The organism is Staphylococcus sp. IVB6240, assembly GCF_025558425.1.
Taxonomy (GTDB): domain Bacteria; phylum Bacillota; class Bacilli; order Staphylococcales; family Staphylococcaceae; genus Staphylococcus.
In genome coordinates this window covers 1,153,432-1,614,804 of record NZ_CP094718.1, presented here as the reverse complement: position 1 = coordinate 1,614,804, position 461,373 = coordinate 1,153,432, and the positions used below count along the sequence as shown (strand labels likewise).

At 35.6% G+C, this 461,373-nt stretch carries 439 protein-coding genes, 34 tRNA genes, 3 rRNA genes, 1 other RNA gene, 3 pseudogenes and 5 riboswitches (1 of these 485 only partly in view); of the genes and pseudogenes, 276 read left to right on the top strand and 204 right to left on the bottom strand.

Annotation, left to right across the window (positions count from 1 at the left end; translation table 11 throughout):
• Positions 1-171 precede the first annotated feature (171 nt).
• The 18 genes from MUA88_RS08020 (at position 172) to MUA88_RS07930 (ending at position 13,669) form a co-directional block, all read left to right on the top strand.
• The gene (locus MUA88_RS08020; RefSeq protein WP_262605366.1) at positions 172-390 is read left to right on the top strand and encodes a helix-turn-helix domain-containing protein; all 219 of its coding nucleotides are present in this window, start codon (positions 172-174) and stop codon (positions 388-390) included.
• 3 nt (positions 391-393) lie between these two features.
• Entirely contained in the window at positions 394-1,023 is a 630-nt protein-coding gene (locus MUA88_RS08015) for a BRO-N domain-containing protein (protein ID WP_262605365.1), read from the top strand.
• A complete protein-coding gene (locus MUA88_RS08010; protein ID WP_262605364.1) occupies positions 1,024-1,329 on the top strand; it encodes a helix-turn-helix domain-containing protein in 306 nt (101 codons plus the stop codon). It abuts the gene before it with no gap.
• A complete protein-coding gene (locus tag MUA88_RS08005; RefSeq protein WP_262605363.1) occupies positions 1,326-1,529 on the top strand; it encodes a pathogenicity island protein in 204 nt (67 codons plus the stop codon). The genes MUA88_RS08010 and MUA88_RS08005 overlap by 4 nt, the downstream gene beginning before the upstream one ends.
• Before the next feature lies 1 nt (position 1,530).
• Positions 1,531-1,941 carry a pathogenicity island protein gene (locus MUA88_RS08000; RefSeq protein WP_262605362.1) on the top strand — a complete coding sequence of 137 codons (411 nt, stop codon included), beginning with the start codon at positions 1,531-1,533 and terminating at the stop codon, positions 1,939-1,941.
• Between the two features lie 2 nt (positions 1,942-1,943).
• Entirely contained in the window at positions 1,944-2,240 is a 297-nt protein-coding gene (gene tscT, locus MUA88_RS07995; RefSeq protein ID WP_262605361.1) for a type II toxin-antitoxin system toxin TscT, read from the top strand.
• A 30-nt stretch (positions 2,241-2,270) separates the two neighbouring features.
• Positions 2,271-3,173: a primase alpha helix C-terminal domain-containing protein gene (locus tag MUA88_RS07990; protein ID WP_262605360.1), complete on the top strand. Its 903-nt coding sequence runs from the start codon at positions 2,271-2,273 to the stop codon at positions 3,171-3,173.
• Positions 3,166-4,614 (top strand): DNA primase family protein, encoded by a 1,449-nt coding sequence (locus MUA88_RS07985; RefSeq protein WP_262605359.1) that lies wholly within the window; start codon positions 3,166-3,168, stop codon positions 4,612-4,614. The genes MUA88_RS07990 and MUA88_RS07985 overlap by 8 nt, the downstream gene beginning before the upstream one ends.
• Positions 4,615-5,346: 732 nt before the next feature.
• Positions 5,347-5,679, top strand: coding sequence for a hypothetical protein (locus tag MUA88_RS07980; RefSeq protein WP_262605358.1), 333 nt, complete (start codon positions 5,347-5,349; stop codon positions 5,677-5,679).
• 47 nt (positions 5,680-5,726) lie between these two features.
• The gene (locus MUA88_RS07975) at positions 5,727-6,971 is read left to right on the top strand and encodes a phage portal protein (protein WP_262604580.1); all 1,245 of its coding nucleotides are present in this window, start codon (positions 5,727-5,729) and stop codon (positions 6,969-6,971) included.
• Positions 6,958-7,524 (top strand): HK97 family phage prohead protease, encoded by a 567-nt coding sequence (locus MUA88_RS07970; protein WP_262604581.1) that lies wholly within the window; start codon positions 6,958-6,960, stop codon positions 7,522-7,524. Before MUA88_RS07975 ends, MUA88_RS07970 begins: the two co-directional genes overlap by 14 nt.
• A 1-nt stretch (position 7,525) precedes the next feature.
• On the top strand, positions 7,526-8,755 hold the full coding sequence (locus MUA88_RS07965; RefSeq protein ID WP_262604582.1) for a phage major capsid protein: 1,230 nt from the start codon (positions 7,526-7,528) through the stop codon (positions 8,753-8,755).
• 57 nt (positions 8,756-8,812) lie between these two features.
• Complete coding sequence (locus tag MUA88_RS07960; RefSeq protein ID WP_262604583.1) at positions 8,813-9,094, top strand: head-tail connector protein; 282 nt, start codon at positions 8,813-8,815, stop codon at positions 9,092-9,094.
• Between the two features lie 417 nt (positions 9,095-9,511).
• Positions 9,512-9,832 (top strand): hypothetical protein, encoded by a 321-nt coding sequence (locus MUA88_RS07950; RefSeq protein WP_262604585.1) that lies wholly within the window; start codon positions 9,512-9,514, stop codon positions 9,830-9,832.
• On the top strand, positions 9,825-11,468 hold the full coding sequence (locus MUA88_RS07945) for a terminase large subunit (RefSeq protein WP_262605357.1): 1,644 nt from the start codon (positions 9,825-9,827) through the stop codon (positions 11,466-11,468). The genes MUA88_RS07950 and MUA88_RS07945 overlap by 8 nt, the downstream gene beginning before the upstream one ends.
• Positions 11,469-11,727: 259 nt before the next feature.
• Positions 11,728-12,036 carry a phage head closure protein gene (locus MUA88_RS07940; protein WP_262605356.1) on the top strand — a complete coding sequence of 103 codons (309 nt, stop codon included), beginning with the start codon at positions 11,728-11,730 and terminating at the stop codon, positions 12,034-12,036.
• A 96-nt stretch (positions 12,037-12,132) separates the two neighbouring features.
• The gene (locus MUA88_RS07935) at positions 12,133-12,501 is read left to right on the top strand and encodes a hypothetical protein (RefSeq protein ID WP_262605355.1); all 369 of its coding nucleotides are present in this window, start codon (positions 12,133-12,135) and stop codon (positions 12,499-12,501) included.
• Between the two features lie 367 nt (positions 12,502-12,868).
• Entirely contained in the window at positions 12,869-13,669 is an 801-nt protein-coding gene (locus MUA88_RS07930) for a MetQ/NlpA family ABC transporter substrate-binding protein (RefSeq protein ID WP_262603668.1), read from the top strand.
• A 53-nt stretch (positions 13,670-13,722) separates the two neighbouring features.
• Here the strand turns inward: MUA88_RS07930 and MUA88_RS07925 are convergent, their stop codons facing one another.
• The 3 genes from MUA88_RS07925 to MUA88_RS07915 form a co-directional block, all read right to left on the bottom strand.
• Complete coding sequence (locus MUA88_RS07925) at positions 13,723-14,673, bottom strand: glycosyltransferase family 2 protein (RefSeq protein WP_262603667.1); 951 nt, start codon at positions 14,671-14,673, stop codon at positions 13,723-13,725.
• Between the two features lie 213 nt (positions 14,674-14,886).
• The gene (locus tag MUA88_RS07920; protein WP_262605354.1) at positions 14,887-15,399 is read right to left on the bottom strand and encodes a methylated-DNA--[protein]-cysteine S-methyltransferase; all 513 of its coding nucleotides are present in this window, start codon (positions 15,397-15,399) and stop codon (positions 14,887-14,889) included.
• Between the two features lie 87 nt (positions 15,400-15,486).
• The gene (locus MUA88_RS07915; RefSeq protein WP_262603665.1) at positions 15,487-16,776 is read right to left on the bottom strand and encodes an aminotransferase class I/II-fold pyridoxal phosphate-dependent enzyme; all 1,290 of its coding nucleotides are present in this window, start codon (positions 16,774-16,776) and stop codon (positions 15,487-15,489) included.
• Between the two features lie 167 nt (positions 16,777-16,943).
• On the opposite strand from MUA88_RS07915, the gene MUA88_RS07910 reads away from it, so the two are divergent.
• The 12 genes from MUA88_RS07910 (at position 16,944) to MUA88_RS07855 (ending at position 26,796) form a co-directional block, all read left to right on the top strand.
• The gene (locus MUA88_RS07910) at positions 16,944-17,117 is read left to right on the top strand and encodes an SE1626 family protein (RefSeq protein ID WP_262603664.1); all 174 of its coding nucleotides are present in this window, start codon (positions 16,944-16,946) and stop codon (positions 17,115-17,117) included.
• Between the two features lie 129 nt (positions 17,118-17,246).
• Positions 17,247-17,624, top strand: a complete 378-nt coding sequence (gene pmtR / locus MUA88_RS07905) for a PSM export ABC transporter transcriptional regulator PmtR (protein ID WP_262603663.1) — start codon at positions 17,247-17,249, stop codon at positions 17,622-17,624.
• Positions 17,621-18,514, top strand: coding sequence for a phenol-soluble modulin export ABC transporter ATP-binding protein PmtA (pmtA, locus tag MUA88_RS07900; RefSeq protein WP_481906544.1), 894 nt, complete (start codon positions 17,621-17,623; stop codon positions 18,512-18,514). The genes pmtR and pmtA overlap by 4 nt, the downstream gene beginning before the upstream one ends.
• On the top strand, positions 18,498-19,118 hold the full coding sequence (locus tag MUA88_RS07895; RefSeq protein WP_262603662.1) for a hypothetical protein: 621 nt from the start codon (positions 18,498-18,500) through the stop codon (positions 19,116-19,118). Before pmtA ends, MUA88_RS07895 begins: the two co-directional genes overlap by 17 nt.
• Positions 19,119-19,143: 25 nt before the next feature.
• Positions 19,144-19,791 (top strand): phenol-soluble modulin export ABC transporter permease subunit PmtB, encoded by a 648-nt coding sequence (gene pmtB, locus MUA88_RS07890; protein ID WP_262603661.1) that lies wholly within the window; start codon positions 19,144-19,146, stop codon positions 19,789-19,791.
• Positions 19,792-19,802: 11 nt separating this feature from the next.
• On the top strand, positions 19,803-20,678 hold the full coding sequence (gene pmtC / locus MUA88_RS07885) for a phenol-soluble modulin export ABC transporter ATP-binding protein PmtC (RefSeq protein ID WP_262605353.1): 876 nt from the start codon (positions 19,803-19,805) through the stop codon (positions 20,676-20,678).
• Complete coding sequence (pmtD, locus tag MUA88_RS07880) at positions 20,675-21,403, top strand: phenol-soluble modulin export ABC transporter permease subunit PmtD (RefSeq protein ID WP_262603660.1); 729 nt, start codon at positions 20,675-20,677, stop codon at positions 21,401-21,403. The genes pmtC and pmtD overlap by 4 nt, the downstream gene beginning before the upstream one ends.
• 181 nt (positions 21,404-21,584) lie before the next feature.
• Positions 21,585-22,268, top strand: coding sequence for a GntR family transcriptional regulator (locus MUA88_RS07875; RefSeq protein WP_262603659.1), 684 nt, complete (start codon positions 21,585-21,587; stop codon positions 22,266-22,268).
• Between the two features lie 13 nt (positions 22,269-22,281).
• Positions 22,282-23,820, top strand: a complete 1,539-nt coding sequence (gene gntK / locus MUA88_RS07870; RefSeq protein ID WP_262605352.1) for a gluconokinase — start codon at positions 22,282-22,284, stop codon at positions 23,818-23,820.
• A gap of 23 nt (positions 23,821-23,843) precedes the next feature.
• On the top strand, positions 23,844-25,205 hold the full coding sequence (locus tag MUA88_RS07865) for a gluconate:H+ symporter (protein ID WP_262603657.1): 1,362 nt from the start codon (positions 23,844-23,846) through the stop codon (positions 25,203-25,205).
• A gap of 188 nt (positions 25,206-25,393) precedes the next feature.
• Positions 25,394-25,951 (top strand): DUF1700 domain-containing protein, encoded by a 558-nt coding sequence (locus tag MUA88_RS07860; protein WP_262603656.1) that lies wholly within the window; start codon positions 25,394-25,396, stop codon positions 25,949-25,951.
• A gap of 2 nt (positions 25,952-25,953) precedes the next feature.
• On the top strand, positions 25,954-26,796 hold the full coding sequence (locus tag MUA88_RS07855; RefSeq protein ID WP_262605351.1) for a DUF4097 family beta strand repeat-containing protein: 843 nt from the start codon (positions 25,954-25,956) through the stop codon (positions 26,794-26,796).
• Between the two features lie 61 nt (positions 26,797-26,857).
• On the opposite strand, the gene MUA88_RS07850 is transcribed toward MUA88_RS07855, so the two are convergent.
• Together MUA88_RS07850 and MUA88_RS07845 are read right to left on the bottom strand one after the other, a co-directional pair.
• Complete coding sequence (locus MUA88_RS07850; RefSeq protein WP_262605350.1) at positions 26,858-27,901, bottom strand: C45 family autoproteolytic acyltransferase/hydrolase; 1,044 nt, start codon at positions 27,899-27,901, stop codon at positions 26,858-26,860.
• 356 nt (positions 27,902-28,257) lie between these two features.
• Positions 28,258-28,647 carry a hypothetical protein gene (locus MUA88_RS07845; RefSeq protein ID WP_262603653.1) on the bottom strand — a complete coding sequence of 130 codons (390 nt, stop codon included), beginning with the start codon at positions 28,645-28,647 and terminating at the stop codon, positions 28,258-28,260.
• A gap of 166 nt (positions 28,648-28,813) precedes the next feature.
• Between MUA88_RS07845 and MUA88_RS07840 the strand changes: the two genes are divergently transcribed.
• Together MUA88_RS07840 and pglS are read left to right on the top strand one after the other, a co-directional pair.
• On the top strand, positions 28,814-28,987 hold the full coding sequence (locus tag MUA88_RS07840) for a hypothetical protein (protein ID WP_262603652.1): 174 nt from the start codon (positions 28,814-28,816) through the stop codon (positions 28,985-28,987).
• 71 nt (positions 28,988-29,058) lie between these two features.
• Positions 29,059-30,102: a 6-phosphogluconolactonase gene (gene pglS, locus MUA88_RS07835; RefSeq protein WP_262605349.1), complete on the top strand. Its 1,044-nt coding sequence runs from the start codon at positions 29,059-29,061 to the stop codon at positions 30,100-30,102.
• Positions 30,103-30,153: 51 nt separating this feature from the next.
• Here the strand turns inward: pglS and MUA88_RS07830 are convergent, their stop codons facing one another.
• From MUA88_RS07830 to MUA88_RS07810, 5 genes are all read right to left on the bottom strand, one after another.
• Entirely contained in the window at positions 30,154-30,582 is a 429-nt protein-coding gene (locus tag MUA88_RS07830) for an SRPBCC family protein (RefSeq protein WP_262603650.1), read from the bottom strand.
• A 36-nt stretch (positions 30,583-30,618) separates the two neighbouring features.
• Entirely contained in the window at positions 30,619-31,998 is a 1,380-nt protein-coding gene (locus MUA88_RS07825) for an aldehyde dehydrogenase (RefSeq protein ID WP_262603649.1), read from the bottom strand.
• Between the two features lie 65 nt (positions 31,999-32,063).
• Positions 32,064-32,342, bottom strand: a complete 279-nt coding sequence (locus tag MUA88_RS07820; protein ID WP_262603648.1) for a GNAT family N-acetyltransferase — start codon at positions 32,340-32,342, stop codon at positions 32,064-32,066.
• Positions 32,343-32,367: 25 nt separating this feature from the next.
• On the bottom strand, positions 32,368-33,294 hold the full coding sequence (locus tag MUA88_RS07815; protein ID WP_262603647.1) for a manganese-dependent inorganic pyrophosphatase: 927 nt from the start codon (positions 33,292-33,294) through the stop codon (positions 32,368-32,370).
• 56 nt (positions 33,295-33,350) lie between these two features.
• Complete coding sequence (locus tag MUA88_RS07810) at positions 33,351-33,902, bottom strand: cysteine hydrolase family protein (RefSeq protein ID WP_262603646.1); 552 nt, start codon at positions 33,900-33,902, stop codon at positions 33,351-33,353.
• Between the two features lie 88 nt (positions 33,903-33,990).
• Between MUA88_RS07810 and MUA88_RS07805 the strand changes: the two genes are divergently transcribed.
• On the top strand, positions 33,991-35,088 hold the full coding sequence (locus tag MUA88_RS07805; protein ID WP_262605348.1) for a glycosyl hydrolase family 28-related protein: 1,098 nt from the start codon (positions 33,991-33,993) through the stop codon (positions 35,086-35,088).
• A 161-nt stretch (positions 35,089-35,249) separates the two neighbouring features.
• Here MUA88_RS07805 and MUA88_RS07800 read toward each other — a convergent pair whose 3' ends face one another.
• Both MUA88_RS07800 and MUA88_RS07795 read right to left on the bottom strand, forming a co-directional pair.
• The gene (locus MUA88_RS07800; protein ID WP_262603644.1) at positions 35,250-36,053 is read right to left on the bottom strand and encodes a prephenate dehydratase; all 804 of its coding nucleotides are present in this window, start codon (positions 36,051-36,053) and stop codon (positions 35,250-35,252) included.
• Positions 36,054-36,099: 46 nt separating this feature from the next.
• Positions 36,100-37,170 (bottom strand): nitric oxide synthase oxygenase, encoded by a 1,071-nt coding sequence (locus MUA88_RS07795; RefSeq protein WP_262605347.1) that lies wholly within the window; start codon positions 37,168-37,170, stop codon positions 36,100-36,102.
• A gap of 300 nt (positions 37,171-37,470) precedes the next feature.
• On the opposite strand from MUA88_RS07795, the gene MUA88_RS07790 reads away from it, so the two are divergent.
• From MUA88_RS07790 to MUA88_RS07730, 13 genes are all read left to right on the top strand, one after another.
• Positions 37,471-38,940: a nicotinate phosphoribosyltransferase gene (locus MUA88_RS07790; protein WP_262605346.1), complete on the top strand. Its 1,470-nt coding sequence runs from the start codon at positions 37,471-37,473 to the stop codon at positions 38,938-38,940.
• Complete coding sequence (nadE, locus tag MUA88_RS07785) at positions 38,933-39,775, top strand: NAD(+) synthase (RefSeq protein WP_262605345.1); 843 nt, start codon at positions 38,933-38,935, stop codon at positions 39,773-39,775. Before MUA88_RS07790 ends, nadE begins: the two co-directional genes overlap by 8 nt.
• 37 nt (positions 39,776-39,812) lie before the next feature.
• On the top strand, positions 39,813-39,998 hold the full coding sequence (locus tag MUA88_RS07780; protein ID WP_262603640.1) for an NETI motif-containing protein: 186 nt from the start codon (positions 39,813-39,815) through the stop codon (positions 39,996-39,998).
• A 226-nt stretch (positions 39,999-40,224) separates the two neighbouring features.
• Positions 40,225-41,520, top strand: coding sequence for an adenylosuccinate lyase (gene purB, locus MUA88_RS07775; protein WP_262605344.1), 1,296 nt, complete (start codon positions 40,225-40,227; stop codon positions 41,518-41,520).
• Positions 41,521-41,586: 66 nt separating this feature from the next.
• Entirely contained in the window at positions 41,587-41,889 is a 303-nt protein-coding gene (locus tag MUA88_RS07770) for a YerC/YecD family TrpR-related protein (RefSeq protein WP_044360637.1), read from the top strand.
• A 110-nt stretch (positions 41,890-41,999) separates the two neighbouring features.
• Complete coding sequence (locus MUA88_RS07765; RefSeq protein ID WP_262603638.1) at positions 42,000-42,698, top strand: M15 family metallopeptidase; 699 nt, start codon at positions 42,000-42,002, stop codon at positions 42,696-42,698.
• Positions 42,699-42,887: 189 nt separating this feature from the next.
• On the top strand, positions 42,888-43,577 hold the full coding sequence (gene pcrB / locus MUA88_RS07760; protein WP_262605343.1) for a heptaprenylglyceryl phosphate synthase: 690 nt from the start codon (positions 42,888-42,890) through the stop codon (positions 43,575-43,577).
• Positions 43,577-45,775: a DNA helicase PcrA gene (gene pcrA, locus MUA88_RS07755; RefSeq protein ID WP_262603636.1), complete on the top strand. Its 2,199-nt coding sequence runs from the start codon at positions 43,577-43,579 to the stop codon at positions 45,773-45,775. Before pcrB ends, pcrA begins: the two co-directional genes overlap by 1 nt.
• Before the next feature lie 3 nt (positions 45,776-45,778).
• Positions 45,779-47,785 (top strand): NAD-dependent DNA ligase LigA, encoded by a 2,007-nt coding sequence (ligA, locus tag MUA88_RS07750; protein ID WP_262603635.1) that lies wholly within the window; start codon positions 45,779-45,781, stop codon positions 47,783-47,785.
• Between the two features lie 11 nt (positions 47,786-47,796).
• A complete protein-coding gene (locus MUA88_RS07745) occupies positions 47,797-49,008 on the top strand; it encodes a CamS family sex pheromone protein (protein WP_262603634.1) in 1,212 nt (403 codons plus the stop codon).
• 543 nt (positions 49,009-49,551) lie between these two features.
• Positions 49,552-50,052, top strand: coding sequence for a hypothetical protein (locus tag MUA88_RS07740; RefSeq protein WP_262605342.1), 501 nt, complete (start codon positions 49,552-49,554; stop codon positions 50,050-50,052).
• 24 nt (positions 50,053-50,076) lie between these two features.
• A complete protein-coding gene (locus MUA88_RS07735; protein ID WP_262603631.1) occupies positions 50,077-50,379 on the top strand; it encodes a hypothetical protein in 303 nt (100 codons plus the stop codon).
• On the top strand, positions 50,379-50,822 hold the full coding sequence (locus MUA88_RS07730; RefSeq protein WP_262605341.1) for a protein-export chaperone SecB: 444 nt from the start codon (positions 50,379-50,381) through the stop codon (positions 50,820-50,822). The genes MUA88_RS07735 and MUA88_RS07730 overlap by 1 nt, the downstream gene beginning before the upstream one ends.
• Positions 50,823-50,903: 81 nt before the next feature.
• Here the strand turns inward: MUA88_RS07730 and putP are convergent, their stop codons facing one another.
• On the bottom strand, positions 50,904-52,448 hold the full coding sequence (putP, locus tag MUA88_RS07725) for a sodium/proline symporter PutP (RefSeq protein WP_262603629.1): 1,545 nt from the start codon (positions 52,446-52,448) through the stop codon (positions 50,904-50,906).
• Positions 52,449-53,032: 584 nt separating this feature from the next.
• On the opposite strand from putP, the gene gatC reads away from it, so the two are divergent.
• From gatC to MUA88_RS07670, 11 genes are all read left to right on the top strand, one after another.
• Positions 53,033-53,335 (top strand): Asp-tRNA(Asn)/Glu-tRNA(Gln) amidotransferase subunit GatC, encoded by a 303-nt coding sequence (gene gatC / locus MUA88_RS07720; RefSeq protein WP_262605340.1) that lies wholly within the window; start codon positions 53,033-53,035, stop codon positions 53,333-53,335.
• 2 nt (positions 53,336-53,337) lie between these two features.
• Positions 53,338-54,798, top strand: coding sequence for an Asp-tRNA(Asn)/Glu-tRNA(Gln) amidotransferase subunit GatA (gatA, locus tag MUA88_RS07715; RefSeq protein ID WP_095117406.1), 1,461 nt, complete (start codon positions 53,338-53,340; stop codon positions 54,796-54,798).
• Between the two features lie 14 nt (positions 54,799-54,812).
• Positions 54,813-56,240 carry an Asp-tRNA(Asn)/Glu-tRNA(Gln) amidotransferase subunit GatB gene (gene gatB / locus MUA88_RS07710; protein WP_262603627.1) on the top strand — a complete coding sequence of 476 codons (1,428 nt, stop codon included), beginning with the start codon at positions 54,813-54,815 and terminating at the stop codon, positions 56,238-56,240.
• Between the two features lie 207 nt (positions 56,241-56,447).
• Positions 56,448-57,392 (top strand): diacylglycerol kinase, encoded by a 945-nt coding sequence (locus MUA88_RS07705; protein WP_262605339.1) that lies wholly within the window; start codon positions 56,448-56,450, stop codon positions 57,390-57,392.
• Between the two features lie 236 nt (positions 57,393-57,628).
• Positions 57,629-58,990: a 23S rRNA (uracil(1939)-C(5))-methyltransferase RlmD gene (gene rlmD, locus MUA88_RS07700; protein ID WP_262605338.1), complete on the top strand. Its 1,362-nt coding sequence runs from the start codon at positions 57,629-57,631 to the stop codon at positions 58,988-58,990.
• A gap of 345 nt (positions 58,991-59,335) precedes the next feature.
• Complete coding sequence (locus tag MUA88_RS07695) at positions 59,336-60,169, top strand: PRD domain-containing protein (RefSeq protein ID WP_262603624.1); 834 nt, start codon at positions 59,336-59,338, stop codon at positions 60,167-60,169.
• Positions 60,170-60,187: 18 nt separating this feature from the next.
• Positions 60,188-60,505: a lactose-specific PTS transporter subunit IIA gene (gene lacF / locus MUA88_RS07690; RefSeq protein WP_262603623.1), complete on the top strand. Its 318-nt coding sequence runs from the start codon at positions 60,188-60,190 to the stop codon at positions 60,503-60,505.
• Complete coding sequence (locus MUA88_RS07685; protein ID WP_262605953.1) at positions 60,502-62,199, top strand: lactose-specific PTS transporter subunit EIIC; 1,698 nt, start codon at positions 60,502-60,504, stop codon at positions 62,197-62,199. Before lacF ends, MUA88_RS07685 begins: the two co-directional genes overlap by 4 nt.
• A 66-nt stretch (positions 62,200-62,265) precedes the next feature.
• Entirely contained in the window at positions 62,266-63,672 is a 1,407-nt protein-coding gene (gene lacG, locus MUA88_RS07680; RefSeq protein ID WP_262603562.1) for a 6-phospho-beta-galactosidase, read from the top strand.
• Between the two features lie 410 nt (positions 63,673-64,082).
• The gene (locus MUA88_RS07675) at positions 64,083-64,955 is read left to right on the top strand and encodes a Fic family protein (RefSeq protein ID WP_262605337.1); all 873 of its coding nucleotides are present in this window, start codon (positions 64,083-64,085) and stop codon (positions 64,953-64,955) included.
• A 466-nt stretch (positions 64,956-65,421) separates the two neighbouring features.
• Positions 65,422-66,228 (top strand): aldo/keto reductase, encoded by an 807-nt coding sequence (locus MUA88_RS07670; RefSeq protein WP_262603560.1) that lies wholly within the window; start codon positions 65,422-65,424, stop codon positions 66,226-66,228.
• A 141-nt stretch (positions 66,229-66,369) separates the two neighbouring features.
• Here MUA88_RS07670 and MUA88_RS07665 read toward each other — a convergent pair whose 3' ends face one another.
• Entirely contained in the window at positions 66,370-66,936 is a 567-nt protein-coding gene (locus tag MUA88_RS07665) for a TetR/AcrR family transcriptional regulator (protein ID WP_262603559.1), read from the bottom strand.
• A 124-nt stretch (positions 66,937-67,060) separates the two neighbouring features.
• On the opposite strand from MUA88_RS07665, the gene MUA88_RS07660 reads away from it, so the two are divergent.
• Positions 67,061-68,395 carry an NtaA/DmoA family FMN-dependent monooxygenase gene (locus tag MUA88_RS07660; protein WP_262603558.1) on the top strand — a complete coding sequence of 445 codons (1,335 nt, stop codon included), beginning with the start codon at positions 67,061-67,063 and terminating at the stop codon, positions 68,393-68,395.
• Positions 68,396-68,527: 132 nt separating this feature from the next.
• Here MUA88_RS07660 and MUA88_RS07655 read toward each other — a convergent pair whose 3' ends face one another.
• A complete protein-coding gene (locus tag MUA88_RS07655; RefSeq protein ID WP_262605336.1) occupies positions 68,528-69,064 on the bottom strand; it encodes a TetR/AcrR family transcriptional regulator in 537 nt (178 codons plus the stop codon).
• A 131-nt stretch (positions 69,065-69,195) separates the two neighbouring features.
• Here MUA88_RS07655 and MUA88_RS07650 point away from each other — a divergent pair, with 131 nt between their 5' ends.
• The 3 genes from MUA88_RS07650 (at position 69,196) to MUA88_RS07640 (ending at position 72,828) form a co-directional block, all read left to right on the top strand.
• The gene (locus MUA88_RS07650) at positions 69,196-70,176 is read left to right on the top strand and encodes an NAD(P)H-dependent flavin oxidoreductase (RefSeq protein ID WP_262605335.1); all 981 of its coding nucleotides are present in this window, start codon (positions 69,196-69,198) and stop codon (positions 70,174-70,176) included.
• A gap of 1 nt (position 70,177) precedes the next feature.
• The gene (locus MUA88_RS07645; RefSeq protein ID WP_262605334.1) at positions 70,178-71,536 is read left to right on the top strand and encodes an NtaA/DmoA family FMN-dependent monooxygenase; all 1,359 of its coding nucleotides are present in this window, start codon (positions 70,178-70,180) and stop codon (positions 71,534-71,536) included.
• Positions 71,537-71,733: 197 nt separating this feature from the next.
• The gene (locus MUA88_RS07640) at positions 71,734-72,828 is read left to right on the top strand and encodes an IS30 family transposase (RefSeq protein WP_481906600.1); all 1,095 of its coding nucleotides are present in this window, start codon (positions 71,734-71,736) and stop codon (positions 72,826-72,828) included.
• A 520-nt stretch (positions 72,829-73,348) separates the two neighbouring features.
• On the opposite strand, the gene relB is transcribed toward MUA88_RS07640, so the two are convergent.
• Positions 73,349-73,483, bottom strand: a complete 135-nt coding sequence (gene relB / locus MUA88_RS07635) for a type II toxin-antitoxin system RelB family antitoxin (RefSeq protein ID WP_262603554.1) — start codon at positions 73,481-73,483, stop codon at positions 73,349-73,351.
• A gap of 122 nt (positions 73,484-73,605) precedes the next feature.
• Between relB and MUA88_RS07630 the strand changes: the two genes are divergently transcribed.
• The 4 genes from MUA88_RS07630 to dinB all read left to right on the top strand — a co-directional run bounded on the left by MUA88_RS07630 (position 73,606) and on the right by dinB (position 82,754).
• Positions 73,606-73,881: a hypothetical protein gene (locus MUA88_RS07630; protein WP_262603553.1), complete on the top strand. Its 276-nt coding sequence runs from the start codon at positions 73,606-73,608 to the stop codon at positions 73,879-73,881.
• A 591-nt stretch (positions 73,882-74,472) separates the two neighbouring features.
• The gene (locus tag MUA88_RS07625; protein ID WP_262605332.1) at positions 74,473-75,243 is read left to right on the top strand and encodes a YSIRK-type signal peptide-containing protein; all 771 of its coding nucleotides are present in this window, start codon (positions 74,473-74,475) and stop codon (positions 75,241-75,243) included.
• Positions 75,240-81,137, top strand: coding sequence for a MucBP domain-containing protein (locus MUA88_RS07620; RefSeq protein ID WP_262605331.1), 5,898 nt, complete (start codon positions 75,240-75,242; stop codon positions 81,135-81,137). Before MUA88_RS07625 ends, MUA88_RS07620 begins: the two co-directional genes overlap by 4 nt.
• 549 nt (positions 81,138-81,686) lie before the next feature.
• On the top strand, positions 81,687-82,754 hold the full coding sequence (dinB, locus tag MUA88_RS07615; RefSeq protein WP_262605330.1) for a DNA polymerase IV: 1,068 nt from the start codon (positions 81,687-81,689) through the stop codon (positions 82,752-82,754).
• Here the strand turns inward: dinB and MUA88_RS07610 are convergent.
• The gene (locus MUA88_RS07610) at positions 82,749-83,309 is read right to left on the bottom strand and encodes a 3'-5' exonuclease (protein ID WP_262603549.1); all 561 of its coding nucleotides are present in this window, start codon (positions 83,307-83,309) and stop codon (positions 82,749-82,751) included. The two genes, dinB and MUA88_RS07610, sit on opposite strands and share 6 nt — an antisense overlap.
• A 165-nt stretch (positions 83,310-83,474) precedes the next feature.
• Complete coding sequence (gene ftnA / locus MUA88_RS07605) at positions 83,475-83,978, bottom strand: H-type ferritin FtnA (protein WP_262603548.1); 504 nt, start codon at positions 83,976-83,978, stop codon at positions 83,475-83,477.
• 140 nt (positions 83,979-84,118) lie between these two features.
• Here ftnA and murT point away from each other — a divergent pair, with 140 nt between their 5' ends.
• Both murT and gatD read left to right on the top strand, forming a co-directional pair.
• A complete protein-coding gene (gene murT, locus MUA88_RS07600) occupies positions 84,119-85,438 on the top strand; it encodes a lipid II isoglutaminyl synthase subunit MurT (RefSeq protein ID WP_262603547.1) in 1,320 nt (439 codons plus the stop codon).
• Entirely contained in the window at positions 85,431-86,156 is a 726-nt protein-coding gene (gatD, locus tag MUA88_RS07595) for a lipid II isoglutaminyl synthase subunit GatD (RefSeq protein WP_262603546.1), read from the top strand. The genes murT and gatD overlap by 8 nt, the downstream gene beginning before the upstream one ends.
• A 69-nt stretch (positions 86,157-86,225) precedes the next feature.
• Here the strand turns inward: gatD and MUA88_RS07590 are convergent, their stop codons facing one another.
• Positions 86,226-87,224: an FUSC family protein gene (locus MUA88_RS07590; RefSeq protein ID WP_262603545.1), complete on the bottom strand. Its 999-nt coding sequence runs from the start codon at positions 87,222-87,224 to the stop codon at positions 86,226-86,228.
• Positions 87,225-87,318: 94 nt separating this feature from the next.
• Here MUA88_RS07590 and map point away from each other — a divergent pair, with 94 nt between their 5' ends.
• The 5 genes from map to vraR all read left to right on the top strand — a co-directional run bounded on the left by map (position 87,319) and on the right by vraR (position 90,944).
• Positions 87,319-88,080 (top strand): type I methionyl aminopeptidase, encoded by a 762-nt coding sequence (gene map / locus MUA88_RS07585; protein WP_262603544.1) that lies wholly within the window; start codon positions 87,319-87,321, stop codon positions 88,078-88,080.
• A gap of 98 nt (positions 88,081-88,178) precedes the next feature.
• Positions 88,179-88,568 (top strand): hypothetical protein, encoded by a 390-nt coding sequence (locus tag MUA88_RS07580; protein ID WP_262603543.1) that lies wholly within the window; start codon positions 88,179-88,181, stop codon positions 88,566-88,568.
• Positions 88,569-88,580: 12 nt separating this feature from the next.
• Positions 88,581-89,285: a cell wall-active antibiotics response protein VraT gene (gene vraT / locus MUA88_RS07575; protein WP_262603542.1), complete on the top strand. Its 705-nt coding sequence runs from the start codon at positions 88,581-88,583 to the stop codon at positions 89,283-89,285.
• Positions 89,282-90,325, top strand: coding sequence for a sensor histidine kinase (locus MUA88_RS07570; RefSeq protein ID WP_262603541.1), 1,044 nt, complete (start codon positions 89,282-89,284; stop codon positions 90,323-90,325). The genes vraT and MUA88_RS07570 overlap by 4 nt, the downstream gene beginning before the upstream one ends.
• The gene (gene vraR, locus MUA88_RS07565) at positions 90,315-90,944 is read left to right on the top strand and encodes a response regulator transcription factor VraR (protein WP_262605329.1); all 630 of its coding nucleotides are present in this window, start codon (positions 90,315-90,317) and stop codon (positions 90,942-90,944) included. The genes MUA88_RS07570 and vraR overlap by 11 nt, the downstream gene beginning before the upstream one ends.
• A gap of 50 nt (positions 90,945-90,994) precedes the next feature.
• On the opposite strand, the gene MUA88_RS07560 is transcribed toward vraR, so the two are convergent.
• The 4 genes from MUA88_RS07560 to MUA88_RS07545 form a co-directional block, all read right to left on the bottom strand.
• Entirely contained in the window at positions 90,995-91,573 is a 579-nt protein-coding gene (locus MUA88_RS07560; protein ID WP_262603539.1) for a beta-class carbonic anhydrase, read from the bottom strand.
• 294 nt (positions 91,574-91,867) lie between these two features.
• Positions 91,868-93,166, bottom strand: coding sequence for a YihY/virulence factor BrkB family protein (locus MUA88_RS07555; RefSeq protein WP_262603538.1), 1,299 nt, complete (start codon positions 93,164-93,166; stop codon positions 91,868-91,870).
• Positions 93,167-93,347: 181 nt separating this feature from the next.
• Entirely contained in the window at positions 93,348-93,638 is a 291-nt protein-coding gene (locus MUA88_RS07550; protein WP_262603537.1) for a YtxH domain-containing protein, read from the bottom strand.
• Entirely contained in the window at positions 93,638-94,099 is a 462-nt protein-coding gene (locus tag MUA88_RS07545; RefSeq protein WP_262603536.1) for a low molecular weight protein-tyrosine-phosphatase, read from the bottom strand. Before MUA88_RS07545 ends, MUA88_RS07550 begins: the two co-directional genes overlap by 1 nt.
• A gap of 232 nt (positions 94,100-94,331) precedes the next feature.
• On the opposite strand from MUA88_RS07545, the gene MUA88_RS07540 reads away from it, so the two are divergent.
• The 3 genes from MUA88_RS07540 to MUA88_RS07530 are packed head-to-tail and all read left to right on the top strand — an operon-like array spanning position 94,332 to position 96,323.
• Positions 94,332-94,538, top strand: coding sequence for a DUF1128 family protein (locus tag MUA88_RS07540; RefSeq protein ID WP_262605142.1), 207 nt, complete (start codon positions 94,332-94,334; stop codon positions 94,536-94,538).
• A 14-nt stretch (positions 94,539-94,552) separates the two neighbouring features.
• Positions 94,553-95,791: an aminopeptidase gene (locus tag MUA88_RS07535; protein ID WP_262605328.1), complete on the top strand. Its 1,239-nt coding sequence runs from the start codon at positions 94,553-94,555 to the stop codon at positions 95,789-95,791.
• Between the two features lie 13 nt (positions 95,792-95,804).
• Positions 95,805-96,323, top strand: coding sequence for an acyl-CoA thioesterase (locus tag MUA88_RS07530; RefSeq protein ID WP_262603534.1), 519 nt, complete (start codon positions 95,805-95,807; stop codon positions 96,321-96,323).
• A 51-nt stretch (positions 96,324-96,374) separates the two neighbouring features.
• Here the strand turns inward: MUA88_RS07530 and yfkAB are convergent, their stop codons facing one another.
• Entirely contained in the window at positions 96,375-97,517 is a 1,143-nt protein-coding gene (gene yfkAB, locus MUA88_RS07525) for a radical SAM/CxCxxxxC motif protein YfkAB (protein ID WP_262605327.1), read from the bottom strand.
• Positions 97,518-97,791: 274 nt separating this feature from the next.
• On the opposite strand from yfkAB, the gene MUA88_RS07520 reads away from it, so the two are divergent.
• Both MUA88_RS07520 and MUA88_RS07515 read left to right on the top strand, forming a co-directional pair.
• A complete protein-coding gene (locus tag MUA88_RS07520) occupies positions 97,792-97,953 on the top strand; it encodes an SE1561 family protein (protein WP_095117373.1) in 162 nt (53 codons plus the stop codon).
• A gap of 84 nt (positions 97,954-98,037) precedes the next feature.
• Positions 98,038-98,553: a type 1 glutamine amidotransferase domain-containing protein gene (locus MUA88_RS07515; protein ID WP_262605326.1), complete on the top strand. Its 516-nt coding sequence runs from the start codon at positions 98,038-98,040 to the stop codon at positions 98,551-98,553.
• Positions 98,554-98,948: 395 nt separating this feature from the next.
• On the opposite strand, the gene MUA88_RS07510 is transcribed toward MUA88_RS07515, so the two are convergent.
• Entirely contained in the window at positions 98,949-100,694 is a 1,746-nt protein-coding gene (locus MUA88_RS07510; RefSeq protein WP_262603531.1) for a pyruvate oxidase, read from the bottom strand.
• 269 nt (positions 100,695-100,963) lie between these two features.
• Here MUA88_RS07510 and sgtB point away from each other — a divergent pair, with 269 nt between their 5' ends.
• The 5 genes from sgtB (at position 100,964) to MUA88_RS07485 (ending at position 105,910) form a co-directional block, all read left to right on the top strand.
• Positions 100,964-101,773 carry a monofunctional peptidoglycan glycosyltransferase SgtB gene (sgtB, locus tag MUA88_RS07505; protein WP_262605325.1) on the top strand — a complete coding sequence of 270 codons (810 nt, stop codon included), beginning with the start codon at positions 100,964-100,966 and terminating at the stop codon, positions 101,771-101,773.
• A 657-nt stretch (positions 101,774-102,430) separates the two neighbouring features.
• Positions 102,431-103,234 carry a recombination regulator RecX gene (gene recX, locus MUA88_RS07500; protein ID WP_262605324.1) on the top strand — a complete coding sequence of 268 codons (804 nt, stop codon included), beginning with the start codon at positions 102,431-102,433 and terminating at the stop codon, positions 103,232-103,234.
• Entirely contained in the window at positions 103,227-103,541 is a 315-nt protein-coding gene (locus MUA88_RS07495) for a YfhH family protein (RefSeq protein ID WP_262603528.1), read from the top strand. The genes recX and MUA88_RS07495 overlap by 8 nt, the downstream gene beginning before the upstream one ends.
• Positions 103,542-103,556: 15 nt before the next feature.
• Positions 103,557-105,086, top strand: coding sequence for an ATP-binding cassette domain-containing protein (locus MUA88_RS07490; protein WP_262603527.1), 1,530 nt, complete (start codon positions 103,557-103,559; stop codon positions 105,084-105,086).
• On the top strand, positions 105,065-105,910 hold the full coding sequence (locus MUA88_RS07485) for a teichoic acid translocation permease (RefSeq protein WP_262603526.1): 846 nt from the start codon (positions 105,065-105,067) through the stop codon (positions 105,908-105,910). Before MUA88_RS07490 ends, MUA88_RS07485 begins: the two co-directional genes overlap by 22 nt.
• Positions 105,911-105,968: 58 nt before the next feature.
• Here the strand turns inward: MUA88_RS07485 and MUA88_RS07480 are convergent, their stop codons facing one another.
• A complete protein-coding gene (locus MUA88_RS07480) occupies positions 105,969-106,946 on the bottom strand; it encodes a metal-dependent hydrolase (RefSeq protein ID WP_262603525.1) in 978 nt (325 codons plus the stop codon).
• A gap of 89 nt (positions 106,947-107,035) precedes the next feature.
• Here MUA88_RS07480 and mutY point away from each other — a divergent pair, with 89 nt between their 5' ends.
• The 3 genes from mutY to MUA88_RS07465 all read left to right on the top strand — a co-directional run bounded on the left by mutY (position 107,036) and on the right by MUA88_RS07465 (position 110,727).
• Positions 107,036-108,079: an A/G-specific adenine glycosylase gene (gene mutY / locus MUA88_RS07475; RefSeq protein ID WP_262605323.1), complete on the top strand. Its 1,044-nt coding sequence runs from the start codon at positions 107,036-107,038 to the stop codon at positions 108,077-108,079.
• Positions 108,080-108,159: 80 nt separating this feature from the next.
• Positions 108,160-108,702 (top strand): nucleoside tri-diphosphate phosphatase, encoded by a 543-nt coding sequence (ntdP, locus tag MUA88_RS07470; RefSeq protein ID WP_262603523.1) that lies wholly within the window; start codon positions 108,160-108,162, stop codon positions 108,700-108,702.
• 288 nt (positions 108,703-108,990) lie between these two features.
• Positions 108,991-110,727 (top strand): ABC transporter ATP-binding protein, encoded by a 1,737-nt coding sequence (locus MUA88_RS07465; protein WP_262605322.1) that lies wholly within the window; start codon positions 108,991-108,993, stop codon positions 110,725-110,727.
• 44 nt (positions 110,728-110,771) lie between these two features.
• Here MUA88_RS07465 and MUA88_RS07460 read toward each other — a convergent pair whose 3' ends face one another.
• Positions 110,772-111,866: an FUSC family protein gene (locus MUA88_RS07460; protein ID WP_262603521.1), complete on the bottom strand. Its 1,095-nt coding sequence runs from the start codon at positions 111,864-111,866 to the stop codon at positions 110,772-110,774.
• A 142-nt stretch (positions 111,867-112,008) separates the two neighbouring features.
• Positions 112,009-113,295 (bottom strand): glutamate-1-semialdehyde 2,1-aminomutase, encoded by a 1,287-nt coding sequence (locus MUA88_RS07455; protein WP_262603520.1) that lies wholly within the window; start codon positions 113,293-113,295, stop codon positions 112,009-112,011.
• A gap of 80 nt (positions 113,296-113,375) precedes the next feature.
• Here MUA88_RS07455 and bcp point away from each other — a divergent pair, with 80 nt between their 5' ends.
• The 31 genes from bcp to MUA88_RS07300 all read left to right on the top strand — a co-directional run bounded on the left by bcp (position 113,376) and on the right by MUA88_RS07300 (position 123,722).
• Complete coding sequence (gene bcp, locus MUA88_RS07450; protein ID WP_262603519.1) at positions 113,376-113,834, top strand: thioredoxin-dependent thiol peroxidase; 459 nt, start codon at positions 113,376-113,378, stop codon at positions 113,832-113,834.
• A 4-nt stretch (positions 113,835-113,838) separates the two neighbouring features.
• Complete coding sequence (locus MUA88_RS07445) at positions 113,839-114,789, top strand: phosphoglycerate dehydrogenase (RefSeq protein WP_262605321.1); 951 nt, start codon at positions 113,839-113,841, stop codon at positions 114,787-114,789.
• An 85-nt stretch (positions 114,790-114,874) separates the two neighbouring features.
• Entirely contained in the window at positions 114,875-115,342 is a 468-nt protein-coding gene (gene perR, locus MUA88_RS07440) for a peroxide-responsive transcriptional repressor PerR (protein WP_262603517.1), read from the top strand.
• A gap of 1,093 nt (positions 115,343-116,435) precedes the next feature.
• Positions 116,436-117,986 (top strand): 16S ribosomal RNA (locus MUA88_RS07435).
• A 103-nt stretch (positions 117,987-118,089) separates the two neighbouring features.
• A tRNA-Ile gene (locus MUA88_RS07430) sits at positions 118,090-118,166 on the top strand.
• A 21-nt stretch (positions 118,167-118,187) separates the two neighbouring features.
• Positions 118,188-118,263, top strand: a tRNA-Ala gene (locus MUA88_RS07425).
• Between the two features lie 313 nt (positions 118,264-118,576).
• Positions 118,577-121,501, top strand: a 23S ribosomal RNA gene (locus MUA88_RS07420).
• A gap of 73 nt (positions 121,502-121,574) precedes the next feature.
• Positions 121,575-121,689, top strand: a 5S ribosomal RNA gene (rrf, locus tag MUA88_RS07415).
• The 16S, 23S and 5S rRNA genes sit together here with 25 tRNA genes alongside, the layout of an rRNA operon.
• 8 nt (positions 121,690-121,697) lie before the next feature.
• Positions 121,698-121,773, top strand: a tRNA-Val gene (locus tag MUA88_RS07410).
• Positions 121,774-121,779: 6 nt separating this feature from the next.
• Positions 121,780-121,855: transfer RNA gene (locus MUA88_RS07405), tRNA-Thr, on the top strand.
• Positions 121,856-121,862: 7 nt separating this feature from the next.
• Positions 121,863-121,938 (top strand) — tRNA-Lys (locus tag MUA88_RS07400).
• A 7-nt stretch (positions 121,939-121,945) separates the two neighbouring features.
• Positions 121,946-122,027 (top strand) — tRNA-Leu (locus MUA88_RS07395).
• Between the two features lie 4 nt (positions 122,028-122,031).
• Positions 122,032-122,106, top strand: a tRNA-Gly gene (locus tag MUA88_RS07390).
• 7 nt (positions 122,107-122,113) lie between these two features.
• Positions 122,114-122,202, top strand: a tRNA-Leu gene (locus tag MUA88_RS07385).
• 16 nt (positions 122,203-122,218) lie between these two features.
• Positions 122,219-122,292 (top strand) — tRNA-Arg (locus MUA88_RS07380).
• 14 nt (positions 122,293-122,306) lie between these two features.
• Positions 122,307-122,380, top strand: a tRNA-Pro gene (locus tag MUA88_RS07375).
• Between the two features lie 18 nt (positions 122,381-122,398).
• Positions 122,399-122,474, top strand: a tRNA-Ala gene (locus tag MUA88_RS07370).
• Positions 122,475-122,503: 29 nt separating this feature from the next.
• Positions 122,504-122,577 (top strand) — tRNA-Met (locus MUA88_RS07365).
• Positions 122,578-122,607: 30 nt separating this feature from the next.
• Positions 122,608-122,681, top strand: a tRNA-Ile gene (locus tag MUA88_RS07360).
• Positions 122,682-122,690: 9 nt separating this feature from the next.
• A tRNA-Ser gene (locus MUA88_RS07355) sits at positions 122,691-122,783 on the top strand.
• Between the two features lie 20 nt (positions 122,784-122,803).
• Positions 122,804-122,877, top strand: a tRNA-Met gene (locus tag MUA88_RS07350).
• An 11-nt stretch (positions 122,878-122,888) separates the two neighbouring features.
• A tRNA-Asp gene (locus tag MUA88_RS07345) sits at positions 122,889-122,965 on the top strand.
• A 7-nt stretch (positions 122,966-122,972) separates the two neighbouring features.
• A tRNA-Phe gene (locus MUA88_RS07340) sits at positions 122,973-123,048 on the top strand.
• An 11-nt stretch (positions 123,049-123,059) separates the two neighbouring features.
• Positions 123,060-123,135 (top strand) — tRNA-Thr (locus MUA88_RS07335).
• A 7-nt stretch (positions 123,136-123,142) separates the two neighbouring features.
• Positions 123,143-123,226, top strand: a tRNA-Tyr gene (locus MUA88_RS07330).
• A gap of 8 nt (positions 123,227-123,234) precedes the next feature.
• Positions 123,235-123,308: transfer RNA gene (locus MUA88_RS07325), tRNA-Trp, on the top strand.
• A gap of 2 nt (positions 123,309-123,310) precedes the next feature.
• Positions 123,311-123,383: transfer RNA gene (locus MUA88_RS07320), tRNA-His, on the top strand.
• Between the two features lie 17 nt (positions 123,384-123,400).
• A tRNA-Gln gene (locus tag MUA88_RS07315) sits at positions 123,401-123,472 on the top strand.
• Between the two features lie 7 nt (positions 123,473-123,479).
• Positions 123,480-123,554: transfer RNA gene (locus tag MUA88_RS07310), tRNA-Cys, on the top strand.
• Positions 123,555-123,564: 10 nt separating this feature from the next.
• Positions 123,565-123,638: transfer RNA gene (locus MUA88_RS07305), tRNA-Gly, on the top strand.
• A 10-nt stretch (positions 123,639-123,648) separates the two neighbouring features.
• A tRNA-Gly gene (locus MUA88_RS07300) sits at positions 123,649-123,722 on the top strand.
• 486 nt (positions 123,723-124,208) lie between these two features.
• Here MUA88_RS07300 and MUA88_RS07295 read toward each other — a convergent pair.
• A complete protein-coding gene (locus tag MUA88_RS07295; protein WP_262605320.1) occupies positions 124,209-124,421 on the bottom strand; it encodes a hypothetical protein in 213 nt (70 codons plus the stop codon).
• 53 nt (positions 124,422-124,474) lie between these two features.
• Positions 124,475-124,558 (bottom strand) — tRNA-Leu (locus MUA88_RS07290).
• 205 nt (positions 124,559-124,763) lie between these two features.
• Here MUA88_RS07290 and MUA88_RS07285 point away from each other — a divergent pair.
• The 12 genes from MUA88_RS07285 (at position 124,764) to MUA88_RS07230 (ending at position 138,373) form a co-directional block, all read left to right on the top strand.
• Entirely contained in the window at positions 124,764-125,822 is a 1,059-nt protein-coding gene (locus MUA88_RS07285) for a PTS sugar transporter subunit IIC (protein ID WP_262603516.1), read from the top strand.
• Between the two features lie 122 nt (positions 125,823-125,944).
• The gene (locus MUA88_RS07280) at positions 125,945-127,402 is read left to right on the top strand and encodes an ABC transporter substrate-binding protein/permease (RefSeq protein ID WP_262605319.1); all 1,458 of its coding nucleotides are present in this window, start codon (positions 125,945-125,947) and stop codon (positions 127,400-127,402) included.
• The gene (locus MUA88_RS07275; RefSeq protein ID WP_262603514.1) at positions 127,395-128,117 is read left to right on the top strand and encodes an amino acid ABC transporter ATP-binding protein; all 723 of its coding nucleotides are present in this window, start codon (positions 127,395-127,397) and stop codon (positions 128,115-128,117) included. The genes MUA88_RS07280 and MUA88_RS07275 overlap by 8 nt, the downstream gene beginning before the upstream one ends.
• Before the next feature lie 215 nt (positions 128,118-128,332).
• A complete protein-coding gene (queG, locus tag MUA88_RS07270; protein ID WP_262605952.1) occupies positions 128,333-129,463 on the top strand; it encodes a tRNA epoxyqueuosine(34) reductase QueG in 1,131 nt (376 codons plus the stop codon).
• Positions 129,463-129,933, top strand: a complete 471-nt coding sequence (trmL, locus tag MUA88_RS07265; protein ID WP_262605318.1) for a tRNA (uridine(34)/cytosine(34)/5-carboxymethylaminomethyluridine(34)-2'-O)-methyltransferase TrmL — start codon at positions 129,463-129,465, stop codon at positions 129,931-129,933. The genes queG and trmL overlap by 1 nt, the downstream gene beginning before the upstream one ends.
• A 20-nt stretch (positions 129,934-129,953) precedes the next feature.
• A complete protein-coding gene (gene nagA / locus MUA88_RS07260; protein ID WP_262605317.1) occupies positions 129,954-131,126 on the top strand; it encodes an N-acetylglucosamine-6-phosphate deacetylase in 1,173 nt (390 codons plus the stop codon).
• 26 nt (positions 131,127-131,152) lie between these two features.
• On the top strand, positions 131,153-131,752 hold the full coding sequence (locus tag MUA88_RS07255; RefSeq protein ID WP_262603511.1) for a 6-phosphogluconolactonase: 600 nt from the start codon (positions 131,153-131,155) through the stop codon (positions 131,750-131,752).
• Positions 131,753-131,770: 18 nt separating this feature from the next.
• A complete protein-coding gene (locus MUA88_RS07250; RefSeq protein WP_262603510.1) occupies positions 131,771-131,929 on the top strand; it encodes an SAS053 family DNA gyrase inhibitor in 159 nt (52 codons plus the stop codon).
• Between the two features lie 366 nt (positions 131,930-132,295).
• The gene (locus MUA88_RS07245; RefSeq protein ID WP_262603509.1) at positions 132,296-132,700 is read left to right on the top strand and encodes a hypothetical protein; all 405 of its coding nucleotides are present in this window, start codon (positions 132,296-132,298) and stop codon (positions 132,698-132,700) included.
• 181 nt (positions 132,701-132,881) lie between these two features.
• The gene (gene fumC / locus MUA88_RS07240; protein WP_262603508.1) at positions 132,882-134,267 is read left to right on the top strand and encodes a class II fumarate hydratase; all 1,386 of its coding nucleotides are present in this window, start codon (positions 132,882-132,884) and stop codon (positions 134,265-134,267) included.
• 21 nt (positions 134,268-134,288) lie between these two features.
• Positions 134,289-135,815 (top strand): exopolyphosphatase, encoded by a 1,527-nt coding sequence (gene ppx / locus MUA88_RS07235; protein ID WP_262605316.1) that lies wholly within the window; start codon positions 134,289-134,291, stop codon positions 135,813-135,815.
• A 398-nt stretch (positions 135,816-136,213) separates the two neighbouring features.
• Positions 136,214-138,373, top strand: coding sequence for an RNA degradosome polyphosphate kinase (locus MUA88_RS07230; RefSeq protein ID WP_262605315.1), 2,160 nt, complete (start codon positions 136,214-136,216; stop codon positions 138,371-138,373).
• A gap of 49 nt (positions 138,374-138,422) precedes the next feature.
• On the opposite strand, the gene MUA88_RS07225 is transcribed toward MUA88_RS07230, so the two are convergent.
• Positions 138,423-139,250 (bottom strand): RluA family pseudouridine synthase, encoded by an 828-nt coding sequence (locus MUA88_RS07225; protein WP_262605314.1) that lies wholly within the window; start codon positions 139,248-139,250, stop codon positions 138,423-138,425.
• A 123-nt stretch (positions 139,251-139,373) separates the two neighbouring features.
• Between MUA88_RS07225 and MUA88_RS07220 the strand changes: the two genes are divergently transcribed.
• On the top strand, positions 139,374-140,501 hold the full coding sequence (locus MUA88_RS07220) for a GAF domain-containing sensor histidine kinase (RefSeq protein WP_262605313.1): 1,128 nt from the start codon (positions 139,374-139,376) through the stop codon (positions 140,499-140,501).
• A gap of 1 nt (position 140,502) precedes the next feature.
• Positions 140,503-141,129: a response regulator gene (locus tag MUA88_RS07215; protein WP_262603503.1), complete on the top strand. Its 627-nt coding sequence runs from the start codon at positions 140,503-140,505 to the stop codon at positions 141,127-141,129.
• Between the two features lie 51 nt (positions 141,130-141,180).
• Here MUA88_RS07215 and MUA88_RS07210 read toward each other — a convergent pair whose 3' ends face one another.
• Positions 141,181-142,050 (bottom strand): cation diffusion facilitator family transporter, encoded by an 870-nt coding sequence (locus tag MUA88_RS07210; protein ID WP_262603502.1) that lies wholly within the window; start codon positions 142,048-142,050, stop codon positions 141,181-141,183.
• A gap of 257 nt (positions 142,051-142,307) precedes the next feature.
• On the opposite strand from MUA88_RS07210, the gene MUA88_RS07205 reads away from it, so the two are divergent.
• The 7 genes from MUA88_RS07205 (at position 142,308) to yhaM (ending at position 151,875) form a co-directional block, all read left to right on the top strand.
• Positions 142,308-143,594 (top strand): dicarboxylate/amino acid:cation symporter, encoded by a 1,287-nt coding sequence (locus MUA88_RS07205; RefSeq protein ID WP_262603501.1) that lies wholly within the window; start codon positions 142,308-142,310, stop codon positions 143,592-143,594.
• A 530-nt stretch (positions 143,595-144,124) separates the two neighbouring features.
• Positions 144,125-144,589, top strand: coding sequence for an XRE family transcriptional regulator XdrA (xdrA, locus tag MUA88_RS07200; RefSeq protein WP_262603500.1), 465 nt, complete (start codon positions 144,125-144,127; stop codon positions 144,587-144,589).
• A gap of 212 nt (positions 144,590-144,801) precedes the next feature.
• Positions 144,802-145,932 (top strand): DUF445 domain-containing protein, encoded by a 1,131-nt coding sequence (locus MUA88_RS07195; RefSeq protein ID WP_262603499.1) that lies wholly within the window; start codon positions 144,802-144,804, stop codon positions 145,930-145,932.
• 85 nt (positions 145,933-146,017) lie between these two features.
• Complete coding sequence (locus MUA88_RS07190) at positions 146,018-146,362, top strand: YlbF/YmcA family competence regulator (protein ID WP_262603498.1); 345 nt, start codon at positions 146,018-146,020, stop codon at positions 146,360-146,362.
• A gap of 435 nt (positions 146,363-146,797) precedes the next feature.
• On the top strand, positions 146,798-147,991 hold the full coding sequence (locus MUA88_RS07185; protein ID WP_262605312.1) for a metallophosphoesterase family protein: 1,194 nt from the start codon (positions 146,798-146,800) through the stop codon (positions 147,989-147,991).
• Entirely contained in the window at positions 147,988-150,912 is a 2,925-nt protein-coding gene (locus MUA88_RS07180; protein WP_262605311.1) for an ATP-binding protein, read from the top strand. Before MUA88_RS07185 ends, MUA88_RS07180 begins: the two co-directional genes overlap by 4 nt.
• Before the next feature lie 21 nt (positions 150,913-150,933).
• Positions 150,934-151,875 carry a 3'-5' exoribonuclease YhaM gene (gene yhaM / locus MUA88_RS07175; protein ID WP_262605310.1) on the top strand — a complete coding sequence of 314 codons (942 nt, stop codon included), beginning with the start codon at positions 150,934-150,936 and terminating at the stop codon, positions 151,873-151,875.
• A gap of 487 nt (positions 151,876-152,362) precedes the next feature.
• Here yhaM and MUA88_RS07170 read toward each other — a convergent pair whose 3' ends face one another.
• The 5 genes from MUA88_RS07170 to MUA88_RS07150 all read right to left on the bottom strand — a co-directional run bounded on the left by MUA88_RS07170 (position 152,363) and on the right by MUA88_RS07150 (position 155,619).
• Complete coding sequence (locus tag MUA88_RS07170; protein WP_262605309.1) at positions 152,363-153,328, bottom strand: foldase protein PrsA; 966 nt, start codon at positions 153,326-153,328, stop codon at positions 152,363-152,365.
• A 164-nt stretch (positions 153,329-153,492) separates the two neighbouring features.
• Positions 153,493-154,059, bottom strand: a complete 567-nt coding sequence (locus tag MUA88_RS07165; protein WP_262605308.1) for a DUF3267 domain-containing protein — start codon at positions 154,057-154,059, stop codon at positions 153,493-153,495.
• A 51-nt stretch (positions 154,060-154,110) separates the two neighbouring features.
• Positions 154,111-154,641: an HTH-type transcriptional regulator Hpr gene (locus MUA88_RS07160; protein ID WP_262603492.1), complete on the bottom strand. Its 531-nt coding sequence runs from the start codon at positions 154,639-154,641 to the stop codon at positions 154,111-154,113.
• 129 nt (positions 154,642-154,770) lie between these two features.
• Positions 154,771-155,130 (bottom strand): YtxH domain-containing protein, encoded by a 360-nt coding sequence (locus tag MUA88_RS07155; protein WP_262603491.1) that lies wholly within the window; start codon positions 155,128-155,130, stop codon positions 154,771-154,773.
• 63 nt (positions 155,131-155,193) lie between these two features.
• On the bottom strand, positions 155,194-155,619 hold the full coding sequence (locus tag MUA88_RS07150) for an HIT family protein (protein ID WP_262605307.1): 426 nt from the start codon (positions 155,617-155,619) through the stop codon (positions 155,194-155,196).
• Between the two features lie 136 nt (positions 155,620-155,755).
• Between MUA88_RS07150 and ecsA the strand changes: the two genes are divergently transcribed.
• Together ecsA and ecsB are read left to right on the top strand one after the other, a co-directional pair.
• Positions 155,756-156,490 (top strand): ABC transporter ATP-binding protein EcsA, encoded by a 735-nt coding sequence (gene ecsA / locus MUA88_RS07145; RefSeq protein WP_262603489.1) that lies wholly within the window; start codon positions 155,756-155,758, stop codon positions 156,488-156,490.
• Positions 156,487-157,701, top strand: coding sequence for an ABC transporter permease EcsB (gene ecsB, locus MUA88_RS07140; RefSeq protein WP_262605306.1), 1,215 nt, complete (start codon positions 156,487-156,489; stop codon positions 157,699-157,701). The genes ecsA and ecsB overlap by 4 nt, the downstream gene beginning before the upstream one ends.
• A 72-nt stretch (positions 157,702-157,773) precedes the next feature.
• Here ecsB and MUA88_RS07135 read toward each other — a convergent pair whose 3' ends face one another.
• Positions 157,774-158,286, bottom strand: coding sequence for a signal transduction protein TRAP (locus MUA88_RS07135; protein ID WP_262603487.1), 513 nt, complete (start codon positions 158,284-158,286; stop codon positions 157,774-157,776).
• Positions 158,287-158,701: 415 nt separating this feature from the next.
• On the opposite strand from MUA88_RS07135, the gene hemE reads away from it, so the two are divergent.
• From hemE to MUA88_RS07115, 4 genes are all read left to right on the top strand, one after another.
• The gene (gene hemE / locus MUA88_RS07130) at positions 158,702-159,742 is read left to right on the top strand and encodes a uroporphyrinogen decarboxylase (RefSeq protein WP_262605305.1); all 1,041 of its coding nucleotides are present in this window, start codon (positions 158,702-158,704) and stop codon (positions 159,740-159,742) included.
• 38 nt (positions 159,743-159,780) lie between these two features.
• A complete protein-coding gene (gene hemH / locus MUA88_RS07125) occupies positions 159,781-160,719 on the top strand; it encodes a ferrochelatase (RefSeq protein ID WP_262603485.1) in 939 nt (312 codons plus the stop codon).
• Between the two features lie 5 nt (positions 160,720-160,724).
• Positions 160,725-162,128, top strand: a complete 1,404-nt coding sequence (hemY, locus tag MUA88_RS07120; protein WP_262603484.1) for a protoporphyrinogen oxidase — start codon at positions 160,725-160,727, stop codon at positions 162,126-162,128.
• A 175-nt stretch (positions 162,129-162,303) separates the two neighbouring features.
• Positions 162,304-162,876 carry an RBBP9/YdeN family alpha/beta hydrolase gene (locus MUA88_RS07115; RefSeq protein ID WP_262605304.1) on the top strand — a complete coding sequence of 191 codons (573 nt, stop codon included), beginning with the start codon at positions 162,304-162,306 and terminating at the stop codon, positions 162,874-162,876.
• A gap of 464 nt (positions 162,877-163,340) precedes the next feature.
• Here MUA88_RS07115 and MUA88_RS07110 read toward each other — a convergent pair whose 3' ends face one another.
• Complete coding sequence (locus tag MUA88_RS07110) at positions 163,341-164,975, bottom strand: ribulokinase (protein ID WP_262605303.1); 1,635 nt, start codon at positions 164,973-164,975, stop codon at positions 163,341-163,343.
• Positions 164,976-165,129: 154 nt separating this feature from the next.
• On the opposite strand from MUA88_RS07110, the gene MUA88_RS07105 reads away from it, so the two are divergent.
• From MUA88_RS07105 to MUA88_RS07050, 12 genes are all read left to right on the top strand, one after another.
• The gene (locus MUA88_RS07105) at positions 165,130-166,200 is read left to right on the top strand and encodes an alcohol dehydrogenase catalytic domain-containing protein (protein ID WP_262603481.1); all 1,071 of its coding nucleotides are present in this window, start codon (positions 165,130-165,132) and stop codon (positions 166,198-166,200) included.
• A gap of 24 nt (positions 166,201-166,224) precedes the next feature.
• Positions 166,225-167,457, top strand: coding sequence for an MFS transporter (locus MUA88_RS07100; RefSeq protein WP_262603480.1), 1,233 nt, complete (start codon positions 166,225-166,227; stop codon positions 167,455-167,457).
• Between the two features lie 66 nt (positions 167,458-167,523).
• The gene (locus MUA88_RS07095) at positions 167,524-168,285 is read left to right on the top strand and encodes a DeoR/GlpR family DNA-binding transcription regulator (protein WP_262603479.1); all 762 of its coding nucleotides are present in this window, start codon (positions 167,524-167,526) and stop codon (positions 168,283-168,285) included.
• A 638-nt stretch (positions 168,286-168,923) separates the two neighbouring features.
• Positions 168,924-168,997: transfer RNA gene (locus MUA88_RS07090), tRNA-Met, on the top strand.
• A gap of 11 nt (positions 168,998-169,008) precedes the next feature.
• Positions 169,009-169,085, top strand: a tRNA-Asp gene (locus tag MUA88_RS07085).
• Between the two features lie 7 nt (positions 169,086-169,092).
• Positions 169,093-169,165 (top strand) — tRNA-Phe (locus MUA88_RS07080).
• A 12-nt stretch (positions 169,166-169,177) separates the two neighbouring features.
• A tRNA-His gene (locus MUA88_RS07075) sits at positions 169,178-169,250 on the top strand.
• A gap of 14 nt (positions 169,251-169,264) precedes the next feature.
• A tRNA-Gly gene (locus MUA88_RS07070) sits at positions 169,265-169,338 on the top strand.
• Between the two features lie 10 nt (positions 169,339-169,348).
• Positions 169,349-169,423: transfer RNA gene (locus MUA88_RS07065), tRNA-Asn, on the top strand.
• Position 169,424: 1 nt separating this feature from the next.
• A tRNA-Glu gene (locus MUA88_RS07060) sits at positions 169,425-169,496 on the top strand.
• A 45-nt stretch (positions 169,497-169,541) separates the two neighbouring features.
• A tRNA-Ser gene (locus MUA88_RS07055) sits at positions 169,542-169,630 on the top strand.
• Between the two features lie 328 nt (positions 169,631-169,958).
• A complete protein-coding gene (locus MUA88_RS07050) occupies positions 169,959-170,468 on the top strand; it encodes a YagU family protein (RefSeq protein ID WP_262605302.1) in 510 nt (169 codons plus the stop codon).
• A gap of 53 nt (positions 170,469-170,521) precedes the next feature.
• Here the strand turns inward: MUA88_RS07050 and MUA88_RS07045 are convergent, their stop codons facing one another.
• On the bottom strand, positions 170,522-171,100 hold the full coding sequence (locus MUA88_RS07045; RefSeq protein ID WP_262605301.1) for a hypothetical protein: 579 nt from the start codon (positions 171,098-171,100) through the stop codon (positions 170,522-170,524).
• Positions 171,101-171,446: 346 nt separating this feature from the next.
• Here MUA88_RS07045 and menE point away from each other — a divergent pair, with 346 nt between their 5' ends.
• Both menE and menC read left to right on the top strand, forming a co-directional pair.
• Positions 171,447-172,850 carry an o-succinylbenzoate--CoA ligase gene (gene menE / locus MUA88_RS07040; RefSeq protein WP_262605300.1) on the top strand — a complete coding sequence of 468 codons (1,404 nt, stop codon included), beginning with the start codon at positions 171,447-171,449 and terminating at the stop codon, positions 172,848-172,850.
• Between the two features lie 2 nt (positions 172,851-172,852).
• Positions 172,853-173,845 (top strand): o-succinylbenzoate synthase, encoded by a 993-nt coding sequence (gene menC / locus MUA88_RS07035; RefSeq protein WP_262605299.1) that lies wholly within the window; start codon positions 172,853-172,855, stop codon positions 173,843-173,845.
• On the opposite strand, the gene yidD is transcribed toward menC, so the two are convergent.
• Positions 173,836-174,072, bottom strand: a complete 237-nt coding sequence (gene yidD / locus MUA88_RS07030) for a membrane protein insertion efficiency factor YidD (protein WP_262603474.1) — start codon at positions 174,070-174,072, stop codon at positions 173,836-173,838. The two genes, menC and yidD, sit on opposite strands and share 10 nt — an antisense overlap.
• Before the next feature lie 61 nt (positions 174,073-174,133).
• Between yidD and ytkD the strand changes: the two genes are divergently transcribed.
• Entirely contained in the window at positions 174,134-174,604 is a 471-nt protein-coding gene (ytkD, locus tag MUA88_RS07025) for an RNA deprotection pyrophosphohydrolase (protein ID WP_262605298.1), read from the top strand.
• A complete protein-coding gene (locus MUA88_RS07020) occupies positions 174,585-175,355 on the top strand; it encodes an alpha/beta hydrolase family protein (protein ID WP_262603473.1) in 771 nt (256 codons plus the stop codon). The genes ytkD and MUA88_RS07020 overlap by 20 nt, the downstream gene beginning before the upstream one ends.
• A 43-nt stretch (positions 175,356-175,398) precedes the next feature.
• On the opposite strand, the gene pckA is transcribed toward MUA88_RS07020, so the two are convergent.
• Complete coding sequence (gene pckA, locus MUA88_RS07015; RefSeq protein WP_262603472.1) at positions 175,399-176,979, bottom strand: phosphoenolpyruvate carboxykinase (ATP); 1,581 nt, start codon at positions 176,977-176,979, stop codon at positions 175,399-175,401.
• 258 nt (positions 176,980-177,237) lie between these two features.
• Positions 177,238-177,346, top strand: a riboswitch (SAM riboswitch).
• A 111-nt stretch (positions 177,347-177,457) separates the two neighbouring features.
• On the opposite strand from pckA, the gene metK reads away from it, so the two are divergent.
• Positions 177,458-178,663, top strand: a complete 1,206-nt coding sequence (metK, locus tag MUA88_RS07010; protein WP_262603471.1) for a methionine adenosyltransferase — start codon at positions 177,458-177,460, stop codon at positions 178,661-178,663.
• A 188-nt stretch (positions 178,664-178,851) separates the two neighbouring features.
• Positions 178,852-179,763, top strand: a complete 912-nt coding sequence (locus MUA88_RS07005) for a nuclease-related domain-containing protein (RefSeq protein WP_262605297.1) — start codon at positions 178,852-178,854, stop codon at positions 179,761-179,763.
• Between the two features lie 40 nt (positions 179,764-179,803).
• On the opposite strand, the gene MUA88_RS07000 is transcribed toward MUA88_RS07005, so the two are convergent.
• From MUA88_RS07000 to MUA88_RS06990, 3 genes are read right to left on the bottom strand one after another with little or no spacing between them, the layout of a single operon-like run.
• Positions 179,804-180,154: a fluoride efflux transporter FluC gene (locus MUA88_RS07000; protein WP_262603469.1), complete on the bottom strand. Its 351-nt coding sequence runs from the start codon at positions 180,152-180,154 to the stop codon at positions 179,804-179,806.
• Entirely contained in the window at positions 180,151-180,516 is a 366-nt protein-coding gene (gene crcB / locus MUA88_RS06995) for a fluoride efflux transporter CrcB (RefSeq protein WP_262603468.1), read from the bottom strand. Before crcB ends, MUA88_RS07000 begins: the two co-directional genes overlap by 4 nt.
• Before the next feature lie 21 nt (positions 180,517-180,537).
• Complete coding sequence (locus MUA88_RS06990) at positions 180,538-180,840, bottom strand: hypothetical protein (protein ID WP_262603467.1); 303 nt, start codon at positions 180,838-180,840, stop codon at positions 180,538-180,540.
• Positions 180,841-181,006: 166 nt separating this feature from the next.
• Between MUA88_RS06990 and MUA88_RS06985 the strand changes: the two genes are divergently transcribed.
• Positions 181,007-181,717: a transaldolase gene (locus MUA88_RS06985; RefSeq protein WP_262605296.1), complete on the top strand. Its 711-nt coding sequence runs from the start codon at positions 181,007-181,009 to the stop codon at positions 181,715-181,717.
• Positions 181,718-181,823: 106 nt separating this feature from the next.
• Entirely contained in the window at positions 181,824-182,273 is a 450-nt protein-coding gene (locus tag MUA88_RS06980; RefSeq protein WP_262603465.1) for a hypothetical protein, read from the top strand.
• On the opposite strand, the gene MUA88_RS06975 is transcribed toward MUA88_RS06980, so the two are convergent.
• Both MUA88_RS06975 and MUA88_RS06970 read right to left on the bottom strand, forming a co-directional pair.
• On the bottom strand, positions 182,270-182,419 hold the full coding sequence (locus MUA88_RS06975) for a hypothetical protein (protein WP_262605295.1): 150 nt from the start codon (positions 182,417-182,419) through the stop codon (positions 182,270-182,272). The genes MUA88_RS06980 and MUA88_RS06975 overlap by 4 nt on opposite strands.
• A gap of 302 nt (positions 182,420-182,721) precedes the next feature.
• A complete protein-coding gene (locus tag MUA88_RS06970; RefSeq protein ID WP_262603463.1) occupies positions 182,722-183,195 on the bottom strand; it encodes a sigma-70 family RNA polymerase sigma factor in 474 nt (157 codons plus the stop codon).
• Between the two features lie 196 nt (positions 183,196-183,391).
• On the opposite strand from MUA88_RS06970, the gene MUA88_RS06965 reads away from it, so the two are divergent.
• From MUA88_RS06965 to ribH, 7 genes are all read left to right on the top strand, one after another.
• On the top strand, positions 183,392-183,613 hold the full coding sequence (locus tag MUA88_RS06965; protein WP_262603462.1) for a hypothetical protein: 222 nt from the start codon (positions 183,392-183,394) through the stop codon (positions 183,611-183,613).
• A gap of 174 nt (positions 183,614-183,787) precedes the next feature.
• Positions 183,788-184,651 carry a peptidoglycan release complex glucosaminidase SagB gene (gene sagB / locus MUA88_RS06960; protein ID WP_262605294.1) on the top strand — a complete coding sequence of 288 codons (864 nt, stop codon included), beginning with the start codon at positions 183,788-183,790 and terminating at the stop codon, positions 184,649-184,651.
• 313 nt (positions 184,652-184,964) lie between these two features.
• The gene (locus MUA88_RS06955; protein ID WP_262603460.1) at positions 184,965-186,452 is read left to right on the top strand and encodes an FAD/NAD(P)-binding protein; all 1,488 of its coding nucleotides are present in this window, start codon (positions 184,965-184,967) and stop codon (positions 186,450-186,452) included.
• 494 nt (positions 186,453-186,946) lie between these two features.
• Positions 186,947-187,087, top strand: a riboswitch (FMN riboswitch).
• A 173-nt stretch (positions 187,088-187,260) separates the two neighbouring features.
• Positions 187,261-188,307 (top strand): bifunctional diaminohydroxyphosphoribosylaminopyrimidine deaminase/5-amino-6-(5-phosphoribosylamino)uracil reductase RibD, encoded by a 1,047-nt coding sequence (ribD, locus tag MUA88_RS06950; protein ID WP_262605139.1) that lies wholly within the window; start codon positions 187,261-187,263, stop codon positions 188,305-188,307.
• Between the two features lie 4 nt (positions 188,308-188,311).
• Positions 188,312-188,941, top strand: a complete 630-nt coding sequence (locus tag MUA88_RS06945; RefSeq protein ID WP_262603459.1) for a riboflavin synthase — start codon at positions 188,312-188,314, stop codon at positions 188,939-188,941.
• A gap of 29 nt (positions 188,942-188,970) precedes the next feature.
• A complete protein-coding gene (gene ribB / locus MUA88_RS06940; protein WP_262605292.1) occupies positions 188,971-190,152 on the top strand; it encodes a 3,4-dihydroxy-2-butanone-4-phosphate synthase in 1,182 nt (393 codons plus the stop codon).
• A gap of 15 nt (positions 190,153-190,167) precedes the next feature.
• The gene (ribH, locus tag MUA88_RS06935; RefSeq protein WP_262605138.1) at positions 190,168-190,629 is read left to right on the top strand and encodes a 6,7-dimethyl-8-ribityllumazine synthase; all 462 of its coding nucleotides are present in this window, start codon (positions 190,168-190,170) and stop codon (positions 190,627-190,629) included.
• Positions 190,630-190,684: 55 nt separating this feature from the next.
• Here the strand turns inward: ribH and MUA88_RS06930 are convergent, their stop codons facing one another.
• Entirely contained in the window at positions 190,685-191,665 is a 981-nt protein-coding gene (locus MUA88_RS06930; protein WP_262605291.1) for a proline dehydrogenase family protein, read from the bottom strand.
• Between the two features lie 262 nt (positions 191,666-191,927).
• Between MUA88_RS06930 and MUA88_RS06925 the strand changes: the two genes are divergently transcribed.
• The 4 genes from MUA88_RS06925 (at position 191,928) to MUA88_RS06910 (ending at position 195,165) form a co-directional block, all read left to right on the top strand.
• The gene (locus MUA88_RS06925; protein WP_262605290.1) at positions 191,928-192,752 is read left to right on the top strand and encodes an alpha/beta fold hydrolase; all 825 of its coding nucleotides are present in this window, start codon (positions 191,928-191,930) and stop codon (positions 192,750-192,752) included.
• Between the two features lie 445 nt (positions 192,753-193,197).
• Positions 193,198-193,350 carry a hypothetical protein gene (locus tag MUA88_RS06920; RefSeq protein WP_262603456.1) on the top strand — a complete coding sequence of 51 codons (153 nt, stop codon included), beginning with the start codon at positions 193,198-193,200 and terminating at the stop codon, positions 193,348-193,350.
• A 182-nt stretch (positions 193,351-193,532) separates the two neighbouring features.
• Complete coding sequence (locus MUA88_RS06915; protein ID WP_262603455.1) at positions 193,533-194,483, top strand: L-lactate dehydrogenase; 951 nt, start codon at positions 193,533-193,535, stop codon at positions 194,481-194,483.
• Positions 194,484-194,754: 271 nt separating this feature from the next.
• Entirely contained in the window at positions 194,755-195,165 is a 411-nt protein-coding gene (locus MUA88_RS06910; RefSeq protein WP_262605289.1) for a transcriptional regulator, SarA/Rot family, read from the top strand.
• Between the two features lie 75 nt (positions 195,166-195,240).
• Here the strand turns inward: MUA88_RS06910 and mnmM are convergent, their stop codons facing one another.
• Both mnmM and mnmL read right to left on the bottom strand, forming a co-directional pair.
• Complete coding sequence (gene mnmM / locus MUA88_RS06905) at positions 195,241-195,801, bottom strand: tRNA 5-(aminomethyl)-2-thiouridylate-methyltransferase MnmM (RefSeq protein WP_262603453.1); 561 nt, start codon at positions 195,799-195,801, stop codon at positions 195,241-195,243.
• Positions 195,801-196,754, bottom strand: a complete 954-nt coding sequence (mnmL, locus tag MUA88_RS06900; protein ID WP_262603452.1) for a tRNA modification radical SAM protein MnmL/YtqA — start codon at positions 196,752-196,754, stop codon at positions 195,801-195,803. The genes mnmM and mnmL overlap by 1 nt, the downstream gene beginning before the upstream one ends.
• A gap of 117 nt (positions 196,755-196,871) precedes the next feature.
• Here mnmL and MUA88_RS06895 point away from each other — a divergent pair, with 117 nt between their 5' ends.
• From MUA88_RS06895 to MUA88_RS06885, 3 genes are all read left to right on the top strand, one after another.
• Entirely contained in the window at positions 196,872-198,059 is a 1,188-nt protein-coding gene (locus tag MUA88_RS06895) for an MDR family MFS transporter (protein ID WP_262605137.1), read from the top strand.
• Positions 198,060-198,560: 501 nt separating this feature from the next.
• Positions 198,561-200,972 (top strand): leucine--tRNA ligase, encoded by a 2,412-nt coding sequence (gene leuS / locus MUA88_RS06890; protein WP_262603451.1) that lies wholly within the window; start codon positions 198,561-198,563, stop codon positions 200,970-200,972.
• A gap of 13 nt (positions 200,973-200,985) precedes the next feature.
• Complete coding sequence (locus MUA88_RS06885) at positions 200,986-201,297, top strand: rhodanese-like domain-containing protein (RefSeq protein ID WP_262603450.1); 312 nt, start codon at positions 200,986-200,988, stop codon at positions 201,295-201,297.
• Positions 201,298-201,370: 73 nt separating this feature from the next.
• On the opposite strand, the gene MUA88_RS06880 is transcribed toward MUA88_RS06885, so the two are convergent.
• Positions 201,371-202,636 carry a BaiN/RdsA family NAD(P)/FAD-dependent oxidoreductase gene (locus MUA88_RS06880; RefSeq protein WP_262605288.1) on the bottom strand — a complete coding sequence of 422 codons (1,266 nt, stop codon included), beginning with the start codon at positions 202,634-202,636 and terminating at the stop codon, positions 201,371-201,373.
• Between the two features lie 115 nt (positions 202,637-202,751).
• On the opposite strand from MUA88_RS06880, the gene MUA88_RS06875 reads away from it, so the two are divergent.
• From MUA88_RS06875 to MUA88_RS06840, 8 genes are all read left to right on the top strand, one after another.
• The gene (locus tag MUA88_RS06875) at positions 202,752-204,386 is read left to right on the top strand and encodes a putative polysaccharide biosynthesis protein (protein ID WP_262603448.1); all 1,635 of its coding nucleotides are present in this window, start codon (positions 202,752-202,754) and stop codon (positions 204,384-204,386) included.
• Complete coding sequence (locus MUA88_RS06870; RefSeq protein WP_262605287.1) at positions 204,386-205,078, top strand: pseudouridine synthase; 693 nt, start codon at positions 204,386-204,388, stop codon at positions 205,076-205,078. Before MUA88_RS06875 ends, MUA88_RS06870 begins: the two co-directional genes overlap by 1 nt.
• A gap of 67 nt (positions 205,079-205,145) precedes the next feature.
• Positions 205,146-205,559, top strand: a complete 414-nt coding sequence (locus MUA88_RS06865) for a YtxH domain-containing protein (protein ID WP_262603446.1) — start codon at positions 205,146-205,148, stop codon at positions 205,557-205,559.
• A gap of 181 nt (positions 205,560-205,740) precedes the next feature.
• A complete protein-coding gene (pepV, locus tag MUA88_RS06860; RefSeq protein ID WP_262605286.1) occupies positions 205,741-207,150 on the top strand; it encodes a dipeptidase PepV in 1,410 nt (469 codons plus the stop codon).
• Positions 207,151-207,152: 2 nt separating this feature from the next.
• Positions 207,153-208,001: a D-amino-acid transaminase gene (gene dat, locus MUA88_RS06855; protein WP_262603444.1), complete on the top strand. Its 849-nt coding sequence runs from the start codon at positions 207,153-207,155 to the stop codon at positions 207,999-208,001.
• A 350-nt stretch (positions 208,002-208,351) separates the two neighbouring features.
• Positions 208,352-209,143 carry a phosphotransferase family protein gene (locus MUA88_RS06850; protein WP_262603443.1) on the top strand — a complete coding sequence of 264 codons (792 nt, stop codon included), beginning with the start codon at positions 208,352-208,354 and terminating at the stop codon, positions 209,141-209,143.
• A 13-nt stretch (positions 209,144-209,156) separates the two neighbouring features.
• Positions 209,157-209,810 carry a tRNA (guanosine(46)-N7)-methyltransferase TrmB gene (gene trmB, locus MUA88_RS06845; protein WP_262603442.1) on the top strand — a complete coding sequence of 218 codons (654 nt, stop codon included), beginning with the start codon at positions 209,157-209,159 and terminating at the stop codon, positions 209,808-209,810.
• Between the two features lie 108 nt (positions 209,811-209,918).
• Entirely contained in the window at positions 209,919-210,764 is an 846-nt protein-coding gene (locus MUA88_RS06840) for a YtnP family quorum-quenching lactonase (RefSeq protein ID WP_262603441.1), read from the top strand.
• Positions 210,765-210,841: 77 nt separating this feature from the next.
• On the opposite strand, the gene MUA88_RS06835 is transcribed toward MUA88_RS06840, so the two are convergent.
• Positions 210,842-211,162 carry a hypothetical protein gene (locus tag MUA88_RS06835; protein WP_262603440.1) on the bottom strand — a complete coding sequence of 107 codons (321 nt, stop codon included), beginning with the start codon at positions 211,160-211,162 and terminating at the stop codon, positions 210,842-210,844.
• A 99-nt stretch (positions 211,163-211,261) separates the two neighbouring features.
• Between MUA88_RS06835 and MUA88_RS06830 the strand changes: the two genes are divergently transcribed.
• The 11 genes from MUA88_RS06830 to MUA88_RS06780 all read left to right on the top strand — a co-directional run bounded on the left by MUA88_RS06830 (position 211,262) and on the right by MUA88_RS06780 (position 225,070).
• Positions 211,262-212,332, top strand: coding sequence for a M42 family metallopeptidase (locus tag MUA88_RS06830; protein WP_262603439.1), 1,071 nt, complete (start codon positions 211,262-211,264; stop codon positions 212,330-212,332).
• A gap of 21 nt (positions 212,333-212,353) precedes the next feature.
• On the top strand, positions 212,354-212,662 hold the full coding sequence (locus tag MUA88_RS06825; RefSeq protein ID WP_262603438.1) for a thioredoxin family protein: 309 nt from the start codon (positions 212,354-212,356) through the stop codon (positions 212,660-212,662).
• A gap of 325 nt (positions 212,663-212,987) precedes the next feature.
• Positions 212,988-213,848 (top strand): DUF1444 domain-containing protein, encoded by an 861-nt coding sequence (locus MUA88_RS06820; RefSeq protein WP_262605285.1) that lies wholly within the window; start codon positions 212,988-212,990, stop codon positions 213,846-213,848.
• 13 nt (positions 213,849-213,861) lie between these two features.
• Entirely contained in the window at positions 213,862-214,461 is a 600-nt protein-coding gene (ytpR, locus tag MUA88_RS06815) for a YtpR family tRNA-binding protein (RefSeq protein WP_262605284.1), read from the top strand.
• A 17-nt stretch (positions 214,462-214,478) separates the two neighbouring features.
• Entirely contained in the window at positions 214,479-217,718 is a 3,240-nt protein-coding gene (locus MUA88_RS06810; protein WP_262605283.1) for a DNA translocase FtsK, read from the top strand.
• Between the two features lie 23 nt (positions 217,719-217,741).
• Complete coding sequence (murC, locus tag MUA88_RS06805) at positions 217,742-219,055, top strand: UDP-N-acetylmuramate--L-alanine ligase (RefSeq protein ID WP_262605282.1); 1,314 nt, start codon at positions 217,742-217,744, stop codon at positions 219,053-219,055.
• A 75-nt stretch (positions 219,056-219,130) separates the two neighbouring features.
• Positions 219,131-219,568: a DUF948 domain-containing protein gene (locus MUA88_RS06800; RefSeq protein WP_262603433.1), complete on the top strand. Its 438-nt coding sequence runs from the start codon at positions 219,131-219,133 to the stop codon at positions 219,566-219,568.
• Between the two features lie 141 nt (positions 219,569-219,709).
• Positions 219,710-220,711 (top strand): hypothetical protein, encoded by a 1,002-nt coding sequence (locus MUA88_RS06795; RefSeq protein ID WP_262605281.1) that lies wholly within the window; start codon positions 219,710-219,712, stop codon positions 220,709-220,711.
• A 193-nt stretch (positions 220,712-220,904) separates the two neighbouring features.
• Positions 220,905-221,996: a bifunctional 3-deoxy-7-phosphoheptulonate synthase/chorismate mutase gene (locus MUA88_RS06790; protein WP_262603431.1), complete on the top strand. Its 1,092-nt coding sequence runs from the start codon at positions 220,905-220,907 to the stop codon at positions 221,994-221,996.
• A 197-nt stretch (positions 221,997-222,193) separates the two neighbouring features.
• Positions 222,194-223,183, top strand: coding sequence for a catabolite control protein A (gene ccpA / locus MUA88_RS06785; protein ID WP_262603430.1), 990 nt, complete (start codon positions 222,194-222,196; stop codon positions 223,181-223,183).
• A gap of 219 nt (positions 223,184-223,402) precedes the next feature.
• On the top strand, positions 223,403-225,070 hold the full coding sequence (locus MUA88_RS06780; protein WP_262605280.1) for a formate--tetrahydrofolate ligase: 1,668 nt from the start codon (positions 223,403-223,405) through the stop codon (positions 225,068-225,070).
• A gap of 61 nt (positions 225,071-225,131) precedes the next feature.
• Here the strand turns inward: MUA88_RS06780 and MUA88_RS06775 are convergent, their stop codons facing one another.
• A complete protein-coding gene (locus MUA88_RS06775) occupies positions 225,132-226,028 on the bottom strand; it encodes a biosynthetic peptidoglycan transglycosylase (RefSeq protein WP_262603428.1) in 897 nt (298 codons plus the stop codon).
• 348 nt (positions 226,029-226,376) lie between these two features.
• Between MUA88_RS06775 and tyrS the strand changes: the two genes are divergently transcribed.
• The 4 genes and pseudogenes from tyrS (at position 226,377) to MUA88_RS06760 (ending at position 229,093) form a co-directional block, all read left to right on the top strand.
• Positions 226,377-227,639 (top strand): tyrosine--tRNA ligase, encoded by a 1,263-nt coding sequence (tyrS, locus tag MUA88_RS06770; RefSeq protein ID WP_262605279.1) that lies wholly within the window; start codon positions 226,377-226,379, stop codon positions 227,637-227,639.
• A gap of 258 nt (positions 227,640-227,897) precedes the next feature.
• A pseudogene (locus tag MUA88_RS10955) lies at positions 227,898-227,984 on the top strand (helix-turn-helix domain-containing protein); the annotation flags it as partial.
• Positions 227,985-227,990: 6 nt separating this feature from the next.
• Positions 227,991-228,305: a hypothetical protein gene (locus tag MUA88_RS06765; RefSeq protein WP_481906574.1), complete on the top strand. Its 315-nt coding sequence runs from the start codon at positions 227,991-227,993 to the stop codon at positions 228,303-228,305.
• Positions 228,305-229,093 carry a zeta toxin family protein gene (locus MUA88_RS06760; RefSeq protein ID WP_262603426.1) on the top strand — a complete coding sequence of 263 codons (789 nt, stop codon included), beginning with the start codon at positions 228,305-228,307 and terminating at the stop codon, positions 229,091-229,093. The genes MUA88_RS06765 and MUA88_RS06760 overlap by 1 nt, the downstream gene beginning before the upstream one ends.
• A gap of 96 nt (positions 229,094-229,189) precedes the next feature.
• On the opposite strand, the gene MUA88_RS06755 is transcribed toward MUA88_RS06760, so the two are convergent.
• The gene (locus MUA88_RS06755) at positions 229,190-230,401 is read right to left on the bottom strand and encodes a S1C family serine protease (RefSeq protein WP_262605277.1); all 1,212 of its coding nucleotides are present in this window, start codon (positions 230,399-230,401) and stop codon (positions 229,190-229,192) included.
• Positions 230,402-230,556: 155 nt separating this feature from the next.
• Here MUA88_RS06755 and MUA88_RS06750 point away from each other — a divergent pair, with 155 nt between their 5' ends.
• Positions 230,557-231,174, top strand: a complete 618-nt coding sequence (locus MUA88_RS06750; RefSeq protein ID WP_262603424.1) for a lysophospholipid acyltransferase family protein — start codon at positions 230,557-230,559, stop codon at positions 231,172-231,174.
• Between the two features lie 132 nt (positions 231,175-231,306).
• Complete coding sequence (locus MUA88_RS06745; protein ID WP_262605276.1) at positions 231,307-232,431, top strand: HAD family hydrolase; 1,125 nt, start codon at positions 231,307-231,309, stop codon at positions 232,429-232,431.
• 290 nt (positions 232,432-232,721) lie between these two features.
• Here MUA88_RS06745 and MUA88_RS06740 read toward each other — a convergent pair whose 3' ends face one another.
• The 4 genes from MUA88_RS06740 to MUA88_RS06725 all read right to left on the bottom strand — a co-directional run bounded on the left by MUA88_RS06740 (position 232,722) and on the right by MUA88_RS06725 (position 238,167).
• Positions 232,722-234,617 carry a glycosyltransferase gene (locus MUA88_RS06740; protein WP_262605275.1) on the bottom strand — a complete coding sequence of 632 codons (1,896 nt, stop codon included), beginning with the start codon at positions 234,615-234,617 and terminating at the stop codon, positions 232,722-232,724.
• Between the two features lie 169 nt (positions 234,618-234,786).
• A complete protein-coding gene (serA, locus tag MUA88_RS06735; protein ID WP_262603421.1) occupies positions 234,787-236,379 on the bottom strand; it encodes a phosphoglycerate dehydrogenase in 1,593 nt (530 codons plus the stop codon).
• Entirely contained in the window at positions 236,369-237,529 is a 1,161-nt protein-coding gene (locus MUA88_RS06730; protein ID WP_262605274.1) for a pyridoxal-phosphate-dependent aminotransferase family protein, read from the bottom strand. Before MUA88_RS06730 ends, serA begins: the two co-directional genes overlap by 11 nt.
• Before the next feature lie 191 nt (positions 237,530-237,720).
• Positions 237,721-238,167 carry an SACOL1771 family peroxiredoxin gene (locus tag MUA88_RS06725; protein ID WP_262603419.1) on the bottom strand — a complete coding sequence of 149 codons (447 nt, stop codon included), beginning with the start codon at positions 238,165-238,167 and terminating at the stop codon, positions 237,721-237,723.
• Between the two features lie 74 nt (positions 238,168-238,241).
• Here MUA88_RS06725 and MUA88_RS06720 point away from each other — a divergent pair, with 74 nt between their 5' ends.
• Entirely contained in the window at positions 238,242-238,985 is a 744-nt protein-coding gene (locus MUA88_RS06720; protein WP_262603418.1) for a glycerophosphodiester phosphodiesterase, read from the top strand.
• Between the two features lie 100 nt (positions 238,986-239,085).
• Here MUA88_RS06720 and MUA88_RS06715 read toward each other — a convergent pair whose 3' ends face one another.
• The 3 genes from MUA88_RS06715 to MUA88_RS06705 all read right to left on the bottom strand — a co-directional run bounded on the left by MUA88_RS06715 (position 239,086) and on the right by MUA88_RS06705 (position 241,511).
• The gene (locus MUA88_RS06715; RefSeq protein WP_262605273.1) at positions 239,086-240,033 is read right to left on the bottom strand and encodes an ornithine cyclodeaminase family protein; all 948 of its coding nucleotides are present in this window, start codon (positions 240,031-240,033) and stop codon (positions 239,086-239,088) included.
• Positions 240,034-240,227: 194 nt separating this feature from the next.
• A complete protein-coding gene (rpsD, locus tag MUA88_RS06710; protein ID WP_262603416.1) occupies positions 240,228-240,830 on the bottom strand; it encodes a 30S ribosomal protein S4 in 603 nt (200 codons plus the stop codon).
• A 219-nt stretch (positions 240,831-241,049) separates the two neighbouring features.
• Positions 241,050-241,511: a free L-methionine (R)-S-oxide reductase MsrC gene (locus tag MUA88_RS06705; RefSeq protein ID WP_262603415.1), complete on the bottom strand. Its 462-nt coding sequence runs from the start codon at positions 241,509-241,511 to the stop codon at positions 241,050-241,052.
• Between the two features lie 177 nt (positions 241,512-241,688).
• Here MUA88_RS06705 and ezrA point away from each other — a divergent pair, with 177 nt between their 5' ends.
• From ezrA to MUA88_RS06645, 12 genes are all read left to right on the top strand, one after another.
• Positions 241,689-243,389 carry a septation ring formation regulator EzrA gene (gene ezrA, locus MUA88_RS06700; RefSeq protein WP_262605136.1) on the top strand — a complete coding sequence of 567 codons (1,701 nt, stop codon included), beginning with the start codon at positions 241,689-241,691 and terminating at the stop codon, positions 243,387-243,389.
• 281 nt (positions 243,390-243,670) lie between these two features.
• The gene (locus MUA88_RS06695) at positions 243,671-244,804 is read left to right on the top strand and encodes a cysteine desulfurase family protein (RefSeq protein WP_262603414.1); all 1,134 of its coding nucleotides are present in this window, start codon (positions 243,671-243,673) and stop codon (positions 244,802-244,804) included.
• A complete protein-coding gene (gene thiI / locus MUA88_RS06690) occupies positions 244,804-246,024 on the top strand; it encodes a tRNA uracil 4-sulfurtransferase ThiI (protein WP_262603413.1) in 1,221 nt (406 codons plus the stop codon). The genes MUA88_RS06695 and thiI overlap by 1 nt, the downstream gene beginning before the upstream one ends.
• Before the next feature lie 31 nt (positions 246,025-246,055).
• The gene (locus MUA88_RS06685) at positions 246,056-246,835 is read left to right on the top strand and encodes a TSUP family transporter (protein WP_262603412.1); all 780 of its coding nucleotides are present in this window, start codon (positions 246,056-246,058) and stop codon (positions 246,833-246,835) included.
• A 311-nt stretch (positions 246,836-247,146) separates the two neighbouring features.
• On the top strand, positions 247,147-247,239 hold the full coding sequence (locus MUA88_RS06680; RefSeq protein WP_233682233.1) for a type I toxin-antitoxin system Fst family toxin: 93 nt from the start codon (positions 247,147-247,149) through the stop codon (positions 247,237-247,239).
• Between the two features lie 220 nt (positions 247,240-247,459).
• Positions 247,460-248,764 (top strand): ISL3 family transposase, encoded by a 1,305-nt coding sequence (locus MUA88_RS06675; RefSeq protein ID WP_481906599.1) that lies wholly within the window; start codon positions 247,460-247,462, stop codon positions 248,762-248,764.
• 71 nt (positions 248,765-248,835) lie between these two features.
• On the top strand, positions 248,836-249,822 hold the full coding sequence (sppA, locus tag MUA88_RS06670; RefSeq protein ID WP_262605272.1) for a signal peptide peptidase SppA: 987 nt from the start codon (positions 248,836-248,838) through the stop codon (positions 249,820-249,822).
• A 9-nt stretch (positions 249,823-249,831) separates the two neighbouring features.
• Complete coding sequence (locus MUA88_RS06665) at positions 249,832-250,443, top strand: RDD family protein (RefSeq protein WP_262605271.1); 612 nt, start codon at positions 249,832-249,834, stop codon at positions 250,441-250,443.
• A 12-nt stretch (positions 250,444-250,455) separates the two neighbouring features.
• On the top strand, positions 250,456-250,950 hold the full coding sequence (tpx, locus tag MUA88_RS06660) for a thiol peroxidase (RefSeq protein ID WP_262603408.1): 495 nt from the start codon (positions 250,456-250,458) through the stop codon (positions 250,948-250,950).
• Positions 250,951-251,168: 218 nt separating this feature from the next.
• Entirely contained in the window at positions 251,169-252,107 is a 939-nt protein-coding gene (locus tag MUA88_RS06655; protein ID WP_262605270.1) for a class I SAM-dependent methyltransferase, read from the top strand.
• 87 nt (positions 252,108-252,194) lie between these two features.
• Positions 252,195-253,391, top strand: a complete 1,197-nt coding sequence (locus MUA88_RS06650; protein WP_262605269.1) for an acetate kinase — start codon at positions 252,195-252,197, stop codon at positions 253,389-253,391.
• Positions 253,392-253,514: 123 nt separating this feature from the next.
• Positions 253,515-253,751 carry a hypothetical protein gene (locus MUA88_RS06645; protein ID WP_262603405.1) on the top strand — a complete coding sequence of 79 codons (237 nt, stop codon included), beginning with the start codon at positions 253,515-253,517 and terminating at the stop codon, positions 253,749-253,751.
• A gap of 124 nt (positions 253,752-253,875) precedes the next feature.
• On the opposite strand, the gene MUA88_RS06640 is transcribed toward MUA88_RS06645, so the two are convergent.
• The gene (locus MUA88_RS06640) at positions 253,876-254,076 is read right to left on the bottom strand and encodes a hypothetical protein (RefSeq protein ID WP_262603404.1); all 201 of its coding nucleotides are present in this window, start codon (positions 254,074-254,076) and stop codon (positions 253,876-253,878) included.
• A 139-nt stretch (positions 254,077-254,215) separates the two neighbouring features.
• Here MUA88_RS06640 and nucI point away from each other — a divergent pair, with 139 nt between their 5' ends.
• Entirely contained in the window at positions 254,216-254,725 is a 510-nt protein-coding gene (gene nucI / locus MUA88_RS06635) for a thermonuclease NucI (protein WP_262603403.1), read from the top strand.
• Between the two features lie 65 nt (positions 254,726-254,790).
• On the opposite strand, the gene MUA88_RS06630 is transcribed toward nucI, so the two are convergent.
• Both MUA88_RS06630 and MUA88_RS06625 read right to left on the bottom strand, forming a co-directional pair.
• Positions 254,791-255,159, bottom strand: a complete 369-nt coding sequence (locus MUA88_RS06630; protein WP_262605268.1) for a transcriptional regulator, SarA/Rot family — start codon at positions 255,157-255,159, stop codon at positions 254,791-254,793.
• Positions 255,160-255,542: 383 nt separating this feature from the next.
• Positions 255,543-256,892, bottom strand: coding sequence for an aspartate kinase (locus MUA88_RS06625; protein WP_262605267.1), 1,350 nt, complete (start codon positions 256,890-256,892; stop codon positions 255,543-255,545).
• A gap of 191 nt (positions 256,893-257,083) precedes the next feature.
• Between MUA88_RS06625 and MUA88_RS06620 the strand changes: the two genes are divergently transcribed.
• The 4 genes from MUA88_RS06620 to MUA88_RS06605 all read left to right on the top strand — a co-directional run bounded on the left by MUA88_RS06620 (position 257,084) and on the right by MUA88_RS06605 (position 261,733).
• Positions 257,084-258,364, top strand: a complete 1,281-nt coding sequence (locus tag MUA88_RS06620; protein WP_262603400.1) for a homoserine dehydrogenase — start codon at positions 257,084-257,086, stop codon at positions 258,362-258,364.
• Positions 258,365-258,370: 6 nt separating this feature from the next.
• The gene (thrC, locus tag MUA88_RS06615) at positions 258,371-259,435 is read left to right on the top strand and encodes a threonine synthase (protein WP_262605134.1); all 1,065 of its coding nucleotides are present in this window, start codon (positions 258,371-258,373) and stop codon (positions 259,433-259,435) included.
• Positions 259,435-260,352, top strand: coding sequence for a homoserine kinase (thrB, locus tag MUA88_RS06610; protein WP_262605950.1), 918 nt, complete (start codon positions 259,435-259,437; stop codon positions 260,350-260,352). The genes thrC and thrB overlap by 1 nt, the downstream gene beginning before the upstream one ends.
• Positions 260,353-260,914: 562 nt before the next feature.
• Entirely contained in the window at positions 260,915-261,733 is an 819-nt protein-coding gene (locus MUA88_RS06605; RefSeq protein WP_262603399.1) for a Cof-type HAD-IIB family hydrolase, read from the top strand.
• Positions 261,734-261,782: 49 nt separating this feature from the next.
• Here the strand turns inward: MUA88_RS06605 and MUA88_RS06600 are convergent, their stop codons facing one another.
• Positions 261,783-262,097 (bottom strand): hypothetical protein, encoded by a 315-nt coding sequence (locus MUA88_RS06600; protein ID WP_262605266.1) that lies wholly within the window; start codon positions 262,095-262,097, stop codon positions 261,783-261,785.
• A gap of 118 nt (positions 262,098-262,215) precedes the next feature.
• The gene (locus MUA88_RS06595; protein ID WP_262605265.1) at positions 262,216-263,664 is read right to left on the bottom strand and encodes an amino acid permease; all 1,449 of its coding nucleotides are present in this window, start codon (positions 263,662-263,664) and stop codon (positions 262,216-262,218) included.
• Between the two features lie 214 nt (positions 263,665-263,878).
• Here MUA88_RS06595 and MUA88_RS06590 point away from each other — a divergent pair, with 214 nt between their 5' ends.
• On the top strand, positions 263,879-265,375 hold the full coding sequence (locus MUA88_RS06590; protein ID WP_262605264.1) for a catalase: 1,497 nt from the start codon (positions 263,879-263,881) through the stop codon (positions 265,373-265,375).
• 90 nt (positions 265,376-265,465) lie between these two features.
• Here MUA88_RS06590 and rpmG (MUA88_RS06585) read toward each other — a convergent pair whose 3' ends face one another.
• Positions 265,466-265,615 (bottom strand): 50S ribosomal protein L33, encoded by a 150-nt coding sequence (gene rpmG / locus MUA88_RS06585; RefSeq protein ID WP_044361700.1) that lies wholly within the window; start codon positions 265,613-265,615, stop codon positions 265,466-265,468.
• 160 nt (positions 265,616-265,775) lie between these two features.
• Here rpmG (MUA88_RS06585) and rpsN point away from each other — a divergent pair, with 160 nt between their 5' ends.
• Together rpsN and guaC are read left to right on the top strand one after the other, a co-directional pair.
• Positions 265,776-266,045 carry a 30S ribosomal protein S14 gene (gene rpsN, locus MUA88_RS06580; RefSeq protein WP_095117119.1) on the top strand — a complete coding sequence of 90 codons (270 nt, stop codon included), beginning with the start codon at positions 265,776-265,778 and terminating at the stop codon, positions 266,043-266,045.
• Between the two features lie 81 nt (positions 266,046-266,126).
• Positions 266,127-267,104 (top strand): GMP reductase, encoded by a 978-nt coding sequence (gene guaC / locus MUA88_RS06575; protein ID WP_262603394.1) that lies wholly within the window; start codon positions 266,127-266,129, stop codon positions 267,102-267,104.
• A 124-nt stretch (positions 267,105-267,228) separates the two neighbouring features.
• Here the strand turns inward: guaC and lexA are convergent, their stop codons facing one another.
• A complete protein-coding gene (gene lexA, locus MUA88_RS06570) occupies positions 267,229-267,852 on the bottom strand; it encodes a transcriptional repressor LexA (protein ID WP_262603393.1) in 624 nt (207 codons plus the stop codon).
• Between the two features lie 143 nt (positions 267,853-267,995).
• Between lexA and sosA the strand changes: the two genes are divergently transcribed.
• From sosA to sbcC, 7 genes are all read left to right on the top strand, one after another.
• Entirely contained in the window at positions 267,996-268,214 is a 219-nt protein-coding gene (sosA, locus tag MUA88_RS06565; protein WP_262605263.1) for a DNA damage-induced cell division inhibitor SosA, read from the top strand.
• A 132-nt stretch (positions 268,215-268,346) separates the two neighbouring features.
• A complete protein-coding gene (locus MUA88_RS06560) occupies positions 268,347-268,583 on the top strand; it encodes a DUF896 domain-containing protein (protein ID WP_262603391.1) in 237 nt (78 codons plus the stop codon).
• Between the two features lie 112 nt (positions 268,584-268,695).
• Positions 268,696-270,684 (top strand): transketolase, encoded by a 1,989-nt coding sequence (tkt, locus tag MUA88_RS06555; RefSeq protein WP_262605262.1) that lies wholly within the window; start codon positions 268,696-268,698, stop codon positions 270,682-270,684.
• Positions 270,685-270,871: 187 nt separating this feature from the next.
• The gene (locus MUA88_RS06550) at positions 270,872-271,111 is read left to right on the top strand and encodes a YneF family protein (RefSeq protein WP_262603389.1); all 240 of its coding nucleotides are present in this window, start codon (positions 270,872-270,874) and stop codon (positions 271,109-271,111) included.
• A gap of 224 nt (positions 271,112-271,335) precedes the next feature.
• Entirely contained in the window at positions 271,336-271,812 is a 477-nt protein-coding gene (locus tag MUA88_RS06545) for a CcdC family protein (RefSeq protein ID WP_262603388.1), read from the top strand.
• A gap of 114 nt (positions 271,813-271,926) precedes the next feature.
• The gene (gene sbcD, locus MUA88_RS06540; protein WP_262605261.1) at positions 271,927-273,042 is read left to right on the top strand and encodes an exonuclease subunit SbcD; all 1,116 of its coding nucleotides are present in this window, start codon (positions 271,927-271,929) and stop codon (positions 273,040-273,042) included.
• 2 nt (positions 273,043-273,044) lie between these two features.
• On the top strand, positions 273,045-276,077 hold the full coding sequence (gene sbcC / locus MUA88_RS06535; RefSeq protein WP_262605260.1) for an exonuclease subunit SbcC: 3,033 nt from the start codon (positions 273,045-273,047) through the stop codon (positions 276,075-276,077).
• 56 nt (positions 276,078-276,133) lie between these two features.
• Here sbcC and mscL read toward each other — a convergent pair whose 3' ends face one another.
• Positions 276,134-276,493, bottom strand: a complete 360-nt coding sequence (gene mscL / locus MUA88_RS06530) for a large conductance mechanosensitive channel protein MscL (RefSeq protein WP_262603385.1) — start codon at positions 276,491-276,493, stop codon at positions 276,134-276,136.
• 234 nt (positions 276,494-276,727) lie between these two features.
• Here mscL and MUA88_RS06525 point away from each other — a divergent pair, with 234 nt between their 5' ends.
• From MUA88_RS06525 to menI, 3 genes are all read left to right on the top strand, one after another.
• Positions 276,728-278,362 (top strand): BCCT family transporter, encoded by a 1,635-nt coding sequence (locus MUA88_RS06525; protein WP_262603384.1) that lies wholly within the window; start codon positions 276,728-276,730, stop codon positions 278,360-278,362.
• A 261-nt stretch (positions 278,363-278,623) separates the two neighbouring features.
• Positions 278,624-281,323, top strand: a complete 2,700-nt coding sequence (gene acnA, locus MUA88_RS06520) for an aconitate hydratase AcnA (protein WP_262603383.1) — start codon at positions 278,624-278,626, stop codon at positions 281,321-281,323.
• A 141-nt stretch (positions 281,324-281,464) separates the two neighbouring features.
• The gene (gene menI / locus MUA88_RS06515; protein ID WP_262603382.1) at positions 281,465-281,926 is read left to right on the top strand and encodes a 1,4-dihydroxy-2-naphthoyl-CoA hydrolase MenI; all 462 of its coding nucleotides are present in this window, start codon (positions 281,465-281,467) and stop codon (positions 281,924-281,926) included.
• A gap of 28 nt (positions 281,927-281,954) precedes the next feature.
• On the opposite strand, the gene MUA88_RS06510 is transcribed toward menI, so the two are convergent.
• Together MUA88_RS06510 and plsY are read right to left on the bottom strand one after the other, a co-directional pair.
• On the bottom strand, positions 281,955-282,263 hold the full coding sequence (locus MUA88_RS06510) for a HesB/YadR/YfhF family protein (RefSeq protein WP_262603381.1): 309 nt from the start codon (positions 282,261-282,263) through the stop codon (positions 281,955-281,957).
• Between the two features lie 80 nt (positions 282,264-282,343).
• A complete protein-coding gene (gene plsY, locus MUA88_RS06505; RefSeq protein ID WP_262603380.1) occupies positions 282,344-282,925 on the bottom strand; it encodes a glycerol-3-phosphate 1-O-acyltransferase PlsY in 582 nt (193 codons plus the stop codon).
• A 523-nt stretch (positions 282,926-283,448) separates the two neighbouring features.
• Here plsY and parE point away from each other — a divergent pair.
• The 7 genes from parE (at position 283,449) to mprF (ending at position 296,749) form a co-directional block, all read left to right on the top strand.
• Positions 283,449-285,446, top strand: coding sequence for a DNA topoisomerase IV subunit B (gene parE / locus MUA88_RS06500; protein WP_262605259.1), 1,998 nt, complete (start codon positions 283,449-283,451; stop codon positions 285,444-285,446).
• Positions 285,446-287,860 (top strand): DNA topoisomerase IV subunit A, encoded by a 2,415-nt coding sequence (gene parC / locus MUA88_RS06495; RefSeq protein ID WP_262603378.1) that lies wholly within the window; start codon positions 285,446-285,448, stop codon positions 287,858-287,860. The genes parE and parC overlap by 1 nt, the downstream gene beginning before the upstream one ends.
• Positions 287,861-287,958: 98 nt before the next feature.
• Entirely contained in the window at positions 287,959-289,422 is a 1,464-nt protein-coding gene (alsT, locus tag MUA88_RS06490) for a glutamine transporter AlsT (RefSeq protein ID WP_262603377.1), read from the top strand.
• Between the two features lie 139 nt (positions 289,423-289,561).
• A complete protein-coding gene (gene glcT / locus MUA88_RS06485) occupies positions 289,562-290,410 on the top strand; it encodes a glucose PTS transporter transcription antiterminator GlcT (RefSeq protein ID WP_262605258.1) in 849 nt (282 codons plus the stop codon).
• A gap of 117 nt (positions 290,411-290,527) precedes the next feature.
• Positions 290,528-292,564, top strand: coding sequence for a glucose-specific PTS transporter subunit IIBC (gene ptsG, locus MUA88_RS06480; RefSeq protein ID WP_262605257.1), 2,037 nt, complete (start codon positions 290,528-290,530; stop codon positions 292,562-292,564).
• A gap of 253 nt (positions 292,565-292,817) precedes the next feature.
• Entirely contained in the window at positions 292,818-294,068 is a 1,251-nt protein-coding gene (locus MUA88_RS06475) for an AI-2E family transporter (RefSeq protein ID WP_262603374.1), read from the top strand.
• Positions 294,069-294,214: 146 nt separating this feature from the next.
• The gene (gene mprF, locus MUA88_RS06470) at positions 294,215-296,749 is read left to right on the top strand and encodes a bifunctional lysylphosphatidylglycerol flippase/synthetase MprF (RefSeq protein WP_262605256.1); all 2,535 of its coding nucleotides are present in this window, start codon (positions 294,215-294,217) and stop codon (positions 296,747-296,749) included.
• 44 nt (positions 296,750-296,793) lie between these two features.
• On the opposite strand, the gene msrA (MUA88_RS06465) is transcribed toward mprF, so the two are convergent.
• The gene (gene msrA, locus MUA88_RS06465) at positions 296,794-297,306 is read right to left on the bottom strand and encodes a peptide-methionine (S)-S-oxide reductase MsrA (RefSeq protein WP_262603372.1); all 513 of its coding nucleotides are present in this window, start codon (positions 297,304-297,306) and stop codon (positions 296,794-296,796) included.
• Positions 297,307-297,446: 140 nt separating this feature from the next.
• Here msrA (MUA88_RS06465) and MUA88_RS06460 point away from each other — a divergent pair, with 140 nt between their 5' ends.
• Both MUA88_RS06460 and MUA88_RS06455 read left to right on the top strand, forming a co-directional pair.
• Complete coding sequence (locus MUA88_RS06460) at positions 297,447-298,418, top strand: LCP family protein (protein ID WP_481906582.1); 972 nt, start codon at positions 297,447-297,449, stop codon at positions 298,416-298,418.
• A gap of 10 nt (positions 298,419-298,428) precedes the next feature.
• Positions 298,429-298,746, top strand: a complete 318-nt coding sequence (locus tag MUA88_RS06455; protein WP_262605255.1) for a hypothetical protein — start codon at positions 298,429-298,431, stop codon at positions 298,744-298,746.
• Positions 298,747-298,846: 100 nt separating this feature from the next.
• Here MUA88_RS06455 and thmT read toward each other — a convergent pair whose 3' ends face one another.
• Entirely contained in the window at positions 298,847-299,032 is a 186-nt protein-coding gene (gene thmT / locus MUA88_RS06450) for a 2-hydroxymuconate tautomerase (protein WP_262603370.1), read from the bottom strand.
• Between the two features lie 128 nt (positions 299,033-299,160).
• Here thmT and MUA88_RS06445 point away from each other — a divergent pair, with 128 nt between their 5' ends.
• Both MUA88_RS06445 and MUA88_RS06440 read left to right on the top strand, forming a co-directional pair.
• Positions 299,161-299,568, top strand: coding sequence for a sporulation protein (locus tag MUA88_RS06445; protein WP_262603369.1), 408 nt, complete (start codon positions 299,161-299,163; stop codon positions 299,566-299,568).
• Positions 299,569-299,742: 174 nt separating this feature from the next.
• Positions 299,743-301,005, top strand: coding sequence for a Y-family DNA polymerase (locus MUA88_RS06440; protein ID WP_262605253.1), 1,263 nt, complete (start codon positions 299,743-299,745; stop codon positions 301,003-301,005).
• A gap of 23 nt (positions 301,006-301,028) precedes the next feature.
• Here MUA88_RS06440 and MUA88_RS06435 read toward each other — a convergent pair whose 3' ends face one another.
• On the bottom strand, positions 301,029-302,120 hold the full coding sequence (locus MUA88_RS06435) for a prephenate dehydrogenase (protein ID WP_262605252.1): 1,092 nt from the start codon (positions 302,118-302,120) through the stop codon (positions 301,029-301,031).
• Positions 302,121-302,539: 419 nt separating this feature from the next.
• Here MUA88_RS06435 and MUA88_RS06430 point away from each other — a divergent pair, with 419 nt between their 5' ends.
• Both MUA88_RS06430 and MUA88_RS06425 read left to right on the top strand, forming a co-directional pair.
• Positions 302,540-303,799 carry an aminoacyltransferase gene (locus MUA88_RS06430; RefSeq protein WP_262605251.1) on the top strand — a complete coding sequence of 420 codons (1,260 nt, stop codon included), beginning with the start codon at positions 302,540-302,542 and terminating at the stop codon, positions 303,797-303,799.
• 22 nt (positions 303,800-303,821) lie between these two features.
• Positions 303,822-305,108, top strand: coding sequence for an aminoacyltransferase (locus MUA88_RS06425; RefSeq protein WP_262605250.1), 1,287 nt, complete (start codon positions 303,822-303,824; stop codon positions 305,106-305,108).
• 1,149 nt (positions 305,109-306,257) lie between these two features.
• On the opposite strand, the gene MUA88_RS06420 is transcribed toward MUA88_RS06425, so the two are convergent.
• On the bottom strand, positions 306,258-306,584 hold the full coding sequence (locus MUA88_RS06420) for a hypothetical protein (RefSeq protein ID WP_262603364.1): 327 nt from the start codon (positions 306,582-306,584) through the stop codon (positions 306,258-306,260).
• 130 nt (positions 306,585-306,714) lie between these two features.
• Between MUA88_RS06420 and pepF the strand changes: the two genes are divergently transcribed.
• A complete protein-coding gene (pepF, locus tag MUA88_RS06415; protein ID WP_262605249.1) occupies positions 306,715-308,520 on the top strand; it encodes an oligoendopeptidase F in 1,806 nt (601 codons plus the stop codon).
• Between the two features lie 45 nt (positions 308,521-308,565).
• Here pepF and MUA88_RS06410 read toward each other — a convergent pair whose 3' ends face one another.
• Positions 308,566-309,474: a CvfB family protein gene (locus MUA88_RS06410; RefSeq protein WP_262603362.1), complete on the bottom strand. Its 909-nt coding sequence runs from the start codon at positions 309,472-309,474 to the stop codon at positions 308,566-308,568.
• 152 nt (positions 309,475-309,626) lie between these two features.
• Between MUA88_RS06410 and MUA88_RS06405 the strand changes: the two genes are divergently transcribed.
• From MUA88_RS06405 to lysA, 8 genes are all read left to right on the top strand, one after another.
• Positions 309,627-311,234: an ABC-F family ATP-binding cassette domain-containing protein gene (locus MUA88_RS06405; protein WP_262605248.1), complete on the top strand. Its 1,608-nt coding sequence runs from the start codon at positions 309,627-309,629 to the stop codon at positions 311,232-311,234.
• 216 nt (positions 311,235-311,450) lie between these two features.
• Positions 311,451-311,628, top strand: a riboswitch (Lysine riboswitch).
• A 207-nt stretch (positions 311,629-311,835) separates the two neighbouring features.
• Positions 311,836-312,822, top strand: coding sequence for an aspartate-semialdehyde dehydrogenase (locus MUA88_RS06400; RefSeq protein WP_262605131.1), 987 nt, complete (start codon positions 311,836-311,838; stop codon positions 312,820-312,822).
• 5 nt (positions 312,823-312,827) lie between these two features.
• Positions 312,828-313,706 (top strand): 4-hydroxy-tetrahydrodipicolinate synthase, encoded by an 879-nt coding sequence (gene dapA / locus MUA88_RS06395; protein ID WP_262605247.1) that lies wholly within the window; start codon positions 312,828-312,830, stop codon positions 313,704-313,706.
• Positions 313,703-314,425 (top strand): 4-hydroxy-tetrahydrodipicolinate reductase, encoded by a 723-nt coding sequence (dapB, locus tag MUA88_RS06390; protein ID WP_262603359.1) that lies wholly within the window; start codon positions 313,703-313,705, stop codon positions 314,423-314,425. Before dapA ends, dapB begins: the two co-directional genes overlap by 4 nt.
• 15 nt (positions 314,426-314,440) lie before the next feature.
• Positions 314,441-315,160, top strand: coding sequence for a 2,3,4,5-tetrahydropyridine-2,6-dicarboxylate N-acetyltransferase (gene dapD, locus MUA88_RS06385; RefSeq protein ID WP_262603358.1), 720 nt, complete (start codon positions 314,441-314,443; stop codon positions 315,158-315,160).
• 151 nt (positions 315,161-315,311) lie between these two features.
• Positions 315,312-316,466, top strand: a complete 1,155-nt coding sequence (locus MUA88_RS06380; RefSeq protein WP_262605246.1) for a M20 metallopeptidase family protein — start codon at positions 315,312-315,314, stop codon at positions 316,464-316,466.
• Positions 316,463-317,533, top strand: a complete 1,071-nt coding sequence (gene alr / locus MUA88_RS06375; protein WP_262605245.1) for an alanine racemase — start codon at positions 316,463-316,465, stop codon at positions 317,531-317,533. Before MUA88_RS06380 ends, alr begins: the two co-directional genes overlap by 4 nt.
• Complete coding sequence (lysA, locus tag MUA88_RS06370) at positions 317,534-318,799, top strand: diaminopimelate decarboxylase (protein ID WP_262605244.1); 1,266 nt, start codon at positions 317,534-317,536, stop codon at positions 318,797-318,799.
• 257 nt (positions 318,800-319,056) lie between these two features.
• Here the strand turns inward: lysA and cspA are convergent, their stop codons facing one another.
• Both cspA and MUA88_RS06360 read right to left on the bottom strand, forming a co-directional pair.
• Positions 319,057-319,257, bottom strand: coding sequence for a cold shock protein CspA (gene cspA / locus MUA88_RS06365; protein WP_015900294.1), 201 nt, complete (start codon positions 319,255-319,257; stop codon positions 319,057-319,059).
• A 166-nt stretch (positions 319,258-319,423) separates the two neighbouring features.
• Positions 319,424-319,732, bottom strand: a complete 309-nt coding sequence (locus MUA88_RS06360; RefSeq protein WP_262603354.1) for a DUF1033 family protein — start codon at positions 319,730-319,732, stop codon at positions 319,424-319,426.
• A gap of 304 nt (positions 319,733-320,036) precedes the next feature.
• On the opposite strand from MUA88_RS06360, the gene MUA88_RS06355 reads away from it, so the two are divergent.
• The 3 genes from MUA88_RS06355 to MUA88_RS06345 are packed head-to-tail and all read left to right on the top strand — an operon-like array spanning position 320,037 to position 322,136.
• Positions 320,037-320,309: an acylphosphatase gene (locus MUA88_RS06355; protein ID WP_262603353.1), complete on the top strand. Its 273-nt coding sequence runs from the start codon at positions 320,037-320,039 to the stop codon at positions 320,307-320,309.
• A gap of 14 nt (positions 320,310-320,323) precedes the next feature.
• Entirely contained in the window at positions 320,324-320,971 is a 648-nt protein-coding gene (locus MUA88_RS06350) for a 5-bromo-4-chloroindolyl phosphate hydrolysis family protein (protein WP_262605243.1), read from the top strand.
• Positions 320,955-322,136 (top strand): toxic anion resistance protein, encoded by a 1,182-nt coding sequence (locus MUA88_RS06345; RefSeq protein ID WP_262605242.1) that lies wholly within the window; start codon positions 320,955-320,957, stop codon positions 322,134-322,136. The genes MUA88_RS06350 and MUA88_RS06345 overlap by 17 nt, the downstream gene beginning before the upstream one ends.
• A gap of 58 nt (positions 322,137-322,194) precedes the next feature.
• Here MUA88_RS06345 and brnQ3 read toward each other — a convergent pair whose 3' ends face one another.
• The 23 genes and pseudogenes from brnQ3 to MUA88_RS06230 form a co-directional block, all read right to left on the bottom strand.
• Positions 322,195-323,541, bottom strand: coding sequence for a branched-chain amino acid-like transporter carrier protein BrnQ3 (brnQ3, locus tag MUA88_RS06340; RefSeq protein WP_262603350.1), 1,347 nt, complete (start codon positions 323,539-323,541; stop codon positions 322,195-322,197).
• A gap of 211 nt (positions 323,542-323,752) precedes the next feature.
• Positions 323,753-325,642, bottom strand: coding sequence for a vWA domain-containing protein (locus tag MUA88_RS06335; protein ID WP_262603349.1), 1,890 nt, complete (start codon positions 325,640-325,642; stop codon positions 323,753-323,755).
• A gap of 12 nt (positions 325,643-325,654) precedes the next feature.
• Positions 325,655-326,452 (bottom strand): ATP-binding protein, encoded by a 798-nt coding sequence (locus tag MUA88_RS06330; RefSeq protein WP_262603348.1) that lies wholly within the window; start codon positions 326,450-326,452, stop codon positions 325,655-325,657.
• 126 nt (positions 326,453-326,578) lie between these two features.
• Complete coding sequence (locus MUA88_RS06325; protein ID WP_262603347.1) at positions 326,579-326,782, bottom strand: DUF6501 family protein; 204 nt, start codon at positions 326,780-326,782, stop codon at positions 326,579-326,581.
• A 167-nt stretch (positions 326,783-326,949) separates the two neighbouring features.
• On the bottom strand, positions 326,950-327,192 hold the full coding sequence (locus MUA88_RS06320) for a hypothetical protein (RefSeq protein WP_262603346.1): 243 nt from the start codon (positions 327,190-327,192) through the stop codon (positions 326,950-326,952).
• A gap of 232 nt (positions 327,193-327,424) precedes the next feature.
• A complete protein-coding gene (sucB, locus tag MUA88_RS06315; protein ID WP_262605241.1) occupies positions 327,425-328,654 on the bottom strand; it encodes a dihydrolipoyllysine-residue succinyltransferase in 1,230 nt (409 codons plus the stop codon).
• Between the two features lie 13 nt (positions 328,655-328,667).
• Positions 328,668-331,457: a 2-oxoglutarate dehydrogenase E1 component gene (locus tag MUA88_RS06310; RefSeq protein WP_262605240.1), complete on the bottom strand. Its 2,790-nt coding sequence runs from the start codon at positions 331,455-331,457 to the stop codon at positions 328,668-328,670.
• 87 nt (positions 331,458-331,544) lie between these two features.
• Positions 331,545-332,918, bottom strand: coding sequence for a sensor histidine kinase (locus MUA88_RS06305; protein ID WP_262603343.1), 1,374 nt, complete (start codon positions 332,916-332,918; stop codon positions 331,545-331,547).
• Complete coding sequence (locus MUA88_RS06300; protein WP_262603342.1) at positions 332,915-333,592, bottom strand: response regulator transcription factor; 678 nt, start codon at positions 333,590-333,592, stop codon at positions 332,915-332,917. Before MUA88_RS06300 ends, MUA88_RS06305 begins: the two co-directional genes overlap by 4 nt.
• 272 nt (positions 333,593-333,864) lie before the next feature.
• Positions 333,865-334,482 (bottom strand): phosphatase PAP2 family protein, encoded by a 618-nt coding sequence (locus tag MUA88_RS06295; protein ID WP_262603341.1) that lies wholly within the window; start codon positions 334,480-334,482, stop codon positions 333,865-333,867.
• 10 nt (positions 334,483-334,492) lie between these two features.
• Positions 334,493-335,563: an undecaprenyldiphospho-muramoylpentapeptide beta-N-acetylglucosaminyltransferase gene (gene murG, locus MUA88_RS06290; RefSeq protein WP_262605239.1), complete on the bottom strand. Its 1,071-nt coding sequence runs from the start codon at positions 335,561-335,563 to the stop codon at positions 334,493-334,495.
• Between the two features lie 15 nt (positions 335,564-335,578).
• Positions 335,579-336,082, bottom strand: coding sequence for a GNAT family N-acetyltransferase (locus tag MUA88_RS06285; protein ID WP_262603339.1), 504 nt, complete (start codon positions 336,080-336,082; stop codon positions 335,579-335,581).
• Between the two features lie 7 nt (positions 336,083-336,089).
• Positions 336,090-337,520, bottom strand: a complete 1,431-nt coding sequence (locus tag MUA88_RS06280) for a S41 family peptidase (RefSeq protein ID WP_262605238.1) — start codon at positions 337,518-337,520, stop codon at positions 336,090-336,092.
• A gap of 200 nt (positions 337,521-337,720) precedes the next feature.
• Complete coding sequence (locus MUA88_RS06275; protein ID WP_262603337.1) at positions 337,721-337,942, bottom strand: YozE family protein; 222 nt, start codon at positions 337,940-337,942, stop codon at positions 337,721-337,723.
• Positions 337,942-338,445 carry a PTS sugar transporter subunit IIA gene (locus MUA88_RS06270; RefSeq protein WP_262603336.1) on the bottom strand — a complete coding sequence of 168 codons (504 nt, stop codon included), beginning with the start codon at positions 338,443-338,445 and terminating at the stop codon, positions 337,942-337,944. Before MUA88_RS06270 ends, MUA88_RS06275 begins: the two co-directional genes overlap by 1 nt.
• A 15-nt stretch (positions 338,446-338,460) precedes the next feature.
• Complete coding sequence (gene msrB, locus MUA88_RS06265) at positions 338,461-338,889, bottom strand: peptide-methionine (R)-S-oxide reductase MsrB (protein ID WP_262603335.1); 429 nt, start codon at positions 338,887-338,889, stop codon at positions 338,461-338,463.
• Positions 338,882-339,409 (bottom strand): annotated as a pseudogene (msrA, locus tag MUA88_RS06260) (peptide-methionine (S)-S-oxide reductase MsrA). Before msrA (MUA88_RS06260) ends, msrB begins: the two are co-directional and overlap by 8 nt.
• 18 nt (positions 339,410-339,427) lie before the next feature.
• Complete coding sequence (locus tag MUA88_RS06255) at positions 339,428-340,276, bottom strand: DegV family protein (RefSeq protein WP_481906598.1); 849 nt, start codon at positions 340,274-340,276, stop codon at positions 339,428-339,430.
• Between the two features lie 17 nt (positions 340,277-340,293).
• Entirely contained in the window at positions 340,294-340,770 is a 477-nt protein-coding gene (locus tag MUA88_RS06250) for a dihydrofolate reductase (RefSeq protein ID WP_262603333.1), read from the bottom strand.
• 18 nt (positions 340,771-340,788) lie between these two features.
• Positions 340,789-341,742, bottom strand: coding sequence for a thymidylate synthase (locus tag MUA88_RS06245; RefSeq protein WP_262603332.1), 954 nt, complete (start codon positions 341,740-341,742; stop codon positions 340,789-340,791).
• A gap of 114 nt (positions 341,743-341,856) precedes the next feature.
• Positions 341,857-342,291, bottom strand: a complete 435-nt coding sequence (gene brxA, locus MUA88_RS06240; protein WP_262605237.1) for a bacilliredoxin BrxA — start codon at positions 342,289-342,291, stop codon at positions 341,857-341,859.
• Positions 342,292-342,342: 51 nt separating this feature from the next.
• Positions 342,343-343,461 (bottom strand): conserved virulence factor C family protein, encoded by a 1,119-nt coding sequence (locus MUA88_RS06235; protein WP_262605236.1) that lies wholly within the window; start codon positions 343,459-343,461, stop codon positions 342,343-342,345.
• 30 nt (positions 343,462-343,491) lie between these two features.
• Positions 343,492-343,725, bottom strand: coding sequence for a zinc-finger domain-containing protein (locus MUA88_RS06230; RefSeq protein ID WP_481906538.1), 234 nt, complete (start codon positions 343,723-343,725; stop codon positions 343,492-343,494).
• 411 nt (positions 343,726-344,136) lie between these two features.
• On the opposite strand from MUA88_RS06230, the gene MUA88_RS06225 reads away from it, so the two are divergent.
• Together MUA88_RS06225 and MUA88_RS06220 are read left to right on the top strand one after the other, a co-directional pair.
• On the top strand, positions 344,137-344,838 hold the full coding sequence (locus tag MUA88_RS06225; RefSeq protein ID WP_262603329.1) for a queuosine precursor transporter: 702 nt from the start codon (positions 344,137-344,139) through the stop codon (positions 344,836-344,838).
• Positions 344,839-344,946: 108 nt separating this feature from the next.
• Positions 344,947-345,342, top strand: a complete 396-nt coding sequence (locus MUA88_RS06220; RefSeq protein WP_262603328.1) for a ribonuclease HI family protein — start codon at positions 344,947-344,949, stop codon at positions 345,340-345,342.
• 48 nt (positions 345,343-345,390) lie between these two features.
• On the opposite strand, the gene MUA88_RS06215 is transcribed toward MUA88_RS06220, so the two are convergent.
• From MUA88_RS06215 to MUA88_RS06180, 8 genes are all read right to left on the bottom strand, one after another.
• Positions 345,391-346,272 carry a 5'-3' exonuclease gene (locus tag MUA88_RS06215; protein ID WP_262605235.1) on the bottom strand — a complete coding sequence of 294 codons (882 nt, stop codon included), beginning with the start codon at positions 346,270-346,272 and terminating at the stop codon, positions 345,391-345,393.
• 12 nt (positions 346,273-346,284) lie between these two features.
• Positions 346,285-349,731, bottom strand: a complete 3,447-nt coding sequence (locus MUA88_RS06210; protein ID WP_262605234.1) for a dynamin family protein — start codon at positions 349,729-349,731, stop codon at positions 346,285-346,287.
• A gap of 209 nt (positions 349,732-349,940) precedes the next feature.
• On the bottom strand, positions 349,941-350,858 hold the full coding sequence (gene rarD / locus MUA88_RS06205; protein ID WP_262603325.1) for an EamA family transporter RarD: 918 nt from the start codon (positions 350,856-350,858) through the stop codon (positions 349,941-349,943).
• A gap of 39 nt (positions 350,859-350,897) precedes the next feature.
• On the bottom strand, positions 350,898-352,019 hold the full coding sequence (locus tag MUA88_RS06200) for a THUMP domain-containing class I SAM-dependent RNA methyltransferase (RefSeq protein WP_262605233.1): 1,122 nt from the start codon (positions 352,017-352,019) through the stop codon (positions 350,898-350,900).
• A gap of 432 nt (positions 352,020-352,451) precedes the next feature.
• Positions 352,452-352,832, bottom strand: an RNA gene (gene rnpB, locus MUA88_RS06195) — RNase P RNA component class B.
• A gap of 41 nt (positions 352,833-352,873) precedes the next feature.
• Entirely contained in the window at positions 352,874-353,206 is a 333-nt protein-coding gene (gene gpsB, locus MUA88_RS06190; RefSeq protein ID WP_262605128.1) for a cell division regulator GpsB, read from the bottom strand.
• Positions 353,207-353,225: 19 nt separating this feature from the next.
• The gene (locus MUA88_RS06185; RefSeq protein WP_262603323.1) at positions 353,226-353,783 is read right to left on the bottom strand and encodes an SLOG family protein; all 558 of its coding nucleotides are present in this window, start codon (positions 353,781-353,783) and stop codon (positions 353,226-353,228) included.
• Positions 353,776-354,099 carry a DUF1798 family protein gene (locus tag MUA88_RS06180; RefSeq protein WP_262603322.1) on the bottom strand — a complete coding sequence of 108 codons (324 nt, stop codon included), beginning with the start codon at positions 354,097-354,099 and terminating at the stop codon, positions 353,776-353,778. Before MUA88_RS06180 ends, MUA88_RS06185 begins: the two co-directional genes overlap by 8 nt.
• A gap of 195 nt (positions 354,100-354,294) precedes the next feature.
• On the opposite strand from MUA88_RS06180, the gene recU reads away from it, so the two are divergent.
• Together recU and MUA88_RS06170 are read left to right on the top strand one after the other, a co-directional pair.
• Positions 354,295-354,921, top strand: coding sequence for a Holliday junction resolvase RecU (gene recU / locus MUA88_RS06175; RefSeq protein WP_262603321.1), 627 nt, complete (start codon positions 354,295-354,297; stop codon positions 354,919-354,921).
• Positions 354,918-357,131: a transglycosylase domain-containing protein gene (locus MUA88_RS06170; RefSeq protein ID WP_262603320.1), complete on the top strand. Its 2,214-nt coding sequence runs from the start codon at positions 354,918-354,920 to the stop codon at positions 357,129-357,131. Before recU ends, MUA88_RS06170 begins: the two co-directional genes overlap by 4 nt.
• Positions 357,132-357,212: 81 nt before the next feature.
• Here MUA88_RS06170 and MUA88_RS06165 read toward each other — a convergent pair whose 3' ends face one another.
• From MUA88_RS06165 to cmk, 25 genes are all read right to left on the bottom strand, one after another.
• Positions 357,213-357,533, bottom strand: coding sequence for a YpoC family protein (locus tag MUA88_RS06165; RefSeq protein WP_262603319.1), 321 nt, complete (start codon positions 357,531-357,533; stop codon positions 357,213-357,215).
• Positions 357,530-358,204, bottom strand: coding sequence for an endonuclease III (gene nth, locus MUA88_RS06160; RefSeq protein ID WP_262605232.1), 675 nt, complete (start codon positions 358,202-358,204; stop codon positions 357,530-357,532). Before nth ends, MUA88_RS06165 begins: the two co-directional genes overlap by 4 nt.
• Complete coding sequence (locus MUA88_RS06155) at positions 358,194-358,883, bottom strand: DnaD domain-containing protein (protein WP_262605231.1); 690 nt, start codon at positions 358,881-358,883, stop codon at positions 358,194-358,196. The genes nth and MUA88_RS06155 overlap by 11 nt, the downstream gene beginning before the upstream one ends.
• A gap of 183 nt (positions 358,884-359,066) precedes the next feature.
• The gene (gene asnS / locus MUA88_RS06150) at positions 359,067-360,359 is read right to left on the bottom strand and encodes an asparagine--tRNA ligase (RefSeq protein ID WP_262603317.1); all 1,293 of its coding nucleotides are present in this window, start codon (positions 360,357-360,359) and stop codon (positions 359,067-359,069) included.
• 96 nt (positions 360,360-360,455) lie between these two features.
• Entirely contained in the window at positions 360,456-363,158 is a 2,703-nt protein-coding gene (locus tag MUA88_RS06145; RefSeq protein ID WP_262605230.1) for a helicase C-terminal domain-containing protein, read from the bottom strand.
• A 29-nt stretch (positions 363,159-363,187) separates the two neighbouring features.
• The gene (locus MUA88_RS06140) at positions 363,188-364,162 is read right to left on the bottom strand and encodes a biotin--[acetyl-CoA-carboxylase] ligase (protein WP_262605229.1); all 975 of its coding nucleotides are present in this window, start codon (positions 364,160-364,162) and stop codon (positions 363,188-363,190) included.
• Positions 364,146-365,357: a CCA tRNA nucleotidyltransferase gene (locus MUA88_RS06135; RefSeq protein WP_262605228.1), complete on the bottom strand. Its 1,212-nt coding sequence runs from the start codon at positions 365,355-365,357 to the stop codon at positions 364,146-364,148. Before MUA88_RS06135 ends, MUA88_RS06140 begins: the two co-directional genes overlap by 17 nt.
• The gene (gene bshA, locus MUA88_RS06130) at positions 365,350-366,483 is read right to left on the bottom strand and encodes an N-acetyl-alpha-D-glucosaminyl L-malate synthase BshA (protein WP_262605227.1); all 1,134 of its coding nucleotides are present in this window, start codon (positions 366,481-366,483) and stop codon (positions 365,350-365,352) included. The genes MUA88_RS06135 and bshA overlap by 8 nt, the downstream gene beginning before the upstream one ends.
• Positions 366,484-366,496: 13 nt before the next feature.
• Complete coding sequence (locus MUA88_RS06125; protein WP_262603312.1) at positions 366,497-366,817, bottom strand: nucleotide pyrophosphohydrolase; 321 nt, start codon at positions 366,815-366,817, stop codon at positions 366,497-366,499.
• 328 nt (positions 366,818-367,145) lie between these two features.
• Complete coding sequence (locus tag MUA88_RS06120; protein ID WP_262603311.1) at positions 367,146-367,841, bottom strand: zinc metallopeptidase; 696 nt, start codon at positions 367,839-367,841, stop codon at positions 367,146-367,148.
• A gap of 51 nt (positions 367,842-367,892) precedes the next feature.
• Positions 367,893-368,480 (bottom strand): DUF1405 domain-containing protein, encoded by a 588-nt coding sequence (locus tag MUA88_RS06115; RefSeq protein WP_262605226.1) that lies wholly within the window; start codon positions 368,478-368,480, stop codon positions 367,893-367,895.
• A gap of 24 nt (positions 368,481-368,504) precedes the next feature.
• On the bottom strand, positions 368,505-369,092 hold the full coding sequence (locus MUA88_RS06110) for a YpiB family protein (protein WP_262603309.1): 588 nt from the start codon (positions 369,090-369,092) through the stop codon (positions 368,505-368,507).
• Complete coding sequence (locus MUA88_RS06105; RefSeq protein ID WP_262603308.1) at positions 369,067-370,308, bottom strand: tetratricopeptide repeat protein; 1,242 nt, start codon at positions 370,306-370,308, stop codon at positions 369,067-369,069. The genes MUA88_RS06110 and MUA88_RS06105 overlap by 26 nt, the downstream gene beginning before the upstream one ends.
• 1 nt (position 370,309) lies before the next feature.
• Positions 370,310-371,602, bottom strand: coding sequence for a 3-phosphoshikimate 1-carboxyvinyltransferase (aroA, locus tag MUA88_RS06100; protein ID WP_262605225.1), 1,293 nt, complete (start codon positions 371,600-371,602; stop codon positions 370,310-370,312).
• Positions 371,603-371,618: 16 nt separating this feature from the next.
• A complete protein-coding gene (gene aroB, locus MUA88_RS06095) occupies positions 371,619-372,677 on the bottom strand; it encodes a 3-dehydroquinate synthase (RefSeq protein ID WP_262603306.1) in 1,059 nt (352 codons plus the stop codon).
• Between the two features lie 14 nt (positions 372,678-372,691).
• Complete coding sequence (gene aroC, locus MUA88_RS06090) at positions 372,692-373,858, bottom strand: chorismate synthase (protein WP_262605224.1); 1,167 nt, start codon at positions 373,856-373,858, stop codon at positions 372,692-372,694.
• A gap of 335 nt (positions 373,859-374,193) precedes the next feature.
• Positions 374,194-374,643 carry a nucleoside-diphosphate kinase gene (gene ndk / locus MUA88_RS06085; protein ID WP_262603304.1) on the bottom strand — a complete coding sequence of 150 codons (450 nt, stop codon included), beginning with the start codon at positions 374,641-374,643 and terminating at the stop codon, positions 374,194-374,196.
• Positions 374,644-374,713: 70 nt separating this feature from the next.
• On the bottom strand, positions 374,714-375,670 hold the full coding sequence (locus MUA88_RS06080) for a polyprenyl synthetase family protein (RefSeq protein WP_262605223.1): 957 nt from the start codon (positions 375,668-375,670) through the stop codon (positions 374,714-374,716).
• A 12-nt stretch (positions 375,671-375,682) separates the two neighbouring features.
• Positions 375,683-376,399, bottom strand: a complete 717-nt coding sequence (locus MUA88_RS06075; RefSeq protein WP_262603302.1) for a demethylmenaquinone methyltransferase — start codon at positions 376,397-376,399, stop codon at positions 375,683-375,685.
• A gap of 13 nt (positions 376,400-376,412) precedes the next feature.
• The gene (locus MUA88_RS06070; RefSeq protein WP_262605222.1) at positions 376,413-376,979 is read right to left on the bottom strand and encodes a heptaprenyl diphosphate synthase component 1; all 567 of its coding nucleotides are present in this window, start codon (positions 376,977-376,979) and stop codon (positions 376,413-376,415) included.
• A gap of 142 nt (positions 376,980-377,121) precedes the next feature.
• Positions 377,122-377,394: a non-specific DNA-binding protein Hbs gene (locus tag MUA88_RS06065; protein ID WP_095118132.1), complete on the bottom strand. Its 273-nt coding sequence runs from the start codon at positions 377,392-377,394 to the stop codon at positions 377,122-377,124.
• Positions 377,395-377,569: 175 nt separating this feature from the next.
• On the bottom strand, positions 377,570-378,568 hold the full coding sequence (locus MUA88_RS06060) for an NAD(P)H-dependent glycerol-3-phosphate dehydrogenase (protein WP_262603300.1): 999 nt from the start codon (positions 378,566-378,568) through the stop codon (positions 377,570-377,572).
• Between the two features lie 21 nt (positions 378,569-378,589).
• Positions 378,590-379,900: a ribosome biogenesis GTPase Der gene (gene der, locus MUA88_RS06055; RefSeq protein ID WP_262605221.1), complete on the bottom strand. Its 1,311-nt coding sequence runs from the start codon at positions 379,898-379,900 to the stop codon at positions 378,590-378,592.
• A gap of 597 nt (positions 379,901-380,497) precedes the next feature.
• On the bottom strand, positions 380,498-381,682 hold the full coding sequence (gene rpsA, locus MUA88_RS06050) for a 30S ribosomal protein S1 (protein ID WP_262603298.1): 1,185 nt from the start codon (positions 381,680-381,682) through the stop codon (positions 380,498-380,500).
• A 79-nt stretch (positions 381,683-381,761) separates the two neighbouring features.
• The gene (cmk, locus tag MUA88_RS06045) at positions 381,762-382,430 is read right to left on the bottom strand and encodes a (d)CMP kinase (RefSeq protein WP_262603297.1); all 669 of its coding nucleotides are present in this window, start codon (positions 382,428-382,430) and stop codon (positions 381,762-381,764) included.
• 76 nt (positions 382,431-382,506) lie between these two features.
• Here cmk and MUA88_RS06040 point away from each other — a divergent pair, with 76 nt between their 5' ends.
• The gene (locus MUA88_RS06040; protein ID WP_262603296.1) at positions 382,507-383,469 is read left to right on the top strand and encodes an asparaginase; all 963 of its coding nucleotides are present in this window, start codon (positions 382,507-382,509) and stop codon (positions 383,467-383,469) included.
• Positions 383,470-383,527: 58 nt separating this feature from the next.
• On the opposite strand, the gene ypdA is transcribed toward MUA88_RS06040, so the two are convergent.
• The 4 genes from ypdA to MUA88_RS06020 all read right to left on the bottom strand — a co-directional run bounded on the left by ypdA (position 383,528) and on the right by MUA88_RS06020 (position 388,738).
• On the bottom strand, positions 383,528-384,514 hold the full coding sequence (gene ypdA / locus MUA88_RS06035) for a bacillithiol disulfide reductase YpdA (RefSeq protein WP_262603295.1): 987 nt from the start codon (positions 384,512-384,514) through the stop codon (positions 383,528-383,530).
• Between the two features lie 385 nt (positions 384,515-384,899).
• On the bottom strand, positions 384,900-386,264 hold the full coding sequence (locus tag MUA88_RS06030; protein ID WP_262605220.1) for a LysM peptidoglycan-binding domain-containing protein: 1,365 nt from the start codon (positions 386,262-386,264) through the stop codon (positions 384,900-384,902).
• A 160-nt stretch (positions 386,265-386,424) separates the two neighbouring features.
• Positions 386,425-387,798, bottom strand: coding sequence for a RecQ family ATP-dependent DNA helicase (locus MUA88_RS06025; RefSeq protein WP_262605219.1), 1,374 nt, complete (start codon positions 387,796-387,798; stop codon positions 386,425-386,427).
• Positions 387,791-388,738, bottom strand: a complete 948-nt coding sequence (locus MUA88_RS06020) for a helix-turn-helix domain-containing protein (RefSeq protein WP_262603292.1) — start codon at positions 388,736-388,738, stop codon at positions 387,791-387,793. Before MUA88_RS06020 ends, MUA88_RS06025 begins: the two co-directional genes overlap by 8 nt.
• Positions 388,739-388,843: 105 nt before the next feature.
• Here MUA88_RS06020 and MUA88_RS06015 point away from each other — a divergent pair, with 105 nt between their 5' ends.
• A complete protein-coding gene (locus tag MUA88_RS06015; RefSeq protein ID WP_044358884.1) occupies positions 388,844-389,092 on the top strand; it encodes a ferredoxin in 249 nt (82 codons plus the stop codon).
• 98 nt (positions 389,093-389,190) lie between these two features.
• On the opposite strand, the gene MUA88_RS06010 is transcribed toward MUA88_RS06015, so the two are convergent.
• From MUA88_RS06010 to MUA88_RS05985, 6 genes are all read right to left on the bottom strand, one after another.
• On the bottom strand, positions 389,191-389,742 hold the full coding sequence (locus tag MUA88_RS06010) for an ECF transporter S component (protein ID WP_262605218.1): 552 nt from the start codon (positions 389,740-389,742) through the stop codon (positions 389,191-389,193).
• A gap of 69 nt (positions 389,743-389,811) precedes the next feature.
• Positions 389,812-389,996: riboswitch (FMN riboswitch) on the bottom strand.
• Between the two features lie 150 nt (positions 389,997-390,146).
• Positions 390,147-391,886, bottom strand: coding sequence for an ATP-binding protein (locus MUA88_RS06005; protein WP_275982310.1), 1,740 nt, complete (start codon positions 391,884-391,886; stop codon positions 390,147-390,149).
• Positions 391,870-392,595 carry a response regulator gene (locus MUA88_RS06000; RefSeq protein WP_262603290.1) on the bottom strand — a complete coding sequence of 242 codons (726 nt, stop codon included), beginning with the start codon at positions 392,593-392,595 and terminating at the stop codon, positions 391,870-391,872. The genes MUA88_RS06005 and MUA88_RS06000 overlap by 17 nt, the downstream gene beginning before the upstream one ends.
• A 415-nt stretch (positions 392,596-393,010) precedes the next feature.
• Positions 393,011-393,751: a pseudouridine synthase gene (locus MUA88_RS05995; RefSeq protein WP_262603289.1), complete on the bottom strand. Its 741-nt coding sequence runs from the start codon at positions 393,749-393,751 to the stop codon at positions 393,011-393,013.
• A complete protein-coding gene (gene scpB, locus MUA88_RS05990) occupies positions 393,744-394,295 on the bottom strand; it encodes an SMC-Scp complex subunit ScpB (protein ID WP_262605217.1) in 552 nt (183 codons plus the stop codon). Before scpB ends, MUA88_RS05995 begins: the two co-directional genes overlap by 8 nt.
• Complete coding sequence (locus MUA88_RS05985; RefSeq protein WP_262605216.1) at positions 394,279-395,013, bottom strand: segregation and condensation protein A; 735 nt, start codon at positions 395,011-395,013, stop codon at positions 394,279-394,281. The genes scpB and MUA88_RS05985 overlap by 17 nt, the downstream gene beginning before the upstream one ends.
• Before the next feature lie 92 nt (positions 395,014-395,105).
• On the opposite strand from MUA88_RS05985, the gene MUA88_RS05980 reads away from it, so the two are divergent.
• On the top strand, positions 395,106-395,609 hold the full coding sequence (locus tag MUA88_RS05980) for a DUF309 domain-containing protein (protein ID WP_262603286.1): 504 nt from the start codon (positions 395,106-395,108) through the stop codon (positions 395,607-395,609).
• 81 nt (positions 395,610-395,690) lie between these two features.
• On the opposite strand, the gene xerD is transcribed toward MUA88_RS05980, so the two are convergent.
• From xerD to MUA88_RS05965, 3 genes are all read right to left on the bottom strand, one after another.
• Complete coding sequence (gene xerD / locus MUA88_RS05975; protein ID WP_262603285.1) at positions 395,691-396,578, bottom strand: site-specific tyrosine recombinase XerD; 888 nt, start codon at positions 396,576-396,578, stop codon at positions 395,691-395,693.
• 26 nt (positions 396,579-396,604) lie between these two features.
• The gene (fur, locus tag MUA88_RS05970) at positions 396,605-397,063 is read right to left on the bottom strand and encodes a ferric iron uptake transcriptional regulator (protein WP_262603284.1); all 459 of its coding nucleotides are present in this window, start codon (positions 397,061-397,063) and stop codon (positions 396,605-396,607) included.
• Between the two features lie 96 nt (positions 397,064-397,159).
• On the bottom strand, positions 397,160-397,702 hold the full coding sequence (locus tag MUA88_RS05965; RefSeq protein WP_262605215.1) for an NUDIX domain-containing protein: 543 nt from the start codon (positions 397,700-397,702) through the stop codon (positions 397,160-397,162).
• Positions 397,703-397,778: 76 nt separating this feature from the next.
• Here MUA88_RS05965 and MUA88_RS05960 point away from each other — a divergent pair, with 76 nt between their 5' ends.
• Complete coding sequence (locus tag MUA88_RS05960; RefSeq protein ID WP_262603282.1) at positions 397,779-398,687, top strand: aldo/keto reductase; 909 nt, start codon at positions 397,779-397,781, stop codon at positions 398,685-398,687.
• Positions 398,688-398,764: 77 nt separating this feature from the next.
• Here the strand turns inward: MUA88_RS05960 and MUA88_RS05955 are convergent, their stop codons facing one another.
• Positions 398,765-399,532: an SDR family NAD(P)-dependent oxidoreductase gene (locus tag MUA88_RS05955; RefSeq protein WP_262605214.1), complete on the bottom strand. Its 768-nt coding sequence runs from the start codon at positions 399,530-399,532 to the stop codon at positions 398,765-398,767.
• 80 nt (positions 399,533-399,612) lie between these two features.
• Here MUA88_RS05955 and proC point away from each other — a divergent pair, with 80 nt between their 5' ends.
• Positions 399,613-400,434: a pyrroline-5-carboxylate reductase gene (gene proC / locus MUA88_RS05950; protein WP_262603280.1), complete on the top strand. Its 822-nt coding sequence runs from the start codon at positions 399,613-399,615 to the stop codon at positions 400,432-400,434.
• Between the two features lie 50 nt (positions 400,435-400,484).
• Here proC and rnz read toward each other — a convergent pair whose 3' ends face one another.
• Complete coding sequence (gene rnz / locus MUA88_RS05945) at positions 400,485-401,402, bottom strand: ribonuclease Z (RefSeq protein WP_262603279.1); 918 nt, start codon at positions 401,400-401,402, stop codon at positions 400,485-400,487.
• Between the two features lie 153 nt (positions 401,403-401,555).
• Between rnz and zwf the strand changes: the two genes are divergently transcribed.
• Both zwf and MUA88_RS05935 read left to right on the top strand, forming a co-directional pair.
• Positions 401,556-403,040 carry a glucose-6-phosphate dehydrogenase gene (gene zwf, locus MUA88_RS05940; protein ID WP_262605213.1) on the top strand — a complete coding sequence of 495 codons (1,485 nt, stop codon included), beginning with the start codon at positions 401,556-401,558 and terminating at the stop codon, positions 403,038-403,040.
• Positions 403,041-403,272: 232 nt separating this feature from the next.
• On the top strand, positions 403,273-404,127 hold the full coding sequence (locus MUA88_RS05935; protein ID WP_262605212.1) for an AraC family transcriptional regulator: 855 nt from the start codon (positions 403,273-403,275) through the stop codon (positions 404,125-404,127).
• Positions 404,128-404,186: 59 nt separating this feature from the next.
• On the opposite strand, the gene gnd is transcribed toward MUA88_RS05935, so the two are convergent.
• Both gnd and MUA88_RS05925 read right to left on the bottom strand, forming a co-directional pair.
• Entirely contained in the window at positions 404,187-405,590 is a 1,404-nt protein-coding gene (gene gnd, locus MUA88_RS05930; protein ID WP_262603276.1) for an NADP-dependent phosphogluconate dehydrogenase, read from the bottom strand.
• A gap of 80 nt (positions 405,591-405,670) precedes the next feature.
• On the bottom strand, positions 405,671-406,780 hold the full coding sequence (locus MUA88_RS05925) for a M20/M25/M40 family metallo-hydrolase (protein ID WP_262605211.1): 1,110 nt from the start codon (positions 406,778-406,780) through the stop codon (positions 405,671-405,673).
• Positions 406,781-406,938: 158 nt separating this feature from the next.
• Between MUA88_RS05925 and prli42 the strand changes: the two genes are divergently transcribed.
• A complete protein-coding gene (prli42, locus tag MUA88_RS05920; protein ID WP_262603274.1) occupies positions 406,939-407,040 on the top strand; it encodes a stressosome-associated protein Prli42 in 102 nt (33 codons plus the stop codon).
• 116 nt (positions 407,041-407,156) lie between these two features.
• Here prli42 and MUA88_RS05915 read toward each other — a convergent pair whose 3' ends face one another.
• From MUA88_RS05915 to MUA88_RS05820, 20 genes are all read right to left on the bottom strand, one after another.
• Positions 407,157-408,137, bottom strand: a complete 981-nt coding sequence (locus MUA88_RS05915; protein ID WP_262603273.1) for an aromatic acid exporter family protein — start codon at positions 408,135-408,137, stop codon at positions 407,157-407,159.
• Between the two features lie 12 nt (positions 408,138-408,149).
• The gene (gene brxB, locus MUA88_RS05910) at positions 408,150-408,587 is read right to left on the bottom strand and encodes a bacilliredoxin BrxB (protein ID WP_262603272.1); all 438 of its coding nucleotides are present in this window, start codon (positions 408,585-408,587) and stop codon (positions 408,150-408,152) included.
• A 90-nt stretch (positions 408,588-408,677) separates the two neighbouring features.
• Positions 408,678-409,931, bottom strand: a complete 1,254-nt coding sequence (locus tag MUA88_RS05905) for a dihydrolipoamide acetyltransferase family protein (RefSeq protein ID WP_262603271.1) — start codon at positions 409,929-409,931, stop codon at positions 408,678-408,680.
• A 12-nt stretch (positions 409,932-409,943) separates the two neighbouring features.
• Positions 409,944-410,927: an alpha-ketoacid dehydrogenase subunit beta gene (locus MUA88_RS05900; protein ID WP_262605210.1), complete on the bottom strand. Its 984-nt coding sequence runs from the start codon at positions 410,925-410,927 to the stop codon at positions 409,944-409,946.
• Positions 410,920-411,918, bottom strand: coding sequence for a thiamine pyrophosphate-dependent dehydrogenase E1 component subunit alpha (locus MUA88_RS05895; RefSeq protein WP_262603269.1), 999 nt, complete (start codon positions 411,916-411,918; stop codon positions 410,920-410,922). Before MUA88_RS05895 ends, MUA88_RS05900 begins: the two co-directional genes overlap by 8 nt.
• Positions 411,919-411,937: 19 nt before the next feature.
• Positions 411,938-413,356 (bottom strand): dihydrolipoyl dehydrogenase, encoded by a 1,419-nt coding sequence (lpdA, locus tag MUA88_RS05890; RefSeq protein WP_262603268.1) that lies wholly within the window; start codon positions 413,354-413,356, stop codon positions 411,938-411,940.
• 12 nt (positions 413,357-413,368) lie between these two features.
• Complete coding sequence (gene buk / locus MUA88_RS05885; protein ID WP_262603267.1) at positions 413,369-414,427, bottom strand: butyrate kinase; 1,059 nt, start codon at positions 414,425-414,427, stop codon at positions 413,369-413,371.
• A 56-nt stretch (positions 414,428-414,483) separates the two neighbouring features.
• On the bottom strand, positions 414,484-415,380 hold the full coding sequence (locus tag MUA88_RS05880) for a phosphate acyltransferase (RefSeq protein WP_262605209.1): 897 nt from the start codon (positions 415,378-415,380) through the stop codon (positions 414,484-414,486).
• A 16-nt stretch (positions 415,381-415,396) separates the two neighbouring features.
• Entirely contained in the window at positions 415,397-417,076 is a 1,680-nt protein-coding gene (recN, locus tag MUA88_RS05875; protein WP_262605208.1) for a DNA repair protein RecN, read from the bottom strand.
• A 13-nt stretch (positions 417,077-417,089) separates the two neighbouring features.
• Positions 417,090-417,542, bottom strand: coding sequence for a transcriptional regulator AhrC/ArgR (ahrC, locus tag MUA88_RS05870; RefSeq protein WP_262558230.1), 453 nt, complete (start codon positions 417,540-417,542; stop codon positions 417,090-417,092).
• A 736-nt stretch (positions 417,543-418,278) separates the two neighbouring features.
• The gene (dxs, locus tag MUA88_RS05865) at positions 418,279-420,147 is read right to left on the bottom strand and encodes a 1-deoxy-D-xylulose-5-phosphate synthase (RefSeq protein ID WP_262605946.1); all 1,869 of its coding nucleotides are present in this window, start codon (positions 420,145-420,147) and stop codon (positions 418,279-418,281) included.
• A gap of 69 nt (positions 420,148-420,216) precedes the next feature.
• Positions 420,217-421,098, bottom strand: coding sequence for a polyprenyl synthetase family protein (locus tag MUA88_RS05860; protein WP_262605124.1), 882 nt, complete (start codon positions 421,096-421,098; stop codon positions 420,217-420,219).
• The gene (locus tag MUA88_RS05855) at positions 421,079-421,303 is read right to left on the bottom strand and encodes an exodeoxyribonuclease VII small subunit (RefSeq protein ID WP_262603264.1); all 225 of its coding nucleotides are present in this window, start codon (positions 421,301-421,303) and stop codon (positions 421,079-421,081) included. The genes MUA88_RS05860 and MUA88_RS05855 overlap by 20 nt, the downstream gene beginning before the upstream one ends.
• Complete coding sequence (gene xseA / locus MUA88_RS05850; protein WP_262603263.1) at positions 421,290-422,633, bottom strand: exodeoxyribonuclease VII large subunit; 1,344 nt, start codon at positions 422,631-422,633, stop codon at positions 421,290-421,292. Before xseA ends, MUA88_RS05855 begins: the two co-directional genes overlap by 14 nt.
• 14 nt (positions 422,634-422,647) lie before the next feature.
• Positions 422,648-423,034: a transcription antitermination factor NusB gene (nusB, locus tag MUA88_RS05845; protein WP_262603262.1), complete on the bottom strand. Its 387-nt coding sequence runs from the start codon at positions 423,032-423,034 to the stop codon at positions 422,648-422,650.
• 23 nt (positions 423,035-423,057) lie between these two features.
• On the bottom strand, positions 423,058-423,429 hold the full coding sequence (locus MUA88_RS05840) for an Asp23/Gls24 family envelope stress response protein (protein ID WP_262603261.1): 372 nt from the start codon (positions 423,427-423,429) through the stop codon (positions 423,058-423,060).
• Positions 423,430-423,449: 20 nt separating this feature from the next.
• The gene (gene accC, locus MUA88_RS05835) at positions 423,450-424,805 is read right to left on the bottom strand and encodes an acetyl-CoA carboxylase biotin carboxylase subunit (protein ID WP_262605207.1); all 1,356 of its coding nucleotides are present in this window, start codon (positions 424,803-424,805) and stop codon (positions 423,450-423,452) included.
• 1 nt (position 424,806) lies between these two features.
• The gene (gene accB / locus MUA88_RS05830; protein ID WP_262603259.1) at positions 424,807-425,256 is read right to left on the bottom strand and encodes an acetyl-CoA carboxylase biotin carboxyl carrier protein; all 450 of its coding nucleotides are present in this window, start codon (positions 425,254-425,256) and stop codon (positions 424,807-424,809) included.
• Between the two features lie 148 nt (positions 425,257-425,404).
• A complete protein-coding gene (efp, locus tag MUA88_RS05825; RefSeq protein ID WP_262603258.1) occupies positions 425,405-425,962 on the bottom strand; it encodes an elongation factor P in 558 nt (185 codons plus the stop codon).
• An 18-nt stretch (positions 425,963-425,980) separates the two neighbouring features.
• Positions 425,981-427,051, bottom strand: coding sequence for a M24 family metallopeptidase (locus tag MUA88_RS05820; RefSeq protein WP_262605206.1), 1,071 nt, complete (start codon positions 427,049-427,051; stop codon positions 425,981-425,983).
• A gap of 91 nt (positions 427,052-427,142) precedes the next feature.
• On the opposite strand from MUA88_RS05820, the gene MUA88_RS05815 reads away from it, so the two are divergent.
• Both MUA88_RS05815 and MUA88_RS05810 read left to right on the top strand, forming a co-directional pair.
• Entirely contained in the window at positions 427,143-427,751 is a 609-nt protein-coding gene (locus tag MUA88_RS05815; RefSeq protein ID WP_262603256.1) for a hypothetical protein, read from the top strand.
• 11 nt (positions 427,752-427,762) lie between these two features.
• Positions 427,763-427,993 (top strand): SA1362 family protein, encoded by a 231-nt coding sequence (locus MUA88_RS05810; RefSeq protein WP_262603255.1) that lies wholly within the window; start codon positions 427,763-427,765, stop codon positions 427,991-427,993.
• A gap of 57 nt (positions 427,994-428,050) precedes the next feature.
• Here MUA88_RS05810 and MUA88_RS05805 read toward each other — a convergent pair whose 3' ends face one another.
• Complete coding sequence (locus MUA88_RS05805; RefSeq protein WP_262605205.1) at positions 428,051-428,881, bottom strand: lipoate--protein ligase family protein; 831 nt, start codon at positions 428,879-428,881, stop codon at positions 428,051-428,053.
• A 126-nt stretch (positions 428,882-429,007) separates the two neighbouring features.
• On the opposite strand from MUA88_RS05805, the gene MUA88_RS05800 reads away from it, so the two are divergent.
• Complete coding sequence (locus tag MUA88_RS05800; RefSeq protein ID WP_262603253.1) at positions 429,008-429,394, top strand: rhodanese-like domain-containing protein; 387 nt, start codon at positions 429,008-429,010, stop codon at positions 429,392-429,394.
• A gap of 55 nt (positions 429,395-429,449) precedes the next feature.
• Here the strand turns inward: MUA88_RS05800 and gcvPB are convergent, their stop codons facing one another.
• The 20 genes and pseudogenes from gcvPB to MUA88_RS05705 form a co-directional block, all read right to left on the bottom strand.
• Positions 429,450-430,925, bottom strand: a complete 1,476-nt coding sequence (gene gcvPB, locus MUA88_RS05795) for an aminomethyl-transferring glycine dehydrogenase subunit GcvPB (protein ID WP_262605204.1) — start codon at positions 430,923-430,925, stop codon at positions 429,450-429,452.
• The gene (gene gcvPA, locus MUA88_RS05790) at positions 430,915-432,264 is read right to left on the bottom strand and encodes an aminomethyl-transferring glycine dehydrogenase subunit GcvPA (RefSeq protein ID WP_262605203.1); all 1,350 of its coding nucleotides are present in this window, start codon (positions 432,262-432,264) and stop codon (positions 430,915-430,917) included. The genes gcvPB and gcvPA overlap by 11 nt, the downstream gene beginning before the upstream one ends.
• Before the next feature lie 12 nt (positions 432,265-432,276).
• Complete coding sequence (gene gcvT, locus MUA88_RS05785; protein WP_262603250.1) at positions 432,277-433,368, bottom strand: glycine cleavage system aminomethyltransferase GcvT; 1,092 nt, start codon at positions 433,366-433,368, stop codon at positions 432,277-432,279.
• A gap of 78 nt (positions 433,369-433,446) precedes the next feature.
• Positions 433,447-433,542, bottom strand: a riboswitch (glycine riboswitch).
• The gene (locus tag MUA88_RS05780) at positions 433,529-434,053 is read right to left on the bottom strand and encodes a shikimate kinase (protein ID WP_262605202.1); all 525 of its coding nucleotides are present in this window, start codon (positions 434,051-434,053) and stop codon (positions 433,529-433,531) included. (Overlaps the previous riboswitch by 14 nt.)
• Before the next feature lie 165 nt (positions 434,054-434,218).
• A complete protein-coding gene (locus MUA88_RS10950) occupies positions 434,219-434,413 on the bottom strand; it encodes a hypothetical protein (protein WP_481906610.1) in 195 nt (64 codons plus the stop codon).
• Between the two features lie 26 nt (positions 434,414-434,439).
• The gene (locus MUA88_RS05775) at positions 434,440-434,616 is read right to left on the bottom strand and encodes a hypothetical protein (RefSeq protein WP_262605201.1); all 177 of its coding nucleotides are present in this window, start codon (positions 434,614-434,616) and stop codon (positions 434,440-434,442) included.
• Complete coding sequence (locus MUA88_RS05770; RefSeq protein WP_262605200.1) at positions 434,609-434,902, bottom strand: prepilin-type N-terminal cleavage/methylation domain-containing protein; 294 nt, start codon at positions 434,900-434,902, stop codon at positions 434,609-434,611. Before MUA88_RS05770 ends, MUA88_RS05775 begins: the two co-directional genes overlap by 8 nt.
• Positions 434,895-435,341 carry a competence type IV pilus minor pilin ComGD gene (comGD, locus tag MUA88_RS05765; RefSeq protein WP_262605199.1) on the bottom strand — a complete coding sequence of 149 codons (447 nt, stop codon included), beginning with the start codon at positions 435,339-435,341 and terminating at the stop codon, positions 434,895-434,897. The genes MUA88_RS05770 and comGD overlap by 8 nt, the downstream gene beginning before the upstream one ends.
• The gene (gene comGC, locus MUA88_RS05760) at positions 435,319-435,639 is read right to left on the bottom strand and encodes a competence type IV pilus major pilin ComGC (protein WP_262603246.1); all 321 of its coding nucleotides are present in this window, start codon (positions 435,637-435,639) and stop codon (positions 435,319-435,321) included. Before comGC ends, comGD begins: the two co-directional genes overlap by 23 nt.
• Positions 435,640-435,649: 10 nt before the next feature.
• Entirely contained in the window at positions 435,650-436,717 is a 1,068-nt protein-coding gene (gene comGB / locus MUA88_RS05755; protein ID WP_262603245.1) for a competence type IV pilus assembly protein ComGB, read from the bottom strand.
• Positions 436,686-437,660, bottom strand: a pseudogene (gene comGA, locus MUA88_RS05750) (competence type IV pilus ATPase ComGA). The gene comGB and the pseudogene comGA overlap by 32 nt, the downstream one beginning before the upstream one ends.
• Positions 437,661-437,715: 55 nt before the next feature.
• On the bottom strand, positions 437,716-438,339 hold the full coding sequence (locus MUA88_RS05745) for an MBL fold metallo-hydrolase (RefSeq protein ID WP_262603243.1): 624 nt from the start codon (positions 438,337-438,339) through the stop codon (positions 437,716-437,718).
• 28 nt (positions 438,340-438,367) lie between these two features.
• Positions 438,368-438,679 carry an MTH1187 family thiamine-binding protein gene (locus tag MUA88_RS05740; protein ID WP_262603242.1) on the bottom strand — a complete coding sequence of 104 codons (312 nt, stop codon included), beginning with the start codon at positions 438,677-438,679 and terminating at the stop codon, positions 438,368-438,370.
• 6 nt (positions 438,680-438,685) lie between these two features.
• Positions 438,686-439,666 carry an ROK family glucokinase gene (locus MUA88_RS05735; protein ID WP_262605198.1) on the bottom strand — a complete coding sequence of 327 codons (981 nt, stop codon included), beginning with the start codon at positions 439,664-439,666 and terminating at the stop codon, positions 438,686-438,688.
• The gene (locus MUA88_RS05730; protein WP_262603240.1) at positions 439,663-439,866 is read right to left on the bottom strand and encodes a YqgQ family protein; all 204 of its coding nucleotides are present in this window, start codon (positions 439,864-439,866) and stop codon (positions 439,663-439,665) included. Before MUA88_RS05730 ends, MUA88_RS05735 begins: the two co-directional genes overlap by 4 nt.
• Position 439,867: 1 nt before the next feature.
• Positions 439,868-441,307: a rhomboid family protein gene (locus tag MUA88_RS05725; RefSeq protein WP_262603239.1), complete on the bottom strand. Its 1,440-nt coding sequence runs from the start codon at positions 441,305-441,307 to the stop codon at positions 439,868-439,870.
• Positions 441,308-441,324: 17 nt separating this feature from the next.
• Complete coding sequence (locus tag MUA88_RS05720; RefSeq protein WP_262605197.1) at positions 441,325-441,864, bottom strand: 5-formyltetrahydrofolate cyclo-ligase; 540 nt, start codon at positions 441,862-441,864, stop codon at positions 441,325-441,327.
• A gap of 448 nt (positions 441,865-442,312) precedes the next feature.
• Positions 442,313-442,462 (bottom strand): 50S ribosomal protein L33, encoded by a 150-nt coding sequence (gene rpmG / locus MUA88_RS05715; protein ID WP_095116787.1) that lies wholly within the window; start codon positions 442,460-442,462, stop codon positions 442,313-442,315.
• Positions 442,463-442,639: 177 nt separating this feature from the next.
• Entirely contained in the window at positions 442,640-444,688 is a 2,049-nt protein-coding gene (locus MUA88_RS05710) for a peptidoglycan D,D-transpeptidase FtsI family protein (protein WP_262605196.1), read from the bottom strand.
• Between the two features lie 270 nt (positions 444,689-444,958).
• A complete protein-coding gene (locus MUA88_RS05705) occupies positions 444,959-445,558 on the bottom strand; it encodes a superoxide dismutase (RefSeq protein ID WP_262603236.1) in 600 nt (199 codons plus the stop codon).
• A gap of 273 nt (positions 445,559-445,831) precedes the next feature.
• On the opposite strand from MUA88_RS05705, the gene ispG reads away from it, so the two are divergent.
• Positions 445,832-446,935 carry a flavodoxin-dependent (E)-4-hydroxy-3-methylbut-2-enyl-diphosphate synthase gene (gene ispG, locus MUA88_RS05700; protein WP_275982309.1) on the top strand — a complete coding sequence of 368 codons (1,104 nt, stop codon included), beginning with the start codon at positions 445,832-445,834 and terminating at the stop codon, positions 446,933-446,935.
• 115 nt (positions 446,936-447,050) lie between these two features.
• Here ispG and MUA88_RS05695 read toward each other — a convergent pair whose 3' ends face one another.
• The 5 genes from MUA88_RS05695 to MUA88_RS05675 form a co-directional block, all read right to left on the bottom strand.
• Positions 447,051-447,458: a Fur family transcriptional regulator gene (locus MUA88_RS05695; protein WP_262603235.1), complete on the bottom strand. Its 408-nt coding sequence runs from the start codon at positions 447,456-447,458 to the stop codon at positions 447,051-447,053.
• The gene (locus MUA88_RS05690; RefSeq protein WP_262603234.1) at positions 447,445-448,308 is read right to left on the bottom strand and encodes a metal ABC transporter permease; all 864 of its coding nucleotides are present in this window, start codon (positions 448,306-448,308) and stop codon (positions 447,445-447,447) included. Before MUA88_RS05690 ends, MUA88_RS05695 begins: the two co-directional genes overlap by 14 nt.
• A complete protein-coding gene (locus MUA88_RS05685) occupies positions 448,305-449,075 on the bottom strand; it encodes a metal ABC transporter ATP-binding protein (protein ID WP_262603233.1) in 771 nt (256 codons plus the stop codon). The genes MUA88_RS05690 and MUA88_RS05685 overlap by 4 nt, the downstream gene beginning before the upstream one ends.
• A 132-nt stretch (positions 449,076-449,207) precedes the next feature.
• Positions 449,208-450,098 (bottom strand): deoxyribonuclease IV, encoded by an 891-nt coding sequence (locus tag MUA88_RS05680; RefSeq protein ID WP_262603232.1) that lies wholly within the window; start codon positions 450,096-450,098, stop codon positions 449,208-449,210.
• A 15-nt stretch (positions 450,099-450,113) separates the two neighbouring features.
• Positions 450,114-451,454 carry a DEAD/DEAH box helicase gene (locus tag MUA88_RS05675; protein WP_262605195.1) on the bottom strand — a complete coding sequence of 447 codons (1,341 nt, stop codon included), beginning with the start codon at positions 451,452-451,454 and terminating at the stop codon, positions 450,114-450,116.
• 227 nt (positions 451,455-451,681) lie between these two features.
• On the opposite strand from MUA88_RS05675, the gene MUA88_RS05670 reads away from it, so the two are divergent.
• Positions 451,682-452,650: a 4-hydroxy-3-methylbut-2-enyl diphosphate reductase gene (locus MUA88_RS05670; protein ID WP_262603230.1), complete on the top strand. Its 969-nt coding sequence runs from the start codon at positions 451,682-451,684 to the stop codon at positions 452,648-452,650.
• Between the two features lie 57 nt (positions 452,651-452,707).
• Here MUA88_RS05670 and MUA88_RS05665 read toward each other — a convergent pair whose 3' ends face one another.
• The 6 genes from MUA88_RS05665 to ccpN all read right to left on the bottom strand — a co-directional run bounded on the left by MUA88_RS05665 (position 452,708) and on the right by ccpN (position 459,136).
• Entirely contained in the window at positions 452,708-453,808 is a 1,101-nt protein-coding gene (locus MUA88_RS05665; protein WP_262603229.1) for a Nif3-like dinuclear metal center hexameric protein, read from the bottom strand.
• Positions 453,805-454,485 (bottom strand): tRNA (adenine(22)-N(1))-methyltransferase, encoded by a 681-nt coding sequence (locus MUA88_RS05660; RefSeq protein WP_262603228.1) that lies wholly within the window; start codon positions 454,483-454,485, stop codon positions 453,805-453,807. Before MUA88_RS05660 ends, MUA88_RS05665 begins: the two co-directional genes overlap by 4 nt.
• A gap of 185 nt (positions 454,486-454,670) precedes the next feature.
• On the bottom strand, positions 454,671-455,780 hold the full coding sequence (rpoD, locus tag MUA88_RS05655; protein ID WP_044361142.1) for an RNA polymerase sigma factor RpoD: 1,110 nt from the start codon (positions 455,778-455,780) through the stop codon (positions 454,671-454,673).
• Positions 455,781-455,797: 17 nt separating this feature from the next.
• Positions 455,798-457,585 carry a DNA primase gene (gene dnaG, locus MUA88_RS05650; RefSeq protein WP_262605194.1) on the bottom strand — a complete coding sequence of 596 codons (1,788 nt, stop codon included), beginning with the start codon at positions 457,583-457,585 and terminating at the stop codon, positions 455,798-455,800.
• 84 nt (positions 457,586-457,669) lie between these two features.
• The gene (locus MUA88_RS05645; RefSeq protein ID WP_262603226.1) at positions 457,670-458,494 is read right to left on the bottom strand and encodes a pyruvate, water dikinase regulatory protein; all 825 of its coding nucleotides are present in this window, start codon (positions 458,492-458,494) and stop codon (positions 457,670-457,672) included.
• 12 nt (positions 458,495-458,506) lie between these two features.
• Entirely contained in the window at positions 458,507-459,136 is a 630-nt protein-coding gene (ccpN, locus tag MUA88_RS05640) for a transcriptional regulator CcpN (RefSeq protein WP_262605193.1), read from the bottom strand.
• A gap of 519 nt (positions 459,137-459,655) precedes the next feature.
• On the opposite strand from ccpN, the gene MUA88_RS05635 reads away from it, so the two are divergent.
• A complete protein-coding gene (locus MUA88_RS05635) occupies positions 459,656-461,047 on the top strand; it encodes a glycine--tRNA ligase (RefSeq protein ID WP_262605192.1) in 1,392 nt (463 codons plus the stop codon).
• 193 nt (positions 461,048-461,240) lie between these two features.
• Here the strand turns inward: MUA88_RS05635 and recO are convergent, their stop codons facing one another.
• Positions 461,241-461,373, bottom strand: the 3' end of a protein-coding gene (gene recO / locus MUA88_RS05630) for a DNA repair protein RecO (protein WP_262605191.1). Its footprint extends 629 nt past the window's final position; only the last 133 of its 762 coding nucleotides appear in the window; its start codon lies beyond the right edge, outside the window; the stop codon is at positions 461,241-461,243.

The window sequence follows — 461,373 nt, the reverse complement described above, 5'->3', positions numbered from 1 at the left end:
AATAACAAATTGTTCGTTAAAAAGAAAAAAATTTTTTGTAAAAAACTATTGCATTTAATTAAACTGTATATTAACATATAGGTATATCGCCGATAATGATATTTACAAATGAATTTTGAGTATTTTTTTAATCCAATATATCGCCGATAATGATAAAAAGGAGGGGTAGAGATGGGTGTCCTAATCAATACTAATAACTTTAAAAAAGCAATGTTTTTAAAAGGGTTTAATTTATCTGACTTGTCAAACAAGGCAGAAGTAAGCACTACGTATTTGAGTCAAATTGTTAATGGTAAGAAAATACCTAGCCCAAAAACTAGCAAAAAGATTGCTGACGCCTTAGGTGTTGAAATTGAAGATATTTTTGAATTTGTATTAAAGGAGGCATAACCAATGATTAAACAACTATTCAATAACAAAGAAATCCGTTTTATTGAAAAAGACGGTGAGTATTGGGCAGTAGCGAGTGATGTTGCAAAAGTATTAGGTTTTAGAGATGCATTCAATGCTACAAAATATTTACCTGAACATGTAAGAGGTACTCTTAAAGGTAGTACCACATCAGGTAAGAAGAAAGCTAGAAAATTTCAAGATTATACAGTAATTAATGAAAAAGGTATTTATCGACTTGTAATGCGTTCTAACAAGCCTGAAGCTGAAGATTTCCAAGATTGGATTTGTGACGTATTGGTTGAATTACGACAAGCTACTGGACTCAAAGGATATGAAGCCTTCCGCATGTTAGATAAACAAAAGCAAAAAGAAGCCATGGCTATTATTCAAAGAGCACATAAATCAGATAAACAAATCAACTACATTAAAGCCAATACTATTGCAAATAAAGCCGTATCAACTGCTTTTGGATATGAAAAGATGATTGGCAAAGAAGAAATGACACCAGATATGTTAGAGGTGCGTCAAGTTATTCTTGATGATGTTGTTAAGCTAACTGAAACGAAAAATCAATTTAATCTTGATATTAAAGTAAGCAAAAGTATTTATGACAAATATGGGGTGGGTTAAATGTTCAACATTAACATTGATGAAAATGAAGCACGTGAAATGTTCCAAAAAGCCATTGATGAGCGTATTGATGAGCTGGCACATGATAAATACTTTATGACTTATAAAGAGTTATCAGAGTATCTGAATCTAAGTAAACCAACTATTGAGGCGTTACTCATTAACAACGGCATGAAGTACTATCGTGTTGGTACGACATATCGTTTTAAGAAGTCTGATGTAGATGAATTTATGAATAATATCACATCGCAAATGGACATTCACAATAACGATTTGAAAAAACTAAATAAGGTGGTCACACGATGAAACAACAAGTCATTATTACAAAGACGATTGTCGGCTGGTACAACATTAAGGATACAAATCACAATCTACTTTTAAATGTATCCCCACAAGTATTTGAACAGAACTTTCCTGAAGTGAATAATGATGTTCAAATTGCAGTGTTAGAAATGGATTTATCAAGAATTACAGAAATTAAAAATAAGAAAAAGGTAGGTAGTTAAAATGAAAATTAAGCAAAGATATTATTTGTCGAAAGTAGTTAAATTGATTGAAAAAGTATTAGATGAGAAGGATAAAGAAGTTTTCTTATCAGCTAAAGACAGATTTCATTCAATGACAGAACATAAGTATGATGACACTACTTTTTATGAACGATTTTTAAAGTCAGTGCATGAAGAATTGTTTAATATTCTTGCTGAACTAGATTTTGAAGATGAAGCATTTTCTATTATTGAAGAAGTGACTGCGACATTAGATGATGTGAGACACGAGACACAAAAAGTTTACCATTATAGCGTTATTAATGAAAAAGGCGAACATAAACACGCAACAGATCGTAAAGGTCACATAATCGGAATGTTAGAGTGGGCGTTGGAATATATTGTAGGAAATATCGAAGTGGAGGAATACTAGGTATGAATATCGAAATTAGATGGCTTATGGAAGAAATTGAGATTATTAAAGAGAAATTAGAAGATTTAATTTCAACGCATAGCTGGTTTATTGATGATGTATTTACTACGCATAATCTGAAAAGTATGGAAGAAGTACAAATATATGGATATGCGTACAATGAACACCGCATTCACTGTGAACAGTTATTCGATTTGTTGTACATGTACACTGATAGGTTAGACAAGAAGATAAACGAGTTTAAAGAAATAGAAAAAGCGTCATCAGCGAAGTTTGGCGACGGAACTGATAACGCATAGTAATTTTAATGAAAGGAGCTAATAAATGCCATGTTCAATTTAAAGCACGATGATGAACTTCTTATTCTATTATATCAAAGTTTAACATCTAAGGGAACAGAAAATGTAAAAAATATTAAGTGGTCTGACTGGTGCGAGTTTTTAACTCGTCCAGTTGTCAGCCATGATAAATACGCTAATAAACTAGCGATATACGGTGATGTTGCTGATGCTGAAGGTATATCACACCGTCGTTTAAAAGAAAATGTGATGTATCGACAAGTATTTTCATTGGATTATGATGACATCGACGATATGAACAGATTTCTCGATAACGTCAAAAACAAGATGAGACACTTCGCTTACTTCATATACAGCACCTACAGACACCGTGACAAGCAAGATGAACATGATAAAGATTTGCGTCCTAGATTTCGGCTATTAATTCCGATTGATGACATTGTCACACCAGATGAATATACAAAGTATGCTAGGGCATTATCGAGGTATATCGGAGAAGTGATTGATGAATCATGCTTAAAAGCTATCCAATTATCGGCATTACCCGTAATTAGTAGCAAATATGCACCATTCCACTGGCATATCAATGACGCACCATTCATTACACGTGCACAATTGGACAGTTGTCTAGCGAAATATCCTCTCGATGCAACTGAGGGCGAATCTCAGAACATCAAGGTTGCATATAACAAACGAGGTTCAGAATATTGGCGTGATATTGCATTCGGAGTGGCAGAAGGTGGACGGAATCAAGCATTAGCATCAGTGATTGGACATTTATTGCGAAGATATGTTGATGGTCATTTAGTGTACGGATTAGCTCTTGCTTGGGGCGAAAGTTGTAATCCTCCATTGCAGGAAAAAGAAGTTGCTAAAATATTTAATTCAATTTTAAGAATTCATTTGCGAGAGAAGGAGGAAAAAAATGGATAAAATCAGTAACATCGACGACCATTTACTAGAGAAATACAATGAAGAAATTGAATATGACGACAAATTCAATCACACGAAGTTCAGTGAGATGTTAGCTAGAAAATACAATATGATTATGATAGATGAAAATATTCATTTTTTTAACGGTGAATTTTACCAGCATTTAGACGAGGAAACAATTAGGCAAATGACTTATTTGGAAATGCCAAATATTAAAGAGCATCAGAATCGTGAAGTGTTTTACAAAATTAAAGCGATGTCGATTAAATTTAAAGATGAAGAATTAGAGCCACATAAATTAGTGCTTAACAATGGCGTTTTGGATCTAAAGACACATCAACTTCATAAGCATTCGGCTAACCATATTTCGACGTCGAAAATTGATGTGACTTTTGACCGAAGTAAAAGAAGTAAAAAACTTGAGGATTTTATTAAGAGCATATCAGATGAAGATGCCCAAATTGAAAAACTTATATATCAAATTATAGCGTATTGTTTGTATAAAGAAAACTTTATTGGGAAAACTATTTTCTTTTATAGTGCAGGAGTTAAAACTAAAAATGGAAGTAACGGTAAATCAACGATACTTCAATTAATTCAAGATTTCATCGGTAAAAGGAACACGACATCTCTTAAATTTAAAGATTTGAGTCACGAATTTAAACCAGCACGACTAATGGGCAAAATGGTTAATATTGATGATGACATGGATAACACATACATCAAGGACACAGGGAACTATAAATCAATTGCCACAGGGAATCGAATTAATGTTAATCCTAAAGGTAAACAAGATTTTGATTTCACCCCGCATAACAAACTTCTTTTTGCAGGCAATAATATACCACAGGCTAGTGATAAAACAGATGGATTTTATCGCAGAATGGTTATTGTCCCAATGAATCGCACATTTGGCGATGGACATTATCCTAAAGAGTTAGGGCTCAATAAGAAGTTAAATAATCCCGATGTTATGTCTGCATTATTAAATAAGTGTTTGGAACATTTGCCCGAATTGCTAGAAACAGGTGACTTTACTAAAGTTAATGAAAGTAATGATTTAATTCAGAGCTACAAATATGAAAATGAACCTGTGCGCCACTTTTTGGACATGGAAGGCGAAAGACCTATTCACCCCGTAGATGGCAGGGCGAGAGAAGTCGCGTATGAAATTTATCGCCAATGGGCTAAGCGTTATGGTTATGAAGTGATGAAGGTTCATAATTTAACTAAAGAATTAATCAGATTAGGGTACACAGTGGAACGTGTTAGATCACCTTATAAAGGTTATGGTATAGATTTTTATCACAAAAAAAGTAAAGTTCTTTATGATGTGGCGCCATATGATACTGATGACAAGTACAGTGACAAAACAAACGTTATTAAACCTAGAAAAGGTAGCAACCTGTATAAAAAAATTAAATCTGTGTACGGGGAGTAGATGGAAAAGTTACTACATATCAGAAAAATTACTACAAAGCGCGTTAAACACCTTTATTATCGCTTTTTTAGTAGTAACTTATGTAGCTACATATTGATAAATGTAGTAGAAATTCATATAAGGTAGTAACTTATGTAGCAACTTTTTATAAATGAAGTAACTTATGTAGTAGGTTTATAAAATTGTTTAATTACTCAAAACTCCTTTTGTAGCAATGTTTTGAACGATTATGTAGCAACTTTTGGCAAATGTAGTAACTTTTATTCCTACACTCCCTACACACAAATATAAATAGAATGGAGAATTAAAATGACTAATATTAATAAACCAGAACACTTTGAAGAATTAAATGAGATAAAGAAAAACGCATTACTCGAATTTTGTTACTCAATCAATAAAATTAAATCTGTGTACGGGGAGTAGATGGAAAAGTTACTACATATCAGAAAAATTACTACAAAGCGCGTTAAACACCTTTATTATCGCTTTTTTAGTAGTAACTTATGTAGCTACATATTGATAAATGTAGTAGAAATTCATATAAGGTAGTAACTTATGTAGCAACTTTTTATAAATGAAGTAACTTATGTAGTAGGTTTATAAAATTGTTTAATTACTCAAAACTCCTTTTGTAGCAATGTTTTGAACGATTATGTAGCAACTTTTGGCAAATGTAGTAACTTTTATTCCTACACTCCCTACACACAAATATAAATAGAATGGAGAATTAAAATGACTAATATTAATAAACCAGAACACTTTGAAGAATTAAATGAGATAAAGAAAAACGCATTACTCGAATTTTGTTACTCAATCAATAAAATTAAATCGTTTAACGTAAGACGTTCCTCATATGGATTAAAGCACGTATTTGAACGTAAATATAGCGATGCGTTGTCAGGCACTTTTGAGGGTAGTTACATCACAAATGGTCAGTTTAAAGGCGCAATGTTAAAAGCTGGATTCAAAGTTAAAGATGAAACTCGTCTAAATTGGCATTTTAATGCAAGTGAAAAAAGTATTAAAGAATTAGAAGTTAAATACGTAAACCCTTACCACAACTAGCTTTATATACCCTAGTGTGGTATAATTTAGATGTATAAATCGAACGTATGTACTTATTTGACGAACAAATATTCTGTAAAGAAGGTGAAGATGTGCCGAAGTGGTTAAATAAGATGTTAGGACTTGAAACTATTGAGCGTACCACTGCACAACAGTTTGAAATGCTCACAGGTGGCTTTAAGTCATTATCTCAATTTTCAGGTGATGCATATTCAAACGACATATATCGTAGTGCAGTAGATACCATTGCACGCCATATTGCGAAGTTATCAGGCAAGCATGTAAACAATACGAAAGATTTTAATAACTATAAAATTAACAGAATCTTACAAAATAGACCCAATCCGTATATGAGTGGTTATGACTTTTTATATAAAGTGGCCACACAATACTACTTGTTCAATAACGCATTTATCCTTGTACAAAAGGACAATAAAGGCAACTTGAAAAACTTATATCCGTTAACACCAAGTAGTGTTGAATATGTGGTTGATGGTGTAGGTGAAATGTACCTAAAATTTTTGTTCAACGATGGTGAAGTTGTCCATTTTCATTTATCAGAAATAGCCGTGTTGCGTCGTCACTTTAACTCTAATGAATTACTCGGTGATAACAACGATGCAATCATGAATACGTTACAACTTGCGCACACACAAAATGATGGTATGACTGAGGCAATTAAGAATTCTGCTCAAATCAGAGGTATTCTGAAATACAATCAGGCATTGAGTCCTAGTAAGTTAAAAGAAGCAAAAGAAGAATTTACAAACAATTATTTATCAATGGCAAATAATGGCGGAGTTGTTCCATTAGATACGTCGATGGATTACCAGCAATTAAATATATCAGATGTTCAGGTGGATACGTCCCAAATAAAAGTGATTAAACAAAAGATATATGAGTATTTAGGAATCAATGAAGCTATTGTGACAGGTAGTTATGATGAGAACACATGGCAAGCGTTCTTTGAATCAGTCATTGAACCTTTCGCTATTCAGTTATCCTCAGAGCTTACCGAAAAGATTTTTACTGAACGTGAACAGTCTTTTAGCAATCGCATTATATATGAATCATCAAAATTACAGTATGCAAGCAATCAATCGAAATCAACGATTATCAAAGAATTGTTGCCACTCGGCTTATTGACCATTAATGAAGCACGTGACTTAATGAACTTGCCTCATGTTGAAGATGGAGATGAACGCATACAAAGTTTGAACTATATTGAAAAAACATTAGCAAAGAATTATCAAATGGCAGATAAGGAGGTTAAGGCAGATGAAGGAAATTAGAAGTGCAGAAATACAAACAGATTCCCAAAGTAACGAAATGGTACTTGAGGGAACAGCAATTGTATTTAATAAACCAACGCAGATTACTACGCCTACAGGATCATATACCGAAATCATTAAACGTAATGCGTTAGATGGCTTGAAGCTCAACGATACACGACTTTTAGTGTCACATGATGTGAACCGTATACCACTAGCGAAATCACCTAAGACGATGGATATATGGACTGATGATATTGGTATGCATTTCCGCGCGACCTTACCAGATACGGAAGAAGCCCGCTCTGTTTATACGGCAGTAAAACGGGGCGACCTCTCAGGTATGAGTTTTGGTTTCACAGTATCTGACGGTAGTCAATATGATGTGAATACACGCACACGTACTATAACTAAAATTGATAAGGTGCTTGAGTTTAGTGTTGTGAATTATCCTGCATATGCAGAAGCAAGCGTAGAAGCACGACAACAAATTCAGGAAGCTGAACTTAAACACAAAGCAAGACAACAAGCCTTAATCGGTTTGAACAAATTACAATCAAAGGAGTTAAAATAAAATGTTTAATACAGTACAAGAAGCATTTAATCATTATCGTAATGCGTCACTTGAAGATATTGAAACACGGGCTGGTGAAATTAGAGGCACAATCGAAAATGACCCAGAAGCAGACGTGACAAAGTTAAATATTGAAATTGAAGGCTTAAATCAAGCTAAAGAAAACATTAAAGAAAAGGAGCAAGAACAAGTGGAAAATCGTTCATATAACCCTATTACAGGACAACAATTTAAACAAAATAATGAAGTTCAAAATAATAATGTATTCGGTACAGAAGAATACCGATCAGCATTCTTTAAGAAAATGTTAGGACAAGAATTATCAGATGTGGAACAACGTTCATTCAATCACGCTATGGATATTCAAAAATCAGAACACCGCGCAGATGAATTTACTTCATCTTCAAATGCATCAGCAGTCATACCAGAACAAACATTAAACGAAGTGATTCGTCGTGCGCGTACACAAGGTGGCTTACTTGCAAATGTACGTTCATTCAATATGCCTACAAAAATCCGTATCCCAATTAGTACGCCACAAGAGCGCGCCGAATGGCATACTGAGGGGGCTAAAGTAGAGGCAGACAAAGTAGTTACAACAGCGGTATCTTTTGAAGCGAATGAGATTATTAAAATCTTTAGTATCTCAGTGAAAGCTAAAACGATGAGTATTTCAGCATTTGAATCATATCTTGTTGAAGAATTGACTAACTGCGTTGTAGAAGCGATCGAATACGCATTGATTAATGGTACGGGTAACAATCAAGGTCAAGGTATATTGACAGGTATCACATGGAATGATGAAAACAGCTTAGAGCTTACAGGAAAATATACTGATTTCACAAAAGCGTTGGGAATGTTAAAACGTGGTTATGCACAAAATGCAAAATTCGCTATGAGCAATGCAACGTTATATAACACAGTGTATGGCGTTGAAGATGGTAATAAACGTCCTATCTTTGTACAAGATGCGCAACGTGAGAATGTTGGTTATATCTTCGGTAAGCCAGTCATTATTGATGACAATATCGAAGACGGCACAATTCTATTAGGAGACTTTAACTATCTCGGTTACAACTTACCGCAAGGCATTATGCTTGAATCTTCTCGTGAGTCTTCATTCCGTTCAGGCTTGATTGACTATCGAGCAATGGCGGTCGCAGATACACGCGTTTTAGTTGATGATGCTTTCGTTAAGTTAACAAGTGCTTCATCTGATGTAGGAGCGTAATAAATAACTAGGGCATCAGTTAATAGCTGGTGTCCTTTTTCATAAGGAAGTGAAACAATGATTATATCAATAGAAGATGCACGTAACGCATTAAGGATAGATGGGGATTTCAACGACGACATCATCACTCCATTAATCGAAACTATTCCTAACTACTTATATCTAACCACAGGCAGAGATTGGTTAGATGAACCAGTAGAACCACTTGCACAAACAACAGCTAAGTTTATATTGCAATTGTGGTTTGACCCACATACACAAGACAGTGAGCGATTAAAACGTACAATAGATGGACTATTGGTATCTTTGACAGCGTTAGGACGTGAGTATAATGGTTAGAAGTATTCCACATTCGTTTTATAAAAGTAGTGAATGGGTTAAGTGCAGAGATAGTTATATGTCGAAACAGCACTATATATGTGAGCGTTGCGGTGGGTTAGCGTCTATTTGTCATCATAAAATACATTTGAATGCTGAGAATTATAAGAATCCATTTGTATCATTGAACCACGACCATTTGGAAGCATTGTGTCAGACGTGCCATAATCAGGAACATTTCGGGACACCAGCAATTGGGGAAGGATTACAATTCGATAAAGACGGAAATATAATAAAAGTATAAATTAATTAAGTACCCCCCCTATAATTTCGGAGGTAAAAGAGTGTCTGGGAAACGGTGCAGGGAGTTTTCTTTTCCTCCACCCAATATTTTCAATATTTAGGGGTACCTAAAAATCAAGATTGGAGAATATGAAAATGAAATATATCAATTTGGAAAAACTTAAAACATACATTGATAAAAATGATATAGAAAACAAACATATAGCTTACGATTTGTTAGAAGAGCTAACATTTATGAAAGAAACACTGGACGAATTAAAACGCACTGTACGTGAGCATGGTGCAATATACGTATTTACACAAGGTGAACAATCATACCTTAAAGAGAACCCAGCTATGAAGTCATACAATACAACTGTAACAAAGTATAACGCCACTTATAAGCAACTATTGTCGTTCCTGCCTCAACGAGTAGAAAAATCAGATGCGTTTATGGACTTTGTGACGAATGGCTAACTACATTAAACAGTATTACCAAAAAATTGAAAGTGGCGATATTGTAGCTTCAAAACGTGTACGTAAACAATATAAGAAGCTCTTAGATGACATGGAGCATCACGACAAATACATTTATGATGAATCTAAAGCAGAACGCCCTATCGCTTTTATAGAGCGTTTCTGCCGTCATTCTAAAGGTGAGCTGGCGGGTAAGCCCCTAAAGTTAGATTTGTTTCAAAAAGCCTATATTTCGGCGCTATTTGGGTTTGTAGATAAGGAAACAGGTTACCGACGTTATACTGAATCTTTTTTCTTTGTAGGTCGTAAGAATGGTAAAACAACAATGTTAAGTGCGATTGCATTATATATGATGATTGCCGACGGAGAAAGTGGCTCAGAAGTTTACTCAGTTGCATCGAAACGTGACCAAGCTAATATCTTATTCGATCAAGCACATGAGATGATTGTACAGAGTCCTGATTTAAACAAGAATATCCGTAAGCGTAAGAGTGATTTATATTTTGCGCATAACTTTAGCAAGATGCAGTCATTAGGAAAAAACTCAAATTCATTAGATGGATTGAATGCACATCTTGTTGTGATTGACGAATTACATTCTATTCAAGACCGCAATTTATATGAAGTAATGAAACAATCTCAGTCAGCACGTACACAACCGTTATTGATTATGATTACAACGGCTGGAACACATAGAGGTACGATATTTGATGACTTATATGAGTATGCTTGTAACGTGGTTGACGGTAAATTTGAAGATGATAACTTTTTACCGATTATGTACGAGTTAGATCATAAAGCTGAATATAAGATACCTGAATGCTGGCAAAAGGCAAATCCTGCTTTAGGTGTATCAAAAAAGGTAGAGGACTTAGAACGCAAAGTTGCACGTGCTAAAAACAATGTAAATGACTTAACGGGTATCTTAACTAAAGATTTTAATATACGTGAAGTTACACATAGCGCATGGCTCACATTTGAGGCGATTAATAATGAAGATACCTTTGATATACGTGACTTCTCAGGTAGTTATGCGATAGGTGGTGCTGATTTAAGTATCACAACCGATTTGAGTTGCGCCACATTGTTATTTGTAGAACCTGAAACAGAAATACGTTATGTGCATCAGATGTATTGGTTGCCTGAGGATAACCTCAGAAAGCGTGTAGACGAAGATAAGATACCTTATGACAAATGGTATGAACAAGGATTACTTCGTTTGTGTAGAGGCAATACAATTGATTACAGCGACATCACAGATTGGTTTTTAGAGATGTTGAATGAATATGACATCACGCCACTATGGATATATTACGATAATTATTCAGCTCGGTACTGGGTTGATGAGATGGAAGCTAACGGCTTTAAAATGGTACGTACACCACAAGGAGCAAAGACATTAAGTCTACCAATGCAAAATATGGGTGCTGATTTAGAGAAGCATAAAATTAATTATAATAACAATCCTATATTGAAGTGGTGCTTAACTAATACGGGTGTAGAAACTGACCGAAACGGTAATATCGTTCCTGTTAAGAATCAATCACCGAAGCGCCGTATTGATGGTACAGCATCGTTATTAGATGCGTATGTAGGGTTGTTTGATAATTATGAGCAGTTTTTAAGAGCGATGTAAGCGAGCGCTCGCTTGAAACTCTAACGTTCGATGTCGAACACTTTAGTTTTCCACATTTATAGAAAACTTACAATTTGAGTTTCTACAACTATTGCAGAAATGCGAGGACGTACACGCTTTTCGAATTCATACACGTACATGAATTTAGGTTTTCTATATTTATAGAATACTCATTTTAAGTTTGCAAAATTTGCAAAGCATTTCAAATGTTTCCACGTGGAAAAAATAGTGCACATGTGCACGTTTTAGGAGGTTAACAATGGCATATCATTTTAATAATAGAATAGAAATACTTGAAAGGATAAGTAGTGGACCAATGCCCAACAGCTACAAAGAAAAGGTAATTGCTGAACCATGGGCAGATATAAAAACAATACGTGGAAACGAGTATTTGGGTTCTGGACTTACAGCATCAGAAATCCCTGTAAGATTCATTATTAGATATAGAGAGGGGATAACCTCAAAACAACGTATCAAGTGGAAAGATTTAGATTTCAATATTGAATCTGTACAAAATGATAATGGATTAAATAGAACACTAACAATTTATGGAAAAGCGTACAAATAAGACGCTGAGAAACGCATTCAGACGTAATGAGATTTAGTTTTTCGGGTAATTGTAAGCTACAGCAGTTTAAAATAAAAAGAAAAGAGGGGTTTTTGTATGATAGATTTGAATCATAGAGACTTTGTGAAAAGAAAGATTGAATATGTAGATTTTAGCATTAAGAATTTATATGAAAAAATAATTGATTCAGAAGTTAAAAGCTTTGGTAAAAGTGAAATCATCACATTAAATGAAGTGTATTCAACGCTAGAAAGTATCGAATTATTTTGCTTCACTCATAAGAATTTTGAGCGTTTTATTGAAGAATACGTTGTAGAAGCTAAGAAACTGTATAATATTATGAGCGGAATGATTCGTGATGATGATAGAAATACTTCATGGATTTACGGTGAATATGAAGCGTATATAAAGTCGTTTGAAATGGTAATGAACACACTTATATTGCCTGATAAAAACTGGGATTAAGTGGTCATAATTTGGTCATAATGGAATAAAAAAATCACTCAAAACCGGTGTTGTAAAATGTAAGAACGTTGATTTAATGCGGTTTATAAAGTGTATTTAGTAATAATTATAGGTGTACAAAATGCCAGGGATGATGTAAAACAGCGTTAAACGTTGATTTTACAGCGTTCTCCAATTTGTAATGACATAATAATTTAGATAGAAACACCCACAACTTTCTAAAAATAGGAGGTTGTGGGTGTTTTCCGTTATACAAATAAGAAAGTGTCACATATGTGTCATCATGATAATGTTTATTGACTTTCCACCTTTAAATGATATGATTAAAACATATAATAATAATCGGAATTAAGAAAGGGGAACGCTTATGAAGAAAAATATCTTATTGCTTTTGACGCTCGTCGTATCAGTTGTATTGGTCGCATGTGGGAACGGGGAAAAAGACAAAAAAGAAATTACAGTGGCAACATCACCAGGGCCATATAGTGAACTATTCTTAAAAGGGATTAAGCCAGAATTAGAAGATAAAGGCTATACTGTGAAGGATAAAAGTTTCTCTGAATTACTACAAGCAGATGTGGCATTACAAGAAGGCAGTGTTGATGTGAATGTTGATCAGCATAAGGCTTATATGGATACGTTTAATAAAGAAAGAGATGCAAAACTTACAAATATCACTAAAATTCCAACCGTACCTGCACAAATTTTTTCAAATAGAAATGATGATCTTGATAGTGTGAAGCCAGGAGATACCATTGCAATCCCACAAGATCCATCTAACGCAGCGAGAGCTTTTAGATTATTAGAAAAAGCAGGATGGATTCAATTAGACGCAGATAAAAATGATATTAAAATTACTGAAAAAGACATTGCTGAAAACCCAAAAAACTTAAAGATTAAGACAATGGATTCAGCAAATATTCCTAGAATTTTAGATGAAGTCGATTATGCAGTGATTCCAGGTTCTATAGTCTATGCTTCTAAAGTAGACCCGGCGAAAGGCTTATTAAAAGAAGACTTAGTCGACGATTTATATCTGCAAGTTGTTGTGAATAATAAGAATAAAGATGAGCAATGGGTGAAAGATATTAAAGAAGCCTATCAATCAAAAGGATTTAAAAAAGTATTAGCTGAAGAAAATAAAGATGATTATTGGAAAGTACCTTAATCAAATCAAAGACCCACAATACACCAGTTTTGATGTGTTGCGGGTCGATTTTTTTATACACGATATTGATCGTAATCACCTGAAAAAAGACGATTGATAAATGATACTGTATCAGCAGAGACGTCATGATGTACGTGAATTTCTTTTAATGTATCCTTTGTATGATCAAAGAATCTTACAGGCGCATATTGTCCACGTTGGATCATATTTGTATACCGATTTAAAAAGATGGTTAACAATGTGATTTTTCGAGTATGTGAAATATCAGGGTGTTGCATAATAAAGTCATATACGGCAATAAAAATTTTAACAGCATCTCTTGGTGGTGTTTTAGTATGACGCGTTAATGCGACGTCATCCTGTTGTTCTGTAAAGTAATAGTTGCGCTCGTTGCCAAGAATCGTAATGCCGTTTACGACACTGTACACTTGCATGGAGAACCAATTGTCTTCACGCACTTTAATACCAACAGGAAACCGAATATTGTTTGATTCAATGATGTCTCTTTTTATAAACTTACCAATAATATTTAAAGAATTGTGTAGCTTCGTATTTTCAAATTGTAAATGACCGACTGTCTGTTGATATGAAAAAGCAGACCGACTGATAGGTCTTGTACTGTTTTTACCTCTGAAATATGGCAAACAGACCATATCATCGTGATAAGTCATAATAGCTGTAAAAGCATCTGATAATGTATGTTCTGTAATGTAGTCATCAGAATCAATAAATAAAATCCACTCGCCTGTAGCTACATCTAATCCTCGATTTCTTGACACAGATGCACCACCAGAATTGGATGGACTTTCAAGTATGATTAAGTTTGGTATATGATCTCTAAATGAATGTACAACTTCAACAGAATGGTCTGTCGAAGCATCATCACAAATAATCACTTCTACTTGGTTTAAGTCGAATGTTTGATGTTGAATCTTTTGTAGTAAACGTTGAATGACGGTTTCACGATTGAACAGTGGAATAATAATAGATAATTTTTTAGTCATAAGGCACCTACTTCATGAATTATCAAATTGAATGATATTGTGCTGTTCAAGTCGTACTTTTCTCTTTCTGCAAACCGAACACACGTTAAAACTTATTTGATCATAGCATAGAGATCTTAAAATAAAAAGCGTTGTTAGCGATTGAAACTTTTTAGCAATAGGATAATTTTGATTATCAATATATTGTGGTTGCATAATTACTATAGTTCTAACTTATTCTTTCCACTGACCATCTTCTAATGCAAGTAAATATTTTTTACGATGAAGGCCACTATTAAAACCACCGAGACGTCCATCCTTTCTCAACACACGATGGCATGGCACGATAATAGATAGGGGATTCATCCCAATCGCAGTGGCAACTGCACGGACGCTTTTTGGCTTACCAATCGCCTCAGCAATGTTGCCATATGTAACTTGATCACCATATGACAATGCTTTTAATGCACGCCAAACGTCTTGCTGGAAAGGTGTGCCAATCACATATGCCACAGGTGTTTTGAATTCCTGACAAGCCCCATGAAAATAGGCTTCTAATTCAAGGGCAATCTGGTTGATGATCGGATGTGTAGAAATTTGAATTAAAGTCCCTTGTTTTTTTAACTTCTCCCAGGCTGTCTGATAGTCGTTAGAATCAGTAAATGATAAGCTCAATAATGCTTTATCATTCACAACGGCTGTCATGCGACCTAAAGGTGTTTGGATATGTTGATAATACAAATACATGTTGAAACGTCTCCTCTGTTCTCGTTGTATGTATGCGAAAAAGAGACAGTCGCATGTTGCTCACAAACGCTGTCTCTTCTTGTATATTTAGTTCTGTAAGTCTTGAATTCCTTTGGCAATACTTTCGAATACATGTGGGATGTCTTCTTTTTCAATACAGCTGAAAGCAATACGGATATCTGTGTCATTCAATGCGACAATACCAATTGAGTAGTGTTCAATTAAATGTTTGCGCAATGTTTCAGCATTCACATCTTTTACACGTAATGCCATGAAGTAACCAGAGTTAAAGTCGTACGGTTGCCATAACTCTTGGAAGTCTTCACGATAGACCCATTCTTTTGTCACTTGATAACGTGCTTCTAACGTATCAACGTTTGCTTGAATATCTTTATTAAACTGTTCTGGATTTTCAAGTACATAACGTACTGCAGAATGAGAAGGTGTTGACCCATTTGAGTTATTACTGCGGATAAGACCTTTCATTTTTGCTTCCACAATATCTTTAGACGCTTGATTAGATAAGCCAAATGTGACAAACCCAACACGGAAGCCCCAAGCGAAAAATTCTTTTGTTGCGCCATCAAGACGAATTGGTAATACATGCGGGTTATTTAAGTTTGTAAGCGCTGTGAAAATAGATTGTGTATAGACGTCTTCATAAAATAGTCCATAGTAAGCATCGTCTACAACAGTCACTACATTAACACCACGTTTTCCGAGTGTATCGACAGCTTCTACAATCGTGTGAACTTCGTCAACAGTTGGGGTATAACCAGTTGGGTTGTTAGGATAGTTCAAGACAAGAATGACTTTATCTTGTTCGATTGATGCTAATGTATCAACAAGTCCTTGTGTTGTGTAATGACCGTTTTCATCAAAGATTGGATATTTTTGAATGTCTGCTTGATGACGGACACCATATACAAGATTGTAGTTGCCCCAAGTATGCTCAGGAAGTAATACTGTGTCACCTGCATTGACGAACATATTGCCAACGAGTGATAAACCATGTGTCAGTGCATTTGTAACGATTGGACGTGTGATTTGTTCTTCTTGAAGGTCAGGGTTGTCTGCTAACACTTTTTTCAACCATAAGTCACGTAAAGCTTCTAAACCTTGTGGCGGTGCGTATGCGAATACTTCTTCAGGTGAAAGGTGATTGAACATATCGTATAGAGTATCTGCATACATCATACCGTCACGGTTCGTTGCCATACCAATTGTCGCATTGTAATCAGTCGCTTTTGCTTCTGCAGATTGTGTTAAAATACCTTTTGGATAGTACATATTTTTGCCTAAATCTGACATCATATCGAGTAAGTGCGGATTGTTTTCGTTAAGTTGTTCGTTTAGAGTGAGCGCTAAAGGATTCATAAATACAACCTCATTTCTAAATTTGAAAATATATGTCTATCATACCGTGAATTCTTTGAAAGTTAAAGAAAGCTTATGAAAAAAATGAAAATAGCATGTTGGATACTTTCAAATAAGTGTTGTTATGTTAAAGTATCATTAAATAAGAAATGAATGAGGTGTGTCGGGTGAAACATCTAACAAAAATATTTGTTATCTTGGCGTCTATCATCTTTATTGTTGGGATGTTTTTTCAAATACAAGGTGAAGAGTCAGCAGCCATTAAACTGTTTATGGCGACCATTTTATTTATGGTATGTGCCTTTATTAGTCGTAATAATGATCGAAAACAGAATAGATAAGCGTATATCACGTGTGGTTTGTATAGAGATGATCGATACAAATCGCACGTTTTTTTATATTGGGTTTACATATATTTATATAGTGTGTATACTCAATATATACAGTTGGTGTAAGAGAGGGAGGTATACATGAAAATATTACTGCAGAATAATAGTGCATCGCCCATATATGAACAAATCAAACAACAGATTAAAGAACAGATATTACGTGGTATACTACCAGCAGGTGCCAATCTCCCATCTATGAGAGAACTTGCGAAAGATTTAAGTGTCAGTGTCATTACAACGAAACGTGCCTATGAAGATTTGGAAAAAGAAGGCTACTTAACTTCCATTCGTGGAAAGGGCACATTTGTTAGAGAACAAGACACGTCTATTTTGAAAGAGAAACAATTTATCGTCATCGAAGAACTTACACAGTCACTCGTAAAAGAAGCAAAAACAATCGGGATGTCTTTGTCAGAACTTCAAGACATCGTCAAGATGCTATATGAGGAGGAATTATGATGAATGAAAAAGCGATTGAACTCAATCATGTACGTTATGAGACGAAACATTTCTCATTAGAAGATATTCATTTTGAAGTGCCAAAAGGGTATGTGACAGGTTTTATCGGTGCGAACGGTTCAGGGAAAACGACAACGATTCGAATGATTATGGATTTATTACAGCCGACATCAGGCGATATAAAATTGTTCGGCCAACCGATGGAAACAGATCCGGTAGGTATTAAAGATAAAATCGGCTTTGTTTATTCAGAGTTGTACTTAAATGATAAATGGAAGGTTAAAAAGGCAGAGAAGTTAATTGCGCCATTTTATAGTCAATGGGATCATGAATTGTTTATGGATTATTTGAAACGCTTTGAACTGCCATATGATAAAAAAATCCGTGAGCTATCAACAGGTATGAAGATGAAGTTATCACTTGCAATTGCACTGAGTCATCATGCGGAATTGTATATATTTGACGAACCGACAGCAGGATTGGATCCCGTTGTCCGCAATGAAATTTTAGACATTATTCAAGAAGAATTGTTAGATGAACAAAAATCCGTCTTCTTCTCGACACATATCATTTCTGATTTAGAGCGTATTGCAGATTATATCGTTCACTTACAAGACGGTCATATTATTGTGAATGCCTCTAAGGAAGAACTATTAGAAACACATCATCTTGTACGAGGTGATAGTACAGATTTGGATGATGAATTGCGTCAGTTACTCATTCATTGTGTTGAAAAAGATGGAATATATAGTGGCATGACAAAAGACGCCCAAACATTCCATGAATTGTTCGGTCAACGTGTCACAATTTCACCTATGACTGTGGAAGAAATCATGGTGCATTATGAACAACACAAAAAGGGTGTGATGAATCATGATAACGCTCATTAAACGCAACTTTTTATTAGGTGATTCTTCAAAAGCTTTTTATATTGTATCTTATCTCTTTATGATTGTCATACTGACATACTACTATATGATAGATCAGTCGTTATTTTTATCGCTCATTATCATGTTACTCGGTGCTTTATCAGGCTTTCCAGTCTATACCATTGACTATTTAAATCATAATCAGTCGTATGTGACATTTCGCAGTTTACCGGTAAGTGATCGCTTATTATTAAAAAGTTTTAATCTGTATACTTTAGTCATTTGTAGTGTACAAGTCAGTACTGTCGTTCTGATATATTTGATTGCGCCATTTCCAAATGTATTTGAAGTGATGGCAGGTTTCTTGAGCTTAACGTTATTAATCGCAACCTTTTGTGTACGTACGATACTTGATGAATTTTACAATAAGTGGATAAGTTACGTGATATTCGTATTGTTAATGTTTAGTATTTTATTCGCATTGATAGGTCCATTAACAAATGGTGTCGATTTATTTTGGTTTAACATCATGCCGTGGATATTACTTATTCTGTCAGTGATGTGTTTCAGTATAAAAACCATTTTGCGATATCGTCGATTAGGTCGAAATAAAATTAGATTATAAACATTATGAAAGAAAGGAGAAAGATATGCTGCACTTAATCAAGCGTAATCTATATTTGCATAAAAATACTTTGATATTATATTTGATTTTATTACTCGTTTATCCAATATATCAGCGTTATCAACCAGATTATGAGATGTGGTTTATACCTGTGACATTTATTATGTTCTTCATTTTTATGGCCGACTCAGCGCATGCATTTCGTGTGCATAAACGATTTGGAAGTGATGGTGCTTATTTGTTTCAACATAGCTTACCCGTCTCAAAGAAACAGCTATTGAATGCGCATTACATCACAATCGTGGGACTTACAGTTCTAACGGTATTATTAATACTTCTGTATGATGTCAATCAGTTTTATATTGAAGCGAATCAGGTCAAAGTCTCGTTTATATACGGATTTATCGCAACAAACCTTCTTGCGTTTCTAATCTCCTTTCCAACATCAGGGGAACAATCGCGTAAACAACGCCCTCCGATGTTCATTTATATTCTTTCAATATTGGGATTTATACCAGCATTGATGGCTTTAAGTTTTGTCACGATAGGATTATTTGTCTTTGATAATCCGGACTATTTTTCAATGGATATCGGTATTTACTATTTGATTTTTAGTATTTTAACAGCAATTTTCACATATATTTTTCAAATGAAACGTATACACAGCACTTAGGAGGTACATCAATGGAATTAAAACAAATATCGAAACAGTACAATAAACATGTTGTCATTGATCATATTGATTTTGCATTTAATGACAGTCGTATTGTTGGACTGATTGGAAAAAATGGTGTCGGTAAAACCACACTAATGAAAATAATGAATGGCAATATTGTGAATTATTCAGGAGAAGTAAAAGTTTCAAATGAAGATGCGATTGGATACTTAATCGAACATCCGAAGTTATATAGTAATAAAACTGGCCTTTATAATTTGAAATTATTTGCGCAAGTCCTTGGAAAGGGCTATGACAAAGCATATACAGATAATATTGTTAGAGCTTTCGGTATGGAATCGTATATTCATAAAAAAGTTAAGAAATATTCAATGGGAATGAAACAAAAGCTGGCGATTGCGGTTTCCCTTATGAATCAGCCTAAGTTTTTAATTTTAGATGAACCGACGAATGGCATGGATCCAGATGGTTCTATTGATGTACTTAAAACAATTGAGAAACTCGCAAAAGAATTAGACATGAAAATTTTGATTTCGAGTCACAAATTAGAAGATATTGAATTGATTTGTGATCGCGCAATCTTTCTGAGAGATGGCAAGTTTGTTCAGGATATGATGTTGACAGGTGAACAAGAGACAAGCCAAACGATGATTCAAGTTACTCATGATGATTTTGAAGCAGCCCGTCAATATTTAACAGAACATTTCAATGTGATTCAAGTACAAAAAGATGAAGGTGTTATCATTATCAGTCAACAACAGAATTATCAATGGTTATTGAAGGGCTTATCATCACAACATATTTATCCGACATATATTCAAACGCGTAAAGCAACATTAAGAGATACTTACTTTGACATTAATAAACGAGGTGACAACGCATGAACAGCTTACAATTAGTGAAGTTTGATATGTTGAGTGTTTTAAAAAGTCCTTTAACTTATATCGCTATTTTATTAGGGGTTTTACCAATTGTGGTTGTAGTCAGTGTTGTTGTGGCAACGGGTGATGAAGTAGATCCTAATATGATTTTATCGATGGAAAAATGGTTCTTCTCTCTCATTGGTATGATGTTTATCGTTAAAACATTAAGTCGAGATATTTCAGAAGGAACGATTCAACTTTATTTAAATAGCTTGCATCATCGTATTCAGTATTTAGTGGCAAAATCAATTTCAATCATTGTGCTGAGTGTCTTAATGACAGTATTGGTACTAGGTATTACGTATATGATGTATGGGACGACACAAGGTCCAAGTATCGATATGAAATTAGTTGGACAATTGCCAATGTTTTATTTGATGCTCTTTTTTATCTATGGCTTATTATTATTTATGTTTAATTTGATCATCCAAAAACCTGCATTTGTCTATACGTTAGGGATATTCTTACTACTCTTTTTAACGATTGTGTCACCGTTTATTCCATTGATTCCACAAATAGGTCCGAAATTGATGGAAGCATTAAACTATATTCCGATTGGTTACTTAACGCAAAAAACGTTAGAGGACGAAATGTCATTTACGAATGTGCAATGGATTATTAACATTGCTTCATGCATTATCTTATTTGCAGGGAATGCATGGTTAATTGCTAAAAAAGATATCTAACTTTATATGATAACAAGACAGCTTGTCTGTGAGAGAAATCTTGCAGTAAAGCTGTTTTTTGATGTTTGAATGACCGACTGCTCAAAAGTTGGTGAAAAATTTTATTAAAAACGAATAAGTAAGCGTTTACAAAAATGGTTTTTTGGATTAGAATACTTGTATACAAGTTGAGGTGATACAAATGGAATTTCCAAAACAATGGCAGCAACAGATGTCAAAAGGGGAATGGATTGCAGCATGTTTACGCTTGAATATGATGAATGGTGAATATGACGAGCAAGAAGTCATTACTGAAAATCAAATTGCCAAACAATTCAATGTCAGTCGATCACCTGTGAGAGATGCCTTTAAGATTTTGAGTCAAGATCGCTTGATTCAGCTTGAACGTATGGGTGCAGAAGTATTACCGTTTGAAGACACAAAACAACAAGAAATGACGGATATCCGTTTAATGATAGAATCCTTTGCCTTTACAAAGGTCATTCAAAGAGATGATTTATCGACCATTGTCCATGCGATGTATCAGGCACTGGAAATGATGAAGGTGAGCGTGAAGTTTCGAGATCCCGTGAGCTTTACAGAACATGATATCCAGTTCCATGAATTGATGGTGAATGCATGTGAACACAGTTACCTGACACATTTGTGGATGCAGATGAAGCCATTGATGACCTGTCAGGTATATATCAGTATGTCGCGACGTATGGGTGAGAATGTAGAAGACTTTAATCGTGTCATTACGAACCATCAAAAGTTTGTTGAAGCGGTGGAACAGCGAGATCGTCGATTAATGTATGAAGCGTTCCGACTTAACTTTAGTGATTTAAATAATGATATTGGCGCATTTTGGTCTGATCAAATGTAAGGAGAGAGAAGATATGACAACGTATATGATCGGAATAGATATCGGTACAACAAGTACGAAGTCTGTATTGTATAACGAACAAGGTGTAGAAGTTGGTAAGTCACAACAAGAATATAAAATGTTTACGCCAACTGTGGATATATCAGAAGAAGACCCAGACGTATTATTTGATGCGGTTGTAAATACATTACAAGGTGTCATTCAAGATAATGATGTCAAACCAGATGACATCTCATTCGTATCATTCAGTGCACAGATGCATAGCTTGATTTTAGTAGATGATGCTGGCAAGCCTTTAACGAATAGTATTACATGGGCAGATAACCGAGCACGCTACGCAGTGGAAGATTTGAAACAGAACCATGACGGTCAAAAAATATATGAACGCACAGGTACACCGATGCATGCGATGTCGCCATTAAGTAAAATGTGGTGGCTCAAAAATGATGAACCTGCGTTGTATGAACAAGCGGCACGTTTTGTCGATATTAAGTCATATGTGATTTACCGATTGACAGGTGAATGGGTGATGGATGAATCGATTGCCTCAGCGACAGGTCTTTACAACTTGCGTGAACGTGATTGGGATCAAGAAGTGCTCCAATTACTTGAACTGTCAGCTGAACAGTTACCGAAATTGGTATCAACACAATATATATGTCAGAACATGGACGAACAGTATGCGCAGCAAATTGGAATGCATACAACAACACCAATTGTCATTGGTGCCAGTGATGGCGTGTTATCAAACTTAGGTGTCAACAGTTACCGTCCGGGTGAAGTGGCTGTCACAATTGGGACATCTGGGGCAATACGTACAGTTGTTGATCGTCCACTCACAGATAGCAAAGGTCGTATTTTCTGTTATGTATTGGATGACGAACATTATGTGATTGGTGGTCCTGTGAACAATGGTGGTGTTGTATTACGTTGGCTGCGTGATGAGTTATTAGCGAGTGAGGTAGAGACAGCGAAACGCTTAGGCATGGACAGCTACGATGTGATGACGCGCATTGCAGAGCGTGTGGAACCAGGTGCGCAAGGTTTGATGTTCCATCCATATTTAGCAGGGGAACGTGCACCACTTTGGACATCAGATGCAAGAGGATCATTTATTGGGCTGACATTAGCACATAAAAAAGAACATATGATTCGTGCCGTACTTGAAGGTGTATTGTTTAATCTGTACACAGTTTATCTTGCGTTAGTTGAAGTGATGGATGAAATGCCATCGAAAATTCATGCGACAGGTGGCTTTTCTAAAAGTGCGTTATGGCGTCAAATGATGGCAGATATTTTTGATTGTGAATTGGAAGTGCCGGAAAGCTATGAAAGCTCTTGTCTTGGTGCGTGCGCCATCGGAAGTCGTGCGATTGGTAAGCGAGATAACTATGACATGATTGCAGAATGGGTAGGTAAGACTCATGCACATGAAGCCAATCAAGAAGTTGTCAACACGTATCAAGAGCTGGCATCCATCTTTATACAAGTAAGTCGCAGTCTGATGTCTTCATATGAAGCAATTGCAAAATTTCAAAGTAAACATCATTAAATGAAGGAATAGAGGGATGAATTATGGTACATGAATTATGGCCAATTATTAGTGTTGTATTAGGTATTTTATTATTACTCGTATTAATTATGGCATTTAAATTAAATACATTCGTGTCATTAATTGTGACAGCGATTGTGACAGGCTTATTCTTAGGAATGCCGTTTGATAGTATTATTAAAACCATTGAAACCGGCATGGGTGGAACACTTGGACATATCGCATTGATCTTCGGTTTAGGTGCAATGCTTGGTAAGTTACTTGCTGATGGTGGCGGTGCAACACAAATTGCAGACACACTGATCAGTCGTTTAGGTGAAAAATATGTTCAATGGGCAATGGTCATTGCGTCCTTTATTATCGGTATTGCATTGTTCTTTGAAGTAGGTCTTGTATTATTAATTCCACTTGTATTTACAATTGCGAAACGCATGAATATCTCACAATTAAAAATCGGTTTACCAATGGTGACAGCTTTATCAGTGACACATGGTTTCTTACCACCACATCCAGGTCCAGTTGTCATTGCATCTGAGTTGAACGCAAACATTGGAGAAGTATTATTATACGGTTTTATCATTGCAATTCCAGTTACGATCATCTCTGGACCACTATTCGTGAAAATCGCACCAAAATTATCACCAACAGCTTTCCAACGTGAAGGAGATATTTCATCATTAGGTGCAACAAAAACATTTGAAAAAGATGCATTACCTAGCTTTGGTTTAAGTACATTTACAGCATTATTACCAGTTATTTTGATGTTATTTGCAACAGTATGGCAATTAGTAACAGGTCATACAGATGGGGCAACAAATGCTTTTGAAAGCTTTATCTACTTCATCGGTACAGCAGGCACAGCCATGTTAATCGCCGTTCTTTTTGCAATCTTCAGTATGGGCTTAATGCGTGGCATTCCTATGAAAGATGTTATGGATACATTAACACAAGCGATTTACCCAATCGGTATGATGCTCTTAATCATTGGTGGAGGCGGTGCCTTCAAACAAGTATTAATTGATGGTGGCGTTGGTAAAAGTATTGAAACATTCTTTACAGATTCACATATCTCACCATTATTACTTGCTTGGTTAGTTGCTGCAGTACTTCGCTTAGCATTAGGTTCAGCAACAGTGGCAGCAATCTCTACAACAGGTATTGTCTTACCATTATTACAAACAGCCGATATTAACTTAGCACTTGTCGTATTAGCAATTGGTGCAGGTAGTGTCTTCTGTTCGCACGTAAACGATGCAGGCTTCTGGATGTTCAAAGAATACTTTGGTTTAACGATCAAAGAAACATTCTTAACATGGTCACTCGTTGAAACAATTATTTCTGTCAGCGGTCTTGTATTCATCTACTTCTTAAGTTTATTTGTATAAATTAAAATTAGCTGAGTTGCACGATTTGATGTGTTGCTCAGCTTTTTATTATGTTGCAATTAAAATTTTAAAATTACAAATCATTAAGAATATGACATTTACAATACAAATAGTACATAGATATTTTAATTTTTCATATATATAACTATAATTAAAAGTAATTTCTACTTAAAAATCGGGTGTACAGGATGGATAAAATTACGTTTTTGAATGAATTAGAATATCAGCTAAACAAGTTGCCGAAACATGTTGTTGATGATGTCATGAATACATATGAAAATTATTTTTATGAAGAGGGGAAAAAGGGCTTTACGGATAAAGAGATTGTGGATTCATTGGATACACCGAAACAGATTGCTAAACGAAAATATGCGAAATCAGCGGTTAAGGATGCAGAAAATAAGCCGAATATGTCCCGTATCGCACGAGCCATATTTGCTACGGTTGGTATGAGTCTCGTCACCTTTTGTTTTATTCTGATCCCACTTATTTTCATCGTGATCTTTATGTTGATGATCACATTTGTCGCGTTGGGCATGATCCTTTCACCACTCATCTTATTTGTTTCAAACATTTGGGCAGGGCTACATAATTTTTCAATCAGCAACTATTTATTTAGCTTTGCTTATCTAGGACTAGGGACGATGTTTTTAGTGATGATTGTGAAAGCGTCAATCGGCATACGCACACTACTGATTCGATATTTAAAGTGGAACATGAACTTTATTAAAAAAGGAACCATGTAACCATGAAAAAACTATTTATTTTTGGTATGAGTTGTTTTATTATTTTCTTTATTTTAGGAACAGCAGTTTGGTTGTTAATTGAAGAAAAAGGGAATCCTATTTCAGAAGTCGAGCATTCATTCGATGACAGAAATATTGAAGAACTAGTCATCAATATGGATAATATCAATGTGAAGTTCAAAGAGGGTAAGGCTTTCCATATGAAATATAAAGGGAGAGACAAACTGAAAGTGACGCGACAAGGTCGTACACTACAAGTGGTTGAACGCATGCATTCTAAACGCAAGATGCTGAATTTAAATCCCTTTATTACGAACGGAGAAGAATTGATTGTAACAGTGCCACCTCATTATTTAAAACATTTGAGTGTGACAACGCATATTGCGAGTGTAGAGATGCAAGGCATGACACTGGATAACTTGATGATCTGGAATGATCAAAATGGTGAAGTCACATTAAAGGACTGTCACTTCAAGCACGCCCAAATTAACGGTCATGAAACATTCGTAAAAATTGTTAAAAGTGAATTAAAAAAAAGTGATGTGAATGTTGAGAAGGGTATGATTGAAACAGACCATACAACAGTGGGTCAGAGTCTATTCAAATTAGGTGAAGGGAACATGGAGCTGATGCAAATGGCACCGAAATGTGATTTGAAAGGCATCGTTGATAAGGGGAATATCGAGATGTCTTATGCCAAAACACCAAAACATGTCCGTTTGGAATTGCATCCGTCAAAAGGGCAAGCGATGGTAGAACATCCAGAATTAAGACGGGGTATCAATGGCAATGGTGCACATCAAATTGAGTTATATACGAATGATGGAGATATTTTAGTTCATTAGTAAAGAAGAAAGACGAGGTTGAGCCCCCTATGTGGGTGTTTCAACCTCGTCTTTTCAGGTTCTATTCAGTAGCAAAATGAATATCAGTGTCTAGTTGTCCATGTAGTGTTGCATGTTCGACAGGCTGACCTTTTAACCAGGCATCAAAATTAAACGCAACAGGTGTTTGTGACTCTCCTAAAGATATCCATGCTGTTAAAGTCGTCGGATCATACATTGACGTATGAATGGTACCACTCCAACTTTTGAATAACTTACTGTAAATTTCATAATTCGGATCATTAAAGCGTTGGAATACTTCAAATTTGTCAGGTGCATTCGTTGGAATTTGTGCTTCCAAACGTGCCAAGCGATCGATTGATTCTTTCGTATAGTTACGATTCTCATGTGTTAACAACTTGAAGTGGTTCGTACATGTTTGATCGTAACGAACATCGATCCCACGGGGTGTCACTTCAACAATCGCATGTGCACCAGACGCATCCATCACAATATAGCTAAAAGAACTACGATGTGGGAGGCGTTTTAATAACGAAATGGCTTCTTCTACGTTACGACAATATTCTAAAATAAGACGTCCCACCATATAACAGACAAAACCATTTGCGGGCTTTTTACGATGCATAAAGTTATATGCCATTACAAGTCCATGTTCATTCATCCCATCCATACGACCAGTTGTTCTAGACATAGGACCAATTTGAGCATAGCCACCATCAGTTGGTTGGAAAAGTTGATAGCGCCCGTCATATGTAGCTGGATGATAATCATAGTTACGCACAAGATAGTGGTCACCGACATATACACTGCAACCACTATCTGGAAGTGTCGTAAAACGATAATGTGCAAAGTTCAAAATCGCTTGTCGTGTTGGAATGTTTAAGACATCTTGTATACCGCGTATTTCTTCCCAGATCTGAGGTGCAAATTGTTGGAAAATGGCTTGTGTTTCTTTGATATCGATATCAAATCTAGGCACACGTTTGCGCCACTCTTTCTCTCTATTTTTAAGCATTTCATTCTGTTGCATCCACTTGCCGACTGCCACGCCGTAATCATAATGTGACCCTCTAAATGTTAAAATATCAGACTTGACGTTTTGCATTGTTCGACGTCCTTCCTGCAATATAATTTACATCTTTTGTTATGATGTTGTAATGCAACGTTAATGGTTTTTTGACGCCTGCGTCACTATAATAAGTATATCATTTATAAAGTGAAATTTATTGGAGTGTGGCACGTGTCATGAATCAAGCTGTTCTAAGAATAAAAAATTGGTTTTTTAGAAACTTTACGTTATAGTTTCCTGCGTATTATTTTGTTTTGCTAGACATGATGGTATGAAAGATTTTGAAAATGATCGGTCTTATTCTATTCGTACGACTGATAGATAGAAGTAGCGTGTTGTTGATCAGAATGAGGGGATTTTGATTCTTCTGACGTACGAATTTCTACACCCGGTTAGTTGTGGTAATCTTTGACGTTAGGTGTAATATAGATGGCTTTAATTGGACCCATGGTATTCGGTTTACGTGCAGAAAACGTAACGGCTATCATGGTTTTCTTTGTATCATGGTAGTTGGAATTTTCATATGCGTATGCACAAAAAATAACCGTCTGCTTATCATAAACTTGTGCACGATGAATCACTTCAAAGTTCCATTGTAAGTTTTCATCTAACTCTACTTGTTTCATGCGTTTATGAAGCATATCAATTAAGAGGGACTTGTTCAGTGCAACAGGTTCTCCAATCTCATTAACATAATATGCTGCGACTTTATCATCTACCATATTTGTCACGCCTTCAATATCATGGTTTTTCCAATAATTGAGCAATGAAATGTATGGCATGCGACTTACCTCTTTCTTAAATTATTTTAACCATAATGTACCATATTTAAATATATAATTGAATGTTTTTAGGTTAGTTTGTTCGTGTTTAGGGTATTTATTTAACCATGGACATTATCTATGGTATGATAAATGTGTATATATTATGTAATTAGAGGTGAAAATTATGTGGAATTTTATTAAAGGTGTATTTAAATTTTTCTTCGCACTTACATTCTTCACAACATTAGTTGTTGGTGCAGGTGCAGCAGTATTAGCGTATGTGTTCAAAAAAGACTTTGAAGAAATCGAAAGCAAAACAAAAGAAATCGTATCAGATATCGAAAATAATATCGGATAAAAACAGAGGACTGAAGTAGAATAGCTTATATTCTATGACAGTCCTTTTAGTTAAGTGATGGAGGGAACGATATGGCAACAAAGGGCTACATAGGTTCATATACAAAAAAAGATGGCAAAGGGATTTATCGTTTTGAATTAGATGAACAAACAGGCAAAATGGCGAAGGTTGAGACAGGATTTGAACTCAATGCATCAACGTATTTAGCTCAGTTTAAAGATACATTGTTAGCTGTAACTAAAAATGATGAACGTGCCGGGCTGGCAACATTTAAAATTAAAAAAGATGCGACATTAGAAGAAACAGGACAATCTCTTGAATCATTAAAAGGATCAGGTTGTTATGTTTCTGTATCGCCAGAGGGTGAATTTGCATTTGAAGCGGTATATGGTGACGGCTTAGCACGTATTTATGAATTTGATGCTGATAAACAACAAATTGTTAAATTAATTGAAGAAGTTTATCACGAATATACACCAGGTCCAAATGTTGCAAGACAAGATGCATCGCACGTCCATTATTTAGAAGTGACACCTGAACAAAAATATGTGGTTGCTGTTGATTTAGGAGCAGACTTATTGGTGACATATCACTATGGACATAAAGGCTTAGATGTTGCGCACCGTACAGAGTTACAACCAGGTGATGGACCACGACACATTGCTTACCATAAAACAGGACGTTACGCATATGTTGTAAATGAATTATCTAACACAGTTGTTGTAATGGACTATGAAGACGGTCAATTTACTGAGCGTGAAAGACACTTCACCATTTCAAAAGACTACTTGCAACCTACGAAATTAGCAGCAGTACATTTATCACATGACCAACAATTCTTGTATATTTCAAATAGAGGTCATGACAGTATTGCTATTTTTAAAGTATTAGATGACGGTGCAAGATTAGAGCTAGTAGATATCGTACCATCTGGGGATGAATTCCCACGTGATTTCAATATCACACCATCTGATGATTATCTTGTGGTCGCACATGAACAAGGTGATTCAAAAGTCGTTGTATTCAAACGTGATAAAGCAACGGGCTTATTAACGTTAACAGACGATAGTCAACAAGCAGCTGAAGGTGTTTGTGTGAAATTTTTGGAAGACTAATTAAAAAGCAAGGAGCTGAGCACCGTGTCTCACCTCCTTGCTTTTGAGTTTTTAAAGTTGTTCAAGATATTTTGGAAGGGCAACTTTTACGATTTCATCCCATCCGTCATTCATAAATGGTTGAACAACAGGGTGTGGTTGACCAAATTCGGTTTGTTTTGTTTCATCCCAACCAGAGTGAATCAATGTAAATTCTGTCGCCTCAGAATCTATTTCGTCCAGTTTAAATATAACCTCCCAATCTTTTCCCCAATAGAAACTTAGATAATTTTTAGGAGTGACTTCTTTGACTTTACAAGGTGAATCTCCAAACTCTCCAGCATGAAGCGTGAATGGTTTACCAGGTTTTGCTTCGAAGTCATTTGCCATCCACCATGATGCGATACCTTCTGATGTGGATACAGCTTGCCATACTTTATCTATATCGGCTTGTAATGTGATGTTTTTTTCAATTGGTTTCATTTCAGAACGGTTATTCATTTTATAAGCACCTCATATGGATTTCCTTTATTTTTATTACTTTTTAAATAATTTTTTAATCGCATCTAACTTGCCTTGATAAGGAGGGAAGAATAGTCCTGATTCAAGCTTAGTTGTTTTGAAAATATATGATTTGTCATGTGTGAAGGTATCGAATGAGTATTTTCCGTGATAATGACCGATACCTGATGCACCGACACCACCGAATGGTAAGTTAGGATTTGCAAGATGTAATAAAGTGTCATTAATGGCACCACCACCAAATGACAGTTCATTGAGTACACGATCGGATGTATTCTCATCTTCACTAAAGAGATAGAGTGCTAACGGTTTTGGACGTGATTGAACAAACTGAAACGCGTCATCAATATTTTGATAGGTCATAATTGGTAACAGTGGCCCAAAAATTTCTTCTTGCATCAGTGGATCGTCAGCTTTCACATTGTCATAGACAGTTGGCGCTATTCTACGCTGTTCAACATTGCGTTCACCACCGATAATGCATTGATCTTGTTGTTTATCCATTAATAAAGCAAGGCAATCAAAATGACGTTCATTGACGATATGACCTAAGTCTTCGCTTGTTAAGGGATTGGAACCATAAAATTCTTTTAATGTCGTGCGTAATGCATGGATAAATGGTACTTTGACAGACTCATCAATTAAAATATAGTCTGGTGCGACGCATGTTTGACCAGTGTTAATAAACTTACCGAAACTGATACGTTCACTAGCTACTTTAAGGTTGGCGGTTTTATCAATGATGACAGGAGACTTGCCACCGAGTTCAAGTGTGACAGGAATCATCTGTTCAGCAGCTGCCTTATACACAATTTTGCCGACACGCTCACTACCTGTAAAGAAGATATGATCAAAAGGTTGTTGGAGCAATGTCTGAATAACATCTGCACCGCCTTGAACAACAGACACATATTTTGGCTCGAATGTTGCTGTAATAATCTCTTCAACAACTTTAGCGACGTTTGGTGTGAGTTCAGATGGCTTAATGACTGCGGTATTTCCAGCAGCAATCGCACCAATTAATGGTTCAAATAAAAGTTGAAATGGATAGTTAAAAGGACCAATAATCAGCACAGTGCCTAAAGGTTCTTTGACGATAAAGCTTTTTGCAGGAAATAGGTGAACAGGGGTATCTACCGCTTCTTTTTTACTCCATTTTTCGATAGATTTACGCATAAGTTTAATACTGCTTAATGTATAGCCAATCTCAGTTGCATATGCCTCAATACTGCCTTTTCCGAGATCTGTTAACAAGGCGTCTTTTAACGCACTTTCATGTTTTTTAATACTTTTTGATAAGCGCTTCAATTGTTGCTTACGGAATTTGATTGATTTTGTTTCATGTGTATAAAAATAATCTTTTGAACGCTGGACTTGGTCGATAATTTGTTGCATAGTGTCAGTCCTTTCTTCTTTATTTAAAAGGACTGAGCGTTTCATTGCCCAGTCCTTACGTTATTTTATGCTTTTAGTGACGCAATAGATGCATCTCTTTCGAATTGTACCTTTGCATAACTACATGTTGGAATGATTTTTAAGTTTTCACGCTGTGCTTTATCGATTACACGGTTAAACAATTGTTTTGCTACACCGCCACCGCGTAATTCAGGAGATACAAATGTGTGATTGACATCAATCGTATGTTCATCTCGATAAACAAATGTAATCTCTGCTATTGGTGCGTTAATGTCTTCTCCGATATAGAACTTATTATCCGCTTCTTTAATATCGTATGTCATCGTCATTCACAACCTTTGAAATAAATTATTTTGTTAAAGCTGTTGTAATAGGTGGTACGATTTGTTTTTTACGTGATACCACACCTGGTAAGAATGCTGTATTGTTATCTAATGTTGTATCAAATGCTGATGCAACAGTATCTTTCTCTGCACCAACGACTAAGATTTTAGAATCGCTGTTGATAATATCTGTGATGGCTAATACGAAGATATCATAACCATTTTCAACACTTGCTTTGTTCATCGCATTTTCAAGTGCTTCTTGACGTGCGAATACTTCGTCGATATCGACTGTATTGACTTGGCCGATACGAACTGTGTAGTCACCCATGCTGAATGATTTAGCATCGGCATCTAAAAGTGCTTCTTCAGATTTATCTGCTGTAGATGCACCTGCTTTTAACATGTCAAGACCATATGCATCTAAGTCTACACCAGCAATTTCAGCTAATGCTTTCGCTGCATTTACGTCTTGTGATGTACAAGTAGGTGATTTGAATAATAAACTATCAGAAATAATCGCTGAAATCATTAAGCCAGCAATTTCAGGACGGATTTCAAAGCCTTGTTCTTTGTACATTTTGTAAAGAATTGTTGCAGTACAGCCCACTGGTTCAGCACGGTAGTATAAAGGACCTGCTGTTTCAAAGTTCGCGATACGGTGATGATCGATTACATGTTTGATCACAGCTTTGTCAATTGTTTCAGCACTTTGTTGGAATTCGTTATGGTCGACTAAAATAACTTCTTGATCTGTTAAATCGTCTGTTAATAATTCAGGCGCTGCAACTTTAAAGTGATCAAGCGCATATTGTGTTTCAGGACTTACGTCGCCTAAACGATAAGCTTTCGCTTCAGTGTTTCCATTTTGTTGTTCAAAATCTGCCATAATAATTGCTGATGAAATCGCATCAGTATCTGGGTTTTGATGACCAAAAATATATGTTGTCATTGTTTCAATCTCCTTATATACATTTCTCATTCATATTTTAGCATGCGTGTGCAGGTTTATTCTACCTTTGCGCCTAATGTATCCTTAAAGTGTGATAATGCCCATTCGTGACCGACTTGGTTGAAAGAAGCCACGCCATCTTTAGGGATTACCAATTGATAACCAAGATTGTAGGCACTTACAGCCGTATGTAATACACATATGTCCGTACATACCCCTAAGAGTTCGACTGTATCAATATGTCTTTCTCTTAATAAGGCGTCAAGTGGCGTACCATAAAAAGAGTCGTAGCGACGTTTATCAATAAAGTGAACATTACTTTGAGATTGGATCTTTTCATATAATGACTTCACTTCACCGTATAAGTCACGTCCAGGTGTATCGACAATATTATGGGATGGGAAAAGTTTTGTTTCTGGATGATAAGGATCGTTTTCCTCATGTAAATCCATTAAGAAAAAGATATGGTCATCCTGGTCGATATAATCTTGAATACGTTTCACAATAAATGGCTCAATGCGTTGACCCGCTTCACCACAAGTTAACTTGCCATCTTCAGCAATAAAGTCATACGAGTAATCTACAACTAACAATGCACGTTTTGTCATGTTGTTCCTCCTAAAAATTGGGTATATAGTTTTAAGGAAAGCTATTATTATGTATAGTATAACTTTTATTTGGGAGGCGTCCACACAATTGGCTATTAATGTTTTAAGTTTTGGTGCAACAACACAAAATAGATGGCGAGATACGATAGGGATTCAACGTGCTTTAAACCAAGCGAAGAAGGGGCCTATTACCGTATACATACCACCTGGTACGTATCATATTATGAAAGCATTGAAGATTTATGAAGGGACGACATTATTATTAGATAAAGGTGCCACTTTATTGCGCACAGGTCGAGATGCATTGATTAAAAATGGATCAAGTTTGAGACGCTACCATGATTATGACGGCCACGGTTATATTCGTATTTGTGGTGGTACGTTCGATATGAATGGTAACGACTATCCTTATAACAATACGGCAATGTGTATCGGTCATGCACGTGAAGTTGAAATAAAAGGTGCCACAATTAAAAATGTTGTTGGTGGTCATGGCATTGATGCCTGTGGTTTAGATGGCGTTCATATTCATGATTGTGAATTTCTTGGGTTTTATGACATCAACGGAGATCGTTCATTTTCAGAAGCTATTCAATTAGATTTATTTGTGAAGGGGGCATTTCCGAAGTTTGGTCGCAATGATGGAACGATTACAAAGCATGCCATCATTGAAAATTGTTATTTTGGAAGTTCACATGAAGGTAAGATGCATGCATGGAATCGTGCCATTGGCTCACATGCGAGTCGTGTTGACCATTATTATGAAACGGTCGTTATTGAAAATAATGTCTTTGATGGTATGCAAGATTATGCGCTCACACCTTTAAAGGGAAAAAACTTGTGGATTCATAACAATGTATTTCGTAACTGTGCAGGTGGCATCCGTTACTTAGGCGTATATCAAGGGAAAAATGCTTGGACACTTAATGGTAAAACCCATGTCAAACAAGGTGGCGAAGGATTCTTCGTACTAAACAATACATTTCTTGATATCGGGCCAAAAGATACGATGCATATTCGAAGTCATAAAGAGGCGCCACATACACAAGTTGAAATATTAGAAAATACATTCGCAGGGAAGTGTGCGCCGATCACACTGACAGCCATTAAAGATATCATCCTTCAAACGGATAACAATATCCCTAAAACAAAAGAAAAACAAGTTGTAAATAAAAAACATGTATAAGATACAAGCTTGAGAGAGTAGTACTTAAAATGCTGTGTTATAAACGCTGACATGATGAGCTTGAACATATAACGCTGATCTATTTTTCAAAACACTAATATATAAGATAAATCCCCTTTCAATAAATTGTGCGAAAGGGGGTTTACTATGTCTAGAGTCTGTTATGAATGAAAGCGACCTAAAGACTGTATCTCAAAATCTAACGTTTCTAAAATAGTGATGATTTTGTCTAAGTGTTGTTGATTTGGACAATCGGCTTGGACAAAGAAACGATACATGCCCAGTTGTGTTTTTAATGGACGAGATTCAATCCATGATAAGTTAACTTGAAATAGGGCAAAGGTATTTAAGACACTTGCTAGAAGTCCTGGTTGGTCACGCTTTGGTGTAATGACGAGCAAGCAAGTATCACCACTGCTTTGTATCGCAAAGTCAGCATGCTGTAATACGAGAAAGCGTGTTTGATTGTGCGTATAATCTTCTATATGCGACGCGAGGGGTGTATATCCATATACTTCACCACTCCCAAGTGGAATAATAGCACCCGTTGTATCGTCAACATAATCTAATGCAGCGATCGTACTCGTAGTAAAGTCATAGGTTAAGTGATGTTGATGAATAAACTTCTGTGTTTGGCTAATGGCTGGGCCAATGGAATAGACTTTTTGAATATCATTTAATGTTTGTCCCGGTTGTCCATATAAGCCAAATGCGATATCGAGTAATACTTCGTCAACAACAGTAAACGGTTGTTCAACCAATGTATCTGCCACGATATTAATCGTCCCTTCAATGGCATTTTCAATTGGGACAATCGCTCGGCTTGTTGGGTCATCTAACAATGCAGTCATCACTTCATAAAGTTGTGATTTTGCGACGAGTTGCGTATCTGTTTGATTGTCACGATATTGTTTGGCAGCCAAATACGAGAACGTTCCTTGGGGTCCCAAATAATAGAGATTCATCCTCATCACCCACTTTCCAGTCAATTTTTACTTATTGTACACGAAGTTAGTGGAAAGGACAGCCAGAAGTTGTCTTTTCTTTATAAAAAAAGTTCGGTTCACGTACGTCATTTTGATAACCGTGATGGTAGTTTGCGGTAAGTGTTGGTGATAGAGGTGGTGCTAACCATGACCATTTACCCGTGACTGTACGCCCCTGTGCTGCTTCATTATGCTCAAATTGCTCAAACTGTTTGGAAGCGGTTAGATGATCTACCATTGATACACCCGCTTGTCGAAAGGATTGATAAACTGCATCATTGATTTCTACCATCACACGATCTTTATTGAATGATGTGTTGCGCAAGTTATCAAAATCCATTGCCTCTGCGAATGTTTCTAAAAGATTATAGCGATAGCTGTCTGTAAAGTTACGCACTGCAATTTCATTTACCATATACCAACCATTAAAAGGAACAGTTGGATAAGTAATGCCACCAATTTTCAAATCCATACTTGAAATAATGGGCACTGCATACCATTTCAATCCGAGTGCTGCAACTTTTGGATAATTTTTATGTTGAATCGGCACTTCCATAATGAGTGATTTAGGATAGGCATGATACTTGATCGATTGACCTGGCAGTTGATAAATCAGTGGAAGAATATCAAAATCCGTCCCTTTACCGCGCCACCCTAAATGTTCAGCGAGTTGCGTGACTTCTCGTTCAGCGGGATCGCCTTTATCCTCATATCCTGCATAGCGAATCAATTGATTGTTAAAAATTTTAGGGCCTGGGACATCAGATTGCGCAAAAATGGTAATGGTTGGCTTAATGCGTCCACCATTCGTTGCTGTTTCAATATGTTCATGAATTGTCTGGATAAATGTGGTTTCATCTTGGACATCACGTGCATCTTTGACCGTTAATTTTTCCCAAAACAATCGACCAATACAGCGATTGGATTGGCGCCATGCGATACGTGCGCCATATGTCAGTTCTTCTGTTGTGTGGCGATATGTACCAGTTGTTGCAATTTCTTGTTCAATGCTTGCGAGACGTTCTGCACAAGCAGCTTCTGATAGCTCTAGTTCTTTATACATGTCAGTAATAAACGTACGTGCTTGTTGTAACATTTTCCCACCTCATCATTCGTTATAGTGAAATACTACCATATAAATTGTCCGTTCTGAGGAATGTCATCATTTTGTTAAAAGTTGTGTCATGATTCATGAGTTTTTGGTTAATACTTCATATATTTGAAGACGGTCTGAGATGAAATGGATGCCACTGTGGTAGGGGAGAAATCAATGTTTTTGAAAATGAAGATTTATATGCCACAGCTGTGCTCTTAATACACGTAAACAGGGTATCTATGATATGATTGACGTAATTAAATTCAAAAACAATAAATGGTGAATAGAGGGAATATAATAATGTACCAATTTGAAGATGATAGCTTGATGCTACACAATGATTTATACCAAATTAACATGGCAGAATCGTATTGGTTTGATGGCATTCATGAGCGCAAAGCAGTCTTTGATATTTATTTTAGAAAGATGCCTTTTGAGAGTGGATATGCGGTATTCAATGGCTTGCGTAGAGTGATTGAATTTGTTGAAAACTGTCATTTCTCACAAAGTGATATCGAATATTTAAGTTCGATTGGCTATCAAGATGATTTCTTAGCTTATTTAAAAGATTTACGATTTACGGGGAATATTCGATCTATGCAAGAGGGTGAGTTATGCTTTAATAACGAGCCATTACTACGTGTTGAGGCACCGTTAATTCAAGCACAATTGATTGAAACGGCACTATTAAATATCATTAACTTCCAAACACTTATTTCAACTAAAGCAAGCTTGATCAAGCAAGTAGCGCCAAACGATACATTGATGGAGTTTGGCACACGTCGTGCACATGAAATGGATGCAGCGGTATGGGGCGCACGTGCGACAATTATCGGTGGTTTTGATTCAACAAGTAATGTGCGTGCTGGTAAGTTATTTAATATTCCAGTTTCAGGGACACATGCACATGCTTTTGTTCAAACATACGGCGATGAATATATCGCATTTAAAAAATATGCGGAACGTCATAAAAACTGTGTGTTTTTAGTAGATACATTCCATACATTGAAGTCAGGGGTTCCAAATGCAATTCGTGTTGCAAAAGAACTAGGAGACAAAATCAACTTTGTGGGCATTCGTCTGGATTCAGGCGACATTGCCTACTTATCAAAAGAAGCACGTAAAATGTTAGATGCAGCCGGATTTCCAGATGCTAAAATTATCGCATCCAATGACCTGGATGAATCGACAATTTCCAGCTTAAAAGCACAAGGTGCAACAGTGGATTCTTGGGGGGTTGGAACGAAATTAATTACCGCTTATCAACAACCTGCGTTAGGTGCAGTCTATAAAATGGTTGCTGTAGAAGATGAAAACGGTGAGTATGTCGATCGTATTAAACTGTCAAATAATGCTGAAAAAGTAACGACACCTGGTATGAAACGTGTCTATCGTATTATCAATACAAAAACAAATAAGGCTGAAGGTGACTACATTACATTAGAACATGAAGTGCCATCAAGTGAATCACCATTAAAAATGTTCCACCCAATTCACACATATAAGACAAAGTTTATTAAACAATTCAAAGCGATTGATTTACATCAAGATATTTTCAAAGATGGACAACTTATCTATACGTGTCCGTCAGAACAAGAAGCAAAAGCCTATTTAGAAGATAACTTAGACTTATTGTGGGATGAAAACAAACGTTTCTTAAACCCTGAAGAATATCCTGTTGACTTAAGTACAGCATGTTGGGAAAACAAACAAAAACGTATCTTTGAAGTAGCTGAAAAAGTTAAGGAGATGGAAGAAGCCTATGAATAAGATGCAAGCTATGATTGTAAATGACATGAAAGTAACACCAACGATTGATAGTGTTGAAACCATCGAAACGATTAAAGATTTTATAAAACAATATGTGAAAGCACATGCCTTTGTGAGAACACTTGTCCTTGGTATTTCAGGTGGACAAGATTCCACATTGGCAGGTAAGCTCGTTCAACTTGCTGTGAGTGAATTGAATGAAACAGCAGAACAACCGTATACGTTTATTGCGGTGAAGTTACCTTATGGGGTCCAACGTGATGCAGATGATGTAGAAGACGCATTGAAATTTATTGAGCCAGATCGCATTGTCACAGTGAATATTCAACCTGCAGTGGATCAGAGTGTGGCATCATTAGAAGCAGCCGGATTTTCACTGACTGACTTCCAAAAAGGGAATGAAAAAGCGCGTGAACGTATGAAAGTTCAATATGCGATTGCAGCGAATACAAGTGGTATCGTTGTCGGGACCGATCATTCTGCAGAAAATATTACCGGTTTCTTTACTAAGCATGGAGATGGTGCCGCAGATATTGCACCGTTGTTTGGCTTGAATAAACGTCAAGGTCGTCAATTGTTAAAACATCTCGGTGCAGCCGCACATTTATATGAAAAAGTGCCTACTGCAGATTTAGAAGATGATAAGCCGCAACTACCAGATGAAGTTGCACTTGGTGTCACATATGATGTCATCGATGACTATTTGGAAGGTAAGACAGTATCACCTGAGGATGCAGAAGTGATTGAACGTCACTTTGTAAGAAATGCACATAAACGTGAGTTAGCATATACACGCTTTACATGGCCAAAGTCAGCACAAGACCATGAATTGTGATGTTATTAGAATTAAAAAATAAAGGCGTCGATTAAAAATGAAATTTCAAGTAGAAGAAAATGAAACGATTCAAGACTGTTTAGCACGTATGAGAGAAGCGGGATACATGCCAGTAAAACGCTTCGAAAAGCCCGTTTTTAAAGAAAATACAGATGGCAGTGTCGAAGTGTTAAGACAAGAGATTATTTTTACTGGTAAGAAGATCAATGATGAACAGTTATAAAATACAAAGCTGAGGCATAAGGACCTCAGCTTTAAGTTTTGGATACGAACTTTAATCACTTTATTTCTATTATAGTTCGCTTTAGTGTATTTTGAGCGAGGAGTTAAACAGACATATTTACAAATAGAGGCTTGATTACGAACGATAAATCTGTTTGAATAGAGATGTATGGTTACTGTAGGTTTGCTATAATAAAACTATTATGTTAGATAGGAGTTTTTGACGAATGATTGAACGTTATTCAAGAGAAGAAATGTCACGTATTTGGACGGATCAAAACCGCTATGAAGCATGGTTAGAAGTCGAAATTTTAGCAAGTGAAGCATGGAGTGAACTTGGGTATATTCCAAAAGAAGATGTTAAGAAAATCCGTGAACATGCGCGTGTAGATGTGGAACGTGCGAAAGAAATCGAACAAGAAACACGCCACGATGTCGTGGCATTCACAAGACAAGTATCTGAAACATTAGGTGAAGAACGTAAGTGGGTCCACTACGGATTAACTTCAACAGACGTTGTAGATACAGCGTTAAGTTACCAAGTAAAACAAGCGAACGAAATTATTGAAAAAGACTTAGAACGTTTTATTGATGTCTTAGCAGCTAAAGCGAAAAAATACAAAACAACATTGATGATGGGACGTACACATGGTGTTCATGCCGAGCCAACTACATTTGGTGTGAAGATGGCATTATGGTATGCAGAAATGCAACGTAACATGGAACGCTTTAAACGTGTTCGTGAAGAAATCGAAGTAGGTAAGATGAGTGGTGCCGTGGGTACATTTGCGAATATTCCACCAGAAATTGAAGCATATGTATGTAAGCACTTAGGTATCGGGGCAGCACCTGTTTCAACACAAACATTGCAACGTGATCGTCATGCATACTATATTGCAACATTAAGTTTGATCGCGACATCTCTTGAAAAATTTGCTGTAGAAATCCGCAACCTACAAAAAACGGAAACGCGTGAAGTAGAAGAAGCATTTGCAAAAGGCCAAAAAGGTTCTTCAGCAATGCCACATAAACGTAATCCAATTGGTTCAGAAAATATTACAGGAATTGCACGTGTAATTCGTGGTTATATTACAACAGCCTATGAAAATGTGGCGTTATGGCACGAGCGTGATATTTCACATTCATCTGCAGAACGCATTATGTTACCAGATGTAACGATCGCATTAGATTATGCATTAAACCGCTTCACAAACATTGTTGACCGTTTAACAGTGTATGAAGACAATATGACAGAAAACATGAACAAAACATTCGGTCTTATTTATTCACAACGTGTGTTATTAGCACTGATCGATAAAGGCATGGTCCGTGAAGAAGCTTATGATACGGTACAACCGAAAGCGATGACTTCATGGGAAACCAAAACACCATTCAGAGAATTAGTAGAAGCAGACCCTGTTATTACTGACAAACTTTCAAAAGAAGACTTGGATAATTGCTTTGACCCTAGACATCACCTTAATCAAGTTGATACAATATTTAAAAGAGTAGGTCTGGAATAGGAGACTACACTTTATCTTTTCATGCTGTTGTATGGATAGATATTCTAAGATATAGGGGTTGTTTGCATGCAAATTGAGAAATTACGTGGAAAAGCATTAGATGAATTATTTGATGCCATCCTCACTTTAGAAACACGCGAAGAATGCTATCAATTCTTTGATGATTTATGCACAGTGAATGAAATCCAATCTTTATCACAACGTTTGCAAGTTGCCAAAATGATTAAGCAGGGCTACACTTATGCAACAATTGAACAGGAATCGGGCGCATCAACAGCGACGATTTCACGCGTAAAACGTTCGTTACAATGGGGAAATGACGCCTATACAATGATTTTAGAACGAATGAATATTGAAACGAAAAAATAGACGCAAGACGATAACAGCGAAGATATCTGATGAGGATAGTTTCGCTGTTGTTTTGCATTTTGGCAGATGATTGTACGAAGGCAAATGGGTTATACATAGGAGTAAAATTAATGAAGAAAATATTATTAACAGCAGGAATCGCAACACTCATGCTAACGGCTTGTCAGTCCCAAGATACAGAACCCAAACAAGCAGATGATAAACAAGCAACAGAAGAACATAAAAGTGGTCAATCAAGTAGCACAAAGACCGCGGATAAAGGTCAACACAAAGTGACTAAACAAGACGGTGTAACATATGTGGATGGCCATATACTTGTGAATAAAAAAGTAGGCTTACCTAGTGATTATGCACCGGGAGAAGATATGGAAGCGAGAAAGCAACTAGATCTCATGATACAAGATAGTAAGCAAGATGATGTAAATCTCGTATTCCGTAGCGGTTATCGTTCTTATGACACACAAAAACAACTCTATAGCAGTTATGTCGCTCGAGATGGCGAAGAGGCAGCCAATAAATACAGTGCCAAGCCAGGCCATTCAGAACATCAATCGGGACTTGCCTTTGATGTGGGATCAATAGATGCATCAAAGGACTTTCAAACGTCATTCTTAAATACACCAGAAGGCCAATGGGTGAAGGAGCATTCCCATGAATATGGATTTATTATTCGCTATCCTAAAGGCAAAGAGGCAATCACAGGTTATCAATATGAACCTTGGCATTTGAGATATGTCGGCAAAGCATTAGCAAAGACGATTCACGATCAGAACACAACATTAGAAGAATACTTTGACTATGGAAAATAAGAGGCGGATAGACGTCTCTTTTTTTGATTGTAGGAATGAGGTTGTGAAACGGATGTTTTGGGTTTGAGCAGAATCATATCAATGTGAAAAATTGTTTTTATTCATCATGTATAACCTTGGTTCTGACTCCCACAGATCTCCTAAAAATGCTATAATAAAAGTTACGAAAAATTAAAGGAGCAGTGTGTGATGTACGATATAAAACAATGGCGTCATATATTTAAATTAGACCCTGCAAAGACTATTTCTGATAAGGACTTAGAAGCACTTTGTATGTCAAAAACAGATGCAATCATGATTGGTGGGACAGATGATGTTACGGAAGACAATGTCATTCACTTGATGAGTCGCGTCCGTCGATACCCACTTCCACTTGTATTAGAAATTTCAAATCTTGAGAGCATCATGCCAGGGTTTGATTTTTATTTTGTACCGACTGTGTTGAATAGTACAGAAGTGAAATATCACAATGGTCTACTACATGAAGCATTGAAACAGTACGGGCATATGATTAACTTTGAAGAACTTATTTTTGAAGGATATGTCGTATTAAATGCTGAGAGTAAAGTGGCCCAATTGACACGTGCGACAACGGACTTAGAAGTAGAAGACGTGGAAGCTTATGCACAAATGGCAAATGATCTTTACCGATTCCCTGTTATGTACCTGGAATATAGCGGACAATATGGTGATCCAGAGACAGTCCAAGCAGCACGTCATTGTTTAACAGACACACAACTTTTCTACGGTGGTGGCATTAACTCATTGAAGCGTGCTGAGGAAATGGCGCAGATTGCGGATACTATCATTGTAGGCAATGTGATATATGAAAACTTAAAAGAAGCGCTCAAAACAACAAAAATAAAGGAGAGAACATAATGAATCCACTCTTGAAGCATATGAATACAGAGCAGAGTGAAGCGGTGCGTACAACAGAGGGCCCGCTTTTAATCATGGCAGGGGCTGGCTCAGGAAAAACGCGTGTGTTAACGCACCGTATCGCATATTTATTAGATGAAAAATCTGTATCTCCTTATAATATTTTGGCGATTACATTTACAAATAAAGCCGCAAAAGAAATGAAAGAACGTGTTCAAGCATTAGTTGGAGAGGCAGGGGAAGTGATTTGGATGTCGACATTCCACTCTATGTGCGTCCGTATCCTTCGTCGTGATATCGATCGTATTGGTATTGAACGTAACTTCACCATTATCGATCCAACTGATCAGAAGTCAGTCATTAAAGACGTGTTAAAACGTGAAAACATTGATTCAAAACAATATGAGCCACGCTTCTTCATTTCACAAATCAGTAACTTAAAAAATGAATTAAAAACACCTGCGAAAGCAATGGAAGAAGCACATGACTTTAAAGCCATTATGGTCGCAAAAGTGTATGAAGGTTACCAAAAACAATTAGTCCGTAACCAAGCGTTAGACTTCGATGATCTCATCATGACAACAATTAAATTATTTGAACGTGTCCCAGATGTATTAGATTATTATCAAAATAAATTCCAATATATTCATGTCGATGAGTATCAAGATACCAACAAAGCGCAATATACCTTAGTTAATATGATTGCGAAAAAGTTTCAAAACCTCTGTGTTGTAGGAGACTCTGACCAATCTATCTATGGTTGGCGTGGTGCAGATATTCAAAATATCCTATCATTCGAGGAAGATTATCCAACCGCAAAAACAATTTATCTCGAACAAAACTATCGTTCAACAAAAACGATTCTCACAGCCGCAAATGAAGTCATTCGTCATAATAGCGAGCGTAAACCTAAAGGACTTTGGACATCTAATGATGAAGGAGAACGCATCCATTATTACGAGGCAACGAGTGAACGCGATGAAACACAATATGTGGTACGAGAAATTTTGAAACATCAAAAACAAGGCAAATCATTAAAAGATATGGCCGTCCTTTATCGTACAAATGCACAATCACGTGTGCTAGAGGAAACACTCTTGAAGTCGAACATCCCATATGTCATGGTCGGCGGTATGAAGTTCTATGATCGAAAAGAAATTAAAGATTTATTAAGTTACTTACGACTCATCGCAAATAGTGCGGATGATATTAGCTTTGAGCGTATTATTAACGTACCAAAACGTGGTATTGGTCCATCTTCAATTCAAAAGATTAAAGACTATGCCAATGAACATGAAATCAGCATGTTTGATGCACTAGCTGAAGTTGACTTTATCGGTTTATCAAAAAAAGTGACACAAGCCGCTGCAGAATTTTATATGTTGATGTCTAATTTGATGAAAGAACAAGAATTCTTAGAGATTACGGAGATTGTAGATGAAGTACTGAACAAGTCAGGTTTCCGAAGTATGCTTGAAAAAGAAGATACCCTTGAATCACGTAGTCGTTTAGAAAACTTAGATGAGTTTATGTCTGTACCAAAAGACTACGAAGAAAATACACCATTAGAAGAACAATCATTGATTAACTTCCTCACAGATTTATCACTTGTCGCAGATGTCGATGAAGCCAACTTTGATGAAGGTGTCACATTGATGACGATGCACTCAGCGAAAGGGTTAGAGTTCCCAGTGGTGTTCATCATTGGAATGGAAGAATCATTATTCCCACATATTCGTGCGATTAAGAGTGGCGACGATCATGAGATGGAAGAAGAACGCCGTATTTGTTATGTTGCGATTACTCGTGCAGAAGAAGTGTTGTATTTAACACATGCAACATCAAGAACACTGTTTGGTAGACCGCAATCCAATGTGCGTTCTCGATTCTTAAATGAAATTCCAGAAGACCTATTGGAAAGACCGAAACCAAGTGTGCCAATCAATGGTCAGAAACGTACCGGCCAAACGAAAAAACGTGGTTTCAGTCAACGTACGACAGGTACAAAAGTTGGCGCTGCAGCAACTACGACAGATTGGCATGTGGGTGATAAAGTCATTCACAAAGCATGGGGAGAAGGTATGGTATCGAATGTCAATGTTAAAGGAGATACAGTAGAACTTGATATTATTTTCAAGTCAGAAGGTCCTAAGCGTTTGATTGCGCAGTTCGCCCCGTTACAGAAGAAGGAGGATTAATAGATGACAGAACTCAAAGAACGAGTTGCAACGTTACATCAGTTGTTGCATCAATATAATTATGAATATCATGTGCAGGATAATCCGAGTGTACCGGATGCCGAATACGATCAATTACTCCATGAACTTATTGAGATTGAAACAGCACATCCAGAGTTAAAGTCATCAAACTCACCGACCGTCCGAATCGGTGGGCAAGCACAATCTTCTTTTAATAAAGTGCGACACGATACACCAATGTTAAGTTTAGGGAATGCTTTCAATGAAGAAGACCTTAGACGTTTTGATCAACGTGTGAGAGAAGCAGTTGGCTCAGTCACATATATGTGTGAATTAAAAATCGATGGTCTTGCTGTTTCTCTAAAATATGTAGATGGTGTCTTTATGCAAGGTTTAACGCGTGGGGATGGGACAACCGGCGAAGATATTACAGAAAACTTAAAAACAATTTATGCCATCCCATTAATGCTTGAACGACCGATTTCATTTGAAGTCCGTGGAGAAGCGTATATGCCACGAAAATCTTTCCTAAAGTTAAATGAAATAAAAGAAAAAAATGAAGAACAGCCATTTGCGAATCCGCGTAATGCAGCAGCTGGATCACTTCGACAATTGGATTCAAAATTAGCTGCTGAACGTAAGTTGGATATCTTTTTATACAGCATTAATGACTTTACAGAGTTAGATGCCACATCTCAAAGTGAAGCATTATCTGAATTGGATGGCTTAGGCTTTAAGACCAACCCTGAGCGCCGTGAAGTGGCATCTATTGATGAAGTATTGGCGTATATTGAGCATTGGACAGAACGCCGTGCCGATCTACCTTATGATATTGATGGCATTGTCATTAAAGTAAATGCGATTGAACATCAGGAAGAAATGGGCTTTACACAAAAGTCACCACGTTGGGCCATTGCTTATAAATTCCCAGCTGAAGAAGTGGTGTCGACATTGTTAGATATCGAGTTAAGTATCGGTCGAACAGGTGTCGTGACACCAACAGCAGTATTAGAACCTGTTCGTGTAGCAGGCACAACCGTATCGCGCGCTTCACTGCATAACGAAGATCTCATCCATGAGAAAGACATTCGTATTGGAGACAGTGTCGTTGTTAAAAAAGCAGGGGACATTATCCCAGAAGTGGTGCGTGTCGTCCTTGACCGTCGACCGGATCATGCAGAAACGTATCATATGCCAACACACTGTCCAAGCTGTGGTCATGAACTTGTCCGTATTGAAGGAGAAGTCGCATTGCGCTGTATCAATCCAAAATGCCAAGCGCAACTCGTTGAAGGACTCATTCACTTTGTTTCAAGGCAAGCGATGAATATTGATGGACTTGGAACGAAAATCATCGAACAACTTTATCACAATGAACTGATTCGAGATGTTGCAGATATTTTTTATCTTACTAAAGATGACTTATTACCATTAGAGCGTATGGGTGAGAAAAAGGCTGATAATTTGTTGGCAGCGATTGAAGCTTCAAAACAACAATCATTAGAACACTTGTTATTCGGTCTTGGCATTCGTCACCTTGGTGTGAAAGCAAGTCAGGTGTTGGCTGAAAAATATGAAACAATGACACGTTTATTAACAGTCACAGAGGCAGAACTGACAGAAATTCATGATGTTGGTGAAAAACTTGCGCAATCATTCGTAACGTATATGGCCAATGAAGACATTCAAGCATTGTTAGAAAAACTGCAGGCACGTGGTGTCAATATGATATATACAGGCGAAAAACTTTCTGAAGTAGAAGGGCATCCGGAATTCCAAGGCAAGACGATTGTATTAACAGGAAAGCTCCAACAAATGACGCGATCAGAAGCGGGTCAATGGTTGAAACTACAAGGTGCTAAAGTAACAAGCAGCGTTACAAAGTCAACAGATCTTGTCATTGCAGGAACAGATGCTGGATCCAAATTGACGAAAGCCGAATCACTGGGCACACCCATCTGGGATGAACAAACATTTATTGATAAACAAAACGCAATGCGTGAGGAATGAGGGAGCAGGCAATGAAACGAACAATTGCGATGATGTTGGGGCTCAGCCTTTTATTAGCGGCCTGTGCACCGACAGATGATGAACAACCAAAACAAAAACAAGACGACGAACAAACAAATACGTCTAAAAAGCAGACAAAAGTGAAAGACATGGCAACAGATCAAAATGTACAAGGGGATAACTATCGTACAATCTTGCCATTTAAAGAAAGCCAAGCACGTGGATTGGTACAAGAAGAAATGGCGAATGGATACAATGGAGAAGATTTTGAAGATGGCTTATTAAACATCAGTAGAGATGTCTTCCCAACAGATAGTCATTTATACCAAGATGGACAATATTTAAATAAAGATACCATTCGTGCATACTTAAAACCTAAATTCACGAAAAAAGAAATTGATAAAATGAGTGATGAGGAAAAAGAAAAATTAAATGCCAATGAAAATCTTGGACTTAATCCATCAGTCGAGGGAGAAAAGGATCCAGAGAAAATTGCGAAAAACTCTCCAGCATTGCTATCCAACATTTTAGAACAAGACTTTTATAGTACAAGTGATACACAAGGTAAAAACATTGAAGGCATGACAATTGGTCTTGCGATGAACAGTGTTTACTATTACCAGAAGGAAGAGTACGGCGAAACGTATAGTGAAACACTCGATACGAAAATGGTAAAAGAAAAAGGTCAAGAAATGGCGGAAGAGATGTTATCACGTCTACGCGAAAACAGTGACCTGAAAGATATTCCAATTACATTCGCAATTTATATTCAATCTGGTGAAGAAGATATTGTACCCGGTCAGTTTGTAAGCTATGCCGTTTCAGAGAAAAAAGGGGCTAAGCTCAATGAATGGAAGAAGCTGAATACACAGACAGTGTTATTACCATCAAGCGATGCAGCAGACTTAGATGAAGGCCTCAATTCAAACTTCCAAGATTTCAACAGTAGTTTGCAATCTTACTTTAACAACTTCACGCAAGCAGTTGGTAAAGCGAAATTTGTAGATAAGAAAGTTGAACGTTTAGTTGTTGACTTACCAATTGATTACTATGGTAAAGCAGAATTAATTGGTATTACACAGTATGTGACGCAGTTAGCTGAAAAAGATCTGAAAGGCGTTCCAACCTATGAAATTCATATTAAAGATGGTAGTGAGCCACGCGCATTGATTACCAAAAATGAAGAAGACTCAGATCCACAAGTCCATATTTACAATCATTAAGAAGAACCCCTGGCTATACTAAAGCCAGGGGTTTTATTTGAATTCAGAATCCTAAAATAAGCACACAAGCACGAGGTTGGGAAATAATAAATTTGTGCTCTGGGAAACCGATTGTCAGTTTTCAAGAAGCAGAATTTTCGACAGAATTTCGCGATTCGATAAAATCAAAAAGCGATTTTACTCATCGCTCGAATTCTGCTCAAATTCTAAGTGCTTCTCTCACAACCTTGTTTCAAATGATGTCCCAAAAGCAGGATTTTCGGCAGAACTGACACGATTTCGGCAAAATTTGAAAAGCAATTTTGCTCATCGTTCGGTTCTGCTCAAATCCTAAGGGCGTTTGTCCCAACCTCGTACTTTGCGCAAATACGTCCACTTAGGATACGCTTTGCTCTGCTTAAATCAATCATTAAACTCAATTAACCATCTTTCAATGAATACATCTAGTAAAATACTAAATTATATAATCAATAATATTGACTTTCATTTGATACATGTTTAAAATGAAAATACTTTATATCTTCAGAAAGTTGGGGATACAGTGTGAATGTAAATTTAATTGGGTATCATGGTACCTCTCGAGAAGCAGCTAACTTAATAACACAAAATAAGTGCTTTAAAAAATCAAAAAAAGAAGATGAATGGTTAGGACATGGTGTTTATTTTTATGAACTTATCGAAAAAGCAAAATGGTGGAGTGAAAAAAAGAAGGATCCAGTAGTCATCGAAACGCCAATAACAGTAAGTGAAGAAAAATTTATTAACTTTGACTTACCGAGTGCAGAGGATGAACTTGGGAATTTTATAATAGAGATTCAAAAAGATGATGCCTTTTTATTTAGTGATTATGAAATGGAACGAAGGTGTCAAACATTCAATATGTACGCAGGTACAATGGGTGCTCAAGTTGCCAAAGCTACTTTCCAATCAACGAATAAATTACATAAAAAACAATTTAAAAAAATTGGATACATTAGAACAGAAGTCCAAATTTGTGTATATGATACAGATTGTATTTCTTATAATGGGTTAAAAATAAAGTGATGAGGTGAATGTATCATGTTTGACATGGAAAAAGTAAAAGCAATTGCTAGGAATGTAGGTGTAGAAGTCAATCCCCCAGAACTAAAAGGGCAATGTGGCATATTTATTAGAAATGAGAAGGGTGAAATTGAGAAATGGGATGCGATTAATGAATTTAAATCATTTAGAATACTTTCTCAAAATTTTTGTCATACTTATTTTAATAAACAATTTTATAACAATGATAATAAACTAAATACTCAAACACCTTATACAAGTGACTATAAAGATAACTATGTGAATATTGAACAATATTCAGGCCCAAGGATTTTATTGGAGGCAGTTTAATGGCGGGAATCAAATTCATAAATTATATCGTTGACACAATGTATTATAAGACGAATCCTAACTTTAAACGTCAAGAAAAAAAGAAAATTCGTATCAATGAGGATATATATGCAGAAGTAAAAATAAATACTGATAAAAATAAAGCGATTATTACTTTACAAGCAGTATTAGAAGAAGACAATCAATTTCCTTTTACTTTTGATGTCAAAATCATTGGCTATTTTGAGTTTGTAATAGAAGAATCTTATGGTATAGAATTTGAAGATCTTTTGAAAAAGAATGCGATTGCGATACTATTCCCTTATTTGAGAGCCATTGTTAGTGAACTTATTGGTAAATCTAACAAGTATCCTAGTTACAATATGCCTGTGAGAAACATTGTACGAGAGTTGGAATCAAAAGATAAAATAAAAGTAACTATGGTAGAAGACGAACCATCCTAATGACTAAATTAGGGTGGTTTTTTGACATAAAAAAACGGACGTCTACGCAATATAACGTAACGTCCGATACCCCTTATATTATTATTTTGCTTCACGTAATTGACGTTTAACTTCATCGAGATCTCTTTCAACAAAGTAGCCTGGTTTTTTAGTGAAGTTTGAAACGACAATTGTCACAATCAAGCTTGCTAAGAAGCCTGGAACGATTTCATAAAGTGTGAAGAATTGATATGTTTCTCCAAGTGGATGTGCAAAGACAATCCATAAAATAACGGTTAATGCCCCTGCAACCATACCTGCAACAGCACCGTCTCTTGTAAGACCTTTCCAGTAAAGTGATAGGATAACAAGTGGTCCGAATGATGCACCGAAACCAGCCCATGCATTACCTACTAAGTTTAAGATCGTATCGTTTGGTGACCATGCAATCGCAATCGCAACAACTGCAACGATAACAACTGAGATACGTCCTACTAATACAAACTCTTTCTCATGTGCTTGTGTATTTGCTTTTTTACCACGAATCAATTTATAGAAGTCTTCCGTTAAAGAACTAGATGTTACTAATAATTGTGAAGAAATCGTACTCATAATTGCGGCCAAGATTGCTGCAAGTAAGAAACCACCGATTAATGGGTGGAATAAAATTTGTCCCATTAAAATGAAAAGTGTTTCTGGGTCTTCAAGTTCCACACCTTGTGCTGGTACGAAGGCAATTCCTAAAAGACCAATCATAACAGCACCGAATAAACCAAGTGCCATCCATGAAATACCGATACGACGTGTCAATGTGAAGAGATTGACTGATCGAATACTCATGAAACGCACAAGGATATGAGGCTGACCGAAGTAACCAAGTCCCCATGCAATGAATGAAATAATACCAATCACTGTTGTACCACGGAATAAGTCTAAGTTCGTAGGTTTTAATTCAACAATCGTATCGAATGTATCTAAACCATTTAACTTTAACATGGCAACGATAGGTACCATGATCATCGCAATCAACATAATGACACCTTGGAAGAAGTCTGTAATTGATACTGCTAAGTAACCACCAAAGAAAGTATATAAAATAACAATAGCAGCAACTAAAATCAGACCAAAGTGATAATCTAAGCCGAATGCACTGTCAAATAGCTTACCACCCGCTACGAAACCAGTATGTGTGTACAGTGTGAAAAAGACTACAATAATCGTTCCTGAAATAATTTTGATAATGTTAGATTGGTCATTCAAACGGTTGTTAAAAAAGTCAGGTAGCGTAATCGCATCTCCTGCAATTTCAGTATGTACGCGTAATCGAGGTGCTACGATTAAGTAGTTAATATATGCCCCCAAAGTCAGACCAATCGAGATCCAAAGTGCAGATAAACCTGTGGAATAGACTTCACCAGGTAACCCCATAATCATCCATCCACTCATGTCCGAGGCACCAGCTGATAGTGCTGTTACCCATGGACCAATACTACGGCCACCAAGCATGTACTCACTTAAGTTACTTGTCGCTTGTTTATAGCCGTAAAAACCAATGACTAACAAAATGATAAAATAGACAGCTATCATAATGTAAGTTTGCCAGTTTGGATTTACTTGACTGGACAATGTTGCGCCTAATAAAAACATATTAAAGTCCCCCTTTAGTTTTTTAGTGGCTTATAAGTATTATACAGTATACGGGGGATATGGAAAGTTCTTATTTAATAGAAATAAACGAAAATATACGTTGAGATATAATTTTTATTACGATATATAATGCTGTAGACATAAAATGAAAAAGGCAATCAATGTCATTTTTATGCATTTTAACAAAAGCAAAAAGCGATTTTCCTCATTGCTCGGATTCTGCTCAAATCCAAAGCGCTCCCTCCATAACTTCTCGATTATATCAGTGTTCAAGAAGCAGAATTCTCGATAGAACGTCGCAATTCCCCAAAATAAAAAAGCTATTTTGAGAATTGCTTGGGTTCTACTCGAATTCAAAACGCTTCTTTCACAAACGTGGTACTATCAGTATTCCTGGAGCAGGATTTTCGACAGAATTTCGCAATTCGAGAAAATCAAAAAGCGATTTTCTTCATTGCTTTGATTCTGCTCAAATCCAAACCGCTCCCTCCATAACCTCACCAATATTAATTTGTTTAGATTTTTAGGGCAAAGTCTGATACAATTTGTAGATAAAAGAGTATTTTTAAGGAGGCTATATTTCAATGGCTGAAATTACACAAGAACAGGTCGAACATATCGCTAATCTTGCGCGATTGAATGTGACTGAAGAAGAGTCAACAGCGATGCAAGAAACTTTAGCGGGTATCTTAGATTTTTGTCATCAAATTGATTCAGTAAACACAGAAGATGTCAATCCAACAAACCACGTTTTAGATTTACAAAATGTTTTACATGAAGACGTTGCGGTAACTGGATTGCCACAAGATAAAGCATTAGTGAATGCGAAAGAAGTAGAAGCAGGACAATTCAAAGTACCTGCTGTTATGAATGAGGAGGACGCATAAAGATGAGCATCCGTTATGAATCAATTGAAAACTTACAACAAATGATTAAGGATAATAAGATCAAGCCTTCAGAAATTGTGAACGATATCTATGACGCAATTGAAGAAACTGATCCAACGATTCAGTCATTTTTAGCATTAGATAAAGAAAATGCGCTTAAAAAAGCAGCTGAACTTGATGAACTTCAAGCAAAAGGTGAAATGGACGGCAAGTTATTCGGTATTCCAATGGGGATTAAAGATAACATCATCACTGAAGGTTTAGAAACAACATGTGCAAGTAAGATGTTAGAAGGCTTTGTACCAATCTATGATGCAACAGTTATGAAAAAACTTCATAGCGAAAATGGTGTTTTAATCGGTAAAGTCAACTTAGACGAATTTGCAATGGGTGGATCTACTGAAACGTCTTACTTCAAAAAGACAGTAAACCCATTTGACCACAAAGCAGTACCAGGTGGTTCTTCAGGTGGTTCTGCAGCAGCAGTTGCAGCAGGTCTTGTACCATTTACTTTAGGTACGGATACAGGTGGTTCAATCCGTCAACCAGCAGCTTACTGTGGTGTTGTAGGACTTAAACCAACTTACGGTCGTGTATCTCGTTTTGGTCTTGTTGCATTCGCATCATCATTAGACCAAATCGGACCAATTACTCGTAACGTTAAAGACAATGCCATTGTTTTAGAAGCTATCTCAGGTGAAGATGAAATGGACTCAACAAGTGCACCAGGCGTTGCGACAGATTTTACTGCTGATATCGGTAAAGATATTAAAGGTATGAAAATTGCATTACCGAAAGAATATATCGGTGAAGGTGTCGACAGTGAAGTAAAAGAAGCTGTATTAAAAGCAGCTGAAACATTTAAATCATTAGGTGCAACAGTAGAAGAAGTAAGTTTACCACGTACATCATCAGGTATCCCTTCATACTACGTGATCGCATCAGCCGAAGCGTCATCTAACTTAGCACGTTTTGACGGTATCCGTTACGGTTATCATTCAAAAGATGCCAACACATTAGAAGAGCTTTACAAAATGTCTCGTAGTGAAGGTTTCGGTGAAGAAGTAAAACGTCGTATCTTCCTTGGTACATACGTATTAAGTTCAGGTTACTACGATGCTTACTACAAAAAAGCACAAAAAGTTCGTACGTTAATTAAAAATGACTTTGAAAATGTCTTCAAAGATTACGATGTTATTTTAGGACCAACAACACCAACAGTTGCATTTGATATTGGCGCTGAAATCAATGATCCATTAACAATGTATGCGAACGACTTGTTAACAACACCTGTTAACTTAGCAGGTCTTCCAGGTATTTCTGTACCATGTGGCTTAGCAGAAAATGGACGCCCAATCGGCTTACAATTGATTGGTAAACCATTTGACGAAAAAACATTGTATCGTGTTGCGCATCAATATGAAACGCAATTCAATCTACACGACCAATATCAAAACTTATAAGGAGTGGCAAGCAAATGCATTTTGAAACAGTAATCGGGCTCGAAGTCCACGTTGAATTGAAAACAGACTCAAAAATGTTTTCGAATGCGCCAGTAGCATATGGTGCAGAGCCAAATACAAACACAAGCGTTATCGACCTTGCATATCCAGGTGTCTTACCAACAGTGAATAAGCGTGCGGTAGATTGGTCAATGCGTGCGGCGATGGCATTAAATATGGAAATTGCAACGGAGTCGAAGTTTGACCGTAAAAACTACTTCTACCCAGACAATCCAAAAGCATACCAAATTTCACAATTAGACCAACCAATCGGTGAACATGGTCATATTGATATTGAAGTGAATGGTGAAACAAAACGTATCGGTATCACACGTCTTCACATGGAAGAAGATGCCGGTAAATCAACACATAAAAATGGTTACTCTCTTGTTGACTTAAACCGACAAGGGACACCATTAGTTGAGATCGTTTCAGAACCAGACATTCGCTCACCTGAAGAAGCATATGCTTACTTAGAAAAATTAAAATCAATCATCCAATATACAGGTGTTTCTGACTGTAAAATGGAAGAAGGTTCATTGCGTTGTGATGCCAACGTATCAATTCGTCCAGTAGGTCAAAAAGAATTTGGTACGAAAGCAGAATTGAAAAACTTAAACTCATTTAACAACGTGCGTAAAGGTCTAGAATATGAAGTAAAACGCCAAGAAGAAGAATTATTAAATGGTGGCGAAATTCTTCAAGAAACACGTCGTTTTGATGAATCAACGGGTAAAACGATCTTAATGCGTGTTAAAGAAGCATCAGATGATTACCGTTACTTCCCAGAACCTGATATCGTACCGTTGTACATTGATGAAGACTGGAAAGCACGCGTTAAAGCATCTATCCCAGAATTACCGGATGCACGTAAAGCGAAATACGTAGAAAAATTTGGTTTACCAGCGTATGACGCACACGTTTTAACATTAACAAAAGAAATGTCTGATTTCTTTGAAGCAGCAGTTGCTGAAGGTGCTGACGTGAAGTTAACATCAAACTGGTTAATGGGTGGTGTGAACGAATACCTCAACAAAAACCAAATTGAACTTCAAGATACTGGCTTAACACCACAAAACTTAGCAGGTATGATTAAGTTAATTGAAGATGGTACAATGAGCAGTAAAATCGCGAAGAAAGTCTTCCCAGAACTTGCTGAAAACGGTGGGGATGCAGAACAAATTATGAAAGATAAAGGCCTTGTTCAAATTTCTGATGAAGGTGCTGTCTTACAATTTGTTCAAGATGCGATTGCGAACAACCCACAATCTGTTGAAGATTATAAAAATGGTAAAGGCAAAGCGATGGGCTTCTTAGTTGGTCAAATTATGAAGTTATCTAAAGGTCAAGCGAACCCACAACTTGCGAATAAATTATTGAAACAAGAACTTGATAAACAATAATTGATTTTGGAACACACTGACTAGCGTATGAAACATGCGTTAGCCAGTGTGTTTTCAACTTTTATGAGTGATGTGACCTATGACAACTTTGTTCAATCCGTGACAAACCTAAGAATTCTCTTTGGTATTGAATATTTTAGCTTTCTTTACATGCCAGATTGTTTTAATATAAACAATGAGTATATCAAAAATAATTGAGGGATTTGAATGAGAAAACGTGCTAGGATTATATACAATCCAACATCTGGGAAAGAACTGTTTAAGCGCGCATTACCAGGTGTATTGGTAAAATTTGAACAAGCTGGCTTTGAGACAAGTGCCTATGCGACACAACGAGCAGGGGATGCGACTGAAGAAGCTGAACGTGCCATTAATGAACGCTATGACTTAATTGTCGCAGCAGGTGGCGATGGGACGTTGAATGAAGTCATCAATGGGATTGCTGAAAAGCCAAATCGTCCGAAGTTAGGTCTTATCCCAATGGGAACAGTTAATGACTATGGCCGTGCGTTACATTTGCCAACAGATATTTTTGAAGCGGTAGATGTTATTTTAGAAGGCAAAACCATTCAAGTAGATATTGGTAAAATGAATAACCGTTATTTTATTAATGTCGCAGCCGGTGGTAAAATCACAGAAGTGTCTTATGAAGCACCAAGTAAACTGAAGACGATTGTGGGGCCTTTTGCGTACTATATTAAAGGCTTTGAAATGTTACCACAAATGCATCCAGTCGATGTCCGTATTGAGTATGATGGCAATGTTTTTGAAGGTGAGATTACATTATTCTTAATCGGACTTACCAATTCAATGGCAGGCTTTGAAAAACTGGTGCCAGATGCGAAACTTGATGATGGGATGTTTACATTATTAATTGTGGAAAAAGCCAACTTAGCTGAATTAGGACATATTATGACATTGGCTTCTCGTGGCGAACATACGAAACATCCAAAAGTACACTATCTAAAAGCACAATCAATCAACATTTCTTCATTGGCTGAAATGCCGTTAAATGTTGATGGAGAATATGGTGGACAATTACCAGCTAACTTCTTAAACTTAGTGAGACATATTGAAGTGTTCTCACCAGCCAATGTAGATAACGAATTACTTATTGAAGAACCTAAGAATACAGACGATTTATTTGAATAGAGAAACATTGATATCTCATTTTAGAAAACAAAATGGGACAAAAATTAATTGAGCTAAAAGTGATGTTGAAATAAGTGTCATGGCAGTAGGTGTCTGAAGTGAACACGCGTTTATAAAGGTTTTTTTACTTCTAGTCACCCTTGGCCGGGGTGGGACAATGAAATCTTTTATAGTAACAAAGATTTCTGTCCCACTCCCTTTTTCTGCTGACTATTGTATGAAGAGAGTGAAATATTTTGGCAATTGTTGAAAAAAATGAAATATATGAAGGGCGTGTCGTGGACTTAACGCATGAAGGTCAGGGTGTTGTGAAAGTGGATCGTTATCCAATCTTTGTCCCGCATGCCTTAACAAATGAAAAAATCCGCTATAAAGTGATCAAAGTCAATAAAAATTTTGGTTTTGGAAAACTTGTCGATATTTTAGAAGAAAGTGATGAACGTGTTCAACCGCCATGTGTTTATTATGACAAATGTGGTGGGTGTCAGTTACAGCACTTGTCGTATGATGCACAATTGAAAATGAAACGAAATCAAGTTGTTAACTTATTCCACCGTAAAGGCAAAATGACAGAGGTACAGATTCATCCGACTGTAGGTATGGAAAACCCTTGGCACTATCGTAATAAAACACAGATTCCAGTGGGTACGACAAAAGATGGGCATGTTCAAATGGGCTTCTATCGTCAACGCAGCCATGACATTATTGATATGTACACATGTCTGATTCAAGATGATATTCAAAATGACATCATGCGTGAGATTAAACAGTGGGTACAAACATATAACATTCCAACGTACAATGAACAACGTCATAAAGGCTTACTACGTCATGTTGTGATCCGTATTGGTCATTTCACAAATGAAGTGATGGTGATTTTTGTCGTGAACGGTAAACAGTTGCCACATGCACAAACAATTATCGACACATTAACAGAGAAATTCACAGCTGTTACAAGTGTGAAGGTAAATATCCACCGCGAAAAATCAAATGTTATTATGGGGCCAACATCTCGTACGTTATATGGTAAAGACTATATTGAAGACACATTGAATGACATTCACTTTGAAATTAGTGATTTATCTTTTTATCAAATTAACGTCACACAAACACAAAAACTATATCAATTGGCAGTTGACTATGCCCAGTTAACAGGCAATGAAATTGTATTAGATGCCTATTGTGGTATTGGAACCATTGCATTATCAATGGCCGATAAAGCAAAACATGTCTATGGCGTAGAAGTTGTGCCAGAAGCGATTGAAGATGCGAAACGTAATGCCCAAAATAATCACTATGACAATACCACGTTTGTTGCAGGGCCAGCCGAAAAGGTGATATTAGATTGGCAACGTGAAGGGATTCAACCCGATGTGGTAACAGTCGACCCACCACGAAAAGGGTGTGACCCAACATTTATTGAAACTTTAAAAACATTAGCACCGGAACGTATTGTATATGTTTCATGCAATCCAAGTACACAATTACGAGATGTACAGTTATTGAAAGACCAATATCAAATTAAAGAAATCACACCAGTAGATATGTTCCCACATACAACACATGTTGAGACAGTGGCATTGTTGGAGAAAAGATAAGTATAGATCTCTAAATCTTTCAACAGTGACAAATAGAACAGTGAATGAAGAAAAATGTATATGGCGAGTGCAGTGTATGATATAGAAAGCGCGTGTACGTGAATTTAGGGTGCAAAAAATAATTGATAAAAAGTAAACTTATTAGAACAAAAAAACAAACTTTTTCAAACAGAAAGGGTTTACATTTAGATAACTGCGTGATATAAATAAAGTATAAATCAAATACGGGTAGATTGTGACTATTTCGGATAGGCAAGACTACAGATGAACGAAAGGGCGAGGACTCTTTGTTTATTTGTAGTCTTTTTTTTTTACCCATAATTCGACAGGATAAGGAGGGATTACATGTATCGTGTTTTACAAGTACTCAATAATAACGTCGCACTTGTAAAAGATGCCTATGATCAGCAATTTGTCGTGATGGGGCTCGGCATTACCTTTCAAAAACGTAAAGGTGACTTAATCGTCAAAGATAAAGTTGAAAAAGTTTTTTCGCTCAAAAGTGCTGAATCTAGGGAGAACTTTATGTCGTTATTAAAAGATGTGCCACTTGATTTTATTACTGTTACGTATGACGTCATTGAAATGTTAACTGAAAAGTATGCATATCCAGTTCAAGAATATTTATATATCACGTTAACAGACCATATTCACTGTTCATATAAAGCGGTATTAGAAGACAATTATCAATATAGTAAGTTGCCGGATTTTTCACAAGAATACAACATAGAATATGCGATGGCGAAAGAGGCTTTGGACATATTTCGACAAAAACTACTGCATACATTTCCCGATGATGAAATTGAGCGAATCGCATTACATTTTATCAATGCCAAAGGGGTAACACCCATCGAAAAAAAACAGAGTGTTGATATAACAAGGAGCGTTTTGCCAAAAGTTAAAGACGAATTAGAACGTTTGGGCATTAAACGCACAGAGTCAAACTGTAACTTTTACGACCGATTTATGATTCATCTGACTTATTTGCTGCAGCATTTAGCACATAGTTCACAGGATAACAGTACTTTAATAGATATGGGTCAGCACATTCAAGTTGCCTATCCGAAAGCGTATGAAGTCGGAACAAAAATATATGACATTATCGCTTTAGAAACAGATGTGCCTATACCTGAAAGCGAGAAGTTTTATATCGCCATACATGTACAACGTTTATTTTAATAAAAAGGAGAAATCAATATGAATAGAGAAGAAATCACACTTTTAGGATTTGAAATTGTATCTTATGCAGGAGAAGCACGTTCGAAATTGTTAGAAGCATTAAAAGCAGCAGAGCGTAGGGAATTTGAAGAAGCTGAAGCACTTATTGAATCAGCGAATATGAGCATCATTGAAGCGCACAATGCACAAACAAGCTTATTGCAACAAGAAGCGGCAGGTGAAGACTTGCCATATAGTGTGACATTAATGCATGGTCAGGATCACTTGATGACGACATTACTTTTAAAAGACATCATGAAGCATATGGTTGAGCTTTATAAAAGAGGTGTGAAATAATGAATGGCTTAATTGCTCAAATTGAGAAAGGGAAACCATTTTTTGAAAAGTTATCACGTAATATATACTTACGTGCAATCCGCGATGGCTTTATCACAAGTATGCCTGTTATTTTATTTTCGAGTCTCTTTTTATTGATTACGTTTGTTCCAAATATTTTTGGCTTTGAATGGAGTCACAAAACTGTTGACGCTTTGATGAAACCATACAACTATACGATGGGCATCGTTGCTTTGCTTGTTGCAGGGACAACGACTAAGTCACTAACGGATTCTTTTAATCGTCGTTTAGAAAGTACCAATCAAATTAACTATTTATCAACGATGCTTGCAGCAATTACAGGGCTCTTAATTTTAGCATCAGATGCAACGAAAGATGGATTTGCAAGTGGCTTTTTAGGAACAAAAGGGCTTTTAGCAGCATTTGTATCAGCGTTCATCGTCGTTAATATATACAATGTATGTGTGAAAAACAATGTCTCTATCCGTATGCCTGAAGAAGTCCCACCTAATATTTCACAAGTGTTTAAAGATTTAATACCGTTTACGTTATCATTATTAACGATATATGCAATTGATATCATTGTACGTCATTTTATAGGAACAAGTGTAGCAGAAGCCATAGGTAAGTTACTCGGACCTTTGTTTACAGCCGCAGATGGTTATCTTGGAATCACAATCATTTTTGGTGCATTTGCGTTTTTCTGGTTTGTCGGAATACACGGACCATCCATTGTTGAACCAGCGATTGCTGCAATCACATACGCCAATGTAGAAACAAACTTCCAACTTCTACAATCAGGTGAACATGCAGATAAAATCATTACATCTGGGACACAGATGTTCATTGTAACAATGGGTGGAACAGGTGCCACTCTCGTTGTGCCATTTATGTTCATGTGGTTGACGAAATCCAAACGTAATAAAGCAATTGGACGTGCATCGGTTGTACCAACATTTTTCGGCGTAAATGAGCCAATATTATTTGGTGCACCACTTGTTTTAAATCCAGTATTTTTCATTCCATTTGTAACGGCACCGATTGTCAATGTATGGATATTCAAAGCATTTGTAGATATTCTTGGTATGAATAGCTTCAGTGTCAATCTACCGTGGACAACACCAGGTCCTATCGGCATTATTATGGGAACAGGTTTTGGTTTTTGGTCTATTATCCTAGCCGTGACATTAATCGTAGTCGATGTCCTCATATACTATCCATTTTTAAAAGTATATGATCAACAAATCTTAGAAGAAGAACGTTCAGGCAAGTCATCTAATGCTTTAAAAGAAAAAGTTGCCGAAAACTTTAATACAGAAAAAGCTGATGCGATTTTGGCAAAAGTAGACACACATGAATCACAGGAAATCACAGAACAGACAAATGTCCTCGTATTATGTGCGGGTGGTGGTACAAGCGGCCTATTAGCGAATGCATTGAACAAAGCTGCTGAAGAATATGGAACGCCAGTGAAAGCGGCAGCAGGTAGTTATGGTGCACACCGTGAAATATTATCGCAATATCAATTAGTTATTCTTGCACCACAGGTTGTTTCGAATTATGACGATATGAAGCTTGAAACAGATAAGCTAGGTATCAAATTAGCAAAAACAGAAGGCGCACAATACATTCGTTTAACACGTGATGGACAAGGTGCATTGGCATTTGTAAAAGCACAGATGGAAAATCACTAAATTGATCATAGAAAGCAAAACGAGAACAGAATTAAGTATATCTCAATAAATAGAAGAGGTGTCGATATGACAAAAAAATTACCAAAGGACTTTATATTTGGTGGTGCTACAGCAGCTTATCAAGCAGAAGGTGCAACAAAAACAGATGGAAAAGGACCAGTCGCATGGGATCAGTATTTAGAGGAGAATTACTGGTATACTGCAGAGCCTGCAAGTGACTTCTATCATAAATATCCAGTCGATTTATCGCTAGCAGAAGCATATGGCATCAATGGTATTCGAATTTCAATCGCATGGTCTCGAATCTTTCCGAATGGTGAAGGGGAAATTAATCAAAAAGGGGTAGAATATTATCACAATCTTTTTAAAGCCTGTCATCAACATCATGTAGAACCTTTTGTGACACTACATCATTTTGATACACCGAAAGCACTACATGATAATGGCGATTTCCTAAACCGTGAAAATATCGAGCACTTTTTAACCTATGCAGCCTTTTGTTTTGAAGAATTTTCGGAAGTGAATTATTGGACGACTTTTAATGAAATAGGACCTATTGGAGATGGACAATATCTTGTTGGAAAGTTTCCACCAGGTATCCAATACGATCTTTCAAAAGTATTTCAATCACATCACAATATGATGATTGCACATGCAAAAGCAGTAAAATTATATAAAGACAAAGGTTATTCTGGTGAAATTGGTGTCGTCCACGCACTACCGACGAAATACCCATTCAATGCAGATAATCCAGAAGACGTACGTGCAGCCGAATTAGAAGACATTATTCACAACCGATTCATATTAGATGCCACATATTTAGGTCACTATTCTGATTCAACAATGGCAGGCGTTAAGCATATGCTGGAGGAAAATGGTGGCTCATTGGACTTACGTGATGAAGACTTTGAGATCTTAGAGTCTGCTAAAGATTTAAATGATTTTCTAGGGATTAACTATTATATGAGTGATTGGATGCAAGCTTATGACGGAGAAACTGAAATCATTCATAATGGCAAGGGAGAAAAAGGAAGTTCTAAATATCAAATCAAAGGGGTAGGACGCAGAGTCGCACCAACAAATATTCCAAAGACAGATTGGGATTGGATTATCTATCCGCAGGGACTCTATGATCAAATTATGCGTGTGAAAAAAGCATATCCAAATTATAAAAAAATTTACATCACTGAAAATGGACTCGGTTATAAAGACACATTTGAAAATGATACCGTATATGATGATGCACGTATTGATTATGTTAAACAACATCTAGAAGCAATATCAGATGCCATTACAGACGGTGCCAATGTAAAAGGTTATTTCATTTGGTCGTTAATGGACGTATTTTCTTGGTCTAATGGCTATGAAAAACGATATGGTTTATTTTATGTGGATTTTGCCACACAGAAACGCTATCCTAAAAAATCTGCCCATTGGTATAAGAAACTATCTGAGACACAAGTGATTGAATAAACAATACAGCTTTTTATCGGTGAGCCTTCATACTTTATGGACACTGTATGGATATGGACCATTTATCGGTTTCCTATTATATAAATTTACTGTGTACCAGTCTTGTCCTACACTTAGCAAGTACTTTATTTAAAAAGATATTACTCAAACTTATGACAGTAATAGATGGATTCAACACCAACATGGAACTATCTAAAAGGATTTTGTTTCACTTGCGAATATGATAAAGAAAGTATATTTAAAATATAAATAATTGTGTATTGATGAGAGTTAGATGTCAAAATCTAACTCTTTTTTCTTCTAGTATCCTCATATTGTTCCGTTAATATAGAAAGTATTGTTCCGATGCGCCATCTATTATTCTGAACGATAGTATAATATGTCATGAAAAGAGGTGTATGATAATGTATATGACTGTAAAACAAGCCTCAGAACTTTGGAAAATATCTGATAGACGCATACGTATTCTATGTAAAGAAGGAAGAATACTTGCTGTCATGAAAGAAGGGCGTACGTGGAAAATACCTTCTGATGCTAGATTAAAAAAAACAGAAAGTCTCTATTCTGTTATTGAGTATAAAATGCAGCAGCTCACAAAGTTACGTCCGTTAACAGCTGGAGAATTAGAGCACTTAAATGAAGAGTTTATGATTGAATATACTTATAATTCTAATGCAATTGAGGGGAGTAGTTTAACATTACGTGAAACAGACCTTGTTTTACGGGGCTTAACGATTGATCAAAAACCTTTGAAGGATCATATGGAAGCAATTGGACATCGTGAAGCTTTTCAATACGTTAAATCGCTTGTTTCTGACCAATCAGCATTAACTGAATCGGTGATTAAAAATATTCATGACTTGGTTTTATCTGACAAAATGGAGGACCGTGGGGTTTACCGTAAAGTACCTGTTCGTATTTTAGGGGGTGTAAATGTCCCTGCACAACCATATATGATACAACCGTTAATGGAACAATTATTAATGGACTATTCAAAAAGTACGGAACAACTAATAACTAAAATTGCGCGATTTCATATTGAGTTTGAAAGTATTCATCCGTTTATTGATGGTAATGGACGTACGGGCAGGCTACTTGTGAATTTAGAGTTGATGAAAGCAGGTTATCCACCCATTGATATTAAATTTACAGATAGACTTGCATACTATAAAGCATTTGAAATGTATCATTCCAAAGGGACGTTATCAGCAATGGAAGATTTATTTGCGAAATATATCAATGATATGTTGGAGAGATATTTAGAAATTTTAGGTAATAGTTAGAAAGAAAATAAAGTATACGGTATGGAACCATCTTAAATACAACAAAACAAAAGCTATGAAGTCGTCTGATTTCATAGCTTTTGTTTTGCCTTTTATAAATGGTCTAATCCATATTTTTTTGTGCCATCTAGAATATCTTTTAAAGATACTGACGCAAATTCTTGAAATATTTTTCTAATAGGTTGATAGAATTCGGTGGCTTATTTAAGCAGTTTAAGTATGACAACGAAAGTTATTGATAAAATTTTTAATTAGTTCATAACTTGTTGAACTTTAGATAAAATAGGGACCATATTTTCAGTGTTTTGTTGGCCGCTATTATTCGGTTGTTTTTATTAATAAAACTGATTTTTATCACAAAAGATGATAATATACGTATTTTTTGATAAAAAGAATTTTTGAGATAGAATTTATGTATGTAATTATTCTATATCACGATGTTCGTTGCTGAAATTGGAGGGATTATATGGAATATTTAACGTTAAACAATGACGTAAAAATGCCTTTAGTAGGATTAGGTACATGGGATTTGAGAGGAGAGACATGTACTTCTCTAGTATCTGAAGCGATACAGTTGGGCTATCGTCTGATTGATACTGCTCAAATGTATGACAATGAAAAAGAAGTAGGGCAAGGGATTGCCAGAACTTCTGTGAACCGTGATGATTTATTTATTACGACAAAGTTAGATGGTCGTTGTAATGGATACAAACAAGCACGTGATGGTATTATACATTCTTTAGACAATTTGAGTTTGGATTATGTTAATCTTCTGTTAGTTCATGAGCCATATTCAAATGATATAGCTATGTACGAAGCTTTGTCAGAGGCATATCATGACGGGAAAGTTAAAGCAATTGGTATTTCCAATTATGATCAGAAGAGATTTGAACAATTTTTGAAAAAAGTTGATATTATTCCAGCAGTCAATCAAGTAGAATGTCATATACAATTTCAAAAGTGGGCCTTACAACAAAAGCTGGGGGCTCATGGGACAGTTATGCAAGCATGGTCACCACTGGGACAAGGAAAGCTTGGTATTGATGAACAACCAGAATTAATTCAACTTGCGGAAAAATATAAGAAATCACCTTCACAAATTGTATTGCGCTTTTTAACACAACGTGGGGTATCAGTGATTCCTAAAACAAAACGTATTGAACGCTTAGAAGAAAATATGTCCATTTTTGATTTTCAATTATTACCTGAAGAAATGAATAGAATTAAATTATTAGATAGAGATGAGACATTATTTTCATGGACAGAGTATTAATTGAGATAATTTGAAAAAATATTTAGGTTTGAGTAGAAATGAATTTTGGTGAAATTACAATATTTCTACTCAAATCCTCTTTTTAATACCATATCCAGCTCCACGACATCAAAATATCTCTGTTCGGTTCACTTGCTATATCTAAAATAAATTATTTTCTGAATGTGTGTTTTGAAAGGTAATTGTAAAGAGCCTTTCTTTTGCCTCTTCTAATGTGTAATCCGTATGGACGACCCAATATTCAATAAATCCAACAATACCACTCGTTGTGTAATGAATATTGTCTAAATCGGGGTCATGATTAATTTTTTTAGAATAGGTTCGCATCGCTTCAATCATACTCTGCTTTAAACTATCGGAAAAATTAACCTGTTTGTTTTCTAATAGTTGTGACAAGATCGGGCGATGATGTTCTACAGCATTTAAGATATTCGTTAAATATTCTTTAGATTCTGCAACACCAATATCGGAAAAGTTTTCAACAACTGGACGACAACTCTCCTCAATATCTACAATAATATCTATTAGAATGGCTTGATATAGATTTTCTTTACTTTCATAGTGTAAATAAAAGGCATTTCTAGAACATTTTGCTGTTTGACATATATCCGTAACAGTAATTTTTTGATATGTTTTTTCTTTTAATAATGTTAATAGGGCAGCCCTCAAATTTTCTTCTACTTTTCTAAATCTCAAATCTTGAATCATATTGTACTCCTTTAAAAATGATAAGTGACACTTTTGCCAGAAGTGTAAATTGACTACGTTATGTTACAAGTGTACAATAACTTACTATAAAATAAAACAAGTATCGTATAAAAGGAGAATAAATATGGCAGAAAATAAAAAGCAAATGATGCTAGGATTAGCTATGTTTGGCGTGCCTGGTCTTAGTATGAGATCTTGGACAGATCCGAAAATAAACTTTGAAAAATACCCTGACTTATCCTATGACATTAAGGCTGCACAATTAGCAGAAAAAGGTAAGTTCCAATTTATGTTCTTCGGTGATTTTCCAGGAACAAAAGAAACGGACAATGGAAAAGCACAAACGATGGGTGTGGATCCATTATTGATTGCGACAGTGATTGCACATAATACAAAACACATTGGGATGGCAATTACAAAAGCAACATCTTGGAATAGTGTTTATGAAATTGCAAGACAGTTTAAATCACTAGACGCGATTAGTAACGGGCGTGCCGCTTGGAATGCGGTAACAGGTGCGAATGGTGTGAGTGCGAGTGCATATGGCGTTAAGCTTTCACCTAGTTTCGATCGTTATGGCAAAGCGTATGAATTTACAGAAGCGGTTCAAACGCTATGGGGAACTTGGGGCGAAGATGCATTAAAACTTGATAAAGAAAATAAAATTTTTGCTGATTATGATGAAGTGGAATCAGTCTCTATTAAAGGGAAATATGTTGAAAGTACAGGTACACTTCCAATCCCCCCTTCAAAACAAGGACAACCTGTTATTTTCCATTCAGGCGGTTCTGGCAATAGTATCGCTTATGCAGGAAAGTATGCAAATGCGATGATTGGAGAAGTTTGGACGATTGAGCAAGGACGAGAAACACGTAATGCGCTAAGACAAACGGCTGTTGAAAATGGTCGTGACCCAGATGAAATTAAATTTATTGCTGGGGTTATGCCTTTAATAGGAGATACGAAGAAAGATGCATTAGAGCGTCATTCACAATTTATTGATGAGCAAACGTTTTATCAAAGAGTTGCTCAAATTGGCTACGCATTAGGTGTACAATTTACAATGGCTGATATTGATAAGCCAATTGATTCCGAAATTTTAGATAATGTTGTTGTGACACCATACAGTGATCCTAGAATTGAAAACATTATAAAAGTTGCGCGTGAAGGTTGGACATTACGTTATGTCATTTACCACTCTGTTATTGACTATCATCCAGCAGCAGTAGGTACAGCAGAAGATATCGCGGATTATTTAACTGAATGGTTTGAACAAGGCGGTGCAGATGGCTTTTGGGTGATGCCGAATGTTTATGAAGTTGACTTACCACGCTTTGTAGATGAAGTGGTACCGATTTTACAAGAACGAGGCATTTTCCATGAAGAGTATGAAGGCGATACATTAAGAGAAAACTTCGGCATACCGTATCAATATGGTCTGAAAAAAGAAGAAAAATAATTTTTATGAGATGTCGCTTTTACACTACAAAAATGTCTTTTTTGGCGTGTGGAAGCAACAAGTATGATAGACAAAACTAAAAAAGTAGTGACATGCTAATTTTAAAAAAAGGAGATGTCACTACTTTTTTGATTAAAATTTAAAATGAATGGCGTTATCTAATTCTTCTTGGGCTTCTTCGAGTGAGATGTCTTGTTGTAACCAATGAAGCACATAGCCAATTACACCATTCATGAAAAAGACTAAGAATGAAGGGTTAATCGGATGTTTCAGTCTTTTAGCTTCACGAGTACTCGCATCAAGTAAGACTTCTACTAAACGTTGAGAGAAGTACCATTGTTCTTGAGATAAGAGAATTTTAATCACAGATTGATGTTCATAAATGGCACTTAAAATATTATCGGTATATTTCTTAGATTCTGCACGACCGATTTGTCTATAATCTTTCACAACAGGTTCACAACTTTCTTCAATGCTTTCTACAATTTCATTGATAATAGTGTCTAATAAATGTTCCTTACTATCATAATGGAGATAAAACGTATTGCGTGAGCATTCTGCCAGTTCACAAATCTCCTTTACTGAGATCGTAGGGAATTTTTTATATTGTAATAAAGTTAAAATAGCTTGTTTGATTTGTTTCTCATTTTTTAGAAATCGTTTGTCCATGATGTGCCCTTTCTATGACATTTTTAAAATTTCGTCACTTATAGGACAGATGTTCATTAAGTGTCCTTGTTGGAGTTAAGTGACAGGTGTAATATACATTTTATAAAACAAAGCGAAGGAGCGCAAATACTATGAAAAGTCGTATTACAGAAATCTTAGGAATTGAAAAACCAATTATTCAAGCACCGATGAACTGGTTAACAGATGGAAAATTCGTAGGCGCTATTAGTAAAGCAGGGGCGTTAGGTGTCATTGGCATTAATGCAGGACAAACAGAACAAGCGCAATCTGTTGAAGAAACAATTGAAAACTTAAGAAGAGAAGTAAGAATTGCTAAAGAAATCACATCAAATCCAATCGGTATGAACGTTGTAACAAGCGTCTCAGGATTTGATGCATATACACAACCAATGCTAGACCTCATGGTTGAAGAGAATGTTGAAGTTGCTATTATGGTCGGTGCATTTTCTAAAGAATGGACACAAAAATTCAAAGAAAAAGGGATTAAAGTTGTATATCGGGGTGAACCAACACCTGAAATTACAGAAGAAGCCATTCAAGGTGGCGTGGATATCATTGTTGCTACTGGATTTGATGAAGGTGGACAAGTACCAACGAAAGTGATTGGTACTTTCTCAATTGTCCCATTATTAGTAGATGTGGCTAAAGGACGCGTACCAGTGATGGCAGCCCGTGGTATTACAGATGAAAGAACCGCATATGCTGCAATGGCACTCGGAGCAGAAGGTATCTTTGTCGGAACAGGTTTTCTAACAGCTGAAGAATCTCGAATGGCAGACAACATTAAACAAGCGGTCATTGATTCAAATGCGCATGACATGTTGTTATATCGTACATTACCGGCATATTATCGTTCACTACCAGGTGAGTTACCAAATAAACTCGTTCAAATGGACCGTGAACATGCAACAAATGAGGACATTTTCAAAGCATCTCGACAAGGATCAGGTATGAGAGACGGCATGATTTTTGGAGATCTTACAAAAGGATATGCATCCGTTGGTCTAGGGATTTCAATGATTCACAAAGTAGAACCTGCAGCAGATATTGTTGATCGTTTAATGACAGGTATTATGAAAGGAGAAAATTAAGATGAATGATTATTTAAATAATGACAATAAAAAAATGAAATTAGCGATGTTTTTAGTCACAGGTTATGGTGGTGAACAATTATCATGGCGTTACGAAGATTCAGATCCTAAAGCATATACGAACGTGAACACATTTATTGAACTTGCAAAATTAGCAGAAAAAGGAAAATTCCATACGTTATTTATTGCAGATACACCCGCAAAAGTAGGGGCTGGCGTAAGTGGTTCAGTAGATCGTAAAACACCGCAATTTGTGATGGAACCAATGACACTATTATCAGCAGTTGCATCTCATACTGAAAAAATTGGTCTTGTTGCGACATACTCAACAACATATAACTTCCCATATAATTTAGCACGTCAATTGAAAGCATTGGATGTGATGAGCGGCGGACGTGCAGGATGGAATGCTGTAACAACAGGTACACGTGAAGTCGCTTATAACTTTGGTAATAATCCACTCCCTGATACGACAACACGCTATGAAATGGCTGATGAGATGATCAACGCTGTTCAATCACTGTGGGGAAGCTTTGGTGAAGATGCGTATATTGCAGACAAAGCTACAGGTGAATTTGTCGAAGATAGCAAGGTGAAACCAGTAAACTATCAAGGTAAATATTTCCAAACTAAAGGACCACTACCAATTCCAGCGAGTCCTCAAGGTCAACCACCATTGTTCCAAGCAGGTCCAAGTCCTGAAGGTATTGAGTTAGCTGGTAAGTTCTCAAGCGGTGTATATGCGAACCCATTTACTATTCAAGAAGCGAGATATTATCGTAACTTATTAAAAGAAAGTGCCGTCAGACATGGTCGTAAAGCTGATGAGATTATGACATTTACTGGTGTGATGGTGGCAGTAGCAGATACGTACGAAGAAGCAATGGAACGTCGTCGAGAATTGTTAGATTATGCATCACCACAAGAATTTGAAGGACAAATGCGTTATCTTTCAGGTATGATTGGCATTAACTTAATGCAATTAGATTGGGAAAAACCATTACCAAAATCAATTCGCGACCAAGCTGTACCGAACCATCATGACCCACGTTCAGCGAATGCCGTGCAATTAATTAAAGAAGGACTCAGTCCACGAGATGTTATTGCAAGAGGTGCGATCTATTACCATCCAGTGGTTGTAGGTACGCCAGAAGATGCGGCAGACTTCTTAGAAAACTGGTTCAAATCAGGTGCGACAGATGGCTTCAACATTGTACCTGATAGTCAAAAAGGTGTGAAAGATATTGTTGAAAAACTGATTCCAGTACTTCAAGAACGTGGTTTATTCCATGAAGACTATGAAGGTTCAACATTACGTGAACATTTAGGTGTAGAAAAACAATACGGTCCAAGAGAATAAAGATTTTATATAAATTTTGAGGAATGCGTTGATATTTTGATACGTATTCCTTTTTTGTATTAGAAAGGTAACATAAGAAGTGAATATTTTTGGTGGATTTTATAATCAACTTAGCCACCTTTAGACAAAAAAACGCCACGTGAATTTCATGTTATTATTGAGGCTACCAGACCAAATCAATAAAGGAATGAATTCACATGACGCATACTTATTCTAACATGACAAACCATAAAGGAACACACTTAAGTTATGAAGAACGTGTTCAAATAGAAACACTTAAAAATTTAGGTTTTTCAAATCGTGCAATAGCGCGTGAATTAGGACGTGCACCTCAAACAATCAATAACGAAATTCATCGAGGAACAACACGTCAAATTAAACGACAAAAACAACAACATAAAGTCTATGAATATGAGACGCAAATTTATTTTTCTTCACTAGGTCAACAACGTTATCGACAAAACAGACAACAATGTGGTGCTCAGCCCTTATGGAAGAAGAACCCATTATTTATGCCATGGGCAGATCACCTCATGAAAAAGAAACGCTGGTCACCTGAAGCAGTCGTGGCATATGCTCACAAGGAACAATGTTTTGAAAGAGAAGAAATCCCTTCAACAACGACAGTATATGCTTGGATAGATCAACAAATCATGGAAACTAAGAATATTGATCTACTAGAAAAATTAAAAAGACGTCACTCTACTCAGAATAGCTACCATAATCATCCACACAGTCGAGTGCTCGGTCCAAGTATTGAGACACGTCCTAGTGAAATTGAATCACGTCAGTCTTTTGGTCACTGGGAAATAGATACCGTAATAGGAACTAAAGACAAGTCAAAGCCAGTTATCTTAACACTTGTTGAGAGACAAACGCGTTTTGAAATACTAGAAATAATAGAAAGTAAAAGTGCTGATGCGGTGTCTCACGCATTGAAAAACTTATTTGACTCCTTAGGCGAAAAAGCACCAAAAATCTTTAAATCTATCACATCTGACAATGGTTCAGAATTTGCATTGCTGTATGAAGAATTTGGCCATATGATAGAAATATACTTCACACATCCATTCTCATCATATGAACGTGGGACAAGTGAAAACCAACATAAAATGATTCGTCGTTTTATTCCAAAAGCACATGATTTATCCAATGTTCAAAAACGCTTCATAAAAGCCATACAACAATATATGAATGACTATCCTAGAAAGACTTTAAATTACAACACAGCTCATCATCAAATGACAGAATGTTTAAAGCACCTCAATCTGTATGGATCTTTCCAAAGCTAAAGTCTTAGCTTTGGTTACCTGTTGAGTATTAATTGATTAAAACCAATCAATCCTCAACAGGTTCGAATACGGTTAACCCTTGTGTACACCTCAGTCATTATAGGTGGCTAACTTAAACTTGAAATTCTCGAAGTGAATATTTTTATAGAAATTACTAGGTGCAGAAAAGTTGGTTTGAAAGTATTTAAAAAGTGGAGGTAATGTATTTTTAAATATGACTCCCACGATAAAATGCCATTATTGACATAATTTGATCGTCGTTTTGAATTTTGTAAAAAAGCCCATAATGACTCATTCGATATCATCATTGATTCGTACGATCTCTTGATAAAGGTTTGCCGATCCACCGAGGATTTTCACATCTGTTTCGGCTATTATATATCTATAGCAAATTAGAGCGATAGACTTTTTATTATAATGCACAGAGAACCTATTACAACTCCAACTCTTTTTTGAAATCTGTATGCGAAAGTGTTTGTGTATCCTGTAGGTATTCTTTATAAGATGCTTCAAATATTTTTTAATCATATTCATCTTCAATTTGATTCATCAATGCTTTTTTCAAGAGTGTAGAGACACTTAGTCCAGATTTTTCGGAGTAATTATTAAATAATGTTTCTTCATCTTTATTAAGTTTTACAGTCATTGTCGTCATAAGGTACATTCCTTTCTGTTATAAATTGTAAAATATTATAATACATGGATGTATTCTTATAAATATGAAATGATTGTTTGTAAGAATTGAGAAATAAGATATTTCAATAAGGAGTGTATCCCATGGAAATGCGACAACCAAAACATTGTAACAACGCACCAAAACAACAAAAATTATTTGATTACGTGAAGCGGCAGATGCTGGACATGAATATGGAAACGGTTGATGTAATATATCTCATGTCACATGGCAAATTGGCTTCTATTTTATGCCATGCACGTAAAGAAGGACAAACGTATCAAGTGGCTTATTTTGCTGAATTTCAAAGTCATAAAAAAGATAGTGATATTAAAACGGTTGAGCAGATGATAGAAAACATGAATGGTAATGATCAGTAAATAAGTGATTGTACGCTCATGATCATATTGTAATAAAACATTTGTCATAAATTTGATAAAATTCACAAATACTATTACGTACTAGTATATATAGAAGGGATTGTGCATTTAAGTAAAATTTATAAATAAAGTTGCTGCTAATATAGAGTGAGATAAAATGGATCATTTAACTATAATATCTTTTAAAATTATAGTGATTGGCAGTACAACAATAACTGATAAAGCGGATGTAAACAAAATATAAATACAAAAGCAGTGGATACAATAAACGAAAAACTTTGTATCTACTGCTTTTTAACGTGTTAGAAAGTGCATCGATTTAAATATTCCCATTAACAAAAAGGAGGAGGAGAACACACGACTAAAAAATGATATTTTGCATATGATATTCAAGTGAAAACTTATGAAAACAGAGTGATTTAGTACGAAAATAAAAAAATAAATATTTTGTCATAATAATTCATTTCATATATTTTTATACAATTATTTTATGTTATTGATTTTATATATAATAATAGGTACATTTAAAATGTATAGGGTACGACTTTATTCTGTAGTATCTATTAAAAAGATTATCAAAGGAGGAAACATATGCTATTTAGACAAAAACATCGCTTTTCCATTCGCAAGTTCACATTTGGTGTTTGTTCAGCACTTTTAGGGACTGCTTTAATTATGGGTGCCGACTCAGCCAAAGCAAGTGAAACAGATGCATCAGCGGAAACACAACCAGCAAATAGCACTTCAGATTCAACGGATGCATCTCCAGAAGATGAAGTAACACCAACAGATTCAGATGCAACAGAGGTAGCAGAATTTGCAGAAGACGCAACTGCCACTGAACCAACTGAGGTGACTGAGCCTACTGAAACAGAAGCACCATCAGAAACATCAGAATCAACTGAAGCATCAACAACTTCAGATGAAACGAATGCAACAGAATCTGCAGACAAAACAGCTGAAACAACTGCGACAGAAGAAAAACAAGCAGTAGAAGAAAAGCCTGCACAAAATGCAGAAACAAGCACTTCATCAGCTACAGAAGAAAAAGCAACAACTGCTCAACCCAAAGCACCTTCACGTGAAGAAGCATTCGCCAAACAAGGTCAACCATTACCAACTGGCACTTATTTACGTGCAGCTGTGGAACCAGTTGCACAAGCTGCACCATCAGGTACACAAGTTACACCAGAAGTAACAGTAACAGGTTCCCATAGAGGTAATAGTGAAACACCTACAATCTATAACAATGAAGATACGACACTTAATTTTTCATTTGGTGATCAACCGTTACACAAGGGTGACTACTTTTACGTTGAAACACAGGATGTACCAGTTCTATTACCAAGATATTTCCGTTGAAGTCAACGGAAACAGATGGTGAAGGACCGATTATTGCGGAAGTAGAACGTGTTAGTTATACAAGTGACTATATAAAAGGAACAGATTCGACAGATCCATCACGTTTTGACTTGAAAAACAAAACATTGACGACAGCCATAATGAAATACAAAGTAACATTCACTGAAAATGTTGAGGGACTTAAAGATGTAAGTGCAACAGTTTCAGGTTCGAAAGGTGAATCAACTTTAGCAGCAACAGAGGATCGCCCTACTCAGTTTAAAGTGAAAGTAAATGATAAAACTGTTTATACAAGTGTTTATCCACAACCACATTGGGATGACGGAAATGCATTGGGATATAAGCGTTATCCAACTAATACTGGGCTTAAAGGTGTCGTAACTGAAGGATTATATGGTTCCGGTGACAGAAATAAAATTGATTATGATACAGGGAACCGAGAAGAATTACATGCTTATATTAGTATGGAAGCCACAGTATATGATAATCGTAGTGATACACCGGGGTCAGATGTTGGATTTTTAACAAATACAATTAGTGAGGGAGATGTACGATTAAATGGCCAAGCGGGTGGCTTACCAAATGGTTTTTTAACGACGATTTCATCCCCAACAGATCCAAATAAAAATACTTATACGTGGGATACAGATAAGATAGAGATTGGTAAACGTTTACCAGTTTACTACATCCCATTTCAAGATGTTATAACAGGAGAGAAACCAGCTAATGCAGATGACGGGAAGTTGTATGTAACGCCTGATAATATGTATTATACTGTTGAAAGCATTTCTGAAGATAAGAGAACAATTACATTACGTTTCCATGGTGACTATACAAAACCAGGTCGTGTTATTCCTACGTTTGGTAATCCGATGGAAGATATTGCCACTGGTAAATCAACACGTTTACCAATCAAGTTTGATAAACCGACTTACAATGAAGAAGTAAGCTATACATTAAGAAAAAATCAAGATGGAAGTCTAGTTTTAGACAAAGATGGTAAACCTATTAAAGACGCAACAACGGACAACTCAATAGTTAAAGTCTCGAAACCAGATGGTTCACCATTAGAAGAATTTGTTTTCGATGCAGAAAGTCAATCTGACTCATATGGTATTGAGAAAGTAATACAGACAGGTGTAGGTGGATTAACTTCACAAGTGACACGTCCTAAATACGATGCAACTGCAACAGGTGTACCTATTGAAACATCAAACCCTGAACAAATTGATAAAGGGACTGTGATTGTTCAATACGTTGATGAGAACGGTAATGTCTTAAAAGAAGAAGTTCAAGATGTGACAGATGCTGAAGTGGATACAGACTATGACACTGTTACTGATAATCGTCCACAAGAAATTACAGTTGGAGACAAAACGTATGAGTTAGTGCCAGCGGGAGACTACGGTGTTGGATCTGTATCTGAACAAGGTAACTTAACAACAAGTAAATTGAGAAATGTCTACGGATCAACGGATGCAGAAGGTACTGAACCTACAGGTACCGTTACGCAAGGTACAAAATATGTTACGTATGTGTATAAAGAAAAACCAGCTGTTGTTAAAGAAGGTACTGTGACAGTTAATTATGAAGATGAAGAAGGTAACGTCATCAAAGATCCAGTTGAAGACACGCCATCATCACCTGTAGATACACCTTACAACACTACAGACAATCGTCCAGAAGAGATTAAAACAGACGACGGTAAAAAGTATGAACGTATCCCTGACAAAACAAAAGGGGCTGAAGAAGGTAACGTTGTAGAAGGTAACACTGATGTCACGTACGTCTACAAAGAAGTAAAAGGTGACGTTATTGTACATTACATCGATACTGAGGGTAATACTATTGCGAAAGATGAAACAGATACACCGTTATCATCTACAGGCACAGCTTATGATACTTCTGATGATCATATGCCACAAACAATCACAAAAGATGGCGTGAAATATGAATTAGTGCCAGCTCTTACTAAAGGTAATGAACAAGGTAAAGTGGTTGAGGGTACAACAGAAGTGACGTATGTCTACAAGAAAGTTGAACAACCAATGGAAGCACCAACAGGTGATGTTATTGTTCACTATGTAGATGAAGAAGGTAATAAAATTGCTGACGATAAAGTAGATACACAAGGAAGCAAAATTGATACACCTTATGATACGACAGACAACCGTCCTGAAGAAATTACAACAAAAGATGGTAAAACGTACAAACGTGTCCCAGAAAAAACAGAAGGTAATGAACAAGGTGAAGTGGTTGAAGGAACAACAGAAGTGACATACGTCTACAAAGAAGTGAAAGGTGATGTCATCGTACATTACATCGACACAGAAGGTAACGTTATCGCAGATGATGCTGTTGATACACCAGAAACATCAACAGGCACAGCTTACGACACTTCAGATGATCATAAACCACAAACAATTACTAAAGATGGTGTGACATATGAATTAGTACCAGTACTTACTAAAGGTAATGAACAAGGTAAAGTGGTTGAGGGTACAACAGAAGTCACATATGTGTACAAGAAAGTTGAAGCGCCTTCTACACCAGAAGATCCAGGTATGCCACCAGAAGAAACACCAAACAAATACATTCCATATATTCCAGAAGATCCAGAAAATCCGAAGTATGATGAAAATGTACCACCGGTAGATCCAAATACAGGAGAACCACTTGAGCCAATCGATTACGATGATACACCTGAGGACCCAAGTGATAATCCACCATTACCAGATATCGACGGTCATATTCCAGTAGATCCAGAGGATCCAACAACACCATTGAAACCGAAAGATCCGAATGATCCAACAAAAGGATATGAACCACCGAAACCGGTAGATCCAAAAGAAGATACACCAGTACCATATGTCCCAGCAGGTATGGTAACAGTTCATTATGTGGATAAAGACGGTAATGTGATCAAGGATCCAACAGTAGATACACCGAAATCACCAGTAGGAACTGAGTACAATACAAATGAAAACGGAGAAGAAATTCCGAAAGAAATTACTAAAAACGGTAAAGTGTATGAGTACGTAAAAGTTAAAGATGGTGACAAAGAAACAGGTAAAGTAGTGAAAGGTAACACAGATGTTACTTATATCTACAAGTTGAAAAAACAACCAGAAGATCCAGGCATGCCACCAGAGGAAACACCAAACAAATACATTCCATATATTCCGGAAGATCCAGAAAATCCGAAGTATGATGAAAATGTACCACCGGTAGATCCAAATACAGGAGAACAACTTGAGCCAATCGATTACGATGATATACCTGAGGACCCAAGTGATAATCCACCATTACCAGATATCGACGGTCATATTCCAGTAGATCCAGAGGATCCAACGAAACCATTGAAACCGAAAGATCCGAACGATCCAACAAAAGGATATGAACCACCGAAACCGGTAGATCCGAAAGAAGATACACCAGTACCATATGTACCAGCAGGTATGGTAACAGTTCACTATGTGGATGAAGACGGTAATGTGATTAAAGATCCAACAGTAGATACACCGAAATCACCAGTAGGAACTGAGTACAATACAAATGAAAACGGAGAAGAAATTCCGAAAGAAATTACTAAAGACGGTAAAGTGTATGAGTACGTAAAAGTTAAAGATGGTGACAAAGAAACAGGTAAAGTAGTGAAAGGTAACACAGATGTTACTTATATCTACAAGTTGAAAAAACAACCAGAAGATCCAGGCATGCCACCAGAGGAAACACCAAACAAATACATTCCATATATTCCGGAAGATCCAGAAAATCCGAAGTATGATGAAAATGTACCACCGGTAGATCCAAATACAGGAGAACCACTTGAGCCAATCGATTACGATGATACACCTGAGGACCCAAGTGATAATCCACCATTACCAGATATCGATGGTCATATTCCAGTAGATCCAGAGGATCCAACGAAGCCATTGAAACCGAAAGATCCGAACGATCCAACAAAAGGATATGAACCACCGAAACCGGTAGATCCGAAAGAAGATACACCAGTACCATATGTACCAGCAGGTATGGTAACAGTTCACTATGTGGATGAAGACGGTAATGTGATTAAAGATCCAACAGTAGATACACCGAAATCACCAGTAGGAACTGAGTACAATACAAATGAAAACGGAGAAGAAATTCCGAAAGAAATTACTAAAGACGGTAAAGTGTATGAGTACGTAAAAGTTAAAGATGGTGACAAAGAAACAGGTAAAGTAGTGAAAGGTAACACAGATGTTACTTATATCTACAAGTTGAAAAAACAACCAGAAGATCCAGGCATGCCACCAGAGGAAACACCAAACAAATACATTCCATATATTCCGGAAGATCCAGAAAATCCGAAGTATGATGAAAATGTACCACCGGTAGATCCAAATACAGGAGAACCACTTGAGCCAATCGATTACGATGATACACCTGAGGACCCAAGTGATAATCCACCGTTACCAGATATCGACGGTCATATTCCAGTAGATCCAGAGGATCCAACGAAACCATTGAAACCGAAAGATCCGAACGATCCAACAAAAGAATATGAACCACCGAAACCGGTAGATCCGAAAGAAGATACACCAGTACCATATGTACCAGCAGGTATGGTAACAGTTCACTATGTGGATGAAGACGGTAATGTGATCAAGGATCCAACAGTGGATACACCAAAATCACCAGTAGGAACTGAGTACAATACAAATGAAAACGGAGAAGAAATTCCGAAAGAAATTACTAAAGACGGTAAAGTAGTGAAAGGTAACACAGATGTTACTTATATCTACAAATTGAAAAAACAACCAGAAAATCCAGGCATGCCACCAGAGGAAACACCAAACAAATACATTCCATATATTCCGGAAGATCCAGAAAATCCGAAATATGATGAAAATGTACCACCGGTAGATCCAAATACAGGTGAGCCAATTGATCCAGTTGATTATGATGATACACCGGAAGATCCAAGTGATAATCCACCATTACCAGATATCGAAGGTCATATTCCAGTAGATCCAGAGGATCCAACGACACCATTGAAGCCGAAAGATCCAAATGATCCAACAAAAGGCTATGAACCACCAAAACCAGTAGATCCGAAGAAAGACACACCAGTCCCATACGTACCAGCAGGCATGGTAACTGTTCACTATGTGGATGAAGACGGTAATGTGATTAAAGATCCAACAGTAGATACACCAAAATCACCAGTCGGAACTGAGTACAATACAAATGAAAACGGAGAAGAAATTCCGAAAGAAATCATTGGTAAAGACGGTAAAATCTATGTACTTGTAAAAGTTAAAGACGGTGACAAAGAAACAGGTAAAGTAGTGAAAGGTAACACAGACGTTACTTATATCTACAAATTGAAAGAACAACCAGGTCAACCAGGTGTGCCAGGAACACCAGGAACACCAGAAGATCCAAGTACACCACCAGTAGATCCGAAAGATGAAGATCCAAATACACCACCAATGGATCCGAAAGATGAAGATCCAAATGTACCACCGATGGATCCGAAAGATGAAGATCCAAATGTACCACCGATGGATCCGAAAGATGAAGATCCAAATGTACCACCGATGGATCCGAAAGATAAAGATCCAAATGTACCACCAATGGATCCGAAAGATGAAGATTCAAATACACCACCAATGGATCCAGGTATGCCAAGTCAACCATCACTAGATCAATCGAATAACATGGAAAAACCATCAAAAGGTTTGACTGATAAAGATGGTAAAGACATGAAACCATCTGATAAGATGACAGAAAAAGAATTGCCTGAAACAGGTAATACGAATAATCCATTCGTAACAACATTCGGATTCTTAACATTATTAGCTGGTATGAAGTTAACAAAACGTAACCGTCGCGAAGAAGACTAATACGAACGCGTTAACTTAACTCAAACGGTAATCTCTCTTAATTGAGGGGTTACCGTTTTTTACTTTTTTAATGTTTATGTATGAGATACTGCTGATAAAATTTGCGTGTTATAAACAAGATAAGAAAGTAAATAGAAGAGAGAGATAATAAACTTGTGTTTTGAAAATCCGATTATCAGTAATAAGGCGAGCTTTGGACATAATCGGGAGTGCTATAGAAAATGTTGAACCGTTTCGTTCTAGTGATCCTATAAGGACGATGAGAAATGTGATAAGTCAAAAAGCGTAAATATATCGATCATCTACTACTCACAATTCGACAAAATCGAAAAGTGATGTTAAGCATTGCTCTGATTATACTCAATTCCTTAACATTCCTTTCACAATCTCTTTTCACTTGAGTGTTCATAAATAGATAAAAGATGACATATTATATGGAAGAAACTAGAACATTAATAGTGACATCATTGAATTTCCTATAGTTAAAATAATATGTTGAATCGTATATAATATTTTTATAAACGTGCATGTGAAATGGAGGTGACGACGATGGAAAAAAGGATCGTACATATAGATATGGATTATTTCTATGCACAAGTGGAAGTGAGAGATAATCCTAAACTTAAAGGAAAGCCTGTCATTGTTGGGGGGCGGGCGAGTGGACGTGGTGTTGTGGCAACAGCGTCATATGAAGCGAGAGCAATGGGCGTACATTCGGCCATGCCAATGGCTCGTGCACACCAGCTGTGTCCAGATGGCTATTATATAACGCCAAGATTTGAGGTTTATCGAGCAGTTTCTCAACAGATTATGGAGATTTTCCATCGTTATACGTCATTAGTTGAACCATTATCACTCGATGAGGCGTATTTGGATATTACAGCCAGTGTGAATGCTGAACGTTCAGCCTCTCAAATTGCACAAATGATTCGACGTGATATATGGCAAGAAACGGGATTAACTTCAAGTGCGGGTGTGTCATATAATAAATTTTTGGCGAAGTTAGCGAGTGGGATGAACAAACCTAATGGCATTACAGTGATTACTTACCACAATGTGCATGATATCTTGATGAAACTGGATATTGGAGATTTTCCAGGTGTTGGGAAAGTATCTAAGGAAAAAATGCATGAATATGGTATTTACACAGGAGAAGATCTTTATCAAAAAAGTGAACGTGATCTTATTTACTTATTCGGAAAAAGAGGGAAATACTTATACGATAGAGTAAGAGGAAAAGATGAACGAGAGGTAAAAAGTGAACGCCAACGAAAAAGTGTCGGAGCAGAAAGAACATTTTCAGTTGATACGAATCAAGATGAAGAGATTTTGCGTAAAATTGAAATGTTGTGTGAAAAGATTGAAACGCGTTTAGAAAAACTGCAAAAAGCAGGGTATACAGTGACTGTAAAAATAAAAACCAATACTTTTGAAACGCATACGAAACAACAAAGCTTAAAAACGCCCGTTCAACAAGCACGAGATATTTATCAAATTGCGTATGATCTCTATTATCATGTAAAAGATCCAGATGTTCCTATTCGCCTTATAGGTGTCACGGTAGGTACTTTACAAGATGCTGCTTTCCGAAATATGACTATTTATGATTTTTTATAGGGCATCTTTATCGCGTAGTTTTTTACCATAAACGTTCAATACTGTTTGTAAGTCTGGATAGTGTTTGAGTAAGCGATACGTAATCATGGCACAAGCTTTGGCATCATTTAATGCATCGTGATGGCCACGGAAGTCCAAACCATAGAAGTCCATCATATGTTTTAAGCCATAACGATGTGAAGACACTGTGCGGCGTGCGAGTTGGCATGAGCAGAAATAGGTAAGGTCTGGCGTATCAAAATGAGCAGCCTTTAAGCTCGCATGTAAAACAGACATATCGAACGCTGCATTATGTGCAACAACTGGTAAATCGGTAATAAAATCCAACATATAAGGAAGTACCTCATTAAAAGCAGGTGCATGAAGCACATCGCTTTGCTGAATACCGTGAACTTGGATATTACGCTCAGAGAAGAAGTCATTTGGATTCACCAATGTATGAAAAGATTCGGTTAATTGATGGTTTACAATTTTAACCATTCCAACTGAACAAATACTCGTTCTTTTATAATTTGCTGTTTCAAAATCTAATGCGATAAAGCTATTTTGTGACATATGATCAACTCCGTGAAAGTGAAAATATATATAAGTAATTCTGCTATATGTATCAAAGTTTTAAAAAAGGGGAATCCTTTGAGGCCTAATATAAGATCTAATGAGAAAACATTAGCTGAATAGCATTGTAAAGACAATTACTACCCAGCTAAAGGTTCAAGTATACTAAGCTTCTTCGTTAAATGTGCGCGCTGCAAGTTCTTTTTCATATAAATATAATGTGTTTGAATCATCGCCGATACGTTTTAAGTAATCGATATGTGTTTCAAACATAGATTCTTCTTCAACTTGTTCATCTAAGAACCAATTTAAAAATGAGATCGTTGCATAATCTTTTTTATCGTTGGCAATTTCTGATAAGTTGTAGAATCTTTTTGTGACTTCTTGTTCTTGCTTTAAGCCATCTTCAAATGTTTGTAAAATAGAATCGAAATCTACTTTTGGTGCTTCTAAAGCTTTGAATTCAGCTTTTTCACCACGATCATTGATGTAGTCGTAAATCTTTTGTCCGTGGAAACGTTCTTCTTTTGCTTGTTCAATATAGAAGTTTGCAAAGCCATCATAAGAATTGTAGTCACAGTATGCGGCCATTGCCATATATGCATGTGCTGCGAAAAATTCATGGTTCATTTGGTCATTTAATGCATCGAGTAATTTTTTATCTAACATGTCATACCTCCTCATTATTCTTATATTTAGTTTACACAACCCTAACATGCGATTGCAATGAATATGTGGAAGGTGAGTTTTAATTTTCTAAATGAATGGCACATGGTATAATACAATAGGAAAAATGGAGGAGAAATCGAATGAGACAATGGACAGCGATTACTTTGGCGAAACTTGCAAGAAGAGCAAGTCGTGCCGTTGGTAAAAAAGGAACAGATTTACCTGGACAAGTTGCGAGAAGATTAGATTCAAATATTCTAAGAAACTTAGCAGCTAAAGTAGATGAAGTCGTATTTGTCAGTGGTACAAATGGGAAAACGACGACTTCTAACTTAATTGGCCATACACTAAAACAAAATGGTATCCCAATTATTCATAATAATGAAGGGGCGAATATGGCGGCAGGGATTACTTCTGCATTTATCGTACAATCAACCCCTAATACCAAAATAGCAGTGATAGAAATTGATGAAGGTTCGATACCACGTGTGTTAAAAGAGATGACACCAACTAAAATGGTCTTTACTAACTTCTTCAGAGATCAAATGGACCGTTTTGGTGAAATAGATATTATGGTCAACAATATTTTATCAGCAATTAGTGGTAAGGGCATTCAACTTATCTTAAATACAGATGATCCATTTGTTAGTCGCTTGAAAATCGCAAGTGATAACGTGACATATTATGGAATGGACACAGGCGCACATGAGTTTGAGCAATCAACTATGAATGAAAGTCGCTACTGCCCAAATTGTGGTGAACTACTTGAATATAGTCATATTCACTATAATCAATTGGGACATTATAGTTGTCAATGTGGATTTAAACGTCATGAACCAGATTATGAGGTATCATCTTTTGATGTAACGCCATTTTTAAATATGACTGTTAATGATGCCACATTTAATATGAAGATTGCTGGTGACTTCAATGCATACAATGCACTTGCAGCTTATGCGGTATTGAGAGAGTTAGGGCTTGATAATGCCGCAGTTCAAAAAGGTTTTGAAACATATACATCCGATAATGGACGTATGCAGTATTTCGAAAAAAATAAGAAAAAAGCATTAATCAACTTAGCTAAAAACCCAGCCGGTATGAATGCCTCAATGGCTATGGGAGATCAGTTAGAAGAAAGCAAAGTTTATTTATTTAGTTTAAATGACTTTCCTGCCGATGGTTGTGATACATCATGGATTTATGATGCAGATTTTGAAAAGTTACAACATCAAGAGATTGAAGCCATTGTTGTAACGGGAAATCGTGCAGAAGAATTACAATTGAGATTAAAACTTGCAGAAATCAATGTCCCAGTCATTGTTGAAAGAGATATTTATAAAGCAACAGCACTTACAATGGACTATCCAAGCATGACCGTTGCAATACCGAACTATACATCGCTAGCACCTATGTTGGATCAGTTAGAACGTTCTTTCAAGGAGGGACATGGACATGCATGAGTTAACAGTATTTCACTTTATGCCTGATAAATTGAACCTTTACAGTGATATCGGTAATATCATGGCATTAAAATATCGTGCCAAACAACGTAACATTCAAATCAATGTTGTCGATATCAATGAAACAGACGGCATCGACTTAAATGAAGCGGATATCTTCTTCATTGGTGGTGGTAGCGATCGTGAACAAGCAATTGCCACGAAGGAATTGACGAAGATTAAGTCAGAGTTAAAAGCAGCCATTGATGCAGGATTGCCTGGACTTGTTGTATGTGGTGGTTATCAATTTTTAGGTGAGAAATATATTACCGCAGATGGTAAAGAATTAGAAGGTCTGCATATTCTAGACTTTTATACAGAAGCCCAAACGGATCGACTCACGGGTGATATCGTCATTGAAAGTGAGCAATTCGGTACCATTGTTGGTTTTGAAAATCATGGCGGACGTACGTATCATTCATATCCAACACTAGGTCATGTCACATATGGTTACGGTAATAATGATAAAGATAAACAAGAGGGCATTCATTATAAAAACTTACTTGGAACATATTTACATGGTCCTGTATTGCCGAAAAATCATGAAATGACAGATTACCTCTTACGTGCTGCTGCAGAACGTAAAGGGATTCCTTTTGAACCAGAACATATTGATAACGTGGCAGAAGAACAAGCGAAACAAGTATTAGTAGATAGAGCGAATAAAGATAAAAAATAATATAAAGCAGCCCATATCCCTTTGTCGGGGATATGGGCTGTATTCGTAATTAATATCCTTAATTCCCAATCACTTCACGCGATAACGCAATAATAAAATGCGATAGATTAACAAGATTTCATAAATCGTATGACTTTTAATTTGGTTAATATCAAATTCATTTAAGCCTTTTACTGAGTTTTTCAAGGTTGAAGCAGATTTACGTTTGGGTTTAAATGTACCGCATTGGCTGATCTGATCAATACTCTGTGAAATATTAATAACAGCTTCCTTTTCTTCATCTGTAAATACCATCATGGCATCTTGGGGTAGATAGATGATATTTGATAGGTGTGTAAGGAGGAGGCGGTTTTCATGTGCACGATTGGTTAATTTACGAAGTCGCATCCAATCGTCGGAACGGTTTTTTGATTTATGATATTTTAATTCATCTCTTTGATAACCAAGTAATTCTTCAATACGTGTGTTGTTTGCGTGTAGTTTATCAACGAGTTTGTCACTTTTTGATGATTGGAAATGGCCGATTAATAATTCTTTCATACGCTCATCGAATAAGTAATAAATTTGTCGTTCTGAGGAAGTGATCAGTTCTTCAATTTGTTCGTAATATTTCGGTGGCAAGACCATAAAGTTTACGAGACCAGCTGTGACCAATCCGATAATGGCTGTTAACAGTCTTGAGAAAAAGTTGAACATATAATCATCGTGAATATCTGGGATCATTGCTAATGCAGTAAGTGTTGCAACAAGGATACCTGGGTGCAAGTTAAAACGAATACATAATACAATCGTTAATGTAGCTGTGAGACCATAAGCAAATGCGGATTCGTCGCCAAAAAAGTAAGTGGAAACAACGGCGATAAACGCGCCCATCACAGTGGCAGGTAATCGTTTATATCCTTTGTGAATGGATGCTTTGACAGTAGGTTCAATCGTGACAACTGCAGATAAAATTGCAAAGATAGGATTTAAGTTAAGTGATAGACAGAATAAAGCTGTTAAAAAAGTAGCCAATCCTGTTTTAATCGTACGGGCACCAATGACTTTTTTATACCATTTTAATTTCATGCGCATAACTCCTGATTTGTACTTACTTCTAGTATATCAAAAAAATTTTGTTATAATAAGTACGGTATAGAAAATAGAAAGGAAAGGGATAACGATGATAGTTAAAACGGATGAAGAACGTCAAGCATTGCTAGAAATAGGGGCAATCTGTGCGAAAGTTAGAGATACAATGCGCGAGGCAACAAAACCTGGTGTGACAACGAAAGAATTGGATCAAATCGCTAAAGAAATGTTCGAAGCAGAAGGCGCATTATCAGCACCGATTCATGATGAAAACTTCCCTGGTCAAACATGTATTAGTGTGAATGAGGAAGTGGCACATGGCATTCCAAGCAAACGTGTGATTCGTGAAGGAGATCTTGTAAATATTGACGTGTCAGCACTTAAAAATGGCTACTATGCAGATACTGGTATTTCATTTGTCGTTGGAGAAGCGGATGACCCAGTTAAACAACAAGTTTGTGATGTTGCTGAAGAGGCATTTGATGCGGCAATGACAAAAATCAAAGTGGGCAGTAAGTTAAGCCAAATCGGTAAAGCAGTGCATGCCACAGCACGTAAAAATGGCTTGAAAGTGATTAAAAACTTAACAGGTCATGGTGTGGGACAATCGTTACATGAAGCGCCTGCACATATTATGAACTATTTTGATCCAAATGATAAAACATTATTAAAAGAAGGTATGGTTTTAGCAGTTGAGCCGTTCATTTCTTCAAATGCGACTTTTGTAACTGAAGGTAAAAATGAATGGGCGTTTGAAACGTCTGATAAAAGTTATGTCGCACAAATTGAACATACTGTCATTGTGACAAAAGAAGGTCCTATCTTAACGACAAAGTTAGATGAATCAAACTAAGCTTCGGACTTTAGTCTTAAATTAAAATGGTTCCGTAGCCTATTACTTAGGTTGCGGAACTTTTTTATAATGGTATTAACAGATGAGGTGATACCGTTATGTTACAAATGATAAAAACATACATTGAACAATTCTTGAAAAAATGTTATCAACAAGGCATATATCAATACATGATGTCATTAGATCTTAAGTTACAGAACATCGAGGATACGATGCATTATATTCAACATAAAAAGGCGCAAGTACAATGTATGATTGATAAACGTATGTTAGAGTTAGAGAGTCAATATATTAATTTGGCAGATACACATCAATTTGATCATGTGGCGAATATTTATGATGAAACGTTAGAATTATTAAAAGAAGAATTGAATACAATAGAAAGTGAGTATGCACAACTCGAGAGTTACTATTCACAACTTGATGCAGATAAGGCATATACAAAGTTCGAATGTCGCTTGTTACGAACATTAGTGAATGCATACTAGAAAGGTGGAAATATGACTCAAAAATATATTTCGACTGAATTACTCATCCTTTTTACTGCATTGATGATTATCGCCAACTTTTATTATATCTTTTTTGAAAAGATTGGCTTTTTATTTGTGATTTTATTAGGTGGTATATTGATGTATGTCGGTTATATATATTTTCATAAAGTACGAGGACTCTTATGTTTTTGGATTGGTGCATTGATGATTGCATTTACACTGTTGTCCAATAAATATACACTCGTGATTTTATTTATATTTATGGTAATTGTCGCTTTCCGTTATATTAAATATAAGCGCCATCCATTATCTGTGATTGCGACAGATGATGATACGGTGACACACCCATCATTTTTAAAACAAAAGTGGTTTGGAGAGCAGAAAACACCAGTATATGTCTATAAATGGGAAGATTTGCAAATTCAACACGGTATTGGTGATGTACATATCGATATGGTAAAGGCTGCTAACTTGAAAGTACAAAATACGATTGTACTCCGACATTTAATTGGGAAGATACAAGTGATTGTGCCACTCAATTACCATGTGAATTTAAATGTTTCAGCATTTTATGGCACAGCTGTGATGGGGCAACAACGACAAAAAATTGAAAATTCCAATCTGACGCTGCATACAGATCAGAAACAAGATAGTTATACGGTCAATATTTATGCGTCGACGTTGATAGGTGACATAGAGGTGATTTTCCGATGAATCATTATATCCGGACGATTGGCTCTATGTTGATATTGGTTTATGCGATGTTTACCGTTTTTTTCTTTATCGATAAAGTGTTTGTGAATATTATATTTTTTCAAGGTATGTTATATAAACAAATATTTGGGATTCCAGTATTTTTATTTCTCAACCTTGTTGTCGTGTTTTTCTGTATTCTTGTGGGTAGTGTGATTGCTTATAAGATTAATCAGCAGTATGACTGGTTACAAGAACAAGTGGAACGTGCGATGCAAGGTGAAACAGTCGGTATCAATGATCATCAAATAGAATTGTATAATGAAACCATTTCACTCTATCAAAAGTTAGTACCATTGAATCAAGAATTGCATAAGTTGCGTATTAAGACGCAGAACTTAACCAATGAACAGTATAATATGAATGATTTAAAGGTAAAAAAGATTATTGAAGATGAACGACAACGCTTGGCACGAGAGTTGCATGACAGTGTATCACAACAGCTCTTTGCGGCGAGTTTGATGTTGTCGGCAATTAAAGAGACGCAACTTGAGCCACCGTTAGATCAACAGATTCCAACGCTAGAAAAGATGATACAAGAGTCACAATTAGAGATGCGTGCGTTGCTATTGCATCTGCGTCCAATTGGCTTAAAAGATAAGACACTCGGTGAAGGAATTAAGTCGTTAGTGACAGATTTACAACGAAAAGTGCCGATGAAGGTAATTTATGAAATTGATACGTTCGAAGTACCAAAAGGCATTGAAGATCACCTGTTTCGTATTACACAGGAAGCCATTTCTAATACGTTGAGACATGCGAATGGGACACAAGTGAGTGTGGAGTTATTAAATCGAGACGGGCATCTATTATTGCGCATACAAGATGATGGAATTGGATTTAATCCAGATGAAAAAATGGAACAAAGTTATGGTTTAAAAAATATGAGAGAGCGTGCAACAGAGATTGGCGCGACATTTCATATTGTATCGTTACCGAATGCAGGAACACGTATTGAAGTAAAAGCACCATTAGATAAGGAGGGGCAATATGACGATTAAAGTTTTGTTTGTAGATGATCATGAAATGGTTCGTATTGGTATTTCTAGTTATTTATCGACTCAGCCAGACATTGAAGTGGTCGGTGAGGGCGGTTCAGGTAGAGAAGCCATTGAAAAAGCACATGAATTAAAGCCTGATGTTATCTTGATGGACCTTGTGATGACAGATATGGATGGTGTGAAAGCGACAGCACAAATAAAAAAAGACCTACCAGCAATTAAAGTCGTAATGTTAACGAGCTACATAGAGGATAAAGAAGTCTATCGTGCCTTAGATGCGGGTGTGGATAGTTATATTCTTAAAACGACAAGTGCGAGTGATATTGCGTCTGCGATACGTAAGACAAGCCAAGGAGAGTCAGTATTTGAAGCGGAAGTCTTGGTTAAAATGCGTAACCGTATGAAGCAGCGTGCAGAATTATATGAGATGTTAACAGAAAGAGAGATGGAGATTCTTTTACTGATTGCAAAAGGATACTCCAATCAAGAAATTGCGAGTGCCTCACATATTACGATTAAAACCGTTAAAACTCATGTGAGTAATATTTTAAGTAAGTTGGAAGTACAAGACCGTACACAAGCGGTCATTTATGCTTTCCAACATGGTTTGATTGAATAAAAAAGCGAATGGTGCTGAGACATATTGCTCAGTTCCATTCGCTTTTATCGTTATGACTGTTGTGATAATCGCTCATAGCCATCATGAATGAGTTCCAACTCTCCAGTATGTGGTTCAATAACAAGTCCGTGTACGGGTACTTTGTTATCAAATAGTGGATGGTTATAAACCATTTGAATGCTATGACGGACACTATCATAAACATCATCAAATCCTTTTAAGAAATCAGTGACCTCAATGCCTGAGTATTGTAGCCATTCAAAGACTTCTTTCTTAATACCTCGCTCTTGCATTGTGGTCATCACTTCATCTACATTCAGACTCCCCATCCCACAATCTTTATGTCCCATAATAATAATTTCTTCTGCACCTAAAGCATAGATACCAACAAGGATGCTTCTCATCGTTGAACCATAGGGATGTGTAATCGTTGCGCCTGCATTTTTGACAACTTTCAAATCCCCATTGTTAAAACCGAGTGCTTTTGTTGATAAATCTTGTAAGCGTGTATCCATACATGTAACTAATACTGCTTTTTTGGCAGGTACCTTTGTTGCTGTGTATGCTTCATATTCTTTATTGGCAACAAAAGTTTGATTGTAGGTTAAAATATCTGCTAGTAATGTCATGGTGATTTCCTCCTAAGACAGGTATGTTGCTCTGATAGAAGGTGAGGTTGGAACAATGAGTTTGGGACACCGTTTAAACAGGTTGTGAGAGAAGCGGTTAGAAATTAGAGCAGAATTCGAGCGATGAGTAAAATCGCTTTTTGATTTTATCGAATCGTGAAATTCTGTCGAAAATTCTGCTTCTCGAACACTGACAATCGGTTTCCCAGAGCACAAATTTATTATGTCTCAACCTCAATTCTGTATTCAAGTAACATACACTTAATGATATGGGCTAATTAAGCATTATATGCATTAATCTTTTGTTGTTTTGATATGACGTGAATAGCCGTCATTATCACGTTCAACTTTTTCAGGTGCTGTATAATCAGTTGATGCTACTTCAGATTCGTGTTGTACGTTCTGTGATGATTTTGAAGATGCATCAGCGACTGCTTGACCTGTATTTGATGATTTTGATTGCGCATCATAATTATTGTATGACTCTGCAAGTTCTTGTTCATGTTCTGCTTCCAACTCATCGTAAGTTTGTTCTTCAGGTGTTTTACCTTTTACGACTTTGCGTTGGTAAATAATGGCATTAATCTCTGCACCAATGATTAAAATAAAACCAGTGATGTAAAGCCATAACATTAATACGATGACACCCCCGATACTACCGTATGTTTTAGAGTAGTTACCGAAGTTAGAAACATAATATCCGAATGCGAGTGTCCCTAAGATCCACACAACTGTTGAGAATAGGGCACCAGGCAATACAGATTTCAACTTGATTTTAACATTAGGTGCTGCAGTATATAACACAGTAAATGTGACAAAAATCGCAATAACAGGTAATGCGGTACGTATGATACTAAAAATCCAGCGTACTTGTTCATCGAGACCAAGTGGACCGAACAACAAGTTACCGATTTGTTCACCGAATGTAAAGAGTACCATTGTGAGTGGTAATGTCACACCAAGGATCAGTGTGAATGCTACAGCTAATGCTTTTGAAACGATAAAGTTACGACTATCTTCAACATCGTAAGCGACATTGAACGAGTTCATTAATGCTGTCATACCGTTTGAAGCTGTCCATAGTGCTAAAATCAAACCGATTGATAAAATACTACCGCTGGCATTTCCCATAATGTCATCAATGATAGATGTCACAATTGAAGCGGCATCAGCGGGTGCATTTTCAGAAATTTGATTCACAATTGTTTTACGGTCAATATTGAACAGTGGTACAAGTGATAGGATAAAGATCAACATTGGGAATAGTGACAGCATGAAATAATATGCAAGCTGTGCAGCTAATCCAGATGCATCATCCTTACTAATACGATAAATCAAATATTTAATAAAACTTGGTCTATCTTGATATTTGACTGGTTTGTTAATTCTTGAAACGAAAAATGTTTCATTATCTTTTGGGGCTTCTTTAGATTGGAAAGGTTGAGGCTTTACAAAGTGGCGATCTGATTCGATCTCACCTGTTGCATCTCCTTTACGATCAGGGTTGTTACCCGTTTCATCATCTTTATGATGGTCTAGTTTATCTTTAATCTTGTCCACAATGCCTTCAGATGATTCTTGTTTTTCTGACATGCTTTAACTCCTTTTTGATAGATAATGATGTTGCTGATGTGAATATGACACGAAAGATGACATGGTATAGACATATCAAAAGAGTGAGATAGCGGACTGGCAGTGAAAAATGTATCATATATATGTTTCTGCCAAAATGCCAACATCTCACTCTTAATCAATCTATCCTATCTATCTAAGATTACTTATGGCCGATTTGTTTGTTGTTTTTACGTGCCACTAATGTATCTTTTGCATCGATTAATGAACGTTCTAATTCTGGATTATTACGACGAATTTCTTCAAGTGTATCTTTCCAGTACATCACTTCATCAACAATTGAAGACACTTTTGATGGTTGACTTGAACGTTGACCATTTTTTACATTTTGAAATGATGTTTTTACAGAATGACGTGTGTTTTTATCGATTAAAGCAATAGCGCCTCCAAGTGTTGCGCCGATAAGAATACCTGGTACAAATTTGTTTTTCATTATGATTGGCTCCCTTCATTATTTACAATATAATCAATCAATTGATCACATGATGATTGTATCATGTCATACACACCCTCAAAGTTACCTGTATAGTAGGGATCAGGTACATCTGTATCTGATAAAGCACTAAATTCCAATAACTTGAATAGTTTTCCAGAAAGATGAGGGTTGATACGCTTTATATTATCCACATTGCTTTGATCCATTGCAATGATATAGTCAAAATCATCTTGCGCTGTGAATAATTCACTTATCATCCCATCAAAAGGAATACCATGCGTGTTAAGAATTTTTTGTGTTCCTTGATGAGGGGGTTGACCTAAATTCCAATCACCAGTACCTCTTGAAGTGACTTGGATTCCTGTAATATTGCGGTCTTTTAGGCGTTGACGCATAATCGCCTCTGCCATTGGAGAACGACAAATATTACCAAGACAAACAAATGCAACTGTTGTCATATGTTAAATCCTCCATATCATCGTTTATATGCCCATTTTATCGTGTTTCAAAACAATTCTAAAGAGATAATAGTAAAAATCTTTCAAAATATAACATGATAGTGAAGTGTAGATAGGCGTATCATGATTTCAAATAGTCAGGGGTTTTCATAGTATGAGTGCCATATCACATATAGAATAAGAGATTTCTATATAAATTATGTTAAAATATTGGAATGAAGGGGTGATAGAGATGGAAAAAGATATCGCAACGATGATTTTAGCGATTCGTGATCGTTTAAATTTAGTAAACCCAGGGCTGATTGACCCAGATTATTATTCAGATACGCATCATGAAGAAATAGAAGATATTTATACGTATGTTATGTCAAAAGACACATTCACGCCACAAGAAATGACAGGTATTACTGAGGCGTTAGGTGAACTACGACAATCATAAGAGGAGGTCATCATATGTCAAGAGAAGAAAAATTACAACAATATGCGCAGTTATTAGTACGTGTTGGAATGAATGTTCAACCAGGACAACCTGTATATATTCGTTCATCAGTGGATGCAGTTGATTTTACAAGACGCATTGTTAAAGAAGCATACGAAGCGGGTGCCTCTGATGTGCGTGTGAAATATAGAGATCCAACATTAAAACGTTATGCATATCTATATGAACCACTTGAATTCTTTGAACAGGAAGTCAAAGATTACGATGTGAATGAACGTATGGACTATGCGAACCGTGGGGCAAGTAATCTTTCATTATTATCAGAAGATCCAGATTTACTGAATGGTATCGACTCAGATAAATTAAAAGCAACACAATTACGCTATGGGCAAGCATTCAAGCCGTATATGATTCAGTCACAAAAAAATGCGTTTCCATGGCTTGTGGCAGCTTATCCATCTGTGGATTGGGCTAAAAGAGTCTACCCAGAGTTAGATGATCAAGCTGCATTCGATACATTTTTAGATGATATTCTTGCTATTGTACGTGTGGACGGTAATGATCCAGTTGAAAATTGGCGTGTACATACAGAGCAATTGAAAGAAAGAGCTGCATGGTTAAATGACAAAGCATACCAAGCGTTGCATTTTGTATCAAAAGGGACAGACCTACGTATTGGTTTACCAGACAATCATATTTGGGAAGAGCCAACTAGCTATACACCAGACGGTCAAGCCTTTGTTGCCAATATACCAACTGAAGAGGTATTTACAGCACCACATCGTGAGCGTGTGGATGGCTATGTATCAAATACGTTGCCATTAAGCTATAATGGTACGATTATTGATGGATTTAAGTTAACATTTGAACAAGGTCATGTCGTTGACTTTGAAGCGGAGAAAGGTGAAGAAGTATTACGTTCTTTATTAGAAACAGACGAGGGTGCACGTCGACTTGGTGAAGTCGCACTTGTACCAGATGATTCACCGATTTCAAATCGTAATACCATCTTCTATAATACGTTATTTGACGAAAATGCATCTTGCCATATCGCCCTTGGTTCAGCTTATGCTTTTAACCTTAAAGGCGGTACAGAGATGGATGACGAAACACTCGAAAAACATGGTCTTAATGACTCATTAACACATGTCGACTTTATGATTGGCAGTGCTGACTTAAATATTTATGGTGTGAGCGCAGATGGCCAGGAAGAACCTGTATTTGAAAATGGCAACTGGGTTACTTTAAATTAATTGAGGTGCAAAGATGACAGTAAATAAAAAATCGATGAGAGAATCAAAAACGTATAAATCACGTCAAGTTTTCCCTCAAGATACCAATCACTTGGGTACGCTATTTGGTGGCACGCTCATGGCAAATATTGATGAAATTGCAGCAATTTGTGCAATGAAACATGCGAATAATACAGTCGTAACGGCATCAACAGACTCAGTCGACTTTTTACTGCCGATTAAAAATGGCGATATTGTCACGTACATTGCAATGGTGACTTATTCTGGTAAGTCTTCAATGGAAGTATGTGTTCAAATTATGATTGATGACATTTATAAAGGAAAGCATCAGCTAGCAGCTTTGAGCTTTTTAACTTTTGTCGCATTGGATGAATCGGGGAAACCGACACCCGTTGCTGAAGTCTATCCTGAAACAGACATCGAGCGCTGGTTCCATGAAACAGGGGAAGCGCGTGTGAAACGTCGCAAGGAACGTCGTGAAGAAAGTAAAAAGACAATTCAATTTTTATCAGATATTAATCAAAATCAGTAATATCATACAAAAAGGGCACGAACTTAGTTCAACTAAATTCGTGCCTTTACTTTATCTATTTTGGAGATGCATTTGTTTTTCTAAAGCTTTGAAGTCTTCTTGAGGATAATACATATTTTTTACTAATACGTTTGGTCCTAGACAACGGACGTGTGGACAATGGCAGTTAAGACTTTTTGATAATGGGGATGAGAGCCATTTATCAAATACGGATGTGAGTGTATCAGTCTGGATATTCGCTAATGTACCTGTTTCGTCACCAAAGTCTGTGACGATTACATTGCCTGTGAATACGTTGACATTTAATCGACTACGCCCATCTGGGTCATTACGCATTGTAACATTCGGTGCCAGTTGAAGTCTTTGACGTAGTAACGCATCCTTCTCATCATCTAGGCATGGGAAGATCGGCAGTGTACCAAAAAGCATCCATACATTAGGGTCGCGAATATCAAGTAGATGATGAATCGCTTCTTTCATTTCTCCGAGTGATAGGACTTCTAGTTGGCTAGCAAAATCAGCTGGATACATTGGATGGATTTCATGACGTTGACATTTCATAACGTCCACAACTTCTCTATGAATTTTCTCTAGATAAGGTGCTGTTTGCTTATTTAACATGGTTTCTGCTGAGATAAACATACCTTGTTCGCTCAATGCTTGTGCGTTGCTTAACATTTGATCAAACAAACGTTTACGCGCTTCTAACGGTGGCTTTTTCTCCATTGCACCGAAACCAACTTCAGTGAAAGTATCAATGGTTCCCCAGTTATGTGATATATGCATGACATCAATATATTCAGCAATATCTAAATATCGGTCGAGTAGCAATGTTAAGTTCGAGTTCATTTGAACATAGATACCACGCTGTTTCGCATATTGTAAGAGTGGTTTGACGACTTCACGAATCGATTTTTTTGAAAACATGGGCTCTCCACCAGTAATTGAAATCGTACGAAGTGTCGGAATTTCATCAAGGCGTTTTAGAATGAGTGACATTGGAAGGGGATTGGGATCACGTGTTTGAAGTGTATAACCAACCGCACAGTGGCTACAACGCATATTGCACAGGTTTGTTGTTGTGAATTCGACATTGCTAAGTGTGAGTTGTCCATGTTGCTCAATATCACGATATGGTTCCCAAGGATCATTGCTCATTGTTATTTTTTTCTTTAAGCTGCTTTTTAAAGCCATTTTCCAATTCCTTCTTTCTTAGGCGCTATCTATTTTAAATAGAATTAAATATGTAAATGTGTTCACGATAATTTATTTTCCATTTCTTCAACTTATTTGTCAAATGAATCTTTAGCGATAAATAGCAACAATGTAACACAGTACATTTTAAAACTTTATTTTTAAATTGTGTGTGGATTTGTTATGATTAAATCGAGAAAGCTATCATAAACAGTCAGTTATTCGGCTTTGAAAAATGAGATATTACAGTTAAATAAAAGGAGATTATCACGACATGAAAGAACCACAAACAATCAATCAAGTAAAAGAACGCTTATCACAATTTATTGAAGAAATGTCACATGTAAATCCAGATGAAGTGGAAGTGGCAGATATTGATGAATGGATTGCTTTGTTAGACCAACTTGAAGAGAAAGTAAATCAATTACGTCATTAATTAAAAATTTCATAAATATATGTTTAAAATGATTCAAACTTGGTTATATATGAATCATAATGAACAGAAGAAAGGTGAGTAATAATGACGAAACAAGTCGCAGTATTATTAGCAGATGAATTTGAAGATATCGAGCTTACAAGTCCAGCAGAAGCGATTGAAGCAGAAGGACATAAAGTAGTGATTATCGGTGACACACAAGGTGCGACGATTAATGGTAAGCACGGTGAGAAAGCTGTTGCAGATGTAAGTATTGCTGATGCAAAACCAGAAGATTATGACGCCTTACTATTACCTGGTGGATTTTCACCTGACCATTTACGTGGCGATGCAGAAGGACGCTATGGCAAATTCGCATCACACTTTATGACAGCTGATTTACCAGTATTTGCAATCTGTCATGGACCTCAAATTTTAATCGACACAGATGCATTAACAGATAGAACAGTGACAGCTGTACTTAATGTACGTAAAGACTTACAAAATGCAGGTGCAAAAGTTGTAGATGAATCTGTTGTAGTTGACCGCAACATCGTAACAAGCAGAACACCTGATGATTTAGATGATTTCAATCGTGAAATTAAAAATCAATTAAAATAATAGCAATATATAGCCAAACGCGGTACTTGAATTGTATCGTGTTTGGCTTTTTTAGTGTGTCCATTTCTTTTTTACAATGCAGTATAGAAGCGGATGCAGTGGTTTCATATCATCTCTTGAATATTCTGTGACCTATATATGAAATTCTTTGTATGATTCTTTTCGAGTTACGATGCGCTTTTAATAGTTCTTTAACTTCAGGATATTGTTTTTTGTATTGAAATGGAACTGACTGGAGGTTAAGTCCTTATAATGAATAATCAAAATATGCCACAAAAATCAAGTTTTGATAATGTTTAAAGTGTGCAATGCTATAAAAACAGCGCATGTAACAGATATAAATGTTGCATGCGCTGGTAAATATATGACTATCATTCTACAAAATCATTACGTGACTATAAGAAACGTTTAACGGCTGTTGACATAGGTGGTAGTTCATCAAGTACAACTTTACCATCTTCAGTTAAGCTACGGTATGCCCATTTAGCATAATTTTTAGCTTCTTCTGGTAAGATTTTACCAGGGAGTGGGGCAGCATTTGGATCTACATATACATTTACAATGACAGGTTTATGCTGTTGAACGGCTGTTTGAACGACAGCATCGATGTCTTCAGGATCTTTTAGTGTATAGCCGATACCACCACTTAATTCAGCAAATTTCGCAAAGTCCATATCACTAAACGAAATACCATATTCAAGTTCTCCAGCTGCCTGCTGTTCATATTTAATGAATGATAACTCTTGGTTGTTTAGGACGAAAATGACCATTGGCAGATGGTATTGAACGGCTGTGGCAAAATCTTGCATGACCATTTCAAACGCACCATCACCAGTAATGGCAATCACTTGACGTTCAGGGAATGCAATGCGTGATGCGATGGCAGTTGGAAGCGCAACGCCCATTGTACCAAGCCAACTAGATGTAATGAAGTGATTGCTCGTTGATAGGTTCAAGTATCTAGTTGACCAAACAGTAGATGTTCCGACATCTGTTGCAATAACGCTATCAGGTGTGATCACTTTATTAATCGCATCCATCAAACGTTCTGGGCGAATTGGTTGTGCTGTATTTTGACGATCTTCTTGCATCCATTGATCCCAAGTTTCTTTGTGATCGAGCATTTCATTTAAGAATGGTCGTTTTTCAACTGTATCGACAGCATCAGTTAGTAATCGTAATGCTGCTTTTGTATCACCAATGATAGGTGCATCAATATTGAATCTATGACCAATGGTATCTGGGTCAATGTCGATTTGTATCGCTTTAATATCTTTTTTAGGAAGATAATCCACATACGGATAGTTCGTACCGATTAAAATCAGCAAGTCAGCACTTTGCATCGCCTGGTAGGATGGTTTTGTACCGATTTTCCCAATATTACCTAAGTTGTATGGATGATCATCACTTACAACTGTTTTGGCTGGAAGTGTGACCATTGTTGGGATCTTAAATTTTTCAATAAATGCACGCACTTCATCTTTGGCATGTTTTGCACCTAAACCAACTAATGCGACAGGTTTTTTACTGTTTTTAAGTAATGATGCCGCATTTTCAATTTGATGGTTAGGTGTATCTTGAACCTTCATAAATTCACGGTTGACCGTTTTAGGGAATGCATCTTCAATTTTAGTATTTAAGATATTATTCGGTAAAGTGAGTACGGCCACACCATTTTTTTCATAAGCTGTGTGAATCGCTTCATCAACAATGTCAAAAATACGAGGGGCATCGCTATCTTTGAGTTGATAATTATATACAGCGACATCTTCAAACAAGTGAGGTAAGTTCACTTCTTGGAAAGCTTTTGTGCCGAGTTTATCACTATCTGCTTGTCCTGCTAAGACAAGTTGAGGCACATGATCCATTTTGGCATCATACATTCCATTTAAAAGATGAATGGCGCCAGGACCACCGATGCTCAATGCAACACCGATTTTTCCAGTTAATTTTGTATAGGCAGCAGCAGATAAGCTCGCTACCTCTTCGTGACGGACATGTACAAACTTAATACGTGATTCCGCTGCTTTTAGTCCATCGACAACAGCATCGATGGAATCGCCTGGAATACCGTAAACATGATCAATATCCCAAGCCTCTAGTGCGCGAATCAATCCCATGTTCGCTTTTACTTTAGTCATATGACATACTTCCTTTCTTTAAATAAGGCTACTAGTTGTATACCCGGTTTCTTAAGAATTAAGGCATAGGTAATATAACTGTTTATGTGCCTATGTTAACACTGATGATGAAATATCGTTTTGTATTTGCTCGAACAAATGGCGAAACGATGTCATATGGAATCGCTCGTACTCATGCTAGAGACTGATTTTGAGCAGATAGTATAGATTAAACAACAAAGACTTGATAAACTTTGATTAATAAGACTAGAGAAAGTAGGTCATCATGCATGAGGAGATCTGACCGAACACAACGCCATCAGCAAGTATATTCTAATAACGAACCTCACTATAATACGTATTATCGACCAGTTGGGACACCCCCTAATAAAAGAAGACCGAGACGTATTTTTCGTTCTACGCTTTTTATCATCGTTATCATTGCTTTATTATTTGTTGGACTGATGTTCTTTCTATCACAAAGAGCAGATGTATCGGATTTATCCCAAATTGAACAAAAAGCAACCTATGTAGATGCAGAGTCAATGCCAAGTTATACGACCGGTGCCTTTATTGCGGTTGAAGATAGACGTTTTTATAAACATCATGGGGTTGATTTTAAAGGAAGTATTCGTGCCATTTTTTCATCCATAAAAGATCCGGATCAATTACAAGGTGGCAGTACGATTACACAACAGTTGGTAAAGAATTATTATTATGACAATCAACAGACCATGACGCGTAAGCTAAAGGAAGTGTTTGTCGCATGGCGTGTAGAGGATGAATATGATAAAGAAGAAATACTTAGCTATTATTTAAACAATATCTTTTTTGGAGATAATAGTTACACGATAGAATCAGCTGCCAACTATTACTTCGGGACAACAACGGATATGAATAATCCTAATCTTTCACAAATCACAGTCCTACAAAGTGCAATACTCGCCAGTAAAGTGAATGCGCCTTCTGTTTATCAGGTGAATGATATGTCACCTTCATTTGTGAATCGCACAAAATCAACACTAGAAAAAATGAAACAACAAGGTTATATTTCAGAAACACAATATACGGAGGCACTCCAACAATTGGGTGCTTGGTAAAACATTGTCACTGACGCAAATCCTACTCAACAATGATTTATTCAAACTGAGTAGGGTTTCTTTTTATCGTTAGATGGATAAACCACGTAATACTTTAGGAAATAATCAATGTTGTTCTAAAGGGAGTGGGACAGAGGTTGGGACAAAAGTGCTTAGGATTTGAGCAGAACCGAACGATGAGCAAAATTGCTTTTCAAATTTTTCCGAAATCGTGGCAGTTCTGCCGAAAATCCTGCTTTTGGGACACCGTTTGAAATGAGGTTGTGAGAGAAGCGTTTAGAATTTGAGCAGAATTCGAGCGATGAGTAAAATCGCTTTTCAAATTTTGCCGAAATCGTGGCAGTTCTGCCGAAAATTCTGCTTCTCGAACACTGACAATCGGTTTCCCAGAGCACAAATTTATTATGTCTCAACCCCATCGTCCCACCCCGGCAAAGGTGACTAGAAGTTTTCCCAAAGTTTTCAAAAACGCATTTTCACTTCAGACACCTACTGCCACTAAACTTATTTCTACATTCAAAAGGAAGGAGCTGAGCACTATGTCCTAGCTCCAATCAAATATGAAGCATCGAATTCTTTTATGCCTCAATCATTATCAATTATGAATATTTCTATTATAATAAACAGATATAAGATCAATTGGAGGAGAGGTGACTTATGCCAACGATTACAAAAATTGAAGTTCAGAAAAAAAATCAAGAACGTTTTAACCTATATATTGATGGTGCATTTAAAGAAGGTATTTCGATGGATACGCTTGTTGAGCTTAACTTAAAAAAAGGCGATCAAGTGGATGAAGCGCGGCTCGAACGCATTTTAGAACGTGAACATCAACAACAAGCGAATAATGATGCGATTCAATATCTGTCATATCGAAAGCGCACACGTCACGAAATCAGTTCACATTTAGCTGGAAAAGATTATTCAGAAACAGTGATTGCTCAGGCCATTGCGTATTGTGAGCGGCTGCGTTTAATCGATCATGAAGACTATGTAGAAAGTCTAAAAAATACGATGCTACGAACGACAGACAAAGGGCCAGAAATCTTCCTTCAAAAGTTATACAAAGCAGGCATTGAGGCACCTTTGATTGAAGCGGGAGTTGCGCGGTATAAGGAAGAACAAAGTTTGGAATGTGTTTGCCAAATTGCAGATAAAATTAAACGTCAAAAGAAGGGGCCAAATGCGAAAGTAAGACAACATGTTCAGCAGTCACTCATGCAAAAAGGTTATCATATGGATACGATTCATTCAGTTGTTGATATGCTTGATTTTGAACAAGATCCAGAAATCATTGATAACTTGTTGCAACGAGATCTAGAGAAAATTTATAATAAATATCAGAAGCGATACAGTGGGCATCATCTCACTATGAAAACCATGGAAGCCCTCGTGCGAAAAGGGTATACATATGATGATGTTCAACGAAAAATAAGAGAGAGTGGTATTGAAGATGCATAACAAACGTTTAAGCGAAATGGACCGTCAAGAAATCTTTCACGAGATACAAACATATAAGGAAAAAATGCGTAAAGCTGAAATGAATGGTATTATGAATGAATATGATGTCTATGCGAATAAAGTAGTCATCGCAGAGAGCTATTTAATCAACCCCGATGATGTTGAAATTGGTAAAATATATCCACTTCAAGATGGAACAGAAGATCATTTTAAAGTGGAACGTCTTAAAGGCGTATTTGCTTGGGGTTACCGTTTGAACAGTGTGCGATTTGAAGAAGGTTTACCACTGTCATTATTAAAATTGTAAAAGAGGTTTACGCGGATGAGCAATGCAAGTGTTTTGAAGATGATTAATGTTACGCATTATTATCGTAATCAAAAGAAGCAAAATGTGTTAAAGCCTTTTAGCTATCAGCCTGAAGATATTGAATTAAATAATATTACCTTACATATTTATCAAGGAGAAGCATTGGGAATTATTGGTGAGGAAGGCTCATCAAAATCACTCGTAGGCGAGATACTTGCTGGAACAGTTTTACCTGATAAAGGGCGTGTCGTTCGAAATGCCTCACTGTTTTATGCGAATATGAATCAAAAAACAGCTGAAAGTGTACGTGTGATAGATTATATCAATGATGTCATTCAGTTATATGAATTTGAAACACCTGATCATAAGGCGATACAAATACTTAAGTATGCCCATTTATCCGATCATAAGCATGACTTAATTCGTGACTTAACGGATGAACAGTATGCACAGTTAATGTTTAGTTTGGCGCGCTCATCAGATGCAGAAATTGTGATTTTAAGTCATATTCTAACGTATTTAGATGAATCATTTTTTGAAAAAGCAAAAGAAATGGTAATAGATTATGTGAATGATGAACTGACTTGGATTGCGATTGATAATGATGTTGATAAGATTAGAGCGGTAAGTAACTATATTGTGTGGATTTCTCACGGTCAATTGCGAAAAGAAGGCTATGTGAAACAGATTATCCCTACATTCACACAACACATACAAGATAAGATGAGTATCACATCAGAAGAATCATTGCGTCATTTCGATGAAGATTGGAAACGCAACCGATCTAGAATGCCAGAACTGACATATAACTTTAAACGTATTGAACGATATCATCATGCGCAGCCGCCTGCGTTTTTAACACGTATTTGGACTTGGACTGCTATCTTTATTGGTGGCATGGTTATTTCAGGTTTGTTGATATTTAATGATCTAGGGAAGTTAGATGCCTCGCAATTTTCAACACAAAATTCACTCACAGAACAATCTGAAGATACGTACACAGACAAGCTTGCATATGGGATTGTAAAAGCGGATAAAGCAACATTGACAGCACTAGATCATAAAGGTGCTAACATTCATGTACCACATCACGCTGTTATTACAATTACGGGTGAAAATAAGCGAACGTATCGTGTGACAGATAGTGATAAAACATATCAGGTTGCCAAAGATAAAATTCACTATTTTAATCCTTCAGCCTTATATAAAGAACTTGAAAGAGAAGAACTTGAGCCTTATATGGACCAAAGTTACATTAATTATGTCGATTACTTTAATGCTGAATTGCATAACGATCATGATGATGTTAATGAGCAACTCGTTCCTAAAAAGAAAAATCGTTATGTTGAGCCGATTTTGGAACAACCTATTTCAATGTTATTCAACGATCAAAATCAATTGATTGGCTACCGTTTTCCAATTGATTTGGAAAAAGTGTTAAAAGAAAAATATCATATTGATGAAGATATCTGGACAGCTAAGACGGAAGCTGGATATTTTATTGCTGACTTTAAGGCACATCAATGGATCTTTATAGAATTGTAGGTGAGAGTGTGTTAGAGCGTTTCATTCGTTTTTTTCATGAGATTCCACGTTTTTTTCGATATGCACAGTATCGTGTTTTGATGCATAAAAGCTGGGTGGCGTTATTGTTTTTAGTCAGTGCTTTAATGATGTTTGTGACAAAGTTATTTTTCAAATTGTTCGGAACGATTGATGTGACACAAGCAGCAGTAAACTACCGTCTGACAGGTCTTATAACATTTTCTGTGATCGTATTGGGCATCTACAATAATTATCGTCTATTTCCAAGAGATTACTATGTAACAAGACACTTTAACAGTAGCCCATTTTTACATGTGGTTATGTCAGGTGCAATTTACAGCCTAACATTATTTCTGCTGATGGTGATTATGATTATTATAAAACCGATCAATACCGATACAACTTGGTTTGGTGTGATATTTTATAGTATGATGAGCTTGTTTTTTGTGATTACCTTATCGTTTTTACTTGGTGTCATTCGCATGCTATATGCAAAACTAAATCAATTATTCCTCATTGTTTCAGCAATTACATTGTTACTATTACCTGTTTTTTATTTACCAGAAAAATTATCTGGTGTCGTGAAACATTTGTTAATGTTGAACCCCTTATATTATTTGGTAAATGGTATGCAACAATCGGTCATTGTCGGGCATGATGCAGTAAACCATCTAGGATATCATTTATACTTTTTATGTTTCATGGGTCTGATGGTTGTATTCAGTTTTGCATTGAGAGATTATGTCACACAATTAAAACCAAACGAACATACACAAAGTGGTTCAAAGCATATAGAAAAAGAAAATGATACAGTTACAGAATAAAAGAGATAAAACCCCGATAGCCTTCAATGTATGATTGAGGCCGATCGGGGTTTCTACGTTAGTGTGCATATAATTTTTTCATTAACTTGTCTTCACTAAACACCCAACCTGTAAATGAGTGTAAGACATGAAGCTCTTTGTCCAAGTGTGCAATTGCCACAAATTGATAATGTCCATTTTTTAGATAACGTAAATCAATCAAGCGTAGTTCGATTGTTTCATCATCAATATATTCGATATGCCAACGATAAATAGATGAGAAGTTTAGGAAGGCACGAATATTAGGATCAACACGAACAGGTTGCATAATATCAATGTCAGGAAGTGCCTGACGTTTCACTTTGTCACTGAAAACAATATTACGTCCGTAACTTCTGCCGACATAATCATATTCTTCTGTCTGTATAGCAATACGCCACTGCATAAAACGAATCGTTGGTGCAACAAAGACTTTGGTTGGTTTTCCTAAATGTTGCACTTGGTTCAAAGCTTGTTTTTTGAGCCAATCTCTCATCACAAAACGTAAAATATAGTAGGCGATGAGTATGACTAAGACCGAACCGAATACCGGATATGGGTGTCCGCCTAACGTCCATATCATAATTGCTACTAGTAAAATGACGAAAATAATAGGGTCAAAGGTATTGATGACACTCAATTGTATCCATTTATTTGAGAAGGGGCGTAATGCCTGTGTGCCATATGAATTAAAAATATCTACAAAAACATGTAAGAAAACAGCCAGTTGCGCCCACATCCAGATGTGAAGTGGTGGCACGCCCGATACAAAGATATACGTTAAAAATGTAATCAGAAGTGGCCATAATAATGTAAAAGGAATAGAATGTGTAATGCCTCTATGATGTGTAATATATGTTGCGTTATTTTTTAATTTTAGTACAGTATCTATATCAGGAATTAAAGATCCTGCGATAATGACAGTAGCAGATGCAGCAAAGTGGTCTGTCAGTGTTGGGTCTGTTGTTGCAAGTGCTGTTAACCCGACACCGATTGCAATGTGTGTTGCTGTGTCCATTTATCTCACTCTTTTCAAGGGTTCTTAATATAATTATAAGGGAAAAATTGTAGGAACTAAACTATTTAACGTATATAAAGGAGTCATTTATGTATTTAGAAGAGACATTTAAGGCGTCATTGATCAACTGGTTTGATGAACATCAACGTCAAATGCCGTGGCGTGAAACGACGAACCCGTATTATATTTGGGTGAGCGAAGTCATGTTACAACAAACACAAGTAGATACCGTGCGCAGTTATTATCAAAGATTTATTGAAGATTTTCCTACAATAGAAGATCTTGCAAACGCTGATGAAGATGATGTATTAAAGCGTTGGGAAGGACTCGGCTATTACAGTCGTGCGCGTAACTTCCATACTGCAGCAAAAGAAGTAGTCGAAAAATATGATGGTGTGGTGCCGAAAGATCCAGATGCATTTCTTGCTTTAAAAGGAGTAGGGCCATATACCCAAGCAGCTGTTATGAGTATTGCTTTTGATCTACCACTCGCAACGGTAGATGGCAATGTTTTTCGAGTGTGGTCACGATTAAACGATGACGCACAAGATACCGCACTTCAAAAGACTAGAAAGGCGTATGAGCAAGACTTACTACCTTATGTACAGTCGCAATCTGGAACGTTCAATCAAGCGATGATGGAGTTAGGTGCACTGATATGTAGCCCAACAGATCCTCTTTGTATGTTTTGTCCAGTTATGGAACATTGTGAAGCTTATGCGAAGGGAACGGTTTTGCAACGTCCGGTTAAGACAAAGAAACAAAAGAAAACATTGCATCGATTACAGGTGTTATATATTGAAGATGAAGCGGGGAATATGTTGCTAGAACAACGAGATCAAAGTTTATTGCGAGGAATGTGGCAATTTCCGATGTATCCAGCTGAAACTTCACATGCAGAGATTGAGCAAGAATTTGATCATCATATTATCATTGATGAAGATCCAAGTTTTCAATTAAAGCATCAATTTACGCATAGAACATGGGATATTACCGTCTATCGTGCCAAAGTGACTGACCATCATATCGGTGGTAATCCATTTCGTCATTGGATACCGTGTGCTGACAAAAAACGATATACTTTCCCTGTACCGATGACTAAAATATTTAATGCTATGCATCAAGCTGATTAATTAAGTCCTTTTAGGGAATATGCTATAATAATTGAGTATTTGTAAAGACGTAAAAACATGATAAAAAGGTGGTGTAACAAGTGGTTAAATCGAGCATTCCGAAAGAGGGAACGTCAATCAAAATCCAATCATATAAGCATGATGGCAATATACATCGTGTTTGGTCCGAAACAACAATTTTAAAAGGGACGGAAGATGTCGTGATTGGAGGTAATGACCACACACTTGTTACTGAGAGTGATGGGCGTACGTGGGTCACACGTGAACCTGCAATTGTGTACTTTCACTCAGAGTACTGGTTCAACGTCATCTGTATGTTTCGTGAAGACGGTATATACTACTACTGCAATCTGTCATCGCCTTTCGTATGTGATGAAGAAGGATTGAAATACATTGACTATGATCTAGATATCAAAGTTTATCCGAATGGCAAATACCATTTGTTAGACGAAGATGAGTATGAACAACATATGCAACAGATGAACTATTCTAAAGAAATTGATACGATTTTACGTGCGAATGTTGATATTCTTCAACAGTGGATTGAACATAAGAAAGGGCCGTTTGCACCGGATTTCATTAAAGTATGGCGCAATCGATTTCAAAAAATAAAAAACAGATAGCATTCATGAATGGGGCGTAAGGGGTTATGTCAAAGCGTATGAAATGACACTCCTTACCCCCATCCGTTTGTTTAAATACAATAAATGAGGTTGGGGCAAAAGCGCTTAGGAATTGAGCAGAATCAGAGCAATGAGAAAAATCGCTTTTTGATTTTGTGGAATTGCGAAATTCTGTCGAAAGTCCTGCTTCTTGAACACTGACAATCGGTTTCATAGAGCACAAATTTATTATGTCCCAATCAATTTATATAAATTAAAATTTACAATTGAATATAGGGAGGTACCAGTATGATTAGACGCTATCTTGAGTTTGTAAAACCTTATAAGTGGCTTATTTTCGGAACCATTATCGTAGGTATACTCAAATTTGGCATACCATTATTAATTCCATTATTGATTAAATATGTCATTGATGATGTTATTAATAACGGTGCATTAAGTGTTTCAGATAAATATACACAACTGATGATTGCAATGGGAATTGCGGCATTTATTTTTGTCATTGTACGACCGCCGATTGAATTTTTAAGACAGTACATGGCACAGTGGACAAGTAATAAAATTTTATATGACATTCGTAAAAAACTTTACGATCATCTACAAGCACTCAGTTCACGCTTTTATGCAAATAATAAAGCAGGTGAAGTCATTTCACGTGTAATCAATGACGTGGAACAAACAAAAGATTTTATTTTAACTGGATTAATGAATATCTGGTTAGATTGTATTACCATCATTCTTGCTTTATCTGTGATGTTCTTCTTAGACGTCAAATTAACATTTGCAGCGATTATTGTCTTACCGTTTTATATTTTAACGGTTTACTTCTTTTTTGGTCGCTTGCGTGAATTAACACGCCAACGTTCACAAAAATTAGCCGAAACACAAGGCTTTTTACATGAACGTGTGAATGGTATGGCTGTGATTAAAAGTTTTGCGATTGAGGACAATGAAGCGAAAAACTTTGATAAGCGCAATACGAACTTCTTAAATAAAGCTTTTCGTCATACACGTTGGAATGCGTATTCGTTTTCAGCAATTAACACAGTGACAGATATAGGACCATTAATCGTTATCGGTTATGGGGCTTATCTTGCCATCTCAGGCAACGTCACAGTCGGGACACTTGCAGCATTTGTAAGTTATCTTGAACAATTGTATGGTCCGTTACGTCGTCTAGTTTCATCTTTTACAACGTTAACGCAAAGTTTTGCATCTATGGATCGTGTATTCCAATTATTTGATGAACCTTATGACATTAAAAACTTACCGAATGCACAACCTTATAAAATTGACCGTGGAGATATCAGCATTCATAATATTTCTTTCCGATATAACGAAGACGAACGAGATGTATTAAAAAATATTAATCTTGATATTAAACATGGTGAAACCGTCGCATTTGTAGGGATGAGTGGGGGAGGTAAATCAACCTTAATCACATTGATCCCTCGTTTCTATGATGTGACTTCAGGAGATATTACGATTGATGGCCATCCAATTCAAGACTTTGAAACGGGTAGCTTGAGACGTCAAATCGGTATGGTACAACAGGACAATATTTTATTCTCAGATACAGTAAAAGAGAATATTTTATTAGGACGTCCGGATGCAACATTTGAAGAAGTGGTAGCAGCTGCTAAAATGGCAAATGCACATGACTTCATTATGACTTTACCGAATGGCTATGATACGGAAGTCGGTGAACGTGGTGTGAAATTATCAGGTGGACAAAAACAACGTCTATCTATTGCACGTATTTTCTTAAACGATCCACCTATATTAATCTTGGATGAGGCAACAAGTGCACTTGACCTTGAAAGTGAAGCCATTATCCAAGATGCACTTGAAACGTTAAGTCATGATCGTACAACATTAATTGTGGCACATAGACTCTCAACAATAACACATGCAGACCGTATCGTTGTGATTGAGAATGGTCAAATTGTTGAAAGTGGTTCACATGTAGAGCTAATGCAACGACAAGGTGCTTATCAACGACTTTACAATATTCAAAACTTATAATACGAAAAAACCGTCCAGGAGATATTGCCTCCCGGACGGTTTTGTTATAGATCGAAATCTTCTTCTAAAATGTCGATTTCAGGATCATTTGCATGGTATTTAAAATAACTAATGCTTAAACGATTTAAATGTTCCAAGTTATATCGATATTCCTCTAATGCAGAAATCACATGAATAATATTACGATATGAATATTCCTCTTGATTAGGATGGTTTGTCACTTCTTCTTGAAAAGCATCCATTAGCTCTTTTTTTAAAGGATTAGGAATTTTTTCAGACATTTCTGGTACATTGAACTTTGCCTTCTTCGTAATACTAATCAAAATCTGTTCGTGAAATTGTGTTAACTCATCAATTTCTAATTTCATTTGTAAACGGAATGTATCACTCAAATGTGCTATATCATTCTGATAGCGATTCATACGCTTCAACACATCATATGCATCACGAGTTGAAAGAACCATTTCTTTAAATAAAATTTTCTTTCTGGTAAGTGCATAACGCTGTTTTTTAGTAAATGGGCGCTCTTCCTTGTAATACTCTAATAATTGCTCTAAGTTTACAATGCGCTGTCGTAAAACTTCTAAGTCAGTCTTAACATGATTAAACTCCGTTGCATCATTGAGGACAAGTTTAAACCACTTAAAAATATCAGTCGTAATATGCAATGAATTATAGTAAATTTTAGTTTCAAACTTTGGTGGTAGGAATGTGAGGTTCACTATAAATGAACTGAGTACACCGATCATCACCAAAGTAAATCGATAGAATGCTGATACATAAAATGAACCGTCATGTTGTCCCATAATAATCAAAGCAGTCACTGTTGCTAATGTCGCAACGTGTGCAATGTTTAATTTGTATAGTAGGGCGATTAATAAGATGACCGTTGCACCCATGATTAACATATTGTTACCAAAGACCGTGACCATTGCTACAGCCAATAAGGCACCAATAATGTTCCCTTGAAACTGGTCGATAATCGTTTTAAAGGTTCGATAAACACTTGGTTGCATTGCGACGACAGCGGCAATTCCCGCCACCGTGACCATACCTGCTTCAGTCGGTAAGAGTGAAGCAACAGCCACTGCTAAAATAATCGCAATACCTGTTTTTAAAATTCTTGCTCCTAATTTCAAATAATAGCGCTCCTTTTATCATAGTCCAATCGTTACTAAGTATGCGGAGTAGTTTTTATCTATGTTATAAGCATATTTTAGTAACCGTCAATCTTTTTGTTGCAGAATGTGGCAATGATGAAACGCCATTTCTTATTCTCGTTTATAGTTGTTGAAAAGCGTAATCTGCAGCGGCTAATGTTTTGTCGATATCTTCCTCAGTATGTTCTGTTGTTAAGAACCATGCTTCATATTTTGAAGGGGCTAGATTAATGCCTTGATTCAACATCAGTTTGAAGAACTTCGCAAAAACTTCACCATCAGATTGATCCGCTTGCTCATAGTGTGTCACTTTTTCGTCTGTAAAGTAGACTGTTAAAGCGCCTTTTACACGGTTGATTGTCGCTTTAACTTGATATTTATCGATTGAAGCTTGTAAGCCTTTTTCTAACTTTTCACCTAAGCGGTCCAGTTCTTCATAAACACCCGGTTGTTCTAGCACTTCTAGTAAAGCGATACCCGCTTTCATTGAGAGTGGATTACCAGCCATTGTTCCAGCTTGATAAGCGGGTCCTAGTGGTGCGACTTGTTCCATAATATCTTGACGGCCACCATAGCCACCGATTGGTAAACCGCCGCCGACGATTTTACCAAATGCTGTTAGGTCAGGGTAGACACCTAATAAGTCTTGTGCTGCACCGTAGTGGAAACGGAAAGCTGTAATGACTTCATCATAAATAACAAGACCACCATATTCATGTGTCACTTCATTAACTTGTTCTAGGAAGCCAGGTTGAGGTTCCACCATACCAAAGTTACCAACGATTGGTTCAACTAAAACACCTGCTACTTGATCACCCCAGTGTGCCATCGCTTCTTTGAATGCATCAATATCATTGAATGGCACTGTAATGACTTCTTGGGCAACACTTTGTGGGACACCTGCAGAGTCAGGAGAACCTAACTGAGAAGGGCCACTACCTGCCGCAACTAATACTAAGTCTGAGTGACCGTGATAGCATCCGGCAAACTTGATGATTTTATCTCTTCCTGTGTAAGCACGTGCGACACGAATTGTTGTCATTACAGCCTCTGTACCAGAGTTGACGAAACGCATTTTTTCAAGTGACGGAATGGCTTCACGTAATTTCTTAGCAAATTCAATTTCTAATTCTGTAGGCGTACCATATAAAACACCAAGAGCCGCTTGTTCTTGAATTGCTTTTGTAATATGTGGATGTGCATGTCCCGTAATAATTGGGCCATATGCTTGCAGATAGTCGATATATTGATTGCCGTCGACATCATAAAAATAAGCACCTTTTGCAGATTTCATAACAACGGGTGCACCACCGCCCACTGCTTTATACGATCTAGAAGGGGAGTTTACACCACCTAAAATATATTCGTTAGATTGTTGTTGCAGTTGTTCACTTTTAGTAAAGTCCATCTTTACTTCAACCTCTTTCTATTTAATCTTTTTCCTTATTATCGTATCATAATTGTAACTAAAATAAGAGAGGGATATCTATGTTACAAAAAGGAATGCCTTTTCCAGAATTTACATTAAAGAATCAAGATGGAGAAGACGTATCAAAAGAAGCATTAAAAGGTAAGAAAGCTATTCTTTATTTTTATCCACGAGACAACACACCGACATGCACAACAGAAGCGTGTGATTTTAGAGATAATTTAGCGTACTTTAATGATTTAAATGTAGAAGTCTATGGTATCAGTGGAGATTCACAACGCAAACATCAAAATTTTATTAATAAGCATGAATTGAATTTTGATTTATTGGTTGATGAAGATTATCAATTATCAGAAGCGGTCGGCGTTTATCAATTAAAAAAATCATTTGGTAAAGAATCTATGGGTATTGTGAGAACGACGTTTGTATTGGATGAATCGGGGAATATTATAGATGTTATTGAAAAAGTGAAGGTAAAAGAACAGATTGCCCAATTAAAAGAAATATTGGAGGGATAGCCATATGTTAGTTGTGAGCTTAATGCGTTTAGGGGATGAGGAAGTGGTATTGCGTGAACAATTTCCCGATGTTACATTCCAATTTTTTAAACATCCTGGTGAATTACCTACACATGTACAGGAAGAAATGGACGTTTTAATTTCATATCATGGTGCCGTGGATGAGGCATTTATTGATGCAGCACCTAAACTTAAATGGATTGCGTGGTATGCAACGGGGGTCAATAGCTTACCATTAGAAAAGCTTCAAGAACGAAATATCAAGCTGACAAATGGGAAAGGTGTCCATGCTCAACAACTTAGCGAATGGTTATTTGCCTTTATATTGGATGATTACAAACAACTTAAAGCTGCATATGAAGAACAGCAAAGTAAAATATATAATAGAAAACGAACAGGTAAAACTTTAGAAGATACAATGATATTATTTTTAGGAACAGGTGTCATCCCACAACGCGCTGCACAAATTGCTAAAGTATTTGGAATGGAGACGATTGGTTTAAACATTTCAGGACGTACTGTTGATTATTTTGATAAAACCTATTCAATAGATGAAAGAGAAGCGGTTTTTAATCAGGGGGATATTATTGTCAACGTCTTACCTGAAACAAAAGAAACACAAAGCTTGTTGCAAGTTTCTGATTTTAAAGCAATGAAAGATGACGCGCTTTTTATTAATTTAGGTAGAGGATCTATTGTTAGCACAGAAACTTTAGTACATGTCTTAAATGAGAAATTGATTCGCGCAGCTTACTTAGATGTATTTGAAGAAGAACCGCTACAACCAGATTCACCACTATACGAACTAGATAACGTGATCTTAACAAGTCATATTACTGGTAATGGAACAAACAATAAAACGAAAGCAACAAGTATATTTAAGCGTAATCTTTACGCTTTTCTCAATGAGGGAGAACTAATTGAGAATGAAGTGGACTTAAATAAGGGATATTAGTATTTCCATTGACATTACATTAGAAAAAGACGTATATTATTGTTAAGTAATAATTATTCTTATTTGGAAAGAAAGGTGAAAAAATATGCATGCAGAATTGGAAACACAACACGAACATGAACATCAATTGGAAGAATCTATTGCTTCATTAAGAAAAGCAGGTGTTCGTATTACACCACAGCGACAAGCGATTCTTAAGTTTCTGATTAAGGTTGATACACATCCAACTGCTGACGAGATTTATCAATCTTTATCACCTGATTTTCCTAATATTAGTGTTGCAACGATATACAATAACTTAAAAGTCTTCAAAAAAATAGGGATTGTCAAAGAGCTTACATATGGTGATGCATCAAGCCGTTTTGATTTCGATACACATAATCATTATCATGTGATATGCGAAAAGTGCGGTAAAATTGTCGACTTTCATTATCCATTATTAAGTGAGGTTGAACAGTTGGCACAACATGTGACGAACTTTAATGTTTCACATCATCGTATGGAAATTTACGGTATTTGTGAGTCTTGCCAACAGTCGGAAGAAAATAAATAATCATCTTTAATATATGTCACTTCTTTCAAAGTATTACTTATATAGAAAGAAGTGACTTTTTTATGGCGTATTGCTAGAAGTGTGAAGAGAATCTTTGAAAAAGTTCTCTTTTGAGATGCTGATTATTTTATTACTGGTGTACGGAAATATAATAGTATGTTGATATTTAAGTAGGGGGAGGGGAATGGAGAAGTATCTCTTTTGATAGAAGGTAAGATTTAAGAAAATTGAATGGTGAGTAATATTGCTTTTAAATGTCAGTGGATTTTTGCAACCTTTGTTGAAAGTGTTACGTTTGTATTGCTTTTGATGAACAGTTTTTAACTTTAAGTCCTTACTATAATGATTATTTTATTTTTTGATTGTTAGTATTTATGAGGAAATTGATTTTTTGATCTAAATAGAGTTTTTGGATTGGTTTTGAAGTAAAAAGATGAAATGAATGCTAGTTATAAATTTAAATAGTAGTTGGGGAACGTTTGTTTAATTGAGCTTAATTGATTATTTAGATAAATATGATCAAGATATGATTCAATCGATTGAAATTGATGATGTAATTAGTATGGTGTTTATACTTTTTTGCTTGGCAAATCTGATACATTTGGGTTAATAAAGGTCGATATAAAGGGTGATTTAAATCAAATTAACTCTAAAGGTGTTTGATTTCTTTAGTATGGTAATTTTAGTATAAAAAACCTTGAAAATATTATTGACGTTTCCTTTATAGCTTGATAAGATATAGCAGTCGTCGAAAGAAAGCAGTTAAAAACACAGATTTAGATGCTTTTAAAATAAATCAATAAAGTGTAAAATTAACTCTTGAATAATCTTCCGATAAAATATAAGATGGTTATTGTTGAAAAGAACAAAACATTTCAACAAGGAATCAAAACTGATTACGAAAAAAACTTAAAAAAAGTAGTTGACACAACGAAAACGATTAAGTATAATAAATAATCGTAACAGCAAAAAATGAACATTGAAAACTGAATGACAATATGTCAACGTTAATTCCGATAATTTAAGTACTCAGAGTAGTACTTTCAAGAGTGATTGACTTAAACAATCAAACGAGCTAATCAAGCTTACTTCTTTTATGGAGAGTTTGATCCTGGCTCAGGATGAACGCTGGCGGCGTGCCTAATACATGCAAGTCGAGCGAACAGACGAGGTGCTTGCACCTCTGACGTTAGCGGCGGACGGGTGAGTAACACGTGGGTAACCTACCTATAAGACTGGAATAACTTCGGGAAACCGGAGCTAATGCCGGATAACATATTGAACCGCATGGTTCAATAGTGAAAGACGGTCTTGCTGTCACTTATAGATGGACCCGCGCCGTATTAGCTAGTTGGTAAGGTAACGGCTTACCAAGGCGACGATACGTAGCCGACCTGAGAGGGTGATCGGCCACACTGGAACTGAGACACGGTCCAGACTCCTACGGGAGGCAGCAGTAGGGAATCTTCCGCAATGGGCGAAAGCCTGACGGAGCAACGCCGCGTGAGTGATGAAGGTCTTCGGATCGTAAAGCTCTGTTATTAGGGAAGAACAAACGTGTAAGTAACTGTGCACGTCTTGACGGTACCTAATCAGAAAGCCACGGCTAACTACGTGCCAGCAGCCGCGGTAATACGTAGGTGGCAAGCGTTATCCGGAATTATTGGGCGTAAAGCGCGCGTAGGCGGTTTTTTAAGTCTGATGTGAAAGCCCACGGCTCAACCGTGGAGGGTCATTGGAAACTGGAAAACTTGAGTGCAGAAGAGGAAAGTGGAATTCCATGTGTAGCGGTGAAATGCGCAGAGATATGGAGGAACACCAGTGGCGAAGGCGGCTTTCTGGTCTGCAACTGACGCTGATGTGCGAAAGCGTGGGGATCAAACAGGATTAGATACCCTGGTAGTCCACGCCGTAAACGATGAGTGCTAAGTGTTAGGGGGTTTCCGCCCCTTAGTGCTGCAGCAAACGCATTAAGCACTCCGCCTGGGGAGTACGGTCGCAAGACTGAAACTCAAAGGAATTGACGGGGACCCGCACAAGCGGTGGAGCATGTGGTTTAATTCGAAGCAACGCGAAGAACCTTACCAAATCTTGACATCCTTTGACCGCACTAGAGATAGTGTTTTCCTCTTCGGAGGACAAAGTGACAGGTGGTGCATGGTTGTCGTCAGCTCGTGTCGTGAGATGTTGGGTTAAGTCCCGCAACGAGCGCAACCCTTGAGCTTAGTTGCCATCATTAAGTTGGGCACTCTAAGTTGACTGCCGGTGACAAACCGGAGGAAGGTGGGGATGACGTCAAATCATCATGCCCCTTATGATTTGGGCTACACACGTGCTACAATGGACATTACAAAGGGCAGCAAAACCGCGAGGTCAAGCAAATCCCATAAAGATGTTCTCAGTTCGGATTGTAGTCTGCAACTCGACTACATGAAGCTGGAATCGCTAGTAATCGTAGATCAGCATGCTACGGTGAATACGTTCCCGGGTCTTGTACACACCGCCCGTCACACCACGAGAGTTTGTAACACCCGAAGCCGGTGGAGTAACCATTTGGAGCTAGCCGTCGAAGGTGGGACAAATGATTGGGGTGAAGTCGTAACAAGGTAGCCGTATCGGAAGGTGCGGCTGGATCACCTCCTTTCTAAGGATAATATACGGATATCACCTTTAGGTGATAAGCGGATTAACGTGACATATTGTATTCAGTTTTGAATGCTCATTATTGAGGATTCAAAAATATAAATGGGCCTATAGCTCAGCTGGTTAGAGCGCACGCCTGATAAGCGTGAGGTCGGTGGTTCGAGTCCACTTAGGCCCACCATTTAAAATTTTAATACCTTTTGGGGGCTTAGCTCAGCTGGGAGAGCGCCTGCTTTGCACGCAGGAGGTCAGCGGTTCAATCCCGCTAGTCTCCACCATTTAAATTAAAACTTAAATGATGAAAATTGTACATTGAAAACTAGATAAGTAAGTATAAATGATTTTACCAAGCAAAAACCGAGTGAATAGCAAAAGCTTGAAACTAAAAATTATCGCTAGTCGTCAAATGACGACTCACATAATTAATAACTGGTGGATGTTGGAATCGTACTTTCGGTAGACAGATGATGTTTTGAAAACGTTTGTCAGTCTATGAATTTCTTGATGAGTGCAGCGAAGATTACTTAGCGTAACTGAGCAAGCGAAGAAAGAAATGAAACCGAATGCGAACGATTGGCAAAACATCACAAAGATTAAGTTATTAAGGGCGCACGGTGAATACCTTGGCACTAGAAGCCGAAGAAGGACGTTACTAACGACGATATGCTTTGGGGAGCTGTAAGTAAGCTGTGATCCAGAGATTTCCGAATGGGGAAACCCAGCACGAGTTATGTCGTGTTATCTACATGTGAATACATAGCATGTAAGAAGGCAGACCCGGAGAACTGAAACATCTTAGTACCCGGAGGAAGAGAAAGAAAAATCGATTCCCTGAGTAGCGGCGAGCGAAACGGGAAGAGCCCAAACCAACAAGCTTGCTTGTTGGGGTTGTAGGACACTCTATACGGAGTTACAAAAGGACATGTTAGACGAATAACCTGGAAAGGTTAATCATAGAAGGTAATAATCCTGTAGTCGAAAACGTGACCTCTCTTGAGTGGATCCTGAGTACGGCGGAGCACGTGAAATTCCGTCGGAATCTGGGAGGACCATCTCCTAAGGCTAAATACTCTCTAGTGACCGATAGTGAACCAGTACCGTGAGGGAAAGGTGAAAAGTACCCCGGAAGGGGAGTGAAAGAGAACTTGAAACCGTGTGCTTACAAGTAGTCAGAGCCCGTTAATGGGTGATGGCGTGCCTTTTGTAGAATGAACCGGCGAGTTACGATCTGATGCAAGGTTAAGCAGAAAATGTGGAGCCGTAGCGAAAGCGAGTCTGAATAGGGCGAATGAGTATTTGGTCGTAGACCCGAAACCAGGTGATCTACCCTTGGTCAGGTTGAAGTTCAGGTAACACTGAATGGAGGACCGAACCGACTTACGTTGAAAAGTGAGCGGATGAACTGAGGGTAGCGGAGAAATTCCAATCGAACTTGGAGATAGCTGGTTCTCTCCGAAATAGCTTTAGGGCTAGCCTCAAGTGATGATTATTGGAGGTAGAGCACTGTTTGGACGAGGGGCCCCTCTCGGGTTACCGAATTCAGACAAACTCCGAATGCCAAATAATTTAACTTGGGAGTCAGAATGTGGGTGATAAGGTCCATATTCGAAAGGGAAACAGCCCAGACCACCAGCTAAGGTCCCAAAATATATGTTAAGTGGAAAAGGATGTGGCGTTGCCCAGACAACTAGGATGTTGGCTTAGAAGCAGCCATCATTTAAAGAGTGCGTAATAGCTCACTAGTCGAGTGACACCGCGCCGAAAATGTACCGGGGCTAAACATATTACCGAAGCTGTGGATTGTCCGTAGGACAATGGTAGGAGAGCGTTCTAAGGGCGTTGAAGCATGATCGCAAGGACATGTGGAGCGCTTAGAAGTGAGAATGCCGGTGTGAGTAGCGAAAGACGGGTGAGAATCCCGTCCACCGATTGACTAAGGTTTCCAGAGGAAGGCTCGTCCGCTCTGGGTTAGTCGGGTCCTAAGCTGAGGCCGAAAGGCGTAGGCGATGGATAACAGGTTGATATTCCTGTACCACCTAAATTCGTTTTAAGCGATGGGGGGACGCAGTAGGATAGGCGAAGCGTGCTGTTGGAGTGCACGTCTAAGCAGTGAGATTGAGTGTTAGGCAAATCCGGCACTCGTTAAGATTGAGCTGTGATGGGGAGAAGAAATACGTTTCTTCGAGTCGTTGATTTCACACTGCCGAGAAAAGCCTCTAGCTAGAAAATAGGTGCCCGTACCGCAAACCGACACAGGTAGTCAAGATGAGAATTCTAAGGTGAGCGAGCGAACTCTCGTTAAGGAACTCGGCAAAATGACCCCGTAACTTCGGGAGAAGGGGTGCTCTTTAGGGTTCACGCTCTGAAGAGCCGCAGTGAATAGGCCCAAGCGACTGTTTATCAAAAACACAGGTCTCTGCTAAACCGTAAGGTGACGTATAGGGGCTGACGCCTGCCCGGTGCTGGAAGGTTAAGAGGAGTGGTTAGCTTCTGCGAAGCTACGAATCGAAGCCCCAGTAAACGGCGGCCGTAACTATAACGGTCCTAAGGTAGCGAAATTCCTTGTCGGGTAAGTTCCGACCCGCACGAAAGGCGTAACGATTTGGGCACTGTCTCAACGAGAGACTCGGTGAAATCATAGTACCGGTGAAGATGCCGGTTACCCGCGACAGGACGGAAAGACCCCGTGGAGCTTTACTGTAGCCTGATATTGAAATTCGGTACAGTTTGTACAGGATAGGTAGGAGCCTTAGAAGCGTGAGCGCTAGCTTACGTGGAGGCATTGGTGGGATACTACCCTAATTGTATTGGATTTCTAACCCGCAGCACTTAGCGTGCTGGGAGACAGTGTCAGGCGGGCAGTTTGACTGGGGCGGTCGCCTCCTAAAGAGTAACGGAGGCGCTCAAAGGTTCCCTCAGAATGGTTGGAAATCATTCAAAGAGTGTAAAGGCATAAGGGAGCTTGACTGCGAGACCTACAAGTCGAGCAGGGTCGAAAGACGGACTTAGTGATCCGGTGGTTCCGCATGGAAGGGCCATCGCTCAACGGATAAAAGCTACCCCGGGGATAACAGGCTTATCTCCCCCAAGAGTTCACATCGACGGGGAGGTTTGGCACCTCGATGTCGGCTCATCGCATCCTGGGGCTGTAGTCGGTCCCAAGGGTTGGGCTGTTCGCCCATTAAAGCGGTACGCGAGCTGGGTTCAGAACGTCGTGAGACAGTTCGGTCCCTATCCGTCGTGGGCGTAGGAAATTTGAGAGGCGCTGTCCTTAGTACGAGAGGACCGGGATGGACATACCTCTGGTGTACCAGTTGTCGCGCCAGCGGCATAGCTGGGTAGCTATGTATGGACGGGATAAGTGCTGAAAGCATCTAAGCATGAAGCCCCCCTCGAGATGAGATTTCCCAACTTCGGTTATAAGATCCCTCAAAGATGATGAGGTTAATAGGTTCGAGGTGGAAGCGTAGTGATACGTGGAGCTGACGAATACTAATCGATCGAAGACTTAATCAAATTTTTTCACAAGGTTTTGTTTGTCTAACTGATATACTTACTATCTAGTTTTGAATGTATAACATTCATTTTATCTGGTGCCAATGGCAAAGAGGTCACACCTGTTCCCATGCCGAACACAGAAGTTAAGCTCTTTAGCGCCGATGGTAGTTGAACTGACGTTCCGCTAGAGTAGGACGGTGCCAGGTAAACATATGGAGAATTAGCTCAGCTGGGAGAGCATCTGCCTTACAAGCAGAGGGTCGGCGGTTCGAACCCGTCATTCTCCACCATTTTAAGCCGGCCTAGCTCAATTGGTAGAGCAACTGACTTGTAATCAGTAGGTTGGGGGTTCAAGTCCTCTGGCCGGCACCATTATCAAGAGCCATTAGCTCAGTTGGTAGAGCATCTGACTTTTAATCAGAGGGTCAGAGGTTCGAATCCTCTATGGCTCACCATTTTCAAGCGGGTGTGGCGGAATTGGCAGACGCACTAGACTTAGGATCTAGCGCCTTACGGCGTGGGGGTTCGACTCCCTTCACCCGCATTAAGCAGAAGTAGTTCAGCGGTAGAATACAACCTTGCCAAGGTTGGGGTCGCGGGTTCGAATCCCGTCTTCTGCTCCATTATTTTGCCGGGGTGGCGGAACTGGCAGACGCACAGGACTTAAAATCCTGCGGTAAGTGATTACCGTACCGGTTCGATTCCGGTCCTCGGCACCATCTTTTATTTAAATATGCGCCCGTAGCTCAACTGGATAGAGCGTTTGACTACGGATCAAGAGGTTATGGGTTCGACTCCTATCGGGCGCGCTTCTTATTCTTTACGGGAAGTAGCTCAGCTTGGTAGAGCACTTGGTTTGGGACCAAGGGGTCGCAGGTTCAAATCCTGTCTTCCCGACTTACTTGAATATATAATGGGGGCTTAGCTCAGCTGGGAGAGCGCCTGCTTTGCACGCAGGAGGTCAGCGGTTCGATCCCGCTAGTCTCCACCATTTAATTTAATACTTATACAACTATATATGGCGGCGTAGCTCAGCTGGCTAGAGCGTACGGTTCATACCCGTGAGGTCGGGGGTTCGATCCCCTCCGCCGCCACTAATTATTAGTTGATAGAAATTATTATTCGGACCTTTAGCTCAGTTGGTTAGAGCTAACGGCTCATAACCGTTCGGTCGCAGGTTCGAGTCCTGCAAGGTCCATATAATTTTGGAGGAATACCCAAGTCTGGCTGAAGGGATCGGTCTTGAAAACCGACAGGGGCTTAACGGCTCGCGGGGGTTCGAATCCCTCTTCCTCCGCCATTTATTATAATTTCTATTATCGCGGGATGGAGCAGTTCGGTAGCTCGTCGGGCTCATAACCCGAAGGTCGGTGGTTCAAATCCGCCTCCCGCAATATTTTTTAGTGGTCCCGTAGTGGAGCGGTTTAACACGCCTGCCTGTCACGCAGGAGATCGCGGGTTCGATTCCCGTCGGGACCGCCATTGTAATGGTTCAGTAGCTCAGTCGGTAGAGCAAAGGACTGAAAATCCTTGTGTCGGCGGTTCGATTCCGTCCTGAACCACCATTTTTATTTTTGCCGGCCTAGCTCAACTGGTAGAGCAACTGACTTGTAATCAGTAGGTTGGGGGTTCAAGTCCTCTGGCCGGCACCATTCATTTGGAGGGGTAGCGAAGTGGCTAAACGCGGCGGACTGTAAATCCGCTCCTTCGGGTTCGGCAGTTCGAATCTGCCCCCCTCCACCATCCTTAATAGGGGCATAGTTCAACGGTAGAATAGAGGTCTCCAAAACCTTTGATGTGGGTTCGATTCCTACTGCCCCTGCCATGGCGGCTGTGGCGAAGTGGTTAACGCATCGGATTGTGGTTCCGACACTCGTGGGTTCGATTCCCATCAGCCGCCCTTAAATTTATTATTAATGGGCTATAGCCAAGCGGTAAGGCAACGGACTTTGACTCCGTCACTCGCTGGTTCGAATCCAGCTAGCCCAGTTACTTTGGCGGCATAGCCAAGTGGTAAGGCCAGGGTCTGCAAAACCCTTATTCACCGGTTCAAATCCGGTTGCCGCCTCCATCTTTTATATGCGGGAATAGTTTAATTTTAGAACACTTTCCTTCCCGGAAAGAGGTATAGGTGCAAGTCCTATTTTCCGCTCCATATTTATTATGCGGGAGTATTTCAATTTCAGAATACTTTCCTTCCCGGAAAGAGATATAGGTGCAAGTCCTATCTTCCGCTCCATATTTTTTATCATCCGAACCAACTCATTAGATTTTATTAAAATGAGTCATGGACGGTTTTTTTGTTGTCTTTATAGGATGTTCATCTTTTGGGGTGGGCAGATAATTAAAAGTAACTCATTTTATTTTTAACTTAATCATAACACGTAGTAATCACTACATTCATTTAAGCGTACAGTTAATTATTAATTGTGCGCTTTTTGAGTACTATCATTTCTTTAATGCTCGCTTGCCAAGGCGCCTCACTTCAATTAATTTTGGCTATGTTAAATAATAGAAACCAAAATAGATTTTAAGTTCAACTTATTGCTTTAAGCATCTTATATTAGAAATAATTGTTACGCCATATAGTTATATGATTATTTGTGATGTGTTATGCAGCAATTTTTAAAGTTTATTTTTTGAAGGATTAACCTTTATTGTTTTAGATAGGTGTTGAAGTGAATAGCTGAATAGCGTTCAGATCTTATGAATGATTGTATTTTTATTAATGAAGTATTGTGATAGGGGTGCATTGTTTATATTGATTTCTAGAAGATAAAATTGTCCATACTAGAGAAAAAGATTTTTGTACCTTAATAATGATAAACGGTGTCCCAAAAGCAGGATTCTCGGCAGAACATCCGCGATCCGACAAAATTTGAAAAGCAATTTTGCGCATCGCTTGGTTCTGCTCAAATCCTAAACGCTTTTGTCCCAACCTCAAACAAAAAAGCTCAGTAAGTATAAATACTTACCAAGCTTTTTGAGTAGTACCGGTGGTCGGGGTCGAACCGACACGTCCTAATGGACACGGGATTTTGAGTCCCGCGCGTCTGCCAATTCCGCCACACCGGCATCAGATGATGTTGAATTTATCTTTCAAAATCACAATAACTATTATATTACGTACAGATTATTTCGTCAATCTTTTTAAAATAATTTCTATCTGTGTTATTTAAATTTTTATGCGTTTTCATGTATAGAATAGTTGATATTGTTTATTGTGGATGTGCTTGTTTTGTATTATGATATACATAATATTATCGAGGAGGATCATTTAGTGGGAAAGACGCAAAGTAGTGGAAAGCAATTTTTTAACAATATATTAAATGCGGTAGGTGCAGGAGTCGTTATTGCACTCTTACCAAATGCGCTTTTAGGAGAAGTATTGAAGTTTTTTAAAGATGGTAATGAAGCTTTAGAATTGATTTACCAACTCGTTATCGTCATTCAATCATTCATGGCATTTATCGTCGGTGTTGTTGCGGCAAATATGTTTAAGTTTTCAGGGCCAGGTGCGGTGTTCGTTGGAACGTCTGCTATGTTAGGATCTGGTGCAGTTGTTTTTGAAAACGGAACAATCATGTTGCAAGGTATTGGTGATATTATCAATATCATGATTATTGTGATGCTTGCCTGTGCGATGTTTATGTTGTTGCGCGGTAAGTTTGGCTCACTTGAATTAATTATTTTGCCAGTTGTGATTCCAGTTGTTTCTGGTTATATTGGGTTACTGATTTTACCATATGTTCGAAAAGTAACAGGAACACTTGGATCAATCATCAATTCATTTACAGAATTAAATCCATTATTGATGAGTATATTGATTGCTGTGACATTTGCATTGTTAATGGTAACGCCAATCTCACTTGTAGCCATTGCAACGGCTATTTCGTTAGCTGGACTTGGTAGTGGTGCTGCTAATATGGGGATTGTTGCAGCATGTGTGACTTTCTTATTTGGTTCATTAGTCGTTAATAAAGCTGGTGTCAATATTGTGTTATTAATTGGTGCTGCCAAAATGATGATTCCTGTTTATTTAAAACATCCAATTATCATGATACCACTTGCAATTAATGGTGTTGTTGGTGGATTATTGGCTTACTTCGTTGATATTAAAGGAACACCTATGTCAGCAGGATTTGGTTATACAGGATTAGTTGGTCCAATCAACGCATTTAACCGTATGGATGGCGACCCGATGATGAATGCCTTACTATTATTATTTGCATACTTCATTATTCCGTTCACCGTAGCATTTTTTGTACATCAAATATGTAAGAAAATCTTACCTGGTTATTCAAATGAGATTTATCGTTTTGAATTACCAAAACAATAAAATATATTGTAAGTTAATTCGCTATTGCCAGTATTTCAAGGCAATAGCTTTTTTTAAAATTGTTATTGCATAAACTTGCATACATATGTATAATAATGAATAACATTAGAGGAGGTTATGAGATGAAATATATACAAAAGTTGGGTTGTATCGCATTTGTTTTAGCAATTTTATTATCAACATTACCTCTTGGCAAACCTGCTTACGCTGCGGATGACAAGTGGAAAAAAATAGAAGAGCGTGGGGAGTTGCGTGTCGGCTTATCTGCTGACTACGCACCGATGGAATTTGAACGTACCATAAATGGGAAACGTGAATATGCAGGGATTGATATTGAATTAGCGAAAAAGATTGCTGATGATCACGGTTTAAAATTAACGATTGTGAATATGCAATTTGATAGTTTATTAGGTGCATTGAAAACTGGAAAAATCGATATGATTATTTCAGGTATGACACCGACATCAGAACGTGAAAAAGAAGTTGACTTCTCAGATTCTTATATGACAGTTAAACAAACAGTAGTTATTAGAAAGAAAGATGCAGATAAATACAAAACGTTAGATGATTTAACAGGAAAACGAATTGGTGCGCAAAAACAAACGACTCAAGAAGAATTGGCACAAACAGAAATTAAAGATGCGGATGTACAATCTTTAACACGTCTTCCCGAAGTGATTTTATCTTTGAAGAGTAATAAAATTGATGGTGTTGTCATGGACAGTGCTGTAGCTGATGCATATTTGAAACAAAATGATGACCTTGTCTTATCAAAAGTTGAATTTGCAAATTCTGAAAAACAGACAGCAGTGGCCGTTCCTAAAAATTCACCAGAACTTTTAGCAAATGTAAATGCGACGGTGGCAGAAGTAAATGATAAAAATTTAATTGATAAATATGCAGAAAAAGCAGCTCAAGCCATGAAAGAAGATGGTAGCTTCTTCGCGAAATATGGTACATTCTTTTTGACTGGTTTAAAAAATACAATTTTAATTTCAATTATGGGTGTATTCTTTGGGGCCAACTTTGGTGCATTGTTTGCATTGATGAAGATTAGTAGTATCAAACCACTGAAATGGTTAGCATCTGCATATATTGAATTTTTAAGAGGGACACCGCTTTTAGTACAAGTATTCTTAGTATACTTTGGTACGACTGCAGTCCTTGGTCTTGATATATCAGCATTTATTTGCGGTACGATTGCATTGGTGATTAACTGTTCAGCTTACATCGCTGAAATTATCCGTGCAGGTATTAACGCTGTGGATAAAGGACAAATGGAAGCAGCAAGAAGTTTAGGATTAAGCTATGGTCAAACGATGAAAACAGTTATTATGCCACAAGCTGTAAAAAATATCTTGCCTGCATTAGGGAATGAATTCGTGACTGTTATTAAAGAATCATCAATTGTATCTGTAATTGGTGTGAGTGAAATTATGTTCAACTCACAAGTTGTACAAGGGGCATCTTTTGATCCGTTCACACCGCTATTAATTGCAGCAGTATTGTATTTCATCTTAACATTCATGCTTTCACGTGTAATGAATTTCTTTGAAGGGAGATTGAGCGTCAGTGATTAAAATACATGATCTACATAAATCTTTTGGAAAAAATGAAGTTTTGACAGGTATTAATTTGGAAGTTGAAAAAGGGGAAGTTGTAGCAATCATTGGCCCTTCAGGAAGTGGTAAAAGTACATTATTGAGATGTATGAATTTGTTAGAAACACCCACTAAGGGTCAAGTGATATTTGAAGGTAAAGATTTAACAGCTAAAGAAACAAATGTTGATAAATTACGTCAAGATATGGGCATGGTATTCCAAAACTTTAATTTATTCCCACATAAAAAAGTGATTGAAAATATCATTTTAGCACCAGGATTGCTTAAAAAAGGAGACAAAGCAACTTTAGAAAAACAGGCACTAGAACTATTAGATAAAGTTGGACTCAAAGATCGTGCGGATGCTTATCCCAATCAGTTATCTGGGGGACAAAAACAGAGGGTAGCGATTGCGCGTGCACTGGCGATGAACCCGGATGTGTTACTATTCGATGAGCCGACATCAGCACTTGATCCGGAAGTGGTTGGTGAAGTGTTGAACGTTATGACGGATTTGGCTAAAGAAGGTATGACGATGATTGTAGTGACGCATGAAATGGGATTTGCGAAAAATGTCAGTGACAGAGTAGTCTTTATGGCTGATGGTGTTGTTGTAGAGGATGACACACCAGAAAATATTTTTGAAAATCCACAGCATCAACGTACACAGAACTTTTTAAGTCGTGTCCTATAATAATTTAGAAAAGAATCTCAAGTTAGACGAAATTTTAAAGTCTGCTTGAGATTTTTTATGTGGATATGTGTTAAGAATTTAAATGATTATATCTTCATGTTCTTTTTAATCAAGTTCTTAAGATACCGAGATAGATAGGTTTTATAAAATTAGTTTTCTGTTCCCACTGTCAAAATGTGTTAAAATAGGAGGGTAACTTTTGAGAGGTGACAAATATGGATGTTTCACAGTTGAAAGCAGATGTAATTGACTATGCACATTCAATTGGTATTGATAGTATTGGCTTTACAACTGCTGACCCATTTGATGAGTTGAAACAAAAGCTGGTTGAATATCATGAGAAGGGCTATGCGTCAGGTTTTGAACCTACAGATATTGAGATGAGAACGAACCCTAAGTTATCGATGTCTTCAGCGCGTTCGATTATTGCGATTGCAGTGGGTTATCCCAATCGATTACCGGATGCCCCGAAAAGTAAACGTGGTGACCGCCGCGGTATTTTTGCACGTGCATCATGGGGTCAAGACTATCACAGTATTATGCGTAAGCGTTTGGATGCGTTAAGTGCTTATATAAAAGAACGTGTCCCTGATGCTGGGATGATGTCAATGGTAGATACAGGGGTCTTGTCTGATCGTGCAGTGGCTGAACGCGCTGGACTTGGTTATACAGGACGTAATGGATTTGTCATTAACCCAGATTTAGGGACTTGGACCTATTTAGGTGAAATGCTTGTAAGTATTCCATTCCCTCCAGACGATCCGATTATGGATAGTTGTGGAGACTGTACCATTTGTATAGATCGTTGTCCGACTGGAGCATTGGTGGGAGATGGGCAATTAAATAGTCAAAAGTGTGTAAGCTTTCTAACTCAGACGAAAGGTTATATGCCTGATCAATATCGCTATAAAATCGGCAATCGACTTTATGGATGTGATACGTGTCAGCAGGTTTGTCCAAGAAATAGAGGCATCAATACACAACAGGATGATATTATATTAGAACCTGAAATATTGAAGCCACGTTTGATTCCATTATTAAAAATGAGCAATAAGGAATTTAAAGAAACATATGGTCATCTTGCAGGCGCATGGCGAGGCAAGAAACCCATTCAACGCAATGCGATGTTAGCACTGGCACACTTTAAAGAAAGAGAAGCAATTCCTGAACTTAAAGATGTCGCAGAAAATGATCCAAGACCGATGATACGTGCAACAGCTTATTGGGCAATTGGGCAAATTTTGGAAGATGAAGCGGAAGACTATATTATGTCACGGTATGACTCAGAAATTGAAGAAGTACAAGTTGAAATGAAAAAGGGACTAGAAACGAGGAGAACAGTATAATGACAATTCACGTTGTGTTATATCAACCTGAAATCCCAGCAAACACTGGGAATATCGCACGTACATGTGCAGCAACAGATACAAAATTACATTTAATTCGACCACTTGGATTCAGTACGGATGATAAGATGTTACGTCGTGCAGGATTAGATTATTGGAAATTTGTTGATATCACGTATTACGACAGTATTGAAGAATTCTTTGAAAAAACGAATGGTACCTATTATTTATTAACAAAATTTGGTTCTAAAAATCATACATCATTAGATTTTTCAGATAGAGATAAGGATCATTACTTTATTTTTGGTAAGGAAACAACTGGCTTACCAAGTTGGGTTAAAGATAAGTATGAAAATACAGCATTGCGCATACCGATGAATGAAAATGTACGCGCATTAAACTTATCTAATACTGCAGCAATTTTAATTTATGAAGCATTACGTCAACAAGATTATCCAGGATTACAATAATTGGAAAAGAAGGGATTGTTATGACTGAGATGTACGTCATACAAGGTGGATCTATTTATACAGAAGATGGTATGATAGAAGACGGTCACATCATTGTCAAAGGAAATCAAATTCATCAAATCAAACACTTTCCATATGAAGGGCCTTTAGAGGTGATAGATGCGACAGGACAACACATTTTACCTGGTTTCATTGATATTCATATTCATGGTGGATATGGACAGGATGTGATGGATGCGTCGACTGAGGGATTAAAAGTGCTTTCTGAAGGTTTATTATCAGAAGGAACAACAAGTTATCTTGCGACTACGATGACCCAATCTGAAGCAGCAATTCATTCTGCATTGGAAGCTGTATCAAAATATGTAAATCAAGCTCAAGACTCAGCGAAACCAGCTGCTGAAATTCTTGGTGTTCATTTGGAAGGACCGTTTATTTCTGAACATAAAGTGGGCGCACAAAACCCAGTATTTGTTCAACGTCCATCTGTTGAGCAGGTGAATGATTTTCAAAAAACAGCAAATGGATTAATTAAAATCATGACTTATGCGCCAGAAGTGGAAGGTGCTGAAGAAACGTTAAAAGAGCTGAGCAATGAAATTATCTTTTCAATGGGGCATACAGTTGCAACGTTTGAACAAGCAAATGAAGCGGTCAAATTAGGCGCAAAACATGTGACTCATTTATATAATGCGGCGACACCATTTGCACATAGAGAACCAGGTGTATTTGGAGCAGCGTGGACTAACCCATTTTTACATACAGAATTAATTGTAGATGGGGTTCATGCACACCCAGCTGCTGTTGATGTGGCCTATCGAATGAAAGGTAATCAGGCGTTTTATCTGATTACAGATGCCATGCGTGCGAAAGGTTTACAAGATGGTACGTATGATCTCGGTGGACAAGATGTCATTGTTAAAGGGAAAGAAGCACGTTTAGCAAGTGGTGCCTTAGCCGGCAGTATTTTAAAAATGAATGACGGTTTACGCAACTTAATGGACTTTACGGGTGCAACTTTAGAAGATTTATGGCGAGTAACAAGTTATAATCAAGCTAAGGCGTTGAATATACTATCTCATAAAGGAAGTTTGACAGAAGGCAAAGATGCCGATATTGTTATTGTGAATGACCATATTGATGTTTTAACAACGATTAAATCAGGGTATGTAGTGAATAATACGGACGAATAGTAAGCACAATTGAGGAGTGAATGAAGATGGCAATGAACTTTAAAATTTTCAAAGATCAAAACACAGCTGCAACATTTGTAGCAGATATTTTAAGAAAACAATTTAGCAATAATCCAACAACAATTGCAGGGATTCATTTAAAAAATGATGATGCACCGGTTAATGGCGCTTTACAAATTAATGTTGAAAATAATCCGGTAGATTTTAGTCAAATTCACATTTTAGACTATGATAAAAATGATGCATATTTTAAAGCATTAGGTGTACCTGAGAAACAAATTCACGAAATCCCAGAAGATGAAAAAGTAGAAGCATTCATCAAGCATCATGCAAAAACAAAAGAAAATAAAGGTAAGCTAACGTTACAAGTCGTGACAATTGATACAGATGGAAGTATTGGTATTCCAATGAATGATGCTGTGTTAACGGCACGTGAAATCGTTCTTGTATTAACAGGTGCTGAAAAAGCTGAAGTGGTACGTAAGTTATACGAAGAAAACGGCAGTACAACATTTGTCCCATCAAGTTTAAAATCTCATCGTATGGTCAATGTTGTTTTAGATGAAGCAGCAGCACAAGGCTTACCAGAAGATGTTAGAGCTTATTTCTCAGCACGTTTTGCATAAGAATAAGGAGGGACTGTCATGAATAAACAAGAAAATGAACATGGCATGGTTGACAGCTTTGATGAAGTTGTTGAGTTAGGTAAAGAGATGGAACAAATCTCTGAAGAAAATGATGAAGAAAAGTATGAACAGTCACACGAGGAAGCGGTTCGTAGTGATCGTGAGACTGACGAATAATTGCGTTTATAAGTAATAGGAGTAGTTTGCAGCCTGATTTTATAGGATTGTATACTACTCTTTTTGATGTCCAACTTTGTGGTGAGCATAGCAGTTAATCGTGATGATAGCTGTACCCAAAAATAAGCATCCAGTCGTTCATATGTTTAGATTCACCAAAGTGTTTTAGATAAATTCTAATCGCACTGTCATCAATCTTATATCGAGATATCGAATTTATTTATGAATTAATAAAAGCGTTAGAATGAATTTATTGTGTGCTATTATATTGTGTCTTCATAAAATGGTTGTAAAATTGTCACTATCATTAGTGAATAGATGTGATAAACTAATGGGGACTTTATAAATAATTAATAGGGGACAAATATGAAATTATATCGATTTTGGGTACCGCTCTTGATTTTATCAACGGTCGTCAATTTACTTTCTATTAAAGGCTTTCCATTAGCACTCGGTACATTGTATTTACCTGTATTGTTTAAAGTTGTACAATTGCAATTGAATTTGTCTAAGGGGCTCGTGGATCATACAGTCACAGCTGATACATTTATTCATAGTAATCAAAAAGGAATTGTTATCAGTGTCCTATGTTGTATTGCAATTACAATCGGTTTATACATATATTTAGATCAATTTTATGCAAGTTTGAATGGTATTTGGGCGATTCTCGTTCAAACAAGTCCACTTTCTGTCGCTATCGGTATGATTTTATATATTTTAGCGGCAATTGCAGTTGTTCAAGCAGTGAAACAACGTTATCAAACAGAATAATCTATAAAGGGTATATCTTGAAATGATATCATTTTAAGGTATGCTTTTTTTATTTAGTGTAAACTTATGAAAGCGCATTAATTTTTATCGTTTAAATACCACATCCAATTGAATGAATATTTCGTTTAATGCTATAATTTAACTGAAGGTATGAACATTAAATATAAAGGGGTCGAATGAAATGTCAGTAAGAATTGAACACGATACATTTGGAGAAATCGAAGTACCAGGAGATAAATATTGGGGTGCGCAAACACAGCGTAGTAAGCAAAACTTCCCTGTTGGTAAAGAGAAAATGCCAATCGAAGTCGTATATGGTTTTGCACAACTAAAACGTGCAGCTGCGATTGCAAACAACGAATTAGGTAAGTTAAGCGATGCCAAAAAGGAAGCGATCGTTTATGCATGTGATCGTATCTTAGCAGGTGAATTAGATGAACACTTCCCATTAGTTGTATGGCAAACAGGTAGTGGTACACAAAGTAATATGAACGTAAACGAAGTAGTTAGCTTTGTTGCGAATGAATATTTATCAGAAAAGGGTAGCGATGAAAAAATTCACCCAAATGATGACGTCAACAAATCACAAAGCTCTAATGATACATTCCCAACAGCGATGCACGTTGCGTTGTATCATGAAATTGAACAAAAGTTAGTTCCTGCATTAAAAGGTTTACGTGATACGTTCCTTAAAAAAGAAGAAGCATATCAAGATATTATTAAAATTGGACGTACGCACTTACAAGATGCAACACCAATTACACTTGGCGAAGAAATCAGTGGTTGGCGCTACATGCTAGACGTATGTGAACAACTGCTTACAGAGTCTAAAAAACATATTTTGAATTTAGCAATTGGTGGAACAGCTGTAGGAACAGGTATTAATGCACATCCAGAATTTGGTGACAAAGTAGCAGCAAATATTTCAAAAAATACAGGTTATCCTTTTGTGTCTTCACCTAACAAATTCCATGCATTAACAGCGCATGATGAAGTGGTGCAATTACACGGAACGTTAAAAGCACTTGCAGGTGACTTAATGAAGATTGCAAATGACGTAAGATGGTTAGCTTCAGGTCCACGTGCTGGTTTAGCAGAAATTTCAATTCCTGAAAATGAGCCAGGTTCATCAATCATGCCGGGTAAAGTCAACCCAACACAATGTGAAATGTTAACGATGGTTGCTGTACAAGTTATGGGTAATGATACAGTTGTAGGTATTTCAAGTTCACAAGGTAACTTTGAATTAAACGTATTTAAACCAGTCATCTTGCATAACACATTACAGTCTATTTACTTATTAGCAGATGGTATGAACACATTTAATGAAAATTGTGCAGTAGGTATTGAACCAATCGAATCACATATCGATAACTACTTAAATCAATCATTGATGCTTGTAACAGCATTAAACCCACATATCGGTTATGAAAATGCAGCATCAATTGCGAAAAAAGCACATAAAGAAGGATTAACATTGAAAGAAGCGGCAATTCAATCAGGTCACCTCACTGAAGAACAGTTTGAAGAATGGATTCGCCCTGCTGATATGGTTCACCCTAAATAATCGAGGAGGCTACCTATACGTATGGAGCGCAATGGTTTAATTGATATTGGATCAAATACGATACGTCTTGTTATTTTTGAGTTTGATCATGATACAGGACTGAATGAGATTCAAAATATAAAAACACCTGCACGTCTAAGTCAATACTTAGACGATGCAGGACATATGCAAGAAGAAGGGATTCACGTCTTAATAACGGCGCTACAAAGTTTTAAAAAAGTGGCAGAAGCATTTCATGTGTCTTCACTTTATCCGATTGCCACTGCTGCAATTCGTCAGTCAACGAATCGAGAGGCTATTTTGGAAGCTGTTAAAAATAAAGTCGGTATTGATGTGATTTTAATCCTTGAAGAAGATGAGGCGTTTTATGGTTCTTATGCCGTAACACATACTACTGATATTCAAGATGGTGTCACTGTCGATATCGGTGGTGGTTCTACGGAATTAACCTATTTTAAAAATAAAAAAATAAAACATGCGATTAGTTTCCCATTTGGTGTTGTGACATTAACGCGTATGTTCTTTGATGGTAAACCACACAATGATAAAGAAGCACTTAAGAAAATGGAAAAGTTTCTCAAAAAATCATTTAGTAAGGCAGAATGGATTGTTGATAAAAAAGTGACATTAATTGGTATTGGTGGTTCAGCACGTAACTGTGCACGTATTCATCAATCTTTACGACAATATCCAATTGCTGGTGTTCATGGCTATACAATGGGGCAAGATGATCTATCACAAGTATATGAGACGTTAAAATCTTATTCTCGAGATGAATTGGCCAATTTGGATGGTCTAAGTCGAGATCGTATGGACATCATCGTGCCTGCTGTTGTCGTCTTTAACGTGTTATATGACATGATTCAAGCGACGTCATTTACATTTTCACGTAAAGGGATTCGTGAAGGTTTCATCATGCATCAAATTGCCAAGTCTAAACTTGGAGAATTTAAAAAAGAACAGGTACAACAAGATGCGTTACGTCATTTAGCCAATGAATACAAAATTGAACCAACTGGTGCATTACAGCGACAAAAACTAGCGGAAGAATTGTTGGAACAACTTGAAGTACAGGGGAAACTAAGCGTAGATACAGTTGTGAAACAGCGGTTTTTACAAGCAGCTTATCTTTATTATTTAGGAAAGTTCATTGATTCAGATTCTAGTTCTCAACATACGTATTACATTATTGCGAATTCAAGTATTAATGGTTTGTCTCATAAAGAGCGTGTTCGACTTGCGTTATTAACAAGTTTCAAGAACAAATCCTTATTGAAACAATATAGTGACGAAACGCAATGGTTTACTGAAGATGAAGTGAATGAAATTCAAGCACTGGGGGGTATTATTAAGTTTGTGAATGCATTAAATATTTCAAATACAAATACCGTTAACCAGCTCAGCTTAAATATTGATTCAGAACCGTATGAGTTGAGTGTGTATTATCAAGGTGAACCCATTGCAGAGATTTATCAATCAAATCGCCAAAAGAAACATATTGAAAAAATCTTAAAAAATAAGTTGGACATCCAATTTATAAAAAAATAGTTTTTGCATATAAAATAAGCAGTGATGATGTAAAGACTGCCGAAAAAATAAAGATTGATGTTGAAGCAGTGAACATTTATGACAAAAATTTATGAATAATAGTCATTGGGATATTTTTAAATGATGATTTAGAAACAAATTGTAAGTGTTTAGGAAGCAGGTTTTTGAGCAGTTGTATCATTTTTTGAACTAATTTTGATTGCTGCTCTCATTCTGCTAACATCGAAATCTCGTTTGATCCAATTTCTGTATGTCCTTGTCATAAGATGACTGAAAAGTTAAAAAATAATGTATTTGTGCAAAAGTAATGAATACATGCGCTGTTTCGTTATCAACGGAGGTCTTAATTTTGTATCACAATATCGTAGAAGGCACATAAAATGAGGTGGAATTAAAAAGTGACAAATAATAATTTGAAAATTGATATTAATGATCCTAGTTTTTATAACAATAGAGAAGTAAGTTGGCTCGATTTCAATTATCGTGTCCTACAAGAAGCATGTGATAAATCAAATCCTTTGTTAGAAAGACTCAATTTTATTGCAATCGGCAGTTCAAACTTAGATGAATTTTTTATGGTGCGTGTGGCAGGTCTTAAAGACCAGGTAAAGATGGGATATGACAAACCAGAAAATAAGTCTCAGCTGACACCTTCTGAACAATTAAAAGCGATAGAACGTAAAAATCGTAAAAACGTTGCCTTTCAATATCATCGTTATAATGAATTAATAGATGAATTAAAAGCATATGATGTTTTTCTAACGAAGCCTGATGAATTAAGCGATACTCTGATTGAACGTTTGGAAACAATTTTCTTAAATGAAATTTTACCAACACTTACTCCATTAGGGATTGATGCGTATCGTCCATTTCCTAAATTGAACAATAAAACGTTAAATATATTTGTTGATGTCGATACGGGGAATGAAGTCAACTCAGCGATTGTTCAAATTCCAACGTTGCTCGATCGTTTTACGACAATCAATGAAGGTAATAAGCAATACATCATCTTAATTGAAGATATTATCACATTCTTCATGGGATATTTATTTAGAGGCTATGAAATTCTGAACACATATACTTTTAGAATTACAAGAAATGCGGACCTAATGATTCATGAAGATGGTGCAGAAGATTTACTTATTGAGATTGAACGCTTTTTGAAAGAACGAAAAAGTGGTGCAGCTGTACGTTTAGAAATTGATAATCGTGGTCAAGAAGACCTGGAGATGGATTGGTTGATAGACACATTAGAGCTTTCACATGAAGATGTGTACTATACAGATGGTCCGCTTGATTTAACGATGGTATTTGAACTTGTTGGCCATTTATCTAATAAACTTAAAGATTTAAAATACCCACGATACACACCACAAGTTCCACAATCGTTAGGTGACCACAACGTCTATGATTTAGCGTTGAAACGTGATATTTTCTTCCATCATCCATACGAGTCATTTGATCCAATTGTTGACTTTATTAAAGAAGCATCAGAAGATCCGAATACAATGGCCATTAAACAAACGTTATATCGTGTAAGTAGTGATTCGCCAATTATTGAAGCATTAAAAAATGCGGCAGAAAACGGCAAACAAGTCACAGTGCTTGTTGAATTAAAAGCACGTTTCGATGAAGAAAATAATGTCCACTGGGCACGTATGTTAGAAGATGCGGGATGCCATGTGATGTATGGTATGACACACTTAAAAACACACAGTAAAATCACATTAGTTGTCAAACGTATCAATGGTGAGCTTGTACCATTCGTCCATTTAGGTACCGGAAACTACAACGATAAAACGGCGAAGCTTTATACAGATATGGGAATCATCACAACAAATAAGAAAATTGCACAAGATGCGATGAACTTCTTTAATTATTTAAGTGGTTATTCGATCAAACCAGATTATCAAGAATTAATTGTCGCACCATATGAAATTCGTGATTTATTCATTGAACGTATTGATGAAGAAATAGAGAGTCATAAGAAATATGGTAATGGTAAGATGATGATGAAGATGAACTCACTAACAGACAAAGCACTCATTACAAAGCTTTTTGAAGCATCACAAGCAGGTGTGAAAGTTCAATTAATCATCAGAGGCATTTGTTGTTTAAAACCCGGTATTCCAGGCGTGAGCGATAATATCGAAGTGGTGAGTATCGTTGGCCGTTTACTAGAACATTCACGTATTTATTACTTCCAAAACAATGGAAATGCGCGTATTTACTTATCTTCTGCAGACATGATGACGCGTAATATGATTAAGCGTGTTGAAATTTTATTCCCAGTCTTGGATAAACAAATTGCTGAACGTTTGGTTGATTACATGAACTTACAATTATCAGACAACCAAAAAGGCCGTTACCAAGATCGCTACGGTGTGTATCATTATGTAGAAAATGCACTTGAACCACTAAATGCACAGGAATATTTAATGGAAGAAGCCATGACATATGGTATTAAACTAAAAAAAGATAACATTGTTGAAACAGGGCAACCTGTGAAAGCCGCGACAGGCTGGGTCAATCGATTTCGCAATAAGTTAAAACGATAAATTAAAAAAGTTCGCTTAACACCTTAATAGGGGAAAGCGAACTTTTTTCTTATTCTACATCATCCAATGATACAGAAATGGTTTCTTGTGTGAATGGATGGACGAATTCAATTTTGTAACTTTCAAGTTTTAATTGACGTAATGTTGCATCGCTATAAAGTGGGTCACCTAGAACAGGATGCCCAATTTCTGCGAGGTGTACACGAATTTGATGTGTACGGCCAGTGTCTAACTTAACGTATAGCTGGCAGACGCCTTCTTTCAACATTTCCGAGTCGATGATATGTGTAACAGCATGTTGACCTGTGGGAGATACACGACGTTTATTAGGATGGAACTTATCCTTACCAATCGGCATATCAATCGTTTGCGGTTTAATTGGTAAAAGACTTTTGACTTGTGCACGGTAGATACGGTGAATTTCGTTATCTTCTAACATGCGGTCTAAAATCTTTTTAACCAATGGATTTTTTGCCACGATAAGCAAACCAACTGTTTCCTGGTCTAAACGGTGAATTGGTTCTACATATGGACAATTCAATGTATAAATCACGTGATTCATCAACGTATTGCTTTCTTTTAAGTCGTTCGGATGTGTCTTTACACCTTTTGGTTTCAATACAACAGCCAAATAGTCATCTTCGTAAACGATATTTGCATAGCGATAACTTGGTAGGTATTGACTTTCAGCATTTGTATCCGGTAATACCACTGTATCGCCTGTATGCACAGTCGTGTTTAAATTCGCTGATGCATCATTAATGGTAATTTCTTTAGACATGTTCAATTGATGTAGTTCTTTTTTTGGTAATTTTAAAGATTGAAACATGGCTCTTAATGTCATGTTGTCAAATTGTTGAGGGATAAATATCTTCATAGTAGCCTCCTTAAGCCTTTCTATCATAACATAAAACCGAGTGACTTGTGAGCAGTCTATATATTTTTCACAATAAAAGAGAACATGTATAATACAGATGATAGGAATAGGGGAGATGAGACGATGGAGAAACCAACACGACTTGCATTATTAAAAGAAATTGCCGAGTTTTTAAACGAAGAGACCGAGTTGCAGTCGATGATGGATGGTGCCCTCGATTATTTAATTGATGGTAGCGATTTTACGACTGGCTGGATTTTCTTTATTGATGAAGCTGGGGAACATACGCTAGTGGCACATCGCTCTTTACCTAAAGCATTAACCAATCATCAATGCAAGTATATGGTAGAGGGCACTTGTTGGTGTGTCCAATCGTATCATAATAAGAAGTTAACGAAGGCTTCGAATATTATCAATTGCTCTCGTATCAATTTAGCAAGTCGTGAATTTGCGACAGAAACTGAAGACATTACACATCATGCGACGGTGCCATTAAAATCAGGAACAGAACAATTTGGACTTTTAAATGTCGCAACACCTCATACGGATCATTATAGTGATGAAGATTTAGAATTATTAGAGTCTGTTGCTTTTCAAATTGGTTCTGCGATAAAACGTATTGATTTAACGAATCAGGAAAAAGAAGCGGCACGCATTAATGAACGCAATCGTTTGGCGCGTGATTTGCACGATTCTGTTAACCAAATGTTGTTTTCATTGAAGTTAACAGCACATGCGGCAGGACAAATGGCACAAGATGATGTATCAAAACGCGCATTTTCACAAATAGAAATGACCAGTCAAAATGCGGTAAATGAGATGCGAGCATTGATATGGCAACTGAAGCCAGTGGGACTGGAAAAAGGTCTGGTACATGCTTTGAAACAATATGCTGAATTAATTGGTATTGATATACATGTGTCTGTTTCAGGTCTGATTGACTTAGAAAATAAAATTGAGACCAATGTTTACCGAATTGTACAAGAAGCTATGAATAATACAAAAAAACATGCAGGAACAGATGAAATCTTTGTATCATTTTCCCAAGATGATGAAAAATTTGAAATGACCATTAAAGATAACGGGATAGGTTTTGATCCTGCAGCTGTTGATGAACGTGCGCACCATGGCTTATTAAACATCAAACAGCGTGTTAAAATTTTAAAAGGGCAATTGACCATTTCAAATAATGAAGGAACGACGTTGTATGTGAAAGTCCCATACAAACATCATAGTTGGGAGGAGATGTAACATGGCTAAGATTGCAATCGTTGATGATCATTATATTGTCAGACAAGGACTTGAATTTTTATTATCAACAAGAGAAACGATTGAAGTGGTGGGGAGTTATAGTTCTGGGCAAGAGCTGTTAGACGCACTTCAAGCACATACATGTGAACCAGAACTGATACTCGTCGATCTTGTTATGCCAGAAATGAATGGAATTACGCTTATCAAGCATTTAAAAGCGCATTATCCTATGATTAAAATATTAGTATTGACGAGTTTTGTAGATGAAGAACATGTTATCTCTGCCATGCAAGGTGGTGCAGATGGCTACGAAATGAAAGACGTTGAGCCAGAGCAGTTGATCCAATCCATCCAACACGTCATAGATGGTCAAACAGTGATTCATAAAGATGCCCAACAAGTGATGGAAGTCGTCAATAATAAACCCCACGTTCAGAATAAGCTCTCTAAGCGTGAAACAGAAGTATTAAAAGAAATGGCGAAAGGGAAGACAAATAAAGAAATTGCGGATGTACTCTTTGTGTCAGAAAAAACGATTAAAACGCATGTCAGTCATATTCTGTCGAAGCTTGAAGTAACAGATCGTACTCAGGCAGCATTATATGCTATGAGCAATCATTTGATTTGAGGAAATAATTAGCCCCCTAAAAAGTGTCAATCACTTTTTAAGGGGCTTGTTTTATTGATAATAAGGTTCTATATGTACAATCGTCTCAACTTCACCTAAATGTTCTTTTAGTTTTGACTCTACTAAATCTGAAATTTCATGGCTTTCAACGACTGTAAGATTTGGATTTACAGCGATGGTCACATCGATAAATGAAATCATTCCATGACTTCTTGCTTTAATATCACGTATTTCTTGAATGTCTTCTATCGGTTCAATACATTCTCTTATGTATGACAACTGATCCTCATCATAACCATCTGTCAACGTTACAGCTGTTTCTTTAAAAATATCAATGCTGGTTTTCATAATTAAGAGACCAATAATAATCGCAGCCAATGTATCCAACATTGGCGCACCTAGGTATACTCCAATAATTCCAATGACTGTACCAAGTGATACAAGTGCATCAGATAAATTATCATAACTTGCTGCTTTTAAGGCACTACTTTTTACCCTTTTAGATAAGTTGTGATTATAGAGAAAGACTGCAAACATGATAACACTTGAAATAATCCCTACGATAACAGCTGATTCACTTGGTTGTCGAAACTGTCCTTGATAAAAATGTTGGATCCCCGTAACAATTACTTGAATACTCACCGCAAACATAATGAACGAAGCAATGAGTGATGCAATGAATTCCGAACGATAGTGGCCATATGGATGGTTTTCATCCACTGGTTTCATCGAGATGTGAAGTGCGACTAGAATAGCGATAGAACTAATGACGTCCGTTGCGTTGTTAATACCATCCGCTGTTAAACCGCGGCTATCTGCGAGCCAGCCGTATAAAACTTTTAGTATTGTGAGCAGAGTATAGGTGACAATACTAAGCCAAGCCCCTTTTTTAGCTTGTGTGATTTTGTTATCCAATTGCATGTCTGTGCACCTCGAAAGTTTGAAAGAAATGTTTAAATTTAATTATACCATTTTATATGTATACAAGGAAAATATTATCTGTATAATTAAAAACACTATTGCAAAATTATTAATTTTCAGACTATAATTAAATATAAGCTAAAATTTAAGATATAGAGGGGATATATCAAGCTTATCGCATCAGAAAATACGTGTTGTTAGTTGAAGTTGAATTTGATGTGAAAAATTCTTGTATATGGAAAGGGATGAATTGAATCATGAAATTTAAGGGGCTTACTGTTAAAATAATCATCGCACTTGTCTTAGGGATTACGATTGGCTCAATATTTAACTTTTATGAAGGTGCCAAGTTTGTTACTTTTTTAGACCAATATGTTTTTAACTTAATTGGTCAAGTCTTTTTGAATCTGATCTTTATGCTAGTGGTACCTGTTGTTTTTGTATCTATTGTATTAGGTGTTATTGGTGTTGGTGATCCAAAGTTATTAGGCGGAATTGGGCTTAAGACCTTAGTTTTCTTCCTATCAACAACTGCATTGGCAATCATTTTAGCGATGTGTCTTGCAATTATTGTCAAACCGGGTGCAGGACATTCAGAATTATTGAAGAGTGAAGAAGTTACAGCGTATCAAAAAGAATTGACTGCGCAAAAAAATGCAGAAGATTCACCGTTTAACCAAACATTTGATCAAACTGTTATTAATTTCTTCCCTAAAAATGCTGTTCAAGCTATGACAGAAGGGAATATGCTTCAAATTATCACATTTGCCATCTTTATCGGTATTGGTATTATGATGGTTGGTGAGAAAGCAAAAGTTGTACATAAATTTTTTGACCAACTCAACGAAGTGCTCATGTATATTATTTCAATGGTGATGAGCGTTTTCGCACCAATTGGAACATTTGGTTTAGTGGCACATGCGTTTACAGGCGCTGGTTTTGGAGCAATTCAACAATTAGGCTTATACTTCATTGTGGTTCTCGCAGCATTATTTATACACTTCTTTGTCGTTTATGGTGGTGCTGTGAAATTCCTTGCTAAAAGAAGTCCTATTGAATTTTTCAAAGGATTCTTACCAGCCATTACGGTTGGATTTGGGGGCTCTAGTTCTAATGCAGCCTTACCTGTTTCAATGGAATGTACGAAGAGAATGGGTGTAAAACCCGAAATCGCATCATTCGTTCAACCGTTGGGTGCAACTATCAACATGGATGGTACAGCCATCATGCAAGGGGTTGCTACAATCTTTATCGCGCAGTTAATGGGTGCTGACTTAACAATTGGCCAATTAGTAACTGTCGTTGTCATTGCAGTTATCGCATCAGTTGGTACAGCAGGGGTGCCAGGTGTTGGTCTTATCATGTTAGCCATGGTATTGACTGCCGTTGACTTAAATCCTGCTGCAATTGGTATTATTTTAGGTATCGACCGTCTTCTAGATATGACACGTACGGCTGTTAACATTACAGGTGATGCAGCATGTGCGTTAATCCTATCAGAACATGAAGGACGTAAACTTAAAGGACATATGCACGCTGAGTAATCATTTAATATAATATACTCCTTATTAATCTGTTTGATTTATGAAAAACGGTTTAATAAGGAGTTTTTTATTATTTTAGATTAATAGGGATGTTCAGATTTTAGGAATTCAGTTGAAATAACATGATTAACATACTTTCTATCATTTGATTTATTTCTAAAATATTTCAGTTAAGTATGATAATTTTTCAAATTCCAAGTGATAAACTTTCATCTTTTTTAAATTTCATTGGTACCACTTTTAAAAAATTAGGATAGAAACGGTTTAGTCAAGTAAAATATGGTAAAATACTGTGGTGTAATTAATTTATAAAAGGGTATATTAAAAACAAAGTGGTATTAAGAAGTTTTAAGGATGACGTGTAAGTTTTTCGACTATTTCGCCTTTTAATGTTTTACAAAATTTACTTAAATCGCCCTTTTCATTTACTTCTATATGTATTAATATGTAATTTGTGTTTCAAGAAATGTGTATAATTGCAATTTCTTGTGTACGGAGGAAATTCACTTTAAGAAAGGTCGTAATAATAAATGGATAGACAAAGTTTTACGGATTTAATTCAAGCAAAATTTAAAATGGTGCGTATCGAAGCGGGGTACACACAAGATACAATGGCACAAACAATTGGGCTTTCTAAAAAGACATTAGTTCAAATTGAAAAAGAACGCGTATTGCCAAACTGGACAACATGTGTTTCAATCTGTGCCTTATTCAGAGATTCAGAAGTTTTGAATAGTACGTTTGGTTGTGACCCTCTAGAAATTGTTCAAACAATCTCTCGTAATCAAGCAGCATACCCAAAATATTCAACAGTAAGTGATATTTATTGGGAAACAATCTCAACACGTGGTGGCTACATTTTACAAGCAAATAAAGTAAGTGAATTATACCGTGTGCTAGATTCAGACAAACAACCGATTTTCGGTACAGCAAAACAAAGAGAAGCAGAAACATATTTTCAACGTTATGCTAAAGATGATTTAATCCGTGCATAAGCATTTAAGATAGAAAAGATTTAGGGCTGTGACATTTTAAGATGTTGCAGCTTTTTTTATTTGAAATCTATATTTGAATCACTGTAATGAAAAAAGCTATTCAAAATTTAAATAACTAATGAAATTCTCATTCCAATGCTAAAAAATTGGTTAAACTTTCTAAAATGTGGAATAATATCCAAGTAGATTAAGAGACTGAGAGGCGAAATACAATGCAGGCATTACTAGTAATTTTATCGATGATGTTCATTGGTGCCGTTATCGGTGGTGTAACCAATATGATTGCTGTTAAGATGCTATTTCATCCATTTAAACCATATTATCTTTTTGGTAAGCGTGTGCCATTTACGCCGGGATTAATCCCGAAACGACGTGGTGAAATTGCGGTAAAGATTGGTCAGGTGGTTGAAGATCACTTATTAACAGAATCATTAATCCGTGAAAAGCTGGATGCACCAGAAATGAGACAGACAATTAAACAAACTGTTACAAATCAAGTAGAGCGTCTAAAACAAGATGATATGACGATTCAAACTTTAGCTGAACACTTTGATATTGAGGTTGTGAATACAAGTAACCAATGGATTGACAAGTTTGTAACTGAGCAACTACGTTCAAAATACGAAATGCATAACCAACATGCACTTGAAGAAATCGTTCCGACTGAAGTTGTGTCTGTTCTTGATAAAAAAGTATCAGAACTTGATGGCATGTTATTAGATAAGGCGCGAAATTATTTACAATCAGACAAAGGATACAATGATATTTGTGAAATGCTAGATACTTTCTTTATTGAAAAAGGAAAGATTATTTCAATGTTGCAAATGTTTATGACAAAAGAAGCGATTGCGGATCGTATTCAGACTGAATTAATTCGTTTGACGAACCATCCTAAGGCACGTCATATACTCGCTACACAAATAGACAAAGAATATCATAACTTTAAGCGTATGCCTTTGTCTGAAGTTGTTTCAGATGCTCAATTTGAACGTTTTAATGGTAAGGTGTCTGGTTATGTTCTAGATCAACTTAAATTATCAAAACGTGCACATCAACCTTTAAATCGACTTGTACCAGGCTTGTTTGAGCGTTTGGACATCGATGGTATTGATAAAATCACTGATCTTATCTTGAGCATACTTGCAAACCGATTATCATCTATTATGAAACGTGTGAATATTCGAGGATTAATTGAAGAGCAAATCAATCGTTTTGAATTGGATTATATTGAAAAATTGATATTTGAAATTGCGAATAAAGAGCTAAAATTAATCATGTTGCTCGGTTTTATTTTAGGTGGATTAATTGGAATCTTCCAAGGGGTTATTGCAATCTTTGTATAATCTCTCAAAGTATGGTATTGTTAGCAAGGAAAGAAGTTGGGATGAGAAAGCCCACTTCAACATAGTTAATTAAGGAGCGATAATAATGGCTGTAAATTTATATGATTATGCAAACAAATTAGAACAAGCGTTACGTGAAAGTGACGAGTATCAAGCAATCAAAGATGCATATGCAAAAGTAAATGCAAATGCAGATTCAAAAAAATTATTTGATGAATTCCGTGAAACACAATTAAACTTCCAACAAAAACAAATGCAAGGTGAACAAGTAACGGAAGAAGAAATCAAACAAGCGCAAGAACAAGCGCAAGAAATTGAAAAAGATGAAAACATCTCTGAATTAATGAATGCTGAACAAAAAATGAGTCAAGTATTCCAAGAAATCAATCAAATCATCGTTAAACCATTAGACGAAATTTACCAAGACTAATTCTTGATAAGCTAATATTTGAGATTTAAAGTGCTCCCTATAAAGCGTGGCCAATGGCAAATGCTTTGTAGGGAGCATTGTGTTTTGTTTTGTAACATCATTGAAAGAGGAATTATGCTAAAATATAAGAATACATAAAACGTGTTAAGGTTGAGAAAAATACGTCTATGATATAGCCGAGGTTGAGACAAAAATTTTTAAGATTTGAGTAGAACCGAGTGATGAGAAAAATTACTTTTCAAATTTTGACGAAATCATGGGAAATCTGCCGAAAATCATGACTTAGGAATACATTTGATTGAATTCCCAACATACAAATTTATTATGTCCCAGCCCGCTCTATTGAATATCCTATAAATAAAATATTGATAGAAGGATTGTCGTATAGATAAAATCTCAAACTTGTTGAATGATAGAGATGAGGAGTGAAAAGTATTGGTTAAATTTTTGCATTGTGCTGACTTACATCTTGATAGTCCTTTTGTATCCAAGCAGCATCTCAGTCCAAGTATTCTTAAAGATGTAGAGAATAGTGCGTATGAGAGTTTTAAAAATATCGTTGATGTCGCATTACGTGAAGGTGTTGATTTTGTCCTGATAAGTGGTGATTTGTTTGATCAGCGCAATCGAACACTTAAAGCAGAAATCTTTCTAAAAGAAGAATTTGAACGTCTTAGAAAAGAACAGATTTTTGTTTATATTGTCCATGGGAATCATGATCCATTATCAGAACGTATTACATCTGAATGGCCAGATAATGTGACTGTGTTTTCAAATAATGTAGAGACTTATCAAGCAATTACAAAGACTGGTGAACATGTACATATTCATGGTTTTAGTTATGAAACATTATCAAGTTATGAAAATAAAATTGACGATTATTCGTTGAATGAAGATCGTCAAGTGGTTCATATTGGTATGTTACATGGAACTTATAGTAAATCCGGTGTTTCTGATCGTTATACAGAATTTCGAATTGAAGATTTAAACAAGAAACTTTATCATTATTGGGCGCTTGGTCATATTCATAAACGTGAGCAACTAAGTGATTTACCAGAAATTCATTATCCAGGTAATATTCAAGGGCGACATTTTAAAGAACAAGGTGAAAAGGGCTGCCTGATTGTTGAAGGTGATCACGTGAAGCTTGAGACACGCTTTGTACCGACACAATTCATTCGCTTTGAATCTGCTACAATTGATATTACTGATATCACACAACAAGGGATTTATGAGACGATACAAGCGTTTAAGCAAAGTGTTCGAGGGTTAGGTCGTTCATTTTACCGTTTACAATTAAATGTACCTGGCGATGAACGTATTGATTATCAAACATTAGAACAAGTGAAGGCAATGATTGTTGATTTTGAAGAAAATGAACAACATTTTGTGATGATCGATACTCTGGATGTTAATTATACAGAATTAGAAACACATTCTATCCGACGAGAATTTTCAGATGAATTATTACAGCAAGATGATATCTATGAATCTGCATTAAGTGATCTTTACATGAATCCGAAAGCTTCGAAGTACTTAGATCATTATATGAAACATGATCGTGAAGCGTTAATTGAGCGTGCTGAAGCAATGATTCAAGCAGAATTGAAGGGAGCTGAAAATAGATGAAGATTAAGTCGGTAGAGATTTATGGTTATGGTCAATTTGTTAAACGTAAAGTTGAATTTAATCAACATATCACGCAAATATTTGGCGAAAATGAAGCGGGTAAGTCAACATTACAAGCCTTTATCCACTCAATTCTATTTGGTTTCCCAACACGAAAAGAGAATGAACCGAGATTAGAACCGCGTATGGGGAATCAATATGGTGGCCGTGTAACGCTCATTTTAGACGATCACACAGAAGTAGATGTTGAACGTGTCAAAGGAAGTGCACAAGGTGATGTGAAAGTGTATCTCCCTAATGGCGCGATTAAAGATGAAACTTGGTTAAAAGAACACCTGAATTATATTGATAAACGTACGTACCAAGATATTTTTTCTTTTAACGTACTAGGATTGCAAGATATTCATAAACATATGACAGAAAATCAATTGCAAAACTTTTTGATGCAAGCAGGTGCATTAGGTTCTACTGAATTTATTGGAATGCGCGACTTAATTCATAAGAAAAAACAAGCACTCTATAAAAAAGCTGGTCAACAGCCAGAGATTAATCAAAAGTTAAATGAATTAAAAGAAGTTGAGTTACAGATTCGCGATACGTCAACACAACTTGAATCGTATCAAAGACTTATCGAAACGCGTGACAAAGCCATGGGGCGTCTTGAAACAGTAAAAACAAATCTAGACCAACTGACATCATTTTTTGAAGAAAAACAAAAGGAACTAGCGCTACATGATCAAGTTCAAGAGTGGAAGGCGTTAGAATCAGATTTGAACGTCGAACCAGTGACATTCCCAGAGCAAGGAATTGATCGCTATGAAGCGGCTAAAATTCAGACACAACAACTTGAACGTGATATCGGTTTACGAGAAGAAAAGTTTAAGCAATTACAATTAGACAATGACCACCGCTTGATACCAAGTCAGGATGCTGTTAAACAAGTTGATGATATCGCCAAACAAGAAGAAGTCATTAAGCAATATGAACGTGATTTAAATCAATTATCACGTGATATAGAATATGCAGAGCGTGAGATTGAAGGCTTAAAATCAAATATTGGTTGGCAAGAAGTATATGATGATGTGGATACGTCTGATGTGCAAAAAAGTTATGTCAGTGATGCGTTAAAAGATAAGAGAAATCATCAATATAATTTCAAGCAATATGAAGAACTACTTGATGAACATGTGATCACACGTCAATCTCATGAAAATGAACTTGCCGAACTTCAAAAAGAATTGGTACCAGATGAAACATTTGAACAGAAAAAGGTATATGAAAACCGCTCTTTAGAATTGCATGAAAAGCGTAATCTCTTCGTTAAAATGAAAGAAGCATTTGATAACGAACAACAAGCTAAACGTAAACAGCAGAATATGTTACGTTCCATTTTCATTGTGATGGCACTGATTACTGCAGGTATGGCTGTTTACGCATTCATGATGCCAGCTATGTTATTTGCTTCGATTTTTGCTGTGTTAGCTGTGCTATTCTTTATTGCCGTCTTTACAATCAAAACGAAGGAAGTTGGACATAACGAACGTTTTGCAGAAGAGATTCAAGCACTCGAACAAGAAGTGAAAAATCTAGAAGAAACTTATGACTTAAACTTTGATTTATCAGATCAATATCAACTAAGAGATCGCATTGATCAACGCAAACAAAACTTAGCACTTTCTGCCAAAAAACAACAACAGTTACAACAAAAATTAGAAATAGCACAAGCGCAACAACAAGAAAGTATTGAGAAAGTGGAAGGCATTCGTAATGACTTACATGTATCATCTAAGTTATCAGATGAATTGTTATTAGATGCACTTCAAACAATCCAATCTATTAAAACACAAAAAGCTAACTTAACAAAAGCTCAAGAAAATAAAGCGCAAATCAAAGAAAAATTAGAAGTGTTTTATCGAAATTCTGAAACAGCATTCTCACCACATATCGAGCAATTCAATCGTGTATCAGTCTTTCATGATGTTCGCCAATGGTTAAAACATGTCCAATCTGAAACAATGAAATTTGACCGCAATAAAGAGCAATTACAATTACTTGAAAATGAAATTAAACACTTGAAACAACGATTAAACGATAATAATGGTGTGATTGAAAAATTATTCGGATTTACAGGTGCTATTGATGAAGAAAGCTACTATAGACATCATGATCGTTTTGTAAATTATTCACAGTCTATGTCACGTTACAATGACTTAACACATTTCTTAAAAAATCAGGATTACAATTATGAAAAAAGTTCAGAGTTAAGTAGTAAAACAACGGCACAAATAGAAGCAGAACATCAAGAATTAGAGTTTCAAATTGATGACTATAATGAGAAATTCCTTACACTGCAAAGTGAAGTGAGTGATCTAACAGCCCAAATCAATCAAATGGAAACGGATAATACATTACGTCATCTGAAGCACAAATATCAATTATTACGTGGTCAACTAAATGATATGGCTGAAGATTGGGCTGCTTTAAGTTATCTTGAAGCATTGGTAGATGCACATATTAAACAAATTAAAGATGAGCGTTTACCGAAAGTGGTACAAGAGGCAACAGAAATCTTCACACATTTGACTGATGGACAATATACACAAGTGACGTATGAAAATGAGAAAGTCATGGTACGCCATAAAGATGGCCAAATGTACCATCCTTTAGAACTGAGTCAATCAACAAAAGAATTATTGTATTTTGCTTTACGTATTAGCTTGATCAAAATTTTAAAACCATATTATTCATTACCAATCATTATTGATGACGCATTCGTACACTTTGATGCTGTGCGTAAGAAACGTATGATGGCATTCTTAAAAACGATGCCTGAGCATTATCAAATTCTGTACTTCACATGTAATCAGGACACAACATTTCCAACAAAATATAGTATTACATTGAATAAACTAGAGAAATAAAATAAAGAAAGGTGCTGTACAATGAGACATGTAGAAACGTTAAAGCCAGGGGATAAGGTAGATCATTTCTTTTTAGTGCACCAAGTAACACAAGGTGTCACAAACCAAGGAAAAGACTATATGACCTTAAAACTTCAAGATCAAAGTGGTGAGATTGAAGCAAAGTTCTGGACTGTTACTAAAGATGACATGGAAACATTAAAGCCTGAACGTGTGATTCATGTAAAAGGGGACGTCATTAATTATCGCAATAATCGTCAACTTAAAATGACACAATATCGTCTTGCAACAGAAGCAGATGGTGTAAAAATTAGTGATTTTATTGATCGTGCACCTATGTCAACTGAAGAAATGCAAACAAAATTGCGCGACTTTATCTTTGATATTGAAAATGCACCTTTACAACGAATCACACGTCATATTTTAAATAAATATGAGCAATCATTTTTTATTTATCCGGCTGCAAGTTCTATGCATCATAACTTTGTCGGAGGGTTAGCTTATCATGTGATTACCATGTTAGAAGTAGCAAAGCAATTAAGTGCCATTTATCCGTCAATTAATAAGAGTTTGTTATACAGTGGTATTATTTTACATGATATTGGCAAGGTTGTTGAATTGTCTGGACCTGTTGCCATAACATATACTTTAGAAGGTAATTTGTTAGGTCACATTCCTATTGCTAGTGATGAGATTGCAGATGCGGCAAGACAATTAAGCATTGAAGGTGAAGAAGTTTTATTGTTAAGACATCTTATCCTGGCGCACCATGGGAAATTAGAGTTTGGATCACCTAAATTACCACAAGTGAAAGAGGCTGAAATTTTGCACTTTATTGATAACATTGATGCACGTATGAACATGTTTGATAAAGCATTAAAGTCTACAGAAGATGGCACAATGACACAAAAAATTAGAGGTCTTGAAAATCGACGCTTCTATAAGCCAGAAAAGCTAAATTAGTTATTCAAAACACCCTAAAAGTTAGATTTACGTCTAACTTTTAGGGTGTTTTTCGTAAAGATAAATATTGATAAACATTTAGGAATGAATTATTAACACTTAGGAATTGATTAACATACTAAATATTTGTTTTGTTAGACTGAGAATAGATGGGAATTTGAAAAATAGAATGTGAAAGAGAACATAAGGAAGTGAAAATCTATGAGTGTAGAGAAAATAATGAATGGTTATATATTAATTAGTCTAATCATTATAATTATTTTAGGGCGTTTATTGTCATTTGCGCTAACTGGAGATGTCATGCAGACAATTCATTCATTTAGTTTTTATTGTCATTTAGTATGTCTAGCTGTGTATATATACTGTTTATTTTTAGTAAAGGCGCAGGGGAAAATTAAAAGTTTTTGGTAATGTAATGCTTCTAATCATATTCACTATAAAAAAGGTGAGACAGCATCTCATTATGCTATCTCACCTTTTCTTCATTCTACATACCTAAGCCTTGACCACTTTGAGAGCCTCTAGCTGCTTTCTGTAGTGCTTCAGGATTTAAAATAGAGTCCTCAATTGCCTTTTTGATGTCACGATCTTTATAGTCTACATTATATTCATCTAATAATGATTTATAAGCATCTGTAAGCAATTCAGGTTCTTTTTGAATTTTGTTTTGGATTAATTTTGTTTTTAATTTACCTTTTTCTTGATTAAAGTCAGATTGTTTATCAGCATGAATAATATGATAGCCGTAATCTGTTTTTACAACATCTGAAATTTTGTTTTCTTTTAATTTGAAAAGTGCTTTTTCAAACGGTTCTACCATTTGTCCTTTAACAACGTACCCAAGGCTACCGTTATTTTCGCTACTTGAATCCATTGATTCTTCTTTAGCTAATTTATCGAATGCTTTAGGATTCTTATCTAATTGTGATTTGATTTCATTAATTTTCTTTTTCGCTTCTTTATCAGATAGGCCTTCTTTATCATCGTCATTCTTCTTCACTTTAATTAAAATATGAGAAGCTTTTTTAGTCTGATTTTTAATTTCTTTATCAGAGACCCCTATTTTTTCATTGAGTAAAAGTTTTTGATATTCAACAAGTTTACGCTGTTCTTTGTATTCATCCATTGTTAAGTTTTGTTGCTTTAGTAAGCTTTCAACACGTTTTTTACCACCGTATTTTTCAATTTGTTGGTCGAGATCTTTATCAAGTTTTTTTTCATCTACTTTATCAGCATACTTATCTTCTAAAATTTTACCGAGTAAGAGTTTAAATGAACTACTCGCTACTTGATTGTTACCAATGTCTTTTAAAACATCTTCTACTTTAACATCGCCTGCTTTTGATGAAATTAAAGTTTCGTCTTTTGATGCTGGTGCGCCGTTACCACAAGCGCCAAGAAGTACCGCACTTGCTGTTAATGGAATAATCAGTTTTTGTAAGCCTTTTTTCATTGTGTTGTCTCCTTTTTATAAAAGTAACAAACATAATATACCATAATCACAAGGGTTAACCAACGAAATATGGGGTGAATACGACTAATGTATGAGAAGGAAGAGGGAGAGGAGAGGGCCTTCTATAAAAAAGAGAATAAAAAAATTGGCTAAGCAATGACGGCTCAGCCAATAGACATATAATCCGATGTACCATTTTTTTCTAAAAGAACAAAACCGTTTACATGTTCTTCAACATATTGTCCTCTTTTACAGAATAATATCACTTTCAAATAAAGAATGTCCATTACAGAATACCCAGCATTTAATGCTAACAAAAACATAAAATAATGGCCATAGTGTGGTAATGTTGTTGCGATTAGCACACACCCAATAGAAATAACAATAAGAGGCGCAATTAAACAAACACAAAAGTAAAATTTGCGCACAGGTTTATCTAAAAAGATATTATATATAGGTATCCATTTTTGAGGCATTAATTTATACATTTTTATATATTTAAAATAAGGTAATACCGTTATAACATGAATCAGTTTGTGCAATGGATATAAACATAGCATTGAAAAGATAAATATCAAAAAATGTCTATCCGTAAATGGCACATTTGAGTAATAATGAAACACTTCAAAACTGATAAGAAATGTGATAATTACAGTGACACAACTAATAAATGCAATACGTGGAATACCAAACCGTGAATGAATGTCAATCGATCTTGAACAATTAAGCATCGTTGAAACTCCTTTATGCTAAGTTTGATAATACGTATTATCTACTGCAATCTATTCCTCGTCAAGTAAATTTTTTCTTAAGTGATCATGGCATTGATTGATACCATCTAAGAAGCCTTTACCCTGTAATTGTGAAACAAGGTAGTGCTCATCACTAAAGCTAGGGAAGTGAAACATTTGCTCATTATAATCTTGAGCAACACGATAAATATTATTTTTAGACATATCATATTGTTCAAAAATATTTTCCACAAGTGAATGACCTTCATCAGTTAAAACGATAAATGTATTACGCTTATCATTTGTATCTTTTTCAAGTTTAAGTAATCCTTGTGACTCTAAGCGCTTTGCGAAATTGTAAGCAGTTGATACATGCATCACACCGTAACGTGAAATATCAGATATTGTTACTTTATTAAATGCATAGATAGTCATTAGAATTAAATGTTCATTCATTGTAATGCCGGATTTTTTAAGCCAAGCTTGCCAGTCATTTTTTGCATTTTTCCAGATGACTTTAGATAGCATAGCAGCTTTATGTGTGTATAAAATACTCTCAATTTGGTGCTGTTTGTCGTTCATGCTACTATCTCCTTTCAACTGTATAAAAGCATGATACAATATATTGTATCATGCTTAATTATAGTATATCTGATTATTTGATTTTACTCACTAAAAATATCAAATATTTTTAATTTATATGACATAAATTCATTTTTTTGTTGGAAAGTTTGTCATTTCTTCTCCACGGTTTTGAAGGTTCTCAATATGACCTTGTAATCTTTCAATATTAGGTGTAATATCGGCCTTGAATTCTCCAATAATTTTTTTAATGTCGTCACCAATTGTTTTTGCAAATTCAGTACCATCTTCTTTAATTGTGACTGCATTTGTTTTGATGTCACTCATTTGTAAGCCCATTAAATCTAATTCACTTGAAATATCTGATGTTGCTTTGTGATCGACTTGCGCTTTAGTCCCAAGTGATTGTTGTTGTCTTTCTGATAATACGAGACTAACGCCTGTAAGAACACCAACAGCTAAACCTAGCGTAATGTTTGCTAATTTCATAAAAATCCTCCTATCATTATCTCCTAAATGCTATACCCTTTATATGTTGGAATATTCACATGATTATTGAATCTGTGATGCGATTTGGTTGGCAATTTGTTCTTTTTGTGAATCGTCAATGACGTCTTCGTGTGTTTCCCATTTGTAGTCAAATCCATCGATATCATTTTCATAGCGTGGAATCAGGTGGAAGTGGATATGGAAAACAGATTGTGATGCGTAAGAACCATTGTTTTGAATGATATTCAAGCCATCCGGGTTAAAAGCTGCTTTAATCGCATTTGCAACAATAGGTAATGCCTCACCGATATGTTTCATTGTTTCCGCATCTGTTTCGAAAATATTTGCAGATGGTTTTTTAGGAATGAGCAGTGTGTGTCCTTTTGAGACTTGTGAAATATCTAAGAAGGCATAAACATAATCATTCTCATAAACCTTATAACTTGGGATGTCTCCGGCGATGATTTTAGAAAAAATTGTTTCTGACATAAATATTTGCTCCCTCCGATCATTTGTTAATATTATAGCATGACGAGAAACACGTGTAACTATTTTATGGTTATCTCATAAATAGCGTAAACATATGTCTATTTGGTACAATACATTTTATGGAGGTGCAGCACACATGACAGTGAAAGTTGAAAATTTATCAGGTGGATATGGAAAAAAGCCTGTTATTAAAGATATATCTTTTGCACTCGAACCAGGTGAGATTGTTGGACTGATTGGACTCAATGGTGCGGGGAAAAGTACGACAATTAAACATATTTTAGGATTATTAACACCGAATGAAGGAAAGATGTCGATTTCTGGTATTGATATCAACGAAGATATACAAGCTTATCGAAAAAAATTATCATATATTCCAGAATCCCCAGTTATATATGAAACATTGACATTAAAAGAACATATTTATATGACAGCGATGGCATATGGCATTGATCAAGAAACAGCAATGGAACGTGCGTTGCCGCTTCTCAAAATATTCCGACTTGAAGAACAGCTGGAAGTTTTCCCAAGCCACTTTTCTAAAGGAATGAAGCAGAAAGTAATGATCATATGTGCTTTTATTGTTGATCCAGATCTTTATATTATTGATGAGCCATTTTTAGGGTTGGACCCACTAGGTATACAGTCGATGTTAGATTTGATGGAAGCTAAGAAGCATGAAGGGCGCACTGTGTTGATGAGCACACATATATTGGCAACTGCAGAACGCTATTGTGATCGTTTTATCATTTTAGACCAAGGGGAAGTCGTTGGACTAGGTAACTTAGAAACATTACGCGAACAATTTAATATGCCAAATGCCACTTTAGATGATATCTACATTCGTACAACGCAAGGAGTCAGACAATGATGACAGCAAAGAAACTGTTTAATGAGAGATATCGTGCAAAGCGAAAAGAAGCACAATATTATAATAAATTTATATTTAATGGTCATTTTACTGTTTTTCTAGTCATATTGATTGGTGCTTTTATTTTAGGTTATGGTGAATGGCTAAAAGATATTCCAACAGGTATTAATTATTATCTGATGATATCTATTGTATTAGCTGTGAGTTCTATTTTCCCGTTGAAAACGTATTTGGTCGAAGCAGATAGTTTATTTTTATTACCTTTTGAATCACAAATGCAGGACTATATACACAAAGGTATTTGGACAAGCTACTATACACGACTACCACTACAAATTGTGTTACTCGTGATTGCTTATCCATTGGTACATACGTTAGAACCGAATCAAATGCTACATTTTATGATAGTAGGAATCTATGCTTTATTCTTTCCACTGATTGGTTTAATGATCAAATGGCATTGGTTTTTATATGGCCTTGAAGGTTGGACGGTCAATGTGGTGCTTGGTATTTTAAATCTATCGGGTATTTATGTGATGCTGTCATCAGGTAGTTCACATAGTTTCGGAAGTCCAGCCGCGTTAATCATCATTTACCTTCTGTTAAAGAAACTGACTGTCAAACATCAATTACCGTGGACTTTCTTAATCAAACAAGCGCATCAGCATCAAGCGAATTATTATAAATTTGTAAGTATGTTTACAGATGTAAAAGGGTTGCAAGAAGGGGCAGTTCGTAGACGTTATTTAGACTTTTTATTAGCAACTCCGAAAAAGTTCAATGAAACAACGATGTACCCGTATTTATTTAAAAGAAACTTTGTACGTGGGAAAGATGCGTTTAACCTAACGTTGCGACTGATTATTATTGCAGTTCTACTCATGTCATGGTTGAATCATCCATACGTTAGTTTAATCATAGGTTGTATGGCAATGTATATTTTAATCCTACAGATGTCTCAATTTTATACACAAGAAGCGTACGGTTTATGGCCACAAGTTTGGCCACCATCTGAAGATTTAGTGATTCAGGGATACCAAAAGTTTCTCACACATACAACGAGTATCATGGCAATTTTATTAAGTATTGTATATTTCATATTTAATCTGTCACATGGCTATTTTGTCGTATTGTTCTTTATTGTTGGCTATATAACCATCCATCGTACGATTAAGAAATTAAAATATAAAGAATCCTTACTGCGTGATTAATATAAATAATTGTTAAAACCCACCGAATGCTGAAATGGCACTTGGTGGGTTTCTTAAATGCTCACATTAAATTTATTCTTCTGATAAATCGTCACTTGGATAGAAATATTGTTCGATATATGGTGTATGTACTGTAGCAGCACCAGCTAATGGTTTAGTGGCTTCTAAAGATAAATTGTTTCGGAACGCACTTGATTTTTTATAATCTTCATAAGCTTCTCGAGACGTAAATCCTAGAAGTACTTTATAAACATTTTGATGTGTTGATTTTAATAAACGATAGCTGTGATATTCTGAATTGTCATCTAATTCAGGTTGGTACATCTCTAATTGTTTTTCAAGTTGGTATTTATGATCTTCTGAAGTTGGAATTGTAATTAAAACTTGAAAATCAGATTCTGATAAATGACCCAAACGAGATAATACGAGATATTCATTTGGTTGTTGGAAAATAGTTGCTGATTCTGTTTCTTCTAATATAATCGCTTGACCTTCACCAGCAAAAATAAGTAATTCACGATCTTCATGTTTGTTTTGAATTTGTTGTAAAAAACCAAAAGTACCATAAGTAATATAAAAGTTCATCCTTATCCCCCTATAAATGTCTTTTAAACCAATATCTATTAATATCATATACATAAAATTTAAAAAAGTGAATATGCAACGTATAAGAAAGGCGCATACAAAAGTTCAGAGCACATTAGCAAGTCTTTTTACAATATGAATTCATTGTATTGATTTTAATACTTAATTGATGTCACTTTAGTGGTTTTTATTTTTAAATTGTAGAGAATTCATACTTAGACGGTTTTAATTCCTACATGATATACTTAATGATGTATGTAATTGAAACTAACTAATAGAATACGTTCACATTAAAATGACTATATTATGAAACAAATAATGCTAATAAAAAGTTATAGAAGACAATGTTTTCACAGAGTTCTTTAATGTAAGCGTGCTAATCTTTATATGAATGAGTAAAGTCAAGGAGGACGACATGAATAATACGTTTAACGATACAATGTTGCGAGTGATTAAAGGGGAGAAGGCTACGCATACACCGGTTTGGTTTATGCGCCAAGCGGGTCGTTCTCAGCCAGAATATCGAAAGTTAAAAGAAAAATATTCTTTATTTGATATTACACATCAGCCAGAGATTTGTGCTTATGTGACAAAGTTACCAGTGGATCAATATAACACAGATGCAGCAGTATTATACAAAGATATTATGACACCGTTAAAAGCGATTGGTGTAGATGTAGAAATTAAATCAGGTATTGGCCCAGTGATTTCTAATCCAATTCGTCAGTATTCAGATGTCACAGCATTGGGACAAATCGATCCTAAAAGAGATGTACCGTATGTACTGGATACTATTGAGTTATTGACACAAGAACAACTTAATGTGCCTTTAATTGGTTTTACAGGGGCGCCATTTACATTAGCAAGCTATATGATTGAAGGTGGCCCATCTAAAAACTACAATAAAACAAAAGCAATGATGTACAGTGATGAAGCGACTTGGTTTAAGTTGATGGACACACTGGCAGAAATGTCTATTACATATGTAAAAGGACAAGTAGAAGCAGGTGCTCAAATTATTCAAATTTTTGATTCTTGGGTGGGTGCTTTGAACGAAAAAGATTACAAATACTACATTCAACCATGTATGAATAAGTTAGTTACAGGGATTAAAGCTTTAGATACGCCAGTCATTTTATTTGGTGTAGGGGCGAGTCATTTAATCGATGCATGGCACGAACTGCCTATTGATGTATTAGGCCTTGATTGGCGTACTTCTATTCATGAAGCGGGCCAACAAGGTGTGACAAAAACGGTACAAGGTAATTTAGACCCTAGTATTTTACTGGCACCATGGGATGTGATTGAAGCGCGTCTTAAACCAATCTTAGATCAAGGGTTGGCACATACTGGTGGACATATCTTTAATCTGGGGCATGGTGTATTTCCTGAAGTGTCACCTGATACGTTACGTCGTGTAGCGCAATTTGTTCATGATTATACGGCTCAAAAATAAAGTAATATTGAATACGTGTGTAAAAGGACGGATAGAAAATGACAACAACAATTGGTTTGTTAGTAATGGCTTATGGAACGCCATATAAAAAAAGTGATATTGAACCTTACTATACGGATATTAGACGTGGTAGAAAACCTAGTCAAGAAGAGTTAGATGACTTAACGCAACGTTATGAGGCAATTGGGGGATTGTCTCCATTAGCTGGAACGACAGAACGCCAAGGTGAGGAACTTGTGACAGCACTTAATGAAAGTGGCTTATATAAAGATGTCGAATTTAAGTTGTATATTGGTTTAAAACATATACATCCATTTATTGAAGACACAGTTGCGCAAATGCATCAAGATGGTATTACTGAAGCGGTTACTGTTGTATTAGCGCCACATTATTCCAAGTTCTCAATCGGCTCTTATAATAAACGTGCAAAAGACAAAGCGGATGAATACGGTATGATACTACATCATGTGAATAGTTATTTTGAACAACCTAAATTTATTGATTATTGGTCAATGCGTATTAATGAAGTTTTGGAAAACATTCCAACTGATGAACATAAAGAGACAATGCTAGTCGTATCAGCACATAGTTTACCGGAAAAGATGATTGTAGAAAGTCATGACCCATATCCAGAACAAATTTCAAAAACTGCTCGACTCATTGCTGAGCACATTCCATTAAAACAGATATCAGTTGGTTGGCAATCAGCAGGTAATACAGGTATGCCTTGGCTGGAACCAGATGTTCAAGACTTAACACGTGAATTGCATGGTTTATTAGGCAGCAAACATTTTATTTACACACCAGTAGGTTTCGTAGCTGAACACCTTGAAGTTTTATATGACAATGATTATGAATGTAAAGTTGTTTGTGATGAGGTAGGGGCTACTTACCATCGCCCACCTATGCCGGATACACATCCGCTATTTATCGGTGCAATTGTAGATGAAATTTCTAACATTTATAAGAAAGCGTGAGGACAATGACTAAGGTAGCAATTGTAGGTGCTGGAATCACAGGTTTAACAAGTGCGTATTTTATTAAGAAACAATATCCAAATATAGAAGTAACGATTTATGAAGCAACAGATAGACCTGGTGGGAAAGTGAAGACTACGTATCGTGACGGATATGTTATTGAACTAGGACCAGAATCTTATTTAGGTCGTAAAACAATTATGACTGACGTTGCAAAAGATGTTGGAATTGCTGATGAAGATATTGTGACGAACCAAACAGGTCAATCATATATCTATGCGAACAACGAATTATATCCAATTCCAGGTGGTGCAATTCTAGGGATACCTACAGATATTAAACCATTTATGACAACGCAATTGATCTCTATGAAAGGGAAACTACGTGCATTAAAAGATTTAACAATTAAACCAATGGATATGCCAGAAAGCGACATGTCAGTAGGGATGTTTTTCCGTGCACGTCTAGGTGATGAGCTGCTAGAGAATTTGATAGAACCATTGTTGAGTGGTATCTATGGGACGGACATTGACGAACTCAGTTTGATGAGTACATTCCCACACTTTAAGTCGTTGGAAGAAACACATGGCAGTATTATTAAAGGTATGCAACAAGTGCGTAGAGCACGTCTTGAAAAAGAAGATCATAATCAGTCTGGACCACAAGGACAATTTAAACAATTTAGACGTGGCCTATATGACTTTATTGTTCATGTTGAAAAATGGTTAATTCAACACGATGTGCAAATACAATACAATACGAAGGTGGAAGATTTAACTTCAACACAACAAGGATATCATGTGAAGTTGGACGATGGGTCTGAACCATACTATGATGGTGTGATCGTTGCAACACCGCATCAAGTATTTCGTAAATGGTTTGCGAAAGATCCAGTATTTGATTATTTCAATGAGTTGCAAGCTTCATCTGTTGCAACAATTGTATACGCATTTGATGAAAAAGATATTGAAAACATTCATGACGGTACAGGATTTGTCATTGCACGTACAAGTCAAACAGATATTACTGCCTGTACTTGGACTTCAAAGAAATGGCCACATACAACACCTGAAGGCAAAGTATTAATTCGTGCATATGTCGGTAAACAAGGTGATAATATTGTCAATGAAAAAACAGACGAAGAATTGGTTGCTATTGCACGTCGTGATTTAGAACAGATGATGACGTTTAAAGGAGAACCTGAGTTTACAATCGTTAATAAAATGCCATACGCCAGTCCACAATATCATGTAGGGCATATTGATAATATTAAACGGATTCAGCAACATATCTTAGAAAATTATCAGCATTTACAAATTACAGGTGCACCGTTTGAGGCAGTCGGTTTACCAGATTGCATTAGTCAAGCGCATAAAGCTGTAGAAAATCTTATGACACATATTCGATAAATGAGTGGTAGCATTAAGGATTCAAATAGATTCTTTAGTGCTACTTCTCATTTTGAATATGTAAAGAAGAAATATTCAGAAATTTCAACAAAATTACTACAATCCTATATGAAAAGTCAATAATGCTTTAACGTGTGATATGATAGGAGTACAGTATTAACTAGGAGGCATCATTATGACAAATGTTTACATCATACATGGTTATCAAGCGAATAGCCAAGATCATTGGTTTCCATGGTTAAAAAAGACTTTAGAAATTGAAGGACATAACGTAACAGTTTTAGATTTACCTCATACAGATAGACCAAATGGAGATGAATGGCTATCATATATGCAAGAACATATCAAAGATGTAGATAGAGATACCATTTTTATTTCTCATAGTTTAGGTGTCATTACAACATTGAAATTTATTAATGAGTTAGATGTACCAAGAGTAGGTAGCTTAGCTATGATTTCTGGTTTCAAAGGGGACTTACCTCAAAATGAGTTATTACCTGATGATGATGTATTAGACTCATTTTTTAAATGGGATTTGGATTATGAATTAATACATAATAAAGTGCTTCATATGTTTGGGGTAGCAGCTAAGGATGACTATGTCGTGCCAATTGATGCATCACGAAAACTTTGTGAAGTATTAGACTGTAAATTATATGAAGAAGAAACAGGAGGTCATTTCTGTAAAGAAGACGGATATGACACATTTATGTTCTTGAAAAAGAAAATCTTGAAAAATTTTGATTAAGATAATAGATATCACTTGAATTTTTAGGTTAACCTAAATATAATGTTTATAGACAGTAATAAAACTGTCGGTATGAATATGATATTTTCCTAATAATGTTTCGATTCCAAAGCGCTCAAGGTATGACTTATCTTCCGTCATTGTCCTTGGGCGTTTATTTGTTAGGTTTTTATTGTTTTAATTGGATAAAGGAGGATTCATTTTGAACGAATATATAGGACTGAAAATATGTAATTACATGAGTTACTACACAAAAGTAAAAATGAATGAGAATTTAAAAGGCAAGAATCCTGGAGAAACCAGAAATCTCACCTTAAGAAATAGTTTAATTTAAATGAACCACTTTTTACATTACTGCGTTGTGATTGTGATATGAACGAGGAAGTTCAATCATGATAACATGTTTTTTCTAGGTAGTCTTGAATCCTAGTATAATATATTTAAACAACATACAATATTACAATTTATTCTGTATATAATTTAGAAATAGATCTCATGATACGTGCTTTTTTATACCCGTGGATATCATGTAATTCTTTATATGCTTTAAAGAGTACTTCATAGCGTTCGACTTTTTCAGTATCTGGCTCAATTTCGTATAAAACGGGTTCTTTCATATTTTGTGTTGCTTCTTGAATCGTTTCATAAGCACCACCTACAACAGCTCCTAATACAGCAGAACCTATGGCTGGCGTATACTCACTATCGATGACTACTATTTTTTTATTTAAAACATTAGCATATATGTCCATCAATAATTTATTGCGTTTTGGAATACCACTACAAGCGAACACATCTTCAACATGTAAACCCCAATCTTCATATTGTTGCATAATCATTTTTGCCCCGAATGCTGTAGCTTCTAAATAAGCACGATAAATTTCCTCAGGTTTGGTATGTAATGTTAGACCAAATATGCTGCCACGTAAACTACTATCGCTTAATACACTTCGGTTACCATTGTGCCAATCTAAAGCAATCAAACCACTTTCACCTGGCTTTGCCATTGCAGCTTTTTCTTCAAATAAATGATGAATGGATATATTACGTGATTCCGCTTCATCTATATATGATTTAGGTGCTTGCTTGACAGCATATTCGAATAGATCTCCTACTGCAGACTGACCAGCTTCATATGCATATAGGTCAGGAATTATTGCACCTTTAACAGAACCAGAAATACCAGGAATTCTTTTTTGTTTTTTATTTAACATTAAATGACAAGTACTTGTACCCATAACCATAGTCATTTGTCTTTCTTTTTCTGCACCAATCCCTAATAAACTTGAATGTGCATCTATAATGAATGGACTAACTTGCGTGTTTGTTGACAATCCAAGCTTGCTAGCTATTTCACTAGACAAATGTCCAGCTGAATCTCCAATATTAATGATAGTTGTATCTACTTTATCTCGTATTACTTTTGATAAATTCTTATCTATTTCGTCAAATAAATCATAATGAAAGCCATTTTCCGCTTCCCAGAATGCTTTGAAGCCAATGCCACAATTTGATCGTATATTTTGGTTAGTTAATTTGTTAACAATCCAATCACCAGCTTCCATAATAGCAAATGTTTCATCCATTACTTCTGGTGCTTTATTCATAACTTCCATAATTTTTGGAATCATCCATTCACTACTTACGTTATAACCATAATTACCTAGCCATCTTTTTTTCTTTTTAATAGCGGTGTTAAAAAGTAAGTTTGCTTCTTCTTCTGCTCCATGATGTTTCCATAGTTTTACATAAGCGTGAGGATTTTCCTCAAATCCTATTTTATTGTGAATAGGGTTCATATCTTTATCAACAAAGATAACAGTTGAGGCAGTAAAATCTATACCGATTCCAAGTACGTCATTTGAATTAATTTCCGCTTCTTTTAAGACATGAGGGATACCTTCTTCTAAAACTTCTAAGTAATCATTCGCATTTTGTAATGAAAATCCATGTGGCAATTTCTCGCCAAAGAGTTCCTGATCAATTGTACCGTGTGTATAAGGCTTTATATATTGAGAAACTATCTTACCAGTTTTTGTTTGAACTAAAAAAACTCTTCCAGAACCTGTTCCATAATCAATTCCTATACTATACGTCATATTATACCTCCATTTGAATGGGATACCTTTATAATAAGTAAAAACAAACATAAAATCAACGCAAATGAGCAAAATAAGTTTGACAAACGCATAAATGAGCGTATATTATGTGTTTACAAGCTTAAATGAACAAAAAATAGGAGAGTGAACATAAATGAGCAAAAAAATAGAATCTAAGGCTTATCGATTGATAAAACCGGGACAATTTGAAGAAATGATGATAGAGCATGATTTTTCAGATAAAGATATTATTGTCAAACCCACAAAAGCTAGTGTGTGTCATGCTGATTTACGTTATTATACAGGAAATCGTCGACCAGAAGCTTTGAAGAAAAAACTACCTATGGCATTATTTCATGAAGGTATTGGAATAGTGGAGGCGTCAAATCATGAGGATATTAAAATAGGAGATAAAGTTGTTATCGTTCCTAACATTCCTTCACGCTTACAAAAAGGAGAATTTGCAAGTACAGATTTACAAGATAACTATGATGAAAATGCTTTGTTTATGGGAAGTGGATTTGATGGTATTTGCCAAAGCAAACTTGTTATTCATGGTGATAATGTTGTAAAAATTCCTAGTGATTTAGATGAAGATGTAGCACTTTTAGCGGAATTATGTTCAGTATCTTTATTTCCAATTAATCAGCTTCAGGACATTACAACTAAAAATTCACCAAAAGTTGCAGTATTTGGTGATGGCCCAGTAGGCTATTTATCAGCAACAGCACTACATTTTATACACGGTATTGAAAAAGAAAATTTAATTGTTTTTGGAGCTGTTGAAGAAAAATTAAAAGAATTTAATGATTTTGCCACAACACATTTAGTATTTGATTATGATTTTACCAATGAATCAGGTGTTCATACGGTATTTGAGTGTACAGGTGGAAAATTCTCAGAATCAGCGATTAACCAAGCAATTGATTTAATAGATCGACAAGGACAAATTGTGTTAATGGGTGTAACAGAGGATTTGGTAGGAATTAATACAAGAGATGTTCTTGAAAAAGGCCTTACTCTATCAGGAAGTTCACGAAGTACAAAGAAAGAATTTGAACAATTAATTTCTCATTTTGATAATCCAAACTATCAAAAAGCATTGCGTAAATTAATTCCTGAGACATATTATGATATTAGAGAAATCAAAGATTTAAATCGAGCAATGGATGATGCAGCCGCTCATAAAGGTTGGAAAAAAACTTACTTAAAATACAACTGGTAAAAGGAAAAAAGGGGGTTAATTATTATGAATACAAATCTAACTGTAATAGGTATGCCTAAGAAAATTATATGGGGTTATATAGGAATTCTTATTTTTATGATGGGGGACGGGTTAGAGATTGGATGGCTTAGTCCATGGTTACATAGTCATGGTTTTTCTATTAAAGAAACAAGTATGCTATTTGCAAGTTATGGTGTGACAATAGCAATATCAAGTTGGTTCAGTGGGGTACTTGCTGAATCACTTGGTGGCAAGAAAACAATGTCACTTGGATTATTGTTATACGTTTTAGGAACAATATTCTTTGTTGGATTTGCGATTCCATCAGAGAACCTCGCATTAATGATACCTGCATATGCATTAAGAGGGTTTGGTTATCCATTGTTTGCTTATTCATTTTTAGTTTGGATTTCATATAGAGCTGAGAAGAAACATTTAGGAGCTGCTGTTGGTTGGTTTTGGTTTGTATTTACAGGTGGTTTAAACGTTTTGGGTGCTTTATATTCTATCGTTGCTATTGAAGTACTAGGTCACATCAATACGCTTTGGAGTTCTCTATTTTGGGTGCTATTAGGTGGTCTGTTTGCATTATTTGTGAATAGAGATACGCTACCAGCGAATAAAGGTAACTCCAAAGAAAAAGTAGCTGAACTTTTAAAAGGTATTACAATTATGAAAGACGAGCCCAAAGTATTATTAGGTGGTATCGTACGAATCATTAATACAACAGCTCAATTTGCATTTCCAGTATTCTTACCTATTTACCTTGCTTCATTTGGTATTCCGACTTCAAAATGGTTAGGTGTCTGGTCTGGAATTTTTATATCAAATATCGCATTTAATCTTATTTTTGGTATCGTTGGAGATAAGTTTGGATGGAGAAATACAATTATGCTATTTGGCGGTGTAGGATGTGGTATAACAACACTATTAATCGGTTATATTCCTTTATGGACAGATGGGAATTTGGTTATCCTTACTGTAGTAGGTGTTTTATGGGGAGCATTTTTAGCAGCTTATGTCCCACTTTCAGCTCTCGTACCTTCGCTTGTTAAAAAAGATAAAGGGGCAGCACTTGCGGTATTGAATTTAGGTGCTGGTTTACCTGTGTTTGTTGGCCCTATGATTGTAAATTTATTTATCGATGTTGTTGAAGCTAGAGGTGTCATTTGGATATTAGCATTACTTTATTTCTTTAGTTCAATTTTGACATATTTCATCAAATTACCAAACAATGCCAAAACGTCTATGGACTAAAAACCTCTAACAAAAAGTTATATATTTGATATAATGTAATAAATTCACAAATTAGGGGTGCTAACAGTGTTGCCAGCTGAAAGAGAACAGAATATAGTCGATTATTTAAGGCAAAATAAAACAGCAACAGTTCACGAATTATCAACTATATTTGATGTGCATGATGCTACTATTAGAAGAGACCTTAAAAATCTAGAAAAATATAATCAAATCAAGCGAACACATGGTGGAGTCGTTCTTCAGCATGATGAAGTAAAAGATGAACTTAATTTTCATGAAAGAGAATCAACGCATTTCACTGAAAAAAGAAATATTGGTAAAAAAGCAGCAACATTCGTAAATGAAGGTGATACTATTATCATCGATTCAGGTTCAACCACGTTACAATTCGCTAAGCATTTAATCAATAAACAAAATCTAACGATTATAACGAATGATATTCATATTGCCTCAATCTTAAATTCTTCGCAAAACAAAATTATTGTTACAGGTGGAATTTTATATAAAGATAATTATATTTTAAATGGGCATATTACAGATCGCACATTGGCTGACCTAAATCCAACAAAATTGTTTCTTGCAACACCTGCACTACATTTTGAAAAAGGAATTACACATTATAGTGAAGAGCTTTCACCAGCTAAAAGGATAATGGTTGAACAATCTAAAGAAATTTTCCTTTTAGCTGATAGTTCAAAATTTGATAAGGTTTCATTACACAATATTTGTCCAATATCATCAATAGATGTATTAATCACGGATGATGTAAACAATGCATATAACGAAGAAAAATATAAAATTCAGGTTGGACAATTTATAAAAGTTTAAAAAATGATATTATGAGCAATCCCTCGCTAACATCACATATCAATGTGGTCTTGATGTTAGGGAGGGATTCTAGAATTCTATATTAGTTAAAAGGGAGTGGGACAGAAATCTTTATTACTATAAAAGATTTCGTCGTCCCACCCCGGCAAGGGTGACTAGGAGTGAAAAAAGTTTTTAAAAACGTATTTTCACTTCAGACACCTACTGCCACTAAACTTATATCTATATTCAAAAGGAAGGAACCTAGCACTATGTCTCAGCCCCGAGTAGATGTTATGTCTATTAGAATTTTGAAAGTATTATCGTTAGTTGAGTTAAATTACGTTAATGTAATTTTCAAGTAGTTGAATATATATGATAAAACAAAGTAACATTTTAGACTTTAGTAAATAAATACTGATATTTTATAGTCTAATTAGATACAATAATTCAATAAATACTGTAAAGGTGTTTTATTCCACAAAATTCTTGTGATAGGGGAGTTGACCTTTTAATAAATTAAATATATACTGACTAAGTCGTTAAGTTGTTAAACAATCTTTGTTTGTACTTAGCGAGATAAAAAATATAAAAATTGTATTGACATCTTGTTAGATAAGTGATAATATAATTAAGTAATTGCTTTTAAATAATATTGTCGCGGGATGGAGCAGTTCGGTAGCTCGTCGGGCTCATAACCCGAAGGTCGGTGGTTCAAATCCGCCTCCCGCAATATTTTTGAGTGGTCCCGTAGTGGAGCGGTTTAACACGCCTGCCTGTCACGCAGGAGATCGCGGGTTCGATTCCCGTCGGGACCGCCATTATTATGGTTCAGTAGCTCAGTCGGTAGAGCAAAGGACTGAAAATCCTTGTGTCGGCGGTTCGATTCCGTCCTGAACCACTTCTTATTACGGCGGTTGTGGCGAAGTGGTTAACGCATCGGATTGTGGTTCCGACATTCGTGGGTTCGATTCCCATCAACCGCCCATATCGTTGTAATGCGGGTGTAGTTTAATGGCAAAACCTCAGCCTTCCAAGCTGATGTTGTGGGTTCGATTCCCATCACCCGCTCCATTTTAATTATTCCACAGTAGCTCAGTGGTAGAGCTATCGGCTGTTAACCGATCGGTCGTAGGTTCGAGTCCTACCTGTGGAGCCATGGCCCCTTGGTCAAGCGGTTAAGACACCGCCCTTTCACGGCGGTAACACGGGTTCGAGTCCCGTAGGGGTCATATAATCAGAAGTGAAATATCGCTTCTGATTTTTTGTGTTATTATGGAAGATTGTCCGAGTTGGCCGAAGGAGCACGCCTGGAAAGTGTGTAGGCGCCACAAGCGTCTCGGGGGTTCGAATCCCCCATCTTCCGGTATATATAGCTTGAAACCATTGATTTAATGGGATTTCTGAAAAGCAAGTGTTAAAAAAAGTGTCGAGAAAATAATTCTATGACACATTGACCTTGCTCTTTTTTTGTTATTCTGTACGATTTATTAATTGGGGCATTGATAACTCCTATTTAATTTTAATTTGCGTAAATATTTAAATACGACACTTTTAAAAATTAAAATAAGCAGGACTACGAACATGTCGAAAAACAGACAAAATATATACTAAAAATTTATAGTTTATAATAAGTTTATTTGATAAAATGCTTTTAAAATAAATGTCTAGCGACAAGTAGAGGAGATTTTATCATGAAAGATAAATTAACATTTATCCAGGTTATCTGTGCTGCGATAATTGGTGGAGTCATTTCTGGAATTGTGAAACTAGGATGGGAGGTTATGTTACCGCCAAGAACACCGGAACGAAATGCAACGAATCCACCACAAGAATTATTACAGAAATTTGGTTTTAGTCATGATTTTACACATATGACATATCAATTTTCAGAGCAGTCAATGCCATGGGTAAGTTTTATTATACATTTTAGCTTTTCAGTAGCTGTGGCACTTATCTATATTTTACTTGTTAAACGCTATGCAAAAGTTGCGATGGGTTACGGTTCAGTATTTGGTATCGTTGTATGGATTGGGTTCCATTTAATACTTATGCCGTTAATGCATGTGGTGCCAAGTATGTTTGATCAACCATTCCTTGAACATGTTTCGGAATTCTTCGGTCATATTGTATGGATGATGGTGATTGAATTAGTAAGAAGATATTATATTTATCAAAATGCATATAAACAAATTAAGCAATAAATTTAAAAAAATCCCGTCTAAAATTAGGTGGGATTTAACTTTTATGCTATTTATTATTCGTATGATGTATTTTCATCCATTTCGTCTTCATAGTCATCTGCATTTTGATTCCATTCAAATTGATCATCTATCCATTGTTCATCTGCTGCTTGCTCCTCGGTGGTGCTTTCAAAATCATCATCTATATAATCGACGTCTTCTGGAGGATAATCATAGATAGATTTTTCTTCTCCACTTTCAACTTTTAGTGAACTTTCATAGGCTGCCCAAGCTGGACCCTCTAACACATTACCTTGTGGAATCACGCCATTCGCAACGGCACTATTGTATGCTTTGATTTTATCAAATTCACTATAATTTCCATAAATAACTGATTCTAATGTTGTTCTGTCTTTAATATTTGAAACATCAATAGTCGTTGTATTCTGATTAGAAGCAGTTGCTTGATTATTACTTTCAACTTTTTGTACATCTTCAGTATTTGTCGATGTTTTTTCTGGTTTCTTACTTGCATGTTGTGTAGATTTTGATTTTTCGTGTTCATTGTTAGAAGATTGGTTTTCTTGCTGATCATGATTACAAGCACTAAGAATTAAAAGTGTTGCTAGTGCAAGACTTCCTATTCGTTTCATATGATTCACCCCAAAATTTATTTTGAAAAACAAATAATATTTTATCAATTTAATTATATCATCAGGAGATCTAGTAATTTATTAAAATATTAAGATATTATGATTTTTTAGAGCCTGTCTATGCGAGTCTTTGTATAACTTATTTGCAACAATATAGGAGATAATTGATATAAATGTTTTAAAATAACAATAGATATAAAGTTACAGAATTCTTGTGGTTTTTACTATGTATGGCACTTTTGTAATATATCGATATAAATAGTTTGAGTAAGATAATCATGAATCATGCATTCGCTTTCAATTGTGTCTATAATAAGGAAGGAACATTATTTTTGGAGGAAGATTCATGGAACATTGGCTTGTACAACGTGCATATCAAACACCAAATGCAATAGCTGTTGAAACTGCGCGAGAGCAACTGACATTTAAGTCATTATTGAATTTAGCAATGCAGTATGGAAGTGGTCTCGCAGCCTTGCAAGAAAAAAGAATTGGGCTACTTGTTGATAATTCAATAGAAGCAATTGCATTGATTCACGGTGCTTGGTTGTACCAAATTGAAATTGCGATGATTAATAATCGTTTAACGGATGAAGAAGTGATTAAACAGATGCAGTCTATTAAAGTTAAAACGATTGTAGTGAGTGATAATTATCAATCGCGTTACATGGATAGCCAATTCCCTCAGTATTTTAATTGCTACGTTGCTTCAAATATATTAGTAAAAGAAGGGACGCGAAGTTTAGCACCTTTTGATGTGAAATCTATTGCATCCATCATGTTTACGTCTGGTACAACAGGAACACAAAAAGCAGTACCTCAAAGATTTTCAAATCACCAATCAAGTGCTGAAAGATGTTTGTCAGATCTGGGCTTTGATAGTGAAACGCGTTGGCTAACAGTATTGCCAATTTATCATATTTCTGGATTAAGTATTGTGATACGTAGTGTTCTGTATGGTTTCACAGTTTATTTAATGTCGAAGTTTGATGAACAACAGGTGTTGGATGCTGTAAAACATAAAAATATAACACATATGTCATTGGTACCATTAACTTTAAAACGGTTAATGGATAATGGGCTGACAGAGCCTTACCAACTTGAAAAGATTTTGTTAGGCGGCGCGAAGTTAGAGCGTGATTTTGTCTCATTAGCTTTATCATATCAACTGCCAATATATAATTCGTTTGGCATGACAGAGACATGTTCACAATTTTTAACAGCAAGTCCAGATATGCTCGCAATAAATCCGGAGGCTGTCGGACGTTTTGATGGTGAACTTAAAATTGTACAGCCTAATTCAGAGGGCCATGGCGAACTATGTGTGCGTGCAGATAATGTAATGGATGGTTATCTTTATCCTGAAGGCTTGCAAAATACATTTGATGAGGAAGGCTATTTCAAAACGGGTGATATCGCTAGTGTGGATTCGAATGGATACGTTGTAATCCATGATAGACGAAAAGATTTAATCATTAGTGGTGGTGAAAATATCTATCCGAATGAAATAGAGCGTGTTGCTAAGATGCATGCTGAAGTATCAGATGCAATGTGCGTAGGTATTAGAGATGATTATTGGGGGCAACGCCCAATTCTATATTTGGTGGGAGATATACAAATTGAAAAGATGTATGCATTTTTATCACAACATCTTGCAAAGTATAAGTTGCCAAAAGAAATAAAATATGTTCAATCATTGCCTTATACAAGTACAGGCAAATTAAAAAGACAGTTATTGAATGGAGAATAACGATGAAATTATCGGAGTTACATTTTTATGATTATGCACCAGCTTTTAAACATAAAATTCAAACACCGAAAACAACAATGATTGTACGAAAGACGCTACTAATCGGTGTCGTAGATGAGACTGGGAAAGAATGGTATGGGGAATGCAATGCGTTTGATACTGATTGGTATCATTTTGAGACAATTGATTCAGTCAAAAAAAACCTAACAGATTGGTTTGAGAGAATAAAAGACCAGGAAATACGTGATTTTAATGAAGCACAGAAAATAGCAGACATGTTAAATGATACACCGGCTGCACGGGCAACTATCATGATGGTGTTATACCAAATGTTTCATGATTTGCCTTCATTTGATGTACCAATGACAGTAACGGTTAATGGGGATATGCAAAAGCGTCTCTTGCGTTTGGATCATGTGGCACGTATCAAAATTAAGTGGAATCGACATATCGTAGAACAGGTGAAAATGTTAACGGTCATGTATCCGGAGATTCCAATTAGCACGGATGCCAATCAAACATTATGTGAGGAAGATTTGCCATTATTAGAACAATTGTCATCATATCGTTTAGCATATATTGAAGAACCTTTTCCATATTTAATTGATGGACAAGGAATACAGAATATGCCAGCTATTGCGATCGATGAACATGCAACAGATGAAAATGAAATTTTAAATGCTGTTAATCAGTTTGATGTGCAGGTAGTCGTGATCAAACCATTTAGAGTAGGTGGTATTGATCGTGCTTTATCGTTAATTGAGATGCTACACAAACAAGGTGTAACAGTGGTTGTAGGTGGTATGTATGAATTGGGGCTTAGCCGTTACTTTACGGCTTTGGTAAGTCAATACGGTGACTATGCTGGAGATATATCGCCGACAGGTTATTATTTTGAAGAGGATATTGTTGAAAAGTCAGGAAGTTTAAACAACGGGCGATTGCATTTTGAACCACCTGTTGTTAAACAATCTATGTTAAAGCGTTATTTATGATCATGTTTGTCTTTCTTTAATGGTACGGGATCAAACCCACCTTTATGAAAAGGATGACATCGTAAAATACGATTGATGGCCAACCAACTTCCTTTAAGTGCACCGTGTACTTGAATGGCTTCTACAGCATAATTCGAACATGTTGGATAAAAGCGACATGACGGCGGTGTAAGAGGTGAAATAAATCGCTGATAGAAACGAATACATTTAATAAATAAAGTTTTCATGCAATGGCCTCCATATGAATGATTAGAGATATTGTAACATAGAATGAAGGGAGATTGGATTGTGGAGTTTATAGATGCGACAAATCAACGTGTGACATTAAAATTTTGTGCACAACATGACGTGGCTGATGGGGATCATGTACTAGCGTTACCGATTTATAATCGGCAATTGTTAATGACGGACCATCAAGTTCGAGGCATAGAGTTTCCGGGTGGTAAGTGTGAAGCAGGGGAAACGAGTGAAGATGCACTACAGCGAGAATTATATGAAGAAACAGGGGCAACCATTGAAACATTTTATTACATCGCACAATATACGGTTCATGCACAACCAACTTCATTCAAAAAAGATGTCTATGTAGTGATTGTGAAGGACATTGAGAAAAAATCAAATTACTTAGAGACGAATGGTCCAATCACTGTATCTCATATTGATGAAATTCCTGACAATAAAAAAAGTACTTTATTATCTGATGAGGCGATATTAGTTTGTGTAGAAAGGATGGTGTCACTTGGATTTTATCAGTTATAAACGTATGCCAGCAGATATTGGTTCTCATCGTGTTGAAGAGGTCCAATATGAAGCGGATGGTGTGCTTGTTCGTGGTTTGTTAGTCACACCAGTGGAACCAATAAACCGTATCGTTGTATACCTTCGTGGTGGAAAGGGACAAGTAGGTCGTGTCCGATTGGGTAGAATGTTACAGTTTACCAATGAGTCTACACTTGTATTTGCGCCTTATTATCGTGGGAATAACGGCAGTCATGGACGTGATGCGTTTGCAGGTGATGATCTACAAGATGTGATTGCTGGTGTGGCTATTCTTAAAGAAATGTATCCAGATACCCCAGTTCATCTAATTGGTTTCTCACGTGGGGGTATTCAAGGCTTGTTAACGTTTCAAGCTGTCAATGCGACGAGTTACATTATTTGGGGTGGTGTTTCTGATATACGTCTTATGTATGAAGAACGTGTTGATTTGAGAGGCATGTTACGTCGGATGGTAGGTCATCCTAAAAAGCATCCAGAAGCCTATCAACAACGCGATGCACTGAGTATCATTGACCACACTGCGCCACCGATTCTCATTGTACATGGGGGTTTGGATGAACAAGTAGGGATTCACCAAGCTTATCACTTAGCTAATCATTTAGAAGAAAAAAGGGCACGCTATGAGACATATTATCAAATGTTGGAAGGGCATGTACCAAGACCGGATGCATTAGCTGAGGTTTTAGAACACATTCAAAATTGGATGAATAAAGTTGAAGGAAAAGATTAAAAAAAAGAGAGACAATCGCATTGTCTCTCTTTTTTGGATGTTATTAGCCTTTGAAACCACCAGTTTGTTGTAATTGTTGTGTTTCTTCGCCAAATTTTTTGAAGTTTTCACGGAAACGTTCAATTAAGTCAGTTGCTTGTTTGTCATAGGCATCTTTATCATGCCACGCATTTTTAGGTTGTAAGATTGTTGTTGGTACGCCTTCGATTTCAGTTGGAATGCTCAAACCAAAAATCTCATCTTCTTCAAATGTACTATTTTTCAGTGAACCATTGATGGCACTGTTAACCATTTTACGTGTATATTTCAATTCGATACGGTTACCTTTACCATATACGCCACCAGTCCAACCAGTGTTCACTAAGTATACGTCTACTTCATGTTTATCGATTAAGTCACCAAGTAAGTCTGCATAAACTTTCGCATTTAATGGAAGGAAAGGTGCGCCGAAACATGTAGAGAATGATGGTTGTGGCTCAGTAATGCCACGTTCAGTTCCTGCAAGTTTAGATGTGAAACCACTTAAGAAGTGATACATCGCTTGATCTTTGCTTAACTTAGAAATCGGTGGTAATACACCGAAAGCATCGGCAGTTAAGAAAATAATTGTGTTTGGATGTGATGCTTTTGATGGTACAACAATATTATCAATATGTTCGATAGGATATGCTGCACGTGTATTTTCTGTATATTTATTATCATCAAAGTCAATGTAACCATGTTCATCAACAACCAAGTTTTCTAGTACTGTACCATAACGGATGGCATCAAAAATTTGTGGTTCTTTTTCAGCTGATAAGTTGATTGCTTTCGCATAGCAACCACCTTCAATATTAAATACACCATTTTCGTTCCAACCGTGTTCGTCATCACCGATTAACTTACGATCAGGGTCAGCTGATAATGTTGTTTTACCAGTACCAGATAAACCGAAGAATAAAGCAACATCGCCTTTGCGGCCTACGTTTGCAGAACAGTGCATACTCATGATGTCACGTTTTGGTAATAGGTAGTTCATGACAGAGAAGATAGATTTTTTCATTTCTCCAGCGTATTCAGTACCACCAATTAAGACTGTTTTATGTTTGAATGATACGATAACGAATGTTTCTGAACGTGTGCCATCTTTTTCAGGATCAGCTTTAAATGTTGGTGCAGAGATAATAGTGAAGTCTGCTTTTATTTTTTCTGCTTCGCTTTTTGAGTTCGGACGAATAAACATGTTTTGTGCGAACAGGTTGTGCCATGCAAATTCGTTCACGACAGTTAACTTAAGTTGGGAATCTTTATCGCTACCAGCATAGCCATTAAATACGAATACTTCATCTTTTGCATCTAAGTATTCTAAAACTTGATGGTAAAGATTTAAAAATTTATCTTCTGAAATGGCTTGGTTTACAGTACCCCAGTCGATGTCATCGATGACTTGTGGATTATTGACGATGTACTTGTCTTTTGGAGAACGCCCCGTATATTCTCCAGTTTTTGCGTTAATCGCCCCAAGTTCTGTCAATTCTGCCTCATTGCGACTTAAAATCTTATTATAAAGTTCAGTTTTTGTAAGTTGCAGATGAGAAGTAGGTTTGTCAATTAATGCATTCAATGCACTTGTATCAAATGACATGATGAATCCCTCCAATAGTTTGTTCTTTAATGTAAGCCTTTACAATTAAAAAGTATAACATATTTAGCACATAATCCCCACAAAAAATCCAAAAAAATGTCATATGTTTTTGAGTAATTTTATAGTGGATTTTTATTTGTATTTAGCGAGAATTATCGCTTTTTGACGGCGCTTTCATTATAATTGTAATTCTATATTCAAATAGATTTATGAAATTGACATGCGCACAAAACTTATGTAATATAAAAGCAACGGATTCTCTTATCCTGAGTGGTGGAGGGACATGGACCCAATGAAACCCAGCAACCTCTTTTTAACGAAGAAAGGTGCCAAACCGTTTGCAGGTGATGAACCTGAACGATAAGAGCGAATGGACGTTGAGCCTTCACTCTATGTATGTGCTGTAGTGGTGAAAGGCTCTTTTTATTTGAGCTCAGATAAAGAGAGTGTTCGTAATCTATTTTTAAAGGAGCATATTATGACAAATAATAAACGATTATTTACTTCAGAATCAGTAACTGAAGGTCATCCGGATAAGATTGCTGACCAAATTTCAGATGCAATACTTGATGAGATTTTAAAAGGAGATTCCCACGCACGTGTTGCTTGTGAAACAACAGTAACAACTGGGATGGCACTGATTGCAGGTGAGATATCTACGTCGACATATGTTGATATCCCTAAAGTAGTACGAGAAACAGTTAAGGAGATTGGATATACACGTGCCAAGTATGGTTATGATTATAAAACAATGTCCGTTTTAACTGCGATAGACGAACAGTCTCCAGATATTGCACAAGGTGTAGATCGTGCATTGGAATATCGAAATGCTTCTAATGATGAAGTGTTAAATATTGGTGCAGGTGACCAAGGACTAATGTTTGGTTACGCGACAAATGAAACAGATTCATTTATGCCACTACCAATTGACTTATCACATAAATTAGCAAAACGTCTCACTGATGTTAGAAAAGATGGAACATTGGATTACTTACGTCCAGACGGTAAAGTTCAAGTGACGGTTGAATACGATGAAAATGATCAACCCAAACGTATTGATACGATTGTTATTTCTTCACAACACCATGAAGAAGTTGAACTTGAACAAATTCAACGTGACATTAAGGAACATGTAATTTATCCAATCGTACCTGAAGCATTATTAGATGATAAAACAAAATTCTTCATTAATCCTACTGGCCGATTTGTGATTGGTGGACCACAAGGTGATGCAGGATTAACTGGAAGAAAAATAATTGTTGATACGTACGGTGGTTATGCACGTCACGGTGGAGGTGCATTCTCTGGTAAGGATCCTACAAAAGTAGACCGTTCTGCAGCGTATGCTGCACGTTATGTTGCCAAAAATATTGTTGCAGCAGGATTTGCTGAAAAATGCGAGGTACAGTTAGCGTATGCAATTGGTGTCGCACAACCAGTTTCTATCGCCATTGACACATTTGGAACAGGAACAGTCCCAGAAGAAGCGTTAATTCAAGCAGTAAGTGAACACTTTGATTTGAGACCAGCGGGTATTATTCAAATGCTAGACTTACAACGTCCTATCTATAAACAGACTGCTGCATATGGACATTTTGGTCGTACAGATGTTGAGTTACCATGGGAGAACACGGATAAAGTGGGTGTATTAAAAGAAGCTGTTCATGCACAAACAGCTAAATAAATCACTTATGATTGATGTATATTTAAAGATACAGATTAATGGTGTTCAAAGGTAAGGGTTTCGGTAGAACTGAAACGATCTCTATGAAAATAATATAGTAATTTTGCGAGCAGTTTGGTTCTGCTAAAATCTTTAGTGTTTTTACCGCAATCAACGTATAAATGTAAATAAAAGAAAGGATTTTAAATATGACACAGTTTGGCCCGATGGAAATAGGCTTATTTGTTGCTGTAGGTATTGCAATCATATGTTTTATTTTATTCTTGATTGCGCTTAATCGAAAAAAGAAAGCACAGGAAAGATATGAAACACAATACAAAGAAAAAGAAGAACAGTTAACAAAGTCACATGAAGAAGAGTTAGAAAAAATTCGTATTGAAAAGAAAAAAGCAGAAACGCAACATAAAGAAGATTACCAAACAATGGTTTCTTCTAAAAACAGAGAAATCGATGCGTTGAAGTTATTTTCAAACAATAGTAGTGAATATGTTACAGATATGCGTTTATTAGGTATTCGTGAACGTTTAGTCAAAGAGAAACGTATTCGACCAGAAGATATGCACATCATGGCCAACATTTTTATGCCAACTGATGATTTGAATGATATTACACGTATTAGTCATTTAGTCCTTACACGTACGGGATTGTATATCATCGATTCTCAATTGTTAAAAGGGCATGTCTATCAAGGTGTGACGCGCAATCAGTTTGAAGAAAACCCAATGATGGCACAAGTTTTCAAAACACTGCAATTAGACGAAACGACATCTCAAACGATTGTATTGGATGAAAGTGATGATCAAGCACATCAACTTTCTATCGTTGATTATTCTAAGCATATTGAACGCCTTGAAGCGGTGGCGGCTAAGTTACAACATCAACTTAATGATAAATATACACCAACACCGATTTTATACTTCAACCCAAAACATGATGGTGATGTGACATTATCAAGTTATGCACCACAAAGTAAAACAAAGGTACTTGTTGGACCTGAACAACTGAATGAATTCTTTAACAAATATGTATTCCATGGTCGTATTCAATATGATGTGAATGATTTGCAAGCAATTATGGATGAAATTGAATCTTATAATTAATCAAAAAACCTGTATGCCAATTTTAAGGCATGCAGGTTTTTTATAATATTTGTGTTCCAATATAGCAGCTAATAAAACAACCGAAAAATTGTAAGAGGCTATAACAGCCAAATTGTATCCATTGACGCTTTTTGAGTTGCTGAACAAGATCAAGTTGGAAAGTAGAAAATGTTGTGAATCCTCCTAAAATACCAGTAATAAATAAACTGTATAACGGCATTGTGGTGATGAACACACCACCTAGAAATCCAATAAGACAACTTCCTAACAAATTAATTAAACTTGTTGCGACAGGGAATGGTGTTTTCACATAATGGTTAATTATATCAGTTAGCATGGCACGCAAGGTAGCACCCATACCACCACCTAGCAGTATTAGAAGTATTGTCATGATGCTGCCACTCCTAAACGATATCCCCAAAAGCAACTTATCAGGCCACCGATATAACTCAACAATCCATAGAAAATGAGTATTACCCATGATTGTGTATCAAATAGTTGTATCAATTCATATTGGAAAGTTGAAAATGTTGTCAGCGCCCCGATGAAACCAGTTGTTAGTCCTTTTTTTATGTGCGGATGCGTTGTGAGAAGTCGCAATGTTGTTGCAGTGAAAAAGCCCATTAAAAAGGCGCCTAATAAATTAGCTACAAATGTACCGATTGGAAGTGAGTACATTTGTGGCAAAAAAGATAAAGTATATCTCAACAAGGCCCCAAAACTACCACCGATAAATATCATAAAATATTTCAAGAATCTCTGCCTCATTCCTTATTAAATAATGCCAAATGTATGGATTGCAGCAATTAAATGAATCAATAGTACAATAAGAAGCAGCCATGGAAGAAATTTTGCTGCACGATGAATCCAACTTCTCTTTTCAGGTAAATGTTTAATGGATTTATCAGCAAAGCGAATGGCGAAGATAAGAATCAGTGCATTAATGACACTGCTCACAATAATAATTTTAATAATTGAGTCAAAATGATGATTTAAAATAGGATTCTGAGCATTAAAATAAAAGCTTGCTAATATTAATAATATGGTTAAGTAGAAATATTTTTTCGATTTAGACATGTGACTGCCTCCTTTATGATCGCTTGTAATAATAGCATATTTATGAACTAAGAATAAAGGTTTAGCGTATTTTTATTATTTAATTAAAGCTTAAAAATAGCTTTTAATGAGGTAAAATGTTATAACTAAAATAAATAAAATGTATCAATCATTAGGAGGCAAATTTATGACTGAATTAAAAGTACAAGTATTTGCTGATGGTGCAGACATCGAACAGATGAAACAAGCATATCAGAATAAAGAAGTAGACGGATTCACAACGAACCCGAGTTTAATGGCTAAAGCAGGGGTTAAAGATTATACTGCCTTCGCACAAGATGTTGTCAAAGCAATTCCAGATGCTTCAATTTCATTCGAAGTTTTCGGTGACGATATGGAAACAATGGAAAAAGAAGCTAAAGTGATTCAGCAATTTGGTGAAAATATTTTTGTTAAAATTCCAATTGTTAACACAAAAGGTGAATCGATGTTACCATTGATTGAAAAGTTATCAGCACAAGGTGTTAAATTAAATGTCACTGCAGTTTATACAATCGAACAAGTACAAGCGATTACAGATGCAGTTACAGAGGGTGTTGAAACATATGTCTCTGTATTCGCAGGACGTATTGCAGATACAGGTGTTGATCCTCTACCACTTATGAAAGAGTCAGTTCGCATCACGCACAGCAAAAAAGGCGTGCAATTATTATGGGCAAGCTGCCGTGAGTTATTTAATGTCATTCAAGCAGACGAAATCGGTGCAGACATTATTACTTGTCCAGCTGATGTCGTGAAAAAAGTTTCGAATATCGGTCGTGATATTGAATCATTATCTGTTGATACGGTTAAAGGATTTGCGAAAGATATTCAAGCGTCTGGTTTAAGTATTTTATAAATTGAAATGGGAACGACGTGTACCTATGAAATATCAAATTGGTACTTGTCGCTCCCGTTTTTTTATGTGATGATTGACTTTAAAGAATAGAGACAAGGAGTAAGAAATGGAACATAAGATATATAAATATAAAGTGGAAAAGCAATTATGGTACTTGAATCGCAAAGAGAAATCAAAACTTGCTGAATTACTGAGTGAAGAACATATTGCTGATATTCAAAACAAATTTAAAACACCTGGGAGATTTGCGAGTTTTTATTTAAAAGAACATGTCTTTAAGGATAAAGTTGTCGATTCTAGTCATTTATTCATGACCTTATTAGGACTGTTTATTACAAACATCCTTTTACTAGGTGTTTTAATTACAGGTATGTTGCTAAGTTTAAATGCGGCAAATTACTTTATTAATCCACAAGTATCACTTTCAACATTGACAGTTATTGCTGCATTATTAGGTGGTGTATTATTAATGGTAGGTGCCATAGTCATGATGAAGGTAGCAAATGCATTCTTTACGAAGCGTTTAGTTGAATATAAATATAATAAGGTAAACTAAATATCTGATAGTTGTGAGAGGATTTGAGCAGCTTTCCATTGTTTTAAACATACAGCTATTGGATAAGGAACGGTAATGCGATGGTTGTGTTTAAATACAATGATTGTTTCAGATTGTTGTGAAGTCATGCCTACTACACGGGGCATATTGATGATATATTGGATGGGCGCACGATGTGATTGTAAAGGACATAAAATAAGGCGTGGGGAAATGTATATTGGCGTGAGATGATGTGTCCCTAGATGTTGATGTATGAGTTCTTTTTGAGTGTAACCGTGCTTATTGTGAGATTTTAAAATGTGTTTTATTAGTTTAGAAAGTGTTATAGACGTATGTGTTTGATGCGTTAAAAAATATAAATCTAGATTTTGATTTGAATGTTGTGATGTTTTAATATAAAGCAATGATTCAAAAGCCATATTTGAATATGAATGCACAGTGTATCCTCCTAGTATTCGGTAAAGTAAGATTGTCGTAAAGCTTTGAGGGTCGCTTTTTTATAGTTTTTAATAGATGAGGTTGAACGATTTAACCGTGCTGCTATTTCTACTTGAGTATAGCCACGTAAGTAAAGTAAAAGCCAGTGACGATGTGTATAAGGGAGTTTTAATGCCCATTGCTGAATGGAAAATAATAAGTCGTTATCATGTGTTTTTTGAAGTGGTATGTCTGCGGTATCTAATGATTCTATTTGAGGAGAACGATTGGATTGTCGTAAGAGGTCAATCAGATAATATCTGAGGCGATAAGTGATATAAGAATGAAATTTTGTATCTCGTGAGGCGTCAAAAGAGACATGTAGTTCCCATAATTTTATCAGTAAAAGTTGATAAAATTCATCATAATGATAGCGAATATGAAAAGAATGTAGCAAGTAGTGAATATACTTGTGATAGCGTTCGAAAGTGTCATTAAAGTTCATAAAGTGAGTCTCCTTCCATCTTTTTGACCGGTCACAGTATTTCTATCATAAGTTCAAGATTGTTGCATATGTTGATATATGGTATTTTATGTTTTAAACATTGATTATTACCAATAAATAAGCGTAAAATGGTAAGAAATGATGCATTTCAAATGAATTTGTTATTTTTAATATATCAATTGATGGGGGAATCGTAATGGATTACGAACATTTCAACTTAGTACACTTTTTTGCACGCAACGAAGATTTAGATAAGATTCGTGATAATGCAGATTTTATTATGATCAATAACATTCAACGAGAAATGATGTACCGTGATGGGGATGTAGAAGGTACTGTTGATTTGACAAAGTATTATTATAAAAGCCGTTCACAAGCGATGAGTTATATTCTAATGGATTATCAACGACCATTGTAATTTACAAAAAACCGTTATCCTATAGAACAGTGTATGCATAAAGTTACATAGATATTACTGTTCTTTTATTTATCTGTAACATCACTTAAATAGAATTGTGAAAAATATAAGATAATGGTAAAATTTGAGTTCGAGTGTGAAATCATTATAAGTACATTCTGAAGAGGTGTGTCGATGAAGCAACATAACAAAAGTTCAATCATTGTGATTGTGGGGCTTTTGGTTATCACTGTTTTAGCAGCTTATACTTTTTTCAATATGATAAAGGATCAGATTTTCTTTGAATCAGTTGACCAAGTCGAATCAGTGGAAACATTAAATGTAACATTAGAAGAAGCCGCAAAAAAACAGATTAATAATTACACAAGTCAACAAGTATCAAATAAAGATAATACAAACTGGCGTGATGCGTCAGATGCTGAGATAAAAGATGCAATGGATAGTTCAGTATTTATGGATGATGAGCGTCAAAAATATCAATTCCTAGATTTATCAAAATATCAAGGGATTGATAAAAACAGAATAAAACGTATGCTTTATGAACATCCAACATTATTAAATCATACAGATGACTTTATTAAAGCCGCGAAAAAGCAACATGTGAATGAGATTTATCTCATTTCACATGCACTTTTAGAAACAGGTTCTGTTGTATCAGAATTATCTAATGGTGTTGAAATTGATGGTAAAAAGTACTACAACTTTTATGGTGTGGGTGCTTTAGATGAAGACCCAATTAAGACAGGTGCAGAGTACGCCAAGAAACAAGGTTGGGATACACCTGAAAAGGCTATTGATGGTGGTGCGAAGTTTATTCATGACCATTACTTATCGCATGAAGATCAAAATACATTATATAGTATGAGATGGAATCCTAAAGATCCTGGGGAACATCAATATGCCACAGATATCAATTGGGCAAAAAGTAATGCAACGATTATCGCTGATTTCTATAAAGATTTAAAAACAGAAGGTAAATATTTTAACTGGTATGTTTATAAAGGCGATACGAAACATCAAGATGGAAAAAATTATTAACATAAACAAAGCACAATAGAGCGACTAACGCTTTATTGTGCTTTGTTTTTACGTCCGAGTGTGAAAAAAAGAATGACTGTTGAAATTGCAACTTTCATTAAAAATTTAAACATGAAAACACCTCGCAGTTTAGATTTTTAAGTTTAAATTTGTTTGAATCATATAGAGGTTAAAGTTTTATAGATGTCCTTTTAATCATTATAACATGACAACAAATATGATCATATTGAAGGAATAAATTTAAAAGGTTATGTACAATTTTGTTTGAATTAGGGTATAAATGAATGAAATGAAATTTTGAAGGTGATGAAATATGAAAGTAGCAATTATTGGGATGGGCACGGCAGGTGTCAGTGTTTTGAGACAACTTGTCAAAAACGAAAAATTTGAGCAATTGGAAATTGACATCTTTGATAATACAAAAAATATGGGACAAGGGGAACCGTTCCAAAATGATAGCGATGATTTACTGATTAATGTACCAGCAGATATGTTGTCACTCAATATAGATAACATAAAAGAATTTCATGAGTGGTATGATACGCAGAAGGATTTTGACTATGATGATGCAGAATATTTACCACGTTTTGTATTTGGTCATTATATGAAGAGTTACTTAGATAAATATATCAATCATTATAATAATATTCGTGTGATTCCTCATGAAGTGACAAAAATCGGTATTGTTGAGCAATCGAGACATATTCATGCTAAAAAGATCATTGTCAGTGCAGGACAAAAAGATAAGTTTACAGCTACATATGATTATGTTTTTCTTACAATTGGAACGCTATCATATCATGATCCATATCAGTTAAAAGGATTACCACGTTATATCCATGAACCCTATCCAGCCAACCACACATTAGATGAAGTATCAGAACACGATAAAGTTGCTGTGATTGGAACAGGTCTTGCCAGTTTAGATGTCATTCGATATGTGTTAAATCATCATAATCAATCGCTAACACTAGCAAGTAGAGGTGGAAAGTTACCAAGCGTTCGGGGAGAAATGGTGCCTATTACATTACAATTTTTAACTAAATCAGCATTTGATGAAATAAAATCAGAAAATATGGGTGTCGTTCCCTTACAAAAGGCCATCGAACTCGTTCATCAGGAATGTGAATTATTAGATATTCCACTCTCATCTTTACTGGATCGCAGAACAGGGGATGTTGTAGAAGACTTAAGTTATGATTTGTCTCACGCCGAATCATTAGGCCGCTTACAAAGCTTTTTGATGACGCTGAAAGACAATATGAACTGGATTTGGAATAGTTTCACCTATGAGGATCAGATGTTATTTCTAGATCGATATCATCACTACTTCAAAGAAAATATGAATCCCATGCCGAGAGATACAGCGCAGTTTATTATAGAAGCAATAGAGAATAAAAAGCTTAAAATTTATTCGGGTTTAGAAAAAGTAGAAAATATAGACGGAAGATATCAATTAGCATTTGAAGATAAACAGCATAATACAGTTGTAGATGTTGTCATCAATGCGACAGGGCCGAAAACAAAACTGGATCAATTGGATGCGTCAGATGGATTGTTACTTGATATGGCAGATAAGCATATTGTGCAAGCACATCCAACAGGAGGGATTCAAATTGTGCCAGAAACAAATGAAGTAATTAGCCCAAGATATGGAACTTTATCAAATCTACGTGCATTTGGACAAATGACAAATGGTGTTAATTTTGAACGTAATGGGGTTACAATGATTGTACAACAAGTAGTCAATAGCGTGAAACAGCTTTATTCAGAATTAGAACAATGCCAAGAAACGGTATAAACGTTTATGGCTATTATAGTGAATAAATGTCAGTATTTAAGGAGCAGAATATTCAATAGAATCCCAAATATTCTTTTTTCAACTTTGTGGTGTCGCTGTTCAAGGCGCAAGATTTTCGACAGAACACCACAATTTATTAAAAAAAATGGCTTGTGTTCCGCTTAAGCCCAAAGCGCACCACTTACAACCTCATGATATCAGTATTTGACAAATAGCATTCTCGTCAGAATGTTGCAATGAGACAAAATCAAAAAACGATTTTACTTCATTGCTTCGATACTGCTCAAATTCTAAACGCTTTTCTTACTACCTCTATATTATAAAATTTAGTTGCAAATCGATTGTCAAGATTCTTAAAATGCGTTAAGCTATATTCGAACAGTGGCCATGTTGAATACATTTCACGCTTTGTTTGATACATATCGTAAGTGTAAGAAAACATTGATTTTAATAACCACTGTGTCGTATCTTGAATCTCAAACAATTTCATAATGATATTCTTTCGGGGCTGGGTGGAAATCCCAACCGGCAGTAATTTAAGCCTGCGACCTGTAGTGAACGATGATACGTTGACTATGGCTGATCTAGTGAGAATCTAGAGCCGACAGTAAAAGTCTGGATGGGAGGAAGAATAATCAGTAGACCATGACATGCTATACTTTGTGTAAAATAACATAAAGCTATTGCTTATTTTGTGATGGAAAAATTACTGAATTTATCTGCTTTGTACTTTAAGCAGTATAAGATAAAACCAACCACTCGAAACCAACAATCGGGTGGTTTTTTGTTTAGATTTGAGGTGATCCAAATAAATAACTATTTAGAACATGCAATTCGTTTAGCTGAAATGGTAGAAGGACAAACAGGTGTTAATCCACCAGTAGGTGCTGTTGTCGTAAAAGATGGTCGTATTATTGGCATGGGTGCGCATCTTCAAAAAGGTGACAAGCATGCTGAAATTCAAGCAATTGATATGGCGGGTGAACAAAATGTGAGTGGTGCAACAATTTATGTTTCATTAGAACCATGTTCACACTTTGGTGCAACACCACCCTGTGCGCAAAAGATTATCGAAACAGGCATACAAAAAGTTGTTTATGCTGCGAGAGATATCACACTTCCAGCAACAGGACATGAGATGATGTCAGAAAAAGGGATCGAGGTGCAATATGTGCCACACCCACTTGCCGAAGACTTATATGCACCATTTTTTGCATCTAAGACATCTGAAGTCCCTATTGTCACTGTGAAAGTCAGTGCAAGTATGGATGGCAAACAAGCAACGGATGATCAAGAAAGCCAGTGGATTACGTCTAAAGCTGTGAAAGAAGATGTCTTTCAATTACGGCATATGCACGATGCAATTATTACTGGAAACGGAACATTAGAAGCGGATAATCCGAGTCTCACAGTACGTATCCCTGAAGGACGTCATCCTGCACGTATTATCATGACGCATTCTGGTCATATTAACTGGGATGCCGCAATATTTCATGATCAACTTGCACCTGTCTATATTTATACAGATAATCGTGCATTGACGACATCTTTAGCACATGTCCAAATTATTTATCTACCAACAACTGACGTAAAGAGTGTATTACAAGATTTATATAAAAGAGGTTTTGGTCGTGTATTAGTTGAAGCTGGGCCAAAGCTGACTTCACAATTTTTAGCTTCTGAATTTATTTCAACCTTCATCCTTTATTTAGCCCCGAAAATAATAGGTGGTCGAGGGAAATACCAATATTTTCAAACAGATGGTGTGACACCACTTGACCAACTTACAAATTTTGAAATTGTCCATTCTGAAATGATAGATACTGACATGAAATTACAAATGAAAAGGAAATGATGTCATGTTTACAGGTATCGTTGAAGAAATTGGAACCATTCAATCAATCAAAAAGCAAAACCCCACAACTGAACTAACAATTCAATGCGAGAAAATATTAAGTGATATGCATATTGGTGATTCTATAAGTGTCAATGGTACTTGTTTAACCGTTGTAAGATTTGATGCTACATCGTTTACAGTTCAAGTCATAACAGGTACTGAAAATAAAACATATTTAGGGACACTGTCCACAGGTCAACCGGTCAATCTTGAACGTGCTTTATTAGCGACAGGTCGTTTAGGGGGCCATTTTGTACAAGGACATGTTGATGACAAAGGGACAATCCTGAATATTAAGCAATCTCAAAATGAATGGATCTATACGATTAAAGCACCGGATCATATTTTGAAGCAGATGATACCACAAGGCGCTATTGCTGTAGATGGTGTTAGCTTAACAGTATTCAAAAAAGGAACAACAAGTTTTGATATTCATTTAATACCGGAGACACGAAAGGCAACCATTTTGTCAATGAAACGACAAGGAGATCCCGTACATTTAGAAACAGATATGTTATTTAAATATGTTGAAAATATTACTCGTCAAAATAACGGTGTATCAATGGATAGCTTATTACGTGCAGGTTTTTAACAGCATAGAGAATCCAAGGAGGACATATTATGCAATTTGATAAAATAGAAGACGCATTGATTGCTTTAAAAAAAGGTGAATCGATTATTGTATGTGATGATGATGATAGAGAAAATGAAGGTGACTTACTCGCTATTACTGAATGGATGAATGACGACACGATTAATTTTATGGCACGTTATGGCCGTGGTCTTATTTGTACCCCAATTGATCGGTCGATTGCAGAACAAGTGGGTATCGATCCAATGGTACAAAATAATACGGATCCACATTCTACCGCATTTACAGTAAGCATTGACCATGTGGCATCAACGACAGGTATCAGTGCATTTGAGCGTACACATACTGTAAGAGCGTTAATTGATGAAAATTCAACGTCGGCAACGTTTAACCGTCCGGGTCATATTTTCCCGCTTATTGCACATGAAAAAGGTGTGTTAGGTCGTCGGGGTCATACAGAAGCAGCAGTTGAACTCGCAAAATTGACTGGAGCAAAACCGGCGGGTGTCATTTGTGAAATCATGAATGAAGACGGTACGATGGCTAGAGGTGATGATTTACTATTATTTAAGCAACAGCATGGTTTATGCATGATTAATATTGAAGATTTAGTCACATATATCAAAACAACGCAGTCATTGATTTCAAAAGAAGCAAAGGTGGAATTACCAACACGCTATGGCACATTTGACATGTATGGTTTTACATCTAAGATTGATGGTTCAGAACTGATTGCGATTGTTAATGGTGAGATACATGATGAGATGAATGTACGTATCCACTCTGCTTGTGCGACAGGCGATATTTTTCACAGTGCCCGCTGTGATTGTGGTGAACAATTAGAATTTGCTATGTCATATATTAATGAAAATGGGGGTATGATTATCTATTTACCTCAAGAAGGTCGTGGCATTGGCTTAATGAATAAACTCAAAGCGTATGAATTGATTGAACAAGGTCATGACACAGTTTCAGCAAATGAAGCATTAGGTTTTGCACCAGACATGCGTGATTATGATAATGCAGCACAAATTTTAAAATATTTTGGCATACAATCAGTGAACCTAATGACAAATAATCCAGAGAAATTTGAAGGCTTAGATCATTATGGTATATCAATGGCTACGCGTATTCCTGTTATTACTGAGACAAATGAACATAACCATGACTATATGCAAGTTAAAAAAAATCAAATGAGACATTTAATATAATTGGAGGAATTAATGATGAACTTTGAAGGACAATTAGTTGGACAAGGATTAAAAATTGGTATTGTGGTAAGCCGCTTTAATGATTTTATTACAGGACGTTTATTAGATGGTGCTTTAGATGCACTGAAACGTCATCAAGTGGATGAGAATGATATCGATGTTGCCTATGTACCAGGTGCTTTTGAATTACCCATTGTTGCCAAAAAAATGGCGCAATCTGATAAATATGATGCAGTGATCACATTAGGCTGTGTCATTCGTGGTGCAACAACACATTATGACTATGTATGTAATGAAGCGGCAAAAGGTATTGCAAAAGCAAGTGATGATACAGGCATTCCAGTTATCTTCGGCGTATTAACAACAGAAAATATCGAACAAGCAATTGAACGTGCAGGTACTAAAGCAGGTAATAAAGGTGCGGAAGTCGCAGTAGGTGCAATTGAAATGGCGAACTTACTAAAAGCAATTGGATAATGAAAAAAGTAATCCCCTTGAAGCATGAAAACTTCAAGGGGATTTTAACGTAAAATTATTTTTTGTTACCTCTACCTAAAAGTAATGCTGTTAAACCTAATGCAGCCACAACGAAAAGTGGTTTTGGTTTTACGAATTCTTTGAAGGCAAGTGCTAAGTTTTGAGGACGTTCAGCAAGACGTCTCATAAAGTAGCCGAACCAGTCATCACCGTATGGTACATAAATAGTGAAGTTGTAACCTTCTTTAGCGATTGATTCTGCAAGCTCAGAACGGAAGCCATATAACATTTGGAATTCAAACTTAGATTTATCAATATTATGTTTTTCAACAAATGCTTTTACGTGATTAATGACGTTGTGGTCATGTGTTGCAATAGATGTAAAGTTTTTGGCATTTAATAAGCGTTTTTCAATAAGACGAATATAATTAGCATCAATTTCTTCACGTGTTTGGTAAGCAATGTGTGAAGATTCTTTATAGGCACCCTTAACTAAACGTAATCGCAAGTCAGGATATTTATCAATGAGTTCGTCAGCTTTGAATAAATATGCTTGAATCACTGTACCTACATTTGAAAATTCAGATTTTAATTGGTCAAGTGTATGCGTAATATCTGATAGACTATCATATTTTTCAGTATCAAAATTAATATGCATTTGATCGTATTCAGCTGCTTGTTTCACGATTTCATAAGCATTATCATAAGCAAGCTGTTGATCAAACTCAGCACCTAATTGACTTAACTTAATAGATACATGTGCATCTAATCCATTTTTATGTATCGCTGACATAATTTTTAAAATATCGTCTTTCGCAGCGATTGCTTCTTGTTTTGAGTTAACAAATTCTCCCAAGTTATCTACAGTTGCTGCAATATTTTTTTTGTTCAGACGACGAATTGTCTTCACCACATCGTCAATCGTATTACCAGCTACTACCTTATTAGCACCTAAAGAAGGTCCTACCTTTTTAGCTGATGCATTGAGAAAAGCATTATTTGATAATGCGATGAAAAAATCTTTGAATAAGCTCATTTCTATTCCTCCCATTACTTTGTTTTGCTAATTAATAATAGTGTATCACGAACAATAATGTGATGAAAACGTTTTTATAATGAATTTTTACAACAAAATAGTTCAAGCGCAAATATGGCGGGTAATTAATTTTTTTATAAAGTGATTTGCGAAATTAAATAATCGTATTTTTTGTAGGTAAGATTTGGTTTTATTAGCATTTCTATGATTGTACAAGCTATAATGAAATGTAAAGTGTTAAGTAAGAAAGGTTAGATATGATATGTGGAAATGGGAAACAGTTAGTGAAGTAAAAGGTGTCGTTGTGATTGTTCACAATATTTTAGAACATACAGGACGATATGCATATGTGATTACACACTTAAGAAGAAACGGTTATCACGTGATTATGGGTGACTTACCAGGTCAAGGTCAAACATCACGAATGAATAAAGGACAAGTTGAAAGTTTTGAATTATATCATGAATCAGTTTTAGAGTGGCTGAAAATTGCTGAAGGCTACAATCTTCCTATATTTATGATTGGCGTAGGTTTGGGTGGTTTAATATCTATGAATTTACTTGAAAAAGTAGAATTAGATATTGAAGGGCTTGTATTAATTTCTCCACTTTTAGCATTTCAAAATAATGCACGCACACGTAAAAATATTTTAGCTTCAAATGTTGGTGACGTATCGAAGTCAGCGAAATTTGATTTAGGGTTTGATGTAACGGATTTAACATCAAATAAAGAAGTACAAGAAGAAACATTAAATGATGCCTTGATGCTGAAAAAAGTGAGTTATCATTGGTACCAAGAAGTCATTAAAAATATGAAAGAAACAACAGATCATATTAAAGAAATGAAAACTGTCCCACTTTGCTTGATGTACGGAACTGAGGATCGTGTGACTGATATTCATGTGACACGTCAAATCGTATCTGTGTGCGATCATGAAGAATTATACTTTAAGGCATGGCAAGGTCTTGCGCATGAAGTCCATAATGAACCAGAACGTGAAGCGGTGATGCGCTATATTTTGAGCTTTTTAAACAATCGTGTGTTTACTGCAGGATTTGTAGTAGAAGATGAAAATACATTGACATAAGTTTTAATAATAAAGAAATAGTGCTAACGCTAGATAGTTTTATAAAACGATAGGTAAATGCTAATGTTAAATCGATTTTTTCAGGAGTTTTAAGTTATAAATTAATTACTGGAACTATTGGTACTGATGGAATTATAATTCGAATTTGAGGTGAAACAATATTTAAAAAAAACTTTGAGTTTAGTCTTAAACTCTCAATTAATATTTATTACACTCAATGTTATAATATCTTTAGTATACTACTTATTTGAATATATAATAGGCGCTGAGATTACTTGGTTATCTATTATACTTAATATTTTACTTTTTATCATCTTGAAAAGTTTAATTTTATATAGAAATAGTAGAGTTGTATTTACTTTTTCTATATTATATTCAATATTAGTGAGTATGATTTACTTTTTATTGAATATAATTATAAATATAAAATAGAGGAGGAATAACTTTGACATTTGGAAACTATCAAATAGACTCATTTTGGTTGGTAATGATATTAGGTTTTTTAATTGGATCAATTTTCCTACCTATTTTATTACCAGTTGTAATTGGGTTATTAATATTTGGTTTAGAAAAAAAAGAGTTGAACTTTAATATTTAACGTTTTTCTTGTAAATATCTACTAATTTCAACAATTAAGTGACACTACTATTTTAAAATTATTTATGAATATTTGATTCTGCTTGAACTTCAAGTTGAAGCGTGATAAATTATATATGTGAAATGCTTCACATATATTTCGAGATTAATAATTTTAAAATAGATAGATTGGAGAGAATCTTCATGGCGAAAAAAGGTAATAAAGTAGTATTAGTAGGGAACGGTGCAGTAGGTGCAAGCTATGCATTCACAATGGTGAGTCAAGGTGTAGCAGACGAATTAGTAATTATTGATATTAACGAAGACAAAGTACTTGGTGATGTACTTGACTTAAGTCACGGGGCACCTTATGCAATGTCTCCTGTAAAAGTTAAAGCGGGCCAATACTCTGACTGTGGCGATGCAGATTTAATTGTCATCTGTGCTGGTGCACCACAAAAAGTTGGTGAAACACGTTTAGACTTAGTTGAAAAGAACGCTAAAATTTATAAAGGTATCATCACACCAATTATGGAAAGTGGATTTGACGGTATCTTCTTAATTGCTGCAAATCCAGTAGACGTTTTAACTTACGTTACTTTAAAATACTCAGGTTTACCAAAACACAAAGTCATTGGTTCAGGTACAATCTTAGATACAGCACGTTTCAAACACTTATTAAGTGAAGTATTCGATGTTGCACCATCAAGTGTACACGCAAATATTATTGGTGAGCATGGTGACTCAGAAGTACCAGTATGGTCAAGTGCAACAATCGCAGGTCAACCACTATATGATTTATTAAAAAATGATCCAGAAAAAGAACATCTTATTGAAGATATCTATGTAAATACACGTGACGCAGCTTACGATATCATTAAAGCAAAAGGTGCTACTTACTATGGTGTAGCAATGGGCTTAATGCATATTTCTAAAGCAATTTTACGTAACCAAAATGTAGTATTAACTGTTTCTAGTTACTTAGAAGGTGAGTACGGTGTAGAAGGTGTTTATACTGGTGTGCCAACTGTTGTTAATGGAGAAGGTGCAGTTCGTATTATCGAAACACCATTAAATGAAGAAGAACAAGCTAAATTTGAAAAATCTTCTAAGATTCTTAAAGATATGCAAGATTCAATTAGCCACTTATTCTAATAGTGACACGATTGAAAGGCACACTCCTATATTGGGTGTGTCTTTTTTTATTTAAATGAGTGTTTTTTGAAATATATTATAATGATGATTGACTGTGAATGTAAGTGTAAAAACAACTTAAAATATACAAAAGAACTCTAGGTGTATTTTTGATGTTACATCATACAATTTAAAAATAAATTTTAAATTGAACTATGTTATTTTGTTTTGATGAAAATTTGACGGGTATATAATTAGTGATGAATATGTATTGTAGATGGGAGAATTATTGATGGAAGACAGTAAAGTAGAACAAAAAAGTGGGATTAAAGCTCTATTTTCATTGCAATCCGAAATTGAATCAGTTTTTGTTACTATCGCAGAAAAATACGAATTAACTAAGGAAGAGTTGCTCATACTATTAACGCTATGGGAAAAAGGTGGTATGACACTTAAAGAGATGGATCAGTTTGTGCCAATAAAGTCTTATAAACGCTCAAAAACATATAATCACCTTGTTAATATGAAATGGATTTACAAAGAGCGACCAGTCAATGATGAACGTACGGTGTTGATATATTACAATGAAGACATGCGTGATAAGCAGCATGAACTTGTAACGGATATTGCAACTGAAATTAAGCAACATAAAATGAAAATGAGCCAAAGTTTTAAAAAAGTATTGGATATGGCGCAAGTCTAACTATTCCCATAAGGGTCTAACCATTTCAATCAGATAAAAAACTGGTGAGATCTATAAACAGATCTCACCAGTTTTTTATCTTTTTTCAATTGCAACAATATAAGGCGGGTTATTTTGTTGGTTAAGAAACCCGTATTGTAAAATATGTGCTTGCTGTTGATCGAAGTTTTTCAAATACTTAAGCAGATGATCACTTTCTATTTTGCCTTCAGGATGACCTGGATAAACCACTAAAACAATGATACCTTCTTGTCTTAGATGTTCAAAAATACGTGTAATGGCTAAAATAGTCGTTTCAGGCTGTGTGACAACGGATTTGTCACCTTTAGGTAAATACCCCAAATTAAAAATCGCGGCATCCAATTTTTCAAGGTGATCGGGGTGGATATGGTCAATAATGTGCTCATGACCTGTTTGAATTAGTGATACCTGTTTATAATCAGCTATTTTTTCTTTTGTTGCATCGATGGCAGCTTGTTGAATATCACAACCATATACCTGTCCTTCAGGTACTGACTGTGCTAAAAATAAAGTGTCATGACCATTTCCACAAGTTGCATCAATCACGGTACTATCACTTTTAATATGTGTGGTGATGAGCTCTTTAGCGAATGGAAGAATTCGTTTTAGAATCATTATTTTATAGCCTCTTTTGAATAATGTGTTCCTTGAACAGTGCCACGACGCGCAAGTTCTGCATCAATATCATTGAGAACTTCCCATTTATTAACACTCCACATGGGACCTACCATCAGGTCTATCGGTCCGTCTCCTGTGATGCGGTGTACAATCATTTCAGGTGGCAGAATTTCAAGTTGATCACAAACGAGGTTGATATATTCTTCTTTGGTCATAAATTTTAACAAGCCTTTGTCGTATTGTTTGACCATTGGTGTGCCTTTTAATAAATGTAGTAAGTGGATTTTTATTCCTTGAACATCCATTTCAGCAACGGCTTTTGCTGTTTCCATCATCATGTCATAGTCTTCTCCAGGTAAGCCGTTAATAATATGGCTACATACACGAATGCCATGCTTACGTAATTTAGCGACGCCTTCATAGTAAACATCCATATCGTGTGCACGATTGATCAAGTCTGAAGTCGTTTGATGAACGGTTTGAAGACCTAACTCCACCCATAGATATGTGCGTTCATTCAATTCGGCAAGGTATTCTACCACATCATCTGGCAAACAATCTGGGCGTGTCCCGATTGAAAGCCCAACAACGCCTTCTTCTTGTAATGCCGCTTCAAATTTTTCACGCAATACTTCCACTGGTGCATGCGTATTTGTAAATGCTTGGAAGTAGGCAATATATTTGCCTTCATACCATTTTTCATGCATGCGAGATTTTATTTCTTGGAATTGAATAGGGATTGCATCTGCACGATTACCTGCAAAGTCACCACTTCCTGCAGCTGAACAAAAAGTACAGCCACCGTGTGCAACAGTGCCGTCACGGTTGGGGCAGTCGAAACCACCATCAAGTGCGACTTTAAAGATTTTTTGACCAAATTGATTTTTTAAATGGTAGTTTAATGTATGGTAGCGTTTATTTTCAAAAGCATATGGAAAAACTGTTCCCATGTTTCTCGTCCCTTCTATGTCCCTTCTATTTATGGCAATATATTCAAAGATTTTACCATATTTTTCAATGTCATGTTATATTGGTGCATGAGACTGAAAAAGAAAGAGGCGATTTCAATGCGTATGCCGAGTGCAATTTGGTGGTTAGTGATCGGTATGGCAATCAATATTACAGGAGCGAGTTTCTTATGGCCACTTAATACAATATATATGGCACAGGAGTTGGATAAGTCACTGAGTACAGCTGGATTGGTACTTATGATCAACTCAATTGGAATGATAGGTGGCAATCTGCTTGGTGGAACGATGTTTGACCGATTAGGTGTTTATAGCACAATTATGATAGGAACCATTTTTAGTTTAGTAGCGACTTGTTTACTGAACTTTTTTCACGGTTGGCCTTGGTATGCTATTTGGCTTATTATGCTGGGCTTTGGAGGAGGGATGATTATCCCTGCAATTTATGCAATGGCGGGGGCAGTGTGGCCACAAGGGGGACGTAAAACATTTAATGCCGTTTATTTAGCGCAGAATATTGGTGTAGCGCTTGGTGCAGCATTAGGTGGTATTGTAGCGAACTTTAGTTTTGATTATATATTTCTTGCAAACTTATTAATGTATGTTGCCTTTTTTGTCATTGCTGTATTTAAATTTAATGTGACATATGAAGCAAAAGTTAAGCAACCACATATGTTAGATGAGGTCACATCTATTCAAGATAAAAAGAATTTTATTGCGCTAATTCTGCTATGTGTGATGTTCGCTTTTTGTTGGATTGCATACGTACAGTGGCAAACAACCATTGCATCTTTCACACAACAAATTGGCATTTCAATGCCACAATACAGTTTATTATGGACGATTAATGGTGTGATGATTCTTCTTGGACAACCACTCATTTTACCAGTGATTCAAATGTTACGTGGACAGATGAAAAAACAACTTTATGTAGGCTTGTTTATTCTTATCATTTCATTTTTTGTCACGAGCTTTGCTATGTCGTTCTCAATTTTTGTTGTCGGTATGGTGATTATGACATTTGCAGAAATGTTTATTTGGCCAGCAGTACCGACGATTGCAGATCAATTGGCACCGATTGGAAGACAAGGTGTGTATCAAGGAATTGTCAATGCGGCTTCAACAGTAGGTAAGGCATTAGGACCATTGCTTGGTGGGTTAATCGTAGACTACTTTGACATGCAGACAATGTTTTTATCAATGATTGGTCTGTTAGTAATTGCTGGATTTTTCTTGGCGATATTTGATCGAGGAATTCGCAATCGAGAATCGAAAGCTGAAATGTAAAGTGCACGGTCTTCCTTTCAATTTAGTAACGAGTATAATGAAAGAAGATGAATGAATTAACCATGTGTATTAAAAACTATGGGAGAACTAGAGAGCCATAAACATTTGCAATGATTTTGTCGTAGTGCTTCCCTGCAAAACATTTAGTAAGCTTTGCTAATAAGGAATGACGAAACCTTTTATTGTGAAAATGATCTCTGTCCCACTTTATACTTGCAACAACGCATTAAATTGCCTATTATAGAGTATGATATATTCATTATATTGATAATTAAATTTCGGAGTAGTAATTTAATATGTAATCTACAGAGAGTTAGTGGGGGTGCGAACTAACGTTTACAGTTAAATGAACTTGCCATCATAAAAATAAATAATAAAACATCTCAACTATTAAAATGAAGTGCACATATGTGAATGAGGGTGGTACCGCGGCAAATTTGTCGTCCCTCTATAGAATAACAGTAGTTTGAGGTGTTTTTTGTATTTTAGGAGGTCTCTGCTGTGAACTATGATCATAAGCAAATTGAAAAGAAGTGGCAAAAATATTGGTTAGAAAACAAAACATTTAAAACAGAGGATAACTTGGGACAAAAGAAATTTTATGCATTAGATATGTTTCCATATCCATCAGGTGCAGGATTACATGTAGGTCATCCTGAAGGCTACACAGCTACAGATATTATTTCACGATATAAGCGTATGCAAGGGTACAATGTATTACACCCAATGGGTTGGGATGCGTTTGGTTTACCTGCAGAACAATATGCGTTAGATACTGGAAATGATCCAGCTGATTTTACAAAAGCGAATATCCAAACATTTAAGCGTCAAATTCAAGAACTTGGATTTAGTTATGATTGGGATCGAGAAGTCAGCACAACTGACCCTGAATACTATAAATGGACACAATGGATTTTCATTCAACTTTATAAAAAAGGATTAGCTTACATCGATGAAATTCCAGTAAACTGGTGTGAAGCGCTTGGCACAGTTTTATCAAACGAAGAAGTCATTGATGGTGTATCTGAACGTGGTGGCCATCCAGTTGTTCGTCGTCCGATGAAACAATGGGTTTTAAAAATCACTGAATATGCAGATCGTCTATTAGAAGACTTAGAAGATTTAGATTGGCCTGAATCAATTAAAGATATGCAACGTAACTGGATTGGTCGTTCAGAAGGGGCACGTGTTCGCTTTGATATTGCATCAACAAATGAAAATGTAGAAGTATTCACAACACGTCCTGACACACTATATGGTGCAACGTTTATCGTATTAAGCCCGGAACACCAGCTTGTGGATGAAATTACAACAGATGAACAAATTGAAAAAGTACGTGCTTATCAACAAGAAGCAGCTAAAAAATCTGACTTAGAACGTACTGACTTAGCAAAAGAAAAAACAGGTGTATTTACAGGTGCTTATGCGATCCATCCATTATCTGGTGCACAAATTCCTGTATGGATTGCTGATTACGTGCTTGCATCATACGGAACAGGTGCTGTGATGGCAGTACCAGGTCATGATGAACGTGATTATGAATTTGCTGAAACATTTAACTTGGATGTTGTCAATGTCATCGAACACGAAGAAGATACGCCTGTTTATACAGGAGACGGTCGTCATGTGAATTCAGGTGACTTAGACGGATTGAATAATGCTGAAGCAATCGAAAAAGCCATTGCAATTTTAGAAGAAAAAGGTGCTGGTGAGCGTAAAGTTAACTATAAACTACGTGATTGGTTATTCAGTCGTCAACGTTATTGGGGTGAACCAATTCCAGTTATCCACTGGGAAGATGGATCTATGACAACAGTTCCTGAATCTGAATTACCACTATTGTTACCAAAAATGGATCAAATCAAGCCATCAGGTACTGGTGAATCACCACTTGCGAACAGTGAAGAATTTGTAAATGTTGTCGATGAAAAGACAGGTATGAAGGGACGTCGTGAAACAAATACGATGCCACAATGGGCAGGTAGCTGCTGGTACTACTTACGCTATATTGATCCTAAAAATGATCAAATGCTTGCAGACCCTGAAAAATTAAAACATTGGTTGCCTGTTGACTTATATATCGGTGGTGTTGAACATGCCGTGCTTCACTTATTGTATGCACGTTTCTGGCACAAAGTATTATACGATTTAGGTGTTGTACCAACAAAAGAGCCATTCCAGAAACTTTTCAACCAAGGTATGATTCTTGGTGAAGGTAATGAAAAAATGAGTAAGTCTAAAGGTAATGTTGTAAACCCTGATGAAATCGTTGCATCACATGGGGCGGATACATTACGCCTATATGAAATGTTTATGGGACCACTTGATGCTTCCATTGCATGGAGTGAAACTGGCTTAGATGGTGCACGTCGATTCTTAGATCGTATTTGGCGTTTATTCGTTACAGAAGATCATAAGTTATCTGACAAAGTGGTTGATGAAGCAACACCAAAATTAGAACAAGTGTATCATCAAACTGTTAAGAAAGTCACAGAAGACTTTGAATCATTGAACTTCAATACAGCGATTAGTCAGCTGATGGTATTTATTAACGAAGGATACAAAGCAGATGCGATTAACCGTGTCTATGTTGAAGGTTTTGTAAAAATGATTGCACCAATCGCACCGCATATCGGTGAAGAATTGTGGTCTATTTTAGGACATGAAAGTACAATTACGTACCAACCATGGCCTACATTTGATGAAGCATTGTTACAAGCAGATAATGTTGAAATCGTAGTACAAATCAATGGTAAAGTACGTGCGAAACTTGAAATCTCAAAAGATACATCAAGAGAAGAAATGGAACGTATTGCATTAGAAGATGAGAATGTTCAAGCAAACTTAGAAGGCAAAGAAATTAAAAAAGTCATTGCGGTACCACAAAAACTAGTCAATATTGTTGCGAAATAATAGGAGTGAGACGATGAAAGAAATACAAATGGATCAGCTTAAAGAAAAGTTATTAAGCAATGAACCAGTACACGTTGTTGACGTGAGAGAAGACGAAGAGGTAGCTTTAGGGATGATTCCTGATGCTAAACATATTCCGATGCAAGAAGTACCAAATCATTTAGATGAATTTGATACAAACAAAACATATTATATTGTTTGTGCTGCTGGTGCAAGAAGTGCGAGAGTGGTTGATTATTTAACAGATCACAATATCGATGCAGTTAATGTTGAAGGCGGCATGAAAGCATGGGGCGACGGTGGTTTAACATACGACGGTATTTAATAACAAAATAGGATGAAAAGAGGGAGCTGAGCATGATTGTCTCAGCCCCCTCTTCCTTTTAAGAGGTTTGTTTTTAAGTAGTGATAGGTTCAAATTGTCCAGCATGATAGCCTGCAACATAACCTGTTACAAGGGCACTTGTAATATTGTAACCACCTGTATATCCGTGGATATCAAGTACCTCTCCACATAAGAATAAACCATCTTGTAGTTTTGAGCCCATCGTTGTTGGAACGATTTCTTTAATTGAGACACCACCACCAGTGACAAAAGCCTTTTCTATTGGTAATGTGCCATTTACTGTAAAAGTGAATGCTTTGAATAAATGTGCTAATTGATTAATTTGTTGTGCGCTAAGATGATGATAGGTTGTTTCTAAATCAATTTCTGCACGTTCAATCATAAAATGTAAATAACGTGTTTCAATGAGACCTTTAAGCGCGTTTTTAATGATTTTATCCGGTTGATCTTTTAATAAACTGATGATTTTTTGTTTGAGTTGTTCTTCATTTATGGAAGGAAAAACATCTAGCTGTATTTGAATATCTTGTCGCTTTTGTTGTTTTTGTTCTTTATAGATAAATTGACTACAGCGAAGTGCTACAGGTCCACTGATACCAAAATGAGTAAAAATCATATCCATTTGATGCGTGATACGCTTTTTTCCATTCTTTTTTAAGACGGATAGACCGACATCTTTTAAACTTAAACCTTTTAACGTTTGTGCTTTAATAAAAGCTTCATTGGATTTGATGGGTACTTCAGTAGGGAATAATTCTGTAATGGTATGACCAAAAGATTTAGCAAATGGATAGCCATCACCCGTAGAACCAGTATGTGGCACACTTGTACCACCCGTTGCAATGACAACAGATTTGGCACGATGTGTGTGACCATCTTCTAAAGTAACTGTATAATGTGCGTCAGAAAAAGCTACGGATGTCACAGGACTATTTTCAATAACTTCTACTTGTTGTTTGTTCATTTCTGCAATTAAAATATCTAATACGTCTTGAGATTTATCAGTTATCGGGAACATTCGACCGTGATCTTCTTCTTTCAGTTTAAGTCCACGTGATTCGAAAAATTGTATAATCGATTGGTTATCAAAAAGTGTAAAAGGACTATACAAAAATTTCCCATTACCAGGAATGTTTTTTATAATTTCTTCATAAGGGAGGTTGTTGGTTACATTACATCGGCCACCACCAGAAATTTTTAGTTTACGACCGAGACCTTTCTTTTTTTCGATAAGTAAAACACGTTGATGGTTTTGACTGGCAGAGATTGCAGCCATAATGCCACTAGGACCACCACCAATAACGATTGTTTGATACATATATGGAATTCTCCTTCAATTTTGTATATTTTAATTTTAACACAATCAGATTATGTGTATAATTATATTGTTATGCACAAAAATATTAAAAATCAAAAAGTAGGTTGATGATTTTATGAGTGAAAATAAGGAGTTAGTACGGGGGACGTTTCTATTAACGGTAAGTATTTTAATCACTAAAATACTTGGGATTCTTTATGTAATTCCGTTTTACCGTATTATAGGAGGCGCTGATAATTTAGCACCTTATAACTATGCTTACGGCCCTTATAATATTGCGATAGCAGTTGCAACAGCTGGTGTTCCATTGGCAGCATCAAAATATGTTGCAAAGTATAATGCGCTTGGCGCGTATCGTGTCAGTCAAAAATTGTATAAATCGAGTTTTATTGTAATGGGAATTACAGGTGTACTTGGTTTTGTAATGTTGTATGCATTATCTCCAACCATTGCAGCAATAACAGTTACAAATAATTCGGATCAAAGTGCAGGTTGGACAGCAGATCAAATTACAAGTGTTATTCGTACCATTAGTTTTGTTGTTATCTTTATTCCGATTCTTGCGACTTGGCGAGGGGTTTTCCAAGGATATAAGTCTATGGGACCAACAGCAGTTTCTGAAGTCATTGAACAAATTGCACGAATTATTTTTATTTTAGTAGGAAGTTATCTAGTCTTAAATGTTTTTGATGGTTCTATGTTATTAGCGAACAGTATTGCAACATTCGGTGCGGCAATTGGTGCCATTGCAGCGATTCTAACGCTATGGTGGTATTGGATTAAACGTCGTAAAGGTATTCAAGAAATGGTTGCATCTGATACAACAGGTATTGATGTCTCTTATAAAAATATGTATAAAGAGATCATTTCATACAGTATTCCTTTTGTAATTGTGAGCTTAAACTATCCATTGTTTATGATTGTAGACCAATTAACACACAACAATGCATTAGATGTGGCTGGTATTTCATCTGGTATGCAAGATATGTATTTCACTATTTTGAATATGACAACAAATAAAATTGTCATGATACCGACATCACTAGCGGCAGGATTTGCAATTAGCTTAATTCCATTTATTACGAAAACATATGAAGAAGGTAATTACGCGGAAATGCATAAGCAGATTCAAACATCTATCGGTGTTTTAATGTTTATCACAGTTCCAGCATCATTAGGGATCATGGCGTTAGCAGTACCGTTATACACTGTCTTTTATGAATACAGCCTTGAAGGAAGTCGCTTGTTATTCATTTATGCACCTGTGGCAATATTGATATCATTGTTAAGCGTGATCGCTTCTATGTTACAAGGAATCAATAAGCAAAAACTCACAGTTTCTATTATATTAGGTGCTGTCTTGATTAAATTGTTATTGAACCACCCATTAATTGTTATGTTCCATACTGCGGGGGCAATACTTAGTACAGCCATTGCACTCTCGTTTGCGATTATTGCAAGTTTTGTCGTTCTAAGAAAGTACGCACGTTTCCATTTCTCAGATACGTTCTATGATATTGGTAAAATATTGATTTGTGGATTTTTAATGATGATTATTGTAGAAGTTGTTTACTTTGGGTTACAATTCTTAATTTCTCCGGCAAGTCAATTCGGTGCATTAGTTATTACGATTATATGCGCATTAGAAGGTGTGATCGTGTACACAGTTCTTACATTTAAAACAAGACTTGCTGATAAGTTTCTTGGTGATACAGCAAATAGAATTAGAAGAAAGTTAGGTTTTGCTTAATGCGAATTGATAAGTTTTTAGCAAATATGGGAGTGGGCACACGTTCAGAAGTTAAAAATTTATTAAAAAAAGGTCAGGTTGTTGTTAACGATGTGGTTATAAAATCACCGAAGCAACAAATTGATCCAATTAGTGATCAAGTAGAGGTAGCGGGAGATCGCATTATATATGAACCGTTTGTTTATTTGATGTTAAATAAGCCAGCAGGTGTGATTTCTGCTACTGAAGATGATCGTCATCAAACAGTGATTGATTTAATTGATGGGTATGACCATTTGGATTTATTTCCTGTTGGACGATTAGATAAAGATACAGAAGGCTTATTATTGATTACAAACGATGGAAATTTTAATCATCGTATTATGAGTCCGAACAAACATGTTCCGAAACGTTACTTTGCAGAGTTAGCACATGCTGTTGATAAAAGTGCGATACAACGATTTGAAGAAGGTATTACTTTGAAAGAAGGGCTTTTGCAACCCGCGCATCTAGAAATTTTACCAAATACAAATCAAGCGCTTGTTACAATAACTGAAGGGAAATATCATCAAGTTAAACGTATGTTTCATGAAGTGGACAATGAAGTCGTTTATTTGAAAAGGGAAGCGATTGGCCAGTTAGAGCTTGACCCATTATTGCATCTAGGTGAATATCGTAAACTTACAGAAAAAGAACTTAGTTTTTTTGATTAAGTTTATAAAGAAATGTTTAAACCTTTAGATATAGGGAAAACATATCAAAACAATAGAGGTGATAATTATGGCAAATTCTAAAAATGTATTAAAAGCAGCAATCGGTATTGGTGGCGCAGTTGCTGCAGTTGTTCTTTCTAATAAAAACCGTCGTGATAAAGTAAAAGAAACATATGATCAATATAAGGAAAATCCTGAAGAGTATAAACAACTTGCTCAAGAAAAAGCAGCGAAATTTGGATCAATTGCTACTGAAGAAATTAATAAAGTAAAAGAAGATCCAAAAGCTTATGTTGATTCAATTAAACAAGATCCAAAAGCCTTTATTAACGATAAGAAATCACAATTATTAGATGAAAAAGACCAAGTGCCAGCAGTAAATGAGGCTGACTTTGTATCTGAAGGTGGCGGAGATGCGTCACAAAATCTTAATGAGAAAACAAAAGAAGTTTTAAAAAACAAAGAAGAGAATAATAAGTAATGATTAATGGACTGGAGCCTGATAAAAAGGTTCCAGTTTTTGTTATTTGTTCTATATCATAAGCACTTCTTTTATATTTATTTGTCAGAAAATTGTAACATGTGATACATTTTTAGTATCGTTTCAAATAAAAATCATGTAAAATGAAAGATACAACTCGATTAGAAAGAAGCTGAGACATATGTGGAGAGAAAAAGTTAAAGAATATGAAGATCAAATGATCGAAGACTTAAAAGGACTGCTAGCGATCCCATCGGTTAGAAATGATGATGAAGCAACGGAAGATGCACCGGTAGGTCCAGGTCCCAAAGAGGCGCTTGAATACATGTATCAACTTGCTAAGCGCGATGGCTTCGAAACGTTTGATACAGATCACTTGGCTGGTCGTATTGAAGTAGGTAAAGGGGATGACCTGTTTGGTATATTAGGTCATGTTGATGTTGTACCTGCTGGAGACGGCTGGGATTCTGATCCATTTACACCAGTTGTCACAGAAGATCGAATTATTGCCAGAGGAACTTTAGATGATAAAGGTCCAACCATTGCAGCGTATTACGCAGTTAAAATTTTAAATGATATGAAAGTAGATTGGAAAAAGCGTATTCATATCATTATTGGTACAGATGAAGAGTCTGATTGGAAATGTACGGACCGTTATTTCCAAACGGAAGAAATGCCTTCAATTGGTATTGCACCTGATGCAGAATTCCCACTCATTCATGGTGAAAAAGGGATTACAACATTTGACATCCAACAAAGTGCGCTTGCACAAGATGATGATGAACCAGAGATTGAGTTACATCACTTCAAAGCAGGGGAACGTTATAATATGGTACCAGATGAAGCATATGCACAGTTGCTAGTGAAGGAAAATATGACGCATACGATCCAACAATTTGAGGCATTTTTAACAGAACATCAACTTGAGGGTAGTCATGAAGTAGAGAATGGTATTCTAAAATTAACAGTTTACGGTAAAGCAGTGCATGGTATGGATCCATCTATTGGTGTGAATGCGGGACTATTTTTAATTCATTTCCTTAACACACTCAACCTTGATCAAACAGCACTTAATTGGACAGCCTTTAGCGAACGTTACCTTTATGAATCTCATTTTGGTGAAAAGTTAGGTATGAAATATCATACAGACCAAATGGGTGATTTAACAACGAATATTGGAATTTTAACATATGATAAATCACAAGGTGGTTCATTTGGTGTTAACTTACGCTATCCGGAAGGCTTTGACTTTGATACGGAAATCCGTAAGTTTAAAGATGAAGTGAAGGCACTTGGTTTTGAATTAAAAATAGGAAAAGTCCAACAACCTCATTTTGTTGATCCAAGTGATCCATTTATTCAAAAACTTTTAACAGCATATCGTAATCAAACAGGAGATATGTCACCTTCATATACAATCGGTGGTGGGACATACGCACGAAATCTTGATAAAGGGGTTGCATTTGGTGCGATGTTTGACGACTCAGAAGATTTAATGCATCAAAAAAATGAATATATTACGAAAAAGCAATTATTTAATGCGACGAGTATTTATTTAGAAGCGATTTATTCAATTTGTGTGGAGGGATGAGGATGACAAAAGTTTTAGTCAATGATGTATTGGTTGATGAACAAGAAGCAAAGGTAGCTTTTAATGACAGAGGGTATAATTTTGGAGATGGTATTTATGAATATGTACGTCTCTATGATAATAAATTATTTACAGCGAAAGAGCACTTTGAACGTTTATTAAGAAGCGCTCAAGAAATTGGGCTAGATATTGATTACACTGTCGAGTCATTAACAGAATTAGTGCGTAAGCTTGCTGAAGCAAATGGTGTGACAGATGGTGGTGTATATATGCAAATTACAAGAGGGGCTGCACCAAGAGATCATGCTTTCCCAACGCCTTCTGTTGAACCAGTCTTTACTGCATTTGTTAAAGAGTATGAACGTCCAACTGAAAAACTTCAGAATGGGGTATCAGTGGTGACAACTGAAGATATTCGATGGTTACGTTGCGACATTAAAAGCTTAAATTTATTAGGCAATGTACTTGCGAAAGAGTATGCAACGAAATATAATGCGGCAGAAGCGGTTTTACACCGTGACGGCACAGTAACAGAAGGTGCTTCGAGTAATGTCTTTGCAGTGAAAGATGGTGTCGTGCACACACACCCTGCAAACAATCTCATTTTAAATGGTATTACTCGACGTGTGATTCAATGGGTTTGTGAAGATGAAAATATCACTTTAAATGAAGAACCTTTTACAGTGGAATTTTTAAAACAAGCAGATGAAGTGATTTTTTCTAACACTTCAGATGAAGTCATGCCTGTTGTAAAAATTGATGGTGATGTTGTAAATGATGGCGAAGTGGGTCCAATTACACGTAAACTACAAGCAGGATTTGAACGTTATATTGCTTCACATTCACATTAAAAATATTTAAATTAGACACAAATAAAATAAATACAACTGTTTCATGACATATCTTTGAGATACTCAAGTAAAAAGACACATTTTGTGTTTCATTTTTGGTTGAAAAAATTGCGTAATAACTATACACTTATTAATGAGTCTAAAAATAGTACGTATATAAAAAAACGAAAAATGAAATGACTATATTTAAAATAAATTCAATTATAGTAAATGGCAATAACGTGTCGTATCAGATGAGTGATAATGTATGATATGCATGATATATGCCGGGGTGGGACATTAATTACTCATATCAACTATGAGATATTTGTCCCACTCCCTTTTCTCTTTGAAAGTGAGGTGAACATGTTGTGGAGCAGTTTTATCAGTTAGGTTGGACGTTAGATTCAGCAGGTGGTGTATCTGGAGAAGCATACATGGCTGAACAAGATGGTCAAAAATTATTCTTAAAAAGAAATTCTAACCCATTTATTGCTGCCTTATCAGCTGAGGGGATTGTCCCTAAGCTTGTATGGACTAAAAGAATCGAAACCGGTGAGGTTGTTACAGCACAGCACTGGAAAAATGGCAGAGAATTAGATGCCGATGAAATGGGGCAAGCACGCGTTGCACAATTATTAAAGAAAATACATCGTTCCCAACCATTACTGACAATGTTAAAACGCATGGAAATGGCGCCGATTACACCGGAAATCATGCTGCATAAAATTAATGCCTCTCTATCAAGGGAAGTATTAACACATCATGTTGTTCGAAAAGCACTCATTTATTTAGAAGACCACATGCCTGACTTAGATCCAAGATTCTTCACAGTCGTACACGGAGATGTGAATCATAATAACTGGTTATTGTCAGATAAGGACGAGTTATATCTTGTTGACTGGGAAGGCGCAATGATTGCTGACTGGGCAATTGACATTGGTATGTTGCTCTACAACTATGTTCCAGAAAGTCAATGGGCACAGTGGTTAGAAACATATGGCGTCAAAGAAACACTTGATCTTAAAAAACGTATGAAGTGGTATACTGTGATTCAATCAATTGGTATGATTCAATGGAGCGAAGAACATAAGCGATTTAAAGAGATGAACACATGGCTTGAATTTTTAAATGATGTCATGAAAAGTAATTTATTCATATAAGGAGTTAACAATCATGAGAATGCGACATAAGCCATGGGCAGAAGATTATTTGCGTGAGCATCCAGACATTGTAGATATTGATTGTAACCATGCAAAGTCCGTAACGAAATGGTTTGATAATGGTCAACCAATTCATATCGAAGTTGGATCAGGTATGGGCCAATTTATTACAACACTTGCTGCTCAAAATCCAGATATCAATTATATTGCGATTGAACGCGATAAAAATGTCATGATTCGTGTATTAGATAAAGTAAGAGAAAAAGGATTAACCAACATCAAACTACTTTGTAATGATGCTGTCGTACTAACTGATTATTTTGAGACAGACGAAGTGGCACGTATTTATCTAAACTTCTCTGATCCATGGCCTAAGACACGTCATGCAAAGAGAAGGTTAACTTATCACACATTTTTAACTATCTACCAACAAATCCTGCATCCAGATGGTGACATTCATTTCAAGACTGATAACAGGGGACTGTTTGCTTATAGTCTAGAAAGTATGTCTCAGTACGGTATGTATTTCACAAAGATAAACTTAAATTTGCATGAAGAAGATGCAGAAAACAATATTGAAACAGAATATGAACATAAGTTTTCACAAAAAGGCTCACGTATCTATCGAATGGAAGCTAAGTTTCATTCACCTTATAATGAATCGTAATGTCATGTAGTATCACTCTTCAATGAGAGAGTGGTACTTTTTTATTTTTATTTGAAGAATAGCTTACTTTAAAGATAAAATAGAGTTAACCATAAGGGGGGATGCGCAATGAAATTAGGTAAATTTCAGATTGATGTATTGAATGGGGGAGATGTACAGATGGATGGTGGTGCTATTTTTGGTGTAGTACCTAAGCCGTTATGGTCAAAAAGATATCCATTCAATGAGAAGAATCAAGTGCCTTTGACAACACACCCACTTTTAATTAGAACGGATGATTGTCGAATTGTGATTGATGCAGGCATTGGTAAGGACCGTCTTACAGATAAGCAAAAACGCAATTATGGTGTGGGTCAAGAGGGTGCGATTGAAAGCAGTTTAGCAAAATTTGGATTGACTGTTGAAGATATTGATATGGTATTGATGACACATATGCATTTTGATCATGCGACAGGATTGGTAGATGAAGCGGGTCATGCAACGTTTCCTAATGCGCGTCATTATATTCAACAAGATGAGTGGCACGAGTTTGTAAGTCCAAATATCCGTAGCAAAGCAACCTATTGGCCTGCGAACCGTGGAGATTACGAAAAACGCATGATTTTATTTGAGAAGACGTGTACACCATATCCGGGTATTACGATGCATCATACTGGGGGACATAGTTTTGGACATGCTGTGATCGAACTTGAGAGTGAGGGTGAGAAAGCAGTTCATATGGCAGATATTTTATGTACTGCAGCACATGCGAATCCTTTATGGGTGTCAGCGTATGATGATTATCCGATGCAATCGATACGTGCGAAAGAGCGTTTAACGCAAAAATATATTTTAGATGACTACTGGTTTTTATTTTACCATGATGTGAATTACCTCGCTGTGAAGTTTGATACGGATGGTAAGTCATTGAAAGAAACTATTGAACGTCCAAAATTTGGTGAGGAAGAGGCATAAAGATAAAAAAGACATTCGGTATCGAAATCTCTAGTGTTTCGTAGCGAATGTCTTTTTAGCATTATATTCAGTTGATACTATACTTCAATAATATCGATAACTTGGCCGTCATAGGCATCAGCAATGAAAGTGTACTGATAAGTTTTTCCATTGCGTATGGCACTAATACCGCCTTTATAAACTTCATATTCAATACCAAACTTACGATAAAGCGTCGGCTCATAAACAATAAATGATCCGCTCACATCTTGAAAGTATTCTTTAACAGATTCGATGACTTTTTCAGCAGGGTAGTAGCTTTGTTTATTTTTATTTAGTGTATAAAAATAACTACCAGTCATAATAATACCAATTGTAATTGGAATCATTAAAGGCCAATTCTTTTTAAAATTTGTCAATGATATCGCCCCCCATAAAAACATAATTCTAGTGTACCACAGCTAAGATGTTATACTAAAGTGAGAACTTATCAGAAAAATAAAGAGGAGGGCGTGTCTATGACAGAAAATACAATGACACATATAAAAAAGTTAACTGAAATGCATGGTGCCCCTAACTTTGAGCATCGTGTACGAGATTATATGAAACAAGCTATGACACCATTTGTTGACGGATTTGTTGATGATCGCATGGGTGGATTTTATGGTGTAAAAAAAAGTAAGAATCCAAATGCACAACGTGTGATGGTTGCGGCACATATGGATGAAATTGGTTTTATGATTACAGAAATCACAAAACAAGGCTTCATAAAGTTTACGGCATTAGGTGGTGTCGCTAATGATATATGGCAAGGGCAGCGTTTAAAAGTTTTAACACAACAGGATGAAGAAATTGTTGGTGTTGTGGCGAATATCCCAAAACATTTTAGAACTGGACAAGAAGGCGCTCCGAAAATTGAAGATTTACTTTTGGATATTGGTGCAAGTTCTCCAGAAGAAGTGAATGAACGAGGCATTGCTATTGGGGACCCGATTGTTCCACAAACAGAGTTAATCCAATTATCAGAACATCGCTATGCTACTAAAGCTTGGGATAACCGTTACGGCTGTGTGATTGCGATTGAATTATTAGAACAACTCAAAGATGTAGAATTAGATTTTGACTTATATGTTGGTGCTAATGTGCAGGAAGAAGTTGGACTAAGAGGTGCGCGTGCTGCCGCAAACTTAATTCAGCCTGATATTGCTTTTGTCGTTGACTGTTCACCTGCTAATGACATGAAGGGGCGTCAAGGATTATCAGGTGTATTGGGTGATGGTGCATTACTTCGCATTAAAGATGGAACAATGTTATTAAAGCCAGCATTCAAACGATTTTTAATGAACGTTGCAGAACAACATGATATTAACTATCAACATTATATTTCACCAGGAGGTACAGATGGTGGGGCAATTCATCAATCTGGTATTGGTGTACCAACTGCGGTAATTGGTGTTTGTGCAAGATACATTCACAGTAGCGATGCAGTTTTTGATATTCGAGATTACGAAGCTGCGAGAACCTGGCTTCTTAAATCAGTTCAATCATTGGACGAACAAGTCATAACGAAGTTACAATACGAAATATAATTTTAAGGAGTTGTGATCAAGATGAAAAATTTAGAAACACTAGAACAATATCAATCATTAAAACAAGAAGAAACTGTTTTCTTATATTCAGCAGATTGGTGTCCTGATTGCCGTGTGATTGAACCAGGATTACCAGAAATTGAAGAAAAGTATTCACAATTCAATTTTGTAAAAGTCGATCGTGATCAATTTGTAGATTTAGCCATTGAAGAAGGCGTAATGGGTATTCCAAGTTTCTTAGTATATAAAAATGGTGAACGTGTCGGTGATTACATCGGTAAAGAACGTAAATCAATCGAACAAATTGATACTTTTTTAAGTCAATTTTAAGTATTTAGCTCGTGGAGGAACGCTCTAGGTTTGTGTAGAATCCAAAGTAAAGCGTATCTTTGACGAGCCTCTTTTCATACATCAGAATTCGAGGTTGGGGCAATTTCACATAATCGAGATTTTTCTTATCTCAAACCTCATCAAAAATAAGCCATTTAAAATTTCGATATCATGTCATTTGGATGAGTCATACACTGATATTCAAGATGAGATGAAATTCCACAATGATAAAGCAAGATTTCAACCCTTAGGACGTACGTTTTTTCTAGTCCTAAGGGTATATTTATTGTAAACTAGTATAAGGCATGAAATTAGGAGTGAAAAAATGAATGTCTTTAAAATGAGGGATTTATTAAAAACACGATTAAATCATTTAGAAGTTGCTTATCAATTTAATCGCGATAAAGAATCACTAAGAATTTATCGAACAGATAATCAAAAAGGTGTTACAGTAAAACTATCGCCAATTGTTGCAAAATATAATAAAGGCCAACAAGAAATTGTTGATGAAATCATTTATTATGTAGAAGAAACAATTTCTCAAATGCAAGATGAAGCGACAAAGACACTCGATGATATTAAAATTTTACCAGTCATTCGTGCGACAAGTTTTCATGAAAAAACACCGGATGGCCATCAGTTTATGACTGATGAACACACAGCAGAAACGCGTATTTACTATGCTTTAGATCTTGGGAAATCTTATCGTCTCATCGATGATAAAGTACTTAAAGATTTAAATCTTACAGAACAACAAGTACGTGAGATGGCCACATTCAATGTCCGTAAATTAGATATTAATTATAAAACGGATGAAGTTAAAGGGAATTTATTTTATTTCTTTAATACGAATGATGGATATGATGCAAGTCGTATCCTAAATAAAAAATTACTACAAGAATTTGAAGAGAAATGTGAAGGTGAGATGCTTGTTGCTGTTCCGCATCAAGATGTACTCATCATTGCGGATATCCGTAATCATACAGGCTATGATGTGATGGCACATATGACTATGTCATTCTTTACGAACGGTCTTGTACCGATCACTTCACTTTCATTGAGTTATCAAGATGGAAAATTCGAACCAATCTTTATATTGGGCAAAAATAATAAGAAAAAATCTGCACAAGAGCCAAATGTGGTTCAACATTTACGTGCAACTAAAGATATAAATACTGAAGAATAGGAGCAATTGCGAAATGAATTTATTTTATAATCCAACAGGTGTTGGTAACGTGGCATTTGTACAATTAGAAGTGGTAGAAGGTCCATTTGATTATGAAAAATCAGGTGATGTTGTAACAATTAAAAAAGACGATAAAGTCGTTGGATTCAATATTTTTAATGCATCTGAATCACTAAATATTGATGGAACAGGACACATTAAAATGACGGATGCATTATTGTCAGAAATTCAATCTGCACTTCAATCATCAGGTGTTGAGACAGAATTAGAAGTGGACTTATCACCTAAATTTGTGATTGGTTATGTTCAAGAAAAAGAAAAACATCCAAATGCGGATAAATTAAGTGTTTGTAAAATTGATGTCGGAACTGAAGTTTTACAAATCGTTTGTAGTGCACTAAACATTGAACAAGGCCAAAAAGTTGTAGTTGCTAAAGTAGGTGCTGTGATGCCAAGTGGTATGATTATTAAAGATGCAGAACTACGTGGTGTCCCATCAAGTGGCATGGTATGTTCTATGAAAGAACTAGATTTACCAAATGCACCTCAAGAAAAAGGTATTATGGTATTAGAAGATTCATATCAAGTAGGTCAATCATTTTTTGAAGAATAAGGAGAGGGTGTGAACAAATGAGCTGGTTTGATAAATTATTTGGCGAAGATGAAACGTCATCAAAAACGCAACATTCATCCCAAAAGCGTTCACAACACCCGTCTAAACGAGAAACATCTCGTGAACTCATTCCACAAACAAATGATATATATCAACGTCCGAGAGGCAAGTTTCGATTTCCGATTGATATGCATGATGACTTTAATCATGATGAAAGCTCTGAACCAATGTCACAACAACAAAAGTATCATCATGAAACACAACAACGTGCCTCGGAGCGCCCGTCGTATACATTAGATAGGACACAAAGAAGGCATCGTCATGGCGTGCGTATCAAAAATGCTTATGAACCACAAGAGACGCCACGACAGAATTCAAGAAATCAGACTGTAGATAGCTATAATTATCGAAAAACAGATGTTTATCGTGCAAATGGTAAACGTGAGCGTCAACGTGAGGATGAGACAAGGCCGCAATATCATCGTCCAGAATTTAGAGCATCAGAAGTACCATCAGCTATTTTTGGAACAAAGGAACGACGTGAAATCAAAAATAGTGGGCTTAGAAAACCATTACATACACAATCACAAAAACAAAGTGATGGTTCAATGATAGCTACGCGTTCTGCTTCGTCCCATTTATCTTCAAATGATAAGACAAGTAGTAAGAAGCAAACACCAAACTACTCTAAGCGTGATAATACAATTAATATTGAGAATATCTATGCCTCTCAAATCGTGGAAGAAATTAGGCGTGAGAGAGAGAAAAAAGCATTACAAAAGAAACGTTTTAAAGCATCTTTAGAGCAAAAGAGAGCTGCACAAAAACAGGAAGATGACTCTGATATTCAAAATGCAATTGATAACATGTATGCCCAACAAGCAAAACAGTTATTGGGCTCAAAATATGAATCTTATGAAATAATCGATTCACATACTGATGATTCATTAGAAATAGGCAATCAACAAGCTGAAATGGTTGATGATCGTTCAGATGTGGCAGTACATGATGATTATCACTATGAAGAAGTTGATTTGTCACAGTATGAAGATGAATCAGTGGAAGAAAGTGATGTGTCTGATATCAATAATAGGAGTCATGTCGCATCTGAAACAGAGGGATCAGATGATTTTGAAACGGCTCAAAGTGAAATTGAGGTACATACTAACACTTCTGAAGTAGATCAAGATAATGTTGAAAGATCACTAGAAGAAATACAGCCAGATGATTTTGAAACAAATGACGTATCGCAGGTTGATGAAGCGGAAGCACATGATGATTTCATTGATAGAAAGTCTAGTGACACGATTACTGAAGAAATTGATAATGCGGCTGAATCGGAAGAAGATCAGCAACGTAATACTATTGATGAAAAACAAACGGTGGTTGCGCCAGTATTGAAACCAACGCTTTCAAGTAAAGTTGAAACAGGTCACGATGGTGAATCAGAAACTGTAATAAATAATGAAACAACAGAGAATCAAAATTCAGTAGTTTCTGAAGATGACACTGATAATGAAACTACTAAAGATGAACAAGTACAAGATGTAACAAAAACGCATGAAAGCTCAAATAATGTAACGTCAAAAACAGAGATATCTCATTCATCAGGAGAACGTCCTGTACGACGCAAATCAAAACCGTTCAATGTTGTCATGACACCATCTGATAAGAAAAAACATATGGAACGTCAAAAGCAGGCAGCTCAAACTAGAACTGTACCTGTAACTGAACCAACGGAAGTGCAGAACACGTCTCAACAAAGTTCTGAGCGCGTATCAAGTCCAGAAATTGTTGAACCGACTGCTCAAACTTCTCATCAGCAACAAGAATCACAAACACCTGAGAAAAAAATTCGTAGAGGCCCAATGATTCAATTGCCAAGTTTAGATTTATTAGATGCACCTGAAGTGCACGAGCGCGACGAATCATGGATTTCTGAGAAGAAACAAGAATTAAACGATGCTTTTTATTACTTTAATGTGCCAGCAGAAGTTGTGAATGTAATCGAAGGACCTAGTGTGACACGTTTTGAACTTTCTGTTGAAAAAGGTGTAAAAGTATCACGTATCACAGCCTTACAAGACGATATTAAAATGGCATTAGCTGCTAAAGATATTCGTATTGAGGCGCCAATTCCTGGTACAAGCCTTGTTGGTATTGAAGTGCCTAATCAGAACCCAACAAAAGTGAATTTGCGTGCAATTATTGAATCCGATAGTTTCAAAAGTGCTTCTTCAAAACTAACAGTGGCAATGGGGAATCGAATTAATAATGATCCATTACTCATGGATATTGCTAAAACCCCGCATGCATTGATTGCAGGTGCAACCGGTTCAGGTAAATCAGTTTCTATTAATAGTATTTTGGTGTCATTACTATATCGAAATCATCCAGAAGAACTGAAGCTACTACTCATTGATCCAAAGATGGTCGAGTTAGCGCCGTATAATGGCTTGCCACATCTTGTCGCACCTGTTATTACAGATGTTAAAGCAGCGACACAAAGCTTGAAGTGGGCTGTAGAAGAGATGGAAAGACGTTACAAACTATTCGCACAAGCACATGTCCGAAATATCACAGCATTTAATAAAAAAGTAAGCCATGATAAGCGTATTCCTAAAATTGTCATTGTCATCGATGAATTAGCAGACTTAATGATGATGGCACCGCAAGAAGTGGAACAATCTATTGCACGTATAGCACAAAAAGCACGTGCATGTGGTATTCATATGCTTGTGGCAACACAACGTCCATCTGTAAACGTTATCACAGGTCTTATCAAAGCAAATATTCCTACTAGAATCGCATTTATGGTATCATCAAGTGTGGATTCAAGAACAATTTTAGATAGTGGTGGTGCAGAACGATTACTTGGATATGGTGATATGCTTTATCTAGGTGGCGGTATGAACAAACCTATACGTGTTCAAGGAACGTTCGTTTCAGATGAGGAAATCGATCGCGTTGTTGACTTCATTAAGGCACAACGCGGACCGGAATATTTATTCCAGGAAGAAGAGTTACTCAAGAAAACAGAAACACCACCAAAAGATGATTTATTTTATGAAGTATGTGAGTTCATGGTCCGTGAGCAAAGTATTTCAACGTCGTTAATACAACGTCATTTCCAAATTGGATACAATCGAGCGGCACGTATTATCGATCAATTAGAACAATTAGGTTACATTTCTGGTGCAAATGGATCAAAACCGAGAGATGTGTATCTAACAGAAACTGAGTTAAACGAACTATAAAAGAGGAAAGGAGCGATTGTGTCATGACGAAATACCATTTTGTTGGTATCAAAGGATCTGGAATGAGTTCATTGGCCCAAATTTTATTTGATTTAGGTCATGAAGTACAAGGTTCAGATATCCAACAGTACGTATTTACGGAAATCGCATTAAAAAACAAAGGGATTACGATTTTACCCTTCACGGCAGACAATATTAAAGAGGGGTTAACCGTAATACAGGGGAATGCTTTCGCTGATACACATGAAGAAATCGCTCGAGCACATGAACTCGGACTTAAAGTCATTCGCTATCATGACTTTTTAAGTGAAGTAGCAAATCAATATATTTCAGTCGCAGTAACAGGTGCACATGGTAAGACATCCACAACCGGCTTATTATCACACGTGATGAATGGAGATAAGAAAACATCATTTTTAATTGGTGATGGGACAGGTATGGGGCTTCCGCAAAGTGAATATTTTGCATTTGAAGCTTGTGAATATCGTCGTCACTTCTTAAGCTATGCACCAGACTATGCCATTATTACAAACATTGATTTTGATCATCCAGATTATTTTAAAGATGTGAACGATGTCGTTGATGCGTTCCAAGGCATGGCGAAAAATGTGAGAAAAGCATTGATTGCTTGGGGAGATGACCCTTATGTCAAATCAATCGATGTAGACGTTCCAGTCTATTATTATGGATTTGATGAATCTATGGATGTCTATGCTAAAAATATTAAAATTACAGATCAAGGGACAGCCTTTGATGTTTATGTGAGAGGAGAATTCTTTGATCATTTTGTTTCTCCACAATATGGTGATCACACAGTATTGAATACTTTAGCAGTTTTTACAATTGTATATTTAGAAAAGCTGAATGTTGAAAATATTAAAGATGCGCTTATTACATTTGGTGGTGTAAAACGTCGCTTTAATGAAACAGTGGTACACCAACAAGTGCTTGTAGATGATTATGCACATCATCCAAGAGAAGTGAGTGCAACAATCGAAACAGCTAGAAAAAAATATCCGAATAAAGAAGTCGTTGCGATTTTCCAACCGCATACTTTTTCAAGAACAAAAGCATTTTTACAAGAATTTGCTGATGTATTGAATCTTGCAGATCAAACTTATTTATGCGATATTTTCGGTTCGATTCGTGAAGACTCAGGGGAACTAACAATTAATGACCTATTAGCACTTGTTGACAATGGTCAATTAATTTCTGAATCGGATGTTTCAATATTAAAGCAGCATGATGATGCAGTACTACTGTTCATGGGTGCAGGAGATATTCAAAAAGTTTTAAAAGCATATATGGAAGAAGTTGGGATTGACCCCGTTTTTTAATGTTTGACCTTGACAAGGACGGGTAATTATATAAAATAAATAGCATAATTAAATGTCATTAGGAGGCGTTTTCGAATGGAATGGATTTTACCAATCGCAGGGATTATCGCAGCAATCGCATTTTTAATTTTATGTATCGGTATTGTTGTGGTATTAGTATCTGTCAAAAAGAACTTAGATCATGTAGCAAAAACACTTGATGGTGTTGAAGGACAAATCCAAGGTATTACACGTGAATCTACAGACTTATTACACAAAGCCAATCGTTTAACTGAAGATATCCAAGGTAAAGCAGACAGCTTAAACTCAGTTGTTGATGCTGTTAAAGGTATTGGTAATTCAGTTCAAACATTAAATGGTTCAGTTGATCGTGTGACACATTCGATCACACACAATATTTCACAAAATGAAGACAAGATTTCTCAAGTTGTTCAATGGTCAAATGTGGCAATGGAAATTGCTGACAAATGGCAAAATAGACAAGCACGTAGAGATCACGTTACTAAAAAATAATTTTTTAAAGTAGGGCTGCTATAAAATTCTATGCAGTCCTATTTTTTTTAAGCGCAAAAGGTGCTATTCTATTAGTAAGTATACATCTATAGATGCGGGGGAATTAAGTTTTTAGATGGAGTAGTTGAGGAGGATGTTAAGATGAAAAAAAAGGATCAAAAGTTAAATTCAAAATATCAAAATCAAGCGAAGAATATGGACTTTGCTGTGAGTTTTATTGCAGGTACATTGATTGGTAGTGCTGTTGGTTATGCCATTAAACCTTTTGTGAATCGTGCAGTTGACTATACACAAGAACATGAATTAACTAATTTTGATAAGCAAACAAAAAGAATTCGCCAAGAAGCACAACGAAAAGCAGACGACATCAAAGTGAAAGCACAACAGATTAAAGAACAAGCGCTTGGTAATAGCAAAGATGACTCACCTAGCAATGCTGAGCGTGAAGCACAAAAACGCGCAATTAAACAGGAAATTGATTCAGATAAATTAGAAGCACCAAAAGCAGCGACATATCACTTTACTGCTGAAAAAGACAAACCTGTTTCATTATCTGAATTAAAAGCAAGACCGTTCTCAGGTGAAACGTCTGAAGTAAAAGCAGCGAAGAAAGAAGAAACGTCAGTATCATCATTAGCAGCAATGCGTCAAGCCATGGCCGTAGATAAGACGTCAAAAGCAGAAGATAAACCTGTAGTAGAAGCACCAAAAGCAGCGAAGAAAGAAGAAACGTCAGTATCATCATTAGCAGCAATGCGCCAAGCAATGGCCGCAGACAAGACGCCAATAGCAGAAGAAAAAACTGTAGTAGAAGCACCAAAAGCAGCGAAGAAAGAAGAAACATCGGTGTCGTCATTAGCAGCAATGCGCCAAGCAATGGCTGCAGATAAAACACCAAAAGTAGAAGAAAAAGCTAAAACAGAACAACCTAAAACACAATCTGTTGAACAAAGAAATCCACAGACACATCGTGAAGCTAGATTTGAAAATGGTGTGATTACGCATGAAGCAGCGAAATCACCGAAGAAACCAGTGAAGAAACAAACGAAAAAAGCATCTTCAAATACGAAAAAAACAACAAATAATAAAGCTACGGCTAAAAAACGTAATAGTAAAGTAGAAAAACATACATTTAAAAAATAATGAAGTACTGTAAAAGTCATTGTTGTATTCTAATACGGGATATAGCAGTGACTTTTAATGTGAATTTTCTAAAAATTTAATAAATATTGTTTCCAAAGGTTGCAAAAGGCGTTTATACCTGTTAAGATACTAAATATCCGATAGAACATTTTATCGCTTTAAAGTATATAAGAAATCCGTTGAGGTGACACATATGGTAAATAAGTTAGAACAATACAGAGCAGAAATAGAAGAAATTAATGACCAAATACTTGAATTACTCTCAAAAAGAGGTCATTTGGCACAAAAAATAGGTGAAGAAAAACGCAAGCAAAGTACAGTAATCTATGACCCACAACGTGAAAAAGAAATGCTAAATACTTTGATTGATAAAAACCAAGGGCCGTTTAATGATAATGTAATCAAACAATTATTTAAAGAAATTTTTAAAGCATCAACTGATTTACAAAAATCAGATAATGAAAAACACTTATATGTATCGCGTAAGTTAAAACCTGAAGATACAATCGTTCACTTTGAAAATGGTGGTTTGATTGGTGAAGGACATAAATCATTCGTATTTGGACCATGTTCAGTTGAATCATATGATCAAGTAGAAGCTGTCGCAAAAGATTTACATGCAAAAGGTGAGAAGTTCATTCGCGGTGGTGCATTTAAACCAAGAACATCTCCATATGATTTCCAAGGGCTAGGAGAAGAAGGTCTGAAGATTTTAAAACAAGTGAAAGATAAATACGACTTAAACGTTGTCAGTGAAATTGTACACCCAAATCACTTTGAAATTGCAGATCAATATTTAGATGTATTCCAAATTGGTGCACGTAATATGCAGAACTTTGAACTTTTAAAAGAGGCAGGACGCACGAATAAGCCTATTTTATTAAAAAGGGGCTTGAGTGCAACGATTGAAGAGTTTATCTATGCAGCTGAATATATTGCTTCTCAAGGCAATCAAAACATTATTCTTTGTGAACGTGGTATTCGAACATATGAAAAAGCAACACGTAATACATTAGATATTTCAGCTGTTCCAATTTTAAAACAAGGGACACATCTTCCAGTCCTTGTAGACGTTACACATAGTACAGGACGTAAAGATATTATGCTTCCTGCAGCAAAAGCAGCTTTAGCGATTGGTGCAGACGGTGTGATGGCAGAAGTACATCCAGATCCATCAGTGGCATTAAGTGATAGTGGTCAGCAAATGGACTTAAATGAATTCAATGCTTTTTACAATGAGATTAAGCCATTATCTGATATGTACAACCAAAAGAAACTAAAATAATAAATTAAATAATTTGTTTTAAAAACGCAATGAAGTCGATGTAAAGATTTCGTTGTGTTTTTTAAATTAATAGTGACAAAAATTTGACAAGAAAGCGTTTTATATTTTATCCTATACAAAGTTGTGCTAAACTATGAAAATGATATGAAAACAAGTTATAATAACATAGATAACGCTTACAAGGAGGGTTTAAAAATATGACTGTCACTATATATGATGTTGCACGTGAAGCAAATGTTTCTATGGCAACGGTTTCACGAGTTGTCAATGGTAACCAAAATGTAAAACCAGCAACACGTGATAAAGTTAATGAAGTAATTAAACGATTAAATTATCATCCTAATGCTGTTGCAAGAGGTCTTGCAAGCAAAAAAACAACTACTGTAGGTGTCATTATTCCTGATATTTCTAATATTTATTATTCAGAATTGGCTCGCGGTATTGAAGATATAGCGATGATGTATAAATATCATACAATCATCTCTAATTCAGATGATGATCCGAAAAAAGAGGAAGAAATATTCAATAATCTATTAAGCAAACAAGTAGATGGCATCATTTTCCTTGGTGGAACAATTACAGATGCTATACAAGAGCAAATTAAGCAAGCGTCTATTCCAGTTGTCGTTTCAGGGACAAATGGTAAAGAAGCAGATATTTCTTCGGTTAACATCGATTTTGTAAAAGCAAGTGAAGAAGTGACTGAAAAGTTGCTTGATTCAGGTGCGGAAAAGTTTGCTTTTATTGGCGGAGGCTATTCAAAAGTTGCTCAAGAAGAAGTCGGTAAAGGCTTAAGAAATACTTTAGAAAAACATGGTCTTTCAGTAGACGATCATCTTGTATATGTTGGTGATGAAACATATAAAGATGGCTTACGTGCTTTTGAAGTCATTAAAGATTCTAAACCAGATGCCGTCTTATCTATAAGTGATGAACAGGCCATTGGTGTTGTTCACGGTGCATTAGATAACGGATTAAGCGTTCCAGAAGATATTCAAGTGGTAAGTTTCAATAATACACGACTTGTAGAAATGGTACGTCCGCAATTATCCAGTGTCATTCAACCACTTTATGATATCGGTGCAGTTGGTATGAGATTACTTACTAAATACATGAATAAAGAAGATGTTACAGATAAAAATGTGACATTACCTCATACAATCCGCTATAGAGGAACAACAAAATAATTCATAGAGAAGCAATGTTTGCTGAAAAGCAGCATTGTTTTTTTATGTCCGAAAACGAACAACACATATGATATTTACGGTTTATTTGTTCGTTCAAATCTTTCTTGATCAGAATATGCTGATATTGTTCGACAATTGGCAGTGAGTCCGTTATTATATGATTAGATAGATATGTAAAACGTTTACATATCTAAAAGATGAATTAAGGGGCTGAATATTGTGAGTCATTTATCAGATTTAGAAATTGCAAATCAAGCAACACTTAAACCAATTAAGGAGATTGCTGATAAAGCTGGAATTGCTGAAGAAGCTTTAGAACAGTACGGGCATTACAAAGCTAAAATTGATATTTCTAAAATCCAAACAAAAGGTAAAAAGGGGAAAGTTGTTCTTGTCACAGCGATGAGCCCAACACCTGCTGGAGAAGGGAAATCAACAGTAACTGTAGGTTTAGCTGACGCATTCCAACACATTGATCAAAATGTTATGGTAGCACTACGTGAACCTGCACTTGGACCTACTTTTGGTATTAAAGGTGGCGCAACAGGTGGCGGTTATGCACAAGTATTACCTATGGAAGATATCAATTTACATTTCAATGGTGACTTTCATGCGATCACAACAGCGAACAATGCATTATCTGCATTTATAGACAACCATATTCATCAAGGAAATGCTTTAGGTATTGATCAAAGACGTATTGAATGGAAACGTGTATTAGATATGAATGATCGTGCATTACGTAATGTTGTAGTTGGCCTTGGTGGTCCAACTCAAGGTGTGCCACGTGAGGATGGATTTAATATTACGGTTGCATCTGAAATTATGGCGATTTTATGCTTAAGTACTGACATTATGGACTTAAAAGCAAGTATTGCTAAAATTACTATCGGTTATACACGCGATCGCCAACCAGTTACTGTTGAAGATTTAGGTGTTGAAGGCGCATTAGCCATGATTTTAAAAGATGCGATTAAGCCTAACTTAGTACAAACTATGGAAGGGACACCAGCTTTAATCCATGGTGGACCATTCGCGAACATTGCACACGGTTGTAACTCAATTATCGCGACAGAAACTGCACGTGACTTGGCAGATATCGTTGTAACAGAAGCAGGTTTTGGTTCAGATTTAGGTGCTGAGAAATTCATTGATATTAAAGCACGTAAAGCTGAATTTGAACCAGATGCAGTTGTACTTGTGGCAACAATTCGTGCGCTTAAAATGCATGGTGGCGTAGCTAAAGATAACTTAAAAGAAGAAAACGTTGAAGCGGTAAAAGCAGGTATTGCCAACTTAGACCGTCACGTTAACAATATCCGTAAATTTGGTGTTGAACCAGTCATTGCTTTAAATGCATTTATTCATGACACAGATGCTGAATTTGAAGCTGTACAACAATGGGCAAAAGACAATGACGTGCGCTTATCATTAACAGAAGTATGGGAAAAAGGTGGTGCAGGTGGCGTTGACTTAGCGAAAAAAGTACTTGAAGTTGTAGAACAGCCACAAACATTCAAACACTTATATGAATTAGAACAACCGTTAGAAGACAAAATTGAAACAATCGTAAAAGAAATCTATGGTGGTTCAAAAGTTACATTCACATCAAAAGCACAAAAACAATTAAAACAATTTAAAGAAAATGGTTGGGACCATTATCCAATCTGTATGGCTAAAACGCAATATTCATTCTCAGATGATCAAACAAGATTGGGTGCACCTTCAGATTTCGAAATTACAATTCGTGAACTCGAAGCGAAAACAGGTGCAGGATTTATCGTTGCATTAACAGGTGCGATTATGACAATGCCTGGTTTACCAAAACAACCAGCAGCACTTAAGATGGGCGTAACAGAAGATGGACATGCGATTGGTTTATTCTAATTAATTAAAATAAAATATAATAATAAAGAAGCGATACCAAGATGGTATCGCTTCTTTATTATTAAGGTTGGAAATGTTTTGGAATATCGTAGTTTAAAGCACTTTGATATTCTTTTGAACTAATCATATTTTCAATCAGCATACGTTTTAAAACATAGTGCTGTCTATGGATAGAAGGCGCTAATTCTTCTTTGGAACGTATGTTACCATTGGCGTCGAACGGCGTGTAGTAATAAGGGCTTTGCAATAGACCAGTAAGATATGCAGATTCTGCTAAGTTCAAAGTACTTGGAGGTTTGCCAAAGATACCGTATGATGCAGACGTAATCCCGGTAATATGCTGACCATTCGTATCCAAGCCAAAAGGTACACGGTTTAGGTATGTGTATATGATTTCTTCCTTTGTCATCAGTTTTTCAACACGTAATGCATAGACAATTTCTTTTGCCTTTCTATCATATGTGCGTTCACTAGATAGTAATTGATTTTTAATTAATTGTTGGGTGATGGTACTGCCTCCCGTTGCATATTGATGTTGGAATACATCTTGATATATGGCACGCAAGACTGCTTTAGGTAAGACACCATTATGTAAATAAAATTGATCATCTTCAGCAGCTACAAGTGCTGATGTCACATAAGGGGAAACCTCAGAAGGACCAGCGATCAATGCGGGTTCTGGTGCATCGTATAGTGCGATAAGATCTGTATGTACTGTTTTGACAGGGGGCATTTCAGGTAACTTTGTCACATTCTGTATCAATGTCACATCATCTAATGATTGTGATTCGGATACAAGACTTGTAAAGTAAATAAACATAATACCAATCATAACGAGGCAGACGAATATGAAGAGTGCAAGTGATGTGAAAATAATACGTTTCATGCGATCAAAAAGTTGATCAAATCGTGCAATGAAAAAAGTTAAGTTTTTGGTTGATTCCTGTTTTTCACTCATCACAATCGCACCTCCAGTTGTCCATATTATAGCATATCTTTTTCGGAATATTTTTATTGGATATTACGGTTGACATATGTTAAAGTTCATATATAATGATTTAAAAAATATATTTATTGGGATAGAGGACAAGTAGCAATTAACTATACAGTGCAGAGAGTTAGTGGTTGGTGAGAACTAACGTATAATAATATGTGAATACACCTCCATAGTTAATTCCAACGTTTGACGATGAACGTATCATCGTATGAGATCCAAGTATGGTGGTACCGTGCATACAATATTGCGCCCTTACGTTTATGTGAGTGGTGTTTTTTTTATGTTTAAAAACTCAAGGAGGACAGTCATATGAAAAATGCATTAATTGAAGACTTAAAATGGAGAGGTCTTATTTACCAACAAACAGATGAAACAGCGATTGAAGAATTATTAAATAAAGAAGAAGTGAAAATTTACTGTGGTGCGGACCCAACGGCAGATAGTTTACACATCGGACATTTATTACCATTTTTAACGTTACGCCGTTTCCAAAACGCAGGACATCGCCCAGTTGTACTTGTTGGTGGGGGAACAGGCATGATTGGTGACCCTTCAGGTAAATCAGAAGAACGTGTTTTACAAACTGAAGAACAAGTAGAACAAAATGTACGAGGCATTCAAAAACAAATGGAAATGCTTTTTGACTTCGATAAAGAAAATGGTCCCATTTTAGTAAATAATAAAGATTGGTTAAGTCAAATCAGCTTGATTGAATTTTTACGTGACTATGGGAAACATGTTGGTGTGAACTACATGTTAGGGAAAGATTCGATTCAATCACGATTAGAACATGGTATTTCATATACAGAGTTCACATACACAATTTTACAAGCGATTGACTTTGGTTACTTAAATCGTGAGTATGATTGTAAAATGCAAATTGGTGGATCAGACCAATGGGGTAATATCACAACAGGTATTGAATTAATGAGACGTATGTATGGTACGACTGATGCGTACGGCTTTACAATTCCACTTGTAACTAAAGCAGACGGCAAAAAGTTTGGTAAATCTGAATCAGGTGCTGTTTGGTTAGATAGTGAGAAAACAAGTCCATATGAATTCTACCAATTCTGGATCAATACAAGTGATGATGATGTTGTGAAATTCTTAAAATACTTTACGTTCTTATCTAAAGAAGAGATTGCTGAACTTGAACAATCAGTTGAAACAGAACCACATTTACGTAAGGCACAACAAGCACTTGCTGAAAATGTAACAGCTTTAATTCATGGTCAAGAAGCATTAGAAGAAGCACAACGTATTTCAGTAGCACTCTTCAAAGGTGACTTAAAAGCATTGTCAACAAAAGAAATTAAAGCAGGTTTCAAAGATGTACCTCAAGTAACAGTATCAAATGACACAACAAATATTGTGGATGCACTTGTTGAAGCAAAAATCTCATCATCTAAACGCCAAGCACGTGAAGATGTACAAAATGGTGCCATTTATATTAATGGTGAACGTCAAACAGATTTAGCATACGAATTGTCTGAAGAAGATAAATACGATAATGCTTTTACAATTATTCGTCGTGGTAAGAAAAAATATTTCATGGTGAATTACCAATAAGATGAATAAGTCAGTGATGTGTTCTCTTTGAGCCGTCGCTGGCTTTTTTAGGTTGTATGAAAATCATGCTATGGTTACGATTTTCTCAATGATTTTTATTATTTGCGATTATAATTAAGCTGACGCGTACCATTTTTGGTCCGTTTATCTTACATGAGGGTATAATCATATGAATAGAGGGGGATTTATATGATTGGAAAAAACATTAAAACTTTACGTAACACATATAATCTGACACAACCAGAATTCGCGTAAATTTTGGGTATTTCAATAAATAGCCTGAGCCGTTATGAAAATGGGACAAGTAACGTATCGATAGAGCTCGTAGATAGTATATGTCATAAATTTAATGTGACATATATTGATATCGTAGGGAAAGAAAAATTGTTAATACCTGTTGAAGATGATGAAATAACACTTAAAATTGAGATGATTAAAGAACGTGGTGCTGGTATTTTATCTCAATTATATCGTTATCAAGATCATCAAGACATATCATATGATGATGAGTCAAATCCATGGGTTCTAATGAGTGATGATTTGTCGGATATTATCAATACCAAAATTTATCTTGTTGAAACATTTGACGAGATAGAGCGTTTCAATGGTTACTTAGATGGTATTGAACGTATGTTAGAGATTGCTCGTCATCAGGTGGTAGCTTAATGACATTGAAAAAATTTAGTCAAAGTGAAATTAACCTTGCATTTAAACGACTTACTCGCTCTTTAACACGCGGAAAAACGATCTCCACTCAGCCTAAAGCGATCTTACTGGGCGGACAGAGTGGTGCAGGGAAGACAACGTTGCATAGAATGAAACAAAAAGAATTTCAAGGAAATATTATTATCATTGATGTGAATAGTTACCAATCATTACATCCTAATTATCTAAATTTACAAAAGGAATTTGGAAAAGAAAGTGTTCATTATACCAAGAAGTTTGCAGGTAAGATGGTTGAGTTATTAATTGAGGAATTAAGTAAACAAAGTTATCATCTATTAATCGAAGGGACATTAAGAACAACGGCTGTTCCTAGAGAAACTGCTCAACTTCTGAAGTCTCTCGGGTATGAAGTATCTTTAGCATTAATTGCGACGAAACCAGAATTGTCATATCTCAGCACTTTGATTCGATACGAAGAACTTTATAGAATTGATCCAACTAATGCTAGAGCAACTCCTATGGAACATCATGATGAGATAGTTAAAAACTTGCCTATGCGATTAAAAGAACTAGAAAATGATCAAATTTTTAAGCGAATACAAATTTACCAAAGAGACAAACATTGTGTGTATGATTCTGCAATAGATGATGCTTCAGCGGTAGAAATCCTTAAGGAGTGCCTTTTTGGACAATGGAGCGAAGTTGAGAATGAGATGCTGAGGTTGAGCAGTGATCGGTTGAGAGAATTAACATGTGGAAATGATCGTAGTATAGATACTAGTAAATGAAATATTTCATCATATACAGAATTTGGTATGTATTAATCATGAAATCATAAAAAACCATTGAAGTGTCGAGTCTGACATTTCAATGGTTTTATCTAATTATCGAGATTCAGCTAATGCGACATCTACTTTTTGAGTCTGTCCATTACGTTTAATTGTAAATGTTACAGTATCACCAGGCTGTTTATTTTTATACAGATAAGCGCGTAGATCTGAATCATTTTCAACTTTTTTGCCATCAATTTCAGTGATGATGTCACCACTTTTTAGGCTACTATTGCTACGTTGAACTTCAGCGACATACACACCGCTATCTGCATCCAATTTCTTTTTATATGAAGCGGGAATATCTGCCACATTTAACATGCCGATACCGACTGAAGGACGTTTTACTTCTCCATGTTTAACCAATTGTTCAATCACTAATTTTACTTCATTACTTGGAATAGCAAAACCAATCCCTTCAACTTGTGGGGCAGAGATTTTCATAGAGTTAATACCGACTAAGTTTCCGTTAAGATCTACAAGTGCACCACCAGAGTTACCAGGGTTGATGGCAGCATCTGTTTGAAGTACAGTTACTTTATTTGTACCAGCTGATGTTTCTGCGTCAATTGTACGTTCACTTGCTGAGATAATACCTGAAGTGACCGTGTTCGCAAATTCTAAACCAAGTGGGTTCCCCATTGCGAAGACGCTATCACCTGTTTTTACTTTTGAAGAATCGGCAAAGTCAATGGCTTTAATATCATTGCGATTTTTGATTTTAAGAACAGCGATATCTGTCAGTGGATCTGTGCCTACAAGCTCAGCACTCACTTGTTTTGAGTTATGTAGTTGAACTTTAATTGACGTTGCACCGTCAATCACATGATTATTTGTAACGATATAAGCATCTTTTTGATTGAGTTGATAAATCACACCTGAACCAATTCCAGACGGTTGGGCATCTGTTGATTTGCCTCGAAGTAAATCCTCTAAACTCTCCGCTTTTTGTTCATTGATAACACCAACGATAGAAGGTGATTTATCTTGAATCATTTCATTAACTGATGCGTAAGATTTAGATTTATTATCTTGTAGATTGCCACCTTTTTCATTTTCTGCCACATTTACGTTTGCGCCTGATCGATTATCAGAGGGCAACCATTTTGACACACCGTTCATTGCGCCAAATGCAATCATACCTCCAACAAGGCCAGCAATAAGTGCCGAAATAATTAGACGTAACCAGCTAGGTTTTTGTTGTCGAGGTGGTGGTGTTTGATAAGGTTGTGTTTGTGAATTTTGATGATTGTCGTTTGAATTCATAGTATGCCTCCTTCCCTTATATTATGCGGTTTTTCCAATGATATTTCTAGTCACATGGTATCAGACTATAGTTGTAGCCGATGAAAACTTGTTGAAATGAAAAGGAAGTGATAAAATCTAAAGAGCTAATTTTAATAAATAAAAGAGGTGCCAACATGCTCTACAATTTTATCGGGTCAGTCTTAAACTTTTTGATAGTTAAAAGATTGAAAAATTTAGAAGTCATTGGAAAAGAACATGAACCAGATAACCATGAGTATCTCGTAACATGTAATCATGAAAGTTATAATGAAATTGTCTTATTAGGAGTTGCCTTGCTCCCAAATCAAATTCATTTTATGGCAAAGCAAGAACTGTTTGAAAATAAACTTTTTGGGAAGTTTTTATCTGCATTGAATGCCTTTCCAGTAAATCGTGAAAATCCAGGGCCAAGTACGTTGAAAATTCCTGTTAAATTATTGAATTCTAATAAAACAGTAGGGATTTTTCCATCAGGACATAGAACAAAAGAAGAAGTACCGTTAAAACGCGGTGCGGCTACCATTGCTATGTTAGCGAAGAAACCAATTTTACCTGCAGCATACGTTGGACCGACTAAAATCATTGGTATGTTAACAGGTAAAGCATATATTAAGTTTGGAGAACCGATTGATACAACAACTTTTCCAGAAGGTATGAAACGCCAAGAAAAAGTAGAATATCTTACAAACTTAATTGGCGAACGTACGAAACAATTACAAAAAGAACTGAATGAATACGTTAAAACAAAATAGTCCTTAAAAAATAGTGTAATTGCTATGTATCATAGTGGTTTACACTATTTTTTGTTTTGTAGAACAGGTTGGTGTTCACTGCATAGCGTGATATAATGATATTATCTGAATATTCGGGAAGAGGGATTGATTATGACAAAGGCAGTATTATTTGATGTAGATGGTGTATTTTTAGATGAAGCAAGATGTTTTGATGTATCAGCATTAACCGTTTATGAACTATTGTATGATGAAGCCTATTTGAATCTAAAAAACGGTATCGCATTAGAGACTTTAACTGAGTCTCAAATTATGGCGATTCGAAGTGAATTATTTGAAAATGATCAAATATTACATCGTCTAAAGTCATTAGGAATCAATTCTAACTGGGATATGTTGTTCATTGTATTTTCAGTACATTTGATTGATGTCTTGAAGACATTACCTAAAAATGTAAGAGAAGCATTTTTAGATGAATCTACTTTTTCAGTGACATCTTTAAAGGAATTGCAGTCACATATTGAATATAAAGGTATTGACTATGCATTACCATTAGACTTTTTAAATGGTTTAACAGATGGGAAAGAACAAATTTATGAAGCACTAAAAAAATATGCTGGAGAGGTGCTTCAAACTGAGCAAACAGCCTTATTTGATATCAATAGTGTGATGTGGCAACTAGCGCAAGAATTATATCAAGAATGGTATTTAGGTACAAAACTTTATGAAGAAGTAGAGAAGAAGACAGCAAAAACCAACTATAAAAATGGTTATATCTATGATGAAGTTGTCCTTGCGCCAATTGAAGGAATTCGTCATCTGCTTCAAGATTTAAAATATGCGGGCTATTTACTTGCGATTGCAACAGGACGTACACGTGTAGAAACATTAATTCCATTTGAAGCACTTGGATTGTTATCTTATTTTGATGATGCACATATTGTGACTGCTAGTGAAGTTATCGAGGCTGAAAAGCAATATCCTGAGTTAAAACCACTGGGCAAACCTAATCCATTCAGCTATGTCGCAACGTATAATGGAAATCAAAAAGATAAATACCATGAGTATGCGACAAAACAGACAAATTGTATGAATCGTAATGAGGTGACTATTGTTGGTGATTCACTAGCTGATTTATTAAGCGCACAAAAAGTGAATGCAACATTCATTGGGACATTAACAGGGTTAAAAGGAACAGATGCGGCAGATGAATTAGATGCTAAAGGGGCAGATAAGCTCGTTAATCATGTTCTTGAAATTCGACAACATTTATTATAAGTTTTCGTTTTATGGTGGGATGGCATGATATGCTGTCCCGTTTTTTTAAATCTATAAACTATTCATGACTCAACACTCATATAACTATATGGTGTAACCATCATTTCTAATGTGAGACGCCCAGGCAACAGGTCGAACTGAAAATCCATTTTGGCTCCCATTGTTTAACAAAGCCAAATTATGTGAAGTGAATCGCCTTGGTAAATAAATATTAAAGAAATGATGGTACTTAAGAAAGCGTACAATTAATGATTAACTGTACGCTTAAAAGCAGGGTTAATATCCTGTCTTTATAGTTTAAAGCTTAAATTATCATGAGGTTTTGTGAAGTATGGTTTTGCTTTTTTAGTTTTAAGAGTTTCAACTTTCACAGGATTTCTGTCATTTCCAACACGCAATTCAAAATAATATGTGTCATATTGCATAGTTAAAAATACATCATAAACTTCATTGATTTCAAATTCGTTAGATTTAAAAAGAAATTCAAGTTTATATAAATCATCTTTTCTTTCTTTTACAACTGCATTTACTTTTTTATGTTTTCTAGTTCCATCACTTTTTATAGTAGATCTATTATAGAAAGTACCCCAGAATTGTGGTTTTATATGCTTTCTGTGATCATTCACTTTAACTTCAACTTGAATTTTAAAAGTATTTTTTGGCATTAATTTCTTCTCGAGTTTAATTAATTTTACGTTAGGTGTTACTTCAACTTTAGGTGATTTTAACTTTTCGAACAAATTAATCCAAGAAATTGCAAAACGTTCGTCAGAAAAAGTTTTTGCTTTCGCTATGGAATTTTCAGAGAATTTTTTTCGTTCATTTTTTGAGCCACTTAAATATTTAATAATAGTAGATGCTAATTTATTTATATTTCCTTCCTCAACTAAGTAGCCATTCTTTCCATGATCAATCATTGCTGAAGGGCCATATCTAATATCATATGCAATGACCGGTGTACCGTTTGCAATACTTTCTTGTATAGCTAGTGGGAATCCTTCATACTTAGATGTTATAAGTGAACATGTCGCACTTTGTAAAATTTCATCGATATTGTTTGCATATCCCATTAATTTTACATTTTCTTTCAACTGAAGTTTATCTATTAATTTTTGCAGATTTTCTTTTTGGTCCCCATCGCCATAAATCAATAACTGTGCTTTAGGCTTTTCTTTAGATACTTTTTTGAAAGCTTGAATTGCATGTTCTAATCGTTTTTCTTCATGCAATCTTGCTATCATAACTATTTTATTGTGATCTCTTGTTTGTGTATTTTCAGGTATTTCTATTGAATGAGGGAGTACAAAGTAATTGGTTCTTTCACCGAATCGATTGATAACATCTGCTTTTTGTTTTTCTGTAAGTAAAACTAAAGCATCCACTTCATTTAGGTTATATAAAACTTTTCTATTCCCAGCTCGGACAATATCAGTACCAGGACGTATGTGAATACTATGTGTCATAAATATTTTTCTAACTCTGCTATCTTTAATACTCAAGATAACTGAATCTTGTGCTCTTGCTTCTCCAACTAAATAATTACAACTATCAGTGATGAATTCCTCAACGAAGTGTCTTTTAAAAGCATCAAAAGAATTAAATCTAGTTATAGTTTCATCGAATAACACAACATTTTTAATATTTTTCTTATTATTAGTAGCATCATATTCTCTGGCTTGGAATGCTGTACCATCTTTTCTATAAAATACTTGTCGGGATAAGTTTTTATTGAGATAGTGTGTTGTCCAATATAAATAACCGTCTTTATCAATAACATCTTTTTTAATGCATAAATTGTTTTCAGTAAAATACTTCGCTTCTTTTATAGAATTGTTGTCATATGTTATTTCTAAAACTTTGACAACATTATTATAAAACTCTTTTACATTACCTTTTAAATTAACAGATGATAATTCGCTCGTATCTAATGTGTATCGAACTGGTGAATTTTGTAGTCCACGTTCGCGATAATAATCATTAATATTTAAAATATCTGTTTTATTTTCAAGATCATATCGTTTCACAATTTCATTTTTGACATCATTAAAATTATGATCAGCATGAAATGTTAGAATTTTAGATTTAAGACCTTTATAGTCATATAATATTCTTGCTTTGTTGAGTAATGAGGCAGTTAGCCCTCCATGGTCTCTATCTAACCTGCTAGTAAGAAAAATAGTATTCATAATTATCTCCTTAAGTTAAAATGTCTTTGTCCTCATATTAACACAGAAATATCGATAAAGTGTTTCTTTTATTAGCATTAAATTTTAAGTATCAATAAATCAATATTATATTTATGATATTAAGACGAAAGTCATAGTTTTAATCTTAAATAGTCTATGTTTCACCATATTATTCATTCAGTGTCACGAGTTGTATGCTCTTAATACCAGGAATACCTAATAATGCTTGATGTACATCTGAATTGATAGGGTGATCAATAGATAAAATCATCATGGCACGTCCACCAATTTGTTTTCGTCCGACATACATTGATGCAATGTTGATATCGTGTTCACCTAATATTTGACCGGTTCTTCCTATCATACCAGGTTGGTCAGTATGTTGAACAAAGAGTTGATAACGTTCTGGTTTAAAATCCACAGCGTAGTCATCTATTCTAACAATTCGTGGTCCAAAACCACTCAATACCGTCATACCAATTTTGGCACGGTCTTCTTTATTAATTAACTCGACCTCGATGTAATTGCTAAAGCCTTGCACACCTTTTGTTTTTTCAATCGTATATGAGACGTTTTGTTCATTCAGTAACATTAACGCATTAATTAAGTTGACGTGATCGCCCATATCTTCTTGTAAAACACCTTTTGCTAATGTACGTGTTAATAAGCTTGTATCATCTAAAGCTAAGTCACCACTATAGGTAATATTCATAGTCCGTGGTGCTTTAGGGAGTAATTGAATTGCAAGTTCACCTGTTGTTTGTGCTAATTCTACAAATGGTTGTATATCTTCTGAGTGATCAAAGATAACTTTTGGTGCATTGACAGCATGTGATACTTTTTGATATTTAAGAATTTCAATAATTTCCTCAGCGACAGATAAAGCGACTTTTTCTTGTGCTTCTATCGTTGATGCACCTAAATGAGGTGTGACAATGATTTTTGGATGTTGCGTGACGGGTGTACCGACAGCAGGTTCATTTTCAAATACATCTAGAGCGGCGCCAGCAATTTTATCTTCATCAAGTGCACGAATTAAAGCTGCTTCATCAATAATACCGCCACGCGCTACATTGATAATTCTTAAATTTGGCTTTGCAAGATTGAAAAAGTCATCATTTACTAATCCACGTGTTTTTTCAGTTAATGGCGTATGTACCGTTACAAAATCTGCAGACTGTGCAATTTCTTCAACAGATGCACGTTTAAAGCCTAATTCATTGGCTTGTGACTCTGTAAGATAGGGGTCAAATGCGAGAATTTGCATACCGAAACTCTGCATGCGTTTCGCAACACCAATTCCAATTCGACCTGTCCCAATCACACCCAGTGTTTTTTGGTAGAGTTCAGTACCACGGAATGTTTTGCGATCCCATTCTCCATTTTTTAATGATGCATGTGCCTGTGGTATATTACGAGACATACTTAAAAGCATTGCTACAGAGTGTTCTGTCGCTGAAATCGTATTCCCATCAGGTGCATTGATGACAACGATACCTTCTTTAGTTGCTGTATCAATGTCAATATTATCAACGCCTACACCAGCTCTCGCAACCACTTTTAAATTTGTGGCACTTTTTAAAATTTTGGCTGTTACTTGCGTTTGACTTCTAACGATGAGAGCGTCGTAATCATTAATAATATCAACGAGTTCATTTTCAGTTAATCCAGTTTTGTGGACAACTTCAAAAGCGTCATCCTCATGTAATTGATGTAATCCATCATCAGAAATAGGATCTGCTACGAGTACTTTATAATTCATTATTTATAACCTCCAAAAATGCTTTTGTTCCTTTACCAATATAATCTTCTTGGCGATATGCACTTAAAATCATCTCTAGACTTGCGATGAAAGGTAAAAGATCAAAAGGTGAAATAAATCCCATGTGACCGACACGTAATATGTGACCTTTTAGTTTACCTTGTCCACCAGCAATTGTGATATTAAATTTCTCACTTAATTGTGACTTAATATAAGTTAATTCATCTGCATCTCTTGGTACAAATGCAGTAACAGTAGGAGAGGCCGCTTCATCAGTAACAAGTAAGTTGAGCGACAGTGCTTTTAAAGCATTGCGCACAGCATTTCGAATGAAGTCATGACGTTGAATAACATGTTCAAAACCTTCATTTTCAACCATTTGACAGTACTGAACAACACCTTGAAATCCTGGTACATTCGGCGTGTATGGTGTGGTATCTGCTTCTAAAGATTTTAAGTGCTTTGTTAGATTTAAGTAAAAACTTGGGCTTTCTACTTCAGAAAATTGATTTTTAGCTCGGTCATTATATGCGACAAATGCAAGTCCAGGTGGCAGCATCATTGCTTTTTGACTTCCTGCAACAAGAACATCAATTTTATCTCGATCCATATTGACATCAACGGCACCAATGCAACTGACGCCATCAACAATATAGAAGAGTTCTGGATTGATTTGTTTTAATGCTTGTCCGAGTTCAGCAACTGGGTGTAACACTGAAGTCGATGTTTCACAATATTGCGTAAACACAGCAGAGATAGGATGTTCGATAGATTGAATAAAGTTGAGCACCGCTTCTGTTTCAAAAGCTTCACCCCATTCAACATGAAATACATGGAGGTTATGTGAATAAGCTTCTGCAATTTGTTGGAATCGTGCACCAAATGCACCTGAAACAATGACAACTATGTGGTCATCGGGATTTATTAAGTTACGCATACTTGCTTCTAATGCACTTGTCCCACTAGAAGTAAGAATGATGACTTCGTTGGATGATCCGAAAACAGTTTTTAACCCAGAAAAAGCTTTTTTAGCAACTTTTTCAAAAGCTTTTGAGCGATGTCCAACCATAGGTGTGTTCATTGCATTTTGAATTTCTTGTGGAACAGGTGTGGGTCCAGGTGTTAATAATAAAAAATGGTGTGTGTACATAATTTATCTCCCCTCATGAGTATGTTTTTTCATTTTAACAAATTTTCAGATAAAACAACAGAGTGTATTTGGAGACGTAACAGATAACGATGATAACTGATTTATTTATAAAAAGCCTCTGCATTTTAGACTATATCTAAAAGTGGCAGAGGCGATTTTTAAAAAATTTTTGTTTAATATATTATAGAACTTTAATAGGTAATTTCAGGAAAGACTTCAATTTCCACATTTCCTCTTAAGCTATTAGAAACCATGCAATTTTTATCAGCGATTTGAATTAATGAGTCGATGCGTTGTTTTAATTTCAACATCGTTTGTTCATCTGCTACTTGAATAATAGGGCGATGCGTAATTTTGGTCATTGTAAAACGTCGGTTTTCAAATGTCGCTGTGCCTGCTGATTGCATATCAATTTTTAAGGGAGTCAAATGTGCACGTTCTAAAGCAGCAGCAAGTGATATGGTCATACAGCTGGATGCTGCGCCGACAAGTAATTCATCAGGATTTGTACCTTGTCCTTTACCACCTAATGAACTAGGGATGGAAACATCATGTGACAGAATATCTCCTGTTAAATGACCGACCTCGTCACGTCCACCGTGCCAAGTGACTTTTGTTTTAAAATCATGTTGTACCAATTTGATTCACTCCGATTCTAAATATGTTAAATTAAGTGTAGACAAAGTTTTATTAAAAAAAAGTAGGACAGTTTATGAAATTATCAAGGCCAAATCGATTGTTTCAAGTCATTGCACATAGAGGGTTATCCCAAAGATTTCCTGAAAATACCAAACTTGCATATCAAGCGGCACTCAGTCAACATATTGATATGTTAGAAATAGATTTACATTTAACAAAAGATGGTGTCCTCGTGGGTATTCATGATGATACGATTGACCGTACATCGAATGGAAAAGGGGCAATTAAAGATTTTACTTTAGAAGATTTAAGAACTTTTAATTTTAATAGTGGGAATGAAGAAATAGCTGAAGCGGATATTATGACTTTTGATGAAATACTAACACTTTGTAAGAATTATTCTAAAACATTGTTGGTAGAAGTAAAAAAGCCAAACAAATATCCAAATATTGGTGAACAAATTATCCAAAAAATTAATTACCATGCCTTTCCAATCAACCGTATAATCATCCAATCTTTTGATCAGTCATTTATTAAAGAAATACAACAACAAGTACCATATTTAAATTATGGTGTACTCATCAGTAAACGAAAATATTGGCTAAAACAGCCAGATTTCCATGAGATTGCGCAGTACGCAGATTATGTAAATCCTAATTATCAATTAGTGAATAAGAAATTTATAAAACGTGCACATGCTGAAGGCCTTAAAGTTTTACCATACACAGTCAATGATGCACAAACAGCTAAAAAATTAATGTTGCTAGGTGTGGATGGTGTGATATCGGACGTACCTGATGAATTATTCAAGTTGTAATAAGAGATTCATTTTAATAACTAAAAGATATGAGAGTAGGGCAGAAATCTTTGTTGCTATAAAAGATTTCTGTCCTACTCCCTTATTTTAGGTTAACGATCTATTTATTGAATTTTTCCCATGCTCCAAGTGCGACAGCAAGGTCAAAGTGGGCAGCACCGACACATTTGAAAATCGTAATATCTTTATCTTGGCGTTGGATTTCTCCTTTTAACGAAACCCCTTTAAGATCATCATTATGTGCATCAAAGGAGAAAAGCCCTTTTTCATCTGCCTCAATAAATTCACCGGCTTCTTCTTTTACACCTTCTAAATCATCAAATACAATTTGTGTGGCTTGAGGGAACAGTTCATTATCCATTTCCTTCATTTCTGGACGATATGAACCGATACCGTTAATATGTGTGCCATCTTTTACATCATTTGCATTAAATACTGGTGTTAATGATTTTGTTTGACAATTAATGATATCAGATTGCTTAACAAGTTCTGATACATCGGATACGACTTCAAATGTAATATTTGAGTGCTTATCTGCAATACGTGATTTAAAGTCATGTGCTTTTTCTGTAGTCCGATTGAAAAGTAATACCTTTTTAATAGGGCGAACGGCTAGGTTTCCTAACAATTGTTCATAAGCCATCCCACCCGTGCCAATCATACCAAGAACTTCACTATCTGGTCGACTCATATATTTTGTAGCAATCCCACTTAAAGCACCTGTACGTAATCGTGTTAAATAACTCCCATCCATACTCGCGACATGTTCACCCGTCGTTAAATCGGTAATCACGATATTTGCTTGTGTGGTGGGTCTATGATGTTTTGGATTCTCTGGAGTAATGGAAGTAATTTTAATAATTCCTTGTTGTTTTCCTTGATGAATACAAGGCATATAAAGCATGGATTTTGCACCTTCACCAGTCGGGATCACAATACGTGATGTTTGACTTACTTCATCAATATTTTGGAAAAGATTTTCAATATCTTGGATAGCATCAGACATATGATATGTTGTCATTACTTCATTTTCTGTAAATACTTTCACAGTAACATCTCCCTTTGAATAACTCTTGTTTCTTTTAGTATAGGAAAGAATAACACGATTGAAAAGCAGTTCAATAGAAAGAGAGGTAAAGTGAGTAGGGAATATGAAATATGTCGTCCTACTGAAAAAGGGGATAATAAAAAAGCCAAGCTGGCAATAACTGCCGATACTTGGCTTTTGAAATAAACAAAATCTTAACGTGAGTAGTACTCAACGATTAATTGTTCGTTGATTTCTGCAGGTAATTCACTGCGTTCTGGTAAACGAACGAAAGTACCTTTAAGGTTGTCTGTATCGAATTCTAAGTAGTCAGGAACAAAGTTACTGATTTCTACTGATTCAGCGATGATTGCAAGTTTTTGTGATTTTTCACGAACTGCAATTTCTTGACCTGGTTTTAATGAGTAAGATGGGATATCTACACGTTTACCATCTACTAAGATATGACCGTGGTTAACTAATTGACGTGCTTGACGACGTGTACGTGCTAAACCTAATGAGTATACAACTGCGTCTAAACGACTAGCAAGTAATACCATGAAGTTTTCACCGTGTACACCACCTTGTTTACCAGCGATGTTGAAAGTGTTACGGAATTGACGTTCAGTCATTCCATATAAGTAACGTAATTTTTGTTTTTCACGTAATTGTAAACCATACTCTGATAATTTTTTACGTTGAGTAGGACCGTGTTGTCCTGGTGCATATGGACGTTTATCTAATTCTTTACCAGTACCTGATAATGAAATACCTAAACGACGTGATTTTTTCCAGCTTGAACCTCTGAAACGAGCCATAATTGACTCCTCCTTTTTCTTTTTTGTAGTTATGAATAACAAAAAAGAGTGTTAAATGCTCGATAGGATATGGTGTTTTGTGTGTCCTCGCCTCATAGCTACGGTTACACGGCACGCCCTCTTTGGGAACACTATAGCGCCTATCAATATTTAACTGCTACTTTCGTTTATTCACACAAAATCAATTGTAACACTTTGAATGCTTTTGTCAATGATTATTTATCCAAGATGTTTTTCCAAGATCTCAACAAACTTTGCTAATCCATCTTCATCTTCTTGAGAAAATCTTTCAGTAATAGGAGCGTCAATATCTAAGACGCCAATGACTTCTTCTCCTTTATGAATAGGGACAACAATTTCTGATTGACTTGCGGCGTCACAAGCGATATGACCAGGAAAAGCGTTAACATCTGCAACACGTTGAATCTTGTTTTCTTGAACCGCTGTCCCACAAACACCGCTTCCTACCGCAATATGTACGCAAGCAGGTTTACCTTGGAAAGGACCCAAAATCAAGGCACCATTTTTCATTAAATAAAAGCCAACCCAGTTGATTTCGTCCAAATTTTCGTTCAAGAGAGCTGATGCATTACTTAAATTGGCAATAAGATCTGTTTCTCCTTCTAATAAAGCATCTAATTGTCTTGCTAATAAATCATAATTTGTTGGTTTAATCGCCATGTTATCCACTCACTTTTTCACAATTTTAAGGATATTATAGCCTCATGTTTGTATTCATGCAAAGAATCGATATTTACATATAAATAATAGATGTTACATATTTTTTAAGATTTTGATTTTATGACGTGATAATTTACGTTATAATAGTTTTATGTATTTAGGAGGAGAAGAATGAACATGTTATTGTATATCATACTAGCGGTTATTATTATTATTTTAATTGGCATTGGTATCCTGTTCTATATGCGTTCTCAAAAACGAACGATCATCCAAGAAGCAGAATCGCGTCGAGAGAAATTGAATGCGTTGTCTTATGATGAAAGTTTAGAAAAGTTAAAACAACTTCATCTTTCAGGGGAAACAAAGCAACGATATGACAGCTTGCGTTCAGAATGGACACAAACAACAAATGATTTATTGGCGCCAGTTGATGAGAAAATCCATGAGGCAGAAGTGACGCTCGATAAATTTAAGTTTTCTCAAGCGCAAGTTGAGATTGATGATGCACATAGTTTAATGGATGAGTACGAAGCGAAACATCAAGCATTAACTGAACAAGCAGATGAAGTGATTCAACTTCATCAAGAAAGTGATTCTATTTATGAACAAACAAAAGAAAATCACCGCAAAATGAAGCGTGATGTTTTAGCGAATCGTCATCAATTTGGTGAAGCTGCAGCACCATTAGAACAAGAAATCGAATCAATGGAACCAGAGATTGAACATTATCAAGAATTGAAAGATGCGGGTAACTATCAAGAAGCACATACACATATTAAAGCTTTAAATGATGACATTACGTATCTTCAACAAGATATGGTCGAAATTCCGGATCTTATCCGTGAAGCACAAAAAGAATTACCAGGGCAGTTCCAAGACTTAAAATATGGTGTGCGTGATTTAAAAGTAGAAGGTTATGACCTTGACCATGTTAAAGTTGATAGTACATTACAAAGCTTAAAAACAGAGTTAAGTTTTGTTGAACCTATGATTAGTAAGCTGGAATTAGATTCTGCAAACCAAAAGCTTGAAGAGATCAATAATCAACTTGATGTCATGTATGATTTAATTGAACATGAAGTGAAAGCTAAAAATGCGGTTGAAGAATCAAAAGAGCGTATTACAGATGAATTGTTCCATGCTAAAGATATGAATTACACATTACAAACTGAAATTGAATATGTACGTGAAAACTACTATATCAATGAAAGTGACGTGCAAAATGTCCGTCAATTTGAAAATGAAATTCAGAATTTGATTGCTGTCTATGATGAAATCTTATTAGAAATGTCAAAATCAGCGGTAAGATATAGTGAAGTTCAAGATAACTTGAAATATATTGAAGACCATGTTGTTGTCATCAATGAAAAACAAGAGAAGTTACAAAATCATCTTATCTCATTACGAGAAGATGAGGCGGAAGCAGAGGAACATATTTTACGCGTTCAAAGTAAAAAAGAAGAGATTTATCGTCGTCTTTTAGCTTCTAACTTAACAAGTGTGCCAGAACGTTTCATTATCTTGAAAAATGAAATTGATTATGAAGTGAGAGATGTAAATAAACGTTTCAGTGAGCGCCCAATCAATGTTCAACAACTTAAAGACAAAGTGAATAAAGTGGTACTTCAAATGAATAAATTTGAAGATGAAGCAAACGACGTATTAATTAATGCTGTTTATGCAGAAAAACTGATTCAGCACGGTAACCGCTATCGTAAAGATAACCATGATTTAGATAAGAGTCTAAATGAAGCGGAACGCCTATTCAAAAATAACCGTTACAAACGTTCAAGCGAGATTTCAGCACAAGCACTTGAACGAATTGAACCAGGTATCAGTCAACATATTGAACGAGAAGTAATGTCTGAACAAGTTTAAAGAATGGAAGCCATGATGTGAGGAGCGCATCATGGCTTTTTTAAATTGTTTTTTGTGAAAACTAGATTGTTCAAAAACTATCATCATCATGCGTAGTAATGGGTACATTCATACATGTAAGGCTGATTTCATAATGAATAATGATTAGAGACAAACTCACCAATGTCTCTTACTACTTAAAGAGATATATGATGCAAAAATAATCAAGATTTTTAGCTATTCATTTCAATTGTAATTATAGTACAATGTAATAATGATTAATGAATGAAGGAGTCCTAAGCATGCTATATTTTGACAATGCTGCAACGACAAAACCGGATGCATCCGTTTTAGAGAGTTATATGAAGGTCAATCAGCAATATTATTTTAATCCAAATAGCCCACATGAAAAGGGTGTTGAGGTAAGTCGGCTATTACAACAAGCGCGAAATCAAATTAAAAAGACTTTAAAGCTAAATGATGAAACAGTTGTTTTTACAAGTGGTGCAACTGAATCGAATAATATGGCTTTGAAAGGTGCGGCTTATCAAAAGAAACATTTTGGTCGAACATTGATTACATCTGTACTTGAACATCCTTCAGTATTAGAAGTCTTACGTGCACTTGAAACAGAAGGCTTTATATTGAAATATGTCAATGTCACAAAAGAAGGGCGTATTGATATTGATCATTTAAAATCAATGATGTCGTCGGATGTCATACTTGTGACTTGTATGCACGTCAATAACATTATGGGACAAGTACAACCGATAGAAGAAATAGTTGAAGTACTGCAAGATTATCCGAAAGTTCATTTCCATGTAGATGCGGTGCAAGCACTAGGGAAGTTGCCACTCATTACACAAGGTGTGGATAGTATTGCATTAAGTGCACATAAATTTAATGGCTTAAAAGGACAAGGTGTGCTTATATTGAATAATATGCATCAAATTCAACCGATCATTCATGGTGGAGGACAAGAATTTTCACTGCGTAGTGGTACGGTCAATGTACCGATTGATGTAGCCAGTGCTAAAGCAATTCGCTTAGCAGAAGATCGCCGAACAGAAATGATGACGGAACTTTCTAAAGTAAATCAAGCATTAAGAGATATCATCTCACAATACAAAGGCGTATCTATTAATTCGCCTGAAGATGCATCGCCACATATACTTAACATCGCATTCCCAGGTGTACGTGGGGAAGTTGTTGTTAATGCCTTTTCTAAACAAGGTGTGATGGTTTCAACAACAAGCGCATGTTCATCAAAACATTCAAAAGTAAATGAAGTACTTCAAGCGATGGGGATTTCAACATCTAGCATTTTAGGCAGTATTCGTTTATCGTTTGATTACAATACACGTTATGAAGATATTCAAGCATTTAAACATGCGTTAGACGAAGTATATAAAGAAGTGAAGGAGTTATTAGAATAATGATATATGATCATCTATTAGTAAGATATGGAGAGTTAACGCTCAAGGGAGGCAACCGAAAAGTCTTTGTTAATCAGCTGCGTTCCAACGTAAAACGATCACTCATGCCATTAAAAGGATATGAAGTGAAAGCCAATCGTGACCGCATGTATATCGAATTAGAACCACATGCTGATGTAGAGGAAATGATGTCACGTATTTCAAAAGTGTTCGGCGTTCATTCTATCAGCCCAGTACTTAAAATCGAAAAAAATATGGATGCTGTCTATAAGCACGCAGTTCAGTTTGCAGAAAAATATACAGATGGAGATAGTTTTAAAGTTGAAGTAAAACGTAGCGATAAACAATTTGAATATGAGACATTTGCTATTCAACGTATGGTTGGTGGTGAAGTGCTTAAAAATGTTCCTGGATTACACGTGGACGTTCGTAAACCTGACCATCAAATTATGGTAGAAGTACGTTTAGATGCTATTTACATGTATGATCGTACGATTGAAGCAATTGGTGGCTTACCAGTTGGAACAGGTGGAAAAACACTTTTAATGCTTTCAGGTGGTATCGACTCACCAGTTGCAGGTATGGAAGTCATGCGCCGTGGCGTAACCATTGAAGCCGTTCATTTCCATAGTCCGCCATTTACGAGTGAAAAAGCAAAACAAAAGGTGATTGAATTAACGCGTATTATGGCAGAACGCGTTGGTACGATTAAATTACATATCGTACCATTTACTGAAGTTCAAAAACAAATTCATAAAGTTGTACATGAGCGTTACACAATGACTTCTACACGTCGAATGATGTTGCGTATTGCAGATAAGTTAGCGCATCAAATTGAAGCGGATGCGATTGTAAATGGTGAAAACTTAGGACAAGTGGCAAGTCAAACATTAAAGAGTATGTATGCTATTAATGCCGTAACTTCTACACCTATTTTAAGACCGCTTCTGTCATTAGATAAAGAAGAGATTGTCGCAAAAGCAAAAGCAATTGGTACATTTGAAACATCAATTCAACCGTACGAAGATTGCTGTACAATTTTCACACCAAAACATCCTGTGACTGAACCACAATATGATAAAGTATTGAAATATGAATCTGGCTTTGATTTTGAAGACATGTTAAACAAAGCTGTTGAAAATATTGAAACATTAGTGATTGATAAAAACTACCAAGTACATGAAGAAGATAAGAATACTTGGGAAGAAGACTTATTCTAATATAATTAACCAAAATAAAGGGGATGGTTAAATGTTGATGGAATGGGATTGGACACTTATCGCAATTATTTTAGCATTTGGTTTTTTAGCTGCATTTATTGATGCTGTCGTAGGGGGAGGTGGGCTGATTTCGATACCGGCACTGTTAGCAATCGGTTTACCACCGGCTACAGCATTAGGTACAAATAAATTAGCCAGTGCTTTTGGTTCCTTTACGAGTGCAATTCGTTATTTACGTTATGGTAAAGTAGACCTTCGAATTGTTGCAAAGTTATTTCCGATTTCTTTTGTTGCATCCATATGTGGTGCCATACTTGCTGTTTATCTACCTGCAGAGTTACTAAAACCATTAGTTATCGTCATACTAACAACAGTATTAATTTATACATTGTTAAAAAAAGATTGGGGCAGTATCCGTACATATAAAAAGTTATCTATGAAGAAGTTAATACTCTTTGTGGTCGTCCTAGCAATGATTGGATTTTATGATGGTTTTCTAGGAGGAGGAACAGGTTCCTTTTTAATGTTTGCTTTCTTAATGATTGGTTTTGACTTTCTAAGTGCTGCTGGCAATGCGAAAGTATTAAATTTTGCATCGAATTTAGGCGCATTATTACTATTTATTTACCTTGGACATGTTGATTATGTCTTTGGACTTTCGATGGCAGCAAGCATGGTCGTCGGCTCTTATTTTGGCGCATGGTTTGCTTTGAAATATGGTGTCGGCTATGTAAAGGTCCTTTTTGTTGCTGTAACGGGCATACTGATTCTTAAAAACTTATTTGATTATCTATCTACACATGTTTTTTAATATAATAGAAAATGACCTCTCAGACTTTTTTGTCATGAGAGGCTTTTTAATATCTCCAATTATTTGAAAATGCTGACCACTTTCGTCATCATAATCCAATGGTTTTGTTCTAACGCTTGTAGTTCTTTTTCATAATCAATATTTGTGATCGTATAACCTCCTGATGTTTATCGTTATCCTTATTATGCCACGTGTTTTTGAGAGATAAAATGGATAAGGTAAGCACTATAGAAGAAATCATAGTTATTCGGTATAATGAGTAAGCCGTCTTTCCTTCCATAGGCGAGATCTTATGGAAGGAGGTGATCTCCATGGATTTTTTACTTGTTAACGTAATCGCACCGATTATAGTCGGTGTCATCCTTGCGTTGTTTTCTCACTGGTTAGATCAGCGTAAGTCGTAAGACGGCATACCGGCACCTAAAAACCCCCTAACTGTTCCTAGCAGTTAGGGGGTTCGGTGTTTCCATGGAATTTCTACTTGTTAACTTTATTATATATCATTCAGTTTTCTTTGTAAAACCATTACTTATATGTAAAAATAGTCAACTAATGGCTATTCTCCAAGTCGATTTTTGAATCATTTTAGATACAAAAAAAGCGCTCATGCCTCTATAATTTTAAGTGCCTAAACAAAAAATCAAGAGGAGACATGATGCGCCTATGTGTAATGATATATTAAAACTACTAAAAATAAAAGATGAAAATATTCAAGTTATGAAGGTGGAGGCAGATGTAGAAGTGCGTGGTCAGCTTTCTACAGTTGTTTATGGAACTATTTCTTATAAACCTGAAGCTTGTATGAAGTGTGGTTGTGTCAATGACGGGCAAATACATAAGCACGGTAAACGTGTTTCGCGTTTGACATTGTTAAAATCTCAAGAGTCTAATGTTTATCTTAACTTAGCGAAAGAACGCTTTAAATGTTTACACTGTTCAAAGACTTTTACGGCTCAAACAAGCATTGTTGATAGTCACTGTTTTATTACGAATCGCGTGAAGTTAGCGATTCAAGATAGACTCACTCGTGTACAATCTGAACTAGACATCGCCAATGATTGTAGTGTTTCTCCGAGTACAGTTAAAAGGTGTCTTCATAAACTTTCACAATCACTGACAGTCAAACCTTCATCAGGCTTACCCAAACATATCTCCATAGATGAGTTTAAAAGCGTTAAGAACGTGACAACAGCTGTGAGTTTTCTGTTTGTAAATAATGAAACGAATCAGATTATCGATATCTTAGAAGATAGACGTATTCATAAACTGAAAGAGTACTTTTATCGTTTTGACCGACGTGAAAGACTAGCTGTTAGAACTGTAACAGCGGATATGTATGAGCCATATATTAACTTCGTTCATGAAGTATTCCCAAATGCGATTTTAATATTTGATCGTTTTCATATCGTTCAGCACCTTAACCGTGAACTTAATAAGCAACGTATTTCTGTTATGAATGCTTATCGTTATAAGTCTTCAACCGATTACACGAAATTGAAAAAACACTGGAAACTCTTCCTTTCTGACAGACAAGATATTAATAGCTATGAATACTTCTGGTCAAAATCCTTCAAAACGTATACGACATCAAGAGATATTTTAGGGTATCTATTAAATCTTGATCAACAGCTCTATGACACATATATGTTAGTCCACCAACTTCGAGAAGCATTGAAACAATGTGATTGGTTACGTTTCAAAGAAATACTGCGAGGTGTAGAAAAGAAGCAGGTATCACGTGGTGTTTGGCGTGTGATTCGATTTTATAAGAAATACGAGTATGTCCTTTACGCAACAATCAAGCACCCTCAGTTTAATAATGGAGCGATTGAAGGTATCAATAATAAAATTAAGCTTATTAAGCGTGTATCGTATGGTTATCGAAACTTTAATAACTTTAAGGCAAGAAAACGATTACTTATTTTTTGAATAAGGGTATTACAATGACACGAGGTTTGTTATGATATGACCAAACAAAAATTTAAGGAGTGAGTATTTATATGTCGAAACGCATTGTAGCAATCATTATTGCTGTTGTAATTGTACTAAGTGGTATCTTGACCAGTGCGGTTACAACGCTTGCATCATCTGTGTTTAATTCTAATATTTCATCATTAAATGAACCAACAAGTACTGTAGTTGAAGAAGGAAATGGTAGCAAACAAATTGCTAAAATATCAGTAAAAGGTGAAATTGTTGATATGGTGAGTGGTGGTTTATTTGCCGCACAAGGTTATGATCATCAAGCGGCACTCAAAAAATTAGAAGCAATTAAGAAAGATGATACAATTAAAGGTGTCCTTTTAACAGTTGATAGCCCGGGTGGCAGTACATATGCTAGTGATGAATTTTATCAGAAATTAAAAGATGTTAAAGATTCTGGTAAAAAAATCTATGTACAAATGGAAACGATGGCAGCATCAGGAGGTTATTACATATCCGCACCTGCAGATAAAATTTATGCAGGACCACAAACCATGACTGGATCTATCGGTGTAATTTCTCAAGCAGTTGATTATTCAGAGTTATTGAGCAACATCGGTGTGAAATCAAATACAATCAAATCAGGCGAACATAAAGATATCATGAGTCCAACGAAAGAAATGACACAAGAAGAGCGTGAGATTTTACAATCGATTAATAAAGATAGCTATGATCAGTTTATCGATGTCATCGTAAAAGGACGCGATATGTCTGAATCAAAAGTGCGACAGTTAGCAGATGGACGTATCTATAGTGCACAACAAGCAAAAGGCAATGGCCTTATTGATGAAATTGGTTATGAGGAAGCGACATTAAAAGATTTGAAAAAAGCAATTAAAGCAAAAGATGCACAAGTGATTAGCTATGATGAATCAGACATGGGATTCGGCTCATTATTCGGTGCGAAGAGCTTTTTCAAAGGCATTCGAGCTGATGTTGAACAAATCAAATCTATTTTAAATAACGAATCACAAACAAGACCGATGTATAAATATGAAGGGTAGGTGTAATATATGAATGAAGAGAAGTATATTGAAAATACCAACCCGACAAGTCAAAGAAGTAAAACAGCACATCAAAGAGACGTCACTTTGTCGTTAAGTCCATATGAATTAGATGCCTTTTTGTATGCAGGTTTTGGTCGTCGTTTTTTAAGTTATGTCATTGATATTATGGTTTTATGGGCGGTTAAACAAATGTTATTAAAACCTTTGTTTGCTTTGACTGGCATGGATGAATGGCAACTTTGGATTTCTTACTTCAATATGGCAAATATGATAGAAGCACTCTTTTACTTCCTATATTTTGTACTTATGACTCGTTTCTTCCAACAAACGTTAGGTAAGATAATCATGGGAATTAAGGTGTATACGAAGCAAATTAAGACCTTATCATGGGCGGATGTCTTAATGAGAGAGTGGATTGGACGCATTATCTCGAATGTGATGCTAGGTTTACCATATTTGGCTGTTATCTTTACACCGAAACATATTGGTGTTCATGATTATTTTGCAGACACTGTTGTTGTGAGACAAAAATATCTCAAGCAAATTATTGAAAATAGAACGGAAATGGATGCGTATTCAAAGCAAAGTCGTTATAATGAGAAAGAAACGTATATTTAAGGAGGAACTCAAATGGCACAAATTACATTTAAACAATCACCTATTGACTTGATTGGGAATGAAGTTAACGTAAACGATCAAGCTCCAGATTTTACGGTAGTTGATCAAGGATTAAACCCAGTAACACTTGCAGACTACGATGGCAAGAAGAAGTTAATCAGTGTGGTACCTTCTATTGATACTGGCGTATGTGATCAACAAACACGTCAATTTAATGAATCAGCAAATGATGAAGATGGTTATGTATTAACAATCTCTGCAGATTTACCATTTGCACAAAAAAGATGGTGTGCAAGTAACGGCTTAGATAATGTCATTACTTTAAGTGACTACCAAGCACATTCATTTGCTAAAAACTATGGTGTTTTAATGGATGGCTTAATGTTATTAGCACGCGCTGTTTTTGTTTTAGACGAAAACAATAAAGTTGTTTATAAGGAGATTGTTCCTGAAGGTACTGATTTCCCAAACTTTGATGCAGCATTAGAAGCATATCGCAACATTTAATATGATAAATAAAGGTTGAGACATTAGTTTGTTCTACTTGTCTCAACCTTTATTTTTTATTATCCTAGAAAATAGGTAGAGAATAAAAGGAAAGACTCGGTAGATATATACATAGTAGTCATTCTCGAATTATTATTTATCATAAACCTCTCGTAGTATTACTAATATGATTAAAAGAATACACAGAATAGATGAGGCATATTGAAAGGGCGTAACTTATGACACAATCACCGTCAATCATGGAGCAATTATTTCAGCGACTTGATGAAAAGACAAAAGATTTAAACGAAGAAAATGGCCAAAGTTTTATTGAGAACTTAGGGTTAGCCATGGAATATTTTTATATGAACGAACGAGAATTGCTTGAAAAAGCAAGTTTTCAAGATAGACGAAAAGCTTTTCAATTTGCATATTTAAGTCAATTGCAGCAAGAAGAGGTACAAGCGAATCATCAGATTACACCTGATACAATTGGTTTAGTGGTTGGTTTCCTCGTTTCACAATTTGAATCGGAAGCAAAAGCGATGCATATTGCTGACTTAGGAAGTGGTTCTGGACATTTAAGTGCGACTGTTCACGATGTACTGAAAGATATCACTGTGATGCATCATCTTGTTGAAGTGGATCCAGTATTGTCACGTTTAAGTATTCATTTAGCCAACTTTTTAGAAATTCCATTTGATGTTTACCCACAAGATGCGATTATGCCATTGCCATTTGAGGATGCAGACATTGTTGTAGGAGATTTACCGATTGGTTATTATCCAGTCGATGATAGAAGTGCACAAATGGCGCTTGGTTTTGAAGAAGGTCACAGCTATTCACATTATTTATTTATTGAACAAGCTGTTCAGGCATTGAAACCATCTGGATATGCATTTCTTGTTATACCAACACAACTTTTTGAAGGCGAACATGTGAAACAGTTAGAAAATTTCATTGCTACAGAGACAGAAATGCAAGCATTTTTGAACTTGCCTAAGAATTTATTTAAAAATAAAAATGCACAAAAATCTATTCTTGTATTACAGCGCAAACAGCAAGGCGTTACTAAGCCTGTAGAGGTTTTCTTAGCGAATATCCCTGATTTTAAGAATCCACAATTATTCCAAAACTTCTTAGCAGAGTTGAAAGAATGGCATTCTGAAAATCATTAAAAAAATAACCTGTAATACGCTTGAATTACAACTGTATTAATGGTTAAATAGATGTGGATAAATTTATATATACTGGAGGACGTTCCTATGTCAAAGTTAATTTTGGCGATTAATGCTGGTAGTTCATCTTTAAAATTTCAATTAATTGAAATGCCAGAAGAAAAATTAGTCACAAAAGGTTTAGTAGAGCGTATTGGGCTTAAAGATTCAATTTTTACAATCGAAGTAAACGGTGAAAAAATTAAAGATGTAAAAGATATTAAAGACCATGAAGAAGCAGTAAACATTATGTTAGATAGCTTCCAAAAACATAGTGTTATCAATGACATTAATGATATCGATGGAACAGGTCACCGCGTTGTACACGGTGGTGAAACATTCCCTGAATCAGCACTTGTTACAGATCAAGTTGCTAAAGATATTGAAGCGTTAGCGGACTTAGCACCGTTACATAACCCAGCAAACTTAATGGGTATTAACGCATTTAGAAAACTTTTACCAAACATTCCACACGTGGCAGTGTTTGATACATCATTCCATCAAACAATGCCTGAATCAGCTTATCTTTACAGCTTACCATACAACTACTACAAAGATTATGGTATCCGTAAATATGGTTTCCACGGTACAAGCCACAAATACGTTTCACAACGTGCAGCTGAAATGTTAGGTAAACCGATTGAAGAGTTACGCATGATTTCTTGCCATATTGGTAATGGTGCTTCTATTACTGCAATTGATGGTGGAGAATCTATCGATACGTCAATGGGCTTCACACCATTAGCAGGTGTTACAATGGGTACACGTTCAGGTAACCTTGACCCAGCTTTAATTCCATTCATCATGGAAAAAACTGGTAAAACAGCTGAAGAAGTTATCAATGTATTTAATAAAGAATCTGGTTTATTAGGTATTACTGGTACTTCATCTGACTTACGTGACATTGAACAAGCAGCAAATGAAGGCGATGAACGTGCAGCACTTGCATTAGAAATCTTCGCTTCACGCATCCATAAATATATGGGTACGTATGCTTCACGTATGCACGGAGTAGACGTCATTATCTTCACTGCTGGTGTTGGTGAAAACTCTGATGTTGTTCGTGCACGTGTATTAGAAGGCTTAGAATTCATGGGCGTTTATTGGGATCCACGTAAAAATGAAGGATTACGCGGTAAAGAGGCTGAATTAAACTATCCTCATTCTCCAGTTAAAGTTTTAGTGATCCCAACTGACGAAGAGGTTATGATCGCTCGCGATGTAATCACTTTTGGTGAATTATAAGATTTTAAATTGTACATTCATAAAATGACTAATATTTAAATGATAAGCGTTTCTCTGTTATAGTTAATGAAACAGAGAAATGCTTTTTTTACTTTTAAAAGGATATTTTAAGGAGGTGATCGTATGTATAAACAATATTGGTTGAAGTCTTTTGATTATAAAGGTGTTTCTAACGTAACGGAATTAATCATCTGTTTAATGATAAATTTAGGTATTTTACTATTAATTCATCTGCTTGGTTACGTCGTACCTGTTTCAAAAGAAAATCTTGTTGTAACGCTATATTATATTGTCTTGGTACTGATGATTTTCCCAACGATTGCGATGGGTGTAAGAATATGGAATAGTAATAAGTCATAAGGTCGTGCATCATATGAATCTCGCATATAAAAAGCAAGCTTTGAAAGGAATATATTCGCTAAAGAAGCGATATAACCATGAAACGCTTGCTTTCTTTATCATACAAAAAGTCCAAACCAAATATTTAAGATGGTTCGGACTTGTTTTTTTTGTTACGTTTACTTTTGATAAATTCAATGAGGAAACCACATATAATACCAAGTAAGACACCAATGAAGGCGCCTGCAATGAGTGGTAAGTTAAAGTACGATTGCAATACAAAACTCATAACGATTGCAAAAATAATAATAGACAATGAAAGATAGTTCTCTTTAAGTGTTTTCATTCGATTCACTCCAATCATATATATTATAACATCTCTTGAATAAAGGTAAATCATTCTATTAAGTTGAAGTAAAAATTGCGCTTGACCCACTGCCAAAAATCTAATATGCTTATTCAGAATATAAAGTGAAGGTGACATTATGGATAAAAAATTATCATTTATTATTGTAGCGATTATTGCGATAGGTGTATTAGGTTTTCAATATATCAATCAATCAGGGCCGTTCTCAGAAGCAAAACCTGATGCTAATGGTGAAACATATACAGTTAAACGTGTCATCGATGGTGATACAATTATTGTAGGAAAGTCAGGTCAAGAGGATGAACGTGTGCGTTTAATTGGTGTGGATACACCAGAAACGGTCAAACCAAACACGCCTGTCCAACCATATGGAAAAGAAGCGTCTGATTTTACGAAAAAACATTTGACGAATCAACAAGTTACTTTGGAATACGATAAAGAAAAGACAGATCGTTATGGAAGAACACTTGCATATGTTTGGCTAGATGATGAAATGTTTAATGTTGTACTAGCAAAAGAAGGTCTTGCACGTGCAAAGTTCTACGCACCAAATGATAAATATCGTAGTCTTATTGAACAAGCTCAAAAAGAAGCACAAGACAAGCAACTTAATATTTGGGAACGTTAAAAAGTCTTTGAATAACATACCTAACGTGTGTTGTTCAAAGACTTTTTTGTTGTATAGAAAAAGATTTATGATTCATTCAGGATAGATTTTTGGATTTGATCAAATTCTTTAAGTATTTCATTCATTCGCTGATATTGATCATCAGTAAATGTAATATATACTTTTCGTTCATCTTCAGTAGAGCGCTCTTTTCCAATAATCTCCATTTCAGAAAGTGCAGTTAATGATTTGTGTACTTCCATGAGACTAAAATCAATGGATTGTTTCACTTTATGAAGTGAAATACGTTTACTATTTGCTGATTTAAGGTGATAGAGAAACAAAATATCATTAAATTTAAGGCCAAATTGCTTTTTGATTTCACTAATAATTTTTTTTCGATAGGATTCATATAAGAAAATTTGATCCGAATCCATTTTGTAACCGTTATTCATTTTTTCACTCCTTAAACATATCAAATGCACTGTACAACTTATTATATTAAATAATTTATACTTTTAAAAGCCAAACTTTCAATATTACTAAAAGAAAGACATATATCATTAAAATATTGAGAGTTAGTTTACACTTTACATATGGAAGTTTACCCAAAAAATTAAAGAATTTCAATAATTTATTAATAAAAAGAAAATCTTAAATATAAAATTAAAAAACAAGTAGTTTAAACGTATATTAATTAGGCCTATAATCGAAGTTATTTTAATATAATATATCCATAATATTTACAAATGATTTATATGAATAAAAATGTGACTGAAATTTGGATCAAAGTACAAAAAAAGTGCGATTCCTGAAATTACAAGAATCGCACTTTTTCTTACATATAACAGTTTTGATAGCAGGCTTTAACAGCTGCGTCGGCATCTTTGTTTGAAATACCGAACATCATAGAAATTTCTGAAGAACCTTGGGTAATCATTTTTAAGTTGATGTTTGATTGGGCAAGGGCAGTTGTAATTTTATTAGCTGTTCCGACAACGGCACTCATACCTTCCCCAACGACCATTAGGATTGCTAAATCATGTTCGACATTCAATTCATCAATTTCACATTGTGTACGAATCGCATTTAAAACTTTTTCCTCTTTGCCAGCTAATTGGGACGTACGCATGATAATACTGATATTATCGATACCTGATGGCATATGGTCATATGAGATGTCATTTTCTGCTAAAATACTCAAGATTTTTAAAGAGAAACCAACTTGTCTGTTCATTAAATACTTTTTAATGTTGATACTAGTGAAACCTTTATCGCAACTGATACCCGTTACTACTTTTTGGCGATTGATTTCACGATCATGAACAATGTATGTTCCTGGATCTTCAGGACGATTTGTATTTTTAATTACAACGGGAATACGGTAGCGATACAAAGGTTGTAAAGCTTCATCGTGGAATACACCGAAACCAGCATATGATAACTCTCGCATTTCTCGGTATGTAATCTCACTAATAATTTCCGGTGATTTTATCACTGTAGGATTTGCGCGATAAATACCAGATACATCTGTGAAGTTCTCATATAAGTCTGCTTTCACACCACGTGCAACGATGGCACCTGTAATGTCTGAACCACCACGTGGGAAGGTCACGATATGATTCGTCTCGGAATATCCAAAAAAGCCAGGGATAATAATTTTTTCAGAGTAATGTCGAATGTGTTCAATCTTATCGTAACTTGATTCTAAGATTTGAGCATTTTCGGGTTCATCTGTCACAATAATGCCGGCATCTTTTGGTGATAAGTAAATCGTAGGCACACCTTGAGCTGTATTATATGCGGCAATGATCTGTGCATTGAAGTTTTCACCAGAAGATTTCAATGCATCTAGTAAACGCGCCGGCTGATCTGCCAGTTGGTTAATGTGTTGTTCAAGCGTATCGTCGATTTTTTGTAAAAGATCTGTTTGTAAATCAAGTTCACTGATAATATCTTCAAAACGCTTAAGGATTTCCTGTTTTTTATCTTGATAATCTAACCCATTGATGACTTTCTCATATAGTCTAATTAAAAGGTCGGTCGCCTTAATGTCTTCATCATGTCGCTTACCTGGAGCTGACACGATAATAATTTTCCTCTCATCATCACTGTTGACAATGTTTAATACTTTTTTAATTTGTTCAGCAGACGCAACTGAACTTCCACCAAATTTAGATACTTTCATAAGATATTACAACCTTTCTAACTAATGGGATTACCTATTCAGTTTTATACTGAAAAATGGTATGATTAAGATGTCTTTTTTAAATTTTTTGAACTTTACAAACTTTGGGAATGAACATATACTAAACTATATTTATTGATATTTCAATATGTAGTGAATAATTTAGTTTAAAACTATCGGAGGGATATTACATGAAACAGCTCAATGTTGCATTATTAGGACTAGGTACTGTAGGATCTGGTGTTGTAAAAATTATTGAAGAGAACCATCAGCAGATTAAAGACACCATTCAAAAAGACATTCAGATCAAACATATTCTTGTTCGTGATAAATCTAAAAAGCGCCCACTTAATATTTCACAATATCATTTAACGGAAGATGTGAATGATATTTTAAATGATGATGATGTGGATATCGTTGTAGAAGTGATGGGCGGGATTGAACCGACCGTTGATTGGTTGAAAGCAGCATTGTCTCAGAAAAAACATGTAATAACAGCGAATAAAGACTTATTAGCCGTTCATTTACGTGTACTAGAAGATTTGGCACAAGAGAATGGCGTTGCACTTAAATATGAAGCCAGTGTTGCAGGTGGAATACCTATCGTTAATGCGATTAATAATGGATTGAATGCCAATAATATTAGTAAGTTTATGGGTATTTTCAACGGAACATCTAACTTTATTTTAACGAAGATGACTGAAGATGGTGCAGCATATGAAGATGCATTACAAGAAGCACAAGCATTAGGTTTTGCGGAAGCGGATCCTACAGATGATGTAGAAGGTATTGATGCGGCACGTAAAGTTGTGATTACATCATACCTATCGTTTAACCAAGTGATTAAATTGGCAGATGTTGCTACAGAAGGTATTAGCCAAGTAACAACGGATGATATTAATGCAGCAACAGCGCTTGGCTATAAAATCAAGTTAATTGGTAAAGGGACTTATGAAAATGGACAAGTTCAAGCATCTGTTAAACCAACTTTGATTGCCAATAGTCATCAACTTGCAGCAGTTGAGAATGAGTATAATGCGATTTATGTCATTGGGGATGCTGTTGGAGAAACGATGTTCTACGGTAAAGGTGCGGGTAGTTTAGCAACTGGTTCGGCTGTAGTCAGTGACTTGTTGAATGTTTCGTTACAATTTGAATCTAACTTGCATACGTTGCCACCACATTTTGAATTAGCAACAGAAAAAACAAAACAAATGATGGATACGAATGAACCTGAAACAATTAAAGAAAAAGAAAGTTTCTATTTAGTCGTGACATGTCCAGATGTTTCGGAAAAACAAGTGGAAGCAGACATCAAAGGAAATCTACCATTCCATAAAACATTACAATTAAAACAATTAAAGGATAATCAATATGCAGTTGTTGTCATTGGTGTAGATGAATTACCAACAACAATAGATACTTTAGATGGTTATAAAGTGGAAAAAATTTATTCAGTTGAAGGAGTTTGATGAATGATGAAATTATGGCAAGGTCTCGTAAAGGAATATGAATCTTTTTTACCCGTTGATGAAAACACACCTAATGTTACTTTGAATGAGGGGCATACACCATTAATTTATTGCGACAAAATGTCTGAAATGTTAGGCATTGAATTATATGTAAAATATGAAGGTGCCAATCCAACAGGTTCATTTAAAGACCGAGGTATGGTAATGGCAGTGACTAAAGCAAAAGAACAGGGACGTAAGATGGTCATCTGTGCTTCAACTGGGAATACTTCCGCTTCAGCAGCAGCCTATGCAGCAAGAGCAGGTATGAAAGCTATTGTTGTCATACCTGAAGGGAAAATTGCATTAGGTAAATTATCTCAAGCCGTGATGTATGGTGCACAAATTATTTCAATTGAAGGAAACTTTGATGAAGCTCTAGAAATTGTAAAAGAAATCGCACAAGATGGTGAAATCGAACTTGTAAACTCAGTGAACCCGTACCGTATTGAAGGTCAAAAAACAGCGTCATTTGAAGTAGTTGAACAATTAGATGGCCAAGCACCTGATGTATTAGCGATACCAGTAGGAAATGCGGGAAATATCACTGCATATTGGAAAGGTTTCAAGGAGTACAACGATAAACTACAAAGTGATTTACCAAAAATGTTTGGCTTCCAAGCAGAAGGTGCATCACCTATCGTACAAAACAAAGTTGTTAAAAATCCTGAAACAATTGCGACAGCGATTCGTATCGGAAATCCAGCAAGTTGGGATAAAGCTGTAGATGCCATTGAAACATCTGAAGGTCTGATCGATTCAGTGACAGATGAAGAAATTCTTGAAGCATATCAATTGATGACATCTAAAGAGGGCGTCTTCAGTGAACCAGCAAGTAACGCCTCAATTGCGGGACTTATCAAATTACACCGTCAAGGTAAGTTAGAAAAAGGTCAAAAAGTAGTTGCTGTATTAACAGGTAACGGCTTGAAAGATCCAGATACAGCTATTGGATTATTAGAAAATCCAATCCAAGCATTACCAAATAATAAAACAGAAATTATTCAATACATTAAGGATGCATTAAAATGATGAAAAATAAGCTGAGCTTAAAGGTACCAGCATCAACTGCTAACTTAGGAAGCGGTTTTGATTCTGTAGGTATGGCGTTAAATAAATTTCTTTATATCGATGCACAACCTATCCGTGCGCGAAAATGGAAGTTCCATCATGAAGGGCCAAATCTTTGTGGACTTCCTGAAGACGAGACAAACTATATTTATAAAACGGCACAATGGGTTGCAAAAAAGTTTGATGTTCAATTGCCAACGTTAGAGATTAGATTATACAGTGATATTCCACTTGCACGTGGACTTGGTTCATCTGCTTCAGCGTTGGTTGCAGCACTCTATATTGCGAACTATTTTGGTGATATTGAACTCTCCAAATATGAATTATTGCAACTAGCAACAGAAATTGAGGGTCACCCTGACAATGTAGCACCTACGATCTATGGTGGGCTCGTTGTTGGATATCACAATGCTGAAACAAACGTCACTGATGTAGCACACATTGATATACCTGATGTAGACTTCATCCTGACAATCCCCGAATATGAATTGGAAACTGAAAAATCACGCTCTGTCCTTCCAGAACAAATCAGCCATAAAGATGCTGTGAAGTATAGTGCAATCAGCAATACAATGATTAGTGCATTGATTCAGCATAATTATGAACTAGCTGGTAAGATGATGGAACAAGATGGCCTTCACGAACCATATCGTCAACATTTGATTGAAGAGTTTGCTGCCGTGAAAGACATGGCACACGATTTTGATGCATATACGACAGTGATGTCTGGCGCGGGATCAACCATTATGACAATGATTAAAAAAGAACAGAGTGGCCCATTAGTTCGTGCTCTCCGTCAATCATTTGATAATTGTCATTCAGAGCTTGTTACAGTGAATACTGAAGGTGTCATCAGTCAAGTGAATCATAAAAATTAAATCATAAAAATGAACGAGCTGAGACATAGTGCTTAGCTCGTTCATTTTGGTTATAGAAATCAATTTAACGTCAGTGAGCGTATAAAGTGAAAATACGTTTAAAAAAGCCATTGCAAAACTCCTAGTTGTCCTGACGGGGTGGAACGTTGAAATCTTTTAAAGTGACAAAAATTTCTGTCCCATCTTTTATTAGGGTTAAGACATTCTACGCTTGGGTTCTGAGAATCGCTTGTCAGTTTTCGAGAAGCAGAATTCACAACAGAACCTCACAGCTCTTAAAAATTTGAAAATTCATTTTGATTGTCCTCAAGTTCCATTAGAATTCTAAACACTTCTCTCATAACCACTTGATGTTAGTATTCAAGGCACAGGCTTCTCGACAGAACTTCGCAATGACCCAAAATAAAAAAGCTATTTCAGAAATCACTTGTGTTCTACTCAAACTCAAACCGCACCTTTCACAACATTATGATTTCTTATAATTTCATGACTTTATTCGCTCATTTATATTAAAATAGAGGCGGTTAAGGTAAGATAGAGAAAGAAAAGGAGTAGGATAAATATGAAGACGGATTTAATCATTTTTGATATGGATGATACGTTATTAACATCTCAAAATAAAGTATCCCAATTAACAAAAGACTATTTATTAAAAGTGCAGCAACAAGGTTATAAGCTAACATTGGCTTCAGGACGCCCTACTGAGGGCATGTTAGAAGTTGCGAAAGAATTAAAGTTAGACGAATATGGTAGCTATATTATGAGTTATAATGGCGGTCAAACGATGGATATTTCAAATCAATCGGTCATCGCAAAAAAGAGTGTGTCAAAAGAAAATTTTGATCGTATCGTGGATTTCTGTAGAGAAAATGACATGATGGTGTTAACTTATTATAATGGTGAAATTGTCATTGAAGGTGAACATGAATATATGGGTGTTGAATCAAAACTGACTGGCATGCCAATGATTCAAGTGTCCGACATTAAAGCACATGTTCAAACTGATGTACCGAAAGCGATGGCAGTTGATTATGAAGACAAAATTGCTGAAATGCTAGCTACGCAAACATCTCAATTTACGGATGAATTGACAGTAACGATTAGTAAGCCATTTTTCCTTGAATTTATGAGTAAAGGTGTTTCAAAAGGCGCTGCTATCCGTCGCTTAGCAGAACAATTAGATTTATCTATAGATCGTATGATCGCATTTGGTGATAGTGCGAACGACTTAGATATGATAGAAACAGTTGGCACAGGTGTTGCGATGGGTAATGCATTAGAAATAGTGAAAGAAAAAGCAGATGTCGTCACTAAAAGTCATGATGAAGATGGCATTCCTTATATTTTAGAACAATTGATTGGTATCTCAATAGAAAAATAAAAATAAACCAGGGACAAGGCTTCAACTGAAGCCTTGTCCCTGGTTTATTTTATTTAGCTGTATGTGTCCACTCTTTATGTCCGCGATGACGTTTGATGTGAGCATATATATGATCGGCTGCATATTCTTGATTGGTATAGATTGTAATTGCAAATGAAGATTGATTGTCTTCAAAAGGTGTATCTAAATATAACTCTTTAAGATGCTGATAAAGATTTTCCATTTGTTCATGAGTCAAACTACCATATTCTCTTAAGGTGCGTTTGAGCAATTGACCATGCTTTTCTTCTAAAGATTGTACAACAATAACGAAACGTTCTTCCGTTTTGAGTACATCATCAAAAAGGTTTGTTTGTCCAATCATAATAAAACCACCTTTATTTGTTGTTACTTTAATTATACCGTATTTATATTAACGATAAAATAGTAAAAAAAGTCGTTTCATTATCATTTACACAATGAAACAAAACGACTTTTTCATATTATTTGTATGATTCATGTTCACTTAAATCAATTTGGTCTAATGGAATGACTTTTGTTTTATGAATCAATTTATGAACAATATAGATAATAAATAAAATGAAGATTGGTAATAAATTTTGTGATAATTTTGGTACATCAAAGTGAATGATTGCTTCTGCTGAACTTCCCAGTATTAAAAAGGCAATTGTTGCAAATACTAAGATAGGGCCAAATGGGAAGAATGGTGCTTTATATGGTAACAATTGATCAATATCTTTTTGTTGTACCTTGATCGCACGTCTTAAACGGAACTGTGCAAGTACACTTGAAGCCCATACAACAGTAATTAACGCACCGATGATATTTAATAATCTGACAACACTATCTGTATTGTAATTTGCATAAACAGTCACTGCTGTAATGAATGTAAATGTTGTTAACAAAGCGTTAAGAGGTAACTTTGTTTGGCGGTTGATTTTTCTTAAAAATTTCGGTGCTTGTCTATCTTCACTTAAAGAATAGAGCATACGACTTGTTGTAAAAATACCAGAGTTTGCTGCAGATAATAATGTTGTCAGAATAACAGCGTTAATGACTGAAGCAGCAAATGCAATACCGACTTTATCAAATACAATTGTAAAAGGACTTTGCGTAATCGAACTGTTTTCATTCAATAAAGTTGGATCGGTATAAGCAAGTATTCCTGAAATAACGGCAATAGATAGAACATAGAATAGTAAAATACGCCAGAATACTTGTTTAATCGCACGAGGCATTGATTTTCTAGGATTATCTGATTCTCCTGCTGCAACAGCAACAACTTCACTACCACCGACAGAGAAACCAGCAATAAGTAATACGCTTAAGAAACCTGAAAGGCCACCGACGAATGGCGCTTCACCGACTGTATAGTTTTCAAAACCGTAGTAGTGGCCACCTAAAATACCAAAAATCATTAAAATCCCTAATATGATAAAAATGATAATGGTTACAACCTTTACGAGTGATAACCAAAATTCTGCCTCACCGAATGCTTTTACTGAAAAAACATTTAATAAAAAGATGATAACTAAGAAAATAATACTCCATACAAGGGGAGAGAAGAAATGGAAGGCATCCCAGTATCCTAAGACATTGGATGCGACAATCACATCAATACTCGTTACAAGCGACCAGATTGTCCAATATAACCAACCCATGGTAAAACCTAATGATGGATCAACAAAGCGTGTTGCATAGCTACTAAATGATCCAGAGACTGGGTAAAATGTTGCCATTTCCCCGATAGATGACATTAAAAAGTAAAGCATAATGCCAATAATTAAATATGCTAAAATGGCACCTCCAGGACCAGCTTGAGCAATTACACTACCAGTTGCAACAAATAGTCCAGTCCCAATCGCACCACCGATAGCAATCATGGTAATGTGTCGAGATTGGAGGCCACGTTTTAAATTCTTTTCTTCCATAAACATCTGCTCCTCATAATTAAAGATTTCTATCTATTGTACTTGCAATTTAAGTGATATTCAACAGTAATTTACAACTTTAAAGGAAAAAAGCGAAATTTTTCGACAATTCTTACTTCAATCAGCTCATTTTACTTTTAAATTCATGTGGAAGGGGTATAATAATAGTAGAACTTAATTTAGAATTATTATAAATAAGAAAGAAGGTATTGCAATGACTCAAAATAATGACTCAAAACTTACAGGCTTATTTGGACATCCAGTCGGCGACAGAGAAAATTCTATGACAGCTGGACAACGTGGTCCATTGCTCATGCAAGATTGGTACTTTTTAGAGCAAATGGCTCATTTTGATCGTGAAGTGATTCCTGAAAGACGTATGCATGCAAAAGGTTCAGGCGCTTTCGGTACATTGACTGTGACAAATGATATTACGCAATATACTTCAGCAAAGATTTTTTCAGAAATAGGTAAAAAAACGGAGATGTTTGCACGTTTTTCAACAGTAGCAGGTGAACGTGGTGCTGCTGATGCAGAACGTGATATTCGTGGATTTGCACTAAAATTTTACACTGAAGAAGGAAACTGGGACTTAGTAGGGAATAACACGCCTGTGTTCTTCTTTAGAGATCCAAAATTATTTGCAAGTTTAAATCATGCTGTTAAAAGAGATCCAAGAACGAACATGCGTAGCCCTCAAAATAACTGGGACTTCTGGACATCATTACCAGAAGCATTACATCAAGTGACGATTTTGATGTCGGATCGTGGTATTCCTAAAGGTTATCGACATATGCATGGTTTCGGCTCACACACATACGCCATGATTAATGGCAATAATGAGCGTGTATGGGTGAAATTCCACTTCAGAACACAACAAGGGATTGAAAATTTATCACCAGAAGAAGCGGCGCAAGTCATCGCAAATGATCGTGAGTCATCTCAACGTGATTTATTTGAAGCGATAGAGAATGGCCAATTCCCAAAATGGAAAATGTACATTCAAGTGATGACGGAAGAACAAGCACGTCAACATAAAGATAATCCGTTTGACCTAACTAAAGTTTGGTTCAAAGATGAATATCCATTAATTGAAGTGGGTGAATTTGAATTAAATAAAAATCCAGATAATTATTTCATGGATGTGGAACAAGCTGCTTTTGCACCAACGAACATCATTCCAGGCATCGACTTCTCACCAGATAAAATGTTGCAAGGTAGACTGTTCTCATATGGTGATGCGCAAAGATATCGTTTAGGTGTCAATCACTGGCAGATTCCTGTTAACCAACCTAAAGGTGTGGGTGTAGAAAATATTTGCCCATTTAGCCGTGATGGTCAAATGCGTTTCCTAGATGGTAACGGTGGCGGTTCTACACATTACTATCCAAATAGTACAGGTGCTTTTAAAGATCAACCAGAATATAAACGTGCACCTCTTAGCATCGAAGGCACAGCATTTGAACATGATTTTAGAGAAGATGATGATAATTACTTCGAACAACCTGGCAAGTTATTCCGTTTACAAACACCAGAACAACAGCAACGTATTTTTGAAAACACAGCAAATGAAATGGATGGTACAACGGATGAAGTGAAACACCGTCATATTCGTCATTGTTATCAAGCTGATCCAGAATATGGTAAAGGTGTGGCGAATGCATTAGGTATGACTGCACAATTAGATGAGATTTTAGGAGATTTAAAATAATCATATATAAAGAAAAATGGTGAGCGTACGAATCGCTCACCATTTCTCTATCATTGTCGTATTTTTTTGATTAGTCGTGATATGCCGTTATTATTTTGTTTCTCTGTGTAAAGTGTGCTTATTTAATCTTGGGCAATATTTCATCATTTCGATACGCTCTGGGTTTGTACGTTTATTCTTAGTAGTGATGTAGTTACGGTCACCACATTCAGTACAAGCTAAAGTTACATTAATACGCATGGTATTCCCTCCTTTGGTTTTAAAATAAATTGAAACCATTACGATTTAATATTTTATCACGCTTTTTTGGATTTGCCAACATTTTATCTTGCGTTTATGAAAGAAAATATGCTAGTATGTAAAACGTAATGATTACGATTTATAAAAAGGTGGTATAAAAATGGCTAAAAAGTCTAAAATAGCAAAAGAAGCAAAGCGTGAAGCATTAGTTGCACAATACGCTGAATTAAGACGTGAATTAAAAGCAAAAGGTGATTATGAAGCACTTCGCAAACTTCCACGTGATTCATCACCAACAAGATTAACAAGAAGATGTAAAGTTACAGGTCGTCCTCGTGGCGTCATGCGTAAGTTTGAAATGTCTAGAATTTCATTCCGTGAATATGCACATAAAGGCCAAATTCCAGGCGTTAAAAAATCTAGCTGGTAAATTTCATTCCCTTTGTTTACTTTATCCGTTAATGATAGTATATTATCATATGGATAAAATAAATGAGGGGTTTTTTAAAACATGAAAATTTTTGATTATGAAGATATACAATTAATTCCAAACAAAAGCATCGTGAAAAGTCGTTCAGAAATTGACACATCTATCCAATTTGGACCTAGAAGATTTAAATTACCAGTCGTTCCTGCAAATATGCAAACAGTGATGAATGAGCAACTTGCAGAATGGTTTGCAGAAAATGAATACTTCTATATTATGCACCGTTTTGATGAAGCGGCACGTATACCATTCATTAAACGTATGCATGAAAAAGGTTTATTTGCTTCAATCTCAGTTGGTGTTAAAGACCCTGAATTTGATTTTGTTGAAAAAATTAAATCTGAAGACTTGAAACCTGAGTATATCACAATTGATATTGCACATGGTCATTCAGATCAAGTTATCGATATGATTAAACATATTAAAAAACATTTACCAGAAACATTTGTTATCGCTGGGAATGTTGGTACGCCTGAGGGTGTTCGTGAATTAGAAAATGCTGGTGCAGATGCAACGAAAGTGGGTATTGGACCAGGTCGCGTATGTATTACTAAGATCAAAACTGGTTTTGGTACAGGTGGTTGGCAATTAGCAGCAATTAATCATTGTAGTAAAGCAGCACGTAAACCAATTATTGCAGATGGTGGTATTAGAACACACGGTGATATCGCAAAATCTGTACGTTTCGGTGCATCAATGGTTATGATCGGTTCTTTATTTGCAGCACATGAAGAATCTCCTGGTGAAACAGTAGAAATGGATGGCAAGAAGTACAAAGAATACTTCGGTAGTGCATCTGAATATCAAAAAGGTGAACGCAAAAACGTAGAAGGCAAAAAAATGTTTGTTGCACACAAAGGTTCACTTAAGGATACGTTAAAAGAAATGCAAGAAGACTTACAAAGTTCAATTTCTTATGCAGGTGGCAAAGATGTTGATTCATTAAGAAAAGTAGATTATGTCATTGTGAAAAACTCTATTTTCAATGGTGACAGAGATTAATTTAAAATAATGATTGATGATATAGAAAAAGCTCAGGGCACAATGCCTCTGAGCTTTTTTGATAATAAGTAAGGAGTTTTATTGAGAAGTTTATACGAGTAAAATATCATATTGATCCTGTTGACTACATTTCTCTAAATAGACCAATGACTTTCCCTAATACTGTTACATGTTCTAAATAAATCGGACTTAGCATACTATTTTCAGGTTGTAAGCGATAGCGATTTTTCTCTTTATAAAAGCGTTTAACAGTTGCCTCATCTTCATCCGTCATCGCAACGATAATATCACCATTTTCTGCAATAGATTGACTACGTACAATAACTTTATCTCCATCCAAAATACCCGCTTCAATCATACTATCACCCACAACATTTAATATGAAAATTTGTCCATTGTGCGTTGAAGTAAAATGTTCTGGTAGTGGATAGTATTCTTCAACATTTTCAACAGCAGTAATCGGCATACCAGCCGTTACTTTCCCTATTACAGGTACAAAAATTGTTGCTTCCATATTTACAGGTTCGCCCATTAATTCATGAACAATTTCGATAGCACGTGGCTTAGTTGGGTCTCGACGAATATATCCTTTTTCTTCTAGACGAGAAAGGTGCCCGTGTACAGTAGAACTCGAAGCTAAACCAACGGCCTCTCCAATCTCACGAACACTTGGTGGATAGCCTTTAGATTGTACGACCTGTTTGATAAATTCAAATATTTCACTCTGTCTCTTTGTTAATTCTCTCATAATTAGCACTCCTCCGTTAAATTTAAGACAATTATAGCATATTACACGAACATGAACAAACATTTGTTCGTCTTTTTGTTGACACGGAACATTCGTTCTGTTAAATTACTTATACAAACAAATGTTCGAGGGAGTGTATGAAGATGATACAACGTAAATATTCTGAAATGGTCTTATTTTTAATGGTGTTTTTAGCATCGGTTGTATTATTTTTCACTTTTTTTATTATGATAAGTCACAATGGGCAAACAGAACAAACGTACGAAATGACTGATCATACTTTAAAAAATAGTGAACAATATGAGTCTGCACCTCATCAAAGTAATGAGGATAGTGTATTTGCAATTACATTGAGCGAGTAAACAATATTGAAGGCAACACCTGCTAGATTTTGATGTTGATTGTTTCGCAATTATTTCATTAAGTAGAAGTGTTTGGTTTTTGCCCTTATTTCTGATATATTTTTTGTAAAGAAATTGACGGAGGGTTGCAGCATGTTAAGCCAAGAAAAACTAAATCGTATTAATGAATTAGCAAGAAAGAAAAAAGAACAAGGATTAACAGAAATTGAAGCGAAAGAACAATCAAAGTTAAGAAGTGAATATTTAGAAACATTCCGTGGTAGCTTTAAGGCACAGATTGAGCAAACAAAAGTAATTGATCCCCAAGGTAATGATGTGACACCAGAGAAATTAAAAACAATTCAAAAACACAACAATCTACGTAAATAGTTGTCACATTTTTCACAAAAAATATTTAATGATTATGATGGATTTATTAGGTATCCAATATGGCTTTCAGTTATAATATGGATATGAAGAGAAATAGAAGGGAAGTTATTTTATGTTCGATAAAAATGATACTTTAGCAGTAAATACTTTGCGTGCATTGAGTATTGACGCAATTGAAAAAGCTAATTCAGGACACCCAGGTTTACCAATGGGTGCAGCGCCAATGGCTTACACGTTATGGACAAGACATCTAAATTTCAATCCAAAAGCTGATCAATATTTCAATAGAGATCGATTTGTATTATCAGCTGGTCACGGATCTGCATTATTGTACAGTTTATTACATGTATCAGGTGCTTTAGAGATGGACGAGTTGAAGAACTTTAGACAATGGGATTCAAAAACTCCTGGACATCCTGAGTTCCGCCATACACAAGGTGTAGATATTACAACAGGACCATTAGGACAAGGATTTGCAATGGCAGTTGGTATGGCAATGGCTGAAAAACATTTATCAGCAAAATATAATCAAGATGATATTTCTGTTGTAGATCACCACACATACGTTCTTGCATCTGATGGTGACTTAATGGAAGGTATTTCACATGAAGCGGCATCACTTGCAGGTCATTTAAAATTAGATAAGTTGATTACGCTATATGATTCAAATGATATTTCATTAGATGGTAAAACAAACAAGTCATTCTCTGAAAATATTAAGCAACGATTTGAAGCATATGGTTGGAATCATCTTTTAGTTGAAGATGGTAATGACTTAGAAGCGATTAATCGCGCTATTGAAACAGCTAAAGAACAAACAGGACCAACAATTATTGAAGTAAAGACAATTATTGGTTATGGTTCACCAAATAAATCTAATAGCCATACATCTCATGGTGCGCCTCTTGGAGCGGACGAACGTGCTTTAACTTTTGAGAATTATGCATTAGATGCGAATAAACAGTTCCACGTGGATGAAGTTGTTTATGATATTTTCAAAGATACGATGATTGCACGTGCAGATGCGCATGAAGCAGCTTGGGAAGCAGAATTTAAAAAGTATGAAGAAAAATACCCTGAACTTGCAGCGACACTAAAAACAGCAATTGCTGGAGAACTTCCAGAAGAGTATACAGCATCATTACCACAATTTGAAGTGGGGCACAAAGCGGCTTCACGTGCTGATTCTGGAGATGTTATTCAAGCATTAAGTGCTGCAGTTCCATCATTCTTCGGTGGTTCAGCTGACTTAGCATCATCAAACAAGTCTAATGTAAAAGAAGAAGGAGATTTCTCTGCTGAAGATGGTAGCGGTAGAAATATTTGGTTTGGTGTGCGTGAATTTGCTATGGCTGCAGCAGTTAATGGTATGGCAGCACATGGTGGTGTTCATCCATATGCAGCAACATTCTTTGTATTTAGTGACTATGTAAAACCAGCATTACGCCTGTCATCATTAATGGGATTAGGTTCAACATTTATCTTTACACATGACTCAATTGCAGTTGGTGAAGATGGACCAACACATGAGCCAATCGAACAATTAGCAGGGTTACGTGCGATTCCAAACTTAAACGTGATTCGTCCAGCAGATGGTAATGAAACACGTGTAGCATGGCAAGTTGCATTAGAATCTAAAAATACACCGACTGCATTAGTCTTAACAAGACAAGGTTTACCAGTATTAGATGTTGACGCAACAGTCTTAGAAGAAGGTGTTCGTAAAGGTGCATATGTTGTTTATGAAACTGAAACAGCACCAGAATATGTACTTTTAGCTACTGGTTCAGAAGTGAGCCTTCTTGTTGATGTAGCAAAAGAATTAGCTGAGCAAGGTAAAGGTGTACGTGTTGTTTCTATGCCGAACTGGCATGCATTTGAACAACAATCACAAGCTTACAAAGATGAAATTTTATTACCACATGTTGAAAAACGCGTTGCAGCTGAAATGGGTGCAACATTAGGTTGGCATAAATATGTAGGTATGAATGGTAAAGTGATTGGTATTGATCGTTTTGGTGCAAGTGCACCTGGTGACTTAGTGATTGAAAAATATGGATTCACAAAAGAACGAGTTTTAGCTGAAATCGAACAACTTTAATTACTTATTACAACTAAATTGAGAGAATAAAAATAGGGCAATGAAAGCAAAAGGGTCTTTTGTTGTCCTATTTCAATTTTAGAATTTGTGACGGATGTATACGAAACTTTTCACAGATGCACAGATTTCTTTTGCCGTCTCTTGAAAACAGAGGTTATTTTTAGTAAAATGCTATAGGATAAAGAAAGTGGGTGAAACGATGGCGACATGGTTAGCAATTTTATTAATTGTCATTGCACTTATCATCGGTCTTGTTGGTGGATTCTTCTTAGCACGTAAATATATGATGGACTATTTAAAAAAGAACCCACCTATCAATGAAGAAATGTTACGTATGATGATGATGCAGATGGGTCAAAAACCATCACAGAAAAAGATCAATCAAATGATGACAATGATGAATAAAAATATGGACAAAAAAATGTAATATTGATTTATATAAGCAAGGGAATCGGTGGTTGTTACAGCATAGATTCTCTTGCTTTTTACTTTTATGTGTATTTTAATATAACTATAATAAACGAGTAAGTTAAAAATGACTGGCACACGTGTTTGGTGGGTGAGCTTAGGATACTTAGATTCCTATAATGCTTACACACCTTAATCATTGTACCAATCGTATTAAGTCCTATACTCTGAGGAGGCAACACAGTGAGCTATTTAGTATTTTCCATTATAGTGGCTTTTGTTATGGGTGCCATTGTCATTGTTGTGAGAATGAAAGCACAACAATTTCCAGTGAATGAGAAGAAAATTATTTTGCCACCCGTTTTTATGTCAACAGGGGCATTGATGTATGTTGTGCCATACTTTAGATTGACACATGCAGAAATTGTAGAGTCGATTGTGATAGGTGTTATCTTCTCAACGGTCCTCATGATGACATCGCATTTTGAAGTGAAAGATAATGCGATTTATCTAAAAAAATCAAAAGCATTTCCAGTAGTACTGGTATCATTATTAATTATTCGAACAGTACTTAAAGTATTTTTAGGGAATTCCATTGATGCGGGTGAACTTGCAGGGATGTTCTTTTTACTTGCTTTTAGTATGTTGTTACCTTGGCGTTTAGCAATGCTTTGGCGATATAAACAATTAAAAAAACGCATGCTCAATCAAACAATCTAAAAGAAGTATGTTTAATATAAGAAAGACTGTAGCGGCAAGCAGCGAACATAGCCAGTAGGTGTGTGACCTGCTTGTTCTTTTTTAACGCACAAATAATGAATTCGAGGTGGTAAAATGAAAATCATTCATACAGCTGATTGGCATTTAGGGAAGCGACTCAATGGACATAGTTTCTTGGACGATCAGAGACATGTCCTTGCTCAATTTGTCGAACAAATGGTGCTGGAACAACCTGATTTGATTATTATTGCAGGGGATATCTATGATAAAGCACATCCTAATAAAAGTGTTGTAACTGTATTTGAAGAGATGGTGCAAACATTAAATTTAGAAATGAGTATTCCGATTGTTATTATCAATGGAAATCATGATAGTAAAGAACGGTTAGGTTATGGTGCATCATGGTTCAATCATAGTCAACTATATATTCGTACAACACTTTCTTCGTTTTTCGAACCAATCGTTTTTGATGATATTGCCATTTATACATTACCATTTTTTACAGTTTCTGAAGCACGTGTATTTCTAGAAAGTGATGTTAAGACATATGAACAGGCAATTAAAAGTTTCGTTGAGTTGATAAAGCCACAATTGGATCTACAGAAAAAGAATCTTTTAGTGGGTCATTTTACGTTAAATGGTGCGCCTAAATCTGATTCAGAACGTGATTTAACGATTGGTACGATTGAATCTGTGTCATCAACATATTTAGCTTGTTTTGATGGTGTTTTACTAGGGCATATACATCATCCATTTGCGATTGATTATGACCATATATTTTATAGTGGTTCTTTATTGCAGTATTCATTTTCTGAAGTGAAACAAGCAAAAGGTTATCGCACCATTGAATTTGTTGATGGACAAATGAAGCAGACATTTAAACCATTAAAGTCACAACATGAATTAGAAGTTGTGAAAGGCAAGTATGAGGATATTATGAATGGACATTTTGAAAGGAAATCAGATGAAAGTTATTTTCACTTTAAATTGACTGAGATGCAACATGTGACAGAGCCGATGCAGAAACTGAAACAATTATATCCAAATACATTGGCCCTAACTCCTGAAGTCTTTGTGATTTCAGATGAACAACGACATACAGGTGAAATCAAGCAGCTTGAACCTTTAGAAATTATTGATTCGTTCTATCAAATGCATACAGAACAATCTCTATCAGACATTCAAAGAGAACAGCTAGAAAAACTTATTTCTGAACAAAGGGGGATGTAAGAATGAAACCAATCCGATTAAATCTTGAAAACTTTGGTCCTTTTTTGAATGAAGAAATTGATTTTACCCAAATACAAGATAATCAATTGTTTTTAATATCTGGTAAAACGGGTTCTGGTAAGACAATGATATTTGATGGCATTGTTTACGCTCTATACGGTAAAGCATCGACGGAAAAGCGTGAGGTTAAACATTTGCGTAGCCAGTTTGCCGAACCAAATAATCCCTTAAAAGTCACTTTTGAATTCGAAGTGAGAGGACAACATTATAAAGTAATTCGAACTGCTTCGTATACAAAACCTGGAAATAAGACAGAAACAAAGCCATTGATAGAAGTATATATTCATGATGGCACAGACTATCAATTGGAAGAAAGTACGATTAGTGATGGAAATCAATATTTATTAGATGTGTTGAAATTAAAACATGATCAATTCCGTCAATTATTTATATTGCCTCAAGGAGAGTTCAAACGATTTTTAATGTCTAGTACGACTGATAAGCAACAAATTTTAAGAACGCTCTTTAATACACAACTATATGAGTATATAAATCTTAAATTGCAAGACAATACAAAAGGCATTAAAGTTCAGATTGAAAAGCAGCAAGAGAAAATTAAAGATAGATGGCAAAATCTTTCAGCATTTAACAATGAGGAACTAGAAAGTTATCAATCCATTTCTCCGCAGCAACACGAACGATTGCTTGAAGTATTACCAAAATATGAAGAAATAGGGAAGCAGCTTGTATCAAAATTAGAAAAAGAAACGAAACAATTACAGGAAAAAGTACAAGATTCCCAATTGGCCATAGAACAACAAAAACAACGTATCGCATTGGAAAATCATTATGAAACAATACTGAAAGAAATTGATATACTTGAAGCAGAGAAACCACAAATTCAAGCATATGAAGCGCAGCTCGCACGTATTACAGATAGTAAGTTAGCGATGAAGCTGTATCAGGATGCGCAAGTTGAAACGGAACAGTTGTCTGAATACAAACAACAAATTGATCAGCAAAGTAAATCGATTAAAACTGAACAGGAAACGATTCAAAATTTAGAAAAAGATATTGAAAAGTTAATATCACAAAAAGATACATTTCAAAGTAAACGTGCATTTATTCAAAATACACATTATTTTTATCAAAATGCGGATCAATTTCAAACGCATCAGCTAAATAAGAAGAAGCGAGAACAAGAAATTGAATCTTTAACCATACAATATACGCAACTTAAGGAAAAAGTTGATGCTTTGTATATTGAAACAAAAGGGCAAGTTGTTGACCTTGAACAAGAAAGACAACTTTTAGATAAGATTCAAGAAACAAGAAGTGCTGTTGATACCATGAAGCAGGCACAAAAAGATGCGCAAGAAGCAGTACGTTTAACGAATGAAATAGAAGAAAATAAAACAATTATTCAAAAGTTACAAACTCAAATTTCTGAGAAGACAAGTGCCATTAAGCCTATCACACATCATGATCAATCATTATTGAATCATGAAGAGGCGGTTGAGGTATTAAGAAGTGAATTAATATTAGATGAACCTTGTCCAGTTTGTCATCAAGTTGTACATCATATTGAAGATGGCATTTCTATTGAAGCACTCAAGCAACAATTGCAATGTAACAAAGATTTAGAAAGAGAGATACAAACAGCAAAAGAAAAGATGATTGCTTGTCAAACGACGTTGGCAATGAATGAAAAAATGTTTGATAAGGTGTCGCACCATCAGTTTGATCAAGAAAAGTTTGAAGAATTAAATGAAATGTTGTCATCATATTCTGTTACCTATGAAACGTTACATAACAATAATAAAGAATTAGAAGCCGCGCAGAAACAATTAAATAAGTTGAATGAAACGATGAGACAAGTTGAGCAAGAAAAATCTTTAAAGTCGGAACAATTGAATCACGATTCTGAGATGCTTGAAACATTCAAATCTCAAACGTCATATGATGAAATCCAATCTTTTGTAGAAGCATTTAAGCAAGTATCTGAAGAGGTGGAAGACTATGATAAGTCGCGTGAACGATTAGATGTGAAGAAACAACAGTGTGAAAAACGAATTGAGAATTTAATGTTATCAAGAGAATCAAACCAAACGTTGGTTGAGAAGTCACAGCTAAAAATAGAACGTCTTAACTCAGAGTTATATGAAGAGCTTGAACGTTTAGATATAGACAATGTTCAACAATTAGAGCAAGTGATGCAAGAAATCGATAAAGAAGCAGAAATTAAGACACTTATCACGCAACACGTTGAAACATTTCATGTCAAAATCGCCAAACGAGATGAGTTAAAACAGCAAATAGGTTCATTCGAAGTGAAAGATTTAACTGAATTAGAAAAGAATCATGAAGTATTGGAAAAACATTATCAGGAAAAACAAAAAATATCTCATCAGGCAGAATTAAAGTTAAAAGATAATGATATCCGTATTAGAGATATAAAAGATCAAATTACGTATTTAAAAGAACAATTAGAGGAACAGAGTGAGCTGGTTATTTTATCAGATATCATTAAAGGGGCTAATCATAAAAAGCTAAGTCTCGAAAATTACGTGCTGACTTATTATTTGGATCAAATTTTAGTACAAGCAAATAAACGACTTGCGAATATGACGGGTGGTCGATATCGACTTGTGCGTCGAGAAAAAGCAGGCCATGGTTATAGTGGCTTAGACATTGATGTTTTTGATTATTATGCCAATCAGTCTCGTCCGATTAACTCTTTATCAGGCGGGGAAACTTTCCAAGCCTCTCTAGCTTTGGCACTTGGTTTATGTGAGATTGTGCAAAATGAACAAGGTGGTATTTCACTTGATGCAATGTTTATAGATGAAGGATTTGGTACGCTTGATCAAGAAACATTAGAAACAGCACTTGATACACTGATTCAATTACAATCAAGTGGCCGTTTAGTGGGTGTCATTTCACATGTGACAGAATTAAAAGAACGTATTCCAATTATTTTAGAAGTGATTTCGAATAATTATCAAAGTGTGACAAAGTTATCATTCCGAGAATAAAAAGAAAAGCGTTAGAATTCGTATAAGTTGAATTCTAACGCTTTTACTATATCCGATTATTTATTACGTAAAATATCACGGATTTCAGTTAAGATCACTGTGTTTTCTTCAATTTCTTCTTCGATTTCTTCTTCTTGAGGTTTTACTAATGTGTTAGCAATTTTAACGAAGATGAATAATGCTACTGCAACGATTAAGAAGTCGATGATTGATTGGATGAAAATACCGTATTTAATACCGAAAGCTGACCAGTTTTCAGCAAAGTTAATTTCACCAAATAATAGACCGATTAACGGCATGATAATGTTTTCTACTAAAGATGTTACGATTTTATTGAAGGCAGCACCCATTACAACAGCGACTGCTAAATCTAATACATTGCCTTTTAGCGCGAATTCTTTAAACTCTTGAAACATTCTAATTACTCCTTTTTAAATATTATTTAAACGATAAATGATATTATACAACATTTTAGTAGCATTACAATACTCTTTCCTGAATAAAATCGTTTTCATTTTACACTTCGTTGATTATTATGTTTTATTTTGTTATGGTATATAAGTGGTTTCATTTTATACCTTTTAAACTTTTATTAGTTAGGTATATATATAATATTTAAAAACTAAATATGAAAGGGAGTATGTTAATTTATGAATACTTCAAATCCAGAACCAAATGGTAAGAAGTTTTCACCAGTTTTCTCAATTAGTGCTATTATCGTATTTGCTATTGTACTTATTGGGGTATTTGTCTCATCACAATTTGGTGACTTTGCAAATGAAATAAAAATGTGGATCACTGATAACTTAGGTTGGTATTACTTAATTTTAACAACTGTTATCGTGTTCTTCTGTATCTTCTTAATCTTCAGCCCAATCGGTAAATTAAAATTGGGTCGCCCTAATGACAAACCAGAATTCAATACAATTTCTTGGTTTGCGATGCTCTTTAGTGCTGGTATGGGTATTGGTCTTGTGTTCTATGGCGCAGCAGAACCATTATCTCACTTTGCAGCACCACCTACAGCAGATCCGATGACAAAGCAAGCATATGCTGAATCATTGCGTTCAACATTCTTCCACTGGGGATTCCATGCATGGGCAGTATATGGTGTCGTTGCATTGGCACTTGCTTATTCACAATTTAGAAAAGGTGAACCCGGATTACTTTCTAAAACATTAAGACCGATTTTGGGAGATCGTGTTGATGGTCCAATTGGTATGTTTATTGATGTTTTAGCAGTATTCGCAACAGTAATTGGTGTCGCCGTATCACTTGGTATGGGTGCGTTACAAATTGCTGGTGGTTTAAATTACTTATTCGGTATTCCAAATAATATCGTAACTCAAGGTGTTATCATCGTTGTTGTGACTATCTTATTCATTATGAGTGCTTGGTCAGGACTAAGTAAAGGGATTCAATACTTAAGTAACTTAAACATTACACTAGGTGCACTATTAATGTTTGCTGCTTTAATTATTGGACCAACTGTTTTAATTATGAACATGTTTACAAGTTCGATGGGTAGCTTGTTAGATGGCTTCTTATTCAGCAGTTTTGATACAGCATCACAAAATCCTCAAAAAGCAGAATGGATGTCTGGTTGGACATTGTACTACTGGGGTTGGTGGATGAGCTGGAGTCCGTTTGTAGGTGTATTCATTGCCCGTGTATCTAAAGGACGTTCTATCCGTGAATTCATCTCTGGTGTGATGCTTGTACCAGTCATTGTAAGTTTCTTATGGTTTAGTGTATTCGGTGTATTAGGCATTGAAACTGCTAAAAAACATAAAGAAATTCTAGACATGTCTGTAGAGACACAGCTCTTTGGTGTGTTTAATCATTTACCAATGGGAATGGTCTTATCAATGGTTGCATTATTATTGATTGCATCATTCTTTATCACTTCAGCAGACTCAGCAACATTCGTATTAGGTATGCAAACAACTAATGGCTCACTGAACCCAAGTCAATTCGTTAAAGTAACATGGGGTATTGCCCAATCACTGATCGCTTTTGTATTATTATTATCAGGTAATGGTAATGGTGAAGAAGGATTGAATGCATTACAAAGTGCGGCAATTATTAGTGCATTGCCATTCTCAATTGTTGTGATCATGATGATGATCAGCTTCTATAAAGATGCAAACAGAGAACGTAAATTCTTAGGTTTAACATTAACACCTAACAAACATCGTCTAAAAGAATATGTGGCTCAGTCACAACAAGATTATGAGGACGAACTCATTTCAAAAAGAAAAGCAATGAGAGATCAAGAACAATAAAATAATATGATTGAAAGAAGCGGTTGAATGCCATTGAGGTGTTTGACCGCTTCTTTATGTTATTTTGCGAATTGAAAATCGTTCTCAATTAATAACTTAAATTTATCAATACTTCATAATGTTATAAGATGTACTTATGATATCTAATTACAAAGACAAAATTCAAAACAAGGTGATTTAGCGCTTACATAGTTGTTTTTAAAGCGTTTTAATAATACAATTGAATCAAAGGCATATAAAATTTCCAAGGGGGACATTCAAATGACTGCAAATTTAAAAGAGCAAGCGAAGAAGTCATTTCAAGTGAACGGTCAGGATATTACATATTATGACCTAAACGTATTAGAGGAAAAAGGCTTAACTAAAATCAGTCGCTTACCATATTCTATCCGTGTATTATTAGAATCAGTTTTACGCCAAGAAGATGGTTTTGTTATTACAGAAGACCATATTAAATCATTGGCTACATTCGGAAAAGAAAATGACAAAGGCGAAGTGCCATTCAAGCCTTCACGTGTTATTTTACAAGACTTTACAGGTGTGCCAGCGGTCGTGGACTTGGCCTCTTTACGTAAAGCAATGGATGATGTAGGTGGGGATCTTACAAAAATCAATCCAGAAGTACCAGTTGACTTAGTTATCGACCACTCAGTACAAGTTGATAGCTATGGTAACCCAGACGCTGTAGAGCGCAATATGAAATTAGAATTCGAACGTAACTATGAGCGTTATCAATTCTTAAGCTGGGCAACGAAAGCATTCCAAAACTATAATGCAGTGCCACCAGCAACAGGTATCGTTCACCAAGTTAACTTAGAATACCTTGCGAATGTTGTTCATGTACGTGACGAAGAAGGCGAAAAAGTCGCTTATCCAGATACATTAGTTGGTACAGACTCACATACGACAATGATTAACGGTCTAGGTGTACTAGGCTGGGGTGTAGGTGGTATCGAAGCGGAAGCAGGTATGCTTGGTCAACCTTCATACTTCCCAATTCCAGAAGTCATCGGTGTACGTTTATCAAACGAATTACCACAAGGTGCAACAGCGACAGACTTAGCATTACGTGTAACAGAGTTATTACGTCAAAAAGGTGTAGTAGGCAAGTTTGTTGAATTCTTCGGTCCAGGTGTTGATAAGTTACCATTAGCAGACCGTGCAACAATTGCGAACATGGCGCCTGAATATGGTGCAACATGTGGTTTCTTCCCAGTGGATGATGAAACACTTAAATATTTACGTTTAACTGGTCGTTCTGCTGAGCATATCGATGCAGTTGAAAAATATTTAAAAGAAAACCACTTATTCTTTGATGTAGAAGAAGAACCAAACTACACAGATATTGTTGATTTAGATTTATCAACAGTAGAAGCATCTTTATCAGGTCCTAAACGTCCACAAGATCTTATCTTCTTAAGCAATATGAAAGAAGCTTTCCAAAAATCTGTCACTGCACCAGCAGGTAACCAAGGACATGGTTTTGATGAGAGTGAATTCGATAAGAAAGCGACAATCGACTTTAAAGATGGCCGTAAATCAGAAATGAAAACAGGTGATATCGCGATTGCTGCGATTACATCATGTACAAATACATCTAACCCATACGTTATGTTAGGTGCAGGTTTATTAGCAAAAAAAGCAGTTGCTAAAGGCCTAAAAGTACCTGATTATGTAAAAACATCACTTGCTCCAGGTTCAAAAGTTGTAACTGGATACCTTCGTGATGCAGGTTTACAAGAGTACTTAGATCAACTTGGTTTCAACTTAGTTGGTTATGGTTGTACGACATGTATCGGTAACTCAGGTCCGTTATTAGAAGAAATCGAAGCAGCGATTGCGAAAGAAGACTTATTAGTAACTTCTGTATTATCTGGTAACCGTAACTTTGAAGGACGTATCCACCCACTTGTTAAAGCAAACTATCTTGCATCACCACCACTTGTTGTGGCATATGCTTTAGCAGGAACAGTAGATATCGACTTACAAAATGAACCACTTGGTCAAGATGCAGAAGGTAACGATGTATTCTTAAAAGATATCTGGCCTTCAATTCAAGAAGTTTCAGATACAGTAGATAGCGTTGTAACACCTGAACTCTTTAAAGAAGAGTATGCGAACGTATATGAAAATAACGAATTATGGAACCAAATTGATACAACAGAACAACCATTGTATGACTTTGATCCAAGTTCAACATATATACAAAACCCAACATTCTTCCAAGGTTTATCAAAAGAACCTGGTACAATCCAACCGTTAACAGGTTTACGTGTCATGGGTAAATTTGGAGACTCAGTAACAACTGACCACATTTCACCAGCGGGTGCAATTGGTAAAGACACACCAGCAGGTAAATACTTGTTAGAAAACGGCGTTTCTCCACGTGACTTCAACTCATATGGTTCTCGTCGTGGTAACCACGAAGTCATGGTACGTGGTACATTCGCTAACATTCGTATTAAAAACCAATTAGCGCCAGGTACTGAAGGTGGATTCACAACATATTGGCCAACTAATGAAGTAATGCCAATCTTTGATGCGGCTATGAAGTACAAACAAGATGGCACAGGCTTAGTTGTATTAGCAGGTAACGACTATGGTATGGGATCTTCTCGTGACTGGGCTGCAAAAGGTACAAACTTATTAGGTGTTAAAACAGTTATTGCACAAAGTTATGAACGTATCCACCGTTCTAACTTAGTCATGATGGGTGTATTACCATTACAATTTAAAGCTGGTGAATCAGCTGACACACTTGGTCTAGATGGTCAAGAAACAATCAAAGTGGATATTGACGAAACAGTTCAACCAGGACAACTTGTTAAAGTGACTGCAACAAAAGCGGACGGCACTGAAGTTGTGTTTGAAGCGATTGCACGTTTCGACTCTAACGTTGAAATGGATTACTATCGTCATGGTGGTATCTTACAACTTGTATTACGTAAAAAATTAGCATAATACAACAATAAATATGACGGGTACAGTGAATGTTTGCTGTACTCGTTTTTTAATTTGGATTTAGCCAATCGATTTACTTATGTATAGAGGGGGTTTTATGCTAAGATAATCACAATAATACTTTAGAGAGAGGTTTGACGTATGTTATATGCATTGACAGAAATTGAAGTGCGCTATCAAGAAACAGATCAGATGGGTGTTGTTTACCATGGGAATTATGCAACATGGTTTGAAGTGGCACGTACGGATTATGTTCGCAAGTTAGGTTTGGATTATATGGAGATGGAACGTCAAGGTGTCGTCTCTCCTGTGACTGAACTCAATGTTCAATATAAGAAAAGTGTTGGGTATCCGGATGTCGTAACTGTGAAGACATGGGTATCTAAGTTTTCACGATTAAGATATCGTTATGAATATGAAGTGTATAATTCAGAGGGAGAAGTTGTCACAAAAGGTTATACAGATAACGTGATTATCACAAAAGATGGTGGGAAACCACTCCGTTTAGATAAGTCATTCCCTAAATGGTACGATGTTTACAGTGAAGTAGATAAGCGAAATAAAGCAGGAGAAGATCTTGAATTGAAAAAACCCAATCAATAAGCACAAATGCTTATTGATTGGGTTTATCTTATGCTTCATTTTTAATTTGAGCGTGATAGATGATTTCGTCATTTTCTATATCAATTGTTAATTGATGGTCTTCATAATACCATACGTCTTTTTCTGCAATAACGACGTGTAGGCCGTCTACTTTTGTTTCGTAACCAACTTCATCTATATCTTTTAGAAAGTCTACATTAAATGCAGGACTGAATCCTTGCTTTAATTGGAATTCGCCACCGTAACGGACGACAAAGTGGAGTACTTTACCAGCTTCAGGTAATTCAAGTTCCTCTTTGAACCATTCTATAGCTTTAGGGGTTAGTTCTAAATTCATGCGTGAAACGCCTCCTTCATCATAAAAGTAAAGTACGCTTTTATTTTAGCGTTTTTTGTGTTGAAATCAAACTGTCGTGCTTACATCCATTTGATTTTTGGTTCTGTGCCATTCAAAATACGCTTAATATTGCTTGTATGTCGATAAATAAGGAGACAAGTTACTGCAAAGCTTACAATGAGTAAGACATAGTCATGTACGATAATGGACCCAATGACACAACAACTTGCACCGACAATACTTGATAGTGACACGTACTTAGATAAATAAAGTGTGATAAAGAATACACCTACAAGGATAATGAACAATAAAGGATTGACCCCTAATAAAACACCAGCACTCGTAGCAACGGCTTTCCCACCTCTGAATTTTAAGTAGATTGGGTATACATGACCGAGAATTGCGAAGATCCCCACAATAAGACCATGAATATCAACACTAAACCATATCGGTAGAAAAACTGCGAAAGTTCCTTTTAAAATATCAAAAAATGTTACTGCAAAACCAGCGGGCTTTCCGAGTACACGGAAACTGTTTGTTGCGCCCATATTACCACTGCCATAATTACGAATGTCTTTGTTGAAAAATATTTTTCCTATCAAATAACCACTCGGTATCGAACCGATTAAATAACTTACAATAAATAAAAGGCTTAATGCCATGAATTTTCACATCCTTTTAGTACCTGCTCTTATTTTACCATAAAATTGAATTTCGTCATGTATTTTCTTGTTATGTCTCTTTTACCCATCGCTAAATATATACCTATTTGTATGAGTGAGCGTATTAACGCTTGCATTCCCTTCTATATACGTTTAAGGTTAAACTAAGTCAAAGAATAGCAAAGCATCTTATCTGTAACACATAAAGTAGGGTTATTCATTTTAGGTATTATGAGATACACCTCGGTGATATATCGATCTGTATCATTTGCCTCCTATTCTCTATTGTAATAGGAGGTCTTTTTGTTGTGGATAACGGTAATAAGAATACATGCATCATTTTTAAATATGAATAGCCATTAAAAAACTATTTTCCTTAAATAAGTGACATGGATGAACGTGTCTTAAATGGCTTTGTTTAGGCGATTTCTTTTAATTGTGACTTGCATTTTTGTAGTTTTTATATAAGAATAGCTATTGTATAGTTTGATAAACGAACGTATGTTTGCAGGAGGGGAATTGTGTGTCAGCGAAAAAGAAGAATAATTATTCGGATGATGCGATACAAGTATTAGAAGGTCTTGAAGCGGTACGTAAAAGACCAGGTATGTATATAGGTTCTACAGACAAACGCGGGTTACATCACCTTGTCTATGAAGTCGTTGATAACTCTGTAGATGAAGTATTAAATGGCTATGGTGATGAAATCCAAGTAACGATTAATGCTGATGAGAGCATTACCATTGCAGATAACGGACGTGGTATGCCAACAGGAATGCATCAATCAGGCAAACCAACTGTGGAGGTTATCTTTACGGTATTACATGCAGGTGGTAAGTTTGGCCAAGGTGGTTATAAAACATCTGGTGGGCTACATGGTGTCGGGGCTTCTGTCGTTAACGCGTTAAGTGAATGGTTAACGGTTGAAATTCATCGTGATGGCAAAGTGTTTGAACAGAAATTTGCACATGGTGGTGTCCCGCAAACGAGTCTTGTTAAAAAAGGAAAAACGAAAAAGACAGGAACGATTGTTACATTTAAACCTGATTCAGAGATATTTAAAAGTACGACATCTTTTAACTTCGATACATTAAGCGAACGTTTCCAAGAGTCTTCATTCTTATTACAAGGCTTAAAGATTGTGATGGAAGATAAGCGATCTGGAAAAGAACGTCAAGAAGTATATCATTATGAAGAAGGTATTAAGGCGTTTGTAAGTTATGTTAATGAAGGAAAAGAAACATTACATGACGTTGCGTTATTCCAAGGGACAATCAATGATATCGAAGTAGATGTAGCGTTCCAATATAATGATCAATATTCAGAGAGTATTTTAAGTTTCGTTAATAACGTACGTACGAAAGATGGTGGTACGCATGAAGTTGGATTTAAAACAGCTATGACACGTGTATTTAATGACTACTCTCGCCGTATTGGTGAACTAAAACCAAAAGATAAGAATGTAGAAGGTAATGATATTCGTGAAGGATTAACTGCCATTGTATCAGTTCGTATCCCAGAACATCTTCTACAATTTGAAGGGCAAACAAAGTCTAAACTTGGGACGCCTGAAGCAAGAAGTGCCGTAGATGCTTTAATTACTGAAAAACTTCCTTTTTATTTAGAAGAAAAAGGACAATTATCAAAAGCATTGGTCAAAAAGGCGATCAAAGCGCAACAAGCACGTGAGGCAGCTCGTAAAGCGCGTGAAGATTCACGTTCAGGTAAAAAGAATCGTCGCAAGGACACATTGTTGTCTGGTAAGTTGACACCTGCGCAAAGTAAAAATACAAAGAAAAATGAATTGTACCTAGTTGAGGGTGACTCAGCTGGTGGCTCAGCAAAACTGGGACGTGATCGTAAGTTTCAAGCCATTTTACCGTTGCGTGGTAAAGTGATTAATACCGAAAAAGCCCGTCTTGAAGATATTTTCAAAAATGAAGAGATTAATACCATTATTCATACGATTGGTGCAGGTGTTGGGAATGACTTTAACTTAGAAGATAGTAACTACAATCGTGTGATCATCATGACCGATGCGGATACAGATGGTGCACACATTCAAGTACTATTACTGACATTCTTCTTTAAATATATGCGTCCACTTGTACGAGAAGGGCATGTTTATATTGCTTTACCACCTCTTTATAAGTTGGAGAAAGGAAAAGGGAAGCAAAAACGTGTGGAATATGCATGGACGGATGAAGAGTTAGAGAAATTACAGAAAAAGCTGGGGAAAGGTTTTATGCTACAACGTTATAAAGGTTTAGGTGAAATGAACCCTGAACAATTGTGGGAAACAACAATGAACCCAGAAACACGTACATTAATTCAAGTCCAAATTGACGATGAAGTGCGCTCATCTAAACGCGTCTCTACATTAATGGGTGACAAAGTAGCACCACGTCGTGAATGGATTGAAAGACACGTACAATTTGGCATGCAAGAAGACCAAAGTATTTTGGAAAATGATGAGGTCCAAATATTAGTTAAAGATGAAACTGACGGGGAGGAAGCATAATGGCTGAAGTAATACAAAGTTTACCGTTAGAAGATGTCATAGGTGATCGCTTTGGACGTTACAGTAAATATATTATTCAAGAACGTGCATTACCAGATGTTCGTGATGGATTAAAACCTGTACAAAGACGTATTTTATATTCTATGTATTCAAGTGGAAATACATACGATAAAAACTTCCGTAAAAGTGCGAAAACAGTCGGTGATGTCATCGGGAACTTACATCCACACGGTGATAGTTCTGTTTATGATGCTATGGTGCGTTTAAGTCAAGATTGGAAGCTACGCCATGTTCTTGTTGAAATGCACGGGAATAACGGAAGTATTGATAATGACCCACCTGCTGCGATGCGTTATACAGAAGCAAAGTTAAGTCAACTGTCTGAACAATTATTACGTGACTTAAATAAAGAAACGGTTGATTTTGTACCGAACTATGATGATACGCAAATGGAACCAATGGTGTTACCAGCGCGATTACCAAACTTACTGATTAATGGGTCTACGGGTATTTCAGCAGGTTATGCAACGGATATTCCACCACATAACTTAGCTGAAGTCATTACGGCGACATTGAAGTTGATTGATAAGCCTGATATGACTGTGAAGCAATTGATGAAGTATATCAAAGGTCCTGATTTCCCAACAGGCGGTATTATTCAAGGGATTGATGGTATTCAAAAGGCATATGAGACTGGTAAAGGCAAAGTAATTGTCCGTGCCAAAGCTGAAACAGAAACATTGCGCAATGGTCGTAGTCAAATTGTTGTGACAGAAATTCCGTATGAGGTCAACAAAGGAAACCTTGTCAAAAAAATTGATGAGTTACGTGCTGATAAAAAAGTAGAAGGTATTATTGAAGTTCGTGATGAAACGGATCGAAGCGGATTAAGAGTCGCGATTGAATTGAAAAAAGATGTTAATGCTACAGCGATACTCAACTACTTATATAAGAACACAGACTTACAAGTAGCCTATAACTTTAATATGGTGGCCATTAGTGAAGGTCGCCCGAAATTAATGGGCATTAAACAAATTATTGATTGCTATTTGAACCATCAAATTGAAGTCGTAACACGCCGTACAAAATTTGACTTGAAACATGCAGAAGATCGTATGCATATTGTAGAAGGATTAATGAAGGCATTGTCTATTTTATATGAGGTTATTGCTTTAATCCGTGAATCAAAAAATAAACGTGATGCGAAAGAAAACTTAGTTGCGACTTATGATTTTAGTGAAGCACAAGCAGAAGCGATTGTGATGTTACAACTGTATCGTTTAACGAATACGGATATCGTGGCATTACAAGAAGAACATGATGCGTTATCAAAAACAATTGCGGGACTACAACACATTTTAAATGATCATGATGCATTGTTAAATGTGATTAAAACAGAATTAGAAGAGATTAAAAAGCAATTTAAAGAGCCGAGATTGTCTACGATTGAAGCGGAAATTGCTGAAATTAAGATTGATAAAGAGGTACTTGTACCAAGTGAAGTGGTCATGCTGAGTGTGACGTATCAAGGTTATATGAAGCGTACATCATTGCGTAGTTATAATGCTTCGGGCAAGGATGAAATTGGCTTGAAAACAGATGACTATGTTATTAAATCTTTAGAAGTCAATACACAAGATACAGCACTCGTATTTACGAATAAAGGCCGTTATTTATCGATTCCTGTCCATAAAATCCCGGATATTAAATGGAAAGACCTTGGGCAGCATATTTCGCAAATTGCCTCTATTGATGAAGACGAAGCGATTGTCAATTATGAAGTGGTATCCACATTTGATGATCATGAAGCGGTCATGACTGCAACACGTAATGGCATGATTAAAATGACCACATTGTCTCACTATAAAACAGCACGTCATCTTAAACCACTTGTAGGTATGAAATTAAAAGATCAAGATGTTGTAATAAGTGCTGTAAAAGTAAACGTCGAAGAAATACAACGACTCGTCACATTACTAACGTATAAAGGTATGTCATTAACGTATCCACTTTCTGAATTGCCAACGACAGGTATTCGTACAGGCGGTGTGAAAGCCATCAATCTGAAAGCAGAGGATCATGTGGTCATGGCAGATCTTGTAAGTGAAGAAGATACGATACTCATCGCAACGCAACGTGGTGCATTAAAACGTATTGGTTTCAATGTTTTACAAGTAGCCAAACGTGCACAACGTGGTATTACCTTGTTAAAAGAATTGAAAAAACAACCACATCGTATTGTTGATGCACATATTTGTGACACTTCTAAAACACAATATCACTTAATTTCAGATGAAGCAGTACATGATGGGCAAATTAACAAAATACATCTCTCTGAACAATATACAAATGGTTCTTTCGTCGTTGATACAAGTACATTTGGTGAAATTCACACTCTTTTTGTTAGTGAATAATTAAAAATTTTATAGTCACTGTTAAATATTGGTGGTAGAATACTACTAGCTGTATTTAAAGAAGTATATGAAAATCTAAATAGTAAAGAGTGATATGAATGAGAGATTTCGATAGTTTAATTCCTGATTGGTTTAAGACAGTAGTTCAGGTAGGAAACGATTTAATTTGGTCACAATATTTAATCGGACTCTTGCTGACTGCAGGTCTATTTTTCACAATCAGCTCTAGATTTGTTCAAATCAGGTGGATCCCTGAAATGTTCCGTGCCATTAAAGAAAAGCCGGAAACATTAGATTCTGGTGAAAAAGGGATTTCATCATTCCAAGCATTTGTAATTAGTGCTGGTTCTCGTGTAGGGACTGGTAACATTGCTGGGGTTGCAACTGCGATTGTTTTAGGTGGTCCAGGGGCAGTATTCTGGATGTGGATTATTGCAATCGTTGGTGCAGCAAGTGCATTTATCGAAGCGACACTAGCGCAAGTGTACAAAGTGCATGATGAAGAAGGCGGTTTCCGTGGGGGTCCTGCTTACTACATCACAAAAGGTCTTAATCAAAAATGGTTAGGTGTCTTATTCGCAATATTGATTACTGTAACATTCGCATTTGTCTTTAACACAGTACAATCAAATACGATTGCAGAGTCATTACAAACGCAATATAGTGTGAGCCCTGTGATTACAGGTATCATCCTTGCGATTCTTACAGCAATTATCATTTTCGGTGGTGTGCGTAGTATCGCTAACTTATCATCAGCGATTGTACCTTTCATGGCGATCATCTATGTAGTGATGGTATTAGTGATTTTATTCATGCATTACGATCAAATCATCCCAATGATCTTAACAATCATTAAGAGTGCGTTTGGTATTGACCAAGCAGCTGGTGGTGCAGTAGGTTTTGCGGTATTACAAGGGATTAAACGTGGTTTATTCTCGAACGAAGCTGGTATGGGTTCTGCGCCGAACGCAGCAGCAACTGCAGCCGTTTCACACCCAGTCAAACAAGGTTTAATTCAATCATTAGGTGTTTTCTTTGATACGATTTTAGTATGTACAGCGACAGCGATTATGATTTTACTTTACTCAGGTTTAGAGTTTGGCGAAGATGCCAAACAAGGTGTTGCAGTAACACAATCTGCATTGAATGAACATCTTGGTAGTGCCGGTGGTATCTTCTTAACAGTTGCGATTGCATTATTTGCATTCTCTTCAGTAATCGGTAACTATTACTATGGTCAATCAAACTTAGAGTTTTTAACAGAAAGTAAATTAGCATTATTTATTTTCCGTTGTTTAGTTGTAGTGCTTGTCTTCACCGGTGCAGTTGTTAAAACTGAAACAGTATGGAGCACTGCAGACTTATTTATGGGATTGATGGCGATTGTCAACTTAGTTGCGATTATCGGTTTGTCAAATATCGCATTTGCTGTAATGAAAGATTATCAACAACAACGTAGAGAGGGTAAACGTCCTATCTTTAAACCAGAGAATTTAGAAATTAATTTATTCGGTATTGAATGTTGGGGCGACCAATCAAAAGACATTAAAAAAGTTAAATAATATTTATGTAAAACTGAGTAGACAGCAATGATTGTTGGATGCTCAGTTTTTCTTTAAGCAGAATGTTATAAAGCTTTAACTTTTCTTTCCATGAAATAGTCGATATAATTTGTAGTGACTGCCGAGAGAGGAAGATTGCATGAACACATACAAAATTTCAAAAGTGCTTAACAATAATGTGTTGATTTGTAAAGATAACGGGACAGAAGTCGTTTTAGTTGGAAAGGGTATTGGATTTAATAAAAAGCCGGGTACGACAATTAAAGATTTGGATACGGTCGAGAAAGTATTCAAGTTGCAAAATAAAACAGAACAAGATCACTATTTACAACTATTAGATCAGACAAATGAAGAAGAAATTCGAGTGGTCATTGAATCTGTACAAATTATTTTGGCGCATTTTAATATTGAGAACAATGAATCATTTATCGTATCCTTAACAGACCATCTCATCTTTGCGTTAAAACGTGTAAAAAATAATCAATTGATTTCCAATCCATTTTTGAGTGAAACAAAGTACAGTTATCCTGAAGCATATCAAATTGCAAAACGTGTCGTTGCACGCTTGAATTTACAACTAAATGTGATGTTTCCAGAAGATGAAGTTGGATTTATCGCATTGCATATCGCCTCCCAAATTGAGCACATCAGCATCGAAAATACAAAGCAAGTAACAGAATTAATTAATCGTGCGATACGACTCATAGAACATGACCTTGAAATTCACATTGATAAGGCGTCATTACAATATCAACGTTATATCAGACATATGCATTTCTTGCTACAACGCTTAAAAAAAGGCGAAAGAGCGACAATCGAATTAACTTTTGAGAAACTATTGAAAGCGCAATATCCGCTATGCTATAATGTAGCTGTAAAAATAATAAAAATGATTCAATCACAAATGGATGTAGAAGTATATGAAGCTGAAGTAGCATATTTGACAATGCACATTCAACAACTGTTACTCGCATCTCAAAAATCTTAATATAGAACGTGTTACTAAGTAGGATTAGGCATGAGTTAGAAAATTGTGAATAATATATTCGCAGTTTGTTTACTCATGCCTTTTGTGTTGAATTCATTAAAAATGGAGGTTAGTACAGTGTGGAAGAAATTCTTTGGTCAACTGCAACGTATTGGTAAAGCCTTAATGTTACCAGTTGCGATTTTACCTGCTGCCGGTTTACTACTCGCGATCGGTACAGCAATGCAAGGGGACGCATTACAACAATATCTGCCATTCCTTCAAAATGGAGGCGTACAAAGTGTCGCAGAAATGTTAACAGGTGCCGGTGGTGTTATTTTTGATAACTTACCAATTATCTTCGCCATGGGTGTTGCGATTGGTTTAGCAGGTGGAGATGGTGTTGCAGCGATTGCAGCACTTGTTGGTTACTTAATTATTAACAAAACAATGGGTGCATACTTACATGTGACACCTGATCAATTAGAAAACCCTGCGAACGGATTTGCAAGTGTTTTAGGGATTCCAACACTTCAAACAGGTGTATTCGGTGGTATCATTATCGGTGCGTTAGCTGCTTGGTGTTACAACAAGTTCTATAACATCGATTTACCATCATACTTAGGATTCTTTGCTGGTAAGCGTTTCGTTCCGATCGTAATGGCAACATCATCATTCTTATTAGCATTCCCAATGGCTTGGATTTGGCCAACGATTCAAAATGGTTTAAATGCATTCAGTGAAGGATTACTTGATGCGAATACAGGCGTTGCGGTATTCCTATTCGGTTTCATCAAACGATTATTGATTCCATTTGGTTTACACCATATTTTCCATGCGCCATTCTGGTTTGAATTTGGTTCATACACAAATGCCGCTGGTGAAATTATTCGTGGTGACCAACGTATTTTCTTAGAACAAATTCAAGAAGGTACGAAATTAACAGCTGGTAAGTTCATGCAAGGTGAATTCCCTGTTATGATGTTCGGTTTACCAGCAGCAGCATTAGCCATCTATAAAACAGCAAAACCTGAAAACAAAAAAGTAGTTGCAGGTTTAATGGGTTCAGCAGCCTTAACGTCATTCTTAACTGGTATCACTGAACCATTAGAATTCTCATTCTTATTCGTTGCACCGTTACTATTCTTTGTACACGCGGTGTTAGATGGTTTAGCATTCGTTACATTGTATTTCCTTGATTTACATCTTGGTTATACATTCTCTGGTGGTTTCATCGACTTTGTATTACTCGGTATTTTACCGAACCAAACACAATGGTGGTTAGTTATTCCAGTAGGTCTTGTTTACGCAGTGATTTACTATTTCTTATTCCTATTCTTAATCAAGAAATTTAACTACAAAACACCAGGTCGTGAAGACAAGCAAGCAAATACACAAAAAACTTCAGCGGGCGAACTACCATATGCTGTATTAGAAGCAATTGGTGGTCAAGAAAACATCAAGCATTTAGATGCATGTATTACGCGTTTACGTGTTGAAGTTAATGACAAAGCACAAGTAGATGTGGGTCGTTTGAAAGACTTAGGTGCGTCAGGTGTCCTTGAAGTAGGTAACAACATGCAAGCGATCTTCGGTCCAAAATCAGACCAAATCAAACATGAAATGCAACAAATCATGTCAGGTCAAGTAGTTCAATCTAAAGTAGATCTTAATGATAAAGACGAAGCAACAGTAGTTGATGCGGAAACAGCAGACAAAGCGCATGTAAATCATTTCGTAGCAGCACCATTAAAAGGTGAAGTGCTTCCATTAAGTGAAGTACCAGACCAAGTGTTCAGTGAAAAAATGATGGGTGACGGTATTGCCATTCGTCCAACAGAAGGCAAAGTGTATGCACCATTCAATGGTCGTGTACAAATGGTCTTCCCAACAAAACACGCAATTGGTTTAACATCTGCTGATGGATTAGAATTACTGATTCACGTTGGTTTAGATACTGTCAAACTAGAAGGAAAATGTTTCGACATTCTTGTGGAAGAAGGACAAGAAATTAAAACAGGCGATGTTTTAATGACATTTGATCTAGATTACATTAAAGAACACGCAAAAAGTGATATCACGCCAATTATTGTGACACAAGCAGAAATTACAAACTTAGACTATACAACTGAAAAAACTGTGACACAAGGCGATAAACTTTTTGAAACAAAATAATTATTTTTAATAAAAGCTGGGGCATACTGTAAAGAACGGTATACCTCAGCTTTTTTCTTATGGTGAATTCAATTTTATTATTATAGAAGAAACAGATCATCATAACAGTTAGATCGAGGTAATATACACACGACTTTACCAAACAGATACATGACGTATAAATAAGAAATATGAAAGCTTTTTAGTTTGCAGTTTGATTTTTGAGGGAAAAAGTATAAACTATAATTACTTTCCAAAAGGTTGGGTGAAAATTATGTCAGAAAAAAACACTCCTAAATCAGGAGAAAATAAGCGAATACAGATTCATGAAAGTCGCTTTATGAAGTTTTTTGGTGGGCAAGATTTATTATTTGCGTTGACCATCTTCATATTAATAGGTGTTGTTATTTTTATTTTTGATCGTGTCTCTTATGTTTTCCAACCGTTTACAATTATTTTCAACACCATTGCAGCACCTATTATTATCGCGTTGATTCTTTACTATTTATTCAATCCGATTATTAACATTTTAGAGCGTTATCATATTAAACGTGTATGGGGTATCACATTGCTCTTCTTAGGGATTGTTGGACTGATTACATTAGCTGTCAACTTATTGATTCCAGTTGTAACATTTCAATTTGATAAGTTGATGCATAATTTTCCTACATATATTAATAAGATAACAGGATTTGTAAATAATATGATGCATATTCCGTTTGTGTCAGATTATTATGATGACGTTGTAAATTGGCTCAAAGAATTGCAACAAAAGATTCCAACATTAGCCGATGGATTTAGCGATAAAGTAAAAGTGTTTGCTGAAGCAGTTGTGAATGTGACGGTTGTTATTGTAACGGTACCATTTGTCTTGTTCTTCATGCTTAAAGACGGCCATCGTTTTAAAGACTTTTCCAATCATATCGTCCCACCGAAATATCGAAAAGACGTGCATGATTTATTGGATAAGATGAGCGAGCAAGTCGGTTCATATATCCAAGGTCAAATCATTGTCTCTTTCTGTATCGGTATCCTACTTTTTATTGGATACTCTATTATCGGATTGGACTACGCGTTAATTCTTGCGAGTATTGCTGCTGTGACAAGCGTTGTACCATATTTAGGTCCGACAATTGCCATTTCACCAGCGATTATTATTTCTATTATTACATCGCCTTTTATGCTCATAAAACTCGTGATTGTTTGGACAGCTGTTCAGTTTATTGAGGGGCATTTCATTTCTCCTAATATTATGGGGAAAACAATGCGTATTCATCCTTTAACCATTATTTTCGTCCTGTTATGTGCAGGTAACTTATTAGGAATTGTTGGTGTGATCTTAGGTATCCCAGCGTATGCAATTATTAAAGTATGGGTATCACATCTGTTCATGTTATTTAAAAGACGGTACAACAAATATTATGCAGATGATGCAGGTCCTTATGAAATGAATGAAGATGAGCAAACGCATCATCATGAAGTGATTATCGATAAGGCCAAAAAGACTAATCATTATAATTCATAGAGGTTTACCTATTATAAATGTGTGCTCTAGGAGTTGAGGCATTATAAAATTTATGTACTGGGAATCCAACAGGAATTAGAATTCTCAACAGTACTTTTGCTTCAACCTCTTGAGCACTTTTATGAGCCTCTAGAAAGGAGAACTTCGTGAGTGTCCAAAAGCATAAGCTATTGAAAGGGTTAAAAGTTGTTTTTATTTTTGCATTATTAATTGTTGTGACTTCAGTTTTAGTAAGAGAGCTGTCACATATTGATTTTAAACGAACATTCTTGTTATTTAATCGAATTAACAGTTTTGAATTAATGAGTCTCTTTTTATTAGGGGCCATTTCAATTGTATTGTTATCATTGTATGATGTGATATTACAATCACGTTTCAAACTCGATTTATCAAAATTCAAGGCATTAAGAGTAGGTTATATTATTAATGCATTTAATAATATCATTGGATTTGGTGGATTTATTGGAGCGGGTGTACGTTTGTGGTTTTACCAGCAGTATACAGATCAAAAGAAGAAGTTGGTACAATTCGTCACTTATATGTTGACGTCCATGTTAACTGGACTGAGTTTCTTATCTTTACTCGTCGTGACACATATCTTAGATGTTAGTTTTCTTGATCAAACATCGATATGGGTGACTGTATTTCTATATGTGATTGCGGCATTATTGCCTGTATTTATTGTGGTTTCTTGGATTTGGCCAATCGACAAAACAGCACGCTGGCTTGGTGCAAGTTTTACCATTATTTCAAGTTTTGAATGGTTCATGGCAACGGTAGTGTTTTATTTTGCCTTGCACTTAGTAGATGCTTCAGTCTCTTTCTCAATTGTTTTAGGCGTCTTCATTGTAGCAGCTATTTCAGGCTTACTTTCGTTTATTCCGGGTGGTTTTGGTGCGTTTGATTTGGTAATTCTACTCGGTTTTAAATACTTTGGCTTACCTGAAGAAAAGATTGTATTGGCATTGTTGCTTTATCGTATTGCATACTACTTCTTCCCATTATTCATTGCGTTAATTTTAACGTTCTTTGAATTTGGAACGGCAGCCAAAAAATATATTTATGAATCAAAATACATACAGCCAGCAAAAGAAGTTTCTGCATTTTTAATGTCCTTTCAAAAAGATGCAATCAGTTATATCCCATCATTCGTATTGGGTTGTTTAGTATTAATTATGAGTGGCGTTTCTTTGCTGAATAACTTTGGTATTGTATTCGATGCAACGACATCTAAGCACCACATCATTTATATTAGTTTGTATATTTTAAACGTGAGTGCAGCTCTTGTGTTACTGTTGAATGTCCGTGGTATTATGTTGAGAAGTAAGCGTGCCATACTCTTTGCAATTGTGGCAGCACTGATTATTATTACTTCAAATGCCTATGTTTATGGTGTGACTATTACATTAGTGCTAGGTATTTTATTAGTGGCCACACTCTTCTTTGCTTATCAAAAATCACGTGTATTAAAACGTCCTATTCGGATCAGGTCATTGGTTTATATGGGCTTTATTACTGCAATGGTTTTATATTTTAATCAAATCTTAGTTAAAAGCTTTATTGAGGCATTAGGTATTGAGATTCCTAAAGTAGACATGTTTTTATTAAGATCATCATTCTGGCTTTCTTTTTTAGGCATGACCATTTTGGTTGTTGCAATTATTAAATATTTTGAACGTCATTATTTAAAACCACATACTTTTAATGATATGGCAGTAGCACAAGACATATTACAAACATATGGCGGTCACTTACTCAGTCACTTAGTGCATAGTGGGGATAAACATGTATTTGTTAATGAAGCTAAAAATGCCTTTCTCATGTATCGACATACGCGTGAGTCATTCATCGTTTTAGGAGATCCAATCGGTGACTCAGATGGTTTTTATTCACTATTAACAGAGTTTTATGATCATGCGACCTATTTGGGTGCAGATGTCATGTTCTATCAAGTTTCTGAAGAACAGCTTTCACTGTACCATGCATTTGGTAATCAATTCTTTAAGCTTGGTGAAGAAGCATTAATTGATGTGCCGAACTTCACTGTTGCAGGAAAGAAACGACGCGGATTTAGAGCAACACTTAATAAATTCGAGTCACAAGGATATACATTTGAAATTTTAGATACACCATTGGATGAAGAAACATATCAACGCTTGAGAAAAGTGAGTGATACATGGTTAGGTCAACAATCAGAATTCTATTTTTCAGTGGGACATTTTAATCGTAAATATATCAATGCAGCCCCTGTAGCCGTATTAAGAAATGCTGAAGGTCGTATCGATGCCTTTGCTACATTGATGCCAGTAGATCAAAAAACAACGATTTCTGTTGATTTGATTCGATGGGATCGAGAGATTGATTTACCATTTATGGATGGTCTATATCTGAACATGATTTTATGGGCACAGACGGCCGGTTATGCGCAATTCAATATGGGCATGGCAACATTATCAAATGTGGGTCAAGTACCATATGGTCATTCCAAAGAGAAAGTAGTCGGACGCTTCTATGAGCATTTTAATGGGTTATACAGTTTCCAAGGCTTACGACAATACAAAAGTAAGTTTGGGCCGCATTGGGAGTCACGCTATTTGATTTATCATCGTCAACAAACGGTATGGGTTTCTTTATTAAGAGTGACACGTGTGATTCGAAAAAAATATAAAGCATCCGTTTAAAAATAGGGCAGACGTCTTACAAATGTGTAAGTGTCTGCCCGCTTTTATTGACGTGATTGTTTAATTGCAGCGCGTTGTTGTTGTTCTTCAGCATAGCGCTCTGGATTTTTCTTATAGAAGTCTTGATGATATGCTTCTGCCTTATAAAATTCAGAAACAGGAAGGACTTTCGTAGTAAAAGCTTTATCGTGGTCGAACGTCTCTTTTAATTGATCAATATAAGCTTCTGCAACTTCTTTTTGATCTTCATTTGTATAAAAAATAGCTGTACGATATTGTGAACCACGATCTTGGAATTGACCTTCTGCATCAGTTGGGTCAATCACAGAGAAGAAAATTTCTAATAGTTTTTGATAGGAAAACAATGCCACATCATATTCAATTTTAACAACTTCATAGTGACCTGTTTCACCCGTTTTAACTTCTTCGTACGTAGGGTTATGGACGTGTCCTCCCATATAACCAGAAGTGACTGCTTCGATTCCTTCAAATTGATCAAATGGTTTGACCATACACCAAAAACATCCGCCAGCAAAGTAAGCTGTATTTATATTCATTCAAACACCCTTCCTAGTGCATTATTTTTCATTATTTTACATGTTTTCACTTGCTTTTTAAAATGAATTTATATACCGTTAATATGTGTTTATTATAGTACATAGCTATCTAATTTTGAAGATATAAGGTTGATCAGATAATGGAAAACAATGTCAAACATGAAAACGCAAGTAGATTGAAAAAACATCTCAAGCGCGTGAAAAAGAGACGTATTCGTAAATTACCATTTGTTATTTTAGCAGTGATTTTACTGATCGTTTTAACAGCTATTTATAGTGTAAGTAGCTATCATCAAGGATTAGAAGTGGCAAAAAAACATCACGACACACCTAAAATACATAAATTTAATGGCGCTTCTAAAAATGATGGTAAAGCAACAGTACTGATTTTAGGTGCTGATTTAGAGGATAGTGGTGTCTCTCGGACAGACTCTATTATGGTTGTGCAATATGATTATATTAAAAAAGATATGAAGATTGTGTCAGTCATGCGAGATATTTATGCAGATATTCCTGGATATAATAGTTATAAAATCAATACAGCCTATTCATTAGGTGGCGCTGAGTTGATGCGAAAAACGCTGAAAGAAAACTTAGGTATTGAGCCAGAGTATTATGCAACATTAGATTTTAAAGGTTTTGAAGCCATGATTGATGAGCTAGAACCTGATGGTATACCGATTGATGTTGAGAAAGATATGTCAGAAAAAATTGGTGTCTCTCTTAAAAAAGGACATCATCGCCTGAATGGGAAAGAGCTCTTAGGGTATGCAAGATTTCGTAATGATGAAGAGGGTGACTTTGGACGTGTGCGACGTCAACAACAAGTTATGGTGGCACTAAAGCAACAACTCACAGAACCATCTTCTATTCTAAAAACGCCTAAACTTGCAGGTATTATGCGTGGGTATGTGAGTACGGATATGCCTGACTCGGCCATTTACCAAACAGGACTTAGCTTTATATTACGTGGAGATAAAAATATCAAAACATTAAGTGTCCCAGTCAAGGGAACTTATGAAGATATTACAACCAATGATGGTGGTGCTGCTTTAGGTATTGATAAGAAGGCGAATAAAAAGCGCATTCAGCATTTTTTAAATGAAGAATAAGGATAAATGATTGATTATGCATATCGTGATACCAATGATATTAATCGTCATATCACTTGTATTAGCTGGTTATATAGTCAGTACGAAAAATATTAAAATGATTGCTTCTATTCAATCAGAAAGTGTTCCTAAAGAAAAAGTGGGAAAAGTGGCGATATATTTTTCAGTCAGCTTAGTATTAGCAACTGTTTCTATTGCATTAGGTATTTATCTAATAGAAATAAATTTGTTAGTGGGATTATCGCTATTTATGTTAGCGATACTGATGCTTATTCCATTTTATGCTTATTACCAAAACATACAAAAGAAGAATAGGGATGAGACCTAATAAATTAGAACAGTCGATAGCATTTTGTTGTTCTTTACTTAAATATAGGAAAAAAGGCTAAAAACCATTAAATGGTTTTTAGCCTTTTTTTAACAACTTTTTATTGGTCAGCTTTACGTGTGCCACCTAAACCATAATGCGTTGGCTTCATTTCTTCAATAACAACAGAGATTGCCTCTCTTTGTGCATTTGTTGTTTTTTCAACAGCATCTGTCACTTCTGTTACTAAATTTTTAAGTTGTTCGTCTGTACGACCTTCTAATAACTTTACTGTTACGATTGACATTTGATATGCTCCTCTCTGCATAAGATTATTTATATTATAACATCTTTAGATAAGGGTTGCGGACATTTGCGTAAAAACCTTATGATAGAGGAGAGATCGTTGAAAATAAAGATACGGAGGGTTTAAAAATGGGTTTTGATAACATCTTAACATCATTAGGTATTGAAGGCATGAAAGTCATCATTCATCTTGATCAAGAATCTTATACAGTCGATGATACAATCACTGGTTATATTAAGTTAAAAGCAGGCATGAGCGATCAAAAAGTCACACATATTGAATTAAAATTACTAGAAAAATATGAAAATGATGATGAAACAAGTGAATTCACATTTTTAACGAATGAACTAGATCGTTTTGTGATGGATGAGAAGTTCTTAATTGATGAGAAAGAACAGAAAGTCATTGAATTTACATTAGAACCAAAATCACTTAACTTCAAGTCTGAGACGAGTAAGATTTTCCTTAATACACATGTTTATATTGATTTAGGAATAGATGAAGAGGTAGAAGCGGAAGTACCATATCAACGCTAACTTAGGAAATGACTCTAAAAATTAAATAGCTATAAATATAGAGGTGGCTCAAAGATAAAGCATATCAAGCGTTTTATCTTTGGGCCTTCTTTTATAACAGGTAAAAATTTTCACTTGAAAACAGAACGTATGTTCGCTATCCTTATAATAGAATAAAAGAAATAGGTGATATGAATGTATGATTATCATTTGTTGGAGAATAGGGATATATTATGTATTGATCAAAAAAGTTTTTTTGCCAGTGTTTCTTGTATTGATAAAGGCTTAGATCCAATGAAAACGAAGCTGGCAGTTGTTGCGGATACAAAGAGGCAGGGGTCTGTTGTTTTAGCTGCAACACCACCACTGAAAGCGTTAGGAATTAAAACGGGATCACGTTTATATGAAATACCTAAAAGACGTGATATTTATATTATTAATCCAAGTATGCGTCGCTATTTAGAGGTTTCTTTAAAAATTTCACAAATTGCATTGAGATATGTACCCGCTGAGGATTTACATCAATATAGCATCGATGAATTTTTCATGGATGTGACACAAAGTTATCATCTATTCGCGCCGAATCTTCAGATGTTCTGTCAGCGATTGATTTCGGAGATTTATCGTGAAACGGGTGTTTACTGTGCAATTGGGATTGGATCTAACATGTTATTGAGCAAAATTGCTTTAGATAATGAAGCGAAATCCAATCCAACACTCATCGCGGAGTGGCGTTATGAAGATGTTCCTCAAAAATTATGGCCCATTGCACCGCTTCAAAACTTTTGGGGAATTAGTCATCGGACAGCTAAAAAGCTGAACAAATGCGGTATTTTTAGTATTGGACAGCTCGCGATGTATCCACATGCACGATTAAAAAGAGAGTTTGGCGTTATTGGAACAGAACTACACTTACATGCTAATGGCATTGATGAGAGTCGCGTTAATGAACGTTATATCACACGAATGCCATCAATATGTAAAAGTCAGATATTAATGCGAGATTATCAATATTCTGAAGCGCTTATAGTTATGCAAGAATTAGTGGAAGATGTCGCAAGCCGACTGAGAGCAAAAGGGATATTAGCGAAAACGATTCATTTTTCTTTTGGATACAAAGATCATAGTGGGGTGTCCAAGCAGTATACAATGGAAGAAGGGACCCATTTAGAGCATGTAATCATGTCGGGTATCAAACGATTTGCAGATAGATATTGTGATAAGTCGGAATGGTACCGTACATTAAGCGTGTCAGCTACACAGTTCATACCAGAACAAGTACAACAACTCAATTTATTTGTTGACCCAGAGCAACAAGAGCGAGAAGTCCGATTAGCAAAAACAATCGATGCCTTACACCAAAAATATGGTAAAGGCATCGTATCTAAAGCCGTATCTTATACATCTGCTGCGACAAAACATGGTCGCCTAGGGTTAATGGCAGGGCATAAAATGTAAGGTACAGTTAGGTTGAACAGCATTTATTCAATATAAGTTTCATACTCGTTTAGCACAACACGACCTTGTTCACGGTCCTCAGAACTTTTGAAACTAATACGCAAGGCACCATAAATATCTTCACGTAATTCTAAGATTCTTAAGTTACTAATAGAAATATTATGTGAACTTAAAATATGTGTGATTTTTGAGATTGTCCCCGCTTTATCGGGGATATCAACGTAAAGATCGTAGGTACTTCTCAATGCGCCTTTACTCTGAATTGGCAAGGCGTCACGATATGTCTTACTCTCAGAGAAAAAGCGATAAAGTGCAGAAGCATCTTCAGTTTCTAATGAGTGAATGACCTCATCGATTTGCGATTGGAACTGTTTCATAATTTTTAAGATATGTGATTTATTTTCTAAAGAGATATCTCGCCACATTTCAGGACTACTACTTGCAATACGTGTAATATCTCTAAAACCACCCGCTGCTAATTCTTGTACGAGTGGTGTGGTAGGGGCGTAATGCGCATTTAAAGAAACGAGACTAGACGCAATCAGGTGAGGTGTATGACTGACAACACCTGTGACATAGTCATGTTCCTCAGCTGTCATTTTTAATAATTTTGCCTGTGTTGGTTCTAATAATTGTGAAATACGTTGAAATGCCGCTTCGTTTTCAGGCAGATCATGAACAAGGACATAATAAGCATTTTCAAATAAATGTTTTTTAGCGTTCAATACGCCGGTTTTATGACTACCTGCCATAGGATGGCCCCCGATTAAATGAATGCCATGCTTTAATAATGTTCGCTCATGTGCTTGAATAGTAGATTTTGTACTACCTGTATCAGTGACAATAAGACCTGTTTTTGTTTCAATAGTTTGCAATAAATCAAGATATTTCACAGTTATTTGAACCGGTGTCGCAAAAATCATAATATCTGCTTGTTTTGCGCCTGTTTCAAAGCTATCTATCGGTTTATCAATAATACCGATAGATAGGGCACGCTCTAGCTGTTTTGGGTCCGCATCATAGGCAGTTACCTCTATTTCTGGATGTGCATTTTTGATATTACTTGCTAAACTACCTCCTATAAGGCCGAGCCCGATAAAAAATACTTCTGACATGAATTCACCTCATCAAATAAAATTAATTTTCAGACATTTTAACATTTTAAAGCACTAATATGCAATTGTTGTTTTGAAAATCGTATCGTATTCAATAAAGGGTGTATGAGAATACTAATAAATATTAATTTTTGACCGTGATAATAGCTAAATTATCCATGATACGTTAAAATATACCATGGTCTTGTCATTGAATCATGACGTCTTATTTCGAAGTTAATGGTATGATAAAAGAAACAGATATTATTTGTTTTATTTAGAATGATGTAAGAGGCATGTATGATTGACTCTTATTGTTCGACAGCACATGGTTCATGCTACAGAGCACAGTAGGGAGTTTGTATCGCATGATCATGGATAGAAACGGGTAAATAAGTGAAAGTGATTAAAGGAATAATAGAGAAATTAGGAGCGTATATATGAAATTTACAAATTTAACAACAGCAGAATTTGAAAATTTTGCAAATCAAATGCCATATAGTCATTTTACGCAGATGGCTGGTAACTACGAGTTGAAAGTAGCAGAAGGTGTTGAAACACATCTTGTGGGTATTAAAGATAAGAATAATCAAGTACTAGCGGCGTGTCTATTAACGGCTGTACCTGTATTGAAAGTATTTAAATATTTTTATACAAATAGAGGACCTATTCTTGATTTTGAAAATCCAGAGTTAGTCCATTTCTTCTTTAATGAATTATCAAAGTATGTAAAAGCACATAAAGCACTATTTTTACGTGTTGATCCATACTTGCTAATCTATAAAAGAAATCATGATGGCGATATTATTGAAGATTACAATAAAAATTGGTTGTTTGATAAATTTAAATCACTTGGATTTGAGCATGAAGGGTTTATTACTGGTTTTGAAACAACACGTCAAATACGCTTTCATTCAGTTTTAGACTTAAAGGATAAAACATCAAAAGATATATTAAATAATATGGACAACTTGCGTAAAAGAAATACTAAAAAAGTTCAAAAAAATGGCGTAAAAGTGAGATATCTTAAAGAAGATGAACTGCCTATTTTTAGATCATTTATGGCGCAAACATCTGAGACAAAAGATTTTATAGATCGTGAAGATGACTTCTACTATAATCGTATGAAGCATTATAAAGATCGTGTGCTTGTTCCTTTAGCATACATCAACTTTGATGATTACATTGCAGAATTACAAGTTGAAGAAAAACAATTCCATAAAGAAATCAATAAAGCAGAAAAAGATATTGAGAAGCGACCAGAAAATAAAAAAGCCTTAAATAAAAAGCAAAACTTAGAACAACAGTTAGAAGCAAATCAAGCTAAGATTGCAGAAGCACGTACATTACAAGAAAAGCATGGTAATGAATTGCCGATTTCTGCTGGTTTCTTTATTATCAATCCGTTTGAAGTTGTGTACTATGCAGGTGGAACAGCAAATGAATTCCGTCATTTTGCTGGTAGCTATGCGATACAGTGGGAAATGATTAATTATGCCCTTGACCATAACATTGATCGTTACAATTTTTATGGTATTAGTGGTGATTTCACTGAAAATGCCGAAGATGCAGGCGTTATCAAATTCAAAAAAGGTTATAATGCAGATGTATTAGAGTATATTGGTGATTTTATTAAGCCGATTAATAAACCAGTTTACAAACTATATACAACATTGAAAAAGGTCCAACAGAAGTTATAGTAGAGAGAAGGGAACTAAAGGTATGAAATTCACAGAACTAACAGTTGAGGAATTTGATCAGTTTGTTCAAGATCCTACTTTAGAAAGCCATTATTTTCAGGTGAAGGAAAATATCGAGACACGTGAAGCAGATAACTTTAAAGTTGTTTTACTAGGTGTAAAAGATGAAAATAATCAAGTAATTGCAGCTAGCTTATTTTCAAAAATATTAACAATGAGTAGCTATGTTTATTACTCAAATAGAGGGCCTGTAATGGACTATAGCGACTTAGGACTCGTTGAATTTTATTTAAAGTCGTTAGACGACTACTTATCTAAAAATAAATGTTTATACGTCAAGTTAGATCCATATTGGATGTATCAAGTTTATGATAAAGATATTAATCCAATAGGGACTTCAGAGACTTCAGAACTCGGTGAACAGTTAGTACAATTATTTAAATCACATGGTTATAAACATCATGGTTTTACAACGAAGTATGATACATCAAGTCAAGTGAGATGGATGGGAGTCTTAGATTTAAAAGACCAAACACCACAAACATTAAAGAAATCATTTGATAGCCAACGTAAACGTAATATCAATAAAGCCACGAATTATGGCGTAAAAGTGCGTTTTCTCAAACCTGAAGAATTTGATCAATTTTTAGAGTTATATCGAGAAACAGAAGCACGTGCAGGCTTTGTATCGAAGTCAGATGAATACATGAAGAATTTCTTACATCATTATGGTGATAAGGCAATAGTTCCGATGGCTTATATTGATTTAGATGCATATATCACATCATTGCAAGAAGGCTTAAATGATAAAGAAACAAAACGTGATCAAATGATGGCAAGAGAGAACAAAAGCGACAAACAGTTAAAGAAAATTGCCGAGCTTGATAAACAAATCACACATGATCAACAAGAAATGTTGAAAGCAAGCGAGCTACGTAAAACGGATGGTCAGATATTAAATCTTGCATCAGGTATCTTTTTTGCAAATGCCTATGAAATTAATTATTTCTCTGGTGGATCTAGTGAAAAGTACAATCATTTTATGGGACCATACGCGATGCACTGGCACATGATTAATTACTGCTTTGATCATTGTTATGAGCGCTACAACTTTTATGGTCTGTCTGGTGATTTTACGGAGAATAGTGAAGATTACGGTGTTTACCGTTTTAAACGCGGTTTCAATGTACAAATTGAAGAACTTATTGGTGACTTCTACAAACCAATTAATAAGCCGAAATATCAATTATTCCAGTTAACAAATCAAGTCAGATCAAAGCTAAATGCAATAAAAAACCTTAAACAATAGCAAAATAATTACCGATTATTATAATCAAAGACGCATATCTTTTGTGAGGATCAGGCATGCGATAGATTATAATAATCGGCTTTTTAATGGCAGTTAAAATATGACAAAAATTATACTCTGACAATCGTAGCAAGTACAGAATTTTATCAAAGCCACCATCATGTAGTATTCATACTGCATATTACTAAAACACGAGAAGGATATGATTACATTTATCGTTTCAATACATCAATAAACATAGTTCGTTATGAGTAATACCGTGGCATGAACTATGTTTTGATGATCTATAGCCATATGGTAGATTGGAAGGCTATTTGGAAGAAAGATATGCATTACCCACAGAGGAGATGTAAGTTTTATAGGCAATATGTAACACTACAATCACATCTTAGCAAAAGTTATAAAGAAGAACAATCACTTTTAAATAGTACAAATACACCATAAATATACGAGAAAGACGTTAATTTAGCAATTGCATATAAAACTAAAAGTTAGAAATATTGAACTTTAAAAAATAAAAAGAAGTAAATAACAATATTATGTAAACACATAGAGTTGTTTACTTAGTAATAAAGGCTATTTAAGGGGTTCATCAACTGTTAATTAAGTTCCGAAATATTGTATTATATCAGGTATTGATTGCTTAGTTATGAGTTAACATGCACAATTAAATGGTTTTTGATAATTCTTAATGACTAACGAGTGTATTTTGGTTTATTAAGTGTAAAACTTTGTATCAATATTTAACTGAGCCATGTCATTATTTTACTCATTCATATGAGCCATTATTAAGTTTTATGATTTGAAATGAATTGTCATAGGTTCACTATTGTCATAGGTTCACTATGGTATATTTAACGACTGATTATAATACTTACTGTAAGTATTTAAAAGTTGAAAAAGCATATATAAAGAACAAATCCATGATATATATATAAATGGTAATAAAGCTAGAATAAGCTATTAAATCATGTGTTGCATATTAAATCATTTTATTAGTTTACATAATATATATTATAGGAAGTTATATATTGAGGTAAATATAAGCCCTCTCCATAGGAAGTTATATATTGAGGTAAATATAAGCCCTCTCCATAAAAAAAACACATATGAATATGGAATCTCCATACTCATATGTGTTAGTTAAACTTATTTAGGTTCGTGTTCTTTTTCAAAACGCGCAAGTTCTTTTTCGTATTTTTTCTGTTGACGACGTTTGCGCATGTTACGTGTTAAATACCATATGATTAAGCTAATGATTAAGCTTAAGATCGCAACAAATGCTGCATACCCTAATAATGGTTCATATGTGATTGGATAAAAATTCGGTATGATAAATGATAAGACGCCTAATGCGACAAACATAATAATGGCACTTACAAACCATTTATTCAATACGAGTGTACAAAATAATGTGATGACAAGCATTGCAACTAGTGTCATCCATAAATAATTCGGCATTTCTAAAATACTCATTCTTAATAATGCTCCTTAATCCTTTTAATCATTACAATTCATTATACAAGAAAACAAGCAAACATACATTAAATAATTTTATTAGTTTATATGATATGATATTATTAATCGAATTTAAGGGGGTTTAAAGATGGAGGAATTTTTAAAGGAAAGATCTGAAGTACCACAACAAGAAACTTGGGATTTAACGGACTTATTTACAGACAATCAAGCTTATGAGACTTTTGTAAAGGCCCTGCCTGAACGTGCACAAGCATTTAAAGAACAATATGCAGGCACTTTACAGGATGCGGAATCCATTCAAAAAGCTTTAGATGCCTATTGTTCTTTAGCAATTGATATTGACCGTGCAAATAATTTTTCTGAAATTCAAGCAAGTGTCGATGCTACAGATGCTGAGCGTCAAAGATTAGCAGCGTTATTTCAAACTTTATACGGTAAAATTAATGGTAGTTTAACTTTCTTAACATCTGAATTATTATCATTAGAAGATGCGCAGTTAGACCAAGCCATTGAGAAAACAACGTACAGCCATTTTCTAACTAAGTTAAAACGTTTGAAACCATATCAACTACATCCACAAGCTGAAGAAACACTTGCACGTTTGTCCCCTGTCTTAGGCGCACCGAGTGAGATCTATGGCATTACAAAAATGTTGGATATTGATTTTGGTCAATTTGAAGTAAATGGCAAGAAATATGCAATGGATTATATAACCTTTGAAGGTGTGTATGAAGATCATGCTGATACAGATATTCGTCGTGCGAGCTTTAGACACTTTAGTGATACATTAAAAAAATATGAAAATACAACAGCTGCAGCATATAATGCACATGTTCAAGCTGAGAAACTTGAAGCAGATATGCGTGGTTATGACTCTGTGATTGATTTCTTATTATCTGAACAAGATGTGACAAGAGAGATGTATGATCGCCAAATTGATACGATTATGTCAGACTTGGCCTCTATCATGCGTCGCTATGCAAAAGTCATCCAACGTACAAACCAATTGGACGAAATGCGTTTTGAAGATTTGAAGATATCGATTGATAACAATTACGAACCAGATATTACAATTGAAGAATCTAAAAAATATATTTATGGTGCACTTGGTGTATTAGGTTCAGATTATCAAAAAATGCTTGAAAAAGCTTACGAGGATCGTTGGATTGATTTCGTTCAAAATAAAGGAAAAGAAACGGGTGCGTATTGTGCCTCACCTTACGCATCACACAGCTATATCTTTATTTCATGGACAGGAAAAATGACTGAAGTCTTTGTATTAGCTCATGAATTAGGTCATGCAGGACACTTTAACTTGGCCAATAGTCATCAAAATTACTTACAAGCTGATGCTTCTATGTACTTTGTTGAGGCACCATCGACAATGAATGAAATGTTAATGCTGAACTACCTTCTTGAAAGTAGTGAAGAAAAAGCGTTTCAACGTTGGGCGATTGGCTCTATTATCGCACGTACATATTATCATAATATGGTGACGCACTTACTTGAAGCTGCATATCAACGTGAAGTGTATCTTAAAGTGGATAAAGGCGAATCATTAACTGCCGCATTGCTAAATGATATTAAACGCCAGGTCATCCGAGATTTCTGGGGTGAAGATGTTGTATTAACAGAAGGTGCAGAGTTAACTTGGATGCGACAACCTCACTATTATATGGGGCTTTATCCATATACTTACTCAGCAGGCTTAACAATTGGTACAATCATGTCACAACGCATTCAAAAAGAAGGACAACCTGCTGTACAAGATTGGCTTAAAGCCTTAAGTGCTGGAGACAGTGTATCACCGATTGAATTGGCGCGTATCGCAGGTATTGATATTACAACAGATCAACCATTAAAAGAAACAATTGCATATATTGGTTCGTTAGTTGATCAACTTGAAACATTAACAGATGAATTGAACGCATAATAAATAAAGGACGAGTGGTCAAATGCCATTCGTCCTTTATTGTCGTTATTTTTGTTGGTCTTGAGCACGTGCCCACCCTTTTTTAGTTAGTGAGATTTGCCCTGTTTCGATGTTGATAATGCGTTGTTTATATAAATGACCAATCGCGCGTTTAAATGCGCCTTTACTCATATTGAACACTTCTTTAATCGCTTCTGGACTTGATTTATCCCAAAATGGCAATGTACCCTCATATTCAACGAGTAATTGGAAAATCGTTTCACCATCATCATCTAAGCGTTCATGCGCTAATGGTAAGAATGAACCGTTCAATTCCCCTTTATCATTAAAGCCGATAATACGTACCGACATTTCTTGTCCAAGGCGTGGTTCGTGTTGACGTTCTGATTCGTGAACAAAAATTTTATAACCTTCTTCTGTTAGTAAAAATGTACCCACACGTAGCAAACGATACGGACGTGCAGTCAACATTTCATTTTGTAACTTGTCATCATGAACGGGTGTGAACATTTGTTGCACGGTCGTTTCTGAAGCGAGACGTGCAAACATTTGACGTTCGCGGTCAATACGAAGGGTACACAGTACATGATCCCCCTTCTCTGGCCATAGCGATTTAATTTTAGGGAGGTCTTCCCATGGGATTAACACTTCACGTGGTAAGCCAACATCGACACGCGCGCCGTCACGATCTGTGCTTAATACACGTACAAAGTCATAACGCCCCACTGTAATATCAGGCATATTTTGAGTAGCGAATAAATCCCCAGAGCGGTTTGGATAGATAAAGAAGCTATAAGATTCCCCTATTTCTAATTCATCTGATTCTTGGACTTCTGATTGATTGAGCTTGATGACCTCTTTATTTGGGCCTTCAAGAATATATGTTGAATCTTCTAGTGCTTTCACTTCTAAAAACTCTATTGTCCCAACGATTTCATTTTCTTTAAAAGACATAACGTTCTCCTCTTATTTATAAGTTAGTTCTATTATAGCATGCGTATGTTTTATAAGCATCAAAGGATTGAATGTTATGCCACAACATATCGAAACCCTGTGTGTTATATGGTATAATGCATGCGGTAGATTATATATAAAGGAGACAGTCCATGTTACAAGTTACGGATGTTAGTTTACGATTTGGTGATCGTAAATTATTTGAAGACGTTAATATTAAATTCACACCAGGCAACTGTTACGGCTTAATCGGTGCAAACGGCGCTGGTAAGTCAACATTTTTAAAGATTTTATCAGGAGAATTGGATTCTCAAACAGGACATGTATCATTAGGAAAAGATGAACGTCTTGCTGTATTAAAGCAGGACCACTTTGCTTATGAAGATGTCCGTGTACTTGATGTTGTAATTAAAGGTCATGAACGCTTATATGAAGTGATGCAAGAAAAAGATGCCATTTATATGAAGCCGGACTTCAGTGATGAAGATGGGATTCGTGCTGCGGAACTTGAGGGAGAGTTTGCAGAGATGGATGGTTGGAATGCTGAATCAGATGCGGCGACTTTATTATCTGGTTTAGGTATCGATACAAGCTTACATGACAAACAAATGTCGGAATTAGAAAACAATCAAAAAGTGAAGGTTTTATTAGCACAAAGTTTATTTGGTTCTCCAGACGTTCTATTACTGGATGAGCCTACCAATGGTTTAGATATCCAAGCGATTAGCTGGTTAGAAGATTTCTTAATTAACTTTGATAATACAGTAATCGTTGTATCCCATGACCGTCATTTCTTAAACAATATATGTACGCATATTGCTGACTTAGACTTTGGTAAAATTAAAATCTATGTTGGTAACTATGATTTCTGGTATCAATCAAGTCAGCTTGCACAAAAAATGGCACAAGAACAAAATAAGAAAAAAGAAGATAAAATTAAAGAGTTACAAGAATTTATTGCACGTTTCTCTGCCAATGCTTCTAAGTCAAAACAAGCAACAAGTCGTAAAAAGCAATTAGAAAAAATTGAATTAGATGATATTCAACCATCATCACGCCGTTATCCATTCGTAAAATTCTCACCAGAACGTGAAATTGGTAATGACCTATTATTTGTTGAAGGCATTTCAAAAACTGTAGATGGTGAAAAAGTATTAGATAACATTTCATTTACGATGAATCCAAATGATAAAGCGGTATTGATGGGTAGCAGCGAGATTGCGAAAACAACATTGTTGAAAATTCTTGCGGGCGAATTAGAACCTGACGAAGGTACTGTTAAATGGGGTGTAACGACATCTCAAAGTTACTTCCCTAAAGATAACTCAGCCTTTTTTGAAGGTGTGGATATGAACCTTGTTGATTGGTTACGTCAATACGCACCAGAAGATGAACAAACAGAAACATTTTTACGTGGTTTCTTAGGTCGTATGCTCTTCAGCGGTGAAGAAGTTAAGAAAAAAGCAAGCGTATTATCAGGTGGAGAAAAAGTACGTTGTATGTTGAGTAAAATGATGTTATCAAGTGCTAACGTACTACTTTTAGATGAACCAACAAACCACTTAGACCTTGAAAGTATCACATCAGTCAATGAAGGTTTGAAAACATTTAAAGGATCTATTATCTTTACATCTCATGACTTCGAATTTATCAATACGATTGCGAATCGTGTCATCGACTTAGATGTCCCTACTGGATTATCTAAAGAAATACCATACGAAAGTTATTTAGAAGAAAAAGGTATTTTGAAATCTAAGTAAAATAAGATGTAAGTGTTGTTTAACTTTTTAAATACAATATAAGATAGAATGACTATAGAGATAGCATGGCATCGTGAAATATGATACAAAAATAAACGATGATCCCCATACTATCTCTATTCTTTAAAGAAAATTATCAGTTAATTTAAAAAATTATGCATTTGGTGTTTACAGAGAATCGTTGAGTATGTATAATATGAAACATATTAATTTAATAATTATTGATGAGGCGCATCAATCATGAGTAGATATAATGAATTTGTCTGCAAACAATTTATATCCAAAGGGTGAGATGCCGAAGTAAACAGACTTTGCAGAATCTGTTTATTGGATTCAAAGGTTAAGAGCTAAGAATCTGTCATTATTCTAAAAATAATGGAGTGCATCACTTGTATATAGAGTAAGCAAGTTCGCACACCGGACTTGCTTTTTTATATATCATTATGTGATCCTTCCCTAACGTGAGGAGGTCAATAATGATAGTAAGATTTAAGGTATTAAGAAAGTGAACGAGCTTGTAAAAGAAATCTTACGTTTATTTTCTGAATTATAAGAAATGCATGAATTAAATTTAATTATAGAAGAAGATGGAGTGAATGACATGGTAAAATTAGCAGTCGCAGGAGCAACAGGTTTAGTAGGTTCTAAAATTTTGGAAACAGTTGATCGTAAAGGCATTCAGTTTGATGAACTCGTATTATTTTCATCAAAACGATCAGCAGGAAAAGAAGTTGAGTTCCAAGGTAAAACGTATGTGGTACAAGAACTTACTGAAGAAGCGACGGATGGCAACTTCGATTATGTATTAATGAGTGCAGGTGGTGCAACAAGTGCACAGTTCGCCCCACTCTTTGAACAACACGGAGCGATTATCATTGATAACTCAAGTCAATGGCGTATGGCAGAAGATGTGGACTTAGTCGTTCCAGAAGTAAATAAACCGACATTTACTCGTGGTATTATCGCCAACCCAAACTGTTCAACAATTCAATCAGTGGTACCTTTAAAACCATTACAAGAAACATTTGGTTTGAAGCGTGTTGCCTATACAACATATCAAGCTGTATCAGGTTCTGGTATGCAAGGTAAAAAGGATTTAGAAGATGGTGCAAATGGTGCTGAACCAAAAGCCTACCCACATCCAATCTATAATAACGTTTTACCACATATTGATGTCTTTCTAGAAGATGGTTATACAAAAGAAGAACAAAAAATGATCGATGAAACGAAGAAAATTTTAAATGAACCAACATTGAATGTTACTGCAACATGTGTACGTGTACCTGTACAAGATAGCCACAGTGTGCATATCAATGTAACGCTAGATCAACCAGCAACAGTTGCAGAAATCCAAGCATTATTTGATAAAGACCCTCGTGTCGTACTTGTAGATAATCCAGCAAATAATGAATATCCACTTGCTATTCATTCAACAGGACGTGATGAAGTATTTGTTGGACGTATCCGTAAAGATGACTCATTAGAAAATACTTTCCATATTTGGGTCACTTCAGACAACTTATTGAAAGGTGCAGCATTAAACGCAGTACAAGTATTGGAACAAGTACTAGAATTGAAAGGAGAGTAAATATTATGACACATATTTTCGAAGGGACAGGTGTTGCATTAATTACCCCTTTTAACAATAACAGCGTAGATTTTAATGCGATTCGTAGACAAGTAAATTTTTTAATCGATAATGGGATTCAATCATTAATTGTAAATGGGACAACAGCAGAAAACCCAACATTAACTGAGGATGAAAAAGATCAAATTATCCAAACAGTCATTGATGAAAATAATGGACGTGTACCAGTGATTGTAGGAACAGGTACGAATAATACGCAGCGTTCTTTAGAGGCATCATTACGTGCAAAAGAATTAGGTGCGGATGCCATTATGTTAATTACCCCATACTATTTAAAAACAAGTCAACGTGGCTTGATTGCACACTTTGAAACAATTGCAAATGCAGTTGAATTACCTGTTGTTTTATATAATGTACCATCTAGAACAAATAGTACGATTGAACCGGAGACTTTGGAACATTTAAGTCAAAATCCATTTATCGTTGCTTTAAAAGATGCAACCAATGATTTTGATTATTTAGCAGATGTTCAATCACGTATTGATACAACAAAGTTTGCATTATATAGCGGGAATGACGATAATATTGTTAAGTATTTCAATGAAGGTGGTAACGGACTTATTTCAGTTGCTGCAAATGTAATTCCAGCCGCATTTCAACGTGTTTATACAGATGCAGACAATCGTGAGAAAAACTTTGAACCAATTAGTGAATTATTAGAGGCAATGTCTGTAGATATCAACCCTATTCCTGTTAAATATCTAGCAGCCTTAGAAGGTTTTGGCCAATATCAAGTACGCTTACCATTAGTTGTTTTAGACGATGATGAACAGGCTACGTTAAAAGAAGCATTTGATAAATTTAAAGCGGAGGTTCAAGCATGAACATATTATTAATCGGATACGGGGCAATGAACCAACGTGTCGCACGTCTTGCTGAAGCAGCAGGTCATAAAATTGTTGCAGTGATACCGAATCGGCAACATGATGAAATCCCCTATCCTACCGTAAATGAGATTAGCGACGCGACAGAAGCGGATGTTGCGATTGATTTTTCTCACCCTAACCTGTTATTGCCATTACTTGAACAGTCATTCAATCTACCTTTAGTTGTGGCAACAACGGGTGAAAAAGAAACGATTACAACAAAATTGCAATCACTTTCTGAAAAAATGCCGGTCTTTTTCAGTGCAAATATGAGTTATGGTGTCCATGTTCTTACAAAGTTATTGGAAGTGGCTGTCCCGTTACTCGAACAGTATGATATTGAGTTAACAGAAGCACATCATAATCAAAAGGTAGATGCGCCAAGTGGTACATTGGTTAAGCTTTATGATGTCATTGAACAACTACGTGATAACGTACAACCAGTCTATGACAGAAGTCAACTTACAGAAAAACGTGAGAAAAATGAAATCGGTATTCATTCTTTACGTGGGGGTACCATTGTTGGAGAACATGATGTATTGTTTGCTGGTGTTGATGAGACAATCACCCTTTCACATAGCGCACAATCTAAAGATATCTTTGCGAATGGTGCATTAAAAGCAGCTGAGAAGCTTGTTCATAAATCACCAGGGTATTATACATTTGACAATTTATAAGGAGTGTAAGTAAACATGGTTAAAAATTTTACTGCTGAAGAAATTATTCAATATATTAGTGATGCGAAAAAATCTACCCCACTTAAAGTATATGCGAACGGAAATTTTACAGAGGTGACATTTCCAGAGCAATTTAAAGTGTTTGGCTCAGATGATTCTAAAGTGATTTTCTGTGAAGCGAGCGATTGGCAAGCATTTTATGAAGCGAATCAATCAGCAATTACAGAATTAGAAATTGAAATGGATCGCCGTAACTCAGCAATTCCATTGAAAAACTTAGTGAATACGAATGCACGTATTGAACCAGGTGCATTTATTCGTGAACACGCTGTTATTGGCGACGGTGCAGTTGTAATGATGGGTGCCACAATTAATATTGGTGCCATCGTTGGTGAAGGTACAATGATCGATATGAATGCCACATTAGGTGGCCGTGCAACAACAGGCAAAAATGTTCACGTTGGTGCAGGTGCAGTTCTAGCGGGTGTGATTGAGCCACCAAGTGCTTCTCCAGTTGTCATTGAAGATAATGTCCTTATCGGTGCGAATGCAGTCGTTTTAGAAGGTGTTCGTGTTGGTGAAGGTGCCATCGTTGCGGCAGGTGCCATTGTGACGCACGATGTACCTGCAGGAGCTGTTGTTGCAGGTACACCAGCCAAAGTCATTAAGCAAGCAAGCGACGTTGCCGATTCAAAACGTGAAATCGTAGCAGCATTGCGCAAACTTGATGAATAACGAATTAAGTGAATGATGTACTAAGAAATATTATTTATCTGTCTATCTGACGAAGCATGTAAGACTTGGCAGACATCGATCGAAGTGGGAGGACAAAAGTCAAAAGCTTTGTGCCCCACTTTTTTTGTTTAAATACCAAGGAGTGATTCAAATGAGTGAGTTAGAATTTGTCACACAACATCGACGATATTTACATACACATCCTGAATTAAGTTTGCAGGAATTTAAAACAACTGAATATATTATTGAATTTTTAAAATCTGAAGGTATTCCTTTTGAAAGACCATTAGAAACAGGTGTCGTTGCTTATTTAGAAGGAAATTCAAATAAGACAATTGCTTTTAGAGCAGATATTGATGCACTGCCTATTCATGAAGAAAATGATATCGACTTTCGTAGTGAAGTAGGTCAAGTGATGCATGCATGTGGTCATGATGGCCATACGACAGCACTTATGTTACATGTGAGAAGATGTAAAGCACTATATGATGCAGGAAAACTACCACATAATGTTGTCTTCTTATTCCAACCTGCTGAGGAATCAGGCGGTGGTGCTAATCAATTAATTAAAACAGGTGCATTAGATGCATACAAAATTGATGCAATATACGGTGTGCATATCATGCCATTTGTTGAAGAAGGTTCTGTCGTTGTACGCGATGAAGAAATTACCGCAAGCGCAACAGAATATCGTTTTTACTTAGAAGGACAATCAAGTCATGTTGCAAATAAAGAACAAGGCCGTTCGACTGGAGAAGCGATGCAGCACTTGTTGATACAATTATCACAAATTCAACAGTATCACTTAAATGGTTTACAACGCAACATTTTGCATATTGGTAGATTTCATGCAGGAGAAGCCATTAATACGGTACCGAGTCATGGCTATTTAGAAGGAACAATCCGAACATATGATATGCATGACTTACAACAAGTTCAACAACAAATGCAAAAAATTGCCGAAAGTATCACCCTATTATTTAATGTGCAATGTGACGTGAAATTTGAAGAAGGTTACCCACCTACTATCAATGATCCAAAGTTAAAAAAATATGTGGTGGATAGTTTAACGCATCATCATTTGAATGTCATTGAACCTAAAACACCCTATTTATTTGGTGAAGATTTTAGTTTTTATAACCGAATCGCCCCTTCATATTTTGTTTTCGTTGGAACAAAGGATGAAGCAAAAGGATACATCCATGGATTACATACACCAAAACTTAATTTTAATGAAAGTGTATTAATTCGAGTAGCTGATTATTATGAACGCTTATTATTCAATTATGATGAGGTGATCGAATGACAGCCCTTTGGCAAGTAGATAGTGAAATCTTTCAAAAAAATGTTCAGCAAGTGAAAAATGGTCAACCATTAATGGCTGTTGTCAAAAATAACGCATATAATTATGGGTTAACATTTGCGGTTGAACAATTTTGGAAGTCAGGTATTCGTTGTTTTAGCACAACATCTTTAAAAGAAGCTGTAAAAATTCGAGAACTCGCCCCTACTGCGACAATATTTTTAATGAATGCATCATATGAATTTGAAATAGTACGAATGCATGATATTCATATGACACTTCCTTCTTTAAGTTTTTATTATGAAAATAAAGAAGCACTAGCAGGTGTAAAGGTACATTTAGAATATGAAAATTTATTACATCGTTCTGGATTTAAAACACTTGATGAAATATTAGAAGTACTTGAGCACCATCATACAAATACACAACCAAAAATGACTATAACAGGTCTGTGGACACACTTTGGCTATGCAGATGAATTTGATGTGGTTGATTATGAAGAAGAACGTGATGCATGGATTGGAGTGGTAGATACACTTTTAAAACAAGGTTATCAGTTCGATATGATTCATGCACAGAACAGTGCGAGCTTTATTCGTGAAGGACAAATATTTCCACATCATACCCATGCACGTGTAGGGATTGCATTATATGGGTCACGTCCCTATTCTTCACTTTCTAGAACGTCTATATTACAGGCGCTTACTGTTCAAGCAAATGTGCTACAAGTCAGAACAGTTCAAGCTGGTCAACATTGTGGCTATAGTTTTGCGTACACAGCCGAGAAAGACAATACGAGACTTGCAGTGGTTGATATTGGTTATGGAGATGGTGTGTTACGTACACGCGCACAACATGATGTATTAATAAATGGGAAACGTTACCCTATTCGAGCGCTGATGATGAGTCATATGTTTGTTGAGGTAGATGATGATGTTAAAGCACAAGATATTGTGACACTTTACAATGAAGATTTAAGAATAGATGATTATACATTTAAAGGGGTTGGTGCAAATTCTGAACAATTAAGTGCATTAAACCTAGATTCTTTAACAAAGGAGTATCAATAAATGACAGTTACTTATAATAAATCTGGAGAGCTTACAATCGATGGTACAAGCTTAAAAACAATTGCCCAAAGTTATGGGACACCAACGATTGTTTATGATGAAAATCAAATTCGCGAACAAATGAGACGCTATCATAAAGCATTTCAACAAAATGATATTGGCTATGTATTATCTTACGCGTCAAAAGCATTTACATGCATTCAAATGATTAAACTTGTTGAAGAAGAAGATTTTGATTTAGACGTTGTGTCTGAAGGAGAACTTTATACAGCGATTGAAGCCGGTTATGATCCTAAACGTATTCATTTCCATGGTAACAATAAAACGAAACAAGAGATTCAATATGCACTCTCTCAAGGTATTGGTTATTTTGTCGTTGATGCATTAGACGAAATTGCAGTATTAGATGAGTATGCGACTGATTCTGTAGATGTGCTTATTCGTGTAAACCCTGGTGTTGAGGCACATACACATGAATTTATCCAAACAGGCCAAGAAAAAAGTAAGTTTGGCTTATCATTAAAACATGGTCTGGCTGAACAAGCTGTTGAAATGATCCAACAAAGTCATCATTTAAACTTAAAAGGGATTCACTTCCATATTGGATCACAAATTGAAGAAACAACAGGCATTATTGAAACAGCTAAAATGGTGTTAGAATGGTTGGACAAACATGCATTAGAGATTGAGTTACTGAATTTAGGCGGTGGTTTTAGTGTGGAATATGTTGAAGGTGATCAATCATTCGATATTGAACATGGGATTACAGAAATTGTTCAGGCAGTAAAGCAGAAGTGCCGAGAACTTAACTACCCTATTCCAACATTAAGTATTGAGCCAGGACGTTCTATTGTGGCTGAAGCAGGTGTTACACTATACGAAGTCGGTACGATTAAAGAGATTCCTACAGTGAATAAGTATATTTCTATTGATGGTGGGATGAGTGATCATATTCGTACAGCACTGTATGATGCTAAATATAAAGTGATGCTTGTTAATCGTAATGAAGTGGCTGACCAAGTCGTCACACTGGCTGGGAAATTATGTGAATCTGGTGATATTTTAATCCATGAAGCGGCACTTCCTTCAAGTGTGTCTCGTGGTGACTATTTGGCTGTATTATCAACGGGAGCGTATCATTATAGTATGGCTTCTAACTATAACCAAATTCAAAAACCAGCTGTATTCTTTGTCGCTAATGGTAAAGCACGAGAAGTGATTAAGCGTCAATCATTACGTCAATTGATTATTAATGATGTGAAATAATAGAATTAAGAGGATGAGATGGCAGATGCTGTCTCATTTTTTTATTGTATTCAAACAAACTTGGAGTATTTATTGCGTCAAAGGAGGAATATTTAATGAGGGTGTATCAAAATTTTCTATATTTAAATAGCGTCTTCTATCTCTTTTAGGGACTCGAATATACTTTGTTGCTACTGTTTCAATCATTCAATAAATGCAAAAAGACGAACACATGGGATGTGCTCGTCTTTTTGTTAAGTCAACATTGCATCTATTTATTATAGTTTAACAACGTTTGCAGCTTGTGGGCCGCGGTCGCCTTCAACTACTTCAAATTCAACTGCTTGACCTTCTTCTAATGATTTGTAACCTTCTTGGTTGATAGCTGAGAAGTGTACGAATACGTCGTTTTCTCCTTCAACTTCGATAAAACCAAAACCTTTTTCAGCGTTAAACCATTTAACTGTACCTTGTTTCATAATATGTGAAACCTCCAAGACTAAAATTCAATATGCGCTATTCGCATATTACAAAAAATACTCCATTATCATCAATATTTTTTGCAATATGGAATAATGCAATTGCTTACATTCTATTATAAAGTAAGGCGGTATCATTTGCAATACAGAAATTAAAATTTTATATTCAATTTATTAATGGCATATTTAAATAAATTTCTTTATTTTTTCTCACAATAAAACTGTAAAAAATTTGAAGATCTTCTTCACAGTCTTCACAGTATTGTATATCACAATTGTTATAAAAAGCGTAGATATTATGCTTTCCTACCAAATGATTACAATAATGTTCTTTCGCTTTTTTTATTGTTGACTCGTACGCTTTAAAAAAAGCGGCATCGTTTGAAAATGTTTGTGTTTCAACGATGTGTTCTGGCCAGTCATCAAAAAGCCACCAACCTTCGTAGTCTGCACGAATTTTAATGAGTTCCCACATGAAAATGTCCTCCCAATTAGTACTGACGTTTTAAATCGTTATGTGTTAGTAATGCGAAAAGTCTTTTTTCTAACCTACTCAACAAGTTAAGACTTTTAGCAGTAAAAATCAAGTTTTTGAACTTACAATCCCTTTATTTAAAAAAGAAGTATAACTTCTGATATTTGCCTATTTTGAGAAGTATGGTGGTTTTGTTTGAAAACGATATTTAATAAAAATAATTGTACAAAAACCGGTGTGATATTCTTAAATATTAGTGTTTTATATCAAAAATCCGTATACTTATAGTAAGAGGTGATACAAAATGAAACGTTACTTAATTAATGTTCATGGTCGTGTACAAGGTGTTGGCTTTCGTTATTTTACTGAACGTCTTGCTTTGAAATATCATGTGACTGGATCAGTTCAAAATGTGAATGATTTTGTTGAAGTGATTGCGCAAGGTGAAGATAACCAAATTGAGATGTTTGTGCAAGCAGTTATCAATGGTGCCTCCCCTGCTTCATCTGTGAAAAAACATCAAATTGAAGAACTAAATATTGTACCACACGAAGAAAAATTTAAAGTATTAGGATAAAGGAAGTTATCACGATGAGATATAATTTATCGCGCATATTCGGTGTTGTTGTCGGAATTCCTGTTGCGACAATATCATTCTTCGCAAGTTTATTTGCGTTGGATATACAAATGATATTTGATGTATTAATAGGTGGAGGAGGATTTGTCTTAGGATATGTTCCCACTCAGCGATTAACGTCTAAAAATTATTTAAACGAATTAGGTTTATCACGTAAAGACTACCGCTATATTCATCATCAAATAAATGCGGCACAAAGTAAAATTAAACGTATTTTCAAAGCTTTTATAAAAGTTCGATCTATTCAAGACTTCAAATTAGTCAATGATATTTATCGATTGACCCGTACGATTAATCAAATCGTGCGAGAAAAACCAAACCAATTTTATCAGATTGAAAGTTTCTATTATTCGCATATTGATCATGCATTGAATTTAGTAGAAAGTTATACACACTTGGCTAAAATGCCGATGAAATCAGCTGCTGATCAACAAGCCTTACATCAGACACGCATCACATTAGAGGAAATCAAGCGTACATTAATTGCAGATCTTAAACGTCTGAATGAACGTCATTATAATCAATTAGACACAGAGATGAGACTATCAAAACTATATTTAAATGAAAAAGAGCAGGAGCATGCTAATGGAACAAAACAATAAGACACAAACGACGACAGGTCATCCTTTAGACCAATATTTTAATTCATTTGAGCAAGGACCTGTTAGTCAAGAAATGATGCCTTCAGAAAATGAAAATGTTGAAGTGACAAAACCTCAATTTTCAGAGCAAGACAAACAAAAAATTGAGATGTTGGCAAAGGAAATTGAACCATTAAATAATAATAGTTTAATGCAGTTCGGTTCAAATGCACAATCACATCTTTCAAGTTTTTCGCATCAAATGCTAAATAATATTCAGTCAAAAGATATTGGCCCTATTGGTGATACACTAGAAAGCTTAATGAAAAAATTGAGAGAAGTAGATCCAGAAGAATTATCGCAAAAGAATGATAATCTTTTAAAGAAAGTTTTTAGAAGATCTAAATCATCTCTTCAACAAGTATTCTCACGTATGCAGTCTGTCAGTGCACAGGTTGATCGTATCTCCGTTGAACTCGATAAAAATAAGTCTGAATTGATTAAAGATGTGGGATTACTTGACGATTTGTATCAGCAAAATAAGGATTATTATGATGTATTAAATCTTTATATCGCAGCGGCAGAAAGTAAAAAAGAAGATTTAACGCAAAATGTACTGCCTCAATTACGAGAAACGGCACGAACATCAGACAATCAAATGGCTGTACAAGATGTGGCGGATATGGAGCAATTTGTTGATCGATTAGAAAAACGCATCTATGATCTTCAATTATCACGTCAAATCACCTTGCAATCAGCACCACAAATCCGAATGATTCAAAACATTAACCAAGCTTTAGCTGAAAAAATTCAAAGTTCAATTTTAACGAGTATTCCATTATGGAAAAATCAAATGGCAATTGCCCTAACGTTAAACAGACAAAATAAAGCAGTCACTGCACAAAAACAAGTGACGGATACAACCAATGAAATCCTCATCCGAAACTCTGAAATGTTGCGTCAAAATGCGCGAATTACAGCTGAAGAAAATGAACGTGGCATTGTTGATATTGAAACATTAAAAACAACACAAGACAACATTATTCAAACAATTGAAGAAACACTACAAATTCAAGCAGATGGACGTCAAAAACGTCAACAAGCTGAGAAAGACTTAAAACAGTTAGAGCAAGATTTACGATCACGTTTGGTTACAGCTCAAGATCAACGTAATGACTTTAAATAATATCAAACAAAGTAAAAGGCCCTGCACATCATATCGATGGCAAGGCCTTTTCTGTTAGCTATTCTTTTTCATAGACAATGATATTTGATGATTTCACGAAAGCACCAATAGCGTATGCAATTAATAATGTAATCACTGCAATTGGGAACCATTCAAGTGAATATTCATGGAATGGTAAGCTTTCAATGAATGGCATTTTGATCCAGCCATTTGTGTTGAATACACTTAAAATAGATTCTAATGCAACAACAGCAACTGTAATTTGTTGTGTAATGCGACGAGTTGGTACAAAACGTGCAATTAAAATTAATAATACAGTTGTAATCGCTACTGGATAAATAATTAACAATACTGGGATTGATAATTGAATCACTGAGTTTAATCCTAAGTTTGATAATACAAAACTAATTAAAGTAAAGATAATAACATATGTTTTGTATGATAATTTAGGAAGAATACTGTGGAAGTATTCACTTACTGCTACAACTAATCCACATGCAGTTGTTAAACATGCAAGTGCTACGATAATACCTAATAAGTATTTACCAAATGCACCATAACCAGTTGCTGCGATTGTAATTAATAGATGCGCCCCAATATTTTGGTTGTTCTCTGTTAATTGTTTCATTGTTTCTTCACTAATGATCATGTGATTACCGATAAATCCTAATGAGATATAGATAAAAGCAAGTGCTGCAGTTGCAATAATTGCTGATAATGCAGTTTGCTTGAAGATTTGATCAGCTGTTCTGATACCTGTTGCTTTAACTGCGTTTACAACGATCATAGAGAATGCAATCGCTGCGATAGCATCCATTGTTAAGTAACCTTCAGTAAATCCTTTTGTAAATCCTGAAATGTTAGATTTATATACTTCTGGATCAGCTGAAGAACTTGGGTTGCCACCAAAATCAATAAAACCTTTAACGATCATAGCAAGAATTGTGATAAGTAAAAGCGGTGTTAAAATCGCACCGATACGGTCTACAATTTTACCAGGATTAAAACATAAGTATAATACTACAATAAAGTAAATTACTGAGAAAACGAATAACCAAAGTGGGCTACTAGAATTGATGATTGGTGTAATTGTCATCTCAAATGATGTTGATGCTGTACGTGGGATAGCGAACAATGGTCCGATTGTTAAGTAAATAACAACAAGGAATACCACTGAGAATGCAGGATGAATCTTGTTGATTGCCCCAATATACCCTTCTTTATCAAGTGCCCCTACAACTACACCGAGTAAAGGTAATCCGATACCAGTAATAACGAATGCTATTATAGATGGCCAGAAATATTGTCCACTTTCTAGACCTAAGCTAGGCGGGAAAATTAAGTTACCAGCCCCAAAGAATATTGCAAATAACATAAAACCAATGACTAAAGTGTTCTTGTTCATTTTTCTTGTTCCTAAACCTTCCTTTTTAAATTTATGACTCATTTTATCACAATAAATTTTGTTCGTCTATAAGATTTCTGAAAATTTTAAAAGTATTCTGACATACAATAAAGTTTTAAAGGGATAAAAACTTATTTCGTGATAATTTTACTCACAAAATATGTTTTTATCCCTTTGTTTGTATAAAATACGTATTTTATATCATCAATTTTTAAAAAGACTTCAACAATAATTTCTTTAAAAGTGGTGATAATTGACTTGGTAAATGCTGAACGCCTTCTACAAAAATAGCATAAGGTCCATAAATGTTATGAACAGTTTGTTCAATGGCTTCTGTTATCGTTTCTTGACTGAGGAATACATTGAATACTTCAATTCCTAATTTACGTGACATTTCTACGGCTTCGTAGGTATCTAAAATACCATCTTGAGCATAATTAAATGCAGAAGGTTCGCCATCAGAAAATACAATAAGGAATTTTTGTTTTTCCGAACGTGTCAGAAGACGTTCACTGGCAATACGAATTGCGACACCGTCTCGGTTATCATCTTGTGGCGTCAAGGACATAATACGTGGTGCTTCAGCTTGATAAATAGATTGATGATAATTGATAATTTCATCAATGATGTTTGGTTGATCATCTTCATCTGAGTCAAATGCATCTTCAGTAAAAGCAAGGATTTCATGACGAACATTCAATGCTTTTAAAGTCTCGTGGAATAGAACAACCCCTTTAATTGTTTCATCCATTTTATCATGCATACTTGCAGATGCATCAATTAATAATGTGAAAGTTGCATCGAATGACTGACTTTGATCGGCTTTTTTATAAAACAATTTATATTGATCATCTATAAACCAATTCACGAGATTACGCTGCAAGCGACCTTTTGTCAGGTTCATTCGCATATCTTGGAATTCGCGGTCTATCGTCTTTTTGATAATATGAATTAAATCTTTTGTTTCATATTGTACATCTGTTTGAACTTGGCGATATGCCTCTGTATATTGTGGTAAAATAGTTGGTACATTCCACTTGATACGTACATTGGCATTAATACCTGTTAAACCTAACAGACTAGATGATGGGCCTTGTGAGCCGCCTTCTTCATTTTCTAAAGTATCTTGAGACCCTTTCCCTTTTTTTGATATCATATCTGTCATATCATCGGAACTGTCACCTTCACGTGCGGTGTCATTGTCGCTTAATGCTTCGCTACTTTCACCTTCATGTAGTTCTGTCTCTAAGTAGGCACCACCTGCTGTATCAGAATCGGCAGACTTAGACTCAATTTCTTCTGTTTCAACGTCACCTTTTTCGTCTGTTTGACCATCTGTTTGTGCCGCATCCATACGCTTAATATCATCTAATGTTAAATGATCCAGCGCTTTATATACATGACGTGGAATATGATAATATTCATTCAACATATCATCTTTAAGCCACTCGTCTACTTGGAACATGATGCGTTGTGTTAAATACATGGCTTCTTCACTTGTACGAATATTGAAGAAATCCGGCAAATATTGATACATGCGTTCCAATACTGGATTGATTTCTGGATGAATGTCCGGTACTTCAAAAAAGTTTTCCGTTAAGAAAGAGCGTTCTAAATTTAAGAAGAAAAGATCCGTATACATCGTTTTAGTTTGATAGAAATTGATTTGAGTCTCACAATATTGTAAACGCATCTGTCTACGTACGTTAATCAATTTAGCGGTACGTGGACGTTCATTAATAATAAGGTTTAAGACACGCATTTCTTCAATTAATTTAAATAATTGACGGTATAATTTTGGATGTTGAAACCCTTCTTCATTTAAAATGACCTCATTAACAATTTGTGGAGACATATTGAAATAACTATAAGTTGCCAATAAAATATCCGTTTTTAAGCCTGTATGTTCAATTTCTTCAGGTCGATGTGACCAAAATGAACTACAAATGACTTCATTATTAATGGCATCATAATAAGGGAATTTATGAATTTTCACTTGAGTATCTTCATTTTTTAATAATAACCGTGCAAGGTCTTGTAACATCATGACTTTCATTGCGTCAAGTTGTTCGTCGTTGAATAGAATAAAGCGATCGCTCATTGGTATCACCCTCTAAAAGTTCAGTTCTACAGCATTTTTAACAGCTTGTTGTTCACGCTCATCTTCTAACTTATCGATAATCGTACGTTGAATGGCACGTTCAATCGGCATCACTGTTGCAAGGTCACTCATATCGATTAAGGCACGAATACTAGCTGCTTCTTCAGATAATTGTCCTTGTTGCGTCATTGTACGTAAATCTTCGTTAAATTTAATGATTTGGTTGATTAATGTATCATCTTGCAATAAACTTTGTGCTTTAATAACTTGATGTAATGTATCACCATCGATATATTCAACATTAATCACAACAAAACGGTTTTTCAATGCTTCGTTCATTGGTAAGGTACCTACGTATCCTTCATTGATTGCAGCAATCACTTTAAACCCAGGAGCTGCTTTGATCACTTCGCCAGTAAATGGATTTGTAAGTTGACGACGATAGTCTAAAACCCCATTTAAGATTGGTAATGTTTCAGGCTTAGCCATATTAATCTCATCAATATATAAAATATGACCCTCTCGCATTGCTTTGATAACAGGACCATCAATAAACACAATTTCTTGATGTCCTTGTTCTGAAGTTTTAATGGTTTTAAAACCTAAAAGACTTTCAGCATCTAAATCGACAGAACAGTTAATTTGATGCATAGGAATGTTCGTTGTTTCACTTAATGTTTCTGCTAATCTTGTTTTTCCTGAACCTGTAGGCCCTTTTAATAAGATATTTTTATTAAGGCTGAATAATTTTTCAGCATCTCCAAAAACAGTTTTATCTGAGTTAATGTAACCTGTGCTTAGTTGAGTCATGTAGATCACCTTTCGAATAATAAGATTTATCGCGCTAAAAATAAGTTTTTAAATGATGACAAACATAAGAAAAAAGCTGATAGTACCGTTGTACATCGCTTTTTTCATTCATCACACTTATAAAGTTTAAACTTCTTCAAAATATGTTTTGTAGTAACCACCAACATGTCCTGAATTATCAATGATTTGGTAATATTCTTCTGTTTCATTGACCACATCATAGACGTTATCAACAGTTAACATATCACTAACTGTAAACTTTTTGGCGTTTGTATGTAATACTTTCACTTTTTTAATTGGTGTTACTTCTTTCCAATTTTCGTGTAACATTTGCTTCACCCTCTTAAATTCAATCATTATTCATTATGAAATAAATTATTTACTTTGTCCATAACAGATATACATTGAAATATTTGTTATGGACAAAATTTAATGATTCACTTAATCCTCTATATTATAACGAATTTCCTTTTTATTGTAGCTGTATTTGCTTATAGCTATTGGAAGAAAATACCAAATAGAATAAAGACGATACCAGCATAAAAATAAATAGCACGTTGCTTACGGTTTTGTAGGACATCAAAGCCATATAATACAACGAGGCCTAAGCCAATCGTTTGAAATACTGGCCAGTAGTTTGTTAAACCAAATAAACTTGTCAGGATAAAAATAAAATTGATCAATATGATTAAAACACCTACAGATAATATAGGAACGAGTAGCTTTTTATTGATATTCATTGAAGTGATAACTCCTCTAGTTTATTAAATATAGCGTAACATATATCTCGCCTCCGAAAAAGCATACTTGTTATTTATGAAAAACTGGAGATAAAAAACTCAAACTAAGGCAACAAATACGATGTATCAGTTTTCAATATCCTCAAAATACACATTTCTTCAAACAATAAAAAAAGGCAGAAGTGCCAATTTTCATGGACACTTCTGGCTCGAAACGAATATGAGCTATAAATTAAGATTCAAGTAATAAATCTTCTGGGTTCTCAATAAGTTCTTTAATTGTTTTTAAGAATCCTACAGCTTCTTTACCATCGATGATACGGTGGTCATAACTTAATGCTAAGTACATCATTGGTCTATTTTCAATTGTGTCTTTATCAATTGCAATTGGACGCGTAATAATTGAGTGCATACCTAAGATTGCAGCTTGATTACCATTAATAATTGGTGTAGACATCATTGAACCAAAGATACCACCATTTGTGATTGTAAATGAACCATTAATCATATCATCTAATGATAATTTGTTATCACGTGCTTTTGCAGCTAAGTTTGCGATTTCTTCTTCAATCTCAGCAAAGTTTTTCTTATCGCAGTCGCGCACGTTTGGTACTAATAAACCACCCGGTGTTGAAACGGCAACGCCGATATCATAGAACTGGTTCGTTACCATGTATTCGCCGTCGATTTCAGCGTTTACTTCAGGGTATTTCTTCAATGCAGCAACTGCAGCTTTTGTGAAGAATGACATGAAGCCAAGTTTTGTACCATTATGATCTTCCATGAATTTTTCTTTTTTACGTTTACGAAGTTCCATAACATTTGTCATGTCAACTTCATTGAATGTTGTTAACATCGCTGTGTTGTTACTTACTTCTAATAACTTACGTGCAGCTGTTTGTTTTCTACGATTCATTTTTTCACGAATCACTGGTTTAGATGGATTTTGTGGCGCAGCTGGTTTTTCAGCTTTTTTCTCTTCTTTCTTCTCAGCTGGTTTGTTGCCACGTTCTACATCTTCTTTGCGTAAAATATCGCCTGATTTGGCGCTTACTTCTGCTAAGTCGATACCTTTTTCACGTGCTGCACGACGAGCAGATGGTGTTGCATTAACGCGATCATTTGAAGAAGTTGATTCTTCTGTTTCTTTTGATGGCTCAGGTTCAGACGCACTTTCTTCTTTTGCAGCTGGCTTATCATCTGATTTTTTCTCGGCTGGTTTTGCACCGCCTTCGCCAACGATTGCAATTGCTTGCCCCACTTCTACAGTATCGCCTGCTTCAGCAAGTAATTCTTGAATCGTACCTTCTTCTTCAGAAACGACTTCAACGTTTACTTTATCTGTTTCCAGTTCTAAGATTGCTTCCCCTTTTTCGACAGTGTCGCCGACTTCTTTCAACCATTCAGCAATGGTACCTTCTGTAATTGATTCTGCTAATTCTGGAACTTTTACCTCTGCCATTTTAATATGCCCCCTAGATATTTAAGCTATTTTCAATAATTTTATTTTGAACAATTTTATGGATTTCGCCATCGCCTTCAGACGGTGCTGCACGATGTGGTCTACCTTCATATTCAAGTTCGTATTTATCACCAACGATGTCATTAAGTTTTGGATAAACGAAATGCCATGCCCCTTGGTTTTGAGGTTCTTCTTGTACCCAAGCAACTGTTTTAAGATTTGGTAATGTTTCTAAGAACTTAACAATCTCTTCTTCAGGGAATGGGTATAATCTTTCAACTGCTACAAGTGCAATCGCTTCATTTGGTTCTTTGCTTAATGCTTCTTTTAAGTCAACAAGCATTTTACCAGATGCAAGAATGACCTTTGTCACTTTTTCTGGATCATGTGTGCCTACTAAGATAGGTTCAAAACCACCAGATGTGAATTGAGAAATAGGTTGTGCGACTGTTTTATTTCTCAATAAGCCTTTTGGTGACATTAATACAAGTGGTCTCATTGCATCAGTACCTAGACTTGCTGCTTGTGCACGTAACAAGTGGAAGTAGTTGCTTGAACTTGATAAGTTACAAATTGTCATATTGTTTTCTGCTGCAAGTTGTAAGAAACGCTCTAGTCGTGCTGATGAATGTTCTGGACCTTGTCCTTCAAATGAATGTGGCAACATGAATGTAAGTCCTGAACGTTCGCCCCACTTCGCATTACTTGAGAATATAAAGTTGTCGAAATACATTTGTGCCATGTTTGCAAAGTCACCAAATTGTGCTTCCCAAATGTTGAAAGATGAAGGATTTTCAACATTGTAGCCATATTCAAAACCAACAACTGCTGATTCAGATAATGGTGAATTGTGAATGTAGAAAGTACCTTTTTGATTTGGTACATGTTGTAAAGGAATGTGCACTTTATTGCTGTCTTGGTCATGTAATACAGCATGACGATGACTGAATGTACCACGTTCACAGTCTTGACCAGTCATACGGATTGGTGTGCCTTCTTGCATAACAGATGCGAAAGCAAGTTGTTCTGCATGTGCCCAATCAACAAGACCTTCTTCACTTTCAAATGGTTTACGACGTTGTTCTAAAATACGTTGTAATTTACCAAAGATATTGAAGTCTTCAGGGTAAGTGAGCATTGCATCATTGATTTCTTTTAAACGATCATATGAAAGTTCAGACTCATTACTTGCTAATGGTTCAGCAATATTTTCTGGTCGTTCCATTTCAGCATTATCGTTTTTATTACTTTTATCAATTTGATCATGTGCTTGACGCATTTCTTTTTGTACGTCATCCATGATTGCTTGCATTTCGTCTTCTTTTAGGACACCCTCATCAACTAATTTTTTACCATAAATCACTTCTACTGTTTCATGTTTCTTGATGTTTTTATATGGTAATGGGTTTGTTAACATAGGTTCGTCCATTTCATTGTGACCAAATCGACGATATCCAACGATGTCAATGACAACGTCTTTATGGAATGTTTTTCTGAATTCCATTGCAATATCAATGGCTTCAATTGTTGCTTCAACATCATCCGCATTGACGTGCATAATTGGAACATCATAGCCTTTAGCGACGTCTGTTGCATAAGTTGTTGAACGGCCATCTGTTGGCTCTGTTGTAAAGCCGATACGGTTATTTGTGATTAAATGAACAGTACCACCCGTGCTATATCCTTCTAAGCTACCCAAGTTCATTGTTTCAAAGTTAACACCTTGACCTGGATAAGCAGCATCACCATGAACAATAATAGGTACTGCGCGGTTGTAATCAGACTCAAGTTGACCTGACTGTTCAGCGTAGTCTTGTGCTGCTCTTGTACGTCCAGTGACAACTGGCGCAACAATCTCAAGGTGACTTGGGTTGTTCGCTAACGTAATTTGTTGATCAATACCGTGAGTTTGGATTTTTTTAACGCCACCTAAATGATACTTCACGTCACTTGTCCAACCAGAAGTGAGCGTTAAGCTACCATCTTCTGGTAAAAATGCCATTGGATCAGTGTGCATGAATTCAGAAAGCATCATTTCATATGGCTTTTTCAAAATATGTGTTAGCACATTTAAACGACCACGGTGTGCCATACCAATTTGAATATTAGCAATTTCATTTTCAGCTGCACGTTTAATGATTTGAGCAATCATTGGTACAAGTGCGTCAACGCCTTCAATTGAGAATCGCTTTGCACCAACGAAGTTTTTGTGAAGATATTTTTCAAATCCTTCAACATGTGCTAGTAATTTGAAAAGTTCAACTTTCTCATCATCATTCAAGGTCGCTTTATATGGTGTTTCGATTCTGCGCTTCAGCCATACACGCTCCTTGTTATTATTAATATGTGTATATTCAAAAGCAATAGATCCTTTATATCGCTTTTCCATACGCTGAATGGCCTCAAAAGCATTTGGATAAATGTCTTTAAAATGATCTGAGACAATCTCAGCTGGAATTTTTTCAAGTGTTTGTTGATCCAAGTTAAAATCTTCAATGTTTAACTTAGGAATATTCGTACGTTCTGATCTGTTTACTGGATAGATATCAGCTAGTAAATGCCCATATTGTCGAATATTATCAATCAAGCGCATAACACGTTTAATTGTGTTATCCCCTGAGCTCGATTGTGTTGATACGTTTGAATAAGATGTGTTGTCATTTTTAATTGTGCCGAAAAGCACTTGTAAATCTTCAGATACAGAATTAGGATCTTCTAAATATTGATCGAAAAGTTCTAACATTAATCCTAAGTTAGCCCCAAAATTTACAGGCGCTTCACTCACCTGTTTATCGTTTTTCATAATCCACCCTCCACAGAAAGAATAAAAACGCTTACAAGTAAATAATAGCATTAAATTGTGAACATTTAAAGGCAAAAAATGGTTATTTTAATGATGTTTCATAGAATTAAAACTGATCGTAAATATTGTGTACGACCCTTCTTCACTATTCACAGTAATGTGACCGTCATAGAGCTTAACCATTTTCAATGCAATAGATAAACCTAAGCCATTACCACCTTGTTGTCGTGAACGAGATTTATCAACGCGATAGAAGCGATTGAAGATATGTTCTTGGTCTTCTTTTGGTATGCCCATTCCGTGATCTTTTATTTCGATAAGGACCCGTTGATTAATATGTTTTGTTTTAATACAAATATGACGATTCTCTTGATCATATTTAATCGCATTATCAATGAAGATTAATAAAATTTGTTCAAGATGAAATGCATTCATATTGAGATAAATGAAATCTTGGTTTGTTTCAAATTCAAACTGATAATCAGGATGAATTTGTTTTAATGAGTTCAAGCGATTTTTAATTTCTAAATTCACATCAACTTGTTCAATTTGATTTTCTATAGATTTCGGATCATCTTTTGTTAAGAGAAGTAATTCTTCAACCAACTTAGTAATACGATTCATTTCTTCAAGTGAAATTGTCAATGATTCTTCAAGAACGGCTGGATCTTTTTTTCCCCATCGCTGAATCAAGTTTAAGTGACCTTGAATAATTTGTAAGGGTGTTCTCAGTTCGTGTGATGCATCTTCAACGAATTGACGTTGTTGATTAAACGCATCTTCCAATTTCATCATCATACTATTAAAGTTATCAATTAATGCATCCGTTTCTTCATAACTTGTTGGCACTTCTAGCTTTTCTTGGAATCCATTGCGTCTAATCTGTGTCATTTTATCTGTAATGATATTAATAGGCTGTGTAATTTGAGCCGAAAAAGCATAACTAATAGTTGCTGTCACAAATAATGCAATAAGACCAAAAATAAGTGCAAGATATGTAATGAAGTTCAGGAGATCATCAAATACATCGAGTGGATGTATGATGGTTGAATAACCTTTAAAGTGATTTGTATGAATTGGATTTGATACGATAATAAATGAGCCTTGGCTGTTTTTAATGATGCGTACACTGCGGTCTGAAACCTTTTCGAATTCAGGTATAAACTGAACATCTGAAGCATTTTCATTTTCCATAATATGTGTGCCATTACGATCATATAAAATCACTTTTTGATGATTGGTTGTTACCGAACTAAAATCTAATGGTGTTATATCTTTTAAAGGCTTGTTAGCAAGTAGCTGATAAAGTTCGTCTGCACTGTGTTCCGCATCTTCCAGTTCATGCTGTTTTAATAAGCTACTGACAGCATAAATAATTAACAGACAAAATATAAAAATAATTAAAAAGGTAATGACCGTCGTGACAAGTGTCCATTTTGTTTTTAGTGTCGGTTGTTTCATTGACGTATCACATACCCTACGCCACGAACTGTTTCAATAATTTTCTCTTTTTGAATGGCTTTTAATTTATTGCGCAAATATCGAATATAGACATCGACGACATTTGTTTCAACTTCTGAATCATAGCCCCATACGTGATTTAAAATTTGTTCACGATGCAAGACATGATTTTTATTTTCTGCAAGGACGAGTAGTAAGTCAAATTCTGTTTTTGTCAGTTCTATTTTTTGCTCGCCATATGAAACGTGAAAAGCACTCTTATCAATGACGATACCACTGACTTCAACTATGTCTTTTGAACTATGTTGATCATCAGAAGAACGTCTCACAAGCGCACGCATTCTCGCTAATAGTTCTTCAATTTCAAAAGGTTTCACAATATAATCATCGGCACCATAATCAAGTCCTAGAACTTTGTCATATATTTCCCCTTTTGCTGTAATCATAATAATGGGTGTATCTTTTTGCTTACGCAGTCGTTTGCACACCTCTAATCCATCAATACCGGGTAACATCAAGTCTAATAAAATAATATCAAAGTCTTGTTGTAATGCTGTGTTTAAACCTGATAGCCCATCATTTTTAATTGCCACTTCATAATTTTCGTGTTTCAATTCAAGTTCAATAAAGCGTGCTAAGTTTTGTTCATCTTCAATAATTAATACATTTTTCATGTTGTCACCTCATCTATAATCATAAGTCATAATATTTATTTGAGAAAGTTAAAAAATCTAACTTTCTAATTGACAATTATTCTCAATGAGTTATAATGTAATTGAAAATGATTATCAATCACAACGATTCCCCCCACACTATTCGTTCTAACGATTGAGTCATTTTCAAATAATATCCCCTTTTATATGCCCGTATAAAAATTTCGTTGATATTAAATTAAACTTATAAATAAAAGCCGTTGCACTGACATGTTGCAACGGCTTTTATTTGATTAGGAAATATTAAGAGGTTTTCTTAAAATCATCTGAGTGAAGATTACAAAGAATAAGCCACCTAAAATCCCTGCTAAAATATCTGTTGGGTAATGAACACCTAAATAAATACGTGATGCACAAATTAATAAGATCATTAAAATTGAAAACACCATCATAAAAACTTTTGACTTTCCTTTTAAAATTCTAATAGCAATGTAGAGGAGACTACCAAAGAAAGCCGTTGATCCCATTGCGTGGCCACTAGGAAAGCTGAAGCCTGAAATATCAATCAAACGCATGATACTAGGACGTTCACGATTAAAAATATGTTTTAAAATCGGATTTGTTAAACCAGCAAGAATCATAGTAAGTGCTATATAAAGTGCTTCAGTTCGATAGCCATATTTCATTAATAACAACACCATCATTGTTGTTAAGATGGCCATACCTATCACTTCTCCAATATGTGTAACCACAAGGAATACCCATGTCATGACATCACTATGCGTTGAAAAAATCCATTTATAGACATGATCATCAATCCATACACCTAAGTCAGATGTATGGAAAAATGCGATGAATACAAATAACACCATACAAATAAACATACATAATATTCTTTTCCACTGTGTCATGTGTATCTCCTTATGATAGACCGTCATGGATGATTTTTTCTAGTAATGCTTCTTTCGTATAGCTTTCTGTAAATGCTTGCATACGTTCAATAAGTTGTTCTCTTGTTTGTTCAAGTCCCTCTAAAGAAGTCGTCATTGTCGCTTCTGATAATGTCGATTCATCAATAGTCATCGCATAACCTTGTTGCGCAAAGTAGTTTGCATTATCAATTTGATCGCCACGAGATTGATCTAACCCTAAAGGAATTAAAAGCATTGGAATGCGCAGGGTTAAAAACTCATAAATGGCATTTGAACCTGCACGTGAAACGACTGTTTCTGTGATGGCTAATAAGTCCGTTAATTCATCAGTCACAAATTCATATTGGATATAGCCTGGTTTTTGAATTTGATCATCTTTTAAGCCTTTGCCTGTTAGATGAATGACTTGGTATGTTTCTAATAAATGATCCAGTTCTTGTCGAAGCGTTTCATTTATTTTTTTACTTCCTAAACTGCCACCCATGACAAGTAATGTTTTTTTAGATGCTTCGAATCCTGTTAAAGCATAACCACGTTCTTTGCTTCCATTTTTTAGATCTTCGCGAATTGTTGCGCCTACAAAGACTCCTTTATTTTCAGGAACATATTTTAAAGTATCTTCAAAAGTCGTATAGATTTTTTTAGCAAACTTCATGGCAATTTTATTCGCTAAGCCTGGTGTAAGGTCAGATTCATGTACGATGACAGGAATGTTCAATGACTTTGCTGCTAGGACAACAGGCACTGAAACAAATCCACCTTTTGAAAAGATTAATTGTGGTTTTTCACGTTTTAAAATTTTACGTGCATCTAGAATTCCTTTTAAAACTTTAAAAATATCTTTTACGTTTTCTTTTGAGAGATAACGACGTAACTTTCCACTAGAAATTGGATAATAAGGCGTATCTGGTAATTGTGTTGTGATCATTTCACGTTCAATACCTTCTTTAGATCCGATATAAATCGTTTCATATCCTTTTTCTGAAGCGGCTGGAATTAAACTTAAGTTTACGGATACATGACCGACTGTGCCGCCACCTGTAAATGCGATTTTAACCATATTCTCCCTCTCATTCTAATTCAATATTTTGTAGTATGCATAAAATGGTTCACCTTTATCAAAGGGGAAAATATCACTTTGCATTTCCCCTATTTTGATAAAATGATGTTTCCTAAAAAATTTTTGAGCACGTTGATTTTTAGAAAATGTATCTGTGAGTAATGCTGTCATTTGTTGTTGTTGCGCATTTGAGATAGCATAATCCATTAATATTTGTGCAGTGCCAGGATAGCGTGAGGATGCGACAAGTCTGTGAATGACTAATACATGTTCTCTATTAAGTGGCCAATCAAATTGATCATACCATTCTGGCATATCACGATTTTTGACGATAAATCCTTTAATGATATTGTCTTCATCAAGAACATATAACGCTTGTTCATGAATATCTTTTTTAAAGTCTTCTAATACGGGATAGTTTGCATCCCATTGTGGATTATTATCTTGTTGCATTAATTGTTTGGCTTCTTCTACTAAAAAATGAATCTGTTCAATATCTGCTAAAGTGGCAAGTCTCATATTATCATCACTCTCCTATTTTCTTGAGTGTAAGATCTAACATGACATCTTCTTCAGTTGATTTGTTCACCAGTTGTTCAGTTAGTTTTTCGTTGGTTTTACGATTGAATACCCCATCAGATTCCACTTTTTGATCTGATTGGAAACTACGCACTGCCTCTTCTAATGTAGAATCAAAGTTTTCATTCATTTCGCCGACATCGTAACCGAGCGCATCGAGTCCAGTTTTAAGTGATTTAATATATTCAGATTTATCTCCAACTTTGAAAGTTTTATCTGACGGAATGACTTTCATATTTTCATATGCTGCTCCTTTTATTTCAACATCTGGTTTAATGCCCTTTTCATGAATATAATGGCCTTTCGGTGTGAGCCATTTCATTTCAGTAAATTTTAATAGTGAGCCATCGCTGAACTCTCTTGTTGTCTGAACAATGCCTTTACCAAATGATTTTTCGCCATATACTTTTGCGATACCATGATCTTTTAATGCCCCTGTAAAGACTTCTGAAGCACTAGCAGAACCTTCATTCATTAAGATACCGACATCAAGTTTTTCAATACCTTTGAGGCGTGCGTGATCTGTTGTAATTTGACGTGTTTGCTTGCCTTTTTCAAGTTGGACAACTGTTTCACCTTTATCAACAAAAATATTCGCCATATTGACAGCTTCATCAAGTAGTCCACCTGGATTATTTCGTAAATCAATTAAAATATGTTTGGCACCTTGTTTTTGTGCCTTTTCAATAGCAGCTTTTAATTCATCAGAAGTGCCTTCTTGGAATTTATTGATTTTAAAGACATGTGTTTGGCCATGTTTCTCATGTTTAACACTTTCTACATGAATGGTTTCTCGTTTAATTGAAAATTCTTTTTCATCGCCATTACGGTTAATTAATAATTTAACAGTGGTTCCTTCTTTACCTCGAACTTCTTTAACAATTTCAGTTAATTGTTTCCCTTTTACAGGTTTTCCATCTACAGCAATGAGTTCATCTTTTGGTTGAATACCCGCTTTTTCTGCAGGTGATTCTTTGATTGGGCTGGCGATATAGATTTTTTCATTTTTTTGTTCCATTTCAGCACCAATTCCGACAAAGTCACCAGAGACATCTTCATTGAATGATTTTGTTTCTTCAGTTGACATATATTCTGTATATGGATCTTTTAAACTTTTGGTCATCCCTTTTATCGCATCTTCAAGTAATAATTCTTTGTCTTTGTTTTTATAATAATCAGTTGCAATTACTTCATAGACTTCACCGAGTTTTTCAGCATTTTTTTGAATACTCGGATCCGTTGAAGTGTTTTTCCAATACCATAAGATCGTAAGGATGATCGCAGCTGTAATGATGATGGTGAATAGAATACTTATGACAACATATTTCAGTGGAACATAAGTTGTCGTTCCAGATTTTTTTGATTTAAATGGTTTCATGTTTCAGCTCCTTTTTAATGAATCGCTAAAAGTGGAAGATGTTGATAGGAGCCAATTATTTTAGTCCGTATTGTAATGATGGTTATTTCGCCATCCTGTCATAAGCTTTATATATGTATGCCTCAAAAAAGGTTGGGACATGATTCATATCTCAACCTTTCTTGAATACTATTTGCAATGTGACAGGATGAACGTGTCAATTAAAACTGAAGCCACTCTTGATACTCTTCATACAAGCTATCAAATACAGAAAGTGGTAATGAATAAGTGCCTTCTGTTTCAATATAATTTGATAATTGATCAAAATCCGTTTCATATTTTGGAAAATCAAGATCTTGGAATATCATTTCAGCAAATGCACCTTTATCATCTCGTCGTCCTCTTACTGTCAAAGCAAATTGATAAAATGAGGCATCTTTCATTATTTCACAGTCACATCAAATACAAGTGTTTCGCCTTTTTCTAATGTCGTCACATCATGAAGTTGGTGTGATTCTACGTGATCAGCGAAGTTTGTAATAATGATTGGTGAGATAGTAGATTTTGCATTAGCATTGATATAATCCAAATCAAACGTAACAAGTGTATCACCAACATTTACACGATCTCCACTTTCTACGTGTGTTTCAAAGCCTTCACCGTTTAATTGAACAGTATCTAATCCGATATGAACAAGAACTTCTAAACCATTATCAGCTTTTAAACCAATCGCATGTTTTGTTGGGAATACATTATCAACAACACCTTCAATTGGTGAAACGACTTTCCCTTCACTAGGTTGAATACCGAAACCATCACCCATCATTTTTTGTGCAAATACTGGGTCTGGAATATCTTCTACTTTCACATATTCACCTGTGATTGGTGCATATACTTTAATATCTTTACTCGCTTCATTGCCTTTTCCAAATAACTTTTTAAACATGACGCTCACTCCTCTTTATTTATCAAACAATTTAATTGTATCGCCATAACCAAGTGCTTCTAATTTTTCATATGGAATGAATTGAATCGCTGCAGAGTTGATGCAATAACGTAATCCACCGCGTTCTTTCGGTCCATCATTAAAGACATGGCCAAGGTGGCTATTGCTTCCTTCTGAACGAACTTCAGTACGCAACATACCAAATGATTTGTCGACAAGCTCAATGATTTCATCGTCATTGATCGCCTTAGAGAAACTTGGCCAACCACAATCTGATTCAAATTTATCATCTGAAGTAAACAATGGTTTACCTGAAAGTTTATCGACATAAATCCCTTTGTCATAGTGATTCCAATATTCGTTTTCAAATGGTGGTTCAGTGCCATCTTGCTGTGTCACAAGATACTCGATATCTGTTAAATCTGATTTGTCTTTTTTAATCATGCATATCCCCCCAATGTTTCTCTATAAATGCTTTTCTGCCTGAACCTTTTTGATACTGTTCATAATGTGCTGGATTTTTAAGATAATAATCTTGATGATGTGTTTCAGCTGGATAAAAATTCTTATAAGGTTCAACAGGCGTCACAATTGGTTTATCAAAAACGCCTTGTACGTCTAGATTTCTAATCTTCTCTAGCGCAACTTGTTGTTGATCTGAATTGTGATAAAAGATGACTGGGCGGTAACTGTCCCCTCTATCGAAGAATTGCCCTTTATCATCTGTTGGATCAAATGTTTTAAAGTAAATATCTAAAATTTCTTCATATGATATCACATCAGGATTATAAGTGATTTGTACAGCTTCTACATGACCTGTTGTATTAGAACATACTTGCTCATAAGTAGGATTTTCAACATGGCCACCACTATATCATGAAAGAATCTCTTCAATACCATCAAAAGATGTGAATGGTTTAACTAAACACCAAAAACATCCGCCTGCTAATGTTGCATATGCCATAGCCATCCCTCATTTCATTTAGTATGTATCTTCTTTTAAAGCGATTAAGCCAATTGCACCAGTACCTGTATGTGTAGAAATAACAGGAGATGTATTATTTAAATTAAAGTTACCAATTTCAAACGTTTCATTCATTTTATCTTTTACTTTATTCATAAAATCTTCTGCATTTGCATGTGATATACCGACACTTTCGAGTTTAGAATCTCCAGCAAATGGTTTTAAATCGCTAATCAATTGTTTCACACATGCCGATTGTGTACGAACGTTGTGAATCATTTCTAACTTGCCATCCACTAATTCGCCAATTGGCTTAATTTTCATAAGATTTCCTAAGAAGCCTTTTGTCTTACTGATACGGCCACCTTTAATTAATTGATCAAGTTGTCCGATAACAACGTACAGTTTGATATTTTTTTGTAATTTCTCAAGTTTTTTGAGAATTTCTTCAGTTGGAATGCCCTCTTCAATCCATTTAACTAAATATTGGATTTGGTAAGCTAAGCCCCAAGCGATAAATTTAGAGTCCACCACTGTGATATTACCGTCAACCATTTCGCTTGCTTGTCGTGCCGTTTGAACTGTCCCACTTAGGCCAGATGTTAAATGAATACTAATAATTTCAACGTCATCTTTAGCTAATTCTTCATATTTTTCAACAAATTTCCCTAAAGGGGGTTGACTTGTTTTTAAATCATATGAATCATCACCTAAGTAGTTTAAATAGTCTTCAGAAGAAATATCAATTTGGTCTTCATATGATTTACCGTTGATTGTAACGCTTAATGGAATCACATGGATGCCATGTTCTTCTATATACGATGGATTTAAGTCAGATGTAGAATCTGTAACAATAATTCGTTGCATAATGTATTGCCTCCAATTTATTTTCTAGTAAGGTATAAAAAAGTATGTGGGTAACGGTTCTTGTCATCAACTTGACCTTCTTCTGATGATTGAACTTCCCAATCTTTAAATGTATAAGGTGGGAAAAACGTATCTGCTTGGAACGTATCATGAATCACTGTGATATACATATCATCAACTGTATCGATGAAAGATTCAAATAACGTTTGACCACCAAATATAAACACTTGTCCTTCTAATTTTGCAATATCTTCAAGTTGATGGATCACTTCGACCCCTTCAGCTTTAAAGTCTGGATTACGTGTCAACACGACATTTTTTCTATTAGGTAAAGGACGACCAATCGATTCATAAGTTTCACGCCCCATTACAAGTGTATGACCCGTTGTTAATTCTTTAACATGCTTAAGGTCGTTCGGTAAGTGCCATGGTAATTGGTTATTAAAACCGATGCCTCGATTTTCATCGTGTGCAACGAGTATAGATAGTGTCAAAATAATCACTCCTCAAAATTACACCGCAATCGGTGCTTTGATAGGTGGATGAGACGTATAGTTTTTAATTTCTAAATCTTCATATTCAAGATCGAATATTGATTTATCTGTATGAATGCACAACTCAGGTGGTGCATAACTTGTACGTGTCAATTGTGTTTTTACAGCATCAAGATGATTACTATAAATATGTGCGTCTCCAAATGTATGAACAAACTCGCCCACTTCTAAACCACACTCTCGAGCGATTAAATGTGTCAGAAGACTATAGCTCGCAATGTTAAATGGAACGCCTAAAAATATGTCGGCACTACGTTGATATAGTTGGCAACTTAACTTGTTATCTTCTACATAAAACTGAAAAAGTGTATGACAAGGTGGCAATGCCATTGATTCTATTTCGGCAGGGTTCCAAGCACTGATAATATGACGTCTTGAGTTTGGTGATGTCTTGATTTGTTCAATCACCGTTTTCAGTTGATCATAATGTTTGCCGTCAGCACCTACCCAATCTCGCCATTGTTTACCGTATACATTGCCTAAATCACCATGTTTTTTCATAAACGCATCATCGTGAAGTATTGCATCCTTGAACTTTTTCATTTCCTCATCATATTGCACTTTAAACGCTGGGTCAGTTAAACTGCGATGCCCAAAGTTAGTCATATCTGGTCCTGTATAGTCAGAACTGTTTATATACTTTTCAAAAGCCCATTCATTCCAAATATTATTGTTATATTGTAGTAAATATCTTAGGTTGGTATCGCCACGAATAAACCATATGAGTTCAGTTGCGATAAGTTTAAATGATACTTTTTTTGTTGTTAATAATGGAAAACCTTTTGATAGGTCAAATCGTAATTGATGTCCAAATTTGGAAATGGTACCTGTTGCTGTTCGGTCATCTCGATGATTGCCTATCTCTAAAATTTCAGTGCATAAATCGTGATATGCCTGATCAAATGGATTCATGACGTTCACCCCTTTCCTTTATCCTCTATAATAGACGATTTTGCAGTTTTTGAAAAATAAAAAACAAAAGCTGAGACAATTTATGAAAAAATAGTCTCAGCATTTCAAAAATGATTAACAGTGTGAATCAAAAGCTTCTTTAATATCCATTGCTAGATCATTAATATCTCTACCTTCAATGTGTTCACGTGGTGTAAAGTGAACAAGGTTTTTACCTTTAAAGAGTGCAAATGATGGACTAGATGGGACTTGCTGAATATAGTCGCGCATTGTTTCAGTTGCTTCTTTATCTTGACCAGCAAATACAGTGACTTTATTATCTGGTTTCTTCTCGTTTTGTTCTGCTACAGCAACTGCTGCTGGACGTGCGAGACCAGCTGCACATCCACATGTCGAGTTGATGACAACAAATGTCGTTTCATCGTCTGTTCTTTCGTCCATGTATTGTGACACTGACTTAGAAGTTTCTAAACTTGTAAAACCATTTTGTGTTAATTCCCCACGCATTTGTGCGGCAAGTTCTTTCATATATGCATCGTAAGCATTCATATTTATTCGCTCCTTTAATTAACTTGTGTTTATTCAATATTATAACATCATTTATCGTTTTCGATTTGCGATTTGTTTCCACACAGAACCAAGTGCTGCTTCGCCTTGTTCAATACGTGCAATTGCCATTTTTATTTGCATACGCACTTCATATGCAGGATCATCTTGATGTGCTTTTAATGTGGCCAGTTGTGCTTCTCCCCCTTCATCAAAGATAAACATGGCTGCACGCCAACGAACGATTTTATGTGCATCATCAAGTGCACGTTCCATTTCAGGAAGTGCTTCAGCAAAGCCTAAGTCACTTAAAGCGTCTCCTGCTGCTCTTCTTACAGCTGGACTTTTATCTTGGAGCCCTTTATAGAGATAAGGTAATGTGTCTTTTGTTTCTATCATACTTAAGAGAACAATACCCTCACGACGAAGTTGAACCTTTTCTTCAGTTAGTACATGTGCTAACAATGGATAGTCAGCTTCAGTAGGTGTTGGAAAAGCGGTAAGCATACGTAAACGTGCCTTCCAATCTTCTGCTTGTTGATAGGTTTCTAACGTCACATGCTGATATTCTTTAACGGGCATCTCTTGTGATGTTGTTGATTGTGCACGTTCAACTAATTGTTGCAATTCACTCGTAGGATATAAGGCATTCATTTCTTCTTCTACTTCATCCATGATTTGTTCCAGTTCTCCATAACGGACACCTAAATTATGCCATTTTCTTAAAAATACCACATTATCTCCAGGTAACTGTGCCGCTGTCATTGCATCGATAAAGCGATCGCTTAATTGACGGCGTTGTTCCTCACTATTTGTTGTTAATTTGATTTGATAAGGAATATCTTTAAATTTTAATACTTCAGCTTTTACTTCGCCAAAGTGTCCTTGTGTGTCTGCTGTTTCTTGATGAGAGGTCTCTTCACCGTTAAGCATCGCTGTTATTTGTGGCAATACATCTTCCCAATCAGCTTTAGGCATTTTGTCTATCGCTAAAAAATCTAAAACATAAAAAATAGATTTGACGCCTTCAATCGTCAATAATTGATTAATAAATATAGGTTGAGTTTCTTTTACTTCAGTATATGTTGTCGATTGATTATCTTGACGTTTTTCAGAAATAATCACTTTCATTGTATTGGGACTTGGTGTTGGTTCGATTTTAATAATTTCCATAGTTTATTACGCTCCTCATATTACAGCGAGTTATTGAAGATATTTTCCTAAGGCTTGGATACGTTGGCCAACAGAACATTCATTAATACAAAAATGATGTGCTGATGTCTTACTTTCTTCTTTTCTTAGGTGCGACTTGATTAAGCATTGGGTACAATAATCAGCCATTAATGTATCAATGGTCTCAATCGCTTGTCTTTTCTCGTCTGTTAACATATCTATCACCTCGCATAATATTGTGTTAAACAAAGATAATCGTAACATGAAATAGGCCTTCATTGAAATGTTTCACACCTGTTTATTAAGGGGGTTTTAAGTCTTATTTTTTAGTGGATGACATGTTTATACTAAATATATAAAAAGGTGTCATGATATGAAATTTTAGATACAGATAGTCATTTTTTTAAGTTCTGCTCAAATTCTAAGCCCTTCTCTCACAACCTCGTCATATCAGTGTTCGAGAAGCAGAAGTCTCGGCAGAATATCGCAATTCGATAAAATCAAAAAGCGATTTTACTCATTGCTCCGATTCTGCTCAAATTCTAAACGCTTCTCTCACAACCTTTTATATACAAAATTTTTTGTTGAATTTTATATTTGTCTGTTCTATGATGTATAAGTTGTCAATTGCGGTTTCTAAACACCCGCATGATCAAAATTTAGGAGGAATTTAATATGTATAATGAATTAGTAGGTCTCGGGGCATTTATCCTGACTTTTGTATTTATGGTTGCCATGTTTCGATTTTTTGGCAAACAAGGATTGTATGCTTGGGTTGCGATTGGGACAATCATCGCTAATATTCAAGTGATTAAAACTGTAGATATTTTTACAATATCTGCCACTTTAGGAAATGTGATGTTTGCGTCTATTTATTTAGCAACAGATATTTTGAATGATATTTACGGGAGAAAAGTGGCTAAAAAAGCTGTGTGGCTTGGCTTTTCATCAACACTCGTTATGATTGCTGTCATGCAAGTATCGTTAGCTTTCGCACCAAGTGAAGCGGATATTTCACAAGAGGCATTAAAAACGATCTTTGGTGTTATTCCACGTATTGCATTGGGATCTATTGTGGCGTATATTATCGGTCAACATATCGATGTGTTTATCTTCCATGCGATCAAAAAGGTTTTCAAATCTGATCGTACATTTATTATTCGTGCATATGGAAGTACAGCATTAAGTTCTATTATAGATACTGCATTGTTTGTGCTGATTGCATTTTATGGTGGGCCACTACCAAATGATGTCATTTTAGAAATATTTATTACAACATACTTATTAAAATTAGCATCTACTGTATTCAATGTTCCATTTGGATATTGGGCGAAATCCATGTATCGACATGGTAAAATAAATGATGATGATATTTAAGATATCGTTAATGAAGGTGACAATACATTTATGAGAAAAAGTGATTTTAAAAATTGCGGACATTCATAAGTGTTTGTCCCCTTTTTTATAGGTAAGGGATGATGAATAATGGCGAAAATTTATTTCGATGCTGCGACGAAAGGAAACCCAGGTGTGAGTACTTGTGGTGTTGTTATTGTAGAAGAATCGGAACGTCACACGTATTCACAAGTTTTAGGTGAAATGGATAACCATAGTGCAGAATGGGAATCTCTCATTTTTGCATTGGAACAAGCAAAACAATTACAAGTGACGAATGCCTTGATTTATACAGATTCACAACTGATAGAAGATGTCGTAAATCGCAATTTTGTGAAGAATAAACGTTTTAAACCGTACTTAGACCGCTTTAATCAACTATCACAGGCCTTTGATTTATGCTTTGTTAAATGGATACCACGTGCTCAAAACAAGGAAGCCAATCAACTCGCGCAACAAACCTTATATCGTGTCACAAAACAATAAAAACCAAGCGAATTGTAGTTCAATAAAACATGCAATTCGCTTGGTTTTTTATAATGATAGAATATATTTTCTTGCAACGCGCAATTCATGTTGCTCACATACATGGATGATATGTGCTAGGTCTAATGTATAAGCCAATTGTTGCCATAAATCATTAGTATGGATGGGTACATCGCAAATGATTTCAGCAAGTTGTTTTGATTTCATTAAATTCTCCATATCGGTTTGAATTTTTTTCTGCTGTCCAGGTGTTAATGATTCGACATGTGTCATCACATTTTCTACTGAACCATATTGTTGAATTAATTTAATGGCTGTTTTTTCACCAATTCCTTTTACACCTGGATAACCATCAGCCGTATCCCCCATAAATGCTTTTACATCAATCAATTGTTTTGGCGCAAGACCGTATTGTTCACGGAAAACTTGTTCATCAAACTTCAAATATTCCGTGAAACCTTTTTTGACAAGCCAAATGTGTATATTGTTAGATGTACATTGTAATAAATCACGATCTCCTGTTATCACATAGACGTTGTCAGTATGATCATGCGCCATTTGTGTTGCCAACGTTCCAATCACATCATCAGCTTCATAATTAGGTAAACCAATATTGAAGAAACCGAGTTCCTGTGAAATATGTTGAACATGTGAGAATTGCGGTATTAATGCTTCAGGTGGTTCGGGACGGTTTTGTTTATATCCACTATACAGCTCATTTCGAAATGTTGATTTCCCAATATCCCAGCAAATTGCGAGATGTGTTGGTTGTATATCATGGATGGCACGTAAGACGTGGCGTACAAAGCCCTGTGTCCCATTTGTTGGCAATCCGTTTGAAGTAAGCATGTAGTTTTTATGAACACTGGTAGCATAGAAATGTCGAAATAAGAGTGCCATGCCATCAATCAGTAATGTGCGATTATTCATTTTATTTTTCCTTTAGTTCAAAATTTGTTTAAGTTTCGGTAATGTTTCTTGTAATGTTTGACGCTGTGTTTGATCTAATTCAAAGCTTAATAATTTTTCAATTTCTTGTTGTGCAACTGCTTCTAATGTTTGAAGTTTTTGTTCTGCAAATTGTGTTAGTGCTTTTTCATATCGGTTCAGCGCATTTGCTAAATCAACCAGACATGTTTGTAGTTGCTCTACACTCAAGTCTTTGATCTCAGTTTGTAACTTTTGCTGTTGCTTAGGCTGAAGAATGTTCTTTTTCGTCAGTTGTTTTGGTAAAGCTGAGATAAACGTTGTTAAATCTAGTTGTAAGTATGCTTCTTCAATACCTTCTACTGATATTTGCGTTTCTGGTTGTAAAATCACGTGATGCTGAGACATATCTGTAATCACTGGAGCCAATTGATGCGCGAACTGTGCTTCAAAATGTTTTTTCATACGGTTAATCATTAACGTCTGTTCTAAATACAGTTTTTGATGGATTTGATCAAGATATGTTTTTGCTGCGTGACGTTTGGCCGTTTTAAAATCATTGGCATCTGTCATTTGCGTATTAAAGACTGTTTTGACATGATCGAGCAATTGGATATTCAGACGTTCATTTAAATAATAAATCTGGTCTTCAAGTTCACTGCGATACTGATTTTGTACACTTTGTAAAATTTGTTTAGGAAATACCGGTGTATTTTCAAATTTTTTCAAGTATGCACGGTTTTGTTCAACTTGTAACGCATTACTTTCAACATCCTGAAGCATTGTATCAAGTGATTGCGTAATCGCTTCAAGTTGATGGATGACTTGGTTTTCAAGTACTTGTTTAGATTCAATGTCAGCAAATGTTTGAATGGCAGATTTTAATTGTGTAACACCTTGATCTCCACCACGTAGTGCTTCACGACTTGATACATCAAAAATATCACAATGCATGCCAACTTGTGCTAATGCGTCCCTCGTATATTCATGAACAGCTGCTAAGTCGTCTGGTGTTTCAGCAAGGTCTGTCGCATTGATGACCATTTTAAATGCTTGATTTTCAACTAATTGGTTCATTTCTTTCATATGTTCAATGAATGCTTTGTCATTATCAGTGAACGCATGGTTGAAATAACTGACATATAAAATTAAGTCTGCTGAGGCAAGAATTTTTTCTGTTTCATTCGTGTGACGTTGGTTATTTGAATAAAGTCCAAGAGAATCGACAATAATTTTATCTTTTAACCATTCATGTTCGAGTTGTAAATGAACGGTTCTAACAAATGTCGCATATTCGTCTTCAGCACTCCATTTTCTATGCTCTTCTTTAGGAATGGCACGATCATAACCATCTTCAATTAAAGTCTCATAAAATGTATAATTTTTTTCAATTGCTTCAATAAATGCCAGCTTATTTTTATCAATACGCGCTTTTAAATCCGTTAAGTCTTGTGTTAAAAAGTCATTGATAGAGTCAAACTGATAGTCAACAGCTTCAACAACATCATTTAATTCACTCAGTAGCATTTCCTTTGTTTTAAATGTTACAGTATTTTGATGTCCATATGAAATTTCAGTGGTAGCAGCTGTAGTTGGATTTGGTGAACTTACTAAGTATTGATCACCAAGTAATGCGTTAATTAAACTACTTTTCCCTGCACTAAATGTACCGAATACCCCTATTTTAATCACTTGATTGTCTAAACGATTTAATGTTTCTCGCATTTGGTTTACTTGTGTATCGTAAAGTGACAAGTTTGATAATGTTGAAAGTGCTGCTTCAATTTGATGGCGCTTTGACTGCTGGCTATCAGTGGTTACTGCTGATTGCTCGTTGATATTTTCCGTTTTATTTTCGACAGATTGTGAAGGTGTATAAGTCATTTTTGTACGGTCAATCAATTTATCAAGCGAATCGTCTAAATGAATATAATAGTGCTGGTAGTTTTCAGTATCCAATGATGTTTTTAATGTGTGTAAGGTACGATAACGCTCATATGTGTCAGTTTCATGGTTATTTGTCTCTTCATGAACTTCAGCTTTCACATTTGAAATGATTTCTTCATCTAATGGTTTAGAGATGTTTTGCACATATTGACCAATTTGTTTCATCAGTGATTCTGAAAACGTTAAGACATATTGGTTACTGATTTGCACTTGTGTTTGATATAAATCTGTAACTAGGTTTGAAGGTATTTCAATATTTTGGTTCAGAATCTTATTATTTAGGTTGGTGTCATCGATAAAACGTGTTAAAAAAGCCATATCTGTTTGCAACGGTTTTACGATTTCTTGTGTTACTTGTGTTTGCAATGCTGACATAAGTGTAGAAAGACGTTCTTCTCTCGCTTGCTCAATTTTTTTACGTTTATTAAAAAGTCCCCCAACAGAAAAGTCTTTTGTCATACTTTCTAAATAATAACGAATATGTTCACGCATCTCATGCGACATAATATAGGTATTATCAATGATATTTTTACGCTTTTTGGTTAGATGATCACGTAATGCATCGTGATTGTTAATGAGTTGTGCTTCACTATGAACAGACGATTGCTCTAAATATCTTTTATAATCTGTATCAAATGCTTCTGCTGTGGTATTCAACTCTTCTAAACATGCTTCCATTTGTTCCATTAAATATTGTGATTGATGTTTTTGAATGAATGATACCATTCGTGAAACAAATGCTTCAATAGGTTCTCGATTTGCGTCCTGTTGATGCATAAATGATTTAAAAGCTGAAAATTGATTCTCTGGATGATCAAATTTAGTCACATAAAATATTTCTTCAAGCTGAATATCCCATTCTGTTAAAGATTTTGAAACACGGGACTTAAAGGCATCAAATGATAATTCTTCATCATTATGCTTATCAATTTGATTAATAACGAATGTGACTGGAATACCGGCTTGGTTCAGTTGTTTCATAAATTGGAAGTTTAATGCAGACTGTACATGATTGTAATCTACCGTGTAAAAGACCATATTACTCGTGTATAAAAACTGATTTGTACTATGGCTATGTGATTTTACGTTAGAATCGACGCCTGGAGTATCTTGGAAGTTAAAACCATTGCGATAATCTTCTGACTGGAATCGTATATCGATAGATTCTACATGATAATTTTCTTTGTTCATTTGTTTTACATCATCATAAGAAGAAAGCTCTGTATATCGCTGTCCTTCAATATTCGCTGTAATTCCTGGCGTATCTGATACAGTAACTAAAGCGGTATTACTGGTTGTTGGCACGGGCGAGCTCGGTAAAATATCTTGACCGATTAAATTATTAATAATTGTTGATTTACCAGCAGAAAAGTGTCCAACAAATGTCATTGTATAATGATCTAAATATACTTTTTTAATCATTTGGTTAATGGTATGAACAAATGATGTATGATCCGACTTTTCAATTTCTTTTTTTAATTTATACAATATGTCTAATTGTTCCGTATGCTTCATTATGTATAATCCCCTTGTTTGTTAGATTTTGAGAAATTTATGTCTTTTCAACTCAAATCTATACATATTCTAAAATTTTTATCTACTTATCTGTTATTGTATAGCATTTACAGCGAAGTTAAAATATCAGAATGTGATTTCTATGAGATGTTGATATATAAAAAAACTGACAATCTGTAAAGATCATCAGTTTATCATTCATTATATTGTTATTCATGAAACTGAAGCGGTTTAGGTTTGCGTTTCATTTTAATCACTTGTGATAGAACATATATTAAGATACCGAACCAAATAAAGCAGAATGTGATGAATTGATCCATATTAAATGGCTCTTTAAATACTAGAACACCATTAAGGAAAATGAGCGTTGGTCCAACATATTGGATGAAACCAACCAATGATAATGGAATTCGAACAGCTGCTGCTGAAAATGCGAGTAATGGAATGGCTGTCACAGCCCCTGAGAATAGTAACCAAAAAGTAGCACTATTCATACCGATACTAAGACCGTGAGATTGTCCAATGATCACGAGATAAATGAGAGCCATCGGAGCTGTAGCCATGGACTCAATCGTAATACTACTCACAGCACTCATTGGAACAAGTTTTTTTAACAGTCCATAAATACCAAACGAGAAGGCTAACATTAGTGAAATAAATGGAAATTCTCCTACTTTAAATGTCATATAGAGGACACCCATTGTTGCAAATAAAATAGCAGCCCATTCCAATTTATTAAAACATTCTTGGAAAAAGATCATTGCTAATATAATACTGACCAATGGATTAATATAATATCCTAAACTTGTCTGTAAAACATAGCCTTCATTAATCGCATAAATAAACGTCCCCCAGTTTAATGTCACAACATAGCCTGCCAAAATAATGATGAATAGTTTTTTAGGTGTTTTGACAAATTGCTGAATATCTGACACCAATTGAGGTGTTTGTTTTGTTAAAGGGACAAGAATAAGCATAAAAATAAGTGATAAAATAATTCGGTACATCAGAATTTCTATAGCATCCACGCCATCGATTAAAGCCCAATACAGTGGGAGAATCCCCCACATAATATAGGCACTGAGTGCGTAAAAAACCCCTTGTTTAAAGGATGATTCATGGTTCATATCATCGCCCCTTTTATTTGTAAATGATTAAGTGATTAATTATTTTTTCGCCCAATATTGATAATAAGTTGTTTCAATATAACCGTTAAATAATTTACGTCTTTTTGTTGCTTTTCTATTTACAAGATATTCAAATTCCTTACTACTTGTCATTATATACATAGAAAGTTGAGGATTTTGTTGAAGTAATGTGCCTAAATAACGATACATTTCTTCAACTTCATCTCTTTCCCCAATACGCTCACCATAGGGTGGGTTACCAATTAATCCAATTGGACCATCGTGATCAATGGTTAATGTATTAACGTCTTTCACTTCGAATTGAATGATATCGCCTACACCGACTTCATCAGCATTACGGCGAGCAATTTCTATCATTTCTGGATCGATATCTGATGCATAGATTTTAATATCTTTATCATAATCAGCTTGTGCATCAGCTTCTGCACGAAGTCGATCGAATAAACCTTCTGGAATCATTGGCCACTGTTCTGAAACGAATGATCGATTGAATCCTGGGGCAATATTTTGTGCGATAAGGCACGCCTCAATGGCAATCGTACCAGAACCACAGAATGGGTCGATCAATGGTGTATCACCTGTCCAGTTTGCAAGTTTAACAAGACTTGCTGCCAACGTTTCTTTGATTGGGGCTTCCCCTTGAGCCAAGCGATAACCACGTTTATTTAATCCAGAACCTGATGTATCGATTGTTAACAAGACATTGCCTTTTAACACATTTACTTCAACAGGAAATTTTGCACCTGTTTCATCTAACCATCCAGATACACCATGTTCAGACTTCAGTTTTTCTACAATTGCTTTTTTCGTGATTGCTTGGACATCAGGGACACTGTGTAGAACAGATTTTAAACTACGACCTTGTACTGGGAATTGTCCGTCTGCTGGGATGATTTCATGCCAAGGTAAGGCTTTTGTCTTTTCGAATAATTCGTCAAATGTTGTGGCTTTAAACTGACCAACGATTAATTTCACACGATCAGCAGTGCGTAACCATAAATTGGCTTTTACGATAGCTTCGGCATCCCCATTAAAATAAATACGGCCATTTTCAACACGTGTTTCATAGCCTAAATCTTGTACTTCTTTTGCCACGATAGCTTCTAATCCCATGGGACATACTGCTAATAATTGATACATAATTGTCCTCCTATTATTGACTGATGAGATGGAGACAAAATCTTATTTTAAAAGGTAGTGAAGCGAGTAGTTTGGCTTTGAGCAGAACCTAAGAAATACCAAAATAGCTTTAATAGCTTTTGATTTTGGAAAATTGCGTGTAATTGTTGATTGATCAGTGTCTGCACCTTTTAAAAATTGGTATATATCTCATCAACTATACAGGACGCGCTATTTCATCAACTTTCAACATTTTAAGTAGTGCGCCCTATTCTGCCAAAAACCTACACCTTGAATACTAGTAATTAGTTTTCAAACCTAAAGATTTACTATGTCTCAACATCATATAAATTTATAATTGCTTTACTGTCTAAAATATTGTATAAATATAGCTTAACACACTGAAGGCTGGAACATATAGCATGTCCCAGCCTTATTTACTAGTTGTAATATTTCTATAAGCCATGTTCTGTACCTTAGTACTATCACGTGCACTAGTTGCACTCGTACGCTGGTGATAATCATCTGTCTAAAGTATCATTTAATACTTTCTCGTTTATGCGTTGAATTCCGCTAAACAAGTGCTCCTACCAAATTTGGATTGCTCACTCGAGGGGTTTACCGCGTTCCACCTCTAATATTTCTATTAGAGCTACGTCACTGTGGCACTTTCAAACTATTATAACCTTATCCGGAGACTTAGGTTAATTCGTTGCCGTCAATTTACATTGCCTTGACTTATGGTTTCATCAAGCACGAACACTACAATCATCTCAGATTGTGTGAGCATGGACTTTCCTCTATAAATCATATTTATAGCGATTACCCAAAATATTACTTCAAAATTATATCATCTCAGTGATTAAAAGCAATGATTATTTGCCAAACACTGCTTTCTCTAAATTAGAAATACGCTTCAAAATATCTGCGTTACTATTTTGTACACCTTGACTTGAAAAAGCCTTACTTTCTTGTGAACGACCTGAAGCAACTCGTAAGCGTAAATCTTCAATTTCTTTTTTTAGTTTTTGATTTTCTTCAGATAGTTTTACTACTTGACTGTTTAAGTCCGCCATTTTTTGATAATCCACAATGATATCATCTAAAAATGCATCCACTTCTTCAGGACGATAACCGCGAACGACTGTTTTTTCGAAGTCTTTTTCATAAATATCTTTTGCTGATAATTTTAATGAAACATCTGACATATGCGTCACCTCACTTGATTCATAGTTCATTTGTCCACTGTAATTCATCGATAAAACTTGTAATTTCATCGAATGTCACAACATCACAAGTATAGTTTGTTTGTGCCATAAAATCAACTAGCTTCTTTTTGAAAAACTTAGGACTCGCTTCTTGTTCTTCATCATAAATTAAAATAGTCATATCAGTGTGTTCTAACATAAATTGATCAGCGGCTTGAAATTGATGTGGGCCTTCATAATCTGTATGATACACAGCATTTATATAATCAGCTTCTGCAGCAATTGATTGGTATTGAATTTGTTGTGCTTCACGCCACTTCGATGTGTGGTTCTGAAATGGTGCAATAATACCTAATTTAAGATCAGGATATGTTTCTTTTAATTCAATGACACAGGAAGCTGTCCACATTTCAATGCCTAATTGGCCTTGTATCAGTATCCATTCAAGACCTTCCTCAAGATAGCTGATAAGCTTTTGTTTAATGAAGGCTTTTAAGTAATAAACTTCTTTGGCATCTTCTTTGAAAATATTAAGTTCATAAGGTTTATATCCTGTCACATAAATTGATTTATACATGACCATTTTCCACCTGTCGTTGAATAGTTAGGAGATCGTGTTTTATTGTTTTAAGTTGGTCGAAAAATTGTTTCTTACTCGTTCGTTTATCATGGCAAGATACAGATAATGGCTGTATTAAAGATTCAATACGTGAACGCTGTGTAAAAAACAGATTTGTAGATTGATGCATTAAATGAATGTGATCATCAATCAATTTTGTAAAAGGGACAATATCTTTTTCAAAATCAAAATGGTGGTCTTCTCTAGCCATATGAAATTTTGTTTCAATTAACGATACATCATCTAACAATAATGACCAAATTGAATTCTCCATGAAATCACCTACCAATTTTATTATATCGTACCATAAATTGTGACAAAACATGATAACACCATGCTTTGGGGTAACAGAGATGGGTTATCTATGTTACAATAATGTCAGTTTATGAATCTTATTATATTTTTTAACTTTCATAAACCATCTATCCATTATGTTTCATTACATAAAAGATGGAATGTAGGTGAGACTATGAATTATCCAAATGGTAAGCCTTTTAGACAAAATAAGACTCAAGTCGGAAGTCAAAACCAGGCACAATCCCGTACGATTAAATATGGTGGACGTGGTATGTCGTTGGAAAAAGATATTGAACGTTCGAATAAGCATTATTTGAATATTCATCTCGCAGCCATACACAAAAAACCAACACCTGTTCAAATTGTACATGTGGATTATCCTAAACGGAGTCAGGCTGTCATTAAAGAGGCTTACTTTAGAACGCCTTCAACAACAGATTATAATGGTATTTATCGAGGATTCCATGTTGATTTTGAAGCGAAAGAGACAAAAAATAAAACATCATTCCCTCTACAAAATATTCATGCACATCAAATTGAACATATGCGTGAAGTCGACAGACATGGAGGCATTACTTTTCTTTTACTTAGGTTTAAAGGAAGAGATGAAACGTATCTTTTGTCTTTTAAAAAGCTGATTATTTTTTGGGAACGGTATATAAATGGGACCAAAAAGTCAATATCTGTTGAAGAAGTGCAAAAAAATGGTTACTATATTCCCTATCAGTATCAACCAAGATTAGACTATCTTAAAGCAGTTGATAAGTTGATATTAGATGAAAGTGAGGACCGCGTATGACGGAAAAAAAAGCGGCTTCTAATGGTTCTAAACAGAAGTCCGGTAAAAAAAAGAATAGAAATATTAAGCGCACAGTCATTAAGGTGATCAGTTTCTGTATTTTAGCTTTTGTAATACTCGCCTTAATCGGTGTCTTACTCTTTGCTTATTATGCATGGAAAGCACCTGCTTTTAATGAAGCGAAGTTACAAGATCCGAGTCCAGCTAAGATATATGATCAGAATGATTCACTTGTTAAAACGCTTGATAATGGTGCCAGACGTGAACACGTTGATTTAAAAGATGTACCAGATCAATTGAAAGCTGCTGTGCTTGCTACAGAGGACAATCGATTTTATGATCATGGTGCTTTAGACTATAAACGTCTATTTGGTGCAGTCATTAAAAATGTGACTGGTGGATTTGGTTCACAAGGTGCGTCAACATTAACGCAGCAAGTTGTAAAACGAACATTTTTAACCGATCAAAAATCCATTGAACGTAAGGCGCAGGAAGCATATCTCTCTTATCGTCTTGAGCAAGAATATTCAAAAGATGAGATCTTCCAAATGTATCTAAACAAAATCTATTATTCTGATGGTGTTTATGGTGTGAAAGCAGCTGCTAAATATTACTTCAACAAAGATCTAAGTGAGTTAAATTTAGCTGAAACAGCGTATCTTGCTGGTCTTCCACAAGTACCGAACACGTATAACATTTATGACTATCCAGAAGAAGCGGAAAAACGTAAAGATACCGTACTTTATTTAATGAATTATCACAACCGTATCAGTGATAAAGCAATGAAGGAGGCACAGGATACATCAATTACTGAGAATTTGGTTGATCGATCTGCAGAAGAACGTGAAATCAAACCAGACGATAGTAAACAACAGTATGATTCTTACATCAACTTTGTAAAACAAGAATTGATGAACCATGAAGAATTCAAAGGTCGTAACTTATCTGAAATTCTAAACAGTGGTATTAAGATTTATACACATATGGATTCTGATGTACAAACAGCACTTCAAAGTCGTATTGATAATGGTGGCTACTATAAGAATGATGAGCAACAAGTTGCAGCAACAATTGTTGATAGTAAAAGCGGTTCACTTGCAGCGATTTCTGGTGGACGTGATTATAAAGATGTTGTTCAACGTAACCAAGCAACAGACGTACACCCTACTGGTTCATCATTAAAACCATTCTTAGCGTATGCACCTGCGATTGACAACTTCCAATGGGCTACGAACCACTCTGTACAAGATGAATCTGTATATTATGTAGATGGTGGCGCATTCCGAAACTATGACCAAAACAGTCATGGCGTTGTTACAATTTATGATGCATTGCGACAAAGTTTTAACATTCCAGCCTTAAAAACTTGGCAAACAGTTAAAGAGTATGCTGGTGACAGCGCTCCTACAGACTTTGCGGCTAAAGTAGGTTTAGAATATGAGAACCCAAATATTGGTCCTTCTGAAGTATTAGGTGGATCTTCATCAGAATTCTCACCAGTTCAATTAGCTTCAGCTTATGCATCATTTGCAAATGGTGGTACGTATAACAAGGCACACTCTATTAAAAAAGTAGTAGAGCCTAATGGTAATACGATTGAATTTGAACATACAAGTCATAAAGCAATGAATGATTACACAGCTTATATGATTACTCAAATCTTAGAAGGTACATTTGATACTTATGGTTCAGCCTATGGTAATGGCGTTCCAGGTGTGAATGTTGCTGCTAAGACAGGTACTGGTACTTATGGAGATGAAACATATGCACAATACAGTCTCCCAAGTTCAGCTGCTAAAGATGTTTGGATTTCAGGTTATACACCACGTTATGCAATGTCTGTTTGGATGGGCTTCGGCAAAGTAAAAGAATATGGCGAAAACTCATTCGTTGGAAGTGGTGAACAAAAACTACCACAATACTTATTCAGAGATGTTATGAGTGATATTAATCCACAAGATGGTTTAGATTTTGACCGCCCTTCTTCTGTTGGTGGTAGTGGACGTAGCTTATATGTAGCACAAGCTCCAGATGGTAATGTAACAAGTAACTTTACTGAATCAAGTGGTGGTACAAATAGTAATTCCAACAAAAACCAAAATGGACAAAACTTAAGTAATTCAAACAACCAAGGACAAAGTAACAACAATAGCAATAATAATAACAATAGCGGTGGCTTTTTCAGCAACCTCTTTGGTGGTAATAACTAAGCACAAAAAGGACAGCATTTTAAATGTTGTCCTTTTTGTGTGTCATTGTATAAAAAAACAACTGATTAAGGTGCATCTTAATCAGTTGTTTTTTGCACGATATGCGGCATTCATTTTTATCAATTCAGATTTTAATGTTTTCATTTGTTGATAGCCCATATAATGGTGTTTACGTTCTTGAATGTATTCGAGGCGTTCATCAAAGTTGAATGGAACGATTTTCAATGTATTTAGCGGTGCTTCTGATATATCTTGAATATCATTAATGAAACAAAAATAGTTTATGAGTAGCTGATAATAATCATCGAGTGGTTGAAGACTCTGAGCCTTACCAATTTTTCGAGATTTTGCTAAAACATCTAAGTGGCCCTCTATTTCTGTCATTTTATCTAAAATGCTCATACACTTGCCCCTCCTTCTAGTCGTATAGCCGCACGATAGCGTTTTTGACCTTCACGACAATCTTCAAACAATGGGCAAGCATCACATTTTGGCTTTTTCGCTAAACAATGATAACGTCCGAAAAAGATAAGTTGATGGTGGCTTTTCGTCCATCGTACTTTAGGTATAATGGATGTTAACTTACGCTCAACTTCAGTGACACTATCCTTCCAACGACAAATGCCGAGTCGTTTTGAAACACGCTCAACATGTGTGTCTACAGCAAGTGCAGGTTCACCAAATGCCACACTCATCACAACATTCGCTGTTTTTTGCCCTACGCCAGCTAATCCCACTAATTTCGCATGATCATTTGGAACTTCACCATTATATTGTTCAATTAATGAACGACATAACTTTTGAATGTTTTTAGCTTTATTTCGATATAAGCCGATTGATCGTATATCATTTTGTAATTCCTCTAACGGAACAGCTAAATAATCTTCAGGGGTGTGATATTTTTGAAATAATGTTTTTGTCACTTTATTTACAGTATTATCCGTGCATTGTGCAGATAATACGACAGCGATGGTGAGTTCAAATGGATTGTCATGAATCAATTCACATTCTGCATCGGGAAACATACCATCAATGACATCTATCATCTCTAGTGCTTTCTTTTTACTGATCAAATGGGTTTTCTCCTTTCAACCAATCAAATTTTGGGAAGTTCTCAATCTTCTTAACAACGGGTTGCTGTTTATTAAATTTTGCACGAATTGTTTTCGCATCATTCACTGTACGTACATTATTTTTTTCCCAATTCAATAAGATTCGATCTACATATTTAAGACTGGTTTTATTATGTGCGAGTGCTTCATCAACAGCTGCATTGATAATGGTGAAATCATACTGATTAACATCTAACCATTTGTTTAATGTTTCATATTCAATGGGAGATAATGTTCTGCCAAAACCTTGTTCAATTTTTTGAAAAAGTGACTTAAATGCTTGTTTTTTATCCATTTTCTCGTTATTTGATTCAATGTTTTCAAGAACTTGGCAAAGTGCTTCATAGAAACCATCTAAGTTAATATATTCACTTAATTTTCCATCATGATTCTTCTCTACTCTCATTTCTAGTAGCCCGAGTTGAATCAGCTTCTGAATGATCATTGTTACTTCAGAACCCTGCATAGTTGTTCCCTTTTGTAACTGATCGATCGGTGGTTGTTCATTACTGACTTCATAAGCATATAAAATTTTCATTAAAATAATAAGTTCAGATTCATTAAGTCCGAGATCTGAATAATGTTCTAAAAGTTCATAACGACATACAAAAGGTCGTGTTTTTAATTCATGAATATTCAATGGATTCACCTTCTTATTTCACGTATGCATTCATATCATAACTTATTTTGACATGACTTGATAGCAATTGATTTGAAGATGACATGTCATTGTAAAACCCATTGAAAACGTAAAAGCTGCTTTCAATGGGTTGATATATCATCTATAAACATTATAAAGAGAGTGCTTCTTTATGTTAGTTTCTTATGGGTATAATCTGTTTAATAAACGTGGGAATGGTGATGTTTCACGAACGTGTTCAACACCAGAAATCCAAGCCACTGTTCTTTCTAAGCCTAAACCAAATCCACTGTGTGGTACACTACCATATTTACGTAAATCTAGGTAATATTGATAGCTTTCTGGGTCTAAGTTGTGTGCATTAATACGTGATTCTAATAGTTCTAAATCATTGATACGCTCAGAACCACCAATGATTTCACCATATCCTTCAGGTGCGATTAAATCTGCACATAATACCGTGTCTTCATTTTCTGGGTTTGGTTGCATATAGAATGGTTTAATTTTTGTTGGATAGTTGACGATAAATACAGGTAAATCATAGTGATTTGCAATTGCTGTTTCGTGAGGTGCGCCAAAGTCATCTCCCCACTCGATATCATCGAATCCTGCTTCATGTAAGAATGTAATGGCATCATCATACGTGATACGTGGGAATGGTGCAACCACTTTTTCAAGTTTTGATGTGTCACGATCTAATACTTTCAGTTCAAGTGCACAATTTTTAAGTACAGATTGAACCACAAATGAAACATAAGCTTCTTGTACTTCTAAACTTTCAGCATGGTTTGTGAATGCCATTTCAGGTTCAATCATCCAGAACTCAATTAAATGACGACGTGTTTTTGATTTTTCAGCACGGAATGTTGGGCCGAATGAGAATACTTTGCCGTGTGCCATAGCGGCAGCTTCCATATAAAGTTGACCACTTTGTGATAGGAACGCATCTTCATCAAAGTATTTTGTATGGAATAATTCACTTGTTCCTTCAGGTGCGCTTGCTGTTAAGATTGGTGGGTCCACTTTTGTGAAACCATTGTCGTTGAAAAATTCATAAGTCGCACGGATGATTTCATTACGAATCTTCATCACAGCGTGTTGTTTTTTAGAACGTAACCACAAGTGACGGTGGTCCATTAAGAATTCTGTACCGTGGCTTTTAGGTGTGATTGGATAGTCATGTGCTTCATGAATGACTTCAATTTCTTTCACTTGCATTTCATAGCCTAAGTCAGAACGTTGATCTTCTGTAATTTCTCCAGTGATATAGATAGAAGATTCTTGCGTAAGAGACTTCGCTGTTTTAAAAATCTCTTCCCCAACTTCTGATTTAACAACAACACCTTGCATAAAGCCTGTACCATCACGTAATTGTAAAAATGCAATCTTACCACTTGAGCGTTTATTGGCAAGCCAAGCGCCAATTGTTACTTCTTTTCCAATATGATTTTTTGCTTCTTTAATAGTTGTTTTCATAAATTAATCTCCTATTTTATTTACTGCTATTATTTTAACAAAACTTAATTGGTACATCTAGCGTTCATAAAAAATTATATAGCATTCGCATAGATTTTAATGTTTAACGACTTGATGGTCGAGCTGTTTAAGACACTTTTCAAAATCATCAATATTCCCTGTCTGTTGATGATAAGGTTCTATGGTTTGTTGGAAAAACGATTTAAATCGACTACTCGTTAAACGATTATCAAATGAAACGATAATGCCCTTATCTTTCTCATTTCTTAACAATCTACCGAGACCTTGTCTAAAACGAGTGACAGCATCAGGTAAAATATAATCTTTAAAAATATTAGAGAATTCGTCTTTTAATAAAAATGGTTTTGTTGCGTGTTGATTCATGAATGGTAGCTTAGCGATCATCACGCATTTTACGCCATTTGCTTGATAGTCGAATCCTTCAAAAAAGCTACTAGTTCCAAGAAGAATAGCTTTTTCAAAATGATTGAATTGCTGGATGATTTTTTGATTTTGACTTTGCTGTTGTGCAAGAATCACATAATCATCAAATAGTTCTATTTCATTGAGATATTCCATGACTGTATAAAGCATCTGATAATTTGTAAATAAAACGAGACACTTACCATTTATGGTCGACACGTAACGCGTAATATATTCAACAATGGTTTGAATATAATTGTCATAATTTTGATAATCAAATGCCTCAATATCATCTGGCAAAAAGAGATAACCGTTATCATATTTTACAGGCTGAGATTGTATTTGATATTGATTAAATGATGTCCCTTCTTTGAACCAGTTTTGAAAGGCTGTAAATGACTGATTAAATGTTAAAGTACCTGAAATAAATGTAAGAGATTTGAATTGTAACAACAATTTTTCAGTTAAAACAGTTTTGACATCCATTTCTTTAATATGCAATCTGATTGTTGCTTTTTGATCCAAATTTTTAAGTGAGATATAAAACACTTTTTGTGCCTTTAACCCTTCTTCAAAAGGTTTCAATTGCGCAACGATATTCAAGAGTTGTTTACGTAATGTTTTGACGGTTTTATGTTTAATCGTTTCAAAATGTAACAGTGTCAGAAGGATCTTCTTGTTTAATTGTTGAATTAGACTTAAAATACCTTCATTTTTTAAGTTGTAGTGAAAATAGCGTTTTGATGATTCATCATTATGTAATTGTTCAGGCTCAATTTGCGAATAAATATTTTCAAACAAAGCTTCATTCATTTCATGTATTTCGCTTATATCCTGTTTGATTGAAAATACATTCATAGGGGCAATGTCTAATTTCCCTTTGATACGCAATTGTTCAAGTTCATCAATTTGGCCAAGCAACTTTTCATTTTCAGTTTTGCCGATAAGACCGAGTTGATATTTAATATCTGCATAGCCTACTTCATGTACAGCACAATCTAAAGCATAGTCAGGTAAACGATGTGCTTCATCCATAATACAATGATTAAATAATTGATAAATCATATTTTCTGAAGATGATCGTAATAAATGTGCATGGTTGGTCACACCAATTTGAATATTCGGTGCTTGTACCTTCATTTGATAATAATAGTCCACATCTCTCCGAACAGGCACATATGTTTCGATTTTTTGATCGAGATACATTTGTACCCCCCCACGTAAATTAAGCTCGTGTACATCGCCTGTATTTGTTTCTAACAACCATACAAGTAATTGAAGTTTGAGTAAGTTTACTTCATAATTATTTGTTTCGTCGCGTAAAATTTGTTGGACTAAGCCTAGTGACATGTAATCTCGTTTACTTTTGATCATGCATGCATTAATATGCGTATTTAAAGCTTTATTAAGGAGTGGTATATCATTCTCCAGCAATTGGTGTTGTAACAACTTTGTATTGGTCGAAATCATTACATGTTCTTCTGTTTCTAGATAATACATGACAGCTGCTAATAAGTATGCCAATGACTTACCACTACCTGTTTCCGCCTCAATCAGTGCATTCTCGTTATGCAAGAGTTGATTGTGAATAACTTCTGCCAGGTAGCGTTGATCTTCACGGTATTGATATCCAGCATGATTGATCACTTTTTGATATAAAGTGTTCAAATCACCATCAAAATCAATATGAGACTTTTCTAAGAGACGCATTGGTTTATAAAATATTTGTTCAAATTGTTTTAAATGTGACGAGACAGCTTTTTTTGAAACATGAAGTCGTACAAGTTCAAAGAAATAGTCATGCAAATGAAATTTAAGGTTTTTACTTAAATAATATAACTGCTTTTTCGTTTCAATGGGAAATCGCTCAAACTTTTCGAAGGCATAAAGCATAATTTTTGCCGTTGTCTCAGCATCTTCATCTGCTCGGTGTGCTTGTGTTAAAGGAATATTTAGAGCATCTGCCAGCTCACTTAATTGATAACTTTTTTCTGATGGGAAAGCAATTTTGAACATTTCTAATGTGTCAATCACTCGAGTAGGTTGATAAGTGATATGACATTGTTCAAAGGCAATTTTTAAAAAGTTTAAATCAAAGTTGACATTATGTGCAACGAAAATACAACCTTGTAATTTTTGAAATAATTCATTAGCAATCTCATGAAAATAAGGGGCTTGAGTCAACATGTCATTTTCAATAGCTGTAAGCGCCTGGATAAATGTCGGGATTTCTTTATCTGTTTTAATCATTGATTGGTATTTATCGATGATTTTATGATTTTCAATAAATACGATACCGATTTGAATAATATCATCAGTATAGGCTTGGTTTCCTGTCGTCTCAAGGTCTACGACGGCATATCTCGTTGAATTCATTCTGTCATCCCCCTCCTTTCACAATACGCTTATGGGATTTCAATATCCGCGCTCATAAGGCGGTGAAGATCTCCTTTTTCATCTAATACATATAAAAAGCCGTCATCATCAATTTTTATGACTTTTCCATAAAATTGTTTATCTCCTTCAGTGAAGCGTAGTCGACGATTCCAAATATTTGAAACAGCGATATATTCTTCTTTTATATGACTGAAAGGCTCTGTTAAAAATTGTTCATAGCGTTGCTCAATATTTAAGATAAGATCACGGATAAATATATAAAGCTCAACATCTGTATGACGGTGTTGACGGATACTTGTTGCTTTGAGTGGTACAGATGTGTCAAAGTCATGTTGTTGTTGGTTTACATTGATTCCAATACCACAAATGACTGCTTCGATACCATCTGCATTCGCAATCATTTCTGTTAAAAATCCGCACACTTTATTGTCGCCGATATAAATATCATTTGGCCATTTAATTGAAACTTTTTCATCAACATATTGTTGAATGGTGTGGCAAATAGCTAATGATATAAATAAGTTAAATGTTGTAAGCATTGAAAATGGGATATTGGGACGTAACACAAGTGTCATCCAAATCCCTTTCCCTTTTGAAGATTGCCAAGGGCGTTTGAAACGTCCTTTTCCTGCCGTTTGTTCATCGCTTAAAATCAACATGCTTTCAGAATGATCAATTAACATATGTTTGGCAATATCTTGTGTTGACGCCACTGATTCAAACGTCTCAATGGTTTGAATTAAAGTTTGTTCCTGTAGCAATCCTTGTAAAATACCTTTATACCATGTCATTGGATAAGCATTTAATCGGTGTCCTTTTTTATGAACAGAATCAATAGAGACATCTTCTGATTTAAGTTGATCAATCACTTTTTTAACAGTCATACGTGAAATATTTAGTTGTTCGGCAATCATTTGTCCAGATACATATTCCGGTTGCGCATTCGTTAGCAATTCAAGAATTTGATCACGATATTTCGACATTTTGTTTCACCCATTCAATGATTTCTTGTTCTATATTGGTTACTTTATTTTGAACGACAGCACACTCAGCATATCGCAATGTTTCTTTTAACCAAGGTCCTGCTTTTTTATCAAACACAGTCATCAATATCTTACCATCAACAGCTAATTGTTGGCGGTTTTTAATGGTTAAATCACGCCATATTTCTTCAATGGTTTGGGTATTAAATATCAATGTGGATACTGTTGGAATGCCATTTAATTCTAAAACAGATTGCAAGGATAATAGCTCCAAACAACATGCTTTACCAAAATCATAGATAAATTGGCGTAGTTCATTTTGTGTTGATAATCTTGGTGCTTGTTGGATTGCTCGGAGTAATTGCTCGGCATGCCTGATTTCATCTTTACTGCGTTTTAATTGTCTTGTACTCACAGATTGATTGTTCATTTGGTACATGATGATGGCTAAAAATTGTGGTAATGTCACGGGTGAATGTATACGGACTTTTTGCATATCATAAGCTTTAAAATAAGGAAGAAATTGCCATACATTGATAGACTGTAGTGATTCAAAAGATTTTTCAACAAAAAGACCAGATAATAACTTTTCTAACTCCACCATGATACGTTCTATTGCAAGGTATTCAATATCAGACACTTGTTTCATCATTGCTTCATATGTTTCTGGTGCAATGGAAAAGCCAAGTTGTGATTGAAAACGCAGTCCTCTTAAAATACGTAATGCGTCTTCTTCAAAGCGTTCTATAGGATTTCCTACTGTACGGATGATTTTCTCTTGAATATCATGTTGACCATTAAAATAATCTTTTATCTTAAAATTTTGATCCATGGCTATTGCATTAATTGTAAAGTCACGGCGTTCAACATCTTGATATAGATCTCGTACAAAAGTCACTTCACTTGGACGTCGATGGTCAATGTAGTCTCCTTCAGTACGGAAAGTCGTAATTTCATAATGATCGTCTTGCCATACAACATTGATGGTACCATGTTCTTTCCCAATAGGTATGGTATGATCGAACAGTGCCTCTACTTCATCAGGCATTGCGTTCGTTGTCATATCGATATCATTAATCGGACGTTGCATTAAAAAATCGCGCACTGATCCCCCTACAAAATATGCCTCGTATCCATGATCAACAAGCTGCTGCATCACTGGCAATGCAGCATTAAATTTTTCTTTCTCATGCATGATTAATGTCTCCAATCATTTCACGATATTGTGCTTCATACTGATCAGCGATAATTGAAGAATGGAAGCGTTCAGTCACATCTTTAATCATATTTTGTTGTAATGTCTTGTATAGCTTTGGATCTGACAATAACTTCAAGGCATATTCAGCTGCTTTTTCACTGTCACCCACTTCTACTAAATAACCCGTTTCCCCATGTTTAATGACTTCTTTAATACCACCAGCATAAGTACCAATTGGAACAACCCCAGTTGTCATAGCTTCAAGTAGTGTTAAACCAAAACTTTCTTTTTCACTCATTAGGAGTACTAGGTCTGATATTTGATAGAAATTGCTCACACAATCTTGTTTTCCTAAGAATAAAACATCATCAAGTATGTTTAAGTCACGTGCCTTTTCACGCATATCCAGCAGTTCCGGACCATCTCCAATAAGTAATAGTTTTGCTTTTGTTTCTTGTCGTATGAGATTAAACGTATCAAGAATTGTATCAATCCGTTTGACTTTACGGAAATTTGAAACATGAATAATGACCTTCTCATCATCAGGAATGCCATAGCTAGCCTTTAATTCAGGTTGATATTCTGTTGGGAATTCTGATTCACGTACAAAATTATAAATCGGCACAATATCTTTATTAGGCTGAATGATTTCATACGTTTCATCTTTCAATGATTGGCTAACGCTTGTGACAACATCACTTTGTTCAATACCGAATTTGATGGCATTTCGCAAAGCATGATCATATCCTAATACAGTAATATCAGTCCCATGTAATGTCGTCATGATCTTAATATCTTTACCCGACATTTGTCGCGCAAGAATACCGCATATCGCATGTGGTATTGCATAATGCATATGCAGGACATCAAGATCATATTCATTGATGACATTTGCAATTTTCGTACTTAAAGAGATGTCATATGGTGGATATTGAAAAACTGCATATTGGTTCACATCAACTTGGTGAAACGTGATGTTCGGAATCGGTTTATTGAGTCTAAATGGCATATTTGACGTGATGAAGTGAACTTCATGACCACGTTCAGCCATCAAGATGCCTAACTCAGTTGCAATAACACCTGACCCCCCGATAGATGGATAGCAAGTAATCCCTATTTTCATGAAAAGACCTCCTTTATTTTCTTTCAAAACGATCTTTATCACGTGTATTAAACTTGTGCATCGTCTGATTAAAACTTTCTGTCATATCAATATTTAATGAATTGGCAATACAAAGTAATACAAATAGATTATCGCCTAATTCTGCTTCAATTGTATTCGCTGCTTCACTTTCTTTTTTTTGTTTTTCTCCGTAATAATGATTGATTTCACGTGCAAGTTCGCCGACTTCCTCAGTCATGCGTGCTAAGTTAGCGAGTGGTGAAAAATACCCCGCTTTAAATTGTGAAATATAAGCATCTACTTCTTGTTGCATATCATACATAGATTTTGACATGATACGACCTCTTTCTTTTAAGCATTCTCTTTTATGATACATGTATATGGCGCCTTGGGCAATTCTTGAAGCTTATTGAAACAAATAAAAAATTGGGGAAAGAATCTTTAAGATTTGTATCGTTCTGAGAGGTTATTAAAAGTGAAGATTAATATGAAGAAAGTGTTGGAGATGTATTTTGTGGTTGAGCCATTATATATTTGTGTACTTGGAAATCAATTTAGATCGCTGTTCGAGTTCTACTCAATTTCAAGTGTTCCCTTCAAAATCTCAACCTCTGTTTTTAAAACATAAAAAAGCTGAAACCATTTCGTTTCAGCTTTTAAGACTATTCTTGTGAACGTGCAAGTAAGATAAAGCGTAATAGCTCAGCTACCGCTACAGCTGTTGCTGCAACATATGTCATAGCTGCTGCACGTAACACACGTCCTGCATGTTTGTATTCTTTTTCATTTACAATTTGCATTTTTTTGATTTGGTTCATGGCACGTTTACTTGCATCAAACTCAACTGGTAAAGTAACAATTGAGAATAACACTGCAAACGCCATTAAGAAAATACCAATCCATAATGCTGAAGTTCCAAAAGCACTATTCATTGCAGTCAAAACAACGCCCATCATAATAAAGATATATGATAATGAGCTACCTAAGTTTGCAACTGGAACAAGTGCTGAACGGAAACGTAAGAAGAAATACCCTTCATAATGTTGAATGGCATGTCCAACTTCATGAGCCGCAATGGCTGTACCCGCTACACTTGGACGACTATAGTTTGCCGGTGATAAAACGACAACTTTATTCTTTGGATCGTAATGGTCTGTTAAAAAGCCATTACCTTCTTTAACATCTACATCATGTATACCATTTGCATGTAATATTTCTAATGCAACTTCTCTTCCTGTCTTACCACTAGTTGATCTTACTTTTGAGTATTTTTCATAGTTAGATTTTACACTGTGTTGTGCATACATTGGAAGAATCATAATGATGGCAAAATATACTATCATTGAAACTAAAGACATGTTGTTCACTCCTTTTGTTATATTTTACGTGGTTCATGTATAAGGGTCAAACTATTTACTTGTACGCTGTTTGATTTTTAAAATGACATACAGAAGCGGTATCATTGATAACCAAAATGCAATATATCCAATAATATTTTCATAACTTGCTAATGAGCCATAAACCGGATATTGATGGAAGACATAATCAATCACATCATTATGAATCACCCATATCATTGTTAAAGCAAGGCTACCATACGTAAAGCAAAACCTCGGTAAAAATATCAATGCTTGAATGGCCATCACACCGTGAGACATAATGAGCATGACACCTGTAATATAGATCGTATTGTCTTCATAAAATAACATGAAGTTCATAATGACAGCCCATATGCCATATTTAAATAAAGTAACAAAAGCCAGCGTATCGATGATGGCTGATTGCTTATTCATGATGAATAATAGTAAACTGATTGATAAAAAAAGTGTCGCAGTTGGACTGTCAGGTACAAATGGCCAAAAATACCAAGGTGTTTGTGATAGTTGTGAGTCATACCAAATGTATCCATATATCGTTCCTAAGACATTACAGAAAAGTATAAAATATAAAAATGGCTTATAAAACAGGAATGCACGTATAAGTTCTTTAAGAGACATAAATGATACCTCGTAATACAAAATTTAATGATGGTGTTTACGTAACTTCAAGGTGTTGCGTAAGCGTGTGAAATAATAAAAAGACTCAGCATCATGCATCGTAAGACTTATATCAATATGTGACGACAGCATTGACAATAAATACTGCTCTGTTTGTGTTGAAAGTCCAATATGATACAAATCCCCCATATATTCTGAGTGATTTGATTGTTGTAGTAATTGACTGAGTAAAATATGATCTAATTTATCATCTCTTGTTTGCTCATTTTCAAACTGAAGCTTGATATCTATCGGTTGTCCTTTATGAATAACAGCATAAAAGATTTGATCTGAATTAATGAGATTTTGTTCATCATCTCGATATTGAATGGCAACTTCTTTTGAATGGATTGTTGACAATATTAAAGTCGGATGATGTTCGATTGATTGATCAACAAAACGAACATCATCCAATAATTGTTTATCTGCTTTAATATAATTCAGTAACCATACGCTAATGCGAGACTTGAACGTATAGTGTGAGAGTAAATACGTAATAAATTGTTTTTTTTCTATGTTTAAAGATGTGTTAAATGGTGTCTCTATATTATAAATATCGGTCACGTTCTTCATGCCATTGTGTATTATTAGGTTCTAATTCAATCAATCGATCCAACAGTTTATCACGTGTTGCTGTATCTCCAATCTCAACGACATAATGATAGTAATCACCAAGGAAGTCAATATTATTATGCAGTGTTTCGTGTGCGAGTGCATAGAAATGTTGCGCCTCTTTATCGCGTTCTTCTTCCCCTAACGCATAGGCAATTTGCCACATGAATTGTGGGTCCATATCATCTTCTTCAGTATATTGAATTAATGAGATAAGTCCTTCATTATCTTCTTCATTGCGATAATAATCCGCAAGTAACATAAGTGGTTCTTGGTAAGCGGGATCAATTTCTAAAGCTTGTTTAAGTAATGCTACTCCATCTTCTGCATCGCCATGTTCGACTTGTAATGCACCCGTTGAATACATTAATTCTTTATAAAATTGATTTAAGCGTAATCCTTCTTTACCAATTTCAATGGCATCTTCATAGGCTTTTTCATTTTCATAAAGCTGTTGTAAATAAAAATATGCTTGCATATAATCAGGGTCTTTTTGTAATAAAGTACGCACGATTTTTATTGCTTCTTGTGTTAAATCATTTTTATCGAAAGCAATGGCTTTTTTGAAGTAGTCTTCTGATGTCATCTCTTGTTCATGAATTTCCTCAAACCATTGTAGGGCATCTGAATAGTTCCCACTTTGTAAGCTACTATCAGCAAGACGTGAGAAAATGTTCACACCATTTACAATATGTTCTCCTGCTTCAAGCACGGTATCATATTCACGTGACGCACGTAAATATTGTCCGTCGTAATAAAATAGTTCTGCAATAGCGAAATGTAAAATCGGATCAGATGGTTGCATATCAATGGCTTGTTGTACTTTATCAATAGCTACATCTGTCATGTTAATCTGTTGATATAAATCAGCTTCTAACATCAATCTTTCAGGTGTTAACTCTACATCGTTTAGGTATTCTAATGCTTCGTCAGTATGATTTTCTGAAATGAGTCCTTCAATGAAGTAAATCAATACATCTGCTTCATCTGGATATTTCATATATAATGCTCTAAAAACGTCCAATCCTTGTGGCATCAATCCAAAACGATATAATGTCTCGCCGAGTAAGAATAAAGCCTCATCATTATCAGATTGAATGGCTTGTTCCACACGGCTATTGATGTCGTCTAACTTTTGACTATTGATCTCATCGATTAACTTATAGATATCTTGCATGTTATCCCTCATTTTCTAATTGTTTTAACACAGATAAAAAACCAGGAAATGACACGTTGACACTGTCGAAGCGGCTAATTTGATATGTCGATTGTGACAAAACTGTCGCAATGGCTAACATCATGCCAATACGGTGATCTGTATGACTGTCTAATTCACTTACTTTAGAAACAGCAGACGGATGAATAATCAGTCCATCATGTGTCGGTTCGAGTGATAAGCCGAGTTTGTTTAATTCGTTGGCAGTTGTGTCAATTCTGTTGGTTTCTTTAACTTTTAATTCTTCAGCATTTTTTATCATACTTGAACCTTGAGCGTGTGTACAGAGTAATGCAATAATTGGTAGTTCATCAATACATCTTGGTATCAAGTTCCCACTAATCTCTGTTCCTTTAAGGTTTGGTGTGTACTGTACACGAATGGATGCCGTTGGTTCAGGGCCTGTTGTCTCATTAAAAATTGTGAGGTTCCCACCCATATTTTTGACAACCTCTAGGATACCATCTCGTGTAGGATTTATGCCAACATGATGTATTGTAATATCACTGCCCGGCACAATGAGACCAGCAACGATAAAGAAAGCGGCTGATGAGATATCTCCAGGAACATCAAAATCAGCTGGTTGAATGTGTGTGATACCATGCTCTGGTAACGTGACATGTAACGGACTTGTTTCAATAGGAATACCATAATGTGCAAACATGGTTTCTGTATGATTTCGAGAAATATCAATCTCTGTTATTTCAGTTTGTTCATCAGCAAATAGACCGGCAAATAATATGGCACTTTTGACTTGTGCACTTGCAACCGGCATTAGATATTGAATCCCACGTACTTGGCTCGGCTGAATAATAAGTGGTGTAAAGTCGTTGTCTATACCTGAAATATCAATATTCATTTGTTTAAGAGGTTTTAATATACGTCCCATTGGGCGCTTACCAATAGATTCATCTCCAGATAAGACGCTTTGAATGCCTAAACCACCTAATAGACCCGCTAACAATCGTGTTGTTGTTCCTGAATTACCTGTATACAGAACTTGATGTGGTGTTTTAAAGTTTTTATAACCAGGAGAGTCTACGATGATTTGATCTGTCTTTACGTCAATAGAAACACCTAATAAACGGAAGATTTCAGCTGTACGTAAACAATCTTCACCGAGTAGTGGCTGATGAATCACTGAACGCCCTTTTGCTAATGATGATAGAATAATTGCTCGATGCGTCATAGATTTATCACCTGGAACAGTGATTTCTCCTTTTAATGGACCCTTTACATCAATCAATGTGGTCATATGTGTTCGACTCCTTTCAATATGATTTTAAAGTATTAAACGCCTGTTCTAATATATGAATCGGTACAGTTTCTACAGTTGGTTGTCCTATATTTTTTAGAAGTACCATACGAATACCTATTTGATTATTTTTCTTATCTTGTTTCATCAATTTTAATAATGGCTCAAAATTCAGTGATTCAATCATTTGAAGTGGGTATCCCAGTTGTTTGAAATAATCATAATAATGTTGTACTGGATGATTAGCTTGTAGCATGAGATTCGCGACAATCATTTGATATAAAATACCAATCATGACAGCATGACCGTGTGGTATCTTTGTTTGATATTCCACAGCATGTCCAAAAGTATGGCCCAGATTCAGCCACTGACGCTGCCCCTTCTCTTTTTCATCATTAACGACGATATTGAGTTTTGTTTGAATACCATCAATGAGGTGTGCTTCCATATTCGTTAATTTTAATAATGCAGAAAGATTGGGATAAGTCGTCTCTAAAGTTTTTACAGAATCTGCACCATTCAATAAACCATGTTTATAGACTTCACCGTAACCACTCAATACTTCATTTTGTGGTAATGATGTTAAAAATTCCAAATCATACAACACAGCTGCAGGTCTATGAAAAGCACCGATTAAGTTTTTGCCATGTGTTGCATTAATACCTACTTTCCCACCAATACTTGAATCATGGGCGAGAATCGTTGTAGGCACTTGTATAAAGTCAACACCACGTAATAATGTTGCGGCTAAAAAGCCCACAAAGTCACCTACAGCACCGCCCCCTATAGCAACTAAACATGTATTTCGAGTTGGTTGAAAGGAAAGTAGCTGTTCCATATAAAGTTCATAATGTTGAAGTGTTTTCAGTTGTTCGCCACTTGGTAAAATAAAGGTTTTTGTAATACCTTGTTGAGTGGCATTTTGAACTTTTGAGGACCAGTTTGCTTCTACATTTTCATCTATAAATAGAAAGACATCCTGATAGTTTGTTGCGAACTGTGCTAAAGAATCAATTGCTTGGTTTGCGACAATCACTGGATAGTTATCATTCGCATAAGTTGTCATTAATTTCATCAAGAGGCCTCCTACTAAAAGTTAATATTCATCTCACGGCGCTTGTCTACTTGATCTTTTAGAATTGATATATCATTTGATTCAAATTCTTCTAACAATGCACGTGCCACTTCAAATGTAACGGCATGTTCACAGACAATACTCGCTGCTGGAACGGCACAGCTATCAGAACGTTCAATTGTTGCTTTAAATGGTTCTTTCGTATTGATGTCAACTGATGCGAGTGGACGATATAAAGTTGGAATAGGTTTCATGACACCGTTCACAATTAATGGCATGCCGTTTGACATACCACCTTCTAGTCCTCCTAGATGGTTGGAAGCACGGTAGTACCCATTTTCTGTATCGTAATGGATAGGATCTTGGATTTCACTACCTAATTTTTCTCCGGCTGCAAATCCTTCACCAAATGATACACCTTTAAAAGCATTGATCCCAACAACACTTTGTGCAATACGGCCGTCTAACTTGCGATCATAGTGAACATAGCTGCCAATACCCACAGGCATATGATTGACGATGACTTGTACAACGCCTCCAATTGAATCACCGTCTTTTTTCGTTTGGTCGATTTTATCACGCATTTGTTGTGCAATGTTTTCATCAACAACACGAACATCATTGCTATCAACATGATTGATGATGTCTTCAATGGCATATTCAGGTTTGTCACTAATGCCGCCAATTGAAACAACACGACTATACACGTCGATATCAAGTTGTTGTAAGAGTTGTTTGCATAGGGCCCCTACTGCTACTCGTGCAGCGGTTTCACGTGCAGATGAACGCTCAAGTACGTTACGCAAATCACGATGCTGATATTTCAAACCACCAACTAGGTCTGCATGTCCAGGTCTTGGCTTTGTAATCACACGTTTCATCTCTGCTTCTTCTTGCTCAGAGATAGGTGCAGCTCCCATAATATTACGCCAATGTGTGAAGTCATCATTTTTAATCACGATGGTAATGGGACTACCTAGTGTATAACCATGGCGAACACCTGAAACAATTTCAACACTATCTTTTTCTATTTGCATACGTCTACCACGACCGTATCCCCCTTGTCGCTTATACATTTCTTGATTTAATTTTTCAATATCTACCTTCATATTAGCGGGTAATCCTTCAACAATGACTGTTAATTGCGGACCATGTGATTCTCCTGCTGTTAAAAATCTCATATGTATAACACTCCCTTTATAACGATTTATTTAAAAATTGGGGCTGGAAAATTAATAAATAAAATATAAGGTTGGGACACTGTTGATAGGTTGCCCAACGAATACACTTATAATGTTTCACCCCTGTGTACTACTTTTATTTTGTATATCAGTTGTCTCTATTATCTTATTTATTTCGGAATGAGATATGTCTTACATCATAGCATAAATTATTTATTTAATTAACAGAAAACTTCAAAAAACTTTATCGCTTTTAATGACTAAAATATCAAACGCTAAAAATTGATACAACCAAACAAAAAAGGCAGGTCTAATCGACCTACCCATAACATGTATTATTCGTATACCCAAACTTCTTCAGGTAATGTGTATGAACTAATTTCTGATTCGTCAAACCATAAAGCAATTTCTCGTTCTGCTGACTCTACAGAATCTGATCCGTGAACTACGTTGCGTCCTACTGTCAAGCCAAGATCACCACGAATTGTGCCTACAGAAGCTTCAGTTGGATTTGTAGCCCCAATGATATGACGAGATACATTGACCGCATCTTCACCTTCTACTACCATCGCAAATACAGGTGCTGATGTAATGAAACTAATTAAATCATTGTAAAATGGTCTTTCTTTGTGTTCGCCATAATGTGTTTCTGCTAATGATTGAGATACAGTCATCAACTTAGCACCGACTAATTTTAGCCCCTTACGTTCGATGCGTTGAACAATTTCTCCAATTAGTTTACGTTGTACTGCATCTGGTTTAATCATTACAAAAGTTCTTTCCATGAAAAATCCCCCTTATTAATAAACATACAACAATATACTACCACGTTAGTAAAGCGCTTTCAATCTGAAATTAACGCATTCGATGTTGTAATTTATTAATAATCTTTTGGAAAAGAGGTTTTAGCGCATCATTTGATAATAAGTCGAGTTGCTTTGTCGCTTTATCAAGATATTTCGCACTAATGGCTTTTGATTCTTCAATAACGTCAGAACGTCGTATATGTTCAATACATTCTTCAAATAGCGCTTGATCTGCTTCAGCATGCAATGATGCAATTTTTTGTTTAAATACTGGATCTTTTCGCATTTCTAATAAAACAGGTAATGTCAGATGGCCATTGTGCAAATCACTGCCGACTGGTTTTCCAAGCTTTTCAGCTGTACTTGTAAAGTCCAAGATATCATCAATAATTTGGAAACTCATGCCAATATAGTGTCCAATCTGTCGCATTGTACGAACAGTATGCGCATCAGCATTTGAAGTCATTGCCCCTACTTCTGTGGACAGTTGAATTAATAGTGCCGTTTTGCGATTAATTCTTCGTAGATAATTTGTCATGGACTGATCAGCTCTAAATTGATCTTGAAATTGGAAAAGTTCTCCACGACAAACTTCAGTGATGGCATGTGACAATGTTTTGTGTATTTGAGGGTCTTCAATATAAGATAAATATTCTAATGCTCTCGCAAGTAGAAAGTTACCCGTCAAAATAGCCGTTGGTTTATCCCATTTTTTCTCAATTGTCTTTTTACCACGGCGTTTATCACTATAATCAATCACATCGTCATGCACAAGCGTAGCCATGTGAATTAATTCCAGTGCTGTTGCAACACGATAAGCAGATTCATTTGAAGGGTTAGGACCCACGTGACTACTTAAAATAACGAATAAAGGTCTTACGCGTTTTCCCCCAGACTTCAACAGATGACTCGAAGCCGAACTAAGCACAGAATCATCACTTATAACGAGTTGTTGTAATCGTTTTTCAATTGTCTTTATTTCTTGATTTAAGTTAATTTTCGACATGCTACTCACCTTTTAATCATTCGTGTTCGGTTTATACGCGAGGTGCATCGCTGCAACACCACCAGTAAAGCTTCTCACTTTAACATTTTGGAAATGAACACTTTCAAATAGCTGCTTTAATGTGTCTCGATCAGGAAAGTCAAACGCAGACTGTTGTAGCCATTCATATTCTGCTTTTGATTTAGCGAACAATTTACCGAACAATGGCATGATGAATTTAAAGTAAAGTTTATATCCTTGTTTAAATACAGGAATCGTAGGTTGACTTGTTTCTAGACATACAACCATACCGCCTGGTTTTAGTACACGATACATTTCAGCTAGAGCCACTTTATAATCTGGAATATTACGCAGTCCAAAACCAATTGTGACATAATCAAATGTATTGTCTTCAAATGGCAGTGCCATGGCATCACCTTGGACAAGACGAATATTATCCATATTACTTGTTTTTTCTTCGCCAACTTTTAACATATTTTCACTGAAATCTAGTCCAGTGACTTCTCCATCTGGCCCGACAGCATGACTGAGTGCAATCGTCCAATCTGCTGTGCCACAACATACATCTAATGCAATAGATCCAGGTTGCACATTCATCTCTTTCATCACTTTTTTACGCCAGCTTTTGTGTTGTTCAAAACTGATAATATTATTTAAGCGGTCATATTTCCCCGAAATATTTTGAAAGACTTCATGTACTTGCTCTTTGTTTGCTTTATTTTTACTCATAATTTAAACCTCATTAGTTTGTATATTTTTCTTGTAATTGTTGAAATAAATTGATCGATGTTTCATGATCAAACAATTGAAGATAACTCATATCGGATACATTCAATTTTTGAATCAGTTCAGAAATAGGTTCTCTCGTTATTTTATCAGATTTAAAGACATCTAAAACTTGTTTGATCAGTAATGTTTCAATGTGATATATCATTTCAATTACTTGAGATTGTGGAAGTTGATCTACCTTATGTTGTAACATGGATTTCAATTCATTAATTTTTATAATCGCTTGACTCATCTTTATTTGAAATTCTGTGTTGTTAATGTCAGATAGTAAAGTGTAATAATGTGCACTTAATAAATCACCGATTAAAATACCATCACGCTCATAATTTTGATAGCTCACTTTATCAAGATGTTTAAGTGATGTATCGATTGAGAGACATGCGAGTTTTGCTTGGACAGGAATATGTAATGAATCGAGCACTAGACTGAGTGCTTCATTGATATGTATTTTTTGTGAAAATTGTATGCCTTCAAGACGTTGTTTTATCTGTTGATTAAGTAACTGATATGTGTTTTGCATGTGAGCCACCTCTCAATTTAGTCACTATCTATATTAACACTAACCCCTAAAAATTAAAATGCGAATTACCCGAAACAACGATTAAATATACTACAAACAAAAAAACCTACATGAAAATGTAGGCTTTTTGTAGATAAAAGAATTATTTAACTGCGTCTTTTAAAGCTTTACCCGCTTTGAAAGCTGGTACTTTGCTTGCAGGGATGTCGATTTCTTTACCTGTTTGTGGGTTGCGTCCCTTACGAGCAGCACGTTCACGTACTTCGAAGTTACCGAATCCGATTAATTGTACTTTGTCACCTTTAGCTAATGAGTTTTGAATTGATTCAAAAACGGCATCAACTGCTAAGCTCGCGTCTTTTTTAGTTAAGTCAGCTTGTTCAGCAACCGCGTTGATTAAGTCTGTTTTGTTCATGTCCAAGTTCGCCTCCTTAAAGGTTATGTAATGATAACTCATTTATCATTATGGTATGACTTTAACACAACAATAGGTATATCTGCAATGATTTATGTGCGAAAAACACCGGTTTCATCGCATTTTGATATGTTTTTAGGGTTAGATTATCCTAAATTTTAAAAAATGGACCAAATTACTCTGATTTTTTTGTTCTACCCATTAAATCTTTTAACGCTTCTTGTACAGGTTGTGATTCAAATAATACATGATAAAGTGCTGAAGTAATTGGCATTTCAACGTTCATTTGTTTTGCTAAATGATAAACAGATTCAGTTGTATAAACACCTTCAGCCACCATGTTCATCTCATCGAGTATTTCTTGTAATGTTTTACCACTACCAAGTGCATAACCAAGTGAGTAGTTACGTGAATGAGTAGACGTGCATGTTACGATTAAGTCACCAATCCCACCTAAGCCTTGGAAAGTCAGTGGATCAGCACCTAATTTAACACCAAGACGTGTGATTTCGGCTAAACCACGTGTAATCAGTGCTGCTTTGGCATTGTCACCGTAGCCTAGACCGGCAAGCACACCACTTGCAATCGCAATGATATTCTTTAATGCACCACCAATTTCTACTCCAATCAAGTCTTCATTCGTATAGACACGTAAATAATCTGTCATAAATAAGTCTTGAATGGTTTTGCATAATTCAGGACAACTTGAAGCTGCTGCAACAGTTGTCGGCTGTTTAATGACTACTTCTTCAGCGTGACTCGGGCCTGACAATACACCGACGCCCCCATTATGATCTGGAGAAATGACATCTTCAATCATTTCTGAGACACGTTTAAATGTTTTATTCTCAATACCTTTTGCAACATGAATGAACTGTTTCTTTGAAGTTAATCGTTCATCAACTTGTGATAATACTGTACGAATAGCTTTAGTAGGTATTGCTACCAAATAAATATCTGCATGATCGACAGCTTCTTGAATATCTGTTGTTGCCGATACTGATTCATGAATCGCTGCATCTTTTAGATAAGCGTGATTTGTATGTTTTGTATTTATCTCATCAACAGTTTTAGCAGTTTTACCCCACATCAATGTATTGTGACCGTTACCTGCAAGAACATTTGCGAGTGCAGTACCGAAACTTCCAGTCCCAAAAACAGTAATATTAGTCATCTCCACTCACCCTCCGTTATTCTAATTTCGCTTACGTGCAATAATGTGAACGGGCGTACCTTCAAATCCGAAAGCACTACGAATTTGATTTTCTAAATAACGTTTATATGAAAAATGCATTAATTCTACATCGTTTACAAATACAACGAATGTTGGTGGTTCAATTGCAACTTGTGTTGTGTAGAAAATATTTAAGCGACGACCTTTATCTGTTGGTGTCGGATTCATAGAAATCGCATCTGTAATGACTTCATTTAATGTTGAACTTTGTACGCGTTTTTTATGGTTTTCGCTCGCTTCATTAATAAGTGGGAATAAAGTACGAAGACGAGTTCCCTCTTTTGCAGAAACAAAGGCAATTTGCGCATAGTCTAAAAATTGGAAGTTATTACGAATATCATCCATAAAACGTTTCATTGTTTTACTGTCTTTTTCTAACGTATCCCATTTATTTACAACAATTACAATTGCTTTACCTTCTTCATGCGCATAGCCTGCGACACGTTTATCTTGCTCGATAATACCTGTTTCGGCATCGAGTACAACTAATACAACATTAGAGCGTTCAATGGCTTTTAAGGCACGTAATACGGAATATTTTTCAGTTGTTTCGTATACTTTCCCCTTTTTACGCATACCGGCAGTATCTATTAAGACATAATCTTGACCTTCATAGCTGTATTCGGTATCAATCGCATCACGTGTTGTACCTGCGATATTTGAAACAATGACACGTTCCTCACCTAAAATAGCATTGACAAGACTTGATTTCCCAACATTTGGACGACCGATTAATGATAGTCTGATAACAGAATCATCATATGGATCTTCTTCTTCTGGTTTGAAGTGTTTTGCAACAGCTTCTAATAAATCCCCTAACCCAAGTCCGTGTGAGCCTGATAATGGATAAGGTTCACCAAAGCCTAGTGTATAGAAGTCATAGATATCGTTACGCATTTCTGGGTTGTCTACTTTGTTTACAGCTAGAACAACTGGTTTCTTTGATTTGTAAAGCATTTGAGCGACCATTTCGTCACTTTGTGTCACACCTTCGCGTACATTTGTCATAAAAATAATCACATCTGCTTCATCAATTGCGATTTCGGCTTGTGCACGAATTTGTGTTTGGAATGGGGCATCTCCAATTTCGATACCACCAGTATCAATAATATTAAAATCATGTGTGAGCCAATCACCACTGGCATAAATTCTATCTCGTGTAATTCCTGGTGTATCTTCAACAATAGAGACACGTTCGCCAACGATTCTATTGAATATTGTTGACTTTCCAACGTTTGGACGACCTACAATCGCCACTACTGGTTTTGTCATGTGTGTTCTTCCTCTCTATAAATATCTTTTTCATTCTAGCATAACAATAGTGACGTAGAAATATCGTTTTTGAAAAAGATTATGTTTCTACAAAGTAAGTCTTTGCTAGTTCTTTAAAGTGCTATGTTCATGGAGTGAGATAGCAGCTTGGTCCCTTTAAAATTTGTGGAAATGCTTCTTCTTAGATGGGAACAACTACGCTATCCCATGTATCAATACCTCTTCATCTTTGTATCCGTCATTTATTTCTGGACTATCTAAAAAGCAAAGTATCTCAATTTCATATTTGATTCCTTTGAACAAAGTTACACACATTATAACATGGTCCTAATTATTAAGGGAAATACGAAGAGGTTGTGAAAGGAGTAGTTAAGGGTTGAGCCCAATCAGAGTACAGAGAATATCACTTTTTAGTTTTATCGAATGAAAAGTTGTGGCTGAAGATATTATCTCGACACCTTTTAATGGTTTTCGAAGACTGTTAATCAGTTTCTCAATGTCTCATTAGCTCAATCATGAATTCAATAACTATAGCACAAAATAACAGACTGAAAAGCTGTACTGAACAACTTTTCAGTCTGTTTTGAGACATTAAAATTATAGGTTAAGGTTTTTGAATTTGTCAGCAAACATATCCCCTAATGTTGGATTGTTGCTTTCATCATCTGTAGATAATGTATATTGTTCTGTTGTTTCTTGTGAAGCTTCATTCGTTTCTTCAGCAGGTGCAGCTGCTTTGATTGAAAGTGAGATGCGTTCCTCTGCAGGATTAATTCCTAAGATTTTCACATCAACCACTTGACCTGGCTCAAGCACTTCATTTGGTGAACCAATATGTTTGTTGCTAATTTCAGAGATATGCACAAGTCCTTGTAAGCCTGGTCCAATTTCAACAAATGCACCAAAGCTAGCAAGTCTCATCACTTTACCTTCTACGATATCTCCTTCATTAAACTTAGATTGGATTGTTTCAAATGGGCTTGGTAATGTATCTTTGATTGATAAAGATACACGTTCAGAGCCTGGTTCTACAGAGCGTACTTTTACTTTGACAGTATCGCCCACAGCAACGACTTCTTCCGGTGAAGATACGTGCTCATGAGATAACTCAGATACGTGAACTAATCCGTCTACGCCGCCAAGATCGATAAATGCACCAAAGTTTGCAAGACGTGCCACTTTACCTTCTAAAACATCGCCTTCTTTAATGCTATTTAAAAGATCTTCTTTTTTCTTAGCATTTTCTTCTGCTTCTACAGCTTTGCGGCTTAGGATGACACGATTATTTGAAGGATCTAACTCTTCAACTTTAAGTTCAAGTACTTTCCCTTCATAATCAGAGAAATCTTCAATGTAATCAGTTGAAATGAGTGATGCAGGGATGAAACCGCGTTGACCTACGTCTACAACTAATCCACCTTTAACTACTTCAGTTACTTTAGCTTCAATCGTCTCATTATTATCAAGCTTTTCTTGTAATGATGCATACGATTTTTCTACTTCAACTTGGCGTTTAGATAAGATATAGCTGCCAGTTTCATTCTCTTCGTCTACTTCAATTTTTGTTACATATGCTTCAACTTCATCGCCTACTTTGACAACTTCATTGGCATCTTCAACATGGTGCGTTGTTAATTGGCTAATAGGAATAATTCCATTAAACTTTGCACCATTCACATGAACATCAATATGTTTATCATTGATTTGTTGTACTTCACCTGTAACCTTGTCGCCTTCTTTAATGTCTGTGATCATTGATTCATTGAATTCTTCTGTCATCATATATGCCTCCTTGTAATACTACATAATTATAACATCTTACAAATAATGGAAATTGTCAAGAAATTTCCACATTTTCAACTTATTTTGCTTTTGCGTCATTTGCAAGTTGTAGTATACGTTCTGTTACGTCTTCTATTGATAACCCTGTTGTATCGATTTCAATGGCATCTTCAGCCTTAACAAGCGGTGATATTTCACGATTCATATCATATGCATCGCGATCTGCAATATCTTTTTTCAATTGCTTAAGTGTTGAAGAGATACCACGTTCTGCATTATCTTTTAAACGGCGTTGAGCACGTTCTTCAACAGATGCAATCATATAAACCTTTACTTCTGCTTCAGGTAAAACAGTCGTTCCAATGTCGCGACCATCCATAACAATGCCTTTATTTTCTGCTAATGCTTGTTGGGCTTTCACTAAATACTTACGTACAGCATCTTTAGACGCGACAAATGACACATTGTCTGTGACTTCATTACTGCGCAAGTAGTCAGTGACATCTTCATTGTTCAATATCACGCGTTGACCTTTTTCCTCGTCATAAATGAGATTTAAATCCACTTTTGTCATCATCTCATCAAAATTTTCAAATGAATTTTGATGATTTAAGTAGAAATAAGTAATTGCACGATACATCGCACCTGTATCAACGTAAATCATATTTAAAGCTGTCGCAACACGTTTTGCGATTGTACTTTTTCCAGCAGCAGCTGGGCCATCAATGGCAATATTAATAGCTGTCATTATAAACCTTCCTTGTTGTTGTTTGTATGACAATATTTTATCATAATAAGAGAGACATTTACGAGGAGGAAATTGAATGAAACGATTATTAGTGATTCATACGGGCGGAACAATTAGTATGTCTGAAGATGAATCTAATACTGTGAATACAAATGGTGATAATCCAATCGCAAATCATCAAGAATTAATTCAGAAATATGCCGATATTACAGAAGTGATGCCATTTACAGTCCCTTCTCCGCATATCACAATTAATCATGTGAAACAAATAAAAGAATTGATTATGACGCATGTAGACGAATTTGATGGATTTGTGATTACACACGGAACAGATACATTAGAAGAAACAGCATTTTTATTAGATTTGACGCTTGTGACTTCAAAACCAGTCGTCATTACGGGGGCTATGCGTTCATCGAATGAAATTGGGTCAGATGGCCTTTATAATTTTATCGCATCAATACGTGTCGCTTCTGCTGATGACTCCCATCAAAAGGGCGTTATGGTCGTCTTTAATGATGAAATACATACTGCACGCAATGTTACTAAAACACATACATCGAATACAAATACTTTCCAAAGCCCAAACCATGGGCCACTTGGTGTCATAACAAAATCAGGTATTTATTTTCATCATCGTCCTTACGCTAAAAAAGGGCTGCCTGATATTGATACTGACTTAGATGTGGTGCTCATTAAAGCGCATATGGATATGGGTAGTGAGATTCTTAATTTTTATGCTGAAAAACAAGTCGATGGTATTGTGATTGAAGCATTAGGACAAGGAAATTTACCACCTACAGCAGTAGATGGTTTAGACAAATGTTTGGATGCAAATATTCCGATTGTTCTTGTATCACGTTCATTTAACGGTATCGTGAGTGCTGTCTATGGTTACGCAGGTGGGGGTCACCAATTACAAAATAAAGGTGTTATTTTCTCAAATGGATTGAATGGTCAGAAAGCACGCTTAAAATTGCTAGTGGCGTTAAGTAATGGTTATGATCATCAGATGATTCGTGATTATTTCAATAACTAATATAAAAAGTGAGAGGTAGATCATTTAAGATCAATTACCTCTCACTTTTGCTTTTATATTATGATTCTAATGGTGATTGTTTTTTAGTTAAGATATCTTGTGCAATTGAGACGCCATGATATTTACCATTTTCAATAAAGATACTATTTGCATCCGTACCAGCTGCAATAACTCCGGCAATATAGCAATTTTCAATATTTGTCTCGAATGTATCTTTGTTGTATTGAGGTGCAGTACCAAAATTTGTTTCGTTAATTTCAATACCTACAGATTGTAAGAAATCATAGTCTGGATGGTACCCTATCATCGCAAATACAAAGTCGTTATCAATCGTTTTGGAAACGCCATTTGTTTCAAAAGTGACGCTTGTTTCGGTAATTTCTGTCACATGACTATCGAAATGCATATCGATATTACCACGACGAACAAGCGAATCAAAGTTTGGAAGAATCCAAGGTTTAACAGAAGGAGAATATTCTGATCCACGATAAATCACTGTCACGTTTGCATTTGCTTTTTCTAGTTCAATCGCCGCATCTACGGCTGAGTTTTTACCTCCGATGATCACAACGTTTTGATTGAAGTATGGATGTGCCTCTTTAAAATAATGCATGACTTTTGATAAGTTTGCACCATCCACTTCCAAAGTATTTGGTTGGCCATAGTAACCAGTCGCAATCGTTAAGAAACGGCACTGATAAACATCTTTTGTCGTTGTAATTGTGAAGTGATTATTCATTTTACGAACAGTCAGTACTTCTTCAAAAGTATTGACTTTTAATTGATGATGTTTTACAACTTCGCGATAATAGACAAGTGCTTGATTACGACGAGGTTTTAAGTCCTCAACAATAAATGGAACATCACCAATACTTAGCTTATCACTTGATGAAAAGAATGTTTGATGTGTTGGGTAGTGGTAGAGTGCTTCAACAACATTCCCTTTTTCAATAATGAGTGTCTCAATTCCCTTTTTTTGTTGTTCAATTGCAGCGCTTAAGCCACATGGTCCACCACCGATAATGATACTTTCGACCGTTTTCATCTTCGTTACTGTAACTAAAAAATATGAAGATCTCATCATATTATGCTATTTTAGTACAGTCTTTCCTCCTATTCACATACTAGCATGGTATATACGTACATTTAATCTATCTAATCCTCGAACATTATAGCAATTTTTACCACTAAACTAAATGAATAAGTTTTGACAATACTAAGGCTAGGACAAAAGCAATTAAGATTTTAGCAGTACCGAACAATGATAAAAATGCATTTCAAATTTTGACGAAATATTCATAGTTCTGCCGAAAATCCTACTCCTTAAACACTGATAATCGGTTTCTCAGAGCATAGCTTTATGATGTGTTAATACCAAAAAAGAAGTATTATCTTTCAAAATGAGATAATACTTCTTTTAAAGTTTCACGTTATGGGATAATTAGTTGTTGTCCGTTACTAATGTTATTACCACTAATACCATTAGCTTGTCTAATTTTTTCTACATTCTCAGGTGATCCACTACCATAATATTGAATAGCGATACGGTATAAGTTTTCGCTGCCACCTACAGTATGTGATTGATTTCCAGCATTTTGTGCTTGTTGTTGCTGTTGTTGGTCTTGTGAATACTGTTGATTTGTATTTTGATCCGTGTATTGATTGTTAGTATCTTGGTTGTTTGCAGATTCATTTGCAGCTAATTGTGCCTGTCTTTCTTTTTCCGCTTTCTCTTTTTCTGCTTTTTCCTTAGCAGCTTGCTCTTTCTTAGCCTTTTCTTTTTCTACTTTTTCCTTTTCGGCCTTCTCTTTGGCAGCTTTTTGTTTAGCTGCTTTTTGATCATCTTTATCTGCTTTTTGTGTTAATTGTGTATCATTATTATTTGAGCCTTGATCTTGGTTGAATAAATACATACCACCAAAAATTGCAATCGTACCTAAAAGTAAAATTGCCGCGATGATCGGTAGTAAACGCATCAAGAAGCCGCCACCACCAGCGCCATTAGAAACAGTAGTATTAGGTTTTTCAGCATTATTTTTAGAAGCAGCTGCGCCAGCGCCAGCCGCACCGACTACTCCAGCAGCTGCACCCGCTTTTGCTTTTTTATTATCATTTTTAGGTTGGTGTTTTGTTTCAGATTTAGGTGATTGATTTGCCTTTTTAGAAGCAGCCGTCCCTGCACCAGCTCCTGCCGCAACCCCCGCGCCAACAGCTTTCGCCTTATTATTGTTATCTTTAGGTTGGTGTTTTGTTTCAGAATTAGGAGATTGTTTTACATCTTTAGAAGCAGCCGCGCCAGTTCCAGCAACACCAGCAACTCCAGTATCAGCAGCTGTCGTCTTATTATTATCATTTTTAGGTTGTTGTTTTGTTTCAGATTTAGGTGGTTGATTCGAATTTTTGGAAGCAGCCGCACCAGCACCCCCCGCACCAGCAGCTTTCTCCTTATTATTGTTATCTTTAGGTTGTTGTTTTACTTCAGACTTAGGAGACTGCTTTATGTCTTTTGAAGCAGTAGCTCCTGCACCTGTAGTACCAGCCACACTCTTATGTGCATCTTTCTGTTTATCATCTGAGTCAGTCGTTGATTTTGATTCTTGTGCATTTCCATTGTGACGCACACGCTTACGATGTCTTCTTGGTGTATTACGTGGTGGGAAATGCTGCATATTTTTGTTTTCTAATGAATCAGTTTGTTCATTAGCTGTGTCATCAATCTGTGATGTATCTTCTTTACTAGGATTGATTTCTTGTCTATTTCGTTCAAATTCATCTTTAAAATTATCTTTTGACACTTTTTTCATCCTTTCTTTTACGCTACAAATACGTGATAACTTACTTTAGAACTAAGTGTTTAGAATGTGCGCATTTCCTTCATTCAATCTTATTTTCATTATACTTCTTAAATAGATTATAGCGTGTTTAAAATTGTGGTGTAAAGCATTCCGGGGTTGTTTAGAACAAACTTTCTAATTTTTCTTTATAAGTAAATTTTCTAAGTACTTTTTTTCTATTTTTTTCATAAATTGTATGGGTGATGCCACAAATATCACAACAATTATCTTTTGTTAATACTGTCATACCAAAATAATTCATAAGTAGTTTCCGGCGACAAGAACCTGTATGAGCATATTTCAACATAAATTGAAGTGCGATTGACTTTTGTTGGAAATTTTGTCGGAATATCTCGTGGAGCTTTGTGTTTGAATATTGTTGTGTTAACAGCATAAGAATGTCATGTTTTTCATGATCAATCAGTGTTCCAGCTTCAAATAATTGAATATCTTCTTCTGTGATGGTATTTGCCAAAGAAAGTGTTTCAAGTAAATATTGATCATCTGGTTGATAGAGTGCAATCGCTTGGCTCTGTTGCCCATCACGACCTGCACGACCTATTTCTTGTAGATAACTAGAAGGACTATTAGATAAATGAAAATGGATAACGGTCCGAATATCAGGTTTATTAACACCCATTCCAAAGGCACTTGTTGCAACAATAATACGTATATCATTATTTAAAAATTGTTGCTGAACCGTATATCGCTCTTCATAACTCAAGTCCGCATGATAAATTCCGGTTAGATATCCCGATGCATATATCTGTTCAGCAATATCTACACATACCTTTTTTGACGAAACGTATATGATTGTTGGTCCGGAAGTTGCAATGGTTTCTAAAACCCAATCGATTTTTTCTTGATAACTTTCCATATGTTTAACAGCTAAAGATATATTTGGGCGATCCATTTCAGATTGTAATAACTTAAAAGATCTTTTCGTGACAAATTCGATATCGGCTTGTAAATGTTTCGTGGCTGTCGCTGTCAAAGCTAATATAGGGATATACTGATATAAATCAGTTACCTTTCGAATGAGTGCATAGTGAGGACGGAAGTCAAATCCCCACTCAGATAAACAATGAACTTCATCGAGTACAATGAGTCCTAATTGTATATTTTGAAAACGTGATAAATGATGTGGTTGTAATATGAATTCAGGACTTACAAATATAAATAAAGCATCATCAAGTTGTTGATATGCCATACGTCGTTCATCTGAAGACATCCCTGAATGAATTGCAACGACACGACGTTCCCCTTTCATTTTCATTTGCATTACTTGATCATCCATTAACGATATTAATGGAGAAATAATTAATGTTGTTTGTTGTTTAATGTATGTTGGGAGCTGATAACATAAACTTTTACCACTACCTGTGGGTAATATTCCCAATGCGTTATGACCTTCTAAAATACTTTGGATAAGTGATTCTTGTCCTTCTCTGAACTGTGAAAAACCGAAATACTGTTTTAATGCAGCTTTAAGCATGTAATGCTCCTTTCGATAAACCAACTATTGCAAGTTTAATTTCAAAGTAGCTCATCTGATCAAAATGTTCTTTATAAAAACGGAGCCGTTGATAAGGTTGTTGTTGATAGAAAATTAAAAATGATTCTATATCATCTGTTAAAAAATCTTCATATTTTGTCAAATGGCCACGCATAAATAATTCTAAAATATGATCATGTATCGTATTTTCGGTGAGATGTATACGGTTTGCAATTTGCGTGACAGTCAGTCCTTGGAAAAGGAAAGACTCTGTTCGTGCTAATGTATGACTAAGTGAATATGATGATAAACAATGGTGTAAAATAGGAAAAAGTTCTTTATCTGACAATAATTCATATATGTACATAAGGTCTTGATAATAAAATTTAAAAACAGTGTCATGATCTATTTTATTAATCTGTGCCACTTGCTGCATGGTATACATGGTTTCATCATAACCTGTTAAAAAGTAGTGTACGATACTTTGAGAATGTTTTTTGTTTAATTGGTCAAAAAGTTCATGGATTTCAAGCTTTACTGTTTCTTCTCTTTGTTGCTTTTTAATGTATAAATATATATAACGCACTCTCTGATGAATGTCGGTTTGTGATGTTAATGGTATAAACTGCATCTCTTGATGTTGTGCCTGTGATAGTGTTTGAATCAGCAGTTGCAATGTTATAAAAGAATGTTGTAACATGGTGTATGTTACAGATGACGATGTGGGTAGTAATAAGTTCATATCGTGTTCTGATTCAGTGATATTTTCAAAATCTTTGAAGCTTAAATTTGGAATACTTCCAAAAAGGCTTAAGAGATTTAAAGAGGTTGCATCAAAAAAGGTTTGATGGGTCTTTTTACCTATGATAATATTATATATGCTTTTTTTATTTTTGTAGGGATGTGCATGTTGATATGCATAAGAAATGATTGATTTCATATAGATAACCTCATTAATAAAACGTATATATTGAAAAATAAACAAATCCAAACTACAATGAAATTATAATGCTAGTATGGCACTTTGAAAAGGGAGGCGAAAAAATTGGCTAAGTATACAATTGTTGATATGGATACTTGTATCGCATGTGGTGCTTGTGGTGCAGCTGCCCCGGACATCTATGACTATGATGATGAAGGAATTGCATATGTTATTTTAGATGATAACCAAGGCACAACGCCCGTACCAGAAGAACTATATGAAGACTTGGAGGACGCTTTTGAAGGCTGCCCTACTGACTCTATCAAAGTCGAAGAAGAGACTTTTGATGGCGATGCATTAAAGTTTGAATAACATAAGTTTAAGCGTATTGTACCTTACATTATGCTAAATTTAAATAGATAAGCAAACAAAGAGCGGTGATTTCCTCATCGCTCTTTGTTTGCTTATTTTTATATTTTAAGAACATTTTTAAGTCGTTTATAAAGTAATACGAATAATAATGAAACGACAATTCCTTTAATAATATTAAATGGAATAATTCCTGCTGTAATAATGACTTTCAAGTTTGTCGCAATGTCAGATAAGTTCATGATCATGCCATATAATGGTAAAAGTACAAAGTAATTCATAATACTTAATACAATTGTCATGACGATTGTCCCTGAAGCCAATCCAAGAATCATGCCACGTGTTGTTGGCTTTTGTCTATGAATATAATATGCAGTAAGTAGTAAACTACCTCCAGCCAGGAAGTTAGCTAATGGTCCCACTGGATCTCCAAGGTAGAAAAAGAAGTTTAATAAGTTTTTAATAAACTCAACTAGTAATCCGGCGATTGGACCTAAAGTAAATGTCGCAAGTAATGCAGGTACATCACTAAAATCAAGTGTTAAATACGGTGGTAAAAACGGTAATGGGAATTTGATAAACATCAAAATGACCGAAATACCACTCAGGATTCCCGTGATGATTAATCTTCTTGTTTGTTTGGTTTGTTGCATAATTCAAATGTCTCCTTTTCTGATTCTCATTCTTCTAGAATAGGAGGCATTTGCGCAGCACAAAGAAACCTCCATCTTCTCCCATCCAGACTTTAACTGTCGGCTCTAGAATTTCACTAGATCAAGAGATTGAGACAAAAGCATTTAGGATACTATTTATCAGTTTCCTGGTGCAAAATTTAATGTATCTCAACCCCGTCGCAGGCTTTAAATTTACTGCCGGTAGGGAATTACACCCAACCCCGAAGATGAATAAATCAATTATTTTATTTAGCATTATTTTACCTAATGAAATTAATAAATACAACAGTGTTGCTTACGCACTGCATAAAATAAAACCTCTCATCTATATGTTTAAATAAAGGTGTAAAATCATATAGACGAGAAGTTTAAATTTTAAGTGATTAACTATTTTTTGGGAGTTTGATTATAAAAGCAGTCCCTTTTCCTACTTCGCTTTTAACATCAATCGATCCGCGATGTGCTTCAATAATCATTCTTGTAATAAAGAGACCCAATCCAGTCCCTTGTTTACCTCTAGTACGGGCAGCATCTACTTTATAGAAACGTTCAAATACTTTATCTAAATGTTCTGGTGAGATACCGACACCTGTATCATGAATCGTTAAAACATGTTCTGTAGGTGTTTCCTTTGCATGAATCGCAATTGTGTCACCAGGACTTGTATAACGTGATGCATTATCTACAAGGTTTGTAAGTACTTGCTCCATACGGTCGAAGTCATAATGCCATTCATCTTTCATGACGCCATCTTGTTGAAAATCTAGCGTTAATGACAGTTCATTAGCAATTTGACGATATTTTGTTCCCATTTTATGGATGAGTTCAGACATCGGCCGTACTTCTTTCGTAATATTAACCCCTTCAGCATCAATTTTTGCGACATCTAACAACTCATTAACCAGACGACTCAATCTTTTAGATTCGTCTAATACGATTAAGAGAAATTCATGTATATCTTCAGGCTCTGTGACAATGCCATCAACAATTGACTCTGTATAGCCTTGGAGCAAAGATATCGGTGTGCGAAGTTCGTGCGATACACTCGCTATAAAGTCTTTTTTCATTTGCTCCATATGATGTTCTTTTGTCATATCACGAATAATTGCAACAAGGCCACTTTGCTTATTGGTTTGAATTTGATCAATATAACTCATGACAACAGCATAATGTTTTTGATTGATTTCATATTCCCGATATTCTGTTTGTTGGCTCTTGAAAGTATCATTGATTTGTTTTTCAAAAAGTAAAATATCATCTGAAGTCATTTCTCCAATCATATTATCAGCTAATTCGTTGGATAATATGGTTTCGCGTTGATGATTAATACCGAGCACTCCTTGTGCCATAGAATTGATTAAAGTATCTCTAATATTTTTAGACGTTGTAATATCATCAATATGATGTTGAATATTATGGCTCATTTGATTGAAGGCAATCGCTAGTTCACCTATTTCATCTTTTGTTTGCACATGTACCTGTTGATCATAATGACCTTTCGCAACTTCTTGTGCTTGTTCTTTAAATAATCTCAAAGGGTTTGTAATTCGTGATGATAAGAAGAATGCAAAAATCGTAGTAACAATTAAAAAGATGATTGCTGTAATTAAGATAATAATTGCTACCACATTGTTTGTATCTGATATACTTCTTAAATCTTCATAAATATAAATGACAGATTTTTGACCGTTATGATCAATAGTTGGATACCCCAGTAATAAATAGGTTTGTTTTTTATCATTCACCTTAATAGAAACATGTTTGATTTCTTTTTTTTGTGTCAGTTTGATATTATTAAGATCTTTATCTTGCTTAATAAACGCTAACATTTCTTTCTTTTCTTTGTCTTTTAAGAAAGCGTTGTTTGAATCTGGTAAAATGATAACCCCTTTATTACCTTCAAGCAGCATTTCACTATGATTGATGGCCAATTGACGATTTTTGCTTTTCTCAATAACCGTACTGATACTTTTGGCATCATTGTATAAGGATTCTTCAGTTTTTTGCGTGAAATAATATTGAATAAATGTGATTAAAGCAGCACTTAATAAAATTAAAACTGTCGTTACTATTAAAATAATAGTTAACCACAGTTTTACGACGACGCTATTTAGACGTTTCATCAGATTGTGAAACCTCAAATTTATATCCTACGCCCCATACCGTTTGAATCATTAATGCTGCTTCAGATGATACACGATTTAACTTTTCACGCAAACGTTTAACATGAGTATCAACAGTACGTAAATCCCCATAAAATTCATAATGCCAAACTTCTTTTAATAATTGTTCACGATCAAATACTTTATTCGGTGTTTTGGCAAGGAAAATTAATAATTCATATTCCTTAGGTGTTAGGTTAACAGGTGAGCCATCAGCTAACACTTTGTGCGCATCATTATCTATTGTAAGATGCTCAAATTCAATCATGTCACGCGCATGTGGTTCGTTTTGCTCTGCAGTTGCAGACTGTGTACGTCGCAACAATGCTTTCAAACGTAACACAACTTCACGTGGTGAGAAAGGTTTTACAATGTAATCATCAGCACCTGACTCAAATCCTTCAACACGATTATTTTCTTCACCTTTTGCTGTCAACATAATGATTGGTGTATCCTTTGTTTCGCGAAGGCGCGTTGCAACTTCAAGCCCATCCATCTCTGGTAACATTAAGTCTAACAAGATACACGCATAATCATATTTTGTTGCCAATTCAAATGCTTCACAGCCATTATCCGCTTCTGCGACCTCATACCCCTCTCGTTCAAGGAATAGCCTTAATAATTTTCTGATACGGTGTTCATCATCAACGACTAATATTTCCTTAGTCACAAGACATACCTCCCACTTATGTTACATAATAAAAAAGTCATTGCCTATTATACCATACTGTCAAGGGCTCTTGACAACCAAAAATAGCGATGTAAACCGCAGCAAAATCCACTTTTAGACACATCTTTTTAATTGGTTATTTTATAAAAATAATATTTTAATTACGATGCGGTAAATGTTCATATAATGTATTTCTATCTTATTAAGTTAGTGCATTTTTTAATAATGTGCAGTTTAGTGACGTTCATAAAAGCATTAAAAATTTATATCCATATATGATGTTAAAGCATATTTGATATAGCCCTTTGAAAGCATGATACATTTATTTATAATTCGTCATTGAAAGGCAGTGCTCATCTTTTATGCTCGATCTTCCAATTAAGGATTTTATAAATTATTTAATATTAAAAATAATTTATTGTGCACTGCTTTGCGCAAGTTGGCGTAATGTTTTCACTTCATGTGGTGATAACACACGACCCTCTCCTGCACCAAGCCCTTTCAAATCAAGTGGACCAAACGTCACACGAGATAATTTGTTCACTTTAAATCCAAAGTGTTCAAACATACGTCTTACTTGGCGGTTACGCCCTTCTGTAATGGTGATTTCAACAAGAGATGTATTTTTCTCTTTATTTTGTTTTTTCACTTTGACTTTTGCAGGTTGTGTTTTACCATCTTCTAATACAATGCCACGTTCTAATTCCTTCACTTGCTCTCTTAAAATATAGCCTTCAATTTTAGCGATATACGTTTTAGGAATTTTGTATTTTGGATGTGTCATAAGGTTCGTGAACTCACCATCATTTGTTAAAAGCAATAAGCCTGATGTATCATAGTCCAATCTTCCAACTGGGTAAATACGTGTTTCTAAGTCATCAAAGTAATCTGTTACCACTTTTCTACCGCGGTCATCAGAGACACTTGTAATCACTTGTGTAGGTTTATAAAATAAAATATATAATTTATCTTCTAGTTCTAAAGGAACCCCTTCTACGGATACTTCATCAGATGGGCGAACTTTTGTTCCTAGTTCCGTGACGGTTTCACCATTCACTTGAACTTTTCCTTCTTGAATCAATGTTTCTGCTTTTCGGCGTGATGTGTATCCACTATTTGCGATACGTTTTTGTAAACGTTCTAATTCTTTACTCATTTGTTGTTTGTCCTTTCTGATTAACAAGATTACTGAAAAACGATTCTATTTCTTCGGTTTCTTCATCTGTCGTTGGTAATTCTTCAATTTGTTTCAATCCAAATACATTTAAAAATAAATCTGTTGTGTAGAGTTGCTGACCTCTCACATCTGGATCCTGTTGTGGTTCTACCAAACCTTTTGCAATAAGTGTTTTAACAGGGCCATCCGATGCGATTCCGCGAATTAATTCAATATCACTACGCGTTACTGGCTGATTGTACGCAATAATGGCCAATACTTCCATGGCCGCTTGTGATAAGTTAGTAGACACCTTGTTTAAGATGAGAGACTCAATATAAGGTTCCATATCCTTTTGCGTTGTTAAAACATAGGTGTTTCCATATTTTTGAATCATTAACCCCGGCAATTCTAAAGCACTTAATGCTTCATTGAGCGTTGCTTCATCTATATTTAACGAGGTTAATAGTTGTTCCGCTTCTATGCCATCTTCCCCAACTGTGTAGAGCAAAGCAGTAATTGCAGCATTAAGATTGTGTGCCATAGTTAACTCCTTTTGTAATTTCAATATTATGAAATGCCTCAATTTGTTGAAGCTGAATCACACCAGTTTTTGCCATCTCTAATAGTGCCAAAAAGTGTGTGACAACATGTTCAATCGACTCGTTGAACGTAAATAAATCAAAAAATGTAATCTTTTGTTGTTTGTCGAGTTGTTGGAAAATATGTGCCGTTGATTGTTGTATGGTAAAGGTTTCTTTTTGAATTTCTACACTTCTTGGTTTTTTAAGTGCAATTCGGTGCTTCATCTTTTGGTAAGCAACAATTAGCTTCGTTAGATCAATATGTGTTCCTTCAGGTATTCGTTCGTTTACCTCATATTTTGATAAATCAGTCGCTGTTTTGGTGTAGTAGTGACTACGTGCTTCTCTTTTCTCATTCAACATTTCTGCATATGCTTTATAGTTTTGATATTCGAGCAGTTTACCTACTAATGCCTCACGTGGATCTTCTTCCACCATCTCATCGGATGAATGTTCAGGAAGCAATAATTGACTTTTAATCATCAACAATTCTGAGGCCATGACCAAATATTCGCTTGCAACGTTGATATCCAATTGTTTCATGGCATGAACATACTGCATATATTGTTCTGTTAATGCATTCATGGGAATATCATAAATATCAATTTCAAATTGTTGAATTAAATGGAGCAATAAATCTAAAGGGCCATTAAAGGCATCTAATTTTACTTCATACATTTGAAAGCCTCTCTATTTTGCATGTTAGGTGCATCTTACCAAAAAATATTATAGCATGTTTACTAACAGGAATAAATTTAGGAGTGAATAAGATGCGAAATGCACTATTAGAATATTACTATCAATTTCATACACAACAGCATTATTTTCTATGTCATGACATTCTAGAAGAAGCATGGAAAGCGCAAGATCAATATGAAAAACAAGATTTTGTTGTGGGATTAATTTTATTTGCGACTGCATCTTATCATTACCGACGAGGAAATTTTAGAGGTGCGTTGCGTACGTATCGAAAAGCTGAAAATATTTTCAACCAATACTCAGATACTGTCATGACACAATTTGGTATAGATGGTATGGCATTTCGTCAACTGATAAAACAATTAATTTCTGATATCAACCTAGAAAAACTTTTTACACCGATTCGACTTCCGCTTTTGGATGACACGATTCAAACACTTACAGCACAATATCATGATTATACGGTGCGTAAGGATATTGTTAGTACACCAGATATTTTAGATCACCACCGTAATCGTGATCGTTCTTCAGTTATCCGTGCACGTGAAGTGGCGTATCAACTAAGGCACTCATAAAATAAAGAGAAAGACTAGTATTCGTCGGGAACAGATACCCCCTTGGAATACTAGTCTCTTTTTAATCTTTCCAACCTGAACTTAAGCGCGAGGATGGTAGGATTGATATATTTTTCTAATTTGTGTACTTGATACATGTGTATATAATTGGGTCGTTGAAATATCAGAATGACCTAACATTTCTTGAACAGCACGCAAGTCTGCCCCATTTTCTAATAAGTGTGTTGCAAATGAGTGCCTCAATGTATGCGGTGTTAAGCGTTTCGTTAATCCAGCTTTTAATCCAGCTTGTTTAATTATTTTCCAGACACCTTGTCTTGAAAGAGGTTTACCATGAAGATTAAGGAATAACGTATCCGTCACCGTTTTTTTCAATAACTTTGGACGTACTTCTTGTAAATAGTGAGTTAAAAATTGAATGACTGTTTCTCCCAGTGGAATAATACGTTCTTTATTCCCTTTACCAAATACTTTAACAAAGCCCATGACCAAATTAATGTCTTGTGTTTCTACAAAGATCAGTTCTGAAACACGCATGCCGGTTGCATAGAGTAACTCGAGCATCGTTCGGTTACGATAATCATTCAGTTTATTTAAATCAAAAGATGATAAGAGTTGGTCTACTTCATCAATGGACAAAACGTCTGGCAACTTACGTTCATATTTGGGTGTGGTAATTAAAACAGTTGGATCTTGAGAAGTATAGCGTTCTCTGAGTGCAAATTGATGAAAACTACGAATGGTTGAGGTAAAACGTGCAATGGATTTTGCCGAATGTCCTTCATCATGTTTTGCAGCAAAACATTGCTGTATCACATCACGCGTGACAAAATCCAGTTGCGCAATCTTTTGTGACTTTAAATATTCGATATACTGATTTAAATCACGTCTGTATGCCGCAATTGTATTTTTCGACAACCCTTTTTCAAGCTGTATAAACCGTAAATACTCATCACGAACCTCTTCCATACTATGACCTCAATTCTAATAGATTCCTATACTTCAGATCCTTTTCCTTCTTGTTGGCATGTTTTACAAATGCCATGGAAAGTTAAGCGATGATCTAAAATTTTAAATTCAAATTCATTTTCAACACGTTCTTCAACTTGTGGTAGCAAATCTTCATCAATTTCATCTACACGTCCACATTCCATACATACTAAATGATGATGGAAATGTTTAGACCCTTCTTTGCGGAGGTCAAAACGTGACACACCATCTCCAAAACTCACCTTGTCTACCACTTTAATATCTGCTAATAGTTCTAATGTACGGTAGACTGTTGCAAGTCCAATCTCTGGTGCTTTTTCTTTTACTTTTAAATAAACGTCTTCTGCACTGAGGTGGTCTGCCTCATTCTCGATAAGGACACGTACCGTTGCTTCACGTTGTGGTGTCAACTTATACGATGACTGCTGCAATTGCTGCTTTACGCGATTGAGTCGTTCTTCCACGGCAGCTTCACTCCTCTACTGATAATTAAAATTAGTATTGTTTATATGACTATAAAATACCAGTAAATGAGAAAAAAAGCAATTGATAATGTGCGACTATTTAGAATGATTATAAACTAATAATGCATATTGAAATGCAATTAAAGTCTTCGCATCATTGACGTTCCTATTTTTTACCGCTTCTTCCACCTCTGATAATGAATATTGAATAGGTTCAACAAACTCATCAGCATCTAAATTCATTTCCCCCTTTTCAATATCATCAGTAAAGTAAATAGAAATCAGTTCATTTGAAAATCCAGGTGTGCCATAGACATCTCCAATATGTTGAAGTGAATGAGCACGATAGCCTGTCTCCTCTTCTAATTCACGTTTTGCAGCGTCTTCTCGATCTTCTCCAGGTTCAAGCTTTCCGGCGGGTATTTCCAATAACATATGTTCTAAAGGTTTACGGTATTGATTGACAAGCAGTACTTTGCCTTCAGGTGTCATGGCACAGATCGCAACAGCTCCATTATGTTTGACAACTTCACGTGTTGCTGTTTCTCCATTTGGCAATGATACGAGGTGTTTTTCTACACGGATGATACGCCCTTCATAAATGGATTCTTTCTCAATGGTTTTTTCTTCAAAATTCATAAATGCCACTCCTTTTATTTTGCACAAACTCTTTGATATGATGATACATATAAAGTTTATCGGAAGGAGAATCATCATGCAAAAAAATACATTAAAAAGTGGCCTAACCCTCTCAGAATTAGGCTTAGGTTGTATGAGTTTAGGAACGAATGAGAAGCAAGCACAAGAAATTGTTGAAACCGCACTCGAATCTGGCATTACTTACTTCGATACGGCAGATATCTATGATAAAGGTGAAAATGAAAAAATTGTTGGTCATATATTAAAACAATATCAACAACGTGATGATATTGTTATTGGAACTAAAGTAGGCAATGAATTAAAACCAAATGGCGAAATGGCGTGGAATCCAACGAAAAAATATATTAAAGAAAATATTAAACATTCCTTGCAACGCCTTGGTTTAGATCAACTCGACTTATATATGTTACACGGTGGTACGATTGATGATCCGCTTGATGAAACAATCAGTGCATTTGATGAATTAAAACAAGAAGGCTTGGTCAAAGCTTATGGTCTGTCTTCTATTCGTCCAAATGTCATTCGATACTACTTGGCACATAGTGAAATTGAAGTGCTGATGTCACAATTTAATTTAATTGATAATCGTCCAGAAATGTTGCTTGATGAAGTACACGAACACGGTGTAAAACTTTTAGCACGTGGTCCCGTATTCAAAGGATTGCTGACACAGAATTATCAGAAAGCCCTCACTCAAAAATTTAAAGATGGTATTTTTGAATATGATGCTGAAACACTTAAAAAAACAGTTTCTCAACTACACGATTTAGAACCTGAATTAACAGCGCTAACGTTTAATTATTTAAAATCATTTGATGCATTAGGTTCTATTATTGTTGGTGCAAGTTCATCAGAACAACTAAAAGAAAACGTGGCACAATACAACAAAGCTATTGATGCTAGCATGGTTGAACAAGCAAGAGCGATTGTTAAAGACTTAAACTATACACAACATTTAAAATAAAAAAATTAAAGCCAGAAATGATGATGGGCAACATCTCTTATAGAAAGATTGCCGCATATCACATTTCTGGCATATTTTTATTTTTTCTTACTCATAAAGAATGGTTTGGCTGCTTTTTCAATGGTTCTAGGTGCCAGTGAATAAAGTCTGAGCATCATGGACATCCACTTTGGTGCACGCAGTTCTTGATGCCCTTTGTTCATTGCCACAATAATATCTTTTGCCACTTGTTCTGGTTTTAACATAAATAAAGCTGTTTTACGCTTGAATGTTCCTGATGGGTCTGAATGATCATGGAATGGTGTTTTCACAGGACCTAATATCACGTTTAATACATGGTAAGATGGTTCTTCTATACGTAAGGCGTTTAAAATTTGAATTAAAGCTGCTTTACTCGCCCCATAATGTGCTGCATATGGTTGTGTAGCAAGCCCAGACATACTGTTGAGTGCAACAATTTGAGGATTTGTTACTAAGAATGGTTTAACCACATTGAGTAATACCGCAAAATGAATCACATTTAAACGATATGTTTTTAACAATTCCTCCGTTGTATGTGATGCCAATGATTTAAAGTAACCGAGACCGGCACTATGTATGAATCCATCAAATGATACATTTAGTTTTTGAAAATCTGATGATAATTTTTCAATGGCTGTTGTGTCGTTTAAGTCACATACAAGAAAACTTATATTTGGGAAGCTTTTAGATGGGAATAATTGTGCTGCCTTCTCCTCATTTCTAATCAATAAAGTAAGGTGCGCGCCTTGAGCATGTAACTGCTTGACGAGTTCATAGCCAATACCACTCGTCGCCCCTGTCATCAGAAAATGTTTATGGTCCATATGCTTATACTCCTTTTTTGTCCAAATTCTTATTTATGTTAGTATAAAAGATAGAAAAGAGATGAGGAAGTGAAAAGAAAATGAAAATTGTATTTTATGGGGCAGGCAATATGGCACACGCTATCTTCACAGGCATTATTAACTCAAAAGTATTACCACCAGAAAATATATATTTAACAAATCGTTCAAATGAAGCGGCACTACAACAATATCAGTCAGAATTAGGTGTTCAATACAGCTATGATGATGCAAGTTTATTAAAAGATGCAGATTATGTATTTCTAGGTTCAAAGCCACATGATTTTGATGACTTAGCAGAACGTATGCATCCGCATATCGACAGTAAGAATAAGTTTATTTCAATTATGGCTGGCTTACCGATTGCTTATATTCGAGAAGCTTTAGATGTCTCTAATCCTATTGCGCGTATTATGCCAAATACTAACGCACATGTTGGACATTCTGTCACAGGCTTAAGCTTTTCAAGAAACTTTGGTCCAAAGTCTAAAGATGAAGTATTAGAAGTGATTAATGCTTTTGGATCAGCAATTGAGGTAAAAGAAGATCACCTGCATCAAGTGACAGCTATTACAGGGAGTGGCCCTGCCTTTTTATACCACGTCTTTGAAAAATATGTAGATGCTGGTACAAAATTAGGACTGGATAAATCACAAGTTGAGGAATCGATTCGTGAATTGATCATTGGAACAAGTAAGATGATTGAACGTTCGGACCTTAGCATGGAACAGTTGCGTAAAAACATCACATCTAAAGGTGGAACAACTCAAGCAGGTTTAAATGCACTGTCAAATTATGATATAGAAGGTATTTTTGAAGATTGTTTAAACGCTGCAGTTGAACGCAGCATCGAATTATCTGAACAAGACGATGATAATGAATAAAAATAACAGGTAGCGACATATTACCGCTGCCTGTTTTCTTTATGGGGAAATTAAAATTGATAGCTATCAAAATCTTGAACAAATTGAAATGATGGCGTATCTGTAGATTTTAATTGTTGATCAATCTCCTTAATATCTTCTTTAGTATATCGATTACTTAAATGTGTTAATAAGGCATGTTTCACATCACTTTGTTCAATCAACATGAGAACATCATCGATATGGCTATGATGATAATCATTGGCAAGTTGCTTGTCCCCATCGATATAGGTCGCTTCGTGAACCATGACATCAGCATCTTGGGCAAGTGTTTGCTCATTGTCGCATGGTTTTGTATCTCCAAATACCGCAACAATAGGCCCTTGTTTATCCGGTGCTTTAAAATCATGCGCATCGTAAGTAACCCCCTCAAATTCAAACTGATCCGCATTTTTGACTTGTTGATATTGTGGACCAGGTTGCATACCGATGGCTTTTAATTTGGCGACATCGAGTGTGCCAGGTGTACTTGGTGCTTGCACACGATAGCCATAGCACGGTACGCCATGATTCAAAGGGCGTGCTTGTACTTTGAACGCATCAATCATCATATCGAGCTGTTCATCGATTTCTATCATATGTATTGGGTAGTTGAGATGGACATGTGTCAATGACAGGCTTGCCTCGACATAGGCTTTTAATCCTTTTGGTCCAATCAATGTGAGTGGCTTACCTTCCCCTCCTTGAAACGATCGACTTGTCAGTACGCCAGGTAACCCATAGATATGGTCTCCATGCATATGTGTAATAAAGATATGACTTACCTTTCCTAACTTAATAGAGTGATGAAGGATTTGATGTTGTGTGGCTTCTCCCACGTCAAAGAGCCAAATATCTGTGGCGAAAGGTTCTAATTTTAATGCGATGGATTGTGTATGTCTATCCTTGGTTGGTAGACCGGCACTTGTTCCGAAAAATATGACTTCCATTGTTACGCCTCCTTAGCGTTATCCTATCATAAATTATAGTTGAACCGTATTTAAAAATATAGCATGATATAATAAAGCAGAATATATGACCATATAGTACTCATGATTTATAATAAGAACGTAAAACATTACGAAGAATTGAGGTTTTGAATCTTGAATAAAACACACAATTATATACCAGCGCTGATTACAATTTTTGGTGCAACCGGTGATTTAAGCCACCGTAAATTATTTCCATCGTTATTCCATTTATTTCAACAAGATAATCTAGACGATAGAATTGCGATTGTCGGCATTGGTCGCCGTGATTTAACAGTTGATGAGTTTAGATCGCAAGTCAAAGCATCAATTCAAGCGCATGTTCAAAATACGGAAAATCTAGATAAATTTATGCAACATGTATTTTATCAGAAGTTAGATGTTAATAATGAAGAAAGTTACAATGAATTATTAACACTTAGCAATGATTTAGATAAACAGTTCTCTCTTGAGGGGAATCGCCTATTTTATCTGGCGATGGCACCACAATTTTTCGGTGTTGTAACGGATTATTTAAAAGCATCTGGCCTTACAAAAACGACAGGTTTCAAACGTCTTGTGATTGAAAAACCATTCGGTACAGATTTAAAATCTGCTGAAGCACTGAATAAACAAATCCGTCGATCATTTAAAGAAGAAGAAATTTTCCGTATCGACCATTATTTAGGGAAAGATATGGTCCAAAATATCGAAGTATTACGCTTTAGTAATGCGATGTTTGAACCATTATGGAACAATAAATATATTTCAAATATTCAAATCACCTCATCAGAAGTACTCGGTGTAGAGGATCGCGGAGGTTACTACGAATCAAGTGGTGCATTAAAAGATATGGTGCAAAACCATATGTTACAAATGGTTGCCCTCCTTGCTATGGAACCACCTATCAGTCTACATAGTGATGATATTCGTTCTGAAAAAGTAAAAGTATTAAAATCATTAAACATTCTTGAACATGATGAAGTACGTCATAATTTCGTGCGTGGACAATATGATGCAGGTGAAATAGATGGTCAACCTGTTATCGGTTATCGAGAAGAAGATAAAGTAGCTGAAGACTCTGTCACACCAACATTTGTTGCTGGTAAAGTAATGATCAACAACTTCCGTTGGGCTGGTGTACCATTCTATATCCGTACAGGTAAACGTATGAAACGTAAATCGATTCAAGTGGTTGTAGAATTTAAAGAAGTCCCAATGAATTTATATTATGATAAAGATCAACATTTAGACTCCAATCTACTTGTGATTAATATTCAACCAAATGAAGGTGTCTCTATTCATTTAAATGGTAAGAAATATGTACAAGGGATTGAAACAGAGCCTGTTCAGTTATCTTACTCAATGAGTGCCCAAGATAAAATGAACACTGTTGATGCCTATGAAAACTTGTTATATGACTGCCTCAAAGGCGATGCGACAAACTTCACACATTGGGAAGAATTAAAATCTACTTGGAAATTTGTCGATGCGATTCAAGATGCGTGGAACAAGTTTGAACCTGAATTTCCAAACTATGCATCAGGTACAAATGGTCCATTAGACAGTCACTTATTATTAAGTCGTGATGGATTAAAATGGTGGGAAGATATTCAATAATAGCAAAGTATTCGTTTCTGCTTGCTCATAAATAAAATAGGCTGAGTTGCACAAATATCCGTGTAACTCAGCCTATTTTGATTTATAATAACATATGAGACTGCGTGTAAATCTATCTGTTAAAGTAGTAGTCATACCCACTTTTCATGAGATAGAAGTAGAGATTATGTTTATAAAAATATTTTTAGATTATTTATAGCTGCAGTCAATTTTTTATTAAGGAGTGACCATTTTGGACGTTATCAAACATGTACAACAAGCCATTGTATATATTGAAGATCATCTTTTGGAATCTTTCGATTTTCAAACATTAAGTGATTACGTTGGTATTTCTCCTTATCATTTAGAACAGTCTTTTACAATGATTGTGGGGTATACCCCTTTTGAATATTGCCGTGCAAGACGATTAACATTAGCTGCTCATGATTTAATTCATGGTGCTAATCGGCTGATTGATTTAGCTAAACGTTATCGTTATCCAGATGCGAATGCATTTGCACACGACTTTAGTGACTATCATGGTGTTTCACCGTTACAAGCTAAAACAAAACGAGATCAACTTAAAATACAAGAACGTCTTTATTTAAAGCTGACGACAACTTCTAAAGCGCCCTACCCTTACCGTTTAGAAGACATGGGTGATTACACGCTTGTCGGTCATTCTCGCTTTATACCAACTGACCAATTGGATGATCATTTTATTATTCCAGATTTTCTAGAGGACCTACAGAGAAGCGGTCAGTTAGAAGATATGATTCGATATAATGATCGTAGTCCACACGAAATTTTTGTGGTCAGTTGCCCATTAGATCATGGATTAGAAGTATTTGTGGGTGTACCGAGTGAACGTTTCCCTGCGTACTTAGAAGATCGTTACTTGTCGGAACAGCAGTTTGCGGTATTTAACTTGCAAGGTGAAATTGATTACGCGACGAGTGAGGCATGGCATTATATAGAAACAAGTTTACAACTTACATTGCCATATGAAAGAAATCGACTGTATTTAGAAATTTATCCACTCAATATTTCTTTTGATGATGCATTTACGAAAATTCAATTGTGTGTGCCAGTTAATATTGAAAGTTAAAAAATAAAGCTGGATGTTATCATAATCGATAACATCCAGCTTTTTCAGTTATATATGAATTATTCAGTCCATTGTGTATGGAATGTACCTTCTTTGTCTTTACGCTCATAAGTATGCGCACCAAAGTAGTCACGTTGTGCTTGAATTAAGTTAGCTGGTAAGTCTGCACTTCTGTAACTATCATAGTAGTTAATACTTGCAGCAAATCCAGGAATTGCGACACCGTTTTGAACACCCATTGCGACAACGTCACGAAGTGCTTGTTGATATTCCGTAACGATTTCTTTGAAGTAATCATCAAGAAGCAAGTTTTGTAAGTTTGCATCTTTGTCATATGCATCTTTAATTTTTTGTAAGAATTGTGCACGAATGATACAACCTTCACGCCAAATCATTGCTAATTCGCCTAATTGTAAGTTCCAGTCATTTTCTTCACTTGCAGATTTCATTTGATCAAAACCTTGTGCGTATGAACAGATTTTACTCATGTATAACGCACGACGGATTTTTTCTAAAAATGCTGCTTTATCACCAGTGAATGCCGCTTCAGGACCATTTAATAATGATGACGCATGAACACGTTGTGCTTTTAATGATGAAATAAAACGTGCAAATACAGATTCAGTAATAATTGTAAGTGGCGCACCAAGTTCTAATGCATTAATTGATGTCCATTTACCTGTCCCTTTTTGACCTGCTTTATCCATAATTTTTTCAACAAGGGGTTCACCATTTTCATCAAGTTTTGTGAAAATATCACCCGTAATTTCAATAAGGTAACTTTCTAATTCACCAGTATTCCACTCTTTGAATGTTGCTGAGATTTCTTCATGATCCATACCTAATAAGTTTTTCATCATGTTATAACTTTCAGCAATCAATTGCATATCTGCATATTCGATACCATTGTGAACCATTTTTACATAGTGGCCTGCCCCATTAGGACCAATATATGTGACACAAGGTGTGCCATCTGCTGCTTTAGCTGAAATAGATGCTAAAATATCTGCAACTTTTTCATAAGCTTCTTTTTGACCACCTGGCATCATTGAAGGACCAGTCAGTGCACCAACCTCGCCACCTGACACACCTGTACCAATGAAGTTAATACCACTTTCGGCAAGTGCTTTATTGCGTCGAATTGTATCTTGATAGTTCGTATTACCACCGTCGATCAAAATATCATCTGTATCTAATAATGGTAATAATGTTTCGATTGTTTTATCTGTTGCTTCACCTGCTTTAACCATGAGTAAAATTTTACGTGGTTTTTCAAGTGATTGAACAAATTCTTCAATGGAATAAGTTGGAACGATGTTTTTGCCTGCTGATTCTTTGACCATGAGATCTGTCTTGTCAGAAGAACGGTTGTATACAGAAACACTGTAACCGCGTGACTCAATATTCCATGCCAAATTTTTTCCCATAACCGCTAAGCCGATTACACCAATTTGTTGTGTCATTTTATACTTACCTCTCTTATTATAAATTACGGGTTAATTGTATCACATTATATGCTTTCTCACACTTATACTGCGCTAAATTAAGCAATCTCTATCAGTTTAAGTACGTATTTAACAAGGTCTACTAACGATTGAATAGCAATACTTTCATTGGTTGTATGAATCGCTTCATAGCCAATACCTAAAATCACAGTTGGAATGCCAAATTGGCTGATGATATTACCATCAGAACCACCGCCACCAATTGTTGGTTCACCAATTAAATCAACAGCTTTCGCGGCTGCTTGTGCCTTTTGATAAACAACTTCATCCTCAGTAACTAAAAAGCCTGGATATGCTAATTCTGTATCAACATCGGCATGACAACCAAAGGCTTCCGCTGTTTCTTTAAATGTTTGCGCCATATGTTTTGTCTGTGCTTCAATTTTTAGTTCAGAGTGAGAACGTGCTTCTGCCCAAATATGTACAAGGTCTGTTACGATATTTGTTGGTCCACCACCTTCAAATTTCCCAATATTGGCAGTCGTTTCATGGTCAATTTTACCGAGTTTCATCTTACTGATCGCTTTAGCGGCGATATTAATGGCACTCACACCTTTGTCAGGCGTGCTCGCATGTGCTGTTTTACCGTGGGTGGTTGCTTTAATTTGCATTTGATACGGTGCACCAATTGTAAAGTTTCCAACGGGTACAGCAGAATCAATGGAATAGCCGTATGCTGCATCTAAATCATCTGGGTTCAATGCTTTTGCACCAACAAGACCAGATTCTTCACCCACTGTTATCACAAATTGGATTTGGCCATGTGGCAGTTGGTTATCTTGAATAATTCGGATCACTTCTAATATCGTAGCAAGTCCTGCCTTATCGTCAGCACCAAGGATCGTTGTACCATCAGATTTGATGATGCCATCTTCAATCACTGGTTTCACGCTTTTCCCTGGGACAACTGTATCCATATGACTTGTGAAATAAATCTTTTCTTTACTGTCATCCGTTGCTGGTAAAGTACAAATTAAATTATTAGCACCAAAACCTGTTTTTGCCTTGGCATCATCTTCTTTTACGATTAAACCGAGACTTTCAAACTTTTGTTTTAAAATCGGTTGAATCATTTCTTCATGACCTGTTTCAGAGTCTATTTGTACTAATTCTAAAAATGTTTCTACTAATCGATCTTGATTGATCATTCTAAATTCCCCCTTTTACGTCATTATAAGTGTATCGAAAAAGCCTGGATTTGCAAAATGTATTTTTAAAGGTGTACTTGAGATTCATATTTTAAAAATGTTATAATTTGACGTAATTATAATTGAAGAATTAACAAGTTTATTGGAGGCCATTAAACGTGCAAAATAAGAAATTAAGAAAAGTATTACTTATTGTCATGTTATTAGCAATCGTTGCATCATTGTTATTAACTGGAATCGCACCATTACTAAGCATGTAATTAAAAATAAGGATGTCCATATGTATGTGTACACTTAAATGCGTTTTAAAACGCTCATTTTCAAGTGATGATATACATTAACGGACATCCTTTTTATTTTGGATGAGATACAATGGCTAATTAACTTCGTGATAAAGTTTTAATGAACCAAAATTAGATTTGATATTTAAATAAGCTTCTGTATCATAAAGAATTTGTATAATACTTGCACGTGTATGTAGTGCCTCATGTGTTTCCGGTAACGGTAATTCATCTATTTGAAGACGAATATCATACAATGTGTGCAAACGCATAGCGGTATAGTTGTTTTCATTCACATTATCTGCCATTTCTTTGAACAGTTGCGCCACTTTTGGTAAGAGAACATCATCAACGGACATATGCGCTAAATTAAAATGAATACGCTGCAAAATATCGACTTGATCTTGCCGCATATCAAAGTAATGATAGAAGCTATTCTCATTACGCACAAAATGATTTTTAACATCTCGGAAGGCAATTGACTTAGCTTGTTGAATCGTTAAAAGTAATTTATCAAACGACAATTCACATGATTGTGCATCTTTAGAACACATCTCACCAAAGGTATTAAAAATATGGCGGATTTGATTTTCTATATCATTTTGATATTGTGTGAGTTCTTTTTCAAAGCTTGGCATAAAGGTATTCATCATAAAAGCAATAGAAAGACCGACTAAGAGTAGTAGTATTTCGTTAAAGACAAGCGCCATGTTAATCGTTTCTGCATTGAAAAAGTGCAGTAATATGACAATGCTTGTGACAACACCTTCTTGTGTATTGAACATCACGGTCAGTGGGATAAAGAACAAAACAATCAGCCCTAATACCCATGCATGTTGACCGAGTAATGGAAATACAGCTGCGCCAAATCCCATAGCAATTAAACAGGAAACAAAACGTGACCAAATGGCTTTCACTGAGTGCATTTTAGTGTCTTTGATACAAAGAACAACTAAAATGGCACTAGATGCATAATTATCTAACCCCATAAGCTTAGCGATAATTACACCTAGTGCCATACCAACCGCAGTTTTAATCGTTCGCCACCCAATTCGATATGGATTCAAACGTAACATACGGTCAACTCCTTACTCTGCTACACAATATTTATCAAATAAGCGTTGTAATTGCGTGATAACATCCATTGTGTCGTGACCTTCGATTTGATGACGTTCAATCATTTCAGTGATTTTACCGTCCTTCATTAAAGCAAATGAAGGGCTAGATGGTGCATAACCTTCAAAGTAATCACGTGCACGTTGTGTTGCCTCTTTATCTTGACCTGCAAAAACGGTTACTAAGCGATCAGGTAACACATCATAATGTAATGCGTGTGCTGCAGCTGGTCGCGCCATACCGCCTGCACAACCACAAACAGAGTTAATCATTACAAGCGTTGTGCCATCTTGCTTGAATACACTATCAACTTCTTCTTCAGTTGTTAATTCTTCGTATCCAGCTTTTACTAGATCTTCACGTGCTTGTTGTACAACGTTGTTCATATATAAATCGAAACTTAAGTCCATCTTATCTACCTCCGACATTAGTATACATTCATTTTACTAAAGGATTCGTAGCAATTCAATTTTTCTATATCCAAATTTTTTAAATTGTCACTAATAGATCGTTGTCTGTTCTACTGTGTATTGTTCAAGTCTCTGTTTCACTTCTTTTAAGAATAAACCAGCTTGAAGACCGTCTAAGATACGATGATCAATAGATAAACACAAGTGCACCATATGACGGATCGCAATCATATCATCAATGACGACAGGTCTTTTTACAATAGATTCGACTTGAAGTATCGCAGCTTGAGGGTGGTTAATAATGCCCATTGAACTCACGGAACCAAAAGTGCCTGTGTTATTAACCGTGAAAGTGCCTCCTGACATGTCTTCCGAACTTAGCTGACCATTGCGTGCTTTTGACGCTAATGTATGAATTTCTTTAGCAATCCTTTTAATGGACTTCTCATCAGCATGATGAATCACAGGAACATACAATTGATCTTCATGCGCAACAGCAATGGATAAATGAATGTCATCATGGACAACAATCTCATCATCGTGCCATGAACTGTTTAGCAGTGGATATTTTTTTAAAGCCTCTGCAACGGCCTTGATGAAAAAGGCGAAGTAAGTCAAATTATATCCTTCTTGAGCTTGAAATGATGTTTTATAATGCTGACGTGTTTTTACTAATTCTGTAGCATCTACTTCAATTTGCATCCAAGCATGCGGGATTTCTTGGACACTCGTTGTCATTTTTTGTGCAATTTGACGACGTACCCCTTTTACAGGAATATTGTTTTGACTCGAACTTTTGATATTATGTGTTGATTCAGGCTGTGATTTGATAGCAGACGGGTTGTTATTTGGGGTATTTTGCTGCTGCTTACTATTTTCAATAAAAGATGTGATATCTTTTTTCGTTACACGACCTTCAAATCCTGTCCCAATGACCTGACTTAAATCAATCTGATACTCTGATGCCATTTTTACAACAACTGGTGAGTAGCGACCATTATTATTAGTATGTTGAGATGCTGTAGACGTTTGTTTTGTATCATGAACATGTTCTTTTTCTTCACTCATCGACACGTCGTCTTTTTTAACTTCTATGTTTTCGTCCAGCTGTGTATCCGTTTCAATAGAACAAATCACTGTCCCAATGCTAACTGTATCACCTGGTTCAACGTGTAAAGCTGTAATCACGCCTGCATATGATGATGGTACTTCTGCTGTCACCTTATCGGTCATCACTTCACAGAGCGCATCATATTCTTCTATACGATCTCCCACCTTAACGAGCCATTGTTCTATCGTTCCTTCATGTACACTTTCCCCGAGTTTGGGCATTTTAATATCCATAGATGAGCCTCCTTAAAATTCAGCAAGTTCGCGCATTTTATTTTTTATTTTATTTGGATTGATCATAAATTCATCTTCTAGAGGGGGTGAGAATGGCATTGCAGGTACATTTGGACCCGCAAGTCTCATGACTGGAGCATCCAACTCGAATAGACAATTTTCAGCAATAATCGCCGCGACCTCTGACATAATGCTGCCTTCTAGATTATCTTCTGTCACAAGTAGACATTTACCCGTTTGTTTTGCACGATCAATAATCGTCTCTTTGTCTAATGGATACACGGTGCGTAAATCAACCACTTCAACACTGATACCTTCTTCTTCTAATTCTTCGGCTGCTTCAATACATTGACTTACAGCAAGACCATAACTAAAGACTGTAATATCTGATCCATGACGTTTTACATCAGCCTTCCCTAATGGCACTGTATAATAGTCAGTCGGTACGTCTCCTTTTAATAAACGATATGCTTTCTTGTGCTCAAAATATAAAACAGGATCATTTGACGCAATAGCACTTAAGAGCAATCCTTTGGCATCATATGGATTGGATGGAATGACAATCGTTAAACCTGGTGTTGATGCAAAGACACTTTCAATACTCTGTGAGTGATAAAGTGCACCGTGTATACCACCACCAAATGGCGCACGTATTGTCAGAGGTACTTGCCAATCATTATTTGAACGATAGCGCATTTTAGCCGCTTCACTCATAATTTGATTAGTGGCAGGTAATATATACTCAGCAAATTGAATTTCAGCAATCGGTCTTTTCCCCATCATGGCAGCACCAATGGCTGAGCCTACGATATTAGATTCTGCAAGTGGCGTGTCTAATACACGATATAAACCAAACTTCTCTTGCAGGCCAGCAGTGACACCAAATACGCCCCCTTTTTTGCCCACATCTTCCCCAAGTATGAATGTTTGTGGATCTTGATCTAATGCAATATGTAATGCATCTTTAATGGCTTCAAGGTAAGAAATTTTAGGCATTGAAAGGACCTCCTTTTTCATATACATGTGTATAAGTTTCACTCACTTCCGGATATGGTGCATTTTCTGCTTCTTTGGTTGCGTCATTGACTATGGATTGGTGTACTTGTTCAGTTTTTTCAAGCCAAGTATGATCAATGAGTTGTTGTTCAAGTAAATATTGTTTGAATAAATGGTTACAGTCTTGTTCTTGATCGGCTTTTTTCAATGCATCATCACGATAGCGATCGTCATCATCTGATGAATGGGCAGTTAATCTCGTACACATGGCTTCAATCAATGTGCCCCCCTCACCTTTTAACGCACGTTTTCTCGCCTCTTTAACAGCTTTATAGACTGCAATGGGGTCATTGCCATCAACTGTAATACCAAACATGCCGTAACCTTTTGCACGATCTGAAAGTCGTTCGGCACCATACTGTAAATCTTTTGAAACGGATATTGCATATTGATTGTTTTCAATAATGCAAATGAAAGGTAGCTTATGAACACCTACAAAGTTAAGCCCCTCGTGAAAGTCTCCTTGATTCGAACTTCCTTCGCCGAGTGTGGATAAAGCAACTTGTGGCTTATTATCCATCTTAAAAGTAAGTGCAGCACCAATTGCATGTAATAATTGTGTTGCTACTGAAGACCCTTGTGACATAATACCAATTTCTTTTTTACTGAAATGAGAAGGCATTTGTTTGCCACCTGAACTGACATCGTCTCGTTTGCCGAAAACAGAATACATCGTTTCTAGAGGTGTTATACCGAGATATGTCACCAGTGCCAAGTCACGATAATAGGGTGCCGTCACATCTCCTTTTTCTAATGCATATGCTGCCCCCACTTGTGTCGCTTCTTGGCCTTGGCAACTAATAACAAATGGAATTTTGCCTGCGCGATTTAAGAGCCACATACGTTCATCTATTTTTCGAGCTAAGTCCATAGCTTGATAGATGGACTGTAAATCTTGTTTCTCTAATTGTGTTTCTTTATAATCTAACATCACAGTTCCTCCCTAATATTTACAGATGAATGGCTTGTTTTTCGTATTTCAAACCAAGTTCCATAAGTAATTCAGACATTGATGGATGTGCATGTGTGGTCATCCCTAACTCTAAAGCTGAGCCATCTAAAAATTTTAAAAGACTTAACTCATTAATTTGTTCAGTTACGTTTTGTCCGATTAAGTTTGCGCCTAAAACGGTGCCATCCGTCTTATCAACAATCAGCTCAGCAAAACCATTTGGAACGTCCCCCGACATAATCATCGCCTTACCGTTTGTTTTAAATGGTGCTTTGACGGTATCCACCTTATATCCTTGTTTTGTTGCAGCTTCAATTGATAAACCGATAGAAGCAATTTCTGGATTGCTATAAATGCATCTAGGCATGACAGTATAGTCAATTGGAAGCGATGATTGTTGAAACATATGTTCAACAGCAATCACCCCTTCTTTTGCGCCAACATGTGCAAGTTGTAAGTGTCCAATGACATCACCTGAAGCATAAATATGTGATGACTTTGTCTGCATAAATCTATTTGTTTCAATTGTATGATCCGAATTAATAACGACATCTGTATTATGCAAACCGAGATCTTGCGTATTTGCACGCCGACCAATAGCTACTAGTGCTAAATCCGTAGTAAAAGATTGGTCTAAACTAAATGAGACGCCTTCTTGTGAAACGGTTGTATTTTGTTCATTTAAAGCAATGCCTGTATGGAAAGTAACCCCTAGTTTTCTTAAGTTTTTAATGAGTTGCTCACTTATCGAACGGCTTTCGTTTATCTGAATAGTGTCTGCCGCTTCTATTACATGAACATCAACGCCTACTTGACTGAAAAATGATGCAAACTCGATGCCGATCACGCCAGCACCAATAATCGTAATAGATTCAGGTAATGTCTTCATGGTTAAAATGTCATTACTTGTTACGACACGTTTATGATCAATGGGTAAAAATGGAAGTGTAATGGATGATGAACCGGTTGCAACTAGTACATAATCATTTGGTAATAGTTCTGACTGTCCATCGTCATACGTGACGGATACAGTCCCACTCTGTGGAGAAAATATGGAAGCACCTAACAATCGTCCTTCTCCATGAAAGACATCAATTTTGTGCTGTTTTATGAGGGTTTGTAAGCCGTGATACATGTTTTTCACGATGTGGTTTTTTCGTTCTAATACTTTTGGAAAATGAAAGGTAGGTTTTGAAGTGGAAATGCCATATTGTTCGGCATGTTGAATTAGTTGATAGGTATCAGCTGATTTTAAGAAGGATTTCGTTGGGATGCAACCGCTATGTAAACAGGTGCCTCCAAGTTGGGATTTCTCTACAATTGCAACTTTCTTCCCAAGCTGCGTGGCTCGAATGGCTGCTGAATAACCACTGATGCCACCACCAAGGATGACTAAATCATATTTTTCTTGAGTCATTAAGTGTCTCCCCTAACAATAAGAACTGACAGATATTTCATGACGATAAGCTTTCAATGCTTGCTCTGCTAATGTGACCATTTCATATTCACCTGCAAAAACAGTGACAGGCGCAATCCATTCGGTGTGTTCGCTGATAAGATTTACAAATGGCTTACTATAACTTAAACCACCTGTTAAAAGAATCTGGTCGACTTGCCCTTTTAGAACGGCTGCACGTTCTGCAATCATTTTACTGATTTGAATCATAAAGGCGTCTATAAGTATTGTCACATTTTTTTGCTTTTTATACTGCGACATAATGCTTTTAAAATCTGTCGACTGTGTATAAGCTTGAATACCAGCATGGCGTGTGATGTAATCTTTCATATCATTGACCGAATAATGGTTGTCTTCTGCAAATTTTAAAAGTAGGTCATTAGGAATTGTACCTGAACGTGTCAATGCCATAGGTCCTTCACCGTATAACGCATCATTTACATCAATCACTTCACCATGGTGATGAGCAGCAATACTCACGCCCCCGCCTAGATGCGCAACAATAAGATTGAGGTCATGATAAGACTTATTTACTTTGTTTGCATAACGACGTGCTACTGCTTTGTGATTCAATGCATGAAAGATACTTTTGCGCTTAATACTAGGTATTCCTGTTAAACGTACTTCATCGATAAGTTCGTCAATGACTACAGGGTCAGTCGTATACACTGGAATGTCATATGCCTTTCCAATTTGGTAGCCAATAATGCCACTTAAATTGGCAGCATGTTTTCCATATTTACCATCTAAAAGATCGTCATACATCATATCATTTACGACATATGTGCCACCTTTTATAGGCTTTAAAAGACCGCCCCTGCAGGCAATCATGTCAATATCTTTAATTTGGAAATCATTGTTTTCGAGTGTCTGTTCGATGCTTGTTTGACGTTCATTAATTTGTTCAAAAACGGGTCGAGATAACATCACTGCATCATGTATCAAATTTTCTTCATAAAGACATTTTTCCGATTGATAAACAGCAATTTTACTAGATGTACTGCCTAGGTTTAGAACTAAAATGAATGCCATAATTATCACCTACTTATAAAAGACATCTCGATTGACTTAGTATACTGCTAAAAAAATTATTTTACAAGAATTTTCATTGCGAGTTGAATGGCATTGATTTTGTTTGACATACTGTCTGCTCTTGATGTTAAAACGATTGGAAAACGTGCCCCTATTACAACACTTGCCACTTGTGCATGACCAAAATAAGTCAGTGATTTATATAGTGCATTACCAACATCTAAGTGAGGCACAATAATCACATCAGCATCTCCGGCAACTTCTGATTGGATCCCTTTTTGAAGCGCGCTTTTCTTATCGATGATATTGTCGAGTGCAAAGGGACCGTCAACCATTAATGATGATGTATCTTGTTTCATAAACATATTTTTGATTTCCTGAGCTTGAATAGAAGAAGGTAGTTTTGACTGTATTGTTTCTGTAGATGAAAGTAGTGCGATTTTTAATGTTTTATAATCAAGTTGTTTAGCGAATATTGAAATATTATCAATCATTGCTTTCATGTCTGATTTAGTCGGCTGAATATTTAGAGCAACATCAGATATCATTAATGGTTTATGATAATCTGGTATATCAAATAGTGCGACATGATTTAAAAAATGTTGCCCCTGCTTACTGTTGTGTTTTAAAACAGCTGATAACAAATGAGATGTCGGTATGTGCCCTTTCATAAGAATGTTTGCACGACCATCATCTAAATCTTTCATACACTGTGTTAATGCATCTTCTTCGGATTCAAAAGTCTGCATACTGATACGCGCGAACATATTAGCTGTTAGATCAAAAGAACGAATTAATTCTGAAACATCTTGGGTATTATATAAAGAAAATGAAGCTGTTGTTGTTTCAAGTATATGGCATATCACACGAATCGTTGTTTCATTATGCGCATTGACCACAGCAATATGAACGTCTGATGGCGTCTGTACAGTTAACATTTGTTCGAAAGACATCAATCATCCCACCTTATTAATTAAAAGTTTGATTTTGTTCTATCATTTCTTTTGCACTTTGTTTCGTTAAATCTGTGACAACTGCACCTGAAATCATACGTGCAACTTCTTCAATGCGATCCTCACCCGTTAATTCTTGAACCGATGTTGTTGTTCTATCATCTTTTTCACGTTTAGAAATATAGAGATGATGATCACTCATTGACGCAACTTGCGGTAAATGGGAAATACAAATCACTTGAATTACAGATGCAATTTGTTTCATCTTTTCGGCCATTTTTTGCGCTGCTTGACCAGATACACCTGAATCCACCTCATCGAATAAAATAGCTGTTTGGCCACGTGAACTGACGAAGATACTCTTAAGTGCTAACATAATTCGCGAAAGTTCCCCACCACTAGCAATTTTGTTTAAACTTTTTAAAGGTTCTCCTTTATTAGGACTAATTAAAAATTCAATATGTTCAATGCCATCTTTTTGAGGTTTTTCATAAGGCTTAAATGAAATTTCTAGATTTGCATCTTTCATTTGTAAATTTTGAATTTCTTGTACAATATGGTCACGTAATGTTCTAGCTACTTTACGACGTTCTTGTGATAATTTTTTACCATCTGTCATTAATTGCTCAGCTAATTGTTGAATATCAGCACGTAATTGCGCTGTTGATTCTTCATAGTTTTCTATTTTATTTATTTCATCTTCAAGTTTCGTCTGATACGTGATTAATTCTGGAATATCTTTTCCATATTTACGTTTTAAATTATTCAATAAATTCATACGTGACTCTAATTCATTTAACATTTGCTCATCAAAGTCATTCTGATTCATTTCATCATACAATTGATGTTTTGTATCTTCTAATAAATAGTAAAACTGATCTACTTGCTCTTTTAATGATGCATACGTATCAGGTAAAATTTGATCAATATTTTGTAACTGTGTGCTGAGCTCATACAGACGATCAGTAATCGCATGTTCATCTGTTAATGTGATATAAGCATTATTTAATGCCAAACTTAATTGCTCTGAGTTTTGTATGCGTTTAATATCTGTCTCTAATTGTGTCACTTCATCTTCTTGGAGTTTAGCTTCTTTCAATTCTTCATACTGGAACTTCATTAAGTCTAAGCGTTGTAAAAGCGCTTGATCTGCTGACTCTAATTCTGCAAGTTCAGCTAATTTTTTTTGATGTAAATCATATGTGTCATGGTATGCATTAAGCGCATCATCATAGCCACCATCAGCATATTTATCGAGTAACTCAACATGATATTTTTGTTTTAATAAAGCTTGTGTTTCGTGCTGACCATGTATATCCAAGAGTTCTTGCATAACTTGACGTAAATCATGTAATGTCACAGTTTGGTTATTAATTCGACAAACACTTTTTCCAGAATTAAATATTTCGCGTTTTACAATTAAAAAATCCTCATTAATATCGATACCTAATTCACTTAACATATGAATGGCTTCTTTGGCGTTATCAATATCAAAAAGACCTTCTATAATTGCTTTTTTCTCCCCGTGGCGTACAAAATCAGATGAAGCACGCATACCAATCAACTGACCGATTGCATCAATAATAATAGACTTACCTGCACCTGTTTCCCCGCTTAATACAGTTAAGCCATCTGAAAATTGAATTTCAAGTTCATCAATAATAGCAAATTGTTTAATTGATAGACTTTGTAACATGTTTATCTCATCCTTATAACATATTAAAAATTTGATTTTTGATTGTTTCAGCATCTTGCTTGCTACGGCATATAATTAAACATGTATCATCGCCGCAAATCGTACCAAGTACTTCTTCCCAATCAATCTGATCTAAAATAGCACCGATGGATTGAGCGTTCCCTGGTAAAGTTTTCAAAACAAGCAAGTTATCGGTACCATCAATTTTCACAAATGAATCCATCAAATATCGCCCTAATTTTTCAAGTGGATGGTAGCGACGATCATTTGGCAAACTATAAATATATTCCCCGGTTGGTGTTGGCACTTTAATAAGTTGTAGCTCTTTAATATCTCGTGAAACAGTTGCTTGTGTCACATTCATATCAAAGTCATTTAATCGTTTTACAAGTTCATCTTGTGTCTCTATCTGTTCATTCGAAATAATTTCTCTAATCTTTATATGTCTAACCGATTTTTTAGGCATAATATGCACCCCATAACGAATATTTATACAAAGATTTTAGCATAAGTTGAATCATTATCATACTTGTTCTATTCGTATAAGTGAAGAAATATCAAGTAATTGAACAAGATTACGAATAAAGAGAAATTTGATTTTTCTAATAAATCATTGTTTGAATATGCATAAAATTGTAGTGGAACTTACATTTAACATAGTTATTTATAAATGAAATCAGCATATGAATCTGAATATACATCATTTTATTTTTACATCAGTGGATACAAAAATGCTCATGCTCTCTTGTTCTATTTATGCAAAAATAAAATGAAGACATGATGCATCTTTTAAAATCGTTTATGAGACCTATTGACAATAGCGAAAGAAAATATTTATATTCTTGAGGTATGTAAGGACAGATTTCTACAGTTATTTGACATATGAAGTATGCATTAGTTTGTCGTTTCAATAATTGAGAAATGCAGATGTAAGATTAAGTTCATTTTTTTCTATTTACATTTTGAGATATGATAATAGGTAAAAGGAAACAACAAACAAATATAACAGTAAATAAACCACCATTCATTATTGATCAACTCCTTACTTAATATCATTTTACACTATCGCTATCAACAATAAAAGTTGTTCATTAAAAGCAACTATTTTAAAGCCAATGAAAATAACCCTATAGATGGTCACACAATGCTGTGTCCCTCTATAGGGTGCTTATATATTTCAAACATTTTTTGAATTCTATTTATTATTTTAAAAGTGCTTTAACAGTTAGTTCTATTGAAGCTGCATCTAATCCGATATCTTGAAGAATTTGTTCAACGTCACCGTGTTCAATGTAAATATCATCGATACCTAGACGTTTCAACTTATTATGATAAGCATGGTCTGTCATAAAGTTACTGATGAGACTACCAAGACCACCATTTAACATATTCTCTTCAACTGTGATAATCGGAATATTGGATTTACCAAGTTGATGTAGTAAATCAATATCCATAGGTTTAAGGTAACGTGCATTTATGAGTGTTGCATGAATGTTTTGTTCTTTTAGGGAAGCTGCCACTTGTTTAATGGTATCAACAGTTGGACCATAAGCAATCAAAGCCACGTCTGTCCCTTCACTGATTGTTTCCCATTTTCCTATTGGCAATGCTTCTCTTTTATCACTCATTTCAACGCCCAGACCATTTCCACGAGGATATCTAATTGCTATTGGCCCATCTTGATATTCCATGGCTGTATAAACCATGTCCTTCGCTTCATTTTCATCTTTTGGCATCATCACTACCATGTTTGGAAATTGTGTTAAGAAGCCAATGTCAAAGACGCCTTGATGCGTTTCTCCATCAGCACCTACAAGGCCCGAACGATCAATACCAAAGATGACATTTAACTTTTGTCGGTCAACATCATGCAATACCTGATCATAAGCGCGTTGTAAGAATGTAGAGTAAATTGCGACATAAGGTCTCATGCCTTCAATTGCTAAACCTGCAGCCATTGTGACAGCATGCTGTTCTGCAATTCCCACATCAAAGAATTGATCTGGAAGCTCAGATTGGAATTTTGTCAGTTTAGAACCTACTGGCATAGCAGGTGTTATCGCCACGACACGTTTATCATTTCGTGCATAAGATAAAATTTCATCGGACATTAACTGACTCCATGAAGGTCCCTTAGGCTGACCTTTAATTTGTTCACCTGTGTCAAGTTTGTATGGTCCTAGACCATGCCAAGTACCAATCTTATCATTTTCAGCTGGATGGTAACCTTTCCCTTTTTTCGTGACAACATGTATAAGCACAGGTTTCTCAATAGAGTCTGCTGTCTTAAGTGCATGTTCTAACTCTTCAAAGTTATGACCATCTACAGGCCCAATGTAACGAATACCTAATTCTTCAAAAAATGCACCATCTACAACTAAATATTTTATACTATCTTTCAGTCTGTCAGCAGATTCACGAAGTCGACTACCACCAGGTATACGACTTAATACTGTTTCAGCATCTACTTTCAAACGATTATAGCCTTGATTCATACGAATACGACCTAACATATTGTGCATAGCGCCAACATTAGGTGCAATACTCATTTCATTGTCATTTAAAATAATTGTCATGTTTGTGCGATCATGACCGATACTGTTTAAAGCTTCTAATGCCATACCGCCCGTTAGTGCCCCATCACCAATGATTGGTATGATATGATTAGAATGACCTAAAATATCTCTTGCTTTGGCCATACCCATTGCAGCAGACAGTGAAGTAGAACTATGTCCTGCTTCCCATACGTCATGCTCTGATTCTCTTAACTTTGGAAAACCGCATAATCCTTTATATTGTCTTAATGTATCAAATTGATTTGCGCGTCCCGTCAAAATTTTATGAATGTAGCTTTGATGCCCAACATCCCAAATAATTTTATCACTTGGACTGTGATAGTGTTTATGTAATGCAATTGTTAATTCAACGACACCTAGGTTTGCTCCGATATGCCCACCAGTTACAGAGCATTTTTCTATTAAAAATTGACGTATATTTTCGCTCAATGATTCAAGTTCTTCTACAGAAAGACTTTTTAAGAATGACGGATCCTTAATCGTACGTATATCCATATTCATATCACCCTTTATCTTTATCTCTTTCGATTATACCACCCATTTATCTGTCGAGATAGAAATAAATTAATTTTGACGTTGATAAAAAAGTTTTAACAAATAATCTAAATCAGTTGTATCATATTTTTGAGAAAGTGTAGTTAAAATGGCTTCGGCATCAGCAACTTGACGTGCCAAAATGGCTTCAGCATCTTCACGACCTAATAAAGTTACATATGTCGATTTATTATTCGCATCGTCACTACCCGTTTGTTTCCCTAATGATTCAGTCGTGCCGTATTGATCCAGCAAATCATCTTTTATTTGAAAAATGATACCTAAGTAATCTGCAAAATCAATAAGCTGTTGTTGTTCAGTCTTATCAATATTTGCAATAATTGTCGCTGCTTCTACAGCGAATCTAATTAAAGCGCCCGTTTTATGACGGTGGATTTGTTCAAGAATTGTTAGTGGTACTTTTAGTGACTCACTTTGCATATCTAGTGTTTGTCCACCTACCATACCACGGTGACCACTCGCATGACTTAATGCCGAAATCAATTTCACACGTGTTTCAGCATCTAATTGTGTATCATCACTGATGACTTCAAATGCTTTTGTTAAGAGTGAATCACCAGCCAGAATCGCTAACCATTCACCATATACCTTATGGTTTGTTGGTTTACCACGACGTAGATCATCATCATCCATTGCAGGCAAATCATCATGTATTAAAGAGTATGTGTGTATCATTTCTAGCGCTAGAGCCGTATGTAATCCTAAATGACTTTGATTAGGTTTTAACATCTCTAAAGTTGCTAAAAGTAATAAAGGACGTACTCGTTTGCCACCCGCCTCTAAAGAATAGCGCATACTTTTTTCAAGGTCGGTCTCTAATTTTGAGTGCTCAATACTCGTCTCTAATGTTTCATTAAAAGTTGCTAACAGTTTATTCAGACTTTGATTCATTGACATCATCAGCCTCATCTTCAATTAATTTTGAAACTTTATTTTCTGCTTCTTTTAAAGTTTTTTCACATGCTTTTGAAAGTGCAATACCTTTTTGATATAACGCAAGTGATTCTTCAAGAGAAATGGTGTCATTATCTAATTGTTTAACGATTTCTTCTAATTCATGCATCATTGTTTCAAAAGATTGGTTATCTGTTGTCATCGTCATACCCCACCTTTTCAATAATGGCATCCACCTTGCCATCTTTCATTGTTATTTCAATTGCGTTTCCTGAAGATAAATCACGGCTACTTGTTATAACATCGCCGTCTTTTTTAACAATTGAGTATCCACGCAACATCGTTTTAGTTGGACTTAAGTTATCCAAAGAGGTAACTTGTTGAACCAACGCTTGTTCTTTTTGTCTCAATCGTTGTTTAATCTGTTGATTTAATGTTTCTTTTGATTGACTGATCTTATGTTGATTGTTTTTGATTGAATCATATAAATGACGAACATAAAAACGTTGTTCCAATAATTGTAACCGTTGTTGTTGCTTTTGGATAATCATGTCCATGGCTTGATGCATGGTTCTATCTAAATCATCTCTTTTTTGAATGTGTTGCTCATAAAGCAATGTGGGTTGCTTAAATTTATAGTAATCTTGATATCTTGTTAACGATTGTCTCGCATGTTTTAAATATTGATTAATATATCGATTTAAATAGTTTTGACTCTTTTCTAATAATTGATACAACTCTTGTTGGTCTGGTGTTGCAATCATGGCTGCTTGTGTGGGTGTTGCCGCACGAACATCTGCCACATAATCACTAAGGGTTGTATCCGTTTCGTGTCCCACCGCAGAGATAACGGGTGTGTTGCAGTCGAATATTGCTTTCACAACGATTTCTTCGTTAAAACTCCACAGATCTTCAATAGAACCACCACCACGGCCTACGATAATCGTATCAACATCTAAAGAATCTGCATATTTTAATTTTTCTACGATATCTTCAGCAGCTTGTGTTCCTTGAACGAGCGCACTGATTTTTACTGGCTCAACCAGTGGGTATCTACTTTGTATTGTATTTAAAATATCTCGAATTGCTGCACCAGTACTTGCTGTGATAATCGCTATTTTCTTAGGATACTGTGGAATGGGCTTTTTATGTGCAGCATCAAAATATCCTTCTTTTGTAAGCTTTAATCTAAGCTGTTCATATTTTTGGTAAAGATTACCAATGCCATCCAATTGCATTTTGTTGACATAGATTTGATAGCTACCACGACGCTCATAGACGGATACACGTGCCTCAACGATAACTTGATCCCCTTCTTTAGGGTTAAAATCAAGTTGATTTGCAACACCTTTAAACATCATTGCGTTAATCACACTATTTTCATCTTTTAATGCAAAATAGAGATGCCCACTGCTATGACGTTTAAAGTTAGAAAGCTCTCCTTTTATGAGCACTGATTGGAGATGTGGATCCTGGTCAAACTTATACTTGATATATTTAGTTAATGCAGAGACCGTTAAATATTTTTCCATGATATCACTCAATCTTAGTTAATATTACTTAATACCCCATTCACAAACTTGTAATGGTCATCGTCCGAGAATTGCTTTGTTAGTTCCACAGCTTCATTAATAATGACCTTTGGAGGCGTGTCACTATGAAGAAGCTCAAACGTTGCCATTCTTAAAATAATACGATCAGATTTTAATAAACGTGGAATCGTCCAACCATTTAGATGTGGTGAAATGGTCTCATCTAACACTGGTTCGTGATCTTTAACGCCAGAAACAAGCCATTGAATAAAGTCAAAATCAAGATCTGGATAATCATCTTTAATAAAACTGATTGCTTCATCAATGGTTAAATCTGAATTTTTCATTTCTAGTTGAAATAAAGTTTGGAAAGCTTGGCTTCTCGCTTGTTTTCTACTCATGTTAATGCTCCATTCTGTCAAAATTAGCTTTTAGGCTTGCCCATATCGATGTGTGTAATATGCACATTGACTTGTTTTGGTGTTAATGCCGTCATTGTTTTAATTGCATTATGAATTGACTCCTGTACTTTTAATGCCGTATCTGAAATATTCACACCATATTTTAATGAACAATAAACATTGATAATAATTTCATTATCTGATGTTTCAATTTTGACACCTTTACTTAAATTTTTACGACCTAGGCGTTCTAGCGTTGAATTCTTTTTATCTGAGAACATGCCATGAACACCCTTGACCTCAGAAGCAGCAATACTCGCAATGACTGAGATAACTTCAGGTACGATTTCTACATTTCCTAGGTTAGGATTATAATTTTCAATTGATTTTGACATTGTTTTAACCTCCGTTTTGGTTATACTTCTTCATTCATCACATCATGAATATCTAAAAATTTCGTATTAAAAATGCCTTTTTGGAAGACTGGATGTTGGAGTAAACGAATATGGAATGGTACGGTCGTATCAATCCCCATTATGACAAATTCATTTAATGCACGTAAACTTGTTTGAATAACCTCTTCACGTGTTTCACCATGTATAATTAATTTCGCAACCATCGAATCATAGTATGGTGGAATGGTATAGTTCATATAACATGCAGAATCTATTCTGACCCCATAGCCACCTGGTGTGAGGTATTGTGTAATGACGCCTGGAGACGGCATAAAGTTTTTGTATGGATTTTCAGCATTGATACGAAACTCCATCGCATGTCCACAAATTTTAATATCCTCTTGTTTATATGGTAATGCTTCACCCATAGCTACTTTGAGTTGTAATTTTAATAAATCTACACCAGTGACAGCTTCAGTGACTGGATGCTCAACTTGAATCCTAGTATTCATCTCCATGAAATAGAACGCATCATCATCTAAATCATAAATAAATTCAATTGTCCCTGCGTTGTAATAGCCAACTGCTTGAGCTGCTCGTACAGCGGCTTCACCCATTTCTGTTCTTTTTTTATCAGTTAAAATGGGCGATGGTGATTCTTCAACGAGCTTTTGCATACGTCTTTGAATCGTACAATCACGTTCACCTAAATGAATGACATTGCCATGTTCATCACCAATGATTTGAATTTCTATATGGCGGAAATTTTCAATGAATTTTTCAAGATACAGGCCCCCATTGCCAAATGCTGTTTCTGCTTCTTGTTGTGTCATCTTGTATCCATTAATTAAAGATTCTTCATCGCGTGCAATGCGAATCCCTTTGCCTCCACCACCGGCAGTTGCTTTAATAATGACTGGGTAACCGATATCGTTTGCTGTTTCAATTGCCTCATCTATCGTATTAACAAGTCCATCACTTCCTGGTACAACAGGGACATTGGCGCGTTTCATTTCTTCCTTTGCGACATCTTTAATGCCCATTTTTTGTATGGATTGATAGCTAGGCCCTATAAATTTCAACTGAACGGCTTCACAAAGCTCTGCAAAGTCGCTGTTTTCAGCTAAAAAGCCATATCCAGGATGAATACCGTCACATCCTGTTGATGTTGCGATAGAAAGGATGTTCGGAATATTTAAGTATGAATCTTTAGATTGCTTAGGCCCCACACAGTATGCTTCATCAGCTAGTTGAGTATGTAATGCATCTTTATCGCCTTCAGAATAAATGGCTACTGTTTGAATCCCTAATTCATGGCATGCACGTATAATACGTACAGCAATCTCACCACGATTGGCCACTAATACTTTTTTCATGTTATTTCACCTTGAACAATGCTTGGCCATACTCAACCATTTGACCGTCTTCTACTAATACTTCAACAATTTCACCAGTGACTTCAGCTTGAATTTCGTTGAATAGCTTCATTGCTTCTAAAATACAAACTGTTGTTTCAGGACTGACTTGGTCTCCAATTTGAACATAAGGGCTTTCTTCAGGTGAAGGTGCCTTATAGAATGTACCGACCATAGGTGCGTTAATTGTTTTGAGATCAGACGTATCTTCTGTGATAACAGGTTCTGCTGATTCAACAGATACAGGTTCTGGATTGATTTGTGCAACATTTGGAACAGATGCAGCTGTTACGTGTTGCGTAATCTTTTCTTTTTTTAAACTAATCTTTGATTCTTTATTTTCAATTTTAATTTCCGTTAAACTAGATTGATCCAGCATTTCAATTAATTCTTTTATCTCATTAAAGTTCATATTGGTTACTCCCTCATTAATGATTTGTATTTAATCATTTTACTTGAGGGATAGGGTCAATTCAAGCAAAGTCATAATTGATAGGTGTTAACTAATGTCGAAAAAACTGGGAAATTCAAATGTAAATTTGATTTTCCCAGTCGCATAATTATGAACGTGAAACGTAGCTACCATCAGAAGTATTGATGACTAATACGTCTCCTTGGTTTACAAATAATGGTACGTTTAAAGAATAGCCAGTTTCAACTGTTGCTGACTTAGTTGCACCTGTTGCTGTATCACCTTTGATACCAGGTTCTGTTTCAGTTACTTCAAGTTCAACAGTTTTTGGTAATTCAATACCAATTGTTTCTCCTTCGTATGTTTGAATATGAACATCCATGTTTGCTTTCAAGAACTTTAATTCGTGTTCTAAATATGCAGTTGATAATTCAGTTTGTTCAAAAGTTTCGTTGTCCATGAAGATATGTGTGTCACCGTCTGCATATAAATATTGCATACGACGATTTTCAATCATAGCTGGCTCAACTTTTTCGCCACCACGGAATGTTTTTTCTTGAATGGCACCTGTACGTAAGTTACGTAATTTTGATCTTACGAATGCAGCACCTTTCCCTGGTTTAACGTGTTGGAATTCTAATACTTTCCAAATACCATTATCTACTGAAATGGTTAATCCTGTTTTAAAATCATTTACAGAAATCATTATGTTTCCTCCTCAGAATCACTCTTCTTTTAAAATAATAAGGTCTTTTGTTGAATTAGTAAAGCATTGACCGCCATTTTCTTGAATTAAAATATCATCTTCAATGCGAACACCACCTAAACCATTTACATAGATACCCGGTTCGATCGTCACGCAATGATTTGGTACTAGAACATTATCTGCTTTATGTGATAAATTAGGGCCCTCATGAATCTCTAAACCAATACCATGTCCGAGTGAGTGACCAAAGTTCTCACCGTATCCTGCTTCGGCAATAATATCACGTGCAATTTTATCAACTTCAACGCCTGTCATACCTGCCTTAATTTGTGATACAGCCGTCTTTTGTGCTTCTAACACGATATTATAAATTTTAATCATTTCATCTGAAGGTTGTCCGACAGCAAATGTACGTGTAATGTCAGAAACATAGCCATTATAATAAGCACCAAAATCTAATGTAACCATATCGCCTGACTCAATCACTTTGTCAGATGCGACACCGTGTGGTAAGGCACCACGATAACCAGAAGCTACAATTGTATCAAATGACGTATCGTCTGCACCTAAATGCAACATCTTACTTTCTAGGTGTGCTTTTAATTCTTTTTCTGTCATCCCTGGTTTGGCAACAGTTAAAATATATTCGTAGGCTTTATCTACAATTTCAGCAGCTTTTTGAATATTTGCGATTTCTGCTTCATCTTTAACCATTCTGACTTCCTCGATTTCTTGTCCGATTGGTAATAATTCATGTGACCCTTCATTAAGCTTTACGTATGTGTCATATGAAACGAGATGGCCTTCAAAACCCACTTTTTGATATTTGTTTTCTTGAATATGCGTTTTTAATGTTGAAACCAGGTCCCCTTGTTGTTCAACAATTGTAAACGCATCTGCTTGTTTCGTCGCTTGTTCTGTATAGCGAAAATCTGTGAATAGCAACAGTTCAGACTCCGTAATGATCAACGCGCCACTTGTACCAGAGAACCCTGATAGATAGCGGCGATTATAGTCTGTCAATACGAGTAATGCATCCAAATCTTGATCCTTTAATATTTGTCTTGCCTTTTCAGTACGGTGTTTCAATAAAACCCCCTCCTAGAATATTTGTACTTATTTATATGATACCTTAAAATAGAGTGATGTATAGCGTAAAACATCGAAACAGGAGTTAAAAATGAAAAAAATTATATTTTTAAGCTTTAGTACATTTGTGTTATTGGCAGGTTGCGGTAATCAAAATCTGCTTCCTCTAGAAGAACAAAGTACAAAACTTCAAGAATCGAATCATGAATTAAAATTAGAAAATCAATCATTGAAAAATGATAATGCATCAAAAGAAAAGCATTTAGCTGCATTGGTTAAGGATACGAAAGATACGAAAAAAGCGAGAGAAAACCATCAAATCGCAAGTTATTACGAAGTGTCTTCAAAATATTATAGTGACGTAACAAGTATTATTAATGCCTATGAAACATTAGACAGAGAGGTTTTAGAGAATAAAAGAAAAGAAAAAGTAATAGAAAAATTAGAAGCTGTTATTGATGACCATGAGTTGGCCGTTGAGCGTTATAAAGATGATGCAGAGATACTGAATGTTGTAGAAAAAGATGAGCAAGTGAAAAAACAGCATAAAGACGTTCAAAATGTCCAAAAAACAGTCCATGATTCCTTCCAAACAATTCGAAAAGGTTATGTTAAAAAAGATGAGAAAATGATTCAAGAAGGACGTCAAAAATTAACAAATATTAAAGTTGATACGTCTGATGGAGCACAACAACAATAAGGAGGATAAATATGAGTGTTTTTCAAAAGATTTTATTTGGGTTTATAGCACTGATCGCATTTATTGGGCTTATTATGAATCTCGAGGCATTTTTATATAGTATTACAAATACACTTATAACAATGATTGTAATAATAGGTGTCATTTATTTAGTCTATTTCTTCTTTTTTCTTACTGAAGATCAAAGAAAATATAAAAAAGCTGTTTGGAAAAATAAATGGAAATATCGTAAACGCAGATAAAAAAAGAAGAGGCAGTATGTCATTATTTAATATAATAGATGACATACTGCCTTGTTTCTATTTTCGATATAAAAATTCTTTAGAACGATATTTCTCTTCAAGTGATCTGACTTCTTCTAACTGTGCCTCTGTAAGCGCTAATGGCTTAAATTCAATATTAAGTCCTTTTTGGAATCCTTCTTTAAAGGCTTTTTCCATTTCTTCAAGTGTCACATGTCTATCTGATAAATCATTAATTGCAATGGCTTTTTCAACGAATGCTTCTTTCATTTTTGCTTTTAAGCGATCATTTTTAAAGATGAACATATCAAATAAGTCATCAATATCAACATCTTGTAAAATAGAACCGTGTTGAAGAATAACCCCTTTTTGTCTTGTCTGTGCGCTACCTGCAATTTTTTTACCTTCTACGACGAGTTCATACCAGCTTGGTGCGTCAAAGCATACAGAACTTCTAGGCTGTTTCAATTTTTCGCGCTCTTCTTTTGAACGTGGAATAGAAAAATATGCATCAAAGCCTAATAATTTAAAGCCTTCAAGTAAGCCGTTAGAAATGACTCTATACGCTTCAGTGACGGTTTTAGGCATGTCTGGATGAGATTCTGGCACAATGACACTATATGTTAACTCTTTGTCATGTAATACTCCTCTTCCCCCTGTTTGTCGACGGACTAAACCGTAACCTTTTTCTTTTACTTTATCGATATCGATTTCCTTCTCTAATCGCTGAAAGTATCCAATTGATAGTGTGGGTGGAGACCATGTATAGAAGCGGACAACAGGATCAATTTCGCCTCTTGAAACAAAATTGAGCAATGCCTCATCTAATGCCATATTATAGTATGGATCATGGCTACCTGTATGAATAAAATGCCAAGTTTCAGTCACAATTATTGCCTCCATTTGCTGAGTTGTCTATGTCACATTTCGATATGTTATTTTAACATAAAAATTTTGATAATTTATCTTATCAGTCTTATAATAATAATATCGGTATTTGAGGGAGGATGCAAGATGAGTAATACAGCTGTGATTATTTTAATCATTTTAGCCGCTCTTATTGTTTGGATGGTTGTCCAATTTATGTTGAATAAAAGAGCAGTAAATGAATTAAATCAAGATGAATTTCAACAAGGTTTACGTAAAGCGCAAGTCATCGATTTACGTGAAAAAGCGGATTATGACTATGGTCATATTATTGGGGCTAGAAATATTCCAATGACAGTGTTTCGCCAGCGTTATCAAGGGTTAAGAAAAGATCAGCCAATTTACTTAGTAGATGCAAATGGTATCGCAAGCTACAGAGCGGCAAGAACGCTAAAAAGAAAAGGTTATCAAGAATTATATATGCTTAAAGGCGGATACAAAAAGTGGACTGGTAAAGTAAAGTCCAAAAAATAATAAAAAAATCCTAGAGTTTTACTTTTAAACTCTAGGATTTTTATTATTCATAATGCTATTCTTTTTCAGCTTTTAAACCTTCAAATTTTAAAATAGGTTTTCTTGCTGCTGTTGTTTCGTCTAAACGATCAATTACAGTTGTATGTGGTGCTTCTAATACGATATCAGGATTTTCTTCTGCTTCTTTTGCAATTTGAATCAGTACATCACAGAAATGATCAAGTGTTTCTTTAGATTCTGTTTCTGTAGGCTCAATCATCATACCTTCTTCAACGATAAGTGGGAAGTAAACAGTTGGTGGATGTACACCAAAGTCTAATAGACGTTTTGCCATATCAAGTGTTCTAACACCCAATTTCTTTTGTTTCGTTCCGCTAAGTACAAATTCATGTTTACAGTATTGATCAAATGGAATAACAAAGGCATCTTTCAAGCGTGCTTTCATATAGTTCGCATTTAATACTGCTGCTTCAGAAACTTCTTTGAGTCCTTGATAACCCATTGAACGGATATACGTATAGGCACGTAAATAAATACCGAAGTTACCATAGAATGGTTTTACACGACCAATAGATTTTTCCATTGAGTTATCATATTCAAACTTGTCACCATTTTTTACAACAAGTGGTTTTGGTAAGAATTCGTGCAATGCTTTTTTAACACCGATTGGACCTGAACCAGGACCGCCCCCACCGTGAGGACCTGTGAATGTTTTATGCAAGTTTAAGTGAACAGCATCGAAGCCCATGTCACCAGGACGTACTTTATCCATGATGGCATTTAAATTCGCACCATCATAATATAATAATCCACCTGCTTCATGTACAATATCACGAATTTCCATGATATTTGTTTCAAAAATACCTAATGTATTTGGGTTTGTTAACATGATAGCAGCTGTTTTTTCACTGACTAATTCTTTTAAGTGATCAATATCCACTTCGCCCTTTTCATTTGATTTAACAGTCACAACGTTAAATCCAGCAAATACAGCTGATGCAGGGTTAGTACCATGTGCAGAGTCAGGAACAATGACTTCATCACGTTGTGTATCACCATTCTTAATATGATACGCTTTGAAAATCATTAAGGCTGTCCATTCACCATGTGCACCTGCTGCAGGTTGTAATGAGATTTCATCCATACCTGTAATTTCTTTTAATTCTTCTTGTAATGAATAAATAATTTCAAGAGAACCTTGTGCTTGATCAACTTCTTGTAAAGGATGTGATTCTGTAAATCCAGCAATACGTGCTACCTTTTCATTAATTTTCGGATTGTACTTCATTGTACAAGAACCAAGTGGATAGAAACCTGAATCTACACCAAAGTTTTTATTTGAAAGTTCAGTGTAGTGTCTAATAAGGTCTAACTCTGACACTTCAGGAAACTCTGCTTTATTTTTGCGAATAAATTTATCATCTAATAATTTTTTAGCAACGCCGTTATCAATTTCTTTAGGTGGTAATGAATAGGCATAACGTCCTTCTTTTGAGCGTTCAAAAATTAATGGGCTTGATTTACTTGTCATTGAGCTCACCAGCTTTCTCTACAAAATAATCAATTTCTGCTTTTGTGCGTAGCTCAGTCACTGCTACAAGCATATGGTTATCGAATGAAGTATCTACTACGCTTAAGTCAAATCCACCAATAATGTCAAAGTCTAATAACTTTTTATTGATTTCTGCGATTGGTTGATTAAATTTAACAACAAACTCATTATAAGAAACACCATCTAATACATCGAAACCACGCGCTTTAAATGCTTCTTTCGCATAGTTAGCATTTTCCATATTTTGTTCTGAAATATCCTGTAAACCTTGCTTACCTAACGCTGACATTGCGATTGATGAAGCCAAAGCATTCAGTGCTTGGTTTGAACAGATGTTAGAAGTTGCTGTTTCACGACGAATATGTTGTTCACGCGCTTGTAATGTTAATACAAAGCCACGGTTACCTTCATCATCTTGTGTTTGACCGACTAAACGACCAGGTACTTTGCGCATTAATTTTTTAGTTGTTGCAAAGTAGCCACAGTGTGGACCACCAAATTGTGATGGAATACCAAAGACTTGCGTATCACCTACAACGATGTCTGCACCAAATTCTCCAGGTGGTGTCAATAAACCAAGTGCAAGTGGATTTGCATAAACAATAAATAATGCTTTCGTACCTTCAACAAATGATTTAATCTTTTCTAAATCTTCAATAGAACCAAAGAAGTTTGGATATTGAACAGCAACTGCTGCTGTATCATCATCAATTGCCGCTTCTAATTTTTCTAAGTCAGTAATTGTTCCATCTAAATCAACTTCAACCACTTCATATTGATCTCGAATATTAGAGTATGTGTGTAATACTTGAAGCGCTTGGTAGTGTAATCCTTTAGAAACAACAAGCTTACGTTTCTTAGTTTTACCCCATGCAAGTAAACAAGCTTCTGCAAAACTTGTCATACCATCATACATTGATGAGTTAGCAACATCCATTCCAGTTAATTCACAAATCATTGTTTGGAATTCAAATATTGCTTGTAATTCACCTTGTGAAATTTCAGGTTGGTAAGGTGTATATGCTGTATAGAACTCAGAGCGAGAAATCATTGCGTCAACAACAGATGGCGCGTAATGATCATAAACCCCAGCACCTAAGAAACTTGTATGTGTTTCTTTTGTGATATTTTTGCTCGCTACACGATTTAATCTTTTTAAAAGTTGTGTTTCAGATTCTGCATCTGCAATGCCTAAATCTCTGTCTAATAAGACATTTTTAGGAACATCATTAAATAAATCTTGAATTGAATTAACACCAATCGTATCTAGCATTTGTTTTTCATCTTTTTCAGTTAATGGAATATAACGATGACTCAATGCCTTCACCCCTTATTTTTCAATTTGATTTTTCTTAACGATTTTTGCTTTTACTTGACGTTTTCTTACTTGAACAAGAATTTCTTTGCCCATTTCAAACGCATCACGTTGAATGAGACCTAAGCCGATTGATTTTCCTGTTGAAGGTGACTGTGTCCCTGATGTTACGACACCAATTTCATTTCCATCAGTATCTAAGATTGGATAACCTGTACGTGGAATACCTTTATCAATCATTTGGAGACCGATTGTTCTTCTTGGTGCACCATTTTCTTTATGGTCTTTCAATACAGATTTACCAATAAAGTCTGCATCGATTAATGGTTTTGCTGCGAATGCAACGCCACCTTCATATGGTGTGATGTCTTCTGAAAGATCTTGACCATGTAAAGGGAGTCCAGCTTCTAATCTTAATGTGTCACGGGCACCTAAACCACAAGGTGTCACATCATTTTCTAATAAAGACTTCCAAAGTGATACGACATCTTCACTAGAACAATAGATTTCAAAACCATCTTCACCTGTGTAACCAGATTGAGATAAAATGACGTTTTTACCAAAGACTGTTGCATCTTGATAAAACTCAAACATGCCCATTTCGCTTACATCAACGTCTGTGTTTTCTTGTACCAATTTTCTTGCTTCTGGACCTTGGACAGCAAGTTGACCATATGATGCTGAAACATTTGACACTTTCGCATTTAAGTTACCTGAATGTTCTACAATCCAATTGTAGTCTTTCTCAGTATTTGCTGCATTGACAACGAGCAATACCTTCTCATCATTCAACTTGTAGGCTACAAGATCATCAATGACCCCACCTTGTTCATTACATAAACAAGTATATTGCGCTTTTTGATCTGTAAGTAGACCTGCATCATTTGAGAGTACATATTGAACTAAATCAAGTGCTTGCTCTCCCTCAATCAAAATTTCCCCCATGTGACTGACATCAAACAAGCCAACTTTCGAACGCACTGCATTGTGCTCCTCTTTGATACTAGAGAATTGTACGGGCATCGCCCAGCCACCAAACTCTACAATTTTTGCACCAGCATCAACATATTCTTGATACAATGGCGTTTGTTTCAACTCTTGTGTCATAACATACCCTCCTATAAAAAATAAAACAGGGCGTATTAAATAGGATAATACGACCCTGTTGAAGTATCTTCAGGAATGCGTCACAATATTATCCTTTTGCCTGAGAGTTTCATAATTCAGTATTATTTGCTCCTTCGGCGATGGTCTCCTACCATTCTCTCTAATATTGGTCATTCGCAAAAATATTGTTTTCAATTTCATGAAGCGTTTCATCCATAGTATTCTTAGTTGTCACCTTCATGAATGCGATTTCATTATATCGTGAAACACGTGATAAGTACAAGTTTTTTAATGTTTCATAATTACTGTTCTTTGCGTTTGGACGGTTGGGGTCTCCTTTAACCCGTTGATATAAGATTGAAAATGGTGCGTCCAACCAGATGATCTCTGCATTTAACGTCTTTAAAAATTGAAATGTTTTATCATTTGTAATAATGCCCCCACCCGTTGAGATAATATCATATTTATGGAGCGTTTCTTTAAGATATTTTTGTTCATATAAACGGAATGTTGTCTCGCCATCATGCTTAAAAATATCAGGAATTGACATTTTTTCAGATGAAGCGATATGTTGGTCCAAATCTATAAAACGATAATTGTGACGTTTTGCCAATGCCTTTCCAATTGATGATTTTCCTGAACCCATAAACCCAACTAGAATAATGGGTCGTTTTAATCGATTCATCCTCTCACCTCTTTCGTTTCAAGTAATAATCTTATTTCATTTTTATAATAGTCTGAAAGTGAATCTAATGCATTTAATTTTAAGGTATAAATAACCATAATGAAAGAGATGAATAGCATGTACGCGCTAAAGATGACAAATAGAATTGGTAAAGTAAAGCCTTGATTAGATAATAAATGTTTTTTCAATCCAGGTGTTCCCTTCTAATAATGAAATGGTAATTTTAAAGTTTTTCTTTGATAACCTTGTGTATTGAATATTTTTCACACCATTTAAGACTGTAATATTTCCTTGATCATTTACTTGTTTGATCAATTTTAAATGGTTAATTTGATACGTATATTTGGTGTGATCCTGTATTATTTCTAAACATTGATGATGAATGTCTACTTTTTTACAGTTGATTCATGAAGATGGTGACCAATTTCTTTAACCATCAGTTCTTGTACAAATGTGTCGTCGTTGATAAAGCTGGTCCTAAAATTGATAAGTGTAAAAATCAATACAGGTATCAAAGTAACAACAAGCATCTGTATATAAAGTGATAATAATGCTTCAATCATGGTGAAACCGTTCGATTTTTTGGCAGTATTGAGAATGATTTTGAATATTTGAGATACATATTTTATTATGAACGAAATCAATGACATATTGATCAATTTGCTTGTGCCTTTCAGTTAAGTTTTCCTTAAGGTAGAAAAATAAAGTTCTTCTGAGTTCAAGCTCTTGTTTCGCCTCTGAATATGTTGATTCTAGTTGCTGTAATATTGGAATGAGTGAAAAACAGATGATAGAAAATAGAAAAAATGCAAAAAGCGCTTCTAACAGTGTATAACCTTTTTTATTCATTACTTACAATACGATACCTCCCTTGTTCGATATGAAATATTAAGTCAAAATGATATTGCATATATTGGAACTTTAATTTACCGAATTTCAAGATATTCCCATCTTTGTCAAAAGCAATTGTATTAAGTGTACTTCCTTCATCAAGATGTAAAGGTGACAATGGTATCACGATATCCTTTTGGCCATTTTGAAATACAACTCGAATATTATTTTTGTTTGGGCGAAATACCATGAGTACTGTTTGCCTATGTTTGATAGCATATGCCTGGTAATAATCAATCTTGCTTGTCAATAACTTGATTTGATCTTTTATGTTTTGTTGTGAATACATCGATGATTTAATAGTCATAAAGAGGTACAACGTGATAGAAATAACGCACATAACAATTAACATTTCGACTAAGGTAAAAACATTTTTATGATGCAACGGCCTCGCCATTTTGAATACGAATTGTTTCCCCAGATTTACAAGTCTTTTGAACATCTTTTAAATACCCTTCCCGAATTAAATCATCTATCGAATTTGGTTTTTGATTAAATTTTAAAGTATAGGCTTCTATTTGACTGTCGACAAGGCGCATTTGTGCTTTGCATCCTGTTTTTTGAATATGATCAGATTGTTTTGCGATATTTGGGATAATTAAAATGAGAAGTACACTTATAATCAGTAAAACGAGTAGCATCTCAATGAGTGTGAATCCTTTCGTTTGTCGCAATTTTGATAGTAATTGTTTCATGTTTTTACTCCTATTGTTCAATATTTTGCATCATTTCCAATACTGGTAGCATCATTTCTAAATAAACACCCATAATTAATAACCCAATGACAATAAACATTGTGGGCTGAATAAGCTTAATGTGCTTCTTTATAAAGAACTGAATATGATCCAAAAGGAATTTACTATAAATGTGTAATTCAACATCTAATTTATCTCTTTCTTCCCCTTGTTCAATGTATGAGATGAAATGTTTTTCAAAGCAATTTAATGATTGAAGTATGTTTGAAAATGACTGCCCTTTTTGAATTTCTGTTTTCATATATTGTCCAAAATACTTCAAAAACCCATTTTCATTTTGGTTTTCATATATTTGAACAATATCATTTAACTTAATACCGTTTTTAAAAAAGAGAGAAAATTGTTGTGAGATTTGATAAGTGGTGAATAAGCGGAAATAATTTTTAAAACCAGGCATGTGTGTTAATACGTCAATTTGCTTTTTAATGGATTGTTGTCTGAGCCAATGTTTAAAAAGATAAATAAATATACAGATTGCTATCATGCTCATAAAAAAGAATAATGGAAAATGTGCAAGAATAGCTTTTAATAGTAATTGTGTAAAAGTATGATTGATTTGCATAGTTGCATACATATGTTCAAATTCTGGAATAACCGTTTTATTAAGGGTCACGATGAGGAAAATAAAAATAAAGAGGAGCAGAATAGGATATTGAATGGCCTTAATGAACTGCGCTTTTAATTTTAAATGGTTACCATAAAAGATCGAACATTGTTCAAGTGTTGTACTTAATTCACTATATTTCTCAGCAAAATAAATTTGCATAAGAATGATATCTGGATATTTAAATAACTTAAATATGTCATAACAGGATCCACCATTTAATATGGATTGTTGCAACTGATCATTCAATTTTTCATCTCTGATATCTAGCTGTTTATAAACAAATTGAATGGCTTCTACAAAGGTAAAACCGTGATTTAATAACTGGCAAACACGGTCGATAATTAATAAATGATTCGCTTTAATAAGTGCAAAGGATCGTCTACTTCTGATACTTTCTAAGAGTGGCTCCATCAATAACCCCCTTATCATTTAATAAATTCAGTTTTTCTGACAAGCTTGTAAATGTTCCAGGAAGTTGGAAATCATGCGTTAAAAAATGTTGAATGTCTGAATGTAACATTGTTTCATATACAAGTTCTCTTTTTTGATCTACAGTCGTCACAAGCCGTTGATTGACGATTAAATTGGTGGCTTGAAGTATATCTTGTTGTGGAATGCCCATTTCTAATAATCTGAGCAGTACACCTTGGCAATCATTTGCATGGATGGTTGTTAGAACAAGATGACCACTTAAACTCGCTTGTATCACTTCTTTGGCTATTCTGGCATCTCGTATTTCCCCAATAAGTATGACGTCTGGGTCACAACGTAAAATGGCTTTTAATGATGCACTATATGTGATATCTGCTTTTTCATTTACAGATATTTGTGTGACGCCATTTAGAATCTGTTCGACCGGATCTTCAATCGTGATGATATTTAGATTAAGTGCTTGTTTGGCATAAAGTACCATCTGATACATAAGTGTGCTCTTTCCAGCACCAGTGGGCCCACTGAATAAGATCAGTCCTTGCTTCTTTTCCATCAAGCGACAAATATCCTCTGTATCTTTGAGTGATATGTTTTGGAATTATTGTGGTGTAATGCGCACAACACAACTTTCAGTCCCTAAGTTTAAAGGCAATGTAGATACACGCAAGTAGTATAGTTCTTTAAATTGATAAATATAGCGTCCGCTTTGTGCGCGATGCCTAGATGATACATCTAATCCTGCTTGAAATTTTAGGAGCGTCAGTAAACGTTGATACGTCTCAGAATTTAATGTGTCGTAACAACTTAATCGGTCTTTAATTCGAAAATTCACCTCTACTTGTTCATTAGAAGGAATAAAATGAATATCTGATGCCCCTTCTGTAATCGCATGCTTTATCACTGTATCCAATAGAAATTGCATAAAAAATCACCTCTTATTGTTATACACGTAAGAGGTGATTGAATTACTTATTTAGTTAGCCATTTAAAAATGGATTCATATATTCGGCTTCTACTGTTGTGGATGGGCCATGACCTGGATAAAGTGGTAACGTTTCATCAAGTTCAAACAATTTATCTTTGATTGAATCAACAAGTGTTTCATAATCACCACGATATAAGTCTGTACGTCCAATACCATTGTTAAATAATGTATCTCCTACAATCGCAAAGGATTCGAATACAAATGACAAGCTACCAGGAGAATGTCCCGGTGTATGCAAGACATCGATATTGAACTGACCAATTTCAAATGGCCCTTCTTCTAATAAATTAGGATGTGCTTGACTTGTTATAATAGGTAATCCATGCGCAGCGAACTTTGCTGATCCATTTTTTTGGGCATCTACTAGAAAATCTGTTTCCTCTGGATGAATATATACTGGCACATTATATTTCGCTAAAATATCGTCTAAAGCAGCAATATGATCAAAATGTGCATGTGTTAGTAAAATGCCAATTAATGGTTTACCAATTGAGGCTATTTTCTCTAGTATCTTTTCTGGTTCCCCTGCTGGATCTACCAATAAAAGCTCTGTGTCATTTTCGACAAAATATGCATTTGTTTCAACCCAGCCTAATGTTAAATATGATAATTTCATGCTTTTGACTCCAATCGAAGTTAAAGAATTATTTTAAATGTTTTTGTACAGATGCCAATTTATCATTCATTTCGCGTTCGATATCACGACGATCATCAATTCGAATATTTGTGCAAACACGGTCTAAGCCTTTATTAAATGGTAGTTCATGAATAACTTGAATCACTTCTAGTAAATCTTTTAAGTCACCTTCAATTAAAGTATTCATTGGTGTTAATTGATAGTTAATTTTACCTTCTTGTTTAAATTCTTCAAGTTTTGTTTGGATTTCTGCGATATATTTACTGACGCTTGGTCCTTCTGTTCCTACTGGTATTACTACAACATCTACAATTGCCATTTCTATCTACTCCTCTTCCATAAGATATGTTTTTATAAGTCCAGCTGCACCAACGATACCTGCATCATTGCCTAATAAAGCCGGTACAATTTCAGTATTGGCTTGAGACGGTGTAAAAGCGAGTTGTTGATAAGCTGTCTTTATATTTTCTATTAAGATATGGCCAGCTCCTGCCATACCACCACCTAAAATAATATATTTAGGATTGACTGTTACACTTAAAATACTTGCTAAATATGCAAGATAGTTTGCCACTCTTTCAACAATAAAAAGAGCAAAAATATCCCCTTGCTTTGCTGCGTCAAAAACGTCTTTTGCAGTGATGTGATCATTTTTAATCAATGGTCGTAAACTAGATTGTATGGATAACTGTGGATGATAATAATGAACGAGATTGACAACACCTGTTGCAGATGCCACTGTCTCTACACACCCTGCATGGCCACAGTTACAGTTGAAACGCTGATCATGGTCAACACGTATATGGCCAATTTCGGCACCCGAACCATTATGTCCATGAACAATCTTACCATTTGAAATAATACCGCCACCAACACCTGTACCTAGTGTAATAATTGCAACTTCAGAATGATTTTGACCGGCACCTTTATGTTTCTCACCTAAAGCCGCCACATTGGCATCATTATCAACAAATACTGGTAATCCGGAAAGGTCTTTCATGATTTTTGATACATGCACCTTCCCTGGCCAATTAAGATTAACAGCACCATTTACAATGCCTGATTCAAAATCAACAGGTCCCGGCACACCGATGCCGATTCCAATCACATCATCTATTTCATAATTTAACACTTTAGATTGTTCAATTAAAGCATTGTATACTTGATTTAATAATTGAAATCCTGTTTCATCTGATGTGTCAGTATGAATAGACCATTTTTTTATCAGTTGCAATTGCGCATCAAAAATGCCTAACTTACATGTTGTACCACCAATATCAGCAGCAAAAATAATCTTACCTGTCATAAGCGATTTAACCTTCTCTCATTAATAATATGACGGGATTGAAAAAATTCCTCACTAGTAATGAGCTGATGTTTAAATAATGATTTTAGTTCTTGTTCAATCATTTCTAACATATCCGCCTTATCATCAAAATAAATAATAAATCCAAATTTCTTTAATAATTGTTGAACATCATAAAATGTATTCAGTTTCGTTTCCATATTAATCTTCCAACTCTCGTTTTAAGATTTTCACACTTTCATTTTGTGGTGAAAGTTCAGCTGCTTTACGAATATATTTTCTCGCTGTCTTTTGATCACCTAGTGAACGATTTGAAATTGCCATAACATAATTCAATTGTACAGAATTAGGAAACATCTCTAAGCCATGTTCCCATTCAGCAATCGCCTCAGCTTTTGATTTTTGAGCAGCCATCACCATACCTGATAAATAATAAGTCATATCATCAGCATAATTTCTACTAATCGTTTGTTCAATCATTTCCTCTGCTTGCGTATAATGTCTCTTTTGCATTTCGTCTTGAATGATTTGATTATAAATATTTTCACTTGGAGTCATAAAAATTTTGACAACCAAAATTAAAATGATAAGAACCGTCACACCTATTAGCCAATAAAACTTTTTCTTAAATGAACCGTAGTAATAACCTAAATATACAGCAAGTGCGCCACCAAGTAGACCTCCTAAATGAGCAATAATATTTACATTGCGCATAAAGATTGAAATCACTGCCATAATAATAGCAGCTACCAGTAATTGGAATACAGTTTTGCGATTGTAGTGCTGACTAATCATTAATAGTGCAATGAGTGCGCCTAGTAAACCAAATATAGCGCCACTTGCTCCAATCGATAAGCTATCTGTATTAAAAGCAAGTGTTAAAATGTTGCCAATAAATCCGGATAAAAAGTATATTCCTAACATTTTTAAAGAACTTGTATAAGATTCTACTAATTTCCCAAAAATATAAAGTGACATCATATTGAGCAATAGGTGTTCAATATCTAAGTGTAAAAACATAGAAGAAATTAAGCGATACCAATCTCCATGTACAACATTAAAATGTGCAAGTGCACCTAAGTCAATAATCTCAATATCTGTGTGATGTGGCGCAAAAAATCGCGCCCACACCCAAATGAGGACAGTTACTGCAATCAAGCTAAATGTTGCAGGAGTAAAAGTATACATGCCTTTTTCAATAGGACTCTGATTCAATACACGTTTTTTAAAATAGTCCGTTGCGTGATTATCTTGTTTAGAAAGATGTCCTTTCGCAATTGGATGAGAAATGTGTTTATTAAGACGTTTTAAATCTTGTATTGAATGGAATTTTACTAGTATCGGTTCTTTCACATTTAATGTTGCTTGATTGAAAGGTTTTTCAGTTAAGAAATAAATATCATAGCGTTTGACATCGATACTTAAAAACGCATTAATTTGTTGTTGATGTTCTAAAATACGATCTTTATCAAATTCGAGTGATTGCGTTGTATATTCACCTTGTTTAAATATCACAACGTGCTGTTTCTTTTTATTAACAAGCCAGACTTCCTGCCTGTCTTTATCATAATGCACACATGAATAACCAAAATAACGTATCCATATGTAGCTTGATTTCCAAAAATCTTTTTCGTCTAACATAATTTCCTCCGGTGCTCTCAAGTTTTTGCAATGATAAGATGTTCTACACGAAAGTCATGTGATTCAATCGGAATATTATCACATAACTGAATATCATAAATTAAACTGATGTTTTGTACGTCATATGTATTTAAATAACGATCAAAATAGCCTCCACCATATCCAATGCGATAACCTTCTTCATTAAATGCAACACCGGGTACAATCACTAAGTCTAAATTGTTGTATATTTGTGTGTCTTCTGTGATATAACGTATGCCTTTTTCATCATAATCAACAATCGATAAATCTGTCAGTTGTTGAAAATCCATTGTCTTATTTTTGTAGTTCATTGAAGGGACAAAAACTTGTTTATCATCTTCAAGCATGTGTTGAATCATCGGGTCAGTATTTACTTCATGTGGCATGGACAATACTATGCCAATTTTAGTTGCTTTCTGGTAAAGCTCGTGTTCAATCAATTCATTAAATAACCATTGATCTGCTAATTTTTTTTGCTCTGAACTAAGATGTTTCATTTGCTTCAAAATATGTTGTCTGATTGTTTTTTTAGACATATCATATTCCTCCCATCTTATTTCCATTATAACGTGGTATTGTTAAAGTGTCATGAATATCGCAGTTATCAATGGCAGTGGTTATAGACAATTCCTATTGGTAAGTAAAAACCCAACGATAATCATGATATCTCACGACCACGCTGGGTTAACAAAAATTATTTTTTTGGCGTTGTATCTTTTACAGTACCTTTGATTTTACCTTCTGTTGTTTCTACGACACGTCCAGAAATAGAAGCTGTTTTCTTTGTCATCATATAAACCTTCTTTCATTTATAAGTTTTAATACTGAAGTATCATGCTATGATTGCTTCAAAATTATTATAATACAACTATAACTATATTTACAATTTTATTTAGTTTTATTTCAAATCCAGAGAAGAGTTTTAGTATTTTACGTCCACAAAAAAGGACCAGAACACATCCAATGTTCTAGCCCAAGATTAAATTATTTTGTTTCACGGTGTAAAGTTTGTTTGTTTTCACGTGCACAGAATTTTTTCATTTCGATACGTTCTGGGTTCGTACGTTTGTTTTTAGTAGAGATATAGTTACGGTCTCCACATTCTGTACATGCAAGCGTTACGTTTACGCGCATATTACCCCTCCTAATCTTTCTTCAAAATACGACTTTATAATCATATCATTTTATTGTTAAATTGAAAAGTATTAATTTAATATCGTAGTTAACATATTTTGAAAACAATCTTTATGAGTTAAAGAAGAAGCGGACAATACTCTAATTGAGAATATATCCGCTTCTTGTTTATTTATTTTAGGAGTTCTTATTACTAAAATAATAGTTAATAATATCTCTACCTAGGTCTCCACCTGGTAACCATGGTTCTGGAACAGGTTGATTTGTGTAAACAATTGAAAATGCAAGCTTTGGATCATCTGCCGGCGCATAGCCAATATACGTTGAGTTAACACGTGGTTGGCCATCTTGGAATACCTCAGCTGTTCCTGTCTTACCAGCAGAACGTACAACTGTATCTTTGAAGCTATTATACCCAGTACCTTGTGGTTTATTAAATGCCATGTCGAAACCAGTTTGTACTTGTTCTATTTGTTCAGGTGTATTATTCACATGATTGAGTACTTTACCTGATATTTTATGCTTAACAGGTCCAATTGAGTCATCGTTAGTTGCTTTTCGAATTTCTTTACCAATGTGAGATTGAATACGATCACCATCATTCGCAATTGTAGAAACGTATTGTGCCAATTGTAATGGCGTATACGTATCATATTGACCGATTGCTAAATCTAAATAGTTTCCTGGGTTGTCATTTAATGGTTCAATTTGGCCTTGTACTTCATTAGGCAAATCAATCCCTGTTTTAACGCCAAGACCGACTTGGTTCAACCCTTTACGTAACTTCTTACCGGCTTCAGTAATATCATCTGGAAGAGACATTCCTTGATAAAAATCAACACCTGCAATTTTTAACGCTGTTTTAAACATGTATACGTTTGATGAATGCATAAGTGCTTGCGTATCATCTATAACACGACTGCCGTTTTTATTGAAGTATGAACGCTTTGTAAGCCCACCTTGGAACGTTAAAGGTTCGTCAGTGAGCACATCCCCAGGTTGAATCACATTATTTTGATAGCCAGCCAGCAAGGTACCCCCTTTGACTGAAGATCCGACAGTATATTGTGTCGTAAATGTACCGATATCAAAATCTGTTAATGACCCATCTGTGTCAATTTGACGGCCCGCAAGTGCCAAAATATCACCATTATTAGGATCTTGAACAACGAGCAATGCTGAATCCATGTTTGTTGCGCCTTGTGCGCGTAGTTTGCTAATATGCTTTTCAAGATACTCTTCAGCTTTTTGTTGTAATTCCATATCAATCGTTAAGATGAGGTCGTCCCCTCTGGAACCTTTATTCACAACTTCGGAATCAATAATTGCACCAGATTTATCCGTTGTATAACGCATTTCTTTCTTTTTCCCACGTAATATGCTTTCGTATTGATACTCTAAATACCCTTTACCTACTCTATCATTACGTGAGTAGCCTTTTGATAAGTAATAGTTTGTTAATTCTTTCGGCAAGCCTTCTTCAGGTGTTGATACACTTCCTAAAATACCTCTCAGTGAATCACCATATGGATATTTACGGTCCCAATCCATTGTGGTATTAATACCTGGTAAGTTAGAAAGCTGTTGTGAAACTGTCGCAAACTCTTTATCACTTACCTTTTCATTTTTGATGGTTCTTGGGCTTAACGTACTTCCTTGCATCATTTCACGATAAATCGCGAGTACTTGTAAATCATGATTGCTTAACGTCTTAATATCTGTATCTGTGATTTTATCTCGCAATTGTTGATCGTAATCTTCTTGTGAAATATCTCCATTTTTATAAAGATCGAGTTCCTTTTTCATACGTTTTTGAGCTGTTTCAGGATGCAATGTAATCCAAAAGTCTTTTTTATCACGATCTGTTATTTTATCAGTATCCATCTCAATTAATTTGGCTAGTTTCTTTGCAGTGCCTAGGATTTCTTGTTGATCCGTCTTTTTACCTCGTGTATAGGTAATCGCTTTTTTTGAGGCATTATCCACGATAATATGACCATTACGATCTAAGATTCTTCCTCGAGGAACGGATTCATTGACTGTAACATTTTCACTCTCTCGAATCATTTGATTATAATGTGAGCCTTGCGCAATTTGAAGGTAGCCGAGCCTTAATACAATTGCAACAAAGGCAAAAATGATAACACCAAAGATGAAATTAATACGTTTATTCATTTGATTGCGCATTTTTTCATCGTTTGTTCTTTCCTTTAAACGTTTTAACAACACAATCTACCTCAATTCGCACGTTTTCTTCTTAAAATGATATATGATATTTCCTTATTTGGCTAATATTTTTTCAGAAAAAGTAAAAGAATTTTGTTATTTAAAATGATATGGGTTCATAGCTTTAATTACAATAGAAGAAATACCTCATAAAGGAATTTAACTTTTTCATTTATATGTAGGATCATAGACTTCAAATGACTATCAATAAAGCAACGTAAAAAAGCGTGTAATTACAATGAATTACACGCTCTATCAAATATATCAAAATTATTTAGCTGCTTGATATAATTCGTCTACTTTTTCCCAGTTTACAACGCTCCAGAATGCATTGATGTAATCTGGACGTTTGTTTTGATATTTAAGGTAGTAAGCATGTTCCCAAACATCAAGACCTAGTAATGGTGATTTGCCGTCAGTTACTGGGTTATCTTGGTTTGGCGTAGTGACAATTGCTAATTCTCCATTGTCTACAACGAGCCAAGCCCAACCTGAACCAAAGCGAGCTGCTGCTTTGTCAGCAAATTCTTGTTTGAAGCTATCTAAGCTACCCCATTTTTCTGTGATTTTTTCAACCACTTCACCTTTTTCTTCTGAGTTAGGTGTTAATAATTGCCAGAATAATGAGTGATTTAAATGACCGCCACCATTATTACGAACAGCAGTACGTTTTTCTTCTGGTACATCGTTTAAGTTTGCTACAAGATCTTCAATTGATTTGTTTTCAAACTCAGTACCTTCTACTGCAACATTTAACTTAGTTACATACGTGTTATGATGTTTTGTATGGTGAATCTCCATAGTCTCTTTGTCAAAGTGTGGTTCTAATGCATCATATGCATAAGGTAATTTTGGTAATTCGAAAGCCATAATTAATCATCCTCCTAATTGTTGATTCCAGTTATATTCTAACAATTCCTACTTTCCTGTTACAATTAATCTGCTTATAAAGCATTAATAACAGGAATGTTTAGTTATTGTATAACACAATTATATATCACTTAAACGTAAAATGTGACAAAAATTAGTTCATTGTTTTGAATAACCGCCATTTAATATTGTATAATAAATATTAACGTTGAAAAGATTAGCCTATTTAAGTGCATTTTCAATATATAAAATTGGTAAAAAGGAGTTTCTAACATGTCAGAAATTACACATCGTAAAAATACCCGACCTGTCAAAGTTGGTAATTTAACAATTGGTGGTTCCGATGAAGTTGTGATTCAAAGTATGACAACGACAAAAACCCATGATGTAGAGGCAACTGTTGCAGAAATCAAGCGACTTGAAGAAGCTGGCTGTCAAATAGTTCGTGTCGCATGTCCGAATGAAGAAGATGCACATGCAATCAAAGATATTAAAGCACAAATTAATATTCCACTTGTAGTAGACATACATTTCAATTATAAATTAGCGCTTATCGCTATTGAGAACGGTGCGGATAAAATTCGTATCAATCCTGGTAATATCGGCAGACGTGAGAAAGTTGAAGCAGTTGTTGAAGCATGTAAAAAGAAAGGTATTCCAATTCGAATTGGGGTTAATGCAGGTTCATTAGAAAAGCATATCTTGAAAAAATATGGTTATCCAACTGCAGATGGAATGGTAGAAAGTGCATTGCATCACATTAAAATTCTTGAAGACTTAGACTTCCACGATATTATCGTATCAATGAAAGCAAGTGATGTTAATTTAGCCATTGAAGCATATACAAAAGCAGCACAAGCTTTTGACTACCCACTACATTTAGGGATTACTGAAAGTGGCACACTATTCAATGGTACAGTAAAATCTTCTGCTGGTTTAGGTGCTATCTTAGCGCTAGGTATTGGTAATACTGCTCGTATTTCTTTATCAGCAGATCCCGTTGAAGAAGTAAAAGTTGCGAAGTCATTATTGAAAGCTTTTGGTCTTGCGAGTAATGCTGCAACATTAATTGCTTGCCCTACCTGTGGTCGAATCGAAATTGACCTTATCTCAATTGCTAATGAAGTAGAAGATTACATTGAGAAATTGCAAGTACCATTAAAAGTTGCAGTGTTAGGCTGCGCTGTTAATGGACCGGGTGAAGCACGTGAAGCAGATATTGGTATTGCCGGTGCACGTGGAGAAGGCCTATTGTTTATGAAAGGAAAAACAGTTAGAAAAGTACCTGAAGAAACAATGGTTGATGAACTTAAAAAAGAAATCGACAAACTTGCTGCAGAAATGGAAGCTAACCGTGATAAAGCAGCCCAATCATAAAAGTGAGTGGTTAATATAGGCGAGATAGTATAAGAGACTATCTCGCCTTTTTCTTCATAATTGATTTTAAGCATTAGAAAAACCTTGTAAGCATTGTTGCCTACAAGGTTTTTTCTTAACGACAATTTTCACAAATACCATAAACTTCTAGCTTATGCATCTCAATTTCAACTTCAGGTAATGATTTTTGAATTTCAGTCATTGGACAATAATCAATGACTTTTGTATCACCACATGATTTACATATGAAATGGTGATGATGATGTTTTGTACATGAAATCCTAAATTTCATTTCTCCATCTAATTCAGTGCTTTCAATAATGCCTAGTGTTTTAAATAAATGCAGATTACGATAGATGGTATCAAAAGAGATGCCTGGATATGTGTCGTTCATGATTTTTTGTACATGTTTTGCATTAATATATTTATCTTCATTGACAAAGATATTAATCATGTCGCGTCTTTTATCAGTATATTTATGGCCGTTTTCTTTAAGTAGTTGAATCGCATTATTCGTTTCCATTTGCTTTCACCTCTTTTACTTTCCCTTTCATCAATCCTTGGTACCCCATTGTTAAACATAACAATAAAACTAAAATAACAACAATAATACCACCTGGAGAGATATCTAAATAGAAAGCAGAAATTAGTCCAGTTATGACGGAAAATTCACCAATCATAATACTCATAAAGATAAATTGTTTATACCCTTTTGTCCAGCGCATTGCAATTGCGACTGGTAGCGTAATGAGCGCGCTGACTAATAATACCCCAATGACACGCATCGATGCAGAAATAACAAGGGCAACAATCACAATAAATAGAAATTGTATCCATTTCGGAATACCGATGACTTGGCTATATTCAGCATCAAAAGAAAGAATAAATAATTCTTTATAAAATAACAAGATAAATACGAGTACTAATACTGTAATGATAATAATGGTGATTAAATCACTAATTGACACTGCACTGATAGAACCAAATAATAAGCCGACTAACTCTTGATTAAATCCATCAGCCAATGAGATGAAGATGGCACTTAACCCAATACCCGTACTCATAATAATCGGTATGGCAATTTCTTGATAATTTTTATATGAACTACGCAATTTTTCAATTAATAATGCCCCAATAATTGAAAAGAGAATTCCGGTCCAAATAGGATTAATATTTGAAAAAAGTGGAACGGCAGTAATTAAAAACATCCCAAAAGAAATACCACCTAATGTCACGTGACTTAATGCATCTGCAATCAGTGATAATCTTCGGACAACAATAAACGTTCCAATCAGTGGTGCAATTAAACCAATCAATATACCACTGATAAATGAATACCTTATAAATTCAAAATTCATTAACGCATCTATCATAAACAACAATCCCTATCATGTTTATGGTCAACAAATTTAATAGGATGACCATATATTTTTGAAATTTCGACTTCATCTAATGATTTAAATTCATGTGCAGATCCATGGAAATGGAGATGTTTATTAATACATGCCACTTCTGTCGCAGTATCTGCAACAACACCTATATCATGTGTTACCAGAATAATCGTAACACCTTCATTTTTTAAATGTTCAAGTGTATCATAAAATTCTCCAACATGTTTTGCATCAATGCCATTTGTTGGTTCATCTAAAATAAGGACGGTTGGATCACTTACTAAAGCTCTAGCAATCAAAACACGTTGTTGTTGTCCACCTGATAATTCTGAGATATTCTTCCCTTTTAAATGGCTAATATTAAGGCGTTCAAGCACTTGGTCTACTTTTTGATGATCTTGGCGATTAAACCATTTAAATAATCTCTTTTGTCTCGTTAGACCACTTAACACAACTTCATTGACTGTAGCAGGAAAGCCAGCAGCAACTGCAGATGCTTTTTGTGAGACATAACTAATTTTGTCTGATGTCAAACTTTTTTGATACGCTTCTCCATCAACAAAAATTTCACCTTTTTGAATAGGTAATAGACCTAACATTAATTTTAATAAAGTTGATTTTCCTGCCCCATTTGGACCAACAATGGCCAAGAATTCACCTTTATTTATACAGATATTGATATTCTCTAACACTTTTTTATTTTCAAAATAAAAATCAATATCTTTTAATTCAAATACAGGTTGCATCATTATTTCACCTCATTAAATACTATATACGTCACGTCATTAAATGTAAATAGTAATGTTTACGACTACAAAAGACAAGAACTATACATTGAGTCAACACTGTTTAATCAATGTATAGTTCCATTTTTTTCAAAATTAAATTGATAAAATTTTATCTTTCATCTCAGGGTCGAATTTTTTATTACGAAATGCTTCAATTTCATATGCATATGGTGCTTTTTTATTTTTCTTATCTTCACCAACATAAGGTGTTTCTAAAATTTTAGGAATCTCTTTGAATTGTTCATGATGGACAACATAATTCAATGCGTCAAAACCAATGTGACCAAAACCAATATTTTCATGACGGTCTTTATGCGCACCAACTGGATTTTTACTGTCGTTAACATGTACAACTTTAATACGATCAACACCCACAATTTTATCAAATTGATTAAGGACACCATCAAAATCATTCACAACATCATAACCAGCATCATGAATATGACAAGTGTCTAGACAAACTGACAATCTTTCATTGTGGTGTACGCCGTCAATAATCTGTGCAATTTCTTCAAAAGTGCGCCCTACTTCTGAACCTTTACCAGCCATTGTTTCCAAAGCAATACGTACATTATTATCGTTTGTTAATACTTCATTTAAACCTTCAATGATACGTTTAATACCAACTTCAGCACCAGCACCCACATGCGCACCTGGATGTAGCACAATGTCTTGTGCCCCAATTTTTTCAGTGCGTTCAATTTCATTTTGTAAGAAATCTACACCAAGTTGGAATACTTCTGGTTTGGTTGTATTAGCAATATTAATAATATAGGGTGCGTGCACAACAATATTTGATAAACCATAGTCTTTCATTGCTTGTTGTCCAGCATCAATATTCAATTCTTCAATTGGTTTTCTACGTGTATTTTGTGGAGCACCTGTATAGATCATAAACGTAGATGCACCATATTTATGCGCCTCTTCAGCAGATCCTTGAAGCATTTTCTTACCACTCATTGAAACATGTGATCCAATTAACATTTGGTAATCCATCCTTTACTTTTTATTTTTACGATTTTGTCGGTTTTTACGACGACTAAATTGACGTTTTTCTTGGCGTTTAAGATTTTCAAGTTCTTGATTAAACTTTTTCTTATAACCTGGTTTTACTTTTTTCTTATTATTTCGTTTTACTTTATGTTTTACTTGTTGCGTAATATGGTCATCTTGTTTTTGACGTAAACGACGTGTGTTGTGGGCTTTAATCGGTACCAACTCACCATTTTTCACATCTACGTTCTCAAAATGATAACCTTTTGCCTCGATTTGATGAATTAAGTTCTCTTCATCTGGTGTATATAATGTAATGGCGATACCTTTATAGTTTCCTCGTCCCGTACGACCAACGCGATGTGTAAAGAAGTCAATATCTTTAGGAACATCGAAGTTAATAACGTGGCTGACACCCTCGATATCAATACCACGTGATGCTAAGTCACTCGCAATCACATATTGGAATTCGAGATTACGAATACGCTTCATTTGTTGTTTACGTTCACGTGGTGATAAGCCACCGTGAATCATACCAACTTGAATACCTTCTGAAGTCAGTTGTTGTGCAAGATGATCGGCATTCTCACGACTGTTACAGAAAATAATACCTAAATATGGATTTAATGTGTGAATGAGTTCAATTGTTTTTTCAATTTTTGCTGAACCTCTTGTTGGTATTAAGTAAAATTGAATACTGCTTTTATTTTTTGAAGTATTTTTTACTTCAATAAATGTTGGATTTTCCAAGTATTTATTAAGAAATGGGTGTAATGATTTAGGAATTGTAGCACTAAAAACTGCCATTTTTGTCTCATCATCAAGTCTCGCAGCGATTTGGTCCACTTCTTGAATAAGTCCTAAATCAATCATCAAGTCTGCTTCATCCACAACTAAATAATGTGCGAGGTGTACATGCAGTGCGCCAATTTTTGCTAAATCATTAATTCTAGTCGGTGTTCCAATAATTAATTGTGGCTGATTCGTTGTTTTTTGTTTATCTTTTTCAAAATCTGTACCACCAATAAATAAGCTTACTTTTACACCTTGCTTATGTTCTGCTAATTGAAGGGCTGCATGGTAAAGTTGTGTTGCTAATTCACGTGTAGGTGCAACAATAATCGCTTGTGGTTCAGTAATTTCAGGTTTGATTTGTTGGAATAAAGGTAGTAAAAAGGCATGTGACTTTCCTGTACCTGTTTGTGATTGTCCAATGATATTTGTTTGTTTCATCATTTTTGGAATCACACGTTGTTGTATATCAGTTGGTTGTTTAAAATTTAACGCATCTATAGCTGCTAAAATATCTGAGTCAAAGTTAAATTGCTCAAATGGATGTTTTGCCATTGTTTGGCCTCCTTAAAGATTCATCTATCCATTATAAATGAAATACGGCATAAAGAAAATAAACAATATGATGATGTCATATAATTCTAGCTAAATAACAATTTATTTAGGATGAATTCAAAAAATTGTTTAACTTTCTATTGAACTTCATAGCTAAATGGTCCCTTTTCTTTAAAAGCACCTGATATGTTGCTATAATAAATGATTGAAGGAGGTTCGTGATAAATATGGAAATTATAAAAATTACACCACGTGGTTATTGTTACGGCGTTGTTGATGCGATGGTGATCGCACGAAATGCTTCTTTAGACCCGAACCTACCACGTCCGATATATATTTTAGGTATGATTGTACACAATAAGCATGTTACGGATGCTTTTGAAACGGATGGAATCATCACATTAGATGGTCCGAATAGACTTAAAATTTTAGAACAAATTGAAACGGGAACGGTTATCTTTACTGCTCATGGTGTATCACCAGAAGTGAAAAAACGTGCAAGAGAAAAAGGATTAACTTGTATTGATGCCACGTGCCCTGATGTTGAGAATACTCACGAACTCATAAGACAGAAAAAATCAGCTGGCTATCATGTCGTTTATATTGGTAAAAAAGGGCATCCAGAACCTGAAGGCGCAGTCGGTGTTGCACCTGATATTGTGCACCTTGTTGAAACGAAGGAAGATGTAGACGCGCTACCTGAGAGTTTACATGAATTTCCGTTAATTGTGACAAACCAGACAACGATGTCACAATGGGATGTCTTACATTTGATGGATGATCTAAAGGTGAAATATCCACATATTGAGCAGCATAAAGAGATTTGTCAAGCAACACAAGTCCGTCAAGAAGCTGTTGCCAACCACGCTGGTGAGGCAGACTTACTTATTGTCGTTGGCGATCCAAAAAGTAATAACTCAAACAGATTAGCACAAGTTTCTAAAGATATTGCAAATACAAAGTCATATCGTATTGCAGATATTTCACAGCTTGACCTGAACTGGTTAGATGGCGTAGAAACAGTAGCAGTTACTGCTGGTGCTTCTACACCTACCCCAATCGTTAAAGAAGTGATCAATTTCTTTAACCAATATGATCCAATGAACCCTGCGACACATGATACAACGTCACATGTCCCAGTTGAAAAGATTTTACCTAAAATTAAAAAAGCGAAACCAGTTGAAATTATGGAATAGCATCAAACCCCTTCATTGTGTATGTATTTACACATAATGAAGGGGTTTGTTTTCTGTTTACATATATTGATATGGATCTGTATGTGTGTTTGAGGCACAGATTTCTCCATCGAAATCATTAGATAGCCATTGATTTAATAAAGTAACAAGGCCTTCTTTCATGACATATTCACTATAATGATTGATGTCTAATAATTGGATACCAGCTATCTTCGCATCTAAAGCATCGTGATGTTTAATATCACCTGTTAAAAAGATATCTGCACCGCGATGAGCAGCAGTTTGTTCATAGCCAATCCCAGAACCGCCAACAATCGCCACTGTCTCAATATTACGATCTAAATCTCCAATAAAACGAACACTTGGCATATTTAATTGCGCTTTAACATGTTCAACAAAAGTCGAAACTGTCATTGGTTTTGATAACTGACCAATCATACCTAAGCCACGTTGAATATTCTTTTCAAGTGGAATAAAGTCATATACGGGTGTTTCATATGGATGATGTTGTTGAATTAACGTTTGTGTCAATTGTTTTTGTGATGCATCAATCATAAATTCAATTTTGACTTCTTCAACTGTTTCGATTTGTCCAATTTCACCTAAATGTGGTTGCGCCGCTCCTACTGGCTTAAACTGTCCTAAACCTTTTGTGTTAAAAAAGGCATACTCATATTCCCCTTCTGTCGCAAGCCCTTGCTCTGATAACGCATGTTTAAGTTCATCTGCATTGACTTCAGGGATATAAACTTGAACTTTATAGTATGTGATTGATTCGGGTGTTAATATCTTGAGGTCTTGTAATCCCAATCGCTGTGACAGCATTGCATTGACACCTTGAGGATGAACATCTAAATTCGTATGCATAGCGATGAGATTGATATTATTTTGAATTAATTTATAAATAATATTTCCATAACCTTCGTCTGCCGTGATGGCACGCATACCTTTAAAAATCAGTGGATGATGTGCAACGATTGTGTTACATCCTTTTTCAATCGCTTCATCAACTACTTCTGAGGTACAATCGAGTGCTGTCATGATGCCAGTGACTGTTGAATAACGATTACCAATTAATAAGCCAACATTATCCCATGACTCTGCACTAGAAAATGGGACATGATGATTGAGAATATCTAATAATGTTTTTAACTTCATTGATTTATCACCTCATTTATTTCATTTTCTTGTCTTGTGATTTCATCATAGCGCTTTTTATGGCGAACTGGATCAAGTTGTTTTTTTATGTCTTCTAAAGCTTCAATTTCACGTGTCCATTTTTCAGCAAATAGTTCTGATGGTTCTGGATGTAAATATGGACCAAATTTTAAATCTCGATCTGAAAGTGTCATAGTTCCTGGATCAGCAACAATAATTTCATAAATATGTGCACGTTCTTTAATTAATGTTTCAGTGATAATTTGATAGCCGTTTGATTGTAAAAATTGACGTATCGGTTCAGATTGAATATTTGATTGCAAGATCAATCTAGGACGGTATGGAATATGTTTAAAACCTTCGTTAAGTATTTTAGCAATCAATGGACCACCCATACCACAAATAGTTACAGAATCAACATGATCACTTTCAGGATTTAAAATGGTAAGCCCATTTCCTAAACGGATATCAATTTGTTTCTGAAAACCATGGCGTTCAACACTTTTAACAGCAGCTGAGTAAGGTCCTGGTATCACCTCTCCAGCAATGGCTGACTGTGTGATATTTTGTTCTATGCAATACATAGGTAAAAATGCATGGTCTGACCCGATATCTGCTAATTTTTCACCGATTACGTATTCACTCACTTTTTTCAAACGTCTATTGATTGGTATCATTCTTGTGACTCCTTTAAATATGCATCTAAATTAACAATGTTTATTATACAGATTTTTATCAATTGCGACTACAAGTGCACATCAATTCAATCTTTAAAATAAAAGGCGAGAATCATATCCATATTTAATAAATGGTTAATGTTCTCGCCAGTCCAATTTATATTGCAATGTGTCTCGTATTTTTATTAGTCCATAAAGTCTTTAAGTCGTTTGCTGCGACTTGGGTGTCTTAACTTGCGTAATGCTTTCGCTTCAATTTGTCTGATACGTTCTCTTGTTACACCGAATACTTTACCTACTTCTTCAAGTGTGCGTGTACGACCATCATCTAAACCAAAGCGTAGACGTAATACATTCTCTTCTCTATCTGTAAGTGTATCTAAAACATCTTCTAATTGTTCTTTTAATAATTCGTATGCAGCGTGATCAGATGGACTTTGTGCTTCTTGGTCTTCAATAAAGTCACCTAAATGACTGTCATCTTCTTCACCAATCGGTGTTTCTAAAGAGACTGGTTCTTGAGCGATTTTTAAAATTTCACGTACCTTTTCTGGTGGTAAGTCCATTTCTTCACCAATTTCTTCTGGTAGTGGATCACGCCCTAAGTCTTGAAGTAATTGACGTTGTACGCGGATTAATTTATTGATTGTTTCAACCATGTGAACAGGAATACGAATGGTACGTGCTTGGTCAGCAATGGCACGTGTAATCGCCTGACGAATCCACCATGTCGCATATGTTGAAAACTTGAATCCTTTGCTGAAGTCGAATTTTTCAACGGCTTTAATCAAGCCCATATTTCCTTCTTGAATCAGGTCAAGGAAAAGCATACCACGACCAACATAACGTTTCGCGATACTAACTACAAGACGTAAGTTTGCTTCAGCTAATCGTGCTTTTGCTACTTCATCTCCTTGCTCAATACGTTTCGCAAGTTCAATTTCTTCCTGTGCACTTAATAAGTTTACACGCCCAATTTCTTTTAAGTACATACGTACAGGGTCATTAATTTTAACACCTGGAGGCGCACTTAAATCGTTCGGGTTGAGCTTTTCATCCGTATCTGTACTATCTTTTTCGTTGATAAGTTGAATATCGTTATCATTAATCATGTCGAAGAACTCATCCATTTGATCAGAGTCCATTTCGAAATTTTGCAGTTTTTCTGCAACCTCTTCATGACTTAGATGCCCCTCTTTTTTCCCTTTTTCGATCAACTGTTTCTTCACATCTTCAATAGTAAGGGTCGGATCGATTGTTTCTTTTTTAATTACTTTAACTTGGTTGTCAGACATAAAAAGGCCTCCCGAAATTAATCTTTACTTCCTAATTGCTCTCTTTTTTTGTTTACAATTTGTTCCAAATAATATTTTTGTGCATCGCTATCTCCAATACGGATAGCTTCATTAAGTTTTGTTTGTAAGGACTCCAACGATTCATCGGAACGGTTGGATGTCATTACTGATATATAATCCAACATTTCATGCTCATATGGCTCATGATTAAGTGGATAGTCTACAAGTTGAATCACTGTTTCTTTCACATCATCATTGTCGATGTATTCAAAGATATCACTGATTGTAAAAGCAGCATGTTCTGCATAATAGTCCTGTAAAACATTAAATATACGTTTAAAATGTTCATTTGTAAAGTCAGTCTCTTCAATATCTTGATAAAAGCGTAAAAATAATGCTTTATCATTGAAAAAGTGCTTCAATATCGCACGCTCAGCCTTCTCATTTTTAGATAATTTGATAGGCTGTATGACAGGTTGCGCCATTTGTGTGTATTGATTACCTGACTTTGGAGAAATTCTTTCTACTTCATTTAATAGACTATTTGGAGCAACATTAAACAATAACGCCGCTTCTTGTATCACTTTTTGACGCAAAATGTTTGATTGGATATAAGATGCATCATTAATAAATGCTTTATAGTGATTTTCATAGGCGAGATCATTATTTTGAATCTCTTGTTGATTTTGTTTGAGCTTAAATGATACGAATGATTTCTTTTCATTATTGACAAATTCAAGGAATCGTTCCGAACCATATTTTTCAATATATTCATCTGGATCCATTTCTGCAGGCATTTGAATGACAAAAACATCAAAATGTTGTTCAAGCAAAGTTTGCCCTGTTTTAATCGTTGCTTGAGTACCCGCAAAGTCACCGTCAAACATTAAAGTGACATTTTGACATAGCTTTTTAAGCACTGTGATATGCTCTCTAGAAATCTGAGTACCCATACTAGCTACCACATTTTCTAAACCAGCTTCACTTGTCTTGATGACATCCATAAACCCTTCTAGCAAAATAATTTCATCTTTTTGACGAATACTTTTTCGTGCTTTATCCAAGTTATAGAGTAATTTACGCTTTTGGAAAATTGGGGACTCAGGACTATTCAAATATTTAGGTGTTTGATCATCATGGTAGGCACGACCTGAATAGCCAATCACACGTCCCTGTGCATTTGCTAATGGGAAGATAATACGATCTCGAAAACGATCATAGTAACTGAAATTAGATTCATTTCTTGATAAGATGCCTGCTTCAAACCCTAACGATAAATCGTATCCTTTTTTCTCCATATAGTCAGTCGCAAAACTAGAAGCATCTGGCGCATATCCAATTTTTCGTTTGGCTATCATCTCATCAGTGAATCCCCTACTATATAAATAATTGAGTGCCGCTTCACCTTCTACTGTTTTTTTCAATAGATAATGATAATAATCAAGTAGTTCTTCATGGATTTGAATCATTTTCAAATCATCTGAAGCAATATTATTTGTTTGTTGTGTCATTTCAGTTTGAACTTTGATGTTTGCACGTTCACCAAGTTTTTTTACTGCTTCAGCAAATGAGACTTTTTCAATTTCTTGAATAAATTGAAAAACATTACCGCCCTTTTTACAGCCAAAACAATGACAGATCTGTTTATCTTCAGAAACTGTGAAGGAAGGTGTTTTTTCATCATGAAAAGGACACAAACCGATGTAATTGCGTCCTCTTTTCTCTAACTTTACATATTCACTTACAACATCTAATATATCCGTATTTTGCTTTATTTCATCAATTGTTGCTTGTGGTATTCTCACACACATCACCTATCAATTTGTATTCAATATCACGCTATCAAACAATTGTACCTTTAAAGTGTAACGTCTCTATTATACTATTATTTAATTTAAAAAGGAATCTTTATGCTCAATTATTTGAATAATGTTATTTGCTGTTTCTTCAATCGCTTTTTCAGAAACATCAAGGACTGGACAACCAATTTTTTCAACAATGCGATTGAAATATTCCAATTCCTCTTCAATTCGACGATCATCTGCATAACGTGCTGAGTCAGATAACCCTAATTGTTTTAAACGTTCTTTACGAATCGCATTTAATTTTTCGGGACTGATTTTTAATGCAATACATTTTTTAGGATCTATTTTAAAGAGCATTTCAGGTGGATTGACTTCCGGTACAATAGGTACATTCATCACTTTATATCGCTTATGAGCTAAATATTGTGAAATTGGGGTTTTAGATGTACGAGATACACCAATTAAAACAATGTCTGCTTTGGGTAATCCTTTAGGGTCTTTACCGTCATCATATTTTACAGCAAATTCCATTGCTTCAATTTTTTTGAAATAATCTTCGTCAAGTTTATGAACAATACCCGGTTCATTTAAAGGCACTTGTTCAAATACATGCTGCATTGTTTGCATAATTGGTCCCATAATATCAATGGATCTAATTTTATGCGTTTCAATTAATTGTTCCATATATTCACGAATATCCGGTTTAACAAGTGTATAAATCAAAATACTGTTGCAATCTTTAGCGATATCAATAACATCTTCAACATTTTGCTTTGTTTCAATATATGGATAACGTAAAATATCCGTTTTTAATTCACAATTATAGAACTGAGACATACAAGCTTTTGCAACGAGTTCAGCTGTTTCACCAACTGAGTCAGATGCAATAATTATTTTTGTGTTGATCATCTTACTTTCCTCCTATTGGTCAAATAGTGACACAAATAGTTTTGTAATGGTCGTTTTTGACACACGGCCAGTCACTTCAAAATGACCATTTTCTTTCTCTTTTACAATAGGGATAGAATCGATTTCTTTTGTAATCATTTGTTTTGCTGCATAAAGAACATAATCATTTTCATTCAGTAACACAATATTCGGCATTCGAGTCATGATTATGTTCACTGGCATATGATGGATATCTTGTCCTGCCATAGAGGCACGTAGCAAGTCTTTACGTGATACGACACCAACGAGGTCATTTTCTTCATTAACAATAAATAATGTTCCTACATCTTCAATAAAGATAGAGCAAATAGCATCATATACAGTGACATCACTCTTCAATATAACTGGGTGTGACTGATAGTCTTTTACAACTTTATTCTTCAATGGTTCAGTTAGTAATTGTGCACGTGATTTACCAGTATAGAAATATCCTACGCGTGGTCTCGCTTCAAGAAAGCCAGACATCGTTAGTATTGCTAAATCTGGTCTTAATGTTGCACGTGTTAAATTTAACTGTTCAGCTATTTTTTCTCCAGTAATAGGACCTGATGATTTTACAATTTCTACAATTTTTTCTTGTCGTTTATTGAGTTCTATGATCATCTCTGACTATTTAAGGGGTGAAATATCATTTTGTGTACGGTTGTACTTCATTCATAAGCACACAACGATGATTTATTTCTACTTTTTAAATATAAACACTTTTCTCTTCACCTCATGCTTATTAAATAGCAGAATTCCCTCCTTTTCTGAATATCAGCATCATATTTTATATATTTAATTATCGACAAAGATAATACAATAATTTTTAATATAGTATTGAACAATACCCTATTTGAAATAAAACAAGGCAATTTATTACAAATTCTATTATATCTTTTAATTTATTGATATACAATTATGTTTTCACTTGCCTTTCTTATAGGGATAACATAAAATGATACTTAAAGCGAGTTAAGGATAGTGAAAGCTTAACAACTGATATTGGCACACAATTAAATGAATCAAAGTGAGTGGAGACACTAATTTGGGTGGAACCGCGGATTATTATGTTAATTCGTCCCAAGGTAAAGAATACTTTTCTTTTCCTTGGGACTTTTTATTTTGAAGGAGTGAACGACTATGGAAAAAAATATGGATACAATTGTTCAATTGGCGAAACACAGAGGATTCGTTTTCCCAGGTAGTGAGATTTACGGTGGTTTAGCAAATACATGGGATTACGGTCCATTAGGTGTAGAATTAAAAAACAACATAAAAAAAGCATGGTGGAAAAAATTTATTACACAATCACCATATAACGTTGGTTTAGATGCTGCCATCTTAATGAACCCAAAAACTTGGGAAGCTTCAGGTCATATTGGTAACTTTAATGACCCAATGATCGATAATAAAGATAGTAAAATTCGCTATCGTGCGGATAAATTAATTGAAGACTATATGGCGAATGTTAAAGGCGACGAAAACTTTATCGCTGATGGTTTAAGCTTTGACGAAATGAAACGTATTATTGAAGAAGAAGGTATTACTTGTCCTGTAAGTGGTACTGCAAACTGGACAGACATCCGTCAGTTCAACTTAATGTTTAAAACATTCCAAGGTGTTACTGAAGATTCAACAAATGAAATTTTCATGCGTCCTGAAACAGCGCAAGGTATTTTTGTAAACTACAAAAACGTACAACGTTCAATGAGAAAGAAATTGCCATTTGGTATTGGTCAAATTGGTAAATCATTCCGTAACGAAATCACACCTGGTAACTTCATCTTCCGTACAAGAGAATTTGAACAAATGGAATTAGAATTCTTCTGTAAACCAGGTACTGAAATTGAATGGCAAAGCTACTGGAAAGAGTTTGCAGCGAAATGGTTGAAAGACTTAGGTTTACAAGATGAAAACTTACGTCTTCGTGATCATGATGAAGATGAGTTATCTCACTACTCAAATGCGACAACTGATATCGAATTCCGCTTCCCATTCGGTTGGGGTGAATTATGGGGTATCGCAAGCCGTACAGACTATGACTTGAAACAACATAGTGAACATTCAGGTGATGACTTTAAATACCACGATCCAGAAACAAATGAAAAATACATTCCATACTGTATCGAACCATCACTTGGTGCTGACCGTGTCACTTTAGCATCCTTATGTGATGCTTATGATGAAGAAGGTGTTGAAGGAAGTAAAGATGCACGTACTGTTCTTCATTTCCACCCTGCTATTGCACCTTATAAAGCAGCTATTTTACCATTAAGCAAGAAATTATCTGCTGATGCGATTAAAGTTTATGAACAATTAAGTGAAGACTTTGTAGTCGACTTTGACGAATCACAATCAATTGGTAAACGTTACCGTCGTCAAGATGAAATCGGTACACCATATTGTATTACATTTGACTTCGATTCATTAGAAGATCAACAAGTGACAGTTCGTCACCGTGATACAATGGAGCAAGAACGTATGCCAATTAGCGAATTAAATGCGTTCTTAGCAGAAAAAGTTAAATTTTAATATATGAGAAGCGGTTGTAAGAGAAACAATTAGGATTTTAACAGAACTTGAGTAGCAACCAAAGTTGAATTTCAAATTTTGAAACACTACGAAGTTCTGTATCCTAGAATCTCTTAATCCAATTTATAATATATTTCCCCATAAAAAAGCATTGTAATTAAGAGGGTGACTCTTTACTACAATGCTTTTTATATTATTCAATTGTGGCATTAAACCGTCTCAATTGGTTTATCATACGCTGACTTTTAAAATACATACCTGCATATTCTTTATATATCAATAAGATAAATTGCGACATTTCTTCTACAATATCATCATGAATAGAA

Excerpts from the sequence above, each read along its gene's own strand:
- MUA88_RS08020 (WP_262605366.1), top strand. The coding sequence starts at position 172 with ATGGGTGTCCTAATCAATACTAATAACTTTAAAAAAGCAATGTTTTTA.
- MUA88_RS08015 (WP_262605365.1), top strand. The coding sequence starts at position 394 with ATGATTAAACAACTATTCAATAACAAAGAAATCCGTTTTATTGAAAAA.
- MUA88_RS08010 (WP_262605364.1), top strand. The coding sequence starts at position 1,024 with ATGTTCAACATTAACATTGATGAAAATGAAGCACGTGAAATGTTCCAA.
- MUA88_RS08005 (WP_262605363.1), top strand. The coding sequence starts at position 1,326 with ATGAAACAACAAGTCATTATTACAAAGACGATTGTCGGCTGGTACAAC.
- MUA88_RS08000 (WP_262605362.1), top strand. The coding sequence starts at position 1,531 with ATGAAAATTAAGCAAAGATATTATTTGTCGAAAGTAGTTAAATTGATT.
- tscT (WP_262605361.1), top strand. The coding sequence starts at position 1,944 with ATGAATATCGAAATTAGATGGCTTATGGAAGAAATTGAGATTATTAAA.
- MUA88_RS07990 (WP_262605360.1), top strand. The coding sequence starts at position 2,271 with ATGTTCAATTTAAAGCACGATGATGAACTTCTTATTCTATTATATCAA.
- MUA88_RS07985 (WP_262605359.1), top strand. The coding sequence starts at position 3,166 with ATGGATAAAATCAGTAACATCGACGACCATTTACTAGAGAAATACAAT.
- MUA88_RS07980 (WP_262605358.1), top strand. The coding sequence starts at position 5,347 with ATGACTAATATTAATAAACCAGAACACTTTGAAGAATTAAATGAGATA.
- MUA88_RS07975 (WP_262604580.1), top strand. The coding sequence starts at position 5,727 with ATGTACTTATTTGACGAACAAATATTCTGTAAAGAAGGTGAAGATGTG.
- MUA88_RS07970 (WP_262604581.1), top strand. The coding sequence starts at position 6,958 with ATGAAGGAAATTAGAAGTGCAGAAATACAAACAGATTCCCAAAGTAAC.
- MUA88_RS07965 (WP_262604582.1), top strand. The coding sequence starts at position 7,526 with ATGTTTAATACAGTACAAGAAGCATTTAATCATTATCGTAATGCGTCA.
- MUA88_RS07960 (WP_262604583.1), top strand. The coding sequence starts at position 8,813 with ATGATTATATCAATAGAAGATGCACGTAACGCATTAAGGATAGATGGG.
- MUA88_RS07950 (WP_262604585.1), top strand. The coding sequence starts at position 9,512 with ATGAAATATATCAATTTGGAAAAACTTAAAACATACATTGATAAAAAT.
- MUA88_RS07945 (WP_262605357.1), top strand. The coding sequence starts at position 9,825 with ATGGCTAACTACATTAAACAGTATTACCAAAAAATTGAAAGTGGCGAT.
- MUA88_RS07940 (WP_262605356.1), top strand. The coding sequence starts at position 11,728 with ATGGCATATCATTTTAATAATAGAATAGAAATACTTGAAAGGATAAGT.
- MUA88_RS07935 (WP_262605355.1), top strand. The coding sequence starts at position 12,133 with ATGATAGATTTGAATCATAGAGACTTTGTGAAAAGAAAGATTGAATAT.
- MUA88_RS07930 (WP_262603668.1), top strand. The coding sequence starts at position 12,869 with ATGAAGAAAAATATCTTATTGCTTTTGACGCTCGTCGTATCAGTTGTA.
- MUA88_RS07925 (WP_262603667.1), bottom strand. The coding sequence starts at position 14,673 with ATGACTAAAAAATTATCTATTATTATTCCACTGTTCAATCGTGAAACC.
- MUA88_RS07920 (WP_262605354.1), bottom strand. The coding sequence starts at position 15,399 with ATGTATTTGTATTATCAACATATCCAAACACCTTTAGGTCGCATGACA.
- MUA88_RS07915 (WP_262603665.1), bottom strand. The coding sequence starts at position 16,776 with ATGAATCCTTTAGCGCTCACTCTAAACGAACAACTTAACGAAAACAAT.
- pmtR (WP_262603663.1), top strand. The coding sequence starts at position 17,247 with ATGAAAATATTACTGCAGAATAATAGTGCATCGCCCATATATGAACAA.
- pmtA (WP_481906544.1), top strand. The coding sequence starts at position 17,621 with ATGATGAATGAAAAAGCGATTGAACTCAATCATGTACGTTATGAGACG.
- MUA88_RS07895 (WP_262603662.1), top strand. The coding sequence starts at position 18,498 with ATGATAACGCTCATTAAACGCAACTTTTTATTAGGTGATTCTTCAAAA.
- pmtB (WP_262603661.1), top strand. The coding sequence starts at position 19,144 with ATGCTGCACTTAATCAAGCGTAATCTATATTTGCATAAAAATACTTTG.
- pmtC (WP_262605353.1), top strand. The coding sequence starts at position 19,803 with ATGGAATTAAAACAAATATCGAAACAGTACAATAAACATGTTGTCATT.
- pmtD (WP_262603660.1), top strand. The coding sequence starts at position 20,675 with ATGAACAGCTTACAATTAGTGAAGTTTGATATGTTGAGTGTTTTAAAA.
- MUA88_RS07875 (WP_262603659.1), top strand. The coding sequence starts at position 21,585 with ATGGAATTTCCAAAACAATGGCAGCAACAGATGTCAAAAGGGGAATGG.
- gntK (WP_262605352.1), top strand. The coding sequence starts at position 22,282 with ATGACAACGTATATGATCGGAATAGATATCGGTACAACAAGTACGAAG.
- MUA88_RS07865 (WP_262603657.1), top strand. The coding sequence starts at position 23,844 with ATGGTACATGAATTATGGCCAATTATTAGTGTTGTATTAGGTATTTTA.
- MUA88_RS07860 (WP_262603656.1), top strand. The coding sequence starts at position 25,394 with ATGGATAAAATTACGTTTTTGAATGAATTAGAATATCAGCTAAACAAG.
- MUA88_RS07855 (WP_262605351.1), top strand. The coding sequence starts at position 25,954 with ATGAAAAAACTATTTATTTTTGGTATGAGTTGTTTTATTATTTTCTTT.
- MUA88_RS07850 (WP_262605350.1), bottom strand. The coding sequence starts at position 27,901 with ATGCAAAACGTCAAGTCTGATATTTTAACATTTAGAGGGTCACATTAT.
- MUA88_RS07845 (WP_262603653.1), bottom strand. The coding sequence starts at position 28,647 with ATGCCATACATTTCATTGCTCAATTATTGGAAAAACCATGATATTGAA.
- MUA88_RS07840 (WP_262603652.1), top strand. The coding sequence starts at position 28,814 with ATGTGGAATTTTATTAAAGGTGTATTTAAATTTTTCTTCGCACTTACA.
- pglS (WP_262605349.1), top strand. The coding sequence starts at position 29,059 with ATGGCAACAAAGGGCTACATAGGTTCATATACAAAAAAAGATGGCAAA.
- MUA88_RS07830 (WP_262603650.1), bottom strand. The coding sequence starts at position 30,582 with ATGAATAACCGTTCTGAAATGAAACCAATTGAAAAAAACATCACATTA.
- MUA88_RS07825 (WP_262603649.1), bottom strand. The coding sequence starts at position 31,998 with ATGCAACAAATTATCGACCAAGTCCAGCGTTCAAAAGATTATTTTTAT.
- MUA88_RS07820 (WP_262603648.1), bottom strand. The coding sequence starts at position 32,342 with ATGACATACGATATTAAAGAAGCGGATAATAAGTTCTATATCGGAGAA.
- MUA88_RS07815 (WP_262603647.1), bottom strand. The coding sequence starts at position 33,294 with ATGACAACATATATTTTTGGTCATCAAAACCCAGATACTGATGCGATT.
- MUA88_RS07810 (WP_262603646.1), bottom strand. The coding sequence starts at position 33,902 with ATGACAAAACGTGCATTGTTAGTTGTAGATTACTCGTATGACTTTATT.
- MUA88_RS07800 (WP_262603644.1), bottom strand. The coding sequence starts at position 36,053 with ATGAATCTCTATTATTTGGGACCCCAAGGAACGTTCTCGTATTTGGCT.
- MUA88_RS07795 (WP_262605347.1), bottom strand. The coding sequence starts at position 37,170 with ATGTTACAACAAGCACGTACGTTTATTACTGACATGTATAAAGAACTA.
- MUA88_RS07790 (WP_262605346.1), top strand. The coding sequence starts at position 37,471 with ATGTACCAATTTGAAGATGATAGCTTGATGCTACACAATGATTTATAC.
- nadE (WP_262605345.1), top strand. The coding sequence starts at position 38,933 with ATGAATAAGATGCAAGCTATGATTGTAAATGACATGAAAGTAACACCA.
- MUA88_RS07780 (WP_262603640.1), top strand. The coding sequence starts at position 39,813 with ATGAAATTTCAAGTAGAAGAAAATGAAACGATTCAAGACTGTTTAGCA.
- purB (WP_262605344.1), top strand. The coding sequence starts at position 40,225 with ATGATTGAACGTTATTCAAGAGAAGAAATGTCACGTATTTGGACGGAT.
- MUA88_RS07770 (WP_044360637.1), top strand. The coding sequence starts at position 41,587 with ATGCAAATTGAGAAATTACGTGGAAAAGCATTAGATGAATTATTTGAT.
- MUA88_RS07765 (WP_262603638.1), top strand. The coding sequence starts at position 42,000 with ATGAAGAAAATATTATTAACAGCAGGAATCGCAACACTCATGCTAACG.
- pcrB (WP_262605343.1), top strand. The coding sequence starts at position 42,888 with ATGTACGATATAAAACAATGGCGTCATATATTTAAATTAGACCCTGCA.
- pcrA (WP_262603636.1), top strand. The coding sequence starts at position 43,577 with ATGAATCCACTCTTGAAGCATATGAATACAGAGCAGAGTGAAGCGGTG.
- ligA (WP_262603635.1), top strand. The coding sequence starts at position 45,779 with ATGACAGAACTCAAAGAACGAGTTGCAACGTTACATCAGTTGTTGCAT.
- MUA88_RS07745 (WP_262603634.1), top strand. The coding sequence starts at position 47,797 with ATGAAACGAACAATTGCGATGATGTTGGGGCTCAGCCTTTTATTAGCG.
- MUA88_RS07735 (WP_262603631.1), top strand. The coding sequence starts at position 50,077 with ATGGAAAAAGTAAAAGCAATTGCTAGGAATGTAGGTGTAGAAGTCAAT.
- MUA88_RS07730 (WP_262605341.1), top strand. The coding sequence starts at position 50,379 with ATGGCGGGAATCAAATTCATAAATTATATCGTTGACACAATGTATTAT.
- putP (WP_262603629.1), bottom strand. The coding sequence starts at position 52,448 with ATGTTTTTATTAGGCGCAACATTGTCCAGTCAAGTAAATCCAAACTGG.
- gatC (WP_262605340.1), top strand. The coding sequence starts at position 53,033 with ATGGCTGAAATTACACAAGAACAGGTCGAACATATCGCTAATCTTGCG.
- gatA (WP_095117406.1), top strand. The coding sequence starts at position 53,338 with ATGAGCATCCGTTATGAATCAATTGAAAACTTACAACAAATGATTAAG.
- gatB (WP_262603627.1), top strand. The coding sequence starts at position 54,813 with ATGCATTTTGAAACAGTAATCGGGCTCGAAGTCCACGTTGAATTGAAA.
- MUA88_RS07705 (WP_262605339.1), top strand. The coding sequence starts at position 56,448 with ATGAGAAAACGTGCTAGGATTATATACAATCCAACATCTGGGAAAGAA.
- MUA88_RS07695 (WP_262603624.1), top strand. The coding sequence starts at position 59,336 with ATGTATCGTGTTTTACAAGTACTCAATAATAACGTCGCACTTGTAAAA.
- lacF (WP_262603623.1), top strand. The coding sequence starts at position 60,188 with ATGAATAGAGAAGAAATCACACTTTTAGGATTTGAAATTGTATCTTAT.
- lacG (WP_262603562.1), top strand. The coding sequence starts at position 62,266 with ATGACAAAAAAATTACCAAAGGACTTTATATTTGGTGGTGCTACAGCA.
- MUA88_RS07675 (WP_262605337.1), top strand. The coding sequence starts at position 64,083 with ATGACTGTAAAACAAGCCTCAGAACTTTGGAAAATATCTGATAGACGC.
- MUA88_RS07670 (WP_262603560.1), top strand. The coding sequence starts at position 65,422 with ATGGAATATTTAACGTTAAACAATGACGTAAAAATGCCTTTAGTAGGA.
- MUA88_RS07665 (WP_262603559.1), bottom strand. The coding sequence starts at position 66,936 with ATGATTCAAGATTTGAGATTTAGAAAAGTAGAAGAAAATTTGAGGGCT.
- MUA88_RS07660 (WP_262603558.1), top strand. The coding sequence starts at position 67,061 with ATGGCAGAAAATAAAAAGCAAATGATGCTAGGATTAGCTATGTTTGGC.
- MUA88_RS07655 (WP_262605336.1), bottom strand. The coding sequence starts at position 69,064 with ATGGACAAACGATTTCTAAAAAATGAGAAACAAATCAAACAAGCTATT.
- MUA88_RS07650 (WP_262605335.1), top strand. The coding sequence starts at position 69,196 with ATGAAAAGTCGTATTACAGAAATCTTAGGAATTGAAAAACCAATTATT.
- MUA88_RS07645 (WP_262605334.1), top strand. The coding sequence starts at position 70,178 with ATGAATGATTATTTAAATAATGACAATAAAAAAATGAAATTAGCGATG.
- MUA88_RS07640 (WP_481906600.1), top strand. The coding sequence starts at position 71,734 with ATGACGCATACTTATTCTAACATGACAAACCATAAAGGAACACACTTA.
- relB (WP_262603554.1), bottom strand. The coding sequence starts at position 73,483 with ATGACGACAATGACTGTAAAACTTAATAAAGATGAAGAAACATTATTT.
- MUA88_RS07630 (WP_262603553.1), top strand. The coding sequence starts at position 73,606 with ATGGAAATGCGACAACCAAAACATTGTAACAACGCACCAAAACAACAA.
- MUA88_RS07625 (WP_262605332.1), top strand. The coding sequence starts at position 74,473 with ATGCTATTTAGACAAAAACATCGCTTTTCCATTCGCAAGTTCACATTT.
- dinB (WP_262605330.1), top strand. The coding sequence starts at position 81,687 with ATGGAAAAAAGGATCGTACATATAGATATGGATTATTTCTATGCACAA.
- MUA88_RS07610 (WP_262603549.1), bottom strand. The coding sequence starts at position 83,309 with ATGTCACAAAATAGCTTTATCGCATTAGATTTTGAAACAGCAAATTAT.
- ftnA (WP_262603548.1), bottom strand. The coding sequence starts at position 83,978 with ATGTTAGATAAAAAATTACTCGATGCATTAAATGACCAAATGAACCAT.
- murT (WP_262603547.1), top strand. The coding sequence starts at position 84,119 with ATGAGACAATGGACAGCGATTACTTTGGCGAAACTTGCAAGAAGAGCA.
- gatD (WP_262603546.1), top strand. The coding sequence starts at position 85,431 with ATGCATGAGTTAACAGTATTTCACTTTATGCCTGATAAATTGAACCTT.
- MUA88_RS07590 (WP_262603545.1), bottom strand. The coding sequence starts at position 87,224 with ATGAAATTAAAATGGTATAAAAAAGTCATTGGTGCCCGTACGATTAAA.
- map (WP_262603544.1), top strand. The coding sequence starts at position 87,319 with ATGATAGTTAAAACGGATGAAGAACGTCAAGCATTGCTAGAAATAGGG.
- MUA88_RS07580 (WP_262603543.1), top strand. The coding sequence starts at position 88,179 with ATGTTACAAATGATAAAAACATACATTGAACAATTCTTGAAAAAATGT.
- vraT (WP_262603542.1), top strand. The coding sequence starts at position 88,581 with ATGACTCAAAAATATATTTCGACTGAATTACTCATCCTTTTTACTGCA.
- MUA88_RS07570 (WP_262603541.1), top strand. The coding sequence starts at position 89,282 with ATGAATCATTATATCCGGACGATTGGCTCTATGTTGATATTGGTTTAT.
- vraR (WP_262605329.1), top strand. The coding sequence starts at position 90,315 with ATGACGATTAAAGTTTTGTTTGTAGATGATCATGAAATGGTTCGTATT.
- MUA88_RS07560 (WP_262603539.1), bottom strand. The coding sequence starts at position 91,573 with ATGACATTACTAGCAGATATTTTAACCTACAATCAAACTTTTGTTGCC.
- MUA88_RS07555 (WP_262603538.1), bottom strand. The coding sequence starts at position 93,166 with ATGTCAGAAAAACAAGAATCATCTGAAGGCATTGTGGACAAGATTAAA.
- MUA88_RS07550 (WP_262603537.1), bottom strand. The coding sequence starts at position 93,638 with ATGAAAAACAAATTTGTACCAGGTATTCTTATCGGCGCAACACTTGGA.
- MUA88_RS07545 (WP_262603536.1), bottom strand. The coding sequence starts at position 94,099 with ATGACAACAGTTGCATTTGTTTGTCTTGGTAATATTTGTCGTTCTCCA.
- MUA88_RS07540 (WP_262605142.1), top strand. The coding sequence starts at position 94,332 with ATGGAAAAAGATATCGCAACGATGATTTTAGCGATTCGTGATCGTTTA.
- MUA88_RS07535 (WP_262605328.1), top strand. The coding sequence starts at position 94,553 with ATGTCAAGAGAAGAAAAATTACAACAATATGCGCAGTTATTAGTACGT.
- MUA88_RS07530 (WP_262603534.1), top strand. The coding sequence starts at position 95,805 with ATGACAGTAAATAAAAAATCGATGAGAGAATCAAAAACGTATAAATCA.
- yfkAB (WP_262605327.1), bottom strand. The coding sequence starts at position 97,517 with ATGGCTTTAAAAAGCAGCTTAAAGAAAAAAATAACAATGAGCAATGAT.
- MUA88_RS07520 (WP_095117373.1), top strand. The coding sequence starts at position 97,792 with ATGAAAGAACCACAAACAATCAATCAAGTAAAAGAACGCTTATCACAA.
- MUA88_RS07515 (WP_262605326.1), top strand. The coding sequence starts at position 98,038 with ATGACGAAACAAGTCGCAGTATTATTAGCAGATGAATTTGAAGATATC.
- MUA88_RS07510 (WP_262603531.1), bottom strand. The coding sequence starts at position 100,694 with ATGACTAAAGTAAAAGCGAACATGGGATTGATTCGCGCACTAGAGGCT.
- sgtB (WP_262605325.1), top strand. The coding sequence starts at position 100,964 with ATGAGGAGATCTGACCGAACACAACGCCATCAGCAAGTATATTCTAAT.
- recX (WP_262605324.1), top strand. The coding sequence starts at position 102,431 with ATGCCAACGATTACAAAAATTGAAGTTCAGAAAAAAAATCAAGAACGT.
- MUA88_RS07495 (WP_262603528.1), top strand. The coding sequence starts at position 103,227 with ATGCATAACAAACGTTTAAGCGAAATGGACCGTCAAGAAATCTTTCAC.
- MUA88_RS07490 (WP_262603527.1), top strand. The coding sequence starts at position 103,557 with ATGAGCAATGCAAGTGTTTTGAAGATGATTAATGTTACGCATTATTAT.
- MUA88_RS07485 (WP_262603526.1), top strand. The coding sequence starts at position 105,065 with ATGGATCTTTATAGAATTGTAGGTGAGAGTGTGTTAGAGCGTTTCATT.
- MUA88_RS07480 (WP_262603525.1), bottom strand. The coding sequence starts at position 106,946 with ATGGACACAGCAACACACATTGCAATCGGTGTCGGGTTAACAGCACTT.
- mutY (WP_262605323.1), top strand. The coding sequence starts at position 107,036 with ATGTATTTAGAAGAGACATTTAAGGCGTCATTGATCAACTGGTTTGAT.
- MUA88_RS07465 (WP_262605322.1), top strand. The coding sequence starts at position 108,991 with ATGATTAGACGCTATCTTGAGTTTGTAAAACCTTATAAGTGGCTTATT.
- MUA88_RS07455 (WP_262603520.1), bottom strand. The coding sequence starts at position 113,295 with ATGGACTTTACTAAAAGTGAACAACTGCAACAACAATCTAACGAATAT.
- bcp (WP_262603519.1), top strand. The coding sequence starts at position 113,376 with ATGTTACAAAAAGGAATGCCTTTTCCAGAATTTACATTAAAGAATCAA.
- MUA88_RS07445 (WP_262605321.1), top strand. The coding sequence starts at position 113,839 with ATGTTAGTTGTGAGCTTAATGCGTTTAGGGGATGAGGAAGTGGTATTG.
- perR (WP_262603517.1), top strand. The coding sequence starts at position 114,875 with ATGCATGCAGAATTGGAAACACAACACGAACATGAACATCAATTGGAA.
- MUA88_RS07280 (WP_262605319.1), top strand. The coding sequence starts at position 125,945 with ATGAAATATATACAAAAGTTGGGTTGTATCGCATTTGTTTTAGCAATT.
- queG (WP_262605952.1), top strand. The coding sequence starts at position 128,333 with ATGGATGTTTCACAGTTGAAAGCAGATGTAATTGACTATGCACATTCA.
- trmL (WP_262605318.1), top strand. The coding sequence starts at position 129,463 with ATGACAATTCACGTTGTGTTATATCAACCTGAAATCCCAGCAAACACT.
- nagA (WP_262605317.1), top strand. The coding sequence starts at position 129,954 with ATGACTGAGATGTACGTCATACAAGGTGGATCTATTTATACAGAAGAT.
- MUA88_RS07255 (WP_262603511.1), top strand. The coding sequence starts at position 131,153 with ATGGCAATGAACTTTAAAATTTTCAAAGATCAAAACACAGCTGCAACA.
- MUA88_RS07250 (WP_262603510.1), top strand. The coding sequence starts at position 131,771 with ATGAATAAACAAGAAAATGAACATGGCATGGTTGACAGCTTTGATGAA.
- MUA88_RS07245 (WP_262603509.1), top strand. The coding sequence starts at position 132,296 with ATGAAATTATATCGATTTTGGGTACCGCTCTTGATTTTATCAACGGTC.
- fumC (WP_262603508.1), top strand. The coding sequence starts at position 132,882 with ATGTCAGTAAGAATTGAACACGATACATTTGGAGAAATCGAAGTACCA.
- ppx (WP_262605316.1), top strand. The coding sequence starts at position 134,289 with ATGGAGCGCAATGGTTTAATTGATATTGGATCAAATACGATACGTCTT.
- MUA88_RS07225 (WP_262605314.1), bottom strand. The coding sequence starts at position 139,250 with ATGAAGATATTTATCCCTCAACAATTTGACAACATGACATTAAGAGCC.
- MUA88_RS07220 (WP_262605313.1), top strand. The coding sequence starts at position 139,374 with ATGGAGAAACCAACACGACTTGCATTATTAAAAGAAATTGCCGAGTTT.
- MUA88_RS07215 (WP_262603503.1), top strand. The coding sequence starts at position 140,503 with ATGGCTAAGATTGCAATCGTTGATGATCATTATATTGTCAGACAAGGA.
- MUA88_RS07210 (WP_262603502.1), bottom strand. The coding sequence starts at position 142,050 with ATGCAATTGGATAACAAAATCACACAAGCTAAAAAAGGGGCTTGGCTT.
- MUA88_RS07205 (WP_262603501.1), top strand. The coding sequence starts at position 142,308 with ATGAAATTTAAGGGGCTTACTGTTAAAATAATCATCGCACTTGTCTTA.
- xdrA (WP_262603500.1), top strand. The coding sequence starts at position 144,125 with ATGGATAGACAAAGTTTTACGGATTTAATTCAAGCAAAATTTAAAATG.
- MUA88_RS07195 (WP_262603499.1), top strand. The coding sequence starts at position 144,802 with ATGCAGGCATTACTAGTAATTTTATCGATGATGTTCATTGGTGCCGTT.
- MUA88_RS07190 (WP_262603498.1), top strand. The coding sequence starts at position 146,018 with ATGGCTGTAAATTTATATGATTATGCAAACAAATTAGAACAAGCGTTA.
- MUA88_RS07180 (WP_262605311.1), top strand. The coding sequence starts at position 147,988 with ATGAAGATTAAGTCGGTAGAGATTTATGGTTATGGTCAATTTGTTAAA.
- yhaM (WP_262605310.1), top strand. The coding sequence starts at position 150,934 with ATGAGACATGTAGAAACGTTAAAGCCAGGGGATAAGGTAGATCATTTC.
- MUA88_RS07170 (WP_262605309.1), bottom strand. The coding sequence starts at position 153,328 with ATGAAAAAAGGCTTACAAAAACTGATTATTCCATTAACAGCAAGTGCG.
- MUA88_RS07165 (WP_262605308.1), bottom strand. The coding sequence starts at position 154,059 with ATGCTTAATTGTTCAAGATCGATTGACATTCATTCACGGTTTGGTATT.
- MUA88_RS07160 (WP_262603492.1), bottom strand. The coding sequence starts at position 154,641 with ATGAACGACAAACAGCACCAAATTGAGAGTATTTTATACACACATAAA.
- MUA88_RS07155 (WP_262603491.1), bottom strand. The coding sequence starts at position 155,130 with ATGAAATTAGCAAACATTACGCTAGGTTTAGCTGTTGGTGTTCTTACA.
- MUA88_RS07150 (WP_262605307.1), bottom strand. The coding sequence starts at position 155,619 with ATGTCAGAAACAATTTTTTCTAAAATCATCGCCGGAGACATCCCAAGT.
- ecsA (WP_262603489.1), top strand. The coding sequence starts at position 155,756 with ATGACAGTGAAAGTTGAAAATTTATCAGGTGGATATGGAAAAAAGCCT.
- ecsB (WP_262605306.1), top strand. The coding sequence starts at position 156,487 with ATGATGACAGCAAAGAAACTGTTTAATGAGAGATATCGTGCAAAGCGA.
- MUA88_RS07135 (WP_262603487.1), bottom strand. The coding sequence starts at position 158,286 with ATGAACTTTTATATTACTTATGGTACTTTTGGTTTTTTACAACAAATT.
- hemE (WP_262605305.1), top strand. The coding sequence starts at position 158,702 with ATGAATAATACGTTTAACGATACAATGTTGCGAGTGATTAAAGGGGAG.
- hemH (WP_262603485.1), top strand. The coding sequence starts at position 159,781 with ATGACAACAACAATTGGTTTGTTAGTAATGGCTTATGGAACGCCATAT.
- hemY (WP_262603484.1), top strand. The coding sequence starts at position 160,725 with ATGACTAAGGTAGCAATTGTAGGTGCTGGAATCACAGGTTTAACAAGT.
- MUA88_RS07115 (WP_262605304.1), top strand. The coding sequence starts at position 162,304 with ATGACAAATGTTTACATCATACATGGTTATCAAGCGAATAGCCAAGAT.
- MUA88_RS07110 (WP_262605303.1), bottom strand. The coding sequence starts at position 164,975 with ATGACGTATAGTATAGGAATTGATTATGGAACAGGTTCTGGAAGAGTT.
- MUA88_RS07105 (WP_262603481.1), top strand. The coding sequence starts at position 165,130 with ATGAGCAAAAAAATAGAATCTAAGGCTTATCGATTGATAAAACCGGGA.
- MUA88_RS07100 (WP_262603480.1), top strand. The coding sequence starts at position 166,225 with ATGAATACAAATCTAACTGTAATAGGTATGCCTAAGAAAATTATATGG.
- MUA88_RS07050 (WP_262605302.1), top strand. The coding sequence starts at position 169,959 with ATGAAAGATAAATTAACATTTATCCAGGTTATCTGTGCTGCGATAATT.
- MUA88_RS07045 (WP_262605301.1), bottom strand. The coding sequence starts at position 171,100 with ATGAAACGAATAGGAAGTCTTGCACTAGCAACACTTTTAATTCTTAGT.
- menE (WP_262605300.1), top strand. The coding sequence starts at position 171,447 with ATGGAACATTGGCTTGTACAACGTGCATATCAAACACCAAATGCAATA.
- menC (WP_262605299.1), top strand. The coding sequence starts at position 172,853 with ATGAAATTATCGGAGTTACATTTTTATGATTATGCACCAGCTTTTAAA.
- yidD (WP_262603474.1), bottom strand. The coding sequence starts at position 174,072 with ATGAAAACTTTATTTATTAAATGTATTCGTTTCTATCAGCGATTTATT.
- pckA (WP_262603472.1), bottom strand. The coding sequence starts at position 176,979 with ATGTCATTTGATACAAGTGCATTGAATGCATTAATTGACAAACCTACT.
- metK (WP_262603471.1), top strand. The coding sequence starts at position 177,458 with ATGACAAATAATAAACGATTATTTACTTCAGAATCAGTAACTGAAGGT.
- MUA88_RS07005 (WP_262605297.1), top strand. The coding sequence starts at position 178,852 with ATGACACAGTTTGGCCCGATGGAAATAGGCTTATTTGTTGCTGTAGGT.
- MUA88_RS07000 (WP_262603469.1), bottom strand. The coding sequence starts at position 180,154 with ATGACAATACTTCTAATACTGCTAGGTGGTGGTATGGGTGCTACCTTG.
- MUA88_RS06990 (WP_262603467.1), bottom strand. The coding sequence starts at position 180,840 with ATGTCTAAATCGAAAAAATATTTCTACTTAACCATATTATTAATATTA.
- MUA88_RS06985 (WP_262605296.1), top strand. The coding sequence starts at position 181,007 with ATGACTGAATTAAAAGTACAAGTATTTGCTGATGGTGCAGACATCGAA.
- MUA88_RS06980 (WP_262603465.1), top strand. The coding sequence starts at position 181,824 with ATGGAACATAAGATATATAAATATAAAGTGGAAAAGCAATTATGGTAC.
- MUA88_RS06975 (WP_262605295.1), bottom strand. The coding sequence starts at position 182,419 with ATGCCCCGTGTAGTAGGCATGACTTCACAACAATCTGAAACAATCATT.
- MUA88_RS06970 (WP_262603463.1), bottom strand. The coding sequence starts at position 183,195 with ATGAACTTTAATGACACTTTCGAACGCTATCACAAGTATATTCACTAC.
- MUA88_RS06965 (WP_262603462.1), top strand. The coding sequence starts at position 183,392 with ATGGATTACGAACATTTCAACTTAGTACACTTTTTTGCACGCAACGAA.
- sagB (WP_262605294.1), top strand. The coding sequence starts at position 183,788 with ATGAAGCAACATAACAAAAGTTCAATCATTGTGATTGTGGGGCTTTTG.
- MUA88_RS06955 (WP_262603460.1), top strand. The coding sequence starts at position 184,965 with ATGAAAGTAGCAATTATTGGGATGGGCACGGCAGGTGTCAGTGTTTTG.
- MUA88_RS06945 (WP_262603459.1), top strand. The coding sequence starts at position 188,312 with ATGTTTACAGGTATCGTTGAAGAAATTGGAACCATTCAATCAATCAAA.
- ribB (WP_262605292.1), top strand. The coding sequence starts at position 188,971 with ATGCAATTTGATAAAATAGAAGACGCATTGATTGCTTTAAAAAAAGGT.
- ribH (WP_262605138.1), top strand. The coding sequence starts at position 190,168 with ATGAACTTTGAAGGACAATTAGTTGGACAAGGATTAAAAATTGGTATT.
- MUA88_RS06930 (WP_262605291.1), bottom strand. The coding sequence starts at position 191,665 with ATGAGCTTATTCAAAGATTTTTTCATCGCATTATCAAATAATGCTTTT.
- MUA88_RS06925 (WP_262605290.1), top strand. The coding sequence starts at position 191,928 with ATGTGGAAATGGGAAACAGTTAGTGAAGTAAAAGGTGTCGTTGTGATT.
- MUA88_RS06915 (WP_262603455.1), top strand. The coding sequence starts at position 193,533 with ATGGCGAAAAAAGGTAATAAAGTAGTATTAGTAGGGAACGGTGCAGTA.
- MUA88_RS06910 (WP_262605289.1), top strand. The coding sequence starts at position 194,755 with ATGGAAGACAGTAAAGTAGAACAAAAAAGTGGGATTAAAGCTCTATTT.
- mnmM (WP_262603453.1), bottom strand. The coding sequence starts at position 195,801 with ATGATTCTAAAACGAATTCTTCCATTCGCTAAAGAGCTCATCACCACA.
- mnmL (WP_262603452.1), bottom strand. The coding sequence starts at position 196,754 with ATGGGAACAGTTTTTCCATATGCTTTTGAAAATAAACGCTACCATACA.
- MUA88_RS06895 (WP_262605137.1), top strand. The coding sequence starts at position 196,872 with ATGCGTATGCCGAGTGCAATTTGGTGGTTAGTGATCGGTATGGCAATC.
- MUA88_RS06885 (WP_262603450.1), top strand. The coding sequence starts at position 200,986 with ATGAAAGAAATACAAATGGATCAGCTTAAAGAAAAGTTATTAAGCAAT.
- MUA88_RS06880 (WP_262605288.1), bottom strand. The coding sequence starts at position 202,636 with ATGTATCAAACAATCGTTATTGGTGGTGGTCCTAGTGGCATTATGGCT.
- MUA88_RS06875 (WP_262603448.1), top strand. The coding sequence starts at position 202,752 with ATGAGTGAAAATAAGGAGTTAGTACGGGGGACGTTTCTATTAACGGTA.
- MUA88_RS06870 (WP_262605287.1), top strand. The coding sequence starts at position 204,386 with ATGCGAATTGATAAGTTTTTAGCAAATATGGGAGTGGGCACACGTTCA.
- MUA88_RS06865 (WP_262603446.1), top strand. The coding sequence starts at position 205,146 with ATGGCAAATTCTAAAAATGTATTAAAAGCAGCAATCGGTATTGGTGGC.
- pepV (WP_262605286.1), top strand. The coding sequence starts at position 205,741 with ATGTGGAGAGAAAAAGTTAAAGAATATGAAGATCAAATGATCGAAGAC.
- dat (WP_262603444.1), top strand. The coding sequence starts at position 207,153 with ATGACAAAAGTTTTAGTCAATGATGTATTGGTTGATGAACAAGAAGCA.
- trmB (WP_262603442.1), top strand. The coding sequence starts at position 209,157 with ATGAGAATGCGACATAAGCCATGGGCAGAAGATTATTTGCGTGAGCAT.
- MUA88_RS06840 (WP_262603441.1), top strand. The coding sequence starts at position 209,919 with ATGAAATTAGGTAAATTTCAGATTGATGTATTGAATGGGGGAGATGTA.
- MUA88_RS06830 (WP_262603439.1), top strand. The coding sequence starts at position 211,262 with ATGACAGAAAATACAATGACACATATAAAAAAGTTAACTGAAATGCAT.
- MUA88_RS06825 (WP_262603438.1), top strand. The coding sequence starts at position 212,354 with ATGAAAAATTTAGAAACACTAGAACAATATCAATCATTAAAACAAGAA.
- MUA88_RS06820 (WP_262605285.1), top strand. The coding sequence starts at position 212,988 with ATGAATGTCTTTAAAATGAGGGATTTATTAAAAACACGATTAAATCAT.
- ytpR (WP_262605284.1), top strand. The coding sequence starts at position 213,862 with ATGAATTTATTTTATAATCCAACAGGTGTTGGTAACGTGGCATTTGTA.
- MUA88_RS06810 (WP_262605283.1), top strand. The coding sequence starts at position 214,479 with ATGAGCTGGTTTGATAAATTATTTGGCGAAGATGAAACGTCATCAAAA.
- murC (WP_262605282.1), top strand. The coding sequence starts at position 217,742 with ATGACGAAATACCATTTTGTTGGTATCAAAGGATCTGGAATGAGTTCA.
- MUA88_RS06800 (WP_262603433.1), top strand. The coding sequence starts at position 219,131 with ATGGAATGGATTTTACCAATCGCAGGGATTATCGCAGCAATCGCATTT.
- MUA88_RS06795 (WP_262605281.1), top strand. The coding sequence starts at position 219,710 with ATGAAAAAAAAGGATCAAAAGTTAAATTCAAAATATCAAAATCAAGCG.
- MUA88_RS06790 (WP_262603431.1), top strand. The coding sequence starts at position 220,905 with ATGGTAAATAAGTTAGAACAATACAGAGCAGAAATAGAAGAAATTAAT.
- ccpA (WP_262603430.1), top strand. The coding sequence starts at position 222,194 with ATGACTGTCACTATATATGATGTTGCACGTGAAGCAAATGTTTCTATG.
- MUA88_RS06775 (WP_262603428.1), bottom strand. The coding sequence starts at position 226,028 with ATGAGTGAAAAACAGGAATCAACCAAAAACTTAACTTTTTTCATTGCA.
- tyrS (WP_262605279.1), top strand. The coding sequence starts at position 226,377 with ATGAAAAATGCATTAATTGAAGACTTAAAATGGAGAGGTCTTATTTAC.
- MUA88_RS06760 (WP_262603426.1), top strand. The coding sequence starts at position 228,305 with ATGACATTGAAAAAATTTAGTCAAAGTGAAATTAACCTTGCATTTAAA.
- MUA88_RS06755 (WP_262605277.1), bottom strand. The coding sequence starts at position 230,401 with ATGAATTCAAACGACAATCATCAAAATTCACAAACACAACCTTATCAA.
- MUA88_RS06750 (WP_262603424.1), top strand. The coding sequence starts at position 230,557 with ATGCTCTACAATTTTATCGGGTCAGTCTTAAACTTTTTGATAGTTAAA.
- MUA88_RS06745 (WP_262605276.1), top strand. The coding sequence starts at position 231,307 with ATGACAAAGGCAGTATTATTTGATGTAGATGGTGTATTTTTAGATGAA.
- MUA88_RS06740 (WP_262605275.1), bottom strand. The coding sequence starts at position 234,617 with ATGAATACTATTTTTCTTACTAGCAGGTTAGATAGAGACCATGGAGGG.
- serA (WP_262603421.1), bottom strand. The coding sequence starts at position 236,379 with ATGAATTATAAAGTACTCGTAGCAGATCCTATTTCTGATGATGGATTA.
- MUA88_RS06730 (WP_262605274.1), bottom strand. The coding sequence starts at position 237,529 with ATGTACACACACCATTTTTTATTATTAACACCTGGACCCACACCTGTT.
- MUA88_RS06720 (WP_262603418.1), top strand. The coding sequence starts at position 238,242 with ATGAAATTATCAAGGCCAAATCGATTGTTTCAAGTCATTGCACATAGA.
- rpsD (WP_262603416.1), bottom strand. The coding sequence starts at position 240,830 with ATGGCTCGTTTCAGAGGTTCAAGCTGGAAAAAATCACGTCGTTTAGGT.
- MUA88_RS06705 (WP_262603415.1), bottom strand. The coding sequence starts at position 241,511 with ATGGCGATTAAACCAACAAATTATGATTTATTAGCAAGACAATTAGAT.
- ezrA (WP_262605136.1), top strand. The coding sequence starts at position 241,689 with ATGTTATTGTATATCATACTAGCGGTTATTATTATTATTTTAATTGGC.
- MUA88_RS06695 (WP_262603414.1), top strand. The coding sequence starts at position 243,671 with ATGCTATATTTTGACAATGCTGCAACGACAAAACCGGATGCATCCGTT.
- thiI (WP_262603413.1), top strand. The coding sequence starts at position 244,804 with ATGATATATGATCATCTATTAGTAAGATATGGAGAGTTAACGCTCAAG.
- MUA88_RS06685 (WP_262603412.1), top strand. The coding sequence starts at position 246,056 with ATGTTGATGGAATGGGATTGGACACTTATCGCAATTATTTTAGCATTT.
- MUA88_RS06680 (WP_233682233.1), top strand. The coding sequence starts at position 247,147 with ATGGATTTTTTACTTGTTAACGTAATCGCACCGATTATAGTCGGTGTC.
- sppA (WP_262605272.1), top strand. The coding sequence starts at position 248,836 with ATGTCGAAACGCATTGTAGCAATCATTATTGCTGTTGTAATTGTACTA.
- MUA88_RS06665 (WP_262605271.1), top strand. The coding sequence starts at position 249,832 with ATGAATGAAGAGAAGTATATTGAAAATACCAACCCGACAAGTCAAAGA.
- tpx (WP_262603408.1), top strand. The coding sequence starts at position 250,456 with ATGGCACAAATTACATTTAAACAATCACCTATTGACTTGATTGGGAAT.
- MUA88_RS06655 (WP_262605270.1), top strand. The coding sequence starts at position 251,169 with ATGACACAATCACCGTCAATCATGGAGCAATTATTTCAGCGACTTGAT.
- MUA88_RS06650 (WP_262605269.1), top strand. The coding sequence starts at position 252,195 with ATGTCAAAGTTAATTTTGGCGATTAATGCTGGTAGTTCATCTTTAAAA.
- MUA88_RS06645 (WP_262603405.1), top strand. The coding sequence starts at position 253,515 with ATGTATAAACAATATTGGTTGAAGTCTTTTGATTATAAAGGTGTTTCT.
- MUA88_RS06640 (WP_262603404.1), bottom strand. The coding sequence starts at position 254,076 with ATGAAAACACTTAAAGAGAACTATCTTTCATTGTCTATTATTATTTTT.
- nucI (WP_262603403.1), top strand. The coding sequence starts at position 254,216 with ATGGATAAAAAATTATCATTTATTATTGTAGCGATTATTGCGATAGGT.
- MUA88_RS06630 (WP_262605268.1), bottom strand. The coding sequence starts at position 255,159 with ATGAATAACGGTTACAAAATGGATTCGGATCAAATTTTCTTATATGAA.
- MUA88_RS06625 (WP_262605267.1), bottom strand. The coding sequence starts at position 256,892 with ATGAAAGTATCTAAATTTGGTGGAAGTTCAGTTGCGTCTGCTGAACAA.
- MUA88_RS06620 (WP_262603400.1), top strand. The coding sequence starts at position 257,084 with ATGAAACAGCTCAATGTTGCATTATTAGGACTAGGTACTGTAGGATCT.
- thrC (WP_262605134.1), top strand. The coding sequence starts at position 258,371 with ATGAAATTATGGCAAGGTCTCGTAAAGGAATATGAATCTTTTTTACCC.
- thrB (WP_262605950.1), top strand. The coding sequence starts at position 259,435 with ATGAAAAATAAGCTGAGCTTAAAGGTACCAGCATCAACTGCTAACTTA.
- MUA88_RS06605 (WP_262603399.1), top strand. The coding sequence starts at position 260,915 with ATGAAGACGGATTTAATCATTTTTGATATGGATGATACGTTATTAACA.
- MUA88_RS06600 (WP_262605266.1), bottom strand. The coding sequence starts at position 262,097 with ATGATTGGACAAACAAACCTTTTTGATGATGTACTCAAAACGGAAGAA.
- MUA88_RS06595 (WP_262605265.1), bottom strand. The coding sequence starts at position 263,664 with ATGGAAGAAAAGAATTTAAAACGTGGCCTCCAATCTCGACACATTACC.
- MUA88_RS06590 (WP_262605264.1), top strand. The coding sequence starts at position 263,879 with ATGACTCAAAATAATGACTCAAAACTTACAGGCTTATTTGGACATCCA.
- rpmG (WP_044361700.1), bottom strand. The coding sequence starts at position 265,615 with ATGCGTATTAATGTAACTTTAGCTTGTACTGAATGTGGTGACCGTAAC.
- rpsN (WP_095117119.1), top strand. The coding sequence starts at position 265,776 with ATGGCTAAAAAGTCTAAAATAGCAAAAGAAGCAAAGCGTGAAGCATTA.
- guaC (WP_262603394.1), top strand. The coding sequence starts at position 266,127 with ATGAAAATTTTTGATTATGAAGATATACAATTAATTCCAAACAAAAGC.
- lexA (WP_262603393.1), bottom strand. The coding sequence starts at position 267,852 with ATGAGAGAATTAACAAAGAGACAGAGTGAAATATTTGAATTTATCAAA.
- sosA (WP_262605263.1), top strand. The coding sequence starts at position 267,996 with ATGATACAACGTAAATATTCTGAAATGGTCTTATTTTTAATGGTGTTT.
- MUA88_RS06560 (WP_262603391.1), top strand. The coding sequence starts at position 268,347 with ATGTTAAGCCAAGAAAAACTAAATCGTATTAATGAATTAGCAAGAAAG.
- tkt (WP_262605262.1), top strand. The coding sequence starts at position 268,696 with ATGTTCGATAAAAATGATACTTTAGCAGTAAATACTTTGCGTGCATTG.
- sbcD (WP_262605261.1), top strand. The coding sequence starts at position 271,927 with ATGAAAATCATTCATACAGCTGATTGGCATTTAGGGAAGCGACTCAAT.
- sbcC (WP_262605260.1), top strand. The coding sequence starts at position 273,045 with ATGAAACCAATCCGATTAAATCTTGAAAACTTTGGTCCTTTTTTGAAT.
- mscL (WP_262603385.1), bottom strand. The coding sequence starts at position 276,493 with ATGTTTCAAGAGTTTAAAGAATTCGCGCTAAAAGGCAATGTATTAGAT.
- MUA88_RS06525 (WP_262603384.1), top strand. The coding sequence starts at position 276,728 with ATGAATACTTCAAATCCAGAACCAAATGGTAAGAAGTTTTCACCAGTT.
- acnA (WP_262603383.1), top strand. The coding sequence starts at position 278,624 with ATGACTGCAAATTTAAAAGAGCAAGCGAAGAAGTCATTTCAAGTGAAC.
- menI (WP_262603382.1), top strand. The coding sequence starts at position 281,465 with ATGTTATATGCATTGACAGAAATTGAAGTGCGCTATCAAGAAACAGAT.
- MUA88_RS06510 (WP_262603381.1), bottom strand. The coding sequence starts at position 282,263 with ATGAATTTAGAACTAACCCCTAAAGCTATAGAATGGTTCAAAGAGGAA.
- plsY (WP_262603380.1), bottom strand. The coding sequence starts at position 282,925 with ATGGCATTAAGCCTTTTATTTATTGTAAGTTATTTAATCGGTTCGATA.
- parC (WP_262603378.1), top strand. The coding sequence starts at position 285,446 with ATGGCTGAAGTAATACAAAGTTTACCGTTAGAAGATGTCATAGGTGAT.
- alsT (WP_262603377.1), top strand. The coding sequence starts at position 287,959 with ATGAGAGATTTCGATAGTTTAATTCCTGATTGGTTTAAGACAGTAGTT.
- glcT (WP_262605258.1), top strand. The coding sequence starts at position 289,562 with ATGAACACATACAAAATTTCAAAAGTGCTTAACAATAATGTGTTGATT.
- MUA88_RS06475 (WP_262603374.1), top strand. The coding sequence starts at position 292,818 with ATGTCAGAAAAAAACACTCCTAAATCAGGAGAAAATAAGCGAATACAG.
- msrA (WP_262603372.1), bottom strand. The coding sequence starts at position 297,306 with ATGAATATAAATACAGCTTACTTTGCTGGCGGATGTTTTTGGTGTATG.
- MUA88_RS06460 (WP_481906582.1), top strand. The coding sequence starts at position 297,447 with ATGGAAAACAATGTCAAACATGAAAACGCAAGTAGATTGAAAAAACAT.
- thmT (WP_262603370.1), bottom strand. The coding sequence starts at position 299,032 with ATGTCAATCGTAACAGTAAAGTTATTAGAAGGTCGTACAGACGAACAA.
- MUA88_RS06445 (WP_262603369.1), top strand. The coding sequence starts at position 299,161 with ATGGGTTTTGATAACATCTTAACATCATTAGGTATTGAAGGCATGAAA.
- MUA88_RS06440 (WP_262605253.1), top strand. The coding sequence starts at position 299,743 with ATGTATGATTATCATTTGTTGGAGAATAGGGATATATTATGTATTGAT.
- MUA88_RS06435 (WP_262605252.1), bottom strand. The coding sequence starts at position 302,120 with ATGTCAGAAGTATTTTTTATCGGGCTCGGCCTTATAGGAGGTAGTTTA.
- MUA88_RS06430 (WP_262605251.1), top strand. The coding sequence starts at position 302,540 with ATGAAATTTACAAATTTAACAACAGCAGAATTTGAAAATTTTGCAAAT.
- MUA88_RS06425 (WP_262605250.1), top strand. The coding sequence starts at position 303,822 with ATGAAATTCACAGAACTAACAGTTGAGGAATTTGATCAGTTTGTTCAA.
- MUA88_RS06420 (WP_262603364.1), bottom strand. The coding sequence starts at position 306,584 with ATGAGTATTTTAGAAATGCCGAATTATTTATGGATGACACTAGTTGCA.
- pepF (WP_262605249.1), top strand. The coding sequence starts at position 306,715 with ATGGAGGAATTTTTAAAGGAAAGATCTGAAGTACCACAACAAGAAACT.
- MUA88_RS06410 (WP_262603362.1), bottom strand. The coding sequence starts at position 309,474 with ATGTCTTTTAAAGAAAATGAAATCGTTGGGACAATAGAGTTTTTAGAA.
- MUA88_RS06405 (WP_262605248.1), top strand. The coding sequence starts at position 309,627 with ATGTTACAAGTTACGGATGTTAGTTTACGATTTGGTGATCGTAAATTA.
- MUA88_RS06400 (WP_262605131.1), top strand. The coding sequence starts at position 311,836 with ATGGTAAAATTAGCAGTCGCAGGAGCAACAGGTTTAGTAGGTTCTAAA.
- dapA (WP_262605247.1), top strand. The coding sequence starts at position 312,828 with ATGACACATATTTTCGAAGGGACAGGTGTTGCATTAATTACCCCTTTT.
- dapB (WP_262603359.1), top strand. The coding sequence starts at position 313,703 with ATGAACATATTATTAATCGGATACGGGGCAATGAACCAACGTGTCGCA.
- dapD (WP_262603358.1), top strand. The coding sequence starts at position 314,441 with ATGGTTAAAAATTTTACTGCTGAAGAAATTATTCAATATATTAGTGAT.
- MUA88_RS06380 (WP_262605246.1), top strand. The coding sequence starts at position 315,312 with ATGAGTGAGTTAGAATTTGTCACACAACATCGACGATATTTACATACA.
- alr (WP_262605245.1), top strand. The coding sequence starts at position 316,463 with ATGACAGCCCTTTGGCAAGTAGATAGTGAAATCTTTCAAAAAAATGTT.
- lysA (WP_262605244.1), top strand. The coding sequence starts at position 317,534 with ATGACAGTTACTTATAATAAATCTGGAGAGCTTACAATCGATGGTACA.
- cspA (WP_015900294.1), bottom strand. The coding sequence starts at position 319,257 with ATGAAACAAGGTACAGTTAAATGGTTTAACGCTGAAAAAGGTTTTGGT.
- MUA88_RS06360 (WP_262603354.1), bottom strand. The coding sequence starts at position 319,732 with ATGTGGGAACTCATTAAAATTCGTGCAGACTACGAAGGTTGGTGGCTT.
- MUA88_RS06355 (WP_262603353.1), top strand. The coding sequence starts at position 320,037 with ATGAAACGTTACTTAATTAATGTTCATGGTCGTGTACAAGGTGTTGGC.
- MUA88_RS06350 (WP_262605243.1), top strand. The coding sequence starts at position 320,324 with ATGAGATATAATTTATCGCGCATATTCGGTGTTGTTGTCGGAATTCCT.
- MUA88_RS06345 (WP_262605242.1), top strand. The coding sequence starts at position 320,955 with ATGGAACAAAACAATAAGACACAAACGACGACAGGTCATCCTTTAGAC.
- brnQ3 (WP_262603350.1), bottom strand. The coding sequence starts at position 323,541 with ATGAACAAGAACACTTTAGTCATTGGTTTTATGTTATTTGCAATATTC.
- MUA88_RS06335 (WP_262603349.1), bottom strand. The coding sequence starts at position 325,642 with ATGAGCGATCGCTTTATTCTATTCAACGACGAACAACTTGACGCAATG.
- MUA88_RS06330 (WP_262603348.1), bottom strand. The coding sequence starts at position 326,452 with ATGACTCAACTAAGCACAGGTTACATTAACTCAGATAAAACTGTTTTT.
- MUA88_RS06325 (WP_262603347.1), bottom strand. The coding sequence starts at position 326,782 with ATGTTACACGAAAATTGGAAAGAAGTAACACCAATTAAAAAAGTGAAA.
- MUA88_RS06320 (WP_262603346.1), bottom strand. The coding sequence starts at position 327,192 with ATGAATATCAATAAAAAGCTACTCGTTCCTATATTATCTGTAGGTGTT.
- sucB (WP_262605241.1), bottom strand. The coding sequence starts at position 328,654 with ATGGCAGAGGTAAAAGTTCCAGAATTAGCAGAATCAATTACAGAAGGT.
- MUA88_RS06310 (WP_262605240.1), bottom strand. The coding sequence starts at position 331,457 with ATGAAAAACGATAAACAGGTGAGTGAAGCGCCTGTAAATTTTGGGGCT.
- MUA88_RS06305 (WP_262603343.1), bottom strand. The coding sequence starts at position 332,918 with ATGAAACAACCGACACTAAAAACAAAATGGACACTTGTCACGACGGTC.
- MUA88_RS06300 (WP_262603342.1), bottom strand. The coding sequence starts at position 333,592 with ATGAAAAATGTATTAATTATTGAAGATGAACAAAACTTAGCACGCTTT.
- MUA88_RS06295 (WP_262603341.1), bottom strand. The coding sequence starts at position 334,482 with ATGACACAGTGGAAAAGAATATTATGTATGTTTATTTGTATGGTGTTA.
- murG (WP_262605239.1), bottom strand. The coding sequence starts at position 335,563 with ATGGTTAAAATCGCATTTACAGGTGGCGGCACAGTCGGTCATGTATCC.
- MUA88_RS06285 (WP_262603339.1), bottom strand. The coding sequence starts at position 336,082 with ATGAGACTTGCCACTTTAGCAGATATTGAACAGATTCATTTTTTAGTA.
- MUA88_RS06280 (WP_262605238.1), bottom strand. The coding sequence starts at position 337,520 with ATGAAACCATTTAAATCAAAAAAATCTGGAACGACAACTTATGTTCCA.
- MUA88_RS06275 (WP_262603337.1), bottom strand. The coding sequence starts at position 337,942 with ATGAAAGATGCCTCATTTTATCAATTTGCTTTGACAGTAAGAGGACGA.
- MUA88_RS06270 (WP_262603336.1), bottom strand. The coding sequence starts at position 338,445 with ATGTTTAAAAAGTTATTTGGAAAAGGCAATGAAGCGAGTAAAGATATT.
- msrB (WP_262603335.1), bottom strand. The coding sequence starts at position 338,889 with ATGATTAAAAAAGACAAATCAGATTTAACAGATATCGAGTATCTTGTG.
- MUA88_RS06255 (WP_481906598.1), bottom strand. The coding sequence starts at position 340,276 with ATGCAACGAATTATTGTTACAGATTCTACATCTGACTTAAATCCATCG.
- MUA88_RS06245 (WP_262603332.1), bottom strand. The coding sequence starts at position 341,742 with ATGAATCCATTTGATCAGGCATATCACGATTTATGCACTGAAATTTTA.
- brxA (WP_262605237.1), bottom strand. The coding sequence starts at position 342,291 with ATGAATGCTTACGATGCATATATGAAAGAACTTGCCGCACAAATGCGT.
- MUA88_RS06235 (WP_262605236.1), bottom strand. The coding sequence starts at position 343,461 with ATGGAAATTATTAAAATCGAACCAACACCAAGTCCCAATACAATGAAA.
- MUA88_RS06230 (WP_481906538.1), bottom strand. The coding sequence starts at position 343,725 with ATGTTACGATTATCTTTGTTTAACACAATATTATGCGAGGTGATAGAT.
- MUA88_RS06225 (WP_262603329.1), top strand. The coding sequence starts at position 344,137 with ATGTATAATGAATTAGTAGGTCTCGGGGCATTTATCCTGACTTTTGTA.
- MUA88_RS06220 (WP_262603328.1), top strand. The coding sequence starts at position 344,947 with ATGGCGAAAATTTATTTCGATGCTGCGACGAAAGGAAACCCAGGTGTG.
- MUA88_RS06215 (WP_262605235.1), bottom strand. The coding sequence starts at position 346,272 with ATGAATAATCGCACATTACTGATTGATGGCATGGCACTCTTATTTCGA.
- MUA88_RS06210 (WP_262605234.1), bottom strand. The coding sequence starts at position 349,731 with ATGAAGCATACGGAACAATTAGACATATTGTATAAATTAAAAAAAGAA.
- rarD (WP_262603325.1), bottom strand. The coding sequence starts at position 350,858 with ATGAACCATGAATCATCCTTTAAACAAGGGGTTTTTTACGCACTCAGT.
- MUA88_RS06200 (WP_262605233.1), bottom strand. The coding sequence starts at position 352,019 with ATGTATCAATTATTAGCAGTATGTCCCATGGGATTAGAAGCTATCGTG.
- gpsB (WP_262605128.1), bottom strand. The coding sequence starts at position 353,206 with ATGTCAGATGTTTCATTAAAATTATCAGCAAAAGATATTTATGAAAAA.
- MUA88_RS06185 (WP_262603323.1), bottom strand. The coding sequence starts at position 353,783 with ATGTATAAATCAATTTATGTGACAGGATATAAACCTTATGAACTTAAT.
- MUA88_RS06180 (WP_262603322.1), bottom strand. The coding sequence starts at position 354,099 with ATGGAGAATTCAATTTGGTCATTATTGTTAGATGATGTATCGTTAATT.
- recU (WP_262603321.1), top strand. The coding sequence starts at position 354,295 with ATGAATTATCCAAATGGTAAGCCTTTTAGACAAAATAAGACTCAAGTC.
- MUA88_RS06170 (WP_262603320.1), top strand. The coding sequence starts at position 354,918 with ATGACGGAAAAAAAAGCGGCTTCTAATGGTTCTAAACAGAAGTCCGGT.
- MUA88_RS06165 (WP_262603319.1), bottom strand. The coding sequence starts at position 357,533 with ATGAGCATTTTAGATAAAATGACAGAAATAGAGGGCCACTTAGATGTT.
- asnS (WP_262603317.1), bottom strand. The coding sequence starts at position 360,359 with ATGAAAACAACTATTAAAGAAGCAAAAAATCATATTGGAAAAGAAGTA.
- MUA88_RS06145 (WP_262605230.1), bottom strand. The coding sequence starts at position 363,158 with ATGAATTCAACGAGATATGCCGTCGTAGACCTTGAGACGACAGGAAAC.
- MUA88_RS06140 (WP_262605229.1), bottom strand. The coding sequence starts at position 364,162 with ATGTCGAAATATCGTGATCAAATTCTTGAATTGCTAACGAATGCGCAA.
- MUA88_RS06135 (WP_262605228.1), bottom strand. The coding sequence starts at position 365,357 with ATGCATGAGAAAGAAAAATTTAATGCTGCATTGCCAGTGATGCAGCAG.
- bshA (WP_262605227.1), bottom strand. The coding sequence starts at position 366,483 with ATGAAAATAGGGATTACTTGCTATCCATCTATCGGGGGGTCAGGTGTT.
- MUA88_RS06125 (WP_262603312.1), bottom strand. The coding sequence starts at position 366,817 with ATGTCAAAATCTATGTATGATATGCAACAAGAAGTAGATGCTTATATT.
- MUA88_RS06120 (WP_262603311.1), bottom strand. The coding sequence starts at position 367,841 with ATGTCTTTAGTTTCAATGATAGTATATTTTGCCATCATTATGATTCTT.
- MUA88_RS06115 (WP_262605226.1), bottom strand. The coding sequence starts at position 368,480 with ATGTCTCTTAAAGAACTTATACGTGCATTCCTGTTTTATAAGCCATTT.
- MUA88_RS06110 (WP_262603309.1), bottom strand. The coding sequence starts at position 369,092 with ATGAAGAACGTGACCGATATTTATAATATAGAGACACCATTTAACACA.
- MUA88_RS06105 (WP_262603308.1), bottom strand. The coding sequence starts at position 370,308 with ATGCAAGATATCTATAAGTTAATCGATGAGATCAATAGTCAAAAGTTA.
- aroA (WP_262605225.1), bottom strand. The coding sequence starts at position 371,602 with ATGACCACATTGATTGATGTAAAGGGTCCATTAAAAGGAGAAATCACT.
- aroB (WP_262603306.1), bottom strand. The coding sequence starts at position 372,677 with ATGAAATTAATGACAACTTATGCGAATGATAACTATCCAGTGATTGTC.
- aroC (WP_262605224.1), bottom strand. The coding sequence starts at position 373,858 with ATGAGATTTTTAACAGCAGGAGAATCACATGGTCCGCAATTAACAGTC.
- ndk (WP_262603304.1), bottom strand. The coding sequence starts at position 374,643 with ATGGAAAGAACTTTTGTAATGATTAAACCAGATGCAGTACAACGTAAA.
- MUA88_RS06080 (WP_262605223.1), bottom strand. The coding sequence starts at position 375,670 with ATGTCGAAAATTAACTTAAATCAAGAAATAAAGACAATTGAAAAACGA.
- MUA88_RS06075 (WP_262603302.1), bottom strand. The coding sequence starts at position 376,399 with ATGAGTAAAAATAAAGCAAACAAAGAGCAAGTACATGAAGTCTTTCAA.
- MUA88_RS06070 (WP_262605222.1), bottom strand. The coding sequence starts at position 376,979 with ATGCAAAACACATATCAGTTACTTAATCAACAGATAAAACAACGTCTT.
- MUA88_RS06065 (WP_095118132.1), bottom strand. The coding sequence starts at position 377,394 with ATGAACAAAACAGACTTAATCAACGCGGTTGCTGAACAAGCTGACTTA.
- MUA88_RS06060 (WP_262603300.1), bottom strand. The coding sequence starts at position 378,568 with ATGACTAATATTACTGTTTTTGGGACTGGAAGTTTCGGTACTGCACTC.
- der (WP_262605221.1), bottom strand. The coding sequence starts at position 379,900 with ATGACAAAACCAGTAGTGGCGATTGTAGGTCGTCCAAACGTTGGAAAG.
- rpsA (WP_262603298.1), bottom strand. The coding sequence starts at position 381,682 with ATGATGACAGAAGAATTCAATGAATCAATGATCACAGACATTAAAGAA.
- cmk (WP_262603297.1), bottom strand. The coding sequence starts at position 382,430 with ATGACAGCTATTAATATTGCCATTGATGGCCCAGCTGCTGCTGGAAAA.
- MUA88_RS06040 (WP_262603296.1), top strand. The coding sequence starts at position 382,507 with ATGAAACGATTATTAGTGATTCATACGGGCGGAACAATTAGTATGTCT.
- ypdA (WP_262603295.1), bottom strand. The coding sequence starts at position 384,514 with ATGAAAACGGTCGAAAGTATCATTATCGGTGGTGGACCATGTGGCTTA.
- MUA88_RS06025 (WP_262605219.1), bottom strand. The coding sequence starts at position 387,798 with ATGCTTAAAGCTGCATTAAAACAGTATTTCGGTTTTTCACAGTTCAGA.
- MUA88_RS06020 (WP_262603292.1), bottom strand. The coding sequence starts at position 388,738 with ATGAAATCAATCATTTCTTATGCATATCAACATGCACATCCCTACAAA.
- MUA88_RS06010 (WP_262605218.1), bottom strand. The coding sequence starts at position 389,742 with ATGCAACAAACCAAACAAACAAGAAGATTAATCATCACGGGAATCCTG.
- MUA88_RS06005 (WP_275982310.1), bottom strand. The coding sequence starts at position 391,886 with ATGAAACGTCTAAATAGCGTCGTCGTAAAACTGTGGTTAACTATTATT.
- MUA88_RS05995 (WP_262603289.1), bottom strand. The coding sequence starts at position 393,751 with ATGAGTAAAGAATTAGAACGTTTACAAAAACGTATCGCAAATAGTGGA.
- scpB (WP_262605217.1), bottom strand. The coding sequence starts at position 394,295 with ATGGCACACAATCTTAATGCTGCAATTACTGCTTTGCTCTACACAGTT.
- MUA88_RS05985 (WP_262605216.1), bottom strand. The coding sequence starts at position 395,013 with ATGTATGAAGTAAAATTAGATGCCTTTAATGGCCCTTTAGATTTATTG.
- MUA88_RS05980 (WP_262603286.1), top strand. The coding sequence starts at position 395,106 with ATGCGAAATGCACTATTAGAATATTACTATCAATTTCATACACAACAG.
- xerD (WP_262603285.1), bottom strand. The coding sequence starts at position 396,578 with ATGGAAGAGGTTCGTGATGAGTATTTACGGTTTATACAGCTTGAAAAA.
- MUA88_RS05965 (WP_262605215.1), bottom strand. The coding sequence starts at position 397,702 with ATGAATTTTGAAGAAAAAACCATTGAGAAAGAATCCATTTATGAAGGG.
- MUA88_RS05960 (WP_262603282.1), top strand. The coding sequence starts at position 397,779 with ATGCAAAAAAATACATTAAAAAGTGGCCTAACCCTCTCAGAATTAGGC.
- MUA88_RS05955 (WP_262605214.1), bottom strand. The coding sequence starts at position 399,532 with ATGGACCATAAACATTTTCTGATGACAGGGGCGACGAGTGGTATTGGC.
- proC (WP_262603280.1), top strand. The coding sequence starts at position 399,613 with ATGAAAATTGTATTTTATGGGGCAGGCAATATGGCACACGCTATCTTC.
- rnz (WP_262603279.1), bottom strand. The coding sequence starts at position 401,402 with ATGGAAGTCATATTTTTCGGAACAAGTGCCGGTCTACCAACCAAGGAT.
- gnd (WP_262603276.1), bottom strand. The coding sequence starts at position 405,590 with ATGACACAACAAATTGGTGTAATCGGCTTAGCGGTTATGGGAAAAAAT.
- MUA88_RS05925 (WP_262605211.1), bottom strand. The coding sequence starts at position 406,780 with ATGATCAATCAAGATCGATTAGTAGAAACATTTTTAGAATTAGTACAA.
- MUA88_RS05915 (WP_262603273.1), bottom strand. The coding sequence starts at position 408,137 with ATGTTACGTTTGAATCCATATCGAATTGGGTGGCGAACGATTAAAACT.
- brxB (WP_262603272.1), bottom strand. The coding sequence starts at position 408,587 with ATGGACTTAAGTTTCGATTTATATATGAACAACGTTGTACAACAAGCA.
- MUA88_RS05905 (WP_262603271.1), bottom strand. The coding sequence starts at position 409,931 with ATGGATATTAAAATGCCCAAACTCGGGGAAAGTGTACATGAAGGAACG.
- MUA88_RS05900 (WP_262605210.1), bottom strand. The coding sequence starts at position 410,927 with ATGCCTAAAATTTCTTACCTTGAAGCCATTAAAGATGCATTACATATT.
- MUA88_RS05895 (WP_262603269.1), bottom strand. The coding sequence starts at position 411,918 with ATGTTAGATTATAAAGAAACACAATTAGAGAAACAAGATTTACAGTCC.
- lpdA (WP_262603268.1), bottom strand. The coding sequence starts at position 413,356 with ATGACTCAAGAAAAATATGATTTAGTCATCCTTGGTGGTGGCATCAGT.
- buk (WP_262603267.1), bottom strand. The coding sequence starts at position 414,427 with ATGGCATTCATTTTAGTTCTAAACCTAGGCAGTACATCTAGTAAAATT.
- MUA88_RS05880 (WP_262605209.1), bottom strand. The coding sequence starts at position 415,380 with ATGTCTTTCGAACAAATGTTAACTGTACAGACGCCATCAGACGTTCAT.
- recN (WP_262605208.1), bottom strand. The coding sequence starts at position 417,076 with ATGTTACAAAGTCTATCAATTAAACAATTTGCTATTATTGATGAACTT.
- ahrC (WP_262558230.1), bottom strand. The coding sequence starts at position 417,542 with ATGCCTAAAAAATCGGTTAGACATATAAAGATTAGAGAAATTATTTCG.
- dxs (WP_262605946.1), bottom strand. The coding sequence starts at position 420,147 with ATGGATATACGTACGATTAAGGATCCGTCATTCTTAAAAAGTCTTTCT.
- MUA88_RS05860 (WP_262605124.1), bottom strand. The coding sequence starts at position 421,098 with ATGAATCAAAGTCTGAATAAACTGTTAGCAACTTTTAATGAAACATTA.
- MUA88_RS05855 (WP_262603264.1), bottom strand. The coding sequence starts at position 421,303 with ATGACAACAGATAACCAATCTTTTGAAACAATGATGCATGAATTAGAA.
- xseA (WP_262603263.1), bottom strand. The coding sequence starts at position 422,633 with ATGGAAAAATATTTAACGGTCTCTGCATTAACTAAATATATCAAGTAT.
- nusB (WP_262603262.1), bottom strand. The coding sequence starts at position 423,034 with ATGAGTAGAAAACAAGCGAGAAGCCAAGCTTTCCAAACTTTATTTCAA.
- MUA88_RS05840 (WP_262603261.1), bottom strand. The coding sequence starts at position 423,429 with ATGTCAAAATCAATTGAAAATTATAATCCTAACCTAGGAAATGTAGAA.
- accC (WP_262605207.1), bottom strand. The coding sequence starts at position 424,805 with ATGAAAAAAGTATTAGTGGCCAATCGTGGTGAGATTGCTGTACGTATT.
- accB (WP_262603259.1), bottom strand. The coding sequence starts at position 425,256 with ATGAACTTTAATGAGATAAAAGAATTAATTGAAATGCTGGATCAATCT.
- efp (WP_262603258.1), bottom strand. The coding sequence starts at position 425,962 with ATGATTTCTGTAAATGATTTTAAAACAGGATTAACCATTTCAGTAGAT.
- MUA88_RS05815 (WP_262603256.1), top strand. The coding sequence starts at position 427,143 with ATGAAAAAAATTATATTTTTAAGCTTTAGTACATTTGTGTTATTGGCA.
- MUA88_RS05810 (WP_262603255.1), top strand. The coding sequence starts at position 427,763 with ATGAGTGTTTTTCAAAAGATTTTATTTGGGTTTATAGCACTGATCGCA.
- MUA88_RS05800 (WP_262603253.1), top strand. The coding sequence starts at position 429,008 with ATGAGTAATACAGCTGTGATTATTTTAATCATTTTAGCCGCTCTTATT.
- gcvPB (WP_262605204.1), bottom strand. The coding sequence starts at position 430,925 with ATGACAAGTAAATCAAGCCCATTAATTTTTGAACGCTCAAAAGAAGGA.
- gcvT (WP_262603250.1), bottom strand. The coding sequence starts at position 433,368 with ATGACACAAGAGTTGAAACAAACGCCATTGTATCAAGAATATGTTGAT.
- MUA88_RS05780 (WP_262605202.1), bottom strand. The coding sequence starts at position 434,053 with ATGAATCGATTAAAACGACCCATTATTCTAGTTGGGTTTATGGGTTCA.
- MUA88_RS05775 (WP_262605201.1), bottom strand. The coding sequence starts at position 434,616 with ATGATTGAAGCATTATTATCACTTTATATACAGATGCTTGTTGTTACT.
- MUA88_RS05770 (WP_262605200.1), bottom strand. The coding sequence starts at position 434,902 with ATGAATAAAAAAGGTTATACACTGTTAGAAGCGCTTTTTGCATTTTTT.
- comGD (WP_262605199.1), bottom strand. The coding sequence starts at position 435,341 with ATGGCGAGGCCGTTGCATCATAAAAATGTTTTTACCTTAGTCGAAATG.
- comGC (WP_262603246.1), bottom strand. The coding sequence starts at position 435,639 with ATGAAACAATTACTATCAAAATTGCGACAAACGAAAGGATTCACACTC.
- comGB (WP_262603245.1), bottom strand. The coding sequence starts at position 436,717 with ATGGAGCCACTCTTAGAAAGTATCAGAAGTAGACGATCCTTTGCACTT.
- MUA88_RS05745 (WP_262603243.1), bottom strand. The coding sequence starts at position 438,339 with ATGAAATTATCATATTTAACATTAGGCTGGGTTGAAACAAATGCATAT.
- MUA88_RS05740 (WP_262603242.1), bottom strand. The coding sequence starts at position 438,679 with ATGGCAATTGTAGATGTTGTAGTAATACCAGTAGGAACAGAAGGACCA.
- MUA88_RS05735 (WP_262605198.1), bottom strand. The coding sequence starts at position 439,666 with ATGACAGGTAAGATTATTTTTGCTGCTGATATTGGTGGTACAACATGT.
- MUA88_RS05730 (WP_262603240.1), bottom strand. The coding sequence starts at position 439,866 with ATGGAAACGAAACTGAATACATTTTATGATGTTCAACAATTATTAAAG.
- MUA88_RS05725 (WP_262603239.1), bottom strand. The coding sequence starts at position 441,307 with ATGTTAGACGAAAAAGATTTTTGGAAATCAAGCTACATATGGATACGT.
- MUA88_RS05720 (WP_262605197.1), bottom strand. The coding sequence starts at position 441,864 with ATGTCTAAAAAAACAATCAGACAACATATTTTGAAGCAAATGAAACAT.
- rpmG (WP_095116787.1), bottom strand. The coding sequence starts at position 442,462 with ATGCGCGTAAACGTAACGCTTGCATGTACAGAATGTGGAGACCGTAAC.
- MUA88_RS05705 (WP_262603236.1), bottom strand. The coding sequence starts at position 445,558 with ATGGCTTTCGAATTACCAAAATTACCTTATGCATATGATGCATTAGAA.
- ispG (WP_275982309.1), top strand. The coding sequence starts at position 445,832 with ATGTCAGAAATTACACATCGTAAAAATACCCGACCTGTCAAAGTTGGT.
- MUA88_RS05695 (WP_262603235.1), bottom strand. The coding sequence starts at position 447,458 with ATGGAAACGAATAATGCGATTCAACTACTTAAAGAAAACGGCCATAAA.
- MUA88_RS05690 (WP_262603234.1), bottom strand. The coding sequence starts at position 448,308 with ATGATAGATGCGTTAATGAATTTTGAATTTATAAGGTATTCATTTATC.
- MUA88_RS05685 (WP_262603233.1), bottom strand. The coding sequence starts at position 449,075 with ATGATGCAACCTGTATTTGAATTAAAAGATATTGATTTTTATTTTGAA.
- MUA88_RS05680 (WP_262603232.1), bottom strand. The coding sequence starts at position 450,098 with ATGTTAATTGGATCACATGTTTCAATGAGTGGTAAGAAAATGCTTCAA.
- MUA88_RS05675 (WP_262605195.1), bottom strand. The coding sequence starts at position 451,454 with ATGGCAAAACATCCATTTGAGCAATTTAACTTTGACTCAGATATTTTA.
- MUA88_RS05670 (WP_262603230.1), top strand. The coding sequence starts at position 451,682 with ATGGAAATTATAAAAATTACACCACGTGGTTATTGTTACGGCGTTGTT.
- MUA88_RS05665 (WP_262603229.1), bottom strand. The coding sequence starts at position 453,808 with ATGAAGTTAAAAACATTATTAGATATTCTCAATCATCATGTCCCATTT.
- MUA88_RS05660 (WP_262603228.1), bottom strand. The coding sequence starts at position 454,485 with ATGATACCAATCAATAGACGTTTGAAAAAAGTGAGTGAATACGTAATC.
- rpoD (WP_044361142.1), bottom strand. The coding sequence starts at position 455,780 with ATGTCTGACAACCAAGTTAAAGTAATTAAAAAAGAAACAATCGATCCG.
- MUA88_RS05645 (WP_262603226.1), bottom strand. The coding sequence starts at position 458,494 with ATGATCAACACAAAAATAATTATTGCATCTGACTCAGTTGGTGAAACA.
- ccpN (WP_262605193.1), bottom strand. The coding sequence starts at position 459,136 with ATGATCATAGAACTCAATAAACGACAAGAAAAAATTGTAGAAATTGTA.
- MUA88_RS05635 (WP_262605192.1), top strand. The coding sequence starts at position 459,656 with ATGGAAAAAAATATGGATACAATTGTTCAATTGGCGAAACACAGAGGA.